Origin of the sequence: Microbacterium insulae (assembly GCF_042677065.1) — a bacterium.
In the GTDB taxonomy this organism is placed as follows: domain Bacteria; phylum Actinomycetota; class Actinomycetes; order Actinomycetales; family Microbacteriaceae; genus Microbacterium; species Microbacterium insulae.
This window is the reverse complement of the sequence record NZ_JBHTII010000001.1, coordinates 2088275-2536985: the sequence shown is the minus strand read 5'-3', so window position 1 is coordinate 2536985 and position 448711 is coordinate 2088275. Positions and strand designations below refer to the sequence as shown.

General features: G+C 70.7%; 422 protein-coding genes, 8 tRNA genes, 1 other RNA gene, 1 pseudogene and 1 riboswitch (1 of these 433 only partly in view). Of the genes and pseudogenes, 190 read left to right on the top strand and 242 right to left on the bottom strand.

All coding sequences use genetic code 11. From position 1 onward, the window contains the following. Both ACFQ0P_RS11820 and ACFQ0P_RS11815 read right to left on the bottom strand, forming a co-directional pair. On the bottom strand, positions 1-362 hold the start of the coding sequence (locus tag ACFQ0P_RS11820) for a thioredoxin domain-containing protein (RefSeq protein WP_204978891.1). The gene continues 1477 nt to the left of window position 1, outside the view; only the first 362 of its 1839 coding nucleotides appear in the window; its start codon is at positions 360-362; its stop codon lies off the left edge, out of view. Between the two features lie 7 nt (positions 363-369). Then, positions 370-1209 (bottom strand): aldo/keto reductase, encoded by an 840-nt coding sequence (locus ACFQ0P_RS11815; RefSeq protein ID WP_204978890.1) that lies wholly within the window; start codon positions 1207-1209, stop codon positions 370-372. A 142-nt stretch (positions 1210-1351) separates the two neighbouring features. Here ACFQ0P_RS11815 and hrpA point away from each other — a divergent pair, with 142 nt between their 5' ends. From hrpA to ACFQ0P_RS11755, 12 genes are all read left to right on the top strand, one after another. Then, positions 1352-5263: an ATP-dependent RNA helicase HrpA gene (gene hrpA / locus ACFQ0P_RS11810; protein ID WP_204978889.1), complete on the top strand. Its 3912-nt coding sequence runs from the start codon at positions 1352-1354 to the stop codon at positions 5261-5263. Positions 5264-5292: 29 nt separating this feature from the next. After that, positions 5293-6234: a quinone oxidoreductase family protein gene (locus ACFQ0P_RS11805; RefSeq protein ID WP_204978888.1), complete on the top strand. Its 942-nt coding sequence runs from the start codon at positions 5293-5295 to the stop codon at positions 6232-6234. Positions 6235-6292: 58 nt separating this feature from the next. Continuing rightward, positions 6293-7657: an O-acetylhomoserine aminocarboxypropyltransferase/cysteine synthase family protein gene (locus tag ACFQ0P_RS11800; protein WP_204978887.1), complete on the top strand. Its 1365-nt coding sequence runs from the start codon at positions 6293-6295 to the stop codon at positions 7655-7657. A gap of 46 nt (positions 7658-7703) precedes the next feature. Beyond that, positions 7704-8699 carry a Gfo/Idh/MocA family protein gene (locus ACFQ0P_RS11795; protein WP_204978886.1) on the top strand — a complete coding sequence of 332 codons (996 nt, stop codon included), beginning with the start codon at positions 7704-7706 and terminating at the stop codon, positions 8697-8699. A 1-nt stretch (position 8700) separates the two neighbouring features. Further along, entirely contained in the window at positions 8701-9564 is an 864-nt protein-coding gene (locus tag ACFQ0P_RS11790) for an NYN domain-containing protein (RefSeq protein WP_204978885.1), read from the top strand. A 146-nt stretch (positions 9565-9710) separates the two neighbouring features. Continuing rightward, the gene (locus tag ACFQ0P_RS11785; protein WP_378772236.1) at positions 9711-10898 is read left to right on the top strand and encodes an ROK family transcriptional regulator; all 1188 of its coding nucleotides are present in this window, start codon (positions 9711-9713) and stop codon (positions 10896-10898) included. A 3-nt stretch (positions 10899-10901) separates the two neighbouring features. Next, positions 10902-11993, top strand: coding sequence for a sugar ABC transporter substrate-binding protein (locus tag ACFQ0P_RS11780; RefSeq protein ID WP_378772233.1), 1092 nt, complete (start codon positions 10902-10904; stop codon positions 11991-11993). Between the two features lie 32 nt (positions 11994-12025). Next, positions 12026-12961, top strand: coding sequence for an ATP-binding cassette domain-containing protein (locus ACFQ0P_RS11775; protein WP_378772230.1), 936 nt, complete (start codon positions 12026-12028; stop codon positions 12959-12961). After that, the gene (locus ACFQ0P_RS11770; RefSeq protein ID WP_204978884.1) at positions 12958-14199 is read left to right on the top strand and encodes a sugar ABC transporter permease; all 1242 of its coding nucleotides are present in this window, start codon (positions 12958-12960) and stop codon (positions 14197-14199) included. The genes ACFQ0P_RS11775 and ACFQ0P_RS11770 overlap by 4 nt, the downstream gene beginning before the upstream one ends. A gap of 288 nt (positions 14200-14487) precedes the next feature. Beyond that, on the top strand, positions 14488-15570 hold the full coding sequence (locus ACFQ0P_RS11765) for a sugar ABC transporter substrate-binding protein (protein WP_204978883.1): 1083 nt from the start codon (positions 14488-14490) through the stop codon (positions 15568-15570). A gap of 83 nt (positions 15571-15653) precedes the next feature. Continuing rightward, positions 15654-16460: an ATP-binding cassette domain-containing protein gene (locus ACFQ0P_RS11760; RefSeq protein ID WP_204978882.1), complete on the top strand. Its 807-nt coding sequence runs from the start codon at positions 15654-15656 to the stop codon at positions 16458-16460. Continuing rightward, positions 16457-17728 (top strand): sugar ABC transporter permease, encoded by a 1272-nt coding sequence (locus tag ACFQ0P_RS11755; protein WP_204978881.1) that lies wholly within the window; start codon positions 16457-16459, stop codon positions 17726-17728. The genes ACFQ0P_RS11760 and ACFQ0P_RS11755 overlap by 4 nt, the downstream gene beginning before the upstream one ends. A gap of 56 nt (positions 17729-17784) precedes the next feature. On the opposite strand, the gene ACFQ0P_RS11750 is transcribed toward ACFQ0P_RS11755, so the two are convergent. The 6 genes from ACFQ0P_RS11750 to ACFQ0P_RS11725 all read right to left on the bottom strand — a co-directional run bounded on the left by ACFQ0P_RS11750 (position 17785) and on the right by ACFQ0P_RS11725 (position 27187). Continuing rightward, positions 17785-18486 (bottom strand): NAD-dependent deacylase, encoded by a 702-nt coding sequence (locus tag ACFQ0P_RS11750; RefSeq protein ID WP_204978880.1) that lies wholly within the window; start codon positions 18484-18486, stop codon positions 17785-17787. 40 nt (positions 18487-18526) lie between these two features. Continuing rightward, a complete protein-coding gene (locus tag ACFQ0P_RS11745) occupies positions 18527-20053 on the bottom strand; it encodes an ATP-dependent DNA ligase (RefSeq protein WP_204978879.1) in 1527 nt (508 codons plus the stop codon). A gap of 67 nt (positions 20054-20120) precedes the next feature. Beyond that, positions 20121-20834 carry an ABC transporter ATP-binding protein gene (locus tag ACFQ0P_RS11740; RefSeq protein WP_204978878.1) on the bottom strand — a complete coding sequence of 238 codons (714 nt, stop codon included), beginning with the start codon at positions 20832-20834 and terminating at the stop codon, positions 20121-20123. After that, positions 20827-21789 (bottom strand): ABC transporter ATP-binding protein, encoded by a 963-nt coding sequence (locus ACFQ0P_RS11735; protein ID WP_204978877.1) that lies wholly within the window; start codon positions 21787-21789, stop codon positions 20827-20829. The genes ACFQ0P_RS11740 and ACFQ0P_RS11735 overlap by 8 nt, the downstream gene beginning before the upstream one ends. Next, the gene (locus ACFQ0P_RS11730) at positions 21789-24512 is read right to left on the bottom strand and encodes an ABC transporter permease (protein WP_204978876.1); all 2724 of its coding nucleotides are present in this window, start codon (positions 24510-24512) and stop codon (positions 21789-21791) included. The genes ACFQ0P_RS11735 and ACFQ0P_RS11730 overlap by 1 nt, the downstream gene beginning before the upstream one ends. Next, the gene (locus tag ACFQ0P_RS11725; RefSeq protein ID WP_204978875.1) at positions 24509-27187 is read right to left on the bottom strand and encodes an FtsX-like permease family protein; all 2679 of its coding nucleotides are present in this window, start codon (positions 27185-27187) and stop codon (positions 24509-24511) included. Before ACFQ0P_RS11725 ends, ACFQ0P_RS11730 begins: the two co-directional genes overlap by 4 nt. A gap of 215 nt (positions 27188-27402) precedes the next feature. On the opposite strand from ACFQ0P_RS11725, the gene ACFQ0P_RS11720 reads away from it, so the two are divergent. Then, complete coding sequence (locus ACFQ0P_RS11720) at positions 27403-28662, top strand: endonuclease/exonuclease/phosphatase family protein (protein ID WP_204978874.1); 1260 nt, start codon at positions 27403-27405, stop codon at positions 28660-28662. Positions 28663-28699: 37 nt separating this feature from the next. Here ACFQ0P_RS11720 and ACFQ0P_RS11715 read toward each other — a convergent pair whose 3' ends face one another. The 3 genes from ACFQ0P_RS11715 to ACFQ0P_RS11705 all read right to left on the bottom strand — a co-directional run bounded on the left by ACFQ0P_RS11715 (position 28700) and on the right by ACFQ0P_RS11705 (position 32977). Then, a complete protein-coding gene (locus ACFQ0P_RS11715; RefSeq protein ID WP_204978873.1) occupies positions 28700-29458 on the bottom strand; it encodes an LLM class flavin-dependent oxidoreductase in 759 nt (252 codons plus the stop codon). Further along, positions 29455-30324, bottom strand: a complete 870-nt coding sequence (locus ACFQ0P_RS11710; protein ID WP_204978872.1) for an LLM class flavin-dependent oxidoreductase — start codon at positions 30322-30324, stop codon at positions 29455-29457. The genes ACFQ0P_RS11715 and ACFQ0P_RS11710 overlap by 4 nt, the downstream gene beginning before the upstream one ends. Positions 30325-30418: 94 nt before the next feature. Next, positions 30419-32977 carry an ATP-dependent Clp protease ATP-binding subunit gene (locus ACFQ0P_RS11705; protein WP_204978871.1) on the bottom strand — a complete coding sequence of 853 codons (2559 nt, stop codon included), beginning with the start codon at positions 32975-32977 and terminating at the stop codon, positions 30419-30421. Positions 32978-33151: 174 nt separating this feature from the next. On the opposite strand from ACFQ0P_RS11705, the gene ACFQ0P_RS11700 reads away from it, so the two are divergent. Further along, entirely contained in the window at positions 33152-36076 is a 2925-nt protein-coding gene (locus ACFQ0P_RS11700; RefSeq protein WP_204978870.1) for an aminotransferase, read from the top strand. Positions 36077-36079: 3 nt separating this feature from the next. On the opposite strand, the gene ACFQ0P_RS11695 is transcribed toward ACFQ0P_RS11700, so the two are convergent. Next, a complete protein-coding gene (locus tag ACFQ0P_RS11695; protein WP_204978869.1) occupies positions 36080-36544 on the bottom strand; it encodes a DUF3817 domain-containing protein in 465 nt (154 codons plus the stop codon). A gap of 170 nt (positions 36545-36714) precedes the next feature. Here ACFQ0P_RS11695 and ACFQ0P_RS11690 point away from each other — a divergent pair, with 170 nt between their 5' ends. Continuing rightward, positions 36715-37824 carry a class I SAM-dependent methyltransferase gene (locus tag ACFQ0P_RS11690; RefSeq protein WP_204978868.1) on the top strand — a complete coding sequence of 370 codons (1110 nt, stop codon included), beginning with the start codon at positions 36715-36717 and terminating at the stop codon, positions 37822-37824. Between the two features lie 12 nt (positions 37825-37836). On the opposite strand, the gene ACFQ0P_RS11685 is transcribed toward ACFQ0P_RS11690, so the two are convergent. Continuing rightward, complete coding sequence (locus ACFQ0P_RS11685) at positions 37837-38220, bottom strand: DoxX family protein (protein WP_378772221.1); 384 nt, start codon at positions 38218-38220, stop codon at positions 37837-37839. Between the two features lie 74 nt (positions 38221-38294). Beyond that, positions 38295-38801: a flavodoxin family protein gene (locus ACFQ0P_RS11680; protein ID WP_204978867.1), complete on the bottom strand. Its 507-nt coding sequence runs from the start codon at positions 38799-38801 to the stop codon at positions 38295-38297. A gap of 143 nt (positions 38802-38944) precedes the next feature. On the opposite strand from ACFQ0P_RS11680, the gene ACFQ0P_RS11675 reads away from it, so the two are divergent. Continuing rightward, on the top strand, positions 38945-39427 hold the full coding sequence (locus tag ACFQ0P_RS11675) for a GyrI-like domain-containing protein (RefSeq protein WP_204978866.1): 483 nt from the start codon (positions 38945-38947) through the stop codon (positions 39425-39427). A gap of 101 nt (positions 39428-39528) precedes the next feature. Here ACFQ0P_RS11675 and ppk2 read toward each other — a convergent pair whose 3' ends face one another. Further along, positions 39529-40320 carry a polyphosphate kinase 2 gene (gene ppk2, locus ACFQ0P_RS11670; RefSeq protein ID WP_204981365.1) on the bottom strand — a complete coding sequence of 264 codons (792 nt, stop codon included), beginning with the start codon at positions 40318-40320 and terminating at the stop codon, positions 39529-39531. Between the two features lie 228 nt (positions 40321-40548). On the opposite strand from ppk2, the gene ACFQ0P_RS11665 reads away from it, so the two are divergent. After that, positions 40549-41052 (top strand): universal stress protein, encoded by a 504-nt coding sequence (locus tag ACFQ0P_RS11665; RefSeq protein WP_204978865.1) that lies wholly within the window; start codon positions 40549-40551, stop codon positions 41050-41052. Positions 41053-41121: 69 nt separating this feature from the next. On the opposite strand, the gene ACFQ0P_RS11660 is transcribed toward ACFQ0P_RS11665, so the two are convergent. Both ACFQ0P_RS11660 and ACFQ0P_RS11655 read right to left on the bottom strand, forming a co-directional pair. Further along, positions 41122-41604, bottom strand: coding sequence for a universal stress protein (locus ACFQ0P_RS11660; RefSeq protein ID WP_204978864.1), 483 nt, complete (start codon positions 41602-41604; stop codon positions 41122-41124). Between the two features lie 66 nt (positions 41605-41670). Next, positions 41671-41901 carry a hypothetical protein gene (locus ACFQ0P_RS11655; RefSeq protein ID WP_204978863.1) on the bottom strand — a complete coding sequence of 77 codons (231 nt, stop codon included), beginning with the start codon at positions 41899-41901 and terminating at the stop codon, positions 41671-41673. Positions 41902-42015: 114 nt separating this feature from the next. Between ACFQ0P_RS11655 and ACFQ0P_RS11650 the strand changes: the two genes are divergently transcribed. Continuing rightward, a complete protein-coding gene (locus ACFQ0P_RS11650) occupies positions 42016-42255 on the top strand; it encodes a hypothetical protein (RefSeq protein WP_204978862.1) in 240 nt (79 codons plus the stop codon). A gap of 136 nt (positions 42256-42391) precedes the next feature. Here ACFQ0P_RS11650 and nrdF read toward each other — a convergent pair whose 3' ends face one another. Genes nrdF through nrdH form a run of 4 tightly spaced genes read right to left on the bottom strand, consistent with a single transcriptional unit; the run spans position 42392 to position 46241 of the window. Next, positions 42392-43366, bottom strand: coding sequence for a class 1b ribonucleoside-diphosphate reductase subunit beta (gene nrdF / locus ACFQ0P_RS11645; RefSeq protein ID WP_204978861.1), 975 nt, complete (start codon positions 43364-43366; stop codon positions 42392-42394). A 34-nt stretch (positions 43367-43400) separates the two neighbouring features. Continuing rightward, positions 43401-45557, bottom strand: coding sequence for a class 1b ribonucleoside-diphosphate reductase subunit alpha (gene nrdE, locus ACFQ0P_RS11640; protein ID WP_204978860.1), 2157 nt, complete (start codon positions 45555-45557; stop codon positions 43401-43403). After that, entirely contained in the window at positions 45539-46003 is a 465-nt protein-coding gene (nrdI, locus tag ACFQ0P_RS11635) for a class Ib ribonucleoside-diphosphate reductase assembly flavoprotein NrdI (protein WP_204978859.1), read from the bottom strand. The genes nrdE and nrdI overlap by 19 nt, the downstream gene beginning before the upstream one ends. Positions 46004-46007: 4 nt before the next feature. Continuing rightward, a complete protein-coding gene (gene nrdH / locus ACFQ0P_RS11630; RefSeq protein WP_204978858.1) occupies positions 46008-46241 on the bottom strand; it encodes a glutaredoxin-like protein NrdH in 234 nt (77 codons plus the stop codon). 352 nt (positions 46242-46593) lie between these two features. Here nrdH and ACFQ0P_RS11625 point away from each other — a divergent pair, with 352 nt between their 5' ends. Further along, positions 46594-47799 (top strand): MFS transporter, encoded by a 1206-nt coding sequence (locus ACFQ0P_RS11625; protein WP_204978857.1) that lies wholly within the window; start codon positions 46594-46596, stop codon positions 47797-47799. A gap of 68 nt (positions 47800-47867) precedes the next feature. After that, the gene (locus ACFQ0P_RS11620; protein ID WP_204978856.1) at positions 47868-48764 is read left to right on the top strand and encodes a dioxygenase family protein; all 897 of its coding nucleotides are present in this window, start codon (positions 47868-47870) and stop codon (positions 48762-48764) included. Here ACFQ0P_RS11620 and ACFQ0P_RS11615 read toward each other — a convergent pair whose 3' ends face one another. Continuing rightward, positions 48765-49169: a pilus assembly protein CpaE gene (locus tag ACFQ0P_RS11615; protein WP_204978855.1), complete on the bottom strand. Its 405-nt coding sequence runs from the start codon at positions 49167-49169 to the stop codon at positions 48765-48767. It lies immediately after the preceding gene. A gap of 164 nt (positions 49170-49333) precedes the next feature. On the opposite strand from ACFQ0P_RS11615, the gene ACFQ0P_RS11610 reads away from it, so the two are divergent. From ACFQ0P_RS11610 to ACFQ0P_RS11585, 6 genes are all read left to right on the top strand, one after another. After that, entirely contained in the window at positions 49334-50092 is a 759-nt protein-coding gene (locus ACFQ0P_RS11610) for an alpha/beta fold hydrolase (protein WP_204978854.1), read from the top strand. Beyond that, positions 50089-51261: an acyl-CoA dehydrogenase family protein gene (locus ACFQ0P_RS11605; protein WP_204978853.1), complete on the top strand. Its 1173-nt coding sequence runs from the start codon at positions 50089-50091 to the stop codon at positions 51259-51261. The genes ACFQ0P_RS11610 and ACFQ0P_RS11605 overlap by 4 nt, the downstream gene beginning before the upstream one ends. Before the next feature lie 87 nt (positions 51262-51348). Continuing rightward, a complete protein-coding gene (locus ACFQ0P_RS11600) occupies positions 51349-52620 on the top strand; it encodes a DUF445 domain-containing protein (protein ID WP_204978852.1) in 1272 nt (423 codons plus the stop codon). A gap of 28 nt (positions 52621-52648) precedes the next feature. After that, entirely contained in the window at positions 52649-52990 is a 342-nt protein-coding gene (locus ACFQ0P_RS11595) for a gamma-glutamylcyclotransferase family protein (RefSeq protein WP_204978851.1), read from the top strand. Between the two features lie 53 nt (positions 52991-53043). Further along, positions 53044-53937 (top strand): agmatinase family protein, encoded by an 894-nt coding sequence (locus ACFQ0P_RS11590; RefSeq protein WP_204978850.1) that lies wholly within the window; start codon positions 53044-53046, stop codon positions 53935-53937. Then, positions 53934-54404, top strand: a complete 471-nt coding sequence (locus ACFQ0P_RS11585) for a SixA phosphatase family protein (protein WP_204978849.1) — start codon at positions 53934-53936, stop codon at positions 54402-54404. The genes ACFQ0P_RS11590 and ACFQ0P_RS11585 overlap by 4 nt, the downstream gene beginning before the upstream one ends. A gap of 21 nt (positions 54405-54425) precedes the next feature. On the opposite strand, the gene hutI is transcribed toward ACFQ0P_RS11585, so the two are convergent. Genes hutI through hutH form a run of 3 tightly spaced genes read right to left on the bottom strand, consistent with a single transcriptional unit; the run spans position 54426 to position 58960 of the window. Beyond that, positions 54426-55604: an imidazolonepropionase gene (hutI, locus tag ACFQ0P_RS11580; protein ID WP_204981364.1), complete on the bottom strand. Its 1179-nt coding sequence runs from the start codon at positions 55602-55604 to the stop codon at positions 54426-54428. Between the two features lie 6 nt (positions 55605-55610). Then, positions 55611-57299: a urocanate hydratase gene (hutU, locus tag ACFQ0P_RS11575; protein WP_204978848.1), complete on the bottom strand. Its 1689-nt coding sequence runs from the start codon at positions 57297-57299 to the stop codon at positions 55611-55613. 2 nt (positions 57300-57301) lie between these two features. Then, the gene (gene hutH, locus ACFQ0P_RS11570; protein ID WP_204978847.1) at positions 57302-58960 is read right to left on the bottom strand and encodes a histidine ammonia-lyase; all 1659 of its coding nucleotides are present in this window, start codon (positions 58958-58960) and stop codon (positions 57302-57304) included. A 61-nt stretch (positions 58961-59021) separates the two neighbouring features. Here hutH and ACFQ0P_RS11565 point away from each other — a divergent pair, with 61 nt between their 5' ends. Further along, the gene (locus tag ACFQ0P_RS11565) at positions 59022-59798 is read left to right on the top strand and encodes an IclR family transcriptional regulator (protein WP_378772210.1); all 777 of its coding nucleotides are present in this window, start codon (positions 59022-59024) and stop codon (positions 59796-59798) included. A gap of 39 nt (positions 59799-59837) precedes the next feature. On the opposite strand, the gene ACFQ0P_RS11560 is transcribed toward ACFQ0P_RS11565, so the two are convergent. After that, the gene (locus tag ACFQ0P_RS11560; protein WP_204978845.1) at positions 59838-60845 is read right to left on the bottom strand and encodes a LacI family DNA-binding transcriptional regulator; all 1008 of its coding nucleotides are present in this window, start codon (positions 60843-60845) and stop codon (positions 59838-59840) included. A 190-nt stretch (positions 60846-61035) separates the two neighbouring features. Between ACFQ0P_RS11560 and ACFQ0P_RS11555 the strand changes: the two genes are divergently transcribed. The 4 genes from ACFQ0P_RS11555 to ACFQ0P_RS11540 are packed head-to-tail and all read left to right on the top strand — an operon-like array spanning position 61036 to position 66324. Next, complete coding sequence (locus ACFQ0P_RS11555) at positions 61036-62304, top strand: sugar ABC transporter substrate-binding protein (RefSeq protein ID WP_204978844.1); 1269 nt, start codon at positions 61036-61038, stop codon at positions 62302-62304. A 5-nt stretch (positions 62305-62309) separates the two neighbouring features. Continuing rightward, positions 62310-63494, top strand: a complete 1185-nt coding sequence (locus ACFQ0P_RS11550; RefSeq protein ID WP_204978843.1) for a carbohydrate ABC transporter permease — start codon at positions 62310-62312, stop codon at positions 63492-63494. Continuing rightward, on the top strand, positions 63491-64402 hold the full coding sequence (locus tag ACFQ0P_RS11545) for a carbohydrate ABC transporter permease (protein ID WP_204978842.1): 912 nt from the start codon (positions 63491-63493) through the stop codon (positions 64400-64402). The genes ACFQ0P_RS11550 and ACFQ0P_RS11545 overlap by 4 nt, the downstream gene beginning before the upstream one ends. Beyond that, a complete protein-coding gene (locus ACFQ0P_RS11540; RefSeq protein WP_204978841.1) occupies positions 64399-66324 on the top strand; it encodes a glycogen debranching N-terminal domain-containing protein in 1926 nt (641 codons plus the stop codon). The genes ACFQ0P_RS11545 and ACFQ0P_RS11540 overlap by 4 nt, the downstream gene beginning before the upstream one ends. 18 nt (positions 66325-66342) lie before the next feature. Here the strand turns inward: ACFQ0P_RS11540 and ACFQ0P_RS11535 are convergent, their stop codons facing one another. After that, positions 66343-66819, bottom strand: a complete 477-nt coding sequence (locus tag ACFQ0P_RS11535) for a YbaK/EbsC family protein (protein WP_204978840.1) — start codon at positions 66817-66819, stop codon at positions 66343-66345. A 234-nt stretch (positions 66820-67053) separates the two neighbouring features. Between ACFQ0P_RS11535 and ACFQ0P_RS11530 the strand changes: the two genes are divergently transcribed. Next, positions 67054-68130, top strand: a complete 1077-nt coding sequence (locus tag ACFQ0P_RS11530; RefSeq protein WP_204978839.1) for a Glu/Leu/Phe/Val dehydrogenase family protein — start codon at positions 67054-67056, stop codon at positions 68128-68130. Positions 68131-68220: 90 nt separating this feature from the next. After that, positions 68221-68979, top strand: a complete 759-nt coding sequence (locus tag ACFQ0P_RS11525) for a ZIP family metal transporter (protein ID WP_204978838.1) — start codon at positions 68221-68223, stop codon at positions 68977-68979. Positions 68980-69004: 25 nt separating this feature from the next. Here ACFQ0P_RS11525 and ACFQ0P_RS11520 read toward each other — a convergent pair whose 3' ends face one another. From ACFQ0P_RS11520 to ACFQ0P_RS11510, 3 genes are all read right to left on the bottom strand, one after another. Continuing rightward, positions 69005-70285: an HNH endonuclease gene (locus ACFQ0P_RS11520; RefSeq protein WP_378772205.1), complete on the bottom strand. Its 1281-nt coding sequence runs from the start codon at positions 70283-70285 to the stop codon at positions 69005-69007. Positions 70286-70364: 79 nt separating this feature from the next. Continuing rightward, positions 70365-71201 carry a MerR family transcriptional regulator gene (locus tag ACFQ0P_RS11515; protein WP_378772204.1) on the bottom strand — a complete coding sequence of 279 codons (837 nt, stop codon included), beginning with the start codon at positions 71199-71201 and terminating at the stop codon, positions 70365-70367. A gap of 198 nt (positions 71202-71399) precedes the next feature. Next, positions 71400-72644 (bottom strand): glutamyl-tRNA reductase, encoded by a 1245-nt coding sequence (locus ACFQ0P_RS11510; protein WP_204978837.1) that lies wholly within the window; start codon positions 72642-72644, stop codon positions 71400-71402. A gap of 6 nt (positions 72645-72650) precedes the next feature. On the opposite strand from ACFQ0P_RS11510, the gene hemE reads away from it, so the two are divergent. The 7 genes from hemE (at position 72651) to ACFQ0P_RS11475 (ending at position 79591) form a co-directional block, all read left to right on the top strand. After that, positions 72651-73763, top strand: coding sequence for a uroporphyrinogen decarboxylase (gene hemE, locus ACFQ0P_RS11505; protein ID WP_204978836.1), 1113 nt, complete (start codon positions 72651-72653; stop codon positions 73761-73763). Further along, entirely contained in the window at positions 73756-74961 is a 1206-nt protein-coding gene (locus ACFQ0P_RS11500) for a protoporphyrinogen/coproporphyrinogen oxidase (RefSeq protein WP_204978835.1), read from the top strand. The genes hemE and ACFQ0P_RS11500 overlap by 8 nt, the downstream gene beginning before the upstream one ends. Positions 74962-75028: 67 nt before the next feature. Then, positions 75029-75718: a hydrogen peroxide-dependent heme synthase gene (gene hemQ / locus ACFQ0P_RS11495; RefSeq protein ID WP_204978834.1), complete on the top strand. Its 690-nt coding sequence runs from the start codon at positions 75029-75031 to the stop codon at positions 75716-75718. Continuing rightward, a complete protein-coding gene (hemC, locus tag ACFQ0P_RS11490; protein ID WP_204978833.1) occupies positions 75715-76632 on the top strand; it encodes a hydroxymethylbilane synthase in 918 nt (305 codons plus the stop codon). The genes hemQ and hemC overlap by 4 nt, the downstream gene beginning before the upstream one ends. Continuing rightward, entirely contained in the window at positions 76629-77615 is a 987-nt protein-coding gene (gene hemB / locus ACFQ0P_RS11485; protein ID WP_204978832.1) for a porphobilinogen synthase, read from the top strand. The genes hemC and hemB overlap by 4 nt, the downstream gene beginning before the upstream one ends. Further along, positions 77612-78934: a glutamate-1-semialdehyde 2,1-aminomutase gene (hemL, locus tag ACFQ0P_RS11480; protein WP_204978831.1), complete on the top strand. Its 1323-nt coding sequence runs from the start codon at positions 77612-77614 to the stop codon at positions 78932-78934. Before hemB ends, hemL begins: the two co-directional genes overlap by 4 nt. Before the next feature lie 24 nt (positions 78935-78958). Then, positions 78959-79591, top strand: coding sequence for a DUF6624 domain-containing protein (locus ACFQ0P_RS11475; protein WP_204978830.1), 633 nt, complete (start codon positions 78959-78961; stop codon positions 79589-79591). 31 nt (positions 79592-79622) lie between these two features. Here ACFQ0P_RS11475 and ACFQ0P_RS11470 read toward each other — a convergent pair whose 3' ends face one another. Both ACFQ0P_RS11470 and ACFQ0P_RS11465 read right to left on the bottom strand, forming a co-directional pair. Beyond that, positions 79623-80768, bottom strand: coding sequence for a sensor histidine kinase (locus tag ACFQ0P_RS11470; RefSeq protein WP_204978829.1), 1146 nt, complete (start codon positions 80766-80768; stop codon positions 79623-79625). Further along, the gene (locus ACFQ0P_RS11465; protein ID WP_204978828.1) at positions 80765-81493 is read right to left on the bottom strand and encodes a response regulator transcription factor; all 729 of its coding nucleotides are present in this window, start codon (positions 81491-81493) and stop codon (positions 80765-80767) included. Before ACFQ0P_RS11465 ends, ACFQ0P_RS11470 begins: the two co-directional genes overlap by 4 nt. A gap of 123 nt (positions 81494-81616) precedes the next feature. Here ACFQ0P_RS11465 and ACFQ0P_RS11460 point away from each other — a divergent pair, with 123 nt between their 5' ends. From ACFQ0P_RS11460 to ACFQ0P_RS11450, 3 genes are read left to right on the top strand one after another with little or no spacing between them, the layout of a single operon-like run. After that, complete coding sequence (locus tag ACFQ0P_RS11460) at positions 81617-82276, top strand: glycosyltransferase family 2 protein (RefSeq protein WP_204978827.1); 660 nt, start codon at positions 81617-81619, stop codon at positions 82274-82276. Further along, positions 82273-82884: a TIGR04282 family arsenosugar biosynthesis glycosyltransferase gene (locus ACFQ0P_RS11455; protein ID WP_204978826.1), complete on the top strand. Its 612-nt coding sequence runs from the start codon at positions 82273-82275 to the stop codon at positions 82882-82884. The genes ACFQ0P_RS11460 and ACFQ0P_RS11455 overlap by 4 nt, the downstream gene beginning before the upstream one ends. After that, positions 82881-83540, top strand: coding sequence for a class I SAM-dependent methyltransferase (locus ACFQ0P_RS11450; RefSeq protein WP_204978825.1), 660 nt, complete (start codon positions 82881-82883; stop codon positions 83538-83540). Before ACFQ0P_RS11455 ends, ACFQ0P_RS11450 begins: the two co-directional genes overlap by 4 nt. On the opposite strand, the gene ACFQ0P_RS11445 is transcribed toward ACFQ0P_RS11450, so the two are convergent. Genes ACFQ0P_RS11445 through ACFQ0P_RS11435 form a run of 3 tightly spaced genes read right to left on the bottom strand, consistent with a single transcriptional unit; the run spans position 83541 to position 85131 of the window. Beyond that, positions 83541-83969 carry a hypothetical protein gene (locus ACFQ0P_RS11445; protein ID WP_204978824.1) on the bottom strand — a complete coding sequence of 143 codons (429 nt, stop codon included), beginning with the start codon at positions 83967-83969 and terminating at the stop codon, positions 83541-83543. Continuing rightward, on the bottom strand, positions 83966-84577 hold the full coding sequence (locus ACFQ0P_RS11440; protein WP_378772197.1) for a molybdopterin-dependent oxidoreductase: 612 nt from the start codon (positions 84575-84577) through the stop codon (positions 83966-83968). The genes ACFQ0P_RS11445 and ACFQ0P_RS11440 overlap by 4 nt, the downstream gene beginning before the upstream one ends. Further along, positions 84574-85131 carry a hypothetical protein gene (locus ACFQ0P_RS11435; protein WP_378772195.1) on the bottom strand — a complete coding sequence of 186 codons (558 nt, stop codon included), beginning with the start codon at positions 85129-85131 and terminating at the stop codon, positions 84574-84576. Before ACFQ0P_RS11435 ends, ACFQ0P_RS11440 begins: the two co-directional genes overlap by 4 nt. Positions 85132-85269: 138 nt before the next feature. Here ACFQ0P_RS11435 and ACFQ0P_RS11430 point away from each other — a divergent pair, with 138 nt between their 5' ends. From ACFQ0P_RS11430 to ACFQ0P_RS11420, 3 genes are read left to right on the top strand one after another with little or no spacing between them, the layout of a single operon-like run. Then, entirely contained in the window at positions 85270-86109 is an 840-nt protein-coding gene (locus ACFQ0P_RS11430; RefSeq protein WP_204978823.1) for an MTAP family purine nucleoside phosphorylase, read from the top strand. Further along, complete coding sequence (locus ACFQ0P_RS11425) at positions 86106-87170, top strand: NAD-dependent epimerase/dehydratase family protein (protein ID WP_204978822.1); 1065 nt, start codon at positions 86106-86108, stop codon at positions 87168-87170. Before ACFQ0P_RS11430 ends, ACFQ0P_RS11425 begins: the two co-directional genes overlap by 4 nt. Then, complete coding sequence (locus tag ACFQ0P_RS11420) at positions 87167-88525, top strand: hypothetical protein (protein WP_204978821.1); 1359 nt, start codon at positions 87167-87169, stop codon at positions 88523-88525. The genes ACFQ0P_RS11425 and ACFQ0P_RS11420 overlap by 4 nt, the downstream gene beginning before the upstream one ends. Here the strand turns inward: ACFQ0P_RS11420 and ACFQ0P_RS11415 are convergent. After that, complete coding sequence (locus ACFQ0P_RS11415; RefSeq protein ID WP_204978820.1) at positions 88510-89244, bottom strand: DUF4386 domain-containing protein; 735 nt, start codon at positions 89242-89244, stop codon at positions 88510-88512. The genes ACFQ0P_RS11420 and ACFQ0P_RS11415 overlap by 16 nt on opposite strands. 165 nt (positions 89245-89409) lie before the next feature. Here ACFQ0P_RS11415 and ACFQ0P_RS11410 point away from each other — a divergent pair, with 165 nt between their 5' ends. After that, positions 89410-89961: a DNA modification methylase gene (locus tag ACFQ0P_RS11410; protein WP_204978819.1), complete on the top strand. Its 552-nt coding sequence runs from the start codon at positions 89410-89412 to the stop codon at positions 89959-89961. 219 nt (positions 89962-90180) lie between these two features. On the opposite strand, the gene ACFQ0P_RS11405 is transcribed toward ACFQ0P_RS11410, so the two are convergent. The 4 genes from ACFQ0P_RS11405 to galU form a co-directional block, all read right to left on the bottom strand. Then, positions 90181-90256 (bottom strand) — tRNA-Ala (locus tag ACFQ0P_RS11405). 66 nt (positions 90257-90322) lie between these two features. Further along, positions 90323-91330 (bottom strand): large exoprotein, encoded by a 1008-nt coding sequence (locus ACFQ0P_RS11400; RefSeq protein WP_204978818.1) that lies wholly within the window; start codon positions 91328-91330, stop codon positions 90323-90325. Between the two features lie 56 nt (positions 91331-91386). After that, the gene (locus tag ACFQ0P_RS11395; protein WP_204978817.1) at positions 91387-92016 is read right to left on the bottom strand and encodes a GNAT family N-acetyltransferase; all 630 of its coding nucleotides are present in this window, start codon (positions 92014-92016) and stop codon (positions 91387-91389) included. 26 nt (positions 92017-92042) lie between these two features. Further along, complete coding sequence (gene galU / locus ACFQ0P_RS11390; protein WP_204978816.1) at positions 92043-92930, bottom strand: UTP--glucose-1-phosphate uridylyltransferase GalU; 888 nt, start codon at positions 92928-92930, stop codon at positions 92043-92045. 114 nt (positions 92931-93044) lie between these two features. Here galU and ACFQ0P_RS11385 point away from each other — a divergent pair, with 114 nt between their 5' ends. The 3 genes from ACFQ0P_RS11385 to mscL are packed head-to-tail and all read left to right on the top strand — an operon-like array spanning position 93045 to position 94409. Then, positions 93045-93641, top strand: a complete 597-nt coding sequence (locus tag ACFQ0P_RS11385; protein WP_204978815.1) for a 5-formyltetrahydrofolate cyclo-ligase — start codon at positions 93045-93047, stop codon at positions 93639-93641. A 15-nt stretch (positions 93642-93656) separates the two neighbouring features. Further along, on the top strand, positions 93657-93962 hold the full coding sequence (locus ACFQ0P_RS11380) for an FmdB family zinc ribbon protein (protein WP_204978814.1): 306 nt from the start codon (positions 93657-93659) through the stop codon (positions 93960-93962). Positions 93963-93995: 33 nt separating this feature from the next. Beyond that, on the top strand, positions 93996-94409 hold the full coding sequence (gene mscL, locus ACFQ0P_RS11375) for a large conductance mechanosensitive channel protein MscL (protein ID WP_204978813.1): 414 nt from the start codon (positions 93996-93998) through the stop codon (positions 94407-94409). A 264-nt stretch (positions 94410-94673) separates the two neighbouring features. On the opposite strand, the gene ACFQ0P_RS11370 is transcribed toward mscL, so the two are convergent. Together ACFQ0P_RS11370 and ACFQ0P_RS11365 are read right to left on the bottom strand one after the other, a co-directional pair. Further along, the gene (locus ACFQ0P_RS11370) at positions 94674-94865 is read right to left on the bottom strand and encodes a hypothetical protein (RefSeq protein ID WP_204978812.1); all 192 of its coding nucleotides are present in this window, start codon (positions 94863-94865) and stop codon (positions 94674-94676) included. Further along, on the bottom strand, positions 94855-98577 hold the full coding sequence (locus ACFQ0P_RS11365; RefSeq protein WP_378772188.1) for an AAA family ATPase: 3723 nt from the start codon (positions 98575-98577) through the stop codon (positions 94855-94857). The genes ACFQ0P_RS11370 and ACFQ0P_RS11365 overlap by 11 nt, the downstream gene beginning before the upstream one ends. 173 nt (positions 98578-98750) lie before the next feature. On the opposite strand from ACFQ0P_RS11365, the gene ACFQ0P_RS11360 reads away from it, so the two are divergent. After that, positions 98751-99302 (top strand): methylated-DNA--[protein]-cysteine S-methyltransferase, encoded by a 552-nt coding sequence (locus ACFQ0P_RS11360; RefSeq protein WP_204978811.1) that lies wholly within the window; start codon positions 98751-98753, stop codon positions 99300-99302. A 190-nt stretch (positions 99303-99492) separates the two neighbouring features. Here ACFQ0P_RS11360 and ACFQ0P_RS11355 read toward each other — a convergent pair whose 3' ends face one another. Together ACFQ0P_RS11355 and ACFQ0P_RS11350 are read right to left on the bottom strand one after the other, a co-directional pair. Further along, on the bottom strand, positions 99493-101106 hold the full coding sequence (locus tag ACFQ0P_RS11355; RefSeq protein ID WP_204978810.1) for a solute symporter family protein: 1614 nt from the start codon (positions 101104-101106) through the stop codon (positions 99493-99495). Beyond that, positions 101103-101453: a DUF485 domain-containing protein gene (locus ACFQ0P_RS11350; RefSeq protein WP_204978809.1), complete on the bottom strand. Its 351-nt coding sequence runs from the start codon at positions 101451-101453 to the stop codon at positions 101103-101105. Before ACFQ0P_RS11350 ends, ACFQ0P_RS11355 begins: the two co-directional genes overlap by 4 nt. A gap of 209 nt (positions 101454-101662) precedes the next feature. Here ACFQ0P_RS11350 and ACFQ0P_RS11345 point away from each other — a divergent pair, with 209 nt between their 5' ends. Both ACFQ0P_RS11345 and ACFQ0P_RS11340 read left to right on the top strand, forming a co-directional pair. Further along, positions 101663-102484, top strand: coding sequence for a helix-turn-helix transcriptional regulator (locus ACFQ0P_RS11345; RefSeq protein WP_204981360.1), 822 nt, complete (start codon positions 101663-101665; stop codon positions 102482-102484). 109 nt (positions 102485-102593) lie between these two features. Continuing rightward, positions 102594-102944: a histone-like nucleoid-structuring protein Lsr2 gene (locus ACFQ0P_RS11340; protein ID WP_204978808.1), complete on the top strand. Its 351-nt coding sequence runs from the start codon at positions 102594-102596 to the stop codon at positions 102942-102944. Positions 102945-102964: 20 nt separating this feature from the next. On the opposite strand, the gene pntB is transcribed toward ACFQ0P_RS11340, so the two are convergent. Further along, positions 102965-104389, bottom strand: a complete 1425-nt coding sequence (gene pntB / locus ACFQ0P_RS11335; RefSeq protein WP_204978807.1) for a Re/Si-specific NAD(P)(+) transhydrogenase subunit beta — start codon at positions 104387-104389, stop codon at positions 102965-102967. After that, positions 104386-105942, bottom strand: coding sequence for a Re/Si-specific NAD(P)(+) transhydrogenase subunit alpha (locus ACFQ0P_RS11330; RefSeq protein WP_204978806.1), 1557 nt, complete (start codon positions 105940-105942; stop codon positions 104386-104388). The genes pntB and ACFQ0P_RS11330 overlap by 4 nt, the downstream gene beginning before the upstream one ends. A 250-nt stretch (positions 105943-106192) precedes the next feature. Here ACFQ0P_RS11330 and ACFQ0P_RS11325 point away from each other — a divergent pair, with 250 nt between their 5' ends. Further along, on the top strand, positions 106193-106474 hold the full coding sequence (locus tag ACFQ0P_RS11325) for a Fe-S cluster assembly protein HesB (RefSeq protein WP_204978805.1): 282 nt from the start codon (positions 106193-106195) through the stop codon (positions 106472-106474). Between the two features lie 64 nt (positions 106475-106538). On the opposite strand, the gene ACFQ0P_RS11320 is transcribed toward ACFQ0P_RS11325, so the two are convergent. Further along, the gene (locus ACFQ0P_RS11320) at positions 106539-107351 is read right to left on the bottom strand and encodes an endo alpha-1,4 polygalactosaminidase (RefSeq protein WP_204978804.1); all 813 of its coding nucleotides are present in this window, start codon (positions 107349-107351) and stop codon (positions 106539-106541) included. A 91-nt stretch (positions 107352-107442) separates the two neighbouring features. Between ACFQ0P_RS11320 and ACFQ0P_RS11315 the strand changes: the two genes are divergently transcribed. Further along, positions 107443-107517 (top strand) — tRNA-Arg (locus ACFQ0P_RS11315). A gap of 51 nt (positions 107518-107568) precedes the next feature. On the opposite strand, the gene ACFQ0P_RS11310 is transcribed toward ACFQ0P_RS11315, so the two are convergent. Beyond that, on the bottom strand, positions 107569-108891 hold the full coding sequence (locus ACFQ0P_RS11310) for a diguanylate cyclase (RefSeq protein ID WP_204978803.1): 1323 nt from the start codon (positions 108889-108891) through the stop codon (positions 107569-107571). Between the two features lie 142 nt (positions 108892-109033). Beyond that, positions 109034-110560 (bottom strand): serine/threonine-protein kinase, encoded by a 1527-nt coding sequence (locus ACFQ0P_RS11305; protein ID WP_204978802.1) that lies wholly within the window; start codon positions 110558-110560, stop codon positions 109034-109036. Positions 110561-110965: 405 nt separating this feature from the next. Between ACFQ0P_RS11305 and ACFQ0P_RS11300 the strand changes: the two genes are divergently transcribed. Beyond that, positions 110966-111964, top strand: coding sequence for a magnesium and cobalt transport protein CorA (locus ACFQ0P_RS11300; RefSeq protein WP_204978801.1), 999 nt, complete (start codon positions 110966-110968; stop codon positions 111962-111964). Between the two features lie 33 nt (positions 111965-111997). On the opposite strand, the gene ACFQ0P_RS11295 is transcribed toward ACFQ0P_RS11300, so the two are convergent. From ACFQ0P_RS11295 to ACFQ0P_RS11265, 7 genes are all read right to left on the bottom strand, one after another. Continuing rightward, entirely contained in the window at positions 111998-112396 is a 399-nt protein-coding gene (locus ACFQ0P_RS11295) for a glucose-6-phosphate dehydrogenase (protein ID WP_204978800.1), read from the bottom strand. A 143-nt stretch (positions 112397-112539) separates the two neighbouring features. Beyond that, on the bottom strand, positions 112540-115950 hold the full coding sequence (locus tag ACFQ0P_RS11290) for an error-prone DNA polymerase (protein WP_204978799.1): 3411 nt from the start codon (positions 115948-115950) through the stop codon (positions 112540-112542). A gap of 30 nt (positions 115951-115980) precedes the next feature. Continuing rightward, positions 115981-117618 carry a Y-family DNA polymerase gene (locus ACFQ0P_RS11285; RefSeq protein ID WP_204978798.1) on the bottom strand — a complete coding sequence of 546 codons (1638 nt, stop codon included), beginning with the start codon at positions 117616-117618 and terminating at the stop codon, positions 115981-115983. Continuing rightward, a complete protein-coding gene (locus ACFQ0P_RS11280; protein ID WP_378772181.1) occupies positions 117618-118346 on the bottom strand; it encodes a hypothetical protein in 729 nt (242 codons plus the stop codon). The genes ACFQ0P_RS11285 and ACFQ0P_RS11280 overlap by 1 nt, the downstream gene beginning before the upstream one ends. Positions 118347-118554: 208 nt before the next feature. Further along, positions 118555-119052 (bottom strand): HNH endonuclease, encoded by a 498-nt coding sequence (locus tag ACFQ0P_RS11275; protein WP_204978797.1) that lies wholly within the window; start codon positions 119050-119052, stop codon positions 118555-118557. Between the two features lie 349 nt (positions 119053-119401). Further along, complete coding sequence (locus tag ACFQ0P_RS11270; RefSeq protein ID WP_204978796.1) at positions 119402-120304, bottom strand: M23 family metallopeptidase; 903 nt, start codon at positions 120302-120304, stop codon at positions 119402-119404. 244 nt (positions 120305-120548) lie between these two features. Further along, a complete protein-coding gene (locus ACFQ0P_RS11265; protein ID WP_204978795.1) occupies positions 120549-121250 on the bottom strand; it encodes a metal-dependent transcriptional regulator in 702 nt (233 codons plus the stop codon). Positions 121251-121358: 108 nt separating this feature from the next. On the opposite strand from ACFQ0P_RS11265, the gene ACFQ0P_RS11260 reads away from it, so the two are divergent. Together ACFQ0P_RS11260 and serC are read left to right on the top strand one after the other, a co-directional pair. Beyond that, entirely contained in the window at positions 121359-121691 is a 333-nt protein-coding gene (locus tag ACFQ0P_RS11260) for a three-helix bundle dimerization domain-containing protein (protein ID WP_204978794.1), read from the top strand. Between the two features lie 71 nt (positions 121692-121762). Beyond that, entirely contained in the window at positions 121763-122875 is a 1113-nt protein-coding gene (serC, locus tag ACFQ0P_RS11255) for a phosphoserine transaminase (RefSeq protein WP_204978793.1), read from the top strand. Here serC and ACFQ0P_RS11250 read toward each other — a convergent pair. Beyond that, complete coding sequence (locus tag ACFQ0P_RS11250; RefSeq protein ID WP_204978792.1) at positions 122854-123528, bottom strand: TetR/AcrR family transcriptional regulator; 675 nt, start codon at positions 123526-123528, stop codon at positions 122854-122856. The two genes, serC and ACFQ0P_RS11250, sit on opposite strands and share 22 nt — an antisense overlap. A 172-nt stretch (positions 123529-123700) precedes the next feature. Here ACFQ0P_RS11250 and ACFQ0P_RS11245 point away from each other — a divergent pair, with 172 nt between their 5' ends. The 6 genes from ACFQ0P_RS11245 to ACFQ0P_RS11220 all read left to right on the top strand — a co-directional run bounded on the left by ACFQ0P_RS11245 (position 123701) and on the right by ACFQ0P_RS11220 (position 131503). Further along, the gene (locus ACFQ0P_RS11245; RefSeq protein ID WP_204978791.1) at positions 123701-125359 is read left to right on the top strand and encodes an ABC transporter substrate-binding protein; all 1659 of its coding nucleotides are present in this window, start codon (positions 123701-123703) and stop codon (positions 125357-125359) included. Positions 125360-125435: 76 nt separating this feature from the next. Further along, the gene (locus ACFQ0P_RS11240) at positions 125436-126260 is read left to right on the top strand and encodes an ABC transporter ATP-binding protein (RefSeq protein ID WP_204978790.1); all 825 of its coding nucleotides are present in this window, start codon (positions 125436-125438) and stop codon (positions 126258-126260) included. Beyond that, on the top strand, positions 126257-127066 hold the full coding sequence (locus ACFQ0P_RS11235; RefSeq protein WP_204978789.1) for an ABC transporter ATP-binding protein: 810 nt from the start codon (positions 126257-126259) through the stop codon (positions 127064-127066). Before ACFQ0P_RS11240 ends, ACFQ0P_RS11235 begins: the two co-directional genes overlap by 4 nt. Continuing rightward, complete coding sequence (locus ACFQ0P_RS11230) at positions 127063-128142, top strand: ABC transporter permease (RefSeq protein ID WP_204978788.1); 1080 nt, start codon at positions 127063-127065, stop codon at positions 128140-128142. Before ACFQ0P_RS11235 ends, ACFQ0P_RS11230 begins: the two co-directional genes overlap by 4 nt. Positions 128143-128144: 2 nt before the next feature. Next, the gene (locus ACFQ0P_RS11225; RefSeq protein WP_204978787.1) at positions 128145-129209 is read left to right on the top strand and encodes an ABC transporter permease; all 1065 of its coding nucleotides are present in this window, start codon (positions 128145-128147) and stop codon (positions 129207-129209) included. Then, complete coding sequence (locus ACFQ0P_RS11220; protein ID WP_378772173.1) at positions 129206-131503, top strand: exo-beta-d-1,3/1,6-glucosidase; 2298 nt, start codon at positions 129206-129208, stop codon at positions 131501-131503. The genes ACFQ0P_RS11225 and ACFQ0P_RS11220 overlap by 4 nt, the downstream gene beginning before the upstream one ends. Before the next feature lie 22 nt (positions 131504-131525). Here ACFQ0P_RS11220 and ACFQ0P_RS11215 read toward each other — a convergent pair whose 3' ends face one another. Further along, positions 131526-132176: a DUF3027 domain-containing protein gene (locus ACFQ0P_RS11215; RefSeq protein WP_204978786.1), complete on the bottom strand. Its 651-nt coding sequence runs from the start codon at positions 132174-132176 to the stop codon at positions 131526-131528. Further along, positions 132160-132543: a cold-shock protein gene (locus ACFQ0P_RS11210; protein ID WP_204978785.1), complete on the bottom strand. Its 384-nt coding sequence runs from the start codon at positions 132541-132543 to the stop codon at positions 132160-132162. The genes ACFQ0P_RS11215 and ACFQ0P_RS11210 overlap by 17 nt, the downstream gene beginning before the upstream one ends. A 130-nt stretch (positions 132544-132673) precedes the next feature. Between ACFQ0P_RS11210 and ACFQ0P_RS11205 the strand changes: the two genes are divergently transcribed. The 3 genes from ACFQ0P_RS11205 to ACFQ0P_RS11195 are packed head-to-tail and all read left to right on the top strand — an operon-like array spanning position 132674 to position 136342. Beyond that, complete coding sequence (locus tag ACFQ0P_RS11205; RefSeq protein WP_204978784.1) at positions 132674-132940, top strand: multidrug ABC transporter ATPase; 267 nt, start codon at positions 132674-132676, stop codon at positions 132938-132940. Beyond that, positions 132941-134656 (top strand): helicase-associated domain-containing protein, encoded by a 1716-nt coding sequence (locus ACFQ0P_RS11200; protein ID WP_204978783.1) that lies wholly within the window; start codon positions 132941-132943, stop codon positions 134654-134656. It abuts the gene before it with no gap. Between the two features lie 24 nt (positions 134657-134680). Further along, the gene (locus ACFQ0P_RS11195) at positions 134681-136342 is read left to right on the top strand and encodes a DNA repair helicase XPB (protein ID WP_204978782.1); all 1662 of its coding nucleotides are present in this window, start codon (positions 134681-134683) and stop codon (positions 136340-136342) included. 196 nt (positions 136343-136538) lie between these two features. Here the strand turns inward: ACFQ0P_RS11195 and ACFQ0P_RS11190 are convergent, their stop codons facing one another. Next, the gene (locus ACFQ0P_RS11190) at positions 136539-137435 is read right to left on the bottom strand and encodes an alpha/beta fold hydrolase (RefSeq protein WP_204978781.1); all 897 of its coding nucleotides are present in this window, start codon (positions 137433-137435) and stop codon (positions 136539-136541) included. 68 nt (positions 137436-137503) lie between these two features. Between ACFQ0P_RS11190 and ACFQ0P_RS11185 the strand changes: the two genes are divergently transcribed. The 4 genes from ACFQ0P_RS11185 (at position 137504) to ACFQ0P_RS11170 (ending at position 141028) form a co-directional block, all read left to right on the top strand. Further along, the gene (locus ACFQ0P_RS11185; RefSeq protein ID WP_204978780.1) at positions 137504-138055 is read left to right on the top strand and encodes a TetR/AcrR family transcriptional regulator; all 552 of its coding nucleotides are present in this window, start codon (positions 137504-137506) and stop codon (positions 138053-138055) included. 68 nt (positions 138056-138123) lie between these two features. Beyond that, positions 138124-138816, top strand: a complete 693-nt coding sequence (locus tag ACFQ0P_RS11180; protein ID WP_204978779.1) for a response regulator transcription factor — start codon at positions 138124-138126, stop codon at positions 138814-138816. A 147-nt stretch (positions 138817-138963) separates the two neighbouring features. Further along, complete coding sequence (locus ACFQ0P_RS11175; RefSeq protein ID WP_204978778.1) at positions 138964-140589, top strand: sensor histidine kinase; 1626 nt, start codon at positions 138964-138966, stop codon at positions 140587-140589. 151 nt (positions 140590-140740) lie between these two features. Continuing rightward, on the top strand, positions 140741-141028 hold the full coding sequence (locus ACFQ0P_RS11170; protein ID WP_204978777.1) for a WXG100 family type VII secretion target: 288 nt from the start codon (positions 140741-140743) through the stop codon (positions 141026-141028). A gap of 142 nt (positions 141029-141170) precedes the next feature. On the opposite strand, the gene groL is transcribed toward ACFQ0P_RS11170, so the two are convergent. From groL to ACFQ0P_RS11145, 5 genes are all read right to left on the bottom strand, one after another. Next, positions 141171-142790, bottom strand: coding sequence for a chaperonin GroEL (groL, locus tag ACFQ0P_RS11165; RefSeq protein WP_204978776.1), 1620 nt, complete (start codon positions 142788-142790; stop codon positions 141171-141173). A gap of 170 nt (positions 142791-142960) precedes the next feature. Continuing rightward, entirely contained in the window at positions 142961-143158 is a 198-nt protein-coding gene (locus tag ACFQ0P_RS11160; protein ID WP_204978775.1) for a cold-shock protein, read from the bottom strand. A gap of 137 nt (positions 143159-143295) precedes the next feature. Further along, positions 143296-143865, bottom strand: coding sequence for a LytR C-terminal domain-containing protein (locus tag ACFQ0P_RS11155; protein ID WP_204978774.1), 570 nt, complete (start codon positions 143863-143865; stop codon positions 143296-143298). 47 nt (positions 143866-143912) lie between these two features. Next, entirely contained in the window at positions 143913-144167 is a 255-nt protein-coding gene (locus ACFQ0P_RS11150; protein ID WP_204978773.1) for a DUF3263 domain-containing protein, read from the bottom strand. A gap of 9 nt (positions 144168-144176) precedes the next feature. Next, positions 144177-145205, bottom strand: a complete 1029-nt coding sequence (locus ACFQ0P_RS11145) for a DUF2332 domain-containing protein (protein ID WP_204978772.1) — start codon at positions 145203-145205, stop codon at positions 144177-144179. Between the two features lie 69 nt (positions 145206-145274). Between ACFQ0P_RS11145 and msrB (ACFQ0P_RS11140) the strand changes: the two genes are divergently transcribed. After that, positions 145275-145679, top strand: coding sequence for a peptide-methionine (R)-S-oxide reductase MsrB (gene msrB, locus ACFQ0P_RS11140; protein WP_204978771.1), 405 nt, complete (start codon positions 145275-145277; stop codon positions 145677-145679). Beyond that, on the top strand, positions 145676-146281 hold the full coding sequence (locus ACFQ0P_RS11135; RefSeq protein WP_378772165.1) for a nitroreductase family protein: 606 nt from the start codon (positions 145676-145678) through the stop codon (positions 146279-146281). The genes msrB (ACFQ0P_RS11140) and ACFQ0P_RS11135 overlap by 4 nt, the downstream gene beginning before the upstream one ends. A gap of 18 nt (positions 146282-146299) precedes the next feature. Here the strand turns inward: ACFQ0P_RS11135 and ACFQ0P_RS11130 are convergent, their stop codons facing one another. From ACFQ0P_RS11130 to ACFQ0P_RS11120, 3 genes are all read right to left on the bottom strand, one after another. Beyond that, a complete protein-coding gene (locus tag ACFQ0P_RS11130) occupies positions 146300-147259 on the bottom strand; it encodes a DMT family transporter (protein ID WP_204978769.1) in 960 nt (319 codons plus the stop codon). A gap of 2 nt (positions 147260-147261) precedes the next feature. Continuing rightward, a tRNA-Thr gene (locus ACFQ0P_RS11125) sits at positions 147262-147334 on the bottom strand. A 37-nt stretch (positions 147335-147371) separates the two neighbouring features. Then, on the bottom strand, positions 147372-148319 hold the full coding sequence (locus ACFQ0P_RS11120) for a DsbA family protein (protein ID WP_204978768.1): 948 nt from the start codon (positions 148317-148319) through the stop codon (positions 147372-147374). Between the two features lie 225 nt (positions 148320-148544). On the opposite strand from ACFQ0P_RS11120, the gene ACFQ0P_RS11115 reads away from it, so the two are divergent. Together ACFQ0P_RS11115 and ACFQ0P_RS11110 are read left to right on the top strand one after the other, a co-directional pair. Continuing rightward, positions 148545-149648 (top strand): ABC transporter ATP-binding protein, encoded by a 1104-nt coding sequence (locus ACFQ0P_RS11115; protein WP_204978767.1) that lies wholly within the window; start codon positions 148545-148547, stop codon positions 149646-149648. 73 nt (positions 149649-149721) lie between these two features. Continuing rightward, positions 149722-151029 (top strand): DUF4032 domain-containing protein, encoded by a 1308-nt coding sequence (locus tag ACFQ0P_RS11110; RefSeq protein ID WP_204978766.1) that lies wholly within the window; start codon positions 149722-149724, stop codon positions 151027-151029. A gap of 7 nt (positions 151030-151036) precedes the next feature. On the opposite strand, the gene ACFQ0P_RS11105 is transcribed toward ACFQ0P_RS11110, so the two are convergent. Both ACFQ0P_RS11105 and ACFQ0P_RS11100 read right to left on the bottom strand, forming a co-directional pair. After that, positions 151037-152362, bottom strand: a complete 1326-nt coding sequence (locus tag ACFQ0P_RS11105; RefSeq protein ID WP_378772162.1) for a 2-oxo acid dehydrogenase subunit E2 — start codon at positions 152360-152362, stop codon at positions 151037-151039. After that, positions 152347-154527: an alpha-ketoacid dehydrogenase subunit alpha/beta gene (locus ACFQ0P_RS11100; protein WP_204978765.1), complete on the bottom strand. Its 2181-nt coding sequence runs from the start codon at positions 154525-154527 to the stop codon at positions 152347-152349. The genes ACFQ0P_RS11105 and ACFQ0P_RS11100 overlap by 16 nt, the downstream gene beginning before the upstream one ends. A 166-nt stretch (positions 154528-154693) precedes the next feature. Here ACFQ0P_RS11100 and ACFQ0P_RS11095 point away from each other — a divergent pair, with 166 nt between their 5' ends. Together ACFQ0P_RS11095 and ACFQ0P_RS11090 are read left to right on the top strand one after the other, a co-directional pair. Next, positions 154694-155218, top strand: a complete 525-nt coding sequence (locus tag ACFQ0P_RS11095) for a VOC family protein (RefSeq protein ID WP_204978764.1) — start codon at positions 154694-154696, stop codon at positions 155216-155218. Between the two features lies 1 nt (position 155219). Further along, a complete protein-coding gene (locus ACFQ0P_RS11090) occupies positions 155220-155909 on the top strand; it encodes a GntR family transcriptional regulator (protein WP_204978763.1) in 690 nt (229 codons plus the stop codon). Between the two features lie 7 nt (positions 155910-155916). Here the strand turns inward: ACFQ0P_RS11090 and ACFQ0P_RS11085 are convergent, their stop codons facing one another. The 8 genes from ACFQ0P_RS11085 to ACFQ0P_RS11050 all read right to left on the bottom strand — a co-directional run bounded on the left by ACFQ0P_RS11085 (position 155917) and on the right by ACFQ0P_RS11050 (position 166712). Then, positions 155917-156624, bottom strand: a complete 708-nt coding sequence (locus ACFQ0P_RS11085; protein WP_204978762.1) for an SDR family NAD(P)-dependent oxidoreductase — start codon at positions 156622-156624, stop codon at positions 155917-155919. Then, complete coding sequence (locus tag ACFQ0P_RS11080) at positions 156621-157508, bottom strand: NAD(P)-dependent oxidoreductase (protein ID WP_204978761.1); 888 nt, start codon at positions 157506-157508, stop codon at positions 156621-156623. The genes ACFQ0P_RS11085 and ACFQ0P_RS11080 overlap by 4 nt, the downstream gene beginning before the upstream one ends. After that, complete coding sequence (locus tag ACFQ0P_RS11075) at positions 157508-158890, bottom strand: M24 family metallopeptidase (protein WP_204978760.1); 1383 nt, start codon at positions 158888-158890, stop codon at positions 157508-157510. The genes ACFQ0P_RS11080 and ACFQ0P_RS11075 overlap by 1 nt, the downstream gene beginning before the upstream one ends. A 64-nt stretch (positions 158891-158954) precedes the next feature. Next, a complete protein-coding gene (locus ACFQ0P_RS11070; RefSeq protein ID WP_204978759.1) occupies positions 158955-161474 on the bottom strand; it encodes an ATP-binding cassette domain-containing protein in 2520 nt (839 codons plus the stop codon). Next, on the bottom strand, positions 161474-162667 hold the full coding sequence (locus ACFQ0P_RS11065) for a substrate-binding domain-containing protein (RefSeq protein WP_204978758.1): 1194 nt from the start codon (positions 162665-162667) through the stop codon (positions 161474-161476). The genes ACFQ0P_RS11070 and ACFQ0P_RS11065 overlap by 1 nt, the downstream gene beginning before the upstream one ends. Positions 162668-162714: 47 nt before the next feature. Next, positions 162715-163758 (bottom strand): ABC transporter permease, encoded by a 1044-nt coding sequence (locus tag ACFQ0P_RS11060; protein ID WP_204978757.1) that lies wholly within the window; start codon positions 163756-163758, stop codon positions 162715-162717. Continuing rightward, a complete protein-coding gene (locus ACFQ0P_RS11055) occupies positions 163755-165137 on the bottom strand; it encodes an amidohydrolase family protein (RefSeq protein ID WP_204978756.1) in 1383 nt (460 codons plus the stop codon). The genes ACFQ0P_RS11060 and ACFQ0P_RS11055 overlap by 4 nt, the downstream gene beginning before the upstream one ends. Positions 165138-165281: 144 nt before the next feature. Beyond that, positions 165282-166712 (bottom strand): amidohydrolase family protein, encoded by a 1431-nt coding sequence (locus ACFQ0P_RS11050; protein WP_204978755.1) that lies wholly within the window; start codon positions 166710-166712, stop codon positions 165282-165284. 130 nt (positions 166713-166842) lie between these two features. Between ACFQ0P_RS11050 and ACFQ0P_RS11045 the strand changes: the two genes are divergently transcribed. After that, positions 166843-167883, top strand: coding sequence for a ketopantoate reductase family protein (locus ACFQ0P_RS11045; RefSeq protein ID WP_204978754.1), 1041 nt, complete (start codon positions 166843-166845; stop codon positions 167881-167883). Positions 167884-168015: 132 nt separating this feature from the next. Then, positions 168016-168717 carry a helix-turn-helix domain-containing protein gene (locus ACFQ0P_RS11040; RefSeq protein ID WP_378772154.1) on the top strand — a complete coding sequence of 234 codons (702 nt, stop codon included), beginning with the start codon at positions 168016-168018 and terminating at the stop codon, positions 168715-168717. On the opposite strand, the gene ACFQ0P_RS11035 is transcribed toward ACFQ0P_RS11040, so the two are convergent. The 3 genes from ACFQ0P_RS11035 to ACFQ0P_RS11025 are packed head-to-tail and all read right to left on the bottom strand — an operon-like array spanning position 168718 to position 171576. After that, the gene (locus tag ACFQ0P_RS11035) at positions 168718-169776 is read right to left on the bottom strand and encodes a zinc-dependent alcohol dehydrogenase (RefSeq protein ID WP_204978752.1); all 1059 of its coding nucleotides are present in this window, start codon (positions 169774-169776) and stop codon (positions 168718-168720) included. Continuing rightward, entirely contained in the window at positions 169773-170084 is a 312-nt protein-coding gene (locus tag ACFQ0P_RS11030; protein ID WP_204978751.1) for a Dabb family protein, read from the bottom strand. The genes ACFQ0P_RS11035 and ACFQ0P_RS11030 overlap by 4 nt, the downstream gene beginning before the upstream one ends. 25 nt (positions 170085-170109) lie before the next feature. Beyond that, positions 170110-171576, bottom strand: a complete 1467-nt coding sequence (locus ACFQ0P_RS11025) for an amidohydrolase family protein (protein ID WP_204978750.1) — start codon at positions 171574-171576, stop codon at positions 170110-170112. Positions 171577-171715: 139 nt separating this feature from the next. Between ACFQ0P_RS11025 and ACFQ0P_RS11020 the strand changes: the two genes are divergently transcribed. Then, complete coding sequence (locus tag ACFQ0P_RS11020) at positions 171716-172720, top strand: ketopantoate reductase family protein (RefSeq protein ID WP_204978749.1); 1005 nt, start codon at positions 171716-171718, stop codon at positions 172718-172720. Here ACFQ0P_RS11020 and ACFQ0P_RS11015 read toward each other — a convergent pair whose 3' ends face one another. From ACFQ0P_RS11015 to cysS, 3 genes are all read right to left on the bottom strand, one after another. Continuing rightward, positions 172721-173362 (bottom strand): NAD(P)-dependent oxidoreductase, encoded by a 642-nt coding sequence (locus ACFQ0P_RS11015; protein ID WP_204978748.1) that lies wholly within the window; start codon positions 173360-173362, stop codon positions 172721-172723. A gap of 84 nt (positions 173363-173446) precedes the next feature. Further along, entirely contained in the window at positions 173447-174442 is a 996-nt protein-coding gene (rlmB, locus tag ACFQ0P_RS11010; protein ID WP_204978747.1) for a 23S rRNA (guanosine(2251)-2'-O)-methyltransferase RlmB, read from the bottom strand. Next, complete coding sequence (cysS, locus tag ACFQ0P_RS11005) at positions 174435-175970, bottom strand: cysteine--tRNA ligase (protein WP_204978746.1); 1536 nt, start codon at positions 175968-175970, stop codon at positions 174435-174437. Before cysS ends, rlmB begins: the two co-directional genes overlap by 8 nt. Before the next feature lie 32 nt (positions 175971-176002). On the opposite strand from cysS, the gene ACFQ0P_RS11000 reads away from it, so the two are divergent. Next, the gene (locus tag ACFQ0P_RS11000; protein WP_204978745.1) at positions 176003-176944 is read left to right on the top strand and encodes a DMT family transporter; all 942 of its coding nucleotides are present in this window, start codon (positions 176003-176005) and stop codon (positions 176942-176944) included. A 42-nt stretch (positions 176945-176986) separates the two neighbouring features. Further along, positions 176987-177454, top strand: coding sequence for a GNAT family N-acetyltransferase (locus tag ACFQ0P_RS10995; protein WP_204978744.1), 468 nt, complete (start codon positions 176987-176989; stop codon positions 177452-177454). Here ACFQ0P_RS10995 and ispD read toward each other — a convergent pair whose 3' ends face one another. After that, positions 177455-178660 (bottom strand): 2-C-methyl-D-erythritol 4-phosphate cytidylyltransferase, encoded by a 1206-nt coding sequence (gene ispD, locus ACFQ0P_RS10990; protein ID WP_204978743.1) that lies wholly within the window; start codon positions 178658-178660, stop codon positions 177455-177457. It lies immediately after the preceding gene. A gap of 38 nt (positions 178661-178698) precedes the next feature. Further along, complete coding sequence (locus ACFQ0P_RS10985; protein WP_204978742.1) at positions 178699-179181, bottom strand: CarD family transcriptional regulator; 483 nt, start codon at positions 179179-179181, stop codon at positions 178699-178701. A gap of 144 nt (positions 179182-179325) precedes the next feature. Here ACFQ0P_RS10985 and ACFQ0P_RS10980 point away from each other — a divergent pair, with 144 nt between their 5' ends. Next, on the top strand, positions 179326-179826 hold the full coding sequence (locus tag ACFQ0P_RS10980; RefSeq protein WP_204978741.1) for a DNA modification methylase: 501 nt from the start codon (positions 179326-179328) through the stop codon (positions 179824-179826). Between the two features lie 67 nt (positions 179827-179893). On the opposite strand, the gene ACFQ0P_RS10975 is transcribed toward ACFQ0P_RS10980, so the two are convergent. Both ACFQ0P_RS10975 and ACFQ0P_RS10970 read right to left on the bottom strand, forming a co-directional pair. Next, positions 179894-180577: a response regulator gene (locus tag ACFQ0P_RS10975; RefSeq protein ID WP_204978740.1), complete on the bottom strand. Its 684-nt coding sequence runs from the start codon at positions 180575-180577 to the stop codon at positions 179894-179896. Beyond that, the gene (locus ACFQ0P_RS10970; protein ID WP_204978739.1) at positions 180574-181809 is read right to left on the bottom strand and encodes a sensor histidine kinase; all 1236 of its coding nucleotides are present in this window, start codon (positions 181807-181809) and stop codon (positions 180574-180576) included. Before ACFQ0P_RS10970 ends, ACFQ0P_RS10975 begins: the two co-directional genes overlap by 4 nt. 165 nt (positions 181810-181974) lie before the next feature. Between ACFQ0P_RS10970 and phoU the strand changes: the two genes are divergently transcribed. Continuing rightward, positions 181975-182664: a phosphate signaling complex protein PhoU gene (gene phoU / locus ACFQ0P_RS10965; RefSeq protein WP_204978738.1), complete on the top strand. Its 690-nt coding sequence runs from the start codon at positions 181975-181977 to the stop codon at positions 182662-182664. A 114-nt stretch (positions 182665-182778) separates the two neighbouring features. Here phoU and ACFQ0P_RS10960 read toward each other — a convergent pair whose 3' ends face one another. Then, entirely contained in the window at positions 182779-183528 is a 750-nt protein-coding gene (locus tag ACFQ0P_RS10960) for a phosphoglyceromutase (RefSeq protein WP_204978737.1), read from the bottom strand. 62 nt (positions 183529-183590) lie between these two features. Here ACFQ0P_RS10960 and ACFQ0P_RS10955 point away from each other — a divergent pair, with 62 nt between their 5' ends. Then, a complete protein-coding gene (locus ACFQ0P_RS10955) occupies positions 183591-184433 on the top strand; it encodes a class I SAM-dependent methyltransferase (RefSeq protein ID WP_204978736.1) in 843 nt (280 codons plus the stop codon). Between the two features lie 3 nt (positions 184434-184436). Here the strand turns inward: ACFQ0P_RS10955 and ACFQ0P_RS10950 are convergent, their stop codons facing one another. From ACFQ0P_RS10950 to ACFQ0P_RS10935, 4 genes are all read right to left on the bottom strand, one after another. Further along, on the bottom strand, positions 184437-185567 hold the full coding sequence (locus ACFQ0P_RS10950; RefSeq protein ID WP_204978735.1) for an FUSC family protein: 1131 nt from the start codon (positions 185565-185567) through the stop codon (positions 184437-184439). Next, complete coding sequence (gene ygfZ / locus ACFQ0P_RS10945; RefSeq protein ID WP_204978734.1) at positions 185564-186673, bottom strand: CAF17-like 4Fe-4S cluster assembly/insertion protein YgfZ; 1110 nt, start codon at positions 186671-186673, stop codon at positions 185564-185566. Before ygfZ ends, ACFQ0P_RS10950 begins: the two co-directional genes overlap by 4 nt. Further along, the gene (locus ACFQ0P_RS10940) at positions 186673-187269 is read right to left on the bottom strand and encodes a nitrobindin family protein (RefSeq protein ID WP_204978733.1); all 597 of its coding nucleotides are present in this window, start codon (positions 187267-187269) and stop codon (positions 186673-186675) included. The genes ygfZ and ACFQ0P_RS10940 overlap by 1 nt, the downstream gene beginning before the upstream one ends. 148 nt (positions 187270-187417) lie before the next feature. Then, the gene (locus tag ACFQ0P_RS10935; protein ID WP_204978732.1) at positions 187418-187708 is read right to left on the bottom strand and encodes a hypothetical protein; all 291 of its coding nucleotides are present in this window, start codon (positions 187706-187708) and stop codon (positions 187418-187420) included. 137 nt (positions 187709-187845) lie between these two features. Between ACFQ0P_RS10935 and ACFQ0P_RS10930 the strand changes: the two genes are divergently transcribed. The 7 genes from ACFQ0P_RS10930 (at position 187846) to pstB (ending at position 195930) form a co-directional block, all read left to right on the top strand. Then, positions 187846-188544 carry a winged helix-turn-helix domain-containing protein gene (locus tag ACFQ0P_RS10930; protein ID WP_204978731.1) on the top strand — a complete coding sequence of 233 codons (699 nt, stop codon included), beginning with the start codon at positions 187846-187848 and terminating at the stop codon, positions 188542-188544. Positions 188545-188588: 44 nt separating this feature from the next. Then, a complete protein-coding gene (locus tag ACFQ0P_RS10925; protein ID WP_204978730.1) occupies positions 188589-190751 on the top strand; it encodes an RNA degradosome polyphosphate kinase in 2163 nt (720 codons plus the stop codon). Further along, positions 190748-191686: an NUDIX hydrolase gene (locus ACFQ0P_RS10920; protein ID WP_204978729.1), complete on the top strand. Its 939-nt coding sequence runs from the start codon at positions 190748-190750 to the stop codon at positions 191684-191686. The genes ACFQ0P_RS10925 and ACFQ0P_RS10920 overlap by 4 nt, the downstream gene beginning before the upstream one ends. A gap of 187 nt (positions 191687-191873) precedes the next feature. Beyond that, entirely contained in the window at positions 191874-192986 is a 1113-nt protein-coding gene (gene pstS / locus ACFQ0P_RS10915; RefSeq protein WP_204978728.1) for a phosphate ABC transporter substrate-binding protein PstS, read from the top strand. Between the two features lie 74 nt (positions 192987-193060). Continuing rightward, a complete protein-coding gene (pstC, locus tag ACFQ0P_RS10910) occupies positions 193061-194005 on the top strand; it encodes a phosphate ABC transporter permease subunit PstC (protein WP_204978727.1) in 945 nt (314 codons plus the stop codon). A 1-nt stretch (position 194006) separates the two neighbouring features. After that, positions 194007-195116 carry a phosphate ABC transporter permease PstA gene (gene pstA / locus ACFQ0P_RS10905; protein WP_204978726.1) on the top strand — a complete coding sequence of 370 codons (1110 nt, stop codon included), beginning with the start codon at positions 194007-194009 and terminating at the stop codon, positions 195114-195116. Between the two features lie 34 nt (positions 195117-195150). Further along, entirely contained in the window at positions 195151-195930 is a 780-nt protein-coding gene (gene pstB, locus ACFQ0P_RS10900) for a phosphate ABC transporter ATP-binding protein PstB (RefSeq protein WP_204978725.1), read from the top strand. Here pstB and ACFQ0P_RS10895 read toward each other — a convergent pair. After that, positions 195906-196475, bottom strand: coding sequence for a TetR/AcrR family transcriptional regulator (locus ACFQ0P_RS10895; protein WP_204978724.1), 570 nt, complete (start codon positions 196473-196475; stop codon positions 195906-195908). The two genes, pstB and ACFQ0P_RS10895, sit on opposite strands and share 25 nt — an antisense overlap. 67 nt (positions 196476-196542) lie before the next feature. Between ACFQ0P_RS10895 and ACFQ0P_RS10890 the strand changes: the two genes are divergently transcribed. Then, the gene (locus ACFQ0P_RS10890; RefSeq protein ID WP_204978723.1) at positions 196543-196998 is read left to right on the top strand and encodes a DUF2867 domain-containing protein; all 456 of its coding nucleotides are present in this window, start codon (positions 196543-196545) and stop codon (positions 196996-196998) included. A gap of 1 nt (position 196999) precedes the next feature. Here the strand turns inward: ACFQ0P_RS10890 and ACFQ0P_RS10885 are convergent, their stop codons facing one another. From ACFQ0P_RS10885 to sigK, 6 genes are all read right to left on the bottom strand, one after another. Then, entirely contained in the window at positions 197000-197887 is an 888-nt protein-coding gene (locus tag ACFQ0P_RS10885) for an aminodeoxychorismate lyase (protein ID WP_204978722.1), read from the bottom strand. A gap of 225 nt (positions 197888-198112) precedes the next feature. Beyond that, the gene (locus ACFQ0P_RS10880; protein WP_204978721.1) at positions 198113-198751 is read right to left on the bottom strand and encodes a DNA-directed RNA polymerase subunit beta; all 639 of its coding nucleotides are present in this window, start codon (positions 198749-198751) and stop codon (positions 198113-198115) included. 60 nt (positions 198752-198811) lie between these two features. Next, the gene (locus ACFQ0P_RS10875; protein WP_204978720.1) at positions 198812-199219 is read right to left on the bottom strand and encodes a VOC family protein; all 408 of its coding nucleotides are present in this window, start codon (positions 199217-199219) and stop codon (positions 198812-198814) included. Between the two features lie 60 nt (positions 199220-199279). Beyond that, positions 199280-199621 (bottom strand): helix-turn-helix transcriptional regulator, encoded by a 342-nt coding sequence (locus ACFQ0P_RS10870; protein ID WP_204981357.1) that lies wholly within the window; start codon positions 199619-199621, stop codon positions 199280-199282. A gap of 96 nt (positions 199622-199717) precedes the next feature. Beyond that, positions 199718-200548: an anti-sigma factor gene (locus ACFQ0P_RS10865; RefSeq protein ID WP_204981356.1), complete on the bottom strand. Its 831-nt coding sequence runs from the start codon at positions 200546-200548 to the stop codon at positions 199718-199720. Then, a complete protein-coding gene (sigK, locus tag ACFQ0P_RS10860; protein ID WP_204978719.1) occupies positions 200548-201138 on the bottom strand; it encodes an ECF RNA polymerase sigma factor SigK in 591 nt (196 codons plus the stop codon). The genes ACFQ0P_RS10865 and sigK overlap by 1 nt, the downstream gene beginning before the upstream one ends. Positions 201139-201311: 173 nt before the next feature. On the opposite strand from sigK, the gene ACFQ0P_RS10855 reads away from it, so the two are divergent. The 3 genes from ACFQ0P_RS10855 (at position 201312) to ACFQ0P_RS10845 (ending at position 203697) form a co-directional block, all read left to right on the top strand. After that, positions 201312-201977 (top strand): fasciclin domain-containing protein, encoded by a 666-nt coding sequence (locus tag ACFQ0P_RS10855; RefSeq protein WP_204978718.1) that lies wholly within the window; start codon positions 201312-201314, stop codon positions 201975-201977. Positions 201978-202174: 197 nt separating this feature from the next. Continuing rightward, positions 202175-203575, top strand: coding sequence for a serine/threonine-protein kinase (locus ACFQ0P_RS10850; RefSeq protein WP_378772141.1), 1401 nt, complete (start codon positions 202175-202177; stop codon positions 203573-203575). Positions 203576-203621: 46 nt separating this feature from the next. Then, a tRNA-Lys gene (locus tag ACFQ0P_RS10845) sits at positions 203622-203697 on the top strand. Between the two features lie 80 nt (positions 203698-203777). Here ACFQ0P_RS10845 and ACFQ0P_RS10840 read toward each other — a convergent pair. The 3 genes from ACFQ0P_RS10840 to ACFQ0P_RS10830 are packed head-to-tail and all read right to left on the bottom strand — an operon-like array spanning position 203778 to position 207200. Continuing rightward, entirely contained in the window at positions 203778-204323 is a 546-nt protein-coding gene (locus ACFQ0P_RS10840; RefSeq protein WP_204978717.1) for a GNAT family N-acetyltransferase, read from the bottom strand. Further along, entirely contained in the window at positions 204316-204894 is a 579-nt protein-coding gene (locus ACFQ0P_RS10835) for an isochorismatase family protein (protein WP_204978716.1), read from the bottom strand. Before ACFQ0P_RS10835 ends, ACFQ0P_RS10840 begins: the two co-directional genes overlap by 8 nt. Beyond that, entirely contained in the window at positions 204891-207200 is a 2310-nt protein-coding gene (locus ACFQ0P_RS10830; protein ID WP_204978715.1) for an MMPL family transporter, read from the bottom strand. Before ACFQ0P_RS10830 ends, ACFQ0P_RS10835 begins: the two co-directional genes overlap by 4 nt. 55 nt (positions 207201-207255) lie before the next feature. On the opposite strand from ACFQ0P_RS10830, the gene ACFQ0P_RS10825 reads away from it, so the two are divergent. Continuing rightward, the gene (locus ACFQ0P_RS10825; RefSeq protein WP_204978714.1) at positions 207256-208209 is read left to right on the top strand and encodes an EamA family transporter; all 954 of its coding nucleotides are present in this window, start codon (positions 207256-207258) and stop codon (positions 208207-208209) included. Positions 208210-208215: 6 nt separating this feature from the next. On the opposite strand, the gene ACFQ0P_RS10820 is transcribed toward ACFQ0P_RS10825, so the two are convergent. The 11 genes from ACFQ0P_RS10820 to ACFQ0P_RS10770 form a co-directional block, all read right to left on the bottom strand. Continuing rightward, positions 208216-208611, bottom strand: coding sequence for a hypothetical protein (locus tag ACFQ0P_RS10820; protein ID WP_204978713.1), 396 nt, complete (start codon positions 208609-208611; stop codon positions 208216-208218). Between the two features lie 59 nt (positions 208612-208670). Then, positions 208671-208746 (bottom strand) — tRNA-Thr (locus ACFQ0P_RS10815). Positions 208747-208826: 80 nt separating this feature from the next. After that, positions 208827-210383 carry an alpha/beta hydrolase gene (locus ACFQ0P_RS10810; RefSeq protein WP_204978712.1) on the bottom strand — a complete coding sequence of 519 codons (1557 nt, stop codon included), beginning with the start codon at positions 210381-210383 and terminating at the stop codon, positions 208827-208829. After that, the gene (locus ACFQ0P_RS10805) at positions 210380-211555 is read right to left on the bottom strand and encodes a DNA polymerase III subunit delta' (RefSeq protein WP_204978711.1); all 1176 of its coding nucleotides are present in this window, start codon (positions 211553-211555) and stop codon (positions 210380-210382) included. The genes ACFQ0P_RS10810 and ACFQ0P_RS10805 overlap by 4 nt, the downstream gene beginning before the upstream one ends. Before the next feature lie 39 nt (positions 211556-211594). After that, entirely contained in the window at positions 211595-212233 is a 639-nt protein-coding gene (gene tmk, locus ACFQ0P_RS10800) for a dTMP kinase (protein WP_204978710.1), read from the bottom strand. Then, positions 212230-214944, bottom strand: a complete 2715-nt coding sequence (topA, locus tag ACFQ0P_RS10795; protein ID WP_204978709.1) for a type I DNA topoisomerase — start codon at positions 214942-214944, stop codon at positions 212230-212232. The genes tmk and topA overlap by 4 nt, the downstream gene beginning before the upstream one ends. A 67-nt stretch (positions 214945-215011) precedes the next feature. Beyond that, the gene (locus ACFQ0P_RS10790) at positions 215012-215329 is read right to left on the bottom strand and encodes a helicase (protein ID WP_204978708.1); all 318 of its coding nucleotides are present in this window, start codon (positions 215327-215329) and stop codon (positions 215012-215014) included. Beyond that, on the bottom strand, positions 215329-215664 hold the full coding sequence (locus tag ACFQ0P_RS10785) for a TadE family type IV pilus minor pilin (RefSeq protein WP_204978707.1): 336 nt from the start codon (positions 215662-215664) through the stop codon (positions 215329-215331). The genes ACFQ0P_RS10790 and ACFQ0P_RS10785 overlap by 1 nt, the downstream gene beginning before the upstream one ends. Further along, entirely contained in the window at positions 215661-215876 is a 216-nt protein-coding gene (locus ACFQ0P_RS10780) for a DUF4244 domain-containing protein (protein ID WP_204978706.1), read from the bottom strand. The genes ACFQ0P_RS10785 and ACFQ0P_RS10780 overlap by 4 nt, the downstream gene beginning before the upstream one ends. A gap of 49 nt (positions 215877-215925) precedes the next feature. Then, positions 215926-216864, bottom strand: coding sequence for a type II secretion system F family protein (locus tag ACFQ0P_RS10775; RefSeq protein ID WP_378772135.1), 939 nt, complete (start codon positions 216862-216864; stop codon positions 215926-215928). Then, positions 216852-217901 (bottom strand): TadA family conjugal transfer-associated ATPase, encoded by a 1050-nt coding sequence (locus ACFQ0P_RS10770; protein WP_204978705.1) that lies wholly within the window; start codon positions 217899-217901, stop codon positions 216852-216854. Before ACFQ0P_RS10770 ends, ACFQ0P_RS10775 begins: the two co-directional genes overlap by 13 nt. Positions 217902-218307: 406 nt before the next feature. Here ACFQ0P_RS10770 and acs point away from each other — a divergent pair, with 406 nt between their 5' ends. Then, a complete protein-coding gene (gene acs, locus ACFQ0P_RS10765; protein WP_204978704.1) occupies positions 218308-220275 on the top strand; it encodes an acetate--CoA ligase in 1968 nt (655 codons plus the stop codon). A gap of 52 nt (positions 220276-220327) precedes the next feature. On the opposite strand, the gene ACFQ0P_RS10760 is transcribed toward acs, so the two are convergent. Both ACFQ0P_RS10760 and ACFQ0P_RS10755 read right to left on the bottom strand, forming a co-directional pair. Beyond that, positions 220328-220795, bottom strand: coding sequence for a RidA family protein (locus tag ACFQ0P_RS10760; protein ID WP_204978703.1), 468 nt, complete (start codon positions 220793-220795; stop codon positions 220328-220330). Positions 220796-220797: 2 nt separating this feature from the next. Continuing rightward, positions 220798-221013: a DUF4177 domain-containing protein gene (locus ACFQ0P_RS10755; RefSeq protein ID WP_204978702.1), complete on the bottom strand. Its 216-nt coding sequence runs from the start codon at positions 221011-221013 to the stop codon at positions 220798-220800. 110 nt (positions 221014-221123) lie between these two features. Here ACFQ0P_RS10755 and ACFQ0P_RS10750 point away from each other — a divergent pair, with 110 nt between their 5' ends. The 4 genes from ACFQ0P_RS10750 to ACFQ0P_RS10735 all read left to right on the top strand — a co-directional run bounded on the left by ACFQ0P_RS10750 (position 221124) and on the right by ACFQ0P_RS10735 (position 225726). Beyond that, positions 221124-223847 carry a transglycosylase domain-containing protein gene (locus tag ACFQ0P_RS10750; protein WP_204978701.1) on the top strand — a complete coding sequence of 908 codons (2724 nt, stop codon included), beginning with the start codon at positions 221124-221126 and terminating at the stop codon, positions 223845-223847. Continuing rightward, a complete protein-coding gene (locus ACFQ0P_RS10745; protein ID WP_378772132.1) occupies positions 223847-224797 on the top strand; it encodes a metallophosphoesterase in 951 nt (316 codons plus the stop codon). The genes ACFQ0P_RS10750 and ACFQ0P_RS10745 overlap by 1 nt, the downstream gene beginning before the upstream one ends. Positions 224798-224858: 61 nt before the next feature. Next, a tRNA-Pro gene (locus tag ACFQ0P_RS10740) sits at positions 224859-224932 on the top strand. Between the two features lie 26 nt (positions 224933-224958). Beyond that, on the top strand, positions 224959-225726 hold the full coding sequence (locus ACFQ0P_RS10735; RefSeq protein ID WP_204978700.1) for an HAD-IIB family hydrolase: 768 nt from the start codon (positions 224959-224961) through the stop codon (positions 225724-225726). Positions 225727-225732: 6 nt separating this feature from the next. Here the strand turns inward: ACFQ0P_RS10735 and ACFQ0P_RS10730 are convergent, their stop codons facing one another. Together ACFQ0P_RS10730 and ACFQ0P_RS10725 are read right to left on the bottom strand one after the other, a co-directional pair. Then, on the bottom strand, positions 225733-227016 hold the full coding sequence (locus ACFQ0P_RS10730) for an alpha-hydroxy acid oxidase (RefSeq protein WP_204978699.1): 1284 nt from the start codon (positions 227014-227016) through the stop codon (positions 225733-225735). 14 nt (positions 227017-227030) lie between these two features. Continuing rightward, on the bottom strand, positions 227031-227765 hold the full coding sequence (locus tag ACFQ0P_RS10725) for a FadR/GntR family transcriptional regulator (RefSeq protein ID WP_204978698.1): 735 nt from the start codon (positions 227763-227765) through the stop codon (positions 227031-227033). Between the two features lie 72 nt (positions 227766-227837). Here ACFQ0P_RS10725 and ACFQ0P_RS10720 point away from each other — a divergent pair, with 72 nt between their 5' ends. Beyond that, complete coding sequence (locus tag ACFQ0P_RS10720) at positions 227838-228674, top strand: DUF1295 domain-containing protein (protein ID WP_204978697.1); 837 nt, start codon at positions 227838-227840, stop codon at positions 228672-228674. 3 nt (positions 228675-228677) lie between these two features. On the opposite strand, the gene galE is transcribed toward ACFQ0P_RS10720, so the two are convergent. From galE to ACFQ0P_RS10695, 5 genes are all read right to left on the bottom strand, one after another. Next, complete coding sequence (gene galE / locus ACFQ0P_RS10715) at positions 228678-229697, bottom strand: UDP-glucose 4-epimerase GalE (protein WP_204978696.1); 1020 nt, start codon at positions 229695-229697, stop codon at positions 228678-228680. A gap of 9 nt (positions 229698-229706) precedes the next feature. Continuing rightward, positions 229707-230363: a thymidine kinase gene (locus tag ACFQ0P_RS10710; protein WP_204978695.1), complete on the bottom strand. Its 657-nt coding sequence runs from the start codon at positions 230361-230363 to the stop codon at positions 229707-229709. Positions 230364-230393: 30 nt separating this feature from the next. Then, entirely contained in the window at positions 230394-231869 is a 1476-nt protein-coding gene (locus ACFQ0P_RS10705; RefSeq protein WP_204981353.1) for a malate:quinone oxidoreductase, read from the bottom strand. Positions 231870-232020: 151 nt separating this feature from the next. After that, the gene (locus tag ACFQ0P_RS10700) at positions 232021-233091 is read right to left on the bottom strand and encodes an aspartate-semialdehyde dehydrogenase (RefSeq protein WP_204978694.1); all 1071 of its coding nucleotides are present in this window, start codon (positions 233089-233091) and stop codon (positions 232021-232023) included. A 145-nt stretch (positions 233092-233236) separates the two neighbouring features. Then, a complete protein-coding gene (locus ACFQ0P_RS10695) occupies positions 233237-234523 on the bottom strand; it encodes an aspartate kinase (protein WP_204978693.1) in 1287 nt (428 codons plus the stop codon). Between the two features lie 151 nt (positions 234524-234674). Between ACFQ0P_RS10695 and ACFQ0P_RS10690 the strand changes: the two genes are divergently transcribed. Further along, a complete protein-coding gene (locus ACFQ0P_RS10690; RefSeq protein WP_204978692.1) occupies positions 234675-235163 on the top strand; it encodes a hypothetical protein in 489 nt (162 codons plus the stop codon). A gap of 22 nt (positions 235164-235185) precedes the next feature. On the opposite strand, the gene ACFQ0P_RS10685 is transcribed toward ACFQ0P_RS10690, so the two are convergent. From ACFQ0P_RS10685 to pta, 7 genes are all read right to left on the bottom strand, one after another. Then, entirely contained in the window at positions 235186-236139 is a 954-nt protein-coding gene (locus ACFQ0P_RS10685) for a DMT family transporter (RefSeq protein ID WP_378772129.1), read from the bottom strand. 78 nt (positions 236140-236217) lie between these two features. Then, on the bottom strand, positions 236218-236811 hold the full coding sequence (gene recR, locus ACFQ0P_RS10680) for a recombination mediator RecR (RefSeq protein WP_204978691.1): 594 nt from the start codon (positions 236809-236811) through the stop codon (positions 236218-236220). 3 nt (positions 236812-236814) lie between these two features. Next, positions 236815-239022, bottom strand: coding sequence for a DNA polymerase III subunit gamma and tau (locus ACFQ0P_RS10675; RefSeq protein WP_204978690.1), 2208 nt, complete (start codon positions 239020-239022; stop codon positions 236815-236817). A 40-nt stretch (positions 239023-239062) separates the two neighbouring features. Beyond that, on the bottom strand, positions 239063-241579 hold the full coding sequence (locus tag ACFQ0P_RS10670) for a glycoside hydrolase family 65 protein (RefSeq protein ID WP_204978689.1): 2517 nt from the start codon (positions 241577-241579) through the stop codon (positions 239063-239065). Next, on the bottom strand, positions 241576-242337 hold the full coding sequence (locus ACFQ0P_RS10665; RefSeq protein WP_204981351.1) for an HAD family hydrolase: 762 nt from the start codon (positions 242335-242337) through the stop codon (positions 241576-241578). The genes ACFQ0P_RS10670 and ACFQ0P_RS10665 overlap by 4 nt, the downstream gene beginning before the upstream one ends. Before the next feature lie 30 nt (positions 242338-242367). Next, entirely contained in the window at positions 242368-243594 is a 1227-nt protein-coding gene (locus ACFQ0P_RS10660; protein WP_204978688.1) for an acetate/propionate family kinase, read from the bottom strand. Continuing rightward, positions 243591-245735 carry a phosphate acetyltransferase gene (pta, locus tag ACFQ0P_RS10655; protein ID WP_204978687.1) on the bottom strand — a complete coding sequence of 715 codons (2145 nt, stop codon included), beginning with the start codon at positions 245733-245735 and terminating at the stop codon, positions 243591-243593. The genes ACFQ0P_RS10660 and pta overlap by 4 nt, the downstream gene beginning before the upstream one ends. Before the next feature lie 68 nt (positions 245736-245803). Here pta and ACFQ0P_RS10650 point away from each other — a divergent pair, with 68 nt between their 5' ends. Beyond that, positions 245804-246487 carry an NUDIX domain-containing protein gene (locus ACFQ0P_RS10650; RefSeq protein WP_204978686.1) on the top strand — a complete coding sequence of 228 codons (684 nt, stop codon included), beginning with the start codon at positions 245804-245806 and terminating at the stop codon, positions 246485-246487. On the opposite strand, the gene ffs is transcribed toward ACFQ0P_RS10650, so the two are convergent. Next, positions 246482-246578, bottom strand: an RNA gene (gene ffs / locus ACFQ0P_RS10645) — signal recognition particle sRNA small type. The two genes, ACFQ0P_RS10650 and ffs, sit on opposite strands and share 6 nt — an antisense overlap. Before the next feature lie 170 nt (positions 246579-246748). Here ffs and ACFQ0P_RS10640 point away from each other — a divergent pair. The 6 genes from ACFQ0P_RS10640 to ACFQ0P_RS10615 all read left to right on the top strand — a co-directional run bounded on the left by ACFQ0P_RS10640 (position 246749) and on the right by ACFQ0P_RS10615 (position 253056). Further along, a complete protein-coding gene (locus ACFQ0P_RS10640; RefSeq protein WP_204978685.1) occupies positions 246749-247753 on the top strand; it encodes an AAA family ATPase in 1005 nt (334 codons plus the stop codon). Between the two features lie 7 nt (positions 247754-247760). After that, the gene (locus ACFQ0P_RS10635) at positions 247761-249008 is read left to right on the top strand and encodes a DUF58 domain-containing protein (protein ID WP_204978684.1); all 1248 of its coding nucleotides are present in this window, start codon (positions 247761-247763) and stop codon (positions 249006-249008) included. After that, positions 248995-251268: a transglutaminase family protein gene (locus tag ACFQ0P_RS10630; protein WP_204978683.1), complete on the top strand. Its 2274-nt coding sequence runs from the start codon at positions 248995-248997 to the stop codon at positions 251266-251268. Before ACFQ0P_RS10635 ends, ACFQ0P_RS10630 begins: the two co-directional genes overlap by 14 nt. A 26-nt stretch (positions 251269-251294) precedes the next feature. Further along, positions 251295-251379: transfer RNA gene (locus tag ACFQ0P_RS10625), tRNA-Ser, on the top strand. A gap of 234 nt (positions 251380-251613) precedes the next feature. After that, positions 251614-252318, top strand: coding sequence for a GAF and ANTAR domain-containing protein (locus ACFQ0P_RS10620; protein WP_204978682.1), 705 nt, complete (start codon positions 251614-251616; stop codon positions 252316-252318). 24 nt (positions 252319-252342) lie between these two features. Then, positions 252343-253056, top strand: a complete 714-nt coding sequence (locus tag ACFQ0P_RS10615; protein ID WP_204978681.1) for a GAF and ANTAR domain-containing protein — start codon at positions 252343-252345, stop codon at positions 253054-253056. Between the two features lie 8 nt (positions 253057-253064). Here the strand turns inward: ACFQ0P_RS10615 and ACFQ0P_RS10610 are convergent, their stop codons facing one another. The 16 genes from ACFQ0P_RS10610 to ACFQ0P_RS10535 all read right to left on the bottom strand — a co-directional run bounded on the left by ACFQ0P_RS10610 (position 253065) and on the right by ACFQ0P_RS10535 (position 267490). Further along, positions 253065-254165, bottom strand: a complete 1101-nt coding sequence (locus tag ACFQ0P_RS10610; RefSeq protein WP_204978680.1) for a fatty acid desaturase family protein — start codon at positions 254163-254165, stop codon at positions 253065-253067. Positions 254166-254294: 129 nt separating this feature from the next. Further along, positions 254295-254459 (bottom strand): hypothetical protein, encoded by a 165-nt coding sequence (locus ACFQ0P_RS10605; protein WP_204978679.1) that lies wholly within the window; start codon positions 254457-254459, stop codon positions 254295-254297. Positions 254460-254469: 10 nt separating this feature from the next. Next, positions 254470-255942 (bottom strand): glycoside hydrolase family 130 protein, encoded by a 1473-nt coding sequence (locus ACFQ0P_RS10600; RefSeq protein WP_204978678.1) that lies wholly within the window; start codon positions 255940-255942, stop codon positions 254470-254472. Beyond that, on the bottom strand, positions 255939-256952 hold the full coding sequence (locus ACFQ0P_RS10595) for a glycosyltransferase (protein ID WP_204978677.1): 1014 nt from the start codon (positions 256950-256952) through the stop codon (positions 255939-255941). The genes ACFQ0P_RS10600 and ACFQ0P_RS10595 overlap by 4 nt, the downstream gene beginning before the upstream one ends. Further along, positions 256952-258085: a glycosyltransferase gene (locus ACFQ0P_RS10590; protein WP_378772125.1), complete on the bottom strand. Its 1134-nt coding sequence runs from the start codon at positions 258083-258085 to the stop codon at positions 256952-256954. The genes ACFQ0P_RS10595 and ACFQ0P_RS10590 overlap by 1 nt, the downstream gene beginning before the upstream one ends. A gap of 174 nt (positions 258086-258259) precedes the next feature. Continuing rightward, complete coding sequence (locus ACFQ0P_RS10585) at positions 258260-259252, bottom strand: glycosyltransferase family 4 protein (RefSeq protein WP_378772124.1); 993 nt, start codon at positions 259250-259252, stop codon at positions 258260-258262. Positions 259253-259301: 49 nt separating this feature from the next. Continuing rightward, a complete protein-coding gene (locus ACFQ0P_RS10580; RefSeq protein ID WP_204978675.1) occupies positions 259302-259793 on the bottom strand; it encodes a hypothetical protein in 492 nt (163 codons plus the stop codon). Between the two features lie 31 nt (positions 259794-259824). Further along, positions 259825-260265 carry an arsenate-mycothiol transferase ArsC gene (locus ACFQ0P_RS10575; protein ID WP_204978674.1) on the bottom strand — a complete coding sequence of 147 codons (441 nt, stop codon included), beginning with the start codon at positions 260263-260265 and terminating at the stop codon, positions 259825-259827. Further along, a complete protein-coding gene (locus tag ACFQ0P_RS10570) occupies positions 260262-261644 on the bottom strand; it encodes an FAD-dependent oxidoreductase (protein WP_204978673.1) in 1383 nt (460 codons plus the stop codon). Before ACFQ0P_RS10570 ends, ACFQ0P_RS10575 begins: the two co-directional genes overlap by 4 nt. 55 nt (positions 261645-261699) lie before the next feature. Further along, positions 261700-262659, bottom strand: a complete 960-nt coding sequence (locus tag ACFQ0P_RS10565; protein ID WP_204978672.1) for a PstS family phosphate ABC transporter substrate-binding protein — start codon at positions 262657-262659, stop codon at positions 261700-261702. Then, positions 262656-263072 (bottom strand): arsenate reductase ArsC, encoded by a 417-nt coding sequence (locus ACFQ0P_RS10560; RefSeq protein ID WP_204978671.1) that lies wholly within the window; start codon positions 263070-263072, stop codon positions 262656-262658. The genes ACFQ0P_RS10565 and ACFQ0P_RS10560 overlap by 4 nt, the downstream gene beginning before the upstream one ends. Before the next feature lie 42 nt (positions 263073-263114). Beyond that, on the bottom strand, positions 263115-264014 hold the full coding sequence (locus ACFQ0P_RS10555) for a metalloregulator ArsR/SmtB family transcription factor (RefSeq protein WP_204978670.1): 900 nt from the start codon (positions 264012-264014) through the stop codon (positions 263115-263117). Between the two features lie 317 nt (positions 264015-264331). Further along, the gene (locus ACFQ0P_RS10550; protein ID WP_204978669.1) at positions 264332-265072 is read right to left on the bottom strand and encodes a cytochrome c biogenesis CcdA family protein; all 741 of its coding nucleotides are present in this window, start codon (positions 265070-265072) and stop codon (positions 264332-264334) included. Positions 265073-265079: 7 nt separating this feature from the next. Then, positions 265080-265544: a thioredoxin gene (locus tag ACFQ0P_RS10545; RefSeq protein WP_204978668.1), complete on the bottom strand. Its 465-nt coding sequence runs from the start codon at positions 265542-265544 to the stop codon at positions 265080-265082. 123 nt (positions 265545-265667) lie between these two features. Further along, the gene (locus tag ACFQ0P_RS10540) at positions 265668-266180 is read right to left on the bottom strand and encodes a GNAT family N-acetyltransferase (protein WP_204978667.1); all 513 of its coding nucleotides are present in this window, start codon (positions 266178-266180) and stop codon (positions 265668-265670) included. Beyond that, positions 266177-267490: an FAD-dependent oxidoreductase gene (locus ACFQ0P_RS10535; protein WP_204978666.1), complete on the bottom strand. Its 1314-nt coding sequence runs from the start codon at positions 267488-267490 to the stop codon at positions 266177-266179. The genes ACFQ0P_RS10540 and ACFQ0P_RS10535 overlap by 4 nt, the downstream gene beginning before the upstream one ends. Before the next feature lie 84 nt (positions 267491-267574). Between ACFQ0P_RS10535 and ACFQ0P_RS10530 the strand changes: the two genes are divergently transcribed. Both ACFQ0P_RS10530 and ACFQ0P_RS10525 read left to right on the top strand, forming a co-directional pair. Continuing rightward, a complete protein-coding gene (locus tag ACFQ0P_RS10530) occupies positions 267575-267919 on the top strand; it encodes a metalloregulator ArsR/SmtB family transcription factor (RefSeq protein ID WP_204978665.1) in 345 nt (114 codons plus the stop codon). Continuing rightward, complete coding sequence (locus ACFQ0P_RS10525) at positions 267916-268602, top strand: aquaporin (protein ID WP_204978664.1); 687 nt, start codon at positions 267916-267918, stop codon at positions 268600-268602. Before ACFQ0P_RS10530 ends, ACFQ0P_RS10525 begins: the two co-directional genes overlap by 4 nt. Positions 268603-268631: 29 nt before the next feature. Here ACFQ0P_RS10525 and ACFQ0P_RS10520 read toward each other — a convergent pair whose 3' ends face one another. Together ACFQ0P_RS10520 and ACFQ0P_RS10515 are read right to left on the bottom strand one after the other, a co-directional pair. Continuing rightward, entirely contained in the window at positions 268632-270008 is a 1377-nt protein-coding gene (locus tag ACFQ0P_RS10520; protein ID WP_378772119.1) for an amidase, read from the bottom strand. Further along, positions 270005-270493 (bottom strand): bifunctional nuclease family protein, encoded by a 489-nt coding sequence (locus ACFQ0P_RS10515; RefSeq protein ID WP_204978663.1) that lies wholly within the window; start codon positions 270491-270493, stop codon positions 270005-270007. Before ACFQ0P_RS10515 ends, ACFQ0P_RS10520 begins: the two co-directional genes overlap by 4 nt. 169 nt (positions 270494-270662) lie before the next feature. Between ACFQ0P_RS10515 and ACFQ0P_RS10510 the strand changes: the two genes are divergently transcribed. Further along, positions 270663-271694, top strand: a complete 1032-nt coding sequence (locus tag ACFQ0P_RS10510; RefSeq protein WP_204978662.1) for an LLM class flavin-dependent oxidoreductase — start codon at positions 270663-270665, stop codon at positions 271692-271694. Between the two features lie 24 nt (positions 271695-271718). On the opposite strand, the gene ACFQ0P_RS10505 is transcribed toward ACFQ0P_RS10510, so the two are convergent. From ACFQ0P_RS10505 to ACFQ0P_RS10495, 3 genes are read right to left on the bottom strand one after another with little or no spacing between them, the layout of a single operon-like run. Beyond that, positions 271719-272123, bottom strand: coding sequence for a bleomycin resistance protein (locus tag ACFQ0P_RS10505; RefSeq protein ID WP_204978661.1), 405 nt, complete (start codon positions 272121-272123; stop codon positions 271719-271721). A gap of 9 nt (positions 272124-272132) precedes the next feature. Then, positions 272133-273212: a DNA glycosylase AlkZ-like family protein gene (locus tag ACFQ0P_RS10500; RefSeq protein WP_204978660.1), complete on the bottom strand. Its 1080-nt coding sequence runs from the start codon at positions 273210-273212 to the stop codon at positions 272133-272135. Then, positions 273209-273961 carry an NUDIX hydrolase gene (locus tag ACFQ0P_RS10495; RefSeq protein ID WP_204978658.1) on the bottom strand — a complete coding sequence of 251 codons (753 nt, stop codon included), beginning with the start codon at positions 273959-273961 and terminating at the stop codon, positions 273209-273211. The genes ACFQ0P_RS10500 and ACFQ0P_RS10495 overlap by 4 nt, the downstream gene beginning before the upstream one ends. Before the next feature lie 72 nt (positions 273962-274033). Between ACFQ0P_RS10495 and ACFQ0P_RS10490 the strand changes: the two genes are divergently transcribed. The 3 genes from ACFQ0P_RS10490 (at position 274034) to ACFQ0P_RS10480 (ending at position 277292) form a co-directional block, all read left to right on the top strand. After that, positions 274034-274612, top strand: coding sequence for a DUF2510 domain-containing protein (locus tag ACFQ0P_RS10490; RefSeq protein WP_204978657.1), 579 nt, complete (start codon positions 274034-274036; stop codon positions 274610-274612). Positions 274613-274803: 191 nt separating this feature from the next. Continuing rightward, the gene (locus ACFQ0P_RS10485) at positions 274804-275784 is read left to right on the top strand and encodes an aggregation-promoting factor C-terminal-like domain-containing protein (protein WP_204978655.1); all 981 of its coding nucleotides are present in this window, start codon (positions 274804-274806) and stop codon (positions 275782-275784) included. 158 nt (positions 275785-275942) lie between these two features. Continuing rightward, positions 275943-277292, top strand: coding sequence for an HNH endonuclease signature motif containing protein (locus tag ACFQ0P_RS10480; protein ID WP_378772114.1), 1350 nt, complete (start codon positions 275943-275945; stop codon positions 277290-277292). A gap of 31 nt (positions 277293-277323) precedes the next feature. Here the strand turns inward: ACFQ0P_RS10480 and ACFQ0P_RS10475 are convergent, their stop codons facing one another. Together ACFQ0P_RS10475 and ACFQ0P_RS10470 are read right to left on the bottom strand one after the other, a co-directional pair. Beyond that, positions 277324-277878 carry an NYN domain-containing protein gene (locus ACFQ0P_RS10475; protein ID WP_204978653.1) on the bottom strand — a complete coding sequence of 185 codons (555 nt, stop codon included), beginning with the start codon at positions 277876-277878 and terminating at the stop codon, positions 277324-277326. 24 nt (positions 277879-277902) lie between these two features. After that, the gene (locus tag ACFQ0P_RS10470; protein ID WP_204978652.1) at positions 277903-278247 is read right to left on the bottom strand and encodes a DUF2200 domain-containing protein; all 345 of its coding nucleotides are present in this window, start codon (positions 278245-278247) and stop codon (positions 277903-277905) included. Between the two features lie 330 nt (positions 278248-278577). On the opposite strand from ACFQ0P_RS10470, the gene msrB (ACFQ0P_RS10465) reads away from it, so the two are divergent. Further along, positions 278578-279048: a peptide-methionine (R)-S-oxide reductase MsrB gene (gene msrB, locus ACFQ0P_RS10465; protein ID WP_204978650.1), complete on the top strand. Its 471-nt coding sequence runs from the start codon at positions 278578-278580 to the stop codon at positions 279046-279048. Then, positions 279045-279599 (top strand): peptide-methionine (S)-S-oxide reductase MsrA, encoded by a 555-nt coding sequence (gene msrA / locus ACFQ0P_RS10460; protein WP_204978649.1) that lies wholly within the window; start codon positions 279045-279047, stop codon positions 279597-279599. Before msrB (ACFQ0P_RS10465) ends, msrA begins: the two co-directional genes overlap by 4 nt. 63 nt (positions 279600-279662) lie before the next feature. Here the strand turns inward: msrA and ACFQ0P_RS10455 are convergent, their stop codons facing one another. Further along, positions 279663-280613 (bottom strand): NAD(P)-dependent alcohol dehydrogenase, encoded by a 951-nt coding sequence (locus tag ACFQ0P_RS10455; RefSeq protein WP_378772112.1) that lies wholly within the window; start codon positions 280611-280613, stop codon positions 279663-279665. A gap of 131 nt (positions 280614-280744) precedes the next feature. On the opposite strand from ACFQ0P_RS10455, the gene ACFQ0P_RS10450 reads away from it, so the two are divergent. Then, the gene (locus ACFQ0P_RS10450; RefSeq protein ID WP_204978645.1) at positions 280745-280960 is read left to right on the top strand and encodes a hypervirulence associated TUDOR domain-containing protein; all 216 of its coding nucleotides are present in this window, start codon (positions 280745-280747) and stop codon (positions 280958-280960) included. Here ACFQ0P_RS10450 and ACFQ0P_RS10445 read toward each other — a convergent pair. The 3 genes from ACFQ0P_RS10445 to ACFQ0P_RS10435 all read right to left on the bottom strand — a co-directional run bounded on the left by ACFQ0P_RS10445 (position 280957) and on the right by ACFQ0P_RS10435 (position 283945). After that, the gene (locus ACFQ0P_RS10445; protein ID WP_204978644.1) at positions 280957-282630 is read right to left on the bottom strand and encodes an ABC1 kinase family protein; all 1674 of its coding nucleotides are present in this window, start codon (positions 282628-282630) and stop codon (positions 280957-280959) included. The genes ACFQ0P_RS10450 and ACFQ0P_RS10445 overlap by 4 nt on opposite strands. Before the next feature lie 52 nt (positions 282631-282682). Beyond that, positions 282683-283252: a PadR family transcriptional regulator gene (locus ACFQ0P_RS10440; RefSeq protein WP_204978643.1), complete on the bottom strand. Its 570-nt coding sequence runs from the start codon at positions 283250-283252 to the stop codon at positions 282683-282685. A 75-nt stretch (positions 283253-283327) separates the two neighbouring features. Beyond that, complete coding sequence (locus tag ACFQ0P_RS10435; RefSeq protein ID WP_204978642.1) at positions 283328-283945, bottom strand: GyrI-like domain-containing protein; 618 nt, start codon at positions 283943-283945, stop codon at positions 283328-283330. 94 nt (positions 283946-284039) lie between these two features. Between ACFQ0P_RS10435 and ACFQ0P_RS10430 the strand changes: the two genes are divergently transcribed. The 4 genes from ACFQ0P_RS10430 to ACFQ0P_RS10415 all read left to right on the top strand — a co-directional run bounded on the left by ACFQ0P_RS10430 (position 284040) and on the right by ACFQ0P_RS10415 (position 286901). Next, on the top strand, positions 284040-284495 hold the full coding sequence (locus tag ACFQ0P_RS10430) for an SRPBCC family protein (protein ID WP_204978640.1): 456 nt from the start codon (positions 284040-284042) through the stop codon (positions 284493-284495). 99 nt (positions 284496-284594) lie between these two features. Next, positions 284595-285668 carry a DNA polymerase IV gene (locus tag ACFQ0P_RS10425; protein ID WP_204978639.1) on the top strand — a complete coding sequence of 358 codons (1074 nt, stop codon included), beginning with the start codon at positions 284595-284597 and terminating at the stop codon, positions 285666-285668. Positions 285669-285779: 111 nt separating this feature from the next. After that, entirely contained in the window at positions 285780-286466 is a 687-nt protein-coding gene (locus tag ACFQ0P_RS10420) for a DUF4333 domain-containing protein (RefSeq protein ID WP_204981347.1), read from the top strand. Positions 286467-286499: 33 nt separating this feature from the next. Next, a complete protein-coding gene (locus tag ACFQ0P_RS10415) occupies positions 286500-286901 on the top strand; it encodes a gamma-glutamylcyclotransferase family protein (protein ID WP_204978637.1) in 402 nt (133 codons plus the stop codon). Between the two features lie 37 nt (positions 286902-286938). Here the strand turns inward: ACFQ0P_RS10415 and ACFQ0P_RS10410 are convergent, their stop codons facing one another. From ACFQ0P_RS10410 to speB, 5 genes are all read right to left on the bottom strand, one after another. Then, a complete protein-coding gene (locus ACFQ0P_RS10410; RefSeq protein ID WP_204978636.1) occupies positions 286939-288510 on the bottom strand; it encodes a molybdopterin-dependent oxidoreductase in 1572 nt (523 codons plus the stop codon). An 82-nt stretch (positions 288511-288592) separates the two neighbouring features. Beyond that, positions 288593-289279, bottom strand: coding sequence for a cyclase family protein (locus ACFQ0P_RS10405; protein WP_204978634.1), 687 nt, complete (start codon positions 289277-289279; stop codon positions 288593-288595). Then, positions 289269-290645, bottom strand: coding sequence for a purine-cytosine permease family protein (locus ACFQ0P_RS10400; protein ID WP_204978632.1), 1377 nt, complete (start codon positions 290643-290645; stop codon positions 289269-289271). Before ACFQ0P_RS10400 ends, ACFQ0P_RS10405 begins: the two co-directional genes overlap by 11 nt. Positions 290646-290676: 31 nt before the next feature. After that, on the bottom strand, positions 290677-291066 hold the full coding sequence (locus ACFQ0P_RS10395; protein WP_204978631.1) for a YybH family protein: 390 nt from the start codon (positions 291064-291066) through the stop codon (positions 290677-290679). Continuing rightward, complete coding sequence (gene speB / locus ACFQ0P_RS10390; RefSeq protein WP_204978629.1) at positions 291063-292055, bottom strand: agmatinase; 993 nt, start codon at positions 292053-292055, stop codon at positions 291063-291065. Before speB ends, ACFQ0P_RS10395 begins: the two co-directional genes overlap by 4 nt. Before the next feature lie 96 nt (positions 292056-292151). Here speB and ACFQ0P_RS10385 point away from each other — a divergent pair, with 96 nt between their 5' ends. Further along, positions 292152-292736, top strand: a complete 585-nt coding sequence (locus tag ACFQ0P_RS10385) for a helix-turn-helix domain-containing protein (protein ID WP_204978628.1) — start codon at positions 292152-292154, stop codon at positions 292734-292736. A 46-nt stretch (positions 292737-292782) separates the two neighbouring features. Here the strand turns inward: ACFQ0P_RS10385 and ACFQ0P_RS10380 are convergent, their stop codons facing one another. Then, positions 292783-293301, bottom strand: coding sequence for a PadR family transcriptional regulator (locus ACFQ0P_RS10380; RefSeq protein ID WP_204978626.1), 519 nt, complete (start codon positions 293299-293301; stop codon positions 292783-292785). 63 nt (positions 293302-293364) lie between these two features. Between ACFQ0P_RS10380 and ACFQ0P_RS10375 the strand changes: the two genes are divergently transcribed. Both ACFQ0P_RS10375 and ACFQ0P_RS10370 read left to right on the top strand, forming a co-directional pair. Then, positions 293365-294447 carry a serine hydrolase domain-containing protein gene (locus ACFQ0P_RS10375; RefSeq protein WP_204978625.1) on the top strand — a complete coding sequence of 361 codons (1083 nt, stop codon included), beginning with the start codon at positions 293365-293367 and terminating at the stop codon, positions 294445-294447. A gap of 272 nt (positions 294448-294719) precedes the next feature. Next, complete coding sequence (locus ACFQ0P_RS10370; protein WP_204978623.1) at positions 294720-295301, top strand: Dps family protein; 582 nt, start codon at positions 294720-294722, stop codon at positions 295299-295301. 74 nt (positions 295302-295375) lie between these two features. On the opposite strand, the gene ACFQ0P_RS10365 is transcribed toward ACFQ0P_RS10370, so the two are convergent. After that, positions 295376-295738, bottom strand: coding sequence for a hypothetical protein (locus tag ACFQ0P_RS10365; RefSeq protein ID WP_204978622.1), 363 nt, complete (start codon positions 295736-295738; stop codon positions 295376-295378). A 108-nt stretch (positions 295739-295846) separates the two neighbouring features. Here ACFQ0P_RS10365 and ACFQ0P_RS10360 point away from each other — a divergent pair, with 108 nt between their 5' ends. After that, positions 295847-296485, top strand: coding sequence for an ArsR family transcriptional regulator (locus ACFQ0P_RS10360; protein ID WP_204978621.1), 639 nt, complete (start codon positions 295847-295849; stop codon positions 296483-296485). Here ACFQ0P_RS10360 and fdhD read toward each other — a convergent pair. Beyond that, complete coding sequence (gene fdhD / locus ACFQ0P_RS10355; RefSeq protein ID WP_204978620.1) at positions 296443-297315, bottom strand: formate dehydrogenase accessory sulfurtransferase FdhD; 873 nt, start codon at positions 297313-297315, stop codon at positions 296443-296445. The genes ACFQ0P_RS10360 and fdhD overlap by 43 nt on opposite strands. Before the next feature lie 2 nt (positions 297316-297317). Then, entirely contained in the window at positions 297318-298403 is a 1086-nt protein-coding gene (moaA, locus tag ACFQ0P_RS10350) for a GTP 3',8-cyclase MoaA (protein WP_378772105.1), read from the bottom strand. Between the two features lie 225 nt (positions 298404-298628). Between moaA and ACFQ0P_RS10345 the strand changes: the two genes are divergently transcribed. From ACFQ0P_RS10345 to cydC, 4 genes are all read left to right on the top strand, one after another. Beyond that, positions 298629-300074, top strand: coding sequence for a cytochrome ubiquinol oxidase subunit I (locus ACFQ0P_RS10345; RefSeq protein WP_204978618.1), 1446 nt, complete (start codon positions 298629-298631; stop codon positions 300072-300074). Positions 300075-300083: 9 nt separating this feature from the next. Next, positions 300084-301115 carry a cytochrome d ubiquinol oxidase subunit II gene (gene cydB, locus ACFQ0P_RS10340; RefSeq protein ID WP_204978617.1) on the top strand — a complete coding sequence of 344 codons (1032 nt, stop codon included), beginning with the start codon at positions 300084-300086 and terminating at the stop codon, positions 301113-301115. Positions 301116-301262: 147 nt separating this feature from the next. Then, positions 301263-302960, top strand: a complete 1698-nt coding sequence (gene cydD / locus ACFQ0P_RS10335) for a thiol reductant ABC exporter subunit CydD (protein ID WP_204978615.1) — start codon at positions 301263-301265, stop codon at positions 302958-302960. After that, positions 302957-304636, top strand: coding sequence for a thiol reductant ABC exporter subunit CydC (gene cydC, locus ACFQ0P_RS10330; protein WP_204978614.1), 1680 nt, complete (start codon positions 302957-302959; stop codon positions 304634-304636). Before cydD ends, cydC begins: the two co-directional genes overlap by 4 nt. Positions 304637-304645: 9 nt before the next feature. On the opposite strand, the gene ACFQ0P_RS10325 is transcribed toward cydC, so the two are convergent. Genes ACFQ0P_RS10325 through ACFQ0P_RS10300 form a run of 6 tightly spaced genes read right to left on the bottom strand, consistent with a single transcriptional unit; the run spans position 304646 to position 309994 of the window. After that, on the bottom strand, positions 304646-306223 hold the full coding sequence (locus tag ACFQ0P_RS10325) for an SDR family oxidoreductase (protein ID WP_204978612.1): 1578 nt from the start codon (positions 306221-306223) through the stop codon (positions 304646-304648). Between the two features lie 57 nt (positions 306224-306280). After that, the gene (locus ACFQ0P_RS10320) at positions 306281-306877 is read right to left on the bottom strand and encodes a GNAT family N-acetyltransferase (protein WP_204978611.1); all 597 of its coding nucleotides are present in this window, start codon (positions 306875-306877) and stop codon (positions 306281-306283) included. A gap of 20 nt (positions 306878-306897) precedes the next feature. Next, a complete protein-coding gene (locus ACFQ0P_RS10315; RefSeq protein ID WP_204978610.1) occupies positions 306898-308007 on the bottom strand; it encodes a sulfate/molybdate ABC transporter ATP-binding protein in 1110 nt (369 codons plus the stop codon). Further along, on the bottom strand, positions 308004-308816 hold the full coding sequence (locus ACFQ0P_RS10310) for an ABC transporter permease (protein ID WP_204978608.1): 813 nt from the start codon (positions 308814-308816) through the stop codon (positions 308004-308006). Before ACFQ0P_RS10310 ends, ACFQ0P_RS10315 begins: the two co-directional genes overlap by 4 nt. After that, complete coding sequence (gene modA, locus ACFQ0P_RS10305; protein WP_204978606.1) at positions 308813-309598, bottom strand: molybdate ABC transporter substrate-binding protein; 786 nt, start codon at positions 309596-309598, stop codon at positions 308813-308815. Before modA ends, ACFQ0P_RS10310 begins: the two co-directional genes overlap by 4 nt. Positions 309599-309601: 3 nt before the next feature. After that, positions 309602-309994 (bottom strand): TOBE domain-containing protein, encoded by a 393-nt coding sequence (locus ACFQ0P_RS10300; RefSeq protein WP_204978605.1) that lies wholly within the window; start codon positions 309992-309994, stop codon positions 309602-309604. 110 nt (positions 309995-310104) lie between these two features. Between ACFQ0P_RS10300 and ACFQ0P_RS10295 the strand changes: the two genes are divergently transcribed. From ACFQ0P_RS10295 to ACFQ0P_RS10270, 6 genes are read left to right on the top strand one after another with little or no spacing between them, the layout of a single operon-like run. After that, positions 310105-311238: a ThiF family adenylyltransferase gene (locus tag ACFQ0P_RS10295; protein ID WP_204978604.1), complete on the top strand. Its 1134-nt coding sequence runs from the start codon at positions 310105-310107 to the stop codon at positions 311236-311238. Next, a complete protein-coding gene (locus tag ACFQ0P_RS10290) occupies positions 311235-312473 on the top strand; it encodes a molybdopterin molybdotransferase MoeA (RefSeq protein ID WP_204978603.1) in 1239 nt (412 codons plus the stop codon). The genes ACFQ0P_RS10295 and ACFQ0P_RS10290 overlap by 4 nt, the downstream gene beginning before the upstream one ends. Beyond that, positions 312470-312946, top strand: a complete 477-nt coding sequence (gene moaC, locus ACFQ0P_RS10285) for a cyclic pyranopterin monophosphate synthase MoaC (protein WP_204978602.1) — start codon at positions 312470-312472, stop codon at positions 312944-312946. Before ACFQ0P_RS10290 ends, moaC begins: the two co-directional genes overlap by 4 nt. Before the next feature lies 1 nt (position 312947). Beyond that, positions 312948-313556 (top strand): molybdenum cofactor guanylyltransferase, encoded by a 609-nt coding sequence (gene mobA, locus ACFQ0P_RS10280; RefSeq protein ID WP_204978601.1) that lies wholly within the window; start codon positions 312948-312950, stop codon positions 313554-313556. Further along, on the top strand, positions 313553-313822 hold the full coding sequence (locus tag ACFQ0P_RS10275; protein WP_204978600.1) for a DUF6457 domain-containing protein: 270 nt from the start codon (positions 313553-313555) through the stop codon (positions 313820-313822). Before mobA ends, ACFQ0P_RS10275 begins: the two co-directional genes overlap by 4 nt. Then, complete coding sequence (locus tag ACFQ0P_RS10270) at positions 313822-314055, top strand: MoaD/ThiS family protein (RefSeq protein WP_204978599.1); 234 nt, start codon at positions 313822-313824, stop codon at positions 314053-314055. The genes ACFQ0P_RS10275 and ACFQ0P_RS10270 overlap by 1 nt, the downstream gene beginning before the upstream one ends. Before the next feature lie 28 nt (positions 314056-314083). Here the strand turns inward: ACFQ0P_RS10270 and ACFQ0P_RS10265 are convergent, their stop codons facing one another. The 6 genes from ACFQ0P_RS10265 to ACFQ0P_RS10240 form a co-directional block, all read right to left on the bottom strand. Next, positions 314084-314512 carry a molybdenum cofactor biosynthesis protein MoaE gene (locus tag ACFQ0P_RS10265; protein WP_378772389.1) on the bottom strand — a complete coding sequence of 143 codons (429 nt, stop codon included), beginning with the start codon at positions 314510-314512 and terminating at the stop codon, positions 314084-314086. Next, positions 314509-314988 carry a MogA/MoaB family molybdenum cofactor biosynthesis protein gene (locus ACFQ0P_RS10260; RefSeq protein ID WP_204978596.1) on the bottom strand — a complete coding sequence of 160 codons (480 nt, stop codon included), beginning with the start codon at positions 314986-314988 and terminating at the stop codon, positions 314509-314511. Before ACFQ0P_RS10260 ends, ACFQ0P_RS10265 begins: the two co-directional genes overlap by 4 nt. Before the next feature lie 45 nt (positions 314989-315033). Next, complete coding sequence (locus ACFQ0P_RS10255) at positions 315034-317352, bottom strand: FdhF/YdeP family oxidoreductase (RefSeq protein ID WP_204978595.1); 2319 nt, start codon at positions 317350-317352, stop codon at positions 315034-315036. 50 nt (positions 317353-317402) lie between these two features. Then, positions 317403-319334, bottom strand: a complete 1932-nt coding sequence (locus ACFQ0P_RS10250; RefSeq protein WP_204978594.1) for a helicase HerA-like domain-containing protein — start codon at positions 319332-319334, stop codon at positions 317403-317405. 5 nt (positions 319335-319339) lie between these two features. Next, a complete protein-coding gene (locus tag ACFQ0P_RS10245; protein ID WP_378772097.1) occupies positions 319340-319990 on the bottom strand; it encodes a phosphatase PAP2 family protein in 651 nt (216 codons plus the stop codon). A gap of 74 nt (positions 319991-320064) precedes the next feature. Beyond that, positions 320065-321414, bottom strand: coding sequence for a multidrug effflux MFS transporter (locus tag ACFQ0P_RS10240; RefSeq protein ID WP_204978592.1), 1350 nt, complete (start codon positions 321412-321414; stop codon positions 320065-320067). 309 nt (positions 321415-321723) lie between these two features. Between ACFQ0P_RS10240 and ACFQ0P_RS10235 the strand changes: the two genes are divergently transcribed. Beyond that, positions 321724-322443 carry a DUF3105 domain-containing protein gene (locus ACFQ0P_RS10235; protein WP_204978591.1) on the top strand — a complete coding sequence of 240 codons (720 nt, stop codon included), beginning with the start codon at positions 321724-321726 and terminating at the stop codon, positions 322441-322443. Between the two features lie 5 nt (positions 322444-322448). After that, positions 322449-323120 carry a DUF305 domain-containing protein gene (locus ACFQ0P_RS10230; RefSeq protein ID WP_204978590.1) on the top strand — a complete coding sequence of 224 codons (672 nt, stop codon included), beginning with the start codon at positions 322449-322451 and terminating at the stop codon, positions 323118-323120. Positions 323121-323230: 110 nt separating this feature from the next. Here the strand turns inward: ACFQ0P_RS10230 and ACFQ0P_RS10225 are convergent, their stop codons facing one another. From ACFQ0P_RS10225 to ACFQ0P_RS10215, 3 genes are all read right to left on the bottom strand, one after another. After that, positions 323231-324208 carry a carbohydrate ABC transporter permease gene (locus tag ACFQ0P_RS10225; RefSeq protein ID WP_204978589.1) on the bottom strand — a complete coding sequence of 326 codons (978 nt, stop codon included), beginning with the start codon at positions 324206-324208 and terminating at the stop codon, positions 323231-323233. Beyond that, complete coding sequence (locus ACFQ0P_RS10220; protein WP_204978588.1) at positions 324205-325560, bottom strand: carbohydrate ABC transporter permease; 1356 nt, start codon at positions 325558-325560, stop codon at positions 324205-324207. Before ACFQ0P_RS10220 ends, ACFQ0P_RS10225 begins: the two co-directional genes overlap by 4 nt. A 120-nt stretch (positions 325561-325680) precedes the next feature. Continuing rightward, a complete protein-coding gene (locus tag ACFQ0P_RS10215) occupies positions 325681-327015 on the bottom strand; it encodes an ABC transporter substrate-binding protein (RefSeq protein ID WP_204978587.1) in 1335 nt (444 codons plus the stop codon). Between the two features lie 242 nt (positions 327016-327257). Between ACFQ0P_RS10215 and ACFQ0P_RS10210 the strand changes: the two genes are divergently transcribed. After that, positions 327258-328307: a LacI family DNA-binding transcriptional regulator gene (locus tag ACFQ0P_RS10210; RefSeq protein ID WP_204978586.1), complete on the top strand. Its 1050-nt coding sequence runs from the start codon at positions 327258-327260 to the stop codon at positions 328305-328307. A 64-nt stretch (positions 328308-328371) separates the two neighbouring features. Here the strand turns inward: ACFQ0P_RS10210 and rplL are convergent, their stop codons facing one another. The 6 genes from rplL to ACFQ0P_RS10180 form a co-directional block, all read right to left on the bottom strand. After that, positions 328372-328761, bottom strand: a complete 390-nt coding sequence (rplL, locus tag ACFQ0P_RS10205) for a 50S ribosomal protein L7/L12 (RefSeq protein ID WP_204978585.1) — start codon at positions 328759-328761, stop codon at positions 328372-328374. A 42-nt stretch (positions 328762-328803) separates the two neighbouring features. Beyond that, positions 328804-329319, bottom strand: coding sequence for a 50S ribosomal protein L10 (gene rplJ / locus ACFQ0P_RS10200; protein ID WP_204978584.1), 516 nt, complete (start codon positions 329317-329319; stop codon positions 328804-328806). A gap of 404 nt (positions 329320-329723) precedes the next feature. Beyond that, positions 329724-330707 (bottom strand): hypothetical protein, encoded by a 984-nt coding sequence (locus ACFQ0P_RS10195; RefSeq protein ID WP_204978583.1) that lies wholly within the window; start codon positions 330705-330707, stop codon positions 329724-329726. Positions 330708-330934: 227 nt separating this feature from the next. Further along, positions 330935-332014, bottom strand: a complete 1080-nt coding sequence (locus ACFQ0P_RS10190) for a winged helix DNA-binding domain-containing protein (protein ID WP_204978582.1) — start codon at positions 332012-332014, stop codon at positions 330935-330937. Positions 332015-332042: 28 nt separating this feature from the next. Further along, a complete protein-coding gene (locus tag ACFQ0P_RS10185) occupies positions 332043-333515 on the bottom strand; it encodes an NAD-dependent succinate-semialdehyde dehydrogenase (RefSeq protein WP_204978581.1) in 1473 nt (490 codons plus the stop codon). A gap of 160 nt (positions 333516-333675) precedes the next feature. Continuing rightward, positions 333676-335568, bottom strand: a complete 1893-nt coding sequence (locus ACFQ0P_RS10180) for an FAD-dependent monooxygenase (RefSeq protein WP_204978580.1) — start codon at positions 335566-335568, stop codon at positions 333676-333678. Between the two features lie 115 nt (positions 335569-335683). On the opposite strand from ACFQ0P_RS10180, the gene ACFQ0P_RS10175 reads away from it, so the two are divergent. Both ACFQ0P_RS10175 and ACFQ0P_RS10170 read left to right on the top strand, forming a co-directional pair. Beyond that, on the top strand, positions 335684-336388 hold the full coding sequence (locus ACFQ0P_RS10175) for an IclR family transcriptional regulator (RefSeq protein WP_204978579.1): 705 nt from the start codon (positions 335684-335686) through the stop codon (positions 336386-336388). Positions 336389-336614: 226 nt separating this feature from the next. Then, positions 336615-338266: pseudogene (locus tag ACFQ0P_RS10170) on the top strand (thiamine pyrophosphate-binding protein). Between the two features lies 1 nt (position 338267). On the opposite strand, the gene ACFQ0P_RS10165 reads toward ACFQ0P_RS10170, so the two are convergent. The 10 genes from ACFQ0P_RS10165 to ACFQ0P_RS10120 all read right to left on the bottom strand — a co-directional run bounded on the left by ACFQ0P_RS10165 (position 338268) and on the right by ACFQ0P_RS10120 (position 346986). Beyond that, positions 338268-339029, bottom strand: coding sequence for an enoyl-CoA hydratase/isomerase family protein (locus ACFQ0P_RS10165; RefSeq protein WP_204978578.1), 762 nt, complete (start codon positions 339027-339029; stop codon positions 338268-338270). A 9-nt stretch (positions 339030-339038) separates the two neighbouring features. Further along, positions 339039-340232, bottom strand: coding sequence for a 1,2-phenylacetyl-CoA epoxidase subunit PaaE (gene paaE, locus ACFQ0P_RS10160; RefSeq protein ID WP_204978577.1), 1194 nt, complete (start codon positions 340230-340232; stop codon positions 339039-339041). Beyond that, on the bottom strand, positions 340232-340723 hold the full coding sequence (gene paaD, locus ACFQ0P_RS10155) for a 1,2-phenylacetyl-CoA epoxidase subunit PaaD (protein ID WP_204978576.1): 492 nt from the start codon (positions 340721-340723) through the stop codon (positions 340232-340234). Before paaD ends, paaE begins: the two co-directional genes overlap by 1 nt. Then, positions 340717-341550, bottom strand: a complete 834-nt coding sequence (gene paaC / locus ACFQ0P_RS10150) for a 1,2-phenylacetyl-CoA epoxidase subunit PaaC (RefSeq protein WP_204978575.1) — start codon at positions 341548-341550, stop codon at positions 340717-340719. The genes paaD and paaC overlap by 7 nt, the downstream gene beginning before the upstream one ends. After that, positions 341547-341852, bottom strand: a complete 306-nt coding sequence (gene paaB / locus ACFQ0P_RS10145) for a 1,2-phenylacetyl-CoA epoxidase subunit PaaB (protein ID WP_204978574.1) — start codon at positions 341850-341852, stop codon at positions 341547-341549. The genes paaC and paaB overlap by 4 nt, the downstream gene beginning before the upstream one ends. Continuing rightward, positions 341852-342832, bottom strand: a complete 981-nt coding sequence (paaA, locus tag ACFQ0P_RS10140; protein ID WP_204978573.1) for a 1,2-phenylacetyl-CoA epoxidase subunit PaaA — start codon at positions 342830-342832, stop codon at positions 341852-341854. The genes paaB and paaA overlap by 1 nt, the downstream gene beginning before the upstream one ends. A 71-nt stretch (positions 342833-342903) precedes the next feature. Then, complete coding sequence (gene paaI, locus ACFQ0P_RS10135) at positions 342904-343290, bottom strand: hydroxyphenylacetyl-CoA thioesterase PaaI (protein ID WP_204981345.1); 387 nt, start codon at positions 343288-343290, stop codon at positions 342904-342906. Between the two features lie 17 nt (positions 343291-343307). After that, positions 343308-345392: a phenylacetic acid degradation bifunctional protein PaaZ gene (paaZ, locus tag ACFQ0P_RS10130; protein ID WP_378772086.1), complete on the bottom strand. Its 2085-nt coding sequence runs from the start codon at positions 345390-345392 to the stop codon at positions 343308-343310. Further along, entirely contained in the window at positions 345389-346252 is an 864-nt protein-coding gene (locus ACFQ0P_RS10125) for a 3-hydroxyacyl-CoA dehydrogenase family protein (protein WP_204978571.1), read from the bottom strand. Before ACFQ0P_RS10125 ends, paaZ begins: the two co-directional genes overlap by 4 nt. After that, on the bottom strand, positions 346249-346986 hold the full coding sequence (locus ACFQ0P_RS10120) for an enoyl-CoA hydratase/isomerase family protein (protein ID WP_204978570.1): 738 nt from the start codon (positions 346984-346986) through the stop codon (positions 346249-346251). Before ACFQ0P_RS10120 ends, ACFQ0P_RS10125 begins: the two co-directional genes overlap by 4 nt. Before the next feature lie 93 nt (positions 346987-347079). On the opposite strand from ACFQ0P_RS10120, the gene ACFQ0P_RS10115 reads away from it, so the two are divergent. Beyond that, positions 347080-347679 carry a TetR/AcrR family transcriptional regulator gene (locus ACFQ0P_RS10115; RefSeq protein WP_378772083.1) on the top strand — a complete coding sequence of 200 codons (600 nt, stop codon included), beginning with the start codon at positions 347080-347082 and terminating at the stop codon, positions 347677-347679. Positions 347680-347757: 78 nt separating this feature from the next. Here ACFQ0P_RS10115 and ACFQ0P_RS10110 read toward each other — a convergent pair whose 3' ends face one another. Beyond that, entirely contained in the window at positions 347758-349143 is a 1386-nt protein-coding gene (locus tag ACFQ0P_RS10110) for an MFS transporter (protein WP_204978569.1), read from the bottom strand. A 122-nt stretch (positions 349144-349265) separates the two neighbouring features. On the opposite strand from ACFQ0P_RS10110, the gene ACFQ0P_RS10105 reads away from it, so the two are divergent. The 11 genes from ACFQ0P_RS10105 to ACFQ0P_RS10055 all read left to right on the top strand — a co-directional run bounded on the left by ACFQ0P_RS10105 (position 349266) and on the right by ACFQ0P_RS10055 (position 360347). Beyond that, the gene (locus tag ACFQ0P_RS10105; protein ID WP_378772387.1) at positions 349266-350837 is read left to right on the top strand and encodes a fumarylacetoacetate hydrolase family protein; all 1572 of its coding nucleotides are present in this window, start codon (positions 349266-349268) and stop codon (positions 350835-350837) included. Beyond that, positions 350834-351538 (top strand): GntR family transcriptional regulator, encoded by a 705-nt coding sequence (locus ACFQ0P_RS10100; protein WP_204978567.1) that lies wholly within the window; start codon positions 350834-350836, stop codon positions 351536-351538. The genes ACFQ0P_RS10105 and ACFQ0P_RS10100 overlap by 4 nt, the downstream gene beginning before the upstream one ends. A 24-nt stretch (positions 351539-351562) precedes the next feature. Then, complete coding sequence (gene hpaE / locus ACFQ0P_RS10095; protein ID WP_204978566.1) at positions 351563-353074, top strand: 5-carboxymethyl-2-hydroxymuconate semialdehyde dehydrogenase; 1512 nt, start codon at positions 351563-351565, stop codon at positions 353072-353074. 42 nt (positions 353075-353116) lie between these two features. Next, a complete protein-coding gene (gene hpaD / locus ACFQ0P_RS10090; protein ID WP_204978565.1) occupies positions 353117-354277 on the top strand; it encodes a 3,4-dihydroxyphenylacetate 2,3-dioxygenase in 1161 nt (386 codons plus the stop codon). Between the two features lie 16 nt (positions 354278-354293). Then, positions 354294-355079, top strand: a complete 786-nt coding sequence (locus ACFQ0P_RS10085; RefSeq protein WP_204978564.1) for a 2-keto-4-pentenoate hydratase — start codon at positions 354294-354296, stop codon at positions 355077-355079. After that, positions 355064-355867 (top strand): HpcH/HpaI aldolase family protein, encoded by an 804-nt coding sequence (locus tag ACFQ0P_RS10080; protein ID WP_204978563.1) that lies wholly within the window; start codon positions 355064-355066, stop codon positions 355865-355867. The genes ACFQ0P_RS10085 and ACFQ0P_RS10080 overlap by 16 nt, the downstream gene beginning before the upstream one ends. 80 nt (positions 355868-355947) lie before the next feature. Next, the gene (locus tag ACFQ0P_RS10075) at positions 355948-356745 is read left to right on the top strand and encodes a transglutaminase-like domain-containing protein (protein ID WP_204978562.1); all 798 of its coding nucleotides are present in this window, start codon (positions 355948-355950) and stop codon (positions 356743-356745) included. Positions 356746-356793: 48 nt separating this feature from the next. Continuing rightward, positions 356794-357366, top strand: coding sequence for a hypothetical protein (locus tag ACFQ0P_RS10070; RefSeq protein ID WP_204978561.1), 573 nt, complete (start codon positions 356794-356796; stop codon positions 357364-357366). Between the two features lie 84 nt (positions 357367-357450). Further along, positions 357451-357834 (top strand): YciI family protein, encoded by a 384-nt coding sequence (locus tag ACFQ0P_RS10065; protein ID WP_204978560.1) that lies wholly within the window; start codon positions 357451-357453, stop codon positions 357832-357834. Continuing rightward, entirely contained in the window at positions 357831-358862 is a 1032-nt protein-coding gene (locus tag ACFQ0P_RS10060) for an RNA polymerase sigma factor (RefSeq protein WP_204978559.1), read from the top strand. The genes ACFQ0P_RS10065 and ACFQ0P_RS10060 overlap by 4 nt, the downstream gene beginning before the upstream one ends. Positions 358863-358886: 24 nt before the next feature. Continuing rightward, positions 358887-360347, top strand: coding sequence for a cryptochrome/photolyase family protein (locus ACFQ0P_RS10055; protein WP_204978558.1), 1461 nt, complete (start codon positions 358887-358889; stop codon positions 360345-360347). Between the two features lie 28 nt (positions 360348-360375). On the opposite strand, the gene ACFQ0P_RS10050 is transcribed toward ACFQ0P_RS10055, so the two are convergent. The 4 genes from ACFQ0P_RS10050 to ACFQ0P_RS10035 form a co-directional block, all read right to left on the bottom strand. Then, complete coding sequence (locus tag ACFQ0P_RS10050; RefSeq protein ID WP_378772079.1) at positions 360376-361131, bottom strand: DUF429 domain-containing protein; 756 nt, start codon at positions 361129-361131, stop codon at positions 360376-360378. A gap of 6 nt (positions 361132-361137) precedes the next feature. Further along, complete coding sequence (locus ACFQ0P_RS10045) at positions 361138-361509, bottom strand: VOC family protein (RefSeq protein ID WP_204978557.1); 372 nt, start codon at positions 361507-361509, stop codon at positions 361138-361140. Positions 361510-361571: 62 nt separating this feature from the next. Continuing rightward, the gene (locus tag ACFQ0P_RS10040) at positions 361572-362009 is read right to left on the bottom strand and encodes a VOC family protein (RefSeq protein ID WP_204978556.1); all 438 of its coding nucleotides are present in this window, start codon (positions 362007-362009) and stop codon (positions 361572-361574) included. Positions 362010-362068: 59 nt separating this feature from the next. Then, complete coding sequence (locus tag ACFQ0P_RS10035) at positions 362069-362299, bottom strand: DUF1232 domain-containing protein (protein WP_204978555.1); 231 nt, start codon at positions 362297-362299, stop codon at positions 362069-362071. A 193-nt stretch (positions 362300-362492) separates the two neighbouring features. On the opposite strand from ACFQ0P_RS10035, the gene ACFQ0P_RS10030 reads away from it, so the two are divergent. Beyond that, positions 362493-362750, top strand: coding sequence for a hypothetical protein (locus ACFQ0P_RS10030; protein ID WP_204978554.1), 258 nt, complete (start codon positions 362493-362495; stop codon positions 362748-362750). A gap of 11 nt (positions 362751-362761) precedes the next feature. Here the strand turns inward: ACFQ0P_RS10030 and ACFQ0P_RS10025 are convergent, their stop codons facing one another. From ACFQ0P_RS10025 to glyA, 4 genes are all read right to left on the bottom strand, one after another. Continuing rightward, positions 362762-363160 carry an MmcQ/YjbR family DNA-binding protein gene (locus ACFQ0P_RS10025; protein ID WP_204978553.1) on the bottom strand — a complete coding sequence of 133 codons (399 nt, stop codon included), beginning with the start codon at positions 363158-363160 and terminating at the stop codon, positions 362762-362764. 7 nt (positions 363161-363167) lie between these two features. Then, on the bottom strand, positions 363168-363938 hold the full coding sequence (locus tag ACFQ0P_RS10020) for an alpha/beta fold hydrolase (RefSeq protein ID WP_204978552.1): 771 nt from the start codon (positions 363936-363938) through the stop codon (positions 363168-363170). A gap of 56 nt (positions 363939-363994) precedes the next feature. Beyond that, entirely contained in the window at positions 363995-364870 is an 876-nt protein-coding gene (locus tag ACFQ0P_RS10015) for a bifunctional methylenetetrahydrofolate dehydrogenase/methenyltetrahydrofolate cyclohydrolase (RefSeq protein WP_204978551.1), read from the bottom strand. 112 nt (positions 364871-364982) lie between these two features. Continuing rightward, a complete protein-coding gene (gene glyA / locus ACFQ0P_RS10010; RefSeq protein ID WP_204978550.1) occupies positions 364983-366257 on the bottom strand; it encodes a serine hydroxymethyltransferase in 1275 nt (424 codons plus the stop codon). A 71-nt stretch (positions 366258-366328) separates the two neighbouring features. Further along, positions 366329-366413, bottom strand: a riboswitch (ZMP/ZTP riboswitch). Positions 366414-366509: 96 nt separating this feature from the next. On the opposite strand from glyA, the gene ACFQ0P_RS10005 reads away from it, so the two are divergent. The 5 genes from ACFQ0P_RS10005 to ACFQ0P_RS09985 all read left to right on the top strand — a co-directional run bounded on the left by ACFQ0P_RS10005 (position 366510) and on the right by ACFQ0P_RS09985 (position 371608). After that, entirely contained in the window at positions 366510-368018 is a 1509-nt protein-coding gene (locus ACFQ0P_RS10005) for a family 20 glycosylhydrolase (protein ID WP_204978549.1), read from the top strand. Then, complete coding sequence (gene nagA / locus ACFQ0P_RS10000; RefSeq protein WP_204978548.1) at positions 368015-369139, top strand: N-acetylglucosamine-6-phosphate deacetylase; 1125 nt, start codon at positions 368015-368017, stop codon at positions 369137-369139. Before ACFQ0P_RS10005 ends, nagA begins: the two co-directional genes overlap by 4 nt. 293 nt (positions 369140-369432) lie before the next feature. Further along, positions 369433-369819 carry a YrdB family protein gene (locus tag ACFQ0P_RS09995; RefSeq protein WP_204978547.1) on the top strand — a complete coding sequence of 129 codons (387 nt, stop codon included), beginning with the start codon at positions 369433-369435 and terminating at the stop codon, positions 369817-369819. Continuing rightward, entirely contained in the window at positions 369816-371207 is a 1392-nt protein-coding gene (locus ACFQ0P_RS09990) for an FAD-binding oxidoreductase (RefSeq protein ID WP_378772073.1), read from the top strand. The genes ACFQ0P_RS09995 and ACFQ0P_RS09990 overlap by 4 nt, the downstream gene beginning before the upstream one ends. After that, a complete protein-coding gene (locus ACFQ0P_RS09985; protein ID WP_204978545.1) occupies positions 371204-371608 on the top strand; it encodes an NUDIX hydrolase in 405 nt (134 codons plus the stop codon). The genes ACFQ0P_RS09990 and ACFQ0P_RS09985 overlap by 4 nt, the downstream gene beginning before the upstream one ends. On the opposite strand, the gene ACFQ0P_RS09980 is transcribed toward ACFQ0P_RS09985, so the two are convergent. The 7 genes from ACFQ0P_RS09980 to ACFQ0P_RS09950 all read right to left on the bottom strand — a co-directional run bounded on the left by ACFQ0P_RS09980 (position 371605) and on the right by ACFQ0P_RS09950 (position 378799). Then, on the bottom strand, positions 371605-372255 hold the full coding sequence (locus tag ACFQ0P_RS09980) for a hypothetical protein (protein ID WP_204978544.1): 651 nt from the start codon (positions 372253-372255) through the stop codon (positions 371605-371607). The genes ACFQ0P_RS09985 and ACFQ0P_RS09980 overlap by 4 nt on opposite strands. Before the next feature lie 124 nt (positions 372256-372379). After that, the gene (locus ACFQ0P_RS09975; protein ID WP_204978543.1) at positions 372380-373159 is read right to left on the bottom strand and encodes a glucosamine-6-phosphate deaminase; all 780 of its coding nucleotides are present in this window, start codon (positions 373157-373159) and stop codon (positions 372380-372382) included. Beyond that, positions 373152-374078, bottom strand: coding sequence for an ROK family protein (locus ACFQ0P_RS09970; protein ID WP_204978542.1), 927 nt, complete (start codon positions 374076-374078; stop codon positions 373152-373154). Before ACFQ0P_RS09970 ends, ACFQ0P_RS09975 begins: the two co-directional genes overlap by 8 nt. A gap of 43 nt (positions 374079-374121) precedes the next feature. Continuing rightward, positions 374122-375093 carry a carbohydrate ABC transporter permease gene (locus ACFQ0P_RS09965; RefSeq protein ID WP_204978541.1) on the bottom strand — a complete coding sequence of 324 codons (972 nt, stop codon included), beginning with the start codon at positions 375091-375093 and terminating at the stop codon, positions 374122-374124. After that, the gene (locus ACFQ0P_RS09960) at positions 375090-376067 is read right to left on the bottom strand and encodes a carbohydrate ABC transporter permease (RefSeq protein WP_204978540.1); all 978 of its coding nucleotides are present in this window, start codon (positions 376065-376067) and stop codon (positions 375090-375092) included. Before ACFQ0P_RS09960 ends, ACFQ0P_RS09965 begins: the two co-directional genes overlap by 4 nt. A 181-nt stretch (positions 376068-376248) precedes the next feature. Then, positions 376249-377535, bottom strand: a complete 1287-nt coding sequence (locus ACFQ0P_RS09955) for an extracellular solute-binding protein (RefSeq protein ID WP_204978539.1) — start codon at positions 377533-377535, stop codon at positions 376249-376251. Between the two features lie 73 nt (positions 377536-377608). Beyond that, positions 377609-378799, bottom strand: coding sequence for an ROK family transcriptional regulator (locus ACFQ0P_RS09950; protein WP_204978538.1), 1191 nt, complete (start codon positions 378797-378799; stop codon positions 377609-377611). 147 nt (positions 378800-378946) lie between these two features. Between ACFQ0P_RS09950 and ACFQ0P_RS09945 the strand changes: the two genes are divergently transcribed. Together ACFQ0P_RS09945 and ACFQ0P_RS09940 are read left to right on the top strand one after the other, a co-directional pair. Continuing rightward, positions 378947-379441 carry a hypothetical protein gene (locus tag ACFQ0P_RS09945; protein WP_204978537.1) on the top strand — a complete coding sequence of 165 codons (495 nt, stop codon included), beginning with the start codon at positions 378947-378949 and terminating at the stop codon, positions 379439-379441. 128 nt (positions 379442-379569) lie between these two features. Further along, positions 379570-381006: a L,D-transpeptidase family protein gene (locus ACFQ0P_RS09940; protein ID WP_204978536.1), complete on the top strand. Its 1437-nt coding sequence runs from the start codon at positions 379570-379572 to the stop codon at positions 381004-381006. A gap of 56 nt (positions 381007-381062) precedes the next feature. Here ACFQ0P_RS09940 and ACFQ0P_RS09935 read toward each other — a convergent pair whose 3' ends face one another. Further along, the gene (locus ACFQ0P_RS09935; protein ID WP_204978535.1) at positions 381063-383282 is read right to left on the bottom strand and encodes an NADP-dependent isocitrate dehydrogenase; all 2220 of its coding nucleotides are present in this window, start codon (positions 383280-383282) and stop codon (positions 381063-381065) included. 143 nt (positions 383283-383425) lie between these two features. Here ACFQ0P_RS09935 and ACFQ0P_RS09930 point away from each other — a divergent pair, with 143 nt between their 5' ends. Further along, entirely contained in the window at positions 383426-383878 is a 453-nt protein-coding gene (locus ACFQ0P_RS09930) for a GNAT family N-acetyltransferase (protein WP_204978534.1), read from the top strand. 10 nt (positions 383879-383888) lie between these two features. Beyond that, entirely contained in the window at positions 383889-384827 is a 939-nt protein-coding gene (locus ACFQ0P_RS09925; protein ID WP_378772069.1) for an N-acetylglucosamine kinase, read from the top strand. A 67-nt stretch (positions 384828-384894) separates the two neighbouring features. Here ACFQ0P_RS09925 and ACFQ0P_RS09920 read toward each other — a convergent pair whose 3' ends face one another. The 7 genes from ACFQ0P_RS09920 to ACFQ0P_RS09890 form a co-directional block, all read right to left on the bottom strand. Next, on the bottom strand, positions 384895-386712 hold the full coding sequence (locus tag ACFQ0P_RS09920) for an ABC transporter ATP-binding protein (RefSeq protein WP_204978533.1): 1818 nt from the start codon (positions 386710-386712) through the stop codon (positions 384895-384897). Next, positions 386709-388568, bottom strand: a complete 1860-nt coding sequence (locus ACFQ0P_RS09915; protein WP_204978532.1) for an ABC transporter ATP-binding protein — start codon at positions 388566-388568, stop codon at positions 386709-386711. Before ACFQ0P_RS09915 ends, ACFQ0P_RS09920 begins: the two co-directional genes overlap by 4 nt. Before the next feature lie 344 nt (positions 388569-388912). Beyond that, positions 388913-389422, bottom strand: a complete 510-nt coding sequence (locus tag ACFQ0P_RS09910) for a methylated-DNA--[protein]-cysteine S-methyltransferase (RefSeq protein WP_204978531.1) — start codon at positions 389420-389422, stop codon at positions 388913-388915. Next, positions 389419-390939: an AlkA N-terminal domain-containing protein gene (locus ACFQ0P_RS09905; RefSeq protein ID WP_204978530.1), complete on the bottom strand. Its 1521-nt coding sequence runs from the start codon at positions 390937-390939 to the stop codon at positions 389419-389421. Before ACFQ0P_RS09905 ends, ACFQ0P_RS09910 begins: the two co-directional genes overlap by 4 nt. A gap of 78 nt (positions 390940-391017) precedes the next feature. Next, positions 391018-392622, bottom strand: coding sequence for a bifunctional phosphoribosylaminoimidazolecarboxamide formyltransferase/IMP cyclohydrolase (gene purH / locus ACFQ0P_RS09900; RefSeq protein ID WP_204978529.1), 1605 nt, complete (start codon positions 392620-392622; stop codon positions 391018-391020). 24 nt (positions 392623-392646) lie between these two features. Next, on the bottom strand, positions 392647-393288 hold the full coding sequence (purN, locus tag ACFQ0P_RS09895; RefSeq protein ID WP_204978528.1) for a phosphoribosylglycinamide formyltransferase: 642 nt from the start codon (positions 393286-393288) through the stop codon (positions 392647-392649). 4 nt (positions 393289-393292) lie between these two features. Further along, a complete protein-coding gene (locus ACFQ0P_RS09890) occupies positions 393293-394720 on the bottom strand; it encodes a cell division protein PerM (protein WP_204978527.1) in 1428 nt (475 codons plus the stop codon). A 122-nt stretch (positions 394721-394842) separates the two neighbouring features. Between ACFQ0P_RS09890 and ACFQ0P_RS09885 the strand changes: the two genes are divergently transcribed. Continuing rightward, a complete protein-coding gene (locus ACFQ0P_RS09885) occupies positions 394843-396312 on the top strand; it encodes an NCS2 family permease (protein WP_204978526.1) in 1470 nt (489 codons plus the stop codon). Positions 396313-396340: 28 nt separating this feature from the next. Here the strand turns inward: ACFQ0P_RS09885 and ACFQ0P_RS09880 are convergent, their stop codons facing one another. From ACFQ0P_RS09880 to ACFQ0P_RS09865, 4 genes are all read right to left on the bottom strand, one after another. Further along, positions 396341-396781: a nitroreductase family deazaflavin-dependent oxidoreductase gene (locus ACFQ0P_RS09880; protein WP_204978525.1), complete on the bottom strand. Its 441-nt coding sequence runs from the start codon at positions 396779-396781 to the stop codon at positions 396341-396343. A 197-nt stretch (positions 396782-396978) separates the two neighbouring features. Next, positions 396979-397881, bottom strand: a complete 903-nt coding sequence (gene sucD / locus ACFQ0P_RS09875; protein ID WP_204978524.1) for a succinate--CoA ligase subunit alpha — start codon at positions 397879-397881, stop codon at positions 396979-396981. Between the two features lie 30 nt (positions 397882-397911). Continuing rightward, complete coding sequence (sucC, locus tag ACFQ0P_RS09870; protein ID WP_204978523.1) at positions 397912-399075, bottom strand: ADP-forming succinate--CoA ligase subunit beta; 1164 nt, start codon at positions 399073-399075, stop codon at positions 397912-397914. 85 nt (positions 399076-399160) lie between these two features. Then, a complete protein-coding gene (locus tag ACFQ0P_RS09865) occupies positions 399161-400756 on the bottom strand; it encodes an FAD-dependent oxidoreductase (RefSeq protein ID WP_204978522.1) in 1596 nt (531 codons plus the stop codon). Between the two features lie 169 nt (positions 400757-400925). Here ACFQ0P_RS09865 and ACFQ0P_RS09860 point away from each other — a divergent pair, with 169 nt between their 5' ends. From ACFQ0P_RS09860 to ACFQ0P_RS09835, 6 genes are all read left to right on the top strand, one after another. After that, positions 400926-401606, top strand: a complete 681-nt coding sequence (locus ACFQ0P_RS09860; protein WP_204978521.1) for a TetR family transcriptional regulator — start codon at positions 400926-400928, stop codon at positions 401604-401606. Positions 401607-401660: 54 nt separating this feature from the next. Further along, on the top strand, positions 401661-404372 hold the full coding sequence (locus ACFQ0P_RS09855; protein ID WP_204978520.1) for a cation-translocating P-type ATPase: 2712 nt from the start codon (positions 401661-401663) through the stop codon (positions 404370-404372). Then, a complete protein-coding gene (locus tag ACFQ0P_RS09850; RefSeq protein WP_204978519.1) occupies positions 404372-404887 on the top strand; it encodes a hypothetical protein in 516 nt (171 codons plus the stop codon). The genes ACFQ0P_RS09855 and ACFQ0P_RS09850 overlap by 1 nt, the downstream gene beginning before the upstream one ends. An 87-nt stretch (positions 404888-404974) precedes the next feature. Next, a complete protein-coding gene (locus ACFQ0P_RS09845; protein WP_204978518.1) occupies positions 404975-406207 on the top strand; it encodes an acyl-CoA dehydrogenase family protein in 1233 nt (410 codons plus the stop codon). A gap of 64 nt (positions 406208-406271) precedes the next feature. Then, the gene (locus ACFQ0P_RS09840; protein WP_204978517.1) at positions 406272-407426 is read left to right on the top strand and encodes an AI-2E family transporter; all 1155 of its coding nucleotides are present in this window, start codon (positions 406272-406274) and stop codon (positions 407424-407426) included. Positions 407427-407730: 304 nt separating this feature from the next. Then, the gene (locus tag ACFQ0P_RS09835) at positions 407731-408777 is read left to right on the top strand and encodes an ATP-dependent DNA ligase (RefSeq protein WP_204978516.1); all 1047 of its coding nucleotides are present in this window, start codon (positions 407731-407733) and stop codon (positions 408775-408777) included. A 12-nt stretch (positions 408778-408789) separates the two neighbouring features. Here the strand turns inward: ACFQ0P_RS09835 and ligD are convergent, their stop codons facing one another. The 3 genes from ligD to ACFQ0P_RS09820 all read right to left on the bottom strand — a co-directional run bounded on the left by ligD (position 408790) and on the right by ACFQ0P_RS09820 (position 413657). After that, entirely contained in the window at positions 408790-409827 is a 1038-nt protein-coding gene (gene ligD / locus ACFQ0P_RS09830; RefSeq protein ID WP_204978515.1) for a non-homologous end-joining DNA ligase, read from the bottom strand. A gap of 237 nt (positions 409828-410064) precedes the next feature. Beyond that, positions 410065-411114: an SseB family protein gene (locus tag ACFQ0P_RS09825; RefSeq protein ID WP_204978514.1), complete on the bottom strand. Its 1050-nt coding sequence runs from the start codon at positions 411112-411114 to the stop codon at positions 410065-410067. A gap of 59 nt (positions 411115-411173) precedes the next feature. After that, positions 411174-413657, bottom strand: coding sequence for an ATP-dependent helicase (locus tag ACFQ0P_RS09820; RefSeq protein WP_204978513.1), 2484 nt, complete (start codon positions 413655-413657; stop codon positions 411174-411176). Positions 413658-413754: 97 nt separating this feature from the next. On the opposite strand from ACFQ0P_RS09820, the gene ACFQ0P_RS09815 reads away from it, so the two are divergent. Further along, complete coding sequence (locus ACFQ0P_RS09815) at positions 413755-414153, top strand: YccF domain-containing protein (RefSeq protein ID WP_204978512.1); 399 nt, start codon at positions 413755-413757, stop codon at positions 414151-414153. Between the two features lie 54 nt (positions 414154-414207). On the opposite strand, the gene ACFQ0P_RS09810 is transcribed toward ACFQ0P_RS09815, so the two are convergent. The 3 genes from ACFQ0P_RS09810 to ACFQ0P_RS09800 form a co-directional block, all read right to left on the bottom strand. Further along, the gene (locus tag ACFQ0P_RS09810; protein WP_204978511.1) at positions 414208-417252 is read right to left on the bottom strand and encodes a hypothetical protein; all 3045 of its coding nucleotides are present in this window, start codon (positions 417250-417252) and stop codon (positions 414208-414210) included. A 124-nt stretch (positions 417253-417376) separates the two neighbouring features. After that, on the bottom strand, positions 417377-418174 hold the full coding sequence (locus ACFQ0P_RS09805) for an ABC transporter permease (protein ID WP_204978510.1): 798 nt from the start codon (positions 418172-418174) through the stop codon (positions 417377-417379). Beyond that, the gene (locus ACFQ0P_RS09800; RefSeq protein ID WP_204978509.1) at positions 418171-419217 is read right to left on the bottom strand and encodes an ATP-binding cassette domain-containing protein; all 1047 of its coding nucleotides are present in this window, start codon (positions 419215-419217) and stop codon (positions 418171-418173) included. Before ACFQ0P_RS09800 ends, ACFQ0P_RS09805 begins: the two co-directional genes overlap by 4 nt. 61 nt (positions 419218-419278) lie before the next feature. Here ACFQ0P_RS09800 and ACFQ0P_RS09795 point away from each other — a divergent pair, with 61 nt between their 5' ends. Continuing rightward, a complete protein-coding gene (locus ACFQ0P_RS09795) occupies positions 419279-420289 on the top strand; it encodes a helix-turn-helix transcriptional regulator (RefSeq protein ID WP_204978508.1) in 1011 nt (336 codons plus the stop codon). A gap of 134 nt (positions 420290-420423) precedes the next feature. Here ACFQ0P_RS09795 and ACFQ0P_RS09790 read toward each other — a convergent pair whose 3' ends face one another. Continuing rightward, entirely contained in the window at positions 420424-420795 is a 372-nt protein-coding gene (locus ACFQ0P_RS09790) for a hypothetical protein (RefSeq protein WP_378772058.1), read from the bottom strand. A gap of 81 nt (positions 420796-420876) precedes the next feature. Between ACFQ0P_RS09790 and ACFQ0P_RS09785 the strand changes: the two genes are divergently transcribed. Both ACFQ0P_RS09785 and ACFQ0P_RS09780 read left to right on the top strand, forming a co-directional pair. Next, positions 420877-421356 (top strand): heme-degrading domain-containing protein, encoded by a 480-nt coding sequence (locus ACFQ0P_RS09785; protein ID WP_204978507.1) that lies wholly within the window; start codon positions 420877-420879, stop codon positions 421354-421356. A gap of 86 nt (positions 421357-421442) precedes the next feature. Further along, positions 421443-421518: transfer RNA gene (locus ACFQ0P_RS09780), tRNA-Met, on the top strand. A gap of 144 nt (positions 421519-421662) precedes the next feature. On the opposite strand, the gene ACFQ0P_RS09775 is transcribed toward ACFQ0P_RS09780, so the two are convergent. Then, the gene (locus ACFQ0P_RS09775) at positions 421663-422814 is read right to left on the bottom strand and encodes a tyrosine-type recombinase/integrase (RefSeq protein ID WP_204978506.1); all 1152 of its coding nucleotides are present in this window, start codon (positions 422812-422814) and stop codon (positions 421663-421665) included. Continuing rightward, positions 422792-423490, bottom strand: a complete 699-nt coding sequence (locus tag ACFQ0P_RS09770) for a hypothetical protein (protein ID WP_204978505.1) — start codon at positions 423488-423490, stop codon at positions 422792-422794. The genes ACFQ0P_RS09775 and ACFQ0P_RS09770 overlap by 23 nt, the downstream gene beginning before the upstream one ends. A gap of 95 nt (positions 423491-423585) precedes the next feature. Here ACFQ0P_RS09770 and ACFQ0P_RS09765 point away from each other — a divergent pair, with 95 nt between their 5' ends. Next, positions 423586-423810: a helix-turn-helix transcriptional regulator gene (locus tag ACFQ0P_RS09765; RefSeq protein WP_204978504.1), complete on the top strand. Its 225-nt coding sequence runs from the start codon at positions 423586-423588 to the stop codon at positions 423808-423810. Positions 423811-424010: 200 nt separating this feature from the next. Here ACFQ0P_RS09765 and ACFQ0P_RS09760 read toward each other — a convergent pair whose 3' ends face one another. Then, positions 424011-425039: an ROK family protein gene (locus tag ACFQ0P_RS09760; RefSeq protein ID WP_204978503.1), complete on the bottom strand. Its 1029-nt coding sequence runs from the start codon at positions 425037-425039 to the stop codon at positions 424011-424013. Positions 425040-425521: 482 nt separating this feature from the next. Here ACFQ0P_RS09760 and ACFQ0P_RS09755 point away from each other — a divergent pair, with 482 nt between their 5' ends. The 5 genes from ACFQ0P_RS09755 to ACFQ0P_RS09735 all read left to right on the top strand — a co-directional run bounded on the left by ACFQ0P_RS09755 (position 425522) and on the right by ACFQ0P_RS09735 (position 430981). Next, positions 425522-426817 carry an ABC transporter substrate-binding protein gene (locus tag ACFQ0P_RS09755; protein WP_204978502.1) on the top strand — a complete coding sequence of 432 codons (1296 nt, stop codon included), beginning with the start codon at positions 425522-425524 and terminating at the stop codon, positions 426815-426817. A 92-nt stretch (positions 426818-426909) separates the two neighbouring features. Next, complete coding sequence (locus ACFQ0P_RS09750) at positions 426910-428124, top strand: FAD-dependent oxidoreductase (protein WP_378772055.1); 1215 nt, start codon at positions 426910-426912, stop codon at positions 428122-428124. A 142-nt stretch (positions 428125-428266) separates the two neighbouring features. Beyond that, on the top strand, positions 428267-429682 hold the full coding sequence (locus tag ACFQ0P_RS09745; protein ID WP_378772053.1) for a GMC oxidoreductase: 1416 nt from the start codon (positions 428267-428269) through the stop codon (positions 429680-429682). After that, on the top strand, positions 429675-430079 hold the full coding sequence (locus tag ACFQ0P_RS09740; protein ID WP_378772050.1) for a C-glycoside deglycosidase beta subunit domain-containing protein: 405 nt from the start codon (positions 429675-429677) through the stop codon (positions 430077-430079). The genes ACFQ0P_RS09745 and ACFQ0P_RS09740 overlap by 8 nt, the downstream gene beginning before the upstream one ends. Continuing rightward, on the top strand, positions 430076-430981 hold the full coding sequence (locus ACFQ0P_RS09735; RefSeq protein ID WP_378772048.1) for a sugar phosphate isomerase/epimerase family protein: 906 nt from the start codon (positions 430076-430078) through the stop codon (positions 430979-430981). The genes ACFQ0P_RS09740 and ACFQ0P_RS09735 overlap by 4 nt, the downstream gene beginning before the upstream one ends. A 321-nt stretch (positions 430982-431302) precedes the next feature. Here ACFQ0P_RS09735 and ACFQ0P_RS09730 read toward each other — a convergent pair whose 3' ends face one another. Both ACFQ0P_RS09730 and ACFQ0P_RS09725 read right to left on the bottom strand, forming a co-directional pair. Further along, entirely contained in the window at positions 431303-433027 is a 1725-nt protein-coding gene (locus tag ACFQ0P_RS09730; protein ID WP_378772045.1) for an ATP-dependent DNA helicase, read from the bottom strand. Then, a complete protein-coding gene (locus tag ACFQ0P_RS09725; protein WP_378772042.1) occupies positions 432984-434039 on the bottom strand; it encodes a relaxase domain-containing protein in 1056 nt (351 codons plus the stop codon). Before ACFQ0P_RS09725 ends, ACFQ0P_RS09730 begins: the two co-directional genes overlap by 44 nt. A 687-nt stretch (positions 434040-434726) precedes the next feature. Between ACFQ0P_RS09725 and ACFQ0P_RS09720 the strand changes: the two genes are divergently transcribed. Next, a complete protein-coding gene (locus ACFQ0P_RS09720; protein WP_204978500.1) occupies positions 434727-435740 on the top strand; it encodes a type IV toxin-antitoxin system AbiEi family antitoxin in 1014 nt (337 codons plus the stop codon). After that, on the top strand, positions 435718-436551 hold the full coding sequence (locus tag ACFQ0P_RS09715) for a hypothetical protein (RefSeq protein WP_204978499.1): 834 nt from the start codon (positions 435718-435720) through the stop codon (positions 436549-436551). The genes ACFQ0P_RS09720 and ACFQ0P_RS09715 overlap by 23 nt, the downstream gene beginning before the upstream one ends. Before the next feature lie 382 nt (positions 436552-436933). Here the strand turns inward: ACFQ0P_RS09715 and ACFQ0P_RS09710 are convergent, their stop codons facing one another. Continuing rightward, positions 436934-437545 carry a hypothetical protein gene (locus ACFQ0P_RS09710; protein WP_204978498.1) on the bottom strand — a complete coding sequence of 204 codons (612 nt, stop codon included), beginning with the start codon at positions 437543-437545 and terminating at the stop codon, positions 436934-436936. A 127-nt stretch (positions 437546-437672) separates the two neighbouring features. On the opposite strand from ACFQ0P_RS09710, the gene ACFQ0P_RS09705 reads away from it, so the two are divergent. Continuing rightward, the gene (locus tag ACFQ0P_RS09705) at positions 437673-439373 is read left to right on the top strand and encodes an alkaline phosphatase family protein (RefSeq protein WP_378772038.1); all 1701 of its coding nucleotides are present in this window, start codon (positions 437673-437675) and stop codon (positions 439371-439373) included. A gap of 49 nt (positions 439374-439422) precedes the next feature. Beyond that, a complete protein-coding gene (locus ACFQ0P_RS09700) occupies positions 439423-441252 on the top strand; it encodes a lipase family protein (protein ID WP_204978496.1) in 1830 nt (609 codons plus the stop codon). Between the two features lie 20 nt (positions 441253-441272). Here ACFQ0P_RS09700 and ACFQ0P_RS09695 read toward each other — a convergent pair whose 3' ends face one another. The 3 genes from ACFQ0P_RS09695 to ACFQ0P_RS09685 form a co-directional block, all read right to left on the bottom strand. Beyond that, on the bottom strand, positions 441273-442631 hold the full coding sequence (locus tag ACFQ0P_RS09695; RefSeq protein ID WP_204978495.1) for a DUF2254 domain-containing protein: 1359 nt from the start codon (positions 442629-442631) through the stop codon (positions 441273-441275). Further along, positions 442628-443173, bottom strand: coding sequence for a DUF421 domain-containing protein (locus tag ACFQ0P_RS09690; protein WP_204978494.1), 546 nt, complete (start codon positions 443171-443173; stop codon positions 442628-442630). The genes ACFQ0P_RS09695 and ACFQ0P_RS09690 overlap by 4 nt, the downstream gene beginning before the upstream one ends. 159 nt (positions 443174-443332) lie before the next feature. Then, positions 443333-443536: a cold-shock protein gene (locus ACFQ0P_RS09685; protein ID WP_204981341.1), complete on the bottom strand. Its 204-nt coding sequence runs from the start codon at positions 443534-443536 to the stop codon at positions 443333-443335. A 573-nt stretch (positions 443537-444109) separates the two neighbouring features. On the opposite strand from ACFQ0P_RS09685, the gene ACFQ0P_RS09680 reads away from it, so the two are divergent. The 4 genes from ACFQ0P_RS09680 to ACFQ0P_RS09665 all read left to right on the top strand — a co-directional run bounded on the left by ACFQ0P_RS09680 (position 444110) and on the right by ACFQ0P_RS09665 (position 448508). Next, positions 444110-445441 carry a TrkH family potassium uptake protein gene (locus ACFQ0P_RS09680; RefSeq protein ID WP_204981340.1) on the top strand — a complete coding sequence of 444 codons (1332 nt, stop codon included), beginning with the start codon at positions 444110-444112 and terminating at the stop codon, positions 445439-445441. Beyond that, positions 445434-446135 carry a potassium channel family protein gene (locus ACFQ0P_RS09675; RefSeq protein ID WP_204978493.1) on the top strand — a complete coding sequence of 234 codons (702 nt, stop codon included), beginning with the start codon at positions 445434-445436 and terminating at the stop codon, positions 446133-446135. The genes ACFQ0P_RS09680 and ACFQ0P_RS09675 overlap by 8 nt, the downstream gene beginning before the upstream one ends. Positions 446136-446204: 69 nt before the next feature. Further along, positions 446205-447716, top strand: a complete 1512-nt coding sequence (locus ACFQ0P_RS09670) for an alanine/glycine:cation symporter family protein (RefSeq protein ID WP_204978492.1) — start codon at positions 446205-446207, stop codon at positions 447714-447716. Positions 447717-447737: 21 nt separating this feature from the next. Continuing rightward, positions 447738-448508, top strand: coding sequence for a patatin-like phospholipase family protein (locus tag ACFQ0P_RS09665; RefSeq protein WP_204978491.1), 771 nt, complete (start codon positions 447738-447740; stop codon positions 448506-448508). Positions 448509-448711: the final 203 nt, after the last annotated feature.

Genomic DNA, 448711 nt, shown 5'->3' with positions numbered 1-448711 from the left:
GTCCCGGCGAAGAACGGGCGTCCGTCCGGGGTCGCGAAGACGGTGAGAGGCCAGCCGAGGTGGGCGGTGAACGCTGACGCGGCCGCCATGTACGCGGCGTCGACTTCGGGATGCTCCTCCCGGTCGACCTTGATCGACACGAAGCCGGACTCCAGGTCGGCGGCCGTGGCCGGGTCCTGGAACGACTCGCGCGCCATGACATGGCACCAGTGGCACGTGGAGTAGCCGATCGAGACGAGCACCGGGACGTCACGCCGGCGGGCCTCGTCGAACGCGGCGTCGCCCCACGGGAACCACGGCACCGGGTTGTCCGCGTGGGAGCGGAGGTACGGGCTCGTGGCCTCCGTGAGGCGACGGTTCATACGGATGTCAGTTGACCTCGTCGGGGTGGGCGCTGACGCGTCCGCTCCCGTCGGGCTGGTCCATGGCGTCGATCGCGGCCATCTCGGCGTCGGTCAGCTCGAAGTCGAAGACGTCGAGGTTCTCCTCGAGCCGCTCGCGACGGACCGACTTGGGGAAGACGATGAACCCCTTCTGAAGGTGCCAGCGCAGCACGGCCTGGGCCGGACTCTTGCCGTGGGCCTGAGCGGCGGCGGTCACGGCCTCGGCGCCGAAGAGGTCGTACTTGCCCTGTCCGAGCGGACCCCACGACTCGATGTGCACGTCGTGCGCGGCCGCCCAGTCGGTGATGTCGCGCTGCTGGTACGCGGGGTGCAGCTCGATCTGATTCACGGCGGGCACGACGCCCGTCGCGGCGACGATGCGCTCGAGGTGCGGCACGAGGTGGTTGGATACGCCGATGCTGCGCGTGAGCCCCGCGTCGCGGAGCTCGACGAGCTTCGCCCACGCGTGCACGTAGTTGTCGTGCGCGGGGGTGGGCCAGTGCACGAGGTACAGGTCGACGTGCTCGAGCCCGAGCCGGCCGAGGCTCTCGGCGATGGCGGCGTTCGGCTCATCGCCGTCGTGGCGGTCGTTCCAGAGCTTCGTGGTGATGAAGAGCTCGTCACGCGGAATGCCGCTCGCGGCGACGGCGGCGCCCACGCCCTCCTCGTTGCCATAGATCGCGGCGGTATCGATGTGCCGGTAGCCGACTTCGAGCGCTTCGCTGACGGCGCGCTCGGTGTCCGCCGGCGGAACCTTGAATACGCCGTAGCCGAGCTGGGGGATGTCGTGGCCGTCGTTGAGTTTCACGGTGGGGGTCGTTGCCATGGGATCAAGCCTAGGAGCGTCGGGGGGCCAGAAGGTCAGGAGGACGGGTACAGCCCCAGATCGGGTTCGCTCGGCAGCGGCGGGCGTTCGGTCTGCCGCCCCCTCCGGCGCCAGGGCGCGGACCGCGATACGATCGAAGGCTATGTCCGCGCCCGAGCCCGTGATCTCCTATCCCCCGGAGCTGCCCGTCAGCGCCGCCCGGGACGAGATCGCCCGCGCGATCCGCGGCCATCAGGTCGTGATCGTGGCGGGCGCGACCGGGTCGGGCAAGACGACTCAGCTCCCGAAGATCTGCCTCGAGCTGGGACGCGAACGGATCGCGCATACGCAGCCGCGCCGCATCGCTGCTCGGACGATCGCCGAGCGGATCGCCGAAGAGCTTCAGATCCCGCTCGGGTCGACCGTGGGCTACAAGGTGCGCTTCACCGACAAGGTCGGCGCCGACACGCGCATCGCGCTCATGACCGACGGCATCCTCCTCAACGAGATCCACCGCGATCGGCTGCTGCGCCGCTACGACACGATCATCGTCGACGAGGCGCACGAGCGGTCGCTCAATGTCGACTTCCTCATCGGCTACCTCACGCGGATCCTGCCCGAGCGGCCCGATCTCAAGGTCGTCATCACGAGCGCCACCATCGATCCCGAGAGCTTCGCGAAGCACTTCGCCGACCGCAACGGAACGCCCGCGCCGATCATCGAGGTCTCCGGACGGACCTACCCGGTCGAGGTGCGCTACCGGCCCCCCGCGCAGGCGCCGAAGGGTGCCGAGCCGGGAGACGCCGACGACGTCGACGGCATCACGGCCGCCCTCCGGGAGCTCGATCGCGAGCCCGCCGGCGATGTCCTGGTGTTCCTACCCGGCGAAGCCGAGATCCGCGACACGATGGATGCCGTCCGCGGCATGTACGCGAAGGATTCGGCTCCCACGGAGGTGCTCCCGCTCTACGGGCGACTCAGCGCCGCCGAGCAGCACCGGGTCTTCGAGCGATCCGCGGTTGCGGGAGTCCGTCGCCGCATCATCCTCGCGACGAACGTCGCCGAGACCAGCCTCACCGTCCCCGGCATCCGCTACGTCGTCGACACCGGGACCGCGCGCATCTCCCGCTACAGCAACCGCAGCAAGATCCAGCGCCTGCCGATCGAGGCGATCTCGCAGGCATCCGCCCAGCAGCGGTCGGGCCGCGCGGGACGCACCAGCCCCGGCATCGCCATCCGCCTCTACGCCGAGGACGACTTCGCCGCGCGCGACGCGTTCACCGAACCCGAGATCCTCCGCACGAGCCTGGCCTCGGTCATCCTGCAGATGCTCTCGCTCGGCTTCGGCGACATCTCCTCCTTCCCCTTCCTCACGCCGCCCGACTCGCGCGGCGTCAAAGCCGCCCTCGACCTCCTCGTCGAGCTGGGCGCCGTGCGCGAACAGCGCCGCGACGGCGCGCCGCGTCTCACCGACCTCGGGCGCGAGATCGCGCGCCTGCCCATCGACCCGCGATTCGCCCGGATGCTGATCGAGGCGCGGCGCAGTGGCGCGCTGCGCGACGTCCTCGCGATCGTCGCCGGGCTGTCGATCCAGGACGTCCGCGAGCGCCCCGAAGAGCGCCGCGAGGAGGCGGACCGCTTCCACGCCCGCTTCGCGGATCCGACGAGCGACTTCCTGAGCCTGCTGAACCTGTGGAACCACCTGCAGGAGAAGCAGGCTCAACTCGGCTCGAGCGCGTTCCGGCGCCTGTGCCGCCAGGAGCACCTCAACTACGTACGCGTGCGCGAGTGGGCCGACGTCCACCGTCAGCTCAGCGCGCTCCTCGGCATCCGCCGGTCCACGCCGGACGGCACGGCCGACCCCGACGACATCCACCGCGCAATCCTCTCGGGACTGCTCTCCCAGATCGGCATCCTCGACGACCGCACGACCGCGAAGGCGCCGGCGCGCGGCGCGAAGCCCGAACGATCCGCCGAACGGCGCTCCGCCGAGTATCTCGGAGCCCGCGGCACGCGGTTCGCGATCTTCCCCGGGTCGGCGCTCCGCAAGAAGCGACCCACCGCGGTCATGGCAGCCGAGGTCGTGGAGACCTCCCGCCTCTTCGCGCGCACCGTCGCCGCCATCGACCCCGAGTGGGCCGAGCCCCTCGCGGGTGACCTCGCCAAGCGGCGGCTGAGCGAGCCGCACTGGTCGAAGGCGGCGGGCGCGGCATCCGCCTACGAGAAGGTCACGCTCTTCGGCGTCGAGATCATCCCGAAGCGCCGTGTGCAGCTTGCCCGCTTCGACCGGCCGCTCGCGCGAGAGCTGTTCCTCCGGCACGCGCTCGTGGACGGCGAATGGGATGCCTCGTCCCTCGACAAACGGCTGACCGCCTTCGAGCGGCGCAACCTCGAACTGCGCCGCCGCCTGGAGAAGATCGAGGAGCGGGAGCGTCGCCGCGACATCCTCGTCGGCGACGAGGCCGTGTACCGCTTCTACGACGCGCGCATCCCCGCCGACGTGTTCGACGTGCGCTCGTTCGAGTCGTGGTGGCGCGACACGGTCGCGCGCAGCCCCCGGCTGCTCGACATGACCGAGTCCGACCTCGTCGACGAGGCGTCGCGGGGCGACGAGCGGGATTTCCCCGCACGATGGCAACAGGGAGATCAGGTGCTCTCCCTGGCATACCGGTTCGAGCCCGGCGCGCCGGACGACGGCGTGACGGTGGTCGTGCCGCTCGCGCTCCTCGCCCAGCTGCGACCCGACGGGTTCGACTGGCAGGTCCCCGGGATGCGCGACGAGCTCATCACCGCGCTGCTGCGGTCGCTTCCCAAGGCGATCCGCCGACACGTGGTGCCCGCGGGCGACTGGGCGGCGACCTTCGCCGCCGAGCTGGCCGGACAGGGCCCCGAGTCCCACGACGGCCTGCCCCCCGTCGGCCTGCGCGAAGCCTTGGCCGCCCGCATCCAGCGCGTCGCCAACCAGCCCGTCACGGCCGCGGACTTCGAGCTGGAGCGGGTGCCTGCGCACCTGCTGGTGTCGTTCCGCGCCGTCGACGAGCGCGGGCGCGCCGTCGGCACGGACCGCGACCTCGCCGCGCTGCAGGATCGGCTCTCCGGCCGCGCCCGCGCGTCGGTCGCCCGTTCCCTGTCGCGGCAGCCCCAACCCGCCGCCTCCCGGCGCGGACCTCGCCCGGCAGACGCCGCGCCGGCGGCGACCTCCGCGTTCGCCGAGCGGACCGGCCTGACCGACTGGTCGTTCGACGATCTGCCCGATGTCGTCGACACGAAGGTCGCGGGCGGCGTCGTGCGCGGATACCCCGCGATCGTGGACGAGGGCCAGTCCGTCGCGCTGCGGATCGAGTCCACGCCCGAGGCCGCCGCGCGCGCGACGCGGGCAGGAGTCCGCCGTCTTCTCCTTCTCTCCGTCCCCTCCCCCTCGGCGTATGTGCTCGACCACCTGACGTCGGCGGAGAAGCTCGCGGTCGCGGCATCCCCGTACCCGTCGGCGAAGGCCCTCGTGGAGGATGCGCGCGTCGCCGTCGCCGACGCCGTGACGGAGCGCTCGACCGGCGGCGACCCCGTGCGGACCCGCGCGGCCTTCGACACCGTCCGCGACGCGCTCTCGGCCGCCGTCGTCGACGAACTCTTCGACACCGTGTCGCTCACCGCGCGGATCCTGACCGCGGCGCGCGACGTCGAGCGCGCGGTGCGGGAGCAGAACTCGCTGACGCTGCTCGGGACGCTGAACGACGTGAAGGGTCAGCTCGCCGGACTCGTGTATCCCGGCTTCGTGTCCCGCACCGGCCTCGCGCGCCTCGCGCACCTGGCGCGGTACCTGCGCGGTGCGCTCGAGCGCGTCCGCTCCCTGCCCGACAATCCCGGACGCGACCGGCAGCGGATGACCGAGTTCGAGCGCGCGGCGACGGTGTTCGCCGAGGCGGGGGGCACGATTCCAGCCCCCGCCGGCGCCACGCCCGCCATCGAGCACGCGCGTTGGCTCCTCGAAGAGCTGCGCGTGAGCCTCTTCGCCCAGCAGCTGGGCACGGCGGAGCCGGTGTCGCTGCAGCGCATCCAGAAGGCTCTGCGGGAATAGTCCCCGACGACGAGGAGGTTGCGCCTGCCATGGCCACAGCGATCGTGTACACCGAGATCGGAGGACCCGAGATCCTCCGCCCGATCGAGATTCCGACGCCGATCCCTGCGGCCGGGCAGGTCGCGGTCCGCGTCGAGGCGGCCGGCGTCAACCCGATCGACGCCAAGCTGCGATCGGGACGCCGTCCCTCCCCGAAGATCACCGAGCCGCGCCGGGTGGGTTCCGACGGTGCCGGCATCGTCACCGCGGTGGGCGACGACGTCGACGGATTCCGCATCGGCGACGCCGTGGTGTTCTCCGGCGCGAAGGGCGCGTACGCGTCGGACATCGCCATCGACGCCTCGCGCGTGCACAGTCGCCCCGCGACGGTGTCCGCAGCTCAGGGCGCGGCGCTGGGCATCCCCGTCGGGACCGCGTACCAGGCGCTCCGCTCGCTTTCCGTCGGGCCGGGCGACATGCTTCTGCTCCACGCCGGTTCCGGCGCGGTCGGACAGGCGGCGATCCAGTTGGCCGTGCTGTGGGGTGCGACCGTCATCGCGACGACCTCCGACCGCCGCGCCGACACGGTGCGCGACCTCGGTGCGATCCCGGTCGCCTATGGCGACGGTCTCGCCGATCGTGTGCGGTCGCTCGCTCCCGGCGGCGTCACGGCGGCCATCGACGCGGCCGGCACCGACGAGGCCCTGCAGACGTCCGTCGACCTCATCGCCGACAGGTCCCGCATCGCGACGCTCGTACGCGGACGGGATGCCGCGGCCCTCGGCATCCGCGCCTTCTCGGGCGGCTCCCCCACGCCGTTGACGCCTCAGCAGCTCGCATGGCGCGACGAGGCCGTCCCCGTCGCGCTCGCACTCCTGGCCGCGGGCCGTTTCTCCGTCGAGCTCGGCCCCCGCCTGGCCCTGGCCGACGCAGCCGAGGCCCACCGCCTCATCGAGCAGGGAACGGACGGGAAGGTCGCCCTGATCCCCTGACCGGCCCGGCGCAACAGTTCGACACACGGCACGCGGGGCGAGGCATCCCCCGCCGACAATGGGACGCATGTCTGACGCCCCGCGCTCCTTCGCGACCGCCCAGGTGCAGGCGGGGTTCACCGCGGGCGTCGCCGAGAACACCGCCGTGCCGCCGATCCACCAGTCCAATGCGTTCGAGTTCGGCTCGCTGCGCGAGGCACGCGACCTGTTCGCGCTCCGACGGGACGGCAACATCTACAGCCGCGCCGCGAACCCCACCGTGCTGGTGCTCGAGAAGCGGGTCGCCGAGCTCGAGGGCGGGATCGCCGCGGCCGCCGTGTCCTCCGGCCAGGCGGCCGTCGCGCTCGCGCTCCTCGCACTGGCCAAGCAGGGTGAGCACATCGTGGCCGCGCGGCAGCTCTACGGGGGCACCGTCGACCTGCTGCAGGACACGTTCGCGGACTGGGGCATCGAGGTCACGTTCGTCGATCAGGACGACCTGGATGCCTGGACCTCCGCGATCCGCCCCACCACGAGGGCGTTCTTCGCCGAGTCGATCACGAATCCGATCGCGCAGGTGCTCGACGTGCGCGCCGTGGCCGATGCCGCACACCGGGCGGGCGTGCCCCTCGTGATCGACGCGACCGTCGCCACCCCCTACCTCCAGCGCGCGAAGGACTACGGCGCCGACATCACCGTGCACTCGGCGACGAAGTTCCTCGGCGGGCACGGCACATCGCTCGGCGGCGTCGTGGTCGACCTCGGCACGTTCGACTTCGCGGCCGAGCCGGGGCGCTGGCCCCAGCTGACCGAGGTGTACCCCCGCGTGCCGGAAGGGAGCCTCATCGAGCGGTTCGGCGCCACCGGATCGCCGTTCATCGCCCTCGTCAAGACGAAGTACGTGCACGACCTCGGTCCCTCGCTCTCCGCGTTCAACGCCTTCCAGCTGCTGCAGGGGCTCGAGACGCTCGACCTGCGCGTCGCGCGCCACTCCGCGAGCGCGCTCGAGGTCGCGCGATTCCTCGAGGCGCATGGCGCCGTCGCGCGCGTGCACCACCCGGAGCTCGAATCGAGTCCGTGGCGTGCCGCCGCGGCGCGGTACCTTCCCCGCGGCGCGAGCTCGGTGTTCGCCTTCGACCTCCACGGCACCGGGGACGTCGAGGCGGACTTCGCCGCAGCCGAGGCGTTCGTCTCCCGGCTGCGGGTGGTCAAGCTCGTGGCCAACATCGGCGATGCCCGGAGCCTCGTGGCCCACCCCGCCTCGATGACCCACAGCCACCTGTCGCCCGCGCAGCTGGACGAGGCCGGCATCGCGTGGACGACCCTCCGACTGTCGATCGGACTCGAAGACGTCCGCGACATCATCGCCGATCTCGATCGCGCACTCGCGGGTGCGCCATCGGCCGCCGCCGCCTCCGAGCTGGCCGGCGCCGCCGCCCGGTGACGGCACCGGGGGCGCGAGCGGGGTCACCGGTCGCTACGCTCGGGGCATGACCTCTTCCCCGCCCGGCCTGCGCTGGGGCATCCTCGGTCCCGGCGGCATCGCCCGCGACTTCGCCTCCGACCTGCGCACGGCGGGCCTCGACCTCGTCGCCGTGGGATCCCGTCGCGCCGAGTCCGCGCGCTCGTTCGCGGCCGACTTCGACATCGCACGCGCGCACGGCTCGTACGAGGATCTCGTGTCCGACCCCGAGGTCGACATCGTCTACATCGCGACGCCGCACCCGTTCCATGCCGAGCAGGCGATCCTCGCTCTCGAGCACGGCAAGCACGTGCTCGTCGAGAAGCCGTTCACGCTCACGGGCGACGAGGCGGCGGCGGTGCGCGACGTCGCCGCCGACCGCGGCCTGCTCGCGATGGAGGCGATGTGGACGCGCTACCTGCCCCACATGGCGCGCGTGCGCGAGATCGTCGCGTCGGGCGCACTCGGGGAGATCCGCGCGCTCATGGCGGATCACACCCAGCGCATCTCCTCCGATCCCGCGCACCGCCTCAATGCGCTCGAGCTCGGCGGCGGCGCGCTGCTGGACCTCGGGATCTATCCGGTCTCGTTCGCGTGGGACGTCCTCGGGGAGCCCCTGGCCATCACGGCCTCGGCACGCCTGGGCGACACGGGCGCGGACACCGAGATCGCCACCGTGATGTCGCACGCCTCGGGCGCACTGTCGACCTCGCTGTCGGCGTCCCGCGCGGTGGGGCCCAACACAGCGCACATCGTCGGCACCGACGCCCGCATCGACATCGACCGGGTCTGGTACAGCCCGACGTCGTTCCGGGTGGTCGCGTCCGACGGCACGGTGGTGGAGGAGTACGCCTCCGACGTGCGCGGGCGCGGCATGGAGTACCAGGCGCTCGCCGCCGAGGACTACCTCGCCCGCGGGCTGACCGACAGCCCGCTGCTGCCGATCGACGAGACCGTGGCCATCATGTCCACACTCGACGAGATCCGCGGGCTGGTCGGCGTGCGCTATCCCGGCGAGGAGTGACATGACGGAGCTGCAGAACGCCCGCGTCGCGGTGTACCTCGACTTCGACAACATCGTGATGTCGTGGTACGACCGCGTGCACGGGAAGAACTCCTACTCGCGCGACCGGCAGAAGATCATCTCGGATGCCGCGAACCCCGAGATCTCCGAGCGGCTCACCGCCGCCACGATCGACGTCGGCGCCATCATCGACTACGCCACGTCGTTCGGGACCCTGGTCCTCACCCGCGCCTACGCGGACTGGTCCTCCCCGGTGAACGCCGTGTACCGCTCGCAGCTCGTCGCCCGCGCCGTCGACCTCGTGCAGCTCTTCCCGGCCGCGGCCTACGCGAAGAACGGCGCGGACATCCGGCTCGCCGTCGACGCCGTCGAGGACATGTTCCGTCTCCCCGACCTCACGCACGTCGTGATCGTCGCGGGCGACTCCGACTACGTCCCCCTCGCGCAGCGGTGCAAGCGCCTCGGGCGCTTCGTCGTCGGCGTCGGCGTGGCCGGCTCCACGGCGAAGTCCCTCGCCGCCGCGTGCGACCAGTTCGACTCGTACGACGCCCTGCCCGGCGTCGCCGCTCCCGTGCAGGCCCGGAAGGATGCCGCGCCTGCGCGTCGCCGCGCGCGCGCCTCCGCCGCCGACCCCGCCGAGGCCCTGCTCGATCGAGCGCTGCGTCTCGAGACCGACAAGGATGACGTCGACTGGCAGCATGCGTCGGCGGTGAAGAGTCTCATCAAGAGACTCGACCCGTCGTTCTCCGAGAAGGCCCTCGGGTACAAGAGCTTCTCGGAGTTCGTCAAGGCGCATCCGTCGATCGCCGAGGTCGACGAGTCGGGCAACGTCGTGCTCATCCGCCTCGCCGCCGACCGGCGCTGAGTCCGCCTTCTGCCCATGTCAGGAGATCTGCCGATTTCAGGTTCCTTCCGCGGAGCTGGGTCCTGAGTGCGGCAGACTTCCTGAGCCGCGCTGAGTCCGCGGGCCCGCGCCGATCCCGAAATCGCCCGTCGGCTAGAGTGTCGCCTGTGGCACGCCGAAACCCGCCGCCGGGATCGCAGACCTCGCTCCGCGAGGCCAATCGCGCGCGCCTGGTCGAGTCGCTCAAGCGACACGGCCGCCTGACGCAGGTCGAGCTTGCGGGCAGCACCGGGCTGTCGCCGGCGACGGTGTCCAACATCGTCAAGGAGCTCACCGCCTCTGGCATCCTCCACACCTCGTTCACCTCCCGCAGCGGGCGGCGCGCCACGCTGGTGTCGCTCGCCCGGCAGCTGGGGCTCGTCGCGGGCGTGCACTTCAGCTCACGGCAGCTGCACATCGCCATCGCCGACACGGCGCGCGCGATCGTGACGCAGTCGTCCCTCCCGCTGCCCCTCGACCACCGGCACGATGCCGAGCTCGACCGGCTGAGTCTGCTGCTCGGCGACATGATGGAGTCCCTGGGCGGCTCCGTGTCCGATCTCCTCGCGGTCGGACTCGCCCTCCCGGCGCCCATCGATCCGCGCACCGGAATGGTGTCCACGCCGGGTCTCCTGCGCGGCTGGGAAGGCGTGGACGTCGCCGCGAGCCTGTCGGCGCGCATCGGGCGACCGGTCTACGTCGACAGCGAGGCCAACCTCGGCGGTCTCGCCGAGGCGCGCGAGGGAAACGGACGCGAAGCGTCGTCGTCGGTGTTCATCCGCGTCGGCCACACCATCAGCGCGGGGCTCATCGTCGGCGGGGACCTCTTCCACGGCGTCAACGGCAAAGCGGGTCAGATCGGTCACGTGACGATCGATGAGAACGGCCCGATCTGCCGGTGCAGCAACCGCGGCTGCCTCGAGATGTACGCCGGCGGGCCCGCGCTCATGTCGCTCTTCCCGCCGAGCGACGGGATGCAGCGGCTCGGCGACCTCCTGCAGGCGGCGGAGGCGGGCGACGGCAGCTCGCGGCGCGTGATCGCCGATGCCGGACGCCATATCGGCATCGCGGCAGCCAGCCTCTGCAACCTTTTCGACCCCGAGCTGATCATCGTCGGCGGCGAGCTCGCGCAGTCCGGCGAGATCCTCATGGCCCCCATGCGGCACTCGCTCGAGCGCACGGCGCTCGCTTCCGCCGACGGTCTCCCCGAGATCGTCGGCGCGTCGTTCGGCGAATGGGCCGAGACTCGCGGCGCCATCGCGATCGCGCTCGATCATGTGACCGTCGATGCCCAAGCTCTCCCGTACACGGCGTAGCCCATGGTGCGGTCGAGATCAGGACGCGAGGTTCTGAGGAGGGCGCTCGGGCGCGTGGCGGCGGGAATGGTCCTCGCGGCGACGGTCGCGGCATCCGCCGTCGCGTGCGCGGCCCCCGCGGGTCCACCCGCCGACGGCGACGGATCGATCGCCCTCCTGCTCCCCGATGCCAAGACCGCCCGGTACGAGACGTTCGACCGCCCCTTCTTCGAAGCGCGCGTCGCCGAGCTCGGGGACTACGACGTGCTGTATGCGAACGCCGACCAGGATGCCGCGAAGCAGCAGCAGCAGGCGGAGTCGGCGCTCGCGGCGGGAGCGGGCGTTCTCGTGCTGGACGCGGTCGACGCCAACGCGGCGGTGAGCATCGTGCGCTCCGCGAACGCGAAGGGCGTGCCCGTCGTGTCCTACGACCGCCTGATCGCGGGCGGCGACCTCGCGTACTACATCTCGTTCGACAACGAGAAGGTGGGCGTCCTCCAGGCCACCGAATTCGTGGAGGCCCTCGAGGATGCCGAGGGCGGCGGCATCCTGATGGTGAACGGCTCCCCCACCGACAGCAACGCGGCGCTCTTCCGCAAGGGCGCCCACGGCATCATCGACGCGAGCGGACTCGAGGTGCTGGCGGAGTACTCGACGCCCGACTGGAGTCCCGACAAGGCCCAGGAGTGGGTCGCGGGCCAGATCGCCCAGTACGGCGACGACATCGTCGGGGTGTACGCCGCCAACGACGGCACGGCCGGCGGCGCGGTCGCGGCCCTGAAGGCCGCGAACGTGGATCCGTTCCCGATCGTGACAGGGCAGGATGCCGAGCTCGCCGCTCTCCAGCGCATCGTCTCCGGTGACCAGCACATGACCGTCTACAAGGCGATCAAGCCGCAGGCCGAGCTCGCGGCCGAGGTCGCCGTGGCGCTGCTGAACGGCGAGCAGGTCACGGCGCCGATGGAGATCGAGGGGGTCCCGACGACCCTGCTGGATCCCGTGGCGGTGACCGTCGACGACATCCTCGAGACGGTCGTGGCGGACGGATTCTGGACCGTCGACGACATCTGCACCCCCGAGTACGCCGATGCGTGCGAAGCAGCGGGCATCGGGTAGTGTCCTGACCTTGGCGAGGAGGGCATGACGGCATGTCGATGACACAGTCGCGCGCGGGCCGACCGCGCGAACGCGTGCTCACCATGCGTGGGATCGGCAAGCACTTCGGCGCGGTCAAGGCGCTCACCGACGTGGATTTCTGGGTCAACGAGGGAGAGGTCGTCGCGCTCGTCGGCGACAACGGCGCGGGCAAGTCGACGCTCGTGAAGGTGCTCGCGGGGGTGCACGCCCCCGACGCGGGGACGATCGAGTTCGACGGCGAGGTCGTCGACATCCCGAGCCCGGCGGATGCGCAGGAGCTCGGCATCGCGACGGTGTTCCAGGACCTGGCGCTGTGCGACAACCTCGACGTGGTCGCCAACCTCTGGCTCGGGCGGGAGCTCCGCGACGGCCTCGGCATGGACGAGGTCGACATGGAGCAGCGCACCTGGACGCTGCTGCGGGAGCTGTCGGCGAAGATCCCGTCCGTGCGCATCCCCGTCGCATCGCTGTCCGGCGGTCAGCGGCAGACCGTCGCGATCGCGCGGTCCCTCATCGGCGACCCGCGCGTCGTGATCCTCGACGAGCCGACGGCCGCGCTCGGCGTCGCGCAGACGGCCGAGGTGCTGAACCTCATCGAACGTCTGCGCGAACGAGGGCACGGCGTCGTCTTGATCAGCCACAACATGGCGGACGTGATGGCCGTGGCCGATCGCGTCGTGGTGCTGCGGCTGGGGCGCAACAACGGCGTCTACAACGTCGCCGAGGTGACCAGCGAGACGCTCATCGCGGCCATCACCGGCGCGGCCGACAACGCCGCCGCGCGACGCGCCGCCGAACGCCCCGCCCCCCGGGTGGCGGCCCCGCCGGAGCCGCCACCCGCGACCGGATCTGCCGAGGACACCGCCGACGATCACGACGCCGAGATCATCCGCATCCCCCAGGGCCGCCCGCGCCGGCCCTCCGGTCCGAAGGGCGGTCAGCGGTGAGCCGTGATCTGACGACGGAGCGGCCCGCCGAGGAGCCGCGACTGCTGAGCCTGGCCGGCCTGCGGTCCGCGGCGGAATCGCTCGTCGCCCGCATCCGCGGCGGCGATCTGGGCGCCGCGCCCGTCATCGGCGGGCTGATCGTGATCTGGCTCGTCTTCCAGGCGCTCAACCCGGTCTTCCTCTCGAGCGAGAACCTCGGGAACCTCACCATGCAGTGCGCGGCCATCGGCACGATCGCCCTTGGGGTCGTGCTCGTGCTGCTCCTCGGCGAGATCGACCTGTCCGTCGGGTCGGTGTCGGGGCTCGCGGCGGCGGTGCTGGCGGTGACGTTCGTTCAGTTGAACTGGCCGCTCGCCCTGGCCCTCGTCGCGGGCATCGGGATCGGCTGCCTCGTCGGTCTCCTCTACGGCTTCCTGTACACGCGGTTCGGCTTGCCGAGCTTCGTGATCACCCTCGCCGGACTCCTCGGCTTCCTCGGCCTGCAGCTGTGGGTGCTGGGCGACACGGGCACGATCGGGCTGCCGTTCGACTCGTGGATCGTGGAGTTCGCACAGGACTGGTTCCTCCCGCCGTGGGCCTCGTATCTCCTCGTCGTCGCGTCGGTCGGCGCGTACGCGTGGGTGCTGCTGCGTCGCGCACGGCGACGCGTTGCGGCGAATCTCGTGAGCCAGAGCAGTCTCGAGATCGGCCTGCGAAGCGGAGGGCTGCTGCTCCTCCTTCTGCTGGCGACGTGGTACCTGAACCTCCACCGCGGGGTCGGAGTGATGTTCGTGTTCTTCATCGCGCTGGTGGTGGCGATGAACCTGGTCCTCACCCGCACCCGCTGGGGCCGCGCGGTCTACGCGGTGGGCGGCTCGGTCGAGGCCGCGCGTCGTGCCGGAATCCGCGTGGACCGGATCTACCTCTCGGTCTTCGCGATGTGCTCGACCCTCGCCGCCGTCGGCGGCATCCTGGCGGCCGCCCGGCTGGCCTCGGCGGGTCAGAGCTCGGGCACGGGCGACGTGAACCTGAACGCAATCGCGGCCGCCGTCATCGGCGGAGCGAGCCTCTTCGGCGGGCGCGGGTCGGCCTTCTCCGCGCTCCTCGGGATCATCGTGATCCAGTCGATCTCGTCGGGCCTGACCCTCTTGAGCATGGACTCCTCGGTGCAGTTCATGATCACCGGCATCGTGCTGGTTCTCGCGGTCATCGTGGACTCGATCTCACGCCGGACGCGCGCTGCGACCGGCCGGGCCTGACCCGTCTCTGCATTCACTGCACGAAGGCGCGCGGCCGAACCGGCAGCGGCCCTCCCCCGCTGCAGCGTCAGATTGCCCGGATCGAGGCGCAGAACTCGACAATCTGCTCACCACTCTTCGAAAGCAACGACGGTCGACTCGTGAAGGGATGCCGTATCCCCACCCGTTGCCAAAGCGTTACGTTCAAGACTTGACGCCAAGAATGAATGCCGGAAATGATCGGTTCACGCGCGAAGTGCTGCAGGGACGATCCTGGGGCTCGCGCACTTCAATGACGAAAGGCGAATGATGAAGAAGTCTTCACTCCTCGCCGTGGCGGCCCTCACGGGCGCGGCCGCGGTGGTGCTCGCGGGCTGTGCGGGTGGGTCCGGCGGCACCCCGAGCGAGAGCGGCGACGGCGGCGGCGAAGCCACCGGCGGTCGCGCATGTGTGATCCTCCCCGACGCGGCGTCTTCGCCCCGCTGGGAGAACTTCGACGCGAAGTACCTGCAGGAGGGTCTGGAGGCCGCGGGTTTCGAGACGGACATCCAGAACGCGCTGGGCGACGTGAACAAGTACGCGACCATCGCCGACCAGCAGCTCTCGCAGGGCTGCGGCGTCATGCTCCTGGTCGACTACCAGGGCGCGGCTGAGGCCGTGGCCACCAAGGCCAAGGCCGAGGGCATCCCGGTCATCGCCTACGACCGTCCGTTCTCGGGAGCCGACTACTACGTGTCGTTCGACAACGTGGAGGTCGGACGCCTGCAGGGCCAGACGGTCCTGGACGGACTCGAGACCGCGGGCGTCGCGCCCGCCGACGCGACCGTCGTCTACATGGGCGGCGACCCGACCGACGGCAACGCGGCGATGTTCAAGGAGGGCGCCGTCGAGGTGATGGAGGCAGCGGGTATCACCGCGGCCGCCGAGCCTCCGGGCGTGTGGGACCAGGCCAAGTCGCAGACCAACTTCGAGCAGGCGCTGACCTCGCTCGACGGTCAGGTCGACGGGGTCTGGGTCGCCAACGACACCAACGCCGCCGGCGTCATCAAGGTGCTGCAGGACAACAACCTCCAGGGCGTTGCGGTCTCGGGTCAGGACGCGAACGTCGCGGGCCTGCAGAACATCCTCCTCGGCTGGCAGACCGCCACGGTCTACAAGCCGGTGAAGGACGAGGCCGAAGCGGCCGTCGAGGTCGCCGTGGCGCTCCTCAGCGGCGAAGAGGTCTCCACCGATGCGGAGCTCGAGGACGGCACGCCGTACATCCAGGTCACACCCATCCTCGTCGGGCCGGAGCAGGTCAAGGACGTCGTCGCCGCGGGCGACGCGTCGTATGACGACGTCTGCACCCCCGAGGTCATGGCGGCCTGCGAAGAGTTCGGGGTCACCGAGTAAGTTAGCGGTCAAAGCCGCGAGGGCGTCGCGTCATCGAGGCGCGGCGCCCTCGCGCGCTACCGGCACTCGGCAAGGAAGCGAGTATGTCACAGACGATCACAGCCACAGAGCCGATCATCGAGTTGGTCGGCGTCAAGAAATCGTTCGGTCCGGTCAGCGTCCTCAAGGGCGTGGACCTCAAGGTGTACCCCGGCAAGGTGACCGCCCTCGTCGGCGACAACGGCGCCGGCAAGTCCACGCTCATCAAGGGGCTCGCGGGGGTGCAGCCCTACGACGAAGGCGAGGTGCGCATCGACGGCGCACACCGCGACCTCCACACTCCACGCGAGGCCGCGGGCCTCGGCATCGAGGTGGTGTACCAGGATCTCGCCCTCTGCGACAACCTCGACATCGTCCAGAACATGTTCCTGGGCCGCGAGGAGACCTCGATCGGAACGTTCGACGAGGGACGCATGGAGAAGGAGGCGTCCGACACCCTCCGCTCGCTCTCGGTGCGCACGGTCAAGTCCGTGCGCCAGAAGGTCTCGAGCCTCTCCGGCGGTCAGCGTCAGACGGTCGCGATCGCGCGTGCTGTGCTGAAGAAGGCGCGGGTCGTCATCCTCGACGAGCCGACCGCCGCCCTCGGCGTGGCGCAGACCGAGCAGGTCCTGAACCTGGTCAAGCGGCTCTCGGACCAGGGAGTCGCGGTCATCCTCATCAGCCACAACCTCGCGGACGTGTTCGAGGTGGCCGACGACATCGCCGTCCTCTACCTGGGCCAGATGGTCGCGCAGATCCCGGTGAGCGAGACCACCCGCGACGACGTCGTGGGCTACATCACCGGAACCAAGTCACTGGGCGTCGACATCGTCGACACGTCCACGATCCGCACTGAGGAGGGAGCGGTATGAGCAGCAACGCGACCCGCACGGAAGCCGCACCCGATCCCGTCGCGAGCGATCTCATCGGCAGCGGCGTCGAGGGCGGCGTGGCCGACCAGGCGCGCGCTTGGTGGCAGCGCGTCCGCAGCGGCGACATGGGGGCTCTGCCCGCCATCGGCGGACTCGTCGTGCTCGGCATCCTGTTCACGGCCCTCAGCCCGTTCTTCCTGACGGAGCGCAACTTCGCCAACCTCCTGAACCAGGCGGCGACCCTCGTCGTACTGGGCATGGCGCTGGTGTTCGTCCTGCTCCTCGGCGAGATCGACCTGTCGGCCGGTGTCACCGGCGGCGTGGGCATGGCCCTCTTCGTGGTGCTGAACTCGCAGTTCAACATCCCGTGGCCCCTCGCCCTCCTCATCGGATTCGGGTTCGGGTTCCTCATCGGAGCCTTCATCGGCTTCTTCGTCGCGAGAGTGGGGATTCCCTCCTTCGTCGTGACACTGGGTCTGTTCCTCGGCCTGCAGGGCCTCGCTCTCGTCGTCATCGGACCGGGCGGCCTGTTCCGCGTCGAGGTGCCCGAGCTCATCGCGCTGCAGAACGGCAACCTCCCCGTGTGGGGCGGCTGGGTGATGCTCGGGATCATGCTCGCGATCTCGGCCGGAACCTCGTTCTGGGACCGCGCCCGGCGCACGAGGGCGGGCGTGCCCAACCGGGCGATCTCGCTCGTGTGGATCAAGCTCGCCGCGATCGCCGTGATCGGCGGCGCGGTGGTCTTCATCCTGAACCAGGACCGCGGCCAGTCGGTCAACGCCGTGCAGGGCGTTCCGAACGTCGTGCCGATCGTGCTGGTGATCCTGTGGATCGGAACCTTCGTCCTCGACCGCACGAAGTTCGGCCGGTACATCTACGCGATCGGCGGCAACGCCGAGGCGGCACGGCGCTCGGGCGTCAAGGTGCGCTGGATCAAGTGGTGGGCGTTCGTCATCTGTTCGAGCCTCGCGGTGTTCTCGGCGCTGCTGAGCGTGTCGCGCGTCGGCACGGTGGATGCCACGGTCGGACGTGACATCGTGCTGTCCGGTGTGGCGGCGGCCGTCGTCGGCGGCGTCAGCCTCTTCGGCGGCAAGGGACGCCTCATGCACGCGGCCATCGGTGCGCTCGTGATCGCCACGATCACGAACGGCCTGGGCCTGCTGAACCTGCCGGCGGGCGTCAACCTGCTCGTCACCGGCGGCGTGCTGATCCTCGCGGCGACGGTCGACGCGCTGTCGCGACTGCGCGGCAACGGCGTACGGACCTAGCAGCTCCCATCGAGGAGGCGCCGGGCGGAGGCATCCGCTCGGCGCCTCGTCGTTCGTCAGGACCGATTCCCGACCGCGACCAGCTCGTCGACCCACGCCGGGACGAGCGTCGTCGCGGGTCCGGTGCGCGCGTCGTCGAACGGCACGAGCGCGTCGCTCGGCTCGAGATTGAGCTCCACCGTCCAGGCGCCGAGAGCCGAGGCGAGCGCGGCGTATCCGGCGGCCGGGTAGACCGCTCCCGACGTGCCGATGGACGCGAACACGTCGCACGCGGCCACGGCGGCCTCGATGCGGTCGAGGTCGTAGGGCATCTCGCCGAACCACACGACGTCGGGCCGCAGCCTCCGCGCGCCGCACATCGGGCACGGCGGACGGGGCGCGAGGTCGGTGTGCCAGACGGGCCGCGCACCGCAGGCCGCGCAGAGCGCGCGTCGCAACTCGCCGTGCATGTGCACGAGGTTCCGCGTTCCCGCGCGCTCGTGCAGGTCGTCGACGTTCTGCGTCACGACGAGCAGGTCGTCTCCGAATGCATGCTCGAGCCGCGCGAGGGAATGATGGGCGGGATTCGGGACGACGGATGCCGCGGCCCGCCGCCGTGCGTCGTAGAACCGCTGGACGAGGTCGGGGTCGCGATCGAACCCCTCGGGCGTCGCGACGTCTTCGACGTCGTGCCCCTCCCAGAGCCCGCCGGCAGCGCGGAACGTCGGGATACCGCTCTCGGCCGAGATGCCGGCGCCGGTGAGCACCACGATGCGCATGACACCAGTGTGCCGCGGGACGGACCCGGGATGCCCCGTGTCACCCCCGCAGGAGCTCGCGGAGCGAGGCGATGGTGTCGGCCTCTGCCGCACGCTTGTCGGGCCGGTAGCCCTTCACCCGCGCGAACCGGAGGGCGACGCCGCCGGGGTAGCGCGTGGACCGCTGGACGCCGTCGATCGCGATCTCGACCACCGTCTCGGGACGCACGTGGACGGCGTACTCGGACCGGTGGGTCTCGATCTGCGGGAAGTGCGCGGTCTGCCATCGCAGCAGCTCGTCGGTGAGCCCCTTGAACGTCTTGCCGACCATGACGAATCCGCCGGCGTCGCCGAACGCCCCGTCGGGGTCGCGCGCACCGAGATGGAGGTTGGAGAGCATGCCGCGGCGGCGCCCCGACCCCCACTCGACTCCGAGCACCACCAGGTCGAAGGTCAGCACCGGCTTGACCTTGAGCCAGCTCTTCCCGCGGCGACCGGCGGCGTACGCGTCGTCGATTCCCTTCACCATGACCCCTTCGTGGCCGGCGGCCAGGGCGTCGCGGGCGAACCGCTCGGCCGCCCGCGGATCGTCGGTGACGATGCCCGGCATGCGCGCCGCGCCGACCGCGCGATCCAGCGCGTCGAGCCGCTCGCCCAGCGGCTCGTCGAGCAGATCGCGGCCGTCGAGGTGAAGGATGTCGAAGAACCACGGCCGGAGAGCAACCGTCGCGGACATCTCGGAGCCGAACCTCGACATCGTGTCCTGGAACGGGCGGGGCGCGCCGTCCTCGTCGAGGGAGAGCGTCTCGCCGTCGAGGATCATGCGCCGCCCGGGGAGCCCGCGGACGGCGTCCACGATCTCGGGCACGCGGTGGGTGATGTCGGCGAGACTGCGCGTGTACACGCGGACGTCGTCGCCGTCTCGGTGCACCTGGATGCGCGCGCCGTCGAGCTTGTACTCGACCGACGCCGGTCCGCCGACCGTCGCGAGCGCCTCGGTCGCACTCCCCGCGGTCGACGCCAGCATCGGGAGCACGGGACGACCGACCATGAGCGTCACGGACTCGAGCTCGCCGGGCTCGCCGAACAGCGCGATCCGGGCCGTCTCGCCGAGGTCTCCGGACAGCATGGCCGCGCGTCGGACGGCCGAGGCATCCGCCCCCGCCGCTCGCGCGATCGCGTCGAGGAGCACGCCCTCGAGCGCGCCGGTGCGCAGCTCGCCGAGGATGACGCGCGAGACGAAGTCCCACTCCCGGTCCGTCGCGCGAGCGGTGAGCGACTCGAGCGCGGCCCGCCGCGCCGCGACCGACCCCGGACCCTCGGCGACCGCGAGCCGGGCGAGCGCCTCGTCGACGTCGAGGATGGTGAGGACCGGCGCGCCGACGTGCCCCGCCTGGAGGGATCGGAGGCTGCGCCAGCCCACCCCGATCCGGCCCTGACGGGGACGGGCGACGAGGAAGCCGACCGCCGGAACGACCTCGTCCGCGTCCAGTGAGCGCAGGAGGGCGGCGAGTGCGTCGACCTTGGCCAGCCGCGACGAGGTCGCCGCGACCGAATCGGTGGCGTCGACCACGGAGGAGAGGAGCATCCCCGCAGTCTCCCACCCGCCGCCGACACCCGGGGCGCTCGCCCCCCCCGTCGCCCGGCCGCGCGGGTCAGGCGGTCGACGCGGACGATGCCGCCGGGGCGGGCGCGGGCCGCAGCACGCCGTCGTGGAGCTCGAGCACACGGTCGGCGCGCTGCACGATGGACGGATCGTGGGTCGACAGCAGGACCGCGACGCCGTCCTCGTGCGCGATCGACGCGATCAGCTCGATCATCGCGGCCGCCGTGTGCGAGTCGAGCTGACCGGTGGGCTCGTCCGCGAGAAGGATGCGCGGCGACCCCGCGAGCGCCCGCGCGATCCCGACGCGCTGCTGCTGGCCGCCCGACAGCTCCGCCGGCCGCTGCGAGGCGTGTTCGGCGAGACCGACCCGCCCGAGGAGACGCGCGACGCGCGCCGCGCGCTCCTTCGGATCCGTCCCCCGGATTCGCATCGGCAGTTCGACGTTCTCCTCGGCCGACAGCGCGCCGATGAGCCCGAACGACTGGAAGACGTAGCCGATGTCGTCGCGGCGGACCGCGTCGACCTCCCGCTCGCGCGCCTCGGTCAGCACGACGTCCCCGACCCGGACCGTGCCCGTCGTCGGCGGCTGGATCCCGCCGAGGACGTGGAGCAGGGTCGTCTTGCCGGCGCCGGACGGGCCGATGAGCACGACGAGCTCGCCGGGATGGAGTTCCAGCGCCGCGTCCGCCAGCGCCGCCACGTCGCCCGCGGGCGTGCGGTGGATCACGGACAGACCGGATGCCTCGAGCACGGGCTCAGTCATGTGAGGACTCTCCTTCCTCGGCGTCGTGCGCGCGACGGCTGCGACGCGTCTCGGGCGCGGACTCGCCGGACGGGGCGGGCGCCGGAGCCTGGCGGCCGTCACCCGGCCACACGCCGACATGGTCGGGATTCAGCTTGAGGCGCACCCGCTCCCGGAGCGAGAGCTGGTGCATGTACTCGGTGGGCAGCTGGAGGCGGCCGACCTTGTCGAGCACGACGAACTCCTCGGCCATGTCGTGCTCACGGCCCTCGTCGTCGGTGTGCGTCCACCGCAGGACCTCGGTCGAGGTCCGGCCGTCGCGGATCTGCACGGTGCGCTGCACGTGATCGGACACCGCGGGGTCGTGCGTCACGATGAGCGCGGTCGTGCCGAGCTCGCGGTTGACGGCCTCGAACGTGCCGAGGACCTCCGCCGACGCGTGCTCGTCCAGGTCGCCGGTCGGCTCGTCGGCGAGGAGCACTCGGGGCTCGTTCGCCAGCGCGACCGCGATCGCGACGCGCTGCTGCTGACCCCCCGACAGCTCCGCCGGACGCCGGTCGGCGACGGCCGCGACGCCCGCGAGCTCGAGCAGCTCTTCCGCGCGCGAGCCGTTGCGCCGGTCGCCGCCGATCGCGCGGGCGAGCTGGACGTTCTCGCGCGCCGAGAGATAGGGCAGCAGGTTGCGGGCCGTCTGCTGCCAGACGAAGCCGACGACCTCCCGTCGATAGGCGACGCGCTCGCGCGACGACAGCGACGGCAGGTCCCGACCCGCCACACGCGCCGATCCGGCCGTGGGGACGTCGAGCGCCGACAGGATCGAGAGCAGCGTCGACTTGCCCGAGCCGGAGGCGCCGACGAGCGCCACCAGCTCGCCGCGGTCCACGACGAGGTCGAGCCCCTGGAGGGCCTGCACCTCGATGTCCGCGACGGCGAAGATCCGCACGAGCCCTTCACAGACGATGTCGGCTTCTTGCATCAGTCCTCCTCGGTTCGGAGCACGGTCGCCATCGACGTCGTGCGCGCACTGGCCACGCCGCCGACGACGGCGAGGGCCAGGGCGGTGACGACCACGGCGATGAGGGTTGCGCTGAGCACGGGATCGACGGCGACGGCCGGCTGCCCACCGCCGCCGGTGAAGGGTCGCAGGTCGATCGAGGTCACGACGAGCAGCGGCAGCACGGCACCGAGCAGGACGCCGCCCACCAGCGCGGTGACCCCGAGTGGCACGAACTCCCACGCGACGATGCCGCGCGCGCGAGCGCGATCGAGCCCCATGCTCCGCAGGAGCGCGATCACGCGGGAGCGGGAGTCGCGCGCGACCCCCGCGATGAGCAGCAGCGCGACGACGGACAGGCCGACGGCGATCCCGAGCGCGGCGAACAGCACGAATCGCAGCGCGGACACGGCCGGGGATGCCTGGATCTCGGCCGTCGACTCCGACAGGATGCGGACCGCGTGCGCACTGCCGACGATGTCTCCGAGCTCCGCCGCGACGGCGGCGGCATCCGTCCCGTCTGCGACGTCGACGAGCACCGACCGCGGGAAGAAGCCGAAGCCGGTGACCGCGGCGTAGTCCGTCTCGTCCATGACGAGGAACTTCTCGGATCCCTGCACGCCGAGCACGCGCTCGAGGGTGCCGACCACCTCGACCGGTTCGGTCACGACGGTCGTCCGCCCCTCGCCGAGGCCGTCCGCGAGGACGGTCGACTCGACGATCTGCGGCGGGGTCGAGCCGGGCGCGACGAGCCCCTCGGGGAACCCGCCGACCATGCCGCGCTGCACCGCGGCGAGGCGATCGACCTCGGACACGACGACCTGCACGCTCTCGCGCCCGGAGGGCCCCACGACCGACACGTAGTCGCCGCGCAGCACCCCGACCGCGTCATCGACACCGTCGACCTCTCGCATGCGATCGATCGTGTCGGCATCGAAGTAGGGACCCGACAGGCGGATGTCGCCGCCCACGTCCCGCTGGGCGGCGACTTCGGCACCCCGATCGACCGTGGCGAGCACGAGCGACGAGAAGACGGCGATCGCGACGGCCACGAGCATCGCCAGGACGGCGGTGGTCCCGGCGGACGATTCGCGCAGATTGCGGGCCGCACCGACCAGGCCCACCACTCCCCGGCCGCGACGCGCCACCCGCAGGGCGGCGGCGATGGGCAGCGGATGGACACGCACGACGAGGAGCGCGACGGCGACGGTGGCCAGGAGCGGCGCGACGACGACGAGCGGATCGATGCCGTCCGTGGCCGGCCCGATCCCACGCAGGAAGAGCTGCGCAACGGCGACGACCGCGAGGAGGATCACAACGGCCTCGACGATGCGCACGCCCCTGCTCCGGACAGGGGCGTCGAGATCGCTGCGGGTCCGCTCGAGGAGGGCGGGTCGCAGAGTGAAGGCGAGGGCGAGCCCCGGTACGACGCCGACGGCGATCGCCACGATCGTCGGGAGCGGCCCGGCGTCGTTGCGCGTGACCGCTGTCGCGAGCGCGGTCGCCGCGACGGCGGCGGGAAGCCCCAGGATCAAGCCCTCGCCGAGCAGGAGCCGACGCAGCCGCGCGAGGGGCGCCCCCCGCGCCGACATCAGCGACAGGTCCGCGCGTCGGCGGCGGATCATGAGCGCAGCGGCCAGCACGACGAGCGCGACGCTGACCGCCAGAGGGCCGACCGCCGCGACGGCGAGGATCGCGCTCGCGGAGTTCGCGCGCGACAGGGCGGTCGACAGGACGCTCAGCACCTCGCTGTCGAACCGGACCCTCAGCTGACCCGCCTCGTCGACGGGCACGCTCGAGGAGGTCGCCGCCCGCAGGGCGGAGTGCAGCTGACCGGGTTCCGCCCCGAGCGCGGCGGCGCCGTCGGTCGGGTACCACAGCACCATCTCGGGGTCGTCGAACTCTCCGAGCGACTCCCGGGTCGCGGCATCCACCCATGCGACAGACGTGGCCTGGGGGCGGCGGTTTCCGTCGTCGAACACCGTCGCCGTCAACGATGTCGGCAGGTGCGCCCAGCGGTCCGCCTCGGGGTCGGCGGCCTCGGCCGTTCCGACGAGCTCGAACGCGGGGAGGTCATCCGCCCACTCGTCTGACGTCGGCGCGCCGGGATCGGCCGGGACCCCGCGCACCTCGCCGACGTCCCATTGCATCGTCTCGGCGGCGGCGGCGCTGAGGACGACCGGCACGGGGCCGTCGCCGTCCCACGGCTGCGCCCACTCCCCCTCCACCAGCCGGAGGTGCTGCTGCGCGTGCGGGTCGGAGAGGAGCTGCACGAGACCGAACGGCGCATCCGCGGGGAGATCGCGCGGGACAACGAGGGTGGGCTGCCCGAAGAGGGCGAACTGGGCCGGGCCGACGAGCGGGGCGAGCGCCGGCTCGAGGCCGTCGCGGTTGTCGGCCAGCAGCTGGCCCAGCGCGCCGAACACGTCGCCCGCGCCGGCATCCCACTCGGCCGCGACATCGGGGTCGGCGGCGGGCCCGAAGCCGGGGACCCCGAGCAGCGTCGCCGTCAGGTCGCGGGAGATCGCCGGCATGTCGGCGATCTGGTGGGCGACCTCGGCGCGCACGACCCCGACGAGGGCACGCGGGGCCGCAGCGATCACGAAGGCAGCGAACGCGATGAGCGCGACGATCACGATCGCGGCGCTGCGCGGCGTCGCGAAGCGCCTCCGGGTGAGAGCGAAGAGGCCGGGTGCCCTGGTCACTCGTCCTCCCGGAGCAGGGGGGCGAGGCGGGCGGGCGTGCGCACGCTGGCCACGATCAGGCAGAACGCGGCGGTCGTCAGGGCGAGGGCGACGGCGAGGACGACCGGCTGCACGCTCAGGGCGATCGGGTACGCGTCGGGCACGCTGCCGTACGCGGCCCGCACGAGCGGGGCGACGACCAGCCACGCGGTGACCGCGCCCGCGGCGAGGCCGCCCAAGACGCCCATCCCCACGGCGAAGAGGTCTTCCTGTGCGCGCAGCCGAGACGCACGCCGTCGTCCGAGCCCCATCACCGCGACCAGGGCGAGTTCCCGTGAGTCGGCTCGCGAGCGCATCCGGCGCAGCAGCAGCACGACCAGCGCCAGCACCACGGCGCCGGCGGCGGCCAGGGCGAACGAGGCCGCGGTCCCCGCCGCGTTCTCGGCTGAGCGCGGGTCGGCGACGATCGTCACGGTCTGTGCGAACTCCTCGGCGACGGCGGCCGCGGCCGCGCCCGGGTCGTCGGTCGAGAGCCAGGCCTGGGTGGGCACGATCTCGAAGGGACTCGCCATCGACAGCGCGCCGAGGTCGACGAGGATGCCCTCCCCCGACGTCGTCCCGGGAAGCACGGGCACGATGTCGACGACCTCGAACTCCGGCTCGATGTCGGGGTCCCGCATCTCGAGGGCGATCGTGTCGCCGACGTCGAGGCTCAGCGAAGCGGCGAGACCGGCGGTGACCACCGCGGCCACCGTGGCCGCGACCGTGGGGGCGACCGCGCGCGTGAACGGCTCCCCTGCGGCCGCCTCGGGCGCGAACCGGAGGGTCGAGCCGGTCACCTCGACCGAGCCCGGCGTCCCCGCGGCCGGCCGGAAGCCCGCGACGTCGACGGGCACGCCGCCGCTCGAGATGCCGTCGATGCGCGCCTCCCCCGGAAACACGCTCGCCGGATGGTAGGCGACCGCGAGCGCCGCGAGCGACCACTCGTCGCCTGCGGGAAGCGTGAGACGCGCCGTGTCGTCGGGGCGCACCCGCACGTCGGGGAAGGTGTTGCCGTTGTCATCTTCGACGATCTCGATGTCGGCGTTGGTGAACCAGAGCGAGGCGACGGCGCCGGATGCCGCGACCACCGTCGCGCGCACCTGCAGCGCCGGCGGGCCCTGCTGGAACGTCTCGCCATCGATCTCGAGCGCCGGCGCAGCCTCGGCGTGGACCGTGAGCGTGAGATCGTCGCCCGTCAGCACGGACCCGGTTCCGGGCAGGGCGAGCGCCGCACCCATCGCGGCGGGATCGATCGCACCGTCGGCGTCGAGCATCACGTCGCCGAGTTTCGCGGCCTCGACGGCGAGGATCGGGATGCGCGCGTCGGCGCCGTCCGCGCTCATCGGGCGGGCGAGCATCGAGGCGTCGGGGGACGCGGATGCCGCGACATCCGCCGCAGAGACATCCTGGGGGATCGTCCCGACCTTCACGTCCGCACCGACACGGAGCGCCTCGGGGGCGTCGCCGAGCGCCGTGAGGCTGGACTGGTACGCCGACGCGACGACGATCGATCCGATCGCGAATGCGACGACGGTGATCGACAGCGCGTGGCGGCCGGGCCTCCGGGAGGCGAACCGCAGCGGAGTCACCGGCGAGACGCCGCGCGTGGGAGACAGCATCGCGGCGACGGCGCGCGCAAGAGGCGTCGCCACGGCGACCGCGACGATCGCCGCGAGACAGAGGGCGAGCGCCGGTGCCAGCGCGACGAGCGGATCGAGGGTCACGTCGCCGTCCCCGCGCTCGACGATGGGCGTCCCCGCCTGCACGAACTGCCACACCGCGAGCCCGGTGATGACCGCCAGCAGGATGATCGCGCCGGCGCCGGCCACCGCACGCGCGCGCGCAGACCGGCTGTCCGCCGCCCGCCCGGTCGTGACGGCGACGACGAGGACGGCAACGAGCGACACGCCGGCGATCGCGAGGATCAGGACGGCCGGTGTCGGGACACCCCCGACCCCGGCGGCGCCCAGGACGGCGCCGACCGCTGCGCCCACCGCGGCACCCGGGACCGAGACGGCGAACGCCTCGACCGCGCCGAGAAGCACGAGATCCCGGCGCCGCGCGCCCCGCGCGCGAAGAAGTCGGCTCTCGGATTCGCGCGCCCGCACGGGCTCGAGGGCGACCGCGCCGACCACGACCGCCGTAAGGAGGGCGAGCAGTCCGAGGGCGACCGACGTCGGCCCCCGGCGCACCTCGATCCCCTCGCGGACGTCGGCGAGCGTGTCGCGGAGCCCGCCCGACTCCTCTGGTCGCTCACCCGTGCTCTCCTCGAGGGTGTTGCGAAGCCCGCCCAGCCCGTCGTCGAGAGCGAGCACCTGGGCGGCGGTGATCTCCTCCAGATCGGGGGTGAACACGAGGCTGCCGCCCTCCTCGGCGGTGAGAAGCGCGCTCCCGGCGCCCATGTCGGACAGCGCGGATGCCGCGGCGGCCGCGGCATCCGTCGGGGAGGTCTCGTCGAACGACAGGACCAGACGCGCGCGGTCGCCGGTCGCGGCGGCGAGGGCGCCTCGGGCCTCGCGCGTCTCGACCGAGGCGACGAGGCCGGCGACGCCGACCACGAGCAGAGCGGCGAGCCCGGAGACGACCGCGAGCGTGACGAGCGGGACGACGTGCGCACGTGCTCGGGCGAGGGCGAACCGGATTCCTCCGATCACCCGTCCCGCCTTTGCACTCTGGCACTCTAACCCAGCGCGCGGAAACGCTCCCGCGCATCGGGACGTCCGGTCTCATGAGCGGACCCTCATGCGGAGTTCTTCTCGTCGTCACCCGTCGCGCCTAGCGTGGAGGAGGCGTGCCCGGCGAGCAGTCCGGCGCACGGCACCGCTCCCCGGCGCCTTCCACGAGAGGGCGTCCCGTTCGAAGGAGAACCATGTCCCCCAGGCTCCGCGGCGCTCTCGCCGCCGTCACCACCGTCGGCCTCGTGTGCGCCGGCGCCCTTGTCGCGCTACCCGCATCGGCGGCGCGCGTCACCCACCCGGAGAACGGGAAGCGCACCGAAACGCTGCGGGTGGCAACGTACAACCTGTCACTCAACCGCAACGCCGCCGGACAGCTCGTGACAGACCTGTCGACGACCGCGAATCCGCAGGCGCGCACGGTTGCCGAGGTCATCCAGCGCACCGACCCCGATGTCGTGCTCCTGAACGAATTCGACTACGTCGAGGGCGGCGTCGCCGTTGATCTGTTCCGCGAAAACTACCTGGAGGTCGGTCAGAACGGCGCGACGCCCGTCGAGTACCCGTACGCCTTCGTGGCCCCCTCGAACACCGGAGTCGCGAGCGGGTTCGACCTCAATAACAACGGGGCGATCGGGGGCGGAGACGACGCCTTCGGATTCGGTGCCTACGAAGGCCAGTACGGCATGGTCGTCCTCTCGAAGCACCCGATCGCGACCGACGAGGTGCGCACGTTCCAGCACTTCCTGTGGAAGGACATGCCGGGCGCGCTGCTTCCCGACGACCCCGCCACCGACGCGCCGGCGGACTGGTACTCGCCCGACGAGCTCGACGTCTTCCGGCTCTCGAGCAAGTCGCACTGGGACGTGCCCATCGAGGTGGGCCGCCGCACCGTGCACATCCTCGCGTCACACCCGACGCCTCCGACGTTCGACGGCCCCGAGGACCGGAACGGGCTGCGCAACCACGATGAGATCCGCTTCTGGGCCGATTACGTCACGCCCGGGAAGGGCCGCTACATCTACGACGACGAGGGCGACCGCGGAGGCCTCCGGCCGGCGTCGTCGTTCGTGATCGTCGGCGACCAGAACGCCGATCCGCTCGACGGCGACTCGGTGGACGCGGCGATCGATCAGCTGCTGGACAACCGGCGGATCGTCGACCCGCGCCCGGCCTCGGCCGGCGCCGTCGAGGCGGCGGCGCTGCAGGGCGGGGCGAACCTCCTTCACCGCGGCGACCCCGCTTTCGACACCGCCGACTTCGCCGACGGCGCGCCGGGCAACCTCCGCGCGGACTACGTCCTGCCCTCGCGCGACCTGCGCCCGCGGGACGCGGGGGTGTTCTGGCCCGTGCAGGCCGATCCGCTCTCCGCACTCACGGGCGTCTTCCCCTTCCCGAGCAGCGATCACCGCCTCGTGTGGGTCGACGTCTCGGTCCCGCGCGCCGGCCGCTGAGCCTCCGGCGCGGGTGGCTTCCACGTCGCCCGCGCCGTCAGCCCCACGCGCGCACGAAGCGCTCGTACGCGTCGAGGGTCTCGTCGGGCACGATCGCGCGGAGAACCACTTCGTCCACGGCGGACCGGTACTCCGCGAGCCGAGCTCGGGCGTCGCCGGGGGCGATGGTCGTCTCATCGGGCTCGATCCCGACGCGCGCGAAATTCGCGGCGTACGCCGGATAGCCGGCGTAGCGCGCCGTCTCCTCGCCGAGCTTCGCGGCGGCGCCGGCATCGGTCGCCGCGCGCACATAGAGCGCGACCCGGGTGGCGCGGGTGACGCGCCGCGCCTCGTCGGCCTGCGCGGCGGCGATGTCAGGGGTGAGCCAGCTCAGCAGGAGGCCGTCGGAAGCCGCGGCCCCCGTCCGCCGCATCTTCGGGCCGAGCGCGCCGACGACGACGCGCGCGTCGGTGCCGGCGCGGAGGGCGGCCGCGGCATCCGTCATGCGCGCCAGCGCGCCCGAGGCGCCGGCACCCGAGCCGATACCCAGGACGAGCCTGTTCGTCGGCAGTGACAGTGCGTGGACGCGCTCGAGGATCTCGTGCGGGGCACGCCGGTCGACGGGGAGGACGCCCGTGGCGAGCACGAGCCGCTCCGTGACGCGCGCGACGGCGGCGAGCACGTCGAGCGCGTCATGCCCGGGGGTGTCGTTGACCCACAGCGCGTGAAAGCCGGCGGCCTCGACGGCCGGCGCGAGCTGCTCGGCGAGTGCGGGTCCGACGGCTGCGGCGACGCCCAGCGACAGGTCGGCGGTCACGACCGGGCGACCAGTCGAGAGAGCTCGGCGGCCATCGCGTAGAAGTGCCCCAGGTCGGTCCGGGAGGCGGGGAGCAGCACGACGTCGTCGACGCCCGCGTCGAAGAACGGCGCGAGCCGCCGCGCCACCTCGTCGGGCTCGCCCCACACGGCGCGCGCGGCAGGGTCGGGCTTGTCGCCGACATCGGCGATCGCGCGGGCTTCGGCGTCGGCGCCGAACGCGGCCACGACGTAGGCGACGATGTCGTGCCGCCCCGGACGGCCGGCCGCCTCGCGCGCCTCGCGGATCGCCCGCACCGCCATGCTCACCTCTTCGGGGGTGTGGCCGCTGTCGAGCACCGTACCGTCGGCCACTTCGCCGCTCAGTCGCAGCGTCTTCGGACCCTCGGCGGCGGCGTACACGAGCGGCGGAGTCTGGGGCGGATAGTCCAGGCGCACCCCGTCGAGGGTCACGTACCTGCCGTCGAGCGACCGCTCCTCGCCCGCCAGGAGCTCCCGCAGCGCGGGGACGTACTCGCGCATGAGCGTGAGCGGCGACGCGACGCGAGCGCCGATCTGGCCCATCCAGGGCAGCACGCCGTGACCGACGCCGGGGAGCAGGCGGCCGGGGAACAGCCTCTCGACCGTCGCGATCTCCATCGCCGTCGTCGCGACGTTGCGCATCGGCATCGGCGAGATCCCGATGCCCACGCGCAGCGCCTCGGTCCACGCGAGAGCGGCCGCGGCCGCGGCGAAGGCCGACGTGCGGAAGCAGTCCTCCCAGATCCACAGCTCGGGAAGCCCTTCGCGCTCAGCCGTGAGAACGGCGTCCTGGAACTCGTCCGGGGAGTGCGTGTACGGATTGAAGATCGCGCCGATGCGTGCCATGCCGCCTACTCTGGCACCCCCGGCAGACACTTCCGTGCGAGACCGCCCGTTCGATCGGGCTGGTCTCGCACAGAAGTGTCTGCTGCCGGCCGGGCTATGCCGCCGCGGCGACAGGGACGCCCGACCGGACCATGAGGCCGTCGGTCGAGGCATCCACCGTCACGGTTCCGCCGTCGGCGAGGGCATCGGTCACGAACAGGTCGGCGATGCGGTCGTCGACCTCTCGCTGGATGAGCCGGCGCAGCGGACGCGCGCCGTACTCCGGCTCGTAGCCGTGCTCGGCCAACCAGTCGATCGCGGCGTCGGTCACGTCCAGGGCCACCTCGCGTCCGGCGAGCCGCGCCTCGGTCGCTCCGAGCAGGAGGCTCACGATCTCCCGCAGCTGCGGCTTCTCGAGCTTGCGGAACAGCACGATCTCGTCGATGCGGTTGAGGAACTCGGGCCGCATCGCCTCGCGGAGCTTGGCGAACACGCGATCGCGCAGGTCCCTCTCCGAGCCGAATCCGGTCGGCCCTCCCCCGTCGGCGAGGAAGCCGATGGCACCGCCGCGCGAGGCGAGGAACTCCGAACCGAGATTCGAGGTCATCACCACGACGGTGTTGCGGAAGTCCACCGTGCGACCCTGGCCGTCGGTGAGCCGACCGTCGTCGAGCACCTGCAGCAGCAGGTTGAACACGTCGGGGTGCGCCTTCTCGATCTCGTCGAACAGCACGATCGAGTACGGGTTGCGCCGCACGCGCTCGGTGAGCTGCCCGGCCTCGTCGTACCCGACGTATCCCGGAGGAGCCCCGACGAGGCGCGACACGGTGTGGCGCTCGCCGAACTCGCTCATGTCGAAGCGGATGACGGCGCCGTCGTCGTCGAACAGCGACGCCGCGAGCGCCTTCGCGAGCTCGGTCTTGCCGACACCCGTCGGGCCGAGGAACAGGAACGAGCCGACCGGCCTGCGCGCGTCGCCCATGCCGGTGCGGTTGCGGCGGACGGCCTTGGCGACCGCGGCGACGGCGTCATCCTGCCCGATGACCCGGTCGTGCAGCTCGTCCTCCAGCTGCGCGAGGCGCTCCCGCTCGGTCTCGGTCAGACGGTTCACCGGGATGCCGGTGGCCCGGCTGATCACCGCGGCGATCTCGGGCTCGCCCACGATCGCCTCGCCGCGGGCCGCGGCACCCGATGCGGTCGCGTCGTCGAGGCGCGCCTGGACCGCGGCGATCCGATCGCGGATGCGCGAGGCCTCCTCGTAGTGCTCGGCCGACACGGCGGCGTTCTTGTCGGCCTCGAGGGTCGCGAGCTCCTCCAGCAGACCACTCACGTCGACCTTCGCGCCGAGTCGCAGCCGCAGCCGCGCGCCGGCCTGATCGATGAGGTCGATCGCCTTGTCGGGCAGCACGCGCTCGGTCAGGTACCGATCGCTGAGCTCGACGGCGGCCCGGATGGCGTCGTCGGTGTAGACGATGCCGTGGTGCTCCTCGTAGGCGGGCTTGAGCCCCTGGAGGATCAGCACGGCGTCCGCCACCGTCGGCTCGCCGACCCGGACGGGCTGGAACCGGCGCTCGAGGGCGGGGTCCTTCTCGACGACGCGGTACTCCTTGAGCGTCGTCGCGCCGACGAGGTGCAGCTCACCGCGCGCGAGGCGCGGCTTGAGGATGTTCCCGGCGTCCATGCCGCCGTCTCCGGCGCCGCCCGCGCCGACCACGGTGTGGACCTCGTCGATGAAGATCACCAGCTCGCCGCGGTGCGCGGCGATCTCGTCCATCGTCTTGGTGAGGCGCTCCTCGAAGTCGCCGCGGTAGCGGGTGCCGGCGAGCATGGCGGGGAGATCCAGCGCGATCACGCGCTTGCCGAGCAGCTGCTCGGGCACGGCGCCGTCGACGATGGCCTGGGCCAGCCCCTCGACGATCGCGGTCTTGCCGACGCCCGCCTCCCCGACCAGCACGGGGTTGTTCTTCGTGCGGCGGCTGAGGATCTCGATGGTCTGCTCGATCTCGTCGGCGCGGCCGATGACCGGGTCCAGAGCGCCCTCGAGGGCACGGGCGGTGAGGTCGGTCCCGTAGGTGTCGAGCATCGGGGTCGCCGATGCCGCGGCATCCGCCTGCTCCTGCGTCGCCGGCGCGGCGCCGGCGGTCACGGTCTCGCGCAGCCCCTGAGTGAGAGCCTCCGCGGTGACTCCGGCCCGCGCGAGCACCTGGCCCGCCGGGGTGTCCTGCGCGAGCACGAGTGCGAAGAAGAGGTGCTCGGGGTCGACGTAGGTCGACCCTGAAGAGCGCGCGACCTGGAAGGCGTGGAACAGCGCGCGCTGCACCGACGGGGTGATGACCGCACCGTCGACGTCGGCGGGGTCGGATGCCGCGGGCAGGCGCTCGTCGGTCGCGCGAAGGATCGCGCGGGGGTCGGCGCCGATGTGCTCGACCGCGTCGCGGGCGGGTGCCTCGTCGACGAGGATCCGCAGCAGGTGGAGCGCGTCGAGCTCGCGCTGTCCGCGCTCGAGGGCGAAGCGCCCGGCACGCTGAAGGAGCTCCTGCGTGCGCGCTCCGAGGAAGCGACTGAGGTCGATCGACCGCTCCGCGCGCGCTCGCTCGCCCGCCAGGTAACGAGCGAGGAACTCGTCGAACGAGCTTCCGGTGTCGTCGGCGGAGGGGGTGAAGTCTTCGGGCATTCGGTTTCTCTCCTGAGAACTTGAGTGGAGTCGTGTCAAGTTTACGAACTTGAGCACAGCCGTATCAACTTAAACGGTCGATCGTCGGGCGTATTCCCAGACCCCGGGGACCGTTCCGTGCCGGCGGTTCCGCGGGCGGTAATCTCGATCCACCGTCCCGACAGGATCCGCACCATGCCCCACCCCCGCCCTGACTCCGCTGCCGGCCCCGTGGCGATCGTGCAGCCCGCACCGCCCGAGATCGACGAGGCGGCCGCCGCGCAGATCGCGCGCGATCACTGGGGCATCGCGGCGACCGCTCGGACGCTGGGCAGTCATCAGGACCGCAACTTCCTGCTCACACCGGCGCACGGCGACCGGCTGCTGCTCAAGATCGCCAACCCGAGCGTCTCGGCCGCCGAGCTGGAGGCGCAGTCCGCCGCCGCGGCCCTGCTGGCCGAGCAGGCGGGATGCCGCGCCCCGCGAGCCATCGCCCCCACGGGCGGCGCGACCGCCGTGCGCCTCGACCTCGACGGCGTCCGGGTGCATGCCCGCCTCCTGGAGTTCCTCGCGGGTCGCACACTGTCCGGTCACCTGCCGCCGCGGGTCGTCGAGGAGATGGGCTCCCTGGCCGCCCGCGTCGCCCTCGCGCTGGACGGACTCGACGCCCCCGGGGCGGAGCGCGTCCACCAGTGGGATCTGCGGTATGCGCGCACCGTCCTGGACGAACTGCTGCCCCACATCGCCGACGACCCCCTGCGAGCGCGCGTGACGGATGCCGCGGCATCCGCGTGGTCCGTCATCGAGGATCTGGGCGACCGCCTCCCGGTGCAGTTCATCCACGGCGACCTCACCGACGACAACGTCGTCACCGCCGACCCCGTCACGCGGCTGCCAGACGGCGTGATCGACCTCGGCGACCTCAACCGCACGTGGACGGTCGGCGAACTGGCGATCACCGTCTCGTCGCTGCTGCACCACGACGGCGTCGACCTTCGCGCCGCGATGCGCGCCGTGTCGGCCTACGACCGGGTGCGGCCGCTCGGAGACCCGGAGGTCGCGGCCCTCTGGCCTCTGGTCGTGGTGCGGGCGGCCACGCTCGTGGCGAGCGCGCACCACGTGCTGGCGACCGACCCGGGCAACGCGTACGCGGCGGGCAACCTCGAGCACGAGCTCGCGATCCTCGACGCGGCGACCTCCGTGCCGCTCGCGGTGGCGACGGCGCTCGTGTCCGACGCGACAGGGCGTGCGATCGCATCGCTCGGCCTCCCGCCCGCGGCGCCCCTGCTGCCCGGGCTCGATTCGCAGGACGTCGCGGTCGCCGACCTCACCCCCACGAGCCCCGCCCTCGACGCGGGGCGGTGGCTCGAGGCATCCGTCGAAGAAGACGTCCTGAGCGGATGCCTCGACCCCGCGCGCGCCGCCGTCGCCCGATTCGGGGAGGCCCGGCTCACGCGCTCGCGGCCGCACGATCCGGACGAGCCGCACAACGTCGCGCTCGGCGCCGAGCTGAGATTCGTCGCCGCGCAGCCCGTCGCCGCCCCGTGGGCGGGCACGGTGATCCACGGCGCGGCCGGCGTGACGCTGCGATCCCCCGCCGCGGACCTCGTCCTGGACGGCGTGTGCGCTGCCGTCCCCGACGGCGAGGAGGTCGCGGCGGGCGACCACCTCGGTGAGGCGGAGGGGCGGTTGTGGGTGCAGGCGCTCGCCCCCGGCTCGCACGCACCGCGATTCGTGCCGCGGAGCCTCGCGCGCGCGTGGCGCGTCCTCGTCGCCGATGCGGGATCGCTCGTGCCGGGACATCCGTCGGCGTCCGTGTCCGCCGGCCCGGCCTCGGACCCCGCCTCCCTGCTCGCGCGACGAGACGCCGTGTTCGCCGACGTCCAGGAGCACTACTTCGCCGAGCCGCCGGTGATGGTGCGCGGCTGGCGCGAGCACCTCGTCGACGCGGACGGCCGCGTGTACCTCGACACGCTCAACAACGTCACCTCGATCGGGCACGCTCACCCCCGCCTCGTCGAGGCGATCACACGGCAGTGGAGTCTGCTCAACACCAACTCGCGCTTCCACTACCCGGCTGTCGTGGAGTTCTCGGAGCGCCTGGCCGCGCTCCTGCCCGAGCCGCTGGACACCGTCTTCCTCGTCAACAGCGGCTCCGAGGCGGTGGATCTGGCGCTCCGGCTCGGCCAGGCGTGGTCCGGACGCACCGACGTCCTTGCGCTGCAGGAGGCCTACCACGGCTGGACCTACCTGAGCGACGCGGTCTCGACGTCGGTCGCCGACAATCCTGCGGCCCTCGAGACCCGCCCGGACTGGGTGCACACCCTCCCCGCCCCGAACGCGCTCCGCGGCCGACACCGCGGTCCCGACGCCGGGCGCTACGCGAAGGAGGCGGTCGCCGAGATCGACCGGCTCGCGGGCGGCGGCGCCGCACCGGGCGCCTTCATCGCCGAGACGCTCTTCGGCAACGGGGGCGGAGTGGCCCTCCCCGACGGCTACCTCGAGGCGGTCTACGCCGCCGTGCGCGCGCACGGCGGGATCGCGATCGCCGACGAGGTGCAGGTCGGCTACGGCCGCCTCGGCGAGTGGTTCTGGGGATTCGAGCAGCAGGGCGTGGTGCCCGACGTCGTGACCGTCGCCAAGGCGATGGGCAACGGCCATCCGCTGGGCGCCGTCATCACCACCCGCGAGATCGCCGAGCGGTATCGCGCCGGCGGATACTTCTTCTCCTCCGCGGGAGGGAGCCCGGTCTCCAGCGTCGTCGGCCTGACGGTGCTCGATGTGATCCGGGACGAACAGCTGCAGGAGAACGCCCACGACGTGGGCGGTTATCTCAAGGAGCGCCTCGAGGCGCTCGGGCATCGGCATCCGATCATCGGCGCCGTCCACGGATGGGGCTTCTATCTCGGCCCCGAGCTCGTCCGCGACCCTGCGACGTGGGAGCCGGCCACGGCCGAGACCGCCGCCGTGTGCGCACGCCTACGCGACCTCGGCGTGATCGCCCAGCCGACGGGCGACCACCAGAACATCCTCAAGATCAAGCCGCCGATGTGCTTCTCCCGGGAGAGCGCCGATGCGCTCGTGGCAGCTCTCGACCGCGTCCTGACGACCGGCTGGTGAGATTCAGTCCCGCCCGCCCGGCGGGCCGACGATCAGCAGGACGACGTAGAGCGCGGCGACCGCGAGCGCGATCAGCACCGCGAGCAGCCAAGCGCGGTTCAGGAACCAGCGCATGAGACGGTCGTGCCACGCGGCATCCCGAGGGTCGTCGGTCTGCTCCAGCCGCCACGCGCCGGCGAGGCGGCCGGATCGGTGCAGCCACAGCTCGGTGGGGATCGTCGCGTACGGGATCACCGCGCTCGCGATCGCCACGACCGTCGGGCCCACGCCCCACCGCTGATTCTTCGCCACGAGCACGGCGGTGGCGCCGTACGAGAGGAAGACGAACCCGTGGATGCCGCCGCCGACCGTCACGGCGACGGCGAGGTCCGTGGTCGCCCGCACGATGAGCCCCGCGATCAGCAGCGTCCACGAGATCGCCTCCGCGATCGCCAGGACTCGGAACAGGTTCAGGGGCGTGCGGAACACGGGTCTCCTTCGGGTGGGATGCCTCCAGCCTACGTTCGCGGCGAGGACGAACCCGACTCAGCCGCGTCCCCGCAAGAACGGAGGAGATTCGCCGCTCCGAGGGGCCGCGGGCCGTGACCGGCGCACTTCTTCCTCCGTTTTCGCCGCCCATCCGCCGATACCGTGGGACGGTGCACTACTCCCCCGCCGACCTGCGGCGCTGGCCCGACCTCGAGGGCCCCGATCTGCCGGCTTCCGATGCCGCGGACCGCCTGATCCTCGACGAGTCGGCCGCCGCTCGCGCCCAGGCGCCCGACGGCACGATCACGGTGATCGGAGACGGCTACGGCGCGCTCGCGCTCGGGGCAGCCGCGGACGGGGCCCGCGGCATCCGGGTCCATCAGGACGCACTCACCGGCGAGCAGGCGCTCGCGGCGAACGCCGAGCGGTTCGGGCTTGGCGGCGCGGTGGCTTCTCTCCCTCTCGCGGCGGAGCTCGTGACGGGCGCGCGCGTCGTGCTCCTGCGCCTGCCGCGGTCGCTGGACGCCCTCCGCGACATAGCGGCGCTGGTCGCCGCCCACGCTGCCCCGGACGTCGCCGTGTTCGCCGGAGGCCGCCTCAAGCACATGACCGTCGCCATGAACGACGTGCTGCGCGAGTACTTCACCCGGATCGACGTGACCCACGCGCGACAGAAGTCCCGCGTGCTGGTCGCCCGCGGGCCTCACGACGGGCATGAGCCGCTCCCGCAGATGCGGGAGGAGGACGGGCTCGTCGTGTGCGCGTTCGGCGGCGCCTTCGCCGGTGCGTCGATCGACATCGGCACGCGGTTCCTGCTCGACAACCTTCCCGCGCCGCCCGACGGGACGGATGCCGCGGTCGACCTCGCGTGCGGGACCGGGGTCGTCGCGACGACGCTCGCATTGCGGCATCCGTCCCTGCGGGTGTACGCGTGCGATCAGTCGGCCGCGGCCGTCGCGTCGGCGCGCGCGACCGCTGCGGCGAACGGCGTCGCGGATCGCGTGGAGGTCGCGCGCGACGACATGCTGGCGTCGCGGCCCGACGCGTCGGCGGACTACATCGCCCTCAATCCCCCGTTCCACGTGGGAGCGGCGATCAACGAGGGGGTCGCGCCGCGCATGTTCGCGCAGGCGGCCCGGGTGCTGCGTGCGGGTGGAGAGCTGTGGACCGTGTGGAACTCGGCGCTGCGGTACCGGGCGCCGCTCGAGCGTCTGGTCGGGCCCACCCGTCAGGTCGCGCGCAACGCGAAGTTCACGGTCACCGTGTCGACGCGGCGGTGACGCCGGGACGGGTCAGCGGCCGTCGCGCGTCGACCACAGCGCCCACGCGACGAGCACAGGCTGGAAGAACAGGCGGACGAGCCGCTTGCGGTCGGTGTCGAGGCCGAAGCCGTCCCGCCGCTTGACGTATTGCTCGATGTTGCCGGGGAACACCGCCACGAAGAACGCGGCCAGGAGGACGCCGATCCGCTGCCGTGACGCCGGCAGAGCGACGAGGGACGCGCCGAGCATGACTTCGGCTACGCCGGAGGCCACGACGACCGCGTCCTCGTCCATGACCTTCGTTGCGAATTCGGGCACTTGCGCGCGGAACTCGCGGCGGGCCCAGAACAGGTGGCTGACTCCGGCGAAGACCATGGCAGCCGCGAGCGACCACCGGGCGAGGGTTCTGAGCATGAGTCCACCGTGGCACAGGGCGCCACCGACAGGGCGCGCTTGACAACCCGGGCGCGATGCCGCGCGGACCGGTATCAGCCCGCGAGCTGCTCCGTGAGTCCGTGGCCCCATTCGCGCGCGCTGTCCAGTTCGCCGTCCACGAGCGGTCCTTCGTAGCCCTTCACGAGGAAGCTCATCGGCTCCTCCGTCTTGAATCCGAGCTTCCGGGCGATGCGGGTCGCGGCGTGCGACGCCGCGCCCGGGAGGAGCGCCATGTCGTCCACGCGGGTGTCGAACGCGGCGAACGGGATCGGCCGATCGGTCGCCGCGAGCGCCTCCAGCCACTCCCTGATGCCCTTGTCGGCATCGGTCACCGCTCCGCCTCGGCGCGCGGCTTCCCTGCGGGTCGCGTCCCTCGACATCGAGAAGACGTGCGTAGGCCCGCCGACCACCACGAGGTCGACATCGGCCGGGATCGCGGGCGGGGCCTGTGCGACGTCGGTGAGCGCGACATCCGCGCCGTCGGACATCCCGTCGGCGATCGCCGCGGCTATCCGATGCGTGTTTCCGAACATGGACTCGTAGACCACCAGTGCTCGCATGGCGACAGCGTGGCGCCCCGAGCAGCCCGTGCGGGGGTCTTTGGTCCCCCGGGGCGTCTGTGGTCCCCGCGGGACCTCTGGCCCGATGGCGAGGACGTATGCCGCCCTAGCCTGGTGCTGCCGGAGCAGAAACGGAGATGCAGATGACCGTGCAGGTGCGAATCGAGGATCGCCCCGAGGTGCTGACGGCCGGGGTTCGCAGAGTGGTGCCGATGGAGGCGCTCTCGCAGTTCTTCTCGGACGCCTTCTCCTCGACGATGCGGGTGATGAGCGAACAGGGCGTCGCCCCCGCCGGCCCGCCCTACGGCAAGTACTACGGTTCTCCGTCGGCCACGCTCGACGTCGAGGCAGGGTTTCCGGTCTCTTCACCGATCGCGTCGGAGGGCGAGGTCCGTGCCGGCTCTCTTCCCGGCGGCCGCATCGCCTCCGCCGAGCATGTCGGCCCGTACGACGACTTGGAGAAGACCTACGCCGCGCTCGAGCAGTACATCGGGGAGGCGGGCCTCCTGCCCGCCGACGTGATGTGGGAGAGCTACGTCACCGATCCCACCCTCGAGCCAGATCCTTCGCGCTGGCACACGCTGGTGTCGTGGCCGATCGCGGGAGAACGGACACCTGCCGCGTAGACGGTCGTGCCGTATCCGGCCCGTTGGCGGTGCGAATCAGATGCGCGCGTCTCCGCCCCGAAATCCTCGTCCTCGCTCGAGCCTGAGCTTGGGCTCGGAGGTCAGGACATCAGCCGGGCGGCAGCGTCGGGCACGTAGTTGTCGAGGTTCCGGGGCGGACGCTCATAGCCACGGGCATCAGGTCGCGACGGGATGACCACGCGGTCGGGATCGACGTGGTCATACGGGATGCGGGACAGCAGGTGCGTGATCATGTTGATCCGGCTCCGCCGCTTGTCGACGGAGGGCACCTCGAACCAAGGGGCTTCGGGGATGTCGGTGTGCACGAACATCGTGTCCTTCGCGCGCGAGTAGTCCTCCCACCGCGTGATCGACAGGACGTCGTTGCCGCTTAGCTTCCACCGTCGCATCGGATCCTCCGCACGCGAGCGGAAGCGTCTTTCCTGCTCGTCGGGCGACACGCTGAACCAGTACTTCAGGACGACGATCCCGTCCTCGACGAGGAGCCGCTCGAAGATCGGCGCTTGATGGAGGAAGCGGTGATACTCGGCGCTCGTGCAGTAGCCCATCACGTACTCGACGCCCGCACGGTTGTACCACGAGCGGTCCATCAGGACGATCTCCCCCGCTGCCGGCAGGTGCTGGACATAGCGCTGGAAGTACCACTGCGTCCTCTCCCGCTCCGTCGGCGAAGGCAGAGCGACGATGCGCGTCACTCGGGGATTGAGGTATTCGGTGACCCGCTTGATGGTCGAACCCTTCCCTGCGGCATCCCGACCCTCGAAGATCACCACGATGCGGGCACCGGTCGACTGCACCCACGCCTGCATGTCGACCAGCTCCGCCTGGAGGCGGCGCAGTTCGCGCTCGTAGAGCTTCTTGGGAAGCGGCATCGTCAAGTCCTCATCCTTCCCTGGTCGCGCTACGTCCTGTGGGGAGCTTTCTTCACGGCACCGACCGCGCTCGGGTCGAAGGTCCTGCGGTGGCCCTCAGGATCGGCAGGCCGCGCTCATCGTGCCCGATCAGGGCGAGCGAGACGCCAACGCAGGTCACCCGCGCTTCTGCGCTGTCGCGGGACCTTCGGCCCGTCCTGCCCCTCTCACCGGTCCGAACATGAAGTCATGCCCGAGGAAGTTCCGGTCGACGATCCGCGCCATGAGGAGCATCCGCTGCCGTGGAGCCGACCTGGATTGCTCGTCGGCGTCGACGGCTCACCCGCTTCACGTGCCGCGCTTCATGTCGCCGTGGCCATGGGGCCGAGGCTCGGCCTGCCGGTCCATGCCCTCGTGGTGTGGGACTTCGCAAGCCCGCTGAGCGGACATCGACTCGCTGCTCCTCGCAACTCGCGCCCGGAGACCGACGCGCGAGCCGTCATCGATGCGGCCCGGCGCGAGGCGTTCGCCGGTCCGCCCCCCGAGTGGTTCACGATCGGCATGGAGCGCGGCAGGCCCGGCTTCGTGCTGCTGCAGCATTCGGCGAACAGCGAGATGCTCATCATCGGAAGCCGCGGTCACGGGGGCTTCACCGGACTGCTGCTCGGCTCGGTCAGTTCTGTGTGCGTGGCGCATGCGCTGTGCCCGGTTCTCATCGTGCGCGAACAGGACGTCGCCCCCGTCGCTGGATGAGGAGTCATCGCATGTCGGTCGAGGGCCGCAAGCCTCCGACCGGTCGCCAGGCACCTGGGCAGATCCGCCTCACCGGTCGTGGACGACGAGGACCGGGCAGTCCGCGTGCGCAGCGCAGGCGTCGCTGACCGATCCGAGCAGAAGCCCCAGGAATCCGCCATGACCGCGTCCGCCGACGACGAGCATCGCGGCCTCCTTCGACATCTCCACGAGTTCCCGCGCGGGCTTCCCGCGTCGCAGGCTCGAGGTGAACCAAACCGGCGGGTCGCCTGCGAACACCCGGTCGGTCGCATCGCCGACGACGTCGACGACCCCTTCGGCCGGGTCGCTGTCATCCTCCGGGTGGAAGTACTCTCCCGACACGAGGGTGGGGTAGTCCCACACCACGACCGCGTGGACCGGCAATCCGAGCTGGGGTCCCATCCGCACCGCGTGCCGGAGCGCCGAGATCGACCCCGCCGATCCGTCGAGTCCGACGAGGATGCCCGGCCGGGACCACGGTAGCGGCGGTTGGGGTTTGTGGGGACGGGGGTCGCGCACAGTTTCCGGCATGCCTCCAGCATCGTGACACGCGGCCGTGGGCTCAGGGTCGAAGGTCCCGCCGGCGCTCACGGAATGTCAGGGATTCGTATAAGCGGCGGGTCGCTCGTCGCGGTTGCTGCGCGCCGTGAGCAGACGAAGGTCGGCTGGCACGAGGTGCGCCTGTATGACCAGCGCCGCCCCGTCCTCGGTGTAGACATCCGTCGTGGGCTTCCGGCCCTGCAGGGTGCGGAACCCGCCGTCGAACATATCTCGGGTGAGTGCAGAGGCCTGTGCGAACGGATCCGCTCGCAGAAGGTTGCGTGCCATCGGCTCCTCCTTCCCTTCGTGGGATTGTCTCCCGCCGCTTCGCTCGCATGCGGCCGACGCCCCGCGTCGCGACAGTGGTCCCTCGACGTCCCCGCCCGGCGAGACCGTGGGACGTTGGACTCAGCGCCCGGCGGACGCCTCCGCGAAGGTGCAGAGAGTGCGGTCGCGCTGACGTGGACGCTGACGATCGCCGTCGGCACGATCCGTCAGATCGTCGCGCCCGAGGAGCTCCCCTCGGCCCCCTCGTGGCTGGGCGGGCCGCAGGTCGCACTGCCGAGGAGTCGCCGCGCGAACGCCTCGGCAGCCCGCCGTGCCGGGTCGCCGTTGTCGTCGTGTGGCCACGGCGACACCTGATCAACCGGTCGCGGACGCGCGGTCCTTCACACGTGTGGGACACCCATTCGTCTCAACGAGGCGGCCGTTTCTCGACGAGCTGCATGCCTCTCGGGTTTCGTGCGACCATCTCGGTCTTCCGCGCGCCTTCAGACTTCTAGAAGTCCCAGTCCTCGTCCTCGGTGGCCTCGGCCTTTCCGATCACGTACGACGAGCCCGAGCCCGAGAAGAAGTCGTGGTTCTCGTCGGCGTTAGGTGAGAGCGCCGACAGGATCGCGGGGTTCACGTCGGTCACCGTCGACGGGAACATCGCCTCGTACCCGAGGTTCATGAGGGCCTTGTTGGCGTTGTAGTGCAGGAACTTCTTGACGTCCTCGGTCAGGCCGACGCTGTCGTAGAGGTCCTGCGTGTACTGCACCTCGTTGTCGTACAGCTCGTAGAGCAGCGAGAAGGTGTAGTCCTTGATGTCGTTGCGGGTCGCCTCGTCGACCTTCTCCAGCCCGCGCTGGAACTTGTAGCCGATGTAGTACCCGTGCACGGCCTCGTCGCGGATGATGAGCCGGATGAGGTCGGCGGTGTTGGTGAGCTTGGCACGGCTCGACCAGTGCATCGGCAGGTAGAAGCCCGAGTAGAACAGGAAGCTCTCGAGCAGGGTCGAAGCGACCTTGCGCTTGAGGGGCTCGTCGCCGCGGTAGTACTCCATGACGATCTGAGCCTTCTTCTGAAGGTTCGGGTTCTCGATCGACCAGCGGAACGCCTCGTCGATCTCCTTCGTCGAGCACAGGGTCGAGAAGATCGACGAGTACGACTTGGCGTGCACCGACTCCATGAACGCGATGTTCGTGTAGACGGCCTCCTCGTGCGGGGTGATCGCATCGGGGATCAGCGACACCGCGCCGACGGTTCCCTGGATCGTGTCGAGCAGCGTCAGCCCCGTGAACACCCGCATCGTGAGCGTCTGCTCCTCGGGGGTCAGCGTGTTCCACGACTGGATGTCGTTGGACAGCGGCACCTTCTCGGGCAGCCAGAAGTTGTTCACGAGGCGGTTCCACACCTCGAGGTCCTTGTCGTCCTGGATGCGGTTCCAGTTGATGGCCTGGACGTGATCCAGGAGCTGGAGCTTCTCGCTCATCTTCCTTCTTCTCTCGAAATCCCTGATCAGACCGTCAGAGCGTGCACGAGACGCACTCGCTCATGTCGGTGCCCTCGAGCGCCATCTGACGCAGACGGATGTAGTAGATCGTCTTGATGCCCTTGCGCCACGCGTAGATCTGAGCCTTGTTGATGTCGCGCGTGGTGGCGGTGTCCTTGAAGAACAGCGTGAGCGACAGGCCCTGGTCGACGTGCTGCGTCGCGGCGGCGTACGTGTCGATGACCTTCTCGTAGCCGATCTCGTAGGCGTCCTGGTAGTACTCCAGGTTCTCGTTCGTCATGAACGCCGCCGGGTAGTAGACGCGCCCGAGCTTGCCTTCCTTGCGGATCTCGATCTTCGCCGCGATCGGGTGGATCGACGAGGTCGAGTTGTTGATGTACGAGATCGAGCCGGTCGGCGGAACCGCCTGCAGGTTCTGGTTGTAGATGCCGTGCTGCTGGATCGAGGCCTTCAGCGCGCGCCAGTCGTCCTGCGTCGGGATGTGGTGGCCGGCGAACAACTCGGCGACCTTGTCGGTCGCGGGCGCCCACTCCTGGTCGATGTACTTGTCGAAGAACTCACCCGACGCGTAGGTCGAGTCCTCGAACCCGTCGAAGGTCTCACCGCGCTCGATGGCGATCTTGTTCGACGCCGTCAGTGCGTGGAAGAGCACGGAGTAGAAGTAGATGTTCGTGAAGTCGACACCCTCCTCCGAGCCGTAGTGGACGTGCTCGCGGGCGAGGTAGCCGTGGAGGTTCATCTGACCCAGGCCGATCGCGTGCGACCGGTCGTTGCCGTCCTCGATCGAGCGAACCGAGGCGATGTGGCTCTGGTCGCTGACAGCGGTGAGGGCGCGGATGCTGGTCTCCACCGTCTTCGCGAGGTCGCCGCCGTCCATCGCGAGTGCGATGTTGAGCGAGCCCAGGTTGCACGAGATGTCCTTGCCGATCTGGGCGTAGGAGAGGTCCTCGTTGTACGTGGTCGGCGTGTTGACCTGGAGGATCTCCGAGCACAGGTTGGACATGTTGATCCGGCCCTTGATCGGGTTGGCCTTGTTCACCGTGTCTTCGAACATGATGTACGGGTAGCCCGACTCGAACTGGATCTCGGCGAGCGTCTGGAAGAACTCGCGCGCGTTGATCTTGGTCTTCTTGATGCGCGGGTCGTCGACCATCTCGCGGTACTTCTCGGTCACCGAGATGTCGCCGAACGGCACGCCGTAGACGCGCTCGACGTCGTACGGCGAGAAGAGGTACATGTCCTCGCCGTTCTTGGCGAGCTCGAACGTGATGTCGGGCACGACGACGCCGAGCGAGAGCGTCTTGATGCGGATCTTCTCGTCGGCGTTCTCGCGCTTGGTGTCGAGGAACCGCATGATGTCGGGGTGGTGCGCGCTGAGGTACACGGCGCCGGCGCCCTGACGCGCTCCGAGCTGGTTGGCATAGCTGAAGCTGTCTTCGAGCAGCTTCATGACGGGGATGATGCCCGACGACTGGTTCTCGATCTGCTTGATCGGAGCGCCCGACTCCCGGATGTTCGAGAGCAGCAGCGCCACGCCGCCGCCGCGCTTGGACAGCTGGAGCGAGGAGTTGATGCCGCGCGAGATCGACTCCATGTTGTCTTCGATGCGCAGCAGGAAGCACGAGACCAGCTCGCCGCGCTGGGCCTTGCCGGCGTTGAGGAAGGTCGGGGTCGCCGGCTGGAAGCGCCCGGAGATGATCTCGTCGACCAGGCTGGTGGCAAGCTTCTGATCGCCGTCGGCGAGGGCGAGCGCGGTCATCACGACGCGGTCCTCGAATCGCTCGAGGTAGCGCTTGCCGTCGAAGGTCTTCAGCGTGTAGCTCGTGTAGTACTTGAACGCCCCGAGGAACGTCTCGAAGCGGAACTTCTTGCCGTACGCGAAGTCGTTGAGCTCCTGGATGAAAGAGAACGGGTACTTCGCCAGCACCTCCGGCTCGTAGTACTCCTTCTCGACCAGGTAGTCCAGCCGCTCCTTGAGGGAATGGAAGAACACGGTGTTCTGGTTCACGTGCTGCAGGAAGTACTCCCGCGCCGCTCGCTTGTCGGCGTCGAACTGGATCTTCCCGTCGGCGTCGTACAGGTTCAGCATCGCGTTGAGCGCGTGGTAGTCCATGCCCTCGAAGCGCACCTCGGTCTTGAAGTCCTGCTCTGTCACTGCGGCGTCTGCCATCGTTCCAATCCCTCGCTCACGCGTTGTACGTCTTCAGGCGTGCCGAATACTTCGAGCCGGTACAAGTGCGGCACATGACACTTGCGGCTGATGATGTCGCCGGCGATGCAGTAGTGCTCGCCGAAGTTGGTGTTGCCCGCGGAGATGACCCCGCGGATCAGGCGGCGGTTTCGCTCGTCGTTGAGGAACCGGATCACCTGCTTGGGAACGGCGCCCTTCTCCTCGCCCCGGCCCTGGCCTCCGCCGTAGGTCGGGGTGACGAGGATGAACGGCTCGTCGACCACGAGGGGCATGTCGGCCGGGTGCAGCGGAATCCGCACCGCGCGCGCCCCCAGCTTCTCGATGAACCGCGCCGTGTTCCCCGACACGCTCGAGAAGTAGACGAGGAGCGGCGTCGCGGCCCGGTGCCCGGCAACCGCATCTCGCTGCGCGATCGCGGTTGCCATGGCGTCACGCGAGCCGCGAGGCGAGCTCGTCGATCTTGTCGGGACGGAAGCCCGACCAGTGGTCTTCGTCGGTGATGACGACGGGCGCCTGGAGGTAGCCCAGCGCCTTGACCTGCTCGAGGGCCGCGGGGTCCTCGGAGAGGTCGTGGATCTCATATGCGATGCCCTTCGAGTCCAGCGCTCGGTAGGTCGCGGTGCACTGCACGCAGGCAGGCTTCGTGTAGACGGTGATCGCCATGTCGATCGTGTGTCTCCCCTCACATCCACTTGATTGTCCGGCAGGCCCCCCGCCGGGAGACCAACACTACATGTGGGTACCGACATCCGGAAGCACCACAAGGGCTAGTAGTTACATCAGTGTGATTTTCCACCGTTCTCCCCATTTACAACACAGGTTCTCCACCGTTTCATCCACAGGGCGAGCCCGGATTCCGAACCTGGAAAAAGCCTGAATCACGCGCATTTCAGACTCGGCGTCGGCGGCTCTCCACAGAAGGGAAGGTACGCGGGGGCTCCGACATCCGATTCGCCTGTGGATAGGGCCCCACGGCGTGTCGCGGCGTGTCGCGGGCGGGCGATAACGTGGACGCGTGGCGGGCTACCGGGATCTCCTTCGCACTCCGGGGGTCGGCCGCATCATCGCTGCGCAGCTGACCGCGCGGTTCCCCAACGGCATGACGAGCCTGGCGATCCTGCTGCACATCGAGCACGTCACGGGCTCCTACGGCGCGGCGGGCCTCGTGCTGGCCGCGGCATCCATCGGCCAGGCGATCGCCGGCCCCGTGACGAGCCGCTGGATGGGGCGCTGGGGCATGCGCCCGGTCATCACCGCGACCATGCTCGTGTGCGCGATCTCGATCACCGCGATCGCGCTGCTCGCGCTCCCCGTGCCGGGGTACATGGCACTGGGATTCCTCAGCGGCCTCTCCACTCCCCCGATCCAGTCCGCCGCCCGGACGATCTATCCGAAGCTCGTGACGGCCAAGCAGCTGACGCCGCTGTTCTCGCTCGACGCCTCTCTCCAGGAGATCATCTGGATCATCGCCCCGGTGGTCATCACCGTCGTGGCCACACAGGTCGGCACCGTGCCGGCGCTGCTGCTCATCGTCGTGATCCTCCTCGGCGGCGGCGCGTGGTTCGTCCTGTCCCCCGAGGTCGGGCGCGTGCGCATTCCGCGGAGCCGGCGCAGCATCGGCAAGGTGCTCACCAAGGTGCCGGTGCTGCTGGCGACCGTGGTCGGGTTCCTGCTCATCGGCGCGTGCTCGGCCGTCGAGGCCGGGGTGGTGGCGACGTTCGACCACGGCGGACTCGAGGCCGGCATCGTGCTGGCACTGTTCTCGGTCGGCAGCCTCGCGGGCGGACTGGCGTTCGGCCATATCCCGATCGGGCCGTGGGCGATGGCCCGTCGCCTCGCGATCGTGACGGTCGGACTCGCCCTCACGATCGTGTCGCTCGACGTGTTCTGGCTGGGGGGCACGCTCGTCTTCGCCGGCATCGGCATCGCGCCGGCTCTCGCGGTGCTGTTCGCCATGACGTCCGCGAGCGTGAAGTTCAGCGACACCGCCGAGGCCTTCGGCTGGGTCGGCACGGGGCAGCTGATCGGTGCGGCCGCGGGCTCCGCGATCGCCGGGTTCCTCATCGACGACATCGGCCCGACGGGCGCGTACGTCGCAGCGACCGCGTTCGCGGCGGCCGGGCTGATCGTCGCCGTCGTGTTCGTCCGGGGCTTCCCCGACCTGCGCGGACGCGACGCGAGCCCCATCCCCGACACCGAACCGGTGTCCACCATCACGTGAGCCGATGCTTCAGCTGGCCATAGCGCGTCCATAGCGATCGCATAGTGCGCCGCGGTTGTCTCGCAGACATGACCGATCACGACACCCGCTGGACCGACGCGGACGGCCGCGTCATCGACGAGGATCACCGCGGCCTCGTCTACGACATCCGCACGCTCATCGACCGGCGCCGCGCCCTCGGCATCTTCGGCGGGGTGGCCCTCACGAGCCTGCTGGCCGCCTGCGGCGCCGAGGGCGGCGGGGATGCCTCGGCCGCCCCGTCCGGATCGCCCTCCGCGACCTCTGGCCCGACCGCGACGCCCACGCCCTCGGCGAGCGCGACGGCTGAGGCATCCGGTCCCGTCGGCGAGGTGCCCGACGAGACCGGCGGCCCGTATCCGGCAGACGGCTCGAACGGCGTCAACGTGCTGGACGACTCGGGGATCGTGCGCGCGGACATCCGCTCGAGCTTCGGCTCGTCGACGACCGTCGCCCCGGGCGTGCCCCTCAGCGTCGCGCTGACGGTGCGGGATGCCGCGACCGGCGCCGCGCTCGCGGGCCGGGGCGTCTACCTGTGGCACTGCGACCGCGACGGCCGCTACTCCCTCTACAGCCAGGGCGTGGAGAACGAGAACTACCTCCGCGGCGTGCAGGAGACGGACCAGAACGGGACGGTGCGCTTCACGTCGATCTACCCGGCGTGCTACTCGGGCAGGTGGCCCCACATCCACTTCGAGGTGTACGAGGACGTCGCGACCGCGGTGGCCTCGGGGCCGATCGTGAAGACCTCCCAGATCGCGCTCCCCGACGAGACAAACGCCGCCGTGTACGCGACTTCGGGGTACGAGCAGAGCGTGCGCAACGCGTCGCAGGTGTCGCTGCAGAGCGACAACGTGTTCGGCGACGACGCCGGGATCCATCAGATCGCGACGATGTCGGGCTCGGTGGGATCGGGCTACACCGCGTCGCTCACGATCGGGGTCTGATCAGTCGCGCCGGCGGAGCTGCTCCAGCAGCGCGAGGGCGTACGCGTCCGCCGGCTCCGGGTGTTCGAACACGCGCGCGCGTCCCTCGAGGTCCACCTCGACCTCGAAGGCGTCGGACAGGCGGCGAAGCGCCCGGAACGAGCGTCCGAGCAGCTCGCGCAGCTGGCTCTCGTGGGGCAGCCACAGCGCGTCCTCCAGCGCGACCGAGTCCAGCGCCCATTCGGTCGTGCCGTTGAAGGCGAGGATGCGGCCGGTCGGGTACTCCCGCGGCTCGATGGTCATCTCGCTCACCGTGAACACGTCGGCCTCGAACTCGGGCTCGTCTAGCTGGAATCGGTCGCCGGACCGCGGGTGCCACGTCAGCCCGGCATCCCGGAGCGCCAGGGCGAGGTCGGTCGAGATCATCCTCCCATTCTCCCGGCCCTCCCCGCGGTCGGGGCCGCGGCGACCAGCGGCGACCAAGAAATGAGGAAACACGCCGTGCCGGCGGCGGCCGGCGCCCGCCCCAAGGCGTTTCTCCTCGGTTCTCTGCGGGTCGGCGCAGTGCCCGAGGTCCGTAGCATGGCGGTATGCCTTCACCCGTGACGCTCCCCCGCCTCTCGTGGGGGCCTCCCGCCGCCGAGCGCCGCGCGCTCCTCGTGCACGGCCTGGGGTCCAACGGTCCGCTGATGTGGCGCTACGGCGTGGCCCTGGCCGAGGCCGGGTGGCGCGCCGACGCCGTCGACCTGCGGGGCCACGGCACGGCGCCGCGCGCGCTCGACTACACGCTCGCCGCGTACGGCTCCGACCTGTCGGCGACGCATCCGCACGACGGCGGCTCGTGGGATCTCGTCCTGGGGCACTCGCTCGGCGGCGCCGCCTCGACGCTCGCCGCGGCATCCGACCCGTCGTGGACGCTCCGTCTCGTCCTGATCGATCCCGCCCTCTCCCTGACCGACCACGACCGCGGGGTCGTGCGCGCGAGCCAGGAGGAGTCCTTCGCCGATCCGTCCGCGCGTGCGGTGCGGGAGAGCCACCCCACGTGGCACGAGCAGGATGTCGAGCTCAAGGCGCTGTCGGCCCAGCAGGCCAGCCGATGGGCCGTCGAGCAGACGAGCGCCCAGAACCCGGAGTGGGACGTGACGGATGCCGCGGCCTCCCTCACCGTCCCGACGCACGTCATCGCCTCCGACCCGGAGGTCTACAGCATCTTCGCCGGCAAACCCGCCGAGGCCGTGGTCGGGGCCAATCCCCGCATCACGATGTCGATCGTCGCGAATGCCGGGCACTCTCCGCACCGCGACGAGCCCGAGGCGGCAGTGGCGGCGCTCCTGGCGGTGCTGTCGTGACCGGCTTCGACCCGGCGGCGTTCCTGCCGGACGACCTGCTCGACCGGATCCGCGAGCGGGCGCCGATCCACGACCGGGACAACACCTTCCCCGAGGCCGACCTCGCCGACCTGAGGGAAGCCGGGTACCTCTCGATCCTGGTGCCGACCGAGCTCGGCGGTGCCGGTCTCGGGCTGGCGGAGGCATCCGTACTCCAGCAGCGGCTGGCCGGTGCGGCGCCCGCGACCGCGCTCGCCGTGAACATGCACCTGGTGTGGACCGGAGTCGCCAAGGTCCTCACCGACCGCGGAGACGAGAGCCTGCGCTTCGTGCAGGTGGGCGCGGTGGCCGGCGAGGTGTTCGCATTCGGCATCAGCGAGGCGGGCAACGATCTCGTGCTCTTCGGCAGCGGGACGGATGCTGCGCCCACCGCCGAGGGCGGCTACGCGTTCACCGGAACGAAGATCTTCACGTCGCTCTCACCGGTGTGGACCCAGCTCGGCCTCCACGGCCTGGACACGACGTCGCCCGACGGTCCGAAGGTGGTCTACGCCTTCGTCCCTCGTGGCGAGGAAGCCGCCGGCCGCGTCGTGTCGCGCGACGACTGGGACACCCTGGGCATGCGGGGCACGCAGTCGCGCACGACCGAGCTGCGGGGCGCGATCGCCCCCGCCGACCGCATCGCGCGGCGCCTCGACCCGGGACCGAACCCCGACCCGCTCGTGTTCGGGATCTTCAGTGTCTTCGAGATCCTGATCGCGTCGGTGTACACCGGCATCGCGCGGCGCGCGCTCGACCTCGCCGTGGAAGCCGCGGGAGCGCGCACGTCGAAGAAGTCCGGCAAGCCCTACAGTCAGGACCCCGACATCCGGTGGCGCATCGCCGACATGGCTCTCGCCTACGACGCGATGGTGCCGCAGCTGGACGCCCTGGCCCGCGACGTCGACCGGATGGCGGATCACGGGCCGCGCTGGTTCTCGCTCCTCGCAGGGCTCAAGCACCGCGCCGTCGTCGCCGCGAAGTCGGTCGTCGACGACGCGGTCCTGGTCGCGGGCGGCTCGTCGTACTTCTCCCGGAGCGAGCTGAGCCGTCTCTCGCGCGACGTCGTCGCCGGACTGTTCCACCCGTCCGACCCCGAGTCGGCGCACTCGACCGTCGCCGCCGCGTGGCTGGGGCCGCTCGCGGAGTGACCCGGGCCCGCGCGCCGCGCACGCCCCGTCCCGCACCGCGCGCGCAAGCCCCGCCGAGGTCCGAGATCCGCGTGCGAGGATGACCCCATGGCGCGCACTCCCACGGCTCTGCTGAGTCCCGCGGACCAGGAACGCAGGCGCGGACTGCGACTGATGAAGGGCGTCGCCCTCGGCGCTCTCCTCGGCATGGCGGTGGTGTTCGCGATCTCGTTCGCGTTCCAGGCGCAGGTGCCCGCGCTCGCGTACGTCCGCGCGGCGGCGGAGGGCGGCATGGTCGGGGCGCTGGCGGACTGGTTCGCCGTGACCGCGCTGTTCCGGCATCCGCTCGGGATCCCGATCCCCCACACCGCGATCATCCCCCACCGCAAGGACGAGATCGGCCGGACGCTGGGCGAGTTCGTCGAGACCGAGTTCCTGCGCGGCGACGTCGTGCGCACGAAGCTCGAGGCAACGGCGGTCTCCGCGCGCCTCGGCGAGTGGCTGCGCGAGCCGCCCCACGCCGAGCGCGTCGCAGCCGAGGGATCCGCGATGGCCGCCGGCGTGCTGCGCGCGCTGAGCGACGACGACGTGCAGGGCGTGATCGAGGACCTCGCCCGCGAGCACCTGCTCTCCCCCGAGTGGGGTCCGCCGCTCGGCGCGTGGCTCGGGCGCATCGTCGAAACCGGTGCGCACCACGGCGCCGTGGACATGGCCGTCGACACCGTCGGGGCGTGGCTGGAGGCCAATCGCCTCGCGTTCACGGGGCTCGTCTCGCGCAGGCTGCCGTCGTGGCTGCCGTCGGTCGCCAGCCGCCTCGTCGACGACACGGTCTACAACGAGGCGGTGAAGTTCGTCGCGGCCGTCCGCGCCGACCCCGACCACCAGGCGCGGCGCGCGATCGACGGCTACCTCGAACGGCTTTCGGACAACCTCCAGCACGACCCCGGCACGATCGGAAGGTTCGAGGACGCGAAGGCGACCGTGTTCGACAGCCCCCGCATCCGCGAACTCGCCGCCGAGGCCTGGAACACCGCCAAGGCCGGGCTCCTGGCATCCCTCGCCGACCCCGACAGCGGGCTGCGTCGCCGCGCGACGAGCGCCCTCGCGGAGATCGGCCAGCGCCTCACGACGGATGCCGCACTCCAGGCGCGCGTGGACTCGTGGGTCACCGATGCCGCCGTCTTCCTCGTCGACCGCTATCGCCACGACATCGCCTCGATCATCACCGACACCGTGGAGCGATGGGATCCGCACGAGACGACCGAGAAGATCGAGCTCATGGTGGGGCGCGACCTGCAGTACATCCGCCTCAACGGCACGGTCGTCGGCGCGCTGGCGGGCCTCGTCATCTACACGATCGCGCACGCGGCCCTCGGCTGACGGGCGCCTCCGGCACTAGCCTGATCCCGTGGCCGCCGACCAGCCCCTCTTCAGCTACGGGACGCTCCAGAACCCCGATGTGCAGCTCGACACGTTCGGGCGCCGCCTGTCCGCCGAGGACGACGTGCTCCCCGGCTACACCGTCGACTACGCCGAGATCGAGGACACCCGGGTCGTCGACCTCTCCGGCCTGTCGGTGCATCCGGTCGTGCGCCCGACCGGCAGCCCGCTCGACAAGGTCGTGGGCAAGGTGCTGTGGGTCACGGAGGACGAACTGGATGCCGCGGACGAGTACGAGGTCGCGCTCTATCGCCGCGTGTCGGTCGTGCTCGCGAGCGGCAGGACCGCCTGGGCGTACGTCTCGGTGTGAGCGCGCGGCACGCCCTCGACGGTCCGGGGGCGCGGCGGAGTAGCGTCGATCCCGTGACGCTCTCGCACGATCCCCTGTGGCCCCGCGCCGGTGGCTGGCCCGCGCCCGATGTGGCCTCCGGCGGCTGGGACGCCGTCCTGCTCGGCGTGCCGACCTGGCGGACGTCGCTGTCGCCGACCGGTGCGCACGCGACGCCCGTCGCGGTCCGCGACGCGCTGCGGCGCTTCAGCCCGACGCTGCTCGGCCCGCCGCCGATCGACCTGGCCGAGACCCTCCGGATCGCCGATGCGGGCGACATCGCCTCGCCGGACGGCCCCGAGGGCGAGGCATCCGTCCGGGCCGCGGTGCGTGAGCTCGCCGCGGATGCGGCCCTCGTCGTCGCCCTCGGCGGCGACAACTCCGCGACCTACCCGGTCGCGCAGGGAGCCGGCGCGACCGGGCTGATCACGCTCGACGCCCACTTCGACCTGCGCGACGGCGTCTCCAACGGCTCCCCCGTGCGGCGGCTGATCGAGGACGGCCTGGACCCGCGGCACGTCGTGCAGATCGGCATCGCCGACTTCGCGAACTCCGTGGCCTATGCGCGGCGTGCGGAGGAGCTCGGCATCACCGTCGTCGGGCTCGACGAGGTGCGCCGGCGCGGCGCCGCCGACGTCGTGGCCCAGGCGCTCGAGATCGCCGGCGATGGGGGCGGAGGCATCCACCTCGACATCGACGTCGACGTGTGCGACCGCTCCGTGGCCCCCGGATGCCCGGCGTCGGTGCCGGGCGGGCTGGCGGCGTGGGAGCTGCGCACGATCGTGCGCGCCGCGGCATCCGACCCCCGCGTGCGCAGCGCCGACATCGTCGAGGTCGACGCGACCGCCGACACTCCGGACGGACGCACCGTGAGGCTCGCGGCGCTGTGCGTGCTGGAGCTCCTGGCCGGGACGGCGGCGCGCGCATGATCCGCCTCGCGCTCGTGCGCCACGCCAAGTCGGACTGGGGTGACCCCGATCTCGACGACCACGACCGGCCGCTCAACGACCGTGGCGCTCAGGACGCGCCGCACATGGCGCGACGATTCGCCGAGAGCGGGTTCCGGCCCGACGTGATCCTGTCGAGCACCGCGCGGCGCGCGCGGACCACTGCTGACGCGTTCGCCGCCGCGACGGGCGCGAGGGTGACCCTCCAGGAGCGGCTCTACGGGGCACCGGCGGGGCTGCTGCTCGCCGCGGCGGCCGAGACACGGGCAGCCTCGGTGATGGTGGTGGCGCACGACCCCGGGCTGAGCGTGCTGGCGGGGCGCCTGTCCGACGGCGAGATCGCGCACATGACGACGTGCGCGGTGGCCACCTTCACGTGGAGCACCGACGACTGGGATGTCGCGACCTCCCTCGACGCCGACGACTGGACGTTCGAGACCCCGCGCTGAGCCGCCGAGGCTCGCAAGACCTCAAAGCCGTACCCCGTCCTTCCACACGGCGCGGACGAGCGGCACACCGGGCCGGTAGGCGAGGTGCACGCGGGTCGGGGCGTCCAGCAGCACGAGGTCGGCGCGCATCCCCGGCGCGATCGCGCCGACGTCGTCGCGCCGGAGCGCGCGTGCACCGCCGGCCGTCGCCGCCCACACCGCCTCCGCGGGCGTCATTCCCATCTCGCGCACGGCGAGCGCGATCATGAGCGGCAGCGAGCTGGTGAAGCTGGACCCGGGGTTGCAGTCGCTCGCGAGTGCCACGGTGACCCCCGCGTCGAGGAGCCGGCGCGCGTCGGGGTAGGGCTGCCGAGTCGAGAACTCCACGCCGGGGAGCATTGTGGCGACGGTCGCGGAGCCGGCGAGCACCGCGACGTCGTCGTCGTCGAGGTATGTGCAGTGGTCGACGGATGCCGCCCCCGCCGCGACCGCGAGTCGCACCCCCTCGCCCGGGCCGAGCTGGTTGCCGTGCACGCGCGGCAGCAGACCGTGGGCGACGCCGGCGTCGAGGATCCTTCGCGACTCGTCGGGTGTGAAGGCCCCGCGCTCGCAGAACACGTCGACCCACCGGGAGTGGGGCCGGACGGCACGGAGCATCGGACCGACCACGAGGTCGACGTACTCCTCACGGCGGTCGGCGTATTCGGCGGGGACGACGTGCGCACCGAGGAAGGTCACCTCGGGCGTGACCTCGGAGGCGAGGCGCGCGAGTCGCGCCTCGTCCGGGACGGTGAGGCCGTAGCCGGTCTTGACCTCGAACGTCGTGGTGCCTTGGGAGTGGAGTTCGGCGACGAGGTCGGCCAGGCGCTCGCGCAGCTCCTCGTCGGATGCCGCGCGCGTCGCCGCGACGGTGCGACGTATGCCTCCTGCGGCATAGGGCACGCCGGTCATCCGCGCCTCGAACTCGTCGGCGCGGTCACCGCCGAACACGAGGTGCGTGTGGCTGTCGACGAAGCCGGGCAGGACCGCGCGTCCGCCGGCGTCGACCACCGCGGCGCCCGCACGGACGGCGGCGACGGCCGCGGCATCCGCCCGGTCTCCGACCCACGCGATGCGGGAGCCCTCGACGAGCACCGCGGCGCCCCGGAGCGTTCCGCACGGGTCGCCGTCCCGCGCGACATTGGTGGTCAGCTCGCCGATGTCGGTGATGAGCGTCGCGATCACGGCTCACGCGTCCAGCATCGGCACGTTCAGACCGCGCTCGCGCGCGACCTCGGCCGCGCGCTCGTACCCGGCGTCGACGTGGCGCATGACGCCGGTTCCGGGGTCGTTCGTGAGCACGCGCTCGAGCTTCTCGGCCGCGAGGGCGGTGCCGTCGGCGACGGTGACCTGGCCGGCGTGGATCGAGCGGCCGATCCCGACGCCGCCGCCGTGGTGTATCGAGACCCATGCCGCGCCGGACGCGGTGTTGAGCAGCGCGTTGAGCAGCGGCCAGTCGGCGATCGCGTCGGAGCCGTCGGCCATCGCCTCGGTCTCGCGGTACGGCGAGGCGACGGAGCCGGCGTCGAGGTGGTCGCGGCCGATGACGATCGGGCCCGACAGCTCGCCCGAGGCGACCATCTCGTTGAACTTCAGTCCGGCGAGGTGGCGCTCCTTGTAGCCGAGCCAGCAGATGCGCGCGGGAAGGCCCTCGAAGTGCACGGCGTCACCGGCCCGGTCGAGCCAGCGCACGAGTCCGGCGTTGTCGGGGAAGAGCGCCTTGACCGCCTCGTCCGTCTTGCGGATGTCCTCGGGGTCGCCCGACAGCGCCACCCACCGGAACGGTCCGCGGCCCTCGGCGAACTGCGGGCGGATGTAGGCGGGCACGAACCCCGGGAACGCGAACGCGCGGTCGAAGCCGCCCAGCTGCGCCTCGGCGCGGATCGAGTTGCCGTAGTCGAAGACCTCGGCTCCGGCATCCTGGAAACCGACCATCGCCGCCACGTGCTTCGCCATGCTGCCGCGGGCGCGCGCCGTGAAGCCCTCGGGATCGCGGGATGCCTCAGCCTTCCAGTCCTCGAACGCGATCCCCACCGGCAGATAGGCCAGGGGGTCGTGGGCGCTCGTCTGGTCGGTCACGATGTCGACCTCGAGGTCACCGGCCCGGTGCCGGAGCAGGAGGTCGCCGAACACCTCTGCGGCGTTGCCGACCACGCCCACCGAGAGCGCCTCACCCGCGGCCTTCGCCGCGACGACCCGGGCGACCGCCGCCTCGAGATCGGTCGTGTACTCGTCGAGGTAGCCGTGCTCGACGCGGCGCGCGAGGCGGGACTCGTCGACGTCGACGATCAGGACCGCGCCGCCGTTGAGGGTCACGGCGAGCGGCTGGGCGCCGCCCATGCCGCCGGCGCCGCCGGTCAGGGTCAGGGTGCCCGACAGGTCGTCGCGTCCGAGGCTGCGGGCCACGGCGGCGAACGTCTCGTACGTGCCCTGCAGGATGCCCTGCGTTCCGATGTAGATCCACGAGCCCGCGGTCATCTGGCCGTACATCGTCAGTCCGAGCTGTTCGAGGCGGCGGAACTCGGGCCACGTCGCCCAGTCCCCCACGAGGTTGGAGTTCGCGATGAGCACGCGCGGTGCCCACTCGTGGGTGCGGAAGACGCCGACGGGCTTGCCGGACTGCACGAGGAGCGTCTCGTCCGGCTCGAGCTCGTCGAGCGTGCGCACGATGGCGTCGAACGCCTCCCAGCTGCGGGCAGCGCGGCCCGTGCCCCCGTAGACCACGAGATCCTCGGGGTGCTCGGCGACCTCGGGGTCGAGGTTGTTCATCAGCATGCGCTTGGCGGCCTCGGCGCCCCAGCTCTTCGCGGTGCGCTCGGGCCCGCGCGGCGCGCGGACGGTGCGGGCGGTGGCCGGGGTGGCTGCGGTGGCGGTCATCGTCACTCCTTCGTGGTGAGGTCATAGGCGGCCCGGGCGATGCTCGGATCAGGAGACCTGCCGGATTCAGGACCACCGGGGACAGAACCGTCCTGATCCGAGCCGATGTCCTGACCTCGGGCGAACGCGGCCCGGACGACGGCGCCGGACGCGACGAGCGCGGTGACGGTCTCCATGTCGGGCGAGAGGAAGCGGTCGCGTCCGGGACCGCCGACGCCCGCGCCGCGGAGGAGATCGCGGACGGCGCCGGTCGCGACGGCGGGCTCCAGCGGTGCGCGGAGGTCGAGGGCCCGCGCCGCGGTGAGCACCTCGATGGCGAGCACGCGGGCGAGGCCGTCGATGCCGCGCCGCAGCTTGCGGGCGGCGGCCCACCCCATCGACACGTGGTCCTCCTGCATCGCGCTCGAGGGGATCGAGTCGACGGACGCCGGCACGGCGAGTCGCTTGAGCTCGGACACGATGCCCGCCGCGGCGTACTGCGCGATCATGAGGCCCGAGTCCACACCGACCTCGTGGGCGAGGAACGGCGGCAGGCCGTGACTGCGCGCCGGGTCGAGAGCGCGGTCGGTACGCCTCTCCGAGATCGAGGCGAGGTCGGCCACGGCGATCGCGAGGAAGTCGAGCACGTACGCCACAGGTGCGCCGTGGAAGTTTCCGTTGGACTCGACGCGCCCGTCGTCGGTGAGGACGGGATTGTCGACGGCGGCGGCGAGCTCGCGCGAGGCGATGAGACGGGCGTGGTCGGCGGTGTCGCGGACGGCCCCGTGCACCTGCGGCGAGCACCGCAGCGAGTACGCGTCCTGAACGCGCGTGCACACCGACGGGTCGCGGTGCGACGCGACGGTCGGCGATCCGGCGAGCGCGGCGCGCAGGTTCGCCGCCGACACCGCCTGTCCGGCCTGGGGGCGGAGCGCCTGAAGGTCGGCGGCGAACACGGCGTCCGTGCCCAGCTGCGACTCGACCGACATGGCCGCGGCGACATCGGCCGTGTCGAGGAGCACCGAGAGGTCGTGGAGGGCCAGCAGCAGCATCCCGAGCATGCCGTCCGTGCCGTTGATGAGGGCGAGCCCCTCCTTCTCGCGCAGGACGAGGGGTTCGATGGATGCCGCGGCCAGCGCGTCGGCCGCGTCGCACTCCACGCCATCGGCGTCGCGCACGCGTCCTTCGCCGAGCGCGGCGAGAGCCGCGTGCGACAGCGGCGCGAGGTCACCCGAGCAGCCGAGCGAGCCGTACTCGCGCACGATCGGGGTGATCCCGGCGTTGAGCATCGCCGCGTAGGTCAGCGCGACCACGGGGCGCACGCCGGTGTGACCGGTGGTCAGGGTCTGCAGCCGCAGCAGCTGCAGCGCCCGTACGACCTCGCGCTCGACCTCAGGGCCGGTGCCGGCGGCGTGGCTGCGGATGAGGCTCGCCTGGAGCTCGAGACGGCGATCGGGGGCGATGAACGTCGTGGCGAGCGCTCCGAAGCCCGTGGAGATGCCGTAGTGCGGGTCGGGGTCGTCGGCGAGCCCCTCGACGAGGGCGCGCGCGGTCGCGACGCGGGCCAGCGCGTCCGGGTCGATCACGACGCGCGCATCGTGGCGGGCCACGGCGACGACGTCCTCGGGGCGCAGGGGTGTCGCGCCGACGGTGACGACGCGGGAGTCGATGACGGTGGTCATGGCTCGATTCCACACCCGTGCGGTGGCGGGCGACAGCGGGCCGTGGCATCCTGTGTCTGGTATGCCAGACACAAGCGCACCCCATCGCCCCCAGGTGCCGGCGGCGGATCAGACGCTGCGCATCCTGTCGTTCCTCGCACGCCAGCGCGGGCCCGTGGCCGCGCGGACGATCGCAGACACCCTCGGCATCCCGCGGTCGAGTGTGTACCACCTGCTCGATGCCCTCGCCGCACACGGCTTCGTGCTCCACTTTCCCGCCGATCGCCGGTGGGGACTGGGCACGGCCGCGTTCGAGCTCGCGGGCGGCTACGCGCGGCAGCAGCCGCTCGCGCGCCTGGGGCGACCGCTCGTGGCCGCCCTCGCGGATCGTGCCGGCGAGAGCGCGCACCTCGCCGTCATGACGGGCCGCAACGTGCTGTACATCGTCGAGGAGCGCGCGCCGCGACGCCCGGCCCTCATCACCGACGTCGGGGTGCGGCTGCCCGCCCACCTGACCGCGACCGGGCGTGCGATGCTGGCCGCTCTCCCTCGCGAGCAGGTGCGCGCCCTGTATCCGGATGCCTCGGCCTTCGCCGATCGCACCGGCCGAGGTCCGTCGCGTCCCGGGGAGCTGCGCGACGTGCTCCGGGAGGCGCGCGTGCGCGGCTACGCGGTGGAGGACGGCGAGGTCACCCTCGGACTCCGCTCGGCGGGGGTCGCGGTCCGCGACCACGCGGGCTGGCCCGCCGCCGCGCTGGCGATCACGTGGCCGGCCGAGGCCGACCGCGACCCCGAGTCTCTCGCGGCCCTGCTCACCGACACCGCCCGCACCCTCGAGCATCGCATCGGCCGCCACTGAACCCGCGCGCGCCCCTCCTCCTCGGCGGACGGAGCCTGGTCAGCGCACCACCAGGCGGGGCTCGACGAGCACGTGGGCCTCGCCCGCGGCGGCCGCGCGCGGCGCCACGACGCTTCCGGTCGGACCCATGAGCAGCTCGATCACACCCGCCGCCACCTGCTCGGGGAGCTGCTCGACGCTGCTGATCCCGATCGCTTCCGCCGCCGGGGTGTTGTCGAAGCCGATCACGGGCAGGTCGCCGCGCCCGGCCTCGGCCGCGGCGAGGTGGGCGCCGATCGCGAGCGAGTCGCTCGCGCAGACGATGCCGTCGACGCCGTCCGCGGCGATGAGTGCGGCCGTCGCGGCACGAGCCTCGCCCACGCTGTCCTCGCACCACAGCCGCTCGCCCGTCGCGCCGGCCGCCGCCATCGCGTCGCGCCACCCGCGCTCGCGGTCGTCGCCGGTGCCCGATCCCGCGGGCCAGCCGAGGAACGCGATCCGGCGACCGGCGACCCGCAGCAGGTGCTCCGTGGCCGCACGGGTCCCGGCGGCTCCGTCGACGTCGACCCACAGGTGCGCGGGCTGCGACACGTCGTCGTCGCCCCACGGTCGCCCGAAGGCGACGAACGGCACGCCGCGGTCGACGAGCCACCGCGCGCGGGGGTCGCCGTGGAAGGTGCCGGTGATCACGAACGCATCGACCTCACCGCCCTCGGTGAGCTCGCCCATGCGCGCGATCTCGTCGGCCGGGGTCCGCGCGGCGTAGAGCTGGATGCGCATGCCGCGCTCGCTCGCGCTCTCCGTCAGTGCGTGCACGAAGCGGTCGAGCACGACGCCGGCGATGCCGCCCGCGTACGGGTCGAGGTGGATGCCGATGGTCGAGCTCCGCCGCGTGCGCAGGCGCCGTGCCGCCATGTGCGGGCGGTAGCCCAGCTGCGCGATCGCGGCCTCGACCCGCTCGCGCGTCGACGCGCGGACGATCCCCGGCGTGTTGATCACGTTGGAGACGGTCTGGCGCGAGACGCCCGCCGCCTGAGCGACGTCCTCGACCGTCGGAAGCCTGGCCATCGCACCCCCTCACGCGGAACGCCGCTGCTCGAGACGTCATCCTAGGGCTCGGACAACCCTCTTGACAGGGGTGACATCTGCTTCCTACCGTATAGACGCACGAAAACTTTGATCGTTCAAAGTTCGCGTCGGCAACAAAGCCGACGTGGGTCGGAGTGACCCGTCACGGCTCATCGAAGGAGAGAGACTCATGACACGGCAACACACGCGCGCCTGGCTCGGCGCGGGAGCCCTGGTGCTCACCGGCACCCTCGCCCTCACCGGCTGCGGGTCGGGATTCGACGACGAGGGCGACACCGGCACGAACGGCGAAGCGGGCGAGCTCACGTCGAGCGACGACGGGCTGACGATCCTCATCGGATCGTCCGGAGACGCCGAGACGGCAGCCGTCGAAGAGGCGGTGGCAACCTGGTCCGAGGAATCGGGGGTCGAGGCATCCGTCCAGGTCGCCAACGACCTGCCCCAGCAGCTGTCGCAGGGCTTCGCCGCCGGATCGCCGCCGGACCTGTTCTACCTCGCGTCCGAGGCGCTCGCCGGATACGCAGGCAACGGCTCGGTCATCGCCTACGGCGACATGCTCGAGAACAAGGACGACTTCTACCCGTCCCTGGTGCAGAACTTCACGGTCGATGACCAGTTCTACTGCGCCCCGAAGGACTTCTCGACGCTGCAGCTGATCATCAACACCCGGTTGTGGGAAGAGGCGGGCCTCACCGAGGACGACGTCCCGACGACGTGGGATGAGCTCGCCGACGTCGCGGCGACCCTCACCACCGACGGCGTCACGGGCCTCGCGTTCGGCGCCGAGTACCAGCGTCTCGGGGCGTTCATGGCCCAGGCGGGTGGCCAGCTCGTGAGCGACGACGGCACCGAGGCTGTCGCGAACAGCCCCGAGAACGTCGAGGCGCTCACCTACGTTCAGGAGCAGATGGATGCCGGATCCTTCGCGTACGCGACGATCGACCTCGGCGCGGGCTGGGGTGGCGAGGCGTTCGGCACCGAGAAGACCGCGATGACCATCGAGGGCAACTGGATCACCGGGGCGATGTCCAACGACTACCCCGACGTCGAGTACCTCGTCGCCGAACTCCCGGCGGGCCCGGCCGGCCAGGGCACGATGCAGTTCACGAACTGCTGGGGCATGGCCGCCGACAGCCCGAACCAGCAGGCCGCCCTGGAGCTGGTCGAGTACCTGACCAGCGCCGAGCAGCAGCTCGCGTTCTCGGCCGCGTTCGGTCCGATGCCGTCGGTGCAGTCCGCCGCCGATCAGTGGATGACGGAGAACCCCGACATCACGGCCTTCCTCGCCGGCGCCGAGTACGCCCAGGGCGTGCCGACGAATGACGGGATCGCGGCGGTCATCACGGACTTCAACGCCTCGCTCGAGGGCCTGAAGACCGGCGATCCGCAGCAGATCCTCGACACCGTCCAGACCAACACCGAAGCAGTCGTGGGCTGACACCCATGACCGCGACAGCGACGGCGCCTTCCCGTGCCCGGAGCCCCCGCCAGGGGCTCCGGCGCGGGGAGGCGCTCGCCGGATGGCTGTTCACGGGTCCCGTGCTCGTCATCCTGGGCGTCTTCCTCCTGATCCCGGTGCTCATGGCGCTGTGGGTCAGCCTCTCCGACTGGGGCGGGCGCGGCAGCCCGTTCTCCAGCGATGTGAACTTCGTCGGGCTCGAGAACTACGCCGCCGTCACCGTCGACGGCGGGCTGCCCACGCGCGACTTCGGCATCGCTCTGCGCAACAACGCGTGGTACGTGCTGCTCGTCGTGCCGCTGCAGACCGCGCTCGCGCTCTTCCTGGCGATCCTCGTCAACCGTGCGATCCTCCGCGGCCGCGGCTTCTTCCGCACGGCCTTCTACTTCCCGTCGGTGACGAGCACCGTGGCGATCACGGTGCTGTGGCTGTTCCTCTTCTCCGCCACGGGCGTCGTCAACGAGATCCTGTCGTGGATCGGCATCAACGGCCCCAACTGGTTCAGCGACCCCACGGGCATCGTCCACAACGCCCTCGCATCGGTGGGCATCACCCAGGGCCCGGCGCTGCTCACCGAGAACGACTTCCTCGGCCTGTCCTGGTGGCAGTGGTTCGCCGGACCCTCCGTCGCGATGACCGCGCTCATCTTCATGGCGGTGTTCACGACGAGCGGGACCTTCATGCTCCTGTTCATCGCGGCGCTCCAGAACATCGGAGGCGAGATCCAGGAGGCCGCGATGATGGACGGGGCGAACGGCTGGCAGCGCTTCTGGCGGGTCACCCTGCCGCAGCTGCGGCCCACGCTGTTCACGGTGATCACGCTCGGTCTCATCGGCTGCTGGCAGGTGTACGAGCAGATCTACACCGGAACGCAGGGCACCCCCGGCAAGACCACCATCACCCCCGCGTACCTGTCGTACACGTCGGCGTTCCTCGACCAGAACTGGGGCATCGGCGCGGCGATCTCGTTCATCCTGTTCGCGATCATCGTGGTGTTCACCATCTTCCAGCGCTGGGTGCTCCGCGAGCGCCCCGTCTCGAAGCGCCGCGCACGGCAGTACCAGCTGCCGACACGCCCCGCGACGGCCACCCCGGCCGTCGCGGCATCCACTCGGGTTCCCGCCATGCCGGATCCGACCGACACGACCGATGAGGAGAAGGGGCGATGACCGGGACGACGCTGTCCGAGACGCTCGTGCTCAACGAGGAGCAGCCGCGCAACGCCAGGCCCACACGTCAGCGGATCCTGTCGAAGCGGATCGTCTGGCAGATCCTGCTGTACGTGCTGCTGGTCGTCCTGGCGCTGATCTACATCTATCCGTTCCTGGTGCAGGTGGCGACGTCGTTCAAGACGGAGGCCGAGGCCGCGGCCGACCCGATCTCCCTGATCCCGCAGACGATCACGTTCGCGGCCTACGAACGGCTGTTCGGCAACAGCGACTACCCGGTGTGGTTCGCCAACTCCGCGATCGTCACGATCTGCGTGACCCTCGGCCGCGTGTTCTTCGTGTCCCTCGCGGGATATGCGCTGGCACGGCTGCATTTCCGGGGTCGCGGGATCGTGTTCGCCGCGGTCATCGCCGTCATGGCGGTGCCGGGCGTGGTGCTGCTCATCCCGAAGTTCCTCGTGATCAACCAGCTGGGGATCTACGACTCCTACGCCGGCATGATCATCCCGCTGCTGGTGGACGCGGCGGGGGTCTTCATCATGAAGAACTTCTTCGAGTCGATCCCGGTCTCCGTCGAGGAGCAGGCGCGGATCGACGGGGCCGGCACGTTCCGCACCTTCTGGTCGGTGGTGCTGCCGATGGCCAGGCCCGCGCTGATCACGATCGTGATCCTGTCCTTCCAGGGGTCGTGGAACGAGCTGACGCACTTCATCGTGTCGACGCAGTCCCCCGAACTCACGACCCTGACCAAGGGCGTCGCGTCGCTTGCGGCCAACCAGCTCGGGCAGGGCCAGCAGTATCCGATCAAGCTCGCCGCCGCGGCGATCATGACCATTCCCGTCGCGGTGATGTTCTTCATCTTCCAGCGGCAGATCATGAACACCTCCGAAGGAGCCGTCAAGGGATGAATCCCTCCCCCGACGGGGCGTCCGCGCCCCTCCAGCCCCTGCTCGACGACGCGGTCATCGTGCTGCGCGCCCCCACCCAGCTGTGGTCCGGGCGCGACGGCGACCTGGGTGCGCAGCCGATCGACGGCGTCTACCACGGCGACGTGCGGCACGTCCGCGCGCTCACGGCATCCTGCCGCGAGTCCGAGATCGAGTGGATCTCCGTGGCACCGCACGGCCCCTCCCGCGTGGTGTTCGGCGGGCTGCTGCGCGGCGTGGACGACCGCACGCCCGACCCGAAGGTGCGGCTGATGCGCGACCGGACGGTCAGCGCGGGCGCGCTGACCGAGACCTGGACGCTCCGCTCGCGCCTCGACCGCCCGGTCCAGGCGACCCTCGTGCTCACGCTCGAGCCGGAGTTCGCGTCTCTGCACGAAGTGAAGGCCGGCATCGCCGCACCGCAGCCGCTCGAGGTGGATGTGTCGGATGCCGCGGCCACCGCCCGCGCCGGGCAGCAGTCCTTCGCGCTCGACGCCGGCGGGGCGCGGGTCGCCGCGGTGGAAGGGCTCATCACCGCCGAGTGGCCGGTCCGGGTGGACGCGGGGGGTGAGGCATCCGTCTCCTTCACGATCGCCCTCCACGACGAGACCCTCGTCGTGGAGGGGGCGGCAGCGCCCTGGGCGGGCGTGTCGGCACGTCCCGCGCGGACGGGCGAGCCACGGCTCGACCGGTGGCTCGACACGGCGCTCGGCGACCTCGACGCACTGCGTCTGACGACGACCGGCGACGGCGCGGACACCTTCTTCGCCGCGGGTGCGCCGTGGTTCTTCACGCTGTTCGGACGGGACTCGCTGTGGGCCGCACGCCTCGCGCTGTCCCTCGATGCGGGGATCGCGGCCTCGACGCTGCGGGTGCTGGCCGGGATGCAGGGCACGACCGACGACGCTGACACCGCGCAGGAGCCGGGGAAGATCCTCCACGAGCTGCGTGCGACGGCGCTCGAGATCCCCGGTGAGGGCGTGATCCTGCCGCCGCGGTACTACGGCAGCGTCGACTCGACCCCGCTGTGGGTGTGCCTGCTCGCCGACGCGTGGCGCGCGGGCATGCCCGAAGCCGAGGTGCGCGAGCTCATTCCCGCGCTCCGCCGCGCTCTGGGGTGGATCCTGGAGTCCGGAGACAGCGACGGCGACGGCTTCCTCGACTACATCGACCGCAGCGGCCGGGGCCTGGCGAACCAGGGGTGGAAGGACTCCGGAGACTCGATCCAGTGGCGCGACGGCGCGCTCGCGGACGGCCCGATCGCGCTGTGCGAGGTGCAGGGGTACGCGTACGAGGCGGCTCTCGCGGGTGCCGAGCTGCTCGAGCGGTACGGCCGGGACTCCGGCGACGGCCCGCAGCCCGAGGCGCTGCGGACGTGGGCCGCGCAGCTGCGGGAGCGGTTCCGCGTGGCGTACTGGGTGCAGACGCCCGAGGGCAGGTACCCGGCGATCGCGCTGGATCGCGACAAGCGCCCCGTCGACACGCTCACCAGCAACATCGGGCACCTCATCGGCACGGGCATCCTCGACGCCGACGAGGAGCGCCACGTCGCGGAGCTGCTCGCGGGGCCGTCGATGTCGTCGGGGTTCGGCATCCGCACGATGTCGACCGGCGCGACGGGCTACTGGCCGCTGTCTTACCACGGCGGGAGCGTGTGGATCCACGACTCGGCGATCATCGCTCGCGGCCTGCACCGCGCCGGGCTCGCGGAGCACGCCCGCGAGGTCGCCCTCGGACTCCTCGCCGCCGCGGACGGATTCGGCTGGCGCGTTCCCGAGCTCCACTCGGGGGATCCGGCGTCCGAGACGCCGGTGCCGACGCCGTACCCGGCGGCGTGCCGCCCGCAGGCGTGGTCGGCGGCGGCGGCGGTGGTCTGCCTCGACATCCTCGCCGACGCCCGGTGACGCGCGGCCGGCGGCCGGTCAGTCGACCTTCGACACCGTGCCGCCCGTGAGGGCGACGAGTTCGTCGTAGGTCAGCGGGAACACCGTGTGCGGGGTGCCGCCGGCGGCCCAGATCTCGTCATAGCGGGCGAGGTCCTCGTCGATGATCGTGGTGAGCGGGGCGGGGTGCCCGGTGGGCGCCACTCCCCCGATCGCCTGCCCCGTCGCCTCACGCACCTGCTCGGGCGTCGCCCGCCGGATGCTCCGGCGACCGAGACGCTCGGCGAGGGCGGCGGTGTCGACGCGGTGCGCGCCGCTGGTCATCACGAGCAGCGGCTCTTCGTCGGACCAGAACACGAGGCTGTTCGCGATCGCACCCACCTCGATCCCGAGCGCGGCGGCGGCGAGGACGGCGGTGGAGGCGGCATCCGGGAGCACCACGATGTCGCCGGTGATCCCGGCGGCGCGAAGGGAGTCGTGGACGAGGCGGCTGCGGGCGGGGAGGTGCGAGGTCACGGCCTCAGCCTACGAGGCCGCGGCCCGGGCGAGCCGGAACGGGCCCGCGATGTCATCCTCGCTGCGCACACCGACGCACGATTGCGCCGAAAGGCCCGACATCTGCACCAATCTGCTGCGTGTGGGGCGATGCGGTTGAACAGATCGCGTCGCAGTGCTCCAATAGAGGGGGATGCCGCAAAGCCGCGGCATCCGCGCGCACTGCCCACAAGGCCCGCCGAAGGAAGAACCGCGATGTCGCACACGCTGCCCTTGCCCGATTTCACCCACGAGCGCGTGGAGGTGATCACCGGCCGGCGCAGCGGACTGTTCATCGCCGTCGCGCTGCATTCGTCGGTGCTCGGCTCCGCCCTGGGCGGCGCAAGACTGTGGACGTATCCGCACTGGAGCGACGCGCTCGGCGACGCGCTGCGCCTCTCCGCCGCGATGACCTTGAAGAACGCCGCCGCGGGACTCGACGCGGGAGGCGGCAAGTCCGTGATCGCCCTTCCCGAGGGCACGATCCTCGACGCCGAGCGCCGTCGCGCCGCCTTCCTCGACCTCGGCGACGCGGTCGAGTCGCTCGGCGGCCTCTACCGCACCGCGGAGGACGTCGGCTCGACGACCGAGGACATGCTCGTCGTCAGCGAGCGCACCGAGCACGTCGTCGGCCTGCCCGACGCGGTGGGCGGCTCGGGCGAGCCGGCCGGACCGACCAGCCTGGGCGTGTACGAGTCGCTGCGCGCCACCCTCGAGCGGGTCACGGGTTCGGCGGACGTCTCGGGACGCCGCATCACGGTGTCGGGCATGGGACAGGTCGGCAGCCGTCTGGCCGTGCGCCTGGCCGCGGAGGGCGCCGTGCTCACCGTGACCGACGTCAATCCGGCCAAGCGGGATCTCGCGCTCGAGCTCGGCGCGCACTGGAGCGTGCCCGGCGAGGAGCACCTCGTTCCGGCCGACGTCTTCGTGCCCGCCGGCATCGGCGGCCTCCTCACCGACGACGTGATCGACACCCTCGATGCGAAGGCTGTGTGCGGTCCCGCGAACAATCCGCTCGCCGCGCGTTCGGGCGCCGATCGGCTCGCCGCGCGCGGCATCCTCTACGCTCCCGACTTCGTCGTCAACGCGGGCGGAGTCATCTACCTCGATCTCGAGGCGAAGAAGCTCGGCACGCGCGCCGAGATCATGGACCGCGTCTCGCACATCGGCGACACTCTGCGCACCGTGTTCGACGAGGCCGAGTCCCGCGGCGTCACCCCGCTCGAGGCCGCAGAGGGACTCGCCGCCGAGCGCCTCGCGGCGGGCGACCGGGGCCACGCGCTCGCGCACTGACCGCCGCTGCGAAGAGAGGTGGACGACGGGGGGGTACCGCCGCCCGCGTGGCCGCGGCATCCACCGTCCGCCGGGGGCTAGGTTGACGCCATGGCGGATGTCTGGCTCGCCGCGCTGAGCGGACTCATCGGCGGCGGCGCGCTGCTCGTGGGGGCGGTGGTCGCGTGGTTCGTCGACATCCCGCAGCGCGTCGTGGCGGGGATCATGGCGCTCGGATCGGGGGTCCTGATCTCGACGCTCGCCTTCGAGCTCGTGGAGGAGGCGGCCGAGGACGGCGGGCTCGTTCCGACCACCGTGGGTTTCCTCGCCGGCGCGGTGATCTACATCGTCGCCGACTGGCTCGTCTCGCGGCCGAAGGATCCGACGACCGACTCCCCCGCCAACATCGCGGCCCGACGCGCGGGCGCGAAGCTCGCGGGCGGCACAGGCGCGGCGATCGCGATCGGCGCGCTCATCGACGGCATCCCCGAGTCGATCGTGATGGGACTCTCCGTCCTCCAGGGCGGCATCAGCATCCCGATCGTCGCGGCGATCGCCATCAGCAACATCCCGGAGGGGCTCGGCTCGACCGCCGCGCTCAAGCGGAGCGGCTCGAGCGGTCGCAGGATCGCGCTGCTGTGGTCGAGCATCGCGCTCGTGACGGTGATCGCCGCCGTAGTCGGATTCCTCGCGTTTCAATCCGCGCCGCCGGGGTTGATCGCCCTCATCACGACGGTCGCCGCGGGCGGCCTGCTCGCGATGGTGTGCAACACCATGATCCCCGAGGCGTTCGCGCAGGAGCGCGCCCTCACCGGCCTCTTCGCGACGTTCGGCTTCCTCGCCGCGTTCCTGCTGCACGAGCTCGCCTGAAGTGCTGCACGAGCTCACTGTCCGCTCAGAACGGTGCGTCGCCGATCGCGCCGCCGACTGCGGTGAACACGGGCATCCGCCGTTCCGGCTCGACGACGTAGCGTCTTCCGGTCGGTGAGATCCACTCGAGCGCACCGCTGTCGATCTGTGCCACGGTCCAACCGCCGTGATGCTTGACGCGGTGGTGCCCCTTGCACAGCGGACACAGGTTCCACAGCGCGGTCTCACCTCCGTGCTCCCAGGCGACGTTGTGGTCGATCTCGCATCGCGACGCCGGCACGCCGCACCCTGGAGCCATGCATCGATCGGCTCGCCACCGCACGAGTCTGCGCAGCTCAGCGGTCGGTCGGTACCTGTCGCGGCCGACCGAGAGCACCATGCCGGTCTCGGGATGGGTCAGCACCCGCATCCACCCGTCGGACCCGCCGCACAGTTCCCGGGCCCGCTCATGCGGGATCGGCCCCACGCCTTCGACCTGCGCGGGCTCCGCGCCCGGTTGCGGCCGCTCACTCAGCAGCGAGAGCGCGGGAACGGTCACGACGACCGAGGCCCTCACACCGTGAGCGGCCTCGGGAAGGGCGGACGTCTCGCCTTCGATGAGCAGATCGCCCAGCACGTCGGCGCGCACCTGATCCAGCGTCCTCTCCTCGCCGTCGGCGGCCGTAATCGCCTTCGCCATGAGCGTCACTCGCGAGTGAACGGCGTGCGCCTCGACCGCCGGCAGGTACGCCATCAGCCACGCCATGCCGTCGTCGGCCGACTCGACGACGACGCGCCTGCGGCTCAGGGCGGACTCGTGCCGCTCGGACAGCGTGCGGACGCGAACCGTCTCGATGAGTCGGTGGAGGGATCGTCGGAACGTTCCCACCCCCTCCACCTCTGCCAGCGCGACGGCGCGCGGCGCGATGACGTCGTGGAACTCCGGCTCGACCCCGACCATCGCATCGGCGAAGATCTCGGCGTGCCGCTCGGTCGTGCGCCCCGTGCGCAGCGCGTCCAGCATGCGTTGGAACGTCGCGACGAGTACGTCAGCCCGCGCGAGAAGGTCGCCCGCGGCCCGTTCGGTGATGCGCAGGGCGGCGGCCAGTTCGAGGCGGATGCCGCGCTCGACCACGTCGGTGAGCGCGAGGCCGTGGCGCGCGGCGTCGTCGAGTGCCTCGCGATGCATCGAGTGCACGCGCTCGAACCGCTCGGACGCGAAGACCGCCATCATCGACGCGACCTCGATCACATGGTCGAGCGCGTCAGGTATCGGAGGCGCCCACTGGTCGCCCATCTCGTCGGGTCGCCGGGGAATCTGTGCCATGGGTCGACTTTAGAACATACGTACGATACTCAACGGAGTTGTCCACACCCACCCCAGCGCCACGTCGGCGCGCCGAGGGTCAGGCCTTCGCGACCGGCGCGACGAGCTCGGTGACCCACTCCGACTGGGGGCGGTCGTCGGGCGCGTGCACATAGACCTCGCGGGTCGGGCCCACCACGCGGTACCCGTCATCGGCGAGCTGCTCCATGAGCGACATCCACGATCTACCGATCGAAGCCATGTCGCCCCGGTGCGTGAGCACCGCAGCCTTCTCCACCGCGGGGAGCTCGACGACGTCGTACCCCTCTGCCCCCTGCGGCTCCGGGTCGGCGGTGAACGAGACGTGCACGGCGAGCTCCTCGGTGCCCGGCACCGACTCGTACCAGAACACGCCGGGTTCGCGCGGTCCGCGCCCCGTCGCCTCGATCGCGCCGACGAGGCGCGTGAGCAGCGGGTCCACGACGGGCGAGACGTTCTCGGGCCCCATCCCCGGCGCGCGTCCCTCGACGGCATACACGATGACGGGCTCGATCGGTCGGTATTCGACGGGTGCGGACATGGCGTCCTCTCCTTTCAGACGACGGAGACGCCCGTCGATCCGGGCGATGCGTTCGCGCTCCGCGGCGACGTGCTCCTCCAGCTCGGCGCGACGCCGGACGAGAAGGTCGTGCATCGCGCCCGGCACGTCGTCCGCGGCGAGCACCACCCCGATCTCGTCCAGGCCGCAGCCCAGCTCTCGGAGCTCCGCGATCCGCACCAGCGCGCCCAGCTGCGTGTCGGCGTAATGCCGGTACCCGGACCGGTCGTCGACCCGCGCGGGCGGCAGGAGCCCGACCGCGTCGTAGTGCCGCAGCATCCGCACGCTCACGCGCCCGAGGGCGGCGAACTCTCCGATGGTGTACATGGTGGAGACCACGTTCGACCCTGACACAGTGTCACAGTCAAGCAGATGCGCCGCGGGCCCACTCAACCTTGACACTTCTGTGCGACTGCCACACATCTTGCGGGGGCATCTCGCACAAAAGTGTGTCAGGAAGCGTGCGGCGCGGGTACCGTGCGGCGACGCGGGGATGCTCGCGGGCGGGGATGCTGCGGCGCGGGCCGCACGCACGACTCAGGCGGTCTGGGTCCAGCCGTCGGCCGCACCGGCGGGCTCATCGACCGTGAGACCGTGCAGAGTCTGGAGCGCGGTGTGCGCCTCGTCGAGCCGGCCGTCGACGGCGAGCTCGCGGATGCGCACGGACGGGCGATGCAGCAGCACGCCCGCCAGGTGACGCAGAGCCGCCTCGGTCTCGTCGCCGGCGCCGCGGGCGCGAGCCCGGGCGATCTCGGCCTCGACGATCCCGAGCACCTCGCTCCGCAGCGCCGTGATGGCGGGAGCCGCGGCGCGGTCGGCGGCGAACTCCGTCGCCGCGTCGCCCACGATGGCACGGGCGTCGGCGTGGGCGCTGAACTGCTCGAGCGGAGCGTGCAGGCGGATCGTCTCGAGATCGAGCAGCTCGACCGCCGGGACGCGCCCCACCTCGGGGTCGACGTTGCGCGGCAGCCCGAGGTCGATGACGAGGACGCGGTGGCCGGGCGCGAACGCCTCGGCGTGGACGACCGCGTCGGCAGTGCACGTGATCACGACGTCGGCCGCGGCGACGGCGGCGGGGAAGTCCTCGACCGGAACCAGACCGTGCTTCGCGGCGAAGGCGCCGGCGCGGCCCGACGGCGAGAACACCCGGAGATCCTGCGCTCCCCGCGCGCGCACGGCTTCGACCGTGCGGGACGCGTAGCGCCCCGTGCCCACGATCACCACGCGCGCGGCCGACCAGTCGGCGATGCGCGATGAGGCGAGCTCGAGCGCGAAGCGCACGAGCGAGCGGTGCGTGCCGCGCAGCCCCGTGCGGTTGCGGATGCCGCGGCTGGTGTGCGTCGCGCGCTGGAACAGCCGCTCCAGCTCACCGCTGGTCATGCCCTCGGCCCGCGCGGCGTCGAGGGCGCGGCGCACCTGCCCCGAGATCTCGTCCTCGCCCACGACCACGGACTCGAGACCGCTGGTCACGGCGAAGAGGTGCGCGGCGGCATCCGATCCCTGGTGCACCGCGACGGACGAGCGCAGCAGATCGGCGGGGACATCGGATGCCTCGGCCAGCGCCTCGACGACGGACTCCACGGCGACGGCCTCGCCGCCCGTGAGCGGCTCGTCGATGTCGAGGTAGGCCTCGAAGCGGTTGCAGGTCGCCAGCACCACCGCCCCGGCGACGAACAGCTCGTCGTCGACGAGCGCGCGCGTGGCGGCGGGAGCCCCTTGGGAGAGTCGCTCCAGGACGTCGAGACTCGCGTTCCGATGGTTCGCGGTGAGACAGAGGAGCACCCACCCATGTTAATCCACGGCCGCGCCGGCGTTTCGGAAGGGGAGCCTAAGGTGGTCTGCGTGCCCCTGGAAGAATCCCACCCTTCGCTCGCGGCCGGTTACGTCGCCCCGCCGCTGATCCGCGCGTACCGCGGCGAGCGCCCCGACACGACCCCGGTGTGGTTCATGCGCCAGGCCGGTCGCTCGCTGCCGGAGTACCGCGAGCTGCGGATGGGGACCGACATGCTCGACGCGTGCCTGGACCCCGCCCTCGCGAGCGAGATCACGCTGCAGCCGGTCCGCCGGCACGGTGTGGACGCCGCGATCTTCTTCAGCGACATCGTGATCCCGGTCAGGCTCGCCGGCGTCGACGTGCGGATCGTCCCGGGGCGTGGGCCGGTGCTGGCCGAACCGGTGCGCACCGCGGCCGCCGTGGCGGCACTCCCCCCGCTCGACCCCGAGGCACTGGCGCCGATCCGGGAGGCCGTGCGCCTCACGGTCGCGGGACTCGGCTCGACACCGCTCATCGGGTTCGCCGGAGCGCCCTACACGCTGGCGTCGTACCTCGTCGAAGGCGGTCCCTCCAAGGAGCAGCTGAAGACCCGCGCGCTCATGCACTCCGACCGCGACACCTGGGATGCCCTGCTGTCGTGGTGCGCCGACGTCACGGGCGCCTTCCTCGCCGCGCAGCTCGAGGCGGGCGCCTCCGCCGGGCAGCTCTTCGACTCGTGGGCGGGCTCGCTGAGCCTCGCCGACTACACCGCGCACGTCGCCCCGCACTCGGCGCGCGCGCTCGACCGCGCACGGGCGCTCGGCGTGCCCCTCGTCCACTTCGGCGTCGGAACCGGTGAGCTGCTCGCGGCCATGCACGGGATCGGCGTCGACGTCATGGGCGTGGACTGGCGCATCCCGCTCGACGAGGCGTCGCGTCGCGTCGGGGCGGACGTGCCGCTCCAGGGCAACATCGATCCCGCGCTGCTCGCGGCGCCGTGGCCGGTGCTCGAGGCGCACGTGCGGGACGTCCTCGACCGGGGGCGGGCCGCGCGTGCGCACGTCGTGAACCTCGGGCACGGCGTCCCGCCCGAGACCGATCCCGCCGTCCTCACGCGCGTCGTGGAGCTCGTCCACGCGCATGCCTGACTTCTCCGTCGTCGGGGGCGGCGTCGCGGGGCTCGTCGTGGCCCGGCGGCTCGCGGCATCCGGCGCCGACGTCGTGCTCCACGAGGCATCCGGTCGCCTGGGCGGCACCGTGGCGCGACACGACGTCGCGGGGATCGCGCTCGACGCGGGGGCCGAGAGCTTCGCGGTCCGCGGCGGAGTCGTGGCTGCGCTCCTCGACGAGCTCGGACTCGCCGACGACATCGTCGTGCCGCGTCCGGGCTCGGCGTGGCTCCAACCGGCCGTCGGCGAGGCCGTGCCGCTTCCGGCGACGGCGCTGCTGGGGATCCCCGCCGACCCGCAGGCCGCCGACGTCGTGCGGGTCATCGGGCGCGAGGCCGCCGACGAGGCCGCCCGCCTCGACGCCCTGCCCCTCGCACCGGATGCCGCGGCATCGAGCCTCGGGGAGCTCGTGCGCTCGCGGTTCGGGGCAGGCGCGCTCGACCTGCTCGTGGCCCCCGTGGTCCACGGCGTGCACTCGCAGCATCCCGATGATGTTCCCCTCGCCCGCGCGCATCCCGGGCTCGCCGCCGCCCTCGAGCGGACCGGTTCGCTCGGCGGGGCGGTCGCCGCGCTCCGGGCGGATGCGCCTCCCGGCGCGGCGGTCGCCGGCATCCGCGGCGGCCTCCACCGCATCGTCCCCGCCCTCGCCGCGGATCTCGAGTCCCGCGGCGGCGACATCCGCCTCGGCTCGCGCATCGACGACCCCGAGCGGCTTCCCGGACGGGTCGTCGTGGCCGCGCCGGGCGTGGCATCGGTGGCTGGTCCGGGCCGGCGGATCGACCTGGTGACCCTCGTGGTCGAGCAGCCGGAACTGGATGCCGCACCCCGCGGCAGCGGCCTGCTCGTCGCCGACGGAGCCCCGATGGCGGCGCGCGCCCTCACCCACGCGACGGCGAAGTGGGAGTGGCTGCGCGACGCGGCCGGCGGAGCGCACGTGCTGCGGCTGTCGTACGACGCCCCGCCGTCCGACCCGGTCGTCGCTGCGCGGACCGACGCCGAGGCGCTCCTGGGGGCCGTGCTGCCGACGATCCTCGGGTCCGCGGTCGTCACGTGGACGAGGCCCGCGGGAGCCGCGGGATCCGCTCTGCCGGTCGTCGGCGAGACCGTCGCCGGATCCGGCCTCGCCGGCATCGTCGCCCACGCCGAGCGCACCGCGCAGGAGCTGCTGGCGGGCTGAGGGCTCACCGGGCCCTCAGCCCGGTCACGCGGGGCGGGTCCGGCGGCAGGGTGAAACAATGGAGGGCATGAGCGAGAACTCGGCTGTCCCCCCGTCCGAGACCGAGGCGCTCGGCTACACCCTGTGGGCCGTGTTCCGCCGGGACCCCGCCCACCCGGCCCCCGCCGGAGACCTGAGCGCCGCCGTCGCGGAGGTCGAGGCATCGGGCGTGACGATCCGCGGCTGGTACGACGTGTCAGGCCTGCGCGCCGACGCCGACCTCATGGTGTGGCTGCACGGCACGGACGTCGCTCCCGAGAAGCTCCAGTCGGCGCTGCGCATCCTCCGGCGCGCCGAACCGCTCACGACGCTCGTCCCGGTGTGGAACGCGATGGGCGTGCACCGCGACGCCGAGTTCACCGCGAACCACCTGCCCGCCTTCATGCGCGGCAAGGACCCCGAGGCCTGGCTCACCGTCTACCCGTTCGTGCGGTCGTACGAGTGGTACATCCTGCCCGAGGACGACCGCCGCGCGATGCTCGCCGATCACGGCCGCAAGGGCTCGGAGTACCGGCAGGTCCTCGCGAACACCGTCGCATCGTTCGCGCTCGGCGACTACGAGTGGATCCTCGCGCTCGAGGCTCCCGAACTCGTCGACCTCGTCGACCTGATGCGCCACCTGCGTCAGACCGAGGCTCGCCGTCATGTGCGCGAGGAGGTCCCGTTCTTCACGGGCCGTCGGATCGCCCTCGACGAGATCGCCGAGGTCCTCTCATGAGCGACGCACTGCGCATCGGCACGCGGGGAAGCGCCCTGGCTCTCACGCAGACGGGCATGGTCGCCGACGACCTCGCCGACGCGACCGGCGCCCGCACCGAGCTCGTCACGATCACGACCGACGGCGACCGCTCGAACGAGCCGCTCTCGCGCGCCGGCGGCGCGGGGCTGTTCACCGGCGCTCTGCGCGATGCGCTGGTCGCGGACCGCTGCGACCTCGTCGTGCACTCGCTCAAGGACCTCCCGACGGCCCCGCACGACCGGCTCGTGGTCGCCGCGATCCCGGCGCGCGAAGACCCCCGCGACGCCCTGTGCGCGCGCGACGGGCTGACGCTCGAGACGCTGCCCGAGGGGGCCCGCGTCGGCACGGGATCCCCGCGCCGCATGGCGCAGCTGCGGTCGCGGCGTCCGGACCTCGAGGTCGTCGACATCCGGGGCAACGTCGACACGCGACTCGGCAGGGTCGCCCCCGGAGACCTCGACGCGGTCGTGCTCGCCGCCGCCGGCCTGCGCCGCCTCGGCCGCACCGACGTCATCACCGAGTACCTCGACGCCGACCGCTGGCCGACCGCCCCGGGCCAGGGCGCGCTGGCCGTCGAGGTGCGGCGCGGCGACGAGGAGCTCGTGCGCGCCCTCGACCACGCCGAGACCCGCGCCGCCGTCGAGGCCGAGCGCGAGGTGCTGGCCCTCCTCGAGGCGGGCTGCTCCGCACCGCTGGGCGCCCGCGCGGTCGTCGACGCGGGGCTGCTGCTGCTCTCGGCGAGCGTCTACAGCCTCGACGGCACGACCGTCCTCACGTCGTCGCACGCCGCGGCGTGGCCCGACGACGGCGATCCGTCGCGCGAGGTCGCCGCGCGCGTCGCCCGTGAGCTGCTCGACGCCGGCGCCGCCGGCCTCACCGGAGAACGCCCGTGATCCCCGCTCCGTCCGGCCCGACCGTGCGCCCCCGGCGCCTGCGCGCCACGCCCGCTCTGCGACGTCTCGTGGCCGAGACGCGCCTGCACCCCGCCGACCTCGTGCTCCCCGTGTTCGTGCGGGAGGGCGCGGCCGAACCGGTGCCGATCTCGTCCATGCCGGGCGTGGTGCAGCACACGACCGAGAGCCTCAAGCAGGCGGTGACGGATGCCGCGGCCGCCGGCATCGGCGGGATCATGCTGTTCGGCGTGCCCGAGCACAAAGACGCCGTCGGCTCCGGCGCGACCGATCCCGACGGCATCCTCAACGTCGCAACGCGCATCGCGGTCGCCGAGGCCGGAGATGCGCTCGTCGTGCAGACCGACCTGTGCCTGGACGAGTTCACCGACCACGGCCACTGCGGCGTGCTCGACGGGCGGGGCGCCGTCGACAACGACGCGACGCTCGAACGCTATCGGGACATGGGCCTCGCGCAGGCCGAGGCCGGCTCCCAGCTGCTCGGGCTGAGCGGCATGATGGACGGCCAGGTCGCCGCCGTCCGCGATGCGCTCGACGGAGCAGGACACGCGTCCGTGCCGTTGCTGGGCTACGCCGCGAAGTACGCGTCGGCCTTCTACGGACCGTTCCGCGAGGCCGTGCAGTCCTCCCTCGAGGGCGACCGCCGCACGTATCAGCTCGACCCCGCCAACCGGCGCGAGGGTGCGCGCGAGATCGACCTCGACGTCAGCGAGGGAGCGGACATCGTCATGGTCAAGCCGGCGATGAGCTATCTGGACGTGCTCGCGGATGCCGCGGCATCCAGTCCCGTCCCCGTTTGGGCATACCAGGTCTCTGGCGAGTACGCGATGATCGAGGCCGCGGCGGCCCAGGGGTGGATCGACCGCCGCCGGGCGATCGAGGAGTCGGTGCTCGGCATCCGCCGGGCGGGGGCCGACGCCGTGCTGACCTATTGGGCGACCGAACTGGCGGGGTGGCTGCGATGACCGGGGCCTCGACGAACGAGCGGGAGTTCGCGCGCGCGCGCGCCGCGATGCCCGGCGGCGTGAACTCCCCCGTGCGAGCCTTCGGCTCGGTGGGGACGACCCCGCGGTTCTTCGTGTCGGCGTCCGGCCCGCGGGTCACCGACGTCGAGGGACGCGAGTACATCGATCTCGTCGGGTCCTGGGGTCCGGCGATCCTCGGGCACGCGCACCCCGCGGTCGTGAGGGCGGTGCAGGATGCCGCGGCCCATGGCCTCGGCTTCGGCGCGTCGACTCCCGGCGAGACCGAGCTCGCCGAGCTGATCGTGTCGCGCGTGAGCCGCGACGGTGCGCACCCTCTCGAGCGGGTGCGTCTGGTGTCGACGGGCACCGAGGCGACGATGACCGCCATCCGCCTGGCGCGCGGCGCAACCGGCCGGGATCTCATCGTGAAGTTCGCCGGCCACTATCACGGGCACTCCGACGGTCTTCTCGCCGAGGCGGGCTCGGGCGTCGCGACGCTCGCGATGCCCGGCTCGGCCGGTGTCCCCGCGCCGATCGCCGCGCAGACGCTCGTCGTGCCGTACAACGACCTCGACGCGCTGCGCGAGGTGTTCGCGGCGCGCGGCGACGACATCGCGGCGATCATCGTCGAGGCGGCTCCGGCGAACATGGGCATCGTGCCGCCGGCGCACGGCTTCAACGCCGCGGTCGCAGACCTCGCCCACGAGCACGGGGCCCTGCTGATCCTCGACGAGGTGCTCACCGGGTTCCGGGTCGGCCCAGCCGGATGGTACGGCGTCGATCCGGTGCCCTTCTCCGCCGACCTCATCACGTTCGGCAAGGTCGTCGGCGGCGGCCTCCCGCTGGCCGCGCTCGGCGGATCGGCGGCGCTCATGGAGCTGCTCGCCCCGCTCGGCCCCGTCTACCAGGCGGGCACGCTCAGCGGCAACCCGCTCGCCGTCGCCGCCGGACGCGCGACGCTCGAGAACCTCGACGCCGCCGCCTATGCCCGCATCGACGCCGCCGCGGAGCGGATCGCGGATGCCGCGGCATCCGCCCTGGAAGTCGCCGGGGTGACGCACGTCGTCCAGCGCGCGGGGAACCTGTTCTCGATTCAGTTCGCCGCCGAGGCGCCGACCGACTACGAGACCGTGAAGGCGCAGGAGGCGTTCCGCTACCCGCCGTTCTTCCGCGCGATGCTCGACCAGGGCGTCTCGCTGCCGCCGTCCGTGTTCGAGGCGTGGTTCGTCTCGGCCGCGCACGACGACGAGACGGTGGACCGCGTCGTCGCCGCCCTCCCGGCCGCCGCGCGGGCGGCCGCCGAGGCGACTCCGGACTGACCCGCCGCGCGGTAGCGTGCCCGTATGGGCAGACCTGTGGCGCTCGTCCTCGTCGTCGCGGCCGCGCTCGCGCTGAGCGCGTGCACGAGCGCGCCGGCCGCCGTGCCGGCGTCGTCCCCGCCCGAGCCGGCACCGAGCCACGACATCCTGGTGCACACCATCGCCGACGCCGTCGACGAGGAGTTGCGCGACGAACTGCTCCAGCTGCTCGAGGAAGACCAGGCGGAGCGTCTGGAGGGGGCGAACTTCGGCGGCGACGCGCCCCGCACCGAGAGGCTGGCCGAGATCATCGCCGAGCACGGCTGGCCGGGGTACTCCCTCGTGGGCGAAGAGGCCGAGGACGCGGCCTGGGCGGTCGCACAGCACTCGGACCACGACGTCGACTTCCAGAAGACCGCGCTGCAGTCCCTGACCGCGGCAGTGGAGGCCGGCGATGCGTCGCCGGGCAACCTCGCCTACCTCACCGACCGCATCGCCGTGAACGACGGGACGGACCAGACATACGGCACCCAGATCGCCTGCACCGAGGACGGTCCGCAGCCCGTGGTCCCGATCGCCGACGAGGCATCCGTCGATGAAAGACGCGCGGATGCCTCGCTCCCCCCTCTCGCGGACTACTACGCCGAGATGGAGGCGATCTGCTCCGAGGGTCCGTGAGCGCTGTCATCCACGGCGCAGGCGGAGACCCTCACGCTGCGACGGGCACCCTCGGGAGGATCACGTCGAAACGGCAGCCGCCGGGGACGTTGCGGGCGGAGATCTCCCCGTCATGCGCCTGGACGATGCCGTGCGCGATCGCCAGGCCGAGGCCCGAGCCTCCGACGCGCGGCACGGGCTCCGGTGTGCGCGACGCGGCCGAGCGCCACCCCGCGAGGAAGATCTTGGGCATGTCCGCCTCGGCGATCCCACCGCCGGCGTCGACCACCGAGAGCATCGCCGTGCCGTCGCCGACGTCCGTCGTGGTCACCGAGATGACGCTCCCGGGAGGCGAGTGCTGGATGGCGTTGATGAGCAGGTTGCCCACGACCCGGGCGAGCTCACGGGCGTCGCCGACCACGGTCAGGTCCCGGCTCGGCGACTCCCGGATGGTGATCGCGTGGGCCCGGGCGACCGCGCTGAGCTCGGCGACCGCGTCGCTGACGAGATCGTAGAGCGACACGGGCTCCATATCGAGGGCGAGGCGCCCCGACTGGATCTTGGAGAGCTCGAACAGCTCGTCCACGAGGGCGGAGAGGTGATCCACCTGCGCCCGCATCTGCCGGTGGAAGCGTTGCGGGTCGTCGGCCAGCCCGTCTTCGAGCGCCTCGGCCATGGCCCGCAGGCCCGCGAGCGGCGTGCGCAGGTCGTGCGAGATCCACGCCACGAGCTCGCGCCGGGAGGTGTCGAGCGCATCGACCTCGCGTCGCGCATCCTCGAGGCGGCGGCTCGCGCGGGCGAGCTCGATCTGCAGCGTTCCCAGTTCGGAGCGGTCCTGCGCGGCCGGCGGCTCCACCTGGGCGCCGTCGCCGATGTCGCGGGCGAAGCGGCGCAGCCGGTCGGTCTGGAGCGTGAAGGTGCGGGCCAGGACGACAGCGGCCCCGAGCGACACGACGGTCGCCGTGCCCGCCACCCACATCGCCACCGTCAGGTCGTGCGGAGACAGGTACATCGCCTGCGCGACGGCGATCATCCCGATCGCCACGGACAGGGTCGCGGTGAGCACCACGATGAGCAGCTGGACCAGCAGCGTCGAGCGCCGAGCGATGCGCAGCGCGACCAGGCCGAGTGCGCCGACGACGAGCGCGCACGCGAGCGCGACGCCGACGATGGCGATGAGGTCGCCGAGCGGGATCATGCCGCCTCCTCCGGATCGAAGCGGTATCCCACACCCCACACGGTGCACAGCCGGATCGGGTCGGCGGGATCCTCCTCGATCTTCTCGCGCAGCCGGCGCATCGTGACGGTCACGGTGGACAGGTCGCCGAAATCCCATCCCCACACGGCGCGCAGCAGTTCGGCGCGCGTGAACACGCGACGCGGATGCTTCATCAGGAACGAGAAGAGATCGAACTCGCGCGTCGACAACGCCAGCGCCCCGCCGTCCTTGGTCACGACTCGCGCGGAGGGGTCGAGGTGGAACGGTCCGAGGTCGAAGGGCGCCTCCGGTGCGTAGTCGGACAGGCTCCGGCGAAGGACGGCCTGCACGCGCAGCACCAGCTCGCGCGGCGAGAAGGGCTTCGTGATGTAGTCGTCGGCTCCCGCCTCCAGCCCGCCGACACGGTCCTCGGGCGCCCCGAGGGCCGTGAGGAGGATGACCGGGATGTCGGCGCTCCGCCGGATCCGCCGGCACACCTCGGCACCGTCGATGCCGGGGAGCATCCGGTCCAGTACGACCAGGTCCGGTGCCTGACGAGCGATGGTGTCCAGGGCAGCGAATCCGTCCGTCGCCATGTCGACGATGAACCCCGCGGCCTCGAGATACGTGCCGACGACTTCGCGCACGGTCGGGTCGTCCTCGACCACGAGGACGCGCCGATCGACCAGATCGGCCATCGGGGTCGCCGTCCGTGCGGTGGGCATGCAGAAAGGATAGGCCCGCCGCCCGCACGCGCATGGGGCAGGGCGGCCGCCCCGCACGGGATGTCCCCGCTTCGTAATCCTTTGCCCTCCTGGGCGGGATGCCGCCGGGCCTAGCGTCGGGACATGACCGCCGTGGACATCGTCTTCCCGTGCCTCGACGAGGCGGCGGCGCTGCCCGCGGTCCTCACCGCCGTGCCGGCCGGGATGCGCGCGATCGTCGTGGACAACGGCTCCCGTGACGGGTCGGCCGAGGTGGCCGCCGACCTCGGCGCCGTGGTGGTGCGCGAGCCGCGCCGCGGATTCGGCGCGGCCGTTCACGCCGGGCTCCTGGCCGCGACCGCCCCGGTGGTCGCGATCTGCGACGCCGACGGATCGTTCGACTCCGCCGACCTCGCGCGCGTCGTCGCGCCGGTGTCGGCCGGCGAGGCCGACCTCGTGCTCGGTCGCCGCCGCGCCGCGCGCGGGTCGTGGCCGCTGCACGCGCGGGCGGCGAACGCCTACCTCTCGGCGCGGATCCGCTCGCGCACGACGGCGACGCTGCACGACCTTGGCCCGATGCGCGCCGCTCGCCGCGAAGGGCTCCTCGCGCTCGACCTCGAGGACCGACGCAGCGGCTATCCCCTCGAAATGGTGCTCAAGGCCGCGACGAGGGGGTGGCGGATCGTCGAGGTCGACGTGGACTATCGCCCGAGGATCGGTCGCTCGAAGGTGACCGGGACCATCCGCGGGACGGCGACCGCGATCGCAGACATGTCCCGTGTCCTGCGGGAGGTGACGCCGTGACCACGGTCGTGCTCATGGCGAAGGAGTGCCTCCCCGGGCGGGTCAAGACGCGCCTGCACCCTCCCTTCAGCCTGGTGGATGCCGCGCGCATCGCGGAGGCGAGCCTCAGCGACACGATCACGACGCTCAGCGCGCTCCCGGTGGAGCGGCGGGTGCTGTGCCTCGACGGCGAGGATGCCCCGCACCTGCCTCCCGGGTGGGAGGTGCTGCCCCAGGCCGCGGGCGGCCTCGACGAGCGCATCGGCGCGGCGCTCGATGCCTGCCGGGGTCCCGCCCTCGTGGTCGGCATGGACACGCCCCAGCTGAGCGCCGATGACGTCGCGGACATCGGCGGGTGGCCCGACGACGTCGACGCGTGGTTCGGCCCGGCGGAGGACGGCGGATTCTGGGCGCTCGCGCTCCGCGAGCCGCGCGGCGACCTCGTGCGGGGGGTGCCCATGTCCCGCCCCGACACCGGGGCGCGGCAGCGGGAGCGCCTCGAGGCTGCGGGCCTGCGCGTCGGGACGCTGCCGAGGCTCACCGACATCGACGACGCGGAGTCGCTGCGCGCCGTGACGGGGCTCCTGAGGGACGGGCGTCTCACGGCACTGCTGCGAGAGCTCGCATGACCGACCTCGCCCCGCCGTTCGACGCCTTCGGCGTCCACTACGAGCGCGCGCTGCGCACCCCCACAGGTCCCGTGGTCCTCCGCGACGCGGCCGGTTCCGCGGGGACCCGTCACGACGTGGGGCGGTACCTCGGCGATGCCGACGCCGTCGAGCGCCGCCTCGCACGCGAACTTCCCGGGCCCGTGCTCGACATCGGCTGCGGACCCGGCCGGATGGTCCGCGCCGCCAGGGAGGCAGGACGCGAGGCGCTCGGAGTCGATGTCTCCGAGGCGGCGACGCGCATCGCGCGAAGGCGCGGCATCCCGGTGTGGCACGGCTCCGTGTTCGACGTCCTCCCCGACGAGGGGGCCTGGGGTACGGCGCTCCTGCTCGACGGGAACATCGGCATCGGGGGCGACCCCGCCGAGCTCCTCACGCGATGCCGGAACCTGCTCCGGGCGCGCGGCACGGTCGTCGTCGAGGTGCACCCCGATCCACGTCGGGACCGGCGATTCCACGCCGTTCTGACCGATGAGAACGGGAACGCCGGAGCGACCTTCCCGTGGGCCGAGGTCGGGCGCCGGGCGCTGCGCCGCCACGCCCGACGCGCCGGTCTGGTGCGGGCGCGCGAATGGCACGCGGGAATCCGGTGGTTCGCCGAGTACCACCGCTCGTGATCAGCGCTCGGGTCGTCGCGCCCTGCGCAGAGCCGTGCGCCAGATGACGAGCACGACCGCCGCGATCACGCCCCACACCACGGCGAGACGCAGGGCGTAGTCGCCCACGAGGATCGTGGGGTTCGCCGAGCCGCGCGACTGGGCCCAGATCTCGGGGAGCACGAAGAGCGACAGCACCGCACCCACCGCGAACCCGACCTGGACGGCCGCGGTCACCGTGCGCGGGCGCTCGTCGGCATGGCGCCACCACGCGGCGCGGATCGCCGACGTCGCCGGGGCGAGGACCGCATCGTGGACGACGAGAACACCGACCAGCCAGACGGCGAGGGCGAGCAGAGATGCCGGCGGAAGGGTGGTCACGAGCAGCACGGCGCCGTACAGCCCGAGGGCGGTCCCCGCGAGAATCAGCAGCACGCGCGCGATCCTCATGCCGGCAGCTCCTCGATGCGGGCCAGCCATTTCGTCTGCAGCACCCCGGGACGGCCCGGCGCGATGATGCGTGCGGGGTGACCGTGGTCGAGGTTCAGCGGCTCGCCGTTCACCTCGAGCGCCACGAGCGTGAGCGGATCCCACGCGTAGTGGGCCGGCATCGTCGTGGTGCGGTACGCGCCGCGCGCCTGCAGGCTCTCGAGGCGGATCGTCGCGGTCCGGGATGCTCCGACCTCCGCAAGCAGGTCGCGCAGGCGCACGCCGCGCCAGCGTGCCGTCGTGCTCCACCCTTCGACGCAGGCGATCGGAAGCACCGACTCCGTCTGCGGCAGGGCGGCGAGCGCGTCGCGGTCGTACGCGCGCGTCGCGCCGAGGCCACGCACCTCGAGCCTCCATCCGGGATCGGCGGCGGACGTGGTGACGCCGGCCTGTGCGGCCGTGCGGTTCACCGGGAGGCCCTGGGGTCCCTCCCCCTTCACGCGCGGGGCGAACAGGTTCAGAGACGCCAGCGCATCGAACGACTGCCCCGCGGTGAGCGCCACCAGCCCGACGGTCGATGCGGCGACCCCGGAGAGGAAGACGCGCCGCCCGAACTCCTCGCGGCTCATCGCCCGGCCTCCCGCCGCCAGTGCTGAGCGATCACGGGGAGCTTGACGGCGATGTGGACGAGGAGCGCGCCCATGATCACCCACGACAGTCCCCAGTGCGCGCGGGGGAAGGAGAAGCCCCACGGATACCACTGGAAGGTGTTGAGGGTCCCCATCACCAGCTGGAGCACCGACGACGACACCAGCACCGCGATCGAAGCCCGCTCGACGGCGTTACCCACGGAGCGGATCGGTGGCCAGGTGAACAGGCGAGGGTAGACGACCCACAGCTTCGCCAGCACGAGCGGCAGCAGGGCCGTGCCCACTGCGACATGCGTGCCCTGCGTCCAGGCGTACAGCTCGACCGGTCGCGTGGGAAGGGGCAGCCAGGCGAGCGGATGCTGCTGGAGGTGGCTGTAGACACCGGTGAGGAAGCACACGAGGAACCCCACCGCGATCACACGCCCGAGCACGACCGCCGTCCGCGGCCTGCGCTCCGGCGCGTCCAGCGCGTGCCGCAGCCGCGCGGCCCCGCTCTCCAGGACCGTCGCGAGCCGGTCGGTGTACCCCGCCATGCCGCCCAGTGTCGCGCGATCGGCACCCGGACCGGAGCGGCATCCGCTTACGAACCGGGGACAGCGCCACCCGCAGGCGTCACGGAACCGTAATGTCTCCGCGCACGCCGCGGGAGGCGGCGTTGCCAGGCTGGGGTCATGGAACGCGAGGCGACGGGCGACGGCGGTGACGTCCGCGTCGGCGTCATCGGAGGTTCGGGACTCTACGAGCTCATCTCGGATCCCCGCACGGTAGAGGTGCCCACCCCCTTCGGGTCGCCATCATCGCCGATCACGCTCGGCGAGTTCGGCGGGCGCCGCGTGGCCTTCCTGGCGCGGCACGGCCGGGGACACGGCATCCCTCCCCATCGCGTTCCCTACCGCGCCAATCTGTGGGCGCTGGCGTCGATCGGCGTACGGGCCGTGATCGCGTCGTCGGCGGTGGGGAGCATCACTCCGGACCTCCCGGCGGACACCTTCGTCGTCCCCGACCAGCTGATCGATCGCACGCGCGAGCGCGCCGACACCTACTTCGACGATGCGGACGTGCAGCACCTCGGCTTCGCCGACCCCTTCGACCCTGCCCTGCGCGCGGCGCTGTGCGATGCCCTCGCCGCCCGCGGTGAGCGCTTCTCCCCCGTCGGCACGACGCTGGTGATCCCCGGGCCGCGGTTCTCCACCCGTGCGGAGTCGCGCGGATGGAGGCTGCTCGGGGCCGACATCCTCAACATGACCCAGTATCCGGAGGCCGCGCTCGCCGCCGAGCTCGGCGTCGCGTACGCGAGCCTCTCGTTCGTCACGGATGCCGACGTCGGGCACGAGCCCGACGACGAGGCCGTGACTGCGGATGCGGTGTTCGCGCGGCTGACGGCCGCGCGGGACCGCATCACGGGCGCCATCGCCGACGCCGTCGCCGCCCTTCCCGCCGAGCCGACGGTGCGGCCGCTGGTGGATCCGGCCGCCTCCGCCCGCGTGCTCGCGCTCCCGGTCGAGGCATGACCGGCACGCTCCTCGTCACGGGCGGTGCGGGCTTCATCGGCTCGCACGTCGTCGACCTCGCCCTCACGGAAGGGTGGCGCGTGAGGGTGCTCGACAGCCTGCGGGAAGACGTCCACGCCCTGGCGCCCGAGGTCCGCGACGATGTCGAGCTGATCCGGGGCGATGTCGAGGATCCGGATGCCGCGTCCCGCGCGCTTCGCGACGTCGACGTCGTGTGCCACCAGGCGGCGAAGGTGGGCCTCGGCGTGGATCTGGACGACGCCCCCGACTACGTGCGCTCCAACGACCTCGGTACGGCCGTGCTGCTGTCGCAGATGGCCCGCTCCGGTGTGGGAAGGCTCGTCCTGGCGTCGTCGATGGTCGTGTACGGCGAGGGCCGGTACCGCGACGCGCAGGGTGTGATCGCCGCACCGCCCCGCGGTATCGACGACCTCGAGGCCGGCCGGTTCGAGCCGAGGTCGCCGCGCACCGGCGAACCGCTCGTCCCCGAGCTCATCGACGAGGATGCGCCGCTCGATCCCCGCAACGTCTACGCGGCATCCAAGATCGCGCAGGAGCACCTGGCGCGAGTGTGGGCGCGCGAGACCGGAGGGCGCGCGGCGCTCCTGCGGTATCACAACGTCTACGGACCGGGGATGCCGCAGGCGACGCCGTACGCGGGCGTGGCCTCGATCTTCCGCTCGGCCCTCGAGGCCGGGCGCGCGCCGATCGTGCTCGAGGACGGCGGGCAGCGACGCGACTTCGTGCACGTCGGCGACGTCGCGGCGGCGAACCTCGCCGCCGCGGCGTGGACCGCGGACACGGACCCCGGCACCGCGCGCGCGTTCAACGTGGCCAGCGGCGAGGTGCACACGGTCGGCGAGATGGCCGCCGCCCTCGCCGACGCCTTCGGCGGTCCCGCGCCGGTGATCGCGGGCGGCTACCGGCGCGGCGACGTGCGCCACATCACCGCCTCCTCCCAGCGACTGCGCGACGAGCTCGGATGGCGCCCGAAGGTCGCCTTCGCCGACGGCATGCGGGAGTTCGCCGCCGCTCCCCTGCGCCCCCCGGCGGGACGATGACCGCGCCCATTCCGGTCGCGACGTCGCCCGACCGCGTGCGCCACCGAGCGGCGGTCGTCGGCCTCACGGTGACGCTGGTGCTCATCGCGGCGGCGATCGCCCTCCCGCTGCTCACGGGCTGGGAAGTGCGAGCGGGCAAACTCGCGCCGCTGCACTCGATCTTCGTCGCTCGCGTCGGGCCGGGAACGCCGTTCGCGATCCTCCTCGCGGTCCTCGGAGTGATCTACGCGCCGCGGGTGGTGCAGTGGCCGTGGCGTCGGCTGTTGGCCGTCGTATACGGCTACGGCGTGGCATGGATGGTCGCTCTCGCCACCGTCTACGGGGTCGAGGGTCTCGGCGGCATCCTGGACAACCGCACCGAGTACCTGGGCACCGCGCGAGCGGTGACCGACTTCGCCGAGACGCTGCGCATCTACATCGACCACATCCCGATCGACAGCCCCGACAACTGGCCCGTGCACATCGCGGGGCACCCACCGGGCGCCCTGCTCTTCTTCGTCGTGCTGGTGCGGCTCGGGCTCGGCAGCGCGCTCGCGTCCGGCATCGTCATCACCCTGATCGCCGGGACGACCGCGCTGGCGGTGATGTCGACCGCGCGCCGATTCGGTGCGGAGGACCTCGCCCGCCGCGCCGCGCCTTTCCTCACGATCGGCCCCGCAGCGCTGTGGATGTGCGTCTCGGCCGACGCGATGTTCGCCGCGGTCGCCGCTTGGGCGACGTTCCTGCTCGCCGTGGCGGCGACATCCACTCGCCTCTGGGTGCAGATCGCCGCCGGCCTCGGCTCCGGGGTCCTCTACGGATCGTGCGTCATGATGTCGTACGGCCTCCCGCTCCTGGGGATCCTCGCGATCACCGTGCTGATCCTGGGGCGGTCCTGGCGGCCGTTCCCGTTCGCCGTCGCGGGTGCGGTCGCCGTGGTGGGGGCGTTCGCCGTCGCGGGATTCGCGTGGTGGGAGGCGCTGCCCGTGCTGAGCGAGCGCTACTGGGACGGCATCGCGAGCGACAGGCCGGGCGCGTACTGGACGTGGGCGAATCTCGCGGCCGTCGCCATCAGCGCGGGCCCTCTCGTCGGTGCAGGGATCGCGGTGGCGGTGGTCGAGGTCGTGCGGCGCGATGACGCCGGGCGCGCCGCCGCGCGGCGCGTGGCCTGGCTCGCGCTGGCGGGCGTCGGGATGTGCATCGCGGCGACGCTGTCGCAGATGAGTCGCGCCGAGGTGGAGCGGATCTGGCTGCCGTTCGTCCCGTGGATGCTGCTGGGCACCGCGCTCCTGCCAGAACGGTGGCGGCGCGCCGGACTCGTCGGCCAGGCCGCCTTCGCGATCGTCGTGCAGACGCTCTTCTACACGAGGTGGTGACCGGGCGCGCCGGCCTCGGTCGCAATGGCCGGGGCTGACTCGGTCGGTGCCGAGGCACGGGTGCGGGTGAAGAGCAGGTAGCCGATCATCCAGAACTCGCCGATGGTGGCCACCAAGGGAAGGGCCTCGGCGACCGGCGCGAGGTCCGGCGCGAGCAGCAGCAGGAAGGCGCTCGCGACGTACGCCGCGCCCCCGACGATGAGCGTCCAGCCGAGCACTCGCACCCACCCGGCAGAGAGCACGGCGAGGCCCATCGGGATCAGCCACAGGCCGAAGAAGAGGTTGCCCGCGCTCCACGCCGCGTCGTGGAGGCTGAACAGCAGCAGGACGGTGGCCGCAGCATCCCCTCCCGGTGCGGCTTGTTCGGCGGCCCCGAAGACGATGGCGACGGCGACCCCCCAGAGGGTGGTGGCGAAGAGGATGGCGACGGCGTTGACGAGCCCGAATGCGGCGATCGCGACGGCGGCCATCGGCCGCGCCTCGCGGAAAAGGGCGTAGAACGACACGGCGAGGACGGCCTGCACCAGGACAACCCCGAGTTCGAGAGCGACCCCCCACCGTGCGAGCGTCTCATCGGCGGCGAGGTTGTCGAGCGTCGCGCTCGCGTCGCCGACGACGATCAGCTGCGAGCGGATCACGAGGTAGGACAGCAGTCCGGTCACCGCCAGGAGGACGTAGAGCAGGCCGGTGACTCGGCGTGTGGTGAGGAACGAACGCATGGCACGACTCCGATTATGTAAAGGATTCTTTACATCGGAGGCTAGACCCGTGGCCAATCGCGTGTCAAGAATTCTTTACCTCTTGGATGCCGGTGGCCCTGGCAAATGCCTGGAAATCGCGCTCATGCGACGCGGCACCGTAGACCGACGCGTAGCGTCGCGCACATGCGCAACACACGGAGAGGAACCGGATCCACGTTCGCCATGGTGGTCAGCGCGCTGGCTGTCTGCCTGCTCACCGCGACGGGATGCGGTTCATCAGAGGAGCAATCGCCCCGCTTCGAGGGCGACCCCGATGTCTACCGTTACTCCGCGGGAGACGGGGTGAACATCGAAGGCGTGGGCCCGCTCGCCGTGCGCAACGTCCTGGTCGTCGCGAACGAAGAAGGCACCGAGGGCAATCTCGTGGCCGCGATCGTCAACGAGTCCGACGCGGATCAGGTCCTCACGATCGAGGTCGGAGAAGGGAGCTCCCCGCAACTCACGATCGACATTCCCGCCGGCGAGACGATCAGCTACGGCGACAGCGACAGCCTCGCGGATGCGCCGCTGATCGAGGATCTCGGCGCGATCCCGGGCTCGACGGTCGCTATGACGTTCCAGTCAGGCGATGCCGACCCCGTCACCGAGCAGGTCCCGGTGCTGGGCGACTGCCTCCCCTATCTCGACGGCCTCGAGCCCGGCTCGACCGATCCGTGCGACGATTCCGATCGCTGAATCTCCGCAGAGTGTGAGGACTCCGTCGGTCGCTGACGCGACCTCCTCCTCGAATCACTCGTGCACATCAACCAAACGACGAAACGCCCCGCAAGGGGGCGTTCCGGCGTTTGGTGGACCTGAGGGGACTCCGTCGGTCGCTGACGCGACCTCCTCCTCGAATCACTCGTGCACATCAACCAAACGACGAAACGCCCCGCAAGGGGGCGTTCCGGCGTTTGGTGGACCTGAGGGGATTCGAACCCCTGACCTCTTCATTGCGAACGAAGCGCGCTACCAACTGCGCCACAGGCCCGTGAACCTCCGTTAGGTTATCACGCTCGCACGATCGCCCCGCACGCCACAGCGCCCGCGGAGACGGCTACGCGCCGACGGCCCGACGACTGAGCAGGTCGCGGACGTGCGCCTCGATCTCGGCGTCGTCGACAAAGCCCATGCGGGCGAAGTCCGCGCCCGCCGGGGCCGCCGCGCGGGCCACGCGGGCGGTGTCGATCGACGGCGGACGCTGCGCCTCGGCACGCTCCCGCAGGGACTCTTCGAGCGCGGCCTGTCGCAGCGACTCCTTCGCCGCCTCCGCCTCGAGCACAGCGGCTGCGCGCGAGCCCGCCGATGCGGTGAGGGGGCGCGGCAGTTCGCGCGGCTCCCACTGCCGGGAAGCCTGCTCGAGCGGAACGTCCTGCACACGCGCCTCGGCGCGCTCGGCGGGGGACGCGACACGGACGGCCGCGCGCGCCGCAACGCGGGAGAGCCGGGAGAGGACGACGCCGGATGCCGCGGCCACCGCGACCCCGCTCCACAGCCAGAGCTGCGAACCGGTCGTGACGACCTCGACGACCCCCCACCCGGCCAGGGCGATGCCGGCGACGCCGACGAGGGTGGCGATGAACCGGAACCGACGCCGGGCACGCGCCCGACGCGCCGCGGGCGCCGACCGGGCGGCGCGGATCTCGGCGCGAGCGGCGGCCTGCGCCGCCTCGACCTCCGCGCGGGCAGCGGCCTCGGCGGCGGCGCGTTCCGCGCGGGCGCGCTCGAGTTCGACCTTGGCGCGCGCTTCACTGGACTGTCGCTCCGCGCGCGCACGCTCGAGATCGACCCTCGCCTGCTCGAGCGCAGCCGACTCGCGCTGGGCGAGCGCCTGCCGCGCGAGCCGCTGCTGCGCCATCGCCGTGCGGGCGTTGAGCTCCAGGCGCACCTCGTGCGGCGTCTCACTCGTCTCGGCGAGCACCCGCAGGGCCTGGTTGAGCCGCACGGCATTGCGCTCGGCGGCGTCGAACTGCCGACGACTGTGCCACGAAGGCAGCAGATAGACCAGCCACAGGAGCACCGCGACGAGCACGATCACGCCGCCGCCCCATACCTGCCCACCCATGTCGACAACGGTAAGTGACGCGGATGCCGGGGCGCGGCATCCGGTCGCGTGTCGCCCTATGCGTGCAGGCGATCCGCCGGCGGCACCGTCGCGGCCTCGCGCGGTGCGCGCCCTTCCGCCCAGCGGCGCAGCACGCCTTCGGGGACCTCCTCGCGGACGAGCGCGAAGGCGTAGTGGTCGCGCCAGTCGCCGTCGATGTGGATGTACCGTCGGCGAAGCCCCTCGTAGCGGAAGCCGAGCTTCTCGACGACGCGCAGGCTCGCCGCGTTCTCGGGGCGGATGCAGATCTCCATGCGGTGGAGGCGGAGATCGGTGAAGCATACGTCCGTCGCGAGGGCGACGGCGGTGGGCGTGATGCCCCGGCCGGCGAAGCGCTTGGCAACCCAGTAACCGATCGTCGCCGACGCCAGCGAGCCGCGCGCGATCCCCCACACGTTGAGCTGACCCGCGATCTCGCCGTCGTGCTCCATGACGAACGGCACCCCCGTGCCGTCGCGATACTGCTGGAGAAGGCGCCGGATGCCGAGCCGCATGTCGAACGAGACCGGTCCGTCGGGCGACGTGGCCTCCCACGGACGCAGCCAGTCGCGGTTCGAGAGGAGCTCGCTCTGGAGAACCCGCGCGTCTCGCGGACGCACGAGACGGATGGACACCGGCCCGTGGCGACGAGGAGTCGTCAGGTCCACGCGACCACCCCCTCCAACGGGCGGCGTCAGAGATTCGCCGCGAACTCCTTGAACCACGGCCGCAGCTCGGGGCCGAGATCGTCGCGATCGGCGGCGAGCTGGACGATGGCCTTGATGTAGTCCACCCTATCGCCGGTGTCGTATCGGCGGCCGTTGAACACGACCCCGTACACGCCGGGTCCGTCGGGATCGGCGGCGAGCTCCTGGAGCGCGTCGGTGAGCTGGATCTCGCCGCCCTTGCCGGGCTTGGTCCGCTCGAGGATCTCGAACACCTCGGGCGTGAGGATGTACCGGCCGATCACGGCGAGATTGGAGGGGGCATCCTCCTTCTTCGGCTTCTCGACCAGGCCGGTCACCCGGACGATGCCGTCGGCACCGGTCTCCTCGACCGCGGCGGCACCATACAGGTGGATGTGGTCGGGATCGACCTCGAGAAGTGCCACGACGGTCGCGCCCGTGCGCTCGTGCTCGGCGATCATCGTCGTCAGGAGCGGGTCGCGGTCGTCGATGAGGTCATCGCCGAGCATGACGGCGAACGACGAGTCCCCGACGTGGGCCTTCGCCCGCAGCACCGCGTGTCCGAGACCCTTCGGCTCGCCCTGACGCACGAAGTGAATGTCGGCGAGGTCGCTCGAGGCCACGACGCGGCGCAGCCGGTCGTCGTCGCCCTTGTCCTTGAGCTTCTCCTCCAGCTCCGGCACGGAGTCGAAGTGGTTCGAGATCGCGTTCTTGTTGCGCCCGATGATGACCAGGATGTCGTCGATGCCCGCCTGCGCCGCCTCTTCGACGACGTACTGGATGGCCGGCTTGTCGACGACCGGCAGCATCTCCTTCGGCATGGCCTTGGTCGCGGGCAGGAAGCGCGTGCCGAGACCGGCGGCGGGGATCACGGCCTTCATGGGGGTGTGGGGCATGCCTGGCATTCTAAGGTGCGCGTGACGGCCCGCCACGCGCGTTGACACACGCGACGCGCGACCGATAAGCGCACGAAACATCCCGGGCTCCGCGCGCCGCCTACAATCGAGGGCATGTCCGACGCGATCGCCGATGCGAAGCGCGCGCTGCGCGCCGAGCTCCGCGAGCGACGCCAGCTCCTCACGCCCCACCAGCGGGAGGCCGCGGAACAGGGCATCGGCGAGCAGCTCGACGCCCTCGTCGACCGGCTCGGCGCGACCTCGATGTCGTGCTTCCTCTCGACCACGACCGAGCCGGGAACACGCGCGTTCGTCGCCGCCGCGGTGGACCGCGGCATCCGGGTTCTCCTCCCGGTCACCCGCAGCGACGGGCTCCTGGACTGGTCGGTGGCCACGCGCGACCTCGACATCGCCGAGGGCATGTTCGGACTCCCCGAACCCGTGGGCGAGCTGATCGGCCCCATCGCCGTCAACGACGTCGACCTCCTCGTGATCCCCGCCGCCGCCGTCGACCGGCACGGCATGCGGCTCGGATGGGGGCGAGGCTACTTCGACAAGACGATCGGGTCGATGGACCGCTGTCCGCCCGTGTACGCGGTCGTGTTCGACTCCGAGGTCCTCGACGAGGTGCCCAGCGACGTGCACGACCAGTCCGTGACGGGCGTCGTCACCCCCACACAGACCCTTGACCTCGCGCCCGCCCGGCGCTGACCCACCGAGAGATCCATGCCGACCTACGCCTACGCCTGCAAGCAGTGCGGCCACCGCTTCGACGCGGTCCAGTCCTTCGCAGATCCCGCCCTGACCGAATGCCCCGAGTGCGCCGGACCGCTGCGCAAGGAGTACGGCTCGATCGGCGTGACCTTCAACGGCTCGGGTTTCTACCGCACAGACTCGCGCGCCGCCGCGGGCGGTGGGTCATCGGGCGGCTCGTCCGAGGGAGGGAAGGATGCCGCGGCTGGCGGCTCGTCCTCATCTTCGACATCATCGAAGTCCGAGGCGAAGGCCTCGCCCGCGCAGACCGGGTCCTGACCGGCGGGAGCCGGCGACAGTGAGGAGCACCGCATGATCAAGGGCTTCAAGGAGTTCATCCTCCGCGGCAACGTCATCGACCTGGCGGTCGCCGTGGTCATCGGCGCCGCGTTCACGGCCGTGGTGAACGCGATCGTCGCGAGCATCATCACCCCGCTCATCGCCCTGTTCTGGAAGCCTGACGCCGAAGGCACGGTCGGCATCACCGTGAACGGGCTGTGGGGGCCGGTCACGTTCCCCATCGGCGACCTCATCAACGCCATCATCGCCTTCCTCGCGGTGGCGGTGGTCGTGTACTTCGTGTTCGTCTACCCGATGAACCGCATCAAGGAGCGCGCCGCTGCCAAGGCCGGCGTAAGCCCGGCCGACGAAGAGCCGAAGCTCCCGACCGAACAGGAGATCCTCGTCCAGATCCGCGACCTGCTCTCCGAGCGGCCGCGCGCGTAGGAAGGTACACGCCGCGGCGCGGCGCACTCGATCTTGACCCGGCTCGCGTCAACGCCGCTGCGCGGCATTGACCCGATGACACCAGGGAGATCTCGATACACGCCGCTGCGCGGCGCACTCGATCTTGACCCGGCTCGCGTCAACGCCGCTGCGCGGCATTGACCCGATGACACCAGGGAGATCTCGATACACGCCGCTGCGCGGCGCACTCGATCTTGACCCGGCTCGCGTCAACGCCGCTGCGCGGCATTGACCCGAGCCGCGTCAATAGTGCGGGGGGACGTCGCGCTTCAGACGGTCGTCGTTCGGTCCGGGCGCGCCTCCCGAGGCGTCGGCGGGGGCATCCGTCGCCTCCTCGTCAGCCGGTACCGGCTCCGCGCTCGTCCCCGGAGCGGGCGTGAGCTTCACCCGCCGCGAGCCGGGTACCCGCTCGATCCGCTGGCGGTCAGCCGGCATCGATCGGCTGCGTGTCGGCCTCAACCCGAGGAGTCTCGGGCGGTACGCCGAGCATCCTCGCGATGCGCTCGGCGACGCCTGCCGGATCGCTGTAGAGGTCGAACGAGTGGACCCGTACGTAGTGCCAGCCGAGACGACGCAGGATCTGCGGGCGCAGTCGCAGGGATTCGCGCAGGGACTCCCCGATCGTCTCGGGGTCGCTCTCGACGACGACCGCTTTGCCGCCGTACTGCGCGACGAGCGGCAGCAGTCCGCGGTAGTGCACGTCGACCGAGAGACCCAGGCGCCGCAGCTCGCGTGCGAGCGCCAGCGTGAGCGGGTCGGCGAGGTCCTCGAGTCGGGCGTCGCGCGCACGGGCGGCGATGTTGCCGAGGATCGACATGAGGGTCGCCGCGCCGTGCTCGAGTCGCCCGTCGTCGAACGCGGACGGCCGGATCGACGACACGATCACCATCGATCGGCGGGCGCGCGTCATCCCGACCGTGAGCAGGCGCTCGCCGTCGGGCGTGGAGAGGTCTCCGAAGTCGCTCAGCACGCGCCCGTGCTTGGTGAGCCCGAACCCGAGCGAGAAGATCACGCGGTCGCGGCTCTCGGCGACCGACTCCTCGAGGGTGAGCACGGCGAACGGCTCGGCGGTGTCGCGCGAGACGAAGTCGGCGACGTCGGAGCGTCCGGCGAACGCCGCCCCGACGGCCGCGCGGATGCGCTCGGCGTGCCGCGTGCTGGCCGTGACGACCATGAGCGACTCGGTCCCGCGGTTGACCGCGTGCTCGACGACGAGCGTCACGACGCGCTGTACCTCGGCGTCGGGGCTCTCGACCGCGCCCGTCACCGGGTCTGGGGTTCCCGTGCCGCCCTCGACGTAGTCCACGCCGAGGCTGCCGCGGCCGAGGTACGACCCTGCCCACGGGAGGGAGACGAGTTCGCCGCCGTAGAACGCATCGTTGACGAGTTCGGCGAGGTCCTCGCCGCCCGCGCGGTAGCTGCGAGTGAGGGTCTCGACGGGCAGCAGCTCGGCGAGGCGCTCGAACACGCTCACCGAGTCGAACGGGATCTCGGGCTCGGGTTCGTCGCCGGGGATTCCGGCCGCGACCCGGAACGGGGTCGGCTTCTGCGTGACCGGATCGCCGAAGACGACCACCTGACGCCCTCGGCGGAGCGCCGGTGCGGCCTCCGCGAGGCACAGAGCCGCGGCATCCGCGATCACGACCACGTCGAACATCGGCGACGCGGGCAGCAGTGGCACGTCGTAGGGCGAGGCGAGCCACACCGGCGCGAGGGTCTTCGAGAGCGTCGGTGCGATCTCGGCGAACCGCGTCGCGGTGAGCTCACCGTTCTTGAGCGCGAGCTTGAGCGCGGCGGCCTCGTCGGCTTCGTCGACGATACCGATGCGCCACTGCGTCGCGAGCTGGGATGCCAGCAGCGGGCCGGATGCCGCGGCGTGCGCCTCGTCGACAAGACGGAAGTCGCGCTCGAGGCGGTCGACGACCGCGGTGTTCGCGCCGAGCACGGCGCGGTCGGTGCGCAGCAGCAGCTCGAGCGCCGACTGCCACCAGGCGAACTCGAGCTCGTCGGCGACGCGGTCCTCGGGCACGTGGCGCACCGACAGCTCGGTGAGCAGCGGCTCGAGTCCGAGTGCGGCGAGTTCGGTGCGCAGGGTCGCGCGCTCCTTGAGGTTGTCGAAGACGTCGGAGTCGGCCGCGAGACCCGCGAGGGTGCGGACGAGCTGCTTCACCGGGAGCGTCTCCAGACGGTCCGCGCCGGTGCGGCCGAGGATCGCGTCGAGTTCGGCGAGCTCGGCTTCGACGCGCGACAGGGCCACGTGCACGTCGGACAGCCCGATCGGCACTTCGGGCGTGACGCCGGCATCGACGAACCGCTGCCACTCCGTGCGCTGCTGCTGGATGCGCACGAGCGCCTCATACATGTCGGGAACGTGCACGCCGGGGCGCACGTACTCGCGGGACAGGCGACGCAGCCGGCGGCGGTTCGGGGCGCTCATGTTCGGCGAGTCCCGCCGCGAGCCGTGGGCCTGGATCAGCTCGCCGAGCGGCCGTTCGAACACCGTGAGGCTGAACTTGTCGAGCGAGTCGCGGATGCCCTGCAGCAGGCGCAGGTACACGCCCAGCTCGGCGATCGTGTGGAACGGGCGCATACGCGTCTGGGCGATGAGCTCGTATCCGCGCTCGAGGAGGTTCGGAACGTCGCTGCGATGGAGCTTGCCCGCGAGCGCGTGCGCCGCGCGGGCCTCCTCGGTGGTCGCGAAAGAGACGCCGTACCAGGGCGAGTCATCGGGTCCGAAGCGGAACTCTCCGAGCCGGGCGGCCGCCGCGAGCTTCGCCGCCGCCTCGGGGCGGGTGTCGGCGAGTCGCTCGAGCGTGACGGCTCCGAACCGGGCGGCCGTGGACGGCGGCGTCGGGCTGCCGGCGAGGGTGGCGAGCGCCCGCAGGATCTCCAGTACCGACACCCCGAGGGATGGATGCTTCGCCGTGACCGCTCCGCGATAGTCCCGCAGCACGCCCCGCAGTCGCACCAGCGCGTCGTCGATCTCGGCGACCTTGGGCTTCTCGGCCTTCTCGTTGCGGCCGATCGCGCGGATGAGGTCGGCGCGCAGACGCCGCGGCGAGACCGCGAGGCCCGCGAGCCCGATCCCGGCCAGGCGGTGGCGGATGCCGTCGATCGTCGAGCTGCGGGCGCTCACGACGAGCACGCGCTTGCCGTCGCGCACGAGGGCGCCGACCGCGTTGATGACCGTCTGGGTGCCGCCGGTCCCGGGGAGGGTGTGCACCGCGAGAGACTGGCCCGCGGCGATGCGGGCGAGGACGCGCTCCTGCTCGGAGTCGGCGTCGAGGAGGAGGGTGTCGGAGGCGGGCGGCCGCTCGTCCGGGCTCGCCGGCTCGACCGGCTCGCGCCGGGCGGTCAGCGTCTCGCGATCGGCCGGGTGCCCCGCGAGCGCGTTGAGCACCGGGTGGTCGAGGTCGGCGGCGTCGCGCGACATGCCGGTGGCGACATCGGCGAAGCTCGACACCAGGAGGCGCGGCTTGACGGTGTAGGACTCGATCCACGAGGTGAGCGCGCGGAGATGGTCGATGACGGGCTGCGGCTTGAAGACGCCGCCCTCGTAAGCGAGTGCAGCCAGCCCGGCGCCGTCCAGCTCGATCGAGAAGTGCGCCAGCATCGCACGCACGAGCTCGGGATTGACGATGAACGAGCCGTGGAGTTTGAGCTCGAAGTCGGAGTGGTGCCGCCGGATGGCGAGCGGACGCAGCAGCACCGGCGCGGAGCACTCGAGCCCGCCGATGCGCCACTGCGCGAGACCGACGGCGAGGTGGACGGACTCGATCCCGCGGGTGGTGCGCAGCTCGACGTTCTTCGCGGTGATCCGCTCGGCCGCCAGGCGCGCGTTGCGCAGCGCGACCTCGTCGCGGAAGAGATTCGACAGCAGCGTCGAGCGGCCGGTGAGGAACTGCGGGAGGCTTCCCGGATGCGCCTTGGTGATCTCAATGGATGCGTCCAGCGCGTCGGTGAAGTGGAGGAGGGTCGACCGTCCTCCGAGCTCGGCGGCCTCCTGGCGCAGTCGCTCCCGCTCGGGATCGGCGATGTGGGCCACGACGACATCGGGTTCGGCGAGCCCGAGGTCGCTCGGCGTCACGGCGCCGTCGTACACCGCGTCACCTGCGCCGGCCACGACGCTGCCCTCTGCTCGCCACACACGAGCCACACTAGGCGTCGTTCTTCCGCCGCTCTTGCAGCGGGGCCGAGTTTCGCGGTATTGGGACACGCCGGGTGATCAGCCGTTCCTCCCCAGCCCGACCTCGCTCCCGCTTTCCCACAGCTGTGCGGGCCTGCGGCATCGCGAGTGGAGGACCGGGACAGGATGGTCGCATGACCTCGTCGAGCGCCCCGCGATTCCTCGTCCATCCCTCTCCCGTCGGCGACATCCTGATCGTCACGACGGCCGACGGGATCGTGGCACTCCACCCCTTCGACGGCCCGCTCGGCATCGAGCTCGAGCGTGTGTCCCTCGCGCTGCGCGAGCAGGCGGTGCCCGCCGACACGGATGCCGGGGCCGCCACAGGCCCTGGATCCGAGGCCGCACGTACCGCGGCGCGGCAGCTGGACGAGTACTTCGACGGCGAACGCCGGCGGTTCGATCTCCCCCTGGACTGGCGGCTCGTCCGCGGGTTCACGCGTGCGGCGCTCGAGGCGGTGTGTGACATCCCGTACGGCGAGACGGCGGGTTACGGCGAGGTCGCGATCAGCGCGGGCAGCCCTCGAGCCGCGCGTGCGGTCGGCACGGCGTGCGCGACGACGCCGTTCTCGATCATCGTTCCGGTGCACCGTGTGGTGCGCGCCGACGGATCGCTGGGCGAATACGGGGGCAGGCCCGACGTGAAGCAGTACCTCATCGATCTCGAGCGTTCCGCGAGCCGGTAGCGCGCGATCGGAGAGGCAGACGCACTGCGGCGTGGGGACCGCAGTGACCGGTCGCGGGCTGGGAGCCGCGACCGTGGGGATCGCGGCTCCCGGGGGCCGCGGCATCCGGTGCGCGGGCGTGTAGGCCGCCCGCGCACGGCACGGCCCGGGCGGTGTGCGCCCGGGCCGTGCGATCCCCGATGCCGGGGCGCTAGTGCGAGGTGGCCTTCTCCGCGCCGTAGCCGGTGAGAGAGCGCACCTCCATCTCGGCGGCCTTGCGGCGGTCCTCTGCTCGCCGGGAGGTGACGGATCCGAGCCAGCCCAGGAAGAAGCCGAGCGGAATCGAGACGATTCCGGGGTTGTTGAGCGGCCAGATGGGCGTTCCCACCTTGAAGACGCTCGTCTCGCCTCCCCAGAACACCGGCGAAAGGAAGATGAGGATCACGGCGGCGGCGAGTCCGCCGTACATGCTCCACACCGCGCCGCGCGTGGTGAACCGGCGCCAGAACAACGAGTACAGGATCGTCGGCAGGTTGGCCGACGCGGCCACCGCGAATGCGAGCGCCACAAGGAACGCCACGTTCTGGCCCTGCACGCCGATGCCTCCGAGGATCGCCAGGACGCCGATCACGATCACCGTGCGGCGGGCGACTTTCACCTCGCCGTCGGGCGGGACGTTGCCCTTCTTCACGACGTTGGCGTAGATGTCGTGCGCGAACGATGCCGCAGCCGTGATCGTGAGGCCAGCGACAACGGCGAGGATCGTCGCGAAGGCGACCGCCGAGATGAAGCCGAGCAGGACGGGTCCGCCGAGCGCCAGCGCGAGCAGCGGTGCAGCGGAGTTCACTCCGCCCGGTGCGGCGGCGATCTGCTCCGGCCCGACCAGTGCACCCGCGCCGTAACCGAGAACGAGGGTGAGCAGGTAGAACAGGCCGATCAGCCAGATCGCCCACACCACCGAGCGACGGGCCTCCTTGGCCGTCGGCACCGTGTAGAAGCGCATCAGCACGTGCGGCAGTCCCGCCGTTCCGAGCACGAGCGCGATCGCCAGAGAGATGAAGTCCCACGGGTTGGCGCCGTACTGCAGGCCGGGCCCGAGAATCGCCTCGCCCTGCGGCGATGCGGCGACGGCGCTCTCCAGCAGCGCATTGAGGCTGAAGCCGTTGATCGCGAGGACCCAGATCGTCATGACGAGCGCGCCGCCGATGAGGAGGAACGCCTTGACGATCTGCACCCAGGTCGTGCCCTTCATGCCGCCCACGAGCACGTAGACGATCATCAGTACGCCGACCACGGCCACGACGATCGACTGCCCGAGCTGCTCGGTGATGCCCAGCAGCAGCGACACGAGGCCGCCGGCGCCGGCCATCTGGGCGAGGAGGTAGAAGAAGCACACCGCGAGAGTGGTGAGGGCCGCGGCCATCCGCACCGGACGCTCCTTGAGGCGGAAGGACAGGACGTCCGCCATCGTGAACTTCCCGGTGTTGCGCATCAGCTCGGCCACGAGCAGCAGGGCGACGAGCCACGCGACCAGGAAGCCGATCGAGTAGAGGAACCCGTCGTAGCCGTTGATGGCGATCGCACCGCAGATGCCGAGGAAGGATGCCGCCGACAGATAGTCGCCGGAGATGGCGAATCCGTTCTGCGGACCCGTGAACGAACGCCCCGCGGCGTAGTAGTCGGCGGCGGTCTTGTTGTTGCGGCTCGCGCGGATCACGATGAACAGCGTCACGGCGACGAAGGCGCCGAAGATCGAGATGTTGAGGACGGGGTTGTTCTCGACCGTGGTCACGGCCGCTTCGACCGCTCCGAAGAATTCATTCACGGGGCCACCTCATGCTGCTCGAGCTCGTCACGGATCTCCTCGGAGATCGGATCGAGCTTGCGGTTGGCGTACCAGACGTACGTCATCGTGATCGCGAACGTGGTGACGAACTGACCGAGCCCGAACAGCAGGCCGAGGGTGATGTCGCCCCAGACGCGCTGGGCCATGAACTCCGGGGCGAATGACGACAGCAGCACGTACGCGAAGTACCAGACGAGGAATGCGATCGCCATCGGGAAGACGAATCCTCGATGGCGGCGTTTGAGCTCGACGAATCGCGGCGACTCCTCCACTGCGATGTAGTCGATTCCGCCGGGTGGGGCGGTGTCGGTCCGCGGATCGGACATGTGGCCTCCTTGCCTCATGAACCGGCGCGTCTATGCGCCGAGTGGGGACTCCGGGCGGCGGGCGAGTGACGCGACCCGGTGGTAGGGTCGACGCTACGAAAAGCGGCGATGACGCCGTCACCCCCGGAAGTAGGTAGTGCGTGGGAGCGCAGACCGGCACCCATCGACCGACCGGCGCCGAGCCGCTCGGCGGCCCCAGCGACGCCCAGATGCTCGCCGGCGCGGTGTCCGACCTCGTCCGCCGCACACGGCTCCCCGTCGCGTTCGGCGGCTTCGAGAACGACGAGGCGATCCACATCACGTCGATCGTCGGTGCGCGCACGCGCAGTCTCGAGGGGCTGGTCGTGCGGGCGTCGCGCGGCCTGGGCGGACGCGCCCTCGTCGAGAAGCGGCCGCGCCTGGCTCTGGACTACCGCTCCTCCCGCACCATCACCCACGACTACGACCGGGCCGTGCTGGGCGAGGGCATCGCGACACTGTTCGCCCTCCCGCTCGTCGTCTCCGGGCGTGCCCGCGGCGTGATCTACTGCGGCTCGTGGGCGGAGTCCCCCGTCGGCGACATGGTCGCCCGCCACGCGTTCGCGGTCGCCGAGGAGCTCTCGACCGAACTCCGCATCCGAGAAGAGGTCCGACGCCGGCTGAGCTTCGCGCCGCCGGCCCCCGAACCATCCCCCGTCGGCCCGGTGGCACGCGAGGTGCTTCGCGAAACGTATGCCGAACTGCGCAGCGTCGCCGCCACCGTCGGAGACCCCGGAGTGCGCGATCGCCTCACCGCCATCGAGCGCCGGCTCGCGGCGCTGTCGGCGTCCGAGACCGAACCACCGCTCGACCTCGATGTGCGCCTTTCCCCACGCGAAACCGATGTGCTCGCGTGCGCCGCATTGGGCTCGACGAATTCCGAGATCGCGACGACGCTTTCCCTTCGGGAGGGAACGGTCAAGTCCTATCTGCAATCCGCGATGACGAAATTGGATGCCTCCACCCGCCACGCCGCGGTGGCTCGCGCGCGCCGCGCCGGACTTCTTCCCTGACGCACTCCGATCGCATTTCTTTTCCACACCGCGGTCGATTATCCACATCTCGCGGCGAAATTCGGTCGATCGAATACTGAAAGCGACAATTCGGCGTAATGTGCCATTCATGGCCCGCAGAATCGTGCATCAACTCGTCGACGACCTCGACGGCACCGTCCTCGAAATCGGCGAAGGCGAGACCGTGCTGTTCTCGCTCGACGGCGTCGCTTACGAGATCGACCTCACCGCCGGCAACGCCGCAGCGCTGCGCGACGCCCTCGCACCGTACGTCGACGCGGCGCGGAGCGTGTCGCGCGGTTCCGCCGGCGCGTCGTCCGGGAGCGGGCGCAAGCGCCGGCGCACCGGACAGCAGGACTACTCGGCCGTCCGGGAATGGGCGAAGCAGAACGGGCACCAGGTGTCTGAGCGCGGGCGGGTTCCGGCATCCGTCCTCGAGGCCTACGAGGCGGCGCACTGACGCGAGCCGCCTCGCGGACGTCACTGCTGTGAGACCTGGGCGAGGTGCATGACGATCTCGTCCACCTTGTCCTTCGCATCGCCGAACAGCATCTGCGCGTTCTCGCGGTAGAAGAGCGGATTCTGCACACCGGCGTAGCCGGATGCCATGGACCTCTTGAACACGATGACGTTCTGCGCCTCCCACACCCGCAGTACGGGCATGCCGGCGATCGGCGAACCCGGATCCTCGGCCGCCGCGGGGTTCACCGTGTCGTTCGCGCCGATGACGAGAACCACGTCCGTGGCGGACAGGTCGTCGTTGATCTCGTCCATCGAGAGCACGATGTCGTAGGGCACCTTCGCCTCCGCGAGCAGCACGTTCATGTGCCCCGGCAGGCGTCCCGCAACGGGATGGATGCCGAACCGCACGTTCACGCCGCGCTCACGCAGCCGGTGCACGAGGTCGGCGACGCCGTGCTGGGCCTGCGCGACCGCCATGCCGTAGCCGGGGGTGATGACCACGCTGGATGCCCCCGACAGCATGTCCGCCGCCGTCTCGGCGTCGATCTCGCGGTGCTCGCCGTACTCGGCATCCGCGCCGCTGGGCGCCTCGATCCCGAATCCGCCGGCGATCACCGACAGGAACGACCGGTTCATCGCCCTGCACATGATGTAGCTGAGGTACGCGCCCGATGAGCCCACCAGCGCGCCCGTGACGATGAGCAGGTCGTTGTCGAGCAGGAACCCCGCCGCGGCAGCGGCCCACCCGGAATAGCTGTTCAGCATCGAGACGACGACGGGCATGTCGCCGCCGCCGATGGAGGCCACGAGATGCCACCCCAGCGCGAGCGCGAGCAGGGTGACAGCGATGAGCAGCCACAGCTCGGGGGTGATGACGTACCAGACGGTGAGGACGACGAACACGATCAGCGCGCCGAGGTTGAGCGCGTTCTTGCCGGGAAGCATGAGGGGTGTGGACGAGATCCGTGCCGACAGCTTGAGGAACGCCACGATCGACCCCGTGAACGTCACGCCGCCGATGAACACACCGATGAAGACCTCGGCGTGATGGATGTCGGCGAGCGTCCCGACCAGTCCGGTGTCGGAGAGGGCGCCGTTCCAGCCGACGAGCACGGCGGCGAGGCCGACGAACGAGTGGAGCAGCGCGATGAGCTCCGGCATCCCGGTCATCTCGACGACGCGAGCGCGCCACAGACCGATCGCGGCGCCGACGAGGATCGCGACGACGAGCAGCACCATCCCGAGCGAGCCGCCCGGTGTGCTCCAGGCGTCGGCGGCCACGAGCCCGAGCGTGGCCGCGAGGGCGATGGCCATGCCCGCAATGCCGTAGGCGACGCCGCGCCGGCTCGTCTCATGCTTGCTCAGACCCGCAAGGCTGAGGATGAACAGGAGGGCCGCCACGATATATGCCGCCCCCGCGATCTGGCCGACATCGACGGTCATCGGCTCTCGCCCTTCTGGAACATGGCGAGCATCCGCCGCGTGACGGCGAAGCCGCCGAAGATGTTGATGGATGCCAGCAGCACCGCGACCGCGGCGAGGATCTGCACGGTCAGGTCGGGCGCCGTGATCTGGACCATCGCACCCACCACGATGATCCCGGAGATCGCATTCGTGACGCTCATGAGCGGGGTGTGGAGCGCATGGGCGACGTGCCCGATGACATAGAAGCCGACGACCACGGCGAGCGTCAGCACGAGGAAGTGCTGAGGCAACGGCGGTGGCGCGAACGCGCAGACGGCGAACAGCACGGCGATCCCGGCGGCGATGAGACCCGTCCTCGCGCCGCGCGACATCCCCTTCGTGTCCGGGGCGGCGGCGGAAGCGGATGCGGCGGCCGACGAAGCGGGTGCGGGCGCCGCAGAGACCTGCACCGGCGGCGGAGGCCAGGTCACCTCGCCGTCGCGGACGACGGTCGCCGTCCGCTGCACGATGTCGTCGAAGTCGAGCGTGAGTTCGCCGTCCTTCTCGGGCGTGAGGAGCTTGAGCAGGTTCACCAGGTTGGTGGCGAAGAGCTGCGAGGCCTGCTGGGGCAGGCGTCCTGGCAGATCGGTGTAGCCGAGGATGACCACGCCGTTGTCGGTCACGACCCTCTCCCCCGCGACCGAGCCTTCCACGTTGCCGCCCTGGGCGGCCGCCATGTCGACGATGACGCTGCCGGGGCGCATGGATGCGACATCCGCCGCCGTGATGAGGCGCGGCGCGGGGCGGCCGGGGATCAGCGCGGTCGTGATGATGATGTCGACGTCGGCCGCCTGTTCGGAGTAGATCTCGGCCGCGCGCCGGTCGTAGGCGTCGCTCGTCGCACGGGCGTACCCGTCGGCCGACACCTGCTTGTGCTCCTCGGGCACGACGACCTCGAGGTACTCGCCGCCGATCGATGCCACCTGATCGGCCACCTCGGGGCGGGGATCGGTCGCCCGCACGATCGCCCCGAGGCTCGAGGCGGCGCCGATCGCCGCCAATCCGGCGACTCCCGCGCCCGCCACGAGCACCTTGGCCGGCGGAACCTTCCCCGCCGCGGTGACCTGACCCGTGAAGAACCGCCCGAATTCGTGGGCGGCCTCGATGACCGCGCGGTAGCCCGAGATGTTCGCCATCGAGCTGAGCACGTCCATCGACTGCGCGCGGGAGATGCGCGGGACGGCGTCCAGCGCGACGGCCGTGAAGCCCCGCGTCGCGAGCGACTCGACGAGATCGGGTCGCAGCGCCGGGCTCAGGGTCGCGACGATCGTCGCACCGTCGGTCAGGTGCTCGATCTCGGCGGGCGTCGGCGCGTTCACCTTGAGGACGATCGGCGCCGCCCACGCGGTGGCGGTGTCGACGACGGAGGCGCCGGCCTCTTGGTACGCCTCGTCGGGGAAGGACGATCCGTCCCCCGCACCGGACTCCACGACGACGTCGTAGCCGAGCGCGATGATCTTGGGGACGGTGGTGGGCGTCGCGGCCACCCGGTTCTCTCCGGGCGCTTCGGCGACGATGCCGATGCGGGTCATGCGTTCCTCGTGATCGAGTGCGGGAGTCAGGCCCACCCTGCCAGAGGGCGGGGACGTTCAGCCTCGCATTACCGGCGAGGCGACGGCAAGAAGCCGGATTCTTCACACCGGGAGAGGTTCCGGCAGCGCCGCGGCGCATCCGCGGCGACCGAACGTGGGAATCCCCTCCGAATGGCGCTCTGTGCTTGAGACCTGCCGCGGATCTCGGAATCGTGGCCTGTCCGCAGTCCGCTACGGAAGGAAGAACATCATGCTCACGATGACCCAGACCGCCGCAGAGGCCGTCAAGCAGATCGTCGCGCGAGTTCCGCAGGCCGAAGACGGAGGCGTGCGCATCCGCGACGCGGGCGCCGACACGGGGTTCGAGCTCAGCGTCGCTCCCGACCCGGAGCCCACCGACACCATCGTCGTCACGGACGGCGCGCGGGTGTTCCTCGACGAGACGGCCGCGCACGCGCTCGATGACCGCGTGCTCGACGCCGAACTCGGCGGTGACGGCTCGGTGCGCTTCGCACTCGGCACGCAGGCCTGAGCAACTGGTCTTCGACGGCCCCGGCGCCTCGGCGTCGGGGCCGCTCGTCTGCCGGCGCCGCGCGTCACTCCAATTGAGTGCACAGCTCGAAGACGTACGCCGGGTCAGCGGGAGAGGTGAGATCGCGGTCGCGCAGAACGGCGGAGCGCGGCATCCCGCCATCGAGACAGGCGGCGCGGAAGACGGCCGCGTCGTACTCGACGTCGATGACCCGCTCGCCGTAGACGCCTTCGTACGCCGCGCACTCGTCGAACTCGGCGCACTGCTCCGCGATGGCGAAGTCGAACTCCGCTTCGTCGCGCATCGTCCGGGAGTCCTCGGCGGAGTTCTTCTGCGCGGCGGCGAGCCCGGCCTCGTGCGCCACCTCGACCAGGTCTTCGGCGAGCTCGACATTGTCCTCGAGGGTGAGCGCGCCGTCCGTGCGGGCATACGTGTCGAGGTTGTCGAACTCGACGGCGTCGAAGCCGGCGCTCGCGCACGCCTGGATCCACGGTGTGAGGATGTCTTCGATGGCCTCGCGGTTGTCGTCGGTCGAGGTGTCGAGGATCACCTCGTCGGGCCAGTCGGGATCGATGACCGGGTCGCCACCGGCGCCGGCGAGCAGGAGCTCGTCAGGCCAGTCCTGCTGTTCACCCGGCTGCGTCTGGAACGCGTTGACGTAGCAGATCGAGTACGCGTTCGCCGGTGGCGGCGACGTGCGGTCGCGGACCACGATGTCGACGCCGTCGGGGGGCGGATACCCGTCACCGAGCTGATAGTCCGGTGCCCCACCTTCGGGCGGGAGTGTGACGCTCGACTCCCCTCCCGCGCACGCCGTCAGGCTCGCGATGACGGCTGCGACGACGATGACGGATGCCGCGCCCCTCGTGATGGTCATGGTGCGACGCTACTCGCGCGCGGCGATATCGCCGCGCGGGTTGACGTGACGCCGGATCGGTGGGATCGGGGTTGGTACAGTTGACGGGCCAGCCTCTGTAGCTCAATGGAAGAGCAGTTCCGTCCTAAGGAAACGGTTGGGGGTTCGAGTCCCTCCAGGGGCGCCACACCGCGAGCCCAGCGCCGCGACGAGGCTCGTCCACCGGCCGACGTCACCGTCAGCCGGCCGCCTCGATCTCCCAGCTCTCCGCGAGCATGATGCGGTCGCCGCCGGCGGACTTCGCGCGGTACATCGCGAGGTCGGCGCGACGGATCAGCTGATCGGCGAGGAGCATGCTGCCGATCGGCGCGATCGCGACGCCGATGCTCGCACGGAACGGCAGCGCGTCGGCCGGGTCATCCGGGTCCCCGTGCAGCACATCGAGGATGCGCCGGGCGATGTCCATCGCGACCTCCGGGTCCGCGACGTCGCACGCGATCACGAATTCGTCGCCGCCGTACCGGGCGACGATGTCGTGGGCGCGCACCGCACGAAGGAGGCGGGAACCGGCCTCGCGCAGCATCCGATCACCGGCCTGATGACCGAACCGGTCGTTGACGCCTTTGAATCCGTCGAGGTCGATGAAGATCGCCGCGCACACGCTCGCACCCATCATGCGGCTCATCCCCGCTTCGAGGAGGCGGCGATTGGGCAGGCCGGTCACCTCGTCGTGCGTCGCGGCGTGCGCGAGCCGCGCCTGCAGCCGCAGGGTCGCCAGCGCCTGCGCCGCCTGGTTGGCGAGCGCCTCGGCGAGCGGTGCGGCTTCGTCGTCGAAGGTGCGGTCGTGGTGGAACCAGCTCGCGAATGCGCCGAAGTCGATCTCCTCGTGGTGGAGCGGCGCGGCGATGAAGGCGCGGACGCCGGCGGCACGCATCGCGGCACCGAACCCGGGGATCAGCACCTCGGCCTCACCGGGCTCGACGATCTTGACCACTCGCCGAGGGGCGCTGACGAGCGCGATGAGGGCCTCGACGTCGAGCCGGCCCTCGAACGGATCCGTGCCTGCCGCGCGGTCACTCGAGCCGTCCGGCCGATGCAGGTACACGGCGGACTCCTCGGCGCGGTAGGCGCGCGCCGTCGTGTCGGCCAGGACCCCGGCGAGCACCTCCTCGCTCGTCGCCGTCGAGAAGGCGACGGATGCCTCCATCACGAGCTGCAGGCGCGTTCGCGTGCGGTCGGCGAGCGCGTACCGCTGGCGCAGGTCGGAGAGCGCCCGCCAGCGCTCGGATGCCTCGGCGACCACCAGCACATCGCCGTCACCGTCACTGTTGCGGGTGACCAGCACCGCGCGCTCGTGCGTCGCCGCGTCGAGCATGATCCACGGGCCGTCGCCCACCTCGCGCGGGAGGAGATCCTCGTCGGAGTGCACGAGGAGCTGGTCGATGCTGCGACCTACGAGTTCGCCGCGACGGGTCCCCGCCCACGCGGCGAACCACTCGTTCGCGTCGCCGATCACACCGCGCCGATCGACGTGCACGACGCCGACCTGGAGCGCGGTCACGCCGCCCTCGTCCAACCCACAGCCTCCCCCGCGAACCCGCAGGAAAACGGGCCGCTGACGGAACGATATCCCGGCGCAGCACCGCAGGGGAGGCTCGCTGTCCAGAAAGCGAAAACGCCGGTCCGCGAGCGCGCGCGTGCGGTCAGCGGTCGCGCTTCTCCGGCTTCGCGGACCGCTCCGCCTCGCGGGCTGCCTTCTCCGCATCGCGGGCGGCCTTCTCCTGCTCCCGCTCCGCCTTCTCCTGCGCCTTCGCGGCCTCATGATCAGCCGCCGCCGCCGCGCGTTCCTCGTCGCGGGCGGTCTTCTCCGCATCGCGGGCGGCCTTCTCCTGCTCCCGCTCCGCGTTCTCGGAGGCGCTCCTGGCGCCACCCTCCTGCTCGGCAGTGTCGGATGCTGCACCTGAACTGCTCGCCGGAACGATGTCGTCGCTCGCGTCGGTGACGGCCCCGTCCTCATCTGACGGGACGAGGGATGCGGGCGCATCGAGTTCGGGTTCCGTCGCGATGACCTCCGGCTGCTCCACCTGCCCCGCGAACGCCCACCAACCGGCCGGTATCGCGAGCCCGGCGATCAGCGCGGCGGCGCCGATCAGGATCACGGCGCGACGTCTGCGCAGTCCCCGCGCACGTGACCGTCGGAGGCTCGCGCGCTCCCCCGACCCGGGCGCGACACGCGTGGGCGGCACCGCGGCGATCTGCGGCACAGTGGCGACCGGTGGCGCGGCGACGGCGGGCAGCACGGAGAGGGCGAGCGGTTGCGTGGGCAGAGAGGTCACCGGCACCGTCGAGCCGGAGGTTCTGGTCGCGGCCACGATCCGCTCGGGACGGGCGGTCCGGCACAGGGCGGTGGCGATTGCCACCACCTCATCCGCAGTCGGGCGCTCGGAGGGATCGATTGCGATCATCCGGCTGAGCAGCCGCGTCCAGACCGGGCCGACGGCTTCGGGGATCCGCGGAGGCTCGACGAGCCGCGCCATGATCGCCCCGATCCCCGACGCGTGCGGGTACGCCCGCTCGCCGGTCAGGGCTTCGAGCAGCACCAGCCCGAGAGCATAGATGTCGGCGGGGGTGGCCGCAGCATCCCCCTTCACCTGCTCCGGTGCGAGATACGCGGCGGTGCCGACGACCATGCCGGGGGTGGTCAGGCGGGTGCTGTCGAGGAGGAAGGCGACGCCGAAGTCCGCGAGCTTGGCGTGGAACGGCACACGCGAGAGCGCCGACGGCGCGAGGAGGATGTTGGACGGGGTGATGTCGCGATGCACGACCCCCGCTCGATGGAGAGCCTGCAGTCCGGACGCGAGGTTCACCGCCAGCGAAGCCGCCTCGAGTTCGGTGAGCGCCCCGTCTCGCAGACGATGGGCGAGCGACGGCCCGTCGACGTACTCCATGACGAGGTACGACGCGCTCGGATCCTCGATCCGGGCATCCAGCAGGGTCACGAGAGAGGGATGCTCCACCGCGGCCAGCAGCCTCACCTCATTGCGCACCCGCTCCGGCGTGTTGGACACGTCGCCCGCGGGTTTGACGACCTTCACCGCCACGGATCGGCCGAGCACGACATCGTCGGCCCGGTACACCCGGCCCATCCCGCCCTGGCCGATGCATTCACCCAGGCGGTAGCGACCGTCCAGAAGTGGCGAAGCGGGTGCCTCATCCCACGCTCGATCCACCGTCTCCCCTCCCCTGCCATACCGGAAGACCCGTATGACTCAGGGAAACGTACCGCCGGGGGGCGACTCCGACAGGTCTCTTGACAAACGTCGAGACGTGCGCATCGACCCGCGGCGCACAGGGAGGGAGCATGATGCGGGAGCGCGATGAGGACGGGACCGGACGCACCGGATCCCGGACGCTGGGGACATCCGGGATCCGGCTACCGACAGCGGTCTCGCACTCCAAGGCAACGAATTCCGCCCGGTGCTGCGAAGTCGGCTGGGGAACCGTTCTCCGCGCAGGCGCTGGGGACGCCTGCACGAACGACCGTAGCGCGTTCGGGCCGGAGGCGTGCGGGATGACCCCGCGTGGCGCGCCGCCCGAGTCGCGCCGGGGACCGCGGCATCCCGCACAATGGCGGCATGCCGATCATCGACAACGCGGTGTACGTGGCCGGGCACCGCATCGACAATCCCACGAACCTCGAGGACACCTTCGAGTACATGAAGGCCAAGAAGGGCATGGCGTGGATCGGCATGTTCCGGCCGACGCCCGACGAGATCCAGCAGGTCGCGCACGAGTTCGCGCTGCATCCGCTGGCCATCGAGGACGCGCTCACGGGTCACCAGCGGTCGAAGCTCGAGAGGTACGGTGACATCCTCTTCCTCGTCCTGCGGCCCGCCCGCTACGACGACGCATCCGAGACCGTGGAGTTCGGCGAGCTCCACGTCTTCGTCGGTCCCGACTTCGTCGTCACGATCCGCCATGCCGAGTCCCCCGACCTCGCCCGGGTGCGGGCCCGCCTCGAGAACCAGCCCGGGCTGCTGGCCCGAGGACCCGAAGCCGTCCTGTACGCGATCCTCGACGAGGTCGTCGACGAGTACTTCCCGGTCGTCGACGGCGTGGAGAACGACATCGATGAGATCGAGGACGCCCTCTTCGGTGGCGGCGACCCAGGACTCTCACAGCGCATCTACGAGCTCTCACGCGAGGTGATCGCGTTCCAGCGCGCGACGCAGCCGCTCGCCGAGATGGTCGAGGGGCTCCTGCGCGGGGCCGACAAGTACGGCGTCGACATCGAGCTCCAGCGTGCGCTGCGCGATGTGCACGACCACGTCCTCAAGGCGATCGATCGCCTCTCGGGCTTCCGCGCGATCCTCGAGAACGCGCTGACGGTCAACGCCACCCTCGTGACCCAGCGGCAGACCGACACCGCGCTGGTGCAGAACGAACAGGTGAAGAAGATCTCGGGCTGGGCGGCGATCCTCTTCGGACCGACCCTCGTCGGCACGGTGTACGGCATGAACTTCGAGTACATGCCCGAACTCGACTGGGTGCTGGGCTACCCGATGGCGCTCGCACTCATGGCTGCGACGAGCGCCGCGCTGTACCTCACGTTCAAACGGCGGCGCTGGCTCTGACGCACGACGGGAGCACCGGCCGGGCGCCGCGATTCAGGCCGTGACGGTGTTGCCGCACATGCCGCACACACCTGTCGCCGGCACCTCGACGAAGCAGTCGGGGCAGAGCACGGAGGGACGCTCGACCGTGGGCGCGGGACGACGTGGCGCGGTCCGCCGCTCCCCCGTCCGCGGTGCGCTGCGCCGAGGTTCGATGGTCGGGGTGAGGCGCGGCGGGGCGGGGCGATGGTCGAGGCAGTAGAAGCGCACGTAGCCGCTGTGGTTCTTGGGGTGGCGGTGCTTGACCGCCCACAGCTCGGTCCGCGGCAGGGGCTCGGAGTCGGCGCCGCACACGAAGCAGCGCGCGTCTTCTCCGGGTGAGACCTCGGACACGAGCACGGGGACGTCGAAGGCGAGGCCGTCGCGCCAGTCCGAGCTCGCGACGATCCGCATGACGTGTCCTTCCGGCATCCGGCAGACGCGCGAGAACCGCGGCGACGATCCACTGGAGCAGTCCTTCGAGACTACCCCGCGCACATGGACGCAGGGTGCACGAGGAGTGACGGCGGGATCGAGGCCGGGCGAAGCATCCACGGTCATCGGAAGTCGCGCGAGTGATGCTGCACCCCCACCCGCAGGTCTTCGAAACGATCGGCGAGAACGTTCATCACTCCCTCGGGCGAGCGCTCGAGCACGCCCCGGACGATGAGCGCGGGCGCGTCGCGCGCGACGCGCCGATAGCGGTTCCACACGCCGACCGAGCAGATGACGTTGACGACACCGTGCTCGTCTTCGAGATTGAGGAAGGTGACGCCGGATGCCGTGGCCGGCCGCTGCCGGTGGGTGACGAGTCCCGCCACCTCGATGCGCCTCCCGGTCTCATGGGTGCGCAGCCCGCGCGAGGTGAGCACCCCGCGGGCGTCGAGTCCGGAGCGGTAGTGGCTCATCGGGTGGTCGTCGGTGGAGATGCCGGTCGCCCACAGATCGGCTGCGAGCCGCTCGTAGCTCGTAGGGTCGGCGAACAGCGGCGGCTGCACCGCCACGAGCGAGTCGGGCAGGAACTCCGGCCGGTCCAGTGCGGCCGACCCGGCGAGCCAGATCGCCTCACGACGCCCGAGGCCGAGGCCCTCGAAGGCGCCGGCGGTGGCGAGGGCCTCGAGCTGCACCGCGGTGACGCTGGTGCGCCGCACGAGGTCCCGCAGGTCACGGAAGGGTCCTTCGGCATCGCGGGCGGCGACGATGCGCTCGGCGACCTTCGCGCCGATGCCCTTGACCCCGGCGAGGCCGAGGCGGACCGAGAACCTCCCGTCGCGGCGGTGGGCGGCGGACTCGTCGGGTGCGTCGATGGCGAACAGCCCGACCGGCGGCTGGTGGCGGTCGGCACACGACTCCCGGCCGGTCGGCCCGAGCCGCTTCGGGTCGGCTGTCTCCTCCGCGGGCTCGAGCACCGCGTCGACGCCGGAGCGCTGCAGGTCGGGGCGGCGCACCTCGACCCCGTGACGGCGGGCGTCGGCCACGAGCGAGGCGGGCGAGTAGAAGCCCATCGGCTGCGCGCGCAGGAGCCCGGCCAGGAACGCGGCCGGATAGTGCAGCTTGATCCACGAGCTGGCGTAGACCAGCAGGCCGAACGACAGCGAGTGGGACTCGGCGAAACCGAAGTTCGCGAACGCCTGGATCTTCGCGTAGATGGCATCGGCCTCGTCGCCCACGAGGCCGTTCTCAGCCATCCCCGCATAGAGCTTGTCGCGCAGCGACTCGATGCGCTCGATGCCGCGCTTGGACCCCATGGCCCGCCGCAGCAGGTCGGCGTCCTCACCGGTCAGCCCGCCCACGGCCATGCCCATCTGCATCAGCTGCTCCTGGAAGACCGGGATGCCGAGGGTCCGCTCGAGCACGGGCTCGAGCTTCGGATGCGCATAGGTGACGGGCTCCATCCCGAGCTTGCGCTTGACGAAGGGGTGCACGGCGCCCCCCTGAATCGGACCGGGGCGGATCAGCGCGATCTCGATCACCAGGTCGTAGAACCGCCGCGGCTGCAGGCGCGGCAGCAGGCCCATCTGGGCACGGGATTCGACCTGGAACACGCCGATCGAATCCGCCCGGCAGAGCATGTCGTACACCGCCTTCTCCTCCTTGGGCAGGGTCGACAGCTCCCACTCCTCGCCCGTCGCGGCTCGGATCATGTCGAAGCAGTACTGCAGCGCTGCCAGCATCCCCAGCCCCAGGAGATCGAACTTGACCAGCCCCATCCATGCGGCGTCATCCTTGTCCCACTGGATCACCGTGCGGTTCTCCATGCGGGCGTGCTCGATGGGCACGACCTCCCCTACCGGCCGGTCGGTGAGCACCATGCCGCCGGAGTGAATGCCGAGATGCCTCGGCGCCTTCAGCAGCTCGCCGGCGAACTCCAGCACGCGGTCGGGGATGTCGTGCCCTGGCCCCGTCTCGAGATGCGCTCCCCACCCCTCGACCTGCTTGGACCAGGCATCCTGCTGCCCGGGAGAATGCCCGAGCGCCTTGGCCATGTCGCGCACGGCGTTCTTCGGACGGTACTGGATGACGTTGGCCACCTGCGCGGCCCGATCGCGCCCGTACTTCCCGTACACCCACTGGATGATCTCCTCCCGCCGGTCGGAGTCGAAGTCGACGTCGATGTCGGGCTCCTCCTCTCGCAGGCTGGACAGGAATCGCTCGAACGGCAGGTCGTAGGCGATCGCATCCACCGCCGTGATGTCGAGCAGATAGCAGATCGCACTGTTGGCCGCGGAGCCGCGGCCTTGGCACAGGATGCCGCGGCGCCGCGCCTCCTGCACGATGCCGTGCACGATCAGGAAGTAGCCCGGGAAGTCCTTCAGCTCGATGACCCCGAGCTCCTTCTCGATGCGCGCACGGTTCTCCTCCGTGAGATCGGGGTACTTCCGCGGCACGGCCTCCCACACCAGGTGCCGCAGCCACGACATCGGCGTGTGCCCGTCGGGGACCTCCTGCCGGGGCAGCGCCGGCTTCGCGCGCCGCAGCGGGAAGGCGAGCTCGTCGGCCAGCGCGACCGTGCGGGCGACGGCGTCCGGATGGCGCACGAACCTCTCCGCCATCTCCGCCCCCGAGCGCAGGTGGGCACCGGCGTGCGATGGAAGCCAGCCGTCGAGCTCGTCGAGTCCGCGGCCTGCGCGCACCGCCGCGACCGCCGCGGCCAGGAGCTGCCGCCGGGGCACGGCGTAGTGGACGTTGTTCGTCGCGAGCAGCGGGAGCCCACGCTCGCGCGCGATGCCCGCGAGCACGTCGTTGTCGCGCGTGTCCAGCGGATTGCCGTGATCGATGAGCTCGACGTGCACCGCATCGCGCCCGAACAGGTCGACGAGCCGGTCGAGCTCGCGGGACGCCCCCTCGGCCCCGTGCTCGGCCAGCGCACGACGCACCGCGCCCTTGCGGCATCCCGTCAGCACCGCCCATAGGTCGCGACCCTGGTCGGCGAGCTCGTCGAGGAGGTAGACGGGCCGCCCCTTCTCGGCCCCTTGGAGCTGTGCGTGGGTGATCGCCCCTGCCAGGGCGTGATAGCCCTCTTCGCCGCGCGCGAGAACGAGCAGGTGGGCACCGGCCGGATCGGCCTCGCCGTTCTGCGGTCGGGGAAGCTCGAGCGACAGCTCCGCGCCGAACACGGTCTTGAGCTGGAGGGCCTCGGCGGCCTCGGCGAAGCGCACGATGCCGTAGAAGCCGTCGTGGTCGGTGATCGCCAGGGCGTGGAGGCCGAGGCGCTCGGCCTCTTCGGCGAGCTCTTCGGGGGCGGACGCCCCGTCGAGGAACGAGAACGAAGAGTGGGCGTGCAGCTCGGCGTACGGGATCGCCTCGGCCGGACGGGCGATGCCCGGCGGCACGTAGGGGCCGCGCTTGTGCGACCATGCGGGACTGTCGCCGCCGTCCGCGCCCGCGGGGCGTCCGGTCGGGCGGCGCCGGTCGCTCAGCACCCGCTCGATCTCGGACCACGGCACGGACGGGTTGTCGAACCCCATCAGCGGCCTTTCTCCGGGCCATCTGTCGCGTCAGTCATAGACCGCCTCCGCCGTCCAGGCGTCGCCCTCGCAGACGAGCAGCCACGCGCCGCCGTCGGCGTCGACGACCTGGAACCGGTGCGCCAGGCGCGAGCGTGCAGCATCCCACGTCCTCTCCACCACCGGCCACGGGCCCGCCCATGCCCGGATCGCACGCCGGCGTCCGCTCTCGATGAGCACCGCCGGCACCGCCGACACGCTTCCCCGCTCGTCGACGTCGATCAGTTCGCCGCCGAGGGCGCGCACGTCGACGGGGACCGGTTCGGCGAACACCGTCGTCGGCAGCGGATCGGGCAGGCTCCCCGGCCACGGTCGCGCCCGCTGAGCCGCGAGCCCCTCGGGACCCTTCGCATGACGATCCCCCCAGGGCACGAGCACCTGCCGCTCGATCAGCCAGCGCCCGCCTCCGATCGCCGGGGTGAGCACGCCGCGATGCCCGAGCATCGCCTGCACCCGCGACAGCGCGTGATGCACCTTCTCTTCGGGTCCGCCGCCGAAGATGGCCGGGGCGTGGTGGGATGCCGCGTCGACAGCCTCGGGAGAGATCCGCACGAGGGCGACGCCGCTGCGCAGCATCGCCCGCTCGCCCGTCGCGCCGCCGTAGGCGCCGACCTCTTCGGACAGCTGCCAGCGCACGCGATCGACGACGGCCGCCGCGTCGAAGGATCCCGGATGCAGCCAGACACGCTCGCTGCGCTCGCCGCGGTCTCCGACCAGTTCGACGCGCAGCTCGGTGCACACCAGGTCGACCGCGCCCAGTCCCGCGATGAAGTCGTCGGCGGTGACCCTCATGCCGAATGCGACCTGGTCGGCGATCTCGAGGGGCGGCTCGAACGCGACCTCTCGCGCCAGCTCGGGTGGCGGCGTACGGGGCCGCACGGGCTGCGAGTCGCGCCCGCCGGAGAGGGCGTGCAGTCGGAGACCGCGTTCGCCGAAGCGCTCGCGCACACGGTCGGGCGGCATCGCGGCGAACTCTCCGAGCGTCTGCACGCCGAGCCGCGCGAGGAGGCCGACGAGGTCGTCGGAAGCGGACGGCGCCGCACCCGCTCCGAGAGAGGAGGCATCGAGGACACCCACCGACAGCGGCGCGAGAAAGCCCGCAGCACCACCAGTCGGCACCACGCACACCGGCTCGGCGGCGGTCGCCCCGGACTTCGCCGCCTGCTCGGCCGTGAACGGGCCGTCGGCGACCCCGGCCCGTACATCGGGCAGGCCGTGACGCTGCAGCGTCTCGAGCAGCATCCGCGCCGCCTCGGTCTCGCCGCCGTAGTAGCGGGCGGGCCCGCGGGCGCGCAGCGCGCACAGCCCGGGACGCACGAGCTGAACCCCGGGAGCGCGCTCCTCGATCGCCGCCACGAGAGGGGCGAAGGCCCGATGGTCGCGCGCGGGATCTGCCGGAACGACCGTGAGCCCGGGGCAGCGCGCCTGCGCGTCGCGCCGGCGCTGCCCGCGTCGCACACCCTCGGCACGCGCCGCCGCGGAACACGCCACGACGAGATTGCGCTCGATCACGGCGATCGGCCCGGCACGGCCGGGCGGCGAGGACTCTGCGGCCTCGTGCAGCAGTGCCGTCACCGGCCAGTCGGGGAACCACAGCACGAGGCTGCGAACGGGAGCATCCGCGATCATCAGCTCACCGCCCGGACCTCGAGCGCGCTGTCGGGGCTCCAGCGCGCCTCGACCGGCACGGCGGAGAGCCTCGGCTCGGCCACAGCGGAGATCGCCCCGGCCCCATCGGGCAGCATCAGGCGGGAGTGGCGCGGCCTCGGCCACCGACGACTCGACGCCGTGACGGTGACCTCGCGACCGGAGAGGTAGCCGTGGCCGCGACCCACTCCCGACCACTCCTGGGCATCGACGTCGAGCACGGCCTCGGCCTGCGGCCACGGCCCCTGCACGAGGAGCACCGCGCCACGGTCGCGCAGCCGTGCGGCCAGCCGCGAGATCTCGGCATCGGGCGCGCGTCCGGTCGGCCGCACCGCCACCACCGGCAGCACTTCGGCGACGGTGGCCGTGACGGCTAGCCACCGCGCTCCGGGCTCGGGGATCAGCACCAGCCGCGACAGGTCGACGCCCAGCCTCTCGGCGGCTTCGGCGCCGAGCCGCGGCATCCCCACCGCGGCGCACCAGGACCCGGACTGCGACGGCTGCGCCATCAGAGCCAGCAGGAGCGACGTGGAGCGCGACAGCGAGTAGGCGGCTCCCGGACGCAGTCCGCCGCCCGGGAGCAGAGGGGCGAGCGCGGGATGCACGGGGAGGACCGGGGCATCGAGGCGACGGCCCTGTACGCGCTCGAGCTGCGCGCGCAGGGAGGCCACGTCTCCTGCCACGCCGGCACGATCGCGCACTGCCGTCATTCGATCATCCTAGAATCTTTGTTCTAATGAATCAATCCTGAGGATGACGCTACTTCGTACCTCCGACACAGTTCACGCGGCCGAGAACGACCGCGTGGAACGTAGAGAGGAGATGTAACCGACAGAGGACCCGAAGACGCGGAATCACCCTCCGCCCGTCGCATCTCCTCCGCTCGTGACAGCCGGGGACCGCGAACGCCGCGGTGACTCAGGCTGCGAGGGCCAGGTACGGCTCCCAGCGAGGGTCCGTGCGCTCGGTGCCCCGCACCGTCCACTGCGCGCCACGCGGCGGAGTCGGGGTGAAGCGCAGCTCCCACTTCATCTCCTGCGGCGTGCGATCGCCCTTGACGTTGTTGCAGCGAAGGCAGCACGCCACGAGGTTCTCCCACGAGTCACCACCGCCGCGCGAGCGGGGCAGCACGTGGTCGATGGTCGACGCCGAGGCCCCGCAGTACGCGCAGCGGTGCGCGTCGCGACGGAGGACCCCGCGCCGCGTCACCGGTACGCGGCGCCCTCCGGGCACCCGCACATAGCGCGTGAGGATGATCACCGCCGGGCGATCGTAGGCACGTCTCGTGCCCCACACGGGTTCGCCATCGGTGTGCTCGATGACGGTGGCCTTCTCGTTCATCACGAGCACGAGAGCCCGTTTGAACGACACGACGGCGAGCGGCTCATAGCCCGCATTCAGCACCAGAGTGCGCATTGATCATCCTCTCGAATGGCCGGGACGGCTTCTCGGTTATTCGACTTGCGCGACGAGGAGATCTGCGCAGGGGCATGAAAAAAGGCGCTGTCTACAGACAGCGCCCTGGAGCCACGGCAATGCCGCGGCATCCACTCGTGCAATGCCGGAGGACGAGGCGCCCGAGCGCATCCATGGTTCGGATGCGTGGTGTGCTGCCCATCGGCTCCCTCCGCTTCTCTCAGCGTCGGATTCAGGCTAACGCACCCCGAGAGCCCGAGGGCGGCAGCCGAAGATGAACGCCGCGTGGCGTGTCGGCATACGACGGATCCCCCCGGAGCAGACTCCGAGGGGATCCGGGAGACGATCGTCAGCCGGCGTTGGCGTTCAGCCAGGCGAGCGGGTCGACGTTCGAGCCGTTGAGGTACACCTCGAAGTGGAGGTGGTTGGCCGTCGAGCGGCCGGTGCTGCCGACGAGCCCGATGAGTTGTCCGGCCTGCACGGTCTGCCCGGGCACGACCTGTCGGGTGCCGTAGCTCATGTGCGCATAGAGGGTGTTGACCTGCTGCCCGTTGATGACATGGTCGATCGTGACGGCCACGCCGTAGTCGTAGTAGGCCTCGGACGAGACCTTCACGACTCCGGCTGAAGCGGCATAGATCGGGGTGCCCGCCGGGGCGACCAGGTCGATTCCGCGGTGCGCGCCGCCTCGCGTGCCGAACGTGTCGGTGAGGGTGTAGCTGGTCACCGGCCATCGCACGGCACCCGTGCCGGGCGCGACCATGTTGAGATCCACGTTGTAGCTCACGCTGGGGCTGCTGCTCTGCGCCGCCGCCTGGGCAGCCTGCTGTCGCGCGCGCTCGGCGGCGGCCTCGGCTGCCTTCTTCTTGTCGATCTCTTCCGAGGTGGTCGCGGAGTAGCTCTCGCGCGTGAGCTCGGCGCCGACGGCGTCGGAAGCGATGACGACGGACTGCGCGTCGTCGACCGCCATCTGCTGCAGTGTCACCGGCGCTTCCTCCTGGAGCACACCGGCGAACGCGGGGATGGCGGCCGTGGCCACCAGACCGCCGACGATGCTGAGCACGGCCAGACTGCGCAGCTGCTTCGCCGCGCGACGCGGAGCGGTGACGGAAGGGCGAGGGGATGCCGCGGCAGCAGCGGGCACGACGGCTGCGGTCCGGCGGGCCGGCGTACGGTGCGCACGCGAACGACGCGTGAGACTCGTCGCGTCGGTCGTGGGCTCGCTCGCGGGCGAATCGATCTGTTCAGCCAATAGTTCCTCCGGCGCCTCGGCGCCGGGGGCGCTGGCTCGTCGGCATTAGGTGTCGGGGCACGGTCTGCGGGCTTCACCGCGGGGACGACGAGCCAGGGAGGCAATCCACGCGGGGTCCGGTCGGCGGGCTTCTCGCCTGGTGGACTTCTCGAGGCTACCCGAAGGTAACGAATATGTCACGCTCTCGCGCTGGCAACTCCCTGGGCATGCCCCTCGCGCAGCTGAGGAGAGGCGGCACCGAAGGTCAGCGCCGGTCGTCGACGAGGAAGATGTGGGAAGCGACCTCGACGGGCAGTTCGAGACCCTCCTCGCTGCCGTCCATCTGCACCAGGACGTAGCCCTCGTTGTAGCGGTAGTCGCCCGACGCGCCCGGCACCACGCCCGCGCCCTTGAGCTGCTGGAGCAGCTCCGGGTCGACCTGGGCAGGTTCGGCGAGGCGGCGCACGGTGCCCGAGATCGGCTGACCGGCCTCGTTCAACCGTCGCACGAGCCCGACCACGCCCTGCTCGAAGCCGTTCGCCGGCACATCGCCGAGCTGATCCAGCCCGGGGATGGGGTTGCCGTACGGCGACTCGGTCGGGTGCCCGAGAAGCTCGACGAGGCGGCGCTCGACCTGCTCGCTCATCACGTGCTCCCAGCGGCAGGCCTCTTCGTGCACGTACGCCCAGTCGAGGCCGATGACATCCGACAGCAGGCGCTCGGCGAGGCGGTGCTTGCGCATCACGTCGACGGCCTTCTGCCTCCCGGAGTCGGTGAGCTCGAGGCTGCGGTCCTCGGTCACGACGACCAGGCCGTCGCGCTCCATGCGTCCGATCGTCTGCGACACCGTCGGCCCCGAGTGACCGAGGCGCTCGGAGATGCGCGCGCGCAGGGGAACGATGTTCTCCTCCTCGAGTTCGAGGATCGTACGCAGGTACATCTCGGTGGTGTCGATCAGGTCGGTCATCTCGCGGTGTCCTCGTTCGTGAAGGGGCCAGGCAAGCCTATCCAATCCCCCGGACACGACGGCCCCGCTCCCCTTGTGCGCCGCGGCTCGTGACCGCATGATTCACACATGAGCGACAACGCCGCGCACAACCCGATCGACGCCGTCATCCAGCGCTTGTCCGAGCGCTTCCCCACCGTCCCCGTCGAGCGAATCACCGCGATCGTCGACGAGCAGCTCCAGTCGTTCGAGGGCGCGCGGGTCACTGACTTCATCCCCGTGCTCGTCGAGCACGAGACCCACGACATCCTCCGGAAGGAAGCCGTGCCCGCACCGATCAGCGAAGCGACCGCCGCAGCGGCGATCTCGGCGCCGCAGGGCGACGACAACCGGCCCGATCCTTCCGAGGTCGAGCGGAGCCGCGAGCACACCGGGCTGCTGCTCGGCGATCTCGACAACTGACCGCGCCGAGCGGGTCGTCACGCCCCGTCACGCGGCCGGGCCGCGGAGAGCGCCGACTCTAGAATCGAGCCATGCCCCACGTCACGCTGCCCCGCGAGATCCTGCCCGCCGACGGACGCTTCGGCTGCGGGCCCTCCAAGATCCGCGCCGAGCACCTGGCCGCGCTCGCCGGCCCCGGCGCAGCCCTGCTCGGGACCTCCCACCGTCAGGCCCCCGTGAAGGATCTCGTCGGACAGGTGCGCGCCGGGCTCGCCGAGCTGTTCCGTCTCCCCGCCGGCTACGAGATCATCCTCGGCAACGGCGGCTCCACCGCCTTCTGGGATGCCGCGGCCTTCGGTCTGATCGAACGGCGCAGCCAGAACCTCGTCTTCGGCGAGTTCGGGGGCAAGTTCGCCGCCGCCGCCCGGGCTCCATGGCTCGAGGCGCCCGACGTGCGGGAGGTCGCCGCCGGCACACGCACGGTCGCCGAGCCTGTCGAGGGGGTCGACGTGTACGCGTGGCCCCACAACGAGACGTCCACGGGCGTCGCCGCGCCGGTTGAGCGGGTCCACGCCGACGCGGGCGCCCTCACCGTCATCGACGCGACGAGCGCCGCCGGAGGCATCGACTTCTCCGTGCACGACGCCGACGTCTACTACTTCGCCCCCCAGAAGAACCTCGGTTCGGACGGCGGTCTCTGGTTCGCGGCGGTCTCCCCCGCGGCGATCGAGCGGATCGAGCGGATCGCGGCATCCGGTCGGTACATCCCCGAGTTCCTCAGCCTGAAGAATGCTCTCGACAACGCGCGCCTCAATCAGACCCTCAACACTCCCGCGCTGACGACGCTCTACCTGCTCGACAGGCAGGTGGACTGGATCCGCGACCACGGCGGCCTGCAGTGGGCGGATGCCCGCACGCGCGAGTCTTCGAGCGCGCTCTACGCGTGGGCGGAGGCGTCGTCCTTCGCGACGCCCTTCGTGGCCGACCCCGCCGACCGCTCCCCCGTCGTCGTCACCATCGACTTCGACGAGGGCGTGGATGCCGCGGCGGTGGCCAAGAGCCTCCGCGCGAACGGCATCGTCGACACCGAGCCATACCGCAAGCTCGGGCGGAACCAGCTGCGCGTCGCCACGTTCGTCTCGATCGACCCGGAGGATGTCCGGCAGCTGATCCGGTCGATCGACTACACCGTCGAGCGACTCTGATCCGCGGAGATCACCGCTGATCCGGCCAGCGGCGACGGCACCGGTTCGAGCACCGACGCGACGATCGCCTCGATCGCGAACTGCGACGCACGGCCGAGGTCGAGTGCGGTCGGATCGAGCAGCCACTGCACCTGCAGGCCGTCCATGACGGCGAGGATGGCGGTGGCCGCGTCGGCGACGGTGTCGGGCTCAGTGATGCCGCGCTCGGCGCACACGACGGCGAAAGCGTGGGCGACCTCGCCGCGCAGCGTCTCGTACCGCTTCTGGAAGAACGCCCGACCGGGGTGGTCGCTGGTCACGGACTCCGCCGAGAGCACGGCGTACGCCTGCACGATGCCCGGCCGCTGGGCATTGGCGAAGGCGGTGCGCACGAGGTGGCGGAAGAGGTCCATCCCGTCCGGGATGTGCTGTTCGGCGAGGTCGGCGACGTCCGTCTGGTCGCGGTGCGCGAGGACCTCGAGGAGGAGCGCGTCCTTCGACCCGAAGTGATGGAGGATGCCCGCGTGGGTCATGCCGACCTGATCGGCGATCTCTTGGAGCGTTCCGCCCGTGAAGCCCTTGGCGCCGAAGATCTCCGTCGCGGCGTCGAGGATGTCGCGCCGACGCGCGAGCGTCTCGGGTCGCGAACGCGGCTGTCTGCGCTGTTCGGTCACGGCGTCCGCCCTCTCATCTCCCGGCGGATCAAGAGTCTACGCACGCGTGCGCGCTGCCGGTGGCTGACCCGCTTGCATTACTTACTTACTTGCTTGTAAGTTGATTCGGCAATCACCCCACGACGTCGTGGTCTCCCGTGGAAACGCCGACGTCACTCACGAAGGAGAAGCAATGAGGCTTAGGTCCTCCCTCGTCGCCGTCGGCATCGCCGCGGCGATCGTGCTGAGCGGCTGCGCAGCCGGCGGCACGGACTCCGGCGACGCCGAGCCGGGCGCCGCCCTGACCATCGCCAAGCCCGACGGCGCCATCACGACGGAGTCGAACAACCCCTACCTGGGCGACTCGTCGGCGTCGAAGTACGGCTACGGAAAGGTCATCTTCGAGTCCCTCGCGCTGGTCAACCCGACCGGAGACCTCGGCACGACGCCGTGGCTGGCCGAGTCGGTCGAATGGAACGACGACTACACGCAGCTCACGGTCACGGCGCGCAGCGGCGTGAACTGGAGCGACGGCGAGGAGTTCACCGCCGACGACATCGCGTTCTCGTTCACCCAGGTGCTCGACGGCAAGCTCAACGACACCAACGCCCTCGATCTGAAGGCCGTCACTGTCGACGGCGACACCGTCACGATCGACTTCAACAGCTCCAAGTACACCCAGCAGGCGCGGGTGCTGCACTTCCAGATCGTTCCCGAGCACATCTGGTCCGACATCGCCGACCCCAACACCGACCCGCTCACGGGTGAAGGACAGGTCGTCGGCACCGGCCCCTACGTGCTCGACTCCTGGACCACCGAGTCGGTCACCCTCGCCGCGAACCCCGACTATTGGGGCGGCGACCTCGCCGTGCCCGAGCTGCACTACGTCTCCTACGGCGACAACGCGGCGCTGACCACCGCCCTCGCGACGGGCGAGGCCGATTGGGCGCAGGCGTTCATCCCGCAGATCGAGGACAGCTACCTGTCGGCCGACCCCGAGCACAACAAGTTCCTCGCCTCGCCGACCGCGGGGGCCGGCACGCTGTTCATGAACCTGCAGACCAAGCCGTTCAACGACCCGGCGCTGCGGCAGGCGCTCGCGTGGGCGATCGACCGCCAGGCCTACGTCGACATCGCCCGCGAGGGGGCGAGCGAGGCCATCTGGAGCGTGACGGGCCTCGGCGCGCTGCTCGAGGACGAGATCATCCCCGAGTATCAGGGGCAGGAGTACTCCGTCGACGTCGACAAGGCGCGTGAGGTCCTGACGGACGCGGGCTACACGTGGGAGGGCGAGAGCCTGATCGACCCCGACGGCGAGCCCGTCGCGTTCTCGATCTCGGTGCCCGCCGGATGGAGCGACTGGAACACCGAGCAGGCACTCCTCGCCGAAGAGCTCAAGGAGGGCCTCGGCATCGAGGTCAAGGTCGACCAGCCAGACTGGGGCGGGTGGGATGCCGCGCGTCAGGAAGGCACCTTCCAGGCGATCATCCACTGGCTCGAGGACACCGGCAACGCCTACGGCCTGTACACGTCCACGATGGACCCGAAGTGGATCGTCGACGGCAAGGCCGCGTTCAACTTCGGCCGCTTCGACGACCCGGCCGTGACCGAGGCGCTCAACACGTATGCCAACGCCGCGTCCGAGGCCGAGCGTGACGAGGCCCTGGCCGTGATCCAGACGGCATTCGTCGAGAACGTCCCGGCGATCCCGCTCGGAGCCCATCCCCTCCTGGGTGAGTTCAACACGCGCAACTACGTCGGGTGGCCGTCGGAGGAGGACCAGTACGCCTCCGCCGACCCGACGCAGCCCGCGATCGTGCAGATCCTGACCCAGCTGCAGCCCGCCGGATGACGACCCGCAGGCGGGGCGGATGCGGCGGCATCCGCCCCGCCTGCTCGTCCACCCTCACGAAAGCGAACCAGCGCCGATGACCGACCCGCTGCTGTCCGTCCACGACTTCTCCATCGTCTACGACGTCGATCCGCCCGTGCGCGCGGTGAAGAACGTCACCCTCGAGCTCGAGCGCGGCGAGATCCTCGGCCTCGCCGGCGAGAGCGGATGCGGGAAGACCACCCTCGCCTACGGCGTCCAGCGGCTGCTGCGGCCACCCGCCGTGATCACGAGCGGCTCGGTGGTCTTCCACGACGCCACGGGCGAGGACATCGACGTCAACGGCCTCGAGCCGGAGGAGATGCGCCGTTTCCGCTGGGACAAGATCTCGATGGTCTTCCAGGGAGCGATGAACTCCCTCAACCCCGTGGCGACCGTCGGCGCGCAGCTCGAGGACGTGTTCGAGGTGCACCGCCCGCAGCTGACGCGCCGAGAGCGGCGCGCCGCCGCCGCCGAACTCCTCGAGATCGTCAAGGTCGGCGCCCAGCGCTACCGCTCCTATCCGCACGAGCTGTCCGGCGGGATGCGCCAGCGGGTCATGATCGCGATGGCGCTCGCGCTGCGGCCGCAGCTCATGGTGATGGACGAGCCCACGACCGCGCTCGACGTGCTCGTGCAGCGCGAGATCCTGCGGCAGATCTCGCACCTGCGACACGAGTTCGGCTTCTCGGTGATCTTCATCACCCACGATCTCCCGTTGCTCCTCGAGATCAGCGACCGCATCGCGATCATGCGCGACGGCGAGATCATCGAGCTCGATACCGCCGAGCGCATCTGGACGGACCCTCGGACCGAGTACACCCGGACGCTGCTCGCCTCCTTCCCCCGACTGACCGGCGAGAAGGGGGTGGTCCACCGATGACCGTCCTCGAATTCGACTCCGTCACCAAGGCCTACTCCGTACGCGGAGCGGGCGAGATCAAAGCCCTCGACGACGTGAGCTTCACGCTCCGGTCCGGCCGGACGATCGGCCTCGTGGGCCAGTCGGGCAGCGGCAAGTCGACGATCGCGAAGATCCTCACCCAGCTCGAGACGCCGACGAGCGGTGAGGTGCGTCTCGACGGCGCGCCGATCCCCCGTCGCGGAAAGGGTCTGCGCGCGTACCGGCAACAGTTGCGCATGGTGTTCCAGGACCCCTTCGCCTCGCTCAACCCCTACCACTCGATCCGCTACGCGATACAGCGCCCGCTGCAGCTGGACGACGTGGTCGCCAAGGATCAGCTCGACGACGAGGTGCGGCGCCTCCTCAGTCGCGTCAGGCTCGACCCCGACTCGGTCATCGACCGCCGTCCGCACGAGCTGTCCGGCGGCCAGCGCCAGCGGGTCGCGATCGCCCGCGCCCTGGCTTCGCGTCCCCGACTCCTCGTCGCCGACGAGCCCGTGTCGATGCTCGACGTGTCGATCCGCCTGGGGGTGCTCAACCTGCTCGCCGACCTCCAGCGCGAGGAAGGTCTTGGGGTGCTCTACATCACGCACGACCTCGCCACCGCGCGGCACTTCAGCGACGAGATCCTCGTGCTCAATCAGGGTCGCGTCGTCGAGCGCGGACCGGCCGACGACGTGATCCTGCGCCCTCAGAACCCCTACACGCAGGAGCTGCGCGCGGCATCCCCCGATCCCGACTCCCACTTCGCGCACGCGACAGGCATCCTCGGAGGTGACAGGTGAGCGCCGTGACGCCGCAGCTCCCGCCAACCGATTTCGACGCGATCGAGGCGGGGACGACCGCCACGGGAGCCGTCAGGGGACGCGCCCGCATCCCGTGGCGATTCCTCGGCAACCGCGCTCTGTTCTACCTGTTCACGCTGTGGGCTGCGATCACGATCAACTTCTTCCTCCCGCGGCTGATGAAGGGCGACGCGGTCACGGCCTACCTCGCCCGCAACCGCAATGTCACCCCCGAGGCCGCCGAGGCGCTGCGCGCACTGCTCGGCCTCGACACCGACACGTCGCTGTGGCAGCAGTATCTGGACTACTGGGGCCTGCTGCTGCGGGGCGACCTCGGGATCTCGCTGCTGCACGGCATGCGCCCGGTGACCGAGGTGGTCGGCCAGTCGCTCATCTGGACGGTCGGCCTCGTCGGCTTCGCGACGCTCATCGCGTTCACGATCGGAACCGTCGGCGGCGCGATCGTCGGATGGCGCCGGGGCAGCCGCCTGGACGCGCTCATCCCGATCACCACCTTCCTGAGCACGATCCCGTACTTCTGGCTGGGTCTCGTGGCCATCGCAGTGTTCTCGGTGATGCTCGGATGGTTCCCGATCGGCAAGGCCTACGGCGTGGGGGTGACGCCGGAGTGGTCGTGGGAGTTCGTCGGCGAGGTCGTCCACCACGGGTTCCTGCCCGCCGCGACGATCATCATCGCATCGCTCGGCGGCTGGATGCTCGGGATGCGCAACATGATGCTCACGGTCCTCGACGAGGACTACGTGATGGTCGCCCAGGCCAAGGGCATGCCGAACAGCCGCGTGCTGTGGCGCTATGCCGCCCGCAACGCCGTGCTCCCGCAGATCCAGAGCTTCGCGCTCGCCCTCGGCTTCATCGTCGGGGGCACCATCGTGATGGAGGTCGTCTTCAGCTATCCGGGCGTCGGCAAGCTCCTGCTGGATGCCACGAACGCCAAGGACTACGCGCTCATGCAGGGCGTGTTCCTCGTGCTGACCATCTCGGTCCTCCTCGCCAATCTCCTCGCCGACGTCGCCTACGCATTCCTCGACCCGCGCACGCGCCAGATGGAGTCCTGACCATGAACACGATCACCCCGGACACCACCACGCGGCGCGCGGCGGGCACTCCCGCCACCGCCACCGTCCGCCGCCCCGCCCCCGCCGGGAGGAGCCGGCTCACGCGGAGACCGACCTTCTCGTCTCAGCTCGGCTCGGCGTTCGCGATGTTCCGAAACGGCAAGTCGATCACCGGCCTGTCCATCCTCGGATTCTTCGTCCTCGTGGCGATCTTCGCGGACGTCCTGGCGCCCTACTCCCCCACGAAGGTCGACAACACGTCCCGGTTCCAGCCGCCCTCCGCCGCGCACTGGCTGGGCACGACGCACATCGGCGAGGACGTGCTGAGCCAGGTCATACACGGCACCCGGGGTGTCATCGTGGTGGGGTTCCTGGCCGCCATCATCGCGACGATCCTCGCCGTCGTCATCGGCGTGCTGTCGGGCTACCTGCGCGGCTGGCGCAGCGAGGGCCTGTCCGCGCTCACGAACGTGTTCCTCGTCATCCCGGGCATCCCGCTCATCATCATCGTGGCGGCGATGTTCGAGGACCCGCCGCTGATCCTGATCGCCGCGGTCCTCGGTCTGATCGGGTGGGCGTGGGGCGCGCGCGTGCTCCGCGCGCAGACGATGTCGCTGCGCAGCCGCGACTTCGTGCTCGCCGCGAAGGCGAACGGCGAGCCGCTGCGCCGCATCATCGCCGTCGAGATGCTCCCGAACCTCATGGCGCTGATCGCCGCGAGCTTCGTCGGCACGGTCACCGCGGCGATCATCGGGCTGACGACGCTGTCGTACATCGGAATCATCCCGGTCACGACCTACAACTGGGGCACCATCCTCAACTGGGCCGGCGCGCAGGGCGCGTTCCGGCAGGGGCAGTGGTGGTGGTTCCTGCCACCCGGCCTGTGCATCGCCGCCATCGGCGTCGCACTCTCGCTGATCAACTTCGGCATCGACGAGTACGTCAACCCCCGCCTGCGATCCGCCGGCGAGCGTGCTCGCGCCCTCAAGAAGAAGGGCATGAACGTCAACGACACCGTCACGGCCGTCCGCACGGAGGCCGCGACATCCCGACAGGAGAATCCGTGACCGACGCCGTCCCCTACCTCGACCCGTCCCGCCCCGTCGACGACAGGATCGCCGATCTGCTCGGCCGGATGACGCTCGAGGAGAAGGTCGGGCAGATGCTTCAGCTCGACGCGCGTGAGGACCTCGACGACCACATCCTGCGCATGCACGCCGGGTCGATCCTGCACGCGTCCCCTGCGCGAGTGCTCCGCGCCCGCGATCTGACGCTCCAGACGCGCCTGCAGATTCCGCTGCTCGTCGGCGAGGACTGCATCCACGGGCACGCCTTCTGGGAGGGCGGCACGGTCTTCCCCACCCAACTGGGCATGGCCGCGACGTGGGATGCCGCGCTCATCGAGCGGGTCGCGCGGGCGACCGCGGCGGAGGTCTCGGCGACCGGCATCCACTGGACGTTCTCGCCCGTCCTCTGCATCGCCCGCGACCTGCGCTGGGGGCGGATCGACGAGACGTTCGGCGAGGATCCGTATCTCATCGGCGAGCTCGCCTCGGCCATGGTGCGCGGCTACCAGGGCGGCGGACTCGACGATCCCGACGCGATCCTCGCGACCGCGAAGCACTTCGCCGGGTACTCCGAGACCCAGGGAGGCCGTGACGCGAGCGAGGCCGACATCTCGCGGCGCAAGCTCCGCTCGTGGTTCCTGCCGCCGTTCGAGCGTGTCGCCCGTGAGGGCTGCCGCACCTTCATGCTCGGATACCAGACGACCGACGGCGTGCCGATCACCGTCAACGACTGGCTGCTCAACGACGTGCTGCGCGGAGAGTGGGGCTACACCGGGACGCTCATCACCGACTGGGACAACGTCGGCCGCATGGTGTGGGAGCAGAAGGTCCAGCCCGACTACGCCCATGCCGCCGCGGCGGCGGTGAAGGCCGGGAACGACATGGTCATGACGACGCCGGGCTTCTTCCGCGGCGCGCTCCTCGCGATCGAGCGGGGGCTCATGAACGAGGGCGACCTGGACCGGGCAGTCTCGCGGATCCTGAAGCTCAAGTTCGAGTTCGGGCTTTTCGAGAACCCCCGCCTGCCCGATGCCGAGCGCATCGCACGCGTCATCGGCAGTCCGGGACACACCGACCTCAACCTCGAGACCGCGCGCCGCTCGCTCGTGCTCCTCCGCAACGACGGGATCCTCCCCTTCGACACCGCGGTGCCGCGGCGAGTGGCCGTGGTGGGACCGCTCGCCGACGACGCCCAGACGCAGCTCGGCGACTGGGCGGGCTCGTCCGGACAGGTCGACTGGCTTCCCGAGGGACAGCCCCGCGAGCTCATCACGACCGTGCTCGACGGTCTGCGTGCGCGCGTACCGGCGACCTGGGAGGTGGAGTTCGCGCGGGGCGCCGACATCCTCACCCTCGAGCAGGATCCCGAGGGCGAGGTCTTCCCCGACGGCCAGCCGCGGCCGCAGATCGTCGTGCCCGCCGAGCCCGACCCTGCTCTCATCGCCGAGGCGGTGGCCGTGGCGGAGGCGGCGGACTACGTCGTCGCCGTCGTCGGGGACCGTGTGGAGCTGGTCGGCGAGGGGCGCTCGACCGCGACGCTGGAGCTGCTCGGCGGACAGCAGGCGCTGCTCGAGGCCCTCGCGGCGACGGGCACCCCGCTGATCGTGGTGCTGCTCGCCTCCAAGCCTCTGGTGCTGCCACCGGCGGTGACGGATGCTGCGGCCCTGGTGTGGGCGGCGAATCCCGGCATGCACGGCGGCCGTGCGATCGCCGAGCTGCTGCTGGGCGAGATCGAACCGTCGGGCCGCCTCCCGATCTCGTTCGCTCGGCACGTCGGACAGCAGCCGACGTACTACAACCAGGTGCGCGGACAGCACGGAACGCGCTACGCCGACCTGACGCAGAGCCCTGCTCACGCGTTCGGCGAGGGGCTGTCGTACACCACGATCGAGTACTCGCGCCTTCGTCTCGCCGACGGCGACGTGGGCGAGACCGACGTCGTGCGGGCGAGGGTCACGCTTCGCAACACCGGCAGCCGACCTGCGCGTGAGGTCGTCCAGGCCTACGTCCGCGACTGCGTCACGTCGGTCAGCTGGGCGGACAAGGAGCTGAAGGCGTTCGTCGCGGTCGAGATCGAGCCGGGCGCCGAGGTGACGGTGGAGCTCGCGGTCCCCGTCGCCGAGTGCACGATCGTGGATGCCGCCGGCAACCGGATCGTCGAACCCGGGGAGTTCGAACTGCTCGTGGGTGCGTCCTCGCGCGACGAGGCTCTGCTCGTCGCGCGCTTCACCGTGTCAGCGGCGGAAGCCCGACTTCCGGCGGAGCTCGCGGACGCCGTCGCACTCACCACGTGACGCGCAGCGGCGGCGCGGGCGGTCAGTCCTCCGCGTCGTCGTCCTCGTCCGATTCGTCGTCGTCCTCGTCCATCTCGTCGTCGGACTCGTCGTCGTCCTCGTCCTCGGCTTCTTCATCGAGTTCGTCGATGTCGACGCCGTCGACGTCGCCCGCGTGGAGGATCGGGGAGCCGTCGTCATCGAAGTCGGCCGCGTCGAGGTCGTCGACATCGTCCAGGTCCTCGGCGTCCTCTTCGTCGTCATCCGACGCGTGTGGGGTCTCGGCGAGGGCGACCTGAGCCGCCTGATACTCGGCGAGCCGCACCGCCCACGGCACCCACTCGGGCGCCAGCAGCGCGTCGTCGCCCGGGAGCAATTCGACTTCGAGCACCGTCGGGGCGGCGCCCTCGACCCGGGCGAGGCTGACCGTCCAGAACCACCCGGGGTAACCGGAGAGCCGGTTCCCGAATCGCAGCGAGACGACACCGTCGGCCTCGACCCGGTAGCCGGCAGCATCGCCCACCGTTGCGGCGGGCGTGATCTCCCGCAGCGCGGCGAGTGCGAGGTCGTGCGCCTCGAGCAGAGCGGGGTCAGGGTCGGCGGTCCCCCCTTCGACGGGCGCCTCCGCGGCATCCGTCTCCTCGGTCACTGCCGCCTCCGCGGGCGCGTCGACCGGATCAGGCGTCGAGTTCATCGGCCACCTTGCGCAGGACCGCCGCGACCTTCTTGCCGTGCGAGCCCGAAGGGTACCGACCGCGCCGAAGGTCGCCGCCGATGCCGTCCAGCAGCTTCACGAGGTCCTCGATGATGATCGCCATGTCGTCCGCGGGCTTGCGGGAGCGCTTGGCGAGGCTCACCGGCGCCTCGAGCACGCGCACCGAGAGAGCCTGAAGCCCGCGCTTGCCGTCTGCCACGCCGAACTCCAGACGGGTGCCCGCCTTGAGGGCGGGCGTGCCCGCGGGCAGGGCTGTGGCGTGCAGGAAGACGTCCTGGCCGTCATCGGTGGTGATGAAGCCGAACCCCTTCTCCTCGTCGTAGAACCTGACCTTGCCGGTGGGCATCGGAGACCTCGCTTGTACGTGCCGCGTGACGGCGGGCATGACGGAACAGGGCCGTTCGACCCCTTCACCAGCCTACGCCACGACTGTCCCGGTCCACCGCCCGCGGGTCCCTGCCGCTAGGCTGAAGCGGATGAGCACGAACACTCCCGGTGAGGATGTCCCCGTCCGGCGGATCGATCGCCTCCTGGCATTCATGTCCCTGGGCCTGCTCGTGCTGTCGATCGTCAGCTTCTTCGCGATCATGATCGCCTCGGCATCGGGGGCCGACATGGCATCCGGCATCTGGCCCCTCGTCGGCGTGCTGGTCTACATCGCGCCGATCGTCGCCTTCGCGCTGATGCTCGCCGTGCTGATCATGAGCTTCGTGCGGAGGTCTCGGGCGAACCGAGGCGGCTGAGTGGTCTCCGACGAGCGTGCGCTCGCGACCTGGCTCGCCGGTCGTGACGATGACGGCCTGGCCGCCACGCTCGCCGCGCGAGCCGTCCCGCCGTCGGCGGCGTGGCACGACTTCTTCGACGCCGCGGAGGCTCTTCTGGATGCGGCATCCGTCGACCGCGCGCTCACTGTTCTCGCACGCCCCGCGCTCGCCGCTCTCGCCGCCGACCCGCCCGCGCCGGACGCGGGGCTCGTCACGCTGGCGCTCACCACCGGCGACGGCCGCCCCTACGACGCCGTCGCCGAGCGCGTCGCGGAGCTCGTCGCCGCGCACCCCGCCGCCTTCTCCCCCGCTGGCCCGCTGCCCAGCCCCGCGCCCGCCGACGAGCGCACGGCGGCAGCCGCCGCGGAGCGGGCTTTCACCGCGGCCGGATCCCTCGCCGATGTGCTGATGGCGGCCCTGCACGCGCCGATCGCCCGCACCGGAGCGGGGACGGTGTCCGCAGCCGACAGGAAGCGCCTGGCCGAAGCGGGCGCGATCGGCGAAACCGACGACCTCGAGGATCTCCTCGCGGCCGCCGGCGCGGCGGGCCTGGCCGTCGCCGCGGAGCGCGCGTGGCTGGTCACCGATGCCGGAGAGCGGTGGCTGACCGCGCCCACGACGGAGCGCTGGACGCGCGTCGCCGAGGGGTTCCGGGACGCTCTGCCGCGCGGGCTGCGCACGCCGGGCGGCGGTGCGACAGACCCGGCGGGGTGGGACGACGCCTACCCTCTCGATCCGCACTGGCCCGACCGGCTCGCGCGCATCCGCCGCGTCGGCACGCAGTGGGGGCTTCTCGCCCAGCCCGGCACGGAGTTCGCCTGGACCGCCGCGCTGCGCGAGGGGCTTCCGGCGGATCCGTCCGGCATGGCCGCGCATCTGCCCGCCGAGATCGACCGCGTGTACCTCCAGGCCGACCTCACCGCGATCGCGCCCGGCCCCCTCTCGCCCGCGCTCGACCTCCGGCTGCGCGGCATCGCGCAGCGCGAGTCGCGCGCGCAGGCCTCCACGTATCGGTTCACCGCCGAGTCGCTCGGGGCCGGCATGACCGAAGGCGAGACGGCCGAGTCCATCACGGCATTCCTGACGGAGCTGTCGCTCACCGGCATCCCGCAGCCCCTGGCCTACCTGATCGAGAGCACCGCCTCGCGCCACGGACTCGTCCGCGTCGGGACGGAGACGGCCTCGGGCCGCACGCGCGTCTCGACCGGCGACCCCGCGCTCCGCGACACCATCGCCGTGGACCAGGCGCTCCGCTCCCTCGGACTGCTCCCCGACGGCGACGCGCTCGTGTCCCGGGCGGACCGCGACGCGGTGTACTGGACGCTTGCCGATGCCCGCTATCCGGTGGTCGCCGTCGACCCCCGGGGGGCGCCGGAACTCGTGCGCCGACGCGCGGCGGCCGGGGCGCCGCCGGCGCCCGCCTCGCCGTCACGGACGTACGAACGGCTCATCGAGGTACTGCGCGGCGGTCACGGCACCGACGGCGAGACGGGCTGGCTGGAGCGCGAGCTCGAGCAAGCCGTGCGCGGACGCAGTGAGATCGTGGTCGCCGTGCGGATGCCGGACGGCTCGGAGCGCGCCTTCACGCTCGAGGCCTCGGGACTCGGCGGCGGACGACTCCGCGGCCGCGATCGCGCGGCCGACATCGAGCGCACGCTCCCGGTGTCCAGCATCATCAGCGTGCGCCCGACCTGAGTCGCCCCGGTAAACTGGTCCGTTATGGCTGACGGCCCCCTTATCGTCCAGAGCGACCGCACCGTGCTGCTCGAGGTAGCGCATCCGGACGCGGAGAGCGCTCGCCACGAGCTGGCGATCTTCGCCGAACTCGAGCGTGCGCCCGAGCACATCCACACGTACCGCATCACGCGCCTGGGGCTGTGGAACGCCCGCGCCGCGGGTCACGACGCCGCCGACATGCTCGCGACGCTCGAGCGGTGGTCCCGCTTCCCCGTGCCGCCGTCGGTCTCCATCGACATCGCCGAGACGGTCGGCCGCTACGGCCGGCTGGTGATCGAGCGCACGCCCGTCGCCGAGGACGGGTCCGGCGGCGACCTGGTGCTGAGGTCGACGGATGCCGCGGTCCTGGCCGAGGTCTCCAAGAACAAGCGCATCCAGCCGCTGCTGATCGGCCGCCCGTCCCCCGACTCCTTCGTCGTGGACGCCTGGGCACGAGGGCACATCAAGCAGGAGCTCCTCAAGATCGGCTGGCCCGCCGAGGACCTGGCGGGCTACACGCCGGGGACGCCGCACCCGATCGACCTCGCCGAGAACGGCTGGCACCTGCGGCCGTATCAGCGGGAGGCCGTCGACATCTTCAGCGACGGCGGATCCGGGGTCGTAGTCCTCCCGTGCGGCGCGGGCAAGACGCTCGTCGGCGCGGGCGCGATGGCGGCCACCAAGACCACGACGCTCATCCTGGTCACCAACACCGTCAGCGCGCGGCAGTGGCGAGACGAGCTGCTCAAGCGCACTTCGCTGACCGCCGAGGAGATCGGCGAGTACTCGGGGCAGTCCAAAGAGATCAAGCCGGTCACGATCGCGACCTACCAGATCCTCACCGCCAAGCGGAAGGGGCAGTACGCGCACCTGGCGCTCCTCGACGCGCTCGACTGGGGCCTCATCGTGTACGACGAGGTGCACTTGCTTCCTGCGCCCGTGTTCAAGCTCACCGCGGACCTGCAGGCTCGGCGCCGGCTCGGCCTCACCGCGACACTGGTGCGCGAGGACGGCCGCGAGGGCGATGTCTTCAGCCTCATCGGGCCGAAGCGGTTCGACGCGCCGTGGAAGGAGATCGAGGCGCAGGGCTTCATCTCCCCCGCCGTCTGCTACGAGGTGCGTGTGGATCTTCCCGCGGGCGACCGGCTCGAGTACGCCGCGGCCGCCGACGACGAGCGCTATCGCCTCGCCGCCACGGCGGCCGCGAAGATCGGCGTGGTCCGCCGGCTCGTCGAACGTCACCGCGGCGAGCGCATCCTGGTCATCGGCCAGTATCTCGACCAGATCGACGTGCTGGCCGACGCTCTCGACGCCCCCAAGATCACCGGCGCGACGCCGGTCGACGAGCGCGAGGAGCTCTACCAGGCGTTCCGCGTCGGTGAGATCTCGCTGCTCGTGGTGTCGAAGGTGGCCAACTTCTCGATCGACCTGCCCGAGGCATCCGTCGCCATCCAGGTGTCGGGATCGTTCGGTTCGCGGCAGGAGGAAGCTCAGCGGCTCGGGCGCCTGCTGCGGCCGAAGGAGTCCGGTCACACCGCGAGCTTCTACACGCTCATCGCGCGCGACACCGTCGACCAGGACTTCGCGCAGAACCGCCAGCGGTTCCTCGCCGAGCAGGGCTACAGCTACACGATCCTTGACGCGGACCAGGTCAATGCGGCGTAGCCGCGTTGAGGTGGTCCGGGTCAAGGTTGAGTAGGTGACGAAGTCGCCGTATCGAAACCTCCCACGTGCGCCAGGTCAATGCGGCGTAGCCGCGTTGAGGTGGTCCGGGTCAAGGTTGAGTAGGTGACGAAGTCGCCGTATCGAAACCTCCCACGTGCGCCAGGTCAATGCGGCGTAGCCGCGTGCACCGCGGAGCTCAGCCGGCTCGAGCGAAGAAGTCCCGCAGCAGATCCTGCACGGCGCCGGGATCGTCATCGGTCATGAAGTGCGCCGCCCCCGGCACCTCGGCGATCTCGAGGTGGTCGGCGAAGCGCGACGTGTCGCCGCACTGTCGACGGACGAAGTCTGCGGTGAGCGGGCGGTCCTCCGCGCCGAAGGCGTAGAGGATCGGCATCGTCAGACGCCGGCGGCGGTAGCTCCCGCCCGCCATCCTCGGCATCTCGGAGAAGACGAGCCACCGATAGACCTCGTTGATCGCCGCATCGATCTCGGGCCGCCGCATGGGTGCGAGGTAGGTCTCGACCGTCTGGGGATCGAGCGGCCTCACGACGTAGGGCGGATCGAAGACGTGGGCGATCGAGCGACCCCGGCGGTGGAACAGCAGAGGCGGGATGTGCCGCATCGCGGGGAGCATGGCCATGCTGATGGGCATGAAGGGCGGAGGCACCGACAGCACCGCCATCGCACGCACCCGTTCGGGTGCGGCGTAGGCGAGATGCGCGGCGGTGAGGGCCCCCATATCGTGCGCGACGAGGCGGAATCGGTCCACACCCAGGGCATCCAGGACCGCGAGGAGGTCGTCCATCTGGGTGAGGCGTCCCATCCCCCTCGATTCGGCGCGCGTCCAGCCGAAGCCCCGCAGGTCGGGGCAGAGGACGCGGTACCTCTCACCGAGGGCCTTGCCGATGACGCGCCATTGCCACCAGTGCTGCGGAAGGCCGTGCAACAGGACGACCGGCTCGCCCGTACCGGTCATGGCGACGTGCGTCGTGAGGCCCGGATTCTCCACGAACCGGTGTTCGAACCCGGGTACCGAGGGAAGGTCGGGGCCGGGCGGCGTCGCCGCGGCGGAGCGGCGGGATGCGGCATCCATGGGGCCCAAGATACTACGTTTGTAGTGCCCTGTCACTACAAACGTAGTACGACTGCTAGGCTCGCCCGGTGACGACGACTCGCGAACGATCGCTGGATGCCGCGGTCGAACTCGTCGGCACGCACGGCATCCGCGCCCTCACCCACGCGCGCGTCGACGCTCAGGCCCACCTCCCCCGCGGGTCGACCTCGAACCACTTCCGCACCCGCTCGGCCCTGCTCGCCGGCGTCGCCGCCTGGATCGCCGAGCAGGAGACGCGCGATCTCAGCGCGGCGCTCTCACGGCCCTTCGACGACCTCGACGGGTTCGTCGAGACGTTCAGCACCGCGATCGAACTGCTCACCGGGCCTTACGCCGTGCGCACTCGCGCGCGCTACGCGCTGTTCCTCGAAGCGGCAGGCGACCCCGACGTGTACGGCCCGATGCACGCCCAGCGCGAGGGCATGGCCACGTGGAGCCGCAACCTTCTGACGTCGCTCGGGGCGCGGCATCCGGAGACCGCCACGCGTGCCTTCATGGCCTTCGCCGACGGCATCGCGCTGCACCGCCTGAGCGTCGACCCCCAGGCCCCGGTTCGCGAGAGCGTCGCCGTGGCAGTGCGAGGATGCCTCGAGGCGTGAGGCCGGCGTCTGGCGCCTCTCCGACAGATATCCAGACACCGCATGGCAACCATCGACATAATGAGGGCATGACCGCACCGCGCATCCTCGTCGTGGACGACGAGCCGAACATCCGCGACCTGCTCATCACGAGCCTCCGCTTCGCGGGGTTCCAGGTGAGGGCCGTGTCCAACGGCGCTCAGACGATCTCGGCGGTGCTCGAAGAGGAACCCGACCTGATCGTCCTCGATGTCATGTTGCCCGACATGAACGGCTTCAGCGTCACGAAGCGGCTTCGCGGCGCGGGCTACACCGCACCCATCCTCTTCCTGACCGCCAAGGACGAGACCGAGGACAAGATCACGGGCCTCAACGCGGGCGGTGACGACTACGTCACGAAGCCGTTCAGCCTCGACGAGATCGTCGCCCGCATCCAGGCGATCCTGCGCCGCACGATGCAGGCCGACGAGGAGTCCGTGATCCGCGCGGGCGAACTCACGATGGACCAGGACACGCACGATGTCCAGGTCGGCGAGGTGTCGATCGACCTCAGCCCCACCGAGTTCAAACTGCTGCGCTATCTCATGCTCAACCCGAACCGGGTGCTCTCCAAGGCGCAGATCCTCGACCACGTGTGGGAGTACGACTTCAACGGCGACGCCGGAATCGTCGAGAGCTACATCTCGTACCTGCGCCGCAAGATCGACCCGCACTCGTCCGAGCCGCTGATCCAGACCAAGCGCGGCTTCGGCTACATGCTGAAGGCGGGCAAGCCCGCGTAACCCGCGGCACGACTCGAGGAGCCCTCCCTGGCCCACAAGACGGACGCGATCACCCGGTCGTGGCGCGGCACCAGTCTGCGCGCCAAGGTCACCGGGGTCACCGTCGCGCTCCTCGCTGTCGGGCTCTTCGCCGCCGGCATCGGAACGATGGCGTTCCTGCGCAATGCGCTCGTGTTCAACCTCGACGCCCAGCTCGAAGCCCTCGCCCCCACCGACGTCGCCGGCGGACTCATCGACATCGAGCGGGACGGCGAGCAGGTCCGTTTCACCGTCAAGCCGGACGGCGCACCGACGGACTACGTGGTCGCCCTCTATGGTCCCGACGGCGAATACATCATCAGCACGGGCGGCACCGGCGAGAGCGAGCCCGATCTGCCCGAGGCGATCCCCCTCCAGCAGACCACGTCGCAGGGACTCGCCCCGTTCCCGCTGGCGAGCACCGAAGGCGGCGGCGCCTGGCACGCCAGCGTGGACACTTACCAGATCGACGGCGTCAGCAGCCTCTTCACCCAATTGGTCGCGCTCCCCGTCGCCCCCATCAACCAGGTCGTCGCCAACTATGTCGCGATCTACACCATCCTCGCGCTCCTGATCCTGGTCGGCGGAGCGGTCATGACGCGATTCCTGGTCACGCTGACCTTCCGCAGCCTCGGGCAGGTCGAGTCGACGGCCGAGGCGATCGCAGGCGGCGACTTCAGCCTCCGCATGACCGACATCGAGCCGACGACCACGGAGGTCGGACGACTGAAGACGGCGATCAACGCGATGCTCAACCGAGTGGATGCCGCGATCTCGCAGCGCGACGCCACCGTCAGGCAGATGCGGCGGTTCGTCGGCGACGCCAGTCACGAGCTGCGGACGCCGCTCGTGACGGTGCGCGGGTACGCCGAGCTGTACCGCATGGGCGCGATCCGCGGCGACGACGACGTAGCGCAGTCGATGGAGCGCATTGAGAAGGAGGCCATCCGCATGGGCGTCCTCGTCGAGGATCTCCTCGCCCTCGCGCGGCTGGACGAGCGGCGCGATGTCGTGATCGCGCCCGTCGACCTCCGCCCGGTGGCGAGGGATGCCGCACTCGACCTGCGCGCGGCGGCGCCGCTCCGCCCCGTCGCCGTGATCGACACGACGGTCGACGAGCTGCCGCCGCCCGTGCTCCCGGCCGCGCCCGATGAACCCGACGACAGGCGCCGGCCGCCGACCACGGCGCTGACGCGGGCCGGGGCCACGCTCTCGCTCCTGCGCCGGCGCCCCAAGCCGGTCCCCGCGTCGAGCGCGACGGGGGCGCGTGAGGTGCCGCCGATCTCCCCCGCACGCGTGGCCCCGCCACGGGCCGACGCACCCCTGCCGATCGTGCTCGGCGACGAGAACCGCATCCGCCAGGTCGTGACGAACCTCATCGGCAACGCCCGGCGCTTCACCGCCGACGATTCGCCCATCGAGCTTCGGATCGGCGTCGACGCCACCGCCCTGATGGGATGGGTGGAGGTGGTCGACCACGGCGAAGGCGTGCCCGACCAGATCAAAGACAAGATCTTCCAGCGCTTCTGGCGCGCCGACACATCCCGCACACGCGAGACGGGCGGCTCGGGCCTGGGCCTGTCCATCGTCGCGTCGATCGTCGAAGCCCTGCACGGCAGCGTCGACGTGACCGACACTCCCGGCGGCGGCGCCACGTTCCGGGTCGCCTTCCCGCTCGCCGAGCAGCGTGACGCGGCGGAGCACCTTCACATCGAGACCCGGCCGCTCGAGCGTCTCCGCCTCGACACCGACTGATCCCACCCGGCGAGTCGCCTCCTCCCCAGCGTCCTCCAGCGGCGGGGAGTGCACGGGATCCCTGCCGGCGCGATGCTGCGGGCCTCCGCACACCTAGCGTGGCGTGGACACCGGGACGCGGCATCCGATCCGCCCCGAGGAAGGAACACACATGGCCGTCTTCTCCGTCGACAGCGACGCCGTCCTCGCCGCCACTGCGGGGGTGCGAGGCACGATCGATCGGCTTCAGGCCGAATCCAACGCGATGATGACGCAGCTGACCCAGCTGCAGGGCTCATGGACCGGGTCGGCGTCGGTCGCCTTCCACTCCGTGACCGAGCAGTGGCGCGCAACGCAGCGCCAGGTCGAGGACACCCTCGGCGGCATCAGCGTCGCGCTCGCCGCCGCTGCCCGCCAGTACGCCGAGGCCGAGCAGGCGACCGCCAGCCTGTTCCGCTGACGCCGGGCACGACGAAGGGCCCCTCCCGGAGGAGGGGCCCTTCGTTTCGATGAGACGAGGTCTCGATACGGCGCCTGCGGCGCCTACTCGACCTTGACCCGGCGCGGGTCAACGCGGCTTCGCCGCATTGACCCGCGACGCGTCAAAAGTCCATGCCACCCGTGGGGTCGCCGGCGGGAGCCGCGACCTTCTCGGGCTTGTCGGCGACGACGGCCTCGGTCGTGAGGAACAGGCCGGCGATCGACGCAGCGTTCTGCAGCGCCGAACGGGTCACCTTGGCGGGGTCGATGATCCCCTGGGCGAACAGGTCGCCGTACTCGCCGGTGGCGGCGTTGAGACCGTGGCCCGCCGGCAGCTCCGCGACCTTGTTCGCCACGACACCCGGCTCGAGACCGGCGTTGAGGGCGATCTGCTTCAGCGGAGCCTCGATCGCGACCCGGACGATGTTCGCACCGGTCGCCTCGTCACCCGACAGCGACAGCTCGTCGAGCGCCTTCTTGCCGGACTGGATGAGCGCGACGCCACCGCCGGGGACGATGCCCTCCTCGACGGCCGCCTTCGCGTTGCGGACGGCGTCTTCGATGCGGTGCTTGCGCTCCTTCAGCTCGACCTCGGTGGCCGCACCCGCCTTGATGACGGCAACGCCGCCGGCGAGCTTGGCGAGGCGCTCCTGGAGCTTCTCGCGGTCGTAGTCGCTGTCGGTGTTGTCGATCTCGCGACGGATCTGGGTCACGCGGCCCTCGATCTGAGCGCCGTCGCCGGCACCCTCGACGATCGTGGTCTCGTCCTTGGTGACGATGACCTTGCGAGCGCGGCCGAGCAGGTCGAGGGTGGCGTTCTCGAGCTTGAGACCGACCTCCTCGGTGACGACCTGACCGCCGGTGAGGATCGCGATGTCCTGCAGCTGCGCCTTGCGGCGGTCGCCGAAGCCGGGCGCCTTGACGGCGACCGACTTGAAGATGCCGCGGATCTTGTTGAGCACCAGCGTGGCCAGCGCCTCACCCTCGACGTCCTCGGCGATGATGACGAGCTCCTTGCCGTCCTGGATCACCTTGTCGACGATGGGCAGAAGGTCCTTGATGTTGCCGATCTTCTGGTTCGCGATGAGGATGTACGGGTCTTCGAAGACCGCCTCCTGGCGCTCCGGGTCCGTCACGAAGTAGGGGTTGATGTAGCCCTTGTCGAAGCGCATGCCCTCGGTGAGCTCGAGCTCGGTGCCGAAGGTCTGCGACTCCTCGACGGTGACGACGCCCTCCTTGCCCACCTTGTCGATGGCCTCGGCGATGAGCTGCCCGATCTCGGGGTCGGCGGCCGAGATCGACGCGGTCGCGGCGATCTGGTCCTTCGACTCGACCTCCTTGGCGCCCGCGAGAAGCTCGGCGGTGATCGCGGTCACGGCCTTCTCGATGCCGCGCTTGAGCGAGATCGGGTCGGCGCCGGCGGCGACGTTGCGCAGGCCCTCGCGAACGAGCGCCTGGGCGAGGACGGTGGCCGTCGTCGTGCCGTCACCGGCGACGTCGTCGGTCTTCTTGGCGACCTCCTTGACGAGCTCCGCGCCGATCTTCTCGTACGGGTCGTCGAGTTCGATCTCCTTGGCGATGGAGACGCCGTCGTTCGTGATCGTGGGAGCGCCCCACTTCTTCTCGAGAACGACGTTGCGACCGCGGGGGCCCAGGGTCACCTTGACGGCGTCGGCCAGGGTGTTCAGGCCGCGCTCGAGGCCACGACGGGCCTCCTCATCGAAAGCGATGATCTTTGCCATGTGTGTTTCGTCCCTCCAGGACGGGGCTTATGGATTAGCACTCAACAAAGCGGAGTGCTAATCCATTCTGGCACTCGCCCCTGGGGAGTGCAAGCCGCCGCGATCACCCCGACACACGCGGAAACGGGATGCCGCAGCATCCCGTTTCCCGACAGCCCGAGCGCGAGGGATCAGACCACGCGCACCGACTCCGCCTGCGGGCCCTTCTGTCCGGTGCCGACGGTGAACTCGACCGTCTGGCCCTCCTCGAGGACGCGGAACCCCGACATGTCGATGTTCGAGTAATGGACGAAGACGTCCTGTCCGTCGGCCGTGATGAAGCCGAAGCCCTTCTCGGCGTTGAACCACTTGACGGTGCCCTGAGTCATGCGAATCTCCTGATGCTGGTACGACTGCGATCATCGTATGCACGCCGGGAGATCCGCCGAGGCCCCCGGAAGCGGTTGTTGACACGCCGAGACACAAGTGTTTACCCGCCGGAAACACAGGGCCCGCCGGCGGTCGATCAGCCTGTCGGTTCGGGAGTCTGCCCGGCCGCGGTGCGGTCCAGCCCGATGACCACCGTGAGCTGCTTGGTGTCGGGGCTCGCAGGCTGGTAGACCTCGCTCTGCTCGATGCGCGCGCCGCCGATCACCTCGGCGAGGCCCGCCGCGGCGGCCTCGTCATCGGGTGTCAGGTAGTAGACCGTCGTCTCGGGGAAGTCGTCGGCGCTCGCGTCGCTCGGGAGCACGTTTCCGTCGGCCCACCCCGCGGCCACGACGACGTCCTTGAGCTGGGTCGCGAGACCCTGCTCCGGCGTGGCGTTGAGGATGACGACCTGATAGCTCGTGTCGACCACGGGGGTCACCTGGGCAGTGGGGGCGATCGTCGGCTCGGGGGTCGGGAACAGCTCGATGCGGCCCGAGGCGAGCAGAGTGCCGAAGATGCCCACCGCGATCAGGACGATCGTCGCCAGCGCAGCCCACAGCAGAACGACCCCGCCGCGCAGCCTCGGGTTCTCGGCCCGGTGGGCGCCCACGCGGCCGGCGTCGGGAAGGTCGTCGAAGCGATCCCGGGGGAAGGACGTTTTCGGCACCTGACGATGCTACCCGGGGCGATGCCGCGAAACCGGCAGGCGCGGCCTCAGCGCGCTCCGCCGCCGGCGGCGTGACCCTCGCGCTGTCGCGCCCTCGCGTCGCGCAGGCGACGGAGCCGCTTGACGAGCATCGGATCGTGCGCCTGGGCGTCGGCGGTGTCGATGAGGCGCCCGAGCAGCTGGTAGTACCGCGCGGGAGACAGGTCGAGCTCCGCGCGGATCGCCTCCTCCTTCGCGCCGGCGTGACGTCGCCACTCGTTCTCGAAGGCGAGGATGGCGCGGTCGCGGTCGGAGAGGGGCACGCCTTCACGCTAGCCGCGCGACCACCCATCCCCCGTGCGCCACTCCACGAAAGCACCGAGGGGATCGACGGCCGCCACGGGCTCCCCGTCGAGCCCGAGGACGAACCCGCGCCAGGTCCGCGGGTCGACCGGTGGATGCCACGTCCCGTGAAGACCAGGGGGGTCGATCGAGATCCACACCGCGTCCAGCTCATCCAGCGCGTTGAGCAGCCGCTCGCGCGCGTCCCGTGGCATGTGCGGCAGCACGCCGGGGGTCGTGACGACGAGGGTCGCATCGAGCGGCGCCGAAGCGCACGCCGCCGCGAGCACGCCCGGTTCCGAGGCGTCGGCGGCGATGATGCGCGGCTGGGCGGAGGCCGCGACATCCAATGCGGCACGGATGCGATCCGCCCGTCCGAGCTCGCCCGGCCACACGAGCGACGTGAGGAACCTCCGATCGGCCGGATCGGCCGGGTCGAGCGGCGCGAGGTCGATCCCGGCGCGCCACACGATGTGCGGCATCCGCAGCGGCGGCTCCCCCGCCACCTCGCACTCCAGCACGACGGGAGACGGGCCGGCCGGGGGGTCGAGGGCGACGCCGTGGGAGAAACGGTACGAGTACCGGTCCGGGAGCAGGCACAGGCCGGCGCTGGCGCCGATCTCGAGCAGCGCGACGGGACCCTCGACGGTCGAAAGGGCGGGCAGCAGTGCCGCGCAGCGCTGCGGCTCGTTGGTCTGCAGACGGCGGGCGGATGCCTCGGCCACCACCGCGTCGGCATGCGTGATCACCCAGCGGGCCCACTCCGGGTAGGGCGCCTCGGGCGCTCCCAGCATCCGTGTCACCGCGAAGACGAGCGGCGGCTGACGGCGGGTCTCGGGAATGCGCGCGAGGATCGCGGCGAGCGCCTCATCGTGTGCGACGCCCGCCGCCCACTCCTCGTACAGGTCGCTCCGACCCGGAGCCTCGACGCGCGCGAAGCGCGCGTAGCGCTCGGCGACCGCGACCGCGCCCGCGTCGACGGCCCGGCCGGACGGCGGGGAGAGGTCGTCGGGTTCCACCGCTTCATTCTCGCGTCCCGGCGCGCTCCCCACGGTCCGCGGGCCCCGCGACTGGGGTTGAATGGAGATATGACCTACGCCGTTGACAAGAGCGACGCCCAGTGGCGGACCGAGCTCACACCCCAGCAGTACGCCGTCCTGCGCGAGGCCGGCACCGAGCGTGCGTGGACCGGTGAGCTCCTCGACGAGAGCCGGGCCGGCCTGTACACGTGCGCAGCCTGCGGAGCCGAGCTGTTCAAGAGCGGCACGAAGTTCGACTCCCACTGCGGCTGGCCGAGCTTCTACGAGTCGATCCGTCCCGAGGCCGTGGAGCTCATCGAGGACCGCAGCCACGGGATGGTGCGCACCGAAGTGCGATGCGCGACGTGCGGATCGCACCTCGGCCACGTCTTCCCCGACGGCTTCGGCACGCCCACCGGCGACCGCTACTGCATGAACTCGATCTCGCTGAACTTCACCCCCGAGCCCTCGTGAGCGCAGAACCGTCCGCCGTCGGCGGCGCCGAGCACCCCGACCCGGTCGCGGCGGGCCCGGCGCTCGAGGCGGTCCGCGCGCGGCGCTCATGGTCGAAGGTCACCGACGACGCGCCCACGCACGCCGAGCTGCTGACGCTCGTGTCGGCGGCCGGCCGCGTCGCGGACCACTCCTCCCTGCGTCCGTGGCGGCTCATCGAACTGCGCGGCGGTGACCGCGAGGTGCTCGGCCGCGCGATCAACAAGGCCCAGGGCGAGAAGGGTGCATCGTCCAAGCCCCTGCGCGCACCGCTGCTGATCGCGGTCGTCGCCAGCTACCGCAAGAGCGGGAAGGTGCCGCGGTGGGAGCAGGAGGCGGTCGCCTCCGGTGTTGCTCACATCCTCAGCCTCCTGCTGGACGAGGCCGGGTGGGGCGTGATCTGGCGCACGGGCGAGTACACGCGCTCGAAGGCCGTCGCCAAGGCGCACGGTCTCGGCAAGAACGAGGAGCTTCTCGGCTGGCTCTACGTCGGCGGGAAGCCTCCCCGCACGCGGCTCGGGCGTCGCAAGGGTGTGGAGGCGCGCAAAATCGTGTCGCGCATGCCGAAGCCGGCCAAGGGCTGACGCGGAGGCGGCCGAGGGTCAGCGCCGCCCGAGCGAGCGCCACGGGAACACGGCGACCACGACGGAGGCGAGCGCCACGCCCACCATGGCGATCTCCTGGGCGATGCCCGGACTCGCCGGCGCGGGCCACAGCGCGTCGAGGGCGACCGAACTGAGCAGCTGCCCGACCACTGCGCCGAGACCGAGCAGGAGCACGCCCGTGTCCCGCACGATCGCGGCCGACAGGAAGATGTAGACCACACCCAGCGGCCCTCCCAGATACAGCCACCACTCCGGCGGCAGCGCCCGCGGGGGCCCGACCACGGACACATGGACGGCGGCTGCGATCGCGAGGAGCGCGGTTCCGCCGAGGAAGTTGACGAAGGTCGCCGTCAGGGGTGTTCCCACCCGTTGGCGGAGCCGCCCGTTCGTGGCCTGCTGCCACGCGATCGCGATCCCCGCGAGGAAGGGCAGCACCAGCATCCACACCGGCACCTCCGCGATCGAGTCGCCCACGAGGGCGAGCCCCACCGCGGCGAGCGCGAGCGCGCCTCCGAGGAGGCGGGGGACGGTGACGGCGACCACGCCCGCCGGCCCGAATCCGATGCGGTCGAGGAGGAGGCCGTTCACCGTCTGCCCGGCGACGACGCCGACGGTGTAGAGCGAGACCCCGATCAACCCGACGGCCAGGCCCTGCGTGGCGACCGTGAGGGCTCCGGCGGCGCCGCCCGCCAGCATCCACCACGGGATGCCACCGGTGCGCACACCTGTGACCAGGCGCGCGAAGCCGGCGCGACCGGCGGGCAGGACAGCCGAGAGCACGACGAGGATGAGCAGGCCCGATCCGAAGGAGACGACCGCCGCAACGAAGCCGTCGTCGAGGCGGATGCCGAGCTGCCCGTTGACGCGCGCCTGGAGCGCGGTCATCACCCCGATCGTGACGGCGAGACCGAGCGCCAGCCACCCGGGGAGGCGCCGGGGCGCAGTCGACGAGGCCATCGAGCCGGCTACGGGACTTGAACCCGTAACCCCCTAATTACAAGTTAGGTGCGCTACCAATTGCGCCAAGCCGGCAGAGAGGACCAGTCTAGCGGCGGCGGTCGTCACGACCTCACGGGGTGGGTGTCGGGCTCGGCGTCTCGTCGTAGTAGGCGTCGCTCGCGACGGTGAGCACGAACTGCGCGAACTCCTTGGGGTCGTCCATCGCGCCCACGTACTGGACGCCGTTCACAAGCACCATGGGGGTGCCGGTGAGCGAGAGCCCGTCGGTGTCCGGAAGGCCGTCCAGGGCGCGCTCCGTCGCCGTCTTGGCCCACGACGCGTAGTCCTGGTCCTCGATGCACGCGCGCACGACCTTGGCTCCCTCGGCTCCCGAGGCGATCGCCATGTCGGCCAGCTCTCCGTCGGTGTAGCCGTCCTCGTCGATCGCGGGCTGCTGGGCGAGAAGGGCGTTGTTGAAGGCGAAGAAGTGCTCGGGCGAGTGCTCGGCGACGCAGGCGGCCGCGCTCGCGGCGCGCAGGGAGTACTTGGTGCCGTTGGACTTCGAGGTGAGCATCGCGACGGGGAAGTAGCTGAGGGTCGCCGCATCCTCGGTGACCCACTTCGACAGCTGCTGCGCATTGGCGACCTGGAAGTCTCGCGAACCGGTCGAGAGGTAGTCGACGTAGACCCGGATGTCGACGACGGGCTGCTCCGTCGGCGACGTCGTCGGCTCGGGGGTCTTCTCGGTCGTGGGCTCGGGTGTCGGGGTCTCCCCTTCGACCACGCCCGCACCACCGGCGTCGGCGCCGGTCTGGGCGACGCCGGTGACATCGTTCACGACGAAACCGTCGTCGATGACGTTCGCCGGGCTCAGGACAGGCTTGGACGCGGCCGACGAGACCGCCCACGTGACGACGGCGCCGACGACGACGACGACCGCCAGAACCGCGGTCGCGATGACGGCCGCCCGGATGGCCCGTGCGCGCGACTGGCGCGCCTGCACCTGCAGGGCCTTCTCGCGCACTGCATCGCGCCGCTCGCTGGCGGTGCCGGCGTTCGTGGGATCGTCGCTCGACATGGAACCTCTCGGGACGGAGACGGGGGCCGGTGACCGGCGGAAGCCGTCGGGGAATCGGCCGCTGACGATGCTAGCCAGACAGCCTGGGAAATGCCCAGACGGGGGCTCGATGCGAGCCGTGTCATACTGGTCGTGCGCCCGATGGCGGGCGCGCGGGTCAAGCCCCCGCTCATTCCATCACTACGGATCGTCCGGCACGTACCTGCCGGTGAAGGAGAAGAGAACATGGCGTCCGTCACCTTTGACAACGCAACCCGTCTGTACCCCGGGGGCACGCGCCCCGCTGTGGACAAGCTCGACCTCGAGATCGCCGACGGCGAGTTCCTGGTTCTCGTCGGCCCGTCGGGCTGCGGCAAGTCCACGTCCCTGCGCATGCTGGCCGGCCTCGAAGAGGTCAACTCCGGCCGCATCCTCATCGGCGACCGCGACGTCACCGATGTGCCGCCGAAGGACCGCGACATCGCGATGGTGTTCCAGAACTACGCCCTCTACCCGCACATGACCGTCGCGGAGAACATGGGCTTCGCGCTGAAGATCGCCGGCGTGGGCAAGGAGGAGCGCGCTGCTCGCGTCCTCGAGGCCGCCAAGCTCCTCGACCTCGAGCAGTACCTCACGCGCAAGCCGAAGGCGCTCTCGGGCGGTCAGCGTCAGCGTGTCGCCATGGGCCGCGCGATCGTCCGCCAGCCCCAGGTGTTCCTCATGGACGAGCCGCTGTCGAACCTCGACGCGAAGCTGCGCGTGCAGACCCGCACCCAGATCGCCTCGCTGCAGCGCCGCCTCGGCGTCACGACGGTCTACGTCACCCACGACCAGACCGAGGCCCTCACGATGGGCGACCGCATCGCGGTGCTCAAGGACGGTCTGCTCCAGCAGGTGGGCACGCCGCGCGACCTGTACGAGAAGCCCAACAACGTCTTCGTCGCCGGCTTCATCGGCTCCCCCGCCATGAACCTCTTCCCGGCAGCGCTCGCCGAAGGCGGCGTCATGTTCGGGTCCGAGGTCGTCCCGCTCGACCGCGACACCGTCGGCCGTGCGCACGGCTCCGAGGTCACGGTCGGTGTCCGTCCCGAGGACATCACCGTCGGCCCCGCCGACGGCAAGGGCCTCTCGGTGGTCGTCGACCTCGTCGAGGAGCTCGGCGCCGACGGCTACCTCTACGGCCACACCGACATCAACGGCAAGCGCACCGACATCGTCGCGCGCGTCGACGGACGCAGCCACCCGCACGCCGGTGAGACCGTCGCGCTGGCCGCCAACCCGGGTCACGTGCACGCGTTCGACATCGAGACGGGCGAGCGCCTCAACGACAAGGCCATCGCCTCGGCGTGACGCGATTTCCGTCGCAACGGCGCGGGTGGGACGATATCCCCCCGCGCCGTTGCGCATTCTCCAGGGGGTGATCGTGCCGGACTCCTTGAGCATCACGGCCAGCAGCGTCGACCCGGGGCTGCTCGCCCTGCCGTGGTCGACCACGCTCGCCGACTGGCCGTCGAAGGACATCGTCTATCTGCCCAAGGGCATCTCACGCCATCTCGTGCGCTTCGCGAACCTGTCGGGCCGCGTCGTGGCGATCAAGGAGACCACCGAGCAGATGGCCCGTCGCGAGTACGACATGCTCGGCAACCTCGCCCGCCTCGACGTCCCGTGCGTCCAGCGCGTCGCTGTCATCGCCGGGAGGACGGATGCCGCGGGCGACCCGCTGCCCGCGGCACTGGTCACCGCCCACCTCAAGTTCTCCCTCCCCTACCGCGCGCTGTTCACGCAGGTGCTGCGCCCCGACACGGCGACCCGACTCGTGGACGCCCTCGCGGCGCTCCTGGTGAACCTGCACAACGTCGGCTTCTTCTGGGGGGACGTGTCGCTGTCCAACACGCTCTTCCGTCGCGACGCGGGAGCGTTCGCGGCGTACCTCGTCGACGCCGAGACCGGCGAACTGCACGAGAGCGGCCTCACCCCCGGTCAACGCGCCCACGACCTGGACGTCGCACGCACGAACATCGCGGGCGAGATCATGGACCTCGAAGCCGGCGGACGCCTCGAGGGCGGGGTCGATGCGATCGCGATCGCGGACGGCATCGTGTCGTCCTACCACTCGCTGTGGGCGGCGCTCACCGACCGGGAGACGTTCGGCGCAGACGAGGTGTGGCGCATCACCGAGCGCGTCCAGCGCCTGAACGACCTGGGGTTCGACATCGGGGAGATGTCGATCAAGACCACCGAGGACGGCACGCGGGTGTCGATCCAGCCGAAGGTCGTCGATGCGGGCCACCACACGCGACGCCTCATCCGTCTCACCGGGCTGGACGTGGAGGAGAACCAGGCCCGTCGCCTTCTCAACGACCTCGACGAATTCCGCGCGCGCGTCTCACGACTGGGCTCCGACGAGGAGATGGTGGCCCACGAGTGGCTCACCCGGGTGTTCGAGCCCGTTGTGAAGGCGATCCCGTGGGATCTGCGCGCCAAGCTCGAGCCGGCGGAGGTGTTCCACCAGGTGCTCGAGCACCGCTGGTACATGTCGCAGGCGCGCGGCCGATCCGTCCCGCTCGCGGAGGTGCTCACGAGCTACATCGACGAGGTGCTGCGGCATCGCCGGGACGAGGCCACCCTGATGGGTCCCCCGACCGAGACGGTGTCGCTGCCGGTGATCACCTCGAGCATGCCCGTCGTCGACGACGAGGATGAGGAGATCGACTGGCGCGACCTCGTGTGAGCCGGCGTCAGACGAGCATCGCGAGGGGGTTCTCGATCCGGCGCGTGAACGCGGCGAGCCACTCCGCGGCGAGGGCGCCGTCGAGCACCCGGTGGTCCGCCGACAGGGTCACGGTCATCACCGTCGCGACCGTCAGCGCGCCGTCCTCCTCGACGACCGGCCGCGGCGCGGCCGCACCGACCGCGAGGATGCCGGAGTGGGGGGGATTGATGATCGCCGAGAACTCCTTCGTGCCGTACATGCCGAGGTTCGAGACCGAGAAGGAGCCCCCCTCGAGCTCGTGCTGCTTGAGGGCGCCCTCGCGTGCTCGGGTGGCCAGGGCCCGGACCGTCTCGCTCAGCTCTCCCAGCGGCAGGCGCTCGACGCCCCGCACGACGGGCGTGAGGAGCCCGCCCGGGACCGCGACGGCCACGGCGACGTCGACGCTCGAGAATCGGCGGGTCGCGGCATCCATCCAGATCGCGTTCGCATCGGGGACGTCCTGCATCGCTGCGCCCACCGCCTTGAGGACGAAGTCGTTGACGGAGACGCGGCGGGCGGGGTCGGAGTTGATCCGCTCGCGGAGCGCGAGGAGTTCGTCGACGCGGCAGTCCGCCGTGAGGAAGAAGTGCGGCACCGTCGTCGTGCTCTCGGTGAGCCTGCGGGCGATCGCGCGCCGCATCCCGGTGTGCGGCACGTCGACGTGCGCGGCGGGCTCGGAGGCGGCCGGCGCCGGCGCTGGAGCCGGCGCGGCCTTCGCCCCGGCGTCGGCGGAGAGCTTCTCCAGATCGCTGCGGACGATCCTGCCGTTGGGCCCCGTCCCCACGATGGTCTCGAGATCGAGCCCGCGCTCTTTCGCGAGGCGCCGCACGAGGGGGCTGGCGAAGAGGCGGCGGGGCTCCGGGGTCGACGCAGCGGCGGGCTCGGACGGCGCCGTGGCAGACGGGGCTGCCGGTGCGGATGCCGGAGGCGCGATGTCCTTGGCGGTGGATGTCGGCGCAGGCGGGGAGGGCGGAGCCGACGGCTCCTGCCGGGCCGGTTCGGAAGCGGCGGAGGGCAGCTGAGCTCCCGCCTCCGCGAGGGCCTCCTCCGCGCTCTGCCCCGGAGCGGCCAGCACGGCGATGGGCGCGCCGACCGCGGCCGCCTCGCCCTCGCCGACGAGGATCCCCGCGAGCGTGCCGGCCTCTTCGGCCTCGTACTCGACGACCGCCTTCTCGGTCTCGATCTCGACGATCGCCTCTCCCGCCGACACCTCCGCTCCCACGTCGACGAGCCAGGACTGGATGGCAGCCTCCGCGGCGCCCGCCGCGAGCGCGGGCATGCGCACCACGGCGGCCATCAGCGGTCCCCCCATCCGGCGCGGATCCGTTCGAGACCGGCGACCACTTCTTCGGTGCGGGCGATCGCGGCGCGCTCGAGCACCCGCGAGATGCTCGGGCTCGCCGTTGCGCCGGTCACGCGCTCGATCGGCTGGTCGAGCCAGTCGAAGTGCCGTCGCTGCAGTTCGTCGGCGAGCCAGCCCCCGTAGGACGGACCGCGTGCACCCTGTTCCACGATCAGCACGCGATTGGTCTTGCGGATGCTGGCGCCGACGGTCTCCCAGTCCAGAGAGGCTCGGTCCAGCCACCGGAGGTCGATGACCTCGGCGTCGATCCCGGTCTGCTCGACGGCCTCGAGCGCGTGCCCGACCATCGACAGGTAGGTGAGGACGGTGACGTCCGCGCCCTCGCGCTTCACCGAGGCGGTGCCCGGCGGGATGACGTAGTCGAGATCACCCTCGGGCACGCGGTCGGCGACGCCGTAGAGGTCGACGTGCTCGATCACGAGCACCGGGTCCTCGATCGCCAGGGCGGCGTTCATGAGACCGACGTAGTCGGCCGCCGAGGACGGCGCGACGATGCGCCAACCCGCCTGGGTCGCGAAGATGCCGGCGGGATCCATGAGGTGCTGCGACCCGTAGCCCGATCCCATCGCGACCTTCGTGCGCAGCACGAGCGGGACGGTGTTGTTGTCGCCGAACATGTGCCGGGCCTTGCCGATCTGGTTGAAGACCTGATCGGCGGCGACCCACATGAAATCGGGGTACATGAACTCGACGACCGGACGGAACCGGCCGTCCAGCGCGACCCCGCCCGCCAGACCGAAGAAGCCGTTCTCGCTGATGGGGGTTCCGATCACGCGGTCGGGTCCGTACTTCTTCGCGAGTCCCTTGGTCGCGCCGTTCGTCCCGCCGTTCAGCCGGTGCACGTCCTCGCCCAGCACGATGATGCGGGGATCGGTCTCCATGCGGCGGTCCATCGTCTCGGCGACGGCGTCGACGAACTTCACGGCGCGCCACCCCGTGTCGCCCGGCTCACCGGGGAGGCCTTCGAGTTCGGACGCATCGCCGCGGATGCCGTGGTCGACGGTGGCGGGATCGGGCCACAGCGCCGGCCGGATCCGGCGCGTGCCCGCGCTGTCGGGGTCGTCCTCGGTGACCGAGGCGACCGCGTCGGCCATCGCCGACACGGCTTGACCGCGAACGGCCTCGATCTCGTCGGGCGAGAGCAACCCCAGCTTGGTGAGCTCGGTCGCCATCCGCTCCAGCGGATCGCGCGCGCGCCAGCTCTGCTCCTCGTCCTTGGTCCGGTAGCCGAACGCACTTCCGGGATACGGGCCGTTCTGGTGGAAGAAGCGGTAGACCTCCGCCTCGACGATGGTCGCCCCCTCGCCGCCGCGCATACGGTCGAGCGCTTCGCGCGTCGCGAGATGCACGGCGAGCGGGTCCATTCCGTCCACGCGCCATCCGGGAACGCCGAACCCCTGCCCGCGCACGGAGAACCGCGGATCGGCGGAGACCTCGTCCGCGCGGGTCGACACGGCGTAGAGGTTGTTCTCGACGAAGAACATGAGCGGCAGCTTCCACGTCGCCGCGAGGTTCATCGTCTCGAGCACCGAGCCGATCTGGCTGGCGCCGTCGCCGAAGTAGTTGATCGAGACGTCCGTCGTGCCCGAGTGGGCCTGCGCCCACGCGTTACCGGCGGCCACCGGCGCCCCGCCGCCGACGATGGCGTTGGTGCCCAGCGCGCCCGCCTCCAGCCATTGCAGGTGCATCGATCCCCCGCGCCCTCCGGAGAAGCCGGGCGCGAGGCCGAGGATCTCGGCGAGCGTGCGCTCGAGGAGTGCCTGAAGGGGCGGAGTGACGAGGTCCGCGGGATCGAGTCTGCCGTCCGCGACGTGCTCGATCGTCTTGGCGAGGAACTGGTGGTGGCCGCGGTGCGATCCGTTGACGGCATCCGTCGAGCGCAGCCCGTGGATCGATCCGACCGCGCCGCCCTCCTGTCCGATGCTCGAGTGCGCCGGGCCGTGCACGAGGCCTTGGGCGGCGAGATCGAGGACGGCCTCCTCGAACGCGCGGATGAGGTGCAGTTCGCCGAGCATCGTCATGAGCATGGAAGGGTCGGCCGCCTTCCAGTCGGCTGCCGTCGTCGTGAGCTCGACCCACGGGGTCCCGGTCTCGAGCCGGCGGCGCTTCGGCATGTTCGTCTCCATCGATGCTCATGCTCCGCGAAGTGCGGATTCCACCACCATACCGCCGATTGCATCCAATCTCAATCCTTTGCTCGCTAGAGTTTGCCGCGCTTCTGGTGCGCTCCGGCGTCCGTGGATACAATCAGGCAGGACCTCAAAGACGAAAGGCCTCGCGATGGCTCTTCCCGGAGTGCGTGGAATCGACCACATCGGGTTCACGGTGCCCGATCTCGAGCAGGCGGAGAGGTTCCTGGTCGACATCCTCGGCGCGGTCCCCGTCTATGTCCTGGGAGCGAAGCGAGCGGACGACGACTGGATGTCCGTACAGCTCGGCGTCCATCCGCGCACGGTGATCGAGGAGATCCGCTTCTACCGGCTCGGCAACGGAACGAACCTCGAGGTGTTCGCCTACGACAGCGCTGATGGGCAGGCGCCGCAGCCGCGCAACAGCGACATCGGCGGGCACCACCTCGCGCTGTATGTCGACGACCTCGATGCTGCGGCAGACTATCTGCGGAGTGCGGGCGTCGAGGTCATGGGCGAGCCCGTCGCGAGCGCGGGAGCGTCGGCCGGCCAGCGCTGGCTGTACTTCCGCTCCCCCTGGGGGATGCAGTTCGAGCTCGTGAGCTTCCCCCATGGCAAGGCCTACGAAGCGGGAGCGCCCACACTGCTGTGGCACCCCGCGCGACCGGGAGAGTGACATGAGCGCAGCCGCGACCAGTGCCGCCGACGCCGCGCGCACGCGTGACGGCGACGCGGGCGTGCGCATCGCGGACGGCATCCGCACGGGGATCGTCACCGGCCGATTCCCCCCGGGGACGCGCATCCGGCAGGAGGATCTCGCCGCGCAGTACGGAGCCAGCCGGGTCCCCGTCCGGGAGGCGATCCGTCAGCTCGAGTACGAGGGCCTCGTGACCGTCGTGGCGAACGCGGGCGCGTGGGTGTCACGCCTCACCCTCGCCGAGTGCGAGGAGATCTACCTCATGCGGGAACGGCTCGAGCCGCTGCTGCTCCGCTTCAGCGCGCCGCACCTGACGCCCGACCAGCTGGAGTCCCTCGCGGTGCTCGCCCAGCGGATCAGCGTCGTCGGCGCCGACACCGACGCCTTCCTCGCGCTGGACGCGGAGTTCCACCTCGCCAGTTACGAGGGCGCGCGGACCTCGCAGCTCGGCGACCTGGTCCGGCGGCTCTGGAACAGCACCGCCCCCTATCGCCGCGCCTACGTCGCCTCATGGGAACCCGAGTCCCGCCGCATCGCCCACGAGGAGCACCACCTGATGGTGGCCGCTCTCCGCGACGAGGACGTCGAGGAGGCCGAGCGCATCCTGGCCGGACACATCCGGCGCACGCGCCGCCAGCTCGCGCGTTCCCCGGAGATCTTCGAGGCCTGACCGTCCGTCAGGTGAGGCGCCAGCCCCGATCGACGTAGATGCTCGTCCCCGAGACGCCCTGGTTGCGCAGCAGGAACTGCGTGGCATCCACGATGTCGGCCATCGTCGCCAGCTCGCCACCGGGGGTGCGGCCCTTGTAGCCGTCGAGGACGCCTTCGGGCTTGGACGCCCAGAACGGGCTGTCGCCGATGATCCCGGGGTGAATGGCGTTGACGCGGACGGGAGCGAGCTCGAGCGCGAGGGTGCGGACGAGTCCCTCCACTCCCCCGTTGATCGTCGACACGGTCGTGGACCCCGGGTACGGGGCATCCTTCGCCCGTCCGCCGAAGAGCACGATCCCCGTCGCGCGCGACGGATCGAGGCGATCGAGAAGTGCGTGCACGACCTCCGTGTATCCGACGAGCTTCAGCGTCACCAGGCGCCGTGCGCGGGCGATGTCGTAGTCGCGGACGGTGTTGGCGTCCCGCTCGATCGCCGCAAGCACCAGACCGTGCACCCGCCCGACCGACGAGAGCCGCCCGGCGATCGCCTCCGGCTCGGAGATGTCCAGTGCGACCGCGCTCGCCCGGTCGCCGATCGAGGCCGCGACCTCGTCGGCGCGTTCCTGATCGCGTCCGGTGATGATGACGCGGTCTCCCCGCGCGACGATGTCCTTCGCCAGCTCCAGCCCGATGCCGGACGTGGCGCCGACGACGACGATGGTGCGTTCGCTCATTGGTCCTCCCTGGGTGGGGTGTAGAGGCCCCGGCGCATCACCTCGGCGGCGGCGCCCCAGTCGAGGCGCTCGAGCTCCGGGTCGGCCAGGGCGGTCTCGTAGACGCGCCGGAGCGCGGGCGCGGTCGGCAGGGATGTCTCCGTCTCGGCGGCGACCTCCTCGGCCAGCCGCAGGTCCTTGAAGCCGAGGCTCATCACGAATCCGGGCGGCGAGTAGGACTGGTCGACGATCTCGGCGCCGTAGCCTCGGTAGACGACGCCGTCGAACAGCGTGCTGGTGAGCAGCTCGTGGAAGAGCGCCGGGTCGACGCCCTGCCGCTCGGTCATCGCGATCGACTCTCCGAGCGCCTGGATCGCGTGGATGATGTTGTAGTTCACGGCGACCTTGACGGCGTTCGCCGTGCGGGGTCGCTCGCCGAGGCGCCAGACGCGGGCACCGAGCGTTTCGAGGACCGGCAGCACCGCCTCTACCGCGGTGCGCGGGCCGGCGGCGAGGATGTTCAGCCCACCCGCTGCAGCCACGGTCGGTCGCCCGAGCACCGGAGCGGCCACATACTCCACACCGGCGGAGGTGAACAGCGCCGCCAGCCGGTCGGCGGCGGCGGGGCTGATGGAGGCGGTGTTGATGTGGATGCCGCGTGCCTGAGCGACCGCGGAGGCGTCGAGTACGCCCTCCGCCGCCTCGTCGTCGGCGAGCATCGATATCGACAGACCCGTCGCGAGCGCCTCGCCGGGGGTGGCGACGAGCGTCGCACCGGCGTCGACGAGCGCCGTCGCCGCACCGGGCGAACGGTTCCAGACGCGCAGGTCGTGACCGGCATCGACCAGCCGGCGCGCCATCGCCGACCCCATCGTGCCGAGGCCGACGAATCCGATGAGCGCCATCAGGCCTCCCCGCGTCCCCACGTCGTGTTGAGGTGGGACTGGCTGTCGCGCTGGAGGTTCAGCGGACCGTCGACGGTGTAATAGCGCTTGCCCGCCACGATGAGCTCCTCGGCGGGGAACTTGGTGATCACCTCGCAGCCGTCGGCGGTCACCACGACCTCCTCCTCGATGCGTGCGGCGCCCCAGCCGTCCGCGGACGGCCAGTACGTCTCGAGCGCGAAGACCATGCCCTCCTGCAGCACTTCGGGATGATCCAGCGACACCAGGCGCGAGAAGATCGGCTTCTCCCAGATCGACAGGCCGACACCGTGACCGTACTGGAGGGCGAAGGCCGCCTCCTCGTCCGGGAATCCGAACTCCTGCGCCGTCGGCCACACCTTCACGATGTCGGCCGTCGTCGCACCGGGGCGCACGAGGGCGATCGCTCGGTCCATGTACTCGCGGGCGCGCGTGTACGCGTCGCGCTGAGCCATGCTCGCCGAGCCCACGGCGAAGGTGCGGTAGTAGCAGGTCCGGTACCCGTTGAACGAGTGGAGGATGTCGAAGAAGGCCGGGTCGCCCGGACGGATCAGGCGATCGCTGAAGACATGCGGGTGCGGCGAGCAGCGCTCCCCGGAGATCGCGTTGACCCCTTCGACGTACTCCGAGCCCAGGTCGTAGAGCGTCTTGGCGACGACCCCGACCGCCTCGTTCTCGCGCACGCCGGGGCGCAGGAAGCGGTACAGCTCCTCGTACGCGGCATCCACCATCGACGCCGCCTGCGTGAGGAGGCGGATCTCGTCGCCGGTCTTGATGCGGCGGGCCTCCATGAACAGCTGCTGGCCGTCGAGGACGCGGATGCCCTCCTTCTGGAGCGCGAAGAGGATCGGCAGTTCGATGACGTCCACCCCGAGAGGCTCGTTCGCGACGCCGAATTTCTCGAGCTCGCGCTTGATCTTCCGCGCCACGCCCTCGGCGATCTCGGCATCCGGCGTGAAGGCGCCGCGCAACGTCGAGATGCCCGCGCGCGCACCCGACTCCAGGCGCGGCCGCGGGGCGTTCTCGTGCGGTGCGTTGGGATCGGCATCCATCTCCGCCGTGGTGACGTCCAGCCACGGGTTGTACAGAGCGTGGTGCTTGGCCGCCGATCCGAAGTCCCACGAGATCGGGTCGCTGTTGCGCGTCAGGAGACTGAAGCGGATCAGCTTGTCCATCGCCCACGTGCCGATGTGGGTAGCGGTCATGTAGCGGATGTTGGAGAAGTCGAAGGCGAGGACCGCGCCGAGCTCCGAACGGTCCAGCTCGGCCTTCAGCCTCGCCAGGCGCTCCCTGCGCAGTCGGTCGAAGTCGACCCGCGCCTCCCAGTCGACCGCGTTGGATCCCGTCGTCCCGGTGTTCTTCATGGCTGTCCTCTCTTGGATGCGTCCCGCGGGCGGAGCGGCGATCGGTCCCTCGTCGCGGCGGTCATCAGCCCGACCTCAGCGACGTCAGCTTGGCGCGATCGTTCCGCACGATCGCGATGACCATCGGCACGATGGCGGCGAAGAGCACGAAGGCGCCCTGGATCCAGAACTGCCACGACAGGCCCACGCCCAGGAACGACAGCGCGCTCGTCACGGTCTGCAGGAGGATCCCCGCGGCAGCGACGGCGAGGGCCGATCCGGACCCGCCGAAGATGCTCGCCCCGGCGATCACCACGGCCGTCACGGATGTGAGGGTGAGGGCCTGCGCCGCGTTGGCGTCGCCGATCCCCGAGCGCGAGTAGACCACGAGCCCGGCGAGCGCCGCGAGCGTTCCGGCGGCGATCGCGGCCCACAGGCGCGTGCGGGGCACGCGCACGCCCATTCGATTCGCCTTCACGGCGTCCGATCCCGCGGCGCGCAGTCCGCGGCCCGGTCCCGTGCGCTGGATCACGAACCACATCGCGATCGCGACGCCGACGGCGATCGCGAGCACGACGGGGACACCGGCGATGGCCAGACCGAGGGTCGTGAGGAGCTCACCGCCGGCCGAGCCTCCGGGATATGGGCGCAGCACCTGTGCGATGCCCAGCACGGCGATCGAGGACACGAGGGTCGCGATCACCGGGGGCAGGCCCAGTCTGGTGACGAGCAGACCGTTCACGAGTCCCACCAGTGCGCCGGCGGCGAGCGCGAGCACCGCGCCGACGGCGAAGAGGCCGATCCCCTGCTGCCCGAAGAAGGACACGATGACGGCCGACAGCGCGACGACGGATCCGATGCTCAAGTCGATGCCGCCGGTGATGACGACGACGAGCTGCGCGAGGCCGACGAGGATGAGGACCGCGGCGGCTGCCAGGAGCTGGCTGATGCTGAGCGGACTCAGGAACGCGGACGACACGAACGACGCCACGATCGAGAGCGCGACGGCGAGGCCGAGCAGGACGGCCGCCTGCCCTTCTCCGGCCAGGAGCCCGCGGCCGCTGCGCCGCCGGCCGGTCTTCGCGACCGCCACGTTCGCCGTCTCCGATGAAAGGACCGCAGCCCCGGTGATGGCTCGCTCGTCCACCTCGTCGCCCGTGAGGCTCGCCTGCACGCGGCCACGGGAGAAGACGACGACGCGGTCGCACAGCCCCTCGAGCTCCACCGCGTCCGTGGAGAGGACGACCACGGCGACGCCGGCGTCGGCCATCGCGCGGAGGAACGCGTAGATCTCGACGCGCGCCCCCGCGTCCACTCCCTGGGTGGGATCCTCGACGAGGAGAACGCGCGGATCGCCGAGGCGTCCCCGAGCGAGCAGCACCTTCTGCTGACTTCCCCCCGAGAGGGCACTCACGGGCACCTCCAGGTGCGGCGCCTTCACGGCGAGTCCCTCGATGCCCTGGCGGGTCAATGCGTACTCGCGACGTCGATGGACGAATCCGAAGGGCATCGCGATCTTCAGCGAGGGTGCGACGGTGTTCTCGCGGATGGACATCTTGCCGAACATCGCCTCGCCGATCCGGTCACCGGGCAGGAAGGCGATCCCCGCCGCAGCGGCCGACCGCAGCGACGCGATCGACACCTGCTCTCCCCCGACGAACACCTTGCCGCCGGTGGCGCCGCTGCCGGCGATGCCGCGGAGCACGGCGCGCTGCCCGTTCCCCTCGACCCCGGCGAGGCCGATGATCTGGCCGGGATGCACGGCGAAGGAGACGCGGTCGTAGCCCGGCCCGCTGAGTTCCACGACCTCGAGCGCCGGGACGGCGTCGACCGCGGGTGCGGGGGCCTTCGCGGGGAAGGTGGTCTCGAGCGAGCGTCCGATGATGAGCTTGACGATCTGGTCGGCGGTGAAGTCCGCGACCCGGCCCCGCCCCACGACCTTCCCGTCGCGGAGGACGCTCAGGTCGTCCGCGATCTCGATGACCTCGGGGATGCGGTGGGTGATGTAGATCACGGCCACGCCCTCGGCGACGAGCGCCGTGACGCGTTCGAACAGCCAGGCCGTCTCCTCCGGGCCGAGGGCCTCGGTGGGCTCGTCCAGCACGAGGACGGAGGGCTCGGATGCGAGTGCCGCGGCGATCTCGACGAGGTGCGCCTCGCGCAGCGAGAGCGACGACACGGCCGCTGCGGGATCGATCGACAGCGACAGACTCGAGAAGAGGCGGGTCAGCCATCCGTGCGCCGCGCGCCGGGTGGGTCGCTTCGATTCCGGGAGGAGCAGCATCATGGCGTCGACGACGCTGAGCGACGGCGCCAGAGCGGGAGTCTGGTAGACGATCGCGAGCCCCGCCTCCCTCGCCTCCCTCGGCTGGATCCGCTCGTACGTGCGGCCCGCGAGGCCGATGGCTCCGGCATCCGGAACCACCGACCCCGCTGCGATCCCCACGAGTGTCGACTTCCCCGCGCCGTTCTCACCGAGGACGGCGTGCACCCTTCCGGCCGCGACATCCACCGTCACACCGTCGAGAGCCTTGACTCCCGGGTAGGTCTTGGTGATGTCGGTGAGCGTGAGGGCGGAGGCGACCGCCGTGGGGATCTGGTTCATCAGCCGAACAGCTCCTGGATCTCGTCCGCCGTCAGCAGTGTCGACGGCGTGGCGTCGGACGGCGCGTCGGGAAGGCAGGCCTCCTCGGGGCTGATGGCGCCGGGGGTGGTGCCGGTCGAGTCCTCGTACAGCGCCAGTTCGTACAGGGACGGCTCGCCGTTGGAGCCGCCCTGGAAGGCAGCGACGGCCTTGCGCAGGGCGACGCGGCCGATCCACGTGCGAGACGAGACCGTCGAGAGCTCGTAGCCCGGGTTCGCCTCCTTCAGCTCCGCGAAGCCGCAGCTGAGCGAGTTGTCATCGGTCGTCGTGATGATGGGGAGCGTCTCTCCCGCAGCCTCGTACGCCCGGATGACGCCCGACGCCGATGCACCGTAGTCTGCGATCACGGCGTCGATCGGCGTGCCCTGAGCCAGGACACCCGCCATGGCCTGCTGGGCCTGCGCCGGGTCCCAGTTGGTCGTGATCGGCTCGTCGTTGACGAGCGTGATCTGCGGGTTCGCGTCGAACACCTCCTTGGCGCCTTCGAACTCCTGCGACGACACGAGCGCACCGGCGGGACCCCCGAAGAAGACGACGTTGCCGCCCTCCTCGCCGAGCTGATCGACGACCCACTGCGCCTTGGAGGCACCCACGAACTGCGGGATCTGGTCGGTGTAGTCGAGGTAGTCCACTCCGGCCTCGCCCTGCGGGTCCGACGCGAAGTTGATGACGATCGAACCGGCCTCGGTGGCTTGGCGGATGGCGGGCAGGTGCGCCTCTCCGGGACCGGCGTCCGGAATGACGAGGATGATGTCGGTGCCCTTCGCGGCGAGGCTCGTGATGCCCGACGTCGTGGCCTCGAGATCACCGCGGCCGGCGACGAACTCCACGCTCGTGATGGCCGGGCACTTCGCCGCCTCGCTCTCGATCTCCGCGAGCACCGTCTTGGACCAGGTGTTCGTGCCGTAGCCGTCGACGACGCCCACGGTCATCTCCTCGGCATCGTCGGCGCACACCTCCGACATCTCGATGAACTGGTCGACCGTTCCGACGCTCAGCGCGGCGATGTCGGCCTCGAGGTTGTTCGGCGCGCCGTCGGCGCCCTCGGTCTGCTCGCCTCCCGTGCTGTTCGTGGACGAACAGCCGGCGAGGATCAGGGCGCTCAGTGCGAGCGCAGCCAGCGCGCCCCGCCTGATGGTTGCTGTGGTATTCATGGATGGAACTCCCCTTCGAGTTGGGTGATGGGTGAGAGACCGCACGATCACTCGGGTGTGGGGGTGGCAGCCCCCGATCGACGACGCATCATGGAACGGATGCGCGACGTGCTCCCGCCCAGCTGCAGCTGCGCGACGATACCGACGCCGATGATCAGCGCCTGGACGATGTTCTGGACGGCTGTCGCCTGGGTGAAGGTCTGCACCAGCTGGCTGAGCTGCGCGAGGAAGAGGGCGCCCAGCGCCGTTCCGACGATGCTCCCGCGACCACCCGTGAGCGCTGTGCCGCCGAGGACGACCGCGGCGATCGAGGGAAGCAGGTAGTCGTCTCCCGCGGTGAGCGTGGGGGTTCGCAGCAGACCGGCCAGCAGCACCCCGCCCATGGCGGCCAGCGCGGTCGACAGCGCGTACGCGGCGACGGTGTAGCCCCGCGTTCCGATGCCGACGTTGGCCGCGCTGCGCGGATTCTCACCCACCAGCTCGAACCGGCGCCCGACCCGGGTCCACTTCACGACGACGTGGGCGAACACCACCAGTCCGACGGCGAAGAAGACGAGGACGGGTATCCCGCCCACCCGGCTCAGGGCGAACTGGCTGAGGGCCTGCGGGCTCTGTCCCGCGAAGCCGCCGGAGAGGGCCTGGACGGTTCCGATCATGAGGGCGTTGGTCGCGATGGTGACGACCAGGGGCGGGAGGCCGAAGAACGCCACGACGAGGCCGCTCACGAGCCCGAACACGGCGGTCCCCACGATCGCCACGACGATCGCCACCGGCAGCCCGAGGGCGTCATCACCGCCGAAGCGCGCCACGATGAGCGCCCCCAGCGTGACGGCGCCCGGGATCGAGAGGTCCAGTCCGCCCTGCTGGATCACGAGCGTCTGGCCGATCGCGACGATCGCCATGAGCGCCGCGAACGGGAGCATCGACACGATGGCGGTCGGCCCGACGCTCCCCGGTGCGATCAGCGGGCTGACGACGAACAGCGCGGCGACCGCGATGAGCGCCCGCGTCCCCGGCCACGACAGGACCATCGCCGGCAGCGGAGCGTGGTCGTTCGGGACCCGACGCACCTCCGTGGATGCGGCGGTCATGACGATGCCAGCTCCGGGTGCCACGACCCGTCGAGACGGGCCTCGGGCATCTCGCCGAGAAGATACTCACGGGAGGCCAGCGCGTCCGCCTTCAGCCGATCCAGATCGACGCCGATGAGCTGCCCATCCTCCTTGACCCGCACGCCCTGGACGAACACGTCGCGGACCAGCCCGGGGTGCGCGGAGTACACGAGGCTGCCGATGGGGTTGTTCAGGGGCGTGAGGGCGAGCGACCGGTCGTCGAGCACCACGATGTCCGCGGCCTTCCCGACCTCGAGCGAACCGGTCCGGTCCGCGAGGCCCGCGGCGTGCGCGCCGTCGATGGTGGCGAAGCGCACGACCTCGGCGCAGGTGAGGCTGATCCGTTCGAGGACCTCCCCCGTCTCGACCGACGGTGCGTTGTCCAGCGCGCGCTGCATTCCGATCGCGGTGCGCATGGTGGCGAACATGTCCCCGCCGTTCGAGCTGCACACGTCGATCGAGAAGGTGGGCCGGATGCCGGCGCGCAGCAGTCGTCCGGTGGCGGGGAATCCGTGACCCATCTGCATCTCGACGTCGGGCGCGACGGATGCCGTTCCCCCGCTGTCCGCGATGAGCTTCAGCTCGTCGTCGCCGAGGGTGCAGCAGTGGACGTACGTCGTGCGGTCCGACAGCAGACCGTCCTCGGCCAGCTTGCGGATCGGGCCGGACTTGCCCCAGTATCCGTCGCCGACGTGGACGGTCACCCGTAGATCCAGGTCCCGCGCGAGCTCGAAGTCCGCCCGGTTGACCTCGGGGGTCGTGAACTGCGGACCGCGCAGTGCCAGCGCCATCGTGACGAGACCGTCGTCGCTCGCGAAGTGCTCGTCCCGTACTCGGCGCGCGTCGTCGGGGTGCACGACGGCGGACGGGAGCGATCCCCACTGCGCCGCGCCGCCCCCGTGGGCGAAGACGGCGCGCATGCCGGTGTCCTTGAGCGCCTTCACGGCGGCGTCCGCGTGCTGCGGTGTGGCGAGATTGTGCGACCAGTCCACGAGCGTGGTGATCCCGGAGTCGAGAGCCTCGAGGGCCCCGAGGTAGTTCCCGGTATACGTGTCCTCGGGACGGAAGTGCTTGCTCAGGCCCGTGTGCAGGCCGGCGAGGTACTCCGTCAGCGACCAGTCGGAGGCGAGGTTGCGGACGATCGACTGCCATGTGTGCCGGTGCGTGTCGACGAACCCCGGGTGGACGATTCGACCGGTGACGTCGACGACCTCGGCGCCGGCGGCGTCGATCCCGACACCGATCTGCTCGATCGTCCCGTCTGCTCCGATGAGGATGTCGGTGTTCTCCAGGACTTCACCCGGCGTAGCCGCCGTGATGACGGTTCCGCCGCGGAGGAGGGTGCGAGTGCCGCCCATATCGTCGTGACTCCCTTGTCAGCCGGGCTCGCGTCCTGCGGGCCTTCGATCGTGTCGATCCTAGAAAGCGTGACTGCACGCCGTCAAGTATTTGTTATCACTTTGCGACCCTTGTCCAGTCACGCTGCAGAGCACCAGACGGACCTAAGCCCGCTCACGGTAGAGGGGGATGTCGATGGGGGGCTGAGGGATGAAGCCCCCGTGGCGACGCATCTCGCCGTAGAGCCGATCGTGCGACTCCTCCAGCCGGCGTACGGCAGCGGACGGGTCGACATGGGTCAGCACGCCGCGCCGCTTCACGACCCGGCCGTCGACGAGCACGGTGTCCACACAGCCGGCGTTGGCCTGCGAGATGACCGCTCCCGTCGGATCCGCACGGTTCCAGCCCGCCTGGCTCACGCCCCGCATGTCCACGAGCACGATGTCGGCCCGCTTTCCGGGCGTCAGCGAGCCGACCAGGTGGTCGATGCCGGCGGCTCGCGCACCGTTGATGGTCGCCCAGCGCAGGGCATCGCGTGTCGTCCACGACATCACCTGCGGCGCGAGCCACCGGGCGTACCCGGGCTCGTCGGCGCGGTAGCGCGAGGCTTGAAGGACGAGTCTGCTGTGCGAGATCATGTCGCCGCTGTTGCCGCTGACGCAGTCGATGCCCAGGCTCGGACCCGGCGTGTGGCGTGTCGTCTCACTGATCGCGGGGTATCCCATCCCCATCTGCATCTCCGTCTCCGCGCAGACCGAGACGGTGACCCCCGTTCCCTCGAGCATCGCCCACTCGTCCGCGGTGTTGAAGGTGCAGTGGACGAGCAGGAGATCGTCCGCGAGCAGACCGTGCCGATGCATGACCTCGACATCCTTGAAGAGCTGGCGCACCATCACCTGGTTCGCGTGGATCGTTATCCGCGCGCCGAGGTCGCGTGCGAGCCGGAACTCGCGCACGACGTCATCGATCGGCGCGATCGCGAGCTCCTGCGGGGCGATGCCGAACCGGAGCAGCTGATCGTCGCTCGCGAAGTACTCGCTGCGGATCTCCTCCGCCAGCTGGGCGCGCGTCTCGAGGTCGGAGGGATCTCCCCCGCTCGAGCCGCCTCGCGACTGGCTCCACGTATTGGTCAGGATCGGCGTCAGCCCGTGCGCATACAGTGCGCGCACGCCCGCGTCGCGCAGCCCTCCGACGGCGGCGTGGGCGCACTCGGGGTCGAGGATGTTGTGGCAGTAGTCGACCAGCGTCGTCACGCCGCTGTTGAGTGCGTCGAGCGCGCCGACGTAGTTGCCCGCGTACATGTCGTCGGCGGTGTACCGCGGGGCCATCTGCAGGCGGATCCCGCGCAGGTAGTCCGGGATGTTGCCGTCGGCCAGGATGCCGCGCAGCGCGGTCTGCCATGTGTGGCGGTGCGTGTCCACCATGCCGGGTATCGCGATCATCCCCCGGCCGTCGATCACCTCGTCGGCGTCCACCACGAGGCCCGGTTCGATGCGTGAGATGACTCCGTCGTCGACGAGGATGTCGGTGTCGTCCAGGTCGCCGATCTCGTCGTCCACCGTGGCGGCGGCTACGCCGCGGATCAGGGTTCGCATCTCGCTCCTTCGCGTCGGACTGCGTCCGCGAGCACCACTTTGTTGCCCTCTACTGAACAGGACTGTACAGTCAAGACGCTTGTGTACAGCGGAAACGCACGCTGATCAACCCTTGAGTCGAGGAGGACCCATGGTGGACACGCAACCGAGGATCGCGATCCTGGGCTCCGGAGCGCAGGGCGCCGGCATCGGGGAGGATCTCGTCCGGGCGGGGCTGGACGTCACCTTCATCGAGCAGTGGCCCGCCCACGTCGAGGCCATGAAGGCCCGCGGCATCGAGGTCCGCCTGCCCGCGGAGACACGTGTGACGCCGGTCACCGCCATGCACCTGTGCGAGGTGGCGACCCTTCGGCAGCCCTTCGACATGGTCTTCGTCGTCGTCAAGGCCTACGACACCCGGTGGGCGTGCGAGCTCATCAAGCCCTACCTCGCCGACGACGGGCTCGTCGTCGGACTCCAGAACGGCATGACCCAGGACGACATCGCCGCCGCCGTCGGGCCGCACCGGACCATGGGCGCCGTGATCGAGATCGCTTCCAACATGTACGAGCCGGGGATCGTGAACCGGCAGACCCCGGCCAGCGGCTCGTGGTTCGCCGTCGGCGCGTACGACGACTCTGCTCGCGGCCGCGAGGGGGAGGTTCAGCGCGTCCTCTCCCACACCGGCACCGTCGCCGTGTCGGATGACATCCGGTCGTCGAAGTGGATGAAGCTCGTCGCCAACGCGGGCGAGCTCGTCCCGTCCGCAATCCTCGATGTCGCCCTCGCGGATGCCGTGGCGATGCCCGGTGTGCACGACTTCATGGTCGAGTGCGGCAAGGAGGCGGCGCGCGCAGCCGTCGCCGACGGCTGCGCGCTCGTCCCGATCTTCGGCCTGCTCGACGCGAAGGTCGACGACCCCGACCAGTACGCGGCGGACCTGCTCGGCAAGGTTCTCGAGAGCTACTCCCTGCCGGACACCAAGACGACGGTTCTTCAGGACTGGATCAAGGGCCGCCACTCCGAGTACGCCGAGGTGAACGGCCTGGTCGTGGACGTCCTCCGGCGCGCCGGGGCCGCTGCACCCGTCAACGCGCACGTCGTGCGTCTCGCGCAGGAGATCGAGGCAGGGCGGCTCGAGCGCAGTCCACGCAACCGGGAGATGCTCCTCGATGTCGCCGTCCCCGCATAGCAGATCCTCTGGGTGGACACGGCTGTACAGGCGAGGCGTACACGATGAACGGTGCCAGAACGGTAGCCTGAACCTCCACGGGTCGGGATCGAGCTCATGAGGCTGCCCGATCCCCCCACGAGAGGAGCTGCCGTGGTCGCTGAGGACATCGGTGGGCGACTGCGCATGGCCCGCCTGCAGAAGGGTCTCAGCCTGCGGAGCGTGGCGAGCGCACTCGGGGTCTCGGCATCCCTCATCTCTCAGGTCGAGACCGGCAAGACCCAGCCGTCCGTCTCGACGCTCTACGCGATGGTGACGTACCTGGGCATCTCGATCGACGAGCTCCTCGGCGTCACCGCGGCTGCCGCGCCAGCGGCGGAGTCCGCACCGTCCGCGGCGCCGTCGGTCACCACCGGCCGAGCCGCCGTGCAGCGTGCCGAGGACAATCCCGTGCTCGAGATGGAGAACGGGGTGCGCTGGGAGCGCCTGGCCGCCGGCGAAGGTCCGGCCGATGCTCTGCTCGTCACTTACGAGCCCGGAGCGACCAGCTCGGTCGAGGGAAAGCTCATGCGGCACGCCGGCGTCGAGTACGCCTATCTGCTCGAGGGCCAGCTGACCGTCCAGATCGACTTCGACACCTACACCCTGCGCCCCGGCGACAGCCTGCACTTCGACTCGGTTCGTCCGCACCTGTATCTGAATCGCAGCGACCGGATCGCCCGCGGGATCTGGTTCGTGGTCGGTCGTCGCGAGCAGAACCAGTCGATGCCGCCCGCGTCCGGCGTCGGCCAGGCACCGCCGACGTCGATCGGCTCCGCCGTCGACGTGCTTCGCGCCATGGACGACCTGGACTGATCAGGCCGTGTGCACCGCGGGGCGATCTTCGTCGATCCACGGGTCGATGAGCGTCTTCACCTGACGGCTCCTCCCCGCGAGCATCGGCTCGAGCGCATCGGCCACCACGCCCGACAGCGGGATGACCTCGGAGGCGATGTCGGTCCAATCCGCGCGAGCGCCGAGGAGTTCCACCGCGCGGGGCAGGTCGGCGGCGAAGGCGTGTGCGACCGTCCCGATGATGGTGTACTCGCGCAGGGTCCAACTGCCGAGGGGAACATCCACGTCGCCGCGCTGGATGCCGACCGGCACGATCGTCGCACCGGGCTGCGCGGCGGAGAGAACCTCCGCGAGTCCCGCAGAGGAGCCGCTCACCTCGAAGAGGACGTCGGCTTCCCAGCCGAGCTCGTCGAGCCGGTCGGACAGCGACACATTCCCCGCCGTCCCCGTCGCCGCAGCCCCCAGACGGGTGGCGAGCGCGAGGCGCTCCGGGCTGCGGTCGACGGCCAGGACTCGCGCCCCGGTGGCGACGGCGGCATGGACGAGGAACGCCCCGATGCCTCCGACACCGACGATGACGGCATCCTGCCCCGCTCTGAGGCCGCTGCGGGAGACGGCGTGCACGGCGATCGACATCGGCTGGGCGAGGCCGAGCGTGTCCAGCGGCAGACCGCTGTCGGACACGTCGAGGAGGATGCTCTCGGGGACGACGACGTGACCGGCCAGGCCGCCGTCGACCTGCAGCCCCGCCGTCCGGTAGGAGCGGCAGAGGTTCGTCCGACCCGTGCGGCAGGGCTTGCACCGCCCGCACGAGATCCCCGCGCCGCAGACGACCGTCGCCCCGACGGGAAGGCCGACGCCCTCGCCCACGGCCTCGACGACGCCCGCGAACTCGTGGCCGAGTGTCACAGGGAGCACGGTCAGCACCGGTCCGCGGGAGTACTCCGTCGCGTCCGAGCCGCAGACCCCGCACACGCCGACGCGGACCAGAACTTCGCCCGGACCGGGCGAACGGACCACTCGATCCTCGATGCGCAGATCGCCGGCGGCGTGCAGAACGGCCGCCTTCGTCGTGGTCACAGGGCGACCCCGTCCGGCACGGTCAGCTGCGACGCCTGCCGGTCGGCGACCATCGCCGTGAGATGGTCGGAGTACACCCGTGCGTGGGACGGCGCGTCGAGGTAGGCGGACAGGCCAGCTTCGTCGTCGACGAGGGCGACGACGGCGAAATCGGCCGGACTCGGGCGCAGTCTCAGGTTGGCGCCGCAGCGGTAGCCGCGGATCTCCGGGATGCCGCGCGCCATCTCCTCGAGCGCCGCGACCAGACGGGCGACATCGTCGTCGGTGACGCCCGGCTGCCAGCGGAAGAGGGCGACGTGGAGGATCATCGGGCCCTCCCGCCCCGTCGCTGCCTCACTCGCGCCCCTGCGCGACGACGTGCGCGTCGCCGTCGGTGTAGCGGTACGGGTTCTCGATCTCCTCGTCGACGGGGATCTCGGGGTGCATCCCCTCCTGCCAGGCCTGCTCGCCGAGCTTGGACCTCACGTACTCGACGGAGGCGGCGACCTTGTCGCGGATGGGCGCGAGAGGGAGACCGAGGCGACGGCCCTCGTACTTCACCACGCGACCGTTCACGACGACCGTGTGGACGTCGGCGGTTCCCGCCTGGTACACCACGTGCGCGTAGGGGTGGAGGATCGGGGTCATCGCCGGCGACTCGTCGTTCTTGATGAGCAGGAGGTCCGCGCGCTTGCCGGGAGTGATCGATCCGATCGTGTCCTCCATACCCAGGGACTTCGCGCCGCCCATCGTCGCCATGTGGAGCACGTCCTCGGCGCGGAGGCGATTCGCGACGATCGTCTCGCCGCGCGCGTGCGCCTCGAGGTGATCGCGCGACCGGTCCGCGCTCAGCGTGGCGCGCATCGCCGAGAAGAAGTCGGCGCTCCACCACACGCTCGTGTCCATCGACAGTGACGCGGGGATGCCGTGCCGGCGGATCGCCCAGGTCGACGGGTATCCCTGTCCCGCGCTCTGCTCGGACTCGGTCGCGACCGAGACGGTGCCGCCCGTTGCGGCGATCTTCTGGTAGCTCTGCTCGTTGAGGGAGGCGGAGTGCACGTACGTGACGGAGTCGTCCATGAAGCCGGCGTCGTACATCTGGGTGATGGCCGTGTCGGTCGTCGCGCCCCACACCCCCGCGTGCGTCGTGACCCGCAGACCCAGTTCGCGCGCGGTTTCGAAGGCTCCCTTCTCCGGGAAGTCGGCTGCGCCGGGGACGTCGAAGGCGAGCTGGAGCCCGAGCATGTCATCGGGGGCGTTGAAGTTGCGCGTCACGAACTCGCGGAACTCGGGGCTGTTGGACCACTCCCACGGCGCGCCGAGATAGTTCCCGTAGGCCAGCACGAACCGGCCGGGGATCTCGCGGAACGCCTGGAGGGCGGCTTCCCCGTACTCCGGCGTGCGCAGTCCGTGCGACCAATCGAGGGTCGTGGTCACGCCGGTGTCGACCGACTCCAGCGCGCTGAGCAGGTTGCCCGCGTAGACGTCCTCCGGACGGAAGACCTCTCCCCAATTGAGGTAGTAGAACACGAAGTACTGGCTGAGGGCCCAGTCGCCGCCGTAACCGCGCAGACCGGTCTGCCACATGTGCCGGTGCGTATCGACGAAGCCCGGCGTGACGATGCCTCCCGAGGCGTCGATCTCGAGGGTCCCCTCGGGGACCTCGAGCGAGACTCCCACGGCCGCGATGTCCTTGCCGATGACGAGGACGTCGGCGCCCTCGAGGACTCCCGGGGAGTCCATCGTGATGACGGTCGCGTTGCGGAAGACGAACGGGCGGTCGTCACCGAACTGGTCGGAGTGAGGGGCTGGAACGCTCATGTGTTCTCCTCATTGAGAATGTTCACCGTTGGTTTACACTCTCACTCCAAATCGTCGCAAAATCAAGTACTTTGTGCACCAAGCGCACATGACTCGACCAAGAACCACGACACTGTAAACCAATACTCAAGGGGTCAACATGACACGACCGACGATCGCCGTCCTCGGCGCGGGCGCGAACGGCGCGTCGATCGGGGCTGATCTCCTCGCCGCCGGCCACGATGTCACTCTGATCGAGCAGTGGCCCGCGCATGTCGAGGCCATGAGGTCGGTCGGGCTTCGCATCGCGATGCCCGACCGGGAGCTCACCGTGCAGCCCCACGCGCTGCACGTGTGCGAGGTCGCCGAGCTGCGGCATCCCTTCGACGTGGTCTTCATCGTGATGAAGGCCTACGACACCCGGTGGGCGGCGGAGCTCATCGCTCCGGTGGTCTCCGGCGACGGCCTGGTGGTGGCCCTCCAGAACGGCATGACGACCGATGCCGTCGCCGCCGCCGTCGGTCCCCACAGGGCCGTCGGCACGGTCATCGAGGTGTCGTCGACGATGAACGAGCCCGGCATCGTCCACCGTCACACCGCTCCGGAGAGGTCGTGGTTCGCCGTCGACGCAGACCCGCGAGCCGACATCGTCGCCGAGCTCCTCTCGACGTCGGGCGCGGTGGCGCGGTTCGCAGACATCGACTCGGCCAAGTGGATGAAGCTGGTGAGCAACTCCTGCGTCCTCGTCACGACCGCATCCCTCGGCCTGCCCATGGCCGACGCGATCGAGGTTCCCGGCGTCCGCGAAGCCATGCTCGCCGCCGGTGACGAGGCGCTCGCCGTCGGGCGCGCCCGCGGACACCGCCCGCTGCCGATCTTCGGGCTCGGGGAGGCCGACATCGCGGAGGAGGACACGATCGTCGAGGCGATGCTCGACATCCTCTACGACCGGTTCGTCGTCGCTGGAGCCACGACGACCGTCCTGCAGGACTGGCGTAAGGGACGGCGCAGCGAGGCCGGGGATCTCAACGGGCTCGTCGCCGCAGAGGGCGAGCGCCTCGGCATCGCCACTCCCGTCAACTCCGCCGTGACCACGCTCGCGCGCCGCATCGAAAGCGGCGAGCTGCCTCCCGGTCCCGAGAACGCGGCGCTCCTGCGCCCCTGATCAGTAGCCCACGGTGAAGCGCTCGCGCGAGTGCTTCGGCTCCTCGATCTCGTCGACCACGGCCACCGCGAGGTCCGCGCCCGAGATGAAGGACTCCCTGTCCTCGTCGGTGACCAGCACGTCGCCGCCGTCACGGTAGTGCCCCGTGCGCTCGCCGGGGTTCCAGGCGCCGAATCCGCCCGCGGGGTGGACGTAGAACCAGTCGCGAGACGCGGGCCCCTGCTGCAGATCCTCGAGGATGCCGATCGCCTCGAGCGCCTCCGGCTTGTACTCCTCCGTGAACGACGGCTGATCGACGACGCGCTCGCCTCCCGGCGCGACGAGGCTGCCGCCCGCCCCGCCGATCACCCCGACGCGGACTTCCGCGGGAAGCTCGGCGACGAGCTCGGCCACATTGCTGCGCACCTGCCCCGCCATGTCGCCGCGCGCGGGGACGGCGACAACGACGACTTCGACCCCTTCCAGCTCGGCCACGAGGCTGGGGACGTCGAGCAGGGTTCCCTCGACGTAGGTCGCCCCCTCGACGCGGTCGGATGCGACGCTGCGCGCGACCGACACGACCGTGTGACCGCGGCTCACCGCCTCGGCGACGATGTTGCTGCCGGCGTAGCCGGTCCCTCCGATGACGGCGATGCGAGCCATGCTGTTCCTTTCGACGGTTGTGCCGGATGCAAGATCGTCGCCCGCCGGTTCATTCCCATGAATACGCCGGAGGACGGCGTCCCGTCACCCCCGCGCGCTGCGGAGCGTGGCGACCTGGTAGAGCGCGACGGATGCCGCGATCCCCGCGTTGAGCGATTCGGCCGCCGCCGAGATCGGGATGGAGACGACCTGGTCGCACGTCTCGGTCACGAGGCGCGACAGCCCTTTGCCCTCGGAGCCGACCACGATCACCACGGGACGATCGGCCAGCTCGAGAGCGGGGAGGGACACGTCGCCGTCGCCCGCGAGGCCCAGCACGAACACGCCCTGCTTCTTGAACTCCTTGAGCGTGGTCGTGAGGTTCGGCGCCATCGCGACGGGGATGCGGGCGGCCGCTCCCGCGCTCGTCTTCCACGCCGCGGAGGTCACGCCCGCGGAGCGCCGCTGCGGGACGATCACGCCCTGTCCGCCGAACGCCGCGGTGGAGCGGATGATCGCGCCGAGGTTGCGGGGATCGGTGACACCGTCGAGCGCCACGAGCAGCGGCAGCCGGTCGTCCGCGACGATCTCCTCCAGGAGATCCTGCGGGTGCGCGTACTCGTACGGCGGCACCTTCAGCGCCACCCCCTGGTGGACGCCGTCGAAGCCGGCCATCCGGTCGAGTTCAGGACGCGTCACCTCGAGCACGGGGATGTCGCGATGCGTCGCGATCGACAGCATCTCCTTCACGCGGTCGTCCATCTCGACGCGCTGAGCGATGTAGAACGCCGTGGCCGGGATCTTCGCGCGGAGCGCCTCGAGCACGGAGTTGCGGCCGGTGACCGTCTCGCTGTCGTCTCCGGACTTCGACTTGGGCGCGCGACCCTGGCTCCCGCCCGGCTTCGCGCCGGGGCGCCCCTTGCCACCGGCGGCGGCGTAGCGCTCGGCGGCCGCCTTGCGCTTGCCAGCCGGGTGCCACGCACGGTCCTCGGCCTTCGGGGTCGGCCCGCGGCCCTCGAGCGAACGCTTGTTCTTGCCTCCGGTGCCCTTCGTGGGGCCCTTCTTGCCCTTCGCGGCGCCGGGGCGTCCTGGCTTAGCCATCTGTTCTCCTCACGCGGGGCTGCGCCCCGTCGGCTCCGCGGCGCGGAGCGGGGGTGTCGGCGACACCCCAATGTGTTCCGTCTGCGCTGTCTTCCAGCGCGATTCCCGCCGCGGCGATCGCATCGCGGATGCGGTCGGCCGCGGCCCAGTCCTTCTCGGCGCGCGCGACCGCGCGCTGTGCGATCATCTCCTGCACCAGCGCGTCGAGGGCGGATGCCTCGGCCGAGGCGTCCGACGCGCGCCACTGCGCGTCGAGCGGGTCAAGGCCCAGGATCGAGGTCATCTTCCTCACCTGTCGCGCCCACTCCCACGCCGCATCGTCGTCGCCGGCGTCGAGAGCGGAGTTGCCCGCGCGGACGGCGTCGTGGACGACGGCCAGCGCCTGCGGCACGCCCAGATCGTCGTCCATCGCGGCGGCGAACGCGGCGGGAGGCTGGTCGGACCACGGGCTGCCCGGCTCCGGTTCGACGGCGTCGCGGTCGTGCCCTGCGGGCGGCTCGGCCCGCCATTCGAACGGGCTCGGCGTGCGCTCCACGCGCTCGAGGAAGGTGCGGATGCGACCGACGGCCGCCGCCGCCTCCTCGAAGGCGCGCTCCGAGACGTCGAGGCTGGACCGGTAGTGCGCGGCGGCCAGCGCGTAGCGGAGCACGAGCGGATCGATCTCTTCGAGGACGTCGGAGGCGAGCAGGAAATTGAACAGCGACTTCGACATCTTCTGACCGTTCACGGTCACGAGGCCGTTGTGGACCCAGTACCGCGCGAACGGGTCGCCCGCCGCCGTCGACTGCGCGAGCTCGTTCTCGTGGTGCGGGAAGCGGAGGTCCAGGCCGCCGCCGTGGATGTCGAACTCGGGGCCGAGGTAGCGGCGCGACATGGCCGAGCACTCGATGTGCCAGCCCGGCCGCCCCTCTCCCCACGGCGATTCCCACGTCGCCGAGGAGGGCTCTCCGGGCTTGGCGCCCTTCCACAGCGCGAAGTCGCGCGGATCGCGCTTGCCGCGCGGGTCGGCGTCGGCAGCAGGCTCCATGGCGTCCAGCGACTGATTCGTGAGCGAGCCGTAGCCCGCCCACGACCGCACGTCGAAGTACACGTCGCCCGCGGCATCCGTTCCCGGCGCGGCTGGGTAGGCGTGACCCGCGGCGATGAGACGCCCGATGAGCTCCTGCATCTGCGGGATCGACGCCGTCGCGCGCGGCTCGTAGGTGGGGGGCAGAATGCCGATCGCGGCGTACGCGCGCGTGAACTCGAGCTCCATGCGGTATGCCAGGGCCCACCACGGCTCGGCGTCGGTCGCGTTGGCGAGCACCTTGTCGTCGATGTCGGTGACGTTGCGCACGAACGTCACGCGCGGGAAGCGGTGCGCGAGCCAGCGGCGCAGGATGTCGAAGCTCAGGGCTCCGCGAAGGTGCCCGATGTGGGGACCCGACTGCACGGTCGGGCCGCAGACGTAGATCGTGACGTTCTCGGGATCGCCGGGCACGAAGTCACGCAGAGCCTGCGCCTTGGTGTCATAGAGCTGAACCGTCACCGCACCAGACTACCCGCGCGGTTCCGGTACAAATGGGAGTCGTGCACGTACTCGCCGTCCTCGCCGCAGCCATGCTGTTCGGCACGACCGGCACGTCCCAGGCCCTCGGCCCGGACGCCACGACCCCGCTCTCGATCGGCGTCGTGCGCATGGTGATCGGCGGCACGGGCCTCGCGATCATCGCGTTCCTCCTCGCTGCGCGGCACGCGCGGCGCCGTCCGCCGGATACCGCCGCACCCCCGCGACTCGGATGGCGCGCGCTGGCCCTCATGGTGCTCACGGGTGTGTGCATCTCGATCTATCAGCCGCTGTTCTTCCTGGGCACCTCGCTCAACGGCGTGGCCGTGGGAACCGTCGTGGCTCTGGGCTCCGCGCCGATTCTCGCGGGCCTGCTGGAGTGGGCGCTCACGCGGCGGATGCCGAGCCCCACCTGGATGGGCGCGACCGCCCTCGCGACGCTCGGTGTGGTGCTCCTCGGTTTCGGCGGGGAGGCGGGCGGTTCCGGCGGGACGGACCCGGTGGGCCTCCTCGGGTCGATCGGCGCGGGAGCGTCGTTCGCGGTCATCGCGAACGCCCAGCGACGTCTGCTGGACGCCGGCTGGGATCCGTTCACCGTCGTCGGGGCGATGGGGGCGAGCTCGGCGTTGATCTGCGCGGTTGCCGTGCCGTTCGTCGATCTCACGTGGCTCGCCGCGCCGCGCGGCGCGGCGATGGCCCTGTGGCTGGGCCTGGCCACGATCTCCGTCGCGTACGTGCTCTTCACGTGGGGCCTGAGCGGTCTCACCGCCGCGACGGCCGCGACGCTGACCCTCGGAGAGCCGCTCACGGCGAGCATTCTGGGCATCGTGGTCCTCGGCGAGCGGCTGTCGGCGCTCGCGATCATGGGCCTCGTGGTGCTCGGCGCGGGCCTCGCACTGCTGGCCTGGGGTTCTCGCTCTCCTCGCGATCCGCAGCCGTACGCGGTCGAGGCGTGACGAAACCTCCGCGCAATCCGGCCGTGGCACACTGCTGACGACATGCAGACGACCATCGACATCCGGGACGACGACCTGTCCGGCGAGGCGACCCGCCGCCTCATCGCCGCGCACCTGGCGGGGATGCACGACACGTCTCCGCCCGAGAGCGTGCACGCGCTCGATCTCGACCGGCTGAGGCATCCGTCGATCTCCTTCTGGTCGGCGTGGATCGGCGGCGAGCTCGCCGGCATCGGCGCGCTGAAGGCCCTGGATGATGAGCGCGGCGAGCTGAAGTCGATGCGCGTGGACGACCGCTTCCTGGGCACCGGCGTGGGGAGAGCGCTGCTCCGGCACATCGTGGCGGCGGCACGCGAACGCGGCATGACGAGCCTGTGGCTCGAGACCGGATCGACGGCGGAGTTCCTGCCCGCGCAGCGCCTCTACGCCAGTGAGGGCTTCGTCGAGTGCGGGCCCTTCGAGGGCTACTCCCCCGATCCGTTCTCGGTCTTCATGACCCGCGAGATCTGATCAGGCGCGCACGACGACAGCGACTGCGAACGCCGCGACGCCCTCCGTGCGGCCGGTGAAGCCGAGTCCGTCGGTCGTCGTCGCCGACACCGACACGGGCGCACCGCCGAGGGCCGCCGAGAGCGCTGCTTCGGCCTCGCCGCGTCGGCCGGCGAACCGCGGACGATTCGCCTGCACCTGCACCGAGACGTTGCCGACGCGCCACCCCGCCTCGCCGAGGAGGCCGAGCGTCCGTGCGAGGAAGGCGTCCGCGTGCGCGCCCGCGTACTGCGGCTGGTCCGTACCGAAGTGCGTGCCGATATCGCCGAGCCCCGCGGCGGCCAGCAGCGCGTCCACGATGGCGTGAGCCACCGCGTCGCCGTCCGAATGACCCGAGAGCGCCGGCTCGCCGGGCCACTCGAGCCCCGCCAGCCAGAGGGACCCGTCGCCGCCGAAGGCGTGGACGTCGGTCCCGATCCCGACCCGCGGGATCGGCGTGTCGTGCTCGAGGCGCGCGGTCGAAGGAACGAGAGGTGCCTCGGCGACGAGACCGCGGGCGCGATCGAGGTCGGCGGGAGTCGTGATCTTGAACGCGAGCGGATGCCCCGGCACGGCGACGACGCGGTGGCCCGCATCCGCCACGAGCGCAGCGTCGTCGGTGAAGTCCCGCGTCGCACGGAGATAGGCCGCGTCGAGCACGTCGCGGCGGAACCCCTGAGGCGTCTGCGCGGCGGCGAGCTCGGAGCGATCGACCACACCCACGATGTCCTCGCCGGCGACGCGCTTGATCGTGTCGACGACCGGCAGCACGGGGATGGCGCCGTCGGCGCCCGAATCGACGGCGTCCCGCACGCGCTCGAAGACCTCCGGCGGGGTGAGCGCGCGGGCCGCATCGTGGATCAGAACGACCTCGACGTCGCCCCAGAGGGCTGCCAGGCCCGCGGCGACGGACGCCTGTCGCGTCTCGCCGCCCGCGACGACGGTCACGAGGTCACGACGGTCCTGCGCCGCCTCGAGCGCTTCGCTGAGGGCATCGCCCTCGCGTCTCGAGGGAGCGACGACCACGACCTGGGCCGCAGACGCTGCGAAGACGCGCGCCAATGCGTGCCGGAGGATGGTGTGCCCGTCGATTCCGACGAACCCCTTGGGGGCTCCCGCACCGAGTCGCGTCCCGGATCCGGCCGCGACCACGATGATGCCGACGCGGGGAACGGGTGCGATGGTCACGCGACCACGCTAGCGGGTGTCGTGCACCCGCTCAGCCGTCAACTGGCCAGGACTTCGTCGAGGATGACGCTGGCCTTCTCCTCGTCGGTCTTCTCCGCGAGAGCGAGCTCCGAGATGAGGATCTGCTTCGCCTTCGCGAGCATGCGCTTCTCGCCCGCCGACAGGCCGCGGTCCTGGTCACGGCGCCACAGGTCGCGCACGACCTCGCTCACCTTGATGACATCGCCGGAAGCGAGCTTCTCGAGGTTCGCCTTGTAGCGGCGCGACCAGTTGGTGGGCTCTTCCGTGAAGGGAGCGCGGAGCACCTCGAAGACCTTGTCGAGACCGTCCTTGCCGATCACGTCACGGACGCCGACGAGGTCGACGTTCTCGGCGGGGACCTCGATGATGAGGTCGCCCTGGGTGACGTTGAGCTTCAGGTACTTCTTGGTCTCGCCCTTGATGATCCGGTCTTTGACCTCGATGATCGTTGCCGCGCCGTGGTGGGGGTAAACGACCGTCTCGCCAACCTCAAAAAGCATGGAGTTATGTCCTTTCGGCAACCTCCAGGATACCACAGGCGACATACGCTAAGGTTCGCCGCCCCGGCCCCGCGCACAGGCCTCGCTCCGCCTCATCGAACCCCTAGAATGCTGAGGAAGCCGTCATCCGTCCTGGGAGGACCCGTGAAACCCCGTCATCTCGCGTCGATCGCCGTCGCCACCGCCCTGGTCCTCGGCACGACGGGCTGCAGCATGATCTCGCCCCAGGCCACCACGATCGAGTACTCGGCGGCTGAGGGCGTCAACGTCTACGACTCCGGCCCGCTCGACGTGCGCAATGCGTTCATCGTGGCGACCGACGACGGTGCGGTCGGCAACCTCGTGGCCGCCATCGTCAACGACACCGACGAGTCGCACACGCTGCGCATCGAACTCGGCGAGGGTTCGAGCGCCCAGTCCTTCGAGCAGACCGTCCCCGCGCGCACCACGGTGAGCCTCGGCGCCGACGGCGAAGACCCGATTCTCGTCGAGGGGCTCTACACGCCGCCGGGAGCCGACATCCCCGGCTACTTCCAGTCGGGCGACGGCGACGGCACGCTCATCTCGGTGCCCGTCCTCGACGGCGAGCTGCCCTACCTCGCGCCCCTCGTCCCCACGGTGACAGAGGTCGAGAGCGAAGGCTGAGCCCACTCACCGACACGCACAGACCCTCCCGGCACGAAGCGCCGGGAGGGTCTGTACGTGCGGGCGGTCAGCCCTCGAACCGGTAGCCGAGTCCGCGCACCGTGACGAGCATCTCCGGCGTGCCGGGGGTTCGTTCGATGCGAGAGCGGATCCGCTTGATGTGCACGTCGAGCGTCTTGGTGTCGCCGAAGTAGTCGCTCCCCCACACCCGGTCGATCAGCTGGCCGCGGGTCAGCACCCGGCCGGCGTTGCGCATGAGTACCTCGAGGAGCTCGAATTCCTTCAAGGGCATGCTGATCTCCGCGCCGTCGACGGCGACCGTGTGGCGGTCGATGTCGAGCACGACCCTCCCACCCTCGAGGACCCGGTCGTCGAGGTCGGCGTCCACCTGCGAGAAGCGGCGCAGCACGGCGCGCATGCGAGCGAGCAGCTCGCGGGCGGAGTACGGCTTGGTGACGTAGTCGTCGGCGCCCAGTTCGAGCCCGACCACGATGTCCACTTCGGAGTCCTTCGCCGTCAGCATGATGATCGGCACGGTGGATGTCGTGCGGATCTGCCGGCACACCTCGGTCCCCGGCATTCCGGGCAGCATCAGGTCGAGCAGCACGATGTCGGCTCCGCGCTCGCGGAACGCGACGAGGGCTGCCGGCCCGTCCTCGGCGATCTCGACGTCGTACCCCTCGCGGCGCAGCAGGTAGGCCAGCGGGTCGGCGAGGTCGGGTTCGTCCTCGACGATCAGGACACGGGTCATGCGGGGTCTCCGTTCGTGGAAAGCGGGTGGGATGCCTCGGCCGGCGCAGTCGCCGGTGCGGTCTTCTTCTTCTTCTTGCGCGTGCGCTTGGGCGCCGCCTGCTCGACGGGCGCCAGCGTCTCGGGGAGCCGGATCGTGAACGTCGACCCGCGCCCGGGGCGCGACCACAGCCGGACCTCGCCGCCGTGCCGCTGCACGGCGTGCTTGACGATCGACAGTCCCAGCCCGCTCCCGCCGGTGCGCCGCGCACGGGCGGGATCGGCGCGGTAGAAGCGCTCGAAGACGCGGTCCTGCTCTCCCTCGGCGATGCCGATGCCCCGATCGGTCACGGCGATCTCCACGATGCCGTCGACGAGCTTCACGCCGACGCCGACGCTCGACCCCTGCGGCGAGTAAGCGATCGCGTTGGCGATGAGATTCCCCACGGCCTCGCTCAGCACCTGGGCGTCGCCGCGGACGTAGAGTCCGCGCCGTCCGCCGCGGACGACCGTGACTCCCGCCGAGTCGGCCTGGATGGCGTGGGCGTCCACCGACGAGGCGACGACCTCGTCGACCGAGACGTCCCGCTCCTCGGTGAGTTCGTCCGACGACTGGAGGCGGGAGAGGTTCATGATGCGCGACGTGAGGAGGGCGAGGCGCGATGCCTCGGCCGACAGCCGCGCCGCGAACACCCGGACCTGGGGAGGATCGTCGGCGGCCATCTCGATCGCCTCGGCGAGCAGGCTCACTGCTCCCACCGGGGTCTTCAGCTCGTGGCTCGTATTGGCCACGAAGTCGCGCCGCATCTGCTCCACGCGCTCGTGCTCGGTGACGTCGCGCAGGACCAGGAGGGTCAGCCGCGGGGAGATGCGCGTGGCCCGCACCATGACGAGCCGCGGCTCAGCGGGAGGCGCTCCGCGGCGGAGGCGGATCGTCTCGCTCGCGGGCGCGCCTCCGTCGCGGGCCGCGCGGGCGATGCGGCGGAGATCGTCGGCGGGAACCGTCCGCCCCTCGACGAAGTGGAACGGCGCGGCCGGGGGTGAGGCTGCGAGCACCGTGGAGGAGGCATCCACGACGACCGCGGCGTCGTCCATGCCGTGCAGCACCTCGCGCACCCCTTCGGGGATCGCCAGCGAGGTCTCCGCCCTGGCGCGGTCGCGCGCACGGAGGGAGCCGGCGATGAGCGCGGAGACGGAGCCCCCGATGACGACGCCGGCGAGGAGGGCGAGCAGCGCGAGCTGCGTCGTGTCCATGGTCACAGCGTAGAGGGATGCCGGATCGCCGTTTCGCCAACCGAACGCCGCGCGCCGGCCGCGCCGGGTACTATTCACCGCGGCGGCACCGTTCGTTAACCTTCGCTGGCGACAATCGCCAGGCATCGTGGCGGCCGCTGCCGCCCGAGTCACGAAAGGTGCGTCATGCGCGAAGTCTTCCATCAGTCGCTCGAGGACGTGCAGGGTCGCCTCGTCGAGATCGCCGAGCTCGTCACGGTGGCCATCGACAAGGCGACGAGAGCGTTCAGCACGAGCGACGTCTCCCTGGCCGAGGAGGTCATCGAGGACGACGCCGTGATCGACGAGAAGGCCGTCGCCCTCGACGAGCTCGCCATCGAGATCCTCGCGCGCCAGCAGCCGGTCGCCCGCGACCTGCGGATCGTGGTCAGCGCACTGCGCATGAGCGCGTCGCTCGAGCGCATGGGCGACATCGCGGAGCACATCGCGCAGCTCACCCGCATGCGGTTCCCCGAGCGCGCGATCCCGAAGGGACTCAAGTCGACCTTCACCAAGATGGGCGAGCTCGACGTCGAGGTGGCGCGCCAGCTCACCGAGCTGCTGCGCACCCAGGACCTCAGCCTCACCGAGGTGATCCGCAACGCCGACGACGTGATCGACGACCTTCACGTCTCCGTGTTCGAGAAGGTCCTCTCCGACAGCTGGCAGGGTGAGGCATCCGCCACCGTCGATGCCACCCTCGCCAGCCGGTACCACGAGCGATTCGCCGACCACGCCGTCTCGGTGGCGAAGAAGGTCGCCTACCTCTCGACGGGCGACTGGACCCCCGCGACCGACGCGCTCGACATCATCACGGCTGAGACCGTCCAGCCGTAATCCCCCGCCACACGAAACGGACCGGATGCCTCTCAGCCGAGGCATCCGGTCCGTTGTCTTGGTCTTCGCGAGGTCTCGATACGCCGCTGCGCGGCTAATCGACCTGAGTCGACCTCACTTGCTGCCCTGGGCGGCGACCGCCGCAGCGCCCGCGGCGGCGGCCTCGGGGTCGAGGTAGCGGCCGGGCTCGACCGGCGCGAGGTCCTCGTCGAGGCGGTAGACGAGCGGAATGCCGGTGGGGATGTTGAGCTCGGCGATGTCGGCGTCGCTGATGCCGTCGAGGTGCTTGACGAGCCCGCGCAGCGAGTTGCCGTGCGCCGTGACGAGCACGGTCTTGCCGGCCTTCAGGTCGGGCACGATGTCGCTGTGCCAGTAGGGCAGCATGCGGTCGATCACGATCTTGAGCGACTCGGTGTCGGGCACCTCGCCGTCGATGCCCGCGTAGCGCGGATCGCCGACCTGGCTGTACTGGTCGTCGGCGGGAAGGGGCGGCGGGGGCACGTCGAACGATCGCCGCCACAGCATGAACTGCTCGTCGCCGAACTCCTCGAGGGTCTGCGCCTTGTCCTTGCCCTGGAGGGCGCCGTAGTGGCGCTCGTTGAGGCGCCACGAGCGCTTCACGGGGATCCACAGGCGGTCGGCCGTGTCCAGGGCGATGTTCGCGGTCTGGATGGCCCGGCTGAGGACGGACGTGTGCAGCACATCGGGGAGGATGCCGGACTCGGCGAGCAGCTCGCCGCCGCGCGCGGCTTCGGCCTTGCCCTGCTCGGTGAGACGGACGTCGACCCAGCCGGTGAACTGGTTGGTCTTGTTCCACTCGCTCTGGCCGTGTCGGAGGAGGATCAGCGTGTAGGGCGCGGTCATGAGCCCCATGATATCGACGCCCCGCACGGCCGCCGGGCCGATGACGCTGGCATCATGGGGGCATGCGCCCCGTCCGCTCCCCCGCTGCGCACGCGCGGCGGGTGGGGAGGGTCACGCGGGGCACGACCGGGACCAACCGATTGCGTCGGATCGACCGCTGGCTCGCCCGCCACCCGGCTCTGCGCCGGACCGACGATCCGCTCGTGGTCGACCTCGGCTACGGTGCGAGCGGCGTGACGGCGCTCGAGCTGCAGGCGCGCCTCGCTCGCACACGGCCGGACGTCGAGGTCCTCGGGCTCGAGATCGATCCGGCGCGCGTCGAGCGGGCGCGCGAGCAGCTCGCCGCGGTGCGCGCGGGCCGGACGCCGTTCGACCCCGGCGCGCGCGTCTCGTTCGCCGTCGGAGGGTTCGAGGTGCCCGCTCCGGCGGGCCGCCGTCCGGCGATCATCCGCGCCTTCAACGTGCTGCGCCAGTACGACGAGGGCGAGGTCACCGGCGCGTGGGACGCGATGACGGCGCGGCTCGCGCCCGGAGGCCTGCTCGTCGAGGGCACCTGCGACGAGCTCGGCCGGATCGCGACGTGGGTCGCGCTCGATCCGGACGGGACCCCCCGGTCGTTCACCGTGTCTCTGCGGCTCGCCGGGCTGGAGCATCCGTCCGTCGCCGCGGAGCGGCTCCCCAAGGCACTCATCCACCGCAACGTCCCCGGCGAGCGGATCCACGCGCTGCTGACGGCGCTGGACGCCGAGTGGGAGCGGGCCGCCGCCCTCTCGCCCTTCGGGCCCGTGGAGCGATGGCGCGGCGCCCTCGATGCCCTCGTGCGTGCGGGGTGGCCGGTCGGCGCACGCTCGCGCTGGCGGCTCGGCGAGCTGACGGTGCCGTGGAGCGCGGTCGCGCCGGGCTGACGTTCAGATGCGCGGGACGACCGTTCGCGCCTCCTGCGGCGACATGCCGGTCGCCACCAGCAGGTCCACCGCGAGGGGACGCAGCGCCGTGATGAGGTTCTGATCGCCCAAAGACGCGCCGGGGAGCAGCTCGGCGGGATCGAGCCGCGATGCCACGGCCGCAAGCGCGGAGCGTGCGGCCGGCTCGAGCGAGATGTCGTCCAGCGAGTCCGAGACGAACCCGGCGCCGCGGACGATCTCGGCGAGCAGATCCGCGGCGACCGGGCGGCTCTTCCCGTCGTCGCACAGGTACACCACGCGGCGTGCGACCACACGGAGGTTGCGGGTGGCCAGTTCCGCGGCCTCCCGGATGCGGTCCTGCCGTGCGAGCTCGAACCGCTGCCGCCGGAGGAACGGCGAGATGCGGGCGATCGCGATCCCCGACTCCAGTGACGTGCGCCACTCGTCCAGGAGCGGCTGGAGCGAGCGCGCCTTCTCGAGTCCGCGCTCGGCCCGCAGCCGGTCGCCGCGGCGCAGCGCCTGCGTGAGCGTGGCGGAGGTGCGCTCGACGGCGGCGAAGAGCGCACGCCCCTCGCGGAGCGCGTCGCGCAGCGGATTGCGCGGGATCAGCGCGGTCACGAGCAGGGCCGCGATGCCGCCGATGACGCCGTCGACGAGGCGCAGGAACGGCGCCGTCGCCGGGATCACCATCACGATGAGCGACTGGATGGCGGCGGCGATGGCGAACGCCGGCTGCGGTGACAGCAGGCGCGCGACGACGAGGGTGAGCCCGAGGGCGAGAGCGAGCTGCCACCACCCGGTGCCGGTGAGCAGGAGGAGGAGCTCGGCGACGAGGATGCCCACGAGCATGCCCAGCACGGTCTCGAGCACGCGGCGGGGTCGCGCGTCGCGCACCAGCCCGAGGCTGCCGACGGTGACGGTCGCCGCGAGGAGCGGCGCGGGGTGCCCGAGGACGTAGTGTGCGAACGCGTACGCCCCGGTCGCGGCGACGACGATCTGCAGGATGGGGATGGCCGAGTCCCGGACCCGCACGAGCGCGGGACGCGGACTCAGGCGCGCGCGCCATCCCGTCGGAACGGCCGTGGTGGTGGGCGGCGAGCCGGCGCCGCCCTGATCCGCCCGGCCCGCGCTCACCGCTGCGCGGCGGCCCGGCGCGAGAGCCTGGTGAGCCGCGGCACGTTGGCCGTCGCGCCCGCTTCGGGGGGAACGACGACCTCCTGGGCCGCCGCGATCGGACCGTCGTCCGTCTCGACGAGCAGCGTCGCGCCCGTCGGGGTCGACCGGCGGACAACGGCGAGGGCGATCGGCCCTTCCTCGTAGTGCAGCGCGGCCGAGGTGACCGCGCCGACAGCATCGTCGCCGGCCCGCACGATCGCGCCACGGGCGGGCAGCACGCTCGCGCTGCCGTCCAGCTGGAGCGCGACGAGGCGACGCGGGGGGTGCCCGAGGTTGTGCACCTTGGCCACCGTCTCCTGACCCCGATAGCAGCCCTTGCTCAGGTGCACGGCCGTGCGCAGCCAGTCCAGCTCATGCGGGAGCGCGCGCTCGTCGACATCCGCCGACCAGCGCGGGCGCCACGCGGCCACCCGCAGCGCGTCGGCGGCGACGAGTCCGGCGAGCGCGAGCTCACCGCGCGCCGCGGCTTCGGCGATCCGTCGTTCCTCGTCGCGGCCGACGATCGCCTCCGCCCAGTCGCGCTCGGCGCCCGGGTGCGGGGAGGTCATCGCGTACGCGTGGCCGCCCGGGGAGACGTCGGGCCACGGGTCCGTCCAGACGAGCGGGGCTCCCGCGGGATCGGCGGGAGCGACGGCGGCAAGGGCCGCACGGGTTCCGCCGACCACCGCGTACTCGTCGCTCGCGTCGCGCGGGTCCACGCGCAGGCGGAAGCGCATCCTCCGCAGCCACGAGAGAAGTCCTTCGGCGTCGGCGCGGTCGACGATGAGCCACGTCGTCTCGCCGTCGTCGATGACGGATGCCGCGTGCTCGACGTGCCCGTGAGGGTCGAGGACGAGGAGTTCGGTGCTCACTCCCGGCTTCAGCCCGGTGAGGGCCTGGGACGTGAGCGAGTCCAGCCATGACAGGCGGTCCTCTCCCGGCACGGCCAGGACCGCGCGATCCGAGAGTACCGCGACCGCCGATCCGGCGGCGAGGGATCGCTGCTCGGCGAGAGGGCTGCCGAGGTGCTGCAGCCCCGCCTCGTCGACGACGGCACCGGGGAGGGTTGCGAACGGGCTGTCCATCACTCCGCCCGCGCGAGTCGCGCCGAGGCGTGGGCCCCGAGCTCGTGGCCGAGCGCCGCCATGTCCCACGCCCACAGAAGGTGGCCGTCGACGAGACCGTACATGCGGGATGCCGCGGCGTACGTCTTCGCTCCGGCGGGGCGCACCACGGCATCGGTGGCGATGTCGATGCGGGGTCCGCGGATCTGACCGAGGTAGAGCTCGCTCACGCCGTCGGAATGCACCAGGACGACCTCGATGTCGAACCCGTCCTCGGCGTTGCGCAGCAGCTCGACGTCGTCGACCGTCCGCGCCGGCGCGGAGGTGACGGGCGGAAGGAGTCCGGGGCCGGGGTCGGCATCCGTCGCCGGCCGCGAGAGGCGCCAGTAGCCCATCTCGGACACCAGCGGCGTTCGAGCATCGCCCTCGCCGTTCAGCCACGCGCTGGCGGAGTAGTTGAGATAGTCGCCGCCGTCGTGGCTGAAGCTCACGCGATGCGTGAACTCACCGCTGTAGGTGTGGTCGGCGTAGTCGATGACGCCGGTTCCCTCCCACACGCCGACGAGCCACGACAGCGGTGCGAGGTCGGCGGGAAGGTCGGTCGGCAGATCGAACACGTCGCGGCCGATCAGCGCTGGCCGCGGTACAGGTTCTTCAGAACGACGACCGAGGTGAAGGCGATCGCGAGCGACGCAAGACCGAGAAGACCCACGAAGAAGAGCTCGAGCGCGAAGAGGTTCATGGCCCCAGTCTAGTGACGGGCACTCACATGGGGACGATCGCCGCCAGGCCGAAGCCGAGGCTGATGACGCCCATCACGACCAGGGCACCCAGCGCGCTCGCGGCGACGCGCTCGGTGAATCCCTGCGAGCGACCACCCCACAGCTGGACGGCGAAGGCGAGGATGAGGCATCCGCCCATTCCGACCGCCAGCCACTGCGCGCGCCAGTCGTCGGCCGCGAACATCCCCACCAGCACGGCGATGACGGCGGCGGCGACCCACACGGCGATGATGCCGCCGAGGGTGCGACGGGGAGCGAGTTCTGGCACGGCCACGGCCCCATTCTCGCCCACCGCGCCCCCGCGCGCATCCTCCGGCCCCCGGGCCGCCGGTGCCCCGCGGCGAGGTGCCCCCTCGCCACGCCCTACACTGGGGGCAGCGGCGTGCCCCCGCGCGCCGGGAAGGCGACGCTTTGGCACAGCTTCTGGTTCTGAGCTCCGCTCATGGAGCAGGTCCCGTCCTGCCCTCGCTAGAACTGCTCAGCCATCGCGTGCGCCAGATCCCCGCCGAGCCCGCGCAGCTGGTCAACGCCCCCAGCGCCGACGTCATCTTCGTCGACGCCCGCGTGGACCTCGTCGGCGCCAAGTCGCTGTGCAAGATCCTCAACACCACGGGCCTCGACGCCCCGCTCCTGCTGGTCGTCACGGAGGGCGGCCTCACGGCCGTGTCCACCGACTGGGGAGTCGACGACGTGATCCTCGTCACCGCCGGTCCCGCCGAGGTCGATGCCCGCGTGCGCCTCGCGGTCGGGCGCATGAGCAAGGAGCAGGTCTCGACCCGCATCCAGACCTCCGGGATCACGATCGACGAGTCGTCGTATTCGGCGAAGGTGCACGGGAAGCCGCTGGACCTGACCTACAAGGAATTCCAGCTCCTCCACTTCTTCGCGACGCATCCGTCCCGCGTCTTCACGCGCGAGCAGCTGCTCAGCGAGGTCTGGGGCTACGACTACTTCGGCGGCACCCGGACGGTGGACGTGCACGTCCGGCGCCTGCGCGCCAAGCTCGGCGACCTCGAGCAGCTCATCGGCACCGTCCGCAACGTCGGCTACCGCTTCAACGTCTACGAGGACGATCAGATCCCGGCGCCCCGCGAGCGCACCGGGGCCTGACAGTCGTTCACACTCTCGTCACGTGCGCCTGACATGATGAGGGGATGATCGATCACGAGGTCCTCGACGCCGGGCTCGGCGATGCGGACGACGACGACTTCGACCTGGACGAGGAGCTCGACGCCCAGCTGCCCGAGCACCGCTATCTCGATCGTGAGCTGAGCTGGCTCGCCTTCAACCAGCGTGTGCTCGAGCTCGCCGAGGATCAGACGCTGCCGCTGCTCGAGAGGGCGAACTTCCTCGCCATCTTCGCCAGCAACCTCGATGAGTTCTTCATGGTGCGCGTCGCCGGCCTCAAGCGTCGCATCGTGACGGGCCTGGCCGTTCCCACCAATGTCGGGCGCGCCCCCGCCGAGGTCCTCGCCGACATCTCGACCGAGGCGCACCGCCTGCAGCTGCGCCACGCGGACGCCTGGACGGCGATGGTGAAGCCCGCGCTGGCCGACGCCGGGGTGGCGGTCGTCTCCTACGACTCGCTCGATGATCAGGACCGCGCGGCGCTCTACGAGTACTTCCAGGCGCAGGTCTTCCCCGTCCTCATGCCCCTGGCGGTCGACCCCGCCCACCCCTTCCCCTACATCTCCGGACTCTCGCTCAACCTCGCGATCCGCATCCGCAATGCACGGACGGGCCGGCAGGAGTTCGCGCGGCTCAAGGTGCCGCCGATGCTCCCGCGCTTCGTCGACGTGCCCTCGAGCGACGGCGCGCTGCGCTTCCTGCCCCTCGAGGAGCTCATCTCCAATCACCTCGACGACCTGTTCCCCGGGATGGAGGTGCTCGACCACCATGCGTTCCGCCTCACGCGCAACGAAGACGTGGTGGTCGAGGAGGACGAGTCGGAGAACCTCATCCAGGCCCTCGAGGCCGAGCTGCTGCGCCGCCGGTTCGGGCCGCCGATCCGCCTCGAGATCACCGACGACATGGACGACCTGACGCTCGAGCTCCTCATCCGCGAGCTCGACATCACCCAGCAGGAGGTCTACCGCCTCCCCGGCCCGCTCGACCTGCGTGGGCTGTTCGATCTGCGGATCGACAGGCCCGACCTCAAGTTCAAGCCCCACGTGCCCACGACCGCGATGGCGTTCCAGCCGGGTGACAACAACGAGCGACCCGACGTCTTCGCCTCCATCCGCAAGGGTGACGTCCTCGTCCACCACCCGTACGAATCGTTCGCGACCAGCGTCCAGGCTTTCCTGGAGCAGGCCGCGAAGGACCCGCACGTGCTGGCCATCAAACAGACGCTCTACCGCACGTCCGGCGACAGCCCGATCGTCGAGGCCCTGATCGACGCCGCGGAGGCGGGGAAGCAGGTCCTCGCCCTGGTCGAGATCAAGGCGCGGTTCGACGAGGCCAACAACATTCTGTGGGCGCGCAAGCTCGAGAAGGCCGGGGTCCACGTGGTCTACGGGCTCGTCGGGCTGAAGACCCACTGCAAGCTCGCCCTCGTGATCCGCGAGGAGGGCGGCGTGCTGCGCAGCTACAGCCACGTCGGCACGGGCAATTACAACCCCAAGACGAGCCGCATCTACGAGGACTTCGGCCTCTTCACCGCCGACGATCAGGTCGGTCGCGATCTCACGCGCCTCTTCAACGAACTCAGCGGCTACGCCATCGAGAAGAAGTTCAAGCGACTGCTGGTGGCCCCGCTCCACCTCCGCAAGGGCCTCCTGCGCCTCATCGACAAGGAGCGGCGCAACGCGCTGGCGGGCAAGCCCGCCCGAGTGCGCATCAAGGTCAACTCCATGGTCGACGAGCAGATCATCGATGCCCTGTACCGTGCGAGCCAGGCGGGCGTGCAGATCGAGGTGTGGGTGCGCGGCATCTGCTCGCTGAAGCCGGGAGTGCCCGGGATGAGCGAGAACATCCGGGTGCGCAGCATCCTGGGCCGCTATCTGGAGCACTCGCGCATCTTCTCGTTCCACAACGACGGCGACCCTCAGGTGTACATCGGCAGCGCCGACATGATGCACCGCAACCTCGACCGCCGCGTCGAGGCGCTGGTGCGCGTCGTCGCACCCGCGCATCTGAAGGAGCTGGAGGACTTCTTCGACCTCGCCATGAGCGATTCCTCGAGCTCGTGGCACCTCGGCCCCGACGGCGAGTGGACGCGTCACAACGTCGGAGAGGACGGCAAGCTCCTCGTCGACGTGCAAGATCGCACCATGGCCAACGTGCAGCGCCGTCGGCGGGCACGCGCGGTGCGATGACCGAGACCGCGGTCTACGCCGCGGGTGGTGTCGTCTGGCGAATCGTCGACGGCAAGCTCCGTGTGCTGCTCATCCATCGCACCCGGTATCGGGATGTGACCCTCCCCAAGGGCAAGGTCGATCCCGGCGAGATGCTCGCCGAGACGGCCGCCCGCGAGATCTTCGAGGAGACCGGCATCCGCGTCGCACTCGGCGCGCCGGTGGGCGTCTCGCGCTACCGGCTGCCCAGCAAGCGCACCAAGATCGTCCACTACTGGTCGGCGGAGGCGACGGATGCCGCCATCCGGGCGTCCGCCTTCGTGCCGAACAAGGAGATCGCGGCCATCGAGTGGGTGTCGCCGAAGAAGGCGCTGGCCCGGCTCAGCTACCCGGTCGACGTGGAGATCCTGGAGAACTTCCAGCGCCTGGTCGAGGAGGGCGTGCTGCGCACCTTCCCGATCATCGTGCTCCGCCACGGCAAGGCCGTCGCGCGCGAGGACTGGGACGGGAACGATGCCGCGCGCCCGCTCTCGGCGCGGGGCAAGCGGCAGGCGAACTCGATCGTCGGACCGCTGCTCGCGTTCGGCGCGCGCAAGATCGTCTCGAGCCCGGCGGTGCGGTGCACCAAGACGGTGGCCCCGCTCTCAGCCGCTCTCGGTCGCAAGGTCGAGAAGACCCCGCTCATCAGCCAGGATGCGTGGGAGGAAGGCGAGTCCGACGCGCGGACGATCATCGGCCAGCGCGTGCGCAGCCGCAAGCCGGCCGTGCTGTGCAGTCACGGACCGGTGCTGCCCGACATCCTCTCCGAGCTCGCCCTCGCCACCGGAACGCTGCGCGGGTCGTATCTCGGGAGCGCCTCGGCGCTCGAGCCGGGGGCCTTCTCGGTCGTGCACCTGTCGGCCGACACCCCGGGCTCGGGGATCGTGGCGATCGAGACGCACATACCGAAGGTCTGACGCGTCGTCAGCGGTGGACGGCCGTTCATCCCCGTGCATGGATGTCGGCGACCCGTTCACCTCCCGTTCACCATCCGAGCGCAGTCTCTTAAGAGTCCGAGCCTACGTTTCAGAACGAGCCCCGCACCGGGCTCGCTACCCGAAGCCCTCTTGGGCCTCATTCCCTGACACGTGAAGGATTCACACAGTGAAGATCTCCCGCATCGCCCAGGTGGGCGCTGTCGCCGCAGTCGCGGCCCTCGCCCTCGCCGGCTGCGCCGCAAACGAAGGGACTCCCGGCGGTTCGACCGACGAGCCCACCACCTCCGACCTTTCCGGCGAGATCGCCGGCGGCGGCGCCTCGTCGCAGGAGGTCGCCGTCTCGGCGTGGACGGCCGGCTTCCAGACCGCCAACCCCGACGTCACGATCACGTACGACCCGGCCGGCTCCGGCGCGGGCCGCGAGTCGTTCCAGGCCGGCGCGTTCCCCTTCGCGGGCTCCGACCGCGCCTTCACGATCGAGGAGATCGAGGCGGGGCCGTTCGACGGCTGCGTCGACGGCTCGGGCATCATCGAGGTCCCGACCTACATCTCCCCCATCGCCGTGATCTTCAACATCGAGGGCGTCGACTCGCTCAACCTCGACGCGACGACCCTCGCGTCGCTGTTCTCGGGCGAGATCACGAACTGGAACGACCCGGCGATCGCCGCGCTGAACGAGGACGTGGAGCTCCCCGACCTCGCCGTGACGCCGGTGCACCGCGCCGACGACTCGGGCACGACCGAGAACTTCACCGACTACCTCTACCAGGCAGCGCCCGACGCGTGGCCGGCCGAGCCCGACGGCGTGTGGCCGCTCGACAGCGGTGAGGCCGCGCAGGGCACGTCGGGTGTCGTCTCCGCCGTCGCCGGCGGCAACGGCACCATCGGCTACGCCGACGCGTCGCGCGCTTCCGAGGAGGGCCTGTCGACGGCCGCCATCCAGGTCGGCGACGAGTTCGTCAGCTACTCGCCCGAGGCCGCCGCGGCGATCGTCGACGCTTCGCCGTTCGAGGAAGGCCGCGGCGAGGGCGACCTCGCGATCTCGCTCGACCGCACCTCGACCGAGGCCGGTGTCTACCCGATCGTCCTGGTGAGCTACATGATCGCCTGCCAGGAGTACGCCGACGAGGCCAACGCGCCGATCGTCAAGGGCTACCTGGAGTACGTCGCGAGCCCCGAGGGCCAGGATGCCGCGGCCGCCGCGGCCGGCAGCGCCCCGATCTCGGACTCGCTGCGCGAGCAGATCAACGCGGCGATCGACCTGATCGTCGTCCCGTAAGGCCCCGAGACCCGGTTCCGGCGCGACGCGCCGGAACCGGGTCTCACCCCGTAAACCCGAACCAGAAGGACACCATGACCACGACCACCGCCCCGGCCGCGGGCAAGGTCAAGCAGCGGCCAGGCGACCGCTGGTTCTCGGGCACCGCTCTGGCGGCAGGCTCGATGATCCTCGTGACGCTCGCCGCCGTGGCGATCTTCCTCATCGTCCAGTCGATCCCGGGCATCACCGCCACGAGCGACACCGCGTCCCTGCTCACGACGAACTTCTGGGCCTACGTCTGGCCGCTCGCCTTCGGCACGGTGTGGGCCTCGGTGCTGGCACTCGTCATGGCCGTCCCCCTCGCGGTGTCGGTCGCTCTCTTCATCTCCCACTACGCTCCGCGGCGCCTCGCCCAGACACTGGGGTACATCGTCGATCTGCTCGCCGCGGTCCCCTCGGTCGTCTTCGGCCTGTGGGGCATCCTGGTCCTCGCGCCGGCTGTCCAGCCGGTGTACGTGTGGCTCAACGCGAACATGGGATGGTTCCCCCTCTTCTCCGGCACGGTCTCGGCGACCGGCCGCACGATCTTCACCGCCGCCATCGTGCTCGCTGTCATGGTCGTGCCCATCATCACCGCCATCTGTCGCGAGATCTTCCTCCAGACGCCCGTGCTCCACGAGGAGGCGGCCCTCGCCCTCGGCGCGACCCGCTGGGAGATGATCCGCATGGCCGTCTTCCCCTTCGGCCGCAGCGGCATCGTATCGGCGTCGATGCTGGGTCTGGGACGCGCGCTCGGCGAGACGATGGCCGTCGCGATGGTCCTCTCGGCGAGCGGTGTCATCACCTTCCAGCTCTTCACCGCCGAGAACCCCAGCACGATCCCCGCGAACATCGCGCTGACGTTCCCCGAGGCGTACGGCGAGAACATCAACGTCCTCATCGCCACCGGCCTCATCCTCTTCATCGTCACCTTCGCCGTGAACGCGATCGCCCGCTGGATCGTCAGCCGGCGCAAGGAATTCTCGGGAGCCAACTGACATGACCACCGTGACTGCTCCCCCCTCGCAGGACACGCCGCCGGCCGGCGTCCGCGAGCACCAGCGGCTGACCAGCGGCCACCTCCCGAAGTGGGCGCCGTGGGGCCTCCTCGCCGGAAGCGCCGGCCTGACGGCTCTCATCTTCGCCGTCATGGCCGTCGCGAGCGGGGCGGAGTTCAGCCTCGCCGGCTGGGCGGTCGTCGCGGCGCTCGCCTACCTCGTGCTGATCACCGCGATCTCGAGCGTCGTGGAAGGCCGCCGCAAGGGCGTCGACCGCCTCGTCACCGGCATCGTCACCGTCGCCTTCGGAATCGCGATGGTCCCGCTCGTCTCCGTCGCCTGGACCGTGCTCGTCAACGGCATCGCAGGGATCTCGGCCGAGTTCTTCACCAGCTCGATGCGCAACGTGGTCGGCGAGGGCGGCGGCGCGCTCCACGCGATCGTCGGCACGATCCTCATCACCCTCGCGGCCGCCGTCATCTCGATCCCGATCGGCATCTTCACGGCCATCTACCTCGTCGAGTACGGCGCCGGCAAGCGCCTCGCGCAGGGCATCACGTTCCTCGTGGACGTCATGACCGGCATCCCCTCGATCGTCGCGGGACTGTTCGCCTACGCCGTCTTCGCCCTGATCTTCGGGCCCGGCATCCGCATGGGAATCATGGGGTCGATCGCGCTCTCCGTGCTGATGATCCCGGTCGTCGTGCGCTCGACCGAGGAGATGCTGCGGCTCGTCCCGAACGAGCTCCGCGAGGCGTCGCTCGCACTCGGCGTGCCCAAGTGGCTGACGATCGCGAAGGTCGTGCTGCCGACGTCGATGGCCGGTATCACCACGGGCGTCATGCTGTCGATCTCGCGCGTCATCGGCGAGACGGCACCGCTGCTGCTCACCGCGGGCGTCGCGACATCCATGAACTACAACCTGTTCGAGGGGCGCATGATGACCCTGCCGGTCTTCGCGTACACGCAGTACATGAATGCGGGCATCCCGGTGCAGGCCTACCACGACCGCGCGTGGGCCGCCGCGCTGACGCTCATCGTGTTCGTCATGGCCTTGAACCTGCTCGCGCGTCTGGTCGCGAAGATCTTCTCCCCCAAGCTGGGCCGCTGAGCCCCCGTACTCCCGAAGCGAAACCCGAGGAATCGTGTCCAAGAGCATCGAAGTCAACGACCTGAACGTCTACTACGGCGACTTCCTGGCGGTGGAGGGCGTCTCACTCGAGATCGCGCCCCGCAGCGTCACCGCCTTCATCGGCCCCTCCGGCTGCGGCAAGTCGACGTTCCTGCGCACCCTGAACCGGATGCACGAGGTCATCCCCGGCGCCTACGTCGAGGGAGAGGTCCTCCTCGACGGCGACGACCTGTACGGCGCGAACGTCGACCCCGTGCTCGTTCGTCGCCAGGTGGGCATGGTCTTCCAGCGCCCCAACCCCTTCCCCACGATGTCGATCCGCGAGAACGTGCTGGCGGGGGTCAAGCTCAACAACCGGCGCATCTCGAAGTCGGACGCCGACGCGCTCGTGGAGAAGTCGCTGAAGGGGGCGAACCTCTGGAACGAGGTCAAGGACCGCCTCGACAAGCCCGGCTCGGGGCTGTCGGGCGGTCAGCAGCAGCGTCTGTGCATCGCACGCGCGATCGCGGTCTCGCCCGAGGTCATCCTCATGGACGAGCCCTGCTCGGCGCTCGACCCGATCTCGACGTACGCGATCGAGGAGCTGATCGGCGAGCTCAAGAACGACTACACGGTCGTGATCGTGACCCACAACATGCAGCAGGCATCGCGAGTGAGCGACAAGACGGCGTTCTTCAACATCGCCGGCACCGGCAAGCCCGGCAAGCTCATCGAATACGACGACACCACCTCGATCTTCACGACGCCGTCGGTGCAGGCGACCGAGGACTACGTCTCCGGCCGATTCGGCTGAGCGGTCGCACCCGTCGCGAGGACGTGAAGGGTGTCGATGAGCGATCGGGGGTCGGATGCCGCGTCCCAGCCGCTCGAGACGAGCTGCTGGTAGCCGATCACGGCCGACACGACGAGGACGGCGCGTCGGCGGGCCTCGCCGGGCTCGACGCCGGATGCCTCGACCAGCGAGGCCAGGTACGACACGCGTCGCTCGGTGACCGACGAGACGAACTCGCGCACCGGCCCCGTCGCGTCCGCGTAGAGCGTTCGCTCGCCCGATCGCTGTCCGGTGCGGTGAGCGATGAGCTCGAGCAGGCCCGCTAGTCGGGCAGCCGCCGGTTCGATTCGCTCGACATCCCCGATGAGCCGCTCGGTCTCGAGCTCCCGCCAGCGGTCGAGGACGGCGTCGACCAGCGCGCGTCGGTCGGCGAAGTGCCAGTAGAAGGACCCCTTCGTGGCGCCGAGGGCGCGGGCGACGGGTTCGACGGCGACAGCCGTGATCCCGTCGGCGCTGAAGCGTTCGTACGCCGCCGCGACCCAGTCCTCGCGCGTGAGTCTTGCCATGCACCGTACCGTACCGTATAGTCTCAGCGCAGGCTCCATACGGATGCGTATGGCTCAGGGAGGCACCATGCGGCAACCCGCGTTCTGGTCGCTCGCGCTCGCGGATATCAGCGACCCCGACTACACGCAGGTCTGGATCGACGTGCTGCCGGCGCACGCCACCGCCGATCCTGCCGCGTGGGCCCGCAACCTGTTCTCACCGGCTTCGCTCCCCCGCTGGCTCTCGAGCGCGATCCTCGTCGCATCGCTCCTCCGGCGGCGCGAGGGACGCCGCTGCGAAGCGTTCGCGGTTCGGCGCGTCGAGGGCGAGGAGGCGCTCGTCTCGGTCGACGCCCGGCGCATCGACATGCGCGTCGGGGTCGGCGTCGATGAGGAGCGCGCGCTGGTGCGCGTCGTGACGGCGATGCGATTCAAGGGCCGGGGCGCCCGCCTGTGGTCGCTCCCGGTGCGGATGTCGCTCGCGCTGCTCATGCGCGGCATGATCGCCCGCGCGCGCCGCGAACTGTCGGGTGTGACGCGCTGAATCAGGTGCGAGGGCTCAGCAGGTATTCGTTGAACGACGCGGTCAGCTCGCGGTCGACCGCCACCGCGACCCCGTCGATGGCCGAGATGGGAGCGGCCAGCCGCACGCTCGACAGCAGCCACGCGGCATCCGCTTCTGCCAGGGCGGACACGGGGACGGTCTCGTACGCGGTTTCACGGCCCTGAACGGCGAGGTGCTCGAAGAGACTCAGCTGAGTCGTTCCGTGGAGGATACCCCCGTTGGGCGCCGGTGTGACGAAGCGGCCGCCGATCCGCAGCACGAGCGAGGCGGTCGGGGCTTCGAGGACGAAGCCGTCGGACGACACGAACACCGCGTCGTCGGCACCGCGCCGCTTGGCTTCGCGGATGGCGGCCATGTTGACCGCGTACGACAGCGTCTTGGCGCCCAGCAGCAGCCACGGCGCGCGCGCCGGGGTGTCGATCCCGTAGCCGCGGTCGAGGGTGACGATCCGCACGCCGCGTTCGCGGACGACGGTGTTGTCGGGCGCCTGGGCGGCGGTCACCCACGCGGTCGGCGCTGGCCCGTGCTCGACGCCGCGGCTCAGGATGAGCTTGATGACGCCCTCTCCGTCCGCCGGGCAGTGCGCGGCGGCGACGGTCACGGCCTGGCGCCACTGCTCGAGATTCGGCGTGGGAAGATCGCACAGCGCGGCGGAGTGAGCGAGCCGCTCGAGGTGGGCGGCCACCTCCTGCGCGTGGCCGTTCACGACGCCGATCGATTCGAAGATGCCGTCGCCGCGCTGCGTGCTGAGCTCCCCCACGCTGAGCGCAGGCGCGGACGGGTCGATCTCGCGGAAGCCGGCGGCGAAGTCCTCTCTCGCGTCGTCGGAAGCGGCCGGTTCGAGCACGAGAGCGAAGCGCCAGGTCATGTCAAGAGCCTACGGCCGGGAATGCCGCGGCCGGCTCCTCGGTTACACTGGATCGGCCGGGCCGCAGTAACCCCGGGCTCCATCTTCTGCCGCTGCGAGCGGCCTTGCGCCGAGAGGCGTTCTGCGGCCCGGCACCATCGTGCCGGGGCGGGAAACGCCTCTCCCGCCCAGCGGCATCCCACACCGGGCGTTCTGCGGCCCGGCACTCTTGTGCCCGCCCGCCGCTCAGGTGAGGGCTTCGCGCCGCCACAGGGCCGCGCACGCCGCCAGGTCCGCCGCGTAGTCCGACAACCGCAGGGCACGGGTCGTGAGTACCGAGGCACGCTCCGGCTCGGTCGGCTCGTAGTCATCGGCCAGGTGCGTCGCGCCCGCGGACTGCACACGGCAGAATGATGCCGCACGGTCGAGTGCGACGGCGAAGTCGCCCTCGAAGACGCCGCGCAGGATGCGGTCGATGAGCGCGACGAGCTCGTCCGGCCCGGCGGGCGTCGGCGCGCCCGCGATGACCTCGTCGGCCGAGGCGAGCTCGACGCGGCCCCGCTCGTACAGCAGGGCGGCCGTGCGCGGGTCGTCGTGGATCATGAGCTGGAGCAGGTAGAGGCGCCACAGCGCGCCGGGGAGGGTCTTCGCCGGCGAGCGCGACCACAGCTCGGCGATGTCGTCGATCCCATGCTCGTCGGTGAAGGCCACGAGCCGGTCGACGACCTGGCCGTCCGGGTCCGAGCGAACCCGCGAGAGCAGCGCGTGAGCGGTCGAGTGCGCGACGCGCGACACCTCGGCCGGGTCCTCGGCCGAGAACAGCCGATCGAACAGCTCGGCCGGTCTGCGCACCGGCTTGTGGAAGTCCCTGGACTCGTCACTCACCCGCTCAAGGGTACCGGCGTCTCCCGCGCGCGGCGCGGCGGCCCAGGGCAGGCACACGACTCAGACCTGGTTGATGCGGATGTGATTGCCCGCGGGATCCCGGAACGCGCAGTCCCGCGGCCCCCACGACTGCTCCATCGGCTCCTGCAGGACCTCCGCGCCGAAGGAGCGCAGTCGCTCGAACGTGGCGTCGATGTCGCTCGTCGAGAACACGTACGGACCGGGGCCCGATCCCTTGACGACGAGGCGCTCGAGGGATTCGCCGTCTTCAGGCGACCGCCCCGCGATCGGGTCGGAGATCACGAGCGAGAGGCCCTCCTGGCCGGCGAACCCGAGGCTCACCCAGCGGTGTCCGTCGTACGCGACGTCGTTCACCACCTCGAGCCCCAGTCCATCGCGGTAGAACGGGATGGCGGCCTCGACATCGTCGACCGTGATCGGGCAGTACGCGAGAGAGATGCTGGTCATGCTCTCACGCTAGAGGAGCGCCCCGACGGCCGCTTCTCCGATCCTGCTCGATCGCGCTCGTCAGCGGCGGGGTCGGGTGAGGATCTTCGCCACGCACAGCGGCATCGCCTCGGCGGCGTCGTGGGGCCGAGCACTGTACGCGCTCGGCGTCTCGCCCACGATCTCGGTGAAGGTGGAGCTGAACGATCCGAGGGAGGTCGCCCCCACGGCGGTGCAGGCATCCGTCACCGACGCGCCCGCGCGCAGCAGCGCCATCGCGCGCTCGATGCGGCGGGTCATGAGATAGGCGTACGGGGTCTCGCCGTACGCGGCCTTGAACTCGCGTGAGAAGTGCGCCGGCGACATGAGGGCTTTCGCAGCCATCGTCGGCACGTCCAGGGGCTCCGCGTAGTCGCGGTCCATCAGGTCTCGTGCGCGGCGGAGGTGCACGAGCGCGGAAGTCGTCTGAGGGGCGGATGCCACGTCCTCACGCTACCCGCGCCCGCGGGTTCGCCGCGATCAGGCGGTGGGGATGGCGATGATCGGCTCCGTCGACGGCTGCCCGTTCGGCGAGCCGCCCTCGGGTTCGACCGTCACCGCGATCGTGTCGCCGGGCTCGAGGGCCCCCTGCAGGATCTCGGTCGAGGTGCCGGCCTGCGCCTCGAAGACACCCGCCGACACGGCCTCACCGCCCTCGCGGACGAACCACATCTGGAAGCTCTCGTCGTCGGCGATCTCGGGAAGGTCGTCCGAGACGAGCACGGCCTTGCCCACCGACTCCGACCAGTGCGCGGTCGCGATGCCGCCGTCGGCGAGGTCGTACGTGGCCGACTGGGCGTCGGACGCTGCCTCGATCTCCTGCAGGGCGACGACTTCCGGCGGCCGATTCACGTACTCGTTCAGCGTGACGGCCCCGAAGCCGAGCGTGACGAGGACGACGAGCGATGCGGCGAGCGTCAGGAGCCCGCGCGTCCAGTTGCGTCGTGAGATCGCCTGGATGGTGCTCGTCGTCGGCGACGGGTCCACCACCGGTGCGTCCTCATCGCGGTCGCGGGCGTCGGCCGGCGACGGCGCCGACACGGGCGCGGCGGCCGCGGCATCCGAGGCGGGCACGTCCGGCACCTGCGGCATCGTGGCGATGCGGGCCAGCAGTGTGGAACGGAGGGTTAGCGGTGGAGCGGCGGTCGGGATGCCCTCGGCGAGCGCCGCGGCGGCCTCGGCGTCCGCCTCGACCCAGTGCTCCCACTCGGGGTGGGCGACGCGGGCCTCCTCGAAGGCGCGTCGGTCTTCCGGCGAGAGCGCATGGAGAGCGTGGCCCGCGGCCAGCTCGGCGAAGTCCTTCTCATCCATCACGCGGTCACCCCCATCTCTGCCCTCAGGCGGGACAGGCCGTCCCGCATCCTCGTCTTTATCGTCCCCAGCGGCGCTCCCACGAGTGCCGCGATCTCGCTCTGACTGTAACCTCCGAAATAGGCCAGGGTCAGGGCTTCGCGCTGCGCTTCCGGCAACGACGTGAGGGCCGCCGTGACCTTCTCGCCCTCGATGCGGAGTTCCACCTGCTCGGCGACTCCGTCATGCGCGACGTCGAGATCGCGGAAGCCCGCACGCACGTCGCGATCCGTGCTCGCCTGCGACGACCGCACCCGGTCGACGGCCCGGCGATGCGCGATCGTGAGCACCCATGACCTTCCCTGTCCCCTGTTCGGAGCGAACTTCCCAGCGGATTGCCACACCTCGAGGAACACCTCCTGCAGCACTTCTTCGCTCTGCGACCGGTCCACGAGGACACGCAGGATGAGGCCGAACACGCGCGGAGAGAGGAGATCGTAGACGCGGGCGAACGCCGTCTGGTCGCCGCGCGCGACGCGCTGCAGCAGTTCGCCGATGCGGTCGACGGGTTCGGAGCCGTCCTCCGGCACGTCGATACCGTCGATCACCATTGCTCCAGCATGCCTTACTCGCGCCCTCTTCCCCGTGCGCACGAGGCTCCGGATTCGATCCAATCCGTTCCGGGAGGTCCTCCGAACAGCCCGTACGAGCCGCTCCCGCGGCCCGACCCCGCACCACGGGGCCCGCAGTTCACGGTCCATCAGGACCTCAAGAGGAGGAAGTCATGTCTCGCATCACCAGAAAGCGCCTTTCGGCCGGTCTCGCCCTCGCGGTCGCGGCGACGTTCGCGCTGTCCGCCTGCTCGATGGGCGGATCGACGGCGGCCCCGTCGGACGAGCCCTCGACCCCCGCGATGGAGGAGACCGAGGAGCCGATGGAGGAGATGGACCCCGCGGCCAACCTCGTCGGCCCCGGCTGTGCCGACTACGCCGCTGCCGTGCCGGACGGCGCGGGCTCGGTCGAGGGGATGTCGCAGGACCCGGTCGCCACGGCGGCCTCGAACAACCCGCTGCTCACGACCCTCGTGTCCGCGGTGAGCGGACAGCTCAACCCCGAGGTCGACCTGGTCGACACGCTCAACGGCGACGAGTTCACGGTCTTCGCGCCGGTCGATGAGGCCTTCGCCGCGATCGACCCGGCCGTGATCGAGTCGCTCAAGACCGACACCGACACCCTCACGTCGATCCTCACGTACCACGTGGTTCCCGGCCAGGTCGCGCCCGCCGACATCGTGGGCACGCACGCGACCGTCCAGGGCGCGGACGTCGAGGTCACCGGATCGGGCGACGAGCTCATGGTCAACGGTGCCAACGTCATCTGCGGTGGCGTCCAGACCGCGAACGCCACGGTGTACCTCATCGACTCGGTCCTGATGCCTCCGGCACAGTGATCGACCCCCTGGCTTAGGCCAGAACGGGGCAGAACGGCCGTCGGGGCGTGGCGAGGCGCACCGGCGGCCGTTCCGCATGCACGGATGCCGCGGCGGAGTCAAGAGCGTCGCTGCGCGCACGGGCCGGGCGTACTCTCTGATTCCGTCGGCTCCGCTCTTTCGATGTCCCCGTCGAGGACGGACCCGACGGGAGGACCATGTCGGATCTGAGGCAGGCCGGTGACCCGTCCACCGGCGAGATCCTGGCCCACCGCTATGTGCTGCGCGAGCGGATCGGCGAGGGCGGGATGGCGCGCGTCTACCGGGCGGACGACGAGGCGCTCGGTCGCACCGTCGCCATCAAGGTGCTTCGCAGCATCGATGCGGTCGCGTCGGTCGATCGGGCACGGTCGGAGACGGCACTCCTCGCGGCGCTGAACCACCACGGTCTCGTCACCCTGTTCGACGCGCACATCGCCGACGACGGAGTCAGCTACCTTGTCATGGAGTACGTCGACGGGATGACGGTTCGCGAGCGCATCTCTCAGGGCCCGATCCCGCCGGACCAGGTCGCCTCCATCGCGGTGGATCTGGCGGAGGCGCTGCACGTCGCCCACTCCTCCGACATCGTCCACCGCGACATCAAGCCGTCCAATGTGCTGCTCTGGCGCTCGCCGCTCCCGGGCAGGGAGTGGCGGGCCAAGCTCGCGGACTTCGGCATCGCCCACCTGCTCGACTCCACGCGGGTCACCACCCCCGGGACGATCATCGGCACGGCGGCGTACGTCGCGCCGGAACAGGCGCGAGGCGACGCGCCCGCGCCCGCAGCGGACATCTACGCCCTCGGCCTCCTCCTCATCGAGGCGATCACCGGAGAGCGTCCGTTTCCGGACGCCGAGGGAATCGGCGCTGTCATGGCGCGGCTGGCTGCACCACCGGCCGTCCCCGGATCCGTCACCCCCGAGTGGCGCGGACTGCTGCGCGGCATGACGGCGATGCGACCAGACGATCGTCCGTCGGCGCTCGAAGTGGCGATCACCGCGGAGCGTCTCGCGCTGGGCCGCGCCCCGCTTTCCGCTGCTCTCGCGGACGAGGCTACAGAGCAGATGCCTGCGCTCGCCACCGGACCGACGCGCGCGCTGCCGATCGACACGTCGGTCGAGGACCCGGCTGCCGCCGTCCGCACCACCCTCCTCCCTCCACCGCTGCCACCCGACGCGACGCCGCCGGCGGCGGCCGCGACGTCCGCCTCCGATTCCCCCACGTCCGCCCGCGGGCGGACGAAGCTCATCGCCGTGATCATCGCCGCGACCCTCATCGTCGGGGTGACGATCGCAGCCCTGTGGTGGTCGACGCAGATCGGCGCATCGACCGGACCGGACCCGACGCCCTCTGTCGTCGACACCCCCGCTCCCGAGCCGAGCGACACGCCCCCCGACCCCTCCCCAGCCCCTGGTGACGACGGGGCCGACGTGGGTGAGGGAGCCGACGGTGCGGGAGACGGGAACGGGAACAGCGGCGGGAACGGGAACGGGAACGGCAACGGGAACAGCGGCGGGAACGGGAACAGCGGCGGGAACGGGAACGGGAACAGCGGCGGGAACGGGAACGGCCCCTAGCCTCGGTGACGGACCGCTGCCGACGGCAAGTAGGCTTGGGGATCGAGGGCCTCTAGCTCAGTCGGTAGAGCATCGGACTTTTAATCCGCGGGTCGTGGGTTCGAGCCCCACGGGGCCCACCAGCCCGGGTATCTCTTCGGCACGAGAGTGGCCATGCCCGGCTCCGACATCCCGCGTGGGTCGTGTGTTGCCGCGATCAGCCTCAGGCAGGGCCGATCTCTCGCGACATCTCGAGCTCTCGCCCATTCTGGCCGACGATCGTACGGCCGGTCGCAGCGAAGCCGAGACCGGCGTACGCGGCGCGGGCGCGGGCGTTCTCCTCGTGCACGTCGAGGAACAGGATGCCGCAGCCCTGCCCCGCCGCCCAGTCGCCACCGGCATCGACGAGGCGCCGGAGGATGCCGCGCCCACGGTGCGCGGCCGCGACGTACACCGCGACCAGGAGCGCCGTGCCGGCGTCGCGCACACGACCGAAGTAGTCCGGCAACGCCGGTTCGGGCACGAGCACGGTGGCCGAGCCGACCCACGACGAGCCCAGCTCGGCGATGAACTGCGCGGAGCCCGACGAGAGCGCCGCGGCGGCCGCGCGATCGTCCCAGAACTCGCGCGGGCGGGCGGCCGCCGTCTCGTATGTCTCGAGGAAGGCGATTCCCGCCGCCGGATCCTGCAGCGCTTCCAGCCGGATGGCGCGCACCTTCGCCCCGTCGCCGGCGAGGACGCGCCGCACGCGAACCGGGGCGTCAGACACCGGAGTCGGCCAGCTCTGCACCGGCGTGCGCGAGCTCGGCCAGCGCCGCGTCGCTCGTCTCGTCGGCCACGCCGGCGACGAGATCCGTGAAGACCCGCACCCGACGGCCGTGCTCGATCGCGTCGAGCGCCGACGCGCGGACGCAGTAGTCCGTCGCGATCCCCGCGATGTCGACATCGACCACACCGTGGACCTCCATCAGATGGGCGACCGTCGCGCCCTCGTCGGTGGTGCCCTCGAAGAGCGAGTACGCCGGCTGCCCCTGCCCCTTCTTCACGTGGTGCGTCACGACGGCCGTGTCGAGGCCCGGATCGTACTCGGCGCCCTCGGTTCCGCTCACGCAGTGGACAGGCCACGTGTCGACGAAGTCGGGCTCCGGATGGAAGTGCCCGCCGTTGTCGCCCTCGGCATCGTGCCAGTCGCGTGACGCCACGATGACGGCGTACTCGTCCGCGTGGGCCTCGAGGTATCTGGTGATGCGCTCGGCGACGGCGTCGCCGCCCTCCACGCCGAGCGCTCCGCCCTCGGTGAAATCGTTCTGGACGTCGACGATGAACAGCGCCTTGCTCATGACTCGAGCGTACGCCGGTACTCCTCCCGAGTCAGCGCGTGACCATCGTCGGCGACGAGCGCCGGCTCGGCCGCCGCCTCGTCTCCGGGTGCTCCGTCGGGCGCGGCATCCACCCGCGTCTCAGGGCCGTGACGCCACAGCTTCGACGGCCACCAGATCGCCCGGCCGATGTCGTACGACAGGGCGGGGACGAGCAGCGAGCGGACCACGAACGTGTCCAGCAGGACGCCGAACGCGACGATGAACGCGAGCTGAGCGAGGAAGAGGATCGGGATGACGCCGAGCGCGGCGAAGGTCGCTGCGAGGACGAGACCCGCAGAGGTGATGACCCCTCCCGTCGCGACGAGGCCGCGGAGGATCCCGCGCCTCGTGCCGTGCACGAGAGACTCCTCCCGCACGCGGGACATCAGGAAGATGTTGTAGTCCACGCCGAGCGCGACGAGGAAGACGAAGCCGTACAGCGGAACCGCCGGATCCGCGCCGGGGAAGGCGAAGATCCCGTCGAACACGAGCGCGGCGACTCCGAGGGCGGTGGCGAACGAGAGGATGACCGTCGCGATCAGCAGCACCGGCGCGAGGATCGAGCGCAGCAGCAGCATGAGGATCAGGAGGATCACCAGGAGGATCACCGGGATGATGATCGTCCGGTCGCGGATCGAGGTGTCGTTGGAGTCGATGTCGGTGGCCGTCTCACCCCCGACGATGGCGGTCCCCTCGCCGAGCGCGGCGTCGAGATCGGTGCGCAGTTCGCGGACCGTGTCCTCGGCGGCGACGGAGTCGGCCGCGTCGGTGAGCGTGCCGATCACGAGCACGTCGCCGTCGGACACGGTCGCCTCGGGCGCTGGAGTCCCCGGCGGACCCACTGCGGTGAGCACCGGCTCGCCGTCCTGGAGCTCGACGGAGGCCTGGCCTGTCGGCGAGTCCTCGGATGCCACGGCCACGGACTCGATGCCGTCGCTCGCGTCGAGCACCTCGACGGTGCCGCCGAGCTCGTCCTCGGGGACGATCACGTAGACGGGGCTTCCCGATCCGGCCGGGAAGTGCTCGGCGAGCACCTCCTGACCGTCGCGCGCCTCGGATGCGCCGAGCACGAGGTCGCTCGACGGTACGCCGTCGGCCTTGAGCTGCGTGATCCCGACCGCGCCGAGGAGGAGGACGACGGTGCACACGATCCACACCGCGCGCGCGTGCCGTGCCACGAAGCGCGCCTGTCGCGGCCACAGGCCCTTGACGGGCTGCGTGAGGTCGTCGGGGATCATCGCGACCGGCTGCTTCGGGATGAACGGCCAGAAGGCGGCCCGTCCGACGAGGGCCAGCAGCGCGGGGAGGAACGTCAGCGCGGAGAGCACGGAGAAGACGATCCCGATCGACGCGATCGGGCCGAGTGCGCGGTTGGTCGCGAGGTCGGAGAGCAGGAGGCACAGCAGGCCGGCGATGACCGTGCCGCCGGAGGCGAGGATGGGCTCGAACGATCCGCGCCACGCTCGGAGCGTGGCATCCCACCGCCGGTCGCCGTCCGCCACCGCTTCACGGAAGCGCGCCACGTACAGCAGGGCGTAGTCCGTCGCGGCGCCGATCACCAGGATGAAGAGGATGCCCTGCACCTGCCCGTTGAGGACGAAGATGCCGGCGAAGGCCAGCCACCACACGGTGAGCAGGGCGACGCACAGCGCGAACACCGAGGTGAGCAGGACGAGGATGGGCAGGATCGGTGAACGGTAGACGATCACCAGGATGATGAAGACGGCGATGAGCGCCACGGCCAGCAGCAGCCCGTCGATACCGAGGAACCCCTCGACGAGGTCGGCCGTGAAGCCCGCCGGGCCGGTGACCCACCCTTCGAGCGGGGCGGCGAGATCCTCCTCCACCAGGGCCCGGATCTCCTCGACGATCTCGGCGACTTCGCCCGAGGCATCCACCGGTACGAAGAGCTGCGCCGCTTCGCCGTCCTCCGACGCGATCGGCGGCGACACGCCCTCGAGCACGCCGTCGAGCTCGGCGATGTCGTCGGCGAGGGTCTGCACCTCGCCGAGCTGCTCCTCCGTGAGATCGCCGTCACCGGTCACCACGACGACGGCCGGGATGCTGTCGTCCCCGAGGAAGTCGGTCAGCCGCTCGTTGACCTGCGTGGCGTCCGCGCTCTCGGGGAGGAAGGACGACCGGTCGTTCGAGGACACCTCGTCGACCTTGCCGAAGTAGGGTCCGCCGACGGAGCCGACGGTGAGCCAGACGAGCACGAGGACAGCGGGGATGCCGATGCGCAGCCAGCGGGTCGGCGTGCGTCGCGCGTGGTGAGGGGTCTCCATATCGCTAGCTTATCTAGCAAAATCCCCGTCGCGCGACCTCCCTATGCTGAAACGCGTGATCCCCGCCGTGCTGGCCCTCACGGGCGCCCTCGTCTACGGCGCCGCGGACTTCTTCGGCGGCCTCGCGGCGAAGCGACTCCGGTCGATCGTCGTCACGGCGGTCGCGGCACTGTCGGGCCTGGTCGCCCTCCTCATCGCGCAGCCCTTCGTCGGCGGGCTGTGGACGGCCTCGGCCGTCGGCTGGGGCATCTTCGCCGGCGTCTTCGGCATGCTGGCGATCGTCCTTCTCTACGCGTGCCTGGCGATCGGCCCGATGAGCATCCTCTCTCCGCTCACCGCTGTCGTCTCGGCCGTCGCGCCGATGCTGTGGGGACTGTTCGTCGACGGCGAGAGCCTCTCGCCCACCGCATCCGCGGGACTGGCCGTCGCGCTCGTCGCCGTCGTGCTGGTCGGCTTCATCCCGGGCGAGAAGGTCGTGCGCCCGAGCGCCCGTGGCCTGGTGATGGCCGTCGGCGCCGGTGTCGCGATCGGCGGATTCCTCATCACGATCGACCAGACCCCCGAGGGCAGCGGACTGGTGCCGCTCGTGCTCAGCCGCTCCACGACCTTCGCGCTCACAGCCCTGATCATCGCGGTGATCGTCCTGCGAGCCGTGCGGACCGGGCACCCCGCGTCGTCCGCCCTCTCCCCCACCGTCGGCCTCGGCGCGACCCCGAGCGGCCATGCCGACCTCGAGCACGCCGCAGCCGCCCATCCCACTCCCGTCCCCACCCTGGCGCGCGCGTGGTGGCTGGCCGTGACGTGCGGAGTGGTGGATGCCGCAGCCAACGCACTCGCGCTGATCGCGCTGCGCGCGGGCGAACTGGCCATCGTGTCGGCCCTCACCGCCCTCTACCCCGCGGGCACGATCCTGCTCGCGGCCGTCGTGCTGCGAGAGCGCGTCGCGGGCGTGCAGTGGGCCGGCCTCGTTCTCGCGCTCGTGGCCGGGGGAATGCTCGCGCTCGGGTGATGCCGGTCAGCCGCCGGTGAACAGCAGGATGCCCGAGACGACGACCGCGAGCACACCGAGGCCGATCAGGCCGACCGCGAGGTAGGCGACGGCGCGCACGGCCGGCGACCCCTGCGTCAGCCGCATGCGCCCGCGCGCACCGCGACGATAGAAGATGTCGGCCATGCCCTTGCCCTCGAGCGCCCGCTCCTGCTCGTGCGTCAGGTGCGCCTCGTTCACGCCCCCGTCCTCGTCGAACCAGCGGACGATGCGTCCGTGCTCGGTGTCTTCGAGCACGCCGCGGGTGGGCAGCCAGGTGCCGTCGAAGAGGTACATGATCAGCGCGACGCCCGCGATCAGCGCGCCGGCGGAGAACCCGACCCACGTGAAGATCTCGACGAGCGCGTCGATCGCAGAGTCCATCGGGTCCTCGTCTGTCTCCGGGTACGAAAGAGGGCCGCTTTCGCGACCCTCCGTCAGACTGGAGCCACCTAAGGGAATCGAACCCTTGACCTATTCATTACGAGTGAATCGCTCTGCCGACTGAGCTAAGGTGGCGCGCCCCGCTTGCGCGATGCACGATCAACGATCTTACAGGGTCGCCGAGGCGCTCGCGAACACGCGGGGACGACGCGGCGTCAGCCGCACACGAGGCCGTCCTCGGGAACCACCCCGTCGATGAGGTACTGCTCGACGGCACGGTCGACGCAGTCGTTGCCCTTGTTGTAGCCCGTGTGCCCCTCGCCCTCGCGGGTGATCAGCACCCCCGACGAGAGCTGCTCGGCCAGAGCCACCGACCACTCGTACGGGGTGGCGGGATCGTTCGTCGTCCCGACCACGACGATCGGCGGTGCACCCTCGGCGGTGATCGCCTCCCGGACACCCGTCGCGGGGTACGGCCACACCTCGCACGCGTCCGGACCGAACCAGTACGGCGCGACCGTGGGAGCCTCGGTCCGGAGCCGCTCCTCGGCAGCGGCGAGGTCGGACTCCGACGTGTCGACCGGGTAATCGACGCAGTTGTACGCCCGGAACGCCTCGGTCTGATTGTCGAGATACATGCCGCCCTCGCGGTTGTAGTAGAAGTCCGCGAGCAGGAACGCCGTCTCGGGGTCTCCCTGGAGGGCGCCGTCGAGGGCCGTCGTGAGGAACGGCCAGCTCTCCTGGGAGTAGAGCGCCGAGACGATCGCCGTCAGGAGGGAGTCGGCACCGAGCAGCCGGCCGTCTGCCGCAGGGAGCGGGTCGCGGTCGACCGACGCCAGCAGCGCACCGAGGTCGGCCATCCCGTCGTCGACGGAGCCGCGGAACGGGCAGTCGCTGCTCTCGAGGCAGTCGGCCATGTAGGCGCGCAGGGCCGACTCGAACCCGACGCCCTGGACCACGCTCACGTCGAGCCCGGGGATCGACGGATCGATCGCACCGTCGAGCACGAGCCGCCCCACTTTCTCGGGGAAGAGCTTCGCGTACGTGGCACCCAGGAATGTGCCGTACGAGTAGCCGAGGTAGTTCAGTTCGGAGTCGCCGAGGACGGCACGGAGGAGGTCCATGTCGCGCGCCGCGTTCTCGGTGGTGATGTACGGCAGGATGCCGCCGCTGTTCGCCTCGCAGGCGTCGGCGAAGGCGGCGTGACGCTCGAGGAGCTCGTCGGTCCAGGCATCCGACCCCCGCTCACCGGAGGGGATGCCGAAGAGATAGTCGTCCATCTCGGCGTCGTCGAAGCACGTCACCGCGGTCGACTCGCCGACTCCGCGGGGGTCGAATCCGATGACGTCGAACCGCTCGCGGAGCGGCTCGCCGACGGCGTAGGCGAGCGAGTCGCGGATCAGTCCGACGCCGCTCGCGCCCGGCCCACCCGGATTCGTGAGCAACGACCCGACCGGATCGCCTCCGGTCGCCCGGCTGCGGATCACAGACAGCTCGATCTCGCCCTCGGCCGGGTCGGCCCAGTCCAGCGGCGCCGTGACGGTCGTGCACTCCAAGCCGTCGTCGCACGCCCGCCAGTCCAGGGCCTGCTCGTAGAACGGCAGGAGGTCCTCGGGCACGCCCGCCGTGTCGGGCGCCGGGCTCGCCGTCGACACGGCGCCCTCTTCGGGAATGAGCGCGTACAGGCAGCCCGTCAGGGTGAGGGATGCCGCGGCCAGCGCCGCGACGAAGGCGACGACGCGGCGGGTACGGCGGTGAGGGGACGCGTTCACGGGATCCTTCCGCTCGCGACGGTGACGAGCATGCTCTCGAGGGCGAGGGTGGGGGCGGCGTTGAGTTCGACGTTCTCGCGCGTGGCCGCGATCCGGTCGACGACGATGAGGGTGCGTTCGGGCGTCCATGCCGCGGCGAGAGCACGCAGATCGGGCTCGAGCTCGCGGTTGATGAGGTCGGCGTCGCGGCCGAACTGCAGCATCAGCACGTCGCGGAACATCGACTCGAGGTCGGTGAGCACGCGGTCGATGCCGTCGCGGAGGCTGCGGGTGGCGCGGCGCTTCTGGTCGTCCTCGAGCGCCGAGAGCTGGGCGCGGACCGCGGGCGGCACGGGGGCGCCGTCGGCGATGCCCAGCGTGCGCAGCAGCGAGGAGCGCTCGGCCTCGTCGCGCTCCGCGGTGAGCGCCTTGGCGTCATCGGTCGCCGCCTGGACGATGCGACCGGCGACGTCGACCGCGTCTGCCACCCCCCTCACCCGGAGCACCGCGCGCATCGTGTCGTCGCGACGTGCGCGGGCCGCCGCATCGGTCGCGAGTCGCTGCGCCATGCCGATGTGACGCTGCGCGTGACGCGCCGACTGCTCGGCGACGCGCTCGTCGACGCCGGTGCGCTCAACGATCAGCCTCGCCACGTCGGCGACATCGGGCTCGCGCAGCCGCAGGGTGCGCACGCGCGAGCGGATCGTCGGCAGGAGGTCGGCGTCGCTCGGCGCGCACAGCACCCACACCGTGCGCTCCGGGGGCTCCTCCAGGGCCTTGAGGAGGACGTTCGAGGTGCGCTCGGCCATGCGGTCGGCGTCTTCCATGACGATCACCCGGTAGCGGCCGAGGGAGGGAGAGAAGTACGACCGCTCCACGAGGGCTCGGGCGTCCTTGATCGAGATGATCACGCCCTCGGTGCGCAGCGCCGTGAGGTCGGGATGGGTTCCGGCGAGCACCTGCCGCATCGCGTTCTCGTCGCCGGGCTCGGCGATGAGGGCGGCGGCGAACGCGTAGGCGAGCGTGGAGCGCCCCGACCCGGGAGGGCCGGTGATGAGCCAGGCGTGCGTGAGCGACTCCGGGTCGGATGCCGCATCCTGCAGCGTCGCGACGGCGTCGGGCTGACCCCACACCTCGCCCCAGGGTACCCCCGTCCGCGTGCGCGACGGCGCGGCGGACGGGGTGGACTCCATGCCTGTCAGCCTAGCCTCGGCCACCGACTCCCCCGCGGCTCAGCCGAGGAGCGCGGCGACGCGGTCGCGCACCGTCGCGGTGAGTTCCGCGGGCGGCCGCGCGGCGTCCAGCACGAGGAAGCGCTCCGGCTCTGCGCCGGCCAGGGCGAGGAACTCCTCGCGCACGCGGACGTGGAAGGACTCGCGTTCGGCCTCCAGCCGGTCGAACGGCTTGTCGTCGGCGTCGAGGCGTCGGCGGGCGACCGCCGGATCGAGGTCGAGGAGCACCGTCAGGTCGGGGAGGAGTCCGCCCGTCGCCCAGAGCGAGAGCTGTCGCACCTCCTCGGTGCCGAGCACGCGCCCGGCGCCCTGGTACGCGACGGACGAGTCCAGGTAGCGGTCCTGGATGACGACGTCACCGCGCTCGAGCGCCGGGCGCACCACGGTTTCGACGTGGTGGGCGCGGTCGGCGGCGTAGAGCAGCGCCTCGGCACGAGGAGCGACCTCGCCCCGGTGGTGGAGGACGATGTCGCGGATCAGTCGCCCGACCTCGGTGCCACCGGGCTCGCGCGTACGGACGACGCGGTGCCCGGCATCCGTCAGCCATTCCTCGAGAAGCGCCGCCTGCGTCGTCTTCCCGGCGCCGTCGCCGCCCTCGAACGTGAGGAACAGACCGGGTCGCCGCGGGCCGCCCGTCACTTCTTCGCCGGCGACTTCTTGGCGGGGGCGCGACGCGTCGTGCGCTTGGGCGCCGGGCCTTTGGCGCGCTTGTCGGCGAGCAGCTGGACGGCGCGCTCGTACGTCACCTCATCGGCGCTCTCGCCGCGCGGGATCGTGGCGTTGGTCTCGCCGTCCGTGACGTACGGACCGAAGCGTCCGTCCTTCAGCTTGATCGGCTTGCCGCTCGTGGGGTCGTTCTCGAACTCCTTGAGCGCGCTGCTCGCTCCGCGGGCGCCGTACTTCGGCTGGGCGTACACGGCGAGCGCCTCCTCGAGCGTGATGTCGAAGATCTGCTGCTCGCTCTGCAGCGTGCGCGAGTCGGTCCCCTTCTTGAGGTAGGGGCCGTAGCGGCCGTTCTGCGCGGTGATCTCGGTTCCGGACTCCGGATCGGCTCCCACCACGCGGGGCAGGTCGAGCAGGCGAAGCGCCGTCTCGAGATCGATCGTGTCGACCGACATCGACTTGAACAGCGACGCCGTCCGCGGCTTGGGCGCGGCCTCTTTCTTGGCGCCGCGCTTCTTGGGGGCGGGGGTGCCGGAATCCGGTTCCTGAGCCTGTCGAAGGGCTCCGGTGGAGGCATCCACCTCTTCGTCGGCCGGCGGGTCGGTCTCCTGCACGTACGGGCCGAAGCGGCCGTCCTTGACGACGATGAGCTTGCCGTTGGCGGGGTTCTCACCCAGCACGCGGTCGCCGGCGACGGGAGCGTCGATGAGCTCCTTCGCCTTTGCGGGGGTGAGTTCGTCGGGCGCGAGGTCCTCGGGGATGTTGACCCGGCGCGGCTCCCCCTCGGGGTTCTCGGCGTTCGGCACCTCGAGGTAGGGCCCGTACTTGCCGAAGCGCAGGGTGGCGACGTCGCCGATGGGGGTGGAGTTGAGAGCGCGCGCGTCGATCTCGCCGAGGTTCTCGACGATGTTCCGCAGGCCCACCTGCGCATCGGAGCCGAAGTAGAACTCTTTGAGCCAGTCCTCGCGCTTCTGCTCGCCCCGTGCGATCGCGTCGAGGTCGTCCTCGAGGGCTGCCGTGAAGTCGTAGTCGACGAGGTCGGCGAAGTGCTGCTCGAGCAGCCGCACGACGCTGAATGCGAGCCAACTCGGGATCAGTGCTTGTCCGCGCTTGGTGACGTAGCCGCGGTTGAGGATGACGTCGATGATGCTGGCGAACGTCGAGGGGCGGCCGATGCCCTTCTCCTCAAGCGCCTTGACCAGGCTCGCCTCGGTGTAGCGGGGCTTCGGGCTGGTGGCGTGGCCCTTCGGCTCCACCTCCTTGAGCCGCAGGCTGTCGCCGACCGCGAGCGCCGGGAGGGACTGGTCGTCTGCCTTGTCGGCGTCGCCGCGCTTCTCGTCCTTGCCCTCTTCGTATGCCTCGAGGAACCCCTTGAACGTGTAGACGGTGCCGGAGGCGGTGAACTCGGCGCGGCGGCCGCCGGCGTCGACGGCGAGTGTGACGGTGGTCGTCTCGTACTTCGCGTCGGACATCTGGCTGGCCATCGTGCGCTTCCAGATGAGGTCGTACAGCCGCTGCTCGTCGCGGTCGAGCTCGCCCGACACCGAGGCGGGCGTGCGGAACTCCTCGCCCGACGGACGGATGGCCTCGTGCGCCTCCTGCGCGTTCTTGCTCTTGCTCGCATATGTACGCGGGTTGAGCGGCACGGCCTTCTCGCCGTACATCGCGACGGCCTGCGCGCGAGCGGCCTGGACCGCCTGCGTGCTCAGCGCCGTCGAGTCGGTGCGCATATAGGTGATGAAGCCCTTTTCGTAGAGGCGCTGGGCGACGCTCATCGCGTGCTTCGCGCTCATGGAGAGCTTCCGCCCGGCCTCCTGCTGGAGCGTCGAGGTGGTGAAGGGGGCGCGGGGGCTGCGCGTGCCGGGCTTGGATTCGAGGGCCGACACGGATGCCTCGCCCGCCGTCTCGATCGCCTCGGCGAGCTTCTTCGCCTCGGCCTCGTCGAGGACCAGCACGGCCTTCTTCAGCACCCCTGCGTCGTCGAAGTCGGTACCGCGGGCGAGCGCCGCACCGTCGACCCGTGCGAGTCGCGCAGAGAACGACTCGGAGGCCTTCACCGCGAGCGTCTCGATGTCCCAATACGAGGCGGATACGAACGCCATGCGCTCGCGCTCGCGCTCGACGACCATGCGGGTGGCGGCGGATTGCACACGCCCGGCCGACGTGCCCTGCTGCACTTTGAACCACAGCACCGGGCTCACGTCCCAGCCGTACAGCCGGTCGAGGATGCGGCGCGTCTCCTGCGCGTCGACCAGCGCGAGGTCGAGTTCCCGCGTGTTGTCGACGGCGGCGCGGATCGCGTCCTTGGTGATCTCGTGGAAGACCATGCGGCGGACGGGAACCTTGGGCTTGAGTGTCTCCAGCAGGTGCCACGCGATGGCTTCGCCCTCGCGGTCCTCATCCGTGGCGAGCAGGAGCTCGTCCGCTCCCTTCAGCGCCCGCTTGAGCTCCGCGACGGTTTTCTTGCCGCGCTCGCTCTCGACGTAGTAGGGGTCGAAGCCGTTGTCGATGTCGATGGAGTACTTGCCGTACGCCTGCTTCTTGTCGGCGGGGATGTCCTTCTTGTCCGCGAGGTCGCGGATGTGCCCGACCGAGCTGAGCACCTCGTAGCCGTCTCCGAGGTAGCCCTGGATCGACCTCATCTTCGTCGGGGACTCGACGATGACGAGCTTCTTGCCTTCTGCCAAAGGGGGCGTCCTTTCTTCGACGCAAACCATACACGCCATATTTCGGTGTGGAGCCTGAGAGGTTCCCTCATGACGGCGGCCCGGCGCGCGCCGAGGCGCGCGCGGAGATCGGGCCGAGCTGCACCGCCACGCTCACCGTGGCGACCAGGCCGTCCAGTCCGCACTCCGTCACACGTGCTCCCCACGCGGCGGCCGTCTGCTCCGCACGCTCGCATGGCACACCGGTCGCCGCGCCCGATGCGGCGTCCGCCGCCGCGAGCGCCGCCGCATCGGCGGCTCCCGCCAGGCGCTGACCGGCGACGGCGGCGGCGGGCACTCCGGTCAGGCCGACGGCGACCACCGCGGCAACCCCCATGACCCCCACCGCCAGTGACGAACCGGCCATCAGCGGCCTCCGTCCAGCGCGCATCCGGCGGCCTCGAGCCGGATCCCCAGGAGCGCTTCGCTCGTGGCGGTCACGCACACGAGGTCGTCCCGCGCAGTGACGACCGCCGAGGCACTCGGCACCGCGTCGCTCACAGCCTCGCGCACGCGATCGATCGGCTCACCGCGCGCGGCCAGGCGCGCGGCGTCGGCGACGGCATCCTGGAGTCTCACCTGCCGAGAACCCGCCGCAAGCATTCCGGAGCCGAGCAGGAGGACCAGGACGACGGCGGGCAGCGCGACCGCGAACTCGGCGACGACAGAACCGCGGTCGTCGCCGAGACGCGGTGCGCTCACGCGACCGTGAGGGCTCGGCGGACGAGATCGGTCAGGATGCCCCGGACCTCGTCCGAGCGCATGATCACGACGAGGAGCCCCGCGAACGCGACCGCCGCCATGGTGGCGATCGCGTACTCGGCCGTGGCCGCGCCGGTGTCGTCCTCGTGCGTCACGGCGAAGAGCCGGGCCGCTCGGCGGGCTGTCAGGCGGGGAAGGGTCATCGGCAGCATGTGCATCTCTCTTTCACTGGTGGATGGGCGGGTGGGCACGGTCGGGCGGTCACCAGGAGATGCTCATCGTCGACACGACGCTGAGCACCATCGGCGCGACGCCGAGGAACAGGAAGGCGGGCAGCGTGCACACCCCGAGCGGCAGCAGGAGCCGTGACGACAGCCGGGCGGCGCGGAGCCGGCCGTCGATGCGCGCGCGATGCCGGGCGAGCGCCGCGGAGGCGCGGAGCAGCTCGACTGCGGGCACCCCGGCGGATCGGGAGAGGGTGAGGACGCGGTCGGTGTCGGGATCCGCCGGCGACCCCGCCTGTGCGACGAGGTCCGTCGCGCGCTCGATCGACACGCCGCCGCTCAGCGCGATCGCGAGCAGCTCGGCCGTGTGGCCCGCGACCTCGGCTTCGCCGCGTGCCCGGGCGACGAGCGTCGTCGTCCAGAGCCGGGAGAGCGCGATGAGCGCCACCCCGGCGAACAGGCAGGCGAGCCCCACCGGATGGCCCACGAGTGAGCCGAACGTGTCGAATCCGAGCACCGTCCCGAGCCCGACCGCGACGAGCGGCAGCCACCCCATGAGACGAGCCGTCCCGGCCGGTTCGGCGAGCGCGACACGGACCTCGTCGGCCGCCTCTTGCGCGTCGCGGAGCGCGGCGGCGAGGCCCCGCAGGCTCTCGGCGAGCGGTGCACCGACGGTGGTGGCGACACGCCACGCGCGGGCCACCTCCGCCCATCCCACGTCGTGGGCGGCGCCGGGCTTGCGGGACCGTCGGGTCGCGGGCGATGCTCCGACCGATGCGATCGCGTCGGGGAGCGTCATCCCTCGATCCACCGCGTCCGCGACGCGACCCGCTGCCTTGTCGCCGGCCTCCGCCAGGTATGTCCAGGCGCGGCCCGGCGCGACGCCCGCCTGGAGGAGCACCGCGAGCCTGAGCACGGTCTCGGCGGCCGCCGAGGCATCCGCTGCGGCGGCAGCACGACGGGTCACTCCGACCACGGCAGCTCCTCGATCGCCAGACGCCCGCGGTCATCGACGAAGGGCCGGCCGACGGCGACCAGCCGACGTGCGCCGTTCGAGCGCTCGACATGGAGCACGCGACCGATCGCGCTGGCGACCTGCCGGGCGAGCGCGCGGTCGTCGAGCCCCGCGAGCGCACCGAGCGCCTCCAGCCGCGCGGGTACGTCGTGCAGACCATTCGCGTGGACGGTGCCGGCCCCTCCGTCGTGACCGGTGTTGAGCGCGGACAGCAGCTCGCGCACCTCTTCTCCTCGACACTCCCCCACGACGAGGCGGTCGGGCCGCATGCGCAGCGCTTCGCGCACCAGCCGGGCAAGGCCGATACCCCCGGCGCCCTCGAGATTGGGCTGGCGGGCCTCGAGTCTGACGTGGTGGGGATGCGCGAGCTGGAGCTCTACGACGTCCTCGATGGTGATGATGCGCTCGTGCCGTGGCGCGCACCCGAGCAGGCCGCCGAGGAGCGTCGTCTTGCCGGCGCCCGCGGCACCGGAGATGAGGAGGTTCTCGCGTCGTTCGACAAGGCGCTCGAGGCTCCAGCGCACCCCGTCGTCGAACATGCCCGCGCCCTCGAGGGATTCCAGGGTCGGACGCGCCAGGCGCGGGACGCGAAGCGAGATCGCCGTACCGTCGGCCGCGACCGGCGGCAGCACGGCGTGGACCCGGATTCCGCCGTCGATCCGCACATCGACCGCTGGACTCGCGTCGTCGATGTGCCGGCCGCCGAGCGCGATGAGGGCGACCGCGAGGTCGCGGACGTCGGACTCGGCGGCGGCCCAGCCGGGCTCGTGGACCGGTCCGGAGCCCCGATCGACGAACAATCCCGCTGCGCCGTTGACGAAGAGATCCGTGACCTCCGGGTCGCCGAGGTACCGCGCGAGGGGCGCGAGGGACGGATGCCTCGGCCCCGGCATCGCGGCCGGCACCGCCGCCACGACACCGGCGGGCACAGGGGCCGGGGCGAGCACACGAGCCGGGGCGACTGCTCCGCGCGGGCGGACGACGAACGGTTCGGGCATCCTCCGACGCTAGGAGGCCGCCGATGCGGGAGGAGGCGCCGGTGGACGACCGGAGGAGAAGCCGTCGGGACGGGGTGCCTGGGGAGGAGGGGGCCCGGGATGAGTGCCGAAACGAAGGGCGGCATCCCATGGGGGGAATGGGATGCCGCCGCGCGCGACACCACTGTTCGGGGGGTGATTCGGGTGTCGCAATGCCAGAATCGATGTTCGGCCGCTGGACAGCATATGCGACGAGGGGGCCGCCGCAAAACGGATCATGAGAGCCTTCTCACTCATATATCGGTCGAGTCCGGGAACGCGCGTTGCCTACTAATGGGGGTAGTGAGCCGGTGTCCGGCTGGCTACATTTCGAGTCAGACTCGGCCGGGGACCGGCCTTCATCCCAGCCCGCGAAGGAGCGTGCTCAATGAGCAGCCAGATCGACCACCTGCTGAACGAGGACCGGCGTTTCGCGCCGAGCGAGGAGTTCGCGGCGGACGCGATCGCGTCGGCCGACCTGTACGACCGTGCCGCCGGCGACCGCGAGGGCTTCTGGGCCGAACAGGCCCGCGAGCTCCACTGGCACACGCCGTTCACGCAGACGCTCGACTGGTCCAACCCTCCCTTCGCGCGGTGGTTCGCGGACGGCGAGCTCAACGTCGCCTACAACTGCCTCGACCGCCATGTCGAGGCAGGGCATGGCGATCGCGTGGCGCTGCTCTGGGAAGGCGAGCCGGGCGACGAACGCCGCGTGACCTACGCGGAGCTGACGGACGAGGTCAAGCGCCTCGCGAACGTGCTCCGCGGACTCGGCATCGGCGCCGGCGACCGCGTCGCCATCTACCTGCCGATGATCCCGGAGGCGATCGCGGCGATGCTCGCCGTGGCGCGCATCGGAGCGATCCACTCGGTCGTCTTCGGGGGCTTCTCCGCCGACAGCCTGCGGGCGCGCATCGACGACGCCGGCGCGCGCCTGGTCATCACGGCGGACGGCGGATACCGCAAGGGCAAGGTGTCGCCGCTCAAGCCCGCCGTCGACCTCGCCCTGGGCGAGCGCAACGGGTCGGGCCCGCAGGAGACCGTCGAGCACGTGCTCGTGGTGCGGCGGGGCGGGAACGACATCGAGTGGACGGAGGGCCGCGACATCTGGTGGCACGACGTCGTCCCACAGGCATCCGCCGAGCACGAAGCAGAGGCGTTCCCGGCCGAGAACCCGCTCTTCATCCTGTACACCTCGGGGACGACCGGGAAGCCGAAGGGCATCCTCCACACGTCGGGCGGCTACCTCACTCAGGCGGCGTTCACGAACAGGACCGTGCACGACATCCACCCCGAGACCGACGTGTTCTGGTGCACCGCCGACATCGGCTGGATCACCGGCCACAGCTACGTCGCCTACGGCCCGCTCGCCAACGGCGCGACACAGGTCATCTACGAGGGCACGCCCGACACCCCCCACCCGGGCCGCTGGTGGGAGATCGTCGAGAAGTACGGCGTGACGATCCTGTACACCGCGCCGACCGCGATCCGCTCGTTCATGAAGATCGGCCGCGCGGTGCCGCAGAAGTTCGATCTGTCCTCGCTGCGACTGCTCGGGTCGGTCGGCGAACCCATCAACCCCGAGGCGTGGATGTGGTACCGCAAGATCATCGGGGGCAAGACGGCGCCGATCGTCGACACGTGGTGGCAGACCGAGACCGGCGCGATCATGATCTCCGCGCTTCCCGGCGTGACCGAGACCAAGCCCGGCTCCGCCCAGGTGCCGCTCCCCGGAATCTCGGTCGACGTCGTCGACGAGGACGGCTCGCACGTCGGCAACGGCAACGGCGGACTGCTCGTGATCACCGAGCCGTGGCCGTCGATGCTCCGCGGCATCTGGGGCGACCCGGAGCGGTTCGTCGAGACCTACTGGGACAAGTTCCGCGCTCAGGGGTACTACTTCGCCGGGGACGGCGCGCGTCTGGACGACGACGGCGATGTGTGGCTGCTCGGACGCGTCGACGACGTTATGAACGTCTCCGGACACCGGCTCTCGACGACCGAGATCGAATCGGCCCTGGTCGGCAACGAGGCGGTGGCCGAGGCCGCCGTCGTCGGCGCATCGGACGAGACCACCGGCCAGGCCGTGGTCGCGTTCGTCATCATCAAGCAGTCCTACCTTCACGAGCACTCCGCGGAGGGTCTCGCTCAGTCGCTCCGCGGATGGGTCGGCGAGCAGATCGGTCCGATCGCGCGGCCCCGCGACGTCTACATCGTCGGCGAGCTGCCCAAGACTCGCTCGGGCAAGATCATGCGCCGGCTGCTGCGCGATGTGGCCGAGGGCCGCGAGGTCGGTGACACCACGACCCTGGCCGACACCGCCGTCATGAGCGTGATCTCCGCCCAGGTGAGATGACCGCGATCGGATGCTCCGGCACCGCGCTGTGCCGGAGCATCCGTCGCCTGGGTCAGGAGAGGGAGAAGACGACCTCGACCTCGACGGGAGCGTCGAGCGGCAGGACGGGTACGCCGACAGCGGACCGCGCGTGGCGGCCCGCGTCGCCGAAGATCTCGCCGAGGACCTCGCTCGCGCCGTTGATCACGCCGGGCTGCCCGGTGAACTCCGGGACGGATGCCACGAAGCCCGTGACCTTGACCACCCCGGTGAGCCGGTCCACGCCGCCCGCGGCGGCCGCGGCCGCCGCCACGGCGTTGAGGGCGCACTGCCGCGCGTAGTCCTTCGCATCGGCGGCCGGAACGAGGCCTCGCCCTTCGCCCACCTTGCCGGTCGCGGGGAGCGCGCCGGACACCATCGGGAGCTGCCCGGCGGTGTAGACCAGGTCGCCGTGGAGCTTCGCCGGCACGTAGGCGGCGACCGGCGGGACCACCTCGGGAAGGTCGATTCCCAGTTCGGCGAGCCGCTGCGAGACCGTCATGCTCACTCCCCCTCGAACTGCCGCGCGGCCTGGGTCGCGGCATCCAGTCCGGTGTTGGCTCCGCCGCCACCGGACGGGCGCTTGAAGTAGGCCACGAGGCCGCCCTCGGGTCCGGGCACGACCTGCACCAGCTCCCACCCCTGCTTGCCCCAGTTGTTGAGGATCGCGGCGGTGTTGTGGATCAGAAGGGGCGTGGTGAGATACTCCCACGTCGTCATCGCGGCTCCTCGAGTCGGCGAGCGGAATCGTCTTGGTGAAGGCTGGGAAACGCCCTGTGGGCGCACGTCCGTCAGGGAATCGCCCAGGTAGTTCCCTTACGATCAACCCTATGCCTCATACCAATCGATCGGCTAGCGGTGTGCTCGGCGGCTTCGCCGGCCTCGTCGGCCTGAGCGCTGTGGCCGGCGTCCTCGTCGCCGCGACCGTGACTCCCGCGATCGCGCTCTCGGGCGCCGCGGCGACGAGCGCGATCACGATGTTCGACAACCTCCCGAGCGTGCTCGAGATCGACAAGCTGATGCTGCCGACGACGCTCTATGTCAAGGCCGACCCGTCGAAGGACGAGTACGTCGAGATGACGCAGTTCTACGACCAGAACCGCTCTCCGGTCGAGTATGACGAGGTCACGCCGGTGATGTACGACGCGATCCTCTCCAGCGAGGATCCCCGCTACTACCAGCACGGCGGAGTCGATCTCATCGGAACGACGCGAGCGGTGCTCTCGAACATCCAGGGCGGAGGCGAGACGCAGGGCGGCTCGACCATCAGCCAGCAGTACGTCAAGAACATCCTCGTCCAGCGCTGCGAGGCACAGGCCGAGACCGAGGAGGAGAAGCTCGACTGCTGGACCGACGCCACCACCGCGGTGGGCGACGAGGGGATCCAGCGAAAGCTTCAGGAGATGCGCTACGCCATCTCTCTGGAGAAGAAGTACGACAAGGAGTCGATTCTCCTCGGCTACCTCAACATCGCGAACTTCGGCGGACGCACCTACGGCATCGAAGCGGCCGCGAAGCGCTACTTCGGCGTGAGCGCGAAGGACCTGACCCTCGCACAGGCTGCCACTCTCGCGGGCATCGTGCAGAACCCCAACACCTACCGCATCGACATGCCCGCCGGCTCGATCTACGACGGCGACGGCGTCGGCTACAACAAAGCCCCCGATGGCTCGATCGACGACGTCAACCCGCGTCAGATCGCGGCCCTGACCTCGAAGCTCGACGCGGGCGAGATCACGCAGGAGCAGTACCTGGCGGCCGCCGACGGCTACAGCGCCACGAAGGGCCGCCAGCTCTATGTGCTCACGCGCATGCTCGACGACGGAAAGATCACGCAGGAGCAGTACGACGCTGCGGTGCTCGAGCCGATCACGCCCAATGTCACCTCCCCGAAGGTGGGCTGCGCCGCCGCGACCGGTCTTGAGTACTTCTGCCAGTACGTTCGCTACGTCATCGAGAAGGACCCGGCCTTCGGCGCCACACAGGAGGAGCGCACCGAGAAGCTGCGCCGCGGCGGACTGAACGTCTACACCACCGTCGACCTGCGCCTGCAGTACGAGGCGCAGACCACGATGAACACGCTCGCGCCGTCGTCCGTACCCGGTGGCTACTTCGGAGCGACGTCGATGAGCCTGGAGGCGGGCACGGGCCGCATTCTGGCCGTGGCGCAGAACACCAAGTTCAGCGAGTCGATCCAGGACGACCCGAACTACACCCCCATCGTCTACGCCGGCGACCTCGAGTTCGGCGGATCGATCGGATTCAGCGCCGGATCGACCTTCAAGCTGTTCACCCTGATCGACTGGCTCGAGAAGGGCCACTCCGTCAACGAGGTGGTCGACGGTCGTAACAAGGTGATCCCGCAGTGGCCGGACTCCTGCTACAACGGCGGCACCTACACCAACGTCGACCGGTGGAACCCCAAGAACTTCCAGAATCAGTCCGGCTATGTCGGCACCCCGATGCAGTTCACGCGCGACTCTCTGAACACCGGCTTCCTTGCGATGGCCGCCGAGCTCGACCTGTGCGACATCGGCAAGGTCGCCAAGCGCATGGGGGTCACCCTCGGCGACGGCGAGGACATCGTCATGACCGGCCCCAACAAGGTCATCGGCGACTCCGCGGTCTCGCCGCTGGCGATGGCCGCCGCGTACGCCACCGTCGCGAACAACGGCGTCTACTGCCAGCCGCAGGCGATCGACCGCGTGACCGACTCCGACGGCAACGAGATCGCCAAGCCCGAGCGCAAGTGCTCGCAGGTGATCGATCCGGCGGTCGCCGCGACGGCCGCGTACGCCTTCGAGGGCGTCATGCAGCCCGGCGGCAGCGCCTATCCCGGCAACCCCTTCGACGGCACGCCGGTGATGGGCAAGACCGGAACGCACGAGGAGACCCACACCTGGATCGTCGAGTCGAGCACGAAGGTCACCACCGCGGTGTGGACCGGAAACGTCAAGGGCCAGATCTCGCTCTACGACAAGTACTGGACCGGAAGCTACGAGCCGCTCAGCCGGATCCGCTTCCAGATGGCTCGTCAGCTCCAGCACCTGGCCAATGAGCTCTACGGTGGCGACCGCTTCCCCGGCCCGGACGGAAACCTTTCCCGCCAGGTGTACGCCGACCTTCCCGACGTCGTCGGCAAGTCCATGGACGAAGCCCGGGGCATCCTGCAGTCGGCCGGGTTCCAGGTGACCGACGGCGCCCCGGTGGACTCGGACCTGCCGACCGGCGTGGTCGCCGCGCAGAGCCCGGGAGCGGGCCGCGTGGCCGGCGGCACCGTAGTGACGATCAGTCCGAGTAACGGGCAAGGCATCAGCGTGCCCGACGTCGCCGGACGCCAGCTCGACCGCGCGATCGCCGACCTTCGCAAGGCCGGATTCGGCAACGTCCTGCCAGGCACGTGCTCCGAGAACGAGGACGCCGATGCCCAGGGTGAGGCAACCGGCACCAAACCGGCCGCCGGCACGGTGACCAACCGCAACACGGCCATCACCGTCGACTACGTCGCCCGCAGCTGCGGCGGCGAGGACGGCGACGGCGGCGGCGACGACTAGTGCCGCCGCGTACCTCGACCGCCCCTTCCCTCGCCCCCGCTGCGCTCATCGCGGCGGGGGCGGTGGGGGTTGCGGCGGCTGTGTGGGGGATCGCGATCGAGCGCTACCTGTTCACGGTGCGCTGGCACGAGCTGCCGATCCTCCCCGCCGGGTCGCGTCCGCTGCGCGTCCTGCACCTGTCCGACGCCCACATGGCGCCCTGGCAGCACCGCAAGCAGCGGTGGATCGCGGCGCTCGCCGACCTCGAACCGGATCTGGTCATCAACACGGGCGACAACCTGGGTCACATCGACGGCCTGCGCGGTCTCCGATCCGCCTTCGACCCGCTGCGCGGCATCCCCGGATTCTTCGTCCACGGGTCCAACGATCACGTCGCCCCGTCGCCCCGGAATCCGCTGAAATACCTCACCGGGCCGTCGCAGTCCTCGGGGAAGCCCCGCTCGGAACCCCTCGACACCGATGCCCTCGACGGCTACCTCGGCGAGGAGCTCGGCTGGCTCGACCTCAACAATGCGGTGGGCTCCGTGGAAGCCGCCGGTCTGCGCATCGATGCGTTCGGGGTGAGCGACGCGCACCGCGACTGGGATCGTCTCGAAATCCTGCCACCGCTCCTCGACGAGCTGCGCGGTGAGGCTGCTGCCGACCTCACGATCGGCGTCACGCACGCGCCCTACCGGCGGATCCTCGACGGGTTCACCGATCTCGGTGCGGACGTGATCTTCGGGGGCCACACGCACGGCGGCCAGGTCCGCATCCCGGGTTCGCCTGCGGCCCTCGTCGCCAACTGCGACATCCCGCTGCGACAGGCGCGCGGGCTGAGCGCGTGGTCGCACGGCGGCCGCCGGGTGCCGCTGAACGTGAGCGCCGGGCTCGGTCACTCCATCTACGCCCCCGTGCGGTTCGCGTGCCGGCCCGAGGCCTCGCTCCTCACGCTCACCTCCCGCTCCTGACCCGGATCCACCGCGGTTCGGAGCACACTCCGCGATCGGTTAGACTCGGAGGGTTGCAAAACGGGGTGTGGCGCAGCTTGGTAGCGCGCGTCGTTCGGGACGACGAGGCCGCAGGTTCAAATCCTGTCACCCCGACCGGAAACGAACGAGGCGAGGAGCAGATGACCGCTCCTCGCCTCGTCGCCTTCGATCTCGACGACACGCTGGCGCCCTCGAAGAGCGCCATCGACCCGCGCATCGGCGATCTCCTCATCGCGCTGGCCGAGCGCGTCGAGGTGGCGATCATCTCGGGCGGTCAGCTGGCGCAGTTCACGTCGCAGGTCGTCGATCGACTCCCGGATGCCGCGCCGCAGACCCTGTCGCGCCTTCATCTGCTCCCCACGTGCGGTACTCAGTACTACCGGATCACGCCGGACGGCGTGTCGACGGTGTACGCCCACCGCCTCACCGATGACCAGAAGTCGCGCGCTCTCGCCGCCGTCGAGGCCGAGGCGCGGCGCCTGGGGATGTGGGAGAGCGAGACGTGGGGAGACATCCTCGAGGATCGCGGCTCGCAGATCACGTTCTCCGCGCTGGGTCAGCGGGCGCCGCTCGAGGCCAAGCTCGCGTGGGATCCGACCGGCGAGAAGAAGAACTCGCTGCGCGCGGCCGTGGCCGAGCGCATCCCCGACCTCGAGGTGCGGTCGGGCGGTTCGACCTCCATCGACATCACGCATCGGGGCATCGACAAGGCGTACGGGATGCGCAAGCTGTCGGAGCAGACCGGGATCGCGCTCGACGACATGTTGTTCGTCGGGGACCGACTCGACCCCGACGGCAACGACTATCCGGTTCTGGCGCTGGGTGTCGCCTGCCGTGCGGTCGAGGGGTGGGAGGACACCGCCGACTTCCTCGACGAACTCCTGCCCGCCCTGTCCGAGCGCGGCTGACGCGGGTCAGACCTTCGCGGCGCGGGACCTCGGCGCAGCGCGCCGGGCGGGCGCAGGCGCGTCCACCGGCTGCAGCCTGCTCAGCTGCGTCACGTGCTTCGGCTCGAGTTCGGCGAGCGAGGACACGCCGAGGAGCTTCATCGTCCGTTCGATCTCGCCGCGCAGGATCTCGATCGTCCGGTCCACTCCGGCTCGTCCGCCCGCCATCAGTCCGTAGAGATACGCCCGCCCGATGAGGGTGAACTTCGCGCCGAGTGCGATGGACGCCACGATGTCCGCGCCGTTCATGATGCCGGTGTCGACCATCACGGTGGCGTCCCTGCCCACTTCGTGCACGACGCGCGGCAGCAGGTGGAACGGGACGGGCGCGCGGTCGAGCTGGCGCCCACCGTGGTTGGAGAGGATGATCCCGTCCACGCCGGCGTCGATGAGGCGCACGGAGTCCTCGACGTTCTGCACACCCTTGACCACGATCTTCCCCGGCCAGAGGTCGCGGATGACCGCGAGATCGTCATAGCCGATCGTGGGGTCCATCGCGGAGTCGAGCAGCTCGCCGACCGTTCCGCCGGTGGCCTGCAGCGACGCGAACTCCAGCTTCGGCGTGGTCAGGAAGTCGTACCACCACCACGGACGCGGGATCGCATTGACGATCGTGCCGAGCGTGAGCTGCGGGGGAATCGAGAAGCCGTTGCGCTTGTCGCGCAGCCGTGCACCCGCGACCGGGGTGTCGACGGTGAATTGGAGGGTGTCGAATCCCGCCGCCGCGGCGCGCCGGGCGAGACCGTACGAGATCTCGCGGTCGCGCATGACGTACAGCTGGAACCAGTTGCGCCCGTGCGGGTTCGCCGCCTTCACGTCCTCGATCGAGGTCGTGCCGAGCGTCGAGAGGGTGAAAGGGATGCCGGCGGCGCCGGCTGCGGATGCTCCGGCCACCTCCCCCTCGGTCTGCATGAGTCGCGTGAATCCGGTGGGGGCGATCCCGAACGGGAGCGCGCTCGGACCGCCGAGGATCTGGGTCGAGGTGTCGACCTCGGGCGCGGGACGCAGGATGCCGGGGTGGAACTCGATGTCCTCGAATGCCTGCCGGGCGCGCGCGAGCGAGAGCTCGCCCTCGGCTGCACCGTCGGTGTAGTCGAACGCCGCCTTGGGCGTGCGCCGCTTCGCGATCGCGCGCAGGTCGTGGATCGTGAGCGCCGATTCGAGGCGGCGCTTGCGTCCGTCGAGCTCGGGCTTCTTGAACGTCATCAGCTCGAGGAGCTCGGCGGGATTGGGCAGCTGTCGCTGGACCATGGGGCGTGCTTCCTTCAGTCGGTGGCGCGGGCAAGGCCCGCTTCGGCGTAGTAACCGGTGATGTGGTCGTGGACGAGGGTGCGGGCGCGGCGCGAATCACCGGCGTCGACTGCGTCCAGGATCGCGCGGTGCTCGGACCGCAGCCGGGATGCCGTGGCATCCCAGTCGGCGACGACCTCGGCGCCCGCCTGGACGTAGGACTCGATCGCCGTGCGGAGTCCTGCCATCATGGCGGCGATGACGACGTTGCCGGATGCCTCGGCCAGCGCGAGGTGGAGCTGCGCGTCGAGGGACAGGAACTCCCCGGGGGTCAGGTCTGCGGCATCCATCGCGTCGACCACGGCGTGCGCGGAGGCGGTGTCACGGTCGGTGGCGGCGGCCAGCGTGTCGACGACCGCCGACTCGAGGACGAGGCGCGTGCGGACCACGTCGTCGAGCGGGAACCCCTGGGCGGCGACCTGCAGCCGCAGCAGCGCCGACATGCCGCCCTGGGGCGTCGCGATGATGATGGCGCCCGAGGACGGGCCCGACCCCGTGCCGGTGCGGATGAGGCCCATGACCTCGAGGACGCGCAGCGCCTCGCGCACGCTCGACCGGCCGACGCCGAGCGTCGTGGCGAGCTCGCGCTCCGGCGGAAGCCGGTCTCCCGGCTGCAGGCGTCCCTCGAGCAGGTCTGCCTCGACGCTTTCGAGCACGAGCTGCCAGGCGCGGGCCGGCGGCGGGGCCGACGTCGGCGTTGACTGATCCACGGGACTCCTCGGTGTTGTGGTCGGACCACAGTAACGTGTGGTCCGACCACAAGCAACCGCTACCCTGGCGGCATGGACCCCCTTCTCCTCGTCCTCATCGTCGCCGGCGCGGCGAGCGCGTTCTGCTGGATCGCATCGCTCCTCACCAAGGACACGTCATGGGTCGACCGCCTGTGGTCGATCGTGCCCGTCGTCTACGTGTGGATCTTCGCCGGCGCGGCCCTGCTGGCGGGCGTCGACGCGACGCGGCTCGTCGTCATGGCCGTGCTCGTCACGGCGTGGGGCGCGCGTCTCACCTTCAATTTCGCGCGCAAGGGCGGATACACGGGCATGGAGGACTATCGCTGGGCGATCCTCCGCGGCCGGATGACGCCGCGGCAGTTCCAACTCTTCAATCTGTTCTTCATCGTCCTCTACCAGAACGCCCTGCTCGTCCTCATCACGCTGCCGGCCTACGTCGCGTGGCAGCATCCCGTGCCCTTCACCTGGCTCGACGCGATCCTCGCGATCGTGTTCGCCGGCTTCCTCGTGGGCGAGTTCGTCGCCGACCAGCAGCAGTGGGAGTTCCATCAGCGCAAGAAGGCCGCGGGCGGGCACCTCGAACCGGGCTTCGTCACCACCGGGCTCTTCGCCTACAGCCGGCACCCGAACTTCTTCTTCGAGCAGGCGCAGTGGTGGGTGTTCTACGCACTCGGCGCCGTCGCGCTCGCGGCGGACGGCGGCGGCTGGCTGAACTGGACCATCGCCGGAGCAGCGCTGCTGACGCTGCTGTTCATCGGATCGACCATCTTCACCGAGTCGATCACATCGTCGAAATACCCGGCCTACGCCGAGTACCGCAGGACGACCTCGATGCTCGTCCCGCTCCCCCGCCGCCGCCGGCGCGCCGCGGAACCGGCCGCACCGTAGGGTTCAGGCTCGCGCGTAGCCGTCCGGGTTGTTCGTCTGCCAGTTCCAGTAGTCGCGGCAGGCGTCGTCGATCGTGAGGCGGGTCGACCACCCGAGCTCGCGATGCGCCTTGGCGGGATCGGCGTAGCTCGCGGCGACGTCTCCGGCTCGGCGCGGCGCGATCCGGCGCGGGATGTCGCGCCCGCTCGCGCGCTCGAACGCGGCGATCAGCTCGAGGACCGACACCGGCGTGCCCGTGCCGAGGTTGAACACGTCGTACCCGGGCTGCGCGTGCTCCAGCGCGGCCACGTGGCCCGCCGCGAGGTCGGTCACGTGGATGTAGTCCCGCAAGCCCGTGCCGTCCGGAGTGTCGTAATCGGTGCCGAACACGGCGACCTCGGGAAGGGTTCCGATCGCGACGCGCGAGACGAACGGCATCAGGTTGTTCGGGATGCCGTGCGGGTCCTCGCCGAGGAGGCCGGACGCGTGCGCGCCGACCGGGTTGAAGTATCGCAGGCTGACGGCCCGCAGCGCGGGGTCGGCGGCCGCGGCATCCGACAGGATCTCCTCGATGATGCGCTTCGTCTTGCCGTACGGATTTGCGAGGTCTATGCCGGTGGGAGACTCCTCGGTGAGCGGGAGCTCCTCCGGGGTGCCGTACACCGTCGCCGAACTGGAGAACACGATCGTGGGGATGCCCTGCGCGGCCATCACCTTCAGGAGCGCGATCGTCGTGCCGACGTTGACGTCGTAGTAGCGGACGGGTTCGGCGACGGACTCGCCGACGGCCTTCAGACCGGCGAGGTGGATGACCGCCTGGACGGGGGCGTGCTCGCGCACGAAGTCCGTGAGGGCGTCCGCGTCCCGCACGTCGGCGACCAGCAGCGGGACGGTCTCTCCCGTGATCCGCTCGATGCGCGCGACGGCCTCCGCGCTCGTGCCCGACAGGTCGTCCACCACGAGCACGTCGTGCCCGGCCTCGAGGAGCGCGAGCGCGGTGTGCGCGCCGATGTAGCCGGCCCCGCCGGTGAGGAGAACTCGCATGCCGCCAGCCTAGTTGCCGGGGATGCGACCCCCCGACTCGCGCAGGTAGCACTCCGCGCACATGGACTCGTAGGTGACCCGGTCGCTGGAGAGCTCGTCGATCGCCACCTGATCTCCGTCGAAGACGAACCGCCCGCCCACGAGCCGCGCGTTGAACAGTGCCTTGCGTCCGCAGCGGCAGATCGTCTTCAGCTCCTCGAGGCTGTGGGCGAGCTCGAGCAGCCGACCCGAACCGGGGAATGCCTGCGTCTGGAAATCGGTGCGGATGCCGTAGGCGAGGACCGGGATGCGATCGAGGACGACGATCCGCAGCAGATCGTCGACCTGGACGCGCGTGAGGAACTGCGCCTCGTCGATGAGGAGGCAGGCCACCTCGACCTCGCCGTCGATCGCGGACTCGGGGATGAGGGCGTCCTCGAACCGCTCGCGCAGGCGCGCGCGATGCTCGGCGAAGAGAGCGCGCAGGTCGGCGTCAGCGGGAATGAGGAAGTCGACCGTCCGCTCCACGCCGAGACGGCTGCGGATCTGGTCGGCGCCCTTGGTGTCGACCTCGGGCTTGGCCAGCAGAACGTGCTGGCCGCGCTCCTCGTAGTTGTAGGCGGCCTGGAGGAGCGACGTCGACTTTCCGGAGTTCATCGCTCCGTAGCGGAAGTAGAGTTTGGCCACCGGGCGAGTCTACGGAAATCGGTGCCGCGGTCAGGCCGTGAGCGCCAGGGCCTCGGCGGTCTCGGTCAGCGTCTCATCGGCGACTTCAGGACGGGTGTTGAGCGTGTCGCCGTAGCTCGGGATCAGTTCGCGCAGGTGCGGCGCCCACGAGTCGACGCGATCGGGGAAGCACGTCTTGAGCAGGCCGAGCATGATCGACGCGGCCGTCGACGCACCCGGCGAGGCACCGAGCAGACCCGCGATCGTGCCGTCCGCGCCGGTCACGACCTCGGTCCCGAACTGCAGGATGCCGCCCTTCTCGGGGTCCTTCTTCATGACCTGGGCGCGCTGGCCCGCCTGGATGAGCTCCCAGTCCTCGTCCTTCGCCGTCGGCATGAACGTGCGGAGGCTGTCGACCTTGCGCTTGTGGTTCTTCAGGAGCTCGCCCACGAGGTACGAGATGAGCGACGGGTTGTCCCACGCGACCTTCAGCATCGGTCCGAGGTTGTGCGGGCGCACCTGGGTCACGAGGTCGAGCATCGAGCCGTTCTTGAGGAACTTGGGGCTGAACGTCGCGAACGGGCCGAAGAGCAGCGACGCCTCGCCGTCGACCACGCGGGTGTCGAGGTGCGGCACCGACATCGGCGGAGCGCCGACCGAGGCCTGCGAGTACACCTTGGCCTTGTGCTGGGATACGACGGCGGGGTTCGTCGTCTTGAGGAACTGCCCGCCGATCGGGAACACCCCGTAGCCCTTGATCTCGGGGATGCCCGAGCGCTGCAGGAGCTTGAGCGCCCACCCGCCCGCACCGACGAACACGAACTTCGCGCGGATGCTCCCGGGGGTCCGGCCGATCGAACGCCGGTAGCGGACATCCCAGGTGCCGTCGGCGAGGCGCTTGAGCCCGCGCACCTCGGTGTTGGTGCGGACGTCCGCGCCGCTCTCGGCGAGGTGCGCGAGCAGCTGACGCGTGAGTGCGCCGAAGTCCACGTCGGTGCCGGCCGGCACGCGCGTCGCCGCGAAGGGCTCGCCCTTGCGGCGCTTCTGCATGAGCAGCGGCGCCCACTGGTTGATGACGCGGGAGTCCTCGCTGTACTCGATGCCCACGAACAGCGGCTGGTCCTTGAGCGCCTCGTAGCGCTTCTTGAGGTACGCGACATCCTTCTCGCCCTGGACGAACGTCATGTGCGGCGCCGAGTTGATGAACGTCGACGGCTCGTCCAGCACGCCCCGCTCGACCAGCGACGCCCAAAGCTGGCGGCTCTGCTGGAACTGCTCGTTGATCGAGATCGCCTTCGCCGGGTCGACCGAGCCGTCCTTGCCCTCGGGCATGTAGTTCAGCTCGCACAGGGCGGCGTGCCCGGTGCCGGCGTTGTTCCACGCGTTGGAGCTTTCGAGCGCGACATCGGACAGCCGCTCGAAGACGGCGATCTTCCACGACGGCTGGAGCTCGTGCAGCAGCGTGCCGAGCGTCGCGCTCATGATCCCGCCGCCGATCAGCAGCACATCGACGGTGCCGGCGGGCATGTCGCTGTCGTCGGGGTGGGGCAGGGCGTCTGCGGGCGTTTCGGTCACCCGACGATTCTAGTTCGGGGTCGCAGTCGCGCAGACCGTGGGGCGGGCTTCACAGCGAAAGAACATCGCTTCTTGCGGCGACGCCAAGCGGGCGGGTGCCGTATCAGGCGTGGGCGCCCAGGGAAGCGGCGACGACCTCGGCGATCTGGACCGCGTTGAGCGCGGCGCCCTTGCGCAGGTTGTCGTTCGAGATGAAGAGCACGAGACCCTTGCCCTCGGGCGCCGACTGGTCGGCGCGGATGCGGCCGACAAAGCTCGGGTCCTTCCCGGCGGCCTGGAGCGGTGTGGGAACCTCTTCGAGTGCCACGCCGGGCGCCGACGCGAGGATCTCGCGCGCGCGGTCCGGGGTGATGTCGCGGGCGAACTCGGCATGGATCGAGAGCGAGTGACCGGTGAACACCGGGACACGCACGCACGTGCCGGCCACGCGCAGGTCGGGCAGCTCGAGGATCTTGCGGCTCTCGTTGCGGAGCTTCTTCTCCTCGTCCGTCTCGCCCTGGCCGTCGTCGACGAGGCTGCCCGCCAGCGGGATGACGTCGAACGCGATCGGCGCGACGTACTTCTCCGGCTCGGGGAAGTCGACCGCGGAGCCGTCGTGCACGAGGTCGAGCGTCCGGCCCTGAGCCAGCACCCCCTCGACCTGGCCGAGGAGCTCCTGGGCGCCCGCGAGTCCGGACCCGCTCACGGCCTGGTAGGTCGACACGATCAGCCGCTCGAGGCCGGCCTCGGCATCCAGCACCTTCAGCACCGGCATCGCGGCCATCGTGGTGCAGTTCGGGTTGGCGACGATGCCCTTCTTCGCCTCGGTGATCGCGTGCGGGTTGACCTCGCTCACCACGAGCGGGACGTCGGGGTCCATGCGCCACGCACTGGAGTTGTCGATCACGAGGGCCCCCGCCTCGGCGAAGCGCGGGGCGTGGGCGCGGCTGCCCGTCGCGCCGGCCGAGAAGAGGGCGATGTCGATGCCGGCCGGGTCGGCGGTCGCGACATCCTCGATGACCACGGTCTCCCCCGCGAACTCGACAGCCGTTCCGGCCGACCGGGCGGTCGCGAAGAGGCGCAGCTCGCGGATCGGGAAGCGGCGCTCGAGGAGGATCTCGCGCATGACGGTGCCGACCTGGCCGGTGGCGCCGACGACGGCGACGGAGAGTCCTGAATCGGAGATGCGGGTCATGAGGGATCCTTGGTGCGAAGAGGTCGCGCAGACGTCATCGGAGCGCGGGATTGTGCGATTCTATCGGCCGGTCATCCGTCGGCCGATCGTGTTACCGCGTCGCGCCTGCCGAAGGACGCAGGATTCGCGCCGAATCCCGACCGCGTCAGCGCCCGGTGCCGGCGTGGACCACGGCGTCGGCGTCGCCATCGAGTCCATAGGCGGTGTGGACCACGCGCGCCGCTTCGGCGAGATCGTCGCCGCGCACCACGACCGAGATGCGGATCTCGGACGTCGAAATCATCTCGATGTTGATGCCCGCGACGCTCAGCGCCTCGAAGAGCGTCGCCGAGACGCCCGAGTGGGTGCGCATGCCGGCGCCCACGACGGAGAGCTTGCCGATCTGGTCGTCGTGCACGAGGCTCTCGAAGCCGATCTCGGGCTGGTCTCCCGCGAGCGCCTTCAGCGCAGTCGCGGCATCGGTCTTGGGGAGTGTGAAGGAGATGTCGGTGCGCCCCGTGGCCGCCGCGGAGACGTTCTGCACGATCATGTCGACGTTGGCGCCCGACTTCGCGACGACCTTGAAGATCTCGGCGGCCTTGCCGGGGACGTCCGGCACGCCGATGACGGTGATCTTCGCCTGGCTGAGGTCGGTCGCGACGCCCGCGACGATCGGCTCTTCCATCTGTTCTCCTGTCTCACCGTCGGGAAGGGTCATGCCGGGGCCGAGCACGTAGGTCCCGACGCCCGAGCTGAACGTCGAGCGCGCGTGGATGAGCACGCCGTGGCGGCGGGCGTATTCCACCGCGCGGATATAAAGCACCTTGGCGCCGTTGGCGGCGAGCTCGAGCATCTCCTCGGCCGAGACGATGCCGAGCTTGCGGGCCCGCGGGACGACGCGCGGATCGGCCGTGAAGATCCCGTCGACATCGCTGTAGATCTCGCACACGTCGGCCTCGAGCGCCGCCGCGAGGGCGACGGCGGTCGTGTCGGAGCCGCCGCGTCCGAGGGTGGTGATGTCGCGTGTATCGCGGTTGAAGCCCTGGAATCCGGCGACGATCACGATCGCCCCCTCGTCGAGCGCGTCCCGCAGTCGAATGGGCGTGACATCGACGATGCGCGCGGCACCGTGGTCGGCGGTCGTGATCATGCCGGCCTGGCTGCCCGTGAACGAGCGCGCCTCGAAGCCCATCGAGTGGATCGCCATCGCCAGCAGCGCCATGGAGATGCGCTCGCCGCTCGAGAGGAGCATGTCCAGCTCGCGCGGCGCCGGGATGGGCGCCACCTGGGCCGCCAGGTCCAGCAGCTCGTCGGTGGTGTCTCCCATCGCGCTCACGGCGACGACGACGTCGTGGCCAGCGCGTCGGGCGTCCACGATCCGCTTGGCGACGCGTTTGATGCTCTCGGCATCCGCCACCGACGATCCGCCGTACTTCTGGACGATCAGCGCCACGTTCGAACTCCCGGGGGTGCCGTCGGGCGGCACGCAAGCGTCACGGAGGCGAGCGGATGCCGCGCCCCACCCGACCATCTTACGGACGACACCCTCCCCGGCCTGCCATGTGACCGGACACTGCGCGCACCGGGGCGCTAGCATCCACCCCATGGACGCGATCGCGCAGTGGTCGGACTTCCACGTCGCGATGCTCGGCGCGACCGCCGCCCTCGCGGGCCTGGTGATCGTGGCCGCGAGCGTCAACATCGCCGAGATCGTGAAGTCGGCGACCCTCACCTCGCGACTGGCCGCGGCGATCGCGGCCCTGGTCCTCGCGCTCGTGGTCTCGGCGATCGGTCTCGTGCCGGACGTCGCGCCGCTCTGGTACGGCGTGGCGATCCTCGTCGCGACGGCGGGAGCGGCGATCTTCCAGATCCACGCCACGGCACTGATCTTCCGCGACCCGGCGCCCGAAGACCGCGCACGAGTGCTCAAGGCGATGCTCGGCTTCGCGCCGATCCTCTGCTACGGCGTCGCGGGGGTCACGCTGGCGATGGGACACCCCGCCGGTTCGGTCGTCGCCGCGGCGGGCGCGATCCTCGCGATCGTGTCGGCGATCGTGGTGTCGTGGATCGCCCTGGTCGAGGTGCTGCGCTGACGGCGGCGCTCACCGGCGAGGGTCAGCCGGGAGCCACAGGCGGCAGCTCGGCCTCGGGCTCGGCGGCACCGGGGCGGACGAGAGTGCGCTTGCTCAGCACCCCGCCCGTAGCGGCGAGCCAGCAGCCGAGGATCACGAGCGGGAAGCCGATGAGCAGACCGAGGGTGAGGGCCTCGCCGAGGATGATCGTGCCGAGGACGATGGCCACGACCGGATTGACATAGGTGAACAGCGGGGCTCGTGCGGGCCCGACGCGGGCGATGAGCGCGAAGAACACGATGAAGGCCACGGCGGTGCACAGCACCCCCAGGAGCACGAGCGCGACGGTCGCGTCGACGGTCGGCACCTCGTGCTGGGTGAGCGCGCCGATCGGCAGATAGAACAGCCCCACGGCGAACAGCGAGAGGGTGATCGTGCCGAGCGCGGGAACGCCGCTGAGCTTGTGGGCGACGATGAACGGCGCGATGGCGTAGCAGACGGCCACGAGGAGCACCTCGCCGACGGCGAGCAGACCGCCCCCCTCGACCGACAGTCCCGGCCCGGCGACGATCACCGCGACCCCGGCGAACCCCACCACGAGCCCGATCGCGCGGGTGGGTCGGAGCACCGACCGGTCGCCGCCCGTGAAGGCGATCAGGGCGGCGAACAGCGGAACGGTCGCCACGAGCAGACCGGTGAGACCCGAAGGGAGCGTCTGCTCGGCGTGGCTGAGGAGCAGGAACGGGCCGGCCATCTCGATGGCGCCGAACGCGAGGACCCAGCCGATCTTCGAGAAGGCGGGGCGCAACGCCCCCTGCCGAAGCGCGAACGGCAGCAGTATGAGCGCGCCGAGCAGCGTGCGTCCGGCGACGACGGCTGCCGGCGAGTAGGAATCGACCGCCACCTTGATGAACAGGTAGGGGATGCCCCACACGACCGCCATGATCGCGAACAGCACCCACGCCCGCGCGTCGAATCTCTGGACCGTGCCGTTCACGTCGGGTTCCTCATCGCTCCAGCCTCGACTGCGCGCGCCGGGCGGGCGAGACGCTCGACCGCCAATCTACGGCGGACGTCAGACAGACCGTCGGCCCTCGAAGGCCCGGCCGAGGGTCACCTCGTCGGCGTACTCGAGGTCGCCGCCGACGGGCAGACCCGAGGCCAGACGGGTGACGCTGATCTCGAGGGTGTGCAGCAGCCGGCTCAGGTAGGTGGCCGTCGCCTCGCCCTCCAGGTTGGGATTGGTGGCCAGGATGACCTCCTGGACGGTTCCGTCGGCGAGTCGCTGCATCAGCTGCGTGATGCGCAGGTCGTCGGGACCGATGCCCGCGATCGGGCTGATCGCGCCGCCCAGCACGTGGTAAAGGCCACGGAACTCGCGGGTGCGCTCGATGGCGGCGACGTCCTTCGCGTCCTCGACTACGCAGATCAGGCCCCGGTTGCGTCGCGGGTCGCGGCAGATCAAGCAGCGGTCCTGCTCGGAGACGTTGCCGCACACCTCGCAGAAGCGCACCTTTTCTCGCACCTCGGCCAGCAGCTGCGCGAGGTGGGACACGTCGAAGTTCGGCGTCTGCAGGATATGGAACGCGATGCGCTGCGCGGACTTCGGGCCGATGCCGGGGAGTCGCCCGAACTCGTCGATCAGGTCTTGGACGATGCCGTCGTACATGGGCTAGCTGAACCTCGTGGGCGGTTCGTACGGCTCCTCGCGGACGAAGGTCGCTCCGAGCACCTGCCGCACAACCGCCTCGCCGTAGCGCTGCACGCCGCCGTTGCGCGTGGAAACGGTCGGGGGAAGCGGCGGGGCGACGACCGGCGGCACGGGGTCATCCGTCGCGGCGTCCGGCGCCGCAGCTTCGTCGTCGTCGGCTTCGGTGGACGGCTCGACGTCTTCGGGGCGCAGGACCTCGCCCTCGCGAGCGGGCGCCAGCGTCGCGACGCGCGCCCGCGCGGCATCCTCGGGTTCGTCGTCGACGGGGAACTGACCGGGTGCGGACATCGCCGGGCCGGGGTCGGGCGGCGGCGCATCGGCGTCGGTGGGGATCGGCGCGACGGCCCACTCGGTCACGGGGGCTGCGGCTGCCGGCGCCGAGGCACGCGCGGGGGCGGGGCGAGAGGGCGTCTCGGATCGCGCAGGGGGCTGCGCGGGTGGCGCGGGCGGTGAGGCGGGGCCCGCTTGTCCGCCGTGCTTCGCGAGGTACTTCACGCGGACGCCGAGCACGGCCAGGATCGCCTGGCGGAGGTCTTCGCTCGGCCCGCCGCCGGCTGCGCGCTGTTTGAACTTGGCCACATCGGCCTGGCTCGCGAAGGACAGCGTCAGCACGTCGTCGTCGAAGCCCGTGACCTCGGCGCTCGAGGCGAGCAGCCACGAGGTGCGGCTGATGTCTTCGAGGCGCACCAGGACCTCGGGCCAGGCGTCGCGCATGCGCTGCACGGTGACCGGGCCGGTCGGCGCCGGAGCAGCCGAGGCCGGGGAAGGCGCCGGCGGAGCAGCCGTCGGAGCGGCCGGGCCGGCGGACGCCGGAGCAGCCGTCGGAGCGGCCGGGCCGGCGGACGCCGGAGCGGCCGCAGGGGGCGTGTCAGCACCCGGGTCGGCAGCGTCGGCGGGAACCTCCAGGGGACGGCCGACCTCGACGGGGGCCGCGCCTCCTGACGCGGGCGGAGCCGCCCGCTCGACGACTGCCGGAGTCGCGTCGGAAGGGCGCTCGGGGCCGGGCGCTGCGCGCTCGACCACGGCCGCGGCGCGAGCGACTTCGGGAGCGGCGGGGGCCGCGGCATCCGTCGCCCGAGCCATCACGCGGGCGACCATGAGCTCGAGTTGCAGGCGGGGCGACGTGGCGCCGGTCATGTCGTCGAGGGTGGAGATGACGAGGTCGGCGATCGCCGAGAGCCGGGCGGTGCCGAAAGCGTCCGCTTGACGCTGCATGCGCGCGAGATCTTCATCGGAGACTCCGCGCAGCACGGCGGCCGCCCCCTGGCCGGTGGCGGACACGATGATCAGGTCGCGCAGGCGCTCGAGCAGGTCGTCGACGAAGCGGCGGGGGTCCTGACCGGTCTGGATGACGCGGTCGACGGCGCTGAACGCGGCCCCCGCGTCGCCGCCGGCGAACGCGTCGACGACTTCGTCGAGGAGCTCGGCGTGGGTGTAGCCGAGCAGGGAGACCGCCCGCTCGTAGCGCACGGTGCCGTCTTCGGATCCTGCGATGAGCTGATCGAGGAGCGAGAGCGTGTCGCGGGGCGACCCGCCGCCGGCGCGGACGACGAGCGGAAGCACGCCGGCCTCGACCTCGACGCCCTCCTGCACGCACAGCGACTGGACGTACTCGAGCATGGCGCCGGGCGGGACCAGACGGAACGGATAGTGGTGGGTCCGCGAGCGGATCGTGCCGATGACCTTCTCGGGCTCGGTCGTGGCGAAGATGAACTTGACGTGATCGGGGGGCTCCTCGACCAGCTTCAGCAGGGCATTGAAGCCCTGCGGCGTCACCATGTGCGCCTCGTCGAGGATGAAGATCTTGTAGCGATCGCGCGCCGGCGCGAACACTGCCCGTTCGCGCAAGTCGCGCGCGTCGTCGACGCCGTTGTGGCTCGCCGCGTCGATCTCGACGACGTCGAGCGAGCCGCCGCCGCCGCGCCCGAGCTCGATGCAGCTGTCGCACGTGCCGCACGGGGTGTCGGTCGGACCCTCGGCGCAGTTCAGGCACCGCGCCAGGATGCGCGCGGACGTCGTCTTGCCGCAGCCGCGCGGACCCGAGAACAGGTAGGCGTGCCCCACGCGGTCGCCGCGCAGGGCTGTCATCAGCGGCTCGGTGACCTGCGCCTGGCCGATCATCTCGCCGAACGACTCGGGCCGGTAGCGGCGGTAGAGGGCGGTGGTCACCCCGACAGCCTACGGCGAAGGACCGACATGCGTCCTCGCGTCACTGGGCGTCCGCACCGTGCTCGATGTCCGCGGCCCCGACGATCACCGGGATCGAGGAGGTGACCGTGGGGACGGAGGCCGACAGGTACGAGCCGTCCTCGCGGCGCACGTCGGTCAGCATGCCGAGCGTCGGGCGTCCGGGGATGACCCGCCCCTGACCCGCGAGGGGCACGGTGACGACCTCGCCGGAGCCGACGACGTAGCCGGTGCCTCGGACGCTGAACCCGACGGGGTCGCCGCCGGATGCCTCGACCCGCAGCTCGTCGCGCGTGACCGTGATGTCCAGCCGTGTCCCGTGCCAGTGCAGCGTGAAGGCCAGCTCCGGCCAGTCGGCGGGCAGGCGCGGGTCGAACGACAGCTCGCCGAAGTGGTCGCGCATGCCTCCGAAGCCCGAGACCAGCGCGGTCCACACGCCGCCGGCGGAGGCGACGTGCACGCCGTCCGCGGCGTTGTGGTGAAGGTCGGCGAGGTCGACGAAGATCGACTGGCGGAAGTACTCCAGTGCGAGGTCCTGGTAGCCGACTTCGGCCGCCAGGATCGCCTGCACCACGGCCGACAGCGTCGAGTCGCCGGTGGTCAGCGGGTCGTAGTACTCGAAGTCGGCGAGCTTGTCCTCGTCGGAGAAGTGGTTGCCCTGCAGGAAGAGGGCGAGCACGACGTCGGCCTGCTTGAGCACCTGGTACCGGTAGATGACCAGCGGGTGGAAGTGCAGCAGCAGCGGCCGCTTGTCGGGCGGCGTGTTCTCGAGGTCCCAGATCTCCCGCTCGAGGAAGACGTGATCCTGCGGGTGGATGCCGAGGGCCGGGCTGAACGGGATGTGCATCGCCTCGGCGGCACGCTCCCACCCCTCGGGCTCGGCGGGGTCCAGGCCCAGGCGGTCGACCATCTTGCGATAGATCTCGCCGTCGAGCTCGGCCATCTCCCGCACCGTGCGCGCCGCGAAGCGCAGGTTGAAGCGCGCCATGACGTTGGTGAAGAGGTTGTCGTTGACGACGGTGGTGTACTCATCGGGACCGGTCACGCCGTGGATGTGGAAGGTCTCCTCCGCCCCGTCGACCGAGCGCCAGAACCCCAGCGTCGCCCACAGCCGCGCGGTCTCGACGGCGATGTCCACGCCCTCACGGTGGAGGAACTCGTCGTCGCCCGTCGCGCGCACGTACTTGGCCAGCGCGAAGCTGACGTCGGCGTTGATGTGGTACTGCGCCGTGCCGGCCGCGTAGTAAGCGGATGCCTCTTCCCCGTTGATCGTGCGCCAGGGGAACAGCGCGCCGTGCTCGTTGAGCTGGAACGCGCGGCGTCGGGCAGCGGGGAGCATGAGGTAGCGCATCCGGAGCGCGTTACGAGCCCACAGCGGAGTCGTGTACGCCAGGAACGGCAGGACGTAGATCTCGGTGTCCCAGAAGTAGTGGCCGCTGTAGCCCGACCCCGTCATGCCCTTCGCAGGCACGCCCATGCCGTCCGCGCGCGCCGCAGCCTGCGCGAGCTGGAAAAGGCACCAGCGCGTCGCCTGCTGCAGATCGTCGTGGCCGCCGATGCGCACGTCCGAGCGCTCCCAGAAGCCGTCGAGCCACGTGCGCTGCGCGGCGAAGAGCGCGGCCACCCCCGTGACGCGCACGCGGTCGAGCGCCCGCCTGCCACGGTCGACGAGTTCGCGCGCGGGAACGCCGCGCGAGGTGTGGTAGCTCACGATCTTGGTCACGCGCACCGGCACACCGGCCTTCGCCTGCACCCGGAAGACGTTCTTGGCGATGTCGGGCTCGACCAGGTAGCGCGAGTCGTACTCGTTCTCGGTCTCCACGGTGTGATCGGCGACGACGGAGATCGTCATCCCCGACTCCCGCACCCGGTACGACAGCGCCGTGCGGTCGCCGTCCTGCCAGTACTCCTGCGGCTCGAGCACGCGCTCGTGCAGCGTCTCGGTCTTGCGAGGGTCGAACCCGGCCCGCTTCGGGCTGGAGGGCGTCCCGCCGTAGACGTCCTCGCCGTCCTGCCGGTTCAGCAGCTGGCAGCTGACCGTCACGGGGGCGTCGGCGTTGAGGACCGTGACCTCGATCGTCATGACGGCCAGGTGCTTCTCCTCGAACGACACCATCCGCTCGAAGTCGATCCGCACGTCCTTTCCCGACGGGGTGACCCACAGGATGTGCCGGCGCAGGACGCCGTCTCGCATGTCGAGCACCCGCTCGTACTCGCGGACGTCGGCGAGGTCGAGCGACAGCGGCTCGTCGTCCACGTACACGCGCATCACCTTCGCGTCCGGCGCGTTGATGATCGTCTGTCCCACCTCGGCGAATCCGTACGCCTGCTCGGCGTGACGGATGGGGAAGGTCTCGTGGAACCCGTTGACGAAGGTGCCGTGCTCCTGCGCGTGACGACCCTCGGGGTGATTGCCGCGCATGCCGAGGTAGCCGTTGCCCACCGAGAACAGGGTCTCCGTGACGCCGACGTCGTCGAGATCGAACGCGGTCTCGACGAGACGCCACGGGTCGACGGGGAAGCGATCGCGATCGATCATGCGGTGTGCTCCTCAGCGGGGTCGGAAGGGGTTGCGGCGACGAACTCCGCCAGATCTCTGACGACGACGTGGGCCCCCGCATGACGCAGGTCCTCCTCGCCGGCTCCGCGATCGACGCCGACCACGAGGGCGAATCCGCCCGACGCCGCCGAGGCGACTCCGCTCAGCGCGTCCTCGACGGCGGCGCTCCGCGCGGGATCGACGTTCAGCATGCGCGCGGCTTCGACGAAGACGTCCGGGGCGGGCTTGGACGCGAGGTGGTCGCGTTCGGCGATGACCCCGTCCATCACGACGGCGAACCGGTCGCGGATGCCCGCGGCCTTGAGCACCTCTTCGGCGTTCTTCGAGCTCGACACGACGGCGACGGTCGTGCCCGCCGCGGCGAGCGCGTCCAGCAGCGCGAGGGAACCGGGGTAGGGCGCGATGCCCTCGGCGCGCAGGACGCGCTCGAAGACCACGTTCTTGCGGTTGCCGATCCCGCACACGGTGTCGGCTGTCACGGGGTCGGACGGATCACCCCAGGGAACCTCGACGTCACGCGAGCGCAGCAGTGCCGCCACGCCGTCGTACCGTTTCTTGCCGTCGAGGTGGTCGAAGTAGTCGCGCTCGGTGTACGGCGGAGTGATCTCCCACGTCGCGAAGAGCTCCGTGAACATCGTCTCCCACGCGTGCATGTGCGCTTCCGCGGTGGGCGTGAGGACCCCGTCGAGGTCGAACAGGACGGCGTCGTAGGCGGTGAGATCGGGCAGGGAATCCATCGTCACTCCCCCAGCGTAACGAGCCGCGGGTCACCCGCGTGAGACGCCGAGCGTCTGCCGCGCGATCTCGAGCTCCTCGTCGGTCGGAACCACGAGCACGGCGACAGCCGAAGCATCCGTCGAGATGCGCCGGATGCCGCGTCCCGGCGCGAGATTGCGCTCCTCGTCGACCTCGATCCCGGCGAAGCCGAGCGTGTCGAGCGCTCTCGCGCGAACGAGGGGCGCGTTCTCTCCGACACCGGCGGTGAAGGAGATCACGTCGGCGCCGCCGAGCTGCGCCAGGTACGCGCCGGCGTATGCCCGCAGGCGGTGGACGTACACCTCGAAGGCCAGGCGCGCCCGCTCATCCCCGCTCGCGACGGCGGCGCGGATGTCGCGGAGGTCGGAGGACCCTGCGAGCCCCAGCATCCCGCTGCGCTTGTTGAGGAGGTCGTCGAGCTGATCGATGGACATGCCCTCGCGGCGCGCGAGATGGAACAGCACCGCCGGGTCGAGATCGCCCGAGCGCGTGCCCATCACCAGGCCCTCGAGCGGCGTGAACCCCATCGAGGTCTCCACTGACCGGCCGCGGTCGATCGCGGTGACGGACGCGCCGTTGCCGAGGTGGAACACGATCTGCTTGAGTTCGCCGACGGGGCGGCCGAGGAAGGCGGCGGCGGCCTCGCTGACGAACTTGTGCGACGTGCCGTGGAATCCGTAGCGCCGGATGCGATGGGATGCCGCGAGCTCGGCGTCGATCGCATACGTGTAGGCCTCGGGCGCCAGGGTCTGATGGAAGGCGGTGTCGAACACCGCGACGTGCGGGACGTCGCCGAACGCGCGCTTCGCGGCGCGGATCCCGGCGAGATTGGCGGGGTTGTGCAGCGGCGCGAGCACCGAGAGGTCGTCGATGTTGATCTCGACGAGGGGGGTGATCAGCGTCGGCTCGAAGAAGCGGTCGCCGCCATGGACGACGCGATGGCCCACCGCCACGGGAGCGTGATCCTCCAGCGAGGGTCCGTCCTGCGCGAACGCCTCGAGCATCACTCCGAAGCCGGCTGTGTGGTCGGCGATCGGCAGCTCGCGCGAGGAGGTCGCATCCGTGAAGGTCGCGCCGCCTCCGTCGGGTGCGGGTGCGCGCACCGTGTGGGTGGCACGACCCATCGCCTCGCCGATGCGCTCGACGAGGCCCGACGCGAGGGTGGCCTCGGCATCCATGTCGATCAGCTGGTACTTGAACGAGGAGGACCCCGAGTTGATCACGAGCACGGGAGTCACGCCGATGCCTCCCCCTGGGCCTGGATGGCGGTGATGGCGATCGTGTTGACGATGTCGTCGACCAGCGCCCCACGGGAGAGGTCGTTGATCGGCTTGTTGAGACCCTGGAGGACCGGGCCGATCGCCACCGCGCCCGCCGAGCGCTGAACCGCCTTGTAGGTGTTGTTGCCGGTGTTCAGGTCGGGGAAGACGAACACCGTCGCGCGTCCCGCGACCTGGGAGCCGGGCATCTTCGCTGCGGCGACGGCGGCATCGGCGGCGGCGTCATACTGGATGGGCCCCTCCACCGGCAGCTCCGGCGCCCGCTCGCGCACGAGTGCCGTCGCGGCGCGGACCTTCTCGACGTCCGCCCCGGAGCCGGACTCGCCGGTGGAGTAGGACAGCATGGCGATCCGCGGCTCGATCCCGAACTGGGCCGCCGTCGCCGCCGAGGAGATCGCGATGTCCGCGAGCTGCTCGCTCGTCGGATCCGGGATGACCGCGCAGTCGCCGTAGACGAGGACGCGATCGGCGAGCGCCATCAGGAACACGCTGGAGACCACGGACACACCCGGCTTGGTCTTGATGATCTCGAATGCGGGGCGGATCGTGTGCGCGGTGGTGTGGGCTGCTCCCGAGACCATGCCGTCGGCGAGGCCCAGGTGCACCATCAGCGTGCCGAAGTACGACACATCGGTCACGGTGTCGGAGGCCTGGGCGACCGTGACCCCCTTGTGCGCGCGAAGCCGGGCGTACTCCTCGGCGAACTTGTGGACGTGCACGGCGTCGAACGGGGACAGCACGTCGGCGGCGTGGATGTCGATGCCGAGCTCGATCGCGCGGGCGCGGACCTCGATCGGCTCGCCGAGGATCGTGAGGTCGGCGATGCCGCGCTTGAGCACGGTCGCAGCGGCGCGCAGCACGCGGTCGTCGTCGCCCTCGGGCAGGACGATGCGCTTGCGCTGGGCGCGGGCCCGGTCGATGAGCTGGAATTCGAACATGAGGGGCGTGACGACCGTCGCCCGCGCGACGCCGAAGGCCTCGAGGAGCTCATCGGTGTCGACGTTCTGCTCGAACAGCGCGAGGGCGGTGTCGTAGCGCCGCTGGGAGTCGGCGGCCAGCCGTCCGCGGGTGTTCATGATGCGCGCGGCGGTCTCGTACGTGCCGAGGTCGGTCGTGATGATCGGCACGTTGGAGTGGAGACCGTCCAGCAGACGCGTGACCGGCTCAGGCAGTTCGAACCCGCCGTTGAGCACGATGCCCGAGATCGAGGGGAACGTCCCCGACGCGTTCGCGAGAAGGGTCGCGAGCAGCACTTCGGACCGGTCGGCGGGGATGACCACCACGGCGCCTTCGAGCAGGCGCGGCAGCACGTTGACCATCGACATGCCCGCGACCACGACTCCGAGGGCCTCGCGCGTGAGCCGGTCGGGGTCGCCGGCCAGGAGCTCGCCGCCGACGGCGCGCATGATGCCGCGGATCGACGGTGCCACGAGGTAGCGGTCCTCGGGGATCGCCCAGACCGGGATCCGGTCGGCCGCGGGGCGCCCGGATGCCGCGAGCGCGGCCCGGATCGCGGCGATCGTGCCGGTGGACTCCGCGGGCTCGGCGCGGTTGGCGACGATCGCGAAGAGCTCCGCCCGGCCGTGCGCGAGCTCCGTCAGCGCCAGCGCGGCGATCTGCCCCATCTCGGCAGGGGTGCGCGGGAGTGAGGACCCGAGCTGCTCTGGCTGGGTCTGCCCCTGCGCCGACCGTCCGCCGAGCACGAGCAGCACCGGCGCGCCGAGATTCGCCGCGATGCGGGCGTTGTAGGCGAGCTCGGCAGGGCTTCCGACGTCCGTGTAGTCGCTCCCGAGCACCACGACGGCATCGCACTGAGCCTCGACCGCTTTGTACCGCTCGACGATCGTCGCGAGTGCGGCATCCGGGTCGTTCCTGACGTCGTCGTAGGTGACGCCCACGCACTCGTCGTAGGAGAGGTCGACGCCGTCGTGGTCGAGCAGCATCTCGAGCACGTAGTCGCGCTCGACGGTGGAACGGGCGATCGCCCGGAACACGCCCACGCGGGGGGTCGCGTGGCTGAGCGCGTCGAGCACTCCCAGCGCGACCGTGGACTTGCCCGAATGACCCTCCGCCGACGTGATGAAGATGCTCCGTGCCACAGCACCAGCCTAGGGGCGGGCACCTGCGCTCGGGCAGGGCGCCCGGGCCGCGGGTACGCTCGAGGGCCATGGACGCCCCTCGCCCCGGAATCGATGTCCCCGACCACCGCGGCCGCATCGGTCTGGACCGCATCGGCCGCGACCTCGATCGCAATCCGGACGTCAAGGTGACGGACGTGGAGGTCCTCGCCGCCGCGTGGCACGTGCTGCGACGCACGACGCTGGAGTACCGGGGTCCGTCCGGCCGGTGGGAGGTGCAGCAGCGCGAGACCTACGACCGCGGCAACGGCGCGACGATCCTCCTCTACGACCCCGCGCGTCGCACCGTGCTGCTCACCCGCCAGTTCCGCTATCCCGTCTACGTCAACGACCACCCCGACGGGATGCTGATCGAGACGGCGGCCGGGCTGCTGGACGAAGACGACCCGGCCACCGCGATCCGCCGCGAGGCCGTCGAGGAGACGGGCGTGGAGGTGGGCGATCTCGAGCACGTGTGGGACGTCTACATGAGCCCGGGGTCGGTGACCGAGCGGCTGCACTTCTTCGCCGCGCCGTACGACGGCGGCGCGATGGCGGGGCGCCGGGCCGGACTCGCCGAGGAGGGCGAGCACATCGAGCTCGTCGAGCTGGGGATCGACGAGGCGCTGCAGATGGTCCGGGAGGGCCGCATCCAGGACGCCAAGACGATCATGCTGCTGCAGTGGGCGGTGCTCGACGGCCCCTTCGCCCGAGGCGCCGCCGGGGAAAAGTAAGACTCTCCGCGAACCCGGCAGAGCCTGGTTACCCTTGCTACGTTTCCGTCCTGGGGGAGTTGGCCTGGATGCCGCCTCGCGGAGAGCTGCCACCAGTCTAACCGTTCGGCGAGCCGCACCGCGCCCCGCCCGGTGCGGTCCGGAGTCCCCCAGGCTTCTCCCAGGCCCCCGGCGACTCCCGCGTTGTTACGATCGACGGGTGGGCGGGCGCCGTGGCCCGCGCTGGGGACGACCCGCCGGAAGGCGGCCGAGGAGGTCTCGATGACGGATGCCGCAGTGACCGAGTCGACCGGCGCCTTGACCGCCGAGTCCTTCGCGCGAACGACCGAGGCGATCCTCGCGTCGGTGAGCGGTGTCATCGACGGCAAGCCGGAAGCCGTGCGCAGCGCGCTGGTGTGCCTGCTCGCCGAGGGTCATCTGCTCATCGAGGATGTGCCCGGCGTCGGCAAGACCATGCTCGCCCGCGCACTGGCCGCCTCCGTCGACGCCACGGTCCGCCGCATCCAGTTCACTCCCGATCTGCTGCCCGGCGACGTCACCGGCGTGAGCGTCTTCAATCCCGTCGAGCGCGAGTTCGAGTTCAAGCCGGGTGCGATCTTCGCCAACATCGTCATCGCCGACGAGATCAACCGCTCCTCCCCCAAGACGCAGTCGGCGCTGCTGGAGGCGATGGAGGAGGGCCAGGTCACCGTGGACGGGCGCACGCACCCGCTGCCCGCGCCCTTCCTCGTCGTGGCCACCCAGAATCCGCTCGAGATGGAGGGCACGTACGCGCTTCCGGAGGCGCAGCGCGATCGGTTCATGATGCGCATCTCGATGGGCTATCCGGATCAGCGCTCCGAGGCCCTCATGCTCCGCCAGCGCGACACCCGCAACCCGCTCGACCAGCTGTCCCCGGTGCTGTCGGCCGCGCGGGTGACCGATCTCATCGCGTGGGCGCGCGCGGTGCACGTGGCTCCGACGATCGAGGACTACGCGGTGGCCCTCGCCCATGCGACCCGCACGCACGCCGACCTGCGCCTCGGCGCCAGCCCGCGCGCGACGCTGCAGCTGGTGAGGGCGGCCAAGGTCTGGGCGGCCCTGGACGGGCGGGGATTCGTGATCCCCGACGACATCACGGCCCTGCTCGCCCCGGTCTTCGCCCACCGTCTCATCCCGAGCCGTTCGGCGGGCGGCGCGCGAGCCCGCGGCGCGGCCGACGCCGTCACGACGATCATCGAGCGCATCGCCGGGAGCGTCCGCGTCCCGATCGCCGCCCGTCAGTGAGGCCGCGATGAGACGCCTGTGGCCCTTGACCGTGCGAGGCACGGGCGCGCTCATCCTCGCGATCGCGTGCTTCGTGACGGCGAACGAGTTCGGGGTCACCGAGCTGATGTACTTCGGCATCCTGCTCGTCGCCGTGATCGTGGCCAGCGTCGCATCGCTCTACCTGTCGCGTCGGTCCGACGTCGTGACGCGATCGCTCACCCCGGATGTCGCGACGGTCGGGCGGGAGTCGCTGGTATCGGTGACCGTGGGAGTGCGGACCGCCCTGCCGACGCCGCCCGGGGTGTGGCAGGACGTGCTGCCCAAGGGCCTGCGCGGCAAGGCCGAGGGGGTCTTCCCGGCGCTCGGATCGGGGCTGCGACGAAGCGACCGGGTCGTGGAGCTGTCGTACGTGGTGACGGGAGCGAAGCGCGGCGTGCACCCGATCGGACCCCTTTCGGTGCAGTCCACCGACCCGTTCGGCCTCGCCCGCCGCCGGACCACGTTCGGCCAGCGGACACTCGTGACCGTCGCCCCGGCGCTCGTCGATCTTCCTCCGCTCACCGACTTCGCGGGCGAGTCCGGCGGAACCCTCCACACCACGACGAACCAGCTCGGGCAGGGCGCGGACAACCTCGTCGCGCGCCCCTACGCGCCGGGCGATTCGATGCGGCGCATCCATTGGCGAGCCACGGCGCACCGCGATGAGCTCATGGTGCGGCAGGAGGAGCAGGAGTCCACTCCCGAGGCGAGCGTCGTGCTCGACCGCGGTGCGCTGCGGTGGGCGACCGAGGCGCTCCAGGCGCCCGGCGGCGACCCCGGGTTCGAGGCGGCCGTGTCGGCGTGCGTTTCCGCGGTTGCGCGACTCGTCCACGACGGGTACGCCGTCGAGGTGCTCGACAGCGACGGGGCCGTTTTGGCCGAGCGGATCGACGGCGGCGACATGACGGAGGTCGAGGTGCTGCTGTCGCACTTCGCCACGTTGACGGCCCGGCGCGACGACTCCCTCGGCCGCCTCCCCCGGCTCTTCGCGGGCATCATGACCGGACCGGTCGTGGTGATCACCGGAAGACTGGATGCCTCGGACGCCGACGTCCTCACGCCGATCGTCCACCACAGCACGCTGCCGATGCTGTTCTCGGTGTCACCCGTCGGCAACGCGCTGGACCGCGCGGCCGATGCCGGGTGGCGCGTGGGCGCGATCGATCCCGAAGGCGATCTCGCGGCGGTGTGGGCGGGCGCCGTCGGGCGAGGGGTGAGCCATGTCCTCGGCTGACTCTTCGGGGCGCGCGGCCCGCCGCGGCGGCGAGCTCATCCTCACGCTCGCGCTCCTGGCGGCGCTGCTGGCCGCGCTCCTGCCGGTGATGCGGGTCGTGAAGCCCGGCGGCTGGCTCCTGGGCGCGGTGCTGCTGGCGACGGCGGTGCTCGCGGCCGGTTTCGTCGCGCGCCGCTTCCGGCTCCCCGCGGTCGCGGTCAGCCTCATCGAAGCGGGTGTGTGGGTCGCGTTCATGACCGTCGTGTTCCTGCGCCACACCGCCCTGCTCTGGGTCGTTCCGACACCCGAGACCTTCGAAGCGGTTCCGCCGCTCTTCGACGAGGCGATCGAGCGGATCACGTTCGGCGCCGCGCCGCTGGACGATCACCCCTCGCTCGCGTTCCTCATCGTCGGCTCGATGGGCCTGCTCGCGATCATCGTCGACCACGTCGTCCTCACCGCGCGGATGCCGCTGCTCGCATCGATCGGGATCGTCGCGGTGTCGCTGATCCCGGCGATCGCGGTCCCGCGGCAGGTGGACGTGATGGCCTTCGTGTTCCTGGCCGTCGCGATCCTCTTCCTGATCCGCGCCGAGACGCGATCACGCGAACGCCCGCTCGAGCGCGAGTCGGAGCGGGCGGCCGGCGTCCCCGCGACGGCTGTGGGCATCGGGGCGATCGCCGTCGTCGTCGCCGTCGTCGCCACGCCCCTCCTCCCCCAGCCGGCGGTGCGTGCCGGCGGCGGGCTCGGACCGGGCCCGGGGATCGATGCGACTCTTCAGCTCGGTGACGATCTGCGCCGTCCGGAGGAGATCGAGGTGCTGCGGGTGCGCACCGACGCGCAGTCGGCGCCGTACCTGCGGGCCACGACGCTCTCGCGTTTCGAAGGCGGGATCTGGGAGCCCGACCAGGTGCGCACGGTGCCGCTCGACAGCGAGCTGGGTCTCGGCAGCGTCGCCGTGGGGCCGGACGTCCGCGTCACCGAGACGACCACATCGGTGGAGGTGGTGAATCTGGCGTCGGTATGGCTGCCGGTGTCGTTCCCGGCCGTGTCGGTGAGCGGGCTCGACGGACGCTGGGCCGCGGTCCCGTACAACCGCACGGTCATCTCCCAGTCGGGGTCGACGCAGGGCCAGGCGTACGAGGTCGTCGCCAATGTCCCGCGTCCGTCGCTCGAGCAGATCCGCCAGTTCAACGCCGGTGGTCCCGAGCTCCGCGACCAGACCACCTCGCTCCCGCCCGAGACGCCCGACATCATCATCGACCTCGCAGCCGAGGTGACGGCGGGCGCCGACAACGACTACGACCGGCTGATCGCGCTGCAGCGCTGGTTCCGCGGCGGGGAGTTCCGCTACTCGCTCGAGGCTCCCGTCGAGGAGGGCTTCGACGGCAGCGGCGCCGAGGCGGTCGCGGAGTTCCTCGAGCAGCGGGAGGGCTACTGCATCCACTTCGCCTCCGCGTTCGCACTGATGGCCCGTTCCCTGCACATGCCCACGCGCATCGTGGTGGGGTACCTGCCGGGCGTGGCGACGACGGACGTCGTGGACTCGCAGACGGTGTACTCGGTCTCCAGCTCGCTGCTGCACGCGTGGCCGGAAGTGTACTTCGACAATGTCGGCTGGGTGCCGTTCGAGCCGACGGCGGGCCTGGGCGTCCCGACGGCGTTCTCGCCCGCGGCATCCCTCCCGGGCGATCCCGACGACCCGTCGACGGCGACGCCCGGGGCGACCCCGGCGCCGACGTCGACGCCCACGGCGGACCCGAACAGCCCGATCGATCCACGCGACGAGGCACTGCCCGGGACACCGCTCGGCGGGGCGAATCCGCTGCCGTCACTCGGCGTGGCGCTGCTGATCCTCCTGCTGCTGGCCGTGCCGTTCCTCGTGAGCGAGCTGCGGCGGCGGCAGCTGACGGCGGCGGGCCGGGGCGGCGATGCCGCTGCGGCGTGGACGCTCGCGCAGGACGCGGCGATCGACGTCGGCATCGCGGTGCCCGCGAGCGAGAGCCCGCGCAGTTTCGCCCAGCGCCTCGTCGACCTGCACGGCGCCTCGCCGGAAGACCTGGAGACCCTGGTGCGCGCGATCGAGCGCGCGTCTTATGCGCCGACGGGCGCGCGGGACTACTGGCTGGGGGACGCGGCGACGGATGCTGCCACCGCCGTGCGCAGGCAGCTGCTGGCCGCGGCGCCTGCCTCCCGGCGGATCTTGGCCGTGATCGCCCCGCGGTCGCTCATCGTCCGTCCGGGCAGCGTCTACGCAGGAGGCGCTCCGGCGACCAGGTAGGATGTTCCGTGGCCCTCCGGGGCCCAGGAGGATTCGCCTAGTGGCCTATGGCGCACGCTTGGAAAGCGTGTTGGGTGCAAGCCCTCAGGGGTTCGAATCCCCTATCCTCCGCAACGCGTGAAGGGCCGTCCCGAAGGGGCGGCCCTTCACGCGTTACTCGGCAGAGTGATTCGAGGAGGAGGCCCGCTCTGGCGGGCCGACGGAGTCCCCTATCCTCCGCAACGCCAGAGCGATTCGAGGAGGAGCCTCGCGCAGGGGGGCGACTGCCCTGGCTACCGGTGTACGATCGCGATGAAGGCACCGGGACCCAGCGCCTCTTCAGTCCGATTCGAACGGCGGGGAGCGATGTCCAGCACAGCCGGCGACGTTCCCCCACACGATGCCTTCTCGCTCGCCGCCGCCGCACTCGTCCGCGAGGGAGGCGTCGATCTGTGCTCGCCGCTGAGAGACGCCGTCGCGATGGCCGGCGCGGTGATCACCACCCTCGGGTCACCCATGGGTTCGCAGACGGTGTGCGCCAGCACGAGCCTCGGTGCACGCATCGCCGAGATCCAGATCGACCTCGGCGAAGGCCCGTCGTGGGAGGCCTTGCGCTCCCGGCGGCCGGTCGCGGCATCCGATCTTCAGCTCGACGGAGGAGAGATGTGGCCAGCCGCGTGGGCGAGTCTTCAGGAGCTCGCCGTGGGGTCGCTCTATGCGTTCCCGCTCTTCATCGGCACGGTCGGTATCGGGTCCATCGCTCTCTACTCGATGGTTGCCCGCGAGTTGTCCGGCGCTGATGTCTCCGCGATGAGCCGGCTTGCCGTGATCGTCTCCGGCACCCTCCTGCGCCGGGCGCTGCACAGTCTCGAGGCGACAGACCATCCGGCAGCCGACGAGCCGTTCTCGCGCCGGGAGGTGCATCAGGCGACCGGCATGGTCGCGGCGCGGAACGGGATCGGCGTGGATGACGCACTCCTGCTACTCCGCGGCCACGCGTACGCGGTGGGCCGACCGGTGCGAGACGTCGCGCTCGATGTCATCGCTCGGCGACTCGACCTCACCCTGTGACACGCCAGAGCTTAGGATGACGACATGACGTCGCTCACCCGCGAGCATCGGCTTCTGGGGACCTTCGTCGCCCTGGCGGACTCGCTGGTCGACGAGTTCGACGTCGTCGATGTGCTCCAGCGGCTCGTGGACGAGTGCATCTCGCTCTTCGATGCGTCCGCCGCCGGGATACTGCTCCTGAGCCCGTCCAATGAGCTCGAGGTGATCGTCTCCACCAGCGAGCGGAGCGAACTCGTCGAGCTGATGCAGCTGCGAGTCGGCGCCGGCCCCTGCGTGGAGGCCGCGACGACCGGGCAGGTCGTCTCTGTGGACGACATCGACCAGATCGCCGACCGCTGGCCGGCATTCGCGGCCGACGCGCGGGCTTCCGGGTTCTCGTCGATCCACGCGATTCCCCTGCGACTGCGGGACTCGACCCTGGGCTCCCTGAACCTGCTGCGCGACGAGCCGGGGACTCTCAACGAGGCGGATGCCGCCGCGGCGCAAGCCCTGGCCGACATCGCCACCATCAGCATCCTTCAGCAGCGGCTGGTCGAGGAGTCCGAGCTCGCAAAGGCTCAGCTCCAGCGCGCGCTGGACAGCCGGGTGGTGATCGAGCAGGCCAAGGGGTATCTCGCTCAGCGCCTCGACATCGACATGGATGAGGCGTTCGCGCGGATCCGGCACCACGCGCGCTCGTCGCAGACACGCATCGGCGTGGTCGCGAGCGAGGTGATCGCCGGCCGCCTCGAACTCTGAGTCCCGAGCTACACGGTCTGCCGCTGGACCAGGAGCGGGCACTCGAACGGATCGCGCTCCCCGAGCCCGACGCGGTTGATGTAGCGCACAACGATCCCGTACGACTGCCAGAGCCCGGTCTCGGTGTAGGGCACGCCGTGCTCGCGGCAGAAGGCGGAGATCATTCCGGATGCCGCGCGCAGGTGCGGACGGGGCATCGACGGGAACAGGTGGTGCTCGATCTGGTAGTTCAGACCGCCCATCGCCGTGTCGAGCCAGCGACCGCCGCGCACGTTGCGGCTCATGAGCACCTGGCGGCGAAGGAAATCGACCTTCACGTCGGCCGGCACGAGGGGCATCCCCTTGTGGTTCGGGGCGAACGACATGCCCATGTAGACGCCGAACAGGCCGAGCTGCACACCGAGGAAGGCGAACGCTATGCCCGGCGAGAGCACGAGGAAGACGAGCGCCCCGTAGCCGACGAGGCGGATCGTGATGAAGGCGATCTCGACGGGGCGCCGGCGGAGCGGCTCGCGCGAGAACACTCGCCGCACGCTCGAAGCGTGCAGCGAGAGCCCTTCCAGCAGCAGGATCGGGAAGAACAGCACCCCCTGATGCGCGATCAGCCAGCGCAACGGCCCGCTGCGGCTGGCGCGCCGGCGGTCGGCCTGCTGCGGGGTGAAGGCGATCACCGGCAGGTCGATGTCGGGATCGCTGCCGATCTTGTTCGGGTTCGCGTGGTGGCGAGTGTGCTTATGCTGCCACCATCCGTAGCTCATCCCGACGAGGAGATTGCCGATGACGAGGGTCGCCCAGTCGTTCCATCGACCCGAGCGGAAGATCTGCCGGTGCGCGGCGTCGTGGCCCAGCATGGCCACCTGCGTGAGCACAACCGCGAGCACGGCCGCGGTCACGAGCTGCCACCACGTGTCGCCGACGACGACGAACGCGACGACGATTCCGACGATGGCGAGCGGCGCGACGATCAGCTTGGTCCAGTAGTAGCCGTAGCGGCGGCGCATCAGGCCGCTCGTCGTGACCAGCTGCGAGAGCTCGGTATAGGCGTTCGGCGTCTTGGGCTCGGTCGATCGAACGGTCGATCGGACGGGGCCCGATGGGAGGACGGTCATTTCGGTACCCCTGTCATCTCCACCGCGCACAGAGTGTGTCGCGTCGATGACGGGGTCCGGGTCACTTGATCTCAGGGTACGCCCGATTCCGGGCATGCGCATCGGCCGGGTCGTGCACCGGCCGAGTCGCTAGGCGCCGGGGCGCTTGGCGCGCTGGCGGAGGATCCCGAAGATGAGCGTGCCGACGAACAGCACGATTCCGATGATGGCCAACCACAGGAGGCCCTCGAAAGCGAATCCCACGATCGACAGCACCACCCAGGCCACGAGCAAGATGAGAAGAACTGTCCACATGATGCTGACCTTACGCTCTCGTCGTCTGCGGAACGAGGTGGGCCAGTAGATCCGCCACCCCGATGGAGCACACGCCGATGCGTGCGTCGCCGATGCCGATCGGTATCCAGAGCACGCCGTCGACGATGATCCCGCCGCACGAGTACACGACGTTGGGCACATAGCCGTCCCGGCGCCCGTCCTGGGCCGTCAGGATCGGAGCCGTCATCCTTCCGAGGACGATCGTCGGATCGTCGAGATCGAGAAGCAGCGCCCCGAGCGAGTACCGGCGCATCGGTCCCACCCCGTGCACGAGGACCATCCAGCCCTGCGGTGTCTCCAGGGGTGGGCCGCAGTTGCCGGTCTGGACGATCTCCCACGGTGCCTCGGGCCTGTGGACAGTGCCGACGTGATCCCAGATCACGCCGTCGTGTGACTCAGCGAGCGAGATGCTGTCGCCGCCGATGCGGCTCAGCGCGAGATACCTGTCGTGCACCGGACGAGGAAACAGTGCCATCCCCTTGTCCTGGGCGGCCTCGCCGGTCAGGCGGTGCACGGCGAACGCTCTCAGGTCGTCCGTGACGATGAGGCGCGGGGCGATGTCGCGGCCGTCGTACGCCGTGTAGGTCCCCCGGTACTGGACGGCGCCCGCGAGATCCGTGAACCGCACGAACCGCGCGTCCTCCATCCCGTTCCGCTCCTCCGCTGCGACCGGGATCAGCACGCGCTGACTCACGCCGCTTTCCGCGGAGAAGACGGCGCGATAGACGGAGGCCGTCAAGTCTCGCAGCGCGTCGATCTGTCGGGGGCTGTCGGCCCGCCGCGTGAGCGCGGTCGGCAGAGCGGCGACCGTGGTCTCCAGGTCGGACGCGGTGAATCTCTCGGGGAGCGACTGCAGCACGCTGTGGGAGATCTCGTCGAGCATCCCTTCCGCCTCGACAGCCGCCCGGAAGTGCGCGACGCTCCAGTCGCCCTCCTCGATGCGCGCACGCCACAGCGGTCGCTTCCGCTCGCTGAACGCCCACTGCGTGCCCGGACCGACGACGGCCTCCGCGAACCCGATGGACGAGCGGTGTCCTTCGCCGATCGACCGGACGGCGATGGCGAGGCGAACCTGCCCCGGCTCCAGTCCCGACTGATCCGGATGCTCGACCGCAGAGGGATTGCACAGTGCGGCGCCCTCCACGGCGTACTCCGAGGTGAAGGCCGCCCCGAGCACGAGTCGCTGTGCTTCGGTGATCTCGACGGGATCGGTCAGGCGGGAGCTCACGACGTCGGCGTTGCCGAGAAGGAGATCGCGGACGTCCGGATGCCGCGCGCCGAAGTCGCGGATCAGCTCGGCGGCGAGCGCGTCGGCGGTCTCGACCGGAATCGCCATGACGCGCTCGGTGATCTCTGCGGCGCGCGACCGGTGCCCGGTGAACTCCTCGCCGGGCAGGAACAGCTGCCCGATGACGCGATCGGGCTGCGGCGCGAGTTCCGCCGCGTGGATGCGCGCCGTCATCGCGCGGCCTGCTCACTGTGGCGGCGAGCCTGCTGCAGCGTGCTGAGCGCGGCGAGCGTCGATTCGGCACCGCGGTTCTCGTTGCGGCCGTCGCGTTGGAGACCGTCGTAGCCGGCGCCGGTCTGTTCGTCGAACAGGATCGCGCCGGTGTCGTTGTCGCCGGTGAACCATCGCCACGCGAGGGCGATCGGCGCGAGCCAGGACGGGTCACCGGTCACGGCGTACGCGCACGCGCACGCGTCGGCGAGCGCCGCCAGTTCGATCGGCTGCTGATCGAACTGCGGTCCCCCCTCGCCGGCTCCGCGCCCTTCGGTCCCGGTCACGGAGAACCGGCCGTCCGCCGTCTCGGTCGAGAGGAGGAACTCGAGCATCCGCAGCCCCTGCGCCGCAGCATCCGCGTCGTCGAGGGCATGCCCCGCGGCGATCAACGCCTCGGGGATCGAGGCGTTGCCGTAGGTGAGACGTTCCTCGGGCCAGAACCAGTCCGCGTCCTCGAGTGCTGGCATCGCTGCGACGAAGTCGAGGAGGAGCCCACGGGCGATGTGATCGTCCGGGCGCACGCGCGCGATCTCGGCGGCACCGAGCGCTGCGTATGCCAGCGTCCGCAGGCTCGCGGAGCGCTCGCGGGCGGCCAGGCGGAAGGTTCGCATCGCCCGGGTGCGCGTCCAGGGATCGCGCCCCTGCGCGGCGACGGTGCCGAGGGCCCACAGCAGCCGTCCCCACCAGTCGCCCATCGCCGGCTCATCGGTCCATTCGCCTTCGGCGCTCATGCGGTTGTGCGCGAGCCCGTCCGCGCGAACGGCGGACTCGAGGAAGCGCAGGTAGATGGCAGACAGCCGTGCCAGTGCGATGGTCTGCTGCGGTTCCCGGACCACGACGATCAGCGCCCGCGCAACATCGTCGACGCAGTATCCGTGCTCGTAGCGCGGCTCGCCGAACAGGGCATGCTCGAAGACGCCCCTGTGATCCGTCAGGACCCCGAGGTGCGCGTACGACGGCGACGCGTCCATCACGCCGCCCGAGCGGCGAGGAGCCCTGCGCTGAGTGAGCGGTAGCGATCGGCGACAGCGGACCACGTCGTCTCGTTCGTCTCGCGGAGGGCGGCCTCCCGCATGCCGCACGCGACGGACGACTCTGTGAGGATCTCCCGCAGCGCCCGCGCGATGGCGTCCGGGTCCCGGTGCGCGACGACCGTGCCGGCTCCGCCCGACAGCAGCTCGACCGCATGGGGGAAGCCCGTCGCGACCACGGGCACGCCAGCAGCAACAGCTTCGGCGAGAACGCCCGACGTGGCCTGATCGACCGAGTCGTACGGCAGCAGGACCACGTCCGCCGACGCGATGAGGGCGGCGAGCTGCTTCGGTCCGAGGTAGCGCCCGTCGACCCGCACGGACGACTCCACGCCCAGCTCGCTCGCGAGGCGCGCGAGGGAGGTGCGGTAGCTCTCGCCAGCCTGCGCGAGCACCTTGGGGTGCGTCTGACCGGCGACGATGTACTCGACGCGCGGGGTGAGGTCGGTGAGCTGCGCCATCGCTCGGATTCCCCACTCGACACCCTTGCCCGGTGAGAGGAGCCCCCATGTCACGACGCGCCGGCCGCTGTGCGGCTCCGCACCGCCGAGGGCCACGTGCTTCACGCCGTGCGGGATGATTCGGACACGGGCGAGGTCCACCGCGTAGTGCGCTGCAAGGTTCTCCCTCGCGTGGACCGTCATGACGACGACGACCGAGGCGAGCCGGCACACTTCCGTGAGCACCTCCCGCTGATGGGCAGTAGGCGAGACGAGGACCGTGTGGAGCACGACGATGGTCGGGACATTCAGCGCCGCGAGCACCTCGAGAACCTGATCGCCGTCGCGCCCACCGTAGATCCCGTACTCGTGCTGCACGATCGCGACGTCGCACCCGTTCAGCGCCATGGTCGCGCGCAGGGTGCTGAGCCGGTCGCCGGCGATCAGATCGGTGCGGACTCGAGAACGCGCAGTCGCGTGGTGGCGGGTGCGGTCCTCGGGCTGATCGAGGGCCCGCACGATCGTGCCGTCCTGGTCGCCGCCGAGCACCAGCGCGTCGGAGAGGGACTCGGTGAAAGTTGCCAGGCCACAGCGGGTCGGCGGAAATGTGCTGAGAAATCCGTAGTGGGTCACGATGAGGCTCTCTGATCTTGCCCGGGCGGATTCGCGGCGGGCGATGCGAGACGTCTGCCAGCGGCACCCCCCGTGGAACCGCGCCCCCATCGCCGCAGTCCGGTCCACGTCCGAGATGAAGATCCGGACGCTGTGATCGCCACGGTACACCGCCGACCTGGGCGTCGCCCCGGATCAGCCGCGCAGCACCGACTCGTAGACGCGGAGGTACTGGTCGACCATGCGCTCCACATCGAACCGGGCGATGGCGTGATCACTGACCCCCCGCCGGTCCAACGAGACCAGGGCGGGAAGCGCTGCGACAGCCTCGTCGATCGAGGCGACCGCGGTGCCGGTCACCCCCTCGTCGATGACCTCGGCCATGGACCCGCGGCGGAACGCGAGGACGGGCGTGCCGCAGACCATGGCCTCGACCACCGAGAGCCCGAAGGGCTCGTCGAAGTCGATCGGGTGCAGGAGCGCAACAGCATGCCCGAGGATCCGGGCGCGTTCCTCGGCTTCCGCCGCGCCGAGGAAGACCACGCGGTCTCCGTCGACCCGGGGTTCCACTTCGTCCCGGAAGTACACGGCGTCTTGGACGGGGCCGCAGATCACCAGACGGAAGCCCGCGCGTCGAGCGATCTCGATCGCCGTCGAGGTGCCCTTGTCGGGATGAATTCGCCCGAACGACACCAGGTAGTCATCCGGATCGGCGACGAAGGGCAGCTCTCCCGCGTCGATGCCGTGATGGATCGTCGCGACGTACTCGAGTTTCGGGGAGCGATCAGAGTCCGAGATGGAGACGAACGCCGAGGTGGATGCCATGTAGGCGGGCAGGATCGCAGGGCCGGAGAATCCGTGGATCGTCGTGACCATCGGCGCACGCCACTGGGCACTGAACGCGAGCGGCAGCCAGTCCAGCTGGTTATGCACGAGATCGAACTCCCCCGAGTGCTTCAGGACGTGGGCGACGTGGAGTGCCTCCCATACTCTGCCGTCCATGGACGGGTCCTCGGCATACCCGTGTGGCGCCACGGCGTCGAGGTCGGCATTCGTGATCGAGTCACGCGTCGCGAAGAGCGTGACGTCGACCCCGCGACGCACGAGCCCCTCGGTCAGCAGGCTCGTCACGCGCTCCCACGGCCCGTAGCTCGCCGGCGGTGTTCGCCAGGCGATCGGCCCGAGCATCGCGATCCTCACCCGAGGGTCCGCAGGCGGGCGTCAACGGTCGGGATCGTCACTCCTGAGAACTGCGCGCCGTCCGCGTGGGGTGAACCCCTGGATAGGCCGGCTCGAAGACGACGGACTCGGCAAGGGTCGCCACTGCGGCTGCGCGCTCGTGCTCGTTCTCCGCCGCGATCTCGAATTGCGCCGCAGTCGCCTGCCGCCGGGCGCGCACGTCGGCGCTGATGGCGGCGAGTCGCTCGGCGAGGTGTCCGGCCAGCCCATCGCGCAGCTCCTCGAGATTGGTGTTCGCGATCTCGAGCCGCCGGTCGGAGACCGCCACCTCGACCGTGGGGTAGCCCGCCCGGGTCAGGAACTGACGCGTGGCCACACCGAGGATGTCCCTGACCTCATCGGGATCGGGTCGCCGTGTGAAAACCGCCTCGACCGTGTAGCGGTCAGGGGCACCGTCGGTCAGCAGTGTCGTCGGCAAGGACCCGACGAGCACCGATCCGAGCCCGAGAAGCGCCACGTCGGCGCCATTCGTCTCTGTCTGTGTACTCATGATCGGACGTTACGCCCCCATCCTGTGCGGCTCACAGGTCCGAGTCGTCTGCCCGCAGTGCTTTGTGCCTTTCGCCCTCGAGTTCGCCGACGAGCTCGCGCACTGCCGCGGACACGTCGTCGCGCATGCCTCGGACGCCGTCGAGGTCCCACGTCGCCGGATCGGGAAACTGCCACTCGACGCGCCGGCCCGACACCGCACCCGGCAGATCGAGGCCGGGCTTCATGGTCACCACCACGTCCGCCGTAGCCAGATCTTCTGCTGTGACGCGACGCGGGCGTGCGCCGGTCGTATCGGCGCCGACCTCGTGCAGCGCCTCGGCCACGATCGGATTGATCTCGCTCGCCGGTTTCAGGCCCCCGCTGGCGGCGATGAAGCGGCCGGGGGCGATCACCTCCAGCAGGTGGGTTCCGAGCTGCGACCGGCCGGCGTTGTGCTGGCAGATGAAGAGAATCGTCCGCGGCGCGCTCATGCGACGATCCCGGCTGCGTCGTGAACCCGGGACCAAGCCTGAGTCGCCGCCTGGACGGCATCCCACGGCGACCCGAGAGGTGGCGTATAGGACAGGTCGAGGTCACTGATCTGGTCGACGGTCAGTCCGGCGAAGAGAGCGGTGGCGTACGTGTCGACGCGCTTCGCCGTCTCCGTACCCAGGCGACCGACGAGCTGCGCGCCGAGCAGGAGCCCCGTGCGCTCATCCCCCGTGATCCGGATGCTGATGGGCTGAGCCCCGGGGTAGTAGCGCTTGTGATCGTCGGCGACACTCTGGGTGGTCGCGGGTGCGTAGCCGCCGGCGACCGCCTCGAGCTCGCGCAGCCCGGTACGCGCGGCGACGACGTCGAACACTTTGACCACCTGGGTTCCGACAGAGCCCGCGAAGCGACGTGAACCGCCGAGTGCGTTCTCACCGGCGATCCGGCCCTGCTTGTGCGAGGTCGTGCCGAGGGGGAGGTAGGTGACCCCGAGGAGTCGATGGTGCGTCACGACGCCGTCGCCTGCGGCGAGCACGTGCGGGATGCCGGTTCGCATCTGCTCGTCCACGACCACCGCTCCGCCCGCGCCCAGGGTGGCACCGGCGGCCTCGAGCAGCGCGGTGTTGGGACGGACCCCGACGACCGCGAGAACGATGTCAACCACGTGCGATACGGGCTCGCCGAGGTGCTCGGCATGCACGACGAGGCCGGCGTCGGTCTTCTCCACGGACTTCACCGTGGTGTTCGTATGGACCTCGACCCCGTGCTCGACCAGCTCGTCGTGAACGAGGCTCGAGAGCTCCGGATCGAGCGTCGAGAGCACCTCGGGGCCGCGCTGCAGCTGGATCACGCGCATGCCCCTGGCCCGGAAGCCCTCGGCCATCTCGAGTCCGACGTAGCCTGCGCCGATGATGACGGCGGTCCGAGGATCGCGCTCGGCGAGGTCGCGCTCCAGGGCGAAGGTGTCTCCCATCGAGTGGAGGACGTGCACCCCGTCGTCCGGGCCGAGTTCTCCCACCCCCGCGATCCCGGCGAACGTCGGGAGCGCGCCGGTGCCGACGATCAGTTCGTCGTATCCGATCTCGCTCTCGCCGCCGACGCCCTGAACCGTCAGCCGACGGCGGCCGGCATCGATCCGCGTGGCGAGGGTGTTCAGACGCAGCTGCATCCCGGTGGCCTCAAGGTCCGCGTGTGTGCGGTGGGCCAGCGACTGCCACGGCCTCACGTCACCGGAGAAGTAGTACGGGATGCCGCAGATCGAGTAGTTCGGGTACTCGTCGGCCACCACCACGGTGACGTCTGCGGTCGGATCGAGTTCGCGAGCGCGCAACGCGGCGGAGATTCCCGCGTCGCTGCCGCCGATGGCGACGATGTGCATGGAGAGTGGGTCCTCGTCTTCGGTGTTCTCGTGGGTCGGTGTTGCCGGCGGGAGGTCAGCGGAGCGTGGCCAGCTCGTCCTGGGCGATCAGGACCTGCTCCGGCGTGAGCGGCACGACCCTCGCCTGCTCGGCGATCTCGACCGCGTTCTCGACGTAGAAGTCGACGAAAGCGCTCACTTGAGGCTTGTCCGCGTACGAAGCGTTGCTCACGTAGATGAACAGGGGGCGGCTCAGCGGGGTGTAAGTGCCGGCCTGGACGGTCCGCGTGGTCGGGGCGACACCTTCGATCGAGACCGCGACGACGTCACCCTCGCTGGCCTGGACGTAGCTGAGCCCGAGGAATCCCACCCCGCCGTCATTCCTGCGGACTCCGGCGACCGTGTTGTCGTCGTCCTCGGACGCGCTGTAGTCGGTGCGGATCTCGTGCTCGGCACCGTTGATCGCCTCGGTGAAGAAGTCGAGGGTCCCGGAATCGCTTCCGGGGCCGAACAGGACCAGGGGCTCATCCGGGAAGGTCGGATCGATCTGCTGCCAGCTGGTAACCGATCCCTGCGACTCCAACGCCCACATGGTCTCCAGCTGCTCGAGGGTGAGATCACGCGCCCAATCGTTGGCGGGATTCACGATGACCGAGATCCCGTCGTTGGCGACGACGATCTCGGTGAACTCGACACCGCCTTCCGCGCACGCCGCGCGCTCCTCGGCCGAGATCTCGCGCGAGGCGTTCGAGATGTCCGTGGTCCCCGCGCAGAAGGCGCGAAAGCCGGCCGTGGTGCCCGTCGTCGTGACCTTGATGTCGACTTCCGGCTGCCTGCCGACGAACTGATGACGAGCTGCCCGGGTGAGCGGGGCGACGGTCGACGATCCGTCGGTGACGATCTCGCCGCTGACGCTCTCCGACCCGGCTCCGGGCTCCGCGGCGCATCCGCTCAGAACCAGCCCGGAGACGAGCGCGGCGACACCGAGCGGCGTGGTCGCCCACCGGTGGCGTCGCGTCACGCCGCCCGTGGTCATGCCGCGCCGCGATTCGGGAGGATCTCCGACAGGAGGCCCTCGATCCGGCGTCGGATCTCGTCGCGGATCGGGCGCACCGCTTCGATTCCCTGACCTGCCGGGTCGTCCAGCTCCCAGTCCTCGTACCGCTTGCCGGGGAAGATCGGACAGGCGTCGCCGCAGCCCATCGTGATCACGACGTCCGATTCGCGGACGGCCTCCACGGTGAGCACCTTCGGCGTGTTGCCGGCGATGTCGATTCCCTCCTCCGCCATCGCCTCGACGGCGACGGGATTGATGGAGTCTTTCGGAGCCGACCCCGCGGACAGCACCTCCACGTCGTCGCCGCCGAGTGCGCGAAGGAACCCGGCAGCCATCTGGGAGCGACCCGCATTATGGACGCAGACGAAAAGGACGGTGGGCTTGGCGGTCATGGAGACTCCTTCTCTCGAGAAGAAGCATAGACCATCATCTATCTATTTACGAGTCCGTGTCCCAACGACGGAGAGGTCGTCGAGCAGTTCGCGCACCCGAGCCTCGATGTCGTCGCGAATCGCGCGAACGCGTTCGATCGGCTTGCCCACCGGATCCTCGACCTCCCAATCGAGATAGCGCCGTCCCGGGAAGATGGGGCACGCGTCGCCGCACCCCATCGTCACCACCACATCCGCCGCGCGGACCGCCTCATCGGTCAGCGGCTTCGGGTATTCCGCTCCGATCGGCACGCCGATCTCGTTGAGCACCGCGACGACCGTGCTCCTGATTTCGCCGGCCGGTTGGGAACCGGCGGTGTGCACCGTGACGCTTTCGCCGGCGAGCTGTCGCAGGATGCCCGCCGCGATCTGAGAGCGACCGGCATTCTGCACGCAGACGAACAGCACGCTGGGCCTTTCGTTCATCGCGGCCTCTGCATGGAGCATCGCGTCGAGGCGGCTCGCGGCGAAATCCGCCGTCCGGCTCGCGAGCAGCGGAGAGCTCCCGCTCCGGGCGAGCAGCTCGTGACTCTCGTCCACTGTCAGCCGGACGGTCTCCGGACTGAAGGAGCCCCGGAAGCGGAGTGCGAGGTCGTTCGCTATCCGCTCGAGGTCGGGCACGCCGGGAATCACCGGAACACCGCCGAGCAGCGCGTCCACGCGGTCCGCATGCTCGGGGGCGATGGAATACCACACGCGCCGACCGTCCGGCTCGCGCTCCACGATCCCCTCGGCGTGGAGCGCTCGCATGTGGTGGCTGACCGTCGGCTGGCGCAGCTCGAGCGCCTCGGCGAGCCGGCCGACGAGCGTCCGTCCCTCATGCGAGTCGCGGATCAACCGGAGGATCCGCGCGCGGGTCGGGTCGCCGATCGCGGTCAGTTCCCCCTCACCGGCGCGACTCATAGACCTCAGTCTATCGAGTGCCTTTCCTCGGGCGCCGATCGACTCCACACGTCATGCCCGCACGCAGAACCCGGTGCGCCGGCGCAGCACGCCGAGTCTCAGGCGAGGAGGAGGCCATCGGCGGATCCCCGAGCGCACCAGGGACTGGATGCGGCGACCGAATGAGCGCATGCTGGAATCGTGAGCGCCATCAACCCGGAGAACGAGTACGGCACGGTGCAGGTCTGACTCGAGGTCGCGACGGCCTCAGCGGTCGCCGTGAAGTCGCGCCTTCGCTTCGTGCCGATCAGGACGGCGACGACTGAGCGGCGGGCAGCTCAGCCGGCGCCCAGCCATTCCTCCAGCCGGAAGATGGGATCGTAGAGCCCGGCGTCGAGGATCCATGCCTGGAGCTGCTTGTCGAACCCCGTCAGAACGGCGATCCCGACGAGCACGAACAATGCTCCGACCGTGCGGCGGAACCACCCGCGCGGGTCGGTCAGCCACCCGAGCCGCTGCACGAGCCGACGGCCGAGGAGGCCGATGAGGAGCAGCATCCCCGCCAGTCCGACCGCATAAGCCACCACATAGACGACTCCCGTCGCAAACGAGGCGGGCAGCACCACGGCGACGATCAGCGCGTAGGTGGGGCTGCAGCTGGAGAACACCGGCCCGAGGGCCGCGCCGGTGAGGATGTCGCCGCCGTAGCTCTGCCGGGACACCGATCGGTCGAGGGCGGCCCCGGTGCGCGCCTGCAGACCGAGGCGGGCGGACAGTCGTTCCCAGACCGCGGGAAAGAGAAGGTCGATGCCCAGCAGGATGACGATCACGCCCGACACGATCTGCCACACCTGCGGGGGAACGCCGAGCAGGGCCGTCGTCGCCTTGAGCGCCAGCGTGAAGACGACGACGCTCACCGCGAGCGAGAGCGCGATGATGTAGGGCCGCCAGCGGGCCCGTCGTGCTCCCCCATCTCTCACGATCGAGCCGCCGATGATGACCGGGAGGAGCGGGAGCACGCAGGGGGCGAGCACCGTGAGGACTCCCGCGGCGAACGCGCCGATGAGCGACGCGGTCATCGGCGGTTCACGGGATGGCGGCGAGGAGCGAGTCGACGGACGGATCGTCGTACAGAACCGCCGAGGAGATCTTCTCGCCGGAATCGTCGACGAAGACGATGGTCGTCTGCAGGGTGACGCCGTACTTCTGGCGGAGATCGGTCCGGTCGTCGAAGTCGACCTTGAACACCGTCAGCCCGTCGGGCGCCCCCCGAGCCTCGAGGTCCTCGTCGAGGGACCGGCACTGCGGGCACCAGTCCGCGTGGAAGAACAGCGCCTTCGCTCCGGACGTGGCCTCGATCGCTCCGTCCGAGTACTCGACGTAGGAGCCGGCCGTGCTGGCGGATGCGTCAGCGTCGACGGTGGCCGAGGGCTCGCTCGAGACGGGCGCGCTCGGGGCCGGTGAGCCGGTGTCGGCCGCGGTCGCACAGCCGGTCAGCGCGAGAGCCGCACCGATCACGACTGCGGCTGCTGAGAAGGTGCGTCGGTGCACGTCGCTCGCCTCCGCTTCGCAGGGGTCGGGTGGTGCCTCGATTCTAGGTGCGGCGGCACCGCGCGGATCGGCGCGCGGCGTCGTCGTCAGGAAGTTCACGGCTCGCGCGACGGCAACTTCGCGTCAGTCGACCCCGTTGCGAGCACTCCGTCGTTCGATGAGGACCGTGTCCCGCCACTCCCCGGCGCGCGCGCCGATCCGCGCCCGGGCGATCCGCTCCCGCCGTCCGACCGCCCGAAACCCCGCGTCCTCATGAATCCGCAGGCTGGCGATGTTCTCAGGGAAGACGCTCGATTGAATCGTCCAGAACCCGGCCTCCTCGGCCGCGTCGACGAACGCGAGCAGCAGCGCCCGGCCGATCCCCCGGCCGCGGGCGCGGCGATCGACGTAGATGGAGTGCTCGACGACCCCGGCGTAGACGGGCCGCGACGAGACGGCGGACGCCGCCGCCCACCCCACGACGACGCCGAGATCGTCCTCCGCGACGAGGCGACCCTGGGCGAGCTTGCCGGCATCGAACGCCTCCCACGTCGGCGCGGCGGTCTCGAAGGTCGCCTCACCGTCCTCGATGCCCTGCGCGTAGATGCGCTCGACATCGATCCAGTCATCGGGCTCCATCGACCTGACGCGGGTCATGAGCAGCAGCCCACACCCGCGCCGAGGTCCGTCGAGCACACACCGGTCGCCGGCAGGGTGAGGTCGACGCGGGAAGCCGACTCGAGATCTCCGGCGAGCCACGCGGCGACCGAGCGCACCTGCTCGTACCCCGTCGCCAGGAGGAAGGTCGGCGCGCGGCCGTAGGACTTCATCCCCACGATGAAGAAACCCTTCTCGGGGTGGGTCAGCTCCCGGAACCCGTGAGGCTCCACCGTTCCGCACGAGTGGACGTTCGGATCGATGAGCGGAGCGAGGCGCCTCGGAGCCTCGACGATCTCGTCGAGTTCGAGCCGCACCTCGCGGAGCATGTGGAGATCGGGGCGGAACCCGGTCGCGTTCACAACCAGATCCGTCTCGTGCGTCACGGCCTCGCCGTGTCGGTGCCCGGCGAGCTCCACACCGCTCGAGGAGCGCCGGGCACGGATGATCTCGAACCCGTCGACGACGTTCACGAGTCCGGCGCCGACCGCTTCATCCACGCGGCTGCCCAGGCGTGCCCTGTCCGGCAGCTCGTCGTCCGGCGATGACGAGACGCGTACCGCCCGGGTGTTCCTGATCAACCACGTCACAGTGGTCCCGGTCTCCTGGCGAGCCAGTTCCGCCAGAGCCAAGAGTGTGTTCGCTGCCGAATGCCCGGCGCCGACGACGGTGGTGCGGCGACCGGCGAACCGCGCGCGGTCGCGGCCGAGAACATCGGGAAGCGCCGGGGTGACGGCATCCCGGATATCGTCGAACCCGAGCAGATCGAGCCCGTTGGACGACAGCGAGTTCGGGGTCGAGTACGTTCCGGACGCATCGATCACGGCCCGCGCGGAGAGCTCCTCGACGCCCGTCGCGGTCGTCACGCGTACCGCGAACGGCGTGGCCGAGCGTGCCGTCGAGCGCGTGCGGTCCATCCCCTCGCGGGTCACGGCGAGGACTCGCACGCCGGTGCGGATGGTCGACGCGATCGGCTCGAGCGCCGCGAGCGGCTCGAGGTACGACGCGACCAGCTCCGCGCCGGTCGGCGCGCCCTCGGGATCGGGGAGCACCCAGCCGGAGGATTCCAGCATCGCTTGCGCGACCGGATCGACCAGGTGCTTCCACGGGGAGAACAGTCGGGTGTGCCCCCACGACCGGACCGCTGCGCCCACGCTGTCCCCCGCTTCGAGGACCGTGACGTCGATCCCCCGGTCGACGAGGTGGGCCGCGGTCGCCAGCCCGATCGGCCCGGCGCCGATCACGATCACAGGAAGAGTCGACAGTCGATCTCCGGTCGCTACGCGAGGAGTGAGGTCGAGCAGGGTCACGAGTGCCTCCAGGATATCGATGACTTTCGATATTGCAGTCTGGCCGTTGTATCGAAGGGTGTCAATATCGACTATGGTCGATGCATGATCGCACTCGAGGTGACCGACGTCTCGGCATCCTGCTGCACCCCTCTCGTCCGCGACACCCTCACCGCCGAGGCCGCAGACGAGCTCGCCCACACGATCAAGGCCTTGGCCGATCCCACTCGCCTCCGTCTCTTGTCGATCGTCGCCGCGTCGGACGGCGGCGAAGCGTGCGTGTGCGATCTCATCGAACCGGTCGGACTCAGTCAGCCCACGGTGTCCCACCACCTCAAGGTCCTCACAGAGGCGGGCTTCCTCGCGCGCACGAAGCGCGGCACCTGGGCGTACTACGCGCTCGTGCCCGGAGCCCTCGACCGCGTCTCGCAGCTGTTCGTCGCCTCGTGAAGCGCACGGCCAGAGCGACGGTCGGCGAACTGCTCGGGAGCGCGGGGCTCGCGGCGGTCGTGGTCGGATCGGGGATCGCGGCGCAGCGGCTCTCCCCCGGTGACGTCGGACTGCAGCTCTTCGAGAACGCCTTCGCCACCGCACTGGGTCTCACCGTGCTGATCCTCGTGTTCGCGACGGTCTCGGGGGCGCACTTCAACCCGGTCGTGACCCTCGCCGACATCACGCTGCATCGCGAGCGCTGGTCGATCGCGGCGGTGTATCTTCCGGCCCAGTTCGTCGGATGCATCGCCGGTGCCGTCCTGGCCAATCTCATGTTCGGCGAGCCGGCCGTCCAGTGGAGCACGACCGAACGCAGCGGACTGCCCCTCCTGCTGGGCGAGGTCGTCGCGACCGCGGGGCTCGTCCTGGTGATCTTCGCGCTCGTGCGGACCGGCCGCTCGCATCTCGCCGCACCCGCCGTCGGCGCCTACATCGGCGCGGCGTACTTCTTCACCTCGTCGTCGAGCTTCGCGAACCCTGCGATCACCGTGGGCCGCATGTTCACCGACACGTTCGCCGGGATCGCGCCGGCATCGGCGCTCCCGTTCATCGCCGCCCAGCTCATCGGCGCCGCGCTCGGCTGGTGCGCCGTCCGCGTCCTCTTCCCGACGGCGGTCGAGCGTGCGACGATCGACGCCTGACGGGCAGCTGCTCGCGTCGTCGACGACGGTCACACGGGCGCGGGCGCCCGGGACGCAGCATCCCTCGCCGCCGCCAGCGTGAGGAGGTCGCCGTGGAGGGGCCCGATCACCTGCACCCCGATCGGCACTCCCCCGGCGTCGACGCCCGCGGGCACGGCGACCGCCGGAAGCCCCAGGAAGTTCGCGGCGACCGTGAGCACCAGCGCCCGCCATGCGGCGGTGGCGGCATCCTCTCCGCCGAGGTCGAACTCGATCCGCGGCACGACCGAGGTCTGCACGGGGCCGAGGACGATCGGATGCTCGACCTGGAACCTCCGCCAGTCCGCGGCGATCGGCGCACGGCGCGCCCACGCGGCCGCGTATCCCGCCGCCGTCTCGAACGGCCGCGCCGCGGCGGTGCTGTCCCGCAGGAAGCGTGTCGCCGCCTCCCCCAGCGGCTCGGGAAGGACGGCGGGGTCGAGCGTGAGGAGCATGTCGGTGCAGGCGAGCCGCCGCCACAGCACCGCGGCATCCTCCAGCATCGGAGGCTCCACCTCCTCGACGGTCCAGCCGGCGGCCGAGAGCCGCGCGGCAGCAGCGTCGACGGATGCCGCGACCTCGGCGTCCACGCCCCACCCGAGGGGGTCCCGCACGACGGCGACGCGGCGCGGCCGGTCCTCGGTGCCCGCGCGGGGCAGATCGAGGGAGACCGGGTCGTCGGGGTCGGGGCCCGCGACGACACCGAAAACCAGCGCGAGGTCGTCGACCGAGCGCGCGAGAAGGCCGTTGACCGAGAACTGCTGCAGCGTCATCGCGACGGGCATCCCGCGCACGGCGGCGCGGGGCACCCGTCCGAACGACGGTCGCATGCCCGCGATGCCGTTCGCGGCGGCCGGGATGCGGACCGACCCGCCGAAGTCGTTGCCGAGTCCGAGCGCGGCCATGTCCGTCGCGACGGCCACTGCGTCGCCGCCGCTCGATCCCCCCGCGGTGCGCGCGGGATCGAACGGATTGAGCGTGCGCCCCCAGAGGTCGTTGTCGGTGTCCCAGCGCATGCCGAAGTCGGGCATGTTGCCGCGCCCGATCGGGATTGCGCCCGCCTCGCGGACGCGCCGCACGATCGTCGCATCCGCCTCCGGCACGGCGTCGCGGGCTCCTCGCCAGCCCTGTGTGGTCGCCGACCACGTGAGGTCGATGTTCTCCTTCACCGAGAACGGGACGCCCGCGAGCGGGCCGGGGTCGCCGCCGGAGGCGACGACGGCATCCACTCGCCGCGCCTCCTCACGGGCGCGATCGTCGAAGACGACCGTGAGCGCTCCGAGACGGGGGTTCGCAGCGGCGGCGCGCGCGAGGTGGCGCTCGATCACCTCGACGGCGGTGGATCGGCCGGCGCGCACGTCCGCGGCGATCTCGGCGGCCGAGCTCACCCCTCGAAGTCCTCGGGCTCGACGTCGTCGAGGAACCTCTTGAATTCGTCCAGGCGCTCCGAGGCATCCGTCTCGGTGAGCACGTCGGGGACGCCGGCCTCGTCGAGCACGGCCTCGGCGACCCAGATCCCCGCACCGGTGCGCGACGCGAGCGCCACGGCGTCCGACGGGCGGGCGTCGACGACGATGACGCGCTCCCCGACGTGCAGAGTGATCTCGGCATAGAACGTGCCGTCGTCGATGCGGGTGATCTCGACCCGCTGCAGTTCGGCTCCGAGCGCCTCGATCATCGTGCGCATGAGGTCGTGAGCGAGCGGCCGCGGCACCGGCGCCTTCTCGACGGCCACGAGGATCGACGTCGCCTCGAGCTGGCCGATCCAGATCGGCAGCACCATCCCGTCGCCGGGGAGCTGGTCGATGGGCTTGAGCAGCAGCACGTGCTGACCCGACGCGTCGAGCGCCACACCGGCGATCCTGACCTGCATCCCGCACACCTCCTCGCCGCATCCGTTCCTGCCATCGTAGACACGCGAGAGCTCCGCGAGGTCGGTGGTGCGGGTCGTCCCCGCCCCGGTCATTCCCGGCCGCGTCGACCCGCGCCGGTGTTTATTCATTCAGCGGAATGGATGCTGCAGGCGTACCGTTGCAACCGACATGCAGCGCTTCGGAACCCTCTCCTTCGGCCACTACGGCCCCCTCGGCGGGGGGCGCCAGCTCTCCGCCGGCGACTCGATGCTCCAGGCCATCGACCTGGCGCAGGGCATGGACGACCTCGGGGTCGACGGCGCCTACTTCCGCGTGCACCACTTCGCCCGGCAGCAGTCCTCGCCGATGCCGCTGCTCGCGGCGATCGCCGCGAAGACCGAGCGCATCGAGGTCGGCACCGGCGTGATCGACATGCGCTACGAGAATCCGCTGTATCTCGCCGAGGAAGCGGCATCCGTCGACCTCATCTCGGGCGGCCGACTCGCGCTCGGCGTGAGCCGAGGGTCACCCGAGACCGTCGTGCGCGGCTACGAGGCCTTCGGCTACACGGGGTCCGCCGACCCGCGTGGCGCCGACATCGCGCGCGAGCACTTCGAGCTGTTCCTCCGCGCCATCGACGGCGAGGGACTTGCGGAGCGGGATGCCTCGTCCCCGTTCGGGACGGGAGCGAGCGGCCTCCAGCGCGTCGAACCGCACTCCCCAGGGCTGCGCTCCCGCGTGTGGTGGGGAGCGGGGAACCGCGACTCGGCCGAATGGGCCGGCCGCATCGGGGTGAACCTCATGTCGTCGACGCTGCTCACCTCGGCCGACGGACGCCCGTTCGATCTCCTCCAGGCCGAGCAGATCGACGCGTTCCGCGCGGCATGGCGCGAAGCGGGGCACGAAGGAGAGCCGCGCGTGTCGGTCAGCCGCTCGATCTTCCCGCTGATGACGGCCGAGGATCATCTGTACTTCGGCGGACGCCAGGACGGCGACCAGATCGGCGTCATCGACGGGATGCGGTCCACCTTCGGCAAGACGTACGCGGCCGAACCCGACGTGCTCGTCGAGCAGCTGAAGGAGGATGCCGCGATCGCCGCGGCCGACACGCTCATGCTGACGATCCCGAGCCAGCTCGGGGTCGAGTTCAATCTGCGCGTCGTCGAGGCGTTCGCGACCCACGTCGCTCCCGAACTCGGGTGGCGGGGCACACGCGTCTGAGCGGCCGGCGGACGTCGTCGCGACTCAGCCGTCGTCGGCTCCGGCGTCCTCTGTTCCGGCGTCCTCTGTTCCGGCGTCCTCGATGAGGTGCAGCTGCGTTCCGTCCGGGTCGATGAGGAATCCCGCGCGGAGTCCCCACTCCTGGAGGGCGACCGGGACGAGCCGCGGAATGCCGATGGTGTTCTCGGGCACCCCGCTGTCGCGCACCCGGGCGTAGAGCGCGTCGAGGTCGCCGACGCGGATGCTCGCCATGAACCAGCTCTCGTAGGGGTCGTGCTCGGGCGCAAGGAAGAACTCCAGCACGATGCTGCCCCGCGAGAGGATCAGCCACCCGCCGTCTCGATGCGTCTGCTCGAACCCGAAGCCGCCGTAGAACGCGGTTGTCGCGTCGAAGTCGCGCGACGGCAGGTTCGGCACCGAACGGTCCATGGCCCGAATCTACGCCAGTCCGACCACCCGCATGCCGAGCCACTCACCGAGCTCCGAGATCTCGGCACGCACCATCTCGGTCTCTTCGGGCTCGAACGGCAGGAACTCGTGCACCGCGTTCACTCGCAGCTCCTGGCGCTCGCGGTCGACCGCGGCATCCAGCATGCCGACGAACCGGTCGCCCAGCAGGATCGGGTGCGCGAAGTAGCCGTACACGCGCTGCGGTGCGGGCTTGAACTGCTCGAGCACGTACTCGAACTCGAACACCTCGGCCAGGCGCGGGCGGTCGAAGAGCATCGAGTCGTACGGGTTGAGGAACGCGACGCGTCCCCCCTCGTCGCGGTCGAGCGCGGAAAGCGCCTCGGGATCGACCCGGAAGGCCCATGAGCTGCCCTCGACCCTGGCCGGCTCGCCTGCCTCGCCAACCTGCGACCACGGCGACTTCCGCTTCGCGATGCCGAGCGCCTGCAGGCGCCGTTCGGCGAGCATGCGCGCGGCGTCGTCGGCACCGAGTTCGGGCAGGTGCGCGGGATAGACGCGCTCGGCGAGATCCCACCGTCGGTGCCGGCCCTCTCGACCCACGATCGCCACGAGTCCCTGGCGACTGAGGAAGTCGAGCATGTGCGGGACCTGGTTGCGGCCGGACCAGCCGTCCGGCGCGCGATCGACCTGCGCGGTGTCGGGGATCTCGCTCGCCAGCAGGGGTCCTTCGGCGCGAAGTCGGGCCAGCACGTCCGCCTTGAACCGGGCGTTCGCCTCGAGCCACTCGCGACTGCTCTCGCGACGTGGCCACTCCCGCATCCCCGGCGCAAGAAGCGGGAGCAGGCTCGCCGGCCGGAACGCCCCCTCGAACTCGAACAGCAGCCGGTCGCCCTCGACCGCCTTCTGCAGCTGACCCGGCTCGTACGACCACCCGATGCGCGACCACAGCACCGTGTGCTCGCACGGGGCGATCGTCGCCGTCGGGTCGATCTTGACGTAGCCGAGCTGCTCCGCCACCTCCACGACGTCACCGGGTCGATCGGCGTCGAGCAGCTGCGCCCGCACCGCGATGCGGCGCGCCTCGTCGCGGCTGAGACGGTGCGTCACGACGCCGCGCGGCCCGAGCTCGCCTCGGACGCATCGAATCCCGCGCGTTCGAGCGGGAGCTCTCGCTCGCGGTCCCACGGCTCGGTCCAGCCGAGGCGGTCGAAGAGACCGTCGAGCACCATGCCGGTGAACCCCCACACGAGGTGGGGCTCTTCTCCGGGGGACGGGACGAGGAAACCGGGACCCCGCCACACCTGACCGTCGCGCCGGATCACCGTGGATCCGCGGTTCGCGGGATCGAGGAGGTCGGCCACGGGCGCGCGGAAGACGTCGGAGGACTCCGCCTCGTCGACCACCCGGACGGGGGACGGATGCCGCCACCACGCGAGCACCGGAGTGACGAGGTGCTGCGAATAGAGAAGTGGGATGTCTTCGAGCACCCCGAGCACCTCGACCCCCGCCGGATCGAGGTCGGTCTCCTCTCGTGCCTCGCGCAGCGCCGCCGCCACGGGCCCTTCGTCTTCGGGGTCGACGCGCCCGCCCGGGAACGCCACCTGGCCGGCATGGGAGCGCAGGGTCGACGCGCGCGAGAGCAGCAGGACATCCAGATCGCGCGAAACCGCGTGCGCCTCGTGACCACTCGGCATCGAGTCGAGGACGCCGAACAGCATCAGCACTGCGGCCGGCCGCGCATCGGCGGCCGACGGCAGGCCGGCCAGACCCGGGAATCCGCCGCGCTCGCGGGACGCGGCATCCGCCAACGCCGCCAGCTGCGCACGGGCAGACGACGAGGAGGATTCGGCGAGCATTCGTTCAGGCTACGCCGCATCTCGGACACGGGAGCCGGTGCGCGACCGAGCCCGGCGAATTACGCTCATCACATGGGCGAGCACCCTCCCGCGGGCTGGTACGACGACGGCACCGGCCGTCAGCGCTGGTGGGACGGAGCACGCTGGAGCGACGAGTACATCGATCTGCGAGAGGCCAGGACGGAGCTCCACACCGGGTCGGCCCCGGCGGCAGCCGGCTCGGCCGCGGCCGGCTGGTACGACGACCAGCGCGGCCGTCAGCGCTGGTGGGACGGTACGCGCTGGACCACGGCGGTGCGGTACAGCGGTCAGGAGCAGAGCTTCGCGGGGATCGTGCTCGATGGTCGCTGGGTCCATTTCGGAGACCTGAGCCAGCCGGTGGGCGGGGTAGAGGCATCCGTCGACACCGGCGATGCGCTGTTGCGCTCCCCCGCCTTCACCCGGAACGCCGTCGAGCGCCGTCTGTTCGGCTCCGCGGGTCCGATCACCCCGCGGACACTCAACCGGGCGATCGATCGATCGCGTCGCTACCTCGTCGTCGCCGGATCGGCCCAGGTGTGGATCGCCGCGATCACGGCCGATCAGGAGACCGAGGCGCAGGTTTTCGCGGGATGGGTTCGCGCGAGTTCGGCGCACTACCGATACGGCTGACATCGCGGCAGCAAGCGGAATCCCGGCCCCGCGACCGGGGATTTTCGTGAACCGCGCTCCCATGTAACGTTCAGGTAACGCACCGGAACCGTCCAGACGGGGTGGGCAGACTCGGGGACTTGTGCCCGCCAGCGGGCCCCTGGCGCCCGCCCGAGGGCGCCCTCCCCGATATACGGAACCCGGTTATCTTCATGCGCTCCAGTTCACTTCCCGCTGCTCTCCGCCGCGCCCGCGTCGCCCGCCGTCGCACCCGCCGCCGCTCCGCCCTCATCGCCACGGGCCTCGCGGTGGGGATGTTCGCCACCGCGACCGCGGCCACCGTTCCCCCGATCTCGGCGGCCGAGGCGATGGGCACCGAGAACGGCGTCGCGCTCGCCTCGTTCACGATGCCGTCCGAGCCGACGGCCGTCATCCAGGAGGACGGCTCGGACCCGATCTCCCGGGCCGCGCACAGCGCCCTGGACGACGCGGATGCCGCGATCGACGCCGCCGCACAGGTCACCGCCGACGCGAAGGGGTCGAAGCTCGATCTCGGTGACCTGGAGACCACGGTCGACACCTCGGACCTCGGAGAGGCCGCGGAGCGTCTGACGGGTGGTCTCGACCTGCCCGCGCCGCTCGTTCCCGACCTGATCGACGACGTCACCGCCCTGACCGCGACGGTGGAAGCGGATGTGACCGAGGTGCGCGAGGGGCTCGAGGCCGCCGAGGCCGAGGCCGCACGCAAGGCCGCCGAGGCCAAGGCGCGCGCCGAGGCGGAAGCCCGTGCCGCCGCCGAAGCCGAGGCCCGCGCGGCCGAGGAGGCCGCACAGGCCGCCACGCCCACGACCCCCGCTCCGTCGCCGGTCGGCGTCGGAGGCGGCGCGAGCCCGGCAGAAGCACAGGGCATCGCCCAGGGGATGATCGCCGGCTACGGCTGGGGCGGAGACCAGTTCTCCTGCCTCGTCTCCCTATGGAACCGTGAGTCCGGCTGGAACTACGCCGCCTACAACTCCTCGAGCGGCGCCTACGGCATCCCCCAGGCGCTTCCGGGCAGCAAGATGGGCAGCGCCGGCGCCGATTGGCAGACCAACGCCGCCACCCAGATCAGCTGGGGCCTGGGCTACATCGCCGGCCGCTACGGCTCGCCCTGCGGCGCGTGGTCGCACTCCGAGTCCGTCGGCTGGTACTGACGCCGGATCCTCATTTCGCCTCGCGAGAGCGGGCGGGCTTCGTGCCCGCCCGCTCTTGTGCGTCCTCCGTTGTGCAGGCGGATGCTGCGGTTCGGACTTATGCACCCGCAACGTCGGCTCAACGAAGGATGTCGTAGCTATGTTCTAATGTCGGTGGCATGAAAGCAGCATCTCCGGATGATGAGCCGGTCGAGCCCCTTGCGCCCGTCAGCGGGCCGGGCCGCGCCGTCGACGGCTCAGGCGACGAGTGGCTTGCGCCGGTTCCCGACGATGTGGATCTGGTCACCGAGGTGGCCGCAATGATGGCGGTCTTCGCGGCGCAGCAGTTCGCCCGCGTGGATGCGCTGCGGATGAACGCTCTCGAGGATGTCGCACGGTATGGAGGCGGAGCGGTGGGGATCGTCGAGCGGTCGTTGCGGCTCGAGCTGGCCGCGGCGTTGCGGGTCACCGAGCATGCCGCGGGCATGCTCCTGGCCCGCGCCGAGGCGATGGTGCACCGATACCGGCCGGCGCTCGAGTCCTTGGGGCGGGCCCGGATGACCGAGCGCCACGCCCTCGTCCTGATCGAACTCCTTGACGCTGCGACGGCCGAGGTGCGCGCCCGGGTCGCGCCGAGGGCGGTGGCGCTCGCAGAAGAGCTCCCGGTGGGGTCATTCCGGCGGGCGCTGCGTCGACTGATCGAGACCGAGGACTCGGCCACGCTCACCGAACGCCACACGAGCGCTCTCGGCGAGCGGCGGATGCTGATCGAACCGGCCGCCGACGGCATGGCGTGGCTGCACGCGCACGTGCCCGCCGTCGAGGCCCACGCGATCCATGCCCGGGTCACTGGCATGGCAAAGGTCATTACCGGGCACCCCGAAGAGACCCGGACGCTAGACCAGGTACGCGCGGACGTGCTGTGCGACCTTCTCATCGATGGCGAGAGTCCGGCGCACCCGGCCGACGCTCGCGGGATCCGGGCGAGCGTGGCCGTCACGGTGCCCGCGCTGGCGCTGCTCGCCGAAGACGACGCCGACCGGCACCAGCGCGGCCTGGACCCCGCGACCGTCGAAGGCGTCGGCCCCGTACCCCTCCGAACCGCGAAAGAGCTGTGCGGGAGTGACGGCGGGTGGATGCGCGTGCTCACCCATCCCGAGACCGGAATGGTGCTGTCGGTGGGCCGAACACGGTATCGACCACCCGAGGCGTTGCGCCGGCTGATTCGATGGCGGGCCGACCGCTGCATGGCCCCCGGATGCGGGATCCCCGCCTCGCGGTGCGAGATCGACCACAACGTCGCCTGGGAACACGGCGGACACACCGCGCTCCACAATCACTCTCCGCTCTGCAAGGGGCATCACACCGTGAAGCACCACGGGGGCTGGATCGTCGAGCATCTCCCCGACCGCGGTGGCGCACTCGTGTGGACATCCCCCACGGGCAGGCAGTATCTGGTCGAGCCCGAACGGCGGGTCCCCGTCTTCCGACCCTCCGGACCGGCCGACGTCCCGCGCGCCCCCTTCTGAAGGCCGGGCCGGCCGGGCGCGCGTCCCCTGCTCAGCGAAGGAAGTCCGCGGGGTCGAACTCGTCGATCGGCACGACGCGCACGCGCGGAAGCGGGGCGTCGAACGCCCCGGCGTCGTACTCGATGTCGAACAGCTCGAGCCCCGGGATCGCCCCGAGCTCCGCACTGCGGAACTCCGTGAACGCGATGACCCCGACGCGGCGACCACCCCCGACGAGGGCGGCGAGGTCATCCACGAAGTCCCGGTCATGACTGACGAGCACGACGTCGTCGTCTCGATCGGCGAGGGTCCGCAGCGTGCGCTGGATCGCGATGTCGACGACCTTCTCGTCCGCGTCGCCCGACAGCGGCACCGGCGTGTAGCCGAGCGCGAGGAGCGCCTGCACGAAGGGCATCGGCAGATGCGAGCTCGCGTTGAGGAAGAACAGTCCACGCGAGGGCTGGGCCCACCGCTCGGTCACGAAAGTCAGCAGGCGGTCCCACCGCGGCCGCTCCTCGGGCTGCGGCCGCCGTCCGAGGATCGATCCGCCCAGCGTCGCGTCGATGTTCTCACCGTCGACGAGCACCCAGCTCCTGCGCTCCGACATGTCGTTCCTCTCTGGCGCACCGGTTCAGGCGGCGCGCAGGACCTTCTCCATCGGGCGGCCCTTCGCCAGCTCGTCGACGAGCTTGTCCAGGTAGCGGATCTGCTGCATGAGCGGGTCGTCGATCTCTTCCACGCGTACCCCGCACACGACGCCCGTGATCGAGGACGCGGCCGGGTTGAGGTCGGCATCCGCGAAGAAGTCCTCGAATGTCGTCCCGGCGTCGAGATGCTCGCGCAGGCGTGCATCGTCGAATCCCGTCAACCACTCGATGACCTCGTCGAGCTCGACCGTCGTGCGACCCTTCCGTTCCAGCTTCGCGGCATAGAGCGGATACACCGACGCGAAGGGAAGGCCGAAGATGCGGTGCACGCCGTCAGCGTAGCCCGTCCGGGAGCCTGTCGCCGGAAGCGCGCAGCCGAACGCAGTGATGGCCCCGGGCGGGTGCCCGCCCGCCGGGGCCATCGCGCTGCTGCAGGAGTTGACCGGACCCGAAAACCGATCCTCGACCGCACCGCGCATCACTGCTCCGCCAGGCTACGGTCGCCCCCGACCCCGAGGTGTGCCCTTGACGGCGCCCGTCTCGAGGTGATATCGATCCGGATTCGAAGCGCGTTCCCAGGTTCGCGGGACCAAAAGGGGGGCGGCATCCGTTGTGCTGAAGTGACGGCGCAGCCAGCGGCGTCACCCCAGGAGGACCACTTGAATCCGAACGACTACCCCAAGACCCCCGAGGCGCTCAGCCGACTCACCGACAGCCAGTACCGCGTGACGCAGGAGGACGGCACCGAGCCGCCGTTCCGCAACGCCTACTGGGACAACCACGAGGACGGCATCTACGTCGACGTCGTCTCCGGCCAGCCGCTCTTCTCCTCGGCCGACAAGTACGACAGCGGCACCGGATGGCCGAGCTTCACACGGCCGATCGAGCCCGCCGCGGTCTCCACGAAGACCGACCGCAGCCTGTGGATGCCGCGCACCGAGGTGCGCTCGTCCGGGGCCGACAGCCACCTCGGCCATGTGTTCTCCGACGGCCCTCGCGATGCCGGAGGCCTGAGATACTGCATGAACTCGGCCGCGCTGCGCTTCGTCCCCGCCTCCGACCTGGAGGCCGAGGGCTACGCCCAGTACCGAGACCTCTTCCCCCACGAGAACCAGGAGCACGCATCATGACCAGCGGACCCTTCGACACCGGTGAGATCACCCGCACCCCCGGCACCGAGACGGCGGTCCTCGCCGGCGGTTGCTTCTGGGGCATGGAGGACCTCATCCGCCGCCAGCCCGGCGTGCTCGCCACGCGCGTCGGCTACACCGGCGGCGAGAACGCGCACGCGACCTACCGCAAGCACCCCGGCCACGCGGAGGCCGTCGAGATCGTGTTCGATCCGTCCCAGACGACGTACCGCGACATCCTGGCGTTCTTCTTCCAGATCCACGACCCGTCGACCCTGAACCGCCAGGGCAACGACATCGGCACGAGCTACCGCTCCGCGATCTTCCCGCTCAGCCCAGAGCAGGAGCAGGTCGCGCGCGACACGATCGCCGACGTCGACGCCTCGGGACTGTGGCCGGGCAAGGCCGTCACCACGATCGAGCCCGCCGGGCCGTTCTGGGAGGCCGAGCCGGAGCACCAGGACTACCTCCTGCGCATCCCCAACGGCTACACGTGCCACTTCCCCCGCGCGGGATGGGTGCTTCCCAAGCGCGCCGACGCGACGGCCTGACCGGAGCGAAGAACGGATGCCGCGTCCCGGCCGGGGCGCGGCATCCGTCATCGGAGCCACCGGTCAGCCCTCGCCGACCATGACGACGACCTTGCCGCGCGCCCGGCCCTCGCCGTGCCACGCCAGTGCCGCAGGAACCTCCTCGAGGGGGTACGTGCGATCGATCGGCACGACGATGTCACCGCGTGCGCACGCTTCCGCGACGGCCTGGAAGGCGCCCGGCCCCTGACGGACCATCAGCACGCCGAGGCGCGTCCCGGTCAGCAGGCCGACGAGCGGACCGACCGTCGCCATCCGCAGCACCGCCCGTGCCGTGCCGCCGACGACCACGCAGCGCCCGCCCGGGGCGAGCGCGCGACGATACGCGAACACCGACCGGTACGCGACCAGATCGACCACGAGGTCGTAGGGACCCGTGCGGGTGAAATCGGTGCGGCGATAGTCGATCACCTCCTCGGCTCCCAGTCCGCGCAGGAAGTCCAGCTTTCCCGCGTTGTCGACGGCCGTCACCCGGACGCCCCTCGCCCGCGCGAGCTGGACGGCCAGCGCCCCGGTCCCACCCCCGGCGCCGTTGAGGAGCATCCTCGAACCCGGCTCCGCGAGCGCGACGGCCTGCGACGCGATCGCGGCCGACTGCGGTAGTGCGGATGCCTCGGCGAAAGTCAGCGCGGGCGGCTTGTGCACGACCGCCGACGCCGGCAGTGAGAGGTACTCGGCGAACCCCCCGCCGCGCGGCAGGTTGTCTCCGTAGACCTCGTCACCGACGGTGAACCCGGTCACGCCGTCACCCACGCCGATGACGCGGCCGGCGACATCCGTACCGAGGATCTGATTCCGCGGACGATGCAAGCCCCCGAGCCGGGCGTAGGCGGGCGAGCCCCGCAGTCCCTCCCAGTCCGACAGGTTGATCGACACGGCGACGACCTCGACCAGCACCTCGCCCGGACCGGGCGAGGGCGCGGGAACATCGCGGAGCTCGAGGACCTCGGGCCCGCCGTACCTCTCATACGCCACGGCACGCACAACCCACACCCTACGCATGTGGTGCCGGCGCTGCGCGTGAGCACGCTCCGACGCTCGCGTCAACCCGTTCCGTGCGCCCCTCTCGCTCCCTACGCTGGCCCGACCGGAGCGAGGAGGCCGCCGTGGCAGAGGGACTGCACAAGGGAGATCGCGTGAGCTGGAACACGTCGCAGGGCCGCACGCGCGGTCGTATCGTCGAGCGACGCACGAGCGACTTCGAGTTCGCGGATCAGCACTTCACGGCCTCGTCGGAGGAGCCCGCCTTCATCGTCGAGTCGGAGAAGAGCGGCGACCGCGCGGCCCACCAGGGCTCGGCGCTGCGCAAGCTGAAGTCCTAGCGCCGCGCCGCCCCCGCGAGCACCGCGTGCAGGAGCGGGATCACGGACACCGCCATCAGCACCGTGCCGAACACCTGCTCGTCGGCGCGCAGGACGGCGCCGCCGATGAACAGGCCGGCGAACAGCACGGCCGACACGGCCCGCCGGACGACGCGCTCCAGCGATTTCATGCGCTGCTCGGCCCGAGGGGACTCCACGGAGAGCCGTCCTTCTTCGGCGCGGGTGACCAGATCGTCGACGCGACGCGGCAGTCGCGCCGCGATCGCCGCGACCGAGACGGCCTCCTTCGCCACGGCGCGCACCACGTTGCCGCGCTCGTCGCGGATCAGCTGATCGGCGTAGGGCTCCACCGCATCCCACATGTTGAAGCTCGGCTCGAGCGAGCTGCACATGCCCGACGTGAGGGAGACCGCACGGACGATCAGCAGGAAGTTCTCGGGGAGCTGGAACGGCAGGGACCGGATGACATCGCCGAACTCCCGCGCGAACGCCTGGAACTCCCGCGGGTCCACCTGCTGCAGTTCGGCGAAGCCCATGCCCCCGAATCGGGCGAACAGGGCCGTCATCGCCCTCTCCAGCTCGGAGGTGTCGGCCGAGGGAAGCAGCACCCCGACGTCTCGGATGCTGTCGACGAGCTGCTTGCCGTTGCGCGAGGCGACCGCGATGACGACCTGCTGCAGATCGCGGCGCAGCCGATCGGGAACCTCCCCCATCATCCCGAAGTCGATGAAGGTGAGGCGCCATGGCCGCTCCGCCTCCGGCGTGGGGGTCACGAAGATGTTCCCCGGGTGCGGGTCGGCGTGGAAGTAGCCGTCGCGGAACAGCTGCTCGAACATCACGGTCGCGAACTCCGCGGCGACCTCCGCGGGATCGATGCCCGCCTCGCGCAGCGCATCGACGTCGTTGATCTTGATCGCCGACACGTCTTCGAGCGTCAGCACGCGTCCGGTCGAGCGCTCCCACGCGACCTCGGGTGCGGAGACGCGCGGATCCCCCGCGAAGTTCTCCGCGAAGCGCACGGCGTTGCGGGCCTCGTGACGGTAGTCGATCTCCTCGTAGCTGGTGTGCGCGAACTCCTCGATGAGCACGGGCAGGTCGACGTGATCGCGCACGATCCGCACGCGGCTGAGCCAGCCTGCCACGCGGCGGAGGGCGGCGAGATCGACCTCGACGATCCCTTCGATCCCCGGTCGCTGCACCTTCATCACGACGTCCGCGAACCCGGTCTCGGCGGCGTCGTCCGGTGAGAGTTTCGCGCGGTGGGCCTGGCCGAGGGATGCCGCGGCCACCGGGACCGGATCGATCTCGGCGAACGCCGACTCGAGCGGCAGGCCGAGTTCCGCCTCGGCGAGCCGGCGGATCGCGGCGAAGTCCACGGGCGGGACCTCGTCCTGCAGACCTTCGAGCTCCTTGGTGATCTCCGGCGGGAGCACGTCCAGGCGCGAGGACATGAACTGCCCCACCTTGATCATCAGCCCGCCGAGCGAGACGGCGAGCACGTGGAAGTTCCGGGCGAGTCGCGTGAGCCGGCGTGCGCGACCGCGAGCGGCGAGGCTCCCGAGCCCGATCCGGGGAAGGAAGAGCTCGAACCACCACGCCTGCACCATGTAGCGCGCGGCGAAGCGCAGGATGCGGCGGTAGCGGGCGCGCGACCTCCCGGCGTCGGCCATGCGGTCTCCCTGGATCGGGAACGGACCGGGCCGACGTTCCGGCGGCATCCGGTCAGTCCTGGGCGAGGATGGAGTAGAGCTTACGGCGCGCCTCGTCGAGCACGTCGACCGCCGCCTGGACCTGCTCCGGAGATCCGCTCGTGGCGACCTGCGCGGCCGCCTGGGCGAGCTTCGCCCCGGCCTTCGGCAGCACCGTCGACCGCGCGGCATCCCTGCGGCTCGCCGACTCCCACGGAGCCGACCGCCCCTCGCTCGCACCGGCCTCGGCGCGACCCGCCTCGGTGAGGGAGTACGTCTTCTTGCCGCCGGACTCCTCGGCAGTGATGAGTCCCTCGTCGGCGAGCAGCTGAAGCGTCGGGTAGACCGAGCCCGGGCTGGGCTTCCAGGTGCCGCCGCTGCGCTCCTCGATCTCGCTGATGATCTGGTAGCCGTGCATCGGCCGATCGGCGAGGACCGTCAGCACGGCGTGTCGCACGTCGCCGCGTGCCATGCGCGGCGGCATCACCCGCTGCTCGAACATGTCCCGCAGCTGGTCCATGGCCTCCCACAGCCCGCCCGGGCGACCCTGGCCCTGACCACGGCTCTGCGCACCGAACCAATCCCCTGTGAACGAATCGCTCATGACGACCTCCCTGGATGTCCTCACCGATATACCGGCGATACTCGACGATATATCGTTAAGCCGATCGATGCCAGGTCACCCCGACGTCTCGACCGGCTGCCGGAGAATCGTCCGGAGTCGTTCGGGGGCCGTTCGCCGCGCATCACCGAGGTAGACCTCGTGATGCTTGCCGCGAGGCCGCAGTCCGGCGCCCGGGAGGAACTCGTGGTGCATGCGCTCCAGCACCGGGCCTTCGGCGTCGTACGGCCCGACGTGCAGTGTCTGCACGCACCGGCCCTCGGTGAGCGTCTCGAGCCGGAGCAGCCCGAGGGCAGGCGCCGCCCCCTTCTCAGCCACGGCACGCCGAGCCGACTCGAGGTGGTCGGGGAGGGTCCAGTCGGGGACGAGGATCAGCATCGTCCAGTCCCACTGCGACTTCTCGCGTGCCGAGGTGAACGCGCTGAGGTCGTCGGACCACCACAGTCCCTCCAGCGGCATGACGACATAGTCGCGATCGAGGACGCGCTTGCTGTGGAACTTGAGCGCGAACGCCGCACCGTAGAGCGCCGAGACCGCGTCGCGGTACTCGGACACCGTGTTCGGATCCCCGTGCCCGTCGATCATCAGGTACTGCTGCGCGGGCACGTCGACGACCTCGAACCGCCCGCGCGGCGCACGGTACGCGGCGAGCTCCTTCTTCAGGTCGATCTTCACGCCTGGACTCTACGCATCCGGCGCGCGATTAGCCCGACATCGCCGGAAATGCAAGGGGTGTGCACCGGCCGCTCCGCCCGATGAAGCTGGGGACATGACCCAGATCATCGAGAGCATCGACGTGGACGTGCCCGTCACCATGGCCTACAACCAGTGGACGCAGTTCGAGAGCTTCCCGAACTTCCTCGACGAAGTCGAGTCGATCACCCAGCTCGACGACACCCACAACCACTGGAAGGTGAAGGTCGGTCCCTTCGAGCGGGAGTTCGACGCCGAGATCACCGAACAGCACCCCGACGAGCGCGTCGCGTGGCGCAGCACGGGCGGCGACACCGAGCACGCCGGCGTGGTCACCTTCCACAAGCTCACCGACACGAGTTCGCGGGTGACCGTGCAGATCGACTGGGAGCCGACCGACGCGATCGAGAAGCTCGGATCGCTTGTCGGCGCCGGGAAGCACGCCGTGAAGAAGGACCTCGAGAACTTCAAGGAGTTCATCGAGAAGGCCCCCCGCGAGACCGGCGCCTGGCGCGGCGACGTCCCGCGCTGACCGACCTGCCGGATGCCCCGAGCCCGCGCCGTGCGGGGGCCGGGGCATTCCCGGGCCCCGGACTCGACCGTGTCCGCGGGTGCGGCCACACTGGAGCACATGTCCGAGCAGTCGTGGGTGCTGCACGTCGACCTCGACCAGTTCATCGCGGCCGTCGAGGTGCTCCGCCGTCCCGAGCTGGCGGGCAAGCCCGTGATCGTCGGCGGCCGAGGAGACCCCACCGAGCGCGCCGTCGTGTCGACGGCTTCCTACGAGGCCCGCGTGTTCGGGGCCCGCTCGGGGATGCCGCTGCGCATCGCCGCGCGGAAGGTCCCGGACGCCGTCATCCTCCCCGTCGACGCGCCGACGTACACCGCGGCATCCGAGGAGGTCATGGCGACTCTTCGCGCGCAGCCCGGCGCGGTCGTCCAGGTGCTGGGGTGGGACGAGGCCTTCGTCGGCGTGCGCACCGGCGACCCCGAGGCCACGGCGCGAGAGATCCAGGCGGCGGTCCTCGACCGCACGGCGCTGCACTGCAGCGTCGGCATCGGCGACACCCTGATCCGCGCGAAGAACGCCACAGACTTCGGCAAGCCCCGGGGCGTCTTCCGCCTCACCGCCGACAATTGGCTCGAGGTCATGGGAGACAAGCCCACGGCGGCGCTGTGGGGCGTCGGCTCGAAGGTGTCCAAACGCCTCGTGGGACTCGGCATCCACACCGTCGACGAACTCGCGCGGGCCGACGTCGACGCGCTGGCCGCGGAGTTCGGGCCGAAGATGGGCCCGTGGTACCGGCAGCTCGGGCGCGGTGACGGATCGTCCGTCGTCGACGACACGCCGTGGGTCGCCCGCGGACACGGCCGCGAGACGACGTTCCAGCAGAACATCGTCGATCGCGACGACATCGATGTCGCGGCCCGCGAGCTGCTGACGCACGTGCTGGCGGATGTCGCGGCCGAGGGCCGCCCGGTCGTCGGGGTGGGGTTGAAGGTGCGCTACGCGCCGTTCGTCACGAAGACCTTCGTGCACCGCATCGCCGCGACCTTCGACCGCGAGACGGTCATCGCCGAGACGATGCGGCTCGTCGACCGGATCGAGCCCGGACGCCCACTGCGACTGCTGGGGGTGCGGGCGGAGATGGAGATGCCCGACGATGCGCGCGAGGGGCACACCCCGACCCGCGGCGGCTGGTGACGACGAAACCCTGGAGTCGAGCGCGCGCATCCGCTAGTGTTCGTCGCAACGGCGGTTGGGGAACCGTTGGGGCGGTGGGGGAACCGCTGGCTTGACTCAACTGGGGATGAGATGGGCGACGACACTCGAGCGGGGCTTCCCGCTGCCGGATGGCTTCACGACTCCGCGACCGGCCAGACGCGCTGGTGGAACGGCTCGGAATGGACCGACCACACCCGGCCGCTGGACCCGGTCGTTCGCACGATGACCGCGACGCGGCCGCCGACGACGGGCCCTGTCGCGCTCGCGCACACGGCGCCCGCGCCGCCCACCTCTCGGAACGGTCCCGCGAAGGCCGCCCTGGTGCTCCTGCTGATCTCGGTCCTGGGCGCCGCCGGGCTCGCGTGGCTCGCCACCGGCATGACACCGACGACCGCGCTCGTGGTCGGCGTCGGCCAGATCGCCGTGCTGGTGGTCGCGTTCGTCCTGTCGATCGTGGGCGTCGCGGTCGCGCTGCTGCGCCCGACCCGCAAACGCGAAGCCGTCATCGGGCTCGTGCTCTCGACGGCCCTGCTCGGATTCGTCGCGTTCCGCATCGTCACCGCACCGGCTGCCGTGGACGCGAGCGCGCTCGAGAGCGAGATCGCGGCGTGGGCGATCGGTCAGACCGGCGAGGTCTCGCAGGTGACCTGCCCGGCCAGCATCCCGCAGACCGCGGATGCGGTGTTCACGTGCGCCGTGGTCGGAGAGAGCGGCGCCGGATGGGAGGTCGCCGTGCGGGTGCAGGCCGACGCCATCACCTGGGAGCCCGCGCCCTGACGGCCGGTTCCGGCGCCGGGATACCGTGGAGGCGTGAGTTTCCCGTCCCCGACTGTGCCGCTGTTCGTGTACGGCAGCCTCCGACCCGGGATGGAGCTGTGGAGCGCCATCGAGGCGCACGTCGACCACGTCACGCCCGCGAGCGCGGCCGGGCGACTGCACTGGCACGTCGGCGGCCAGTGGCCGCTGCTCGTCAGCGGGGGCTCGGGTCGTGTGCGCGGCGACCTGCTCGCCCTGCGCCCGGGCGACGAGGTCAACCGCGTGATCGTGGACGAGGAGCTCCGGTACGGCTACGACGCGCGCTGGGTGCGGGTGCTCACGGACGACGGCGACGAGGTCGAGGCGCTCGTGCTGCTGTGGCCGCGCACGTCCGAGGTCGGTCCGCTCATAGCCGGCGGAGACTTCTCCGGAGCGCGATTCCCAGGCCCCGCCTGAGTCCGCGAGAGCGCGGGCGCAGCCAACGTGGGTGGGCTCAGGTCACGCGGATGAGCGTGCGCTGCCAGCCGGTCGAGCCGTCGGGGGCGATCGGGGCCCGCTCCTCGATCTGCAGGTCCCCGGCCCGGTTGACCGCGCGCACGGTGACGTTGTGGTTTCCGGGAGTCGCGTCCCACTCCAGCATCCACTGCACCCACGTGTCGTCGTTCACCGGCGACGACAGCGTGGCGGCCTGCCACGGTTCGTCGTCGATGCGCACCTCGACGCGCTCGATCCCCACGGTCTGCGCCCACGCCACCCCGGCAAGCGGCACGCGGCCGGCCGGCACCGGCTGACCGGTGCGAGGGGTGTCCATGCGCGAGGAGAACTTGATCGGCGCCTTGGCGCTGTAGCCGCGCGGGGTCCAGTAGGCCTCGTCCGCCGCGAAGGTGGTGACCGTGAGGCCCGTCAGCCACTTGGTGGCCGAGACATAGCCGTACAGGCCGGGAACCACCATGCGCACCGGGAAGCCGTGCTCGAGCGGAAGCGGTTCGCCGTTCATGGCCACCGCGAGGATGGCATCGCGGCCCGCGTCGGTGAGGGCGTCCAGCGGTGTGCTGGCGGTGTAGCCGTCGACGCTGCGCGAGAGCACCATGTCCGCGTCGCCCTGCGGGCCGGCGAGCGCGAGCACGTCCCGCACCGGCACGCCGAGCCAGCGCGCGGTGCCGACGAGCCCTCCGCCGACTTCGTTCGACACGCACGTGAGCGTGATCGAGTACTCGTCGAGCCCCATCCCCACGAGCTCGTCGAAGGTCAGTTCCACCGTCCGATCCACGAGTCCGTCGATCCGCAGGACCCAACTCGCCGGGTCCACGGACGGGACCGTGAGCGCGGTGTCGACGCGGTAGAAGTCCGCGTTGGGCGTGTAGAGCGGCGAGATCCCGGGGACGTCGAGCTCGGCGCCGTCGGGCACGGTGACGCGGGTGCGCGGCTCCGGAAGGCGCAGCGCGCGCCGCACCGCCGCGATCGAGGTCGTCGCGACGTTGGCCACGCGGGCACCCACACCTACCAGCAGAGCGGATGCTCCGGCGATCGTGAGCACCTGCAGGAACGCGCGGCGATCCGGGCCGGGCGCCGCGGGCTCGGAGCCTGAGTCGGACCCGGCCGCGCGACCGTCGCGCCAGCCCCGGAGGCGCCGGACCGCCACGGCGAGCACGATCGACCCCGCGACGGCCCCGAGGACGGGAGGGAGCCAGGCCCACGCCGACGCACCGGCACGCGTGACGATGGCCGCCATCGACAGTGCTCCCGCGACGCCGAGCGCGACCACGCCGAGCGGCGGCCTCACCAGCTGCAGCACGCCGGCGATCGCGGAGGCGATGACGACGGCCACGCCGAGCGAGCCCAGCAGGACGAGCTTGTCCTGGTCGCCGAACGTGGAGATCGCGAACTCCTTGATCGGCTGCGGCACCACATCGATGACGAAGGATCCGACGGCCAGGATCGGGCTACTCTCGCGTGCGACGACGAGCGCCGCGAGCTCCGCGACCGCGAGGAAGACCGCCGCACTCACCACTCCGGCGAGCGCCGCCCACGCGGCGTATCGCGCCCACCTCATCCGTTCCGCCATGCCGAACCCCGTTCCGCCGTCGTTGGGTGTTCGGCGCCGTCGGCCCCGCGGATTGCCCGGCGCGGGGGTCGCAGCTCCGCGATCACCCCCGGTCGAGGAAGGCGACGCCCCGTACGGGCGAGCCGTCCCCTGCCAGGCGGAGGGGGAAGAACCCCACGCGAACCCGGTCAGGCACGTGCTCCAGCCCGCGGACGTTTTCCACGACGAGGGCGTTGCTCCCGAGCACCACCTCATGCACCGGGAACTCCGCCGGCTCCGGGTCTGTGAGATCGGGACTGAGCGTGTCGACCGCGAGCACCCGCATCCCCCGCCGCAGCAGCTCTCCTGCGGCAGCAGAGGAAAGCGCCGGATGCCTCGTGCGCCCCTCGTCTCTGAAGAGGCGCGCCCAGCCGGTGTCGATGAGCACGATCGGCGGCAGGATCTCCGGGAGCTCACCGCTCGGGTCGAGTCGCTCCCATCCGAGCACCTCGGCCTCTCCGGCCTCACGGACCCGGAGGACGATCGCCTCCCCGTACAGCTCGTCCAGGCCGACATCCGCCATCGTCCTCCCGCCGGCGATCGTGTGCGACGGCGCGTCGACGTGAGTGCCGGTGTGCGAGCCGAGGTGGAGCGCCGTGACGGCCACGCCGTCGGCATCCAGGGTCAGCGCGGGGCCGATGGCGACGGGCGGATCCCCGGGGTACACGGGCATCGCGTGCTCCACGGCGTGGCTCAGGTCGATCAGTGCGACCCGAGCCTTCCCGGTGCGAGACGGCGACTCACCGTGCATCGACGGTGTCACTGAGGTTGTGCGCCGGCGCGAAACCGCCTTTGGTCCTCCCAGGGAGCGACAGCAGCAGATAGAGGAGGAAGGTCACGACGAAGGCCGGGACGGTCGCACCGAACGGAAGCGGCCACACGTACGCCCAGACGTAGGCGAGCACGGCTCCGACCAGCCACGACCCGACGGCGAGCCAGTTCACACCGCCCCGGTACCAGTAATGTCCGCCGCGCGGTTCGAGGATGTCCGACTCGTACGAGCCGCGCTTGATGAGGTAGTAGTCGACGATCATGATCGCGAACACCGGCGCGAACAGGGCGCTGATCGTCACGAGGAAGGTCGTGAACTGAGCGAGAAGACCGAAGAAGGTGGCCCCGATGATCGAGATGACGCCGAGCACGAGAGCTGTTGCGAGGAACGGCACCCGTCGACCCGGGATGGCGTTGACCACCGTGGTGACCATGCCGTAGACGACCATCGTGTTGGTGGCCATCACCGAGAGGAAGATCGCCACGGCGAAGAGCGGACCGAAGGGCTCGATGATCGTGACGGGATCGAACGGGATCGCCTCCCCGCCGCTCAGGACGACGTAGCCCATAGCGGTCGCCCCCAGCGACATCGAGATGACGGTCGACAGCGTGTAGCCGATCCCGGAGCCGACCGCACCGGCACGGGTCGTCCGCGCGAAGCGGTTGAAGTCCGCCGCCAGCACGGTCCACGAGATGGCGGTCGCCAGCACGACGTCGAAGACGAGGCCGGGCGAGTAGAACGCCTCCGGGTTCGCCGGGATCGCGGCGAAGTCCGCCGGCGAGTACGAGGTGAACGCCACAACGAAGATGTACGCGGCGATCGCGAGGATGACGGCCGCGAACCACGGCTCGACCCTGGCGACACCGGCATGTCCGAAGATCGCCAGGATCACGACGATCGTCTGGCACACGACGGCGAAGAGCACCGGGCTGGAGAAGCCCGTGAGCGCCGCCACGATGTAGTCCAGCGAGATCCCCGCGAGCATGGCCTGGACCCAGCTCCACCCCATGAGGATGATGACGTTCGCCGTGACGGGGAGCAGGCTTCCGCGCGTCCCGAACGGGCCGCGGGTGAGGGCCATGGTGGGCAGGCCGGTGCGGGTGCCGATCGCGCCGACCAGCACGAGGACGGCGGCGCCGACGACGGTGCCTCCGACGATGAGGGCGATCACCACGCCGTAGGGGACGTCGGGCACGAAGAGCGTCCCCGTGAGCAAGGTGGTCACGACGAGATTCGCCGCGAGCCAGATCATGAGCATGCGGCCGGACGTATACGTCCCGCGGACGGCGCCGGCGTCGTCCGACTGTTCCTCCAGTCGACGTTCGAGTCGGGTGTAGAGCGACATCTTCGGGCTCCTCGTGGTTCGGGTTGTGCGGTCAGGAGAGCGGGGAGAGATGCTCGTGGACGGCGACGAGATCGTCACCGTCCAGAGCGAACACGATGGTCTCCCGCTCGCGGTAGGACTCCCGGCCGTCGGCGGTCTGGACGGTCGTATCAACGGTGTGCGTGAAGACGGCCGCGCCGGGGAGGACCTGCACGCGGCGATCGCTCGAGGTGCAAGAGAGGACCCGCCATCCGCTCGCGACCCACTCATCCCACCGTCGCTCGTACTGCGCGCGGTCGTCGAGTCGGGCGGCCTCGGTGTGGAAGACGAACGTCGCGTCGGGGGCGAAGGTCGCGAAGTAGCGGTCCCGGTCGGTAGCGGAGAACGCCGCGACGATGGCGGATGCTGCGGCCTCGACGGCCTCGGGCCGGGGAGTGTTCACGGGTGAGCCCTTCCCGTGCTCGGCGCCATCGCGCTGAGCAGTTCGTAGATGACGTGGCTGGCGGCCACGGCCGTCAGCTGGGCGTGGTCGTAGGACGGCGCGACCTCGACCACGTCGGCGCCGACGATCCGCAGGTCGGACAGCGCCCGCAGGATCCGCAGCAGCTCGCGGCTCGTGAGCCCGCCGGCCTCGGGCGTTCCTGTGCCCGGCGCGTGCGCGGGATCGAGCACATCGATGTCGATCGAGATGTAGAGCGGTGCGTCGCCGATCCGGTCGCGGATGCGCCGGATCGCGGCATCCACGCCTCGCTCCTCGATGTCCTCGCTGGCGACGATGGCGAACCCGAGGCGCTGGTCGTCCTCGAGGTCGCTCTTGGCGTACAGCGGGCCGCGGATCCCTACGTGCATGCTGGCCGTCAGGTCGATCAGCCCTTCCTCGGACGCACGGCGGAACGGAGTGCCGTGAGTGACGGGAGCCCCGAAGTAGGTGTCCCACGTGTCGAGGTGGGCGTCGAAGTGCAGCACGGCGACCGGCCCGTGGTCCGCCGCCACCGAGCGCAGCAACGGCAGCGCGACGGTGTGGTCGCCTCCTATGACGACCAGTCGGTCGGCGCGCGTGCGCAGGTCGCGCGCGCCCGCCTCGATCTCGGCCACGGCTGCGGAGAGGTCGAACGGGTTCGCGACGAGGTCCCCGGCGTCCACGACCTGCTGGGCGCCGAAGGGGAAGACGTCCTGCGCCGGGTTGTAGGGACGCAGGAGCCGGGAGGCCTCTCGCACGTGCGCGGGTCCGAAACGCGCGCCGGGGCGGTAGCTGACCCCGCTGTCGAACGGGATGCCGACGACGGCGATGTCCGCTCGCTCGACCTCATCGAGCCGCGGGAGCCGGGCGAAGGTGGCGATGCCCGCGAAGCGCGGGACGACGCTCGCGTCGACCGGACCCACCGGTCCGGCCGAGTCGGCGGGGCGCTCGTCAGGGGCAGGGGGTTGCATATTAGACAACCTTCGATACTCTATGGACAACCACTGCGGAAAACTTACGCTTGCCCGAGAGGCGCGTCAAGAGTCCCCGCATCGAGGAGGAGCGAGATGCGCGCGATCCATCCCACCGCCGAGGAGTCCGCGACCCCCATCGGCGCGCGCCTCCGCGCCGCCCGGACGTCGCAGGGCCTCTCCCTCGCGGACCTCGCCGGAACCACCGGTCTGTCCAAAGGGTTCCTGAGCCGGGTCGAGCGGGACGAGACCTCGCCCAGCGTCGCCACTCTCGTGCAGCTCTGCCAGGTGCTGTCCCTGCCCGTCGGCGCGCTCTTCGCCGAACCGGAGGTGCAGCACATCTCGTACGGGAGTGCGCCCAGGATCAACCTCGGCGGCATCGGCGCGGATGAACGGCTGCTCACTCCGCGTGGTGAGCAGCGCGTGCAGCTGCTCCGTTCGGAGCTGGAACCGGATGCCCACGGCGGAGGCGAGCTGTACACGATCAACTGCGACGTCGAGGTCCTCCACGTCGTCTCCGGTTCCATGTCGGTGCGGTTCACCGATCGCGTGGTGATCCTGCACGCCGGCGACGCCCTGACCTTCCCGGGTCGGGAGCCGCACACGTGGCGCGTCGAGGGGGGCCGGCCCGCGGTCGCCCTCTGGATCATCGCGCCCGCACCGTGGAGCGGATCGTCCTGAGCCGGGCGCGGCGCACCGGCCTTCCCGTGGCCCGGGGGACCCCGAGTCAGTCGAGCTCTGCGAGCCAGTCGATCGCGAGCTCGTGCGACCGGATCCCGTAGTCGAGCGTCGCCCGCTGGTAGCGGAAGATCTCGCCGTACGCGTCGGGGATCTCCGCCGCGTCCAGCTCCGCGGCGACGGCCCGCAGGTCGGCGAGGGCCGCGGCGGCGCTCTCGCGCAGCACGTCGAGCGCGGCATCCCGCTCAGGCCCGTCCGGCAGGAGCCCGAGCAGGAACACCTTCGCGAGCATCGAGGTCTCGGCTGCCGCCCCGCTGAGCGGTTCGCGCATCCACGCCCGCCACGCCTCGAGGCCCTCCTCGGTGGGCGCGTGGAGATTGCGGCGTCGCGCGGAGGACGAGGCATCCGTCACCGTCACCCAGCCGCGCGCCACGAGCTGCCGCAGGGCGCGCTGCAGGCTGCCGAAACTCGCGCTGTAGAACAGCGACGGCCCGGCGGCGAACTGCTTGTGCAGGTCGTAGAGCGACATCGGGGCGATCATCAGCAGCCCCAGGATCACGAATTGCACGTGGCGCTCCTTTCGAGACTCTGCCAATGTATCCCTTAGATATATCTCAGGGGGATATCACCGATGAGCCGACACACCGACATCGAGGCGGATCTGCACAGGATCGTGGAGGGCTTCGCCCGCAAGCGGATCGGGTTGCCCGCACCTTCCGCGCTCGTCCGCGCCCCCGGGGTCGAGTTCGCCGCGGGCGAGCGCGAGCGTCGTTTCCACGCCGCGAGCGTCGGCAAGATGCTCACCGCCACCCTCGCGTTCCAGCTCGCCGAGCGCGGACGGCTGCACCTCGACGCCCCACTGACGAGCCTGCTTCCGGCACCCGAGTTCGCGGGACTCTTCCGCGGGAAGGATGCCGCTGCCGCCGTCACTCCGCGTCACCTGCTCACGCACACGAGCGGGGTCGCCGACTACTTCGAAGGACCGAACGACACCGGCGAGTCCTTCCCCGCCCGCATCACGCGTCGGCCCGATGAGCGTTTCGCGCCCGACGACCTTCTCGCCTTCTCACGCGAGCACCAGCGCCCGGTCGGACGCCCCGGCGAGCGCTTCGCGTACTCGGACACCGGCTACGTCCTGCTCGCGCGCGTGATCGAGGAGGCCGGCGGGGCCCCGCTCGGTGCGCAGCTGCACGAGCGCATCCTCGACCCGGCGGGCATGGCTCAGTCGTGCCTGCTGTTCCACACGATGCCCGGAGGCGCGGCATCCGTTTCCCACCCCGGTGCGGCGCTCGACCTCGCCCCGGTCCTCGTCGACGGGGTCGACCTCAGCCGAGCCGAGAGCCTGAGCTGCGACTGGGGCGGCGGCGGTGTCGTGAGCACCCTCGACGACCTGGCCAGACTCGCCGCTGCGTGGCATGGCGGCGCCCTCATCGGCGAGGCCGCGCGAGAGGAGATGAGTGCGTTCGCGCACCGGTTCCGCCGCGGCATCCACTACGGGGCCGGACTCATGCAGCTGCGCTACGGCGGGTTCTTCCCGCTCCTGGCAGGCCTCCCCCGCACGGTCGGGCACCTCGGTGTGACGGGCGTCCACCTGTTCACCGAGCCGGAGCGCGACATCACGATCGTGCTCAACCTCCACTCGACGGCCGAGATGACGCGCAGCTTCCAGCTCCACATCCGGCTCCTCCAGCGCGTGCTGCGCGCCGTGCGGTGATCTTCACGTCCGATGTATCACGACCGGTCGCGACCGCTCCTTCCCAGCGACGCCGGTCATCTGCTCAGGGTCGGGGGGCAGCTGAGCCACCGACCGGATCACGCCGCGGCATCCGCCCCGTTCTTTCGGCGGATGCCGCGGCACCTCCGCGTGCGCGCGCGAACGGGCTCGGCGACCGGCCGGTTAGCACTGCACCGCGCCCGAGGCAAGGGCCACCCCGGCGGCGCGCCGCGGCGTTAGCGTCGAGTCGTTCCGAACAGAGGAGAACGATCGTGGCAACGACCACCGCCAAGAAGAGCCCCTCGAAGTCGAGCGCCGCGCCGGCGCGCAACCGACGCCGCAGCGCCCGCGGCGGAGCCGGCGCAGAGCTCACGAACGAGCAGAACGCCGAGCAGGGATTCACGGCCTCCGAGTCGCTCAGCGAGAACCTCCAGAAGGTGCTCGTCGACCTGATCGAGCTGTCGCTGCAGGGGAAGCAGGCGCACTGGAACGTGGTGGGCCGGAACTTCCGCGACACCCACCTCCAGCTCGACGAGATCATCGACGCGGCGCGCGAATTCTCCGACACCGTCGCCGAGCGGATGCGGTCGCTCCACGCGCTGCCGGACGGGCGCAGCGACCTCGTCGCCGAGACCACGACCCTGCCGGAGTTCCCCCAGGGCGAGATCGCGACCGCCGAGGTCGTCGATCTCATGACCGAACGGCTCGATGCCGTCGCCACGACCTGCCGCGACGTCCACGACGACGTCGACGAAGAAGACCCCACCAGCGCTGACATCCTCCACGCGATCCTCGAACGGGTGGAGCAGCTCTCGTGGATGGTGAGCGCGGAGAACCGCACGCCGAAGCGGTGACCCCAGGCGCCCCTCCCGCTGCCCACCTCCTCCCCTCGGGACGGTGGGCAGCGGCGCGTCCGGGGGCCGACGGGTCAGAACACGAACAGCTGTCCCATGATGAGGATCGCGACGAAGAAGACCCCGACGATCGCCGCGATGACGCCGAGCGTCTTGCCGGAGAGGTTCGCGACGCCCCAGCCCACGAGGAAGGGCAGCGCCAGCAGGAGGATCGCCACGATCCACCAGAACACCACGTACCCCGTCGTGGACGCCCCCTCGAGGCGTCCTCCGAAGAGCTGCTGCGTGCTCGGGTGCGTAGCGAAGCGCACAGCCGCGGAGATCGGAACGGCGACGAAGGCGAAGATGATGATGCCGATGAGCGCGCCCCACAGTCCGGGGCTGCCGTTGCCGCTGAGGACGCCGCCGTGGGGTTCCTGGTCGTGACGAGTTGCCATGGCGACGACCTTATCCAAAGCGTGCGGGACGCTCGCGTCCCCCGATCAGGATGAGAACGGCGGGACCTTCGGCAGGGGCCCGACAGCGGCGCTGGCCATAATGGTGCCATGGCGGTCGGATACAGTGCGATCTCGAGCTACTCACGCGTCGAAATCATGCATCTCGTGCAGCAGCGCCCGCGGCGCACGATCGCCGAGATCGTCGAGGCGACGGATCTGCATCCCAACACGGTGCGCGAGCATCTTCAGCGGCTGATCGACGCGGGCTATGTCGTCCTCGAAACCGAACGCCGCACGACGCGCGGTCGGCCGCGCGTGCTCTACAGCGCGGCGACGGGCACGGCCGAGGCATCGAGCCCCATCGCCACCCATCGCGTGCGGGAGGCCGCGCGTCGCGGCGATCTCCTGCGCCGCGTCTACCCCGGGACCCAGGCCGCGACCCTCGCTCCCGACGCGCTCCACCAGCTCGACGCCCTGATCGACGACCTCGGCGACGCCGGCTTCGATCCGCTCGTCGACGAGACGGCGCTCACGGTCGACCTGTCGCCGTGCCCGCACGCGACGTCGGCACGTCACCGCGAAACGCTGTGCCGCGTGCACGTGGGCCTCATGGAGGCCGTGCTCGCCCAGGCGGGCGGACCGCTGGCGGTCGAGGGGATCGCCCCCGCGTGCGATCCGGCGCAGTGCGTCGTGCAGCTGTCGACTCAGCCGGCGGCGCCGAGCCCCACGCGGTCCGCGCGGGAGTAGACGTTCATCGACTCCCCGCGCACGAAACCGGCGAGGGTGAGACCGGATGCCTCGGCCAACTCGACCGCGAGGGACGACGGCGCCGACACGGCCGACAGGAGCGGGATTCCCGCCATCACCGCCTTCTGGACGAGCTCGAAGCTCGCCCGCCCGGACACCTGGAGGATCGTGCCGCGCAGCGGAAGCCGGTCCTCGAGGACGGCCCACCCGACGACCTTGTCCACCGCGTTGTGGCGACCGACGTCCTCGCGCACGACCAGGAGCTCCCCCGTCGCGGCGTCGAACAGGCCCGCGGCATGGAGCCCGCCGGTCTTGCCGAACACGGGCTGCTCGGAACGGAGCCGGTCGGGGAGGGACAGCAGCAGGTCCGCGTCGACGGTCGCGGCATCCGAACCCACGTCGTAGGTCGAGACCGTCTCGACAGCCTCGATCGAGGCCTTGCCGCACAGCCCGCACGAACTGGTCGTGTAGAAGCGGCGCGCGAGGTCGGGGCCGGGCGGAGCAACACCGGGCGCGAGGGAGACATCCAGGACGTTGTAGGTGTTCTCGGCGCTGCCGGCGACGCCGACCGCTCCGGTCAAGGGACCGCCGCAGTGGATCGCCGAGCGGAACTCTCCCCCGTGCGCGATCACGCCTTCCGACACGAGGAAGCCCGCGGCGAGCTCGACGTCGTGACCCGGCGTGCGCATCGTGATCGCCAGCGGCGCTCCGCCGACGCGGATCTCGAGCGGCTCCTCCACCACGAGGGTGTCGCTCCGGCGCCGCGTGCCCAGGCCCTCGTCGGTTCGGGTGATCCGCACGACGGGACGGTGGACGGTGAGCCGCCCCACGGTCAGCCGCCGATCGCGTTCATGCCCCGCACGGGCTGCAGGAACGCCGGATCGTCGATCGCGTGACCGGGGAGCTTCCCGCGCACGCAGGAGCGCAGCATCCCGTCGATGTCCTCGTCCCGGCCCGCGCCGGCGCGGAGCACCGGCAGCAGGTCGTACTCGGTGGTCGAGAAGAGGCAGTTGCGCAGCTGCCCGTCCGCGGTGAGCCGCAGCCGGTCGCAGTCCCCGCAGAACGGCGCCGTCACGGACGCGATCACGCCGACGGTGTGCGGTCCGCCGTCGAGGAACCACCGGGCCGCCGGCGCCCCCGCGCGCCCAGGCACGGGCGTGAGTGCCCACCGCCGGCCGAGGGCGGTGAGGATCTCGTCCTGGGTCACCATCCGCGCCCGATCCCACGTGTGCCCGGCGTCGAGGGGCATCTGCTCGATGAACCGCATCTGCGCGTCGTGGGCGACGGCGAACTCGACGAGATCGATGAGCTCGTCCTCGTTGACGTCGCGCATGGCGACCGCGTTGAGCTTCAGCGGACGGAGGGGGGATGCCGCGGCCGCGGCGATCCCGTCGAGCACATCGTCGAGCCGATCGCGCCGCGTGAGCTCGCGGAACCGCTCGCGCCGCAGCGTGTCGATCGAGATGTTCAGGCGCGCGAGCCCCGCGGCGACGAGGTCGGGGAGCACCTCGCGCAGGCGGATGCCGTTCGTGGTCATGGCGATGTCGACCGGACGGCCCTCCGGGCCGCGGACGGCGGCGAGGCGCCTCACGACGTCCACGATGTCGGTGCGCAGCAGGGGCTCGCCGCCGGTGAGCCGGAACGTCGTGACCCCGTCCGCGGCGGCGACGCGGGCGACCTCGACGATCTCGTCCACCGTGAGGATGCTCGATTTCGCGAGCCACTCGTTGCCCTGCTCGGGCATGCAGTACGTGCAGCGCAGCGAGCAGCGGTCGGTGAGGGAGATGCGCAGGTCGCGGTGGACGCGCCCGTGGGTGTCGACGAGCGGGTCGCCCGGGCGCCCGCCGGAGGAGGCGTCGAGGAGCGGCTCCCGCGGCCGGGGCGGCCGCGCCGCGATCGTGACCGGGACCGCCGTCACGCGGGGATCCTGCCGGTCCGGGGCCGATGCGCCATGGTTCGAGCGTAGCCCCGTGTCCGACGGGTCGGCTCCGGCCGGTTATTCACGGCCCCGGGTGGTGCGCCCCGCGCGGCGAGGTGGGATGCTGTCTGCGAAAGCGGGTCGGCGGCTCGCTTCAATGTGGTCTGACCACATGATACTGTGGTCAGACCACAGGATGTATTCGAGCGATCGGAGGAACGCATCGTGGATCTCCTGGACCCCCTGCTGCTCGCCCGCTGGCAGTTCGGCCTCACGACGCTCTACCACTTCCTCTTCGTCCCGCTCACGCTCGGCATGGCGCTCACGGTGTCGATCTTCCAGACCGCCTGGTTCCGCACGGGCAACGTGAAGTGGCTCCACCTCACGCGGTTTTTCGGGAAGATCTTCCTCATCAACTTCGCCATGGGCGTGGTGACGGGCATCGTGCAGGAGTTCCAGTTCGGCATGAACTGGTCGGCCTACTCGCGGTTCGTGGGCGACGTGTTCGGCGCCCCGCTCGCGTTCGAGGGCCTCATGGCGTTCTTCTTCGAGGCGACCTTCATCGGCCTGTGGATCTTCGGCTGGGATCGCCTGCCCAAGGCGCTCCACCTCGCGAGCATCTGGATCGCCACGATCGGCGCCTGGTTCTCGGCGTACTTCATCCTCGCGGCCAACGCGTTCATGCAGAACCCCGTCGGCTTCCGGATGGCCGACGACGGCTCCCGCGCCGAGATGACCGACTTCTTCGCGGTCCTTGGAAACCCCGTCGCGCTCGCGGCCCTCCCCCACACGCTGTTCGCGGCGTTCATGATGACCGCGGGCGTCATCATCTCGATCTCGGCCTGGCACCTGCTGCGGGGGCAGAACACCGAGATGATGCGCACGTCGCTCAAGTACGGCCTGTGGGGCATGATCGTCGCGTTCGCCGGCGTGGCGCTCTCGGGCGACCAGCTGAGCCTCGTGATGGTGCAGACGCAGCCGATGAAGATGGCGGCCGCCGAGGCGATGTTCGACAGCGCGTGCGGGGCGGATGCCTCGTTCTCGATCTTCACGCTCGGAACCCCCGACGGCACGAGCGAGCTGTTCTCCCTCCGGGTTCCGTTCCTCCTCGCGCTGCTGTCGACCCACTCGTTCGACGGATGCGTGGAGGGCATCAACGACCTCAACCTGGCCTACACCACCGAGATGTTCCCGCAGTTCGCCGACCAGGTGGACGGGAACTTCGCGCCGATCCTGTGGGTCACCTACTGGTCCTTCCGCTGGATGATCGGGCTCGGCGCCGTCGCGGCGCTGACGGCGGTCGTGGGATTGTGGCTCACGCGCAAGAAGGCGAAGCGCGACGTGCCGACCTGGGCGTGGAAGCTCGCCGTCTGGGCGTGGCCGGCCTCGCTGCTCGCTCTCCTCGTGGGGTGGGTGTTCACCGAGATGGGCCGCCAGCCCTGGATCGTGTTCGGCCTCATGCTCACGGAGGACGGCGTGTCGCCGACCGTCCCCGGCTGGACGGTGCTCATCTCGCTCACGGCCTTCACCCTGATCTACGCCGCACTCGCCGTGGTCGAGTTCGGGCTGATCGTGAAGACCGCCAAGAAGGGCCCCGACCCGCTGCCCGGACCCGATGACCCCGACCCGCGCGAGCGCGCGGTCGAAGACACCCCCACGACGGTCTACTAGGAGCACCCCATGGACCTCGCATACCTCTGGTTCTGGATCGTCGGCTTCCTGTTCGTCGGCTACTTCGTCCTGGACGGGTTCGACTTCGGCGTCGGGATGTCGCTGCCGTTCCTCGGCAAGGACGACATCGGGCGCCGGCAGATCATCAACACCATCGGACCCGTGTGGGACCTGAACGAGACGTGGGTGATCGTCGCGGGCGCGTGCCTCTTCGCCGCCTTCCCCGAGTGGTACGCGACGCTCTTCAGCGGCTTCTACCTCGCACTGCTGCTGATCCTGCTCGCTCTCATCCTGCGCGGCGTGTCCTTCGAGTACCGCCATCAGCGCGAAGGCCTGCGCTGGAAGCGGGGCTTCGACCGCATGATCGTCATCGGCTCCGCGGTTCCCGCCCTGCTGTGGGGCATCGCGGTGGCCAACATCGTCCAGGGCGTGCCGCTGGACGCCGACCACGAGTTCACCGGCTCGCTGCTCACGCTCTTCAACCCGTACGGCCTGCTCGGCGGGCTGACGACCCTGCTGCTCTTCTTCACCCATGGCGTGTACTTCGTCGCGCTGAAGACCGACGGGCAGGTCGCGGCGGACGCGCGACGCCTGGCCGGACGCGCCGGCGCGCTCACGATCCTCGTCGCGGCGGTGTTCCTCGCGTGGACGGTCGGGATGGCCTTCGGGGAGGATCGCGAGCTCGCGGGCGCGACTGCGGTGCTCGCAGTGATCGCCGCGGCGCTCCTGGTCGCGTCGTGGGTCTCCAACGCCCGGGGCCGTGAGGGATGGGCGTTCGGCTTCGGCGCGGGCACCATCGTGACGGCCGTCCTGGCGCTGTGGTTCGCGCTGTTCCCCTACGTGATGCCGTCCCGCCCCGACCTGGCGAACAGCCTCACGATCGAGAACGCCTCGAGCACCGACTACACCCTCATGATCATGTCGTGGGCGGCGCTCATCTTCCTTCCGCTCGTGCTGCTCTACCAGGGCTGGACCTACTGGATCTTCCGCAAGCGCGTCTCGCGCAGCCGCATCGAGAAGGCGGCCGCCGTCGCCCACTGAGCCTCGGCGGCGGGTCGCAGCATCCCCTCACCCCCGGATCCGCGATCCGAACACCGAATGAGACACCTTTGTGCGAACTGCCCTGTTCATGACGGGCGATCTCGCACAAAAGTGTCGGTGGGACGGGGTGGGTAGGGTCGAAGGGCGATGAGCGATACCGAGAGCGCGGGGCCGCCGCGCACGTCGAACAGGCCGGTCGACCCGCGCCTGCTGCGGTACGCCAGGGCCTCGCGGGGCTTCTTCGTCGCGATCGGCGCGATCGCCGTCGCACAGACGGCCGTGGTCGTCGCGTTCGCGTGGCTCCTGACGCGGGCGATCACCGGCGCCATTGCGGGGATGCCGCTCCCCGAGCTCTCGTCGACCCTCGTGGCCCTCGCGGCGGTCGTGGCCGCGAGGGCCGTCCTGCTGTGGGCGCGAGAGGCGGTCGCGGCGCGCGCGGCGGCCCGCGTGCAGACGCAGCTGCGCCAGGCGCTCGTCGAGGCCGTGGGAGTCCTCGGACCGGAGTGGCTGGCGATCCGCAACTCCGCGCAGCTGGCCGTGACGGCCGGGCGCGGCCTCGACGCGCTCGAGGCCTACTTCGGCCGCTACCTCCCCCAGCTCGTGCAGACCGTCGTGGCCACGCCGATCATCGTCGCGGTGATGTGGTGGCAGGACTGGATCTCGGGCCTCACCGTGGTGCTGACCCTGCCGCTGATCCCCATCTTCATGGTGCTCATCGGACTGGCGACGCGCTCGGTGCAGCAGAAGCAGTGGCGCACGCTCCAGCGGCTCGCGGCGCGTTTCGCCGACACCGTCCAGGGGCTCTCCACGCTCAAGGTGTTCGGGCGCCAGCACCGGGCCGCGGCATCCATCGAGCAGGTCACCGGCGAGTACCGCCGCGAGACCATGCGGGTGCTGCGCATCTCGTTCCTTTCCGGCTTCGCGCTCGAGTTCCTCGCGAGCATCTCGGTGGCGATCATCGCCGTGTCGATCGGGTTCCGCCTCCTCGACGGGGCGATCGCCCTCGGGGTCGGCCTCTTCGTGCTGCTGCTCGCGCCCGAGGCGTATCTCCCGCTCCGCCAGGTCGGCGTGCAGTTCCATGCGGCCGCCGAGGGCGTCGCGGCGACCGACGACGTGTTCGACGTACTCGACGCCGCGCGGTCGACCGGTCGGGGCCGCGCGACCGCTCCGACCGCTCCGGACGCTCCGACCGCTGACGGCGTCGCCCCGGGAGCCGTGCTGCGACTCGACGACGTGCGCGTGCTGCGCGGCGGGCGGATGCTCCCGCCGGCCTCGTTCGAAGCGGCACCGGGCTCCGTCGTGCTCATCGAAGGACCGAGCGGTGCGGGCAAGACCAGCACGCTCGCCGCACTCCGCGGTGCGGCGGACTTCCGCGGCACCGCGGAGTACGGCGGGGCCGACGTGCGGGCGCTCCCGCCGTCGGTGTGGCTGGCGTGGGCGGGGCAGCATCCCGGACTCGTCGCCGGCTCGATCTCCGCGAACGTCGCGCTCGGCGACGATGAGGCCGAGCCGGCGCTCGTGCGCCGCGCGCTCGAGATCGCCTGCGCCGGGGACCTCGACCCCGCGCGCGAGCTCGGCGTGCAGGGCGCGGGGCTGTCGGGCGGCCAGGCGCAGCGCGTCGCCGTGGCGCGCGCGGTGTACCGGCTGCTGCGCGGGCGCGCGCGCGTGCTCGCCCTCGACGAGCCCAGTGCGGCGCTCGACCCCGAGACCGAGGGGAGCCTGTGGCGGGGACTGCGCGCCCTCGCCGACGAGGGCGCGACGGTGCTGCTGATCTCGCACCGCACGAGCGCGCGGACCATCGCGGACCGGGTCGTCCGCCTCGAGCCGAGCGAGGTGGTCGTGTGACGGACACGACTCCGACCACTCCGGCCGACATCCTCCGCGGTGCCCTGCCGCCCGGCCGTCGCCTGTGGCCGGCCCTCGCCTCGGGCTTCGTCTCCGAGGCGTCCGCGGTGGCTCTTCTGGCGGTGAGCGCGTGGCTGATCGTCCGCGCGAGCGAGCAGCCGCCGGTGCTGTACCTGTCGGCCGCGGTGGTCGGCGTGCGGTTCTTCGCGCTGTCCCGCGCCTCGTTCCGGTACCTCGAGCGCCTCACCGGGCACGACGCGGCGCTGCGGCAGCTCGCCGCGACGCGCGCGTCGCTCGTGCGGCGCCTCGTGCCGCTCGCACCCGACGGGCTCGCGCGCACGCGTCGCGGGTCGGTGCTCGGCGCCCTCGTCGACGACGTGGACGATCTGCAGAACCTGCCGCTGCGGGTGGTGCAGCCGCTCGTCGCGTCCGCCGCGGTCGCCGTGGGGGCGGTCGTGCTCGTCGCGTTCGTGTGGTGGCCGGCCGCGCTCACCCTCCTCGCGTGCCTCGTCGCGGCCGCCCTGGCCGCCACGCTGTGGGGCTGGGCGGCCGGCGGCCGGGCCGAGCGCGAGATCGCGCCGTTGCGCGCGCGGCTCGCGGACGCCGTCACCGACCACCTCGGAAGCCTCGACGTCCTCGTCGCTTACGGCGCGGAGCAGGGCAGCCGGGCACGCATCGCGGAGGCCGACGCGGCCCTCCGCCGCGCGGTCGTACGTCGATCGGGTGCGCAGGCGGGTACAGCGGCCGTCGTGTCCGTCCTCGCCGGCGCGGCGTCGATCCTCGCCGTCCTCGCCGTCCTGCCGGGAGCGGCGTCCGGAGCCCTCGACGGACCCTCGCTCGCGGTCGCTGTGCTGGTCCCGTTGGCCGTGTTCGAGGTGTTCGCGGCGGTCCCGGCGGCGGCCGCCGCGTGGCGGCAGGTCCGAGCATCGGCCGAGCGCATCGCCGACGCGGTTCCCGACAGCCTCCCCGACGGACTCGTCGCCGAGCACGTCGCGCCGCGCGGCCAGGCCCCCGCCCTCGGCGGCGGTGTGCGTCTGCGCGACGCGTCGGCGCACTGGCCCGGAGCGGTCGAAACGGCGCTGCAGGGCGCCGACCTCGACGTCCGGCCCGGCGAGCGGGTGCTCGTGATCGGCCCCAGCGGTGCCGGGAAGACGACGCTCGCACACGCGCTCGTGCGGTTCCTCGAAGTCGAGGGCGGTTACGACATCGGCGGGCGGTCGGTGCACGGACTCGCCGGCGACGACGTGCGTCTCACCGTCGGCCTGTGCGAGCAGCGGCCCATGCTCTTCGACGAGGACATCCGTCAGAACCTGCTCTTCGCGCGCGACTCCGCGACGGACGCGGAACTCGAGGAGGCCCTTTCCCGCGCCGGGCTCGGGGCGTGGCTCCGGGCGCGCGGCGGCCTCGGCGCCCGCGTCGGCGAACGGGGCGCCCTGGTGTCCGGCGGGCAGGCGCAGCGCATCGCGCTGGCCCGCGCGCTGCTGCGCGACTTCCCCGTGCTCGTGCTCGACGAACCCACGGCGGGCGTCGACCCCGAAGCATCCGACGCCCTCCTCGCCGACCTGCTCGGCGCGGTGGGTCCCGACCGCGCGGTGGTGCTCATCTCGCACGTGACGGTGCCGCGCGGACTCGTCGACCGGGTCGTGCGCATCGAGGGGGGTCGTCTGCGCGCCTGACCGGCGGACTCAGCTCGGCGGCTCCGACTTTCTGGCCTCGACCCGTTCGCCGGGCTCGTCGCTCGCCGCCTGCGCCGCGGCGGCGATGCGGCTCGCCATGCCGGCGAAGACGAAGCCGTGGAACGGCAGCACGGCGAGCCAGTACAGGCGGCCCGCCAGTCCGCGGGGGAAGAAGACCGCCCGCTGGTCGTAGCGCGATCCGTCGCCTTCCGGCGTCGCGCGCAGCTCGAGCCACGCGAGCCCGGGCACCTTCATCTCGGCGCGCAGGCGCAGCATCCGTCCCGGCTCGATCGCTTCGACACGCCAGAAGTCGAGCGCGTCCCCGACGCCCAGGCGCTCCCGGGATCGCCGGCCGCGAGCGAGGCCGATGCCGCCGACGAGGCGGTCCATCCAGCCGCGGATCGCCCACAGCACGGGCGACGAGTACCAGCCGTTCTCGCCGCCGATGCCCTCGATGACGCGCCACAGCGCCTCGACGGGGGCCGAGGTGTGCGCCGTGCGCGCATCGGTGAAGACCACCTTCCCCGCCCACTCCGGGTCGTTGGGGAGCGGATCGCTCGGCACACCCAGCACTTCGCCGTCGGCCCAGCTCGTCTCGACCGTGTCGGTCTCGACGCGGCCCAGCGCCATGCGCACGGCCTGCCGGTAGGGCGTCAGTCCGTCGGCGGGACGCGGGATGAGGTCGTCGACGTCGTGGTCCTTCATGACGCACTCGTTCTGCAGCGACTCCACGAGCGGGCGGGCGAGGGATGCCGGGATCGGCGTCACCAGGTTGACCCACAGCGAGGCCAGCCGAGGCGTGAGCACCGGGAGCGCCGCGATCGGGCGCTGATGCAGCCCCGCCTCGACGGCGTAGCCGTTCATCATCTGGCCGTAGCGCAGCACGTCCGGGCCGCCGATGTCGACGGCCCGGTTGACGTCGGGCGACACCCGTGCGGCACCCAGCAGGTAGTGGAGCACGTCGCGGACCGCGATCGGCTGGATGCGGTTGCGAACCCAGCGGGGCGCCGGCATGTACGGGAGAACCTCGGTGAGGTGGCGCACCATCTCGAACGATGCCGAGCCGGATCCGATGACGACGCCGGCCTGCAGCACGAGGGTCGGCACCCCGCTGCCGAGGAGAACCTCGCCCACCTCGACGCGCGAGCGCAGGTGCGGGGAGAGCGGCGCACCCGCAGGGTGCAGGCCTCCGAGGTAGACGATGCGCCGGACGCCCGCCTCGCGCGCGGCACCGGCGACCGTTTCGGCGGCGCGGCGATCAGCGTCGGCGAAACCGCTGCCGGCCGCCATCGAGTGCACGAGGTAGAACAGCACGTCGACTCCTGCCATCGCGTCCGCGACGGCAGCGGCATCCGTGGCGTCGCCGGCGAAGGTCTCCACACGCTCGCCCCACGAGAAGGCCGCGACGCGAGCGGGCTCGCGAGCCAGCACGCGCACGGCGTAGCCCGCGGCGAGCAGCCGGGGCACGAGTCGTCCGCCGATGTAGCCGGTCGCGCCGATCACGAGGGCGCGCGGAGGCGTGCCGTCGTCGCGGGGCTCGGCCACCAGGGCCGGTTCGCGTCCGGTCGGGGCGGAGAAGTCGTCCATGCCTGCAGGCTACGCGCCGCGGCTGCGGGGATGAAGCACTTGACGGGACCGCCGAGGTCAGTCCAGCGGCATGCCGAACGCACGGACGTCGTCGTCGGAGGGGAGCGGCGTGAATCCCACGCGGGGATAGAACGCGACCGCGCCGGCGTTGTCGGCGGAGGCGATCAGGTGGAGCCCGCGGACTCGGCGCCCCCGGAGCTTGCCGACGAGGGTGTCGATGAGCCGGCGGCCGAAGCCGGTGCCCTGCGCCTCGGGGAGGAGATCGATGTGCAGGTGGGCGGGGTACCGCTCGGCGTAGGGGGACGCGGTCGCCCCGCGCGCGTACGCGTAGCGGACGATGGCGTCCTGGCGGCTTTCGACGGACGAGGGGAGGGGCGGGCGCCGCGTGCGGGCCGGCCACCACTCCGAGCGGAACCACTCCTCGAATGCGGCGGTGTCGGGCGCACACACGATATAGCCGACGACGCGGCCGTCGTCGGCCTCGACGACCCACGCCAGGTCGGGATGGCGTGCGACGTAGGGCAGCACGAAGATCTCGGCCCACAGCTCGTCGTCGTCGAGCACGCCGGTGGCATCGGACCCGGCATCGGCCGTCCGCAGGCACACGTCCGCCAGGGCGGGTTCGTCACCGGAGCGGAAGGGACGGATGCGCACGCGACGAGTCTAGGAGCCGCTCACGACACGGGGATGAGCCGCACGTCCGACGCCGCGAGCCTCAGGCGCACGGGGACGCCCGCGACGAGGCCGAGCTCGGCCGCCCGGTCGGCCGGGAGGTCGACCGCGACCTCGGGTTCGGCTGTGCGCACCCGCACGCCCGCGGGGGTGTGCTCGAGCCGCGTGATCCGCGCCAGCCATTCCCCCTCGCGCGCGGCGGCGGGCTCGAGGCGCAGCGCGCTCGTCCAGGTGTCGTCCACGACCGACTCGATCTCGACCGACGACGGACGGAACACCGCGGCGACCTCGTGACCGTCAGCGGGGAGGGATGCCGCGCCCTCCGCCGCGAGCACGAGCGGGCCCTGGCCCCACCGGCCGGCGCGCACCGTTCCGACGACCCGGTTCAGCCCCGCCACGGCGGCGGCGAAGCGCGAGGCCGGCGCGGCCAGCACCGCGCGCACCGGGCCGGACTGGGTGACGCGACCCTCCTCGAGCACGACGAGGGTTCGGGCGAGGGAGACCGCGTCGACGGCGTCGTGCGTCGCCACGACCGCCGTCGTCCGGGTCGCGACGAGCTGCTCGTGCAGGAGGGCCCGCACATCCCCCGCCGTCTCGGTGTCCAGCGACGTGAGCGGCTCGTCGAGCAGGAGGACCGCCGGCGACGTCGCGAGGGCCCGCGCGAGCGCGACCCGCTGCTGCTGCCCTCCCGAGAGCTCCGCGGGTCGCCGACCGCCCATCCCCGCCAGCCCGACCCGCCACAGCCACTCGTCCGCCTCTCCCCCGGCGACCTCCTTCGGAGCGCCGTGGACGCGCGGGCCGAAGGCGATGTTCTCGTGGGCGGTGAGGTGGGGGAACAGCCGCGGCTCCTGGGCGAGCAGCACGATCCCGCGCCTCGACGGCGTGGTCCGCACCCTCGGCTTGGGTCCCCGGTCGAGCTCCCGCTCACCGAGCCGCACGTGTCCCTCGCCGAGTTCGACGAGCCCGGCCAGGACGCCGAGGAGCGTGGACTTGCCCGCGCCGCTCGGACCCATCACGGCGACCGTCTCGCCGGGTTCGGCGCGCACGGCGGCGTCGAGACGGAATCCGGGACGCTCCACCACCACGCGGGCATCCAGTCCGGCGGCGGTCATCGCTGCGCCTCCGGTCGCCACGCGCGGACGAGCAGGAGCACCGCGACGGCGGTGACCAGCAGGAGGAGCGACAGCGCGACGGCCGTGCCCTGCGAGACGCCGGCGCCGTTGAAGGCGGTGTAGATGGCGAGCGGCATCGTCTGGGTCACTCCCGGCGCGTTGCCGGCGAAGAGCGCGGTGGCGCCGAACTCGCCGATCGCGCGCGCGAAGCACAGCACGATGCCCGCGATCAGGCCCGGCGCGGCGAGCGGAAGCGTCACGCGGCCGAGGATGGTCCAGCGCCCCGCGCCGAGAGCGGCCGCCGCCTGTTCGTAGCCGACCCCGGTCGTCCGCAGCGAGCCCTCCAGCGCGAGCACGAGGAAGGGAAGGGCGACGAACGTCTGCGCCAGTACTACCGCGCTGGTGGTGAAGGGGATCCGAAGGCCCCACTCCGCCAGGATGCCGCCCAGCCAGCTCGTGCGGCCGAAGAGGAACAGCATCGCCACGCCGCCCACCATCGGCGGCAGCACGAGCGGCACCGTGACGAGCGCGCGGAGCACCGCTGCCGTCCGCGCACCGCTGCGGGCGATCAGCAGCGCCAGCGGCACCCCGAGAACGACGCACGCCGCGGTCGCGATGAGACCCGTGACGAGGGAGAGCACGAGAGCGGAGACCGCCTCGGGCGAGGTGATGTCCGTCCACAGCGTGGACCAGTCGACCCGGAGCACGAGCGCCGTCAGCGGCAGCGCCAGGAGCGCCAGTCCGAGGACGGCGGGCACGGCGAGGACCCGCGGGACGAACCCGGCGCGTGCGCCACCGGCGGCCGTCACGGCGCCCCGAATCCGAGTGCGTCGAGCACGGAGCGGCCGTCGTCCGACAGTACGAAGACGACGAAGGCCTCCGCGGCGTCCGGGTTGGCCGCCTCGGCGAGCGCGGCGACCGGATAGCGGTTGACCACGTCGGCGGCCCCCGCCGCCTCGATCTGTTCGACGTCTCCGGAGCCTCGCGCGTCGGTCGCGTAGACGAGTCCGGCGTCGGCCTCGCCCGCCGCGACCTTGGTGAGCACGGCGGTCACGTTCTGTTCCAGGCTCGCGGGCGCGACGACGACGCCGTTGTCGGCGAGCAGGGTCTCGGAGGCGGCGCCGCACGGCACCTCGGGGGCGCACAGCACGACGGTGAGGTCGCCGCGCGACAGGTCTTCGATCGCCTGGACGCCGCCGGGATTCCCGGCGGGAACGATGATGACGAGCGTGTTGGAGGCGAAGAGCTCGGGGGCGCCGGCGAGTCCGGCGTCGACCACCCGCTGCATGTTGGCCTCGTCGGCCGATGCGAACACGTCTGCGGGAGCGCCCTCGATCAGCTGCGTGGCGAGGGTGCTCGACCCGTCGTACGAGATCGGCAGCACGTCGAGCCCCGGATGCTGCGCCTCGAACTTCGCCGCCAGCTCGTCGAAGGCCGCACCCAGCGATGCCGCCGCGAAGATCCTCAGCTCGCCGGCCGGCTCGTCGCCCGCGGGCGAACCACCGGCCGGCTCCTCTCCCGCGGGCGCGCACCCCGTGACGGCGAGCAGACCTGCGACGAGTGCGGCCACGACGGCGGGACGAGAGCGCACGGGTCAGGTCCTCGGGGTCTCGACGATGACGTTCGTGGCCTTGACCACGGCGACGGCGAGCGATCCGACATCCAGCCCGAGGTCGTCCACCGCCTCGGCCGACAGGATCGACACGACCCGGTGGGGTCCGGCCTGGATGTCGACCTGGGCCATGAGGCCGTCGCGCTGGACCCGGGTCACGAGCCCGACGAAGCGGTTGCGCGCGCTCGAGAGCACGTCGCCGGTCTCGGCGGGGGCCGACGCGAGCGCGACCGCCTTCGCGGCGAGCGCGTCGCCGGGGATCTCGGCCGGTGTCGAGCCGGTGGTCGGAAGCGCGCCGGCGTCGACCCACCGGCGGACCGTGTCGTCGCTCACCCCGAGCAGCCTCGCGGCCTCGGCGATCTTGTAAGCGGGCATGTCCGGAACCCTAGCACCGCATGCGCGGACGATCGCCCTCGATGCATCCGCTCTTGCGGATATCTCGCCTTCCTGCGCCCGCCGTCGCCGCCCCGCAATACCCTGGAGCCATGCCGTTTCCGCCGCTCGTCGACCCCCTTCCTGCCCTCCCCGAGGACGAGGTCGTCCGGACGGCGCGTCACGCGCGTCTCGCCGGCTTCGGCGACCTCGCACAGCGCCGGCTCGCCGCCGCGCACGTCGCGGTCGTCGGCGCGGGAGGTCTCGGCTCACCCGTCGTGCTCGCGCTCGCGGCCGCCGGCGTCGGAACACTGACGGTGATCGACGACGACGAGGTCGAGGCATCCAATCTCCAGCGTCAGGTGATGCACCGCGTCGCCGACATCGGGTCCGCGAAGGTCGACTCGGCCGTGCGCGTGGCGGGCGAGCTCGCGCCCCGCACCGTCGTGCGGGGGGTGCGCGAGCGCCTCACCTCCGGCAACGCCGCCCGGCTGCTCGCCGGTGCGCACGTCGTCGTGGACGGCACCGACACGTTCGAGACGAGGGATGCCGTCGCCACCGCCTGCGAGCACCTCGGGGTCCCGCTGGTGTGGGGCGTCGTGCAGGAGTTCCACGCGCAGGTCACCGTGTTCTGGTCCGCGCCGCCCGCCGGGTTCCCGGCCGTGCGGCTGTCGGATCTGCATCCCCCCGAGACCGCCGGGGACGTCCCGACGTGCGAGCAGGTCGGAGTTCTCGGACCGCTGTGCGTGCAGACGGGAGCGATGCTCGCGACGGAGACGGTCAAGCTCATCACGGGTGTCGGCGACCCGCTGCTCGGCCGCGTGGTCGTCATCGACGCGCTGCGTGGCCGCACCGACGACATCCCCCTGCGCGCGGCGCTCGCGCCCGTGACGGCTGCGCGCGTCACCGCGGCACCGCACGTGGACGCGGTGCCGCACGTCGACGCGGTGCCGCACGTCGATCTCGCCGCCGCCCGTGCCGCTCACGCCGCCGGGGCTGTTCTCCTCGACGTGCGCGAGCCCCACGAGACCGCGTCGGGCGTCCTGCGCGGCGCGCGCGAGGTGCCCCTCGCGCGCCTTCTGGCCGACCCGGCCCTGGCGGGCGCGGGACCGGTCGTCGTGATCTGCCAGGTCGGCGTGCGCGCGGAGCGGGCAGCGCGCGCGCTGCGCGACGCGGGGATCGAGGCGTCCGTGCTCGCGGGCGGCATGGACGCGTGGGCTCCCGACCGGCGGCGGACGCCGGCATGAGCCCCGACGAGCTCCTCGCCGTCGAGGACCACCTCGCCACCGTCCTCGCCGCGGTGCGACCCGTCGAAACCGTCTCCGTGTCCGTGTCCGCCGCGCGAGGCCGGACCCTCCGCACGCCCCTCTGCGCCGCCGTGGACATCCCGGTCTTCGACAACTCCGCGATGGACGGCTTCGCCGTCCGGTTCGACGACGTGGCCGACGCCGCACCCGAGGCGCCGGTGAGGCTGCGCGTCGTCGCCGATCTGCCCGCGGGGACGAGCCTCGACCCGGCGCTCTCCCCCGGCGAGGCGGCGCGCATCATGACGGGTGCGCCGGTGCCGTCCGCGGCGACGGCGATCGTGCCGTTCGAAGACACCTCGGGGGGCCTCGCGGATTCGCTCGAGATCGTCGAGGTCCTGCGAGCGCCGACGGCCGCGGGCGCTCATGTGCGTCGCCGTGCCGACGACGCACGCGCCGGCGACGAGCTGCTCCCTGCGGGGGTGCTGCTGGGTCCGCTTCAGCTCGCGGCCGCCGCCGCGGCGGGTGTCGTCGAGGTCGAAGTGAGCCGCACGCCGCGGATCGCGATCGTCTCGACGGGATCCGAGCTCGTCGCTCCCGGCGCACCGCTGGCCTACGGCCAGATCCCAGAGTCCAACAGCGAACTGCTCGCGGGGCTCGCCGCGGAGGCGGGCGCCGAGGTGGTGCTCCGGACGCGGGTGGATGACGAGGGCGAGGGGCCGCGCGAGGCCGTCACCGCCGCGGAGCGCTTGGGCGCCGACGTCGTGGTGTTCTCGGGCGGGGTGAGCGCCGGCGCCTACGAGGTCGTCAAGTCGACGCTCGGTGACGTGATGGCGTTCACGAAGCTGCGCATGCAGCCCGGCAAGCCGCAGGGTTTCGGCAGGGCGCCGTCGGGCACGCTGCTGTTCGGGCTCCCCGGCAATCCCGTGAGCGCGGCGGTGTCCTTCGAAGTCTTCGTGCGCCCGGCCCTCCTGCGCATGCAGGGCCGCACCGAACTCGACCGTCCCCTCCTGCGGCTGCCGGCGGCGGTCGGCTGGCGCACGCCGCCCGCACGCGCGCAGTACCTGCCGGTGACGATCGACCGCAGCGATCCCGCCGGCTGGCGGGTCGTTCCGGCCACTCGCGGAGCCTCGCACCTCGCCGGCGGTCTCGGCCGCGCCGAGGCCTACGCCGTCGTCCCCGCGTCGGTGGTCGAGGTCGCGGCGGGGGACGCGGTCGATGTCATGCTGATCACATGAGCTTCACGCACCTGGACGAGGGCGGCCACGCCCGCATGGTCGATGTCACGGGCAAGCAGCCGACGGTGCGCGCTGCGACGGCGCGCGGGTTCGTGCGGTGCTCGGCCGAGGTCGTCGCGGCCCTTCGCGACGGCACCGTTCCGAAGGGCGACGTGCTGGCCGTCGCGCGCATCGCCGGCATCCAGGCGGCGAAGCGAACCCCCGACCTCCTCCCCCTCGCCCACGTCATCGGGGTGCACGGCGCGGTCGTCGACCTCGTCGTCGAGGACGACGGCGTCGCGGTCGAGGCCACCGTGCGCACCGCGGACCGCACCGGCGTCGAGATGGAGGCGCTCACCGCCGTGTCCGTCGCCGCGCTCGCCGTGGTCGACATGGTGAAGGCGCTCGACAAGGGCACCTCGATCGAGCGCGTGCGCCTGGTGGCGAAGACCGGCGGCAAGAGCGGCGACTGGGTGCGCCCCGACGGGGCGTGACGTGACCGGACTCGGCGCGATCCTCCTCGCGGGCGGGCGCGGCACCCGGCTGGGCGGGGCCGTCAAGCCGCTCCTCGACGTGGGCGGCGCCACGCTTCTCACGACGGCGGTCGCGGCGGCACGGGATGCCTCGGCCGACCCGATCACGGTCGTGGCACCGGTCCTCGACCCGGACCTGGCGGTCGAGTGGGTGCGAGAGGATCCGCCCTACGGCGGCCCCGCGGCGGCCACGGCGGCCGCCCTCGAGTCCTGGCCGGTGGCGTCCGAGCCGGAATGGACCCTCCTCCTCGCGTGCGATCTGCCCGAAGCGCGCGCGGCGGTGCGCCGCCTGGTCCACGATCTGCCGCTCCTCCCCGCCGACACCGACGGCCTGTGCCTCGGCGACCCCGCGAGTCGCCCGCAGTGGCTGACGGGGGCGTACCGGACGGCCGTGCTGCGGAACGCGGCATCCACTCTCCCCGACCACGGGACGGGCGCGTCGATGCGGGCCCTGCTCGCCGACCTCGCGATCACCGTGGTGGCCGCACCGGCGCCGCTCACCCGGGACGTCGACACGTGGGAGGATCTGGAGCAGGCGCGCACCCGCGCCGCGCACGAGGAGTCGCCATGACCGATCAGTCCCGCACCCTTCCGCCTGAAGCGCTCGACGCCTGGGCCGCCGCGCTGCGCGAGCGATTCGCACTCGCCGACGCCGACGTCCCCGTCTCCGCCGTGCTCGACCTGACGCGCGACGTCGCGAACGACGTCGCGCGTCCGGCGGCGCCCCTCGGCGCCTTCGTCGCCGGACTCGTGGCGGGGCGGGCCGGCACCGACCCGGCCCAGGTGCGGGAAGCTCTCGACGCCGTGGCGGAGCTCGCCGCGGGGTGGGACGCGTGATGCCGGTCGTCCGCTACTTCGCCGCCGCACGCGACGCCGCCGGACGCGACCGCGAGGAACGGACCGAGGCGACGGTCGGCGAACTCCGGCTCGCGGTCTCGGCCGAGCACCCCGCCCTCGGCGGAATCCTGCCGCGCTGCGCGGTCCTCGTCGGCGGCTCGCGCGTCGACGACGCCACCGCGCTGACGGGCGACGACCTCGTGGACATCCTCCCGCCCTTCGCGGGCGGCTGACGGCGCCCGGGGCCTCAGCCCGCCGGCCTCAGCCCCCGAGACCGAGCCACGTCGCGGTGCCGTCGACCTCGACCTGCCTCTTCCACACCGGGAGAGAGGTCTTGATCGTCTCGATGACGGCGCGGCACACCTCGAACGCCTCCGCGCGATGGGCCGCGGCCACGGCGATCACCACGGCGGCGTCCCCCACCCCGAGGTGCCCGACGCGATGCGAAGCGGCGACGGCGGCGCCCGTTTCGCCGATCGCGTCCTCGCAGATGCGGCGCAGCGTCGCTTCGGCATCGGGGTGCGCGGTGTACTCGAGTCTCACGACGGCCGCCGCGGCATCCGGGTCGTGGTCGCGGACCCGCCCCACGAAAGTGGTGACGGCGCCCGCCGCGACATCCTCGACGGCGTCGAGGTGCGCGGCGAGGTCGAGCGGCTCGGAGCTGATCGCCGCCACGCGCACCGGCATCAGTGATCGCCCCCGCCCAGCTGGTCGAGCACGTGCCCGGCGACCGACAGCAGCACCGGCATCCCCGAGGCGACGCCCCGCGGCGAGCCGGGGAGGTTGACGATGAGCACTCCGTGGGGATCGGCGACTCCCGCGATTCCCCGCGTCAGCATGCCCGCCGGCTTCTCCGCCGCGCCCCGTCGGCGAAGCTCCTCGGCGATGCCCGGCACCTCCCGCGTGACCACGCGCAGCGTGCCCTCGGGTGTCTCGTCGCGCGGCCCGACGCCCGTCCCCCCGGTCGTCACGATGAGCTTGACGCCCGCCATGATCTCGGCCTGCAGCGCCCGCTCCACGCTCTCGGCACCGTCGGACACGATCACGGCGTCGTCGCACTCGTAGCCCGCGCCGCGGAGCGCGGCGACCGCGACGGGACCGCTCTCGTCGGGACGCGCGCCGGTGGACGACCGGTCGGAGACGGTGATGACGGCGGCGCGGGTCATGCCCCCAGCCTAGAGAGCCCGCACGCCCCGCAGGCGGGCGGCGCGTCAGTCCCGCCGATCGAGCCGCACGATGACGGACTTGGAGGTGGGCGTCCCGCTGACGTCCGCGACCGAGTCCAGCGGCACGAGCACATTCGTCTCGGGGTAGTACGCCGCCGCGTTCCCGCGCGGGGTGGGGTAGGGCACCAGGCGGAACGCCTCTGCCCGGCGCTCCTGCAGCACGCCGTCCGGGCTGCGCCACTCCGACACGAGATCGACGACATCCCCCTCGGCGAAACCGGCCGCGGCGATATCCTCGGCGTGCACGAGCACCACGCGACGGCCGCCCCGGATGCCCCGGTAGCGGTCGTCCTTGCCGTAGATCGTGGTGTTGTACTGGTCGTGCGAGCGGAGCGTCTGCAGCAGGAGCCGGCCATCGGGGATACGGGGGTACTCGAGCGGGTTCACCGTGAACCGCGCCCGTCCGTCCGCCGTCGCGAACCGCCTCGAGTCGCGCGGCCCGTTCGGCAGGTGCAGTGTGCGACCCTTGTCGATCCGCTGCTCGTAGTCGTCGAAGCCGGGCACCACCCGCTCGATGTGACCCCGGATGAGCGCGTAGTCGGCTTCGAGGGCGGCCCAGTCGGCCGAGGGGACGGATGCCGCGTCCCCCGCATCGCCGAAGACGAGGTCGCACAGCCGCGCCACGATGGCGACCTCGCTGAGGAGGTCCTCCGACGGCGGCGCGAGACGACCACGCGAGGCGTGGACCGCGCCCATCGAGTCCTCGACGGTGACCCGCTGCTCGGCACCGCCGCGCCGATCGCGGTCGGTGCGGCCGAGCGTGGGCAGGATGATCGCCCGGCGTCCCGGCACGACGTGCGAGCGGTTGAGCTTGGTCGACACGTGGACCGTGAGATCGACCCTCGGCATCGCGGCCTCGACGACGGCGGTGTCGGGCGTGGCCGACACGAAGTTGCCGCCCATGCCGAGAAAGAAGCGCACGCGGCCGTCGCGCATCGCGCGGATGGCCTCGACGGTGTCGTAGCCGTGCTTCCTCGGCGGAGCGAAGCCGAACTCCGCGCCGAGCGCGTCGAGGAAGGCCGCCGACGGCTTCTCGTAGATCCCCACCGTGCGGTCGCCCTGCACGTTGGAGTGCCCGCGCACCGGGCACACCCCGGCGCCGCGGCGGCCGATGTTCCCCTGGAGCAGCAGGACGTTGACGACATCGCGCAGGGTCGGAACCGAATGCTTGTGCTGCGTGAGACCCATCGCCCAGCACACGATGGTCGCGCGCGAGGTGCGCACGGCTTCGCCCACCCGCCGCAGCTCGGCCTCGGACAGCCCGGTCGCCTCGACGAGCGCCGGCCACGCGGCATCCGCCATCGCGTCCCGGTAGGCCTCGAAGCCGCTCGTGTGCTGCGCGAGGAAGTCGTGGTCGAGCACGTCGCCGCGTTCGGCCTCCGCCTCGAGCAGATGCTTGCCGATCGCGTGGAACAGCGCCTGGTCTCCGCCGAGCCGGATCTGGACGAAGTGGTCCGCGAGCGTCGTGCCCCCCAGCGCCAGGCCGCGGACGGTCTGCGGATTCTCGAACCGCAGCAGTCCCGCCTCGGGCAGCGGGTTGACCGCGACGATCGTGGCGCCGTTGCGCTTGGCCTTCTCGAGCGCCGACAGCATCCGCGGATGGTTGGTGCCCGGATTCTGTCCGGCGACGATCAGCAGGTCGGCGTCATGGATGTCCTCGATCGTCACGGTGCCCTTGCCGATGCCGATGGTCTCGGAAAGAGCCGAGCCGCTGGACTCGTGGCACATGTTGGAGCAGTCGGGAAGGTTGTTCGTGCCGAGCCCGCGGACGAGGAGCTGGTAGAGGAACGCCGCCTCGTTGGAGGTGCGCCCGGACGTGTAGAAGACCGCCTCGTCCGGGTCGTCCAGGCCCCTCAGCGCCTCGGCGATCTCACGCAGCGCCGCGTCCCAGTCGAGGGGGCGGTAGTGGGTCGCGCCCTCGTCGAGGATCATCGGATGCGTCAGCCGCCCCTGCTGGCCGAGCCACCAGTCGTCGTGCCCGCGGAGGTCGTCGACCGAGTGGGTGGCGAAGAACTCCGGTCCGATGCGGCGGAGCGTCGCCTCCTCGGCGACGGCCTTCGCGCCGTTCTCGCAGAACTCCGCGACGTGGCGCTTGTCCTCCTCGGGCCACGCGCAGCCGGGGCAGTCGAAGCCCTCCTTCTGGTTCACGCGCACGAGGGTCTGCACCGAGCGGGCGACGCCCATCTGCTCCTGCGAGATCTTCAGCGCGTGCAGCACCGCCGGCACTCCGACGGCGACCGACTTCGCCTTCGTGACGCGCACGCGTGCCTCGTCGATGTCGCGATGCGGGGGCTTCTTCGCCATTCCCCCAGGCTAGGCGCTGCGCGCCTCGACGGGTCGCCCGCCGGCCCCGGTCAGCGGCGCCCCGTGCCGAAGACGCCCCGGATGACTCCGCTGAGGATCGTCTGCGTGGCCTTCGAGCCGAGGATCTGCTCGATCGGCGACTTCTCGGCCGTGCGGGACGTGCGCGTCGTACGGGCGGATCCCTGCGTCTTCTTCAGCAGTCGCTCGTACTCCTGCTGGGCCTTCTTGTCGGCCGCCGCCTGCGCCTTGTCGATCGCCGCCTGCTGCTTGGCCAGCTCGGCGTCCGCCTTCGCCTTCGCCAGCGCCGCCTCCTCGGCCGCGGCCGCGTCGTCCGCCGCCTTCATCTTCGCCGCGAGGAGCTCGCGCGCCGACTCGCGGTCGATCGCGGTGCCGTACTTCGCCAGCAGGGGGGATGCCTTCACCGCGGCGTCGATCGCCGGGTCGGGGGTCGGCGACATGAGCCCCTGCGGAGCACGCAGCCGCGTCCACGCCACGGGAGTCGGCGCGCCCTTCTCGCTCATGACGGTCACGATCGCCTCGCCCGTGCCCAGCTCCTGCAGCACCCGTTCGAGATCGTAGCCCGAGGTCGGATATGTGCCGACCGTCGCGCGGAGCGCCTTGGCGTCGTCGGGCGTGAAGGCGCGCAGCGCGTGCTGCACGCGCGACCCGAGCTGCGCCAGCACGTCGGAGGGGACGTCCTTCGGGGTCTGGGTGACGAAGAACACGCCGACCCCCTTGCTCCGGATGAGGCGCACGGTCTGCACGATCGCGGCGAGGAAGTCCTTCGACGCGTCCCGGAACAGGAGGTGGGCCTCGTCGAAGAAGAAGACGAGCTTGGGCTTGTCGGGGTCTCCCACCTCCGGGAGGAGCTCGAACAGCTCGGCGAGCAGATACATGAGGAAGGTCGAGAACAGCGCCGGCTTGTCGATCACCCCCGGGACCTCCAGGAGGCTGATGATGCCCCGTCCATCCGGCGCGGTGCGCAGGAAGTCGGTCACGTCGAACTCGGGCTCGCCGAAGAACACGTCGGCGCCCGCGTCGGCGAACGTGATGAGCTCCCGCAGGATGACGCCCGCCGTCGCCGCGGAGAGGCCGCCCAGCTCCTTCAGCTCGGGCTTGCCCTCGTCGCTCGTGAGGTAGGTGAGCACGGCCCGCAGATCGGACAGATCCACCAGCGCGAGGCCCTGCTGATCGGCGTAGTGGAAGACGAGTCCGAGGCTGGACTCCTGCGTCTCGTTCAGGCCGAGGACCTTGCTCAGCAGCAGCGGCCCGAAGCCCGACACCGTCGCCCGCACCGGCACGCCCTTGCCGATGCCGCCGAGCGCGAAGTACTCCGTCGCGGACGCCTCGGGCTTCCAGTCCTGCCCGATCCCCCGCGTCCGGGCGAGCAGCTTCTCACTCGGCTCCCCCGGCGTCGCGACGCCCGAAAGGTCTCCCTTGATGTCCGCGGCGAACACCGGCACGCCCTTCGCCGCGAGCTGCTCGGCGAGCCCCTGCAGCGTGCGGGTCTTGCCCGTGCCGGTCGCGCCGGCGACGAGGCCGTGGCGGTTCATCATGCCGAGCGGGATGCGCACCTGCGCCGCGGGCACGGCCTCGCCGTTGACGAGCGCGCCGAGGTCGAGGGTCGTCCCTTCGAACGTGTATCCGGAGACGACCTTGGCCACCTCGTCGGAGGAGAGCGGGCCGTCGGCCGCTCCCGCGTCGACCGGGGCGACCGCGGGCTCGGGTCCGTCAGCCGCGGGCTCGGCCGACGCAGGCGCGGGTGCCGCGGGTGCGGGCTCAGCCGGCGCAGCGTCGGCGGCCGCAGCATCCGCGTTCCCCGCGGCTCTCGCCTTCGCCGCCTCCGCCTCGGCGGCGGCGAGGGCGGCCTTGGCCTGCGCCGCGCGGAGCTGAGCCTCCGCCGCTTCCGCCTCGGCGCGGAGGCGGGCGAGCTCGGCCTCGGCGGCGGTGACGGCGGGATCGGGTGGGGATGGCGCGGTCATGCCGCTCAGCCTAGCGACGCCGTCTTCTCGCTCGCGCGAGCGTTCTCCCGGGCCATCGGCACGGCGAAGGCCGCGGCGACGATCAGCGCCGCACCCGCCCCCACCATCGCGCCCCCGACGGTGTCGCTGAGCCAGTGTGCGTGGAGGTAGGTGCGGCTGAACGCCATCAGCACGACCCACACGGCACCGACGATCGCGACCCAGGCGCGCGGGAAGAGGATGAACGCCGCGACGGCGAGAGTGGTCGCGTTCGCGACGTGGCCGGACGGGTAGGAGCCGTAGTCCGAGAGGACGATGATGTCCTCGGGCCGCACACGCCCGAAGAGATGCTTGAGCACCTGCACCGCACCTGCGGAGGCCGCCTCGGCCGCGAGGAAGTATGCGGCCGCCCAGGGGCGCCGCAGGAGGACCAGCGCGACGGCACCGCCGAGCGGCACGGCGAGGACCGCGAACCAGCCGCCGCCGACCCAGTCCATGAACCGTGCGAAGCCGGTCAGAACCGGGGCGTACCAGTCGGCGACGAGGGCGTTCCACCACACGTCGATCGCGAAGGGCTCCTCACCGCGCGCGAAGATCCACCACCCCAGGCCGCACGCGACGGCGATCAGGCCGACCCCGATCGCGAGGAAGACGAGAGCCGTTCGTCTGTCGTTCACGCCCCCGTCATCCATCGGTCCATTCTGCCGGTCGCTCGACCGGATGGGGCCCGAACGCACCGAACCCTCCGGACTCAGGGCGCGAGGCGCTCGACCGTGCGCGGGCGCACGACGAACCAGAGCGACAGCACGCCGATCACGGCGCACCCGACCATCACCGCGGCCATCGTCGTCGCGGTGATCCCGGAGCCCACCGAGATCCAGCCGACGAGCGGCGTGATGACGCCGGCGACGCCGAAGTTCGTCGCTCCGATGATCGACTGCGCCGTCCCGGCGGCCTTGCCGTGCCGGTCGAGGGCGAGCACCTGCACGCAGGGGAAGGTGAACCCGCACGCGGTCATGAACACGAACAGCGGCACGATCGTGCCCCACAGTCCCAGCCCGAGCTGATCGGTGACGATGATCGCGGATGCCGCCACCACGAGCACCGCGGTCGACCCCGCGAGGACCCACTGCGGGCCGATGCGCGCGGCCAGTCGCGCAGCGACCTGCACGCCGACCACCACGCCCACGGAGTTCGCCGCGAAAAGCAGACCGTACTGCTGCGGGTCGAAGCCGTACGCCTCCTGGAAGAGGAACGACGATGCCGAGAGGTACGAGAACAGGCCGCTGAAGGTCATGCCGCCGATCACGAGCACGCCGAGGAACACGCGGTCGGTGAGCACGCTGCGGTAACGCTGCCACACCGTCGTCGTCCCCTTCTCGTGCCGGCGGGCGGGCGGCAGGGTCTCGGGGATGAAGATCGCCGCTGCCACGAGCATCACCGAGCCGTAGACGCCGAGGACGACGAAGACGCCGCGCCAGGGCATCGCGAGCAGGAGCGCGGATCCGACGAGGGGTGCCAGCACCGGCGCGACACCCGAGACGAGCGCCAGCCGCGAGAGCATGACGACCAGCCGCCGTCCGCCGAAGAGGTCGCGCACGACCGCGGCCGCGATCACCCCGCCGGCCGCCGCGCCGGCGCCCATGAAGACACGCGCGAGCGACAGCAACTCGAGCGACGGTGCGAGGGCCGCGGCGATGCTCGCGACCACGTGCAGCCCCGTCACGACGAGGAGGGGGACGCGCCTGCCCACCTTGTCGCTGAGCGGACCCACGACGAGCTGACCGAGCGCGAAGCCGACCATGGTGCCGGTGAGGGTGAGCTGGATCGCCGCCGCCGTCGTCTGGAACTCCGTCTGGAGGACCGGGAACGCCGGCAGGTACAGGTCGATCGTGAACGGCCCGAGCGCCGTGAGCGCACCGAGCAGGACGATGTAGAGGACGCGCCGCCGGTGCGTGAGTGAATCGCCCGGGTGCAGCACGATGGGCGCGGTCGCCGGGTTCGCGCCGAGCGTCCGGATGGCTCCGGTCTGCGTGGGTCGGGACGAGCCCGCCCCGGGGGAGGCGGCGCGCTGGGTCGGGATGGAAGCGGTGTCGAGCAACGTGGATTCTCTGTTCGGCGGCGAAGCGGTGAGGCGTCGACGCCGGGTTTCCGGCTCAGGCGCGCACAGGGGACGGAGGGTGATCGACGGCGAACGTCGAATCGATTCGACACCCATTGTATCGGATGCCTCGTGGCGCTCCGAACGCGCGGGCCGAGGCATCCCGAACCGCCTCGCGGTGACCGCGCGGCGCACTGTCGGCGCCTTCCCAGTCCGCCCCTTCATGCGCTCGCATAGGATTGCGGTGTCCCTTCCCCGCCCGCGGACGGCCCTCGCGCCGCGCCGGGTGCCCGAGCCGGAATCACGAACATGACCCCGACACCCCCGAGCCCCGCCGACAAGCGCACGAGCGGCAACCCCGCCAAGCAGGCCGAGATCAACCTCACCGTCAAGCAGCAGCGGGAGCAGAAGCGCCAGGAGAAGCTGGCCGAGTATCAGAAGCAGCTGGCCAAGCGCCGCCGCAGCAAGCTGGTGTGGTGGGTGGTCGGCGTCACCGCCGCCGTCGTCATCATCGGGCTCATCGTCGCCTCGATCGTGTTCGCGCCCGCGCCGGCGCCGACGTACGACCGCGGGAACAGCGACGGCAGCGGCATCGAGGGCATCGAGACCTTCGAGAACACCGCGAACCACGTCGACGGAGCGGTCGAGTACCCGCAGACTCCCCCCGCCGGCGGCGACCACAACGCGGTGTGGCTCAACTGCGGCGTGTACACCCAGCCCGTGCCCAACGAGAATGCCGTGCACGCGCTCGAGCACGGCGCCGTCTGGGTCACCTACGACCCGGCCCAGGTGTCCGACGCCGACATCGCGACCCTCGAGGCGGCGCTCCCGTCGACGTACACGGTGCTCTCGCCGTACGAGGGCATGGACAGCCCCATCGCGGTGAGCGCATGGAACGCGCAGCTCAAGGTCGACTCCGCCGACGACGAGCGCATCGAGCAGTTCATCCGCGCCTACTGGCGCAGCACCAACGCGCCCGAGCCGAACGCCGCGTGCAGCGGCGCGCTGGACGCCCCCGGCAAGAAGTAGTCGCCGTGACCGACGAGGAGGCGCCCGCGCCCTCCAGGCGGTGGCCCGTCGTCGTGGTCGCGATCGTCCTGATCGCGGCGCTCGCCTTCGCGATCGGCCGGTTCTCGACCTTCGGCGCGCAGAGTCAAGGCAGCGCTCCCGGGACGAGCTCTCCCGAGGCGGGGTTCTCCCGCGACATGCAGGTCCACCACGCCCAGGCCGTCGAGATGGCCATGGAGATCTACCGCAAGACCGCGGACCCCGAGCTGCGCGTGCTCTCCTACGACATCGCGACCGGGCAGGCGGCTCAGCGCGGCGAGATGTACGACTGGCTCGTCAAGTGGGGCCTCCCCCAGAGCGGTGAGCCCATGATGACGTGGATGAGCGGCCTCGGCGACGGTCACGCGCACGGCGGCGCTGCGGATGCCCCGCTGAGCGACGAAGAGGCGCTCGAGGCGATGGGCATGGCCTCGCCGGACGAGCTCTCGGCGCTCCGGGACGCGAGCGGGCAGGAAGCCGACTGCCTCTTCCTAGAGCTCATGATCCGCCATCACGAGGGTGCGATCCCCATGGCCGAAGCCCTGCTCGAGCTCGGCACCGATCCCCGGGCCCTCGAGTTCGCTCAGGCGATCAAGGGCGGCCAGACCGCCGAGATCGACGCCATGCAGTCCATGCGGGCGCGGCTCGGCTGCGACTGAGTCCGGGACGACCCGCCGGACCGGACCCCCGCCGCGTCAACGCTCCCCGGACACGACGACGGCGCGGCGCCCGAACCCCCCGTTCGAGTGCCGCACCGTGTCGCGTGATGTCAGCCCTTCGTCGCGCCCGCCAGGAGCCCGCGGACGAAGAACCGCTGCAGGGCGAAGAACACGATCAGCGGGAACAGGATCGTCAAGAACGTGCCCGCCGCCTGCAGGAACCACTGGTTGCCCCACGTGCCCGAGAGCGACGCCAGCGATTGCGTCATCGGCAGCGATGACGACGGCGCGAAGATCGTCGCGACGAGCAGGTCGTTCCACACCCAGATGAACTGGAGGACCGCGTACGACGCGAGAGCGGGAGCGGCCAGCGGGATGATGATCCGGAAGAAGATCTGCCCATGCCCGGCGCCGTCCACGCGCGCCGCCTCGATCACCTCGTGCGGGATCTCCGCGATGAAGTTGTGGAGGAGGAACACCGCCAGCGGGATCGCGAAGATCGTGTGCGCGATCCAGATCGTGGCGAAGCTGCGGTCGACGTCGCTCATGTCGAGTCCGGGGAAGATCGTCACGCCGTTGATCGTCAGGCCGCGCGAGAACAGGCTCAGCAGCGGCACCAGGGCCATCTGCAGCGGCACGATCTGCAGCGCGAACACCGCGACGAACAGGACTCCCTTGCCCTTGAAGTCGATCCACGCGAACGCGTACGCCAGCATCGAGGCGACGGCCATCGCGAAGAACGCCACCGGGATGGTGATCGCGAGCGAGTTGACGAACGACTCCGCCAGGGTCAGCGTCGTACCGCCGGCGGTCAGCGCCGCCTCGTAGTTGCTGAAAGTGAACTCGGGATCGACGAAGACCGTCCACCAGCCGGTCGACTGCACGTCGGCCGGAGGCCGGAACGACGTGACCAGCAGACCGAGGGTCGGGATCGTCCAGAAGAACGCGATCGCGATCGCCGCGATCGTCGCCCCCTTCGACGACATCCGCTTCTGGGCGAGCTTCTCGTGCTTGCGCGTCTCGCGCGCGACCTGTCGAGCCGTCGGTGCGTTGGGCACCGGCTCGATGACCTCCACTCCGACGGTCATCGGATCTCCCTCTGCTTCCTGATCTGGACCACGTTGAACACGATCAATGGGACGACGAAGAGAAACAGCACCACCGCCAGCGCCGCGGAGTGCCCGTAGCTCTGGAACCGCTGCTGCTGGTTGACCATCTCGAAGGCCAGCACGGTCGTGTCGTTGCGACCACCGGTCATGACGGCCACGATGTCGTAGATCTTCAGCGCGCCGATGGCGATCGTCGTGAACACGACGACGATCGACGAGCGGATGCCGGGGACCGTGACGTTGCGGAACCGCTGCCAGGCACTGGCCCCGTCGAGCGCAGCCGCCTCGATCTGCTCGGTCGGCACGGCCTTGACCGCCGCCGACAGGATCACCATCGCGAGGCCGGTCTGACTCCAGATGAAGACCGCCAGGAGGAGCAGCGTGTTGATCAGCGGCTGGATCGTGAGCCACGGCACGGGTGGCAGGCCGAACGCGGTGACGATCGCGTTGAGCAGTCCGATCTGGTCGCCCTGACGGAAGTCGTACATGAAGCCCCAGATGATGCCGGCGCCGACGAACGAGATCGCGAAGGGCATGAAGATCAGGATCTTGAGCGCCTTCTCACCGCGCGCCCGGTCGATGAACACCGCGTAAGCGAGGCCGATGACGGTCGCGAACGTCGGTGCGACGAGCACCCAGATGATCGAGTTGATCACCGACCAGAAGCCCTGCGGATTCGTGAAGACCCAGATGTAGTTCTCCATGCCGACGAACTGCTCGCCCGACTTGTCGAAGAACGACTGGATGAACGTCGCCACCGCCGGGTAGACCAGGCCCACCAGGAGAAGGATCGACGCGGGGGCCGCGAACAGGATCAGCTGGTACAGGTGACCCGCGCCCTCCCGGGCCCGGTAGTCGGCCCAGAACAGCAGTGCCCCGAGGATCACCGCGATGCCCACGACGTAGATGACGGCGTTCTGGTACGGCCGCAGCATCATGAAGGCGAGCAACGGCAGGAGGAAGCACGTTGCCAGCCGCAGCCAGAAGTATCCCCTCCCCTTGCGCGGAGCGAACTCGATGAGCAGGAGGATCAGTCCGACCACCGCGAAGAACACGACGAGGACGACGGCGATCTGCAGAATGGGGTTCAGATCGCCGAGCCAGCGGAAGAAACTGTTGAACGACAGGCCGATGGTGGTGGGCCGCGCGTCCTCGACGGGCGGCCGCGTCACCATGAACAGGAACAGTGCGGCCAGGAGAATGAAGCCGATCGTGGTGACGAGGATCGTGAGGCGGCGCTTCTTGGAGAGGCCGGCCTCCTTCTCGTCCGAGTATTCGGTGCCTGTGCGAGCGGCTTCCGTCGCTTCGGGCACCTGGGTCGTATCGGTCATGGATGCCTTCCGAGTGCTTCATCGGACTGGGATGGAATCACGGTCGACGTCGGGGGCCGACCGTTCGGGTCGGCGGGCCGCTCGCGCGAACGAGCGACCCGCCGGTCCTGTGAGCAATGCTCAGTTGTCGTAACCTGCCTGGATGTCGCTCAGCACCGTCTCGGTGTCCTTGCCGTCGATCCAGTCGACCATGCCGCGCCAGAACGAGCCTGCGCCGACGGTGGACGGCATGAGGTCGGAGGCGTCGAAGCGGACCGTGGTGTTCGGGTCCTGCAGCAGCGTCATGGCCTCGGTCAGGAACTCGCTCGAAGCGAGGCTCGGGTCGGCGTTCAGGTTGGCCGAGATGTTGCCGCCGAGGGCGACACGCTCGTCGGCCCACGCCGCCGTCGACATGTACTCGAGCACGGCCTGCGTGGCCGCGTCGTCGGAGAACGCCGTGACGAACTCTCCGCCGACCTCGATCGTGGCGGCACCGGCCTCGTAGCCGGGGAGCACGAACGCGTAGACGTCACCGTCGGGCGCCACGTCGGGAGTGGCTCCTTCGGCCGTCTGCACGTCGAGGAAGTTCGCCGACAGGAACGACGCCTGGTGCGTCATCGGGCAGCTGCCGTCGGCGACCTTGGCCGCGACATCCGCGAACGCCGTCGAGTTGATGCTCGCGACGTTGCCGTAACCCGCGTTGACCCACTCCGGGTTGAGCAGGATCTCACCGACGGCGTCGAACGCCTCCTTGATCTCGGGGTCGGTGAACTTCACCTCGTTGGCGACCCACTGGTCGTAGACCTCGGGACCGGACTGCCGCAGGACGAGGTCCTCGATCCAGTCGGTGCCGGGCCAGCCGGACGCGGCCTCGGACTCGAACCCGGCGCACCACGAGGGTCCGCCGGTCTCCTCGGCGATCGTGGCGGAGATCTCCAGCAGCTCATCCCACGTGGTCGGGACTTCGATGCCCCACTCCTCGAAGGATGCCGGCGAGTACCAGACGTAGCCCTTGATGTTGGCGAGCATCGGCGCCGCGTAGAAGACGTCGTCGACCGTGCCGTAAGCCTTCCAGTCGGGCGACCAGTTCTCGTCGACGTTCGCCTCGACCTCGGGCGGGGCCTCTTTCACCTCTCCGGTGCCGACCAGGGTCTTCAGCAGACCCGGCTGGGGCACGATCGCGATGTCGGGGGCGTCGCCACCCTGGACCTTCGTGACGATGTTGCCCTCGAATGCCTTGTCGCCCGTGTACTCGACGATCACGCCCGTCTCGGATGTGAACGCGTCGAACGACTTCTGCATGTTCTCCGCCTCGATGCCGGTGATGCCACCGGAGATCGTGACGGTTTCGCCTTCGATGTTGCCGTCGTCGGTCTCGTCGCCGCCGCCCTCGGCGCAGCCGGCGAGCGCCAGGGCCGCGACGGCGGTCGCTCCGACCGCGGCCAGCATGCGCCGGCGGGATCGCTGTGCAGTCATTAGTGCCTCCTCGTTGAGTTCCACGGGTCGGGGTTGGTCCCAGACCCCGCTGCAGGAACGTAGGGAACCGATTCCATGTTCACGCTAGGGGATGGATGGTGTCGACACAATCACGCCGGATCACAACTCGATAAATACGCCGAGCGCGCTGGAAATCCACGCAGTGAGACGGCACAATGAGGCCGGAACCGGTTCCACAATCGCCTCGTCGCGAGGAGCCGCCGGACTGCCGAGGAGGGCCGATGGCGGGCATCGCCGAGGTCGCGCGCGCCGCGGGCGTGTCGAAGTCGACGGCCAGTCGCGCGCTCACCGGCGCGGGATACGTGTCTGAGGACACCCGCGCACGCGTGCGGGATGCCGCCGCGGCCCTGGGCTACGTCCCGACCACGAGCGCCGTGAGCCTGGTGACCGGGCGCACCCAGACGGTCGGCGTGGTCATGCCGACCGTCGACCGCTGGTTCTTCGCCCACGTCCTGGAAGGCATCCAGGACGCGCTCCTCGAGCGCCGCTACGACCTCGCGCTCTACAGCGCTCCCCCGGAGTCCGACGCCCGGCGTGCGATGTTCGAGCACTTCCTCGCGCGGAAGCGGTTCGACGGTCTCATCGCCGTCGGCATCGAACCCAGCGCCCACGAACTCGAGCGGCTCGTCGCGTTCGGCAAGCCCGTGGTGAGCGTCGGCGGCTACGACATCGGAACCAATGCGGTGTCGATCGACGACCGGGCCGCCGGACGGATCGCCACCGAGCACCTCGTCGGTCTCGGGCACCGCGAGATCGTCTTCCTGGGCGGCGACGCCGACGCCCGGCGGACGAGCTACGGCGACGGTCAACGCCTCGCGGGATACCGAGCCGCCATGCGCGAAGCCGGGCTCGAGGCATCCCTGTCCCACGTGCCGTGCGGGGTGTCGATGCCCGGCGGCTACGCCGCGGCCGTCGACCTTCTCGGGGATCGCCGCAGCCGGCCCACAGCGGTCGTCGGCGTGTGCGACGAGGTGTCGGTGGGGGCCATCATCGCGGCAAGGCGGCTCGGCATCCGCGTCCCGGATCAGCTCAGCGTCGTCGGCATCGACGACCACTCGTACGCCGAGATGTTCGGGCTGACCACGCTGCAGCAGAAGCCCCACCAGCAGGGCCGCGCGGCGGTGCAGCTGCTGCTGTGGCAGCTGGACGACCCGGATGCCGCGACCCACCGCATCTACGAGGCGTCGCCGCTCCTCGTCCGCGGCTCGACGGCCGCCGTCGACGACGAGGCCTCGGCCATCGTCGGTGCCGGTCCGCGCACCTCCGGCTGACAGCACGAGGGCCCCGGATGCCGAAGCATCCGAGGCCCTCGCGGAACGAGTCGAGCTCGCGCGATTACTTCAGGGTGACCGAAGCGCCGGCCTCTTCGAGAGCGGCCTTCGCCTTGTCGGCGGTCTCCTTGTTGGCGCCCTCGAGGACGGCCTTGGGAGCACCGTCGACGACGGCCTTCGCCTCACCGAGGCCGAGCGAGGTGAGCTCGCGGACGACCTTGATGACCTGGATCTTCTTGTCGCCGGCAGCCTCGAGGATGACGTCGAAGGAGTCCTTCTCCTCGGCCTCTTCGGCGGGGGCGCCACCGGCCGGCGCGCCAGCGGCGGCAACGGCGACGGGGGCGGCGGCGGTGACGTCGAAGGTCTCCTCGAACGCCTTGACGAACTCGCTGAGCTCGATGAGCGTGAGCTCCTTGAACGCGTCGAGCAGCTGCTCAGTGCTGAGCTTTGCCATGATGATTCTCCTTGATTCGGGGTTTTGCTATGCCGGGCCGGTTCAGGCCGCGGACTCCTGCTTCTCGCGCAGCGCGTCGACCGTGCGAACGGCCTTCGACGGCAGCGCGTTGAAGACGTAGGCCGCCTTGGTCATCGAGGCCTTCATCGCGCCGGCGAGCTTCGCCAGCAGGACTTCACGGCTCTCGAGGTCGGCGAGCTTGCTGACCTCTTCAGCGCTGAGGGGGTTTCCGTCGAAGAAACCGCCCTTGATGACGAGAAGAGGGTGTGCCTTGGCGAAGGCGCGCAGACCCTTCGCGACGGAGACCGGGTCACCGTGCACGAAAGCGATGGCCGACGGACCCTTGAGGTCGTCGTCCAGCGACGTGATCCCCGCGTTGTTCGCGGCGATCTTGGTCAGCGTGTTCTTCACCACGGCGTATTCCGCGTCCTGACGAATGCTGTTGCGCAGCTCCTTGAGCTGGGCGACCGTCAGACCGCGGTACTCGGTCAGCAGAACGGCGGTCGAGTCCTCGAAATGCTTCGTGAGCTCGGCGACCGATGCTTCCTTCTGCGCCATGGCCACTCCTTGTGTGTACGAGACGCTCCGCGATGGCGGGGCGCCGGCCTCGACATCCGCTCATCTGCTCTCGTCACGGCAAAGAAAAAAGCTCCGGCGCAAGCGCACGGAGCGGAATCCTGATCCAGGAGAATCGTTCGTGTCACCTGCGCGGGCCCCTGCGATGCAGTGCTTCGATCCCGTGTGCTCGCGCACACGACGATGACCGGCGGTCTTCGGTTGCCGCAAGTCTACGTGACGCCCCGGATGCCGCCAAATCGGGCCGGGTTCCGCACATCCCGAGCTCGCCGGTCGACGGCGGCCGTCGAGTTCCGGGCTCCTCGCCGAGAACGCATCGTGTGTGCGTCGCAGACGTGGTCGGTCGGCGACATCGTGCGTTCCCGTCGGGGAAGCGGGAGACCGGGTCAGCGCGGGAGACGGATGTGGAACGACGCGAGCCTCTCGGCGAGGGCCTCCGGTGTGCGGACGTGCTGAGGCTCAGCGCGCACGAGCTGCTTCCCGGTCGTCCCGCGGATCCAGTCCTCGCGGCGCTTCTCCGCCAGCAGCACCTCCTGGAGCGTACGGCCGGACCGCAGCGCCTCGTCGTACTTCCCGATGCCGTCGATCTCGAGAAACGCGCCGACCTCCTCCAACTCCAGATCGACCCACCACAGCGTGCCGTGAGGGCTCGGGACGGGAATCTGGAGACCGATCCGAGCGAATCCGAGCCGAGCCGCTTGCACCCGCGCGACGCTCTCGGCCGGCGATTCCGACCGTCCGTCGGCGAACTCGATGACCTGCGCGGCCTGCCGCACGCCTCGCACGCCCCCGGAGCCGGCGACTCGACGACGCATCCGCTCGCGCCACGCCGCGGCCGCGGCGAGGTCGTACTCCCGGGCGGCGAAGGCGACGACTCTCAGGGCCGCGTCCGCGGCGGCCACAGCGGTCTCGAACGACAAGGTGCGCGCGAGGTCGAACACCGTACGATCGAGCGCAGTGACCCGAAAGGCGCCGCGGAACGCGACATCCTCGTCGGGAAGCACATCGTGATGTCGACGCAGACCCGCTCGGCTCGCCACGTGCTTGCCGCCCGGGATGGTGACGTGCACGGCGGGCGGTTCGTGCCGGAAGAGCGGGAGCCCCCAGATCACCGCAGCCGACTCGTACGATGCCACGGAGTTTCCGCCGTTCATCTCGGCGAACGCCGCGGTGACCTCGAGCAGGTGTCGTGATTCCGGCCACAGCGCGTCCCACTCCGCGGAGCGCACATACCGGCCGCGCTGGAGCCGCCGCAGCGCCCCGCCGCGCACGGCGGCGGCGATCTGCCGCTCCGTCCACCGGTCTCGGCGGAGGGCGGTTCGTGAGACGACGAGGCCGCGGGCCTGCTCGAGGGAGAGGTGGTGCCGCATCGGTCGATCTTCGCGGCGCCACCGCGGTGACGTCGCCCGAACAGCGCGATCTCGTAGGCAACGTCGTTCAGCGCCCGTTGTGGAGGAAGCTCGGTCCAGGCGCCGAGCACGTGCGTTCTCGCCGAGACTCCACGTTCGGCGCGTCTCTGACGTGGTCACTCGGCGCGAACGTGGCTTCTCGAAGGCGGGCCGCGAGGCGGGCGGGCGGCGGTCGGTACCTCGCCCGCTCAGGCCGTGATGAAGGCGCGGTAGCGGTCGAGCGCGGCCGACACCTCGGCGGCGGACGCGGAGTCGGCCGTGAAGAGCTCCGGGACGGGATCGTCGGCGTGACGACCCACCGCGACGGAATGCGTCCACACGCCGACGATCCGGCCCCGCGCGACGATGATCGGTCGCACGATGCCGTTCATGCTCGGTCCGACCGCCCGGAGGAACTCCGGCGCGCACGGCACCGTCCGGTCGGCGTAGGAGAGGTAGTACTCCTCGAACGGCGGCAGCGCCACGACCTCCGGCGCCGACGCGAGGCGGCGCGGCGCGGGACCGGCGGCGACGTACTGCGGTTCGTGGCCGTCGCCCACGACCGAGAGGCGATCGGATGCCGCTTCCGCCGCGGCACGCGAAACACCGAGCGGCAGCCCCGACCACCACGCGAAGTCGCGCGCTCCGGCGGGGCCGTGCGAGGCGACGTAGCGCGCGAACAGCTCGGCGGGCGGATCGGCCGGGGTCGCGGCATCCGTCACCCACTCCTCGAGGAGCACGATGTACTGTTCGCGCGCCGGCCCGCTCTCGCGCGGCACGACCGGACCCTGGCACACCACGGCGCGCAGCGAGAGCGCGACGAGCAGGTGATAGCCGCGCTGGCCGACGGTGGTCACTCCCCCGCCCTCGAGCACCTCGAACAGCTCCCTGCGGGTCAGGCGGTTGCCGCCGCCCAGGGCCGCGCGAACGAGGGCCTCGGCCCGCACGAGCTCATCGGCGTCGATCGCCTCGGCGCGGTGGACGGCGGCGGCCTGGCGCGCCTGGCGCTCGCCCGTGACGGAGAGGACCCACGCGAGATCGCGAGCCGGGATGACGTGGATGGTTCCGCGCATCGTCCACGACCGCACGAGCTCGCCGCGCTCGAAGGCCGCGTCGACGTCGCGCACCGTGACGCGGCCGCGCGTGCGGGCGGCGAGCGCCCAGCGCCCGCCCCAGAACTCCTGACCCTGCGTCGCGAGCATGTGCGATGCCGCCTCGGCCACGGTGGCCGCGGGCGCACTCAGCCGGTGCGAGCGGAGTCGGCGCTCCCGGACGGCCGCGGCATCCATCGCCCCATCATGCCCGGGAGCGCCGACATCAGGCGAAGGGGTTCGCCGTCAGGGTGTACTTCGTCTGGAGGTACTCGTGGATGCCCTCGGCGCCGCCCTCGCGGCCGAGGCCCGACATCTTCCAGCCGCCGAACGGGGCGGCGGCGTTGGAGACGACGCCCACGTTGAGGCCCATCATCCCGGTCTCGAGCCGTTCGATCATGCGCTGCCCGCGAGCCAGGGACTCGGTGAAGACGTAGGACACGAGCCCGTACTCGGTGTCGTTGGCGATGCGCACCGCATCGTCCTCGTCGTCGAACGGGATGATGGCAAGCACCGGCCCGAAGATCTCCTCGCGGAGGATGTCGCTGCCCGGCCGCACGTCGGTGACCACGGTCGGCTCGTAGAACGTGCCGGTGCCCTCGACCTCGTTGCCGCCGGTGCGCACATGCGCGCCGCGCTCGACGGCGTCGGCGACGAGCGCGGCGGCCTTGTCGACGGCGTCCTGATTGATGAGCGGACCGATCGCGACGCCGTCCTCGGTTCCGCGGCCGATCTTCATCCCCTGGACGCGCTCGGTCACGCGGCGGGCGAATTCGTCGGCGACGGAGCGCTGCACGATGAACCGGTTCGCGGCGGTGCAGGCCTGGCCGATGTTGCGGAACTTCGCCAGCATCGCCCCGTCGACGGCCTTGTCGAGATCGGCGTCCTCGAACACCACGAACGGCGCGTTGCCGCCGAGCTCCATCGACGTGCGCAGAACCCCCTGCGCGGCCTGCTCCAGCAGCCGCTGCCCGACCTGGGTCGACCCGGTGAACGACAGCTTCCGCAGGCGGGGGTCGCGGATGATGGGCTCGGAGACCTTGCCCGAGGTCGACGTGGTGAAGACGTTGACGACCCCCTTCGGAAGGCCCGCGTCCTCGAGCAGCTTCGCGAAGGCCAGCGTGGTGAGCGGGGTCAGCTCGGCGGGCTTGATCACCACGGTGCACCCGGCGGCGAGCGCGGGCGCGATCTTGCGGGTCGCCATGGCCAGCGGGAAGTTCCACGGCGTGATGAGGAAGCAGGGTCCGACCGGATGCTGCGACACGATCATGCGGCCGGTCCCCTCGGGATTCGCGCCGTAGCGGCCCTGCACGCGGGCCGTCTCCTCGCTGAACCACCGCAGGAACTCTCCGCCGTAGGCGACCTCGCCGCGGGCCTCCGCGAGCGGCTTGCCCATCTCGATCGTCATCAGCAGCGCGAAGTCCTCCTTGCGCTCCTGCAGCAGGTCGAACGCGCGACGCAGGATCTCGGCGCGCTCCCGCGCGGGCGTCGCCGCCCAGGCCGGGAATGCGTCGGCCGCGGCATCCATCGCGGCCTTGCCGTCCTCGACGGACGCGTCCGCGATCTCCTTCACGACGTCGCCCGTCGCCGGGTCGTACACCTTCAGAGTGCGGCCGTCTGCGGCCTTGCGCCACTCGCCCCCGATGAAGAGCGCATCGGGCACCGACGCCAGCAGATCGGTCTCACGGTTGTCGGTCACAGGGGACTCCTCGTCGGTCGCGGATGCCGCGGCATCCTGCTCAGGTGGACTCTCGGGGCAATTCTGCCCGGGGAGCGGTCGCCGCTCCGATGTACGCCGTGTACAGGAGCGCCACGGATTTCTCCCGCCGGTACTGCGGACGTTCGGGCCGGCCGGGTGATCACGGGGACCCGTGACCGCCGAAGGCCCCCGCGAGGAAGTCCGACAGTTCGTCCCTGGCATCGAGGGGCACCACGGCGGCGACGTATTGATCGGGGCGCACGACGACCACGACGCCGTCCCGCGACAGCTCGCGTTCGGCGAAGATGTCGGCCGTGCTCCACGCACTCGGCCCCGCGGCGTAGACCTTCTCCCAGTCGGTGAGCCCGAGCGGGCCCGTGCGGGGAAGGAAGACGCCGGGGACCTTCGTGAGGTCGACGTCCTCGTGGCGCTGCTGGTAGACGACCTTCACGTCGAACACCGCGTCCTCGTCGGCATCGGCCGGCGTGTGCCGCGCGAGCGGCGACGACGGCGACGCGGCCCACTCCGCCCAGTCGGCGAGCGCGGACTGCTCACCCGCGGCCGGCCGGTCGGCGAACGCGTACACGCGCCAGCGTCCGTCGGCCTTCGCGTGGTGGCCGAGGTGGATGACGTTGCCGTCGCACACGCGGGAGACCTCGACGGACGCGAACCGCTTGCCGAGGGGGAATCCGGGGGCCAGATCCTGATGCGCGGCATCCGCGACGATCATCGAAGGGCCGTACTGCGTCATGAACCCGGACGGGAACTCGGCGGTGCCGAGGTAGAACGTCGCGAGCTCCTGCGGGTCGGAGATCTCGTCGGGCTTTCGCGCCATGAGCGACGACCACTCGCGGTCGAAGTCGATCAGCTGCTGGGCGACCGGCTGACGCTCGGCCGAATACGTCTCGAGGAGGGAAGCGGGAGCGAGCCCCTCGAGGACGTGGCCGAGCTTCCAGCCCAGGTTGAATCCGTCCTGCATCGACACGTTCATGCCCTGACCGGCCTTCGCGCTGTGCGTGTGGCACGCGTCGCCGGTGAGGAAGACGTGCGGGGTCCGGCCGTCGTCGCCGTCGTCGAACCGGTCGGTGACGCGGTGGCCGACCTCGTAGACGCTGTGCCACGCGACCTGCTTCACGTCGATCGAGTACGGGTGCAGGATCTCGTTCGCGCGGCGGATGATCTCTTCGACCGGCGTCTGCCGCACACGGTGGTCGTCGTCCTCCGCCACTTCGCCGAGGTCGATGTACATGCGGCTCAGGTAGCCCCCCTCGCGCGGGATGTGGAGGATGTTCCCCGCGGTGGAGTTGATGGCGCACTTGGTGCGCCAGTCCGGGAAGTCGGTGTTCACGAGCACGTCCATGACGCCCCAGGCGTGCGCCGCGAAGTCGCCGACGTGCACGCGGCCGATCGCCGCGCGCACGCCGCTGCGGGCCCCGTCGCATCCGACGACGTAGGTCGCGCGGATCGTCCGCTCCTCGCCGGCGCGCTCCCCGGTCGTGTGGCGCACGCGCACCTCGACCGGTCGCGCGCCGCCCTCGTGGACCGTGAGGCCGAGGAACTCCACGCCGTAGTCCGGGACGATGCGCCCCGGCCCGAACCGGGCCGCCTCGGCGAAGTAGTCCAGCACGCGCGCCTGGTTGACGATGAGGTGCGGGAACTCGCTGATCTTGAGGGCGTAGTCCTCGGTGCGGGCGGTGCGCACGATGTTGCGGGGATTCTCGGGGTCGGGCCCCCAGAAGTTCATGTACGCGATGTTGTACGCCTCGGCGACGATGCGCTCGGCGAACCCGAACGCCTGGAACGTCTCGACGCTGCGAGGCTGGATGCCGTCGGCCTGGCCGAGCACGAGGCGGCCGTCGCGCCGCTCGATGATCCGGGTCGACACCCCGGGGAACTGCGACAGCTGCGCGGCGAGGAGCATGCCGGCCGGCCCGGAGCCGACGATCAGGACGTCCGTCTCGTCGGGGAGATCGGCAGGCCGGTCGATCCCCGTGCCGGCGGCGTCCTGGACGCGCGGCTCGCCCGATACATAGCCGTGGTGGTGGAACTGCATGAGACTCCTCGCGCGTCGTTGCGACGGTGAACCGGGTGTTCTATATTCGAACACGTCGTTCTACTATTGAACAGATCGTATACGACCCGATCCGGACCGGCAAGGGAGGCGCCGAATGACCGACCAGCGCGGCCCCGCATCGCAGACCTTGAGTCGAGGCATCCGGATCCTCGAGGTCCTCGCCGACGCCCGCGAGCCCCTCACCATCGACGAGATCGCCCGGCGTCTGGACGTGCACCGATCGGTCGCCTACCGGCTGCTGCGGACGCTCGAAGACCACGGTCTCGTCGCGCGCGACGACGCCGGCCGCGTGGCGATCGGCGCGCGCATGGCTGCGCTGGCCGCGGGCGTCGCGCACGACCTCCAGGCCGAGGCCCTGCCCGAGCTCACCGCCATCGCCAACGAGCTGGGCGAGACGAGCTTCCTCTCCGTACTCGACCACGACGAATGCGTGACGCTCGCCAGCGTCGAGCCGCGGCACGCGGTCGCCTCGGTGGCGCAGCGCCCGGGGACGCGGCATCCCGTCACGCGCGGCGCCCCCGGTAAGGCGATCCTCTCGCTCCTGCCGTCCACCGCGTGGCCGCAGGAGGCCACCGCGACCCTCCGCGAGGAGGTGAGGGATGCCGCGCACCGCGGCTGGTTCGAGAGCCACGACGAGGTCATCCCGAGCCTGCGGGCCGTCGCGGTTCCCCTCGATCTGCGCGGCCGCGGGCCCGCCGCGCTCGCCGTCGTGTATCTCGCCAGCCGGCACGAGCCGGACGCGATCGCCGCGCGGCTCGCGCACTCGGCCGGCGTGATCCGCGCCGCCCTCGGCGCCTGACCGGCGAATGCACCGACTCCTCGGATCCGCCCAGGATCGGCGCCGAATGCCGCCGACGGGGCGAGACAGGGACGGATTCCGAGGAGTACGTGCCGTCTGGCGAAGCCCCTATACTCGGTTTCGTCCGGCGGGGACGAACCCGCCGGTGCTCGAAAAATGGGCACGCAGCGCGGACGCGCGAGACACATACGGCCTCACACCCGTTCCTCGTCTTGCTGGAGTCCCCATGCCGACCGTCTCCGCGCACGTCGCGCTCACCCTCGCCCGCCACATCGACCACGTCTTCGGGGTCATGGGCAACGGCAACGCCTACTTCCTCGACGCCCTCGAGCGCTCGACCGACGTGCACTTCACCGCGGTGCGGCACGAGGCCGGCGGTGTCGTCGCCGCCGACGCCTACCACCGCGCATCCGGACGCCTCGCGGCCGCGACCGCGACCTACGGCGCGGGATTCACCAACACCCTGACAGCGCTCGCCGAAGCCGTGCAGGCCCACGTGCCGCTCGTCCTCGTCGTGGGCGACGAGCCGACGTCCGGTCCCCGTCCGTGGGACGTCGACCAGATCGCGCTGGCGTCGGCGGTCGGCGCGCGCACCTACACGGTCGGTCGGGCGGATGCCGCAGCCACCACGGTCATCGCGATCGAGCACGCCCTGACGTACCGCGTGCCGACGGTCCTCGCGATCCCGTACGACGTCGCGTCGCGCGAGGCGGGGCCCGTCCCCGAAGCACCTGAGCCCGTCCTGCCTACACCGCTCGGGCCCGTCGGGCCCTTCGCCCGCGCCGCGGTCGAAGAGCTCGCGGCGGCGCTGGCCACCGCGGAGCGCCCGTTCCTCCTCGCGGGACGCGGAGCCTGGGTCTCCAGCGCGGGGCCCGCGCTGGGCGAGCTGGCCGATCAGGTCGGGGCGCTGACCGCGTCCACGGCGCTCGGGCGGGGCGTGTTCCCTCGCACGGAGTTCGACCTCGGGGTCACGGGTGGGTTCGGGGCCGAGGGGGCGATGGAACTCGTCCGCGAGGCAGACGTCGCCGTCGTCTTCGGCGCCTCGCTCAACCAGTTCACGATGCGCTTCGGCGAGCTCTTCGCGCCGGGGACGAGGGTGTTCCAGGTGGACGTCGCCGCGACGGCGACCCACCCCCACGTCGGCCGGTTCGTGCGCGGTGACGCGGCGGTCGTGGCGGGCGAGGTCGTGTCGGCGATCCGCAAGCGGGGCTTGGCGCCCAGCGGGTGGCGCGAGCGCGTCGACGTGGCCGCCGCCCGCGGTTACGACCGAGGCGACGAAGTCGCGCCCGACGGCCGGCTCGATCCCCGGTCGGTGGCCGCCCGCATCGGAGAGCTGCTCCCGAGGACCGCGCCGTCGTCTCGGACGGCGGACACTTCATCGGCTGGGCGAACATGTACTGGCCGGTGGCCTCGCCCGATCGGATGATGATGGTCGGCACCGCCTTCCAGTCGATCGGCCTCGGGTTCCCGTCCGTCGCGGGCGCGGCCCTCGCGAAGCCCGACGCCACGATCGTGCTCACGACCGGCGACGGCGGCGGGCTCATGGCCCTGGCCGACCTCGAGACCGCCGTCCGGGTGGCGGGCGGGCGCGGCATGGCCGTGGTGTGGAACGACGCGGCCTACGGCGCAGAGGTCAACCTCTACGGCCTCAAGGGCCTCGCCGAAGGGCCGATGCGCATCCCCGAGGTCGACTTCGCCGGCCTCGCCACCGGCGTCGGGGCCGAAGGGGTCGTCGTGCGGACCATGGGAGACCTCGACCGGCTCGCCGAGTGGACGCGGGAGGATGCGGCATCCCGGCCCTTCCTGCTGCTGGACTGCCGCATCTCGGGAGCCGTCATCGCCCCGTACCAGGAGGAGATCATCCGCGTGAACTCCTGACTCACTCGCCCGTGAAGTCGGGCTTCCGCTTCTGCTGGAACGCCTGGAACCCCTCGCGGTAGTCCGCCGTGGTGCGCAGGGTCTCCTGTCCGCGGGCCTCCTCCGCCAGCGCATCCCAGAGCCGGTCGTCGCGGAGCCGCGCGATGAGGCGCTTCGAGGCGACGAACGCGGCCGTCGGGCCCGACGCCACCACCTGTGCGCGGTCGGCTGTGAAGTCGAAGACCTCCTCGACGGGCATCGAACGGCTGAAGAGTCCCGCGGCGACAGCCTCCGCGCCCGACATCAGCTCTCCCGTGTAGATCAGGTCGAGGGCGCGGTGCGCGCCGAGCCTCTCGTACAGGAGTGCGTGACCGCCGGAGTCGAGCATCGCGCCGAGACTGGCGAACGGCGAGCCGATCTTGGCGTCGTCGGCGACGTAGACGACGTCGGTCGCGATGGCGAGCCCGAGGCCGACCCCCAGGCATGCGCCGTGCACGGCGGCGAAGGTGGGCGCGGGGAAGGCGGCGATTCGCCGCATCAGCGTCTCGACGCCGGCGAGATACCTCGGTACGTCGTCCGTGGCCGGATCCACGCCGGAGATGTCCCGGCCCGCACAGAAGGCGCGGCCCTCGGCGCGCAGCACGAGCGCGCGCACACCGGCATCCTCGGCCGCGCGGTACGCGGCATCCATCTCGCCCAGCTCCCGCAGCGACAGGGCGTTGAGCTTCTTCGGCGCATTGAGCACGACCTCGGCGACGTCGCCGGTCAGGGAGAGATCGATCATCGGTGCCTCCTATACGTCGTAGTCGACCACGACCCGGTCGGTCGTGGGATGGGACTGGCAGGTCAGAATGTAGCCCCGCTCCAGCTCATCCGGTTCGAGGGCGTAGTTCTCGGTCATCGTGACCGACCCCTCGACCAGTCGCGCGCGGCACGTCCCGCACACGCCGCCCGCACACGCGAACGGCGCGTCGGGGCGCACGCGAAGCGCGGCGTTCAGGATCGACTCGTGCGCCGACACCGGACTCTCGACCGTCGAGGACTGCCCGTCGAGCGTGACCTCGACGTGGTGGACGGGTTCGTCGGCGCGAACCTGCACAGCGCGACCCGAGGGCGCCTCGACGCGGCCGGCCTCGCCCGTGGTGAACAGCTCGTAGCGCACGTGCGCGGGGTCGACGCCGATGTCGTCGAGCGTGTCGCGGCACAGCTGGACGAGGGCGAACGGACCGCACAGGAACCACTCGTCGACCGTGTCGGGAAGGACGAGGGAATCGAGGATGCGGCGCAGCCGGTCCTCGTCGATCCGTCCCGAGAGCAGCGGCGCCGCGCGCTGCTCGCGCGAGAGCACGTGGTGCAGCGCGAGGCGCGACGGATAGCGGTCCTTCAGGTCGGCGAGCTCCTCGAGGAACATGACGTCCGTCGTGGAGCGGTTGGTGTAGACGAGCGTGAACCGCGACGTGGCGGAGCGCGCGAGCACGGTCGCCGCGAGCGCCATGAGCGGCGTGATCCCCGAACCCGCCGCGATGCCGGCCACGTGCGCGCCGTCGAGGTCCGCGAGCGTCGAGGTGAACGTCCCCTGCGGGCTCATGACGTCGAGGCGGTCCCCGGGCCGCAGCTCGGTCTGCGCCCACGTCGAGAAGCGTCCGCCCTGATCCCGCTTGATCGCGACGCTGATCGTGCGCGGCCCGTCCCCTCCCCCGCCGGCGTCTTCGGCCCGGCACAGCGAATAGGACCGCCGCACCTCGTGCCCGTCGAGCACCGTGCGCACAGCGACGTGCTGACCGGCGAGGTACCCGAACTCGTCGCGGAGCTTCTCGGGCACGGTGAAGGTGACCTCGATCGAGGCATCCGTCAACCGTCGGACGGCCGCCACGCGCAGCGTGTGGAAGCGGGTGCGCCGGCGGGTTCCGCGCGGGCCGCCGACGGCGCTGCCGAGGAGCGATTCGGCGATGCGGGCGTTCTCCGTCGCCGACGTGTCCGATCCCATCAGTGCACCTTGAAGTGGTCGAAGGGTTCGAGGCACGCGCGGCACTCGTAGAGCGCCTTGCACGAGGTGGAGCCGAAGCGCGCGAGCTCGCGGGTGTCCAGCGAGCCGCAGCGCGGGCACTTCACGCCCAGCGCCACCCGGATCGGTCCCACCGCCGCGCGGCCGGTCGGCGGCGCGATGCCGTACGCACGCAGCTTCTCCTTGCCCGTCTCGCTCATCCAGTCCGTCGTCCAGGCGGGTGCGAGGGTGAGACGCACGTCGACGTCGTCGAATCCGGCGCCGGTCAGCGCGAGCACGAGGTCGTCCCGAATCGCGTCGACGGCCGGGCAGCCGGAGTAGGTCGGGGTGATCGTCACCGTCACGCGCCCGCCGTCGACCGCGACGTCACGCAGGACGCCCAGATCCTCGATGGTGAGGACGGGCACCTCGGGATCGACGACGGCCGCCGCCACCCGGCGTGCGAGCTCGGCATCGGGGGTCGCGGTCACCATGACGCCCCCGGATGCTGCCGCGCGAGCACCTGCATCTCGGCGAGGAGGTAGCCGAGCGTCGGGAAGTGCGTACCCCGGCGACCGCCGCCCGACGACACGAACCCCGCGGGGCGATCGATCCCGGCCTCGGCGAGCACCGCATCCACGACCGAGTCGAACGGCGCACGCAGCGCAGACGGGCGCGCGGCGATGCCCTCCAGCCGGTCGATGACCGGCTCGTCTCGGAAGAGCTCGTCGACGTACGGCCACACGTCGGCGACGGCGCGCAGCATCCGTTCCCTCGACTCCTCGGTGCCCCCCGCCAGCCGCAGCGTCCACTGCACGGCGTGGTCGCGGTGGTACTCGACCTCTTTGACGGCCTTCGCGGCGATCGCGGCGAGCGTCTCGTCGGACGACGCCTGGAGCGAGGAGTACAGCTCGTACTGATAGACGGATGCCGCGAGCTGGCGCGCGATCGTGTGCGCGAAGTCCCCGTTCGGCTGCGCGAAGAGCCACGCGCACCGGAATCCGTCCTCGTCGCGCCAGTAGGCCAGGTCGTCCTCGGAGCGACCGTCGGCGGTCCCCGCGTAGTGGAGGAAGGACCGGGCGTGGCCGAGGAGGTCCAGCGCGATGTTCGCGAGGGCCACGTCCTCCTCGAGCTCGGGGGCGCGCGCGATCCACATCCCCAGCTGCTGCGACAGGATGAGGGCGTCGTCTCCGAGCCACAGCGCGTACTCGGCGACGTCGGCCGTCGCCGAGCGGTCGTCGGCACCGAGGAGCTCCGCCGACAGCTCGATCCGGTCGACGGTGACCTCGCCGTGCGGCGACCGCTCATCCGCGTGGCTCACAGGTGCGGCACCCCCTCGGAGGCCGTGTAGTACACGGCGTGGCGGTAGTTCTTGCCGGCCGGGCTCTCGAAGAACGCGCCCTTCGAGTCGGGATCGCTCGTGGTGATCGCGTCGGCGGGCACGACCCACACGCTCGTGCCCTCCCCGCGCCGGGTGTAGAGGTCGCGCGCGTTGCGTAGCGCGAGCTCGGCGTCGGGGGCGTGGAGCGATCCGGCGTGCACGTGGCTGAGCCCGCGGCCGGCCCGCACGAACACCTCCCACAGGGGCCAGGTCTCGCGCTCGGACGTGCCGGGGGTCGCCATCAGGCCACCTGCCCTTCCGCACGGGCGGCCTGCTTGCGGGCGTACTCCGCCGCGGCCTCGCGCACCCACGCACCCTCCTCATGGGCCGTGCGCCGATGGCGCAGCCGCTCGGCGTTCATGGGCCCGCGCCCGCGCAGGACCTCGTGGAACTCCGTCCAGTCGATCTCGCTGGTGTGCCAGCGCTGCTCGTCCTCGAGCCAGCACAGCTCGGGGTCGGGCAGCGTCACGCCGAGGACCTCGGCCTGCGGCACGAGCATCCCGATGAACCGCTGCCGAAGGTCGTCGTTCGAGAAGCGCTTGATCTTCCACGCCATGGACTGGGCGGAGTTGGGTGAGGAGTCGTCCGGCGGACCGAACATCATGAGGCTCGGCCAGTACCAGCGGTCCACGGCGTCCTGCGCCATCCGGCGCTGCGCCGGCGTGCCCTGCATGAGAGTCAGGAGGATCTCGAAGCCCTGCCGCTGATGGAACGACTCCTCCTTGCAGATGCGCACCATCGCACGGCCGTAGGGTCCGTACGACGCGCGGCAGAGCGGCACCTGGTTGCAGATCGCGGCACCGTCGACGAGCCAGCCGATCGCACCCATGTCCGCCCACGTCGGTGTCGGGTAGTTGAAGATCGACGAGTACTTGGCCTTTCCGTCGATCAGCTGCTGCGTCATCTCGTCGCGTGTGATGCCGAGCGTCTGGGCAGCCGAGTACAGGTACAGCCCGTGGCCGGCCTCGTCCTGGACCTTGGCCATGAGAATCGCCTTGCGCTTGAGGCTCGGGGCGCGGGTGATCCAGTTCCCCTCGGGCTGCATGCCGATGATCTCGGAGTGCGCGTGCTGGGAGATCTGCCGGATCAGCGTGCGACGGTAGGCCTCCGGCATCCAGTCGCGCGGCTCGATGCGCTGCTCGGCGGCGATGAGCTCGTCGAAGCGCGCCTGCTCGGCCGCCTCGTCGCCGGCGATCACGCTCAGCTCGGGTGCAGTCATCATCGACTCCTTAATTACAGACCGTTCGTTCAGTAAGTCTACCTCGACGGATGCCGCGGCGGACAGCGCGCGCGTCAGTCCACCGGCTGCGCCCGTCTCGTCGTGACCGAGCGCCCTCGGAACTCGGCGACGACGTCGCCCGTCTCATCGGTGACGGTCACGTCGTACAGACCCGCCCTTCCCGAGAGCGCGCGCCGTCGCGCGTGAGCGGTGAGGGTCTGCCCGGCACGCGTGGGCTTGAGGAAGGCGATGTCCGCGCCCGCGGCGACGGTCACGTCGTCGCTCTCGTTGCACGCGATCGCGAAAGCCGTGTCGGCGACGGCGAACACCATACCGCCGTGCGTGATCTCGAACCCGTTCGTCATGTCCTCGCGCACCCGCATCGACACGACGGCCTCCCCCGGCTCGTCGCGCTCGACGATCATTCCGAGCGCGGCCGAGGCGCGGTCGCGCCGCATCATCGGGCGGAGCGCGTCGGTCACGGCGAGACTCCGGCCGGCTCCTTCGCCACGAGGGTCAGCACGTCGTACGAGGCCACGAGCTCGTCGTCCTGATTGCGGATGACGGCGTCCCAGCGCACCTCGCCGTACTCGTCCGTCTCCCGGGGCGTGATCTGCTTCGCCGTCAGCACCACGCGGATCTCGTCGCCGGGAGAGACCGGCGTGACGAACCGCAGGTTCTCGAGGCCATAGTTGGCCAGCACCGGCCCGGGCTCGGGGTCGACGAACAGCCCCGCCGCCCAGGACACGAGCAGGTAGCCGTGTGCGACGCGTCCGGGGAAGAACGGGTTGGCGGCGGCGGCCTCTTCGTCCATGTGCGCGTAGAACAGGTCGCCGGTGAACCGGGCGAAGGTCTCGATGTCGTCGAGGGTCACCGCGCGCGAGGCCGAGACGACCTGGTCGCCGACTGCGAGTTCGGACAGCGGCTTGCGGAACGGATGCCGGTCGGTCCGGGATGCCGCGCCCTGGTGCCACACGCCGGTCAGGGCGGTCAGCATCTCGGGCGAGCCCTGCACGGCCGTGCGCTGCATGTGGTGCAGCACCGCGCGCATCCCGCCGAGCTCCTCGCCGCCGCCGGCACGGCCCGGACCGCCGTGCACGAGGTGCGGAACCGGTGCGCCGTGCCCGGTCGACGTACGCGCGTCGTCGCGGTCGAGGAAGAGGATCCGTCCGTTGTAGGCGGCCGTCCGGGACAGGAGCGTGGCGGCGACGGAGGGGTCGTTGGTGGCGACGCTCGTCACGAGCGAACCGCCGCCGAGGCTCACGAGCTCGGCGGCCTCCTCGACCGTGGCGTACGGGAGGACGCTGGCAACGGGTCCGAAGGCCTCGACCTGATGGACGGCGGGGGCCGAGGCATCCGCGAAACCGATCAGCATCGGCTCGACGAAGGCGCCGCGCTCCGCCACGCCGGTGGAGCCGTCGGACCGCACGACCTCGGGAGGCTCGGTCGAGCCGAGGAGCAGCCGCCCCCCTCCGTCGACGAGTGCCGCGACGCTGCGCCGCACCTCCTCTCGCTGCTCGAGCGAGACGAGCGGGCCCATCGTCACCCCTTCGGCGCGGGGATCGCCGATCACGACGCGCTCGGCGATCTTCGCCCGCACCGCGTCCACGAGCGCGTCGACCTGCCCGGCCGGCACGATCGCGCGGCGGATGGCCGTGCACTTCTGCCCGGCCTTGGTCGTGAGCTCCACGAGGAGCTGACGCACGTAGGCGTCGAACTCCGGGGTGCCGGGCACGGCGTCCGGACCGAGCACCGAGGCGTTGATCGAGTCGGTCTCGCTGGTGAACCGCACGCCGACCGTCTGCACGCACTCGTGGGACCGCAGGCGCTCCGCGGTCGAGGCGCTGCCGGTGAACCCGACGAGGTCCCCGAGCCGGAGGTGCTCGAAGAGGTCCGGCACGCTCCCGCTGACGAGCTGCAGCGAGCCGTCGGGCAGGAGACCGGTCTCGACGAGGATCCGCACCCACGCCTCGGCGACGTATGCCGTGGGGCTCGCGGGCTTCACGACGCTCGGGACGCCCGCGAGGAACGCCGGAGCGAACTTCTCCAATGCGCCCCACATCGGGAAGTTGAACGCGTTGATCTGAACCGCCGCTCCCGGGAGCCTGGTGTACACATGCCGCCCGAGGAATGAACCGTCCTTCGACAGGACCTCGACGGGTCCGTCGAGGTAGACGCGCCCGTCGGGCAGCTCGCGGCGGGCCTTGGACGAGTACGTGAACAGCACACCGATCCCGCCGTCGACGTCGCTCAACGAATCGCGCTCGGTCGCACCGGCGCGACGCGAGAGGTCGTAGAGCTCCTGCTTTCGTTCGGTGAGCACCTGCGCGAACCGCTTCAGCAGAACGGCGCGCTGGTGGAAGGTGAGCGCGCCGAGGCTCGCCTGCCCCGTCGTGCGCGCGTAGTTCAGCACGGCGCCGAGATCGATGCCGGCGGTGCTGAGCCGGCACACCTCCTCACCGGTCGAGGAGTCCCGCACGACGACGGGTGCCGCCTCCTGCCCGGGCTCCTCCGACGGCGCCCACCACTGTCCTCGCACGTAGCTGGGGAGGATGTCTGTCACTGGTCGCTCCATTCGTAGAATCCGGATCCGGTCTTGCGTCCGAGGCGCCCCTCGGCCACCATGCGGCGCAGCAGCTCCGGCGGGGCGAAGCGATCGCCGAGTTTCGCGTGCAGCTCCTCGGCGATCCCCAGCCGCACATCCAGCCCGACCAGGTCGGTCGTGCGCAGCGGGCCGGCCGGATGCCGGTAGCCGAGCTCCATCGCGACGTCGATGTCGGCGGGAGAGGCGACGCCCTCCTCGACCATGCGGATCGCCTCGAGCGCGAGGGCCACGCCGAGCCGGCTGGACGCGAAGCCCGGCGCATCGCGCACGACGACGGCGGTCTTGCCGAGTGCCTCCACCCAGCCCCGGGCTTCGTCGGCGAGGCCTGGCTCGGTGGCGGCGCCGACGACCACCTCGACGAGGGACGACAGGGGCACCGGGTTGAAGAAGTGGAGCCCGAGGAACCGCCCCGGTCGGGCGAGTCCCGCGGCGAGGTCGTCGATCGAGATCGAGGATGTGTTCGTGGCCAGCACGGCAGCACCGTCGAGCACCGACTCGGCCCGGCGCAGCGCGTCGACCTTGAGCGTGCGATCCTCGGGCACCGCCTCCACGACGAGTCCGCAGCCCGCGAGAGCGTCCACGTCGGCGGCGACCCGGAATGCGCCGTCGCGCCCGGCGACCGAGGGTCCGGCCGCACCTCGCGCGACGGCCTTGTCGAGACTCGCACGAAGGCGGGCGGATGCCGCGGCCGCGGCATCCTCGTCCCGCTCCACGATCACGACCTCGGCACCCGCGAGGACGAAGACGTGCGCGATGCCCGTGCCCATCCGCCCCCCGCCGAGGACGCCCACGCGGGCGGGCACCGGGCCCGCGCTCATGGACGGCGCCGTTCCAGGAACGCCGTCATGCGGCGCACCTTCTCGGGGCTCTCGAAGAGCTCGGCCTGCAGCTCGAGCTCGACCTCGGGGTGCGCATCCGCGGGTGCGGCGAGCGCGCGCTTGGTGTGCCGCGTCGCGAGCGGATCGTTCTGCGCGATGCGGTCGGCGAGCGCGTGCGCTGCGCCGAGCAGCTCGTCGGGCTCGTGCAGCGATGACAGCAGGCCCCACGCGACGGCCTCGTCGGCGTCGAGGACGCGTCCGGTCAGCAGCAGCTCGGCCGCCCGCGCCTCGCCGACGATCTGCGGCAGCCGCCACGTCGCACCGGCGGCGGCGATGATGCCGAGCCCCGTCTCGGGATTGCCGATCCTCGCTCGCGGCGTGCCGATGCGCAGGTCGGCGGCGTAGGCGAGCTCGGCGCCGCCGCCGAGGGCCCAGCCGTCGACGGCGGCGATGACGGGCATCGGCAGAGCGCGGATACGCGCGAACGCGTGGGTGTTGATGCCGCGGCGGGCATCGGCGGCTCGGCGATCGCGCAGCTGTGCGATGTCGGCGCCCGAGGCGAACACTCCCCCGGATCCGATGAGGATGAGCGTGCGGGGACGGGCCTCCAGCTCGGCGCACAGCTCGTGCAGGCGGTCGATCATTGCCTGATCGATCGCGTTGCGGACCTCGGGGCGGGCGAGCGTGGCGACGATGCGGTCGTCGCGGCTCTCCACGCGCAGGGCGTCGGTCATCGGCATCCTCTCGGTCCGCTCCATCGCGGCGAATCCATAATACCTAACCGATCGTTCAGTAATAGCACCGTGTCCGGGTGTCAGACTGAGGGCATGGTCGATCCGATCCCCGTCCGGCGCGGGCGCCCCGGCTACGACCGCGCACAGGTCCTCGCCATCGCGGTGGCGCTGTTCAACGAGCAGGGTTACGACGCGACGTCGGTGGCGGATGTCGCGGCCCGCCTCAGCCTCTCCAAGTCCGCGCTGTACCACCACTTCGACTCGAAGGAGCAACTGCTCGCCCTCGCCCTCGATGAGGCGCTGAGCGGGCTCGAAGGCGTGCTCGACGCGCCCGCAGCATCGGCGGGATCGGCGGCAGAACGTCTCGCCGCGGTGCTGCACGGCGCCGTCGCTGTGCTCGTGGACCGTCTGCCCTACGTCACGCTGCTCCTCCGGGTGCGGGGGAACAGCGTGATCGAGCGCACCGCCCTGGACCGCCGTCGCGCGTTCGACCACCGCGTCACGGCGCTCGTCGAGGAGGCGCAGCGCGACGGGCTCGTGCGCGACGACCTCGACGGCGCGGTCGCCACGCGCCTCGTCTTCGGCATGGTCAACTCGCTCGTCGAGTGGTATCGCCCGGGCGGGCCCGTCGACGCCGAGCGCCTCGCGCACGACGTGGTCGCCGTCTCACTCGACGGCATGCGCACGCGCTGAGCCCAGCACGGAATCGACCCCCGACGATGCGCCGAGGGTCGATTCGGTACAGGTCCGGTGCCGGAGCCGGAACGGGGGTCAGGCTTTGGAGAGACCGTAGATCGGGCTGGCGGCCTGCTCCTCTTCGTGGTCGGGTCCGAGCGGGATGCCGGACCGGTCGCGCAGCAGCAGCGTCGCGATGAGTCCGATCACCGTCATCCCCGCGAGGTACCACGTGACGCCCGCGGTGGAGCCGGTCGACTGCACGATCCACTGCGCGATGGTCGGGGCGAACGCGCCGCCGAGGATAGCGCCGATGGCGTAAGAGATCGAGACGCCCGAGAAGCGGATGCTGGCGGGGAACAGCTCGGAGTACAGCGCCGCCTGCGGACCGTAGGTGAAGCCGAGACCGATCGTCAGGACGCACAGCCCCACGGCCAGCAGAGCCACGTCGCCGGTGTTCACGAGCGGGAACAGCAGGAACACACCGGCGAGCTGGAGGATCCAGCCGATGATGTAGGTCGTGCGGCGGCCGATGATGTCGGACAGCCACCCGGCGATCCACGTGAAGACGAGCCACGACACGGCGGAGAGCGTGACGGCGCCGAGCACGTCTGCGGGGGTGAGGCCGACGGGGCCGGCGGGGTCGGTGGCGTACCGCTGGATGTATCCGCCGGTCGTCATGTACCCGACGGCGTTGTTGCCCGCGAAGACGAGCGCGGCGATGATCACGAGCAGCGCGTGGCGACGGAAGAGCTGCACGATCGGCATCCGCGTCTCCTGCTTGCGCTCGGCGAGCTCGGTGAACACCGGGCTCTCCTCGACGCGGCGGCGCACGTAGTAGCCGATGAGGATGAGCACGAACGACAGCAGGAACGGCACGCGCCAGCCCCACTCGAGGAACGCGTCACCGGGGGCGATGAGCGCCATGAGGCCCATGATCCCCGAGGCGAGCAGCAGGCCCAGGGGCACGCCGATCTGCGGCGAGGCGCCGAAGATGCCGCGCTTGGCCTTGGGCGCGTGCTCGACGGCCATGAGGACCGCGCCACCCCACTCGCCGCCGGCGGAGATGCCCTGCAGGATGCGGAGGAAGATGAGGAGGATCGGGGCGGCGATGCCGATGGCCGCGTACGTCGGCAGCAGACCGACGAGCGTCGTGGCGGCGCCCATGAGGATGAGGGTCCACATCAGTACGACCCGGCGTCCGAACCTGTCGCCGAAGTGACCGGCGAGGAACGCCCCGAGCGGCCGGAACAGGAAGCTGATGCCGACGGTGAGGAAGCTGAGGATCTGCGCGAATCCCTCGCCCGCCGGCGCGAAGAACAGCTGACCGAAGACCAGCCCGGCGGCCGACGCGTAGATGAAGAAGTCGTACCACTCGACGGTGGTTCCCACGACGGTCGCGAAGACGACCCGACGCCGGTCGACGGGGCTGGCGATGGTGCCGGTCGGTGTGAAACCGGCCTCTGGCTGCGGGGTGCTCATGGCGTGACTCCTGTGTCTGTGGCTGACGACTTCGTCACCGGCATACTTCGACGAGAACGGTTGCCGGATGTGCGACGATCATATACGATTTCGGATACGACGCAAGAGTGAGGACGCTCATGATGGACGAAACGACGACGGATGCCGCATCCGCCGCCCCCGACCCCCGGTTCGCCGCCCTTCCCGGCCGCCCCGGCAAGGTCATCGCGATCCACCTCAGCTACGCCTCCCGCGCCGATCAGCGCGGACGGCGGCCGCAGCATCCGTCGTACTTCTTCAAGCCGTCGAGCTCGCTCGCACCCTCGGGCGCGGCGATCGAGCGACCGGCCGGCACCGAGCTCCTCGCCTTCGAGGGCGAGATCGCGCTGGTGATCGGCGCCCCGGCCCGCCGCGTCGGGCTCGCCGAGGCCTGGAGGCACGTCAGCGGGGTGACCGCGGCGAACGACTTCGGCCTGTACGACCTCCGTGCGAACGACAAGGGCTCGAACGTGCGCTCCAAGGGGGGCGACGGCTACACACCGGTCGGCCCCGCCCTGATCGACGCCCGGGCGGTCGACCCGACCGCGCTGCGGGTGCGGACGTGGCGCAACGGCGAGCTGGTCCAGGACGACACGTCGGCCGGCATGATCTTCCCGCTCGCGCAGCTCGTGGCTGACCTGTCGCAGCACTTCACCCTCGAAACGGGCGACGTCATCCTCACCGGGACTCCGGCCGGGTCCTCGGTCGCGGTCCCCGGCGACGTGATCGAGGTCGAGGTCGACGTTCCCGGCGGCCCGTCCTCCGGACGCCTGCTGACGACGGTGGTCCAGGGCGAAGCGGGCTTCGATCCGGAGCTCGGCTCCCTCCCCTCCGTCGACGACCTCCAGCGCACCGAGGCGTGGGGCTCGCGCGAGGCCGCCGGGCTGCCCGCCGAGTCCTCCGAGTCAGGCGATCTGCCCGAGTCAGGAGCAATCAGCGCCAATTCTCCTGAGCCTGGCGGATCTCCTGAGTCCGAACGCGCCCTCTCCCCCGAGCTGCGGGCGCAGCTCGAGGCCGTGCCGGTCGCGGGCCTCAGCGCCCAGCTGCGCAAACGCGGGCTCGACAACGTGACGATCGACGGCGTGCGGCCGCTGCATCCCGAGGCGAAGCTCGTCGGCACCGCACGCACGCTGCGGTTCGTGCCCTTGCGCGAAGACCTCTTCGCGGCGCACGGCGGCGGCTACAACGCTCAGAAGCGGGCGTTCGACGCCGTGGGCGAGGGCGAGGTCATCGTCATCGAGGCGCGCGGTGAGACCGGCTCCGGGACGCTCGGCGACATCCTCGCCATCCGCGCCCACGCGCGCGGAGCCGCCGGCATCGTGACCGACGGCGGCGTGCGCGACGCCGATGCCGTCACGGCCGTCGGCATCCCGGTCTACACCGCCGGGCCTCACCCGGCCGTCCTCGGACGCCGTCACGTTCCCTGGGACTACGACGTCACGATCGGATGCGGCGGCACGACCGTGCAGCCGGGCGATGTGATCGTCGGCGACGCGGACGGGGTCATCGTGATCCCGCCGTCCCTCGTCGAGGAGATCGTCGACGCGGCCCTCGCACAGGAGGAGGAGGATGCGTGGATCGCCCGGCAGGTCGCGGAAGGGCATCCCGTCGACGGACTCTTCCCGATGAATGCCGAGTGGCGCGCGCGCTATGAGGCCGAGGGAGGCGCCCGATGACGCCGCTCGAAGCGCTGTCGGCGAACGACTCCGCGCTCAGCAAGTCGCAGCAGGCGTACCGCTGGATCAAGGAGCGCATCGCGAACCAGGAGTTCACGCCCGGCTACCGGCTCGTGCTCGGCAGCATCGCGGGCGAACTCGACATGAGCGTCGTCCCCGTCCGCGAGGCGATCCGCCAGCTCGAGGCCGAGGGGCTCGTCACGTTCGAGCGCAACGTCGGCGCGCGGGTGTCGATGGTCGACGACTCGCAGTACCGGTTCAGCATGCAGGCCCTGTCGATCCTCGAGGGGACGGCCACGGCCCTCGCCGCCCGGCGGCTCACCGCAGGCGATCTGCGGAACGCGCGCCGCATCAACGAGCGGATGATCGAGACCCTCGAGCACTTCGACCCGCGCGCGTTCACCGCGCTGAACCAGGAGTTCCACGCGGCGCTGTACGACAAGTGCGCCAACCCGCGCCTGCTCGAACTCGTCCGGGCGGAGTGGGCGCGCCTGGGGCACCTGCGCGACTCGACCTTCAGCTTCGTTCCCGGCCGCGCGCAGGAGTCCGTGCGCGAGCACGAGAACATCGTCCGCCTCATCGAGATCTCCGCACCCCTGGGCGAGATCGAGAAGGCGGCCCGCCGCCACCGTTCGGCGACCCTCGACGCCTACATGATCCACGAGCACCCTGACGAGGCTCTCGGCCTCCCCGCCTTCTGATCCTGCCGAAGGAGCATCACCGCCATGACCGACACCCAGACCCGCACCCGCCACGTCCCCGCCGACCTGCCGTCGCGCATCCAGCACTACATCGACGGCGCGTTCGTCGACTCGGAGGACGGCGACACCTTCGACGTGCTCGACCCGGTCACCAACGAGACCTATCTCCAGGCCGCCGCGGGCAAGAAGGCCGACATCGACCGGGCCGTCGCCGCCGCCCGCCGCGCGTTCACCGATGGCCCCTGGCCGCGGATGCTGCCGCGCGAGCGGTCGCGCGTCCTCCACCGCATCGCCGACATCGTCGAGAGCCGCGACGCCCGCCTCGCCGAACTCGAGTCCTACGACTCCGGGCTTCCGATCACGCAGGCGCTCGGCCAGGCGCGACGCGCGGCCGAGAACTTCCGGTTCTTCGCCGACCTCATCGTGGCTCAGACCGACGACGCGTTCAAGGTGCCCGGCCGTCAGATCAACTACGTCAACCGCAAGCCGATCGGTGTCGCCGGACTCATCACCCCCTGGAACACGCCGTTCATGCTCGAGTCGTGGAAGCTCGGTCCCGCGCTCGCGACGGGCAACACCGTCGTGCTCAAGCCCGCGGAGTTCACGCCGCTGTCGGCATCGCTGTGGGCCGGCATCTTCGAGGAGGCGGGGCTCCCGCAGGGCGTGTTCAACCTCGTCAACGGACTCGGCGAGGATGCCGGCGACGCCCTGGTGAAGCATCCCGATGTGCCGCTGATCTCGTTCACCGGCGAGAGCCGCACCGGGCAGCTCATCTTCGCCAACGCCGCGCCCTTCCTGAAGGGTCTGTCGATGGAGCTGGGCGGCAAGTCGCCGGCCGTCGTCTTCGCCGACGCCGACCTCGAGGCTGCGATCGACGCGACGATCTTCGGCGTCTTCTCGCTCAACGGCGAGCGCTGCACCGCTGGGTCGCGCATCCTCGTCGAGCGTCCGGTCTACGAGGAGTTCGTCGAGCGCTACGCCGCGCAGGCCTCCCGCGTGGTGGTCGGAGACCCGCAGGATCCCGCGACCGAGGTCGGCGCGCTCGTGCACCCCGAGCACTACGACAAGGTGATGTCCTACGTCGAGCTCGGCAAGACCGAGGGCCGGCTCGTCGCCGGCGGCGGACGACCCGAGGGGTTCCCGACCGGCAACTACGTCGCTCCCACGGTGTTCGCCGACGTCGCACCCGACGCGCGGATCTTCCAGGAGGAGATCTTCGGGCCCGTCGTGGCGATCACGCCCTTCGACACCGATGAGGAGGCGCTCGCGCTCGCCAACGGCGTGAAGTACGGCCTCGCCGCCTACGTGTGGACGAGCGACCTCAAGCGCGCCCACAACTTCTCGCAGGCGATCGAGGCGGGCATGGTGTGGCTCAACTCCAACAACGTCCGCGACCTGCGCACCCCGTTCGGCGGCGTGAAGGCCTCGGGCCTCGGTCACGAGGGCGGCTACCGCTCGATCGACTTCTACACCGACCAGCAGGCCGTGCACATCACGCTCGGACCCGCCCACAACCCCACCTTCGGCAAGAACTGATGCGGTTCGCCGCATTCGGTACCCACGAGCAAGGACGCTGACATGACCCACCGCGACGACATGACCCTCACCTCCTCGGGCTTCTTCGTGAGCCAGGAGGCCCCGATCCGCTCCGACAACCCGGTGCCCACCCCCAGCGCACCGGCGCCCGATATCCTGCGCTGCGCCTACATGGAGCTCGTGGTCACCGACCTGGCCGCGTCGCGCACCTTCTACGTCGACGTTCTCGGTCTGCACGTGACCGAAGAGGACGACGCGACGATCTACCTGCGCTCCACCGAGGAGTTCATCCACCACAACCTCGTGCTGCGGCAGGGTCCGGTGGCCGCCGTCGCGGCGTTCTCCTACCGGGTGCGCACCCCCGAGGACCTCGACCGGGCGGTCGCCTTCTACGAGGAGCTGGGCTGCGACGTGCGTCGCAACCCCGACGGGTTCGTGAAGGGCATCGGCGACTCCGTGCGCGTGATCGACCCGCTCGGCTTCCCCTACGAGTTCTTCTTCCAGACCGACCACGTCGAGCGGCTGTCGTGGCGGTACGACCTGCAGACGCCCGGCGAGCTCGTCCGGCTCGATCACTTCAACCAGGTCACGCCGGACGTTCCCCGCGCGGTGAACTTCATGCAGGCGCTCGGCTTCCGCGTGACCGAGGACATCCAGGACGACGAAGGCACCGTCTACGCCGCCTGGATGCGCCGCAAGCCGACGGTTCACGACACGGCCATGACCGGCGGCGACGGACCCCGCATGCACCACGTCGCCTTCGCGACGCACGAGAAGCACAACATCCTCGCCATCTGCGACAAGCTGGGCGCGCTCCGCCGCTCCGATGCGATCGAGCGGGGTCCCGGACGTCACGGCGTGTCCAACGCGTTCTACCTGTATCTGCGCGATCCCGACGGGCATCGGGTCGAGATCTACACGCAGGACTACTACACCGGCGACCCCGACAACCCCGTCGTCACGTGGGACGTCCACGACAACCAGCGGCGGGACTGGTGGGGAAACCCGGTGGTGCCGTCGTGGTACACCGAGGCATCCCTCGTCCTCGACCTCGACGGCAACCCGCAGCCCGTCGCGCAGCGCACCGACTCGTCCGAGATGGCCGTCACGATCGGCGCCGACGGATTCTCGTACACACGCCCGGGCGAGGACTCGATGCCCGAGTACAAGCAGGGCGAGTACAAGCTCGGCCACCAGCTGTAGCCGAGAAGGAGAACGGATGCTTCCCCCCGAGACGATCGCGCAGCTCGCGGCCGAGCTGGCCGAAGCCGATCGCACGCACGGAGTGATCCCCCGGATCACGGCCCGCTACCCGGACGCGACGGTCGAGGACTCGTACGCGATCCAGGGCGTGTGGCGCGACGCGAACATCGCCGCCGGGCGCACGCTCGTCGGACGCAAGATCGGGCTCACGAGCAAGGCGATGCAGCAGGCGACGGGCATCACCGAGCCCGACTACGGGGTGATGTTCGACGACACGGTCTACCGGTCGGGCGACGACATCCCGGCGGGCCTGTTCTCGAACGTGCGCATCGAGGTCGAGCTCGCCTTCGTGCTGGCGAAGCCGCTCGAGGGCCCCGACGCGACCCTCGAGGACGCGCTGGCCGCGATCGACTACGCCGTCCCGGCGCTCGAGGTGCTCAACTCCCACATCGAGCTCGAGGGCCGCACGATCGTCGACACGATCTCCGACAACGCCGCGTACGGGGCGATGGTGCTCGGGGACGTCCGGAAGCGGCCCGACGAGATCGACCTTCGCTGGGTCCCGGGAGTCCTCAGCCGCAACGGCGAGATCGAGGAGACGGGCGTCGCCGCCGGCGTGCTCGGGCATCCCGCGACGGGGGTCGCGTGGCTGGCGAACAAGTTCCACCAGCATGGCGCCCGCCTGGAGGCGGGTGAGATCATCCTCGCGGGGTCGTTCACCCGGCCGATGTGGGTGCAGCGCGGCGATGTCGTGCGCTGCGACTACGGACCGATGGGAGTCATCGAATGCCGCTTCGTCTGAATCCGACGTTCCGCGACGCTCTCGCGGGTGCGCAGCGCCCGCTCGCGGGGATGTGGGTGTGCTCCGGCTCGCCGCTCGTCGCCGAGATCTGCGCCGGAGCGGGCCTGGATTGGCTGCTGATCGACATGGAGCACTCCCCCAACGGCCTCGAGTCGGTGCTCTCCCAGCTCCAGGCCGTCGGCGGGTACCCCGTCACACCCGTCGTGCGCGTGCCGATCGGCGACGTCGTGACCCTCAAGCAGGTACTCGACCTCGGCGCGCAGAACCTCCTCGTGCCGATGGTGTCGTCGGCGGCGGAGGCCGAGGAAGTCGTGGCCGCCGTCCGCTATCCGCCGCGCGGGCGCCGCGGCGTCGGGTCCGCCCTCGCACGCTCCGCCCGCTGGAACCGCATCGACGGCTATCTCGCGCACGCCGACGACCACGTCTCGCTGTTCGTCCAGATCGAGACCGTCGAGGGTGTCGAGGCAGCGGCCGGCATCGCCGCCGTCGACGGGGTCGACGGCGTGTTCGTCGGGCCGAGCGACCTCGCAGCGTCGATGGGGCTGCTGGGCCAGCAGACGCATCCGGATGTCGCGGCCGCCGTGCGCCGCACCTTCGACGCGGTGCGCGGAGCGGGCAAGCCGGTCGGCGTGAACGCCTTCGATCCCGACGTCGCGCAGTCCTACCTCGACGCGGGCGCGTCGTTCGTGCTCGTCGGCGCCGACGTCGCGCTCCTGGCCCGCGGCTCGGAGGCGCTCGCGGATCGCTGGGGCGCGGCATCCGCTGACCCGGCCCTTCCCTCGTACTGACCCACCGCCCCCGCGCGCCTGCTGCTCGCCGAGGTTGTCAAGGGGCGACGGGCGATGACCCGGCGTGGCACAGTGAGAGCATGCGCAGAGAAGTCTCGAGCCGGATCGTCCTGGACGTGACCACCTCGGCGGACCTCGTCTTCGCCGTCGCGGCGAGCACGCAGTACGCGCCCGCCGACGAGGAGCTCTCCGTGAGCATCGACGGCTCACCCGTCGCAGCGATCGAGCTCGCCGACGCCCACGGCACGCGGCTCCACCGTCTGGATGCCGCACCGGGGCGGCTCGAACTCTCGTACCGCGCGACGATCGACGCGGAGGCCGAGCCGCTCGGCGCCTCGGAGACCGACCTCCTCGTGTACGGGCGGCCGAGCCGCTACGCCGAATCCGACGCGCTGGCACCCACCGCCGGGGCCGAGTTCGCCGGCATCGAAGGCTCGGCACAGCTGCTCGCCTCGGTGTCGTCCTGGGTGGGCACCCGGCTGTCCTACGTGTCGGGCTCCTCGCTTCCCACGGACGGCGCGACCCGCACGCTGCTCGCCCGCCAGGGCGTGTGCCGCGACTACGCGCACCTGTGCGTGGCGCTGCTCCGCGGCCTCGGCATCCCGGCCCGCCTCGTCGCGGTCTACGCGCCGGGCCTGTCGCCCATGGACTTCCACGCGGTCGCCGAGGCGTGGATCGAGGGCGCATGGCGGGTGGTGGATGCCACGACCCTCGCCCCGCGCTCGACCCTCGTGCGGATCGCGACGGGCCGCGACGCCGCGGACACCGCGTTCCTCACGGTCGTCGCCGGCCGGGCGGATCTGATCGACGTGGAGGTCACGGCGACGGCCGACGTCCTCCCCGACGACGACCTCGACCGGCTCGTCTCGATCCGCTGACCTCGCGGGCCCTCGCGGGCGCCTCGCGCCACGTGGCACAGTGAGTCCATGAAGAAGTGGATCGTGCGGTTCGTCTCGCTGCTCGTCTTCAACGTGGTCGTGCTGCTCGTCATCGGGTTCCTCACCCCCGCACGCGTCGGGTGGTCGGCCCTGTGGGCGGGGATCGTGCTCACGGCGCTGTCCATCTGGATCAAGCCCGCCGTGCACGGCTGGTTCCGCGGGATGGCGGCCAAGTCGGCGTCGCAGCGCACGCGCGCGGGCGAGAAGCTGGTCGAGTTCCTGCTCGCGTTCGCCGTCGCCCTCCTGGTGTGGATCGTGACGGTGTGGCTGTCGGGCGTCAGCATCGGCGGGGGCCTTCTCGGATCGTTCTGGGGCTACGCGCTCCCGCCGCTCATCCTGCTGATCGGCTGGGCGATCTACGACCGCATCGACGATCGGGTCGAAGCGCGCGCCGAGGCCCTGTACGACAGGGCCTCGGGTGGCCGGACGGCGACGACAGACGGCGCGACGGCCCCGAGCATCCCGCAGAATCCCGAGGCCGCCGCAGCCGGAAGGCGTGAGCTCGACGACGGCCTCACCGAGGAGCAGCGCCGCATGCTCGACGAGCTCGGAAAGGGCTGAGGCCCGCCGCCCGCGCGTCCCTGTCGATCGGGGGCGCGCTCGATCGTCACCACGGTGTCGCAACCACAACGAAGGGATGACACCATGCGCTACGCGCTCCTCCTCCACTACCCCGAGATGTCCGCCGCGGAGCTCGGACCCGAAGCACTCGCCGAAGGCATGCGCGAGTTCGACGTCTACGCGAAGGCGCTGGATGCCGCGGGCGTGCTGCGCTCCGCCGAAGTCCTGCAGCAGTCCGACCTCACGACGACGGTGACCGCCCACGACGGCACGCTGCGCGTGCAGGACGGTCCGTTCGCCGACACCAAGGAGCAGCTGGGCGGCACGTTCGTGATCGAGGTCGACGACCTGGATGCCGCGATCGCCTGGGCGGGCAGGGCGCCGTCGGTCGCGTGGGGCGCCGTCGAGGTGCGGCCCGTCGGCACACGCTTCGTCGACGGCGGGTGGACGGGCTTCGACTACCGATGACCGGCGACCCGCGGGCGGCCGCCGAGCGTGCGGCCCGCGACTCGTACGGGCGGCTGCTCGCGCTCCTGGCGGCATCCACGCGTGACATCCCGCTCGCCGAGGATGCGCTCGCCGACGCGTTCGAGAGGGCGCTCGAGACCTGGCCCGCCCGCGGCGTCCCGGACAACCCGGAAGGATGGCTCCTCACCGTGGCCCGCAACCGACTGCGCGATCACTTCCGCTCGGCGGCCGAGCGGACCGGCGCGCCGCTGAACGAGGTGCTCGTCGCCTCACTCGCGGACGAGACGGATGCCGCGACCCTCGTCGCCCGCACCGAAGAGATTCCCGACAAGCGCCTCGAACTGCTCTTCGCGTGCGCGCACCCGGCGATCGACCCGGCGATCCGGCCCGCCCTCATGCTGCAGACGGTCCTCGGGTTCGAGGCCGCGCAGGTCGCGCGGGTGTTCGGTGTCGCACCCGCGGCGATGGCCCAGCGGCTCGTGAGGGCCAAACGACGCATCCGCGACGCCGGCATCCCGTTCACCGTCCCCTCGCGGGCCGACATGCCCGACCGCCTTCCGGCCGTGCTCGAGGCGATCTACGGCGCCTACGCGATCGACTGGCTCGACCAGGGCGACGCCGTCCGCGACTCGATCGCCGACGAGGCGCGGTGGCTCGCGGTGCTGCTCGCGAGCCTGCTGCCCGAGGAAGCGGAGGCGTGGGGTCTCGGGGCGCTCCTGACGTTCGCGCAGTCGCGCGCGCCGGCACGGGCCGTGCGGCCGTGGCCGCCGCTGGACGAGCAGGACCCGCGGGTGTGGGATGCCGAGCTCATCGCCGAGGGCCGGTCGCTGCTCGCGCGTGCCTCGGCGCTCGGCAGGCCGCTCGGCAGGTTCCAGCTCGAAGCGGCGATCCAGGCCGTCCACTGCGATCGCGCGCGCACGGGGGCCCTCGACACCGACACGCTCGTCACCCTGTACCGCGGGCTCGTCGCGATCGCGCCGTCGGAGGGGGCTCGTTCGGCCCTCGCGGCGGCCGAGGCCCGTCGATAGTCCGCGGTCTGCGAGCATGGCCTGATGGCGGGCACGACGGCGGCACTGATCCTCGCGACCCAGCAGTTCGACGAGCACCCGGCCTACGCCGACCCCGATATCGATGTGTTCCTGTTCGTGGAGTCCGCGGCCCGCTTCGCGGCGATGCGATCGCACGCGCACAAGGCCGTCCTGCTGCTCTCGGCGATGCGGCACACGGCGGCGCGACTCGAAGCCGAGGGCCGCACGGTGCACCGCGTGGCCCTCGACGAGGGGCTCGGCTTCGCCGCCGGGCTCGAGCGCCTCCTCGACGAGCACGGCATCGAGCGGCTCGCCTGGATGAGCGCGACCGACCGCGGTGTCGACGACCGGATGCTCCGGCTCTGCGGCGCGCGAGGCATGCGGACGCGGCGCTATGACGACGCGCTCTTCCTCACGTCCGCCGCCGACGCCGACGCGTGGTTCGCCGAGCATCCCCGCACCCCGATGGAGGATTTCTACCGCTGGCAGCGCCGGCGCACCGGCATCCTCATGGACGGCACCAAGCCCGCCGGCGGACGATGGAACTTCGACGCCGACAACCGGAAGCCGCTCCCGCGCGGCGGCCTCGACATCCCTCCGCTCGAGGAGCCGGTGCGCGACGAGATCACGTCCGCGACGATCGCCGACGTCGCACGACTTCTGCCCGACCTGCCGGGCGATCCCGGGGAGTTCTGGCTCCCGGTCACCCCGCAGGACGCACGCAGACACCTCGAGCGGTTCGTCGCCGAGCGCCTCGAGCGCTTCGGGCCCTACGAGGACGCCATGGACGCGGACGAGCCGTTCCTCTTCCACAGCGTGCTCACGCCGATGCTCAACATCGGGCTGCTCACCGTCGACGAGGTGCTCTCGGCGGTCACGGGCGCGCACGACATCCCGACGGCCTCGCTCGAGGGCTTCGTCCGGCAGGTGATCGGGTGGCGCGAGTACATGCGCGGCATGTACCGCGTGCACCCCGAGCTCGAGCACGCGAACGCGCTGAATCTCTCGCGGCCGCTGGAGGAGTGGTGGTACACCGGCCGCGGCGTCCCCGCCGACCTGCCGATCCCGGTCCGCACCGTGCTCGAGCGGGTGCACCGCTGGGGGTACGCGCACCACATCGAGCGGCTCATGGTGCTCGGCAACTGGTTCCTGCTCGAGGGGTATTCGCCCCGCGCGGTCTACCGCTGGTTCCTCGCGCTCTTCGTGGACGCGTACGAGTGGGTGATGGTGCCGAACGTCATGGGCATGAGTCAGTACGCCGACGGCGGCCTCGTCGGCACGAAACCCTACGTGTCGGGCGGCGCGTACCTGCAGAAGATGGGGTCGTGGTGGCCGTCGGCGCAGGCCGCCCGCGACTCCGAGTTCACCTCCGCCTACTGGCGCTTCCTCGAGATCAACGAGCCTGTGCTCGAGGGCAACCCGCGGCTCTCGCTGCCCCTCGCCCAGATGCGCCGGCGGAGAGACGAACGAGCCGACGGACGCTGAGCGCGACGACGGGCTGGGCTCGGGCGCGTCACCGCAGCTCCGCCAAGTCTCCCGTCGGCAGGACGATCCACCCCTCCCTTCGCGCGCGCTCGATCTGATCGGCGTCCGGCCGCTCCGAGCGTCCGAGCGCCGCCGCTCGCGCGGCGAGCGCCGCGAGCACGGCATCCAGCGCATCGGGCGACGCGATCAGGCGAGGCAACTGATCGCCCAGCGACAGCCAGGGCGCTGCGCGCTGCACGGCGTCGACGACCGCTCGGCGGGCCCCGACATCCACTCGATATCCCTTCACGTGGACTCGCCAGGCGCGCGCGCTCGCCCCCGGATACACCTCGGCGACGGCGCCCGTCTCCCCCGATCGGTCGACGACGATCCCGGCCCCGGACAGGCGCTCGAGGAGGGCGGCGCACCGCATCGCCGTGAGACCGAGCCGATCGGTCGCGACGCTGAGCGGCCACCTCCCCGTCCGCGAGCGCACCACGCGATCGGTTTCGCGGTACGCCAATCGCCGCCGCCACTCGATTCCGCCGTCGGGGGGCGAGGCGTGCCGCAGGTCGGCGTGATCGCGCACGAAGGCCACGAAGTCGTCGGGCCACCCGAAGGCGCAGTCGATCCCGAGCTTGTCGACCTGTTCGGCCGCAGCGACGATGTCGGCGTCGGAGACGCCGACATCCAGCCGCTCGAGGTGGGCGCCGTGATCGTCCCACGAGATGATCGCGAGCGCCGTGCGGGTGTTCTCCGCGGCGAGGTCCACCCCGCCGGTGCGCATCGTGATCGCGGTGACCAACGCCGATCAGCCGCGGTCGGGAAGCTGCTGCAGCGTCCACCCGTTGCCGTCGGGATCGCTGAACGTCACGAAGCGCCCCCAGTTCTGCTCGTCGACGCCTTCGGCCTCGACCCCGGCATCGCGGAGCTGGGCGAGCGCCGCATCGGCGTCCGCGACGACGACCTGGATGTTGTCGAGACCGCCGGGCTCGATCTTGCTGCCCAGGCCGGTCCCGATCGCGATCGAGCACGCCGACCCGGGCGGGGTCAGCTGCACGAAGCGGAGACCCTCGTACGGCACGGAGTCGTGATCGGCGTGGAAGCCGATGCGGGTGTAGAAGTCCTTCGCGCGGTCGACGTCGGACACCGGCACGAAGATGAGCTCGATCTTCCAGTCCATGGGCTCACAGTAGGCTCCACCGCGGACATCCGGCGTCCGCAACCGCGCCGGGATCGTGCTGATCACCCCTTGGTGAGATCCTCGGCCAGCATCACGATGATGCCGCTCGGACCGCGCACGTAGGTGAGTTTGTACACCCCCTGGTAGTCGGCGACGCCGCGGAGCGGATGACAGCCGTGCCGCGCCGCGATCTCGAGCGCCGCGTCGATGTCGTCGACCGAGAACGCGACGCGGTGCATGCCGATCTCGTTCGGGAGTGTCGGCGCGGTCTCGATCGCGTCGGGGTGAAGGTACTCGAACAGTTCGAGCTGACCCTGCCCGTCGGGCGTCTGCAGCACGGCGATCCTCGCGTGATTTCCGTCGAGCCCGACCGCCGTGTCGGCCCACTCGCCGCTGATCTCCTGTCGGCCGACCACCTCCAGGCCGAGGTCGGTGAAGAACGCGATGGTCGCGTCGATGTCGCGCACGGCGATGCCGACGTTCTCGAGTCTGATGCCCATGGGTCGACGCTAGCCCGCCAGGTGGTGTCCGGGGAGGGCTGCGTGGAGCGGAACCGCGCTCAGCCCGCCGCGAGGCCGTCCTGCCAGCGGCGGTGCTCACGTGCGACGAGTACCGCGAGGATGCCCCACACGCCGAGGTCGTCGCCCAGCCCGAGGGGCCCGAGCACGAGTTCGGGGATCAGGTCGACGGGCGACACGAGATACGCGACCGCCGCCACCGCGGCGATCCACGTCGACGCGGCGATGCGATGCTCGCCGCGCCGGAGAGCCTGGAAGAACGTCCACCACATGCCGTCAATTCTGCGACGTCCCGTGCGCGCGACAGGTCGTCGAGACCGACCCGTGATCGAACACCCGGCATTCGCCGAGCAATCTGCCACGCGATGATCAGGTGCGCTCTGCGGTGAGGATCAGCCGCCTGTCAAGACCCCTGCGTTTGAGCTCTGGCCGCGCCACGCTGGAGCCACGGACGAAGGGACCGCCATGTCGGACACTCACGAGAACCCGCTCCACGAAGCCGCCGACGAGGAGCACGGCGCGATGCCGATGCCCCATGGCGCGGAGGAGGGCACCCCGCCGGTCGACGGCGCCCTGCCGATGCCGCACGAGGGCACCGACGAACCGCCGGTCGACGGAGCTCTGCCGATGCCGCACGGCGACCAGGACGAAGCCGCGCTGCCCCCCGCGGACGGCGCGCTGCCCATGCCGCACGGCACCGACGAGGGCACGGGGCGCGCCTGACCGGACCTCGCTCACGGCACGGCCGGGCCGGCGGCGTCGAACTCCCGACGCAGATACTTCGGCGCCTGTGTGCGCCACGCCTCCGCGACGAGCTCGGCAAGGTGCTCCCGGTCGATGCCGGCCATCCGGAACGCGACCTTCGGCTCGCTCCACGCGGTCGTCGCCGGCAAGAACACCTCGGGCTCCATCTCCCGCAGCGCCAGCGCATCCTCGCGGTCGGCGACCTTGACGGCCACAACGAGCTCGCTGGCGACGATCGCGCGGACCTCATCCGGAATGCTCGGCCACGGATGGCACTCCCAGGCGTAGAGCTTGTTCCGGACGAACCAGGCCGCCCCACCGGTCGTCGCGCGCTCCTCGCTCCCGGGCAGCCGCGCCGTCGTGCGACGGACGTCGTCGAGGGTGGCCATCGGCTGTTCAGACGCGCTCGCGCACCACGCGCGCGGTCGCGGCGGGATCGGGGCGATGCATCACGGACTCCGGCACGATCACGAGCTCGGCGTGGGGCATCGCCTCGGCGAGGCGGTCCGCCGCGGTCACGAGCACCGGAAAGGTCTGCTCCCCGCGGAGGATCGTCACCGGTGCCACGGCGCGCATCTCGTCGGTCGGCGTCGAGAACAGCCTCGCGAGCGTCGCGTCGTACACGGTCGACTGCGCGAGCGCGACGAGTGCGTCGAACTGCTCGCTCTGCCGGATCTGCTCCACCATCGCCGGCGGGAGCTCCACCCCCTCGAGCTGGAACGTCACGACGGCCTCACCGCGCTCACCGGCGTCGACCATGGCCTGAAGGCGGTCTCCCAGCCGCGGGTCGGGTTCGTCGACGCCGAAGCGGAACGGCGGCTCGGACAGGAAGAGCGCCCGGAACGGCACGCCCTCCGACGCGGCGTACAGCGCAAGCACCGCACCCGACGAGTGCCCGAGCGCGATCGCCTCCCCGCCCACGGCGTCGACGACGGCGGCGAGATCTGCCACCTCGTCGGCCGGGGTGGAACCCCGCCGGTCGCCGCTCGATCCCCGCGCGCGCCGGTCGACGGTCACCGCGGTGAATCCCGCGTCGACGAGGGCCTCCGCCAGGGGTCGGCCGTCGGCGGCGACCGAGAACGCCCCGCCCACGATCACCACCGCGGGCCCGTTTCCCGTGCGCTCGAACGCGATCGTCGTTCCGTCGGCGGACGTCGTCATCTCCATGCCGAGAGTGAACCACGCGGTTCCGACACCCGGAACCCCGCACGCGGCGGCCCGACTCAGCCGCGCTCGGCGGCCTCCACGACGTTGGTCATGAGCAGTGCCACCGTCATCGGTCCCACGCCACCCGGATTCGGAGAGAGCCAGCCCGCGACCTCTGCGACGTCGGGCGCGACATCCCCGTGCACTTTGGACTTCCCCGTCTCCGGGTCGACCTCGCGCGTGACGCCGACGTCGAGCACCGCGGCGCCCGGCTTGACGTCCTCGGCCCGCACGATGTGCTTCACCCCCGCGGCCGCTACGATCACGTCCGCGTCGCGCAGATGGTGCGCGAGATCGGCGGTGCCCGTGTGGGTCAGGGTGACCGTCGCGTTGTACTCGCGGCGCGTGAGCAGCAGTCCGATGGAGCGGCCGATCGTGACCCCGCGCCCGACCACCACGACGTGCTTGCCGGCGAGGTCGTAGCCGTTGCGGATGAGCAGCTCAATCACGCCGCGCGGAGTGCACGGCAGCGGCGTCGTGATCGGCGAGTTCACGTTGAGCACCAGACGGCCGAGATTGGTCGGGTGCAGGCCGTCGGCGTCCTTCGCGGGGTCGATGCGCTCGAGGATCGCATCGGTGTCGAGGTGCTTCGGAAGCGGAAGCTGCACGATGTACCCGTGGCACGCCGGATCGGCGTTGAGCTCGTCGATCAACGCCTCGACCTCGGCCTGCGTGGCGTCGGCGGGGAGTTCGCGCTGGATCGAGTTCATCCCGATCGACTCGGACTCGCGGTGCTTCATGCCCACGTAGAGCTGCGAGGCGGGGTCGGCGCCGACGAGCACCGTCGCGATGCCCGGCGTGATGCCGCGCTCCTTGAGGGCGGCGACCCGCACCGCCAGTTCGGCCTTGATCTCGGCCGCCGCGGCCTTGCCGTCCAGCTTCTGTGCCGTCATGTGCGGCTCCTCTCGCGTGTGCGTCGAGACAGGGGATCCGTGGCGAGACAGGGGACGTCGTCGCCCGTGTCGACGAGGTCCACCGTCTCGCGAAGGATCTGACCGATCGGCGTTACTGCTGCAGACCGGGGTAGAGCGGGAACGCGGCGGTGAGTGCCGCGACACGGGCGCGGAGCGCCTCGACGTCGGCGCCGGGGAGGAGCGCGAGTGCGATGACGTCGGCGACCTCGGTGAACTCGGCATCGCCGAAACCGCGCGTCGCGAGCGCGGGCGTGCCGATGCGCAGACCCGAGGTGACCATCGGGGGACGCGGGTCGTTGGGGACCGCGTTGCGGTTGACCGTGATGTGGATGTCGTGAAGAAGGTCCTCGGCCTGCTTGCCGTCGATCTCGGCGTTGCGGAGGTCGACCAGCACGAGGTGCACGTCGGTGCCGCCCGAGCGGACGGTGATGCCGGCATCCGCGACGTCCTGCTGCGACAGTCGCTCGGCGATGATGTGCGCGCCGCGCAGGACGCGCTCCTGGCGCTCCCGGAACTCGGGGGTCCCCGCGAGCTTGAACGCGGTGGCCTTGGCCGCGATCACGTGCATGAGAGGTCCGCCCTGCTGGCCCGGGAACACGGCCGAGTTGATCTTCTTGGCGATGTCGGCGTCATTGGTGAGGATGAAGCCCGAGCGGGGGCCGCCGATCGTCTTGTGCACCGTCGACGAGACCACGTGCGCGTGGGGCACGGGCGACGGGTGCAGGCCGGCCGCGACGAGTCCGGCGAAGTGCGCCATGTCGACCCAGAGGAGGGCTCCCACCTCGTCGGCGATCGCGCGGAACGCCGCGAAGTCGAGCTGACGCGGATAGGCCGACCAGCCGGCGATGATCACCTTCGGCTGGTGCTCGATCGCGAGGCGGCGCACCTCGTCCATGTCGATGGTGGATGTCTCGGGGTCGACTCCGTACGCGACGATGTCGTAGAGGCGGCCGGAGAAGTTGATCTTCATGCCGTGCGTGAGGTGGCCGCCCTGGTCGAGCGACAGACCGAGGAGCGTGTCTCCAGGGCGCGCGATGGCGTGGAGCACGGCGGCGTTGGCGGTCGCGCCGGAGTGGGGCTGGACGTTGGCGAACTCGGCGCCGAACAGCTCCTTCGCGCGGGCGATCGCGAGTTCCTCGGCGACGTCGACCTCTTCGCAGCCCCCGTAGTAGCGGCGGCCCGGGTAGCCCTCGGCGTACTTATTCGTGAGCACCGAGCCCTGCGACTGCAGCACCGAGACGGGCACGAAGTTCTCGGACGCAATCATCTCGAGATATCCGCGCTGGCGATCGAGCTCGCGCTCGAGCACCTGGGCGATCTCGGGGTCGACCTCGGCGAGCGGGGCGTTGAAGTACTGATCGGTCATGACGATCTCCTTGTGTTTCGATACGCGCGCAGAGCGCGCTACTCAACAACCGGGTTTCCCCTGCATAGCGTGCCCTCGACCCAGGCGTGCGGTCGAATCACTGTGTGGGTCGCTCCCCGGTGGTGGCCCACCTCAACGCCAGTCGCGACATCCCGAGCATAACGGATGCCCCGTCCCTGGCCCGCGCGGATGACCCGCTGCTAGGCTGGCCGGCAAGCCTTTTGTTAGGACTCTTTACATCCAGGAGCCACCGTGTTCGCCGCCGTCGTCCCCGCCCCCGCTTCGCTCGCGCCGACCGGCGGGTCGCCGTTCCGACTGAGCGCGGCCACCGTCTTCGGCGGAGACCCGGATGCCGTGGCCGCCCTCACCGCGCTCGTCGCCGCCCGCACGGGGCTGCAGCCCGCGGCCGGCGCCGCACCGGCGGTCCGGCTCGTCGTGGAGCGGGGCGGCGCGCCGGAGTCCTACCGCCTGACGGCGGACGAGGCATCCGTCGTCGTCACCGGCGCCGACGCCGCCGGCCTGTTCTACGGGGTCCAGACGCTCGGGCAGCTGATCCGCCCGTCGGACGAGGGGTGGATCGTGCCCGCGGTCGAGATCGAGGACGCGCCGCGCTTCCGCTATCGCGGAGCGATGCTGGATGTCGCGCGCCACTTCCACTCCGTCGACACCGTCAAGGGGTACATCGACCGCGCCGCAGGGCTGAAGCTGAACGTCCTGCACCTGCACCTCAGCGACGACCAGGGCTGGCGCATCGAGCTGCACTCGCGCCCCGAGCTCACGCGGCGCGCGTCGGGGACCGCCGTCGGCGGGGATGAGGGCGGTCACTTCACCAAGGACGACTATCGCGCGATCGTGGAGCACGCCGCCGCGCGGCACATGATCGTGGTGCCCGAGATCGACATGCCCGGCCACACCCATGCGGTCGGCCTGGCGTACCCCGAGCTCGTGGAGGAGCCCGTCCTCAGCGATCACATCCGCGAGATCGCGAACGAGTACGGCGGCGAGCTCCCTCGGAACGGCATGCCGTACGACGGCATGGCCGTGGGGTTCTCGTCGCTGCGCATCCACGACGAGGCGACCTACGACTTCGTCGCCGACGTCTTCGGCGAACTCGCCGGGATGACCCCGGGGCCCTACCTGCACCTCGGCGGCGACGAAGCACTCGGCACGCCGGACGAGGACTTCGCGCTCTTCGTGGCGCGCGCGAGCGAGATCATCGCCGACCTCGGGAAGATCCCGATCGCGTGGCACGAGGCGGGGAGCGCCGCCGGGCTCGCCGACTCCACGATCGGTCAGTACTGGGGCTTCGTCCGCCCGACCGAGGGCATGGACGACAAGGCCCGCGCGTTCGTCCGCAACGGGGGGCAGCTCATCCTGTCGCCGGCCGACGCGATCTACCTCGACATGAAGTACCCCTCGGGGCCGGAGCTCGGGCTGGTGTGGGCGAACGGCCCGACGAGCGTCCGCCGCGCGTACGAGTGGGAGCCCTCGGGGGTCGTGGACGGCATCGACGAGTCCGACATCCTCGGCGTCGAAGCCCCGATGTGGACCGAGACCATCCGCACCGCGGACGAGCTCGACACGATGGCCTTCCCGCGGCTCGCGGCCGCAGCCGAAGCTGCGTGGTCGCCGGCGACCGGCGGGAGCGCCCTGCGCACGTGGGAGTCGTTCCGCGAGCGGGTCGGCGCACTCGGACCCCTGTGGACACGGCTCGGGATCCGATTCCACCCCGCGGACGAGATCCCGTGGACCGTGGAATGAGCACGCTCGTCCACTCGGTCCGGCTCGTCGACGACGGGCACGTGACCGACGACGCGTGGATCCTCTTCGAGGACGGGCGGGTCGGCGCACGCGGCCAGGGCGGCTCGCACCCCGACGCATCCGCGATCGTCGACGGAGAAGGGGGATGCCTCACCCCGGGCTTCGTCGACATCCACGGGCACGGCGGCGGAGGGGCGTCCTACGACGACGGTCCGGGCGCCATCCGCGAGGCACGCGCGCTGCACCGCGCCCACGGCACCACGCGCGCCGTCGTCTCGCTCGTGACGGCCACCCTCGACGAGCTCGCCGAGCGCGCCGCGATGGTCGCCGAGGTCGCCGAGCAGGACGACACCGTCCTCGGATCGCACCTCGAAGGCCCCTTCCTCGACCCCGGTCACAAGGGCGCGCACACCGCGAGCCTCCTGCGGGCGCCGGACGCGGCATCCGTGGCCCGACTGCTCGAGGCCGGCCGCGGCACGATCCGCCAGGTCACGCTCGCGCCGGAGCTCCCCGGGGCCCTCGACGCGGTGCGACGGCTCACGGGAGAGGGTGTCGTCGTCGCGGTCGGACACACCGACGCCGATGCCGACGCGGCACGCCGCGCCTTCGACGCCGGGGCGAGCGTGCTCACCCACGCCTTCAACGCGATGCGCGGCATCCACCACCGCGCGCCGGGACCCGTCGTCGCCGCGCTGCGGGATCCCCGCGTGACGCTCGAGCTCATCGCCGACGGCGTGCACATCGACCTGGAGGTCGTCGCGACCGCGTTCACCGCCGCGCCGGATCGGATCGCGCTCGTCACCGACGCGATGGCCGCCGCGGGCTCGGACGACGGGCACTACCGCCTGGGCGGCCTCGAGGTCACCGTGTCGGACGGCGTGGCGCGGCTCGACGACGGCACGATCGCGGGCTCGACCCTCACCCAGGACGCGGCGCTGCGCCGAGTCGTGGGCGCGGGTGTCGACCTCGGCCTCGCCGTCGCGGCCCTCACGAGGGTCCCCGCGCGCGCGATCGGCCGCCCGGAGCTGGGGCGACTGGATGTCGGCGCGATCGCGGATGCAGTGCTGCTCGACGGCGAGCTCGGCGTGCGACGGGTCTGGGTCGCCGGCGAAGCGGTCTGACGCCGCTCACCCGCCTGACCCCGGCGCACGTGCGGCGGGACCGGCGGGGCGGGGCCGATGCTCCCTCCCCCGAGTTCGCATCGTCCCGCCACCGCCGTCCGGACGGCGACGCCGTCCCGACCCTGCCGTCCGTGTCCCCCGACGCGTCGGGCAGGGTCTCCGACTGATGAGACGAGCGAGCCGTCATTCTCTTACGCGAAGCAGCCGAATTCGTTGCGGGGGTCGCCGGCCCGAGCGTTCCGACGGCCGACGACGGCCGGCCGGCCGCGCCCGGGGCGCCTAAACTGGAACCCATGTCGTCCCCCGCCGATCACGCATCGTCCGCCGAGCCCGCACCGGGGACCCGCGCGCCGCTGTCGGCGATCGACATCCTCGCCTTCCTGTGCGAGCTGTTCGCGATCGTGTCGCTCGCGATCTGGGGCTTCGCGTCGTGGCCGCTGCCGTGGAACATCGTCGCCGGCATCGGCGCGCCGCTCCTTGCGATCCTGGTGTGGGCGCTGTTCGTCTCCCCGCGTGCCGTCGTCGCCGTGCACCCGTTCGTGCGCGCCGTGGTCGAGCTGCTGGTCTACGCGGCCGCGACGATCGCATGGTGGAGCCTCGGCCAGGCGTGGACCGGCCTGATCTTCGGCGTCATCGCCGTCACGGTCGGGGTCATCGCCGGACGGCGACGCCTGGCGTGACCGAGCCCGCCGCAGTCATCGAGCGCCTGCGCGCCGCCCTCGGCGAGCGCGTGGACCTCACCGCCGAGTCGCGAAACGCCGCGCGCGTCGACAAGTCGGGGCACGCGGCATCCGGCGTCCCCCTCGCCGTCGTCCACGCCGCCTCGGTCGAGGACGTCCAGTCCACCCTCCGCATCGCGAGCGAGACGGGCACGCCCGTCGTGACGCGCGGTGCCGGCACGGGTCTGGCGGGCGGCGCCAACGCCGGCGAAGGCGAGATCGCGCTGTCGGTGAGGGCGATGGACCGCCTTCTCGAGGTCCGCCCCGACGACCTGCTCGCCGTGGTCGAGCCCGGCATGCTGAACGCCGACCTCAACGCCGCCCTCGCCCCGCACGGGCTGTGGTGGGCGCCCGACCCCGCCAGCCGGGCGATCTCGACCGTGGGCGGCAACATCGCCACGGGAGCGGGCGGGCTGCTGTGCGCGAAGTACGGCGTCGTGCGCGACGCGGTGCTCGGCGTCGACCTCGTCCTCGCAGACGGGCGGCTGATGCGACTGGGCCACCGCACGGTCAAGGGCGTGACCGGCCTCGATCTCACGTCGCTCGTGATCGGCTCCGAGGGGATGCTCGGGGTGGTGGTCGGCGCGACGCTGAAGCTGCGCCGCCTGGTACCGGGCGAGGTGTGCACGATCGCGGCGACGTTCCCCGACGTGCGCACGGCGGCCGAGGCATCCGCCGCCGTGACGGCGTCCGGCCTCCAGCCGTCGATCATGGAGCTGATGGATGCCGCGTCCCTCGCCGCCGTGCACGCGCTACTGTCCCTCGAGCCGCCCACCCCGGGCGCCGCTCAGCTGACGATCCAGACCGATGGGCCGGCGGCCGTCACCGAGGCGGACGAGATCGGCGCGGTGCTGCGGCGAGCCGGCGGCACCGTCGCCGTCTCGCACGACCGCGAAGAGGGCGAGCGGCTGCTCGCGATCCGACGGTCGATGCATCCCGCGATGGAGTCCCTCGGCACGGCGCTCATCGAGGACGTCTCCGTCCCGCGCAGCGCGCTGCCGGCGATGTTCGACGAGATCGCCCGCGTGGAGCGCGAGCACGGGATGACCATCCCGACGGTGGCGCACGCCGGGGACGGGAACCTGCACCCGAACTTCATCTTCCAGGCCGAGCCCGACGCGTACGGCGTGGTCGAGGCGCCCGCGCATATCTGGGCGGCGGCGGACGACCTCTTCCGCGCCGCGCTGCGGCTGGGCGGGACTCTCACCGGCGAGCACGGCGTCGGCGTCCTGAAGCGTCGCTGGCTCGCCGACGAGCTCGGCGACGACCAGTGGGAGCTGCAGCGGAGCATCGCCCGCGTGTTCGACCCGCGCGGCATCCTCAACCCTGGCAAGGTCTTCGGCGCGTGACCGCGGCCCCGGTCGTCCACGTCAGCGCCGCCGTCGTGACCGACGAGTCCGGACGCGCGCTCGTCGTGCGCAAACGGGGCGCGACGGTGTTCCAGCAGCCCGGAGGCAAGCCCGACCCGGGCGAGAGCGCCGTCGAGGCGGTCGCGCGCGAGGTGCGGGAGGAGACGGGCATCCTCGCAGACACCGCGTCCTTCGTGCCGTTGGGACGGTACACGGATGCCGCGGCCAACGAGCCGGGGCACGTCGTCGTGGCCGACGCCTTCGCCCTGCGCGTCGCGGACGGCACCGGCAGCCCCGCCGGCGAGATCGCCGAGCTGCGTTGGATCGGCCCCCGCGAGGTGGCGACGACCCCGCTCGCCCCCCTGAGCCGCAATCACCTGCTGCCGCTGGCCTGGGCCTAGCGCCCGGTCGACTCCTGCGGGGCGGGCGGATAGACCTGCACGGGCGCGGGCGGCGTGACGGTCTCGAGCTGCGGCGCGAGGACGAGAGCCGCGATGCCGAGCACGAGCTGGGCGGCCGCCACCGCGATCACTCCGGCCGTGTAGACGAGGGGCAGAGCGGCGGGTCCGACGGAAGAGGAATTGAGCGCCACGGCGACCACGATGGCCTGCATAGCCGTCGCCGCCACGAGCACGATCAGCGGCATCCACCGCACCTTCGCAGGGACGACGCCGGCGCGAGCGATCTGCACGGTGGCGACGACCAGGGCGGCGATCAGCGCGATCTGCATGACGTCTCCGATCGGGATCGGCCAGGACCCCTGAGGCAGCGCCGGAACGATGCTCCAGACGACCGTGCCGGTGACGGGGAGGAGCGCGGCGACGAGGAGCGCCGTGACTCCGAGCGGCCTGCGCGCGACGACGCTGCCCCGCCCGCGCACCCCGAGTGCGAAGACGAAGAGGGATGCCGCCCACAGCGCGGCCGAGACGAAGCCGATACCGGGAACGAAGAGCCCCTGCGTCGCGAGGGGGAACAGCGCGCACGCGGTCAGCAGCCCGCCGCCGATGAACCATGCCGTCCGGGCGTCCTTGGCCGAAGCATCCGTCATGCCGTCAGCCTACGACCCGTGCCCGGCGGTCGAGCTTCCCCTCGAGACAGGGGTCCTCGCCGAAGCAGGGCGGCATGCGACCCCGTGTCGGCGAAACCCCCGGTCTCGGCACCGCCAAAGAGGGCTACAGGCCCTGCCACGCGGGCTTGTTCGCGAAGGCGTAGCGGTAGTAGTCGGCGTGGGCGAGACGTGAGGCGGCGGCCTCGTCCACGATGACGGTCGCGTGGGGGTGCAGCTGGATCGCCGAGCCCGGCAGGGATGCCGTCAGCGGACCCTCGACGGCGCCCGCGACCGCTTCGGCCTTGCCCTCGCCGAACGCCAGGAGCACGAGGTGGTGAGCGCGCAGGATGGTCCCGAGCCCCTGCGTGATGCAGTGGCGGGGGACGTCGTCGATCGAGTCGAAGAAGCGGGCGTTGTCCTCGCGCGTCTGCTCGGTGAGCGTCTTCACGCGCGTCAGCGAGGCGAAGGAGGACCCCGGCTCGTTGAACCCGATGTGGCCGTCCGTCCCGATTCCGAGGATCTGCAGGGCGACACCGCCGGAATCGCGGATCGCGGCCTCGTAGTCCTCCCCCGCGTGCTCGATGCCGGCGAGCGTGCCGTCCGGCACGCGGATGCGCGCGGGGTCCAGGCCCAGCGGCTCGACGACCTCCCGCGCGATGACGGACCGATAGCTCTCGGGGTGGGACGGGTCGAGCCCCACGTACTCGTCGAGCGCGAAGCCGCGCACGCGGCTCACGTCCACGCCGGCAAGACGCGGACGGAGGGCCTCGTACACCGGCAGGGGCGTGGAGCCCGTCGCGAGACCGAGGACGACCTCCGGATCCGCACGGACGAGCCGCACGATCTCGTCGGCCACGAGGGCGCCGCCGGCCGCGGCATCCCGCACGATCACGACCTCAGCCATGCGTGAGCGCCCCCTCCGCGTCGCGGGCGGCGCCGATGAGCGCCGCACCGAGCGCCGCCGCCGGCGAGCCCGCGGGCAGCAGCTCCACACGCTCCTCGAGATGCAGCGAGCGCATGAACGGGGATGCCTCGGCGCTGGCAGCGAGCTCGGCGCGGACGTCCGACATGAGGCGGTCGCCCAACGCCGTGATCCCGCCGCCGAAGACGACCGCGTCGACGTCGGCCGTGAGCACCAGGACGCGGACGGCCGCGGCAACTCCGCGAGCGAGGCCCGCCCGCAGCTCGCGAGCGCGCGTGTCGCCCGCATCGGCCGCGTCGAACACGTCGCGGACGGGCAGGGCGCCCGATCTCGCCCACCGCTCGGCGATCGCGCCGCCGCCGGCGAGGGCTTCGATGCAGCCGCGCTGCCCGCAGCGGCACAGCGGACCGTTGGGGTCGATCGAGATGTGACCGACCTCGCCGGCCGTCCCCCGCGCGCCGCGCCAGAGGCTGCCCTCGCTCACGATGCCGGCCGCGACGCCGGTGCCCAGGTTGAGGTACGCCATCGAGCCGGAGCCGCCGTGCAGGGCGAATGCGCCGAGCGCCGCCGCCTTCACGTCGTTCTCGACACCGACCGGCACGCCGAGCGTCGGCGCCGTCGCCGCGACCAGGTCCAGTTCGTCGACGCCGAGGTTCACCGCGTGGACGACGCGCCCCGTGCCCGGTTCGATCTGGCCCGGGATGCCGATGCCGACCGAGCGGATCACGTCATCGGCGACACCCGGCTCCGCGCCGAGCGCGCGCACGGCAGTGAGGACGGTGCCGATCACGGCATCCGCTCCCCAGCCCGTGGCCAGGCGGACGCGGCCGACGATCGTTCCGGAGGCGTCGACCGCGACCGCGTCGGTCTTGGTCCCACCGACGTCCAGCCCGACCTTCATCGCCCCGTCTCCCCGCGGGAGAGGGTGTGGTGCACCGCGCGCATCAGCCCTTGACCGCCCCCGACACGAGGCCGCCGGTCATGCGGCCCTGCACGATGAGGAAGAAGATGACGACCGGGATGGCGATCATGGTCGAGCCGGCCATCACCGCTCCCCAGTTCACCGCGCCGCCGACCGACGACGACTGGAACGCGTTCAGCCACGGCATGAGGGTGAGGTTGTAGCCCCGCAGGAAGAGGAGCGCCATCGTGAACTCGTTCCACGCCTGGATGAAGGCGAAGATGCCGGTGGCGACGAGGCCCGGGGCCAGCAGCGGGAAGGTGACCTTCCAGAACGCCTGCGACTTGGTGCACCCATCGATCATGGCGGCTTCCTCGAGATCGGCGGGGACGCCGGCCACGAAGCCGCGGAGGGTCCAGATCGTGAACGGCACGACCATCGCGACGTAGACGATCCCGAGGCCCAGCAGCGTGTTCATGAGCCGCCAGTCGTCGATCATCCCGTAGATCGTGAACATCATCGCCTCGCCGGGGATCATCTGGACGACGAGCACCGCGACGATGAAGGTCCAGCGTCCACGGAACTTGAAGCGCGCGAGCGCGACCGACGCGAGGAAGGCGAACAGCAGCGTGACGACGAGCACGCCGGCCGTGATGGTCAGCGTCGTCGGCAGCGCGTGGGCGAAGTCGGTCTGGCCGGCCGCGGCTTCGCGGCCCCACGCGGACCGGTAGTTGCTGAACGTGAAGTCGAAGGGGAAGAGGCTCGGCTCGCGGCTGATGATCTTCGAATTCGGCGTGAACGACAGGTTCACCATGTAGTACACGGGGAACACCGACATCACGAAGACGATGAGCGCCGCGATGTTGAGGAACGTGCGCGTCACGACGCGCTTGGCGGATGGGCGGCGCGCGTCGATGGAGCCGCGCTGGGGCGTCTTGGCGTTGCCGACCTCGCCGAGGACCTCGTCGACTCCGACGATGCCGAGCTGCGTGCCCGTTGAGACCTGGGTGCTCACAGTTCCTCCTCCTTGAGCGTGGTGCGCACATAACCCCACGAGAGGATGAGCAGCAGCGCGACCATGACGACGCCGATCGCGGCCGTGAAGGCGACCTCGCCCGGCCCCTGACGGAACAGATAGGTGCCGAGCACGTTGGTCTCGGACGCGATGCCGCCCCGGCTCTGCAGGGCGTACACCTGGGTGAAGATGCGCAGGTTCCAGATGATCTGCAGCACCAGGACGACGGTGAGGACGCTGCGCAGGTACGGGAACACGATGTTCCAGAAGCGCTTCCAGCCGTTCGCGCCGTCGAGCGACGACGCCTCGAGCACTTCGGCGGGAACCTGGCCGAGCCCGGCGTAGGTGGTGAACGCGACGAAGGGCACGCCCTGCCACACGACGATGATCGTGAGCACGAAGAAGAACGAGAAGGGGTTGAGCAGCCAGGAGTGGTTCGTCCAGTCCTGGGTTCCGGTGATCGTGTTGAGCGCCCAGTTGACCAGGCCGTACTGGGTGTCGAAGATCCAGCCCCACACGACGGTCGCCGTCAGCGGCGGCATCGCCCACGCCAGGAGCAGCCCGACCGAGACGACGATGCGCCACGCGCGCCCGAGGCGCGTCATGAGCACGGCGATCAGCACCCCGAGCACCATGATGAACACGGTCATCACGACCATGAGGGCGAGGCTGCGGATCAGCACTTCCGGGAAGTCGGACTGCGTGAACAGGTCCAGGTAGTTCTCGAAGCCGACGAAGTTCGGCATCGTGCCCTGCACCTTGTTGCGCACGGTGTAGTCGGTGAACGACTGGATGACCATGAGCACGGCGGGGTAGGCGACCATCACGCCGAGGATGATCAGGGACGGCGCGAGCAGCACCCATGCGCTGCGGGCGTCGCGCCTGGCGCGGGCCTTCTCCCGTGAGACGGGCGGGCGGGATGCCGCGCCCCGGGGCTTCTCGGCGGGGCGCACCGCGGTGGCGGTTTCGCTCATGTCGTCTCCTCTCTGGCTGTTGCGGCCGGGCGCGGCGGCGCGTCCGGCGGTGACGGGTGATGCGGAGTGGACCGTACTCCTGGTCGGACGCCGGCATCGCGTCCGGAGTCCGACCGGGGGCTCGGTCCGGGGTGTCGGGGTCCCGATCCCGGTGGACCGGGACCCCGCACCTCCGGGGGGCTTACTTGTTGAGGATGTCCTCGATCTGCTGGTCGAGCTCCTCGGCGACCGTCGTGACGTCCTCACCCTGGGCGATGCGCACGAGCGCGTCGGGGATGATCTGCGCCGCCTCGACCTCGCCCCAGTTGGGGCTGGCCGGGGTGAACTTCGAGTTCGCCAGAGCCTCGGCCTGCGCCTTGGCCGAGTCGGTGTCGGGCAGAGCCGACGCCGCCGACTTGATGCCCGGGACCAGACCCTGCTCGGCGAGGAGCTTCTGGTAGCCCTCCGAGAGCATGATCTCGAGCGCGGCCTTTGCCTTGCCCGGGGCGTCGCTCTTGTAGGCGACGGCGACGTTCGAGCCACCGGCGAAGATCGGGGCGGTCTCGCCCTCGGTCAGGCCGGGAAGAGCGAAGGCGCCGAGGTCCTTGGCGTAGGTGTCGGGGCATCCGTTGGACACCTCTTCGCCCGCCGCCTCGTCACCCCACGGCCACGCGCCGGTCAGGTTGCCCTCGGCCCATGCGGGCGTCGAGAGGAAGCCGACCTCGCCGGCGCAGAACGCGATGTTGCCGAGGCGCTCGTTGCCGTCGACGGGGGCGACGGTGGCGTTCTCGTAGACGTCCTGCAGCATCTCGAGGCCCGTGATGCTCTCGGGGCTGGAGAACTGCGCGTCCCACTCCTCGCCGTCCTGGACGGCGATCTCGCCGCCGTTGGCCCACACGTAGGGGAGGGCGTTGTACCAGTCGCGGCCGGGAGCGTAGATCCCCGAGACGGTGTCGGTGGTCAGCTCCGTGCCCTGCGCGACGTACTCGTCCAGGGTCGCCGGGAGGGTGTCGCCCACGATCTGCGGCGTGTAGAACACGACACGGCCACCCGCGTAGTACGGCGCCGCCCACAGCGAGCCGTCGTACGTGCCGGCCTCGACGAGACCCGGAAGCAGGTCGTCGCCGCCGAGCTGCTCCTGAATGTCGGTGATGTCGAGGAACAGGCCCTTGTCGGCGAAGCCGATCGCCTGGGTGTTGCCGACCTCGACGACATCCGGCGCGTCGTTGGACGACAGCGCGGCCTCGTAGGTGTCGGACACGTCGGCCCAGGTCTTCTCCTCGATCGTGAGGGTCCAGCCGTCGTTCTCCTCCTCGAAGGTCTCCTTGAGGTAGTCGCGCGCCGTCTGCGGCGTGTCGGCGCCGACCAGCCAGACGGTCAGGTCGCCGGTGGCGGGCTCGCTGGGGGCTGCTTCGCCGCCGCCTGCACATCCGGCCAGAACGACAGCCGAAGCGCCGACGAGCGCGAGGGCTCCGAGCTTCTTGTTCATGGTGTCTTCCTTTGTGTTCTCTTGGTGGTTTGGGTGGGCCGGGTGACCCATCCGGGGGGATTTGGGTGCGGTGTCACGACACCCCGAGTTGTCCCGACAGGACCATGACGGCGGCGCCGCGCAGGACGATGTCCTGGCCTTGCTCCGTCATCCGCACGCGCACGCTGTCGTGGAACTGAGCCAGCGTCCGGGCGCGGAGGGTCTCGACGGTCGCTTCCGCGAGAGGTCCGTCGAGAAGTTCGATGGGGCCGGAGAGCACGATCTCCGACAGGTCGAGGGCGCCGACCACGGGGGCGAGCGCGATGCCGAGGCGCTCCCCCGCGTCGCGCAGGATGCCGTCGCGATCGGCGGCGGATGCCTCTGCCAGCCGCGCGGACAGCGACGGGACCGAGAGCCAGGCCTCGAGGCATCCGACCTTCCCGCACACGCACACGGGACCGCCGTCGGTGCCGACGGTGACGTGGCCGATCTCACCCGCGGCGAAGCGGCTGCCGCGCATCGGCTGGCCGGCGGCGAGCAGTCCGGAGCCGACACCGCGGCCGACCTTGACCAGGAGCACGTCGTCGCCGGCTCCGCCGAACGTGTACTCGGCGAGCACCGCGGCGTTGGCGTCATTGGCGACCAGCACGGGGAGGCCGAGGGCGTTCTGCAGCGCGCCCTCGAGGTCGAAGCCGGCCCAGCCGAAGTTGGGTGCGGTGAGGATCACGCCGCGGTCGTCGACGACACCCGGCGTTCCGACGCCGATGCCGAGCACGGGCGCGTGCGAGTCCTCGACGAGGACCCGCGCGAGCTCGACCACGGTCGACACGACGTCGTCGGCGGCCGGGAGCGGGACCTCGCGCCGCGCGACGATGTCGCCGTCGAGGGTGAGCACGGCGCCGATGAACGATTCGCTGCCGGACAGGTCGATCCCCACGATCCGGTGTCCGGAGCGGTCGAGGTCGACGAGGATGGCGGGCTTGCCGGGGCCGGATGCCTCGCGCACCCCCATCTCGGCGACGAACCCGTCGGCGATGAGCTCGGCGACGAGGTCGCTGATGGTCACGCGCGTCAGCCCCGTCTCGCGGGACAGGTCGGCTCGGCTCATCGAGCCCTGGTGGAACAGCGTCTGCAGCACGAGCGAGCGGTTGTGGCCGCGCGCGTGCTCGGGCAGGACCTTCGCGCCGTGGCGCAGCGTGCGCCCGGCGGTGAAGGCCCGGCCGTTCCCTGAGGTGTGCGGCGACTCGAGAGTGGAAGAGCCGCGCTGCACTTCCGATGCAGACATGTTTGTTAGTAGACCTTACGAACAAACATGTCGCAACCCGTTCGACAGATTTGCACGGGGTGTTTACAAAACTGTTACATTCCGCGGGGACGGGGATGCCTCACCCTCGCGGCCCTCGATTCCGGACGCTTCGCTTACAGTGGAACGATGCTCAGCGCCCCCCTCACCCGCCGCCTCGCCGCCGCCGCGATCGTCCTCGGCGCCCTCTGGGGCGTGACGGGCTGCACCGGACTCCCCTCCTCCGGGTCGGGATCCGGCTCCGGCTCCGGCTCTTCCGGCTCGGAGACATCCGACGGATCCGGCTCGGGCGGCCAGACCGTGGCGGAGGCGTGCACGCTCGTGAGCGACACGATCACCTCTGCGACCGACGAGTTCGAACAGGCGACCTCCGACGACCCCGCCGCTGTGGCCGATGCCTTCACCGCCGCCGCCCAGAGCGTTTCCGACGCCAGCGCCGAGGTCACCAACGAAGAGGTGGCCGCCCTGCTGCCCCCGCTGCAGGATCTGTTCGAGCGCGTCGCCGAGCTCCTCCCCGCCATCATCGAGGGCGACACGGCCCGCGCGGCGGAGTTCCAGGAGGTCGGCGACGACCTGCAGACCACGATGGGCGAGTTCGACGCCCTCTGCGGCTCCTCGGAGTAGGACCCGCGCGGAGTCTCGCAGAGCCCGCCACTCCCTCCGCCGGCAACCGTGACCACGTCGTTGCGGACCCTCCCAGACCCGTCCCTTACCATGGACGGAGAATCGCGCCGAAACCGGGGGGTGAACAGGTGACAGATCTCGCGACCGAGGAACGCGCCGACGAGGCGGGCCGCGACATCGGCGTCCCCGAGGAGCCGGCCTACGCCTGGGCTCCCGCCGAACCTCGACCGCGCAAGAGCCGCAAGGGACTGTGGATCGGCCTGACCGCCGGCATCGCCGCGATCGCCGTCGTGGCGTCCTCCCTCATCCTGCTCGCCCCCGGAACCGCGGTCGCGGGGGTGGGTATCGGCTTCCTCACGCCCGGCGCCGCCGTCGACACGATCCGCCAGCGTCTCGCCGACACGACGGTCGTGATCACCGGCGAGGGCGGCGACGCCGTCGTCACCGGTGCCGATCTCGGCGCGTCCGTCGACGCCGAGGCGATGGTCCAGGCGGCGTACGCCGAGCATCCGCTGTGGAACGTGACCTCGTGGTTCCCGGAGTCCACCGCCGCCGCGGTGACGATCGACGAGCAGACCGCGACCTCCGCACTGCGCGCCGAAGCGCCCCAGCTCTACACCGACCCGGTCGACGCGACCCTCGCCTTCGATGAGACGGCGAATGCCTACGTCGCCCAGCCCGCGGAGCCCGGCACCGGCATCGACGTCGAGGCGCTCCGCGCCGCGCTCGAGGACGCCTTCGCCTCCGGGCAGACGCGGGTCGAGATCGCGCCCAGCACCGCACCGGTCGACGCCGAGCTCCCGACGTACGTGGCCGAGTCCACGGCAGATCGCCTCAACACGATGCTCGCCACGGCGGGCTTCTACGTCGGCGACGAGCGTGTCGTGCCGGTCTCCCCCGCCGTCGCGGCCTCGTGGCTCGAGGTCTCGCCCTCCGGCGAGGGAACCTTCGAGATCGCCGCGGATGCCGCCGCCATCGGAAAGATCGTCCCGACCCTCGCCGCGTCCGTCGACCGCGACCCGGTGAAGGCCGTCGTCGTCACCGACTCCTCCGGAGAGGTCCTGCGCGAGGTCACCCCCGGCGTGAGCGGCCGCGTGCTCGGCGAGACGAACGGCATCGCCGACGAGTTCGCCGCGCAGCTCGCGACGGGCGACGCCCGGTACCAGCTGCCCGTGAAGGAGACCGACTTCGCCACCACGGCTCTCGAGCGCCGTGTCGAAGTCGACCTGGGTGCACAGACCCTCTACATGTTCGAGAACGACGCGGTCGTCCGCTCCTTCCCGATCTCGTCGGGCCTCGCCGAGACCCCCACGCAGCAGGGTCACTTCCGCGTGTTCGCCTTCGTGCCGATCCAGGACATGGGCTGCTTCCCCGGCGCGCCGTACTGCACCGCCGACATCCCGTGGGTCGCCTACTTCAACGGCGACCAGGCGTTCCACGGCGCGTACTGGCACAACAACTTCGGCAACCCGATGAGCCACGGCTGTGTCAACATGCCGATCCCCACGGCCAAGGCCTTGTACGACTGGCTCGAGGTCGGCACCGAGGTGTGGATCCACGCCTGAGCCTACGCGCACGACGAGGCCCCCGACCTCGTGAGGGCGGGGGCTTCGTCGTGGAGTCAGCCGAGCGAGTCGATGATCTCGTTGAACGTGGCCGACGGGCGCATCACGGCCTCGACGAGCTCGGCGTCGGGACGGTAGTACCCGCCGATCTCGGCCGGTGAGCCCTGTACGGCACCCAGCTCGGCGACGATCTTCTCCTCGTTCGACGCGAGCGCCTCGGCCACGGGGGCGAAGGCGGCGGCGAGCTCGGGATCGGCCTGCTGCGCGGCGAGCTCCTGCGCCCAGTAGAGCGTCAGGTAGAAGTGGCTGCCGCGGTTGTCGATGGTCCCGAGCGCGCGGCCGGGCGACTTGTCGTTCTCGAGGAACGTGCCGGTCGCGGCATCCAAGGTGTCTGCCAGCACCTGCGCGCGCACGTTCTCCGTCGTGGTCGCCAGGTGCTCGAGCGACGCCGCGAGGGCGAAGAACTCGCCCAGCGAGTCCCACCGCAGGTAGTTCTCCTCGAGCAGCTGCTGCACGTGCTTGGGGGCCGAGCCGCCCGCACCCGTCTCGAAGAGCCCGCCACCCGCGAGCAGCGGCACGATCGAGAGCATCTTGGCGCTGGTGCCGACCTCGAGGATCGGGAACAGGTCGGTGAGGTAGTCGCGCAGCACGTTGCCGGTGACCGAGATGGTGTCCTCGCCCTTGCGCAGCCGGTCCAGCGAATACTGGGTGGCCGCGGAGGGCGCCAGGATCTCGATCGTGAGCCCGTCGGTGTCGAGCTCGCCGAGGTAGGTCTTCACCTTGCCGATGAGCGCCGCGTCGTGCGAGCGGTTCTCGTCGAGCCAGAACACCGCGGGTGCGCCGGTCGCGCGGGCGCGGCCGACGGCGAGCTTTACCCAGTCGCGCACCGCGACGTCCTTCGTCTGCGTCGCGCGCCAGATGTCCCCCGGCTGGACGCTGTGCTCGAGGAGCACGCGGCCCGAGCCGTCGAGCACCTGCACGGTGCCGGTCCCGGAGATCTCGAACGTCTTGTCGTGGCTGCCGTACTCCTCGGCCGCCTGGGCCATGAGCCCGACGTTCGGGACGGTGCCGATCGTCGCGGGGTCGAGCGGACCGTGCGCGATCACGTCGTCGATCACGGTCTGGTACACGCCGGCGTAGGAGGAGTCCGGGATGACCGCGAGCGTGTCTTCTTCGGCGCCGTCCGCACCCCACAGCTTGCCGCCGTTGCGGATCAGAGCGGGCATCGACGCGTCCACGATCACGTCGGACGGGACGTGGAGGTTCGTGATCCCCTTGTCGGAGTTCACGTAGGACAGCCGCGGGCCGCGCTCCAGGTCGGCGCGGATCGCCGCGGCGATCTCGTCGCCTCCCTCGACCGAGGGGAGCCCGGCGAGGATCGCGCCCAGACCGTCGTTGGCGGTGAGACCGGCCTCGGCGATCTTGTCGCCGTAGCGGTCGAACACGTCGGCGAAGTACGCCTTCACGACGTGACCGAAGATGATCGGGTCGCTGACCTTCATCATCGTCGCCTTGAGGTGCACCGAGTAGAGGAGGTCGTCGGCCGCGGCATCCTTCAGCGTGTCGGCGAGGAACGAGTCCAGCGCGGCGGCCGACAGGAACGTGGCGTCGACGATCTCGCCCGGCAGCACCTTGATGCCCGACTTCAGCGGAGTGACGGTGCCGTCCGCCGCGACGTGCTGGATCGACAGGACGTCGTCGGACTCGATGACGGTCGTCTTCTCGTTGGACTTGAAGTCGTCGTGACCGAGCGTGGCGACACGGGTCCGGGACCCCTCGGCGAAGGGCTTGTTGCGGTGCGGGTGCTTGCGCGCGTAGTTCTTGACCGACAGGGGCGCCCGGCGGTCGCTGTTGCCCTCGCGGAGCACGGGGTTGACCGCCGAGCCCTTGATGCGGTCGTACCGGGCGCGGACGTCCTTCTCTTCGAGCGTCTGCGGTTCGTCCGGGTAGTCGGGGATGTCGTAGCCCGCAGCCTGGAGCTCGGCGATCGCCGCCTTGAGCTGCGGGATGGACGCCGAGATGTTCGGCAGCTTGATGATGTTGGCCTCGGGCAGCGTCGCGAGCCCGCCGAGCTCGGCGAGCGCGTCGCCCACCTGCTGCTCCGGCGTCAGACGCTGCGGAAACGCCGCCAGCACTCGCCCCGCGAGCGAGATGTCGCGGGTCTCGACGTCGACTCCGGCCTGGCCGGTGACGGCCTTCACGATGGGCAGGAAGGACGCGGTCGCGAGTGCCGGTGCCTCGTCGGTGTAGGTGTAGATGATGGTCGAGTCGGTCACCGGTTTCGTCTTTCTTTCGGGGATCTCCCCAGCGTATCGCAACGGGAAAATATCTCGACATCGAGATATCTGACCGGATGAACTCCCTGTAACGGAGCCGATCCGATCGTGCCCGGAGCGCACTTCCGGGCTAGCCTGGGCGTATGGGTGAACTGCGCCTCGTCGAACTCTCGGCCTCCACCATCGTGGCGGTCAACAACCTGTCGCTGAAGCCGGGGCAGGAGCAGTTCCTCGCTCCCGTCAGCTACGGCATCGCGGCCACGGTCGTCAACCCTCAGACCACGTGGCAGCGGGTGGTGCTCGACGGAGACGAGGTCGTCGCGTTCGTCAGCGCGAACTTCGACGGCGAGGCACCCGTCGAGCACTTCCAGTCCGTCCTGTGGCGCATCAACGTGGATGCCGACGACCAGGGCCGCGGCGTCGGGCGATTCGCCGTCGAGCAGCTGCTCGAAGAGGCCCGCAATCGCGGCTTCGACCGCGTGGACGTCATCTACGAAGCCGGTGAGGGGGGCCCCGAGGCCTTCTTCCAGCGCGTGGGCTTCACGCCCGTCGGAGAGACCGAGTACGGCGAGGTCATCGCAGAGATCCGTCTCTGAGCGACAGCGCGTGTCCGTCGAAGCTCCCGCCCGCATCCTCGCCGTCGACGCGGGGCAGACGGGGATCAAGGCACGGCTGACCGGCGGCGGCATGCCCGCCGAACGCCTCTTCCCCGGCATCCTCACGCACCAGCCGCTCTTCCCGCAGCTCGCGCGGGTCGTGCGCGAGGTCCTCGACGCCGCCGGCGCCGGCCCCGGCGTGACGGTGACGGCCGGCGTGTCGGGACTGACGGATGCCGAAGCGGATGCCGCGGCCCTCCTCGCGGTGATCGCCGACCCTCGCGCGCGGAGCGTGCGCCTCGCCCACGACTCGACGACGTCCTTCCTCGGGGCGATCGGCACCGGAGTCGGCGCCGTCGTCGCCGCCGGCACGGGCGTCGTGACGCTCGCGGTCGGCCCGACCCGCGTCGCGCGCGTCGACGGGTGGGGCTACATCATGGGCGACGCCGGAAGCGGCTACTGGATCGGCCGCGAGGCGCTCGACGCGGTCATGCGGGCGTACGACGGCCGGGGTCCGCGCACGGCGCTGCGCAGCGCGGTCGAGGCCCGCTGGCCCGAGCTCCCCCAGGCCTACATCGCGCTGCAGTCGGCCGACGACCGGGTGAGCATCGTCGCCTCCTTCGCGGCCGAGGTCGCACGACTGGCCGACGCCGGCGACGCCGTGGCACAGAGCATCAGCGAGCGGGCCGGGAGCGAACTGGCGCACAGCGTGATCACCGCGCTCGTCCGCGTGGACGCCGGGGTCGGAGAGCCCGCGGCAGTGTGCGCGATCGGCGGGGTGCTCCGGTCGGGTCACGTGCGCCACGCCTTCGAGACGCGCGTGACCGCCGGTCACGCGGAGGTGCACCTCGCCGAACCGCGCGGCACCGGACTCGACGGCGCGGTCGCCCTCGCGGACCTGCCGGCGCAGCATCCGCTCTCCGCGCACGTGTCGACCGCGACCGCCTGACGAACCTCGGGCAGAGGACGACGGATGCCCCGGCCCCCGCGCGAGCGGAGACCGGGGCATCCTCGGGTCAGACGAGCGACTCGCGCCAGGCCGCGTGCAGCTTGGCGAAGCGACCGTCGCCGCCGATGAGCTCCTCGGGCGCGTCGTCCTCGATGATGCGGCCGTGCTCCATGACGAGGACGCGGTCGGCGATCGCCACCGTCGACAGGCGGTGGGCGATGATGATCGCCGTCCGGTCGGCCAGCAGCGTCTGCAGGGCGTCCTGGATCTGCCGCTCGGACGGGATGTCGAGCGAGGCCGTCGCCTCGTCGAGGATCAGCACGGCCGGGTCGGCGAGGAAGGCCCGTGCGAACGAGATCAGCTGGCGCTGACCCGCCGACACGCGGCCGCCGCGCTTGTTGACGTCGGTGGCGTAGCCGTCCGGGAGACGCTCGATGAAGGCATCCGCCCCCACCGCCCGCGCCGCGGCGCGGATCTCGTCCATCGTGGCGTCGGGCTTGCCGAGCGCGATGTTGTCGGCCACCGTCCCGCTGAAGAGGTAAGCCTCCTGGGTGACCATGACGATGGCGCGGCGGAGGTCCTTCGGGTGCAGCGAGCGCAGGTCCACCCCGTCGAGCGTCACCCGACCCGCGGTGGGGTCGTAGAAGCGCGAGACGAGCTTGGCGAGCGTCGACTTGCCGGCTCCGGTCGTGCCCACGAGCGCGATGGTCTGCCCCGCCGGGATGTCCAGCGAGAAGTCCGGCAGGATCACCCGGTCGTTCGAGTACCCGAAGAGCACGTCCTCGAAGCGCACGTGCCCGCGGGCGCTCCACAGGTCGACGGGCTTGACCGGGTCGGGAACCGTGGGCTCCTCCTCCAGCACGCCCGACACCTTCTCGAGCGCCGCCGTCGCGGACTGGTACGAGTTCAGGAAGAACGCGACCTCCTGCAGCGGCGAGAAGAAGTTCCGCACGTAGAGGACCGCCGAGAGCAGGAAGCCGATCTCCAGCGCACCGTCCACGACCCGGATGCCGCCCCACGCGATCACCACGGCGAGGGTGAAGGATGCCACGGCCATGAGTCCCGGCTCGAACGTGCCGAACAGGCGGATCGAGCGCATGTTGACGTCGCGGTACTCCAGCGCGCGCGCGCCGAACTCCTCGTCGTTGCGCCGCTCCTTGCGGAACGCCTTGACCGCGCGGATGCCCGTCATCGTCTCGACGAACTTGACGATGACCTGCGCGCTGATCACGCGCGACTCGCGGTACACGAGCTGCGACCGGGTGTAGAACCAGCGCATCAGGAGGAACAGCGGGATCCCCATGACGGTGAGGATCAGGCCCGACTGCCAGTCCACGAGGAACAGCGCGACGAGCGTGAACGCGCCGTACAGGATGCCCGACACGAGCTCGTTGAGCCCGCCGTCGAGGAGCTCGCGGATGGTGTCGAGGTCGCTGGTCTGCCGCGAGATGATGCGGCCCGACGTGTAGGACTCGTGGAACTCCAGGCTCAGCCGCTGGGTGTGGAGGAAGATCCGCTTGCGCAGGTCGAGCATGATCGCCTGCGTCAGTCGGGCCGCCACGACGACGTACCAGCCGATGAGGGCGGCACCCCCCATCGCGGTCACGAGATACACGGCGACGACGAGGATCGTCGGCATCCAGTCCATCTGCTCCACGGCGGCGGGCAGCGCGTTGTTGATCCCGATGCCGATCAGCCACGGGCCCGCGACGCGCAGCGCCGTCGAGATGACGAGCACGACGCCCGCGAGGATGAGCTGGCCGCGGACGGGCGTGATGAGCGAACCGAGCAGGCGCAGCGAGCGCTTGCGGATCGCCTTGCTCTCGGCGCGCGTGTAGTCGGAGCGGTCTTCGCCGCTCGTGCCGGTGACGGTCGTGGTGCTCACAGGTTCACCTCCCAGTCCTGGTCCTGTGCTCTGGCCCGCAAGCGGGCCTCTTCGACCTCGAGGCTCGAGATCACGTGACGGTAGTGCTCGCTCTCGCGCAGCAGCTCGGAGTGCGTTCCGACCGCGGTGATGCGACCGGCCTCGAGCAGCGCGACGCGGTCGGCGAGCATGACGGTGGACGGGCGGTGGGCGACCACGAGCGCCGTGGTGTCGTGGAGCACCTCCCGCAGAGCGTCCTCGACGAGCGCCTCGGTGTCGACGTCCAGCGCGGACAGCGGGTCGTCGAGCACGAGCACGGCCGGCCGTGCGGCCACCGCCCGCGCGAGCGCGAGTCGCTGACGCTGACCGCCCGAGAGCGACAGCCCCTCCTCGCCGATGATCGTGTCGACGCCGTCGGGCAGATCGTCCACGAAGGCGGCCTGTGCGACCTGCAGCGCCTCGCGCATCACGCGCTCGGCCTCGGGGCTCCCGGGCTCGAGATCCTCGCGCCCGAGCAGGACGTTGTCACGGACGGACTGCGAGAAGAGCGTCGCGTCCTCGAAGGCCATGCCGACGTGGGTGCGGAGCTCGTCGAGCGTGAGGTCGCGCACGTCGACGCCGTCCACCGTCACGCGGCCGCCCGTCACGTCGTACAGCCGCGCGGGCAGCGTCGTGAGGGTCGTCTTCCCCGAGCCGGTGAGTCCGACGAGGGCCATCGTCTCGCCCGGTCGCAGCGTCAGGTCGATGCCGTCGAGCAGGTCGCGCTCGTGAGCCGCGGCATCCTGATACCGGAAGTGCACGTCCTCGAAGACGAGCGCACCGCGCGGCCGGTCGATCGACCTCGGACTCTCGGGATCGACGATCGTGTTCTGCTCGTCGAAGACCTCGAAGATGCGGTCCGTGGCGGTGCGGGCGTCGAGCGTGAACGAGAAGAGGAAGCCGATGGACTCCATCGGCCAGCGCAGCACGGTCGCCATCGCGAAGAACGCGATGAGCTCGGCCGTCTGCAGCTGCCCGAGGGTGGCCAGGTAGATGCCGGCGCCGAGGCACAGCGCGAACGCGATGTCGGGAAGCAGCACGAGCCAGAACCAGATCCAGCCGACCGCGCGGGCCTTGCGCAGCTCGGTCTCGCGCAGCGTCTCGGCCTGCGCCGCGAACTTGCGGAGGGCATGGGTGCCGCGGCCGAACGCCTTGAGCACGCGGATGCCGTGCACGCTCTCCTCGACGGACGTCGCGAGGTCGCCCGCCTGATCCTGGCTCAGCCGGGCGAGCGACCCGTAGGTCTTCTCGAACCGGTAGCCGGCGTACCACAGCGGGGCGGACGTGATGAGGAACAGCGTTCCGAGCAGCCAGTGCCACCGGAACAGCAGCGCCGTTCCGACGAGGATGGTCAGCACGTTCACGACCAGGAGCACGATGCCGAACGCCATCCAGCGACGGAGCATCGAGATGTCCTGCATCATGCGGCTGAGCAGCTGGCCCGACTGCCACTTGTCGTGGAACGACACCGGCAGGCGCTGGAGCCGGGAGTAGAACGTCTGGCGGATCTCGTACTCGACCCTGGTCGCGGGGCCCAGGACGAACCACCGGCGCAGCCACACCATGAGCGCCTCGGCGAGTCCGAGGCCGAGCACGATCGCCGAGCCCCACGCGATCTGGCCGAGGTCGCCGGAGGCGATCGGTCCCGAGACGATCGCCTCGAGCACCAGCGGGATCGACAGCGCGAGGAGGCTCGCGACGAGCGCGCTGAGTGCGCCCATCGCCAGGCGGGGAAGCACCGGCTTCGCGAACGGCAGGAGCCGGGCGAGAGCCTTCGGCGTGGACAGGTGCGCGCGCGGCGGCGGCGAGGACTGCGGTGGAGCGGCGGTGGTGGTCATGATCCTTGTGGGGAGGGTGGAGCGGAAGACCCGGGTTCGGGTCTGCGAAATGCGCGTGGCGCGGCGGAGCCCCCGGTGAGGGGAACGCTCCGAAGGGCGGCGGTATGCCGGAGTCGGCGGAGGCCGGGACGGACGGGTGAGCGACTACCCCTGAATGCGAGGGCGCTCCCACCCGGCGACGCGGAGGACGAGGGCGGTCTTCGCTGCGATAGCGGCCTGGGACATGTCATCCTCCTGGGGTGTGAGCGGACGGGACCGTCGGCGCCGAGACGACGCGACAGCCCTCCAGCGTATACCTGAGTGTTCGCTGAAGGCAACGCGCACTTTGCGCTCGGGGAGGCGGCTCACACGAGCGCGGGCACCCCGGCCTCGCGCTCGAGGAGCGCCCGCTTGACGGGCAGCCCCCACGCGAAGCCGCCGAGCGCGCCCCCTGTGCGCAGAACGCGATGGCACGGCACGAAGAGCGCCGGGGCGTTGCGGGCGCAGATGGCCGCCGCGGCACGCACCGCCGTCGGCGACCCCAGGGCGGCCGCGAACTCCGCGTAGGTCAGCGGGTGCCCGGGTGCGATGCCGCGAAGGGCCTCCCATCCGGCGCGCTGCATCGGGGTCCCGTGCTGCGATACCGCGACGGCGTCGATGGCGGAGAGATCACCGTCGTAGTAGGCGCGGGCGGCGGCTGCGGCATCCGTCTCCCCCTCGCGCAGCGCTGTCGGCCGGTCCGCGGCGCGCAGCCGGCCCACGATGCGGTCGGCGTCGTCGGTCCACCCCGAGGCCAGCACGCGCTGCTCGCCGTCGACGAGGATCGTGAAGGCGCCGTCGGGGGTGTCGATCGTCTGGATCGTCGCGATGGTCATGGGGTCTCCTCGTTCTCGTGAAGGAATGCCGCGCGCCGGCGACGATCGGGACCGGGCGGGACGGCCGCCCACAGGTGGGCCGTGAGGTAGCTGCGCCACGGTGCGCTGCCCGACGCCCACTCGGTGAGCGCGCGAGGCTCGGACGGGATTCCCGCCGCTGCGGCACCGGAGCGCACGGCGACGTCGCCCGGCAGGAAGACGTCGGGGTCGCCGAGCACGCGCATGCGCACGTAGTCGGCGGTCCACGGCCCGATGCCGGGCATCGCCAGCAGGGCGGCGCGCTGCTCGGCGGCGTCGTCTCCGCTCGTGAGCGTGAGCGAGCCGTCGGCCAGCGCGGCGGCGGCTCCGACGATGGAGCGGATGCGCGCGGCGGGGCCGCGCAGCACCTCGGCGCCGCGCTCCGCGATCGCCGCCATCGAGGGGAAGAGCCGCGTCGTGCCGGCGATCTCGTCGACCGGCTCGCCGAGCTCTCGCGTGAGGGCCGACAGTGCCGTGCGCGCGGCGGCGACGGTGATCTGCTGGCCCACCATCGCACGGATGAGCATCTCGTGGGGATCGGCGGCGCCGGGGACCCGGATGCCGGGCAGCCCGGCGACGAGGGGCGCGAGCTCGGGCCTGTGGGCCAGCGCGTGGTCGATCGCGAGCGGATCGGCGTCGAGGTCGAACAGGCGCCGCGCGCGGGTGACGAGGGTCGAGAGGTCGGCGAGCCGGCTCAGCCGGGCGCGGAGCCGCAGACGGCCCGCGTCGTCGAGGCGCAGCTCGAGCCACGCCGGACCGCCCGCGAGGCGCAGCGTCCGCGCGAAGGAGTCGGCGCCGGCGAGCTCCGCGCCCTCGACGGCGCGCGCGGCCATCCACGCGAACAGGCCGGCGGCGTCGATCGGCCCGCGGAACGGGAGGACGAGATCGATCGCGCCCGGCAGAGCCGCCGCCCGGTGGTCGTGCGGAACCGCGCGCCGCCGCGCGCGCAGCTCGAGCGGGGTCAGGCCGAAGACCTCGCGCACGGTGTCGTTGAACTGCCGCACGCTGGCGAATCCCGACGAGAAGGCGACGTCCGCCGCAGGCAGGTCGGTGCCCACGAGCAGCATGCGGGCGGTTTGGGCGCGGTGCGCGCGGCTCAGCGCGAGCGGTCCGGCGCCGAGCTCGGCCGTCAGCAGGCGCGTCAGGTGCCGCGGCGAGTAGCCGAGCCGCCGGGCGAGCCCGGGAACGCCTTCGCGGTCGACGACGCCGTCGGCGATGAGCCGCATCGCGCGCCCCGCAGCGTCGCCGCGGAGGTTCCACTGCGGCGAGCCCGGTGCCGCCTCGGGCAGGCATCGCTTGCACGCCCGGTAGCCGGCCTCGTGTGCGGCCGCGCTGGTCGGATAGAACGTCACGTTCGACGGCTTCGGCGTGCGGGCGGGACAGCTGGGCCGGCAGTAGATGCCCGTCGAGCGCACCGCGGTGACGAACTGGCCGTCGAAGCGCGTGTCGCGCGAGTCGATCGCGCGGTAGCGCTCATCGAACGTCATGGCCAGGCTCATGCCCCTAGCCTGACACGCTCCCCCGACACCCGCTCGCGGAAATCGGACACGGCGGTGGCGGCATCCGGACCGCGCTGCTCAGTGGAAGAAGTGGCGCTCCCCGGTGAAGAACATCGTGACGCCCGCCGCCTGCGCCGCGGCGATGACCTCGTCGTCCCGCACGGATCCGCCCGGCTGGATGATCGCGCGGATGCCGGCGTCGATGAGCACCTGCGGCCCGTCGGCGAAGGGGAAGAAGGCATCGGATGCCGCGACCGACCCGGCTGCGCGGTCACCGGCGCGTTCGACCGCCAGTCGGCACGAGTCGACGCGGTTGACCTGGCCCATGCCGATCCCGACGGTCGCCGACCCCTTCGCGAGCACGATCGCGTTGGACTTCACGGCACGGCAGGCCTTCCACGCGAAGATCAGGTTCGTCATGTCGTCGTCGGCCGGACGCTCGCCCGACACGAGCTCCCAGTCCTTCGCGACGGAGTCGATGTCGTCGGGGAACCGGTCGGCGTCCTGCAGGAGCAGACCGCCCGACACCAGGCGCACATCCATGCGCTCCTGGCGCCAGTCGGCCGGAAGCTGGAGCAGCCGGAGGTTCTTCTTGGCCTTGAAGACCTCGAGCGCCTCGGGCTCGAAGGAGGGCGCGACGATGACCTCGGTGAAGATGTCCTTGAGGTTCTCGGCCATCTTGAGCGTCACGGTGCCGTTCGCCGCGATCACGCCGCCGTACGCCGAGACGGGGTCGCACTCGTGCGCGCGCAGGTGGGCGCTCGCGATCGGGTCGAGGGCGTTCGGCGCGGTAACGGCGATGCCGCACGGATTGGCGTGCTTGATGATCGCCACCGCGGGCTTGACCATGTCGAACGCGGCGCGCAGCGCGGCATCGGCGTCGACGTAGTTGTTGTACGACATCTCCTTGCCCTGCAGCTGCGTCGCCTGGGCGATCCCGTGCCCGCCGACGCGGGTGTAGATCGCGGCGCGCTGGTGGGCGTTCTCGCCGTAGCGGAGCGTGGCCAGGCGCTCGGCCTTGATCGTGAGGTGCTGCGGCAGGTCGGCTCCTCCGAGTGTCTCCTCGGCGAACCACGTCGCGACGGCGCGGTCGTACTCGCACGTGTGGGCGAAGGCACGCGCCGCGAGATCCCGGCGCTGCTGGAGGGTCGTGCCGCCGTCTTGGACTGCCTGGATGATCGCGGGGTACGACTCGGGCGAGACGACGATCGCGACGTTGGCGAAGTTCTTCGCGGAGGCGCGCACCATCGCGGGACCGCCGATGTCGATCTGCTCGACCACGGCATCGCCCTGAGCGCCCGAGCGCACGGTCTCGACGAACGGGTACAGGTTCACCACGACCAGCTCGAACGGCTCGATCCCCAGCTCGGCCAGCTGCTGCAGGTGGTCCTCGAGCCGGAGATCGGCGAGGAGTCCCGCATGCACGCCCGGGTGGAGCGTCTTCACACGCCCGCCGAGCGACTCGGGGAACCCGGTGACCGACGCGACATCCGTCACCGCGTGACCGGCCTCGCGGATCGTCGTCGCGGTCGACCCGGTCGAGACGATCTCGACGCCCGCGGCCGCGAGTGCGTCGGCGAGCCTCAGCAGGTCGGTCTTGTCACTCACCGACACCAGGGCGCGGCGCACCGGGATGACGTCGCGGTGGGAGTACAGGGCGGGATCGTGGCTGGGGCCGGCCATGGAGGCTCTCCTCGGGGGGTCGGGTCAGGAAGCGGTCGGACTCGGGACGTCGCCGCCGGCGGCGCTCGATCCGGCGCGCGCCGATACGGCGGTCAGGTCGAGCTCGCCGTCCGCGATGCGGCGGACGACGTCGATGAGCAGGCGGCGCTCGACGGGCTTGATGCGGTCGTGGAGGGAGTGCTCGTCGTCGCCGGGAAGCACGGGGATCCGCTCCTGGGCGAGGATCGGCCCCGAGTCGACCCCGTTGTCGACGATGATCACGCTCGCTCCGGTCCGCTCGACGCCGGCGGCGAGCGCATCGCGCACGCCGTGCGCTCCCGGGAACTCGGGCAAGTAGGCCGGATGGGTGTTGATGATGCGGGGCGACCACGCGTCGACGAGCGGCGCGGGAAGCAGGCGCATCAGGCCGCTCAGCACGACGAGATCGGGCTGCCAGACGGCGAGCTGCCGGCCGAGCTCCTCACCCCACTCCTCGCGCGAGGAGAAGCGCTCCCACGGGACCATGAAGGACGGGATGCCGAACTCCTCGGCGTGCACGAACCCCTCGGCCTCGCGGTCGGCGCCGACGACGACGACGTCGGCGGGATAGGCGGGATCGGCAGCGGCGTCGAGCAGCGCGCGCAGATTGGACCCGGTGCCCGAGATGAGGACGGCGACCGTGAGCACCCGGTCAGTCTACCGGCGCGTCCGGACCGGATTTCCTCGGGCCGAGGTCGAGCGTGGGGCTGAGGTCCGGGTCGAACGCGGCAGGTCCGGCCGCGGCATCCCGGTCGTCCGCCGGATCTCGGTCGTCCGCGGGATCTCGGTCGTCCGCGGGCCGGGTCTCGACCGCGAGCCCCGTCTGGCCCGTCGGCGCGGCGTCGGCCGAGGCATCCCTCTCGCGGCTGCGCGGCGCGAGCAGGAGGATCGCCGCCCCCACGAGGACTTCGAGCCCGACGGCGAGCGCGACCGGTCCGGGCTGCGGGCCGAGCTGCGCGAGCCTTCCCGGACCGAGCGCTCCCGACGCGGCCGCCGAGAGGAGGGCCGCCGCGGCGCCCGACGCGACGGCGATGACGGCGGCGATCGCGAGCCGGGGGCCGAGCAGCTCGTGCTCGCCGGACGCCCCCGCGTCGCCCCCGCTCGCGATCAGCCGCGAGCGCGCGACCCAGCCGGCGAACGCGCCGAGCCCGACCGGCACGAGGGCGAGCAGCAGCAGCCACGGCGACGTCGAGTCGGGGAGGATGCCGAGCACCGGGATTCCCGGAACGACACCCGTCTGCGTGCCCGACGGCGACACGACGCCGCCCTCGCCCACCACGAAGCCCGGTCCGGCCGCGAACGCGATCCCCCACACCACCAGCGTCGGGAGATAGGCGAGCTGGCCGAGGGCGATCACGGCTGCGCCGAGCGCGTCGGCGTTCGCCGCCTGGAAGAGCGCGAGGATCTCGCCACCGCGCAGCACGACCGCGGTCGCCGTGACCAGAGCCCCCAGCCCGACGAGGCCGACCACCACCACGGCCGCTCCCCGAGCGCCGAGCGCGAGGACCGACCCCCACGCGGGATGAGCCTCGACGCGATCGCGGAGGGCGGCGACCGGCCCGGCGCCGGCCTCGCTCCATTCGGTCACGATCGCGCCCGCCACGCACGGCACCGCGAACAGCAGGGCGGGCACGACGATCGCCTGCCACGGCTCGGCGCCGGCCACCGGATTCCGCGCACTGAGCGCCACGAGGGCCGCGAGGGCGGTGAAGACGGCGATCCCCACGCCGGCGCCGGTGGCCCAGGCATCCGCCCGCGACGCGCGGACCCCCGAGCGGGCCGCGAAGATGACCGTGAACGCGGCGAACGCGAGCGGAGAGAGCGAGAGGGCGAAGGATGCCGCGTCCGGGTCGATCCCGGCGGCGGCGAGGTAGTCGGCCGGCAGCGTGATCGACAGCGGCACGAGATTGCCGAACTGCCAGACGGTCGCCGACGCCGGCCACAGGGCCGCCCAGTCCGCGGTCGCGCCGAGTCCGAAGACCCAGACCAGCGTGAGGGGCGCGAGGGTCGCGGCGATGCCGACGGCCACCGCGATGGCGGCGTCGACGGCGGCGAGAAGGGCGACGGTGAGGCGATGCATGCGCTCTCGACCCTACCCACGGCCGCGCCGCGGTCACCGTCGCGACCCGGCCGGTCGCGGCATCCCGAGCCGAAGCGGGAACCGTCGCCGCGCACGACTACTCTCGGTCGCGGAGGTCATTCATGAGCACAGCACCGACGCCCGCCGCCGACACGGCCGAAACCCCCGAACCGCGCGGCGGACTGGACCGGTTCTTCGAGATCACCCGGCGCGGTTCCACCGTCGGCAGCGAAGTGCGAGGCGGTGTCGTCACGTTCGTGACGATGGCCTACATCGTCATCCTGAACCCGATCATCCTCTCGAGCGGCGTCGACGTCGACGGCAACAGCCTGGGGTTCACCCAGGTCGCCGCCGTGACGGCGCTGACCGCGGGCGTCATGACGGTGCTCTTCGGCCTCGTGACGCGCCTTCCGTTCGCCTTCGCCGCGGGCCTCGGCATCAACTCGTTCCTCGCCGTCGCGGTGGTCGGTCAGGTGACGTGGCCCGAGGCGATGGGCCTCGTCGTCATCAACGGCCTCATCATCGTGCTCCTCGCGGCGACGGGGCTGCGCCGCATGATCTTCGACGCCGTGCCCATCCAGCTCAAGCTCGCGATCACGGTCGGCATCGGGCTGTTCATCGCCTTCATCGGCTTCGTCGACGCCGGCTTCGTGACCGCGACGGGCGCGTCCTCACCCCCGGTCGGCCTCGGGGTCGACGGGTCGGTCGCGACGGTGCCGACGCTCATCTTCGTCTTCACGCTGCTGCTCACCGGCATCCTCGTCGCCCGCAAGGTCAAGGGCGGCATCCTCATCGGGCTGGTGACGGGCACGGTCGTCGCGGTCGTCGTCGAGGCCATCTGGAACATCGGCCCGAAGTTCGACGGCGACCAGGTCAACCCCGGCGGCTGGGGCCTCTCGGTGCCCGAGCTTCCCGCCTCGCTCGTGAGCATCCCCGACCTGTCGCTCATCGGCCAGGTCTCGCTCGGCTCGTTCGAGCGGATCGGCGTGCTCGCGGCCCTGATGCTCGTGTTCACGCTCGTCTTCACCAACTTCTTCGACGCGATGGGCACGATGACCGGTCTCTCGAAGGAGGCCGGACTCGCCGACGAGAAGGGGGACTTCCCCCGCATCAAGTCGGCGCTCATCGTCGAGGGCGTCGGCGCGGTCGCGGGCGGCTATGCCTCGGCATCCTCCAACACCGTCTTCATCGAGTCGGGCGCGGGGATCGGCGAGGGCGCGCGCACCGGCCTCGCGAACGTGGTGACGGGCGCGCTGTTCCTCATCGCCATGTTCTTCACGCCGCTCGTGTCCATCGTGCCGAGCGAGGTCGCGGCATCCGCCCTGGTCATCGTGGGCGCTCTCATGATGGCGCAGATCAAGTTCATCGACTTCAGCGACTTCTCGGTGCTGCTGCCGGTGTTCCTGGCGATCACCGTGATGCCGCTGACGTACTCGATCGCGAACGGCATCGGCGCGGGCTTCATCGCGTGGGTCGTGGTGCGCTCGCTGTCGGGCAAGGCCCGCGAGATCAGCCCGCTGCTGTGGATCGTCGCCGCCGGGTTCGTGCTGTACTTCGCCCGCGGACCGTTCGAGGCGCTGGTCGGCGGCTGAGTCGCCCCCGGTCCGGGGCGCCCGGGCGTCAGCCCTCGACGGGCTCGAGGAGGAAGATCGCGATCTGACGATCGGTCTTGGCCTGGTAGGCGTCGTAGTCGGGCCACACCTCGACGGCTCGGGCCCACCACTCGGTGCGCTCGTCGCCCGAGAGCTCGCGTGCGAGGTAGTCGCGCTTGTCCGCCCCGTCCTGCAACTCGACGTGCGGGTTCTTGCGGATGTTCCAGTACCAGTTCGGCGGGTCGGGGTGCCCGCCCTTCGACGCCACGGCGAGGTAGCGCCCGTCGTGCTCGACGCGCATGAGTGCGGTCTTGCGGAGTCCTCCGCTCTTCGCTCCGACCGAGGTCAGGACGATGATCGGCACTCCGCGGAGGGTGTTGGCCTTCTGGCCGTTCGAGGCTTCGTAGGCCTCCGCCTGCTTGCGGGCCCAATCGGACGTGGACGGCTTGTACTCTCCGGTCAGCGGCATTCCCTCACCCTAACCCGCGCTCGACCCCCGGGCGCTCGCGCCGGATTCGCAGAATCGCGCCGGATTCGCAGCGGATGCCCCGAATCCTGCGAATCTCGAGGGATCCTGCGAATCTCGCAGCTCAACGGGGCCCCGAGTCGCGGGGAGGAATGCGGGAGGCCCCGCCGAAGCGGGGCCTCCCGACGGTGCTGCTGCGGTCAGAGCCCGGCGATGATGCCGCGCATGAGCTCGGCGGTCTCGCTCGGCGTCTTGCCGACCTTGACGCCGGCGGCCTCGAGGGCCTCCTTCTTGGCCTGGGCGGTGCCGGCGGAGCCCGACACGATCGCGCCGGCGTGACCCATGGTCTTGCCCTCGGGCGCGGTGAAGCCGGCGACGTAGCCGACGACGGGCTTGGTGACGTTGGCCCTGATGAAGTCGGCCGCGCGCTCCTCGGCGTCGCCGCCGATCTCGCCGATCATGACGATCGCCTTGGTCTCGGGGTCGGCCTCGAAGGCGGCGAGCGCGTCGATGTGCGTGGTGCCGATGATCGGGTCGCCGCCGATGCCGATGGCCGTCGAGAATCCGATCTCTCGGAGCTCGTACATCATCTGGTACGTCAGGGTGCCGGACTTCGACACGAGGCCGATCGGGCCCTTCCCGGCGATGTTGGCCGGCGTGATGCCGACGAGCGACTCACCGGGCGTGATGATGCCGGGGCAGTTCGGTCCGATGATGCGGGTCTTGTCGCCCTTGGCCTGCGCGTAGGCCCACGCCTCGGCGGTGTCGCCGACGGGCACGCCCTCGGTGATCACGACGAGCAGCGGGATCTCGGCGTCGATGGCCTCGACCATCGCGCTCTTCGTGAAGGCCGGGGGCACGAACGCGATCGAGACGTCCGCGCCGGTCGCGGCGATGGCCTCTTCGACCGTCGCGAACACGGGCAGCTCGACCGGGTTGCCGTCTTTGTCGTGGTGCAGCACGGTCGTGCCGGCCTTGCGGGCGTTGACGCCGCCGACGACCTGCGTGCCGGCCTTCAGCATGAGCGCGGTGTGCTTGGTGCCCTCGCCGCCGGTGATGCCCTGGACGATGACCTTGGAGTCCTTATTGAGGAAGATCGACATTTCAGTTGGTCCTTTTCCGGATGCTTCGGCTCAGGCGTTCGCGAGCTCGGCGGCCTTGTCGGCGCCTTCGTCCATGGTCTCGGCGAGTGTCACCAGCGGGTGACCGGCGTCACGGAGGATCGCACGGCCCTCCTCGACCTTGTTGCCGTCGAGGCGGACGACGAGCGGCTTCGAGGCGCTCGACCCCAGCTCGGCCAGCGCGCCGACGATGCCCTTCGCGACCGCGTCGCACGCGGTGATCCCGCCGAAGACGTTGACGAAGACCGACTTGACCTGCGGGTCGCCGAGGATCACGTCGAGGCCCGCGGCCATGACCTCGGCCGATGCGCCGCCGCCGATGTCAAGGAAGTTGGCCGGCTTGACGCCGCCGTGCTTCTCACCGGCGTAGGCCACCACGTCGAGCGTCGACATCACGAGGCCCGCGCCGTTGCCGATGACTCCGACCTCGCCGTCGAGCTTGACGTAGTTGAGGTCGTTCTCCTTGGCCTTCGCCTCGAGCGGGTCGGCGGCCGACTTGTCTTCGAGCAGCGCGTGCCCGGCGTGACGGAAGTCGGCGTTCTCGTCGAGCGAGACCTTGCCGTCGAGGGCGATGACCTCGCCCTCCTCGGTGAGCACGAGGGGATTGACCTCGACGAGCGTGGCATCCTCGCCCTTGTAGACCTCGTAGAGCGTGACGAACACGTCGCTCACCTTGTCGACGAGCGCGGCATCGAAGCCCGCGGCCTCGGCGATCTCGACGGCCTTCTGCTTGTCGATCCCGGTGAGCGGGTTCACGTCGATGCGGGCGAGGGCCTCGGGACGCTCGACGGCGAGCTCCTCGATCTCCATGCCGCCCTCGACGGAGCACAGCGACAGGTAGGAGCGGTTCGCCCGGTCGAGCAGCACCGAGAAGTAGTACTCCTTGTCGATGCGCGCGCCCTGCGCGACCATGACGCGCTTGACGACGTGGCCCTTGATGTCGAGGCCGAGGATGGCCTGGGCCGCCTCGAACGCCTCGTCGGGGGTCTTCGCGACCTTCACGCCGCCGGCCTTGCCGCGACCGCCGGTCTTGACCTGCGCCTTGACGACGACGACCCCGCCGATCTTCTCGGCCGCTGCACGCACCTCCTCCGGCGTGTCCGCGACGATGCCGGCGAGAACCGGCACCCCGTACTTCTCGAAAAGGTCACGTGCCTGGTACTCGTACAGATCCACAGTGCATTCCTTCGCAGGGGGCGAATGGGGTGGGATGACGCGAAAAGCGTCTCGACGTCGAGATATCGACCAGTCCCCCAGCCTACTACCGCCCGCTGGGCGCTTCGGACGCCGCCTCCGGGGAGGCGCCGTGGGCAGAGGCATCCTCGATCTCCTCGCCCGGCACGCGCGGCAGTCGCGCGAGGTCCCGCAGCGCGGGTCCTTCGATGCGGCGTCCGTCGGCGGTGAACCGCGACGCGTGCAGCGGGCAGTCCCACGTGAGCTCGGCGTCGTTCCACTGCAGCACTCCGCCGAGGTGGGTGCAGACCGCGCTCACGGCGCACGTGCGGCCGCCAATGGTCGCGATGCCCACGGGATGCCCCGCGCGGCTGGCGACGACGCCCTCCCCCTCGGCCGGACGCTGCACCGGCGTCGGCGCAGCCTGGGCGCCGAGCCATCCCGACGCCGCCTCCCATCCGACGCGGAGGTTCTCGACGCCGCCGCGCGCGAGGTCGGCGGGCACGGTGAAGCGGGTCGAGATGACGTTCATCCAGTCGGGGCGCTCGCGCCGGGGAACCCGGGTGATCTCCGCGGTGAGCCGCAGAGCCGCGGCCGGCGCGTTCGACAGGCCCCACTTCCCGTAGCCCGTCCCGAACCGGATGCGTCCCAGGCCCCTCGGCATCGCCCCCACGAAGGGGATGAGGTCGTGGGACTCGTAGTCCTGCGCAGACCACGAGGCGACCGGCTCGGCACCCGGGAAGCGACGTCGCGTCCACGACACCAGGGCGTCGACCCTCTCCTGCGGCGAGGATGCCCGTCCGACCGGGAAGCCGTTGCCCCCCACGATCAGCTGGGCGTGCGCGGCGGGGCCGTCCTGCGGGGTGACCGCGCGCACCGACTTCGTCTCGCCGTCGACGGCCAGGTACATGCCCTCCGGCAGCGGGCCGTCGGTCGCGAATGCGACGCACGACGAGCGCAGCCCCCGCACCTTGGCGAAGTAGAGCCCCCGGTCGGCGATGGGCGTCGCCGTGGCGAGCACGACGTGGGCGGCCGGCGCGAACCCGGCGTCCGTCTCCACGCCCGCGCGCGGCACCGCGTGGACCCGCGTGACACGCACGCCGGTGTGCAGCACGCCTCCCTCGCGGACGAACGCCTGCGCCAGGGCGACGAGGATGCGCTGCGGGTCGATCGCGACCTGCCGGTCGAGTGCGACGGCGTCGACGATCTCGAACGGCGACTGCGCGAGCAGATCGGGTTCGACGCGCCGCACGTCCAGACCCGCCTCGACCGCCGCGCGCAGCTCGGCGTCGACCGTCGAGACCCCCTGCGGCGTCTGCGCGTAGGAGTACGCCGCGCGGTGCGAGTACGGTACGCCGAGCTCGTCGGCGATGCCGGTGAGCCATCCCGCACCGTCGGTGTTGGCCCCGACGTACGCGCGCACGAGGTGCGCGGGGTGGTGACGGCGCAGCGTCGACAACACGGACCCCTGGAGGAGGCTCAGCTTTCCCGTGTTCGCGCCGGACGCGAGCGCCCCGACCTCGCCGGCCTCGACGACGGCGACGTCCAGGCCCTCGCGGACGAGCATGAGCGCCGTCGACAGGCCGGTCAGACCGGCGCCGACGACGACCACGTCGCGCCGCCTCCCCGGTTCGAACGGCGTGCCGCTCACCGTCTCGGCATCCAGCTTCCAGATCGGGTTCATCGCTCCAGCAAACCCCTGTCGCCGCGTTGCGGGAAGATGCTTGACAGCCCCACCGCCCACGCCGTCGAGACCGACACTTCTGTGCGAGATGCACCGTGACCGGAGGTGCGGTCTCGCGCAAAAGTGTGTCGCTCGACGGGGGCCGTCGCGGGCTAGGCTCTCCAGCGAGATGTCCGACACCCACGCCGTCCCCGCGACCGCGCCGCAGGCCGCGGTGGTGGCCGCTGCGCTCGAGCTGTTCGACCAGCAGGGTTTCGACCAGACGTCGGTGGAGCAGATCGCGCACGCGGCCGGGGTTTCGCGCTCGACGTTCTTCCGTCAGTTCGGAGGCAAGGACGACGTCGTCTTCGCCGACCACGAGCTGCTGCTGGACCGCATCCGCGACTTCCTCGCGGGCGACCACGACGATCCGTGGCGGGCGGTGTGCGAGGCATCCGTCCTCGTCTACTCGCACTTCGCGGCCGACCCGGAGCTCGCGCGCCGGCGATACGCGGTCGTCCGGCAGGTCCCCGCGCTGCGCGAGCGCGAGATCGTCACGGTCTTCCGGTACGAGCGGCTGTTCGACGAGTACCTGCGCGCATCGCTGCCCGGGCTCGACCCGATCGACGCCGTCGGGTTCTCGGCCCTCGTCACGGCGATCCACAACCACGTGCTTCGCCAGTTGCTGCGCGGCCCCAAGCGCGTACCGGTCTCGGTGCTCCGGCGCGCTCTCGACGATGCGCTCCGACGCTTCGGCGTGGCGCCGACGGAGCGGGATGCCGCGGCCGACGACGTCGTCGTCGCCGTGTTCCCCCGCTCGATGCCCACCGCGGAGGTCGCGCGCCGCCTCCGCGTGCGGCTGGACGAGTAGCGTCGGCGCAAAATCACCCCCCTCGGCGGACGGACGCGGAGTACCGTCGGCCCCATGACCACGGTCGACCCATCCCCCGCTGCCCCCTGGTACACGCAAGACGTCGAAGCGGTGGCCGCCGCCGTCGGCTCCGACCTGGAGCGCGGCCTCACCGCCGCCGAGGCCGCGAAGCGCCTCTCCGAGCGCGGCCCCAACTCGATCACGGCCGAGCCCGCGCCGTCGGTGTGGCAGGTCGCCCTGCGCCAGCTGGCCGATCCGATGAACGTGATGCTCGTTGCCGTCGCCGTCATCAGCCTGCTCATCGACCAGATCAGCGTCGGCATCCTGGTGGGCGCCCTCGTCGTCCTCAACGTCGTGCTGGGCGCGAAGCAGGAGCTCAAGGCCAAGGCCTCGGTCGACGCGCTCGCCAAGATGCAGATCCCTCAAGCGAGGGTCGTGCGCGACGGGTCGCTGCTGCAGGTCGACGCCACCCAGCTCGTGCCCGGCGACCTGGTCCAGCTCGAGGCGGGCGACATCGTGCCGGCCGACGGGCGCATCGTGCGATCGGCCACGCTCGAGACGCAGGAAGCAGCACTCACCGGCGAGAGCGCGCCGATCGCGAAGGATGCCGCCCCCATCGCGGACCCCGACACCACGCTCGGCGACCGGGCGAACATGGTGTTCCAGAACACTCTGGTCACCCGCGGCACCGCGTCGATCGTCGTCACCGACACCGGCATGGGCACCCAGATGGGGCAGATCGCGTCGATGCTGTCGGCCGTCAAGCCCGCCAAATCGCCCCTGCAGCGCGAGCTCGACTCGCTCACCGGCGTGCTGGGCTGGATCGCGTGGGGTGCTGTCGCGGTGATCATCGTCACGGGGCTGCTGCGAGGGCAGGAGATCGCGTCGGTCATCCTCCTCGGGATCTCGATGGCGATCTCGGCGATCCCGACCGGCATGCCCTCGTTCGTGCAGGCGATGCTGTCGTACGGATCGCGTCAGCTGGCCGAGCACAAGGCGGTCGTGAAGAACCTCACCGACGTCGAGACGCTCGGGGCGACGAGCGCGATCAACTCCGACAAGACCGGCACGCTCACGATGAACGAGATGACGGTCGAGTCGCTGTACTTCGGAGGCGACTGGTACTCCGTCGGCGGCAGCGGGTACGAGAAGACGGGCGAGATCCGGCAGGTCGTGGGCCTCCCGGTGCCCGACTTCACTCAGCTCGCCCTGGGGCTCACGCTGTGCAGCGACGCGACGGTGTCGGACGACGGCGCGGTGATCGGCGATCCGACCGAGGCGGCGCTGGTCGTGCTCGCCGCGAAGATGGGCGCCGACGCCGAGCTGACGCGCGCCAAGTTCCCGAGGGCGGCCGAGGTGCCCTTCGATTCCGCCTACAAGTTCATGGCGACGTTCCACGAGGTCCCCGCGGACGGGGCGACGCGCCTCGTCGCGCTCGTCAAGGGCGGACCGGATGTCGTGCTCGACCGGTGCTCCCACGTGTACACCGCAGACGGCCCGGTGCCGATCGCGACGGCGCAGGAGGCTGTGCTCGAGGCGAACCGCTCGCTGTCGGAGCAGGGCCTCCGCGTGCTGGCCTTCGCCGTGCGGCGGTTCGAGCCGGGGACGCCGGTGCCCGCCGACCCGATGGCCGAGGTGCGCGATCTCGCTTTCGTCGGCCTCGTCGGCATCATCGATCCGCTGCGCCCGTCGTCGAAGGAGGCTGTGCGCATCGCCCAGGAGGCGGGCATCGAAGTGCGCATGATCACGGGCGATCACGCCATCACCGCGGCGGCGATCGGCGCCAAGCTCGGCCTGGGGGCGGGAGCCGCGAGCGGTGCCGAGATCCAGGCGATGAGCGACGACGAGCTCAAGGCCGCCCTGCCGCACCTGCACGTCTTCGGCCGGGTGACACCCGAGGACAAGCTGCGCCTCGCACGTCTCATGCAGGAGGACGGCGCGGTGGTCGCGATGACCGGCGATGCGGTCAACGACGCCGCCGCCCTCAAGCAGGCCGACATCGGTGTCGCGATGGGCTCGGGCAGCGATGTGACCAAGCAGGCGGGGAAGATGATCCTCGTCGACGACAACTTCGGCACGCTCGTCACGGCCGTGCGCCTGGGTCGCTCGATCTACGAGAAGATCGTGAGCTACGTCCGCTACCAGATGGCGCAGCTGTTCTCGCTGGTGCTGCTGTTCCTGGTCGCGAGCATCTTCGACATCAACGACGGCGTGCCCCTCACGCCGATCATGGTGCTCTTCCTGAACTTCTTCATCTCGATCTTCCCGGTGATCGTGATCATGCTCGATCCCGTGCCCGAAGGCATCATGCAGAAGCCTCCGCGCGACCCGAAGAAGACGATCGCCAATCGGGGCGCGGTCGTCATGTGGTTCGTCTACGGCGGGCTGATCTTCCTCACGTCTCTCGTCCCACTCCTTCTCTACCCCGAAGAGGCCAGCTCGACGGAGCCCAACGTGCCCGTCACCATGACCTTCGTCATCGCCGCGTTCGGATCGATCTTCGGCGGCCTCGTGATGCGCCGCGACCCCGAGTCGGGGCTGAGCGCACCGATCGTCGTGGCGCTGAAGTGGCTGTCGATCCCGACGCTGCTCACGGTCGCGGCGGTCGAGATCGGCTTCCTGCAGAATCTCGTCGGCACCACCTCCCTCGGGGGCGATGCGTGGCTGCAGTGCTTGGGCCTCGCGCTCGTCGTCCCGGTGTTCATCGAGATCGAGAAGTGGCTGCGCCGTCGCCGGCTCGCGCGACGCGCGGTGGCGGGCGCCTGATGCGGTCGCCACGGCGGGCGCGGGCCGCGGCCGCGGCATCCGTCCTCCTCGCGCTTGCACTGAGCGGCTGCGACGGGTCGATCACCCTGCCCACGGCGCTGCCGACCCCGACGATCGAACTGCCGACCGCCCTCCCGACCCCCACGATCGAACTGCCCATCGCCGAACCGACGACCGAGCCGACCGCGACCCCGCGCCCGACCCGCACCCCGCGGCCGACGCCCACGCCCACACCCGAGCCGACCGTCCTTCCGACTCCCGAGCCGACGGTGGTACCGACGCCTGCTCCGACGACCTCCCCCGCACCGACACCCACCCCGACGGCCACCCCCACCCCGAGTCCGACCGCGACGGAGAGCCCGTCCGCGACCGCGACGCCGACGTCGGAGGCGGTGCCCGAGCAGGTGACGATCGGTTCCACGATGGCGTGGCTCATCCCGCTGGCGCTGCTGGCCGTCGGGGTCGGGATCGGGATCTACTTCCTCGTCCGACGGCGGAGGCAGCCCGCACCCTGATCGCGCCTGCACGCTTCGATGACACTCAGTCCTACGTCGGGCGACATCGAGTGCCACTAGACTGGACCCGATCCAGAGGAGAGCGGCATGAGCGACTTCACCCCCCGCCCCGGGCAGAGCGTCGACGGCTACGACGTCACCGGGCGCCTCGGCACCGACTACTACCAGGTGTTCGCCGACATCCCGGACGAGGACCGGGCGATCTGGCAGCGCGCGAAGGATTACGTCGACGAGGTCGGCACGCGCATGCAGGAGGCGTGGGATGCCGCGGCCTACCCGATCGACCTCGCGATGCGGATGGGCGAGCTCGACCTCTTCAACGACGGCATCGATCACCCCGACCTCACGCGCTTCTCTCCGCTGGCCGCGGGTCTGGTCAACATGGAGGTCTCGCGCGGCGACGGGTCACTCGGCACGGTGATCGCGGTTCAGGGCGGGCTCGCGCTGCGCACCCTCGCGCTGTTCGGGAGCCCCGCGCAGCAGGAACGCTGGCTCGAGCCCGTCGCGCGCGGCGAGGTGCCCGCCGCGTTCGCGCTCACCGAACCCGACCACGGCAGCGACTCCGTCTCGCTCGAGACCGCGGCCCGCCGCGAGGGCGACGCCTGGGTGCTCGACGGCGCGAAGAAGTGGATCGGCAACGGCGCATCGGGCGGCATCACGTTCGTGTGGGCACGGGTCGACTCCCCCGGGGACGAGACGCACGGGGCGGTCCGCTGCTTCCTCGTCGAGCAGGACGCACCGGGCTACACCGGCACGGTGATCACCGGCAAGGCGTCGCTGCGCGGCATCCATCAGGCTCACATCGTCCTCGACGGCGTGCGTGTGCCGCACGACGCCGTGCTGCCGGGTGCGAAGAGCTTCAAGGATGCCTCGACCGTCCTCTACTCGACCAGGTCCGGCGTCGCGTGGTCGGCCCTCGGCCACGCGACCGCCTGCTACGAGGCCGCCCTCGCCTACGCCCAGCAGCGCACGCAGTTCGGCAAGCCCCTCGCGAAGTTCCAGATGGTTCAGGAGCGCCTCGCCCAGATGCTCGAAGAGCTCACCGCCATGCAGCTGTACTGCCGGCATCTGGCCGACCTCGAGTCGTCCGGCGGGCTCCGTCCGACGCAGGCGTCGCTTGCGAAGTACCACAACACGCGTGCCGCGCGCCGGATCGCGCAGACTGCGCGCGACCTGCTGGGCGGCAACGGCATCCTGCTCGAGAACGGCGTCATGCAGCACCTGGCCGACATCGAGGCGATCCACACGTACGAGGGCACCGAGAGCGTCCAGGCCCTGCTCATCGGCCGCGACATCACGGGGATGAGCGCCTTCGCCTAGCAGGACCGGCCGCCCGCGGCAAGCCGTCGAGGGGGTGCTCGGCTCCGCGGCTAGCCTCGGGGCCATGGGACTGTTCCGCAGCACACCCCCGCCGGTCCACCGCGCCACCGCCGAGGTCGAACCGAGGGCGACCCGTCCGCCGTGGAGCCTGTGGGCCGACGGTTTCGGGCGGCTCGCGATCCGCTGTCTGCAGATCATCGTCGTCATCGCGGTCGTCGCGGGCGTGATCTTCGCGGTGCAGTCGCTCACGCTCGTGACCATCCCGCTGGTCATCGCTCTCATTCTCGCGTGCGCGTTCGCGCCGGTGATGAGGTTCCTGCGCCGCCGCGGGATACCGTCGGTGCTCGCCACGGTGCTGACCCTGCTCGGCATCGTGATCATCCTGGGACTGCTCGGATGGCTGATCGTGTGGGCGGTCCGTGACCAGTGGGACGATCTGTACGCCCAGGCCGAGGACGGATTCCAGAACGTCATCGCGTGGATCGAGACGCTCCCCTTCGACTTCCTCTCGCGCGATCAGCTCGACCAGGCGGTGGCCGCGGTGACCGACTTCATCACGAGCGCCCAGTTCGGCTCGGGCGCCCTCGCCGGCGTCGGGCAGGTGTTCGACTTCCTCACGGGGTTCGTGCTGCTGGTCACCATCCTGTTCTTCTTCCTCAAGGACGGTCCGCAGATGTGGGAGTTCCTCCTGCGACCCTTCCGCGGCGAGCACTACGTGCGGGCGCGCCGCATCGGCGACAAGACGGTGGGGGTGCTCGGCTCCTACGTGCGCGGCACCGCGACGGTCGCCCTCGTCGACGCGATCGGCATCCTGATCGGCCTGCTGATCCTGCAGGTGCCCCTCGCGGTTCCGCTCGCCGTGCTGGTGTTCCTTCTCGCGTTCATCCCCATCGTCGGAGCGACGCTCGCGGGAATCCTCGCCGCCCTCGTCGCGCTCGTCGCCAACGGCTGGGTCAACGCCCTCGCCGTCGTCGGCGTCGTCGTCCTGGTGAACCAGCTCGAGGGCAACTTCCTCCAGCCGGTGCTCATGGGCCGCTCAATGAAGCTGCACGCGTTCGTGATCCTCATCGCCCTGACCGTCGGCACAGTGCTCGGCGGCATCGTCGGCGCCGTGCTGGCGGTGCCGCTGGCGGCGGCGGCGTGGGGCGTCATCCAGGTCTGGGACGGGCCCGGGCTCCCCGCGCGGTGGGCGCGGCCGAAGCATCCGATCGAATCCTGATCACGCGGGAAGCCGACCGGTCTGAGGCCCCCGAGGGCGAAAGATAGGGCATCCGCCCGATGGGGAGGGCGCCCCTTAGGGAGCACAGTCGAACCTGTACGAAGCCGCCGGGGCCGAGGCGGCGGCGCTGTACGCGGCATCCGCCACCGGCTGACCCGCTCGTACGCGGCATCCCGCCCCTTCCGGCCGCGCGAGCTTCGGAGATATGCACGAATCTCGGAGGATGCGGCCGGAACTCTCCGAGATTCGCTCGATTCTGCGAAGGAGGCGGACCAGCGTCGGAGGCACCGGGCAGGATGGTGCCATGCCGTACGAGATCCCCGCGCCGATGCTCGCCAAGTCCGTGCCCGCCGTGCCCGATCCGGCGAAAACGCCGGGCGGGCTGAGCTACGAGCCGAAGTGGGACGGCTTCCGCGCGCTCATCTCGTGGGACGGGACGGATGTCGAGATCGGCAGCCGCGGCGCCAAGCCGCTGACGCGCTACTTCCCAGAACTTGTCGAGGCGTTCGCGCGCCTGCTGCCCGAGCCGTGCCTGATCGACGGCGAGATCGTGGTGCCCAAGGGCGAGCCGGGCCGACAGCGGCTGGACTGGGAGTCGCTCACCCAGCGCATTCACCCGGCGGCGTCGCGGGTGAACATGCTTTCCGAGGCCACGCCCGCGATGTTCATCGCCTTCGACCTGCTCGCCCGCGGTGACCGCGATCTCCAGGGCGAGCCGTTCGAGGTGCGCCGCGCCGAGCTCGTCGATCTCCTGGGCGACGTGCCCCACCCCGTGCACGTCACGCGCACCACCGACGATCCGGCCGTCGCCGAGCGCTGGCTGGCCGAGTTCGAGGGTGCAGGGCTCGATGGGGTCGTCGCCAAGCCTCTCGCGCAGCCCTACGCGCCGAACAAGCGCACGATGTTCAAGATCAAGCACGCGCGCACCGCCGACGTCGTCGCGATGGGCTACCGCATCCACAGGTCCGGGGCCGGCGTCGGCTCGCTGCTCGTCGGGCTCTACTCCGACGACGGCACGCTGTACCCCGTAGGCGGCGTCGCCGCGTGGAGTAACGCCCGGCGACTCGAGCTCATCGACGAGCTCGCGCCGCTCGTGGAGCGTGACGACGCCGGAGCCGCCGTCACCAGCGAGGGCGAGAAGTCGCGCTTCTCCGCTCCCGACCGGGACTCCTCGTTCGTGCACCTGCGCCCCGAGCGCGTGCTCGAGGTGCGGTACGACCAGCTCGAGGGCTGGCGGTTCCGCCACACCGTGCAGTTCGAGCGCTGGCGTCCCGACCGCGACCCCGCGTCCTGCACCTACGACCAGCTCGAGACCGTGTCGGACTACGACCTGGGCGACGTGCTCGACTGAGGCGGCCCGCAGCTAGTCGTCCTTCGGCCAGTTCTCGGGGTTGATGCGGCTGGGCTGAACGCGCGGGGGCTCGCCCGGCATCTTCGGGAAGTCCGGCGGGAACGGAAGTTCGCCGAGCCCGTCGTCGAGGTCGCGCTGCCACCACTCGAGGAGCGTGTCGATGCGCCCGGGCTTCGCCTGGAGGTCGGCCCACGGGTCGCCCGCGTCGGCCAGTCGCTGCGGCAGCGAGCGCACCGTGAAGGCGGCGGGATCGGCATCCGACAGCTCCTCCCACGTCAGCGGCGTCGACACCGTCGCCCCGGGCAGCGCCCGCGGGCTGTACGCCCCCGCCATCGTGCGGTCGCGGTTGGCCTGGTTGAAGTCGATGAAGATGCGCTCCCCCCGCTCCTCCTTCCACCAGTTCATCGTGACCTTGTCGGGCAGCCTGCGCTCGAGCTCGCGCCCAGCGGCGATCACCGCGTGCCGGACGTCGAGGAACTCCCACTCGGGCACGATCGGGCAGAAGACATGGATGCCGCGGTTGCCGCTCGTCTTGAGGAAGGCCTCCAGGCCCGCCTCGGCGAGCACCTCGCGCAGTGCGGGCGCGACCGCGGCGGCGTCGGCGAAGTCCGTTCCCGGCTGGGGGTCGAGGTCGATCCGCAGCTCGACCGGGCTGTCGGTGTCGGAGGCGAGCGACGCCCACGGGTGGAAGACGATCGTGTTCATCTGCACGGCCCACACGGCCGTCGCGATCTCGGTCAGGATGAGCTGCGGATGCCGCCGGCCGCTGTTGTAGGTGACGGTCTGCGACTGCACGAACGGCGGCGCGCCCTTGGGCGGGTTCTTGGAGTAGAACCGCTCTCCGTCGACGCCCTCCGGGAACCGCTCGAGCGAGACCGGTCGGTCGCCGTTGGAGGTCAGGAAGGGCTCGGCCACCGCGATCATGTACTCCGCGAGCTCGTGCTTCGTGATGCCCTGCTCGGGCCAGAGGACGCGGTTGGGACTCGACAGCCCCACCTCGCGGTCGCCATCGGGGCCGGGAACGGTGAGGGTGATGCGCTCGGACGCCATGCCTCGACCCTAGGCTCGGGCCGCGACATCCCGCACCCTGTGCCGAGGTGCCCGCGGCGCAAGAACCGAGGAGAAACGCCCCCATCGGCGCCCTGCGTGAGGCGACCGGACGGCGTGTTTCCTTGTTTCTTTCCGCCTACGCTCGACCACGCCCACGCGTCACCCGTTCGGCGCGGCGCACCGGTCGGGGAGCCGGGGACGAGAATGGCCGGGGCGACGCTCCGGGGCAACCCCGGCTCAGGATGCGGCGAAGACCGGGGCGAGCTCCTCGCGCGAGAGCCGGATCCACGGTCCGGCAGGGTCCACGATGACGCCCGCCAGTTCCTGGTCGCCCTCGAGCGCGCGGGCGAGCTGCGGACCGGTGACCGGCGCGGCCTGGTCGCCCCGGCCCATCACGGCGACCTCGACGGGGTGCGAGTACACCTCGAGGAACCGGGAACCGTCTTCGGTGCGACCCTCGGCCAGGCCCGGGCGGCCGTCGGCCACCTTCCCCACCGCGACCCACAGCGGAACGCGCGCAAGAGCTGCCGCGACCGCGGCTCCCGTGGCGGCGGTGCGTTCGGCGGCGAGCAGGGTCTTCACCGTGAGTTCCTCGTCGACCTTCTCGACGAGCTTCTCGAGGAGGGGGCGCGGGAGCACGGCCCGCGCCGGGGCGGACGACTGGTCGATGATCAGGCCCTCGTAGGGGCCGTTCAGAACGTGCCGGAGAACGGCGAGCACGGGCTGACCCATCGCCGACGTATCGACGTCGCCGTCCGCGCGCACGCTCGCCTGGAGCGCGGCGCCGCTGGAGTACGCCAGCGCGAACTGCCGTTCGTCGACCTTGATCACGGCCAGCGGCAGCTCCCGCCCTTCGGCCAGGAGAGTGCGCGCGTCGCCCTTGACCCGCAGGAAGAGGTGTCCTTGCAGCATCTGCCGCGCGACGTCGAGCAGCGCCTGGGGAGCTGTGCCGTCGCCGAGCCGGGCGAGCGCTTCGCGCACCAGGACGTTGTCGCGAAGTCCGGCGACGGTCTCGGCGTTCGCCGGCGCAACCTGCGTGGCCGCGCGCGCCGTGCGGCGCGGTTGGAGCTTGGGAGTGCTCGGCGACGGGGCTCCGAGTCCGCCGTACGACGAGACCGAGATGTTGACGGATGCCGCGGCCGCCGCTTCCCCAGGCTCCGCCGCGACCGCCTGAGCCTCGACGGACTCAGCCTCGACGGACTCAGCCTCGACGGGCACCCCGGTGGGCGCGGCATCCGTCCCCTCCGGATCGGGAGCGTCCTTGGGCCGGCGGGAGAACAGTGCCATGCGTCGAGCCTAACCCGCGCGGTTCGGCCCACCCCGCGCGGTCGGGGGCATCAGCGGGGCTACAGCTTCTCGATCGGCGCGATCTTGATGAGCAGCTTCTTCGGGCCGGCGGAGTCGAACCGCACGTGCGCCACGCGCTTCGCGCCCTCGCCGGTCACGGCATCCACACGCCCCTCGCCGAAGTCGTCGTGACGGATGCGGTCGCCCGGCGCGAGCTGCATGTCGCCGTTGTCGCGGACCTTCGCGGGGATCTTGTTCGCGAACCGTTCGAGGTTGCCGCTGGGCTCGCGGCGCGCGAGGGGAACGAGGTCGTCGCCGTACCGCGTGCCGCCGCCTCCGGAGCCGCCAAATCCCGCTCCGCGACGCGCGTTGAGGGCCCTCGACTGGGTGCCGCCGCGCGAGTTGACGTCGCCGGGCGACTGCCGCCACGTGAGCAGCTCGGAGGGGATCTCCTGCAGGAACCGGCTCGGCATCGCGACGGTCACCTCGCCGAACTGCGCGCGCGTCATCGCGAGCGAGAGGTAGAGGCGCTTGCGGGCGCGCGTGATGCCGACGTAGAAGAGGCGGCGCTCCTCCTGCGGCCCGCCCGGCTCCCCCGCCGAGATGCGGTGCGGGATGAGATCCTCCTCGACCCCGGTCACGAACACCGCGTCGTACTCCAGGCCCTTCGCGGTGTGCATCGTCATGAGCGACACCGAGCCCGACGCGTCTTCGAGGTCGTCGGCATCCGACACGAGCGCGACCTCGGTGAGGAAGTCCAGCAGCGTCCCGTCGGGGTTGTTGCGCGCGAACTCGCGGGCCACGGCGACGAGCTCGTCGAGGTTCTCGATGCGCGCCTCGTCTTGGGCGTCCTTGCTCGCGCGGAGTGCGTCGTAGTAGCCGCTCTTGTTCAGCAGCAGCTGCACGCCCTCGGCGACTGCGGTGGGCGGCGCCAGCTCTCCCGAGGCGGGCAGCATCAGCTCGGACGCCTCGGCCAGAACGGCGTCGAGATGGGCGATCGCGGACTGGATCTTTGGCCCGACGCCCAGCGCCGACGAGTTGGCGAGCGCGTCGCGGAAGGTAATGCCCTCGTCCTGCGCGTAGCGGGAGATCGCCTCGACGGTCACGTCGCCGATGCCCCGACGGGGCTTGTTGATGATGCGGCGCAGGGCCATCTCGTCGGCGGGGTTGGCGACTGCGACGAGGTAGGCGAGTGCGTCCTTGATCTCGGCGCGCTCGTAGAACTTGGTGCCGCCCATGATCTTGTAGGGCAGCGCGGAACGGATGAAGATCTCTTCCAGCGCACGCGACTGCGAGTTCGTGCGGTAGAAGACCGCGATCTGCGAGTAGTCCACCCCGCCGCGGTGGAGCGTCTCGATCTCGTCGGCCACGAACTGTGCCTCGTCGTGCTGCGAGTAGCCGGTGAACCCGACGATCTGCTCGCCGGCGCCCACGTCGGTCCACAGCTTCTTGTCTTTGCGGTCGAAGTTGTTGCTGATCACCGCGTTCGCCGCCGAGAGGATGTTCTGGGTCGAGCGGTAGTTCTGCTCGAGCAGCACGACCTTGGCGCCGGGGTAGTCGCGCTCGAACTCGCTGATGTTGCGGATGTCGGCGCCGCGGAACGCGTAGATCGACTGGTCGGAGTCGCCGACGACGGTGAGCGACGCGCCGGCCCGGTCGGGATCGTCGGCGGGATCGGGCTCGAAGATCATCATGCCGCCCATGGACTGCGGCTCGGCGCCGGACCCGATCGGACGGGTCAGCTCGTGGATGAGCGCGTACTGCGCGTGGTTGGTGTCCTGGTACTCGTCGACCAGGATGTGACGGAACCTCCGGCGGTAGACGTCCGCCACCTTCGGGAACGCGCGGAACAGGAACACCGTCTGGGCGATGAGGTCGTCGAAGTCGAACGCGTTGGCTCGCTGAAGCTCGCGCTGGTACGCCCCGAAGAGCTCGATGAAGACGCGCTCGGCGGGATCTGCCATGTTCGCCGATCGCGCATAGGACTCGGCATCCGACAGCTCGTTCTTGAGCTTGGAGATCTTGCTCTGCGTCGCCGCAGGGGTCAGGCCGAAGGCGTCCGCCTCGTGCTCCTTGACCAGGCGCTTGATGAGCGCGCGCGAGTCGCCGGAGTCGTAGATCGTGAACGACTTGGTGAACCCGAACTGCTCGGCCTCGCGCCGCAGGATGCGCACGCACGCCGAGTGGAAGGTCGAGATCCACATGCCGCGCGCCGAGTCGCCGATGAGGTGCTCGACGCGCTCGCGCATCTCGCCGGCGGCCTTGTTGGTGAACGTGATCGCGAGGATCTGGCTCGGCCACGCCTCGCGGTTGCGCAGCAGCGAGGCGATGCGGCGGGTGAGCACACTCGTCTTTCCCGATCCCGCTCCGGCGACGATGAGCAGCGCTTGCCCACGGTAGGTGACGGCCTCGCGCTGCGGGGGGTTGAGCCCGGCGAGGAGGTCGTCGTCGGCGCGCGGACCCGAGGCGGAGGGGCCCTCGTTCGCACCGACGATGACGGGGACGGATGCCGCGCGCTGCGCGGCCGCGGAGGCGTCGGTCATGGCCCGACAAGTCTAGGCGCGCGCGCCGACACCGGCATGCGGTCGACGAGCGGCGGCGCACAGCCCGTTTACGGCATCGGCTTGGCATGATCGGGGGATGCGCACCCTCCTCAACATCATCTGGCTCGTGCTGTCGGGCTTCTGGATGTTCCTCGGCTACCTGCTGGCCGGCGTGATTCTGTGCATCCTGATCCTGACGATCCCGTGGGGCATCGCGTCGTTCCGCATCGGCGTCTTCGCGCTGTGGCCGTTCGGGCGCACGGTGGTCGACAAGCCGACGTCGGGAGTCGGGTCTTTCCTCGGCAACGTCGTCTGGGTCGTCCTCGCCGGCTGGTGGCTCGCGATCGGCCACATCCTCACCGGCGTCGCGATGTGCCTCACGATCATCGGCATCCCGCTGGGGATCGCGAGCTTCAAGCTCGTGCCGGTCTCGCTCATGCCCCTCGGCAAGGACATCGTGCGCACCGACGAGGCGCACGCGCTCGTCCGCCGCTGACGTCCGCGTCCACAACTCCTCGCATCCGCGGCGCCCCGGAAGCCGTCGAAGGAGTCAGGCCCGGTCCGCCCCCGCCGCCCGGTCGGCCCGCGCCGCCCGGCGCCACGGTACGGCGAGCAGCGCGCCCACCGCGAACAGCACCGCGCCGAAGGCGGCCGCCAACCACGGCGTCTCCGGCGGGATCTCGAGGTATGTCGTGATCCCGAGGATGCGCGCGAGCCCCCACGGCAGCAGGCCCATCTCGTCGTTCCACAGGCTCAGCGCCGTCTCCAGACCGATCGCGCCGACGACCACCGCCGGGATCGCGAGCGACGCGCCCACCGCGGCGAGCACCGAGCCGGTCGCCCGGCGCGCGCCGACCTGAGCGGACATCGCCCACCCGGCGGCGACGAACACCCACACGAACAACGCGAACGCGATCGCGATGTAGGCGGTGCGGAAGACGGGCTCGGTCCAGAAGGCGAACCAGTACCCTCCGGGGCCCGAGAACGACAGCGCGAACAGCGTCACGATGCAGCGGAGCACCACGACGCCGCCGACCGCGGCGATCACCGGCCACGGCGAGCGGCGCCCGACGCAGAGCCGCACCACGACGGCGAAGACCGCCCAGGCGCCGAACACGACGGCCAGGTGGGTCCACGACAGGAACGACGTCTGGACCGCGCGCGTGGCCACCAGCAGGGCGCCCGGCACGATGAGCAGCAGCCACCGGTCGAGCTCGAGCACCCCGAGCGTCGACTCCCGGGCCCGCCACGGCCTGGTCGAGGCGATCCATGTCGCCCGCGCCGCCGCGGCGCCCGGGCGCCGGACGAGGCTGGTGCGCGCGGCGAGCATCCCGATCACGACCCACGCGGCGGCAAGGGCCAGGAGCACGCGCGCGAGCCACGCCATCGGGAGGTCGCGCTCGGCGCGCTCGACACCGAGCTGGGCCGCCGTGAGGTTGAACGCCGGGTAGTCGAGATCGCCCTCGTAGGCCGCGAGGTGCGCGGCGGCGAGCTCCTCGTAGGCGACCCGATCGGCATCCCACTGCGCATACGCCTCCGGCGACAGCGTGTCGTGCCACTGTCCCTGGTGGAGGATCATCGCGCGGTAGGCGCCGAGCAGCCGCAGCACATCGAGCTCGTAGTCGAGCGTCCCCACGAACGCGTCGCGGAGGGCGGGATCGCGCCAGGTCGCGGCATCCGTCCCCGCGACGGCGTCGCGCATCGCCTCGACTGTGCGAACCGCCTCACGGCCGCCCGCGATGACCGACTCGATATCGCCGCCGGTCGCGTCGCGCGAGATGGCATAGAGGACGTCGAGCACCGCGGAGTCGCCGGTGAGGATGTCCCACTCGAAGATCCACATCATGGGCGGCGGTTCGAGACCGATCGCGAACACGCGCTGATCGGCGAACGCCTCGATGTACATGCCCTGCTCGATGGCCTCGCGCGACACGTCCATCGCGGTCGTTATCGCCGCGACGGTTGCGGGGTCGTCCGAGAACCACTGCCGGGCCCAGCCCGCGGTGACGTCGGCGACGTCGGCTCCGGGGTCGCGGGCCAGCGCCGACGCGACCACCGTGTCCAGCTCGTACAGCTGCCAGAACCCTGACTTCAGGTACAGCGTCATGGGCCCCGCGCGCCACGGACCGCCGTCCTGGGTCCACACCCACACGCCCTCGATCCGCGGATTCGCGTCGAGGAGGGTCTGCAGCGCGTATTGGTACTCACGTCCGAGGTCGTTCGGGAAGGCGCCGAAGTTCTCGAACTCGCGTCGCGACTGGAACTCCACGATGCGCCGCTGCTGCCCCTGCTCGAGGGTGTCGTTGAGCGGCAGCCAGCTGTAGAAGTCGCCGAGGGTGTACTTGGTCGACACGACGAGCGCCGGGGAGTCGATGCCGCCCAGCACCTCTTCATAGGAGGCCGGGTTGGTGTGCATGTCGCCGACCGCGCCGACTCCGACGCTCCACGTGCGGAAGATGACCTCGCGGCCCCCCGCCTCGGCCTGCGCGCTGAGGGTCGTGAGCATCGCTCTGACGGCCTCGGGCGTGCGCACCGCGAGCTGGGAGTAGTAGTCCCAGCCCTCGACGTCGTACACGTCGCCGGCCTCGCCGATGCGGATCAGGACGCCGTCGAGCGCCGGCTGGGCGGCGTAGAGCTCATCGAGGCCGGCCGCGTACACCTCCCACAACTCGGGGTTCTCGGTGTCGAGCGAGCCGAACCGGCTGGTCAGGTACTCCTCGAGCGGCGTCGTGAGGGTGAGCATGTCGGTGCGCAGGAACACGTCCATGCCGAGGTCGTCGGCGTGCTGCCAGAAGGGGCCGAACGCATCGCGCAGTGCGAGCGCCTGGGCGCGGTGCTCGTCGTCCGACGCGGAGACCTCGCCGTCGGCCACGTCCTCGAAGGCGACGAACTCGATGAAGCCGGGGAACGCGACGGCGTTGTATCCGTTCTCGAGCGAGTGGCGGAGGAAGACGTCGAAGTCGTCGAAGACGACGGCGAGCGCCGCGTCGTCGATGTAGGGGGCCTCGGGCAGGAGGACGTCCGCGAACGCCTCGGACGCGTGCGAGTAGTTCGTGCCGACCTCCCACGCTGCCGGATCGGGCTCGACGCCGACGGCGCCCATGTCGACCATGCGGAACGGCAGCCGCGACGCCACCTCGTCGCCGAGCCGGGCCGAGAGGGACTGCGCGGTGCGTGCCTGGTACGCGAGGTCGTAGAGGGCGCGCACGGCCCCGGTCTCGCTCCCCGCCTCGATCCGCAGGGCGGACGGGGTGCCGGCGAGCCGGTACGTGTCGTCGGACTCGTCGCCCGCGCCGGCGAGGACGGTGATCGACACCTCTCCTTCACGGGTGGATGCCGCATCCACCGCCTCCCGGAGGCTCGCGATCGCGGCGTCGTACCGCACGCCCTCGGGGGCATCGATGTCGAGGGTCTCGGGAGCCGGGACGGGCGCGCCGAGGCCGGACGCGGCGGGCGCGGCCGGCTCCATCTGCGCCGCCGGCTCGGTGCGGATGCCGAGGGCATCGCCGACGACGACCCCGAGGCCCAGACCGAGCGCGAGGAGCACGAGCGAGGTGACGACGGCGAGGATGCCTCGCCGTGTCGCCGTCGTCATTGCACTAAGTTACATCGCCCCGACCAGTGGTTTTGACGGAGGGAGAGCTTGCCGAGAGGGCGCTCACAACCGGCTTCGGCGGTGCGATCCGGTCAATGGCGCCCTCTCGGCGAGGGAGCTCGGGTCAGCTGCTCTTTCGCATCGCGCGGATCCCGGCCCACAGGCCGAGAGCGGCGAGCACGAGAGCGGCGACCCAGCCCCACAGCACCTCGATCGCCCCGAGGTCTCCGGCGAACAGGGCGCGCTCGGCCCGCACGACCCAGTTCACGGGGTTGACTGCCGCGACCGCCCTCATCCACGCCGGGCCGTCATCGAGCGGCAGAAGCATCCCGGACAGGATCAGCAGGGGGAAGATCAGCGTCTGCTGCACGCCCCAGAACAGCCACTCGCGGTCCTTGGTCTTGAGCGCGAGGGTGTACGAGAGCGACCCCAGGCCGACGCCGAACACCGCGAGCAGCGCGAGGCCGATCACGAGCCCGGGCACGTTGATCGTGAAGCCGAAGGGCCACGCGATCAGCACGATCAGCAGCGCCTGCACGACGATCGGCGCGATCTCCTTCAGCGCCCGGCCGACGAGGAGCGACGACCGCGCGAGCGGCGCGACCAGCGTGCGCTCGTGCGAGCCGGTCATCATCTCGTACTGCAGGTTCGACCCCGTCGCTCCGGTGCCGAACAGCACGATCATCACGAGCACGCCGGGGACGAACCACTGCAGCGTCTCGCCGACGGGAGCCCCGGACGAGCCGATCAGCAGCGGAGCGAAGAGGCCGAGGAAGACGAGGGGCTGCACGAGGCTGAAGATCAGGGTGAACGGATCCCGTACCACCGGCTTCAGCTCGCGCGTGAGCACGTTCCAGGTGTCGCGGGCGGGGTTGGCGCGCACGACCGTGTCGGGCCGCGCGTCGGTCTGCTCCAGAGTCATCGCTTCGCTCCTTCCATGACGGCGGCCTCGGCCGCGGCATCCGTGCTCTCGGGGGTCTCGTCGTTCGGCTCCCCCTCGCCCGCTTCGCGCAGGGTGCGTCCGGTGAGGGCGAGGAAGACGTCGTCCAGGGTGGGCGGCACGCCCGTGGCACGCGCGACCTGGATGCCGGCCGCATCGAGCGCGCGCACCGCAGCCGGCAGCAGGGCGTCGCCGTCGGGCGCCGTGAGCGCGACCTCGGTCTCGCCCTCGCGGCGCACCTCGCGGTCGGTGAGGCCCTGCACCACCGCGACGGCGGCCGCGGCATCCGCCGCCGTGTCGAAGCCCAGCGTCAGCACGTCGCCCGCGAGGTTCGCCTTGAGGCGCGCGGCGGTGTCGTCGGCGATCACGCGGCCCTTGTCCATGACCATGACCCGCTCGGCGTACCGGTCGGCCTCCTCGAGGTAGTGCGTCGTGAGGAACACGGTCGTGCCGTACTTCTGCCGCAGATCCAGGATGTGCTGCCAGAGGTTCGCCCGGCTCTGCGGATCGAGCCCGGTCGAGGGCTCGTCGAGGAAGATGAGCGGCGGCGCGTGCATGAGCCCGAGAGCGACGTCGAGACGTCGCTTCTGCCCGCCCGAGAGCTGCTGCACGGAGCGGTTCGCGAAGCCGCCGAGGTCGAGCGACGCGATGAGCTCATCGGCCCGTGCGCGCGAGGCCGGCTTCGACATGCCGTAGAAGGCGCCCTGGCTGAGCAGCTCGTCGCGGGCACGCTGCGAGAAGCTGCCGCTCGTGAGCTGGCCGACGTACCCGATCCGCGCGCGCACGTCGGCGGGGCGGGAGAGGATGTCGAAGCCGACGACGCGCGCGGTGCCCGAGGTCGGCGGGATCAGGGTGGTGAGCATGCGCAGGCTTGTCGACTTGCCGGCGCCGTTGGGTCCGAGGAACGCGACGAGCTCGCCGCGCTCGACCTGGAAAGTGAGGTCGGTGACCGCCTCGACGGTCTTCTTCTTGACGGTGAAGCGCTTGGTGAGCCCTTGCGCTTCGATGATCGGTTCGTTCGCCATGAACTCAAGCTAGAACCCAACCCGGACACATTCTGTCCGCGATATCTGGCAATCTTTCTGCATGTCCGACACGACGACCCGAGCACTCTCGCTGCTCAACCTGCTGCAGACCCACCGCCATTGGCCGGGGTCCGAGCTCGCGGACCGGCTCGGCGTCACCGAGCGCACCGTCCGCCGCGACGTCGAGCGGCTGCGAGACCTGGGCTACCGCATCGAGTCCACCCCCGGCGTCGCCGGCGGGTACAGGCTCGAGGCGGGCAGCGCCGTGCCGCCGCTGCTGCTCACCGACGAGGAGGCGGTCGCAATGGCGATCGGGCTGCGGGTCGCGGCATCCCAGCGCCTCGTGAGCGGGCCCGAGACCACGATCACCGCCCTCGCGAAGCTGGAGCAGGTGCTGCCCGCTCCCCTGCGCCGCCGGGTCAACGCCCTCGCCGAGTCCGTGCAGCCCGCGGGCCTGGGTGCGGGGGCAGCGGTGTCGAGCGACGTCCTCGGCGAGCTGGCGCTCGCGTGCCGCGATCACGAGCGGGTGCGCTTCACCTATACCGCGGCGTCGGGCGCGGTGACGGTGCGGCGCGTCGAGCCGCACGCGCTGGCTCCCGCGGATCGCAACTGGTACCTGCTGTGCTGGGATGTCGAGAAGGACGACTGGCGGACCTTCCGGGTCGACCGGCTCACCGGCGTCGAGCACACGCGCGTGCTCTTCGAGCCGCGGCCTCTCACGCCCGAGGAGATCGAGGAGTTCATCTTCGTCGCGCGGTCGTGGGTGCGCCAGGCCGTCGAGGCGGACGCCGTGATGGAGTTGCCCCTCGAGCAGATGCGCGAACTCTTCGGACAGTGGGGTCAGGGTGCGAGCGCCGAGGACGCCGCACGCACGCGCTGGCCCGTGGGCGGCGCGGACTTCCGCGAGACGATGTACGGCCTGAGCTGGATCCCCGCCGGCGTCGAGTACACGACCGACCTCGCGTCACCCGCGCGCGACGAGCTGCGCGAAGTGCTCGCGCGGATGCTGCGGGCCCTCGACGCTCCTCCTCCGCCGGTCCCCGCCGGACGAGAGGTGCAGCGCGCCGGCTGAGGACCGAGCCGGGGAAGCCATTCCGCGCCGGGATGAGGCATCCACCTCTCGAAGGTCACACTTTTGTGCGACCCCACTGAACGACCGGGGCCAGCTCGCGCAAGAGTGTAGAGCTGGGGACGAGAGCCGGCCCGTCAGTCGCTGACCGAGACGGTGAACCGGACGTCCTGGATGCCGCCATCGGAATTCGAGAGCGTCACCTCTGTCTCCCCCGCGGCGAGCGCCTTCACGCCGGGGTTGAAGTCGGCTGAGCCGTCCTTCGAGGCGGGGACGAACTCCGCGACCGCGGGGTCGGCCACCTCGCCGCTGTAGCTCTCACCGTCGAGGTCCCCAGTGGTGATGTTGAGGACCTGTCCGATCTCGAGGTCGACCGTCGCACCCTGGAGGTCGTCGACGCTCATCGTGACAGGAGCGATGACCGGCCCGCCGGTCTGACCGGAGCATCCCGTGAGCACGCCCATCGCGATCACGGCACCCACGGCGACCCACCCCACGCGGCGATTCATGCGCCCAGCATGGCATCGACCGCGCTACCGGTCTACGGTCGCCTCACCCCGCGGAACTCGCCGCCACGGTACGGTCGTCGCATGAGCGAAGACGCCCGCGAGGTGCTGGCCCGCGTCGAGCGCGAGGAGGCCGAGCTGGTCCTTCCCCGCTTCGATGTGACGGATGCCTGGACTCTGGGCTCCCGGATGCGGGAGGCCGCGGCATCCGCCGGCCTGCCCGTCGTGATCGGCATCACGCTGGGTGAGGCGCGGGTCTTCCACGCGGCGCTTCCCGGGTCGAGCGCCGACAATGACGGCTGGCTCGACCGCAAGGCGCGGGTCGCCCGCCGCTACGGGCGCTCGTCGTACGGGGTCGGGCTCTCGTTCCGGGCGGTCGAGAAGGACTTCGACACCGCGGCACGCCTCGATCCGCAGAAGTACGCCGCGCACGGCGGAGTGTTCCCGATCACGATCGCCGGAGTGGGCGTCGTCGGAACGGTCGGGGTATCCGGTCTGCCGCAGGCGGAGGACCACGCGTTCGTCGTCGAGCATCTCCGCGAGTTCCTGGCGACGCTCGACTAGCGCGGGCGCGTCACATCGCGACACACGACGAAACCGCGCTTCACGCTCCAGCACCGCTGCCAGGATGCCGACTACCGTGGCCTCATCGCGGCGATCCGGGCGGTCCCGGGCACCGGTTCATACCCGGTCGTGTTGCGGGTTCGACTCCCGCCGTCGCGTCCACTTCCGACGGGCTGCGATCCCTTGTCCCGATTGGGATCTCGGTTCTCAGGTTTCTCCGCGAGGGGCCGTTTGCCCACATTTTGCCCACACTTTTCGTGGGCGCAACTGTGGATAACCGCACCCAGGTGGGTCGATCGAGCCCGATCAGGAGCGAGCGATCGCTGCCGCGCGGGCGGCGTTCAGCGACGTCGAGACGCTGTCGAGGTCGTCATCGAAGAGGTCCGCGTAGACGTCAAGGGTCATCGCCGCGGACGCGTGGCCGAGCATCCGCTGCACCGCTTTGACGTTCGCGCCGGAACTGATCGCGAGGGATGCCGCGGTGTGGCGGAGGTCGTGGAGCGTCATGCGCTCGAGCCCGGCGTCGTCGAGGGCACGCACGAACCAGGAGCGCGAACTGCCAGAGGCGCGCGGCCGCTGGATGTGGTCGACGCCTTCTCCGAAGACGAGCGCGCTGCGCGGCTTGCCTTCGCAAAGGCGTGCGATGGGGAGCTCGAGGAACTCGGGATACGGGACGGATCGAAGCTCGTGCGTCTTCGGTGTTCCGACGTGAATCTCGGTCCCTACGCGGACGGCATTCTCATTCACCGCGAGCCGACGACGAAGCGCATCGACGTCACGGACGCGCAGCCCAGTGAGCTCACCCCATCGCAGTCCCGTGTAGGAAGCGAGGTAGATGAGGGTGGCGTGGTCGCCCGATGCGGTCGCGAGGCGTTCGATCTCCTCGTGCGTGAGATAGCGGTGCGGCTTGCGGAGCTTCCGCGGGAGGTTGTCGATGCCACGCGCGGGGTTGTTCGGGATGCGCCGATCCTTGACCGCGAGGTCGAGGATCGATGCCAGTACTCCGTGTGCCCGGATCACGACTGTCGCGCTTTTCGGTCGCGCGCCCTGCTTGATCGTTCGCGGATGCTGCTGGCGGTTGGTCTTCGCGGTTCCGGCCGCGAGCTGCGTCACCCACGTCCGCACGTCGCCGTAGGTGATCGCGGACACCTGGGTCCTTCCCCATCGCGGCTCAACGTAGACCCGCCACGCGTCGTCGAGTGCCGCGTAACTCGATGGCTTCAGTCGTGTCTTCTTCGCCGCAAGCCAGTCGGCGCCGAGTTCAGCGACTGTCGTTCGCGAGCGGGCAGGATCGATGTACTCGCCCGTCGCCTTCGAGACCTCGACAGTTGCGAGGAAGAGGTCGGCATCACGCTTGGTTCGGAATCCACGCTTGTCGGTCTGACGGTGCTCGGGTGTGCGATAGCGAACGCGATACCGACGGCCGGCGGTGGTCTCATACGCTTCGACGGTCCCCATTGGTCTCCCTCGCCTTTCTGGTGGCTTCCCTGTGCCTCGCGACGATGGCTTCGGCCTCTTCCGGTGTCGCGAGGAACGAGACCTTAGGCTCGATGATGCTCGCGATGCGTCGCAGATCCTTCTCGTGAACGACGCTGTCCATGTAGCCGGCCGTTCGGGCTCGCTGGATCCAGTTCGTCGCGGTCCGCTGCTTCAGCCCGAGCGCTTCTGCCACCGCCAGCGCCGGCTTCTCGTTCGAGATCTGTCCGATGCGATAGATGAGTGCGGCGAGGAGGAGCCCGTCCTCGTCGGAAAGGTCGTCGGTGTAGAAGTCGATCTCGTTGTTCGGGTTGCTCCGGACCGCGCGAAGCATGGTGATCGGGTACGTCCAGGCCGGGAGGGCAAGGCCGATCGCGTCTCGAATGGTTTCGTGAACGCGGATGGTGCGCCACAGCGCGCCCGTGATCTCGATAGGCACTCTCCTGCGGTCGATTCCGAAGGAGGCGATCTCGTAGCGCCCGGAGGTCTCGGAGTACTCGAGGCGAAACTCTGCGTGCGCAATCTCCTCCACCGTGCGGGCGTATGGATCCGGATCCCCGACGGAGACCGGGATGGACGCGTTGATGATCGGTTTGAGCGATAGGCCAGGCGGGACCATCAGGTTGCGTCCTGAGAGCGATACGAGCTTCTCCTGCATGCGCCAATGATGCCACACCATGCGTGGTCTTGACATGGATACGCATTCGTTGAGATACTTGCGCTGTGATGACGTGACAGCGCAAGGAGTGGATCATGGGCGCGACTGATGACGAAGACTGGCTTTCGATCGACGAGGCGGCCGCAGTCGCGCATCTGTCGAGATCGTCACTCGCGCAGCTGCGCTATCGCGGTGGTGGACCGACGTACTACCGACTTTCGGGAAAGACGATTCTGTACCGGCGGTCACAGCTCATCGCGTGGATGGATGGGTGCGCGCACGATCGCACGGGGCATCCGCTAACCGCGCAGCAGTTTTAGCGCGAGTCGTTCCCCGGCGAGGATCCGTCAACGGACGCGGAAGTTTTGGCCCCGCGGGACACCCATCGCGGCGGTCATGCTCGATCTGCATGATCGTTGATTCCTGGATTGGTGGCGACCACGAAGACTTTCGCATGACCCCGGCGTCGCGAGTCAGTTCGGTGTGGCCGCTGCGCCGCTTAGAAGAGGTGCGCGCTGACTCACACGTAGGCGGCGGGCCGCAACTGTAATGCCGCTGAATGACCCAACGGAGTCCCGGTTTCTACCCACTGCGCTAGCGCGGCGGGTGCGAACAGGTTCTCGGCCGCCAGGAGCACGGCACCGACCACCCCTTCCTGCTGGTTGAGTGACGCTGCGCGGATGACGAGACCGTCTGTCGCAAGTCGCGTTCCGCGGCGGCGGATGACGTCGCTGATCACTTCGAGGAAGTCCTCGCCCGTGCGAAGGACTCCGCCGCCGATCACGAGCTGTCCGGGATTGGCGAAGTTCACGAGGTTCGCGGCGACATCGCCGACCGCCGTCGCCCGTGACTCGACCAGTTCGCGAACGAGGGGGTCTCCGTCTCTGGCGGCCGCACCGATATCACCAAGCGTGATCTGCCCTCGCTCTGCGATGGCGCGGCGGAAGACCGGGCTCTCTTCGGAACGCAGGGTCGCCTCGGCAAGGAGCGACCACCCTCCGGCCACCGCCTCCAGGCATCCGACGAGCCCGCAGCGGCAGACGGCATTCGCTGAATCGGTCACGTGGATGTGACCGATGTCGCCGGCGGCGCCGCGCTGGCCGCGCAGCAGACGGCCTCGCGAGATGACGGCAGAGCCGATGCCGGTCCCGAGCTTGATGAAGAGCATGTCGTCGGCCCGCGGTCCCGGACCGGAAGTCCATTCGCCGATGGCCATCAGGTTAACGTCGTTGTCGACCCAGACCGGGGCATCGAAGTGCTCGCGCAACCAGGCGCGCGCGCTGAAGCCGTCCCACCCGGGCATGATCGGCGGCGACACCAGCCGAGCTGTCGTCACGTCGACCGGGCCGGGAACGCCCACGCCGATACCCCACGGTCTTGGCGTCGGCTCCTGCGCCGCCAAAGACTCCATGTGCTCCTTGACCCGCTGCATCGTCGCGTCTGGGCCGTTCTCGACGCTCCAGTCTTCATGCGATGTGCGTAGCAGGCGCCCACGCAGGTCAGCTACTCCCACGGTGATCTCCGAGGCCTCGATCAGGATGCCGTACACGCGGCCCGCATCCGCTTCGAACTCGAGGAGACGGGCCTGTCGACCGCCGTCCGATGCTGCAAGACCGCCCTCGCGGATGAGACCGAGCGCGCACGCCTGATCAACTCGCTGGGTGATCACTTTGCGGCTGAGACCGGTGTCTGCCACCAGTCTCGGTCGCGTGAGAGCCCGCGCCGACCGGACAAGGTCGACCACATGGGCGAGGGGGGCGGCATCCAGCGACGCTGCCGTTGCCGGAAGGCTCGGGGAACCCCCTGCCCGCTGATCTATTGACACCAGGCCAGGATACGGCCTTCGCGACCAGAACCCCCGTTTTGAGGTGAGGGTCGCCGCCTGCCGAGTTTTGTGCGGCATCAGTGTTTTCACGATTGCCTATTAGCGATACTTATGCGCCACAGGGACAAATGATGGGACAGTGTTTTAGCGGTCCTCGACCTGACCGCTGCCCACAGCGGCGACAACGAAGTCACGAAAGGCTCGACATGTCACAGCTCACCCGCAACTCTCGAACACGCGCAGCAATCCTGATCATTCCCCTCAGTACGGCGCTGATTCTGACCGGCTGCTCCGGAGGCGGTTCGCCCGACCCGACAGGGTCGACGGACCCGACGCTCGCCCCCTTCACCCTCATGTTCCCGCAGGCCAACGACGGCGACGACTCCTACGCGAAGCTTGCAGAGCAGTACTCGGAGCAGACCGGGGTCCAGATCGAGACGCTGCCCTACCAGGCCGAGGCCTACAACAATCAGCTCACCACGCAGCTTCAGGGAGGTAACGCCGCTGACGTGATGGTGCTGATCCCCGGCGGGGGCCAAGCCGTGACTGTCACGACGATCGCCGACGGCGGCTTCCTGGAGCCGCTCGGAGAGGCGTCTGCCGCGATCATTCCCGATGGGCAGGAAGGTCTGTTCGGAATCGACGGCACGATCTACGCGCAGCCCACGGCGCTGGCGCCGACCACCCTCGTATGGAACGGCCCGGGGGCAGACGAGGCCGGCATCGACGAGTATCCGGCGACCTACAAACAGATGCTGGAAGACTGCGCCACGGCCCGCACCGGTGGGAAGACGCTCATGGTCGTAGCCGGCGCCATCTCGTTCAACACCGGACTGCTCGCCACCATCATCTCGGCTTCTCGCGTCTATCAGGAGGATCCGGACTGGAACGCGCAGCGAGCGGCTGGCGAGGTCTCCTTCGCGGACAGCGGCTGGCGGGAGGTGCTCGACGACATCGTGGAGATGAACGATGCCGGCTGCTTCCAGGATGGCGTCGCAGGCGGAACGTTCGACTCGATCACCCAGGGCCTGGGGGGACAGACATCCCTGTCTGCGCCGGTTCCGGGCTCGGCGGCGGCACAGATCAACCAGGGAGCGGGTCTGGAACTGGACGTGCGGGCATTTCCACCCGCCGATGGCCAGGAGCTCTTCGCCGTGGTCTCGGCCAGCTACGCATGGGCCATCAACGCCGCGGCGGACGAAGACGCGAAGGCGTCAGCCCAGGCGTTCCTGGACTGGGCTGCTGAGCCGGCCCAGGCGCAGACCTTCGCCGACCTATCGGGGCTGATTCCGATCTCGGGTGCGAACGCGTCCAACGTCGCGAAGGAGTACGCACCGATCGCGGACCTGATCGAGTCCGGCGCCTACACGGGCTTCCCCGTGGAGACCTGGCCCAACCCGGCCGTCTACGACGCACTGAGCGTCGGCATCCAGGGACTCTTCACCGGGCAAAAGACCGTCGATCAGATCCTGGACGAGATGGACGCCGCGTGGGATTCCTGACTCCCTGAACTGAGGTGCCCGCCTGCTTCGACCCCGGGCGGGCACCTCGCCATCCGACCCATGAATGCCGAATCACCCACCACGGAGCTCCGATGAACCTGAAGTCCGATTCCCTGCCGATCGTCATCATCGGCGCAGGGCCGGCCGGAATGGCCGCCGCGCTCGCCCTTCACAAGGTCGGACACCGGCCGATCCTCCTCGAGCGCTATCGCGAAGCGCGGCCGGCCGGAAACATCCTCAACCTTTGGCCGCCACCGATTAAGGCACTTCAGGAGATGGGGGTGGACACGGTCGACCTCGGCGCACCGTGCCACACGACGTTCCGCGGGGTGAAAGGCAACGTCCGTGCGGATGTGCGGATCCCCGACGAGGTGGTCCGCGCTTACGGCGGCGGCTTCATCGGGCTTCTTCGCCCCGAACTGTACCGTCGCATGCTCGCCGCTATGCCCGAGGGCGTGCTCCGGACCAACGTTGAAGTCGCCGGGCTGGAGGATCGCGGAAACCACGCGCGCATCACGCTCAGCGACGGCACGGCGATCGATGCCGGAGTGGTGATCGGCGCCGACGGCATCGATTCGATGGTGCGCGAGCATCTGTGGGGACCGAGCGAGAAACGTGAGCATAAGCTCCACATCATCGGCGGGTACACCTTCGCTGACGTGCCGGGCGTCGAACGCAACGAGGTCGTCCTGAGCCACGACCCCACGGTCCAGGGCACGTACTCGTCCATCCGCGACAATGGACGTGACGGCATCCAATGGTGGGTCCTGGAGGCGTGGGATCCGACCGCACAACCTCCGACCTATCTCAAGGGCCACGCGCTCTCGCTGGCGCGGCGCTTTCCCGGGCCGTTGGAGGGGCTTGTCGAATCCACCGAGCCGAGGCACTTCCAGCGATGGCCGATCAGGGATCGCAAACCACTGGAGAAGTGGTCGAAGGGCCGCATCACGTTGGCCGGCGATGCCGCTCACGCCACGTCGCCGTATGCTGCGTACGGCGCCGGGATGTCGATCGGCGATGGCTACACCCTCGCCCAGGAGCTGACCGACGTCGACCTCGCTGACACAGATGCTGTCATCAGTGCTCTCGGCCGTTACGATCAGCGGCGCGTCGCGCACACCACCTCACAGGTGCAGCAGGCCTACGTACTCGGCAGGGTCTTCCACCATGCGCCCGCGTTCCTTCGCCCCCTGCGCGACTTCGTGCTCGATAAGACGCCGATGCTGCAGAAGCAAGTGGGCGAGAAGAGCCCGGGCGAGATCGTGGCGCAGCTTGACGAGATGGGTGCGGGCCTTGTCGCCCGCTGAGGAGAGGCCAGGCGCCGGTGAGCTGCCGGTCAGCGCAGACGTGATCATCGTCGGCACCGGTCCCGCCGGCGCCGCCTACGCCCGCATCCTCAGCGAGGAGCGCCCCGACCTGCGGATCTTCCAGTTCGACGCCGGGCCCATCGTGAGCGATCCGCCCGGCGCTCACGTCAAGAATTTGCAGGATGACCGTGCGCGTGCCGCCGCGCAGCGCCGCTCCGAGGGTCCGACGCCCACGTATGCGCACACCAGCACGGACACGATGGACGGTTATGCATCGGATGCAGCCCGCATCGTTCGGCCGGGCACCTTTCTCTTGGAGGACGGTTATCGCGTCGGCGACCAGGTCGGGCTTCCCGCACTTGCCTTCTCCACCAACGTCGGAGGAATGGGCGCTCATTGGACGGGCGCATGCCCACGACCGGGCGAGAGTGAGCGGATCGGCTTCCTCTCGGATCTGGATGAGCTCCTCGAAGAGGCGGAGCGGCTCCTCGGCGTCTCTGCAGAGTCGTTGGCTGGAGCGCCTTTGGCCGAGATTGTGCGCGAGCGCCTCGCGAACAGCCTCGACGGCAGGCGGACGCGCGCCGTCCAGCCAATGCCGCTCGCGGTCCGACGAGAGAAAGACCGGCGCCTGTGGTGGTCAGGGTCTGACGTCGTCTTCGGCGACGCAACACGCGCCAACCCGCGACACCACCTCTTTCCCGAGACACTGGTGACGCGCGTGCGGGCGACAGACGGTCGCGTGACCGGCGTCACGATCCGCAGCATGGTGAACGGAACCTCTAAAGACGTCGATGCGCCGGTCGTCGTGGTCGCTGCAGACGCTTTACGCACTCCGCAGCTCCTCTGGGCGTCCGGTATCCGACCGGCGGCCCTGGGGCGGTATCTGAATGACCAGCCTCAGGTCGTCCACGCTGTCAAGCTCCGAGACGTGCCGCCGCAGCCGGCGAGCCACTCGGCCGGACCGATCGACGAGCTAAGCGGCGTCAGTTGGGTGCCGTTCACCGACTCTGAGCCCTTCCACGGTCAGGTCATGCAGCTTGACGCCTCGCCGGTGCCGTACGACGGTGACATCCTCCCCGGCGAAGTAGTCGGACTGGGTTGGTTCTGCGCGAAGGACATCCGGGCGGAGGACCGTGTCGAATTCGACGCTCACCACCTGGACGGTTACGGGATGCCGGCGATGAGGATCCACTACGACCTCACTGATGCCGATCGCCGCTCACTGGCTGCGGCGACGGCACACATGATCGCTGTCGGCGACCTCCTGGGGGATGCCGTCTTCGGCGATCCAATCGAGTTCGCCCCCGGCGCATCGCTGCACTACCAAGGAACAACGAGGATGGGCGCGGTCGACGACGGCGCGAGCGTCTGCGATGACACCTGTCGAGTCTGGGGTACATCCGGCCTGTACGTCGCCGGAAACGGCGTCATCCCCACGGCCACGGCGTGCAATCCCACCCTCACCACCGTCGCGCTTGCGGTGCGCGGAGCGCGCGCGATCGCGCGTTCGACGGTCCCGTCCGAGCGCACCGAAGAAAGGACCCCAAGCCATGCTTGAGCGAGAGATCATCCAGAACAGAGGCGTCGAGAACGTCGTCCAGGACGGTGAGATCACCGGATTCAGATTCCTCGTCCGTATGCCGAACTACCGCGGCGCATTCGGTCGTCTCATCGAAGGAATCGAGGTGCGTGTCGACGGCGTCCACTGGGACCGCACCGTGCCGCTGTGGTCACTGTACGGGACGCAGTACACCGTGGATGAGCTCCGGGCCTCCCACCTGGACGTGCACTGGGACCTCGACGAGCCTGCCGTGATCACCGTTCCCCACCCCGGTGGCCTGGCACCCGGCGTGCACGAGCTCGAAGTCGAGATCGCGATCCACGCCCCGTACATTCCCGCGCAGTTCCAACCGTCGCTGTTCCCCGCGGCGCGAAAGGTCACGGTGATCGCATGAGCGCATTCAGCACGTTCGGATACGGGGTGTCGCTCTACAGCTACACCGGTGACATGAACACCGTCCTGACACTTGACGACGCGATGGCCGAGATCGCCTCGGTCGGCGCGACGGGCATTGAGATCCTCGGAGAGAGCAACGTCCGCCGATACCCGTCGCCACCGGCATCCTGGATCGACGACTGGCACGCGTCGCTCGAACGACATGGGCTCATTCCGACCAATTACTGCTCGTGGGTCGACATCGGCCTTTCACGCGGTCGGGATCTCACCGTGGAGGAAGGCGCGGCCGTGCTCCGACGGGACATCGAGCTCGCATCTACGCTCGGTTTCACCACCATCCGGCCCAAGTTCGGCGTTGTGAGCATGGATCTGGATCCGCATCCCGACTGGGAGCCGATCGTGACCGCCAACCTCGACCTCGCGGCAGAGCGAGGCATCGTGATCTGCCCCGAGATCCACGCACCCACGCCCATCAAGCACCAGGTGGTCGACGAATACATCGCCTTCATCGAGCGGAGCGGCTCAGAGAACTTCAAATTGATGATCGACACCGGCATCTTCCAGCGCGAAGTGACCACCGCTATTCAGCCCGGCATGAGCGAGGAGGGACACAAGGAAGGCTGGATGCGACCGCTGGCTGTGCCCATGCAGGACCTCGTCGATGTCCTCCCATACGTCGGATTCATCCAGACCAAATTCTTCGACATCGACGAGAACCTCGTGGATGCCCAGATCCCGTGGGCTGAGATCATTCAGACCCTCGTTACGCACGACTACCAAGGATGGCTTTCGAGCGAGTACGAGGGTGAGCGTGCTGTATATCGAGGTCAGGAGCAGGTGCGACGGCATCACGCGCTGATGCGGTCCCTCGAACGAGACGCCCGTTCGGTTGGGTCGTGATCGAACATGCGCTGAAGTCTCTTCACGAGTGGCCGCCCCTTGATCGGCCAGAAGTGAGCGAGCCTGCGCGGGTCGTCCTCGTAGAACGTGTTGCAGCCGAGTTACGACGACATCGCGGCCTCCGGACCTTCAGCATCGTGGACGCGACGCTACACCGGGCGGCTGACCTCGTCCCGTCGGCAAAAGCAGGACTCGCGTCCGGATGCCGGTCGTTCACCGCGCGGGATCCATTCCCGCGAACAGCGATCCACCACACGGTGAGCGCGGGGGCGTATAGCCGGCGCGCTCACCGGCACGGTGACGGGAGCTCTTACGCGCGGCTCACAGACTCTGCCCGACCCCGACACTGGTTGGCATCGACGCGTCAGGGCCCGTGGCGCGTTGGCGGGCGCTACGTCGAAGCTCAGCGGCGGCCGCATCGATCGAATCTTGAATCGTCACCTCGGTCGTTCCACGGACCATCGTTGCGGAGAGTGCCTCGACGATCGCCGGGTCGCTCCGCGCGACGACGACGGCGCGGTCATGCGAGCGACCGCGAGTGAGACCAACATAGAGTCCGGCAGCGTCGACGTCAGGACCGACGATCGCGGTGTCCACGGTCTCGCCCTGAACCCCGTGGACGGTGGAGGCGTAGGCCAGCCGAACGTGTTCCAGCGCATAGTCGCGACTGATGCGGCGCCACTCCCCCGCCTGGGTCGGTGAGGCGAGGTCGATCGTGTCAGCCCGGATCCCGGAGATCACCCATTGCGCTCGGTTGGCAACGCCGGTGCGGCTGTCATTGCGGCGGGTTTCGACAACGTCGCCGACGAAGAGTGGTTGTTCCGCGCTCCCCCAAGCCATGGCTGCGGGGTCGAGGTCACCGGCGTCAAGCCGATGCTGCTGGATCTGGGCGTTGATGGCGTCGGCCTCGCTGCTTGTCCCGCACACGAGCACTGTCCGCCGACCATGCGCGGTAGCGTCCAAATAGCCCTGCACCATCACCTGCCTCGCTGCCTCAACACTGTCGACTCGCTGAACGTATCCGCTCGACCTCAGTTCGTCAGCGAGTGCAAGCGCATCGGCCTTCTCGCGGATGTCGCGGAGCCGGAGAGTCAGAGCGGCATACTGCGGATCATTGAAGCGATGGACCGTGTCCAGTTCTACCGCTGCGTCGGCGTGCCGAACGAAGCTGGCCATGGCACCGGCGTGGCCGACCGGAACTGCCTGGCGGGGGTCGCCGACCATCGCCACACCGGCACCTGTCTCAAACGCGACGATCGCCAGGGCGTTGGCGGCGTGGAGATCAACCATTCCCGCTTCATCCACCACGATCCGATCACCACGGCGCACTCGGTACGTGCTCGGGCCCGAGTACTCCGCACCCGTAGCGGAGTCGATCTCGCCAGGCTCGAGCCGCCTCCACTCCGCCGCACCCGTAGCGGCGCGGCGCCATCTGTACCCGTAGTCGTAGAGCAACGAGTGAAGGCTTGTCGCCTCGGCGCCGACCTCGCGCGCCGCGACCATCGCCGCCTTGCGAGTGGGTGCGACCACCAGCATCCGTCGACGCTGACGGGCGAGCGCGGTCGATGCGGCACGCAGCATGGTGGTCTTGCCCGTGCCGGCCGAACCCGTCACCGCCACCAAGCCAGCCGACCCGGCGATCGCGCAGGCGGCGGCGACCTGCGATCGATCGAGGGCCCCCACGTCGACGGTCGCGGCGGCTGACCGATGCAACTCGGTCGGCGTGAGCGAGCGACCGGAGGTCGCGAGTCCGTCGAGACAGCCCGCGAGGCGGATCTTCAACGCCGCGGTCTCGATTGCCATCAGCGACTTGACGTGGGCTGGGACATCCGACTCCGTTGGGAGCCTGAGGACGAGTCGGTGCGCGCCGGCAACGATCTCGTCGATGGTCGCGTCGAACCCCTCCCGAGTCCCAACGGCGCCGGTTCGCGACAGCGCGCGCAGGGCGCCGGCGCGGAGATCGATGTCGCTGAATCGCCCGCTCGAACCACGTGATCGATCGTCAGCGTCGACCACTGCTGAAGCTGCCAGCGTCGCGATGTCCAAGCGTGTCGAGTGACGGCATGGCGATTGACACCGGAGTCCGCGGGATCAGTAATCCGGGATCGATTGCGGCGAGCTCCTCGCGCACGGCGACTTCCCAAGACTCCTCGTCCAGCAAGGCCGGCTTGTTCGGCCGCGAGGTTGCCCACGCGCGGCGATCGATCTGCGCGAGCACCTCGAGGCTTGGCATCCGTCCCTCATGGCCAGCCGACCACCCGGCCGTCAGCCGCGAGCGATTGGCCTCGGTCTGCGCCGACCGGCGGGAGAACGGACGAACGACGCCAGCGAGTTCGGCGATCTCGCCGTCACAGTCGAGCGTGTAGCCGTGGCGGGCGAGCGCATCGACCCACTCAGGATCGCTACGCGCAGCGAGCTCGCCCTCGGCGTTCACCAATGTGTGGACCTTCATCGCAACCCGGGAGTCGACATTGGTCCACCGGCCGTCAGCGCCTTGGACTTTGATGTTCAGCCAGAGGTGCCGATGGGCGTGCGGGTCGAGCGCGCGCGATCGCCGATGGACCAGCTCGACGACCTCGAGGCGTGCGATCGACTCGCGGATCAATCCGCCGTGGCCTCGGCGAGCGTTGAGCTCCTGCTGCCAGAGCAGGAGGATCCGATTCCGCACGCGGTCCTGCAGCGCCTCCAACTCGATGGTGAGCTCAGGGTGCAGGAGCGCCGCGATGCTGAACGACTTCGGGTGGTTCAGTGTGCCGTCGAGCAGCAGGTCCGCGTCAGGTCGCAGCAGCGTCTTGCCCCGCTCCTCACCCGTGACCGGATCGTGGCCGCTGAGCCAGACCCGTAGACCGGGACCGGTGAGACGGTCGGAAGTGATCGCGCCGTCGGCGACGATGAAGCGAGTGACTCCTGCGTCGCCCGAGTCGGCGTATCGCTCGAGCGCATCAGCGCCGGATACGGGGACTTGCGCGTCGCAGGATCCCTCGAGCGCGTAGGCGATCGCGTTGCGGATGCCGCGGGACTCGCTTCCCCGCTTCCACCGCTCGAGTCCACCCCGCATAAGGGCAGACTACATGCGCATCTGTGTCACCACCAGGCATGGTGCCTGCGTGCATTGCACTTGTTCTCGCCGTCTCGGTCTTGGGTCTGTTCGTCTTGGGCTTGCTCGCGGTCTGTGCATTGATCCATGTCTTCACCCTTGCCGCGGCGACGCAAGCGGACCTGCCGCGAATGGGTCCGCCAGCTGACCGCCTCGTGGACAACTCACGTGCGGTGTATTGCCCTCGGTAGCCCGGTCAAGTTGGGGCGGAGGAAGCGCACCCGAAGCGGCCGCGGCATCCGTATATCGGCATCGGCGTCGGGCTCGGGCTCGGGCTCGGGCTCGGGCTCGGCGGCAGCATCGGCATTGGCATCGGGATCGGCATCGGCATCGTCGGCCAGCAGCAGATCACATCGGCAGCCGCATCTCAAAGGGCGACTCGATCATGAGCACGAGCGGGTGCATGATGACGGGCATGAGCACGAGCGGGTGCACCCAGCAGCAGGATGCGGATAAGGATGAAGGAGCAGTAGACCGTAACGCCCTCGCTTGCAATCGCCCGCGATGTTCTCCTCTCCCGGCCAGGGTCTTGCCTGGAGTGCGCTGCGCCCACAACTCTGAAGTTGCCCGCTTGGCGCCCAGCGGGTGTTCATTCTTTGAGCTGTTTCAACTAAAATGAACACGCACACTTAATGAACGGAGCCGCTGATGCTTCACGAGACCGCAGTGACGCTGCTGACTCGCCTGGACGAGTATGGACTTCGCGTGTACAGCGGATACAGCGAGAGTCCGATCAGCGACCTGGAGCCGGGCATTCCAGAGCGGGCAACGGTCGCGCATGAGCGTGGCAAACGGGAGATGACGCTCCTTTACGCACCCACAATGACGATGACCGACATCGGTCGATTCGGCAGCGACTTCCTCACGCCGAGGAGTTCGCTCGTGATGGGTACGAGAATCAACGAACGCAGCGCAGATATGTTTCGACGGCATGGCGTGAACTTCCTAGACGAAGCTGGCAACGCATACGTCGACTTCGAAGGCGTCCACATCGATGTCCGGGGGCGGCGAAATGAGAGCAAGCCGGCCGCCAAGGAGTTTTCAGGGATCCGCAGCACCAACCTCTTCAGCACGAAACGGTCACAGGTCATCTTCGCGCTCATGACATGGCCGGACCTCCTCTCCGCTCCGCTTCGATCCCTGGCGCACACCGCAGGCGTCTCGCTCGGGCAGGCACAGGAGACACTAACGCTCCTCCAAGAAGCCAACTTCGTCTCGGACACTGTTGACCGCAAGCTGTATCGCGGGAAGGAACTGTTCGATCAATGGACTGCCGCTTATCCAACTGGATTGGGGGCGCCCTCGCGAGTGAGAGGGTTCTCGGGGGAGGTTCAGCAGCTCGACACGGACGGCGAATCGTCACTCGTCGTGAGCGGAGAGGCCGCGGTCCCGAATCAATTGCGTCCGCAGACGCTGACGGTCTACGTGGATCGTCTGTCTCCACGAATGATTGCGGCGAACCGGTGGCGCACGGATCGAGAGCCCAACATTTTCGTCAGAACGCGATTCTGGCGAGATCCCGCCGGCGACCCTCTACCCGGGACGATCACTCTTGCTCCACCGACGTTGATCTATGCAGATCTGCTCGCCTCAGGCGATGGGCGACAGGCCGAGGTGGCAGAACAGCTTCGTCAATCCGATGATCGACTTCAACGCCTCTGATCCGCGCTTGCTCGACGGAATCGACGCTGTCGTAGTGACGCTTCGAGACCAGATCGGGCTGGACGCCGACACGATCATCTTGGTGGGAGCCGCTTGTCGGGACATTCTGCACTCCGCACTCGGACACGAGCTTCAGTTGCGAGGTACCGAGGATACAGACATCGGTATCGCCCTCAACGACTGGCAAATCTATGACCTCATCGACCACACGTTCACGAAATCAGGTCACACCGGCGTTCGCTATTTGGTGGACGGATTCCCGGTCGACATCATGCCCTTCGGCGGCATTGAGGAACCGGAAGGGATCGTTACTCCTCACTCGCGGGGAGAGGAGATGGTGGTCTTCGGGTTCGACGACGTTTACGCGCGAGCGGGACACCTGACGCTTCCGTCTGGGAACACGATCCGGATCCCATCGCCAGCGGGGTATGCGGCGCTCAAGTTCCGAGCGTGGATCGATCGGTCACGGTACGGGCAAGACAAGGATGGGAAGGACCTTGCGGCGGCGGTCTACTGGTACCTCGAATCAGCATCTGTGACCGAACGGCTTTGGGGGACAACGGAGGGAAACGAACTCCTCGAGGAAGTTGGATGGGATATCGAACTCGGAGCCGCCCGCGTGCTCGGCTTCGACATTCGGGCGCAGCTTTCTCCTCCAAACTTGGAGGACCTGATTTTCAGATGGAACCAACTGGATCTGGCTCCGCTGGGTCGCGCCCTCCAACTCGCGCCGGGTGCGAACTGGCCCCGGAATCCTGAGCGGAGACTTGCCCTGATCTCCGAGGTCACGACGGGATGGTCTTCCGACTGATTGCTCCGGCCGGCGCCCTCGCAGGTTTGCCCGCTCCGACCGCGTGAGTGCCGCGACCGTGGAATACCGGACCGCGGAGCGGGAGGATATGCCGCGAAAGCGCGGCACGGCAGCGGCCGGGGCGAGCTACCCTCGATCAGCGCCGCCAGGCCCCCGCGATTTCCTGGACATCACACCAGGCCCCGCGAGGATGCCCACGTTTTGCCCACACTTTGCCCACACTTCTCGAGATTCGACGTGATTCAACGGCATCGATGGAACCTCGAGGTCCGTGTGATTTCGCGGTTTCGCAGCTCTCTGATCCAGTCAGGATGCCTCAGCGCGAGTTCGACTCCCGCCGTCGCGTCCACGTGTGAACACGGCGACCGCGTGGCGTCGATCGTCACGCCGCCCTTGACTCGACAGGGCGGCCGCCGGTGACCCGCTTGTCGATCCACGCTGCCCCCCAGACCGCGGCAAGGCCGCAGATCCCGACGGTCGCCTGCACGATCAGGGCATAGATGCCGGTGGTGATGTTGATGTCCTCGATCGCGATGGCGAGCAGAGGAGGGATGACGCAGACCAGCGCCAGCAACCATGTGACGGGGCGGCGGCCGCGCGCGATGAGCCATCCGCCGACCGCGGCGAGCAGCGTGGCGAACCCCTGGTCGAGCACGAAGTCCCAGAAGGCGACCGGTTCCGTCACCACTCCGGCCCCGCGCAGGAGGTTGAAGGTCGCCCAGAGGAAGAGGGTCACGGATGCGAGGGTGACCCCGCCCAGGCGCCGGTATCCGTCGCCCGGGAGTATTGCGAGGGCGAACACCATGCCCGCCACGACGAGAAGGAACTGGAGCGCGTTGAGCAACGGGATGTCGCTGCTGATCGCGCCTTCGTAATTCTCTGAGCGGATCACTGCCGAGAAGTCGGTAGCGCACGCCAGATAGGTGCTGTAGACCATCGCAGTCACCGCGACGCCGTACCGAACGCGCGGATCGAACTTCGCCGTTTGGGCCATGGGCCGAAGATATAGCCCCAGAATGGACTCCATCGGGCGAAACGCGACGGAGAAGGGCGCGCGAATGGGCGAACCACCGATCGACTCAGCGCCTCTCGTTAACTCTGGAGACGAGGAGGCGCCGTCTGTGCCCTCGCGTCGTGACTTCTTCCGACGGATCGGGGTGGGGGCTGCGGGCGTCGCGATCGGAGGCTCGGCGGCTGCCGCCGCGACAGCCGCCGCGACCGTCCATCCGCCCGAGTTCGCCCCGCTGTCTCCGCGAACCGCTCCCGGGTTCGACCACGTCGTCGTGGTGATGTTCGAGAACCGGAGCTTCGACAACATCCTGGGCCGTCTCTACAGCGCGGACGAGAAGTCATCCGCGCAGTTCGACGGGATAAACCAGGGCGAGTACTTCAACGTCGCCCCCGACGGCACGCGGATACCGGCGCAGGTGTATCGCGGGTCGACCGACTCGATCATGCAGCAGCCTCAGCCGGACCCGGGTGAGACCTATCCGCACGTCAACACGCAGCTGTTCGATGTCGTCGATCCTCCCGAGAACTCCACGCGCACGGGAGACGAACACCTCGACCCGTTCAACGCACCGCCCGCGGGTCAGACCCCGACCAACGACGGGTTCGTCCGGGATTACGTCACCAACTTCCGGCTGCACAAGGGCCGCGAGCCGAAGCCCGAAGAGCTGAGAGTGGCGATGGGCGGGTTCGAGCCGCAGATGCTCCCCGTCATCTCCGCGCTCGCGCGCTCGTTCGCGGTCTACGACCGCTGGTTCGCCGGTGTCCCGTCCCAGACTTTCTGCAACCGGTCGTTCTTCCATGCCTCGACGTCGCACGGCTACGTGACGAACCACGGCGGAGACGACTACTACAAGTGGATCGACGGCCCGGACGCCCCGACGATCTTCAATCGACTCGAAGAGGCGGGCGTCTCCTGGCGCGTCTACTACGACTCCTCCCAATTGCTCTCGCTGACCGGGATGATCCACGCGCCGGTGCTCCAGCGGTACTGGAAGACCAACTTCCGCGTCATGGAGCAGTTCTACCGGGATGCTGCGGACGGCACCCTTCCCGCCTACGCCTTCATCGAGCCCCGCATGGTGTTCAACCACAACGACATGCACCCTCCGTGGGGCGAGCTGCGCGAAGGCGAACTCGAGCTGGAAGACGGCTCCACGCTCCAGATCCAGAACAGCGCGTACTCCGATGTGCGTGCCGGCGACAAGCTCGTGCAGGACATCTACGACGCCATCCGCGAGAGCAGTACGGCGAGCGGGTCCAACGCGATGAACACCGCGCTGCTCATCACGTTCGACGAGCATGGCGGCACCTTCGACCACGTCGCGCCTCCCGCGACCGTCCCGCCCGATGCCACCGGTCCCGGTGAGATGGGCTTTCGCTTCGATCGGCTCGGATGCCGCGTACCCGCGATCCTCGTGAGCGCCTACACCGCGCCGGGCACCGTCATCCACGACGAGATGCACCACGGATCGGTGATCAACACGCTCAGCCGACTCCATGGACTCCGCCCGCTCACCGCTCGAGACGCGGGCGCGAACTCCATCATCAACGCGATCAATCTCAACGTTCCGCGCCAGCCGTATACCTGGCCTCAGCCCAGGTCCCTCTACGTTCCTCCCAACCCGGAGAGCGCCGACTCGGCAACCGAGGCAACACACCGAAAGCGACCGCTCACTGCCCCCGCCCGAGGACTGCTAGGTCTGCTCATCGCGCGGTTCGACCCGGGGAGTCCCGTCCCCACCACCTATGGCGATGCGTATGACGCACTGACGGCCTACGGCAAGGGTCTCTTCGGCGCCTACGATTCCTGACCACGCCGCGGATGGTCCGGCGGCGGCCCGGCCGTGATTGCATTGCTGAATGAGTGAGACGGTGCGTCGCAGCCGCGCGCAGCGGTGGAATGCGCTTCCGACTCTGCTCTCGGATGCTTCGCCTCACGTGCTGATGGTGGTGGGCGTAGCCACGTGCGCTTTCGCGCTGCTGATCGTCGCCCGCCCGCTCACCTCGCTGCTCGCCCTCGCGATGTACGTCGGCGTCAGTGCGATCGTCTCCGGAATCCTCGACTTCCGCACGACATCTCGCGCCGGGACGCGGTGGAATCGCGTCATCGGGACCATCTCGATCCTCTTCGGGGTCGCGGTGCTGGTGTGGCCGGAACGAAGTCTCGACCTGCTCCCCGTCGCGCTGTCCATCGTGCTGATCATCGGAGGGCTGGCATCGCTCGGCGATGCGCTGACACGTGGAGTTCCGAGTGAGCGGGCGCTGACCGCCACGTGGGGCGTGAGCCAGATCGTCTTCGGCATCCTCGCCGCAGCCTGGCTCGACCTCACGGTGCTGGTCGCGGCGACCGTCTTCGGCATCTGGCTGCTGATCTTCAGCATCATCGCGTTCGTCCGCGGCGCGCGCGCACTCCTCGCGACGGGTGGAAGCCCTCGTTCCCGGACGCGAAGCCGTCGCGCGTGGGCGGCCGCGGGACGCTACGCACTCGCGGTCATCCTCGTCGGCGTCACCGTCGCGGGCTGGTGGGTCGACGATTGGCTCGACAGCGGCGCGCCCGTCGTCGACTCCTTCTACACCCCACCCGAGAGCGTCCCGGGTGAGCACGGGAAACTCATCCGGATCGCACCGTACGACGGCATCGCGCCCGCGAACGGCCAGGTGCACCGCATCCTCTACACGACACGCGACGCTGTCGGGCGCGCAGCCGTCGCAAGCGCTCTCGTGATCGTGCCCGAGACGGCGCCGCCCGGCCCGCTCCCGGTCGTCGCCTGGAACCACGGCACCACCGGGGTGGCGCGGGGGTGCGCGCCGAGTCTGCGCACGGACGCGGCGACGAAGTGGGCGATCCCGGCGCTGGAGGACGCCCTCGACCGCGGCTGGGTCGTCGTGGCGACGGATTACGCCGGCCAGGGAGCGCCGGGGGTGTTCCCCTACCTGATCGGCAAGGGCGAGGCCAGGTCCACGCTCGACGGCATCCTGGCCGCTCAGGAGATCGACGGCCTCGTGCTGGCGCCGGAGGTCGTGCTGTGGGGGCACTCGCAGGGCGGCCACGCAACTCTCTGGGCCGCGGAGGAGGCGGAGACGTACGCGCCCGACCTCGACGTCCGCGGGGCCGCGGTGCTCGCGCCCGTCACCGACCCTCTGGCACTCGCGCGCGAGCTTCGCAGCGGCGACGCCGACGCGCTGCTGTCCGTGCTGATCTCCTGGGTGCTCGTCCCCTACGCCGACACCTACCCCGACGTGAGGATCGTCGACTACGCCGCCCCGGGATCCCGCACCATCGTGCGCGAGATGGCTCAGCGGTGCCCCTCGGAGCCCGGCGTGATCGTGTCGGTGATCACGGCCCTGGGCGTATCGCAGGACCGTCCTCTCTATCCCGCCGACCTGACGAGGGGTCCGATGGGACTGCGTCTCGCGGAGAACGCCGTGGCGACGCAGTACGACGTACCCCTGCTCGTCACGTGGGGGACGGAGGACGAGGTGATCCCGCCGGAGTTCCCGCAGCGATTCGTCGACGAGGTGTGCGCAGAGGGAGGGCGCGTCCGGTGGGTCGTGCTGGACGGCTACCGCCACCTCGACATCCTGCAGCCGCCCTCGCGCTTCCTCCCCACGCTGATGCGCTGGACCGACGCCCGGCTCACCGACGGCGCCGAACCCGACGACGACTGCGCGCGCTACGGCGTCGAGTAGGTCGCGGTGCGACTCCCTTCTCAGAGGGAACCGAGCCGCACCTCCAGTCGCCCGCGCGCGGCACTCGTGTCTGCGAGCAGCTGTGAGGCCGTCGCCGGATCGGTGTCCTGCTCGCGCAACTGCTGGCCGAGGGCATCGAGCTGGGCTCCGAGCGCCCGAAGACAATCCTCGTCCTCCGTCGCGTGGGACACCTCGTCGACGAGCTGGAGAAGGCGAGCCACGACGGCGGAGTCGCTCGCGCCGTAGTGACGAACCGGCGTGAGCGCGGCCTCGATCTCCCCGGCCGCGGTGGAGCGGAGGGTGACGACTCGCGGCCGACCGCTCGGTCCGGCCGCGACGGCGGGCGGACGCGGCATCCTCACCAGCTGCACGAAGATCGCGCTGAGGTGGCCGAGCGCGTGCACCGCGGTCGTCGGATCGTTGACGCCGGGCGAGAGTGCGCGCAGCGCGATGTCGACGATCTGCTGGATGCCGTACCGAGTGTCTTCGACCGTCGTCCGCTCGAACCGTATGGCGTAGATTTCGCTCACGGAGCGACCGATCGCGGACGCGCGCTCCGGGTCGCTCGCTCCCTCCGACGCCCACCACCGCGCGAGCGGCGAACCCGCGACCACGTTGTCGCCGATCAGCCGCCGCTCGCCGATCACGATGTCCTTCTCCTCGGCGAATTCGACGAGCGCGGCGAGATCGCCTCCCGTGATGAAGCCGCTCTCGGCGGCCACGACGTCGTGCGCGTCATGGGGTGGATCGACGTCGAGCGGGAACGCGGGGATGTCGCGGATGCGCTCGCCGACGAGGCGGATGGTCTGCTCCGTGTCGGCGTGGATGTCCTTGAGCATCGTCTCGACCCGCAGCTGCTTCGCCAGGTGGGCGAGGAAGAAGATCAGCATGATCACGCTCACGATGGTGAAGACGAACGCGACCGTGACCGAGATCCGGGGGACGAACTCCGGCATGTCGTCGAGGGGAGAACGGACGGCGCGAAGCACGGTGATCGAGTAGGCGAACGTCCCGAGGAACGCTGCGAGCGTCCACTGCACCTGCCGGTCACGTGCGAACAGCCTCAGTACGCGGGGGGATGCCTGCGTGCTGGCGAGCTGCAAGGCGATGACCGTGAGCGAGAAGGTCAGGGATGTCGCGGTGATGAGCGAGCCCGCTATGGAGGACAGCACGGAACGCGACGTGTCCGCTCCGCCATTGAACACCGCGGAGTCCACCGCGGTCGGCAGGCTCGAATCGACGACGAGGTCGATCCGGGGCAGGACGATGCCCAGGAGGACCGACAGGACGATGACGATGAGAGGAAGCGGCCATAGGCGCGACTCCACCGAGTCGACCACTCGGGCCCACCAGTGGAGGACACCTCCCCGCCGACTCACGCCGACCCCTGTGGTGCATCAGAACCCGTGCCCCTGGACCGGGAGACGCCGCCCAGGCTGGAAGCGCTGCCGAGCTTGTCCATCTCGATGACGCTGATCCTTCCGTTGCTCTCAAGGACGACGGCACCGATCGCGGACAGTTCTCCCGAGCCGCTCTGTCTGACGGCCTGCTCGACGTCCGCGCGCGACACGCGGTGCCGGCGCAGCGCGGTCTCATCCATCCGTCCGCGCCAGAGGAGGACCGCCGGCTTCGCGGTGAGGACTCTGCGGACGCGGGCCGACGTTACCGAGCAGAGTGCCACGAGCACTTGGAGCGAGAGCAGCAGCACGATCGCGGTGGCACCCTCGACGAACGATACGTCCGAGCTCAGCAGGATCGTCGCGAGCGTCGACCCGAGGGCGACCGTCACGACGAAGTCGAAGGCATTGAGCTGGGCGAGGGTCCGCTTGCCCGAGACGCGTATCGATACGACGAGCAGTGCGTAGGAGGCGCAGCCGACCGCTACGACGCGACCGACGTCAGACCAGTTGTCGAACCACATACCGAGACGCTAGGGAACTTCCCGCCGCCGCGTAATCGGGTTGTGGATCGGGAGGGTGAACGCTACGGCCCACGGACCGGCCGGGGCGGCTGCCCACGAAGCCGGACGCAGCAGCGCCCACGCTCGGTCGGACCGGGCGCGGGCGCTGGAGGTGATGCGTCAGAGCGGGCGGATGTTCGCCGCCTGCATGCCCTTGGGGCCGCGCTCGGCGTCGAACTCGACCTTCTGGTCTTCGCGGAGCTCCTTGAAGCCGTCCGCGGCGATCGCGCTGAAGTGCGCGAACAGGTCGGCGGAGCCGTCGTCGGGCGAGATGAAGCCGTAGCCCTTCTCGGAGTTGAACCATTTCACGGTGCCAGTGGCCATCGTGTCTTTCCTCTTCTTCGGCCCGCCGGAATGGCGGGGGATGCCGCGTCGGCGTGTGCCGCGTGGACGTTGGTGGGGGGTGTGCGCCACCCGTCGGGATGCGATCGCGCACCCGGCGACGGCGTCGCGCGCCTCTGCGAGGGAGGCGTGGAGACCGAGATCTTCGCCGTGGGGTCCGTGCGCGTCGATGCCATCGGACGTCGTGTGGACGAAGCCGGCGTACTCGTCGGCGAGGGTCGCGACGTGGATGTCGTCACCGGACGGTCGCCAGTCCAGCGCCGGAAGCGGGCTTCGCATGAGGGAGTGTTTCATTCGGGGCGAGGGTCGGAGCCCGCGCGGTGCGGCGTGCAGAAGCCGCAGGAAGTGGTGGACGCGTTCAGTGCTGCATCTCCGCGATGAGACGGAAAGGAACGCGATAGATCCCAAGAGGGGACTCTCGACTGTACCACTGATTGCCTTCGGCCAGCGCCGTGAGGATTCCGTGAGGAGGGACGGATGCCGCGGCCCGGCGGGGGGTAGCGTGTGCTGGTGGCGATCGGACGTCGTGGCGCAGAGGCGCGCGGAGCGCGGTTCATGGTCCGCTTCCGGCTGCACCCCACGCAGGCCGTCGTCGTGGGATTCGCTGCGGCGATCCTCGCGGGGACGCTTCTCCTGCTGACCCCGATGGCCAAGGCCGGCCCGGGGTCGGCGACGTTCGTGGAGGCCCTCTTCACCGCGACGAGCGCCGTGTGCGTGACCGGGCTCGTCGTCGTCGACACGCCCACGTACTGGACGCCGTTCGGCCAGGCCGTGATTCTCGTGCTCATCCAGCTCGGCGGACTCGGCATCATGATCTTCGCCTCGCTCATCGGGCTCGTCCTGGCGCGTCGCCTCTCGGTGCGGTCGCGCCTGTACGCCGCGACCGAGGCGAAAGTGCTCGGCCAGGACGACGTCCGCGGAGTCCTGCGCGGGATCGTCGGGATATCCTTCGCGATCGAGGGCGTGCTCTTCGTCATCCTCCTCCTGCGCTTCTGGCTCGGCTACGACTACTCCTTCGGTCAGGCAGTGTGGCACGGCATCTTCCATGCCGTGTCCTCGTTCAACAACGCCGGCTTCGCGCTCTACACCGACAGCCTCATGGGGTTCGTGGGCGACCCGTTCGTCTGCCTCCCCATCGCCGCGGCGATCATCCTCGGCGGACTCGGATTCCCCGTGATCATGCAGCTTCGGCGCGAGTTCCGAAGGCCGCTGCACTGGACGATGAACACGAAGCTCGTCCTCTGGGGAACGGCGGTGCTGCTCGTGGCGGGGACGGGGTTCATCACGCTGGTCGAATGGAACAACCCCCAGACACTGGGTGCACTGGATCCCGGAACCCGCGTGCTGGCGGGCTTCTTCCAGTCGGTCCAGACCCGCACGGCGGGATTCAACTCGGTCGACATCGCGGCCCTGCACGACGAGACATGGCTCGGCATGGACATCCTCATGTTCATCGGCGGCGGCCCGGCAGGCACGGCGGGCGGCATCAAGGTGACGACCTTCGCCGTGCTGTTCTTCATCATGGTCACGGAGCTGCGCGGCGAGGGTGCCGTGAACATCTTCGGCAAGCGGCTGTCCCGTGCGGTCCACCGCCAGGCGATCACGGTGGTGCTCATCGCGGTCGCCGCCGTGATCGCCGGAACCGGCGCGATCATGCTTCTGACGGGCGAGAACCTCGATCGCTCGCTGTTCGAGACGGTGTCGGCCTTCGCCACCGTCGGGCTGTCGACGGGCATCACCGCGTCGCTGTCGGATCCGGCGCAGATCGTGCTCGTGGTGATGATGTTCCTCGGCCGACTCGGACCCCTGACCCTCGGATCCGCCATCGCCCTGCGCGAGCGGCGCATCCTGTACGAATTCCCGAAGGAGAGGCCGGCCATTGGCTAGATTCCCGAAGTTCACCGCCGCGGACCGCGGTCGACGCGTCGCCGAGGCCCACTCCGTCGCCGTGATCGGCCTCGGCCGATTCGGCAGCGCGCTCGCGCTCGAGCTCATGGCCGGCGGCACCGACGTGCTCGGCATCGACGTGGACGAGGAGCTCGTGCAGTCGCACAACGGAGAGCTCACGCAGGTCGTCCGTGCGGACTCCACGCGGCGCGAGGCGCTCGAGCAGCTCGCCGTCCAGGAGTTCGACCGGGTCGTCGTCGCGATCGGCGGCGACATCTCGGCATCCATCCTCACGTGCTCGCTGCTCCTCAGCATGGAGATCCCCGCCATCTGGGCGAAGGCTGTCGACGACCAGCACGGTCTGATCCTCGAGCAGCTCGGCGTCGACAAGGTGATCTATCCCGAGAAGGACATGGGCAGGCGCGTCGCCCACCTCGTCCGCGGTGCGGCGCTCGACTTCATCGAGATCGCCCCCGGCTACGCGATGGTGAAGGCCCCGGCGCCCTCCTCCATCCAGGACAAGCCGCTCGGAGACACGGGCCTGCGACGCACGCACGGCGTCACCATCGCAGCCTTCCAGCACGGCGATCAGCCGTGGGACAACGCCGACAACCGCACGGTGCTGACCGCCGGCGACACCATTCTCGTGGTCGGCAAGACACGCGACGCGGAGGCCTTCGCCCAGCTCCTCTGACCGCTCCGCAGGTGAGCCCCGCAACGTCACCCGTGCGCAACCGCGTCGCCATTCGCCATACTGGCGGGCATGGATGCCGTCAACGAATGGTTGCTGACCTGGGGTGATCACCTCTGGACGTGGGTCGTCCTCCCCGTCGTCGTGGTGCTCGGGCTGTACTTCACGATCCGCTCCGGCGTCGTGCAGTTCCGCCTGATCCCCGAGATGTTCCGCACGCTGACGGACAAGACGCCCCAGACAGCCGACGGCAAGCCGCAGTCGGTGTCGGCCTTCCAGGCGTTCACCATCTCGGCGGCCTCGCGGGTCGGCGTCGGCAATATCGCCGGCGTGGGCACCGCGATCGCCGTCGGCGGCCCCGGCGCGGTCTTCTGGATGTGGGTCATGGCGTTCATCGGCGGCGCGTCGAGCTTCATCGAGTCCTCGCTCGCCCAGCTGTTCAAGGTTCGTGACTCCGACAGCTTCCGCGGCGGGCCGGCCTACTACATGCAGCGCGGGCTCAAGGCGCGGTGGCTCGGGGTCTGGTTCGCGATCATCCTCATCGTCTGCTTCCCGTTCGCGTTCAGCTCGCTGCAGGCCAACACCATCTCGGCCACCGTCTCGGCGGCCGTCGGCGGTGACCTTCCGTGGCTGCCGTGGGTCGTCGGCCTCGGGATCGCCGTGTTCACCGGTCTCGTCGTGTTCGGCGGCGTGCGTCGCATCGCGTCGGTCACGCAGTTCCTGGTTCCGATCATGGCGGTGCTCTACCTGCTGCTCGGCATCGTCGTCGTCGCTCTCCACGTCGACCGCATCGGTCCGGTCTTCGCCGAGATCTTCACCTCGGCCTGGGGGTTCAACGAAGTCGTCGGCGCAGCCTTCGGCTACATCGTGCTGACCGGTGTCAAGCGAGGAATGTTCTCGAATGAGGCGGGCCTCGGATCCGCCCCGAACGCGGGCGCGAGCGCCGCCGTCACGCACCCGGTCAAGCAAGGACTCGTGCAGACCCTGGGCGTCTACTTCGACACGTTCCTCGTCTGCTCGATCACGGCGTTCATCATCCTCGTGTCCGTTCCGGACCTCTCCGAGGCCACCCGCGGCATCGGTCTCACGCAGGGGGCACTGGTGAGCACGCTCGGCGAGTGGTCGAACATCGTGCTCAGCGTGATCGTCTTCCTGCTCGCCTTCTCGTCGATTCTGGGCAACTACTACTACGGCGAGTCGAACCTCGAGTTCATCTCCACCAGTCGAGGGCTGCTCACGGGATACCGCGTGCTCGTCGTCGTGGCCGTCCTGGCGGGCTCGGTCGTCGGCGCCGACCTCGTGTGGAACTTCGCGGACGGGGTCATGGGCCTCATGGCCCTCACGAACTTGATCGCGATCGGTCTGCTGTCGGGGATCGCCTTCAAGCTGCTGAGGGACTACACCGAGCAGCGGCGCGCCGGCCGGGACCCGGTGTTCACCCGCGACCGGCTCCCGGACGTCACGGGGATCGAATGCTGGGAGGACGAGCTCACCGTCACGGGGCCCATCGACGTCGCCACGAAGTCCCGGCAGGCCGCGAAGCACCGCGACCACCTGCACCACGACGGAACCGCGGCACCGTGATCCCGGTGGTACGGTCGCCCCGTGGTGGCCTCATGCGCACCCTCCGGTGACGCGCCCCGCCTCGGCCTCACGCTGAGCGGGGGCGGTGCGTTCGGCGCCGCGCATGTCGGTGTGCTCCAGGTGCTCGAGGAACGGGGCATCCGCCCCGGCATCGTCACCGGCACCAGCTCGGGGGCCCTGGTGGGAGCCGTGTACGCCGGGGGTATGGACGGTCCGGCGATCGAGCGCATCGCGCGGCGCTTCCGGTGGAACCGGATCGCGGCGTGGAGCGTGAAACCGCGCTGGGGCCTGCTCGACACGACCGTGGTCACGGACGCTCTCCACCGCCTCTACGGGCACGATCCGCGGATCGAGGACCTCCCCCGGCGATTCGGCGCCGTCGCCACCGACTTGCGAACGCGAAAAGCGGTCATCATCGACCGCGGCCCGTTGAGCGCGGCGCTGCGCGCGACCATCGCGGTCCCGGGACTCCTGCCGCCCGTCCGCCTTGGAGGACGCCTCCTCGCCGACGGGGGCATGGTCGACAACGTGCCGCATTCGGCCGCCCGCACGCTCGGCGCCGATCGCGTGATCGTCGTCCACCTCCACGCGAAGTGGGAGAACGCGCGGATGATGCGGACGAGCACGAAGCTGTCGGAGCTGGTGTCCGACCCGTCCGTCCTCCTCATCCAGCCCGAGATGGCACGGATGGCGCAGTGGTCGATGCGCGACGTCCCCCGACTCATCGACGAGGGTCGACGCGCCGCGATGGCCGTGCTCGATCACGACGGTGCGGACGCCCATATCGGATAGGAAGCCGCTCGCGACCTTCGCGCAGGGCCGAGAGGGGAAAGGGAAAAGCGGTCCGGTGATCTGGGGGTGTCCGGACCGCTTTCCCGCCAGATCCGTCGCGCTGAAAAGTCGGGCGATCCGGGGGGCTGGCAGGTGAGGCTCTGGGGAAGCCTCGGCACCACCGTATATGCAAGCGAATGCACAATCTGTGCACGACACGAAGT

What these genes read in the sequence shown, in the direction of transcription:
- ACFQ0P_RS11815 (WP_204978890.1), bottom strand. Translation starts at nt 1,209, where the DNA reads ATGGCAACGACCCCCACCGTGAAACTCAACGACGGCCACGACATCCCC.
- hrpA (WP_204978889.1), top strand. Translation starts at nt 1,352, where the DNA reads ATGTCCGCGCCCGAGCCCGTGATCTCCTATCCCCCGGAGCTGCCCGTC.
- ACFQ0P_RS11805 (WP_204978888.1), top strand. Translation starts at nt 5,293, where the DNA reads ATGGCCACAGCGATCGTGTACACCGAGATCGGAGGACCCGAGATCCTC.
- ACFQ0P_RS11800 (WP_204978887.1), top strand. Translation starts at nt 6,293, where the DNA reads ATGGGACGCATGTCTGACGCCCCGCGCTCCTTCGCGACCGCCCAGGTG.
- ACFQ0P_RS11795 (WP_204978886.1), top strand. Translation starts at nt 7,704, where the DNA reads ATGACCTCTTCCCCGCCCGGCCTGCGCTGGGGCATCCTCGGTCCCGGC.
- ACFQ0P_RS11790 (WP_204978885.1), top strand. Translation starts at nt 8,701, where the DNA reads ATGACGGAGCTGCAGAACGCCCGCGTCGCGGTGTACCTCGACTTCGAC.
- ACFQ0P_RS11780 (WP_378772233.1), top strand. Translation starts at nt 10,902, where the DNA reads ATGGTGCGGTCGAGATCAGGACGCGAGGTTCTGAGGAGGGCGCTCGGG.
- ACFQ0P_RS11775 (WP_378772230.1), top strand. Translation starts at nt 12,026, where the DNA reads ATGTCGATGACACAGTCGCGCGCGGGCCGACCGCGCGAACGCGTGCTC.
- ACFQ0P_RS11765 (WP_204978883.1), top strand. Translation starts at nt 14,488, where the DNA reads ATGAAGAAGTCTTCACTCCTCGCCGTGGCGGCCCTCACGGGCGCGGCC.
- ACFQ0P_RS11760 (WP_204978882.1), top strand. Translation starts at nt 15,654, where the DNA reads ATGTCACAGACGATCACAGCCACAGAGCCGATCATCGAGTTGGTCGGC.
- ACFQ0P_RS11755 (WP_204978881.1), top strand. Translation starts at nt 16,457, where the DNA reads ATGAGCAGCAACGCGACCCGCACGGAAGCCGCACCCGATCCCGTCGCG.
- ACFQ0P_RS11750 (WP_204978880.1), bottom strand. Translation starts at nt 18,486, where the DNA reads ATGCGCATCGTGGTGCTCACCGGCGCCGGCATCTCGGCCGAGAGCGGT.
- ACFQ0P_RS11745 (WP_204978879.1), bottom strand. Translation starts at nt 20,053, where the DNA reads ATGCTCCTCTCCTCCGTGGTCGACGCCACCGATTCGGTCGCGGCGACC.
- ACFQ0P_RS11740 (WP_204978878.1), bottom strand. Translation starts at nt 20,834, where the DNA reads ATGACTGAGCCCGTGCTCGAGGCATCCGGTCTGTCCGTGATCCACCGC.
- ACFQ0P_RS11735 (WP_204978877.1), bottom strand. Translation starts at nt 21,789, where the DNA reads ATGCAAGAAGCCGACATCGTCTGTGAAGGGCTCGTGCGGATCTTCGCC.
- ACFQ0P_RS11720 (WP_204978874.1), top strand. Translation starts at nt 27,403, where the DNA reads ATGTCCCCCAGGCTCCGCGGCGCTCTCGCCGCCGTCACCACCGTCGGC.
- ACFQ0P_RS11710 (WP_204978872.1), bottom strand. Translation starts at nt 30,324, where the DNA reads ATGGCACGCATCGGCGCGATCTTCAATCCGTACACGCACTCCCCGGAC.
- ACFQ0P_RS11705 (WP_204978871.1), bottom strand. Translation starts at nt 32,977, where the DNA reads ATGCCCGAAGACTTCACCCCCTCCGCCGACGACACCGGAAGCTCGTTC.
- ACFQ0P_RS11700 (WP_204978870.1), top strand. Translation starts at nt 33,152, where the DNA reads ATGCCCCACCCCCGCCCTGACTCCGCTGCCGGCCCCGTGGCGATCGTG.
- ACFQ0P_RS11685 (WP_378772221.1), bottom strand. Translation starts at nt 38,220, where the DNA reads ATGCTCAGAACCCTCGCCCGGTGGTCGCTCGCGGCTGCCATGGTCTTC.
- ACFQ0P_RS11680 (WP_204978867.1), bottom strand. Translation starts at nt 38,801, where the DNA reads ATGCGAGCACTGGTGGTCTACGAGTCCATGTTCGGAAACACGCATCGG.
- ACFQ0P_RS11675 (WP_204978866.1), top strand. Translation starts at nt 38,945, where the DNA reads ATGACCGTGCAGGTGCGAATCGAGGATCGCCCCGAGGTGCTGACGGCC.
- ppk2 (WP_204981365.1), bottom strand. Translation starts at nt 40,320, where the DNA reads ATGCCGCTTCCCAAGAAGCTCTACGAGCGCGAACTGCGCCGCCTCCAG.
- ACFQ0P_RS11665 (WP_204978865.1), top strand. Translation starts at nt 40,549, where the DNA reads ATGCCCGAGGAAGTTCCGGTCGACGATCCGCGCCATGAGGAGCATCCG.
- ACFQ0P_RS11660 (WP_204978864.1), bottom strand. Translation starts at nt 41,604, where the DNA reads ATGCCGGAAACTGTGCGCGACCCCCGTCCCCACAAACCCCAACCGCCG.
- ACFQ0P_RS11655 (WP_204978863.1), bottom strand. Translation starts at nt 41,901, where the DNA reads ATGGCACGCAACCTTCTGCGAGCGGATCCGTTCGCACAGGCCTCTGCA.
- nrdF (WP_204978861.1), bottom strand. Translation starts at nt 43,366, where the DNA reads ATGAGCGAGAAGCTCCAGCTCCTGGATCACGTCCAGGCCATCAACTGG.
- nrdE (WP_204978860.1), bottom strand. Translation starts at nt 45,557, where the DNA reads ATGGCAGACGCCGCAGTGACAGAGCAGGACTTCAAGACCGAGGTGCGC.
- nrdI (WP_204978859.1), bottom strand. Translation starts at nt 46,003, where the DNA reads ATGGCAACCGCGATCGCGCAGCGAGATGCGGTTGCCGGGCACCGGGCC.
- nrdH (WP_204978858.1), bottom strand. Translation starts at nt 46,241, where the DNA reads ATGGCGATCACCGTCTACACGAAGCCTGCCTGCGTGCAGTGCACCGCG.
- ACFQ0P_RS11620 (WP_204978856.1), top strand. Translation starts at nt 47,868, where the DNA reads ATGACCGATCACGACACCCGCTGGACCGACGCGGACGGCCGCGTCATC.
- ACFQ0P_RS11615 (WP_204978855.1), bottom strand. Translation starts at nt 49,169, where the DNA reads ATGATCTCGACCGACCTCGCCCTGGCGCTCCGGGATGCCGGGCTGACG.
- ACFQ0P_RS11610 (WP_204978854.1), top strand. Translation starts at nt 49,334, where the DNA reads ATGCCTTCACCCGTGACGCTCCCCCGCCTCTCGTGGGGGCCTCCCGCC.
- ACFQ0P_RS11600 (WP_204978852.1), top strand. Translation starts at nt 51,349, where the DNA reads ATGGCGCGCACTCCCACGGCTCTGCTGAGTCCCGCGGACCAGGAACGC.
- ACFQ0P_RS11585 (WP_204978849.1), top strand. Translation starts at nt 53,934, where the DNA reads ATGATCCGCCTCGCGCTCGTGCGCCACGCCAAGTCGGACTGGGGTGAC.
- hutU (WP_204978848.1), bottom strand. Translation starts at nt 57,299, where the DNA reads ATGACCGCCACCGCAGCCACCCCGGCCACCGCCCGCACCGTCCGCGCG.
- hutH (WP_204978847.1), bottom strand. Translation starts at nt 58,960, where the DNA reads ATGACCACCGTCATCGACTCCCGCGTCGTCACCGTCGGCGCGACACCC.
- ACFQ0P_RS11565 (WP_378772210.1), top strand. Translation starts at nt 59,022, where the DNA reads ATGCCAGACACAAGCGCACCCCATCGCCCCCAGGTGCCGGCGGCGGAT.
- ACFQ0P_RS11560 (WP_204978845.1), bottom strand. Translation starts at nt 60,845, where the DNA reads ATGGCCAGGCTTCCGACGGTCGAGGACGTCGCTCAGGCGGCGGGCGTC.
- ACFQ0P_RS11555 (WP_204978844.1), top strand. Translation starts at nt 61,036, where the DNA reads ATGACACGGCAACACACGCGCGCCTGGCTCGGCGCGGGAGCCCTGGTG.
- ACFQ0P_RS11550 (WP_204978843.1), top strand. Translation starts at nt 62,310, where the DNA reads ATGACCGCGACAGCGACGGCGCCTTCCCGTGCCCGGAGCCCCCGCCAG.
- ACFQ0P_RS11545 (WP_204978842.1), top strand. Translation starts at nt 63,491, where the DNA reads ATGACCGGGACGACGCTGTCCGAGACGCTCGTGCTCAACGAGGAGCAG.
- ACFQ0P_RS11540 (WP_204978841.1), top strand. Translation starts at nt 64,399, where the DNA reads ATGAATCCCTCCCCCGACGGGGCGTCCGCGCCCCTCCAGCCCCTGCTC.
- ACFQ0P_RS11530 (WP_204978839.1), top strand. Translation starts at nt 67,054, where the DNA reads ATGTCGCACACGCTGCCCTTGCCCGATTTCACCCACGAGCGCGTGGAG.
- ACFQ0P_RS11525 (WP_204978838.1), top strand. Translation starts at nt 68,221, where the DNA reads ATGGCGGATGTCTGGCTCGCCGCGCTGAGCGGACTCATCGGCGGCGGC.
- ACFQ0P_RS11520 (WP_378772205.1), bottom strand. Translation starts at nt 70,285, where the DNA reads ATGGCACAGATTCCCCGGCGACCCGACGAGATGGGCGACCAGTGGGCG.
- hemE (WP_204978836.1), top strand. Translation starts at nt 72,651, where the DNA reads ATGTTAATCCACGGCCGCGCCGGCGTTTCGGAAGGGGAGCCTAAGGTG.
- ACFQ0P_RS11500 (WP_204978835.1), top strand. Translation starts at nt 73,756, where the DNA reads ATGCCTGACTTCTCCGTCGTCGGGGGCGGCGTCGCGGGGCTCGTCGTG.
- hemQ (WP_204978834.1), top strand. Translation starts at nt 75,029, where the DNA reads ATGAGCGAGAACTCGGCTGTCCCCCCGTCCGAGACCGAGGCGCTCGGC.
- hemC (WP_204978833.1), top strand. Translation starts at nt 75,715, where the DNA reads ATGAGCGACGCACTGCGCATCGGCACGCGGGGAAGCGCCCTGGCTCTC.
- hemL (WP_204978831.1), top strand. Translation starts at nt 77,612, where the DNA reads ATGACCGGGGCCTCGACGAACGAGCGGGAGTTCGCGCGCGCGCGCGCC.
- ACFQ0P_RS11475 (WP_204978830.1), top strand. Translation starts at nt 78,959, where the DNA reads ATGGGCAGACCTGTGGCGCTCGTCCTCGTCGTCGCGGCCGCGCTCGCG.
- ACFQ0P_RS11470 (WP_204978829.1), bottom strand. Translation starts at nt 80,768, where the DNA reads ATGATCCCGCTCGGCGACCTCATCGCCATCGTCGGCGTCGCGCTCGCG.
- ACFQ0P_RS11465 (WP_204978828.1), bottom strand. Translation starts at nt 81,493, where the DNA reads ATGCCCACCGCACGGACGGCGACCCCGATGGCCGATCTGGTCGATCGG.
- ACFQ0P_RS11460 (WP_204978827.1), top strand. Translation starts at nt 81,617, where the DNA reads ATGACCGCCGTGGACATCGTCTTCCCGTGCCTCGACGAGGCGGCGGCG.
- ACFQ0P_RS11450 (WP_204978825.1), top strand. Translation starts at nt 82,881, where the DNA reads ATGACCGACCTCGCCCCGCCGTTCGACGCCTTCGGCGTCCACTACGAG.
- ACFQ0P_RS11445 (WP_204978824.1), bottom strand. Translation starts at nt 83,969, where the DNA reads ATGAGGATCGCGCGCGTGCTGCTGATTCTCGCGGGGACCGCCCTCGGG.
- ACFQ0P_RS11440 (WP_378772197.1), bottom strand. Translation starts at nt 84,577, where the DNA reads ATGAGCCGCGAGGAGTTCGGGCGGCGCGTCTTCCTCTCCGGGGTCGCC.
- ACFQ0P_RS11435 (WP_378772195.1), bottom strand. Translation starts at nt 85,131, where the DNA reads ATGGCGGGGTACACCGACCGGCTCGCGACGGTCCTGGAGAGCGGGGCC.
- ACFQ0P_RS11430 (WP_204978823.1), top strand. Translation starts at nt 85,270, where the DNA reads ATGGAACGCGAGGCGACGGGCGACGGCGGTGACGTCCGCGTCGGCGTC.
- ACFQ0P_RS11425 (WP_204978822.1), top strand. Translation starts at nt 86,106, where the DNA reads ATGACCGGCACGCTCCTCGTCACGGGCGGTGCGGGCTTCATCGGCTCG.
- ACFQ0P_RS11420 (WP_204978821.1), top strand. Translation starts at nt 87,167, where the DNA reads ATGACCGCGCCCATTCCGGTCGCGACGTCGCCCGACCGCGTGCGCCAC.
- ACFQ0P_RS11415 (WP_204978820.1), bottom strand. Translation starts at nt 89,244, where the DNA reads ATGCGTTCGTTCCTCACCACACGCCGAGTCACCGGCCTGCTCTACGTC.
- ACFQ0P_RS11410 (WP_204978819.1), top strand. Translation starts at nt 89,410, where the DNA reads ATGCGCAACACACGGAGAGGAACCGGATCCACGTTCGCCATGGTGGTC.
- ACFQ0P_RS11400 (WP_204978818.1), bottom strand. Translation starts at nt 91,330, where the DNA reads ATGGGTGGGCAGGTATGGGGCGGCGGCGTGATCGTGCTCGTCGCGGTG.
- galU (WP_204978816.1), bottom strand. Translation starts at nt 92,930, where the DNA reads ATGCCCCACACCCCCATGAAGGCCGTGATCCCCGCCGCCGGTCTCGGC.
- ACFQ0P_RS11385 (WP_204978815.1), top strand. Translation starts at nt 93,045, where the DNA reads ATGTCCGACGCGATCGCCGATGCGAAGCGCGCGCTGCGCGCCGAGCTC.
- ACFQ0P_RS11380 (WP_204978814.1), top strand. Translation starts at nt 93,657, where the DNA reads ATGCCGACCTACGCCTACGCCTGCAAGCAGTGCGGCCACCGCTTCGAC.
- mscL (WP_204978813.1), top strand. Translation starts at nt 93,996, where the DNA reads ATGATCAAGGGCTTCAAGGAGTTCATCCTCCGCGGCAACGTCATCGAC.
- ACFQ0P_RS11370 (WP_204978812.1), bottom strand. Translation starts at nt 94,865, where the DNA reads ATGCCGGCTGACCGCCAGCGGATCGAGCGGGTACCCGGCTCGCGGCGG.
- ACFQ0P_RS11360 (WP_204978811.1), top strand. Translation starts at nt 98,751, where the DNA reads ATGACCTCGTCGAGCGCCCCGCGATTCCTCGTCCATCCCTCTCCCGTC.
- ACFQ0P_RS11350 (WP_204978809.1), bottom strand. Translation starts at nt 101,453, where the DNA reads ATGTCCGATCCGCGGACCGACACCGCCCCACCCGGCGGAATCGACTAC.
- ACFQ0P_RS11345 (WP_204981360.1), top strand. Translation starts at nt 101,663, where the DNA reads ATGCTCGCCGGCGCGGTGTCCGACCTCGTCCGCCGCACACGGCTCCCC.
- ACFQ0P_RS11340 (WP_204978808.1), top strand. Translation starts at nt 102,594, where the DNA reads ATGGCCCGCAGAATCGTGCATCAACTCGTCGACGACCTCGACGGCACC.
- pntB (WP_204978807.1), bottom strand. Translation starts at nt 104,389, where the DNA reads ATGACCGTCGATGTCGGCCAGATCGCGGGGGCGGCATATATCGTGGCG.
- ACFQ0P_RS11330 (WP_204978806.1), bottom strand. Translation starts at nt 105,942, where the DNA reads ATGACCCGCATCGGCATCGTCGCCGAAGCGCCCGGAGAGAACCGGGTG.
- ACFQ0P_RS11325 (WP_204978805.1), top strand. Translation starts at nt 106,193, where the DNA reads ATGCTCACGATGACCCAGACCGCCGCAGAGGCCGTCAAGCAGATCGTC.
- ACFQ0P_RS11320 (WP_204978804.1), bottom strand. Translation starts at nt 107,351, where the DNA reads ATGACCATCACGAGGGGCGCGGCATCCGTCATCGTCGTCGCAGCCGTC.
- ACFQ0P_RS11300 (WP_204978801.1), top strand. Translation starts at nt 110,966, where the DNA reads ATGCCGATCATCGACAACGCGGTGTACGTGGCCGGGCACCGCATCGAC.
- ACFQ0P_RS11295 (WP_204978800.1), bottom strand. Translation starts at nt 112,396, where the DNA reads ATGCGGATCGTCGCGAGCTCGGACTGGCGCGACGGCCTCGCCTTCGAC.
- ACFQ0P_RS11290 (WP_204978799.1), bottom strand. Translation starts at nt 115,950, where the DNA reads ATGGGGTTCGACAACCCGTCCGTGCCGTGGTCCGAGATCGAGCGGGTG.
- ACFQ0P_RS11285 (WP_204978798.1), bottom strand. Translation starts at nt 117,618, where the DNA reads ATGATCGCGGATGCTCCCGTTCGCAGCCTCGTGCTGTGGTTCCCCGAC.
- ACFQ0P_RS11280 (WP_378772181.1), bottom strand. Translation starts at nt 118,346, where the DNA reads ATGACGGCAGTGCGCGATCGTGCCGGCGTGGCAGGAGACGTGGCCTCC.
- ACFQ0P_RS11275 (WP_204978797.1), bottom strand. Translation starts at nt 119,052, where the DNA reads ATGCGCACTCTGGTGCTGAATGCGGGCTATGAGCCGCTCGCCGTCGTG.
- ACFQ0P_RS11265 (WP_204978795.1), bottom strand. Translation starts at nt 121,250, where the DNA reads ATGACCGACCTGATCGACACCACCGAGATGTACCTGCGTACGATCCTC.
- ACFQ0P_RS11260 (WP_204978794.1), top strand. Translation starts at nt 121,359, where the DNA reads ATGAGCGACAACGCCGCGCACAACCCGATCGACGCCGTCATCCAGCGC.
- serC (WP_204978793.1), top strand. Translation starts at nt 121,763, where the DNA reads ATGCCCCACGTCACGCTGCCCCGCGAGATCCTGCCCGCCGACGGACGC.
- ACFQ0P_RS11245 (WP_204978791.1), top strand. Translation starts at nt 123,701, where the DNA reads ATGAGGCTTAGGTCCTCCCTCGTCGCCGTCGGCATCGCCGCGGCGATC.
- ACFQ0P_RS11240 (WP_204978790.1), top strand. Translation starts at nt 125,436, where the DNA reads ATGACCGACCCGCTGCTGTCCGTCCACGACTTCTCCATCGTCTACGAC.
- ACFQ0P_RS11235 (WP_204978789.1), top strand. Translation starts at nt 126,257, where the DNA reads ATGACCGTCCTCGAATTCGACTCCGTCACCAAGGCCTACTCCGTACGC.
- ACFQ0P_RS11225 (WP_204978787.1), top strand. Translation starts at nt 128,145, where the DNA reads ATGAACACGATCACCCCGGACACCACCACGCGGCGCGCGGCGGGCACT.
- ACFQ0P_RS11215 (WP_204978786.1), bottom strand. Translation starts at nt 132,176, where the DNA reads ATGAACTCGACGCCTGATCCGGTCGACGCGCCCGCGGAGGCGGCAGTG.
- ACFQ0P_RS11210 (WP_204978785.1), bottom strand. Translation starts at nt 132,543, where the DNA reads ATGCCCACCGGCAAGGTCAGGTTCTACGACGAGGAGAAGGGGTTCGGC.
- ACFQ0P_RS11205 (WP_204978784.1), top strand. Translation starts at nt 132,674, where the DNA reads ATGAGCACGAACACTCCCGGTGAGGATGTCCCCGTCCGGCGGATCGAT.
- ACFQ0P_RS11195 (WP_204978782.1), top strand. Translation starts at nt 134,681, where the DNA reads ATGGCTGACGGCCCCCTTATCGTCCAGAGCGACCGCACCGTGCTGCTC.
- ACFQ0P_RS11190 (WP_204978781.1), bottom strand. Translation starts at nt 137,435, where the DNA reads ATGGATGCCGCATCCCGCCGCTCCGCCGCGGCGACGCCGCCCGGCCCC.
- ACFQ0P_RS11180 (WP_204978779.1), top strand. Translation starts at nt 138,124, where the DNA reads ATGACCGCACCGCGCATCCTCGTCGTGGACGACGAGCCGAACATCCGC.
- ACFQ0P_RS11175 (WP_204978778.1), top strand. Translation starts at nt 138,964, where the DNA reads ATGGCGTTCCTGCGCAATGCGCTCGTGTTCAACCTCGACGCCCAGCTC.
- ACFQ0P_RS11170 (WP_204978777.1), top strand. Translation starts at nt 140,741, where the DNA reads ATGGCCGTCTTCTCCGTCGACAGCGACGCCGTCCTCGCCGCCACTGCG.
- groL (WP_204978776.1), bottom strand. Translation starts at nt 142,790, where the DNA reads ATGGCAAAGATCATCGCTTTCGATGAGGAGGCCCGTCGTGGCCTCGAG.
- ACFQ0P_RS11160 (WP_204978775.1), bottom strand. Translation starts at nt 143,158, where the DNA reads ATGACTCAGGGCACCGTCAAGTGGTTCAACGCCGAGAAGGGCTTCGGC.
- msrB (WP_204978771.1), top strand. Translation starts at nt 145,275, where the DNA reads ATGACCTACGCCGTTGACAAGAGCGACGCCCAGTGGCGGACCGAGCTC.
- ACFQ0P_RS11130 (WP_204978769.1), bottom strand. Translation starts at nt 147,259, where the DNA reads ATGGCCTCGTCGACTGCGCCCCGGCGCCTCCCCGGGTGGCTGGCGCTC.
- ACFQ0P_RS11120 (WP_204978768.1), bottom strand. Translation starts at nt 148,319, where the DNA reads ATGTCGAGCGACGATCCCACGAACGCCGGCACCGCCAGCGAGCGGCGC.
- ACFQ0P_RS11115 (WP_204978767.1), top strand. Translation starts at nt 148,545, where the DNA reads ATGGCGTCCGTCACCTTTGACAACGCAACCCGTCTGTACCCCGGGGGC.
- ACFQ0P_RS11105 (WP_378772162.1), bottom strand. Translation starts at nt 152,362, where the DNA reads ATGGGGGGACCGCTGATGGCCGCCGTGGTGCGCATGCCCGCGCTCGCG.
- ACFQ0P_RS11100 (WP_204978765.1), bottom strand. Translation starts at nt 154,527, where the DNA reads ATGCCGAAGCGCCGCCGGCTCGAGACCGGGACCCCGTGGGTCGAGCTC.
- ACFQ0P_RS11095 (WP_204978764.1), top strand. Translation starts at nt 154,694, where the DNA reads ATGGCTCTTCCCGGAGTGCGTGGAATCGACCACATCGGGTTCACGGTG.
- ACFQ0P_RS11090 (WP_204978763.1), top strand. Translation starts at nt 155,220, where the DNA reads ATGAGCGCAGCCGCGACCAGTGCCGCCGACGCCGCGCGCACGCGTGAC.
- ACFQ0P_RS11085 (WP_204978762.1), bottom strand. Translation starts at nt 156,624, where the DNA reads ATGAGCGAACGCACCATCGTCGTCGTCGGCGCCACGTCCGGCATCGGG.
- ACFQ0P_RS11080 (WP_204978761.1), bottom strand. Translation starts at nt 157,508, where the DNA reads ATGGCGCTCATCGGATTCGTCGGCCTCGGCACGATGGGGTCGGCGATG.
- ACFQ0P_RS11075 (WP_204978760.1), bottom strand. Translation starts at nt 158,890, where the DNA reads ATGAAGAACACCGGGACGACGGGATCCAACGCGGTCGACTGGGAGGCG.
- ACFQ0P_RS11070 (WP_204978759.1), bottom strand. Translation starts at nt 161,474, where the DNA reads ATGAACCAGATCCCCACGGCGGTCGCCTCCGCCCTCACGCTCACCGAC.
- ACFQ0P_RS11065 (WP_204978758.1), bottom strand. Translation starts at nt 162,667, where the DNA reads ATGAATACCACAGCAACCATCAGGCGGGGCGCGCTGGCTGCGCTCGCA.
- ACFQ0P_RS11060 (WP_204978757.1), bottom strand. Translation starts at nt 163,758, where the DNA reads ATGACCGCCGCATCCACGGAGGTGCGTCGGGTCCCGAACGACCACGCT.
- ACFQ0P_RS11055 (WP_204978756.1), bottom strand. Translation starts at nt 165,137, where the DNA reads ATGGGCGGCACTCGCACCCTCCTCCGCGGCGGAACCGTCATCACGGCG.
- ACFQ0P_RS11050 (WP_204978755.1), bottom strand. Translation starts at nt 166,712, where the DNA reads ATGCGAACCCTGATCCGCGGCGTAGCCGCCGCCACGGTGGACGACGAG.
- ACFQ0P_RS11045 (WP_204978754.1), top strand. Translation starts at nt 166,843, where the DNA reads ATGGTGGACACGCAACCGAGGATCGCGATCCTGGGCTCCGGAGCGCAG.
- ACFQ0P_RS11030 (WP_204978751.1), bottom strand. Translation starts at nt 170,084, where the DNA reads ATGATCCTCCACGTCGCCCTCTTCCGCTGGCAGCCGGGCGTCACCGAC.
- ACFQ0P_RS11025 (WP_204978750.1), bottom strand. Translation starts at nt 171,576, where the DNA reads ATGAGCGTTCCAGCCCCTCACTCCGACCAGTTCGGTGACGACCGCCCG.
- ACFQ0P_RS11020 (WP_204978749.1), top strand. Translation starts at nt 171,716, where the DNA reads ATGACACGACCGACGATCGCCGTCCTCGGCGCGGGCGCGAACGGCGCG.
- ACFQ0P_RS11015 (WP_204978748.1), bottom strand. Translation starts at nt 173,362, where the DNA reads ATGGCTCGCATCGCCGTCATCGGAGGGACCGGCTACGCCGGCAGCAAC.
- rlmB (WP_204978747.1), bottom strand. Translation starts at nt 174,442, where the DNA reads ATGGCTAAGCCAGGACGCCCCGGCGCCGCGAAGGGCAAGAAGGGCCCC.
- ACFQ0P_RS11000 (WP_204978745.1), top strand. Translation starts at nt 176,003, where the DNA reads ATGGGAGTCGTGCACGTACTCGCCGTCCTCGCCGCAGCCATGCTGTTC.
- ACFQ0P_RS10995 (WP_204978744.1), top strand. Translation starts at nt 176,987, where the DNA reads ATGCAGACGACCATCGACATCCGGGACGACGACCTGTCCGGCGAGGCG.
- ACFQ0P_RS10985 (WP_204978742.1), bottom strand. Translation starts at nt 179,181, where the DNA reads ATGCTTTTTGAGGTTGGCGAGACGGTCGTTTACCCCCACCACGGCGCG.
- ACFQ0P_RS10975 (WP_204978740.1), bottom strand. Translation starts at nt 180,577, where the DNA reads ATGACCCGTGTCCTGATCGTCGAGGACGAACCCGACCTCGCCGACCCG.
- ACFQ0P_RS10970 (WP_204978739.1), bottom strand. Translation starts at nt 181,809, where the DNA reads ATGGACACGACGCAGCTCGCGCTGCTCGCCCTCCTCGCCGGCGTCGTC.
- phoU (WP_204978738.1), top strand. Translation starts at nt 181,975, where the DNA reads ATGCGCGAAGTCTTCCATCAGTCGCTCGAGGACGTGCAGGGTCGCCTC.
- ACFQ0P_RS10960 (WP_204978737.1), bottom strand. Translation starts at nt 183,528, where the DNA reads ATGACCGCGCCCTACACGCTGATCCTCCTCCGACACGGCCAGAGCGAG.
- ACFQ0P_RS10955 (WP_204978736.1), top strand. Translation starts at nt 183,591, where the DNA reads ATGCGCCCCGTCCGCTCCCCCGCTGCGCACGCGCGGCGGGTGGGGAGG.
- ygfZ (WP_204978734.1), bottom strand. Translation starts at nt 186,673, where the DNA reads ATGGACAGCCCGTTCGCAACCCTCCCCGGTGCCGTCGTCGACGAGGCG.
- ACFQ0P_RS10925 (WP_204978730.1), top strand. Translation starts at nt 188,589, where the DNA reads ATGATCGATCACGAGGTCCTCGACGCCGGGCTCGGCGATGCGGACGAC.
- ACFQ0P_RS10920 (WP_204978729.1), top strand. Translation starts at nt 190,748, where the DNA reads ATGACCGAGACCGCGGTCTACGCCGCGGGTGGTGTCGTCTGGCGAATC.
- pstC (WP_204978727.1), top strand. Translation starts at nt 193,061, where the DNA reads ATGACCACGACCACCGCCCCGGCCGCGGGCAAGGTCAAGCAGCGGCCA.
- pstA (WP_204978726.1), top strand. Translation starts at nt 194,007, where the DNA reads ATGACCACCGTGACTGCTCCCCCCTCGCAGGACACGCCGCCGGCCGGC.
- ACFQ0P_RS10895 (WP_204978724.1), bottom strand. Translation starts at nt 196,475, where the DNA reads ATGGCAAGACTCACGCGCGAGGACTGGGTCGCGGCGGCGTACGAACGC.
- ACFQ0P_RS10890 (WP_204978723.1), top strand. Translation starts at nt 196,543, where the DNA reads ATGCGGCAACCCGCGTTCTGGTCGCTCGCGCTCGCGGATATCAGCGAC.
- ACFQ0P_RS10885 (WP_204978722.1), bottom strand. Translation starts at nt 197,887, where the DNA reads ATGACCTGGCGCTTCGCTCTCGTGCTCGAACCGGCCGCTTCCGACGAC.
- ACFQ0P_RS10875 (WP_204978720.1), bottom strand. Translation starts at nt 199,219, where the DNA reads ATGACCAGCATCTCTCTCGCGTACTGCCCGATCACGGTCGACGATGTC.
- ACFQ0P_RS10870 (WP_204981357.1), bottom strand. Translation starts at nt 199,621, where the DNA reads ATGGACCGCGACTACGCGGAGCCCCTGGACGTGCCGACGATGGCTGCG.
- ACFQ0P_RS10865 (WP_204981356.1), bottom strand. Translation starts at nt 200,548, where the DNA reads ATGGATGAGAAGGACTTCGCCGAGCTGGCCGCGGGCCACGCTCTCCAT.
- sigK (WP_204978719.1), bottom strand. Translation starts at nt 201,138, where the DNA reads ATGGTGATCGACGGTATCGACGTGCCGGAGGACGGCTCCGAACCCGTC.
- ACFQ0P_RS10855 (WP_204978718.1), top strand. Translation starts at nt 201,312, where the DNA reads ATGTCTCGCATCACCAGAAAGCGCCTTTCGGCCGGTCTCGCCCTCGCG.
- ACFQ0P_RS10850 (WP_378772141.1), top strand. Translation starts at nt 202,175, where the DNA reads ATGTCGGATCTGAGGCAGGCCGGTGACCCGTCCACCGGCGAGATCCTG.
- ACFQ0P_RS10835 (WP_204978716.1), bottom strand. Translation starts at nt 204,894, where the DNA reads ATGAGCAAGGCGCTGTTCATCGTCGACGTCCAGAACGATTTCACCGAG.
- ACFQ0P_RS10830 (WP_204978715.1), bottom strand. Translation starts at nt 207,200, where the DNA reads ATGGAGACCCCTCACCACGCGCGACGCACGCCGACCCGCTGGCTGCGC.
- ACFQ0P_RS10820 (WP_204978713.1), bottom strand. Translation starts at nt 208,611, where the DNA reads ATGGACTCTGCGATCGACGCGCTCGTCGAGATCTTCACGTGGGTCGGG.
- ACFQ0P_RS10805 (WP_204978711.1), bottom strand. Translation starts at nt 211,555, where the DNA reads ATGGAGTCCACCCCGTCCGCCGCGCCGTCGCGCACGCGGACGGGGGTA.
- ACFQ0P_RS10790 (WP_204978708.1), bottom strand. Translation starts at nt 215,329, where the DNA reads ATGGCCGGTTCGTCACTGGCGGTGGGGGTCATGGGGGTTGCCGCGGTG.
- ACFQ0P_RS10780 (WP_204978706.1), bottom strand. Translation starts at nt 215,876, where the DNA reads ATGCTGCCGATGACCCTTCCCCGCCTGACAGCCCGCCGAGCGGCCCGG.
- ACFQ0P_RS10770 (WP_204978705.1), bottom strand. Translation starts at nt 217,901, where the DNA reads ATGCCCGAACCGTTCGTCGTCCGCCCGCGCGGAGCAGTCGCCCCGGCT.
- acs (WP_204978704.1), top strand. Translation starts at nt 218,308, where the DNA reads ATGAGCAGCCAGATCGACCACCTGCTGAACGAGGACCGGCGTTTCGCG.
- ACFQ0P_RS10760 (WP_204978703.1), bottom strand. Translation starts at nt 220,795, where the DNA reads ATGACGGTCTCGCAGCGGCTCGCCGAACTGGGAATCGACCTTCCCGAG.
- ACFQ0P_RS10755 (WP_204978702.1), bottom strand. Translation starts at nt 221,013, where the DNA reads ATGACGACGTGGGAGTATCTCACCACGCCCCTTCTGATCCACAACACC.
- ACFQ0P_RS10750 (WP_204978701.1), top strand. Translation starts at nt 221,124, where the DNA reads ATGCCTCATACCAATCGATCGGCTAGCGGTGTGCTCGGCGGCTTCGCC.
- ACFQ0P_RS10735 (WP_204978700.1), top strand. Translation starts at nt 224,959, where the DNA reads ATGACCGCTCCTCGCCTCGTCGCCTTCGATCTCGACGACACGCTGGCG.
- ACFQ0P_RS10730 (WP_204978699.1), bottom strand. Translation starts at nt 227,016, where the DNA reads ATGGTCCAGCGACAGCTGCCCAATCCCGCCGAGCTCCTCGAGCTGATG.
- ACFQ0P_RS10720 (WP_204978697.1), top strand. Translation starts at nt 227,838, where the DNA reads ATGGACCCCCTTCTCCTCGTCCTCATCGTCGCCGGCGCGGCGAGCGCG.
- galE (WP_204978696.1), bottom strand. Translation starts at nt 229,697, where the DNA reads ATGCGAGTTCTCCTCACCGGCGGGGCCGGCTACATCGGCGCGCACACC.
- ACFQ0P_RS10705 (WP_204981353.1), bottom strand. Translation starts at nt 231,869, where the DNA reads ATGCCCGCCGGCACCGTCGATGTGCTGCTGATCGGCGGCGGGATCATG.
- ACFQ0P_RS10700 (WP_204978694.1), bottom strand. Translation starts at nt 233,091, where the DNA reads ATGACCCGCATCTCCGATTCAGGACTCTCCGTCGCCGTCGTCGGCGCC.
- ACFQ0P_RS10690 (WP_204978692.1), top strand. Translation starts at nt 234,675, where the DNA reads ATGGACGCGATCGCGCAGTGGTCGGACTTCCACGTCGCGATGCTCGGC.
- recR (WP_204978691.1), bottom strand. Translation starts at nt 236,811, where the DNA reads ATGTACGACGGCATCGTCCAAGACCTGATCGACGAGTTCGGGCGACTC.
- ACFQ0P_RS10670 (WP_204978689.1), bottom strand. Translation starts at nt 241,579, where the DNA reads ATGATCGATCGCGATCGCTTCCCCGTCGACCCGTGGCGTCTCGTCGAG.
- ACFQ0P_RS10665 (WP_204981351.1), bottom strand. Translation starts at nt 242,337, where the DNA reads ATGGATTCCCTGCCCGATCTCACCGCCTACGACGCCGTCCTGTTCGAC.
- ACFQ0P_RS10650 (WP_204978686.1), top strand. Translation starts at nt 245,804, where the DNA reads ATGGACGCCCCTCGCCCCGGAATCGATGTCCCCGACCACCGCGGCCGC.
- ACFQ0P_RS10640 (WP_204978685.1), top strand. Translation starts at nt 246,749, where the DNA reads ATGACGGATGCCGCAGTGACCGAGTCGACCGGCGCCTTGACCGCCGAG.
- ACFQ0P_RS10635 (WP_204978684.1), top strand. Translation starts at nt 247,761, where the DNA reads ATGAGACGCCTGTGGCCCTTGACCGTGCGAGGCACGGGCGCGCTCATC.
- ACFQ0P_RS10630 (WP_204978683.1), top strand. Translation starts at nt 248,995, where the DNA reads ATGTCCTCGGCTGACTCTTCGGGGCGCGCGGCCCGCCGCGGCGGCGAG.
- ACFQ0P_RS10620 (WP_204978682.1), top strand. Translation starts at nt 251,614, where the DNA reads ATGTCCAGCACAGCCGGCGACGTTCCCCCACACGATGCCTTCTCGCTC.
- ACFQ0P_RS10615 (WP_204978681.1), top strand. Translation starts at nt 252,343, where the DNA reads ATGACGTCGCTCACCCGCGAGCATCGGCTTCTGGGGACCTTCGTCGCC.
- ACFQ0P_RS10610 (WP_204978680.1), bottom strand. Translation starts at nt 254,165, where the DNA reads ATGACCGTCCTCCCATCGGGCCCCGTCCGATCGACCGTTCGATCGACC.
- ACFQ0P_RS10605 (WP_204978679.1), bottom strand. Translation starts at nt 254,459, where the DNA reads ATGTGGACAGTTCTTCTCATCTTGCTCGTGGCCTGGGTGGTGCTGTCG.
- ACFQ0P_RS10600 (WP_204978678.1), bottom strand. Translation starts at nt 255,942, where the DNA reads ATGACGGCGCGCATCCACGCGGCGGAACTCGCGCCGCAGCCCGATCGC.
- ACFQ0P_RS10595 (WP_204978677.1), bottom strand. Translation starts at nt 256,952, where the DNA reads ATGGACGCGTCGCCGTCGTACGCGCACCTCGGGGTCCTGACGGATCAC.
- ACFQ0P_RS10585 (WP_378772124.1), bottom strand. Translation starts at nt 259,252, where the DNA reads ATGCTCGGGCCGATCGCCTGGCGAACACCGCCGGCGAGCTACGGGCCG.
- ACFQ0P_RS10580 (WP_204978675.1), bottom strand. Translation starts at nt 259,793, where the DNA reads ATGAGTACACAGACAGAGACGAATGGCGCCGACGTGGCGCTTCTCGGG.
- ACFQ0P_RS10575 (WP_204978674.1), bottom strand. Translation starts at nt 260,265, where the DNA reads ATGAGCGCGCCGCGGACGATTCTCTTCATCTGCCAGCACAACGCCGGC.
- ACFQ0P_RS10570 (WP_204978673.1), bottom strand. Translation starts at nt 261,644, where the DNA reads ATGCACATCGTCGCCATCGGCGGCAGCGACGCGGGAATCTCCGCCGCG.
- ACFQ0P_RS10565 (WP_204978672.1), bottom strand. Translation starts at nt 262,659, where the DNA reads ATGACCACGGGCGGCGTGACGCGACGCCACCGGTGGGCGACCACGCCG.
- ACFQ0P_RS10560 (WP_204978671.1), bottom strand. Translation starts at nt 263,072, where the DNA reads ATGACCGCCAAGCCCACCGTCCTTTTCGTCTGCGTCCATAATGCGGGT.
- ACFQ0P_RS10555 (WP_204978670.1), bottom strand. Translation starts at nt 264,014, where the DNA reads ATGAGTCGCGCCGGTGAGGGGGAACTGACCGCGATCGGCGACCCGACC.
- ACFQ0P_RS10550 (WP_204978669.1), bottom strand. Translation starts at nt 265,072, where the DNA reads ATGACCGCGTCGCTCATCGGCGCGTTCGCCGCGGGAGTCCTCACGGTG.
- ACFQ0P_RS10540 (WP_204978667.1), bottom strand. Translation starts at nt 266,180, where the DNA reads ATGACCCGCGTCAGGTCGATGGAGCCCGATGACTGGATCGATGTCGAG.
- ACFQ0P_RS10530 (WP_204978665.1), top strand. Translation starts at nt 267,575, where the DNA reads ATGATCGCACTCGAGGTGACCGACGTCTCGGCATCCTGCTGCACCCCT.
- ACFQ0P_RS10515 (WP_204978663.1), bottom strand. Translation starts at nt 270,493, where the DNA reads ATGCAGGTCAGGATCGCCGGTGTGGCGCTCGACGCGTCGGGTCAGCAC.
- ACFQ0P_RS10510 (WP_204978662.1), top strand. Translation starts at nt 270,663, where the DNA reads ATGCAGCGCTTCGGAACCCTCTCCTTCGGCCACTACGGCCCCCTCGGC.
- ACFQ0P_RS10505 (WP_204978661.1), bottom strand. Translation starts at nt 272,123, where the DNA reads ATGGACCGTTCGGTGCCGAACCTGCCGTCGCGCGACTTCGACGCGACA.
- ACFQ0P_RS10495 (WP_204978658.1), bottom strand. Translation starts at nt 273,961, where the DNA reads ATGCTCGCCGAATCCTCCTCGTCGTCTGCCCGTGCGCAGCTGGCGGCG.
- ACFQ0P_RS10490 (WP_204978657.1), top strand. Translation starts at nt 274,034, where the DNA reads ATGGGCGAGCACCCTCCCGCGGGCTGGTACGACGACGGCACCGGCCGT.
- ACFQ0P_RS10485 (WP_204978655.1), top strand. Translation starts at nt 274,804, where the DNA reads ATGCGCTCCAGTTCACTTCCCGCTGCTCTCCGCCGCGCCCGCGTCGCC.
- ACFQ0P_RS10480 (WP_378772114.1), top strand. Translation starts at nt 275,943, where the DNA reads ATGAAAGCAGCATCTCCGGATGATGAGCCGGTCGAGCCCCTTGCGCCC.
- ACFQ0P_RS10475 (WP_204978653.1), bottom strand. Translation starts at nt 277,878, where the DNA reads ATGTCGGAGCGCAGGAGCTGGGTGCTCGTCGACGGTGAGAACATCGAC.
- msrA (WP_204978649.1), top strand. Translation starts at nt 279,045, where the DNA reads ATGACCAGCGGACCCTTCGACACCGGTGAGATCACCCGCACCCCCGGC.
- ACFQ0P_RS10445 (WP_204978644.1), bottom strand. Translation starts at nt 282,630, where the DNA reads ATGGCCGACGCCGGGAGGTCGCGCGCCCGCTACCGCCGCATCCTGCGC.
- ACFQ0P_RS10440 (WP_204978643.1), bottom strand. Translation starts at nt 283,252, where the DNA reads ATGAGCGATTCGTTCACAGGGGATTGGTTCGGTGCGCAGAGCCGTGGT.
- ACFQ0P_RS10430 (WP_204978640.1), top strand. Translation starts at nt 284,040, where the DNA reads ATGACCCAGATCATCGAGAGCATCGACGTGGACGTGCCCGTCACCATG.
- ACFQ0P_RS10425 (WP_204978639.1), top strand. Translation starts at nt 284,595, where the DNA reads ATGTCCGAGCAGTCGTGGGTGCTGCACGTCGACCTCGACCAGTTCATC.
- ACFQ0P_RS10420 (WP_204981347.1), top strand. Translation starts at nt 285,780, where the DNA reads ATGGGCGACGACACTCGAGCGGGGCTTCCCGCTGCCGGATGGCTTCAC.
- ACFQ0P_RS10410 (WP_204978636.1), bottom strand. Translation starts at nt 288,510, where the DNA reads ATGGCGGAACGGATGAGGTGGGCGCGATACGCCGCGTGGGCGGCGCTC.
- ACFQ0P_RS10405 (WP_204978634.1), bottom strand. Translation starts at nt 289,279, where the DNA reads ATGCACGGTGAGTCGCCGTCTCGCACCGGGAAGGCTCGGGTCGCACTG.
- ACFQ0P_RS10400 (WP_204978632.1), bottom strand. Translation starts at nt 290,645, where the DNA reads ATGTCGCTCTACACCCGACTCGAACGTCGACTGGAGGAACAGTCGGAC.
- speB (WP_204978629.1), bottom strand. Translation starts at nt 292,055, where the DNA reads ATGCAACCCCCTGCCCCTGACGAGCGCCCCGCCGACTCGGCCGGACCG.
- ACFQ0P_RS10385 (WP_204978628.1), top strand. Translation starts at nt 292,152, where the DNA reads ATGCGCGCGATCCATCCCACCGCCGAGGAGTCCGCGACCCCCATCGGC.
- ACFQ0P_RS10375 (WP_204978625.1), top strand. Translation starts at nt 293,365, where the DNA reads ATGAGCCGACACACCGACATCGAGGCGGATCTGCACAGGATCGTGGAG.
- ACFQ0P_RS10365 (WP_204978622.1), bottom strand. Translation starts at nt 295,738, where the DNA reads ATGGCAACTCGTCACGACCAGGAACCCCACGGCGGCGTCCTCAGCGGC.
- ACFQ0P_RS10360 (WP_204978621.1), top strand. Translation starts at nt 295,847, where the DNA reads ATGGCGGTCGGATACAGTGCGATCTCGAGCTACTCACGCGTCGAAATC.
- cydB (WP_204978617.1), top strand. Translation starts at nt 300,084, where the DNA reads ATGGACCTCGCATACCTCTGGTTCTGGATCGTCGGCTTCCTGTTCGTC.
- cydD (WP_204978615.1), top strand. Translation starts at nt 301,263, where the DNA reads ATGAGCGATACCGAGAGCGCGGGGCCGCCGCGCACGTCGAACAGGCCG.
- ACFQ0P_RS10325 (WP_204978612.1), bottom strand. Translation starts at nt 306,223, where the DNA reads ATGGACGACTTCTCCGCCCCGACCGGACGCGAACCGGCCCTGGTGGCC.
- ACFQ0P_RS10315 (WP_204978610.1), bottom strand. Translation starts at nt 308,007, where the DNA reads ATGACCGCCGCCGGACTGGATGCCCGCGTGGTGGTGGAGCGTCCCGGA.
- ACFQ0P_RS10300 (WP_204978605.1), bottom strand. Translation starts at nt 309,994, where the DNA reads ATGCCCGCTTACAAGATCGCCGAGGCCGCGAGGCTGCTCGGGGTGAGC.
- ACFQ0P_RS10295 (WP_204978604.1), top strand. Translation starts at nt 310,105, where the DNA reads ATGCCGTTTCCGCCGCTCGTCGACCCCCTTCCTGCCCTCCCCGAGGAC.
- ACFQ0P_RS10290 (WP_204978603.1), top strand. Translation starts at nt 311,235, where the DNA reads ATGAGCCCCGACGAGCTCCTCGCCGTCGAGGACCACCTCGCCACCGTC.
- moaC (WP_204978602.1), top strand. Translation starts at nt 312,470, where the DNA reads ATGAGCTTCACGCACCTGGACGAGGGCGGCCACGCCCGCATGGTCGAT.
- ACFQ0P_RS10275 (WP_204978600.1), top strand. Translation starts at nt 313,553, where the DNA reads ATGACCGATCAGTCCCGCACCCTTCCGCCTGAAGCGCTCGACGCCTGG.
- ACFQ0P_RS10270 (WP_204978599.1), top strand. Translation starts at nt 313,822, where the DNA reads ATGCCGGTCGTCCGCTACTTCGCCGCCGCACGCGACGCCGCCGGACGC.
- ACFQ0P_RS10260 (WP_204978596.1), bottom strand. Translation starts at nt 314,988, where the DNA reads ATGACCCGCGCCGCCGTCATCACCGTCTCCGACCGGTCGTCCACCGGC.
- ACFQ0P_RS10255 (WP_204978595.1), bottom strand. Translation starts at nt 317,352, where the DNA reads ATGGCGAAGAAGCCCCCGCATCGCGACATCGACGAGGCACGCGTGCGC.
- ACFQ0P_RS10250 (WP_204978594.1), bottom strand. Translation starts at nt 319,334, where the DNA reads ATGACCGCGCCATCCCCACCCGATCCCGCCGTCACCGCCGCCGAGGCC.
- ACFQ0P_RS10235 (WP_204978591.1), top strand. Translation starts at nt 321,724, where the DNA reads ATGACCCCGACACCCCCGAGCCCCGCCGACAAGCGCACGAGCGGCAAC.
- ACFQ0P_RS10225 (WP_204978589.1), bottom strand. Translation starts at nt 324,208, where the DNA reads ATGACCGTCGGAGTGGAGGTCATCGAGCCGGTGCCCAACGCACCGACG.
- ACFQ0P_RS10220 (WP_204978588.1), bottom strand. Translation starts at nt 325,560, where the DNA reads ATGACCGATACGACCCAGGTGCCCGAAGCGACGGAAGCCGCTCGCACA.
- ACFQ0P_RS10215 (WP_204978587.1), bottom strand. Translation starts at nt 327,015, where the DNA reads ATGACTGCACAGCGATCCCGCCGGCGCATGCTGGCCGCGGTCGGAGCG.
- ACFQ0P_RS10210 (WP_204978586.1), top strand. Translation starts at nt 327,258, where the DNA reads ATGGCGGGCATCGCCGAGGTCGCGCGCGCCGCGGGCGTGTCGAAGTCG.
- rplL (WP_204978585.1), bottom strand. Translation starts at nt 328,761, where the DNA reads ATGGCAAAGCTCAGCACTGAGCAGCTGCTCGACGCGTTCAAGGAGCTC.
- rplJ (WP_204978584.1), bottom strand. Translation starts at nt 329,319, where the DNA reads ATGGCGCAGAAGGAAGCATCGGTCGCCGAGCTCACGAAGCATTTCGAG.
- ACFQ0P_RS10195 (WP_204978583.1), bottom strand. Translation starts at nt 330,707, where the DNA reads ATGCGGCACCACCTCTCCCTCGAGCAGGCCCGCGGCCTCGTCGTCTCA.
- ACFQ0P_RS10190 (WP_204978582.1), bottom strand. Translation starts at nt 332,014, where the DNA reads ATGGATGCCGCGGCCGTCCGGGAGCGCCGACTCCGCTCGCACCGGCTG.
- ACFQ0P_RS10180 (WP_204978580.1), bottom strand. Translation starts at nt 335,568, where the DNA reads ATGCAGTTCCACCACCACGGCTATGTATCGGGCGAGCCGCGCGTCCAG.
- ACFQ0P_RS10175 (WP_204978579.1), top strand. Translation starts at nt 335,684, where the DNA reads ATGACCGACCAGCGCGGCCCCGCATCGCAGACCTTGAGTCGAGGCATC.
- ACFQ0P_RS10165 (WP_204978578.1), bottom strand. Translation starts at nt 339,029, where the DNA reads ATGATCGATCTCTCCCTGACCGGCGACGTCGCCGAGGTCGTGCTCAAT.
- paaE (WP_204978577.1), bottom strand. Translation starts at nt 340,232, where the DNA reads ATGGGATCGGACACGTCGGCGACGGAGAACGCCCGCATCGCCGAATCG.
- paaD (WP_204978576.1), bottom strand. Translation starts at nt 340,723, where the DNA reads ATGGTGACCGCGACCCCCGATGCCGAGCTCGCACGCCGGGTGGCGGCG.
- paaB (WP_204978574.1), bottom strand. Translation starts at nt 341,852, where the DNA reads ATGGCGACCCCCGGCACGTCCGAGCGCGAGACCTGGCCCCTGTGGGAG.
- paaA (WP_204978573.1), bottom strand. Translation starts at nt 342,832, where the DNA reads ATGATGACTGCACCCGAGCTGAGCGTGATCGCCGGCGACGAGGCGGCC.
- paaI (WP_204981345.1), bottom strand. Translation starts at nt 343,290, where the DNA reads ATGATGCGGCGCGACCGCGCCTCGGCCGCGCTCGGAATGATCGTCGAG.
- ACFQ0P_RS10125 (WP_204978571.1), bottom strand. Translation starts at nt 346,252, where the DNA reads ATGAGCGCGGGCCCGGTGCCCGCCCGCGTGGGCGTCCTCGGCGGGGGG.
- ACFQ0P_RS10120 (WP_204978570.1), bottom strand. Translation starts at nt 346,986, where the DNA reads ATGACCGACGCCCTGCGCGTGGAGAGCCGCGACGACCGCATCGTCGCC.
- ACFQ0P_RS10115 (WP_378772083.1), top strand. Translation starts at nt 347,080, where the DNA reads ATGGTCGATCCGATCCCCGTCCGGCGCGGGCGCCCCGGCTACGACCGC.
- ACFQ0P_RS10110 (WP_204978569.1), bottom strand. Translation starts at nt 349,143, where the DNA reads ATGAGCACCCCGCAGCCAGAGGCCGGTTTCACACCGACCGGCACCATC.
- ACFQ0P_RS10105 (WP_378772387.1), top strand. Translation starts at nt 349,266, where the DNA reads ATGGACGAAACGACGACGGATGCCGCATCCGCCGCCCCCGACCCCCGG.
- ACFQ0P_RS10100 (WP_204978567.1), top strand. Translation starts at nt 350,834, where the DNA reads ATGACGCCGCTCGAAGCGCTGTCGGCGAACGACTCCGCGCTCAGCAAG.
- hpaE (WP_204978566.1), top strand. Translation starts at nt 351,563, where the DNA reads ATGACCGACACCCAGACCCGCACCCGCCACGTCCCCGCCGACCTGCCG.
- hpaD (WP_204978565.1), top strand. Translation starts at nt 353,117, where the DNA reads ATGACCCACCGCGACGACATGACCCTCACCTCCTCGGGCTTCTTCGTG.
- ACFQ0P_RS10085 (WP_204978564.1), top strand. Translation starts at nt 354,294, where the DNA reads ATGCTTCCCCCCGAGACGATCGCGCAGCTCGCGGCCGAGCTGGCCGAA.
- ACFQ0P_RS10080 (WP_204978563.1), top strand. Translation starts at nt 355,064, where the DNA reads ATGCCGCTTCGTCTGAATCCGACGTTCCGCGACGCTCTCGCGGGTGCG.
- ACFQ0P_RS10075 (WP_204978562.1), top strand. Translation starts at nt 355,948, where the DNA reads ATGCGCAGAGAAGTCTCGAGCCGGATCGTCCTGGACGTGACCACCTCG.
- ACFQ0P_RS10070 (WP_204978561.1), top strand. Translation starts at nt 356,794, where the DNA reads ATGAAGAAGTGGATCGTGCGGTTCGTCTCGCTGCTCGTCTTCAACGTG.
- ACFQ0P_RS10065 (WP_204978560.1), top strand. Translation starts at nt 357,451, where the DNA reads ATGCGCTACGCGCTCCTCCTCCACTACCCCGAGATGTCCGCCGCGGAG.
- ACFQ0P_RS10060 (WP_204978559.1), top strand. Translation starts at nt 357,831, where the DNA reads ATGACCGGCGACCCGCGGGCGGCCGCCGAGCGTGCGGCCCGCGACTCG.
- ACFQ0P_RS10055 (WP_204978558.1), top strand. Translation starts at nt 358,887, where the DNA reads ATGGCGGGCACGACGGCGGCACTGATCCTCGCGACCCAGCAGTTCGAC.
- ACFQ0P_RS10045 (WP_204978557.1), bottom strand. Translation starts at nt 361,509, where the DNA reads ATGGACTGGAAGATCGAGCTCATCTTCGTGCCGGTGTCCGACGTCGAC.
- ACFQ0P_RS10040 (WP_204978556.1), bottom strand. Translation starts at nt 362,009, where the DNA reads ATGGGCATCAGACTCGAGAACGTCGGCATCGCCGTGCGCGACATCGAC.
- ACFQ0P_RS10035 (WP_204978555.1), bottom strand. Translation starts at nt 362,299, where the DNA reads ATGTGGTGGACGTTCTTCCAGGCTCTCCGGCGCGGCGAGCATCGCATC.
- ACFQ0P_RS10030 (WP_204978554.1), top strand. Translation starts at nt 362,493, where the DNA reads ATGTCGGACACTCACGAGAACCCGCTCCACGAAGCCGCCGACGAGGAG.
- ACFQ0P_RS10025 (WP_204978553.1), bottom strand. Translation starts at nt 363,160, where the DNA reads ATGGCCACCCTCGACGACGTCCGTCGCACGACGGCGCGGCTGCCCGGG.
- ACFQ0P_RS10020 (WP_204978552.1), bottom strand. Translation starts at nt 363,938, where the DNA reads ATGGAGATGACGACGTCCGCCGACGGAACGACGATCGCGTTCGAGCGC.
- ACFQ0P_RS10015 (WP_204978551.1), bottom strand. Translation starts at nt 364,870, where the DNA reads ATGACGGCACAGAAGCTGGACGGCAAGGCCGCGGCGGCCGAGATCAAG.
- glyA (WP_204978550.1), bottom strand. Translation starts at nt 366,257, where the DNA reads ATGACCGATCAGTACTTCAACGCCCCGCTCGCCGAGGTCGACCCCGAG.
- nagA (WP_204978548.1), top strand. Translation starts at nt 368,015, where the DNA reads ATGAGCACGCTCGTCCACTCGGTCCGGCTCGTCGACGACGGGCACGTG.
- ACFQ0P_RS09995 (WP_204978547.1), top strand. Translation starts at nt 369,433, where the DNA reads ATGTCGTCCCCCGCCGATCACGCATCGTCCGCCGAGCCCGCACCGGGG.
- ACFQ0P_RS09980 (WP_204978544.1), bottom strand. Translation starts at nt 372,255, where the DNA reads ATGACGGATGCTTCGGCCAAGGACGCCCGGACGGCATGGTTCATCGGC.
- ACFQ0P_RS09975 (WP_204978543.1), bottom strand. Translation starts at nt 373,159, where the DNA reads ATGGCTGAGGTCGTGATCGTGCGGGATGCCGCGGCCGGCGGCGCCCTC.
- ACFQ0P_RS09970 (WP_204978542.1), bottom strand. Translation starts at nt 374,078, where the DNA reads ATGAAGGTCGGGCTGGACGTCGGTGGGACCAAGACCGACGCGGTCGCG.
- ACFQ0P_RS09960 (WP_204978540.1), bottom strand. Translation starts at nt 376,067, where the DNA reads ATGAGCGAAACCGCCACCGCGGTGCGCCCCGCCGAGAAGCCCCGGGGC.
- ACFQ0P_RS09955 (WP_204978539.1), bottom strand. Translation starts at nt 377,535, where the DNA reads ATGAACAAGAAGCTCGGAGCCCTCGCGCTCGTCGGCGCTTCGGCTGTC.
- ACFQ0P_RS09950 (WP_204978538.1), bottom strand. Translation starts at nt 378,799, where the DNA reads ATGTCTGCATCGGAAGTGCAGCGCGGCTCTTCCACTCTCGAGTCGCCG.
- ACFQ0P_RS09945 (WP_204978537.1), top strand. Translation starts at nt 378,947, where the DNA reads ATGCTCAGCGCCCCCCTCACCCGCCGCCTCGCCGCCGCCGCGATCGTC.
- ACFQ0P_RS09930 (WP_204978534.1), top strand. Translation starts at nt 383,426, where the DNA reads ATGGGTGAACTGCGCCTCGTCGAACTCTCGGCCTCCACCATCGTGGCG.
- ACFQ0P_RS09915 (WP_204978532.1), bottom strand. Translation starts at nt 388,568, where the DNA reads ATGACCACCACCGCCGCTCCACCGCAGTCCTCGCCGCCGCCGCGCGCG.
- ACFQ0P_RS09910 (WP_204978531.1), bottom strand. Translation starts at nt 389,422, where the DNA reads ATGACCATCGCGACGATCCAGACGATCGACACCCCCGACGGCGCCTTC.
- ACFQ0P_RS09905 (WP_204978530.1), bottom strand. Translation starts at nt 390,939, where the DNA reads ATGAGCCTGGCCATGACGTTCGATGAGCGCTACCGCGCGATCGACTCG.
- purH (WP_204978529.1), bottom strand. Translation starts at nt 392,622, where the DNA reads ATGGCCGGCCCCAGCCACGATCCCGCCCTGTACTCCCACCGCGACGTC.
- ACFQ0P_RS09890 (WP_204978527.1), bottom strand. Translation starts at nt 394,720, where the DNA reads ATGCATCGCCTCACCGTCGCCCTTCTCGCCGCCGTCGACGCCGCCATC.
- ACFQ0P_RS09885 (WP_204978526.1), top strand. Translation starts at nt 394,843, where the DNA reads ATGAGCACAGCACCGACGCCCGCCGCCGACACGGCCGAAACCCCCGAA.
- ACFQ0P_RS09880 (WP_204978525.1), bottom strand. Translation starts at nt 396,781, where the DNA reads ATGCCGCTGACCGGAGAGTACAAGCCGTCCACGTCCGATTGGGCCCGC.
- sucD (WP_204978524.1), bottom strand. Translation starts at nt 397,881, where the DNA reads ATGTCGATCTTCCTCAATAAGGACTCCAAGGTCATCGTCCAGGGCATC.
- ACFQ0P_RS09865 (WP_204978522.1), bottom strand. Translation starts at nt 400,756, where the DNA reads ATGAACCCGATCTGGAAGCTGGATGCCGAGACGGTGAGCGGCACGCCG.
- ACFQ0P_RS09860 (WP_204978521.1), top strand. Translation starts at nt 400,926, where the DNA reads ATGTCCGACACCCACGCCGTCCCCGCGACCGCGCCGCAGGCCGCGGTG.
- ACFQ0P_RS09855 (WP_204978520.1), top strand. Translation starts at nt 401,661, where the DNA reads ATGACCACGGTCGACCCATCCCCCGCTGCCCCCTGGTACACGCAAGAC.
- ACFQ0P_RS09850 (WP_204978519.1), top strand. Translation starts at nt 404,372, where the DNA reads ATGCGGTCGCCACGGCGGGCGCGGGCCGCGGCCGCGGCATCCGTCCTC.
- ACFQ0P_RS09845 (WP_204978518.1), top strand. Translation starts at nt 404,975, where the DNA reads ATGAGCGACTTCACCCCCCGCCCCGGGCAGAGCGTCGACGGCTACGAC.
- ACFQ0P_RS09840 (WP_204978517.1), top strand. Translation starts at nt 406,272, where the DNA reads ATGGGACTGTTCCGCAGCACACCCCCGCCGGTCCACCGCGCCACCGCC.
- ACFQ0P_RS09835 (WP_204978516.1), top strand. Translation starts at nt 407,731, where the DNA reads ATGCCGTACGAGATCCCCGCGCCGATGCTCGCCAAGTCCGTGCCCGCC.
- ligD (WP_204978515.1), bottom strand. Translation starts at nt 409,827, where the DNA reads ATGGCGTCCGAGCGCATCACCCTCACCGTTCCCGGCCCCGATGGCGAC.
- ACFQ0P_RS09825 (WP_204978514.1), bottom strand. Translation starts at nt 411,114, where the DNA reads ATGGCACTGTTCTCCCGCCGGCCCAAGGACGCTCCCGATCCGGAGGGG.
- ACFQ0P_RS09820 (WP_204978513.1), bottom strand. Translation starts at nt 413,657, where the DNA reads ATGACCGACGCCTCCGCGGCCGCGCAGCGCGCGGCATCCGTCCCCGTC.
- ACFQ0P_RS09815 (WP_204978512.1), top strand. Translation starts at nt 413,755, where the DNA reads ATGCGCACCCTCCTCAACATCATCTGGCTCGTGCTGTCGGGCTTCTGG.
- ACFQ0P_RS09810 (WP_204978511.1), bottom strand. Translation starts at nt 417,252, where the DNA reads ATGACGACGGCGACACGGCGAGGCATCCTCGCCGTCGTCACCTCGCTC.
- ACFQ0P_RS09805 (WP_204978510.1), bottom strand. Translation starts at nt 418,174, where the DNA reads ATGACTCTGGAGCAGACCGACGCGCGGCCCGACACGGTCGTGCGCGCC.
- ACFQ0P_RS09800 (WP_204978509.1), bottom strand. Translation starts at nt 419,217, where the DNA reads ATGGCGAACGAACCGATCATCGAAGCGCAAGGGCTCACCAAGCGCTTC.
- ACFQ0P_RS09795 (WP_204978508.1), top strand. Translation starts at nt 419,279, where the DNA reads ATGTCCGACACGACGACCCGAGCACTCTCGCTGCTCAACCTGCTGCAG.
- ACFQ0P_RS09790 (WP_378772058.1), bottom strand. Translation starts at nt 420,795, where the DNA reads ATGAATCGCCGCGTGGGGTGGGTCGCCGTGGGTGCCGTGATCGCGATG.
- ACFQ0P_RS09785 (WP_204978507.1), top strand. Translation starts at nt 420,877, where the DNA reads ATGAGCGAAGACGCCCGCGAGGTGCTGGCCCGCGTCGAGCGCGAGGAG.
- ACFQ0P_RS09775 (WP_204978506.1), bottom strand. Translation starts at nt 422,814, where the DNA reads ATGGGGACCGTCGAAGCGTATGAGACCACCGCCGGCCGTCGGTATCGC.
- ACFQ0P_RS09770 (WP_204978505.1), bottom strand. Translation starts at nt 423,490, where the DNA reads ATGCAGGAGAAGCTCGTATCGCTCTCAGGACGCAACCTGATGGTCCCG.
- ACFQ0P_RS09765 (WP_204978504.1), top strand. Translation starts at nt 423,586, where the DNA reads ATGGGCGCGACTGATGACGAAGACTGGCTTTCGATCGACGAGGCGGCC.
- ACFQ0P_RS09755 (WP_204978502.1), top strand. Translation starts at nt 425,522, where the DNA reads ATGTCACAGCTCACCCGCAACTCTCGAACACGCGCAGCAATCCTGATC.
- ACFQ0P_RS09750 (WP_378772055.1), top strand. Translation starts at nt 426,910, where the DNA reads ATGAACCTGAAGTCCGATTCCCTGCCGATCGTCATCATCGGCGCAGGG.
- ACFQ0P_RS09740 (WP_378772050.1), top strand. Translation starts at nt 429,675, where the DNA reads ATGCTTGAGCGAGAGATCATCCAGAACAGAGGCGTCGAGAACGTCGTC.
- ACFQ0P_RS09735 (WP_378772048.1), top strand. Translation starts at nt 430,076, where the DNA reads ATGAGCGCATTCAGCACGTTCGGATACGGGGTGTCGCTCTACAGCTAC.
- ACFQ0P_RS09725 (WP_378772042.1), bottom strand. Translation starts at nt 434,039, where the DNA reads ATGCGGGGTGGACTCGAGCGGTGGAAGCGGGGAAGCGAGTCCCGCGGC.
- ACFQ0P_RS09720 (WP_204978500.1), top strand. Translation starts at nt 434,727, where the DNA reads ATGCTTCACGAGACCGCAGTGACGCTGCTGACTCGCCTGGACGAGTAT.
- ACFQ0P_RS09715 (WP_204978499.1), top strand. Translation starts at nt 435,718, where the DNA reads ATGATCGACTTCAACGCCTCTGATCCGCGCTTGCTCGACGGAATCGAC.
- ACFQ0P_RS09710 (WP_204978498.1), bottom strand. Translation starts at nt 437,545, where the DNA reads ATGGCCCAAACGGCGAAGTTCGATCCGCGCGTTCGGTACGGCGTCGCG.
- ACFQ0P_RS09700 (WP_204978496.1), top strand. Translation starts at nt 439,423, where the DNA reads ATGAGTGAGACGGTGCGTCGCAGCCGCGCGCAGCGGTGGAATGCGCTT.
- ACFQ0P_RS09690 (WP_204978494.1), bottom strand. Translation starts at nt 443,173, where the DNA reads ATGTGGTTCGACAACTGGTCTGACGTCGGTCGCGTCGTAGCGGTCGGC.
- ACFQ0P_RS09685 (WP_204981341.1), bottom strand. Translation starts at nt 443,536, where the DNA reads ATGGCCACTGGCACCGTGAAATGGTTCAACTCCGAGAAGGGCTACGGC.
- ACFQ0P_RS09680 (WP_204981340.1), top strand. Translation starts at nt 444,110, where the DNA reads ATGGTCCGCTTCCGGCTGCACCCCACGCAGGCCGTCGTCGTGGGATTC.
- ACFQ0P_RS09670 (WP_204978492.1), top strand. Translation starts at nt 446,205, where the DNA reads ATGGATGCCGTCAACGAATGGTTGCTGACCTGGGGTGATCACCTCTGG.